The 459,088-nt window shown below is 49.6% G+C and carries 417 protein-coding genes, 5 tRNA genes, 3 pseudogenes and 1 riboswitch (1 of these 426 cut by a window edge); of the genes and pseudogenes, 260 read left to right on the top strand and 165 right to left on the bottom strand.

What is annotated here, in order from left to right; all coding sequences use genetic code 11:
- The 8 genes from bamA to ACZ5ZV_RS12410 all read left to right on the top strand — a co-directional run.
- Positions 1–758: the 3' portion of an outer membrane protein assembly factor BamA gene (gene bamA / locus ACZ5ZV_RS12445; protein WP_464117344.1), read on the top strand. The gene continues 1,627 nt to the left of window position 1, outside the view; the window shows 758 of its 2,385 coding nt (coding positions 1,628–2,385); its start codon lies beyond the left edge, outside the window; its stop codon occupies positions 756–758.
- Positions 759–870: 112 nt separating this feature from the next.
- Entirely contained in the window at positions 871–1,371 is a 501-nt protein-coding gene (locus ACZ5ZV_RS12440; protein ID WP_464117343.1) for an OmpH/Skp family outer membrane protein, read from the top strand.
- A 120-nt stretch (positions 1,372–1,491) separates the two neighbouring features.
- A complete protein-coding gene (lpxA, locus tag ACZ5ZV_RS12435) occupies positions 1,492–2,316 on the top strand; it encodes an acyl-ACP--UDP-N-acetylglucosamine O-acyltransferase (protein ID WP_464117342.1) in 825 nt (274 codons plus the stop codon).
- The gene (locus ACZ5ZV_RS12430; RefSeq protein ID WP_464117340.1) at positions 2,309–3,238 is read left to right on the top strand and encodes a Gfo/Idh/MocA family protein; all 930 of its coding nucleotides are present in this window, start codon (positions 2,309–2,311) and stop codon (positions 3,236–3,238) included. The genes lpxA and ACZ5ZV_RS12430 overlap by 8 nt, the downstream gene beginning before the upstream one ends.
- Positions 3,238–4,386, top strand: coding sequence for a lipid-A-disaccharide synthase (lpxB, locus tag ACZ5ZV_RS12425; protein ID WP_464117338.1), 1,149 nt, complete (start codon positions 3,238–3,240; stop codon positions 4,384–4,386). The genes ACZ5ZV_RS12430 and lpxB overlap by 1 nt, the downstream gene beginning before the upstream one ends.
- On the top strand, positions 4,386–5,405 hold the full coding sequence (gene lpxK, locus ACZ5ZV_RS12420; protein WP_464117336.1) for a tetraacyldisaccharide 4'-kinase: 1,020 nt from the start codon (positions 4,386–4,388) through the stop codon (positions 5,403–5,405). The genes lpxB and lpxK overlap by 1 nt, the downstream gene beginning before the upstream one ends.
- Complete coding sequence (locus ACZ5ZV_RS12415; RefSeq protein WP_464117334.1) at positions 5,377–6,261, top strand: lysophospholipid acyltransferase family protein; 885 nt, start codon at positions 5,377–5,379, stop codon at positions 6,259–6,261. The genes lpxK and ACZ5ZV_RS12415 overlap by 29 nt, the downstream gene beginning before the upstream one ends.
- Positions 6,258–7,364 carry a DUF3108 domain-containing protein gene (locus ACZ5ZV_RS12410; RefSeq protein ID WP_464117332.1) on the top strand — a complete coding sequence of 369 codons (1,107 nt, stop codon included), beginning with the start codon at positions 6,258–6,260 and terminating at the stop codon, positions 7,362–7,364. The genes ACZ5ZV_RS12415 and ACZ5ZV_RS12410 overlap by 4 nt, the downstream gene beginning before the upstream one ends.
- Positions 7,365–7,389: 25 nt before the next feature.
- Here the strand turns inward: ACZ5ZV_RS12410 and ACZ5ZV_RS12405 are convergent, their stop codons facing one another.
- A complete protein-coding gene (locus tag ACZ5ZV_RS12405; protein ID WP_464117330.1) occupies positions 7,390–8,514 on the bottom strand; it encodes a cyclic nucleotide-binding domain-containing protein in 1,125 nt (374 codons plus the stop codon).
- A gap of 93 nt (positions 8,515–8,607) precedes the next feature.
- Here ACZ5ZV_RS12405 and ACZ5ZV_RS12400 point away from each other — a divergent pair, with 93 nt between their 5' ends.
- Together ACZ5ZV_RS12400 and ACZ5ZV_RS12395 are read left to right on the top strand one after the other, a co-directional pair.
- On the top strand, positions 8,608–9,759 hold the full coding sequence (locus ACZ5ZV_RS12400; RefSeq protein ID WP_464117328.1) for a glycosyltransferase family 9 protein: 1,152 nt from the start codon (positions 8,608–8,610) through the stop codon (positions 9,757–9,759).
- Between the two features lie 40 nt (positions 9,760–9,799).
- Entirely contained in the window at positions 9,800–10,783 is a 984-nt protein-coding gene (locus tag ACZ5ZV_RS12395) for a glycosyltransferase family 9 protein (protein WP_464121418.1), read from the top strand.
- On the opposite strand, the gene ACZ5ZV_RS12390 is transcribed toward ACZ5ZV_RS12395, so the two are convergent.
- Both ACZ5ZV_RS12390 and ACZ5ZV_RS12385 read right to left on the bottom strand, forming a co-directional pair.
- Positions 10,770–12,182, bottom strand: coding sequence for a sigma-54-dependent transcriptional regulator (locus tag ACZ5ZV_RS12390; RefSeq protein WP_464117326.1), 1,413 nt, complete (start codon positions 12,180–12,182; stop codon positions 10,770–10,772). The two genes, ACZ5ZV_RS12395 and ACZ5ZV_RS12390, sit on opposite strands and share 14 nt — an antisense overlap.
- The gene (locus tag ACZ5ZV_RS12385) at positions 12,179–14,047 is read right to left on the bottom strand and encodes a sensor histidine kinase (RefSeq protein ID WP_464117324.1); all 1,869 of its coding nucleotides are present in this window, start codon (positions 14,045–14,047) and stop codon (positions 12,179–12,181) included. The genes ACZ5ZV_RS12390 and ACZ5ZV_RS12385 overlap by 4 nt, the downstream gene beginning before the upstream one ends.
- 128 nt (positions 14,048–14,175) lie before the next feature.
- Between ACZ5ZV_RS12385 and ACZ5ZV_RS12380 the strand changes: the two genes are divergently transcribed.
- The 8 genes from ACZ5ZV_RS12380 to ACZ5ZV_RS12345 all read left to right on the top strand — a co-directional run bounded on the left by ACZ5ZV_RS12380 (position 14,176) and on the right by ACZ5ZV_RS12345 (position 23,700).
- Positions 14,176–15,123: a bifunctional riboflavin kinase/FAD synthetase gene (locus ACZ5ZV_RS12380; RefSeq protein ID WP_464121417.1), complete on the top strand. Its 948-nt coding sequence runs from the start codon at positions 14,176–14,178 to the stop codon at positions 15,121–15,123.
- Positions 15,101–15,937, top strand: coding sequence for a hypothetical protein (locus tag ACZ5ZV_RS12375; protein WP_464117322.1), 837 nt, complete (start codon positions 15,101–15,103; stop codon positions 15,935–15,937). Before ACZ5ZV_RS12380 ends, ACZ5ZV_RS12375 begins: the two co-directional genes overlap by 23 nt.
- Before the next feature lie 47 nt (positions 15,938–15,984).
- Positions 15,985–17,685, top strand: coding sequence for a type IV-A pilus assembly ATPase PilB (gene pilB, locus ACZ5ZV_RS12370; RefSeq protein ID WP_464117320.1), 1,701 nt, complete (start codon positions 15,985–15,987; stop codon positions 17,683–17,685).
- Positions 17,685–18,728 carry a twitching motility protein PilT gene (locus ACZ5ZV_RS12365; protein ID WP_464117318.1) on the top strand — a complete coding sequence of 348 codons (1,044 nt, stop codon included), beginning with the start codon at positions 17,685–17,687 and terminating at the stop codon, positions 18,726–18,728. Before pilB ends, ACZ5ZV_RS12365 begins: the two co-directional genes overlap by 1 nt.
- A 1-nt stretch (position 18,729) precedes the next feature.
- Positions 18,730–19,947 carry a type II secretion system F family protein gene (locus ACZ5ZV_RS12360; protein WP_464117316.1) on the top strand — a complete coding sequence of 406 codons (1,218 nt, stop codon included), beginning with the start codon at positions 18,730–18,732 and terminating at the stop codon, positions 19,945–19,947.
- Positions 19,948–21,525 (top strand): two-component system sensor histidine kinase NtrB, encoded by a 1,578-nt coding sequence (locus tag ACZ5ZV_RS12355; RefSeq protein ID WP_464117314.1) that lies wholly within the window; start codon positions 19,948–19,950, stop codon positions 21,523–21,525. It begins immediately after the preceding gene.
- 39 nt (positions 21,526–21,564) lie between these two features.
- A complete protein-coding gene (locus tag ACZ5ZV_RS12350) occupies positions 21,565–22,971 on the top strand; it encodes a sigma-54-dependent transcriptional regulator (protein WP_464117312.1) in 1,407 nt (468 codons plus the stop codon).
- 300 nt (positions 22,972–23,271) lie between these two features.
- The gene (locus ACZ5ZV_RS12345) at positions 23,272–23,700 is read left to right on the top strand and encodes a ferritin-like domain-containing protein (protein WP_464117310.1); all 429 of its coding nucleotides are present in this window, start codon (positions 23,272–23,274) and stop codon (positions 23,698–23,700) included.
- A gap of 90 nt (positions 23,701–23,790) precedes the next feature.
- Here the strand turns inward: ACZ5ZV_RS12345 and ACZ5ZV_RS12340 are convergent, their stop codons facing one another.
- Together ACZ5ZV_RS12340 and ACZ5ZV_RS12335 are read right to left on the bottom strand one after the other, a co-directional pair.
- On the bottom strand, positions 23,791–24,183 hold the full coding sequence (locus tag ACZ5ZV_RS12340; protein ID WP_464117308.1) for a hypothetical protein: 393 nt from the start codon (positions 24,181–24,183) through the stop codon (positions 23,791–23,793).
- Positions 24,184–24,285: 102 nt separating this feature from the next.
- Complete coding sequence (locus tag ACZ5ZV_RS12335) at positions 24,286–26,487, bottom strand: phospholipase D-like domain-containing protein (protein ID WP_464117306.1); 2,202 nt, start codon at positions 26,485–26,487, stop codon at positions 24,286–24,288.
- Between the two features lie 174 nt (positions 26,488–26,661).
- Between ACZ5ZV_RS12335 and ACZ5ZV_RS12330 the strand changes: the two genes are divergently transcribed.
- Positions 26,662–27,975 (top strand): hypothetical protein, encoded by a 1,314-nt coding sequence (locus ACZ5ZV_RS12330; protein WP_464117304.1) that lies wholly within the window; start codon positions 26,662–26,664, stop codon positions 27,973–27,975.
- Here ACZ5ZV_RS12330 and ACZ5ZV_RS12325 read toward each other — a convergent pair.
- Genes ACZ5ZV_RS12325 through ACZ5ZV_RS12315 form a run of 3 tightly spaced genes read right to left on the bottom strand, consistent with a single transcriptional unit; the run spans position 27,905 to position 31,370 of the window.
- Positions 27,905–29,965: a M1 family metallopeptidase gene (locus ACZ5ZV_RS12325; RefSeq protein WP_464117302.1), complete on the bottom strand. Its 2,061-nt coding sequence runs from the start codon at positions 29,963–29,965 to the stop codon at positions 27,905–27,907. The two genes, ACZ5ZV_RS12330 and ACZ5ZV_RS12325, sit on opposite strands and share 71 nt — an antisense overlap.
- Before the next feature lie 49 nt (positions 29,966–30,014).
- Positions 30,015–30,737: a pseudouridine synthase gene (locus tag ACZ5ZV_RS12320; protein WP_464117300.1), complete on the bottom strand. Its 723-nt coding sequence runs from the start codon at positions 30,735–30,737 to the stop codon at positions 30,015–30,017.
- Between the two features lie 12 nt (positions 30,738–30,749).
- Positions 30,750–31,370, bottom strand: coding sequence for a murein L,D-transpeptidase catalytic domain family protein (locus tag ACZ5ZV_RS12315; protein WP_464117298.1), 621 nt, complete (start codon positions 31,368–31,370; stop codon positions 30,750–30,752).
- A 261-nt stretch (positions 31,371–31,631) separates the two neighbouring features.
- Here ACZ5ZV_RS12315 and ACZ5ZV_RS12310 point away from each other — a divergent pair, with 261 nt between their 5' ends.
- Positions 31,632–32,387 (top strand): type 1 glutamine amidotransferase domain-containing protein, encoded by a 756-nt coding sequence (locus tag ACZ5ZV_RS12310; RefSeq protein WP_464117296.1) that lies wholly within the window; start codon positions 31,632–31,634, stop codon positions 32,385–32,387.
- On the top strand, positions 32,384–33,340 hold the full coding sequence (locus tag ACZ5ZV_RS12305; protein ID WP_464117294.1) for a sigma-54 interaction domain-containing protein: 957 nt from the start codon (positions 32,384–32,386) through the stop codon (positions 33,338–33,340). Before ACZ5ZV_RS12310 ends, ACZ5ZV_RS12305 begins: the two co-directional genes overlap by 4 nt.
- On the opposite strand, the gene ACZ5ZV_RS12300 is transcribed toward ACZ5ZV_RS12305, so the two are convergent.
- Positions 33,334–33,897, bottom strand: coding sequence for a hypothetical protein (locus ACZ5ZV_RS12300; protein ID WP_464117293.1), 564 nt, complete (start codon positions 33,895–33,897; stop codon positions 33,334–33,336). The two genes, ACZ5ZV_RS12305 and ACZ5ZV_RS12300, sit on opposite strands and share 7 nt — an antisense overlap.
- Before the next feature lie 95 nt (positions 33,898–33,992).
- A complete protein-coding gene (locus ACZ5ZV_RS12295; protein WP_464117291.1) occupies positions 33,993–34,223 on the bottom strand; it encodes a glycine zipper domain-containing protein in 231 nt (76 codons plus the stop codon).
- A gap of 173 nt (positions 34,224–34,396) precedes the next feature.
- Here ACZ5ZV_RS12295 and ACZ5ZV_RS12290 point away from each other — a divergent pair, with 173 nt between their 5' ends.
- Positions 34,397–35,386 (top strand): Ppx/GppA phosphatase family protein, encoded by a 990-nt coding sequence (locus ACZ5ZV_RS12290; protein ID WP_464117290.1) that lies wholly within the window; start codon positions 34,397–34,399, stop codon positions 35,384–35,386.
- Here ACZ5ZV_RS12290 and ACZ5ZV_RS12285 read toward each other — a convergent pair.
- A complete protein-coding gene (locus ACZ5ZV_RS12285; RefSeq protein ID WP_464117289.1) occupies positions 35,370–36,497 on the bottom strand; it encodes a baeRF3 domain-containing protein in 1,128 nt (375 codons plus the stop codon). The two genes, ACZ5ZV_RS12290 and ACZ5ZV_RS12285, sit on opposite strands and share 17 nt — an antisense overlap.
- A gap of 154 nt (positions 36,498–36,651) precedes the next feature.
- On the opposite strand from ACZ5ZV_RS12285, the gene ACZ5ZV_RS12280 reads away from it, so the two are divergent.
- Positions 36,652–37,113 (top strand): host attachment protein, encoded by a 462-nt coding sequence (locus tag ACZ5ZV_RS12280; protein WP_464117288.1) that lies wholly within the window; start codon positions 36,652–36,654, stop codon positions 37,111–37,113.
- Between the two features lie 25 nt (positions 37,114–37,138).
- On the opposite strand, the gene ACZ5ZV_RS12275 is transcribed toward ACZ5ZV_RS12280, so the two are convergent.
- Positions 37,139–38,905 (bottom strand): ABC transporter ATP-binding protein, encoded by a 1,767-nt coding sequence (locus ACZ5ZV_RS12275; protein WP_464121415.1) that lies wholly within the window; start codon positions 38,903–38,905, stop codon positions 37,139–37,141.
- Between the two features lie 185 nt (positions 38,906–39,090).
- Here ACZ5ZV_RS12275 and ACZ5ZV_RS12270 point away from each other — a divergent pair.
- Positions 39,091–39,172 (top strand) — tRNA-Leu (locus tag ACZ5ZV_RS12270).
- Between the two features lie 96 nt (positions 39,173–39,268).
- Here ACZ5ZV_RS12270 and ACZ5ZV_RS12265 read toward each other — a convergent pair.
- The gene (locus tag ACZ5ZV_RS12265; protein WP_464117287.1) at positions 39,269–40,177 is read right to left on the bottom strand and encodes a S1 family peptidase; all 909 of its coding nucleotides are present in this window, start codon (positions 40,175–40,177) and stop codon (positions 39,269–39,271) included.
- A 275-nt stretch (positions 40,178–40,452) separates the two neighbouring features.
- On the opposite strand from ACZ5ZV_RS12265, the gene ACZ5ZV_RS12260 reads away from it, so the two are divergent.
- The 14 genes from ACZ5ZV_RS12260 (at position 40,453) to ACZ5ZV_RS12195 (ending at position 58,214) form a co-directional block, all read left to right on the top strand.
- Positions 40,453–41,655, top strand: a complete 1,203-nt coding sequence (locus ACZ5ZV_RS12260) for a porin family protein (protein ID WP_464117286.1) — start codon at positions 40,453–40,455, stop codon at positions 41,653–41,655.
- 274 nt (positions 41,656–41,929) lie between these two features.
- Positions 41,930–42,613: a hypothetical protein gene (locus ACZ5ZV_RS12255; RefSeq protein WP_464117285.1), complete on the top strand. Its 684-nt coding sequence runs from the start codon at positions 41,930–41,932 to the stop codon at positions 42,611–42,613.
- Between the two features lie 4 nt (positions 42,614–42,617).
- Positions 42,618–43,055, top strand: coding sequence for a GNAT family N-acetyltransferase (locus ACZ5ZV_RS12250; RefSeq protein ID WP_464117284.1), 438 nt, complete (start codon positions 42,618–42,620; stop codon positions 43,053–43,055).
- Positions 43,056–43,298: 243 nt separating this feature from the next.
- On the top strand, positions 43,299–43,823 hold the full coding sequence (locus ACZ5ZV_RS12245) for a ribosome maturation factor RimP (RefSeq protein WP_464117283.1): 525 nt from the start codon (positions 43,299–43,301) through the stop codon (positions 43,821–43,823).
- Between the two features lie 15 nt (positions 43,824–43,838).
- Positions 43,839–45,236, top strand: a complete 1,398-nt coding sequence (gene nusA / locus ACZ5ZV_RS12240; RefSeq protein ID WP_464117282.1) for a transcription termination factor NusA — start codon at positions 43,839–43,841, stop codon at positions 45,234–45,236.
- Positions 45,237–45,271: 35 nt separating this feature from the next.
- Positions 45,272–48,175, top strand: coding sequence for a translation initiation factor IF-2 (gene infB, locus ACZ5ZV_RS12235; protein WP_464117281.1), 2,904 nt, complete (start codon positions 45,272–45,274; stop codon positions 48,173–48,175).
- Entirely contained in the window at positions 48,175–48,579 is a 405-nt protein-coding gene (gene rbfA, locus ACZ5ZV_RS12230) for a 30S ribosome-binding factor RbfA (RefSeq protein ID WP_464117280.1), read from the top strand. The genes infB and rbfA overlap by 1 nt, the downstream gene beginning before the upstream one ends.
- A complete protein-coding gene (gene truB, locus ACZ5ZV_RS12225) occupies positions 48,512–49,495 on the top strand; it encodes a tRNA pseudouridine(55) synthase TruB (protein ID WP_464117279.1) in 984 nt (327 codons plus the stop codon). Before rbfA ends, truB begins: the two co-directional genes overlap by 68 nt.
- Before the next feature lie 129 nt (positions 49,496–49,624).
- On the top strand, positions 49,625–49,894 hold the full coding sequence (rpsO, locus tag ACZ5ZV_RS12220) for a 30S ribosomal protein S15 (protein ID WP_464117278.1): 270 nt from the start codon (positions 49,625–49,627) through the stop codon (positions 49,892–49,894).
- Between the two features lie 104 nt (positions 49,895–49,998).
- Entirely contained in the window at positions 49,999–52,092 is a 2,094-nt protein-coding gene (gene pnp / locus ACZ5ZV_RS12215) for a polyribonucleotide nucleotidyltransferase (protein WP_464117277.1), read from the top strand.
- 68 nt (positions 52,093–52,160) lie between these two features.
- Entirely contained in the window at positions 52,161–53,432 is a 1,272-nt protein-coding gene (locus ACZ5ZV_RS12210; RefSeq protein ID WP_464117276.1) for a M16 family metallopeptidase, read from the top strand.
- A 20-nt stretch (positions 53,433–53,452) separates the two neighbouring features.
- Complete coding sequence (dut, locus tag ACZ5ZV_RS12205; protein WP_464117275.1) at positions 53,453–53,902, top strand: dUTP diphosphatase; 450 nt, start codon at positions 53,453–53,455, stop codon at positions 53,900–53,902.
- Positions 53,903–54,119: 217 nt separating this feature from the next.
- On the top strand, positions 54,120–55,424 hold the full coding sequence (locus ACZ5ZV_RS12200) for a hypothetical protein (protein WP_464117274.1): 1,305 nt from the start codon (positions 54,120–54,122) through the stop codon (positions 55,422–55,424).
- 12 nt (positions 55,425–55,436) lie between these two features.
- Positions 55,437–58,214, top strand: a complete 2,778-nt coding sequence (locus ACZ5ZV_RS12195) for a hypothetical protein (protein ID WP_464117273.1) — start codon at positions 55,437–55,439, stop codon at positions 58,212–58,214.
- A gap of 34 nt (positions 58,215–58,248) precedes the next feature.
- Here ACZ5ZV_RS12195 and ACZ5ZV_RS12190 read toward each other — a convergent pair whose 3' ends face one another.
- Genes ACZ5ZV_RS12190 through ACZ5ZV_RS12170 form a run of 5 tightly spaced genes read right to left on the bottom strand, consistent with a single transcriptional unit; the run spans position 58,249 to position 64,364 of the window.
- Positions 58,249–58,827, bottom strand: coding sequence for a Yip1 family protein (locus tag ACZ5ZV_RS12190; protein WP_464117272.1), 579 nt, complete (start codon positions 58,825–58,827; stop codon positions 58,249–58,251).
- 42 nt (positions 58,828–58,869) lie between these two features.
- Positions 58,870–59,532 carry a hypothetical protein gene (locus tag ACZ5ZV_RS12185; protein WP_464117271.1) on the bottom strand — a complete coding sequence of 221 codons (663 nt, stop codon included), beginning with the start codon at positions 59,530–59,532 and terminating at the stop codon, positions 58,870–58,872.
- A 44-nt stretch (positions 59,533–59,576) separates the two neighbouring features.
- The gene (locus tag ACZ5ZV_RS12180) at positions 59,577–61,937 is read right to left on the bottom strand and encodes a translocation/assembly module TamB domain-containing protein (RefSeq protein WP_464117270.1); all 2,361 of its coding nucleotides are present in this window, start codon (positions 61,935–61,937) and stop codon (positions 59,577–59,579) included.
- Positions 61,937–63,664 (bottom strand): autotransporter assembly complex protein TamA, encoded by a 1,728-nt coding sequence (locus ACZ5ZV_RS12175; protein WP_464117269.1) that lies wholly within the window; start codon positions 63,662–63,664, stop codon positions 61,937–61,939. Before ACZ5ZV_RS12175 ends, ACZ5ZV_RS12180 begins: the two co-directional genes overlap by 1 nt.
- Before the next feature lie 43 nt (positions 63,665–63,707).
- Positions 63,708–64,364 (bottom strand): hypothetical protein, encoded by a 657-nt coding sequence (locus tag ACZ5ZV_RS12170; RefSeq protein WP_464117268.1) that lies wholly within the window; start codon positions 64,362–64,364, stop codon positions 63,708–63,710.
- A 79-nt stretch (positions 64,365–64,443) separates the two neighbouring features.
- Here ACZ5ZV_RS12170 and ACZ5ZV_RS12165 point away from each other — a divergent pair, with 79 nt between their 5' ends.
- From ACZ5ZV_RS12165 to ACZ5ZV_RS12115, 11 genes are all read left to right on the top strand, one after another.
- The gene (locus ACZ5ZV_RS12165; RefSeq protein WP_464117267.1) at positions 64,444–64,884 is read left to right on the top strand and encodes a hypothetical protein; all 441 of its coding nucleotides are present in this window, start codon (positions 64,444–64,446) and stop codon (positions 64,882–64,884) included.
- Positions 64,885–64,927: 43 nt separating this feature from the next.
- Positions 64,928–65,623 carry a polyprenol monophosphomannose synthase gene (locus ACZ5ZV_RS12160; protein WP_464117266.1) on the top strand — a complete coding sequence of 232 codons (696 nt, stop codon included), beginning with the start codon at positions 64,928–64,930 and terminating at the stop codon, positions 65,621–65,623.
- A complete protein-coding gene (locus tag ACZ5ZV_RS12155; protein WP_464117265.1) occupies positions 65,598–66,434 on the top strand; it encodes an SH3 domain-containing protein in 837 nt (278 codons plus the stop codon). Before ACZ5ZV_RS12160 ends, ACZ5ZV_RS12155 begins: the two co-directional genes overlap by 26 nt.
- A gap of 83 nt (positions 66,435–66,517) precedes the next feature.
- Positions 66,518–67,096: a hypothetical protein gene (locus ACZ5ZV_RS12150; protein ID WP_464117264.1), complete on the top strand. Its 579-nt coding sequence runs from the start codon at positions 66,518–66,520 to the stop codon at positions 67,094–67,096.
- Between the two features lie 24 nt (positions 67,097–67,120).
- Entirely contained in the window at positions 67,121–68,974 is a 1,854-nt protein-coding gene (gene mutL, locus ACZ5ZV_RS12145) for a DNA mismatch repair endonuclease MutL (protein WP_464117263.1), read from the top strand.
- Positions 68,975–69,901, top strand: a complete 927-nt coding sequence (gene miaA / locus ACZ5ZV_RS12140; RefSeq protein WP_464117262.1) for a tRNA (adenosine(37)-N6)-dimethylallyltransferase MiaA — start codon at positions 68,975–68,977, stop codon at positions 69,899–69,901.
- Positions 69,902–69,937: 36 nt separating this feature from the next.
- On the top strand, positions 69,938–70,816 hold the full coding sequence (locus ACZ5ZV_RS12135) for a YicC/YloC family endoribonuclease (RefSeq protein WP_464117261.1): 879 nt from the start codon (positions 69,938–69,940) through the stop codon (positions 70,814–70,816).
- A 2-nt stretch (positions 70,817–70,818) separates the two neighbouring features.
- Positions 70,819–71,376: a guanylate kinase gene (gene gmk, locus ACZ5ZV_RS12130; RefSeq protein WP_464117260.1), complete on the top strand. Its 558-nt coding sequence runs from the start codon at positions 70,819–70,821 to the stop codon at positions 71,374–71,376.
- 36 nt (positions 71,377–71,412) lie between these two features.
- Positions 71,413–71,652, top strand: coding sequence for a DNA-directed RNA polymerase subunit omega (gene rpoZ / locus ACZ5ZV_RS12125; protein WP_464117259.1), 240 nt, complete (start codon positions 71,413–71,415; stop codon positions 71,650–71,652).
- A gap of 166 nt (positions 71,653–71,818) precedes the next feature.
- Positions 71,819–74,035, top strand: a complete 2,217-nt coding sequence (locus tag ACZ5ZV_RS12120; protein ID WP_464117258.1) for a RelA/SpoT family protein — start codon at positions 71,819–71,821, stop codon at positions 74,033–74,035.
- On the top strand, positions 74,022–76,619 hold the full coding sequence (locus tag ACZ5ZV_RS12115; protein ID WP_464117257.1) for an ATP-binding protein: 2,598 nt from the start codon (positions 74,022–74,024) through the stop codon (positions 76,617–76,619). The genes ACZ5ZV_RS12120 and ACZ5ZV_RS12115 overlap by 14 nt, the downstream gene beginning before the upstream one ends.
- 1 nt (position 76,620) lies before the next feature.
- On the opposite strand, the gene ACZ5ZV_RS12110 is transcribed toward ACZ5ZV_RS12115, so the two are convergent.
- The 15 genes from ACZ5ZV_RS12110 to gspC all read right to left on the bottom strand — a co-directional run bounded on the left by ACZ5ZV_RS12110 (position 76,621) and on the right by gspC (position 92,570).
- Positions 76,621–77,532, bottom strand: a complete 912-nt coding sequence (locus ACZ5ZV_RS12110) for an outer membrane beta-barrel protein (protein ID WP_464117256.1) — start codon at positions 77,530–77,532, stop codon at positions 76,621–76,623.
- 11 nt (positions 77,533–77,543) lie between these two features.
- The gene (locus ACZ5ZV_RS12105; protein WP_464117255.1) at positions 77,544–77,933 is read right to left on the bottom strand and encodes a hypothetical protein; all 390 of its coding nucleotides are present in this window, start codon (positions 77,931–77,933) and stop codon (positions 77,544–77,546) included.
- A gap of 219 nt (positions 77,934–78,152) precedes the next feature.
- Entirely contained in the window at positions 78,153–78,587 is a 435-nt protein-coding gene (locus ACZ5ZV_RS12100; protein WP_262552480.1) for a single-stranded DNA-binding protein, read from the bottom strand.
- A 161-nt stretch (positions 78,588–78,748) separates the two neighbouring features.
- Positions 78,749–79,714, bottom strand: a complete 966-nt coding sequence (gene gspN / locus ACZ5ZV_RS12095; RefSeq protein WP_464117254.1) for a type II secretion system protein GspN — start codon at positions 79,712–79,714, stop codon at positions 78,749–78,751.
- Between the two features lie 2 nt (positions 79,715–79,716).
- Positions 79,717–80,394, bottom strand: coding sequence for a hypothetical protein (locus tag ACZ5ZV_RS12090; protein WP_464117253.1), 678 nt, complete (start codon positions 80,392–80,394; stop codon positions 79,717–79,719).
- Complete coding sequence (pilM, locus tag ACZ5ZV_RS12085) at positions 80,391–82,058, bottom strand: pilus assembly protein PilM (RefSeq protein ID WP_464117252.1); 1,668 nt, start codon at positions 82,056–82,058, stop codon at positions 80,391–80,393. The genes ACZ5ZV_RS12090 and pilM overlap by 4 nt, the downstream gene beginning before the upstream one ends.
- Positions 82,059–82,355: 297 nt before the next feature.
- The gene (locus ACZ5ZV_RS12080) at positions 82,356–83,612 is read right to left on the bottom strand and encodes a type II secretion system minor pseudopilin (protein WP_464117251.1); all 1,257 of its coding nucleotides are present in this window, start codon (positions 83,610–83,612) and stop codon (positions 82,356–82,358) included.
- Positions 83,560–84,444, bottom strand: coding sequence for a type II secretion system protein GspJ (locus tag ACZ5ZV_RS12075; protein ID WP_464117250.1), 885 nt, complete (start codon positions 84,442–84,444; stop codon positions 83,560–83,562). Before ACZ5ZV_RS12075 ends, ACZ5ZV_RS12080 begins: the two co-directional genes overlap by 53 nt.
- Positions 84,444–84,944 (bottom strand): type II secretion system protein, encoded by a 501-nt coding sequence (locus ACZ5ZV_RS12070; RefSeq protein ID WP_464117249.1) that lies wholly within the window; start codon positions 84,942–84,944, stop codon positions 84,444–84,446. The genes ACZ5ZV_RS12075 and ACZ5ZV_RS12070 overlap by 1 nt, the downstream gene beginning before the upstream one ends.
- Positions 84,941–85,522, bottom strand: a complete 582-nt coding sequence (locus tag ACZ5ZV_RS12065; protein WP_464117248.1) for a pilus assembly FimT family protein — start codon at positions 85,520–85,522, stop codon at positions 84,941–84,943. The genes ACZ5ZV_RS12070 and ACZ5ZV_RS12065 overlap by 4 nt, the downstream gene beginning before the upstream one ends.
- A gap of 5 nt (positions 85,523–85,527) precedes the next feature.
- Complete coding sequence (gene gspG, locus ACZ5ZV_RS12060; RefSeq protein ID WP_464117247.1) at positions 85,528–85,938, bottom strand: type II secretion system major pseudopilin GspG; 411 nt, start codon at positions 85,936–85,938, stop codon at positions 85,528–85,530.
- Positions 85,939–86,191: 253 nt separating this feature from the next.
- A complete protein-coding gene (gene gspF / locus ACZ5ZV_RS12055; RefSeq protein ID WP_464117246.1) occupies positions 86,192–87,409 on the bottom strand; it encodes a type II secretion system inner membrane protein GspF in 1,218 nt (405 codons plus the stop codon).
- Positions 87,410–87,527: 118 nt separating this feature from the next.
- On the bottom strand, positions 87,528–89,222 hold the full coding sequence (gene gspE / locus ACZ5ZV_RS12050) for a type II secretion system ATPase GspE (RefSeq protein WP_464117245.1): 1,695 nt from the start codon (positions 89,220–89,222) through the stop codon (positions 87,528–87,530).
- A 3-nt stretch (positions 89,223–89,225) separates the two neighbouring features.
- A complete protein-coding gene (gspD, locus tag ACZ5ZV_RS12045) occupies positions 89,226–91,526 on the bottom strand; it encodes a type II secretion system secretin GspD (protein ID WP_464117244.1) in 2,301 nt (766 codons plus the stop codon).
- Positions 91,527–91,655: 129 nt separating this feature from the next.
- Positions 91,656–92,570 carry a type II secretion system protein GspC gene (gene gspC, locus ACZ5ZV_RS12040; RefSeq protein ID WP_464117243.1) on the bottom strand — a complete coding sequence of 305 codons (915 nt, stop codon included), beginning with the start codon at positions 92,568–92,570 and terminating at the stop codon, positions 91,656–91,658.
- Between the two features lie 175 nt (positions 92,571–92,745).
- On the opposite strand from gspC, the gene ACZ5ZV_RS12035 reads away from it, so the two are divergent.
- The 4 genes from ACZ5ZV_RS12035 (at position 92,746) to ACZ5ZV_RS12020 (ending at position 97,517) form a co-directional block, all read left to right on the top strand.
- Positions 92,746–93,312 carry a hypothetical protein gene (locus tag ACZ5ZV_RS12035; protein ID WP_464117242.1) on the top strand — a complete coding sequence of 189 codons (567 nt, stop codon included), beginning with the start codon at positions 92,746–92,748 and terminating at the stop codon, positions 93,310–93,312.
- Between the two features lie 244 nt (positions 93,313–93,556).
- Positions 93,557–95,173 carry an IS21 family transposase gene (gene istA / locus ACZ5ZV_RS12030; protein WP_464117241.1) on the top strand — a complete coding sequence of 539 codons (1,617 nt, stop codon included), beginning with the start codon at positions 93,557–93,559 and terminating at the stop codon, positions 95,171–95,173.
- 14 nt (positions 95,174–95,187) lie between these two features.
- Entirely contained in the window at positions 95,188–95,937 is a 750-nt protein-coding gene (gene istB / locus ACZ5ZV_RS12025) for an IS21-like element helper ATPase IstB (protein WP_464117240.1), read from the top strand.
- Between the two features lie 101 nt (positions 95,938–96,038).
- Positions 96,039–97,517: a methyl-accepting chemotaxis protein gene (locus tag ACZ5ZV_RS12020; RefSeq protein ID WP_464117239.1), complete on the top strand. Its 1,479-nt coding sequence runs from the start codon at positions 96,039–96,041 to the stop codon at positions 97,515–97,517.
- A 2-nt stretch (positions 97,518–97,519) separates the two neighbouring features.
- Here ACZ5ZV_RS12020 and ACZ5ZV_RS12015 read toward each other — a convergent pair whose 3' ends face one another.
- Positions 97,520–98,977 carry a hypothetical protein gene (locus ACZ5ZV_RS12015; protein WP_464117238.1) on the bottom strand — a complete coding sequence of 486 codons (1,458 nt, stop codon included), beginning with the start codon at positions 98,975–98,977 and terminating at the stop codon, positions 97,520–97,522.
- Between the two features lie 178 nt (positions 98,978–99,155).
- Between ACZ5ZV_RS12015 and ACZ5ZV_RS12010 the strand changes: the two genes are divergently transcribed.
- The 3 genes from ACZ5ZV_RS12010 (at position 99,156) to ACZ5ZV_RS12000 (ending at position 100,248) form a co-directional block, all read left to right on the top strand.
- Positions 99,156–99,398 (top strand): hypothetical protein, encoded by a 243-nt coding sequence (locus ACZ5ZV_RS12010; protein ID WP_464117237.1) that lies wholly within the window; start codon positions 99,156–99,158, stop codon positions 99,396–99,398.
- Between the two features lie 64 nt (positions 99,399–99,462).
- The gene (locus ACZ5ZV_RS12005; RefSeq protein ID WP_464117236.1) at positions 99,463–100,041 is read left to right on the top strand and encodes a cytochrome c oxidase subunit 3 family protein; all 579 of its coding nucleotides are present in this window, start codon (positions 99,463–99,465) and stop codon (positions 100,039–100,041) included.
- Positions 100,042–100,248, top strand: coding sequence for a hypothetical protein (locus ACZ5ZV_RS12000; protein ID WP_464117235.1), 207 nt, complete (start codon positions 100,042–100,044; stop codon positions 100,246–100,248).
- Here ACZ5ZV_RS12000 and ACZ5ZV_RS11995 read toward each other — a convergent pair whose 3' ends face one another.
- Together ACZ5ZV_RS11995 and ACZ5ZV_RS11990 are read right to left on the bottom strand one after the other, a co-directional pair.
- Complete coding sequence (locus ACZ5ZV_RS11995) at positions 100,249–101,379, bottom strand: hypothetical protein (RefSeq protein WP_464117234.1); 1,131 nt, start codon at positions 101,377–101,379, stop codon at positions 100,249–100,251.
- A complete protein-coding gene (locus ACZ5ZV_RS11990; protein WP_464117233.1) occupies positions 101,380–101,955 on the bottom strand; it encodes a cob(I)yrinic acid a,c-diamide adenosyltransferase in 576 nt (191 codons plus the stop codon).
- A 65-nt stretch (positions 101,956–102,020) separates the two neighbouring features.
- Here ACZ5ZV_RS11990 and ACZ5ZV_RS11985 point away from each other — a divergent pair, with 65 nt between their 5' ends.
- The 9 genes from ACZ5ZV_RS11985 to ACZ5ZV_RS11945 all read left to right on the top strand — a co-directional run bounded on the left by ACZ5ZV_RS11985 (position 102,021) and on the right by ACZ5ZV_RS11945 (position 113,539).
- The gene (locus ACZ5ZV_RS11985) at positions 102,021–102,830 is read left to right on the top strand and encodes an N-formylglutamate amidohydrolase (protein WP_464117232.1); all 810 of its coding nucleotides are present in this window, start codon (positions 102,021–102,023) and stop codon (positions 102,828–102,830) included.
- A gap of 140 nt (positions 102,831–102,970) precedes the next feature.
- Positions 102,971–104,368: a cytochrome c biogenesis ResB family protein gene (locus ACZ5ZV_RS11980; protein WP_464117231.1), complete on the top strand. Its 1,398-nt coding sequence runs from the start codon at positions 102,971–102,973 to the stop codon at positions 104,366–104,368.
- Positions 104,365–105,999 (top strand): cytochrome c biogenesis protein, encoded by a 1,635-nt coding sequence (locus ACZ5ZV_RS11975; RefSeq protein ID WP_464117230.1) that lies wholly within the window; start codon positions 104,365–104,367, stop codon positions 105,997–105,999. Before ACZ5ZV_RS11980 ends, ACZ5ZV_RS11975 begins: the two co-directional genes overlap by 4 nt.
- A gap of 237 nt (positions 106,000–106,236) precedes the next feature.
- Positions 106,237–106,719 (top strand): cytochrome c3 family protein, encoded by a 483-nt coding sequence (locus ACZ5ZV_RS11970; protein WP_464117229.1) that lies wholly within the window; start codon positions 106,237–106,239, stop codon positions 106,717–106,719.
- A 12-nt stretch (positions 106,720–106,731) separates the two neighbouring features.
- The gene (locus tag ACZ5ZV_RS11965; RefSeq protein WP_464117228.1) at positions 106,732–109,872 is read left to right on the top strand and encodes a TAT-variant-translocated molybdopterin oxidoreductase; all 3,141 of its coding nucleotides are present in this window, start codon (positions 106,732–106,734) and stop codon (positions 109,870–109,872) included.
- Positions 109,869–111,230, top strand: coding sequence for an NrfD/PsrC family molybdoenzyme membrane anchor subunit (nrfD, locus tag ACZ5ZV_RS11960; protein WP_464117227.1), 1,362 nt, complete (start codon positions 109,869–109,871; stop codon positions 111,228–111,230). Before ACZ5ZV_RS11965 ends, nrfD begins: the two co-directional genes overlap by 4 nt.
- Positions 111,230–111,751 carry a DUF3341 domain-containing protein gene (locus ACZ5ZV_RS11955; protein ID WP_464117226.1) on the top strand — a complete coding sequence of 174 codons (522 nt, stop codon included), beginning with the start codon at positions 111,230–111,232 and terminating at the stop codon, positions 111,749–111,751. The genes nrfD and ACZ5ZV_RS11955 overlap by 1 nt, the downstream gene beginning before the upstream one ends.
- A gap of 2 nt (positions 111,752–111,753) precedes the next feature.
- On the top strand, positions 111,754–112,332 hold the full coding sequence (locus ACZ5ZV_RS11950) for a c-type cytochrome (protein ID WP_464117225.1): 579 nt from the start codon (positions 111,754–111,756) through the stop codon (positions 112,330–112,332).
- A 7-nt stretch (positions 112,333–112,339) separates the two neighbouring features.
- Positions 112,340–113,539, top strand: a complete 1,200-nt coding sequence (locus ACZ5ZV_RS11945) for a molybdopterin oxidoreductase (protein ID WP_464117224.1) — start codon at positions 112,340–112,342, stop codon at positions 113,537–113,539.
- Here ACZ5ZV_RS11945 and ACZ5ZV_RS11940 read toward each other — a convergent pair.
- Positions 113,536–113,760 carry a hypothetical protein gene (locus ACZ5ZV_RS11940; RefSeq protein WP_464117223.1) on the bottom strand — a complete coding sequence of 75 codons (225 nt, stop codon included), beginning with the start codon at positions 113,758–113,760 and terminating at the stop codon, positions 113,536–113,538. The two genes, ACZ5ZV_RS11945 and ACZ5ZV_RS11940, sit on opposite strands and share 4 nt — an antisense overlap.
- A gap of 247 nt (positions 113,761–114,007) precedes the next feature.
- Here ACZ5ZV_RS11940 and ACZ5ZV_RS11935 point away from each other — a divergent pair, with 247 nt between their 5' ends.
- A complete protein-coding gene (locus tag ACZ5ZV_RS11935; protein ID WP_464117222.1) occupies positions 114,008–114,571 on the top strand; it encodes a hypothetical protein in 564 nt (187 codons plus the stop codon).
- 41 nt (positions 114,572–114,612) lie between these two features.
- Here the strand turns inward: ACZ5ZV_RS11935 and ACZ5ZV_RS11930 are convergent, their stop codons facing one another.
- A complete protein-coding gene (locus ACZ5ZV_RS11930) occupies positions 114,613–114,942 on the bottom strand; it encodes a hypothetical protein (RefSeq protein WP_464117221.1) in 330 nt (109 codons plus the stop codon).
- A gap of 215 nt (positions 114,943–115,157) precedes the next feature.
- On the opposite strand from ACZ5ZV_RS11930, the gene ACZ5ZV_RS11925 reads away from it, so the two are divergent.
- The 4 genes from ACZ5ZV_RS11925 (at position 115,158) to dtd (ending at position 119,295) form a co-directional block, all read left to right on the top strand.
- On the top strand, positions 115,158–115,835 hold the full coding sequence (locus ACZ5ZV_RS11925; RefSeq protein ID WP_464117220.1) for a PilZ domain-containing protein: 678 nt from the start codon (positions 115,158–115,160) through the stop codon (positions 115,833–115,835).
- Positions 115,836–115,992: 157 nt separating this feature from the next.
- Positions 115,993–117,957 carry a threonine--tRNA ligase gene (thrS, locus tag ACZ5ZV_RS11920; RefSeq protein WP_464117219.1) on the top strand — a complete coding sequence of 655 codons (1,965 nt, stop codon included), beginning with the start codon at positions 115,993–115,995 and terminating at the stop codon, positions 117,955–117,957.
- A gap of 89 nt (positions 117,958–118,046) precedes the next feature.
- On the top strand, positions 118,047–118,643 hold the full coding sequence (infC, locus tag ACZ5ZV_RS11915; RefSeq protein ID WP_464117218.1) for a translation initiation factor IF-3: 597 nt from the start codon (positions 118,047–118,049) through the stop codon (positions 118,641–118,643).
- Between the two features lie 214 nt (positions 118,644–118,857).
- The gene (dtd, locus tag ACZ5ZV_RS11910) at positions 118,858–119,295 is read left to right on the top strand and encodes a D-aminoacyl-tRNA deacylase (protein WP_464117217.1); all 438 of its coding nucleotides are present in this window, start codon (positions 118,858–118,860) and stop codon (positions 119,293–119,295) included.
- 4 nt (positions 119,296–119,299) lie between these two features.
- Here dtd and ACZ5ZV_RS11905 read toward each other — a convergent pair whose 3' ends face one another.
- A complete protein-coding gene (locus ACZ5ZV_RS11905; protein WP_464117216.1) occupies positions 119,300–120,325 on the bottom strand; it encodes an alpha/beta hydrolase-fold protein in 1,026 nt (341 codons plus the stop codon).
- Between the two features lie 31 nt (positions 120,326–120,356).
- Positions 120,357–128,750 carry an RCC1 domain-containing protein gene (locus tag ACZ5ZV_RS11900; RefSeq protein ID WP_464117215.1) on the bottom strand — a complete coding sequence of 2,798 codons (8,394 nt, stop codon included), beginning with the start codon at positions 128,748–128,750 and terminating at the stop codon, positions 120,357–120,359.
- A gap of 421 nt (positions 128,751–129,171) precedes the next feature.
- Here ACZ5ZV_RS11900 and rpmI point away from each other — a divergent pair, with 421 nt between their 5' ends.
- The 8 genes from rpmI to ACZ5ZV_RS11860 all read left to right on the top strand — a co-directional run bounded on the left by rpmI (position 129,172) and on the right by ACZ5ZV_RS11860 (position 135,773).
- Entirely contained in the window at positions 129,172–129,363 is a 192-nt protein-coding gene (rpmI, locus tag ACZ5ZV_RS11895) for a 50S ribosomal protein L35 (protein WP_142695939.1), read from the top strand.
- A 62-nt stretch (positions 129,364–129,425) separates the two neighbouring features.
- Positions 129,426–129,773: a 50S ribosomal protein L20 gene (gene rplT, locus ACZ5ZV_RS11890; RefSeq protein WP_011164103.1), complete on the top strand. Its 348-nt coding sequence runs from the start codon at positions 129,426–129,428 to the stop codon at positions 129,771–129,773.
- Between the two features lie 58 nt (positions 129,774–129,831).
- A complete protein-coding gene (gene fni, locus ACZ5ZV_RS11885; RefSeq protein ID WP_464117214.1) occupies positions 129,832–130,875 on the top strand; it encodes a type 2 isopentenyl-diphosphate Delta-isomerase in 1,044 nt (347 codons plus the stop codon).
- The gene (locus ACZ5ZV_RS11880; protein WP_464117213.1) at positions 130,872–132,188 is read left to right on the top strand and encodes a hydroxymethylglutaryl-CoA reductase, degradative; all 1,317 of its coding nucleotides are present in this window, start codon (positions 130,872–130,874) and stop codon (positions 132,186–132,188) included. The genes fni and ACZ5ZV_RS11880 overlap by 4 nt, the downstream gene beginning before the upstream one ends.
- Before the next feature lie 9 nt (positions 132,189–132,197).
- Positions 132,198–133,097 (top strand): hypothetical protein, encoded by a 900-nt coding sequence (locus ACZ5ZV_RS11875; RefSeq protein WP_464117212.1) that lies wholly within the window; start codon positions 132,198–132,200, stop codon positions 133,095–133,097.
- Positions 133,094–134,074 (top strand): diphosphomevalonate decarboxylase, encoded by a 981-nt coding sequence (mvaD, locus tag ACZ5ZV_RS11870; protein WP_464117211.1) that lies wholly within the window; start codon positions 133,094–133,096, stop codon positions 134,072–134,074. The genes ACZ5ZV_RS11875 and mvaD overlap by 4 nt, the downstream gene beginning before the upstream one ends.
- Positions 134,064–134,945, top strand: coding sequence for a mevalonate kinase family protein (locus ACZ5ZV_RS11865; protein ID WP_464117210.1), 882 nt, complete (start codon positions 134,064–134,066; stop codon positions 134,943–134,945). The genes mvaD and ACZ5ZV_RS11865 overlap by 11 nt, the downstream gene beginning before the upstream one ends.
- Before the next feature lie 99 nt (positions 134,946–135,044).
- Positions 135,045–135,773 carry a DNA alkylation repair protein gene (locus ACZ5ZV_RS11860; protein WP_464117209.1) on the top strand — a complete coding sequence of 243 codons (729 nt, stop codon included), beginning with the start codon at positions 135,045–135,047 and terminating at the stop codon, positions 135,771–135,773.
- Between the two features lie 53 nt (positions 135,774–135,826).
- Here ACZ5ZV_RS11860 and ACZ5ZV_RS11855 read toward each other — a convergent pair whose 3' ends face one another.
- From ACZ5ZV_RS11855 to rsmG, 4 genes are read right to left on the bottom strand one after another with little or no spacing between them, the layout of a single operon-like run.
- Entirely contained in the window at positions 135,827–136,585 is a 759-nt protein-coding gene (locus ACZ5ZV_RS11855; RefSeq protein WP_464117208.1) for a TrmH family RNA methyltransferase, read from the bottom strand.
- A gap of 11 nt (positions 136,586–136,596) precedes the next feature.
- Positions 136,597–137,007 (bottom strand): hypothetical protein, encoded by a 411-nt coding sequence (locus ACZ5ZV_RS11850; protein ID WP_464117207.1) that lies wholly within the window; start codon positions 137,005–137,007, stop codon positions 136,597–136,599.
- Positions 137,004–138,131: a winged helix-turn-helix domain-containing protein gene (locus ACZ5ZV_RS11845; RefSeq protein WP_464117206.1), complete on the bottom strand. Its 1,128-nt coding sequence runs from the start codon at positions 138,129–138,131 to the stop codon at positions 137,004–137,006. The genes ACZ5ZV_RS11850 and ACZ5ZV_RS11845 overlap by 4 nt, the downstream gene beginning before the upstream one ends.
- The gene (gene rsmG, locus ACZ5ZV_RS11840) at positions 138,131–139,006 is read right to left on the bottom strand and encodes a 16S rRNA (guanine(527)-N(7))-methyltransferase RsmG (RefSeq protein WP_464117205.1); all 876 of its coding nucleotides are present in this window, start codon (positions 139,004–139,006) and stop codon (positions 138,131–138,133) included. Before rsmG ends, ACZ5ZV_RS11845 begins: the two co-directional genes overlap by 1 nt.
- Positions 139,007–139,117: 111 nt before the next feature.
- Here rsmG and pheS point away from each other — a divergent pair, with 111 nt between their 5' ends.
- The 6 genes from pheS to ACZ5ZV_RS11810 all read left to right on the top strand — a co-directional run bounded on the left by pheS (position 139,118) and on the right by ACZ5ZV_RS11810 (position 144,905).
- Positions 139,118–140,143, top strand: a complete 1,026-nt coding sequence (gene pheS / locus ACZ5ZV_RS11835) for a phenylalanine--tRNA ligase subunit alpha (protein ID WP_464117204.1) — start codon at positions 139,118–139,120, stop codon at positions 140,141–140,143.
- Positions 140,140–142,581 (top strand): phenylalanine--tRNA ligase subunit beta, encoded by a 2,442-nt coding sequence (gene pheT / locus ACZ5ZV_RS11830; RefSeq protein ID WP_464117203.1) that lies wholly within the window; start codon positions 140,140–140,142, stop codon positions 142,579–142,581. The genes pheS and pheT overlap by 4 nt, the downstream gene beginning before the upstream one ends.
- A 123-nt stretch (positions 142,582–142,704) precedes the next feature.
- On the top strand, positions 142,705–143,034 hold the full coding sequence (locus ACZ5ZV_RS11825; protein WP_464121414.1) for an integration host factor subunit alpha: 330 nt from the start codon (positions 142,705–142,707) through the stop codon (positions 143,032–143,034).
- Positions 143,009–143,548: a MerR family transcriptional regulator gene (locus ACZ5ZV_RS11820; RefSeq protein ID WP_464117202.1), complete on the top strand. Its 540-nt coding sequence runs from the start codon at positions 143,009–143,011 to the stop codon at positions 143,546–143,548. The genes ACZ5ZV_RS11825 and ACZ5ZV_RS11820 overlap by 26 nt, the downstream gene beginning before the upstream one ends.
- Positions 143,549–143,658: 110 nt before the next feature.
- Positions 143,659–144,063 carry a transposase gene (locus ACZ5ZV_RS11815; RefSeq protein WP_464117089.1) on the top strand — a complete coding sequence of 135 codons (405 nt, stop codon included), beginning with the start codon at positions 143,659–143,661 and terminating at the stop codon, positions 144,061–144,063.
- Positions 144,060–144,905: an IS3 family transposase gene (locus ACZ5ZV_RS11810; protein WP_464117088.1), complete on the top strand. Its 846-nt coding sequence runs from the start codon at positions 144,060–144,062 to the stop codon at positions 144,903–144,905. Before ACZ5ZV_RS11815 ends, ACZ5ZV_RS11810 begins: the two co-directional genes overlap by 4 nt.
- A gap of 125 nt (positions 144,906–145,030) precedes the next feature.
- Here the strand turns inward: ACZ5ZV_RS11810 and ACZ5ZV_RS11805 are convergent, their stop codons facing one another.
- The 4 genes from ACZ5ZV_RS11805 to ACZ5ZV_RS11790 form a co-directional block, all read right to left on the bottom strand.
- Complete coding sequence (locus tag ACZ5ZV_RS11805) at positions 145,031–145,534, bottom strand: hypothetical protein (RefSeq protein ID WP_464117201.1); 504 nt, start codon at positions 145,532–145,534, stop codon at positions 145,031–145,033.
- 315 nt (positions 145,535–145,849) lie between these two features.
- Positions 145,850–145,926: transfer RNA gene (locus tag ACZ5ZV_RS11800), tRNA-Pro, on the bottom strand.
- 92 nt (positions 145,927–146,018) lie between these two features.
- Positions 146,019–146,939, bottom strand: coding sequence for a M48 family metalloprotease (locus ACZ5ZV_RS11795; protein WP_464117200.1), 921 nt, complete (start codon positions 146,937–146,939; stop codon positions 146,019–146,021).
- A gap of 154 nt (positions 146,940–147,093) precedes the next feature.
- Positions 147,094–148,425, bottom strand: coding sequence for an ISL3 family transposase (locus ACZ5ZV_RS11790; RefSeq protein ID WP_464117094.1), 1,332 nt, complete (start codon positions 148,423–148,425; stop codon positions 147,094–147,096).
- A gap of 44 nt (positions 148,426–148,469) precedes the next feature.
- Here ACZ5ZV_RS11790 and ACZ5ZV_RS11785 point away from each other — a divergent pair, with 44 nt between their 5' ends.
- Positions 148,470–148,841: a hypothetical protein gene (locus tag ACZ5ZV_RS11785; protein ID WP_464117095.1), complete on the top strand. Its 372-nt coding sequence runs from the start codon at positions 148,470–148,472 to the stop codon at positions 148,839–148,841.
- Between the two features lie 168 nt (positions 148,842–149,009).
- Here the strand turns inward: ACZ5ZV_RS11785 and ACZ5ZV_RS11780 are convergent, their stop codons facing one another.
- A complete protein-coding gene (locus ACZ5ZV_RS11780; protein ID WP_464117199.1) occupies positions 149,010–149,672 on the bottom strand; it encodes a hypothetical protein in 663 nt (220 codons plus the stop codon).
- A gap of 162 nt (positions 149,673–149,834) precedes the next feature.
- Between ACZ5ZV_RS11780 and ACZ5ZV_RS11775 the strand changes: the two genes are divergently transcribed.
- Entirely contained in the window at positions 149,835–150,482 is a 648-nt protein-coding gene (locus ACZ5ZV_RS11775; protein WP_347359184.1) for an HD-GYP domain-containing protein, read from the top strand.
- A 33-nt stretch (positions 150,483–150,515) separates the two neighbouring features.
- Here ACZ5ZV_RS11775 and ACZ5ZV_RS11770 read toward each other — a convergent pair whose 3' ends face one another.
- Positions 150,516–151,316, bottom strand: a complete 801-nt coding sequence (locus tag ACZ5ZV_RS11770) for a 2-oxoadipate dioxygenase/decarboxylase family protein (RefSeq protein ID WP_464117198.1) — start codon at positions 151,314–151,316, stop codon at positions 150,516–150,518.
- 131 nt (positions 151,317–151,447) lie between these two features.
- On the opposite strand from ACZ5ZV_RS11770, the gene ACZ5ZV_RS11765 reads away from it, so the two are divergent.
- The 4 genes from ACZ5ZV_RS11765 to ACZ5ZV_RS11750 all read left to right on the top strand — a co-directional run bounded on the left by ACZ5ZV_RS11765 (position 151,448) and on the right by ACZ5ZV_RS11750 (position 157,827).
- Entirely contained in the window at positions 151,448–152,464 is a 1,017-nt protein-coding gene (locus ACZ5ZV_RS11765) for a DUF2817 domain-containing protein (RefSeq protein WP_464117197.1), read from the top strand.
- Entirely contained in the window at positions 152,451–153,191 is a 741-nt protein-coding gene (locus ACZ5ZV_RS11760; protein ID WP_464117196.1) for an alpha/beta fold hydrolase, read from the top strand. The genes ACZ5ZV_RS11765 and ACZ5ZV_RS11760 overlap by 14 nt, the downstream gene beginning before the upstream one ends.
- A 168-nt stretch (positions 153,192–153,359) precedes the next feature.
- A complete protein-coding gene (locus ACZ5ZV_RS11755; RefSeq protein ID WP_464117195.1) occupies positions 153,360–154,793 on the top strand; it encodes a transposase in 1,434 nt (477 codons plus the stop codon).
- The gene (locus ACZ5ZV_RS11750) at positions 154,783–157,827 is read left to right on the top strand and encodes a hypothetical protein (protein ID WP_464117194.1); all 3,045 of its coding nucleotides are present in this window, start codon (positions 154,783–154,785) and stop codon (positions 157,825–157,827) included. The genes ACZ5ZV_RS11755 and ACZ5ZV_RS11750 overlap by 11 nt, the downstream gene beginning before the upstream one ends.
- A gap of 71 nt (positions 157,828–157,898) precedes the next feature.
- Here the strand turns inward: ACZ5ZV_RS11750 and ACZ5ZV_RS11745 are convergent, their stop codons facing one another.
- Genes ACZ5ZV_RS11745 through rpmG form a run of 3 tightly spaced genes read right to left on the bottom strand, consistent with a single transcriptional unit; the run spans position 157,899 to position 159,231 of the window.
- Complete coding sequence (locus ACZ5ZV_RS11745) at positions 157,899–158,534, bottom strand: hypothetical protein (RefSeq protein WP_464117193.1); 636 nt, start codon at positions 158,532–158,534, stop codon at positions 157,899–157,901.
- Positions 158,516–159,052: a dCTP deaminase gene (gene dcd / locus ACZ5ZV_RS11740; protein ID WP_464117192.1), complete on the bottom strand. Its 537-nt coding sequence runs from the start codon at positions 159,050–159,052 to the stop codon at positions 158,516–158,518. Before dcd ends, ACZ5ZV_RS11745 begins: the two co-directional genes overlap by 19 nt.
- Positions 159,052–159,231, bottom strand: coding sequence for a 50S ribosomal protein L33 (gene rpmG, locus ACZ5ZV_RS11735; protein ID WP_011164830.1), 180 nt, complete (start codon positions 159,229–159,231; stop codon positions 159,052–159,054). The genes dcd and rpmG overlap by 1 nt, the downstream gene beginning before the upstream one ends.
- A gap of 137 nt (positions 159,232–159,368) precedes the next feature.
- Between rpmG and ACZ5ZV_RS11730 the strand changes: the two genes are divergently transcribed.
- The 3 genes from ACZ5ZV_RS11730 (at position 159,369) to ACZ5ZV_RS11720 (ending at position 161,366) form a co-directional block, all read left to right on the top strand.
- Positions 159,369–160,247 carry a ChaN family lipoprotein gene (locus ACZ5ZV_RS11730; RefSeq protein ID WP_464117191.1) on the top strand — a complete coding sequence of 293 codons (879 nt, stop codon included), beginning with the start codon at positions 159,369–159,371 and terminating at the stop codon, positions 160,245–160,247.
- A 61-nt stretch (positions 160,248–160,308) separates the two neighbouring features.
- Positions 160,309–160,713, top strand: a complete 405-nt coding sequence (locus ACZ5ZV_RS11725; protein ID WP_464117190.1) for a response regulator — start codon at positions 160,309–160,311, stop codon at positions 160,711–160,713.
- 83 nt (positions 160,714–160,796) lie between these two features.
- On the top strand, positions 160,797–161,366 hold the full coding sequence (locus ACZ5ZV_RS11720) for a helix-turn-helix domain-containing protein (RefSeq protein ID WP_464117189.1): 570 nt from the start codon (positions 160,797–160,799) through the stop codon (positions 161,364–161,366).
- Here ACZ5ZV_RS11720 and ACZ5ZV_RS11715 read toward each other — a convergent pair.
- The 3 genes from ACZ5ZV_RS11715 to ACZ5ZV_RS11705 all read right to left on the bottom strand — a co-directional run bounded on the left by ACZ5ZV_RS11715 (position 161,363) and on the right by ACZ5ZV_RS11705 (position 166,229).
- Positions 161,363–161,944 (bottom strand): superoxide dismutase, encoded by a 582-nt coding sequence (locus tag ACZ5ZV_RS11715; RefSeq protein WP_464117188.1) that lies wholly within the window; start codon positions 161,942–161,944, stop codon positions 161,363–161,365. The two genes, ACZ5ZV_RS11720 and ACZ5ZV_RS11715, sit on opposite strands and share 4 nt — an antisense overlap.
- 167 nt (positions 161,945–162,111) lie before the next feature.
- On the bottom strand, positions 162,112–164,061 hold the full coding sequence (locus tag ACZ5ZV_RS11710; protein WP_464117187.1) for an ATP-binding protein: 1,950 nt from the start codon (positions 164,059–164,061) through the stop codon (positions 162,112–162,114).
- Complete coding sequence (locus ACZ5ZV_RS11705; RefSeq protein WP_464117186.1) at positions 164,058–166,229, bottom strand: FecR domain-containing protein; 2,172 nt, start codon at positions 166,227–166,229, stop codon at positions 164,058–164,060. The genes ACZ5ZV_RS11710 and ACZ5ZV_RS11705 overlap by 4 nt, the downstream gene beginning before the upstream one ends.
- A gap of 187 nt (positions 166,230–166,416) precedes the next feature.
- On the opposite strand from ACZ5ZV_RS11705, the gene ACZ5ZV_RS11700 reads away from it, so the two are divergent.
- The 5 genes from ACZ5ZV_RS11700 to ACZ5ZV_RS11680 all read left to right on the top strand — a co-directional run bounded on the left by ACZ5ZV_RS11700 (position 166,417) and on the right by ACZ5ZV_RS11680 (position 174,558).
- Positions 166,417–168,177 carry a SpoIIE family protein phosphatase gene (locus tag ACZ5ZV_RS11700; protein ID WP_464117185.1) on the top strand — a complete coding sequence of 587 codons (1,761 nt, stop codon included), beginning with the start codon at positions 166,417–166,419 and terminating at the stop codon, positions 168,175–168,177.
- Positions 168,178–168,209: 32 nt separating this feature from the next.
- The gene (locus ACZ5ZV_RS11695) at positions 168,210–168,680 is read left to right on the top strand and encodes a hypothetical protein (protein ID WP_464117184.1); all 471 of its coding nucleotides are present in this window, start codon (positions 168,210–168,212) and stop codon (positions 168,678–168,680) included.
- 104 nt (positions 168,681–168,784) lie between these two features.
- A complete protein-coding gene (locus ACZ5ZV_RS11690) occupies positions 168,785–170,713 on the top strand; it encodes a response regulator (protein WP_464117183.1) in 1,929 nt (642 codons plus the stop codon).
- Between the two features lie 390 nt (positions 170,714–171,103).
- On the top strand, positions 171,104–173,839 hold the full coding sequence (locus ACZ5ZV_RS11685; RefSeq protein ID WP_464117182.1) for a PKD domain-containing protein: 2,736 nt from the start codon (positions 171,104–171,106) through the stop codon (positions 173,837–173,839).
- Positions 173,836–174,558: a hypothetical protein gene (locus ACZ5ZV_RS11680; RefSeq protein WP_464117181.1), complete on the top strand. Its 723-nt coding sequence runs from the start codon at positions 173,836–173,838 to the stop codon at positions 174,556–174,558. Before ACZ5ZV_RS11685 ends, ACZ5ZV_RS11680 begins: the two co-directional genes overlap by 4 nt.
- A gap of 3 nt (positions 174,559–174,561) precedes the next feature.
- Here the strand turns inward: ACZ5ZV_RS11680 and ACZ5ZV_RS11675 are convergent, their stop codons facing one another.
- From ACZ5ZV_RS11675 to ACZ5ZV_RS11660, 4 genes are read right to left on the bottom strand one after another with little or no spacing between them, the layout of a single operon-like run.
- Positions 174,562–175,293, bottom strand: a complete 732-nt coding sequence (locus tag ACZ5ZV_RS11675) for an SGNH/GDSL hydrolase family protein (protein ID WP_464117180.1) — start codon at positions 175,291–175,293, stop codon at positions 174,562–174,564.
- A 12-nt stretch (positions 175,294–175,305) separates the two neighbouring features.
- On the bottom strand, positions 175,306–177,084 hold the full coding sequence (locus ACZ5ZV_RS11670) for a hypothetical protein (RefSeq protein ID WP_464117179.1): 1,779 nt from the start codon (positions 177,082–177,084) through the stop codon (positions 175,306–175,308).
- The gene (locus tag ACZ5ZV_RS11665; protein WP_464117178.1) at positions 177,084–177,689 is read right to left on the bottom strand and encodes an ATP/GTP-binding protein; all 606 of its coding nucleotides are present in this window, start codon (positions 177,687–177,689) and stop codon (positions 177,084–177,086) included. The genes ACZ5ZV_RS11670 and ACZ5ZV_RS11665 overlap by 1 nt, the downstream gene beginning before the upstream one ends.
- A gap of 50 nt (positions 177,690–177,739) precedes the next feature.
- Positions 177,740–178,882: a phospholipase D-like domain-containing protein gene (locus ACZ5ZV_RS11660; protein WP_464117177.1), complete on the bottom strand. Its 1,143-nt coding sequence runs from the start codon at positions 178,880–178,882 to the stop codon at positions 177,740–177,742.
- 69 nt (positions 178,883–178,951) lie between these two features.
- Here ACZ5ZV_RS11660 and ACZ5ZV_RS11655 point away from each other — a divergent pair, with 69 nt between their 5' ends.
- Positions 178,952–179,668, top strand: coding sequence for a hypothetical protein (locus ACZ5ZV_RS11655; protein WP_464117176.1), 717 nt, complete (start codon positions 178,952–178,954; stop codon positions 179,666–179,668).
- A gap of 4 nt (positions 179,669–179,672) precedes the next feature.
- Here the strand turns inward: ACZ5ZV_RS11655 and ACZ5ZV_RS11650 are convergent, their stop codons facing one another.
- Positions 179,673–180,515, bottom strand: a complete 843-nt coding sequence (locus tag ACZ5ZV_RS11650) for an MBL fold metallo-hydrolase (RefSeq protein WP_464117175.1) — start codon at positions 180,513–180,515, stop codon at positions 179,673–179,675.
- A 2-nt stretch (positions 180,516–180,517) separates the two neighbouring features.
- Positions 180,518–181,810 carry an enoyl ACP reductase FabMG family protein gene (locus tag ACZ5ZV_RS11645; protein ID WP_464117174.1) on the bottom strand — a complete coding sequence of 431 codons (1,293 nt, stop codon included), beginning with the start codon at positions 181,808–181,810 and terminating at the stop codon, positions 180,518–180,520.
- Positions 181,811–181,975: 165 nt separating this feature from the next.
- Between ACZ5ZV_RS11645 and ACZ5ZV_RS11640 the strand changes: the two genes are divergently transcribed.
- Together ACZ5ZV_RS11640 and ACZ5ZV_RS11635 are read left to right on the top strand one after the other, a co-directional pair.
- Positions 181,976–182,743: a helical backbone metal receptor gene (locus tag ACZ5ZV_RS11640; protein ID WP_464117173.1), complete on the top strand. Its 768-nt coding sequence runs from the start codon at positions 181,976–181,978 to the stop codon at positions 182,741–182,743.
- Positions 182,744–182,788: 45 nt separating this feature from the next.
- A complete protein-coding gene (locus tag ACZ5ZV_RS11635) occupies positions 182,789–183,922 on the top strand; it encodes an alkaline phosphatase D family protein (protein ID WP_464117172.1) in 1,134 nt (377 codons plus the stop codon).
- Between the two features lie 32 nt (positions 183,923–183,954).
- Here ACZ5ZV_RS11635 and ACZ5ZV_RS11630 read toward each other — a convergent pair whose 3' ends face one another.
- From ACZ5ZV_RS11630 to ACZ5ZV_RS11600, 7 genes are all read right to left on the bottom strand, one after another.
- Positions 183,955–187,257, bottom strand: a complete 3,303-nt coding sequence (locus ACZ5ZV_RS11630; protein ID WP_464117171.1) for a hypothetical protein — start codon at positions 187,255–187,257, stop codon at positions 183,955–183,957.
- Positions 187,244–188,377 (bottom strand): hypothetical protein, encoded by a 1,134-nt coding sequence (locus tag ACZ5ZV_RS11625; protein ID WP_464117170.1) that lies wholly within the window; start codon positions 188,375–188,377, stop codon positions 187,244–187,246. Before ACZ5ZV_RS11625 ends, ACZ5ZV_RS11630 begins: the two co-directional genes overlap by 14 nt.
- Before the next feature lie 149 nt (positions 188,378–188,526).
- A complete protein-coding gene (locus ACZ5ZV_RS11620) occupies positions 188,527–188,997 on the bottom strand; it encodes a hypothetical protein (RefSeq protein ID WP_464117169.1) in 471 nt (156 codons plus the stop codon).
- Between the two features lie 81 nt (positions 188,998–189,078).
- Complete coding sequence (locus ACZ5ZV_RS11615; protein WP_464117168.1) at positions 189,079–189,450, bottom strand: hypothetical protein; 372 nt, start codon at positions 189,448–189,450, stop codon at positions 189,079–189,081.
- Entirely contained in the window at positions 189,447–190,775 is a 1,329-nt protein-coding gene (locus tag ACZ5ZV_RS11610) for a chloride channel protein (protein WP_464117167.1), read from the bottom strand. The genes ACZ5ZV_RS11615 and ACZ5ZV_RS11610 overlap by 4 nt, the downstream gene beginning before the upstream one ends.
- A gap of 81 nt (positions 190,776–190,856) precedes the next feature.
- Entirely contained in the window at positions 190,857–192,155 is a 1,299-nt protein-coding gene (locus ACZ5ZV_RS11605; RefSeq protein ID WP_464117166.1) for a 3-deoxy-D-manno-octulosonic acid transferase, read from the bottom strand.
- A complete protein-coding gene (locus ACZ5ZV_RS11600; protein WP_464117165.1) occupies positions 192,152–193,198 on the bottom strand; it encodes a glycosyltransferase family 9 protein in 1,047 nt (348 codons plus the stop codon). The genes ACZ5ZV_RS11605 and ACZ5ZV_RS11600 overlap by 4 nt, the downstream gene beginning before the upstream one ends.
- A 123-nt stretch (positions 193,199–193,321) precedes the next feature.
- Between ACZ5ZV_RS11600 and ACZ5ZV_RS11595 the strand changes: the two genes are divergently transcribed.
- From ACZ5ZV_RS11595 to ACZ5ZV_RS11575, 5 genes are all read left to right on the top strand, one after another.
- Entirely contained in the window at positions 193,322–194,689 is a 1,368-nt protein-coding gene (locus tag ACZ5ZV_RS11595; RefSeq protein ID WP_464117164.1) for a hypothetical protein, read from the top strand.
- A complete protein-coding gene (locus ACZ5ZV_RS11590) occupies positions 194,679–197,033 on the top strand; it encodes a hypothetical protein (protein WP_464117163.1) in 2,355 nt (784 codons plus the stop codon). The genes ACZ5ZV_RS11595 and ACZ5ZV_RS11590 overlap by 11 nt, the downstream gene beginning before the upstream one ends.
- Before the next feature lie 15 nt (positions 197,034–197,048).
- Positions 197,049–198,116, top strand: a complete 1,068-nt coding sequence (locus ACZ5ZV_RS11585) for a hypothetical protein (protein WP_464117162.1) — start codon at positions 197,049–197,051, stop codon at positions 198,114–198,116.
- A gap of 168 nt (positions 198,117–198,284) precedes the next feature.
- Complete coding sequence (locus ACZ5ZV_RS11580) at positions 198,285–199,469, top strand: THUMP domain-containing class I SAM-dependent RNA methyltransferase (protein WP_464117161.1); 1,185 nt, start codon at positions 198,285–198,287, stop codon at positions 199,467–199,469.
- A gap of 83 nt (positions 199,470–199,552) precedes the next feature.
- Positions 199,553–200,512: a hypothetical protein gene (locus ACZ5ZV_RS11575; RefSeq protein WP_464117160.1), complete on the top strand. Its 960-nt coding sequence runs from the start codon at positions 199,553–199,555 to the stop codon at positions 200,510–200,512.
- Between the two features lie 75 nt (positions 200,513–200,587).
- Here ACZ5ZV_RS11575 and ACZ5ZV_RS11570 read toward each other — a convergent pair whose 3' ends face one another.
- Positions 200,588–201,772 (bottom strand): endonuclease/exonuclease/phosphatase family protein, encoded by a 1,185-nt coding sequence (locus tag ACZ5ZV_RS11570; RefSeq protein ID WP_464117159.1) that lies wholly within the window; start codon positions 201,770–201,772, stop codon positions 200,588–200,590.
- 147 nt (positions 201,773–201,919) lie between these two features.
- On the opposite strand from ACZ5ZV_RS11570, the gene ACZ5ZV_RS11565 reads away from it, so the two are divergent.
- Positions 201,920–202,843 carry a hypothetical protein gene (locus ACZ5ZV_RS11565; RefSeq protein ID WP_464117158.1) on the top strand — a complete coding sequence of 308 codons (924 nt, stop codon included), beginning with the start codon at positions 201,920–201,922 and terminating at the stop codon, positions 202,841–202,843.
- A gap of 1 nt (position 202,844) precedes the next feature.
- Here ACZ5ZV_RS11565 and ACZ5ZV_RS11560 read toward each other — a convergent pair whose 3' ends face one another.
- Entirely contained in the window at positions 202,845–203,696 is an 852-nt protein-coding gene (locus ACZ5ZV_RS11560) for an RluA family pseudouridine synthase (protein WP_464117157.1), read from the bottom strand.
- 98 nt (positions 203,697–203,794) lie between these two features.
- On the opposite strand from ACZ5ZV_RS11560, the gene ACZ5ZV_RS11555 reads away from it, so the two are divergent.
- Complete coding sequence (locus tag ACZ5ZV_RS11555; RefSeq protein ID WP_464117156.1) at positions 203,795–204,466, top strand: DedA family protein; 672 nt, start codon at positions 203,795–203,797, stop codon at positions 204,464–204,466.
- 159 nt (positions 204,467–204,625) lie between these two features.
- Here the strand turns inward: ACZ5ZV_RS11555 and ACZ5ZV_RS11550 are convergent, their stop codons facing one another.
- Positions 204,626–205,681, bottom strand: coding sequence for a hypothetical protein (locus ACZ5ZV_RS11550; RefSeq protein WP_464117155.1), 1,056 nt, complete (start codon positions 205,679–205,681; stop codon positions 204,626–204,628).
- Between the two features lie 79 nt (positions 205,682–205,760).
- On the opposite strand from ACZ5ZV_RS11550, the gene ACZ5ZV_RS11545 reads away from it, so the two are divergent.
- From ACZ5ZV_RS11545 to ACZ5ZV_RS11535, 3 genes are read left to right on the top strand one after another with little or no spacing between them, the layout of a single operon-like run.
- Positions 205,761–206,561: a TatD family hydrolase gene (locus ACZ5ZV_RS11545; protein ID WP_464117154.1), complete on the top strand. Its 801-nt coding sequence runs from the start codon at positions 205,761–205,763 to the stop codon at positions 206,559–206,561.
- 9 nt (positions 206,562–206,570) lie between these two features.
- A complete protein-coding gene (locus tag ACZ5ZV_RS11540; RefSeq protein WP_464117153.1) occupies positions 206,571–207,428 on the top strand; it encodes a tRNA threonylcarbamoyladenosine dehydratase in 858 nt (285 codons plus the stop codon).
- Positions 207,425–207,574 (top strand): hypothetical protein, encoded by a 150-nt coding sequence (locus tag ACZ5ZV_RS11535; RefSeq protein WP_347357496.1) that lies wholly within the window; start codon positions 207,425–207,427, stop codon positions 207,572–207,574. Before ACZ5ZV_RS11540 ends, ACZ5ZV_RS11535 begins: the two co-directional genes overlap by 4 nt.
- Before the next feature lie 19 nt (positions 207,575–207,593).
- On the opposite strand, the gene ACZ5ZV_RS11530 is transcribed toward ACZ5ZV_RS11535, so the two are convergent.
- The gene (locus ACZ5ZV_RS11530; protein ID WP_464117152.1) at positions 207,594–208,157 is read right to left on the bottom strand and encodes a hypothetical protein; all 564 of its coding nucleotides are present in this window, start codon (positions 208,155–208,157) and stop codon (positions 207,594–207,596) included.
- Positions 208,158–208,388: 231 nt separating this feature from the next.
- Here ACZ5ZV_RS11530 and ACZ5ZV_RS11525 point away from each other — a divergent pair, with 231 nt between their 5' ends.
- Positions 208,389–210,233, top strand: a complete 1,845-nt coding sequence (locus ACZ5ZV_RS11525) for a methyl-accepting chemotaxis protein (RefSeq protein WP_464117151.1) — start codon at positions 208,389–208,391, stop codon at positions 210,231–210,233.
- Positions 210,234–210,510: 277 nt separating this feature from the next.
- On the opposite strand, the pseudogene ACZ5ZV_RS11520 reads toward ACZ5ZV_RS11525, so the two are convergent.
- Positions 210,511–211,206: pseudogene (locus tag ACZ5ZV_RS11520) on the bottom strand (tyrosine-type recombinase/integrase).
- A gap of 449 nt (positions 211,207–211,655) precedes the next feature.
- Between ACZ5ZV_RS11520 and ACZ5ZV_RS11515 the strand changes: the two are divergent.
- The 3 genes from ACZ5ZV_RS11515 to ACZ5ZV_RS11505 all read left to right on the top strand — a co-directional run bounded on the left by ACZ5ZV_RS11515 (position 211,656) and on the right by ACZ5ZV_RS11505 (position 214,696).
- Positions 211,656–211,961, top strand: coding sequence for a type II toxin-antitoxin system TacA family antitoxin (locus tag ACZ5ZV_RS11515; protein ID WP_347357500.1), 306 nt, complete (start codon positions 211,656–211,658; stop codon positions 211,959–211,961).
- 9 nt (positions 211,962–211,970) lie between these two features.
- Complete coding sequence (locus ACZ5ZV_RS11510; RefSeq protein ID WP_464117150.1) at positions 211,971–212,471, top strand: GNAT family N-acetyltransferase; 501 nt, start codon at positions 211,971–211,973, stop codon at positions 212,469–212,471.
- A gap of 812 nt (positions 212,472–213,283) precedes the next feature.
- Positions 213,284–214,696 (top strand): methyl-accepting chemotaxis protein, encoded by a 1,413-nt coding sequence (locus ACZ5ZV_RS11505; RefSeq protein ID WP_464117149.1) that lies wholly within the window; start codon positions 213,284–213,286, stop codon positions 214,694–214,696.
- Between the two features lie 23 nt (positions 214,697–214,719).
- On the opposite strand, the gene ACZ5ZV_RS11500 is transcribed toward ACZ5ZV_RS11505, so the two are convergent.
- A complete protein-coding gene (locus ACZ5ZV_RS11500) occupies positions 214,720–215,085 on the bottom strand; it encodes a hypothetical protein (RefSeq protein ID WP_464117148.1) in 366 nt (121 codons plus the stop codon).
- Here ACZ5ZV_RS11500 and ACZ5ZV_RS11495 point away from each other — a divergent pair.
- From ACZ5ZV_RS11495 to ACZ5ZV_RS11455, 9 genes and pseudogenes are all read left to right on the top strand, one after another.
- Positions 215,072–215,818: a hypothetical protein gene (locus ACZ5ZV_RS11495; protein WP_464117147.1), complete on the top strand. Its 747-nt coding sequence runs from the start codon at positions 215,072–215,074 to the stop codon at positions 215,816–215,818. The genes ACZ5ZV_RS11500 and ACZ5ZV_RS11495 overlap by 14 nt on opposite strands.
- Before the next feature lie 65 nt (positions 215,819–215,883).
- Complete coding sequence (locus ACZ5ZV_RS11490) at positions 215,884–216,933, top strand: class I SAM-dependent methyltransferase (RefSeq protein WP_464117146.1); 1,050 nt, start codon at positions 215,884–215,886, stop codon at positions 216,931–216,933.
- Between the two features lie 180 nt (positions 216,934–217,113).
- Positions 217,114–218,085 carry a deoxyhypusine synthase family protein gene (locus tag ACZ5ZV_RS11485; RefSeq protein ID WP_464117145.1) on the top strand — a complete coding sequence of 324 codons (972 nt, stop codon included), beginning with the start codon at positions 217,114–217,116 and terminating at the stop codon, positions 218,083–218,085.
- Between the two features lie 139 nt (positions 218,086–218,224).
- The gene (locus ACZ5ZV_RS11480; protein ID WP_464117144.1) at positions 218,225–219,016 is read left to right on the top strand and encodes an MOSC domain-containing protein; all 792 of its coding nucleotides are present in this window, start codon (positions 218,225–218,227) and stop codon (positions 219,014–219,016) included.
- A gap of 101 nt (positions 219,017–219,117) precedes the next feature.
- Positions 219,118–221,187 (top strand): AarF/ABC1/UbiB kinase family protein, encoded by a 2,070-nt coding sequence (locus tag ACZ5ZV_RS11475; protein WP_464117143.1) that lies wholly within the window; start codon positions 219,118–219,120, stop codon positions 221,185–221,187.
- A gap of 107 nt (positions 221,188–221,294) precedes the next feature.
- On the top strand, positions 221,295–222,659 hold the full coding sequence (locus tag ACZ5ZV_RS11470) for an MFS transporter (protein WP_464117142.1): 1,365 nt from the start codon (positions 221,295–221,297) through the stop codon (positions 222,657–222,659).
- 122 nt (positions 222,660–222,781) lie between these two features.
- A complete protein-coding gene (locus ACZ5ZV_RS11465; RefSeq protein ID WP_464117141.1) occupies positions 222,782–223,354 on the top strand; it encodes a hypothetical protein in 573 nt (190 codons plus the stop codon).
- A 24-nt stretch (positions 223,355–223,378) separates the two neighbouring features.
- A complete protein-coding gene (locus ACZ5ZV_RS11460; protein ID WP_464117140.1) occupies positions 223,379–225,265 on the top strand; it encodes an Ig-like domain-containing protein in 1,887 nt (628 codons plus the stop codon).
- A gap of 18 nt (positions 225,266–225,283) precedes the next feature.
- A pseudogene (locus tag ACZ5ZV_RS11455) lies at positions 225,284–226,576 on the top strand (Ig-like domain-containing protein); the annotation flags it as partial.
- Here the strand turns inward: ACZ5ZV_RS11455 and ACZ5ZV_RS11450 are convergent.
- The gene (locus tag ACZ5ZV_RS11450) at positions 226,573–227,916 is read right to left on the bottom strand and encodes an MATE family efflux transporter (RefSeq protein WP_464117139.1); all 1,344 of its coding nucleotides are present in this window, start codon (positions 227,914–227,916) and stop codon (positions 226,573–226,575) included. The pseudogene ACZ5ZV_RS11455 and the gene ACZ5ZV_RS11450 overlap by 4 nt on opposite strands.
- The gene (locus tag ACZ5ZV_RS11445; protein WP_464117138.1) at positions 227,903–228,463 is read right to left on the bottom strand and encodes a NifU family protein; all 561 of its coding nucleotides are present in this window, start codon (positions 228,461–228,463) and stop codon (positions 227,903–227,905) included. Before ACZ5ZV_RS11445 ends, ACZ5ZV_RS11450 begins: the two co-directional genes overlap by 14 nt.
- Before the next feature lie 179 nt (positions 228,464–228,642).
- On the opposite strand from ACZ5ZV_RS11445, the gene ACZ5ZV_RS11440 reads away from it, so the two are divergent.
- The 4 genes from ACZ5ZV_RS11440 to ACZ5ZV_RS11425 are packed head-to-tail and all read left to right on the top strand — an operon-like array spanning position 228,643 to position 232,438.
- Positions 228,643–229,566, top strand: a complete 924-nt coding sequence (locus ACZ5ZV_RS11440) for a class I fructose-bisphosphate aldolase (RefSeq protein WP_464117137.1) — start codon at positions 228,643–228,645, stop codon at positions 229,564–229,566.
- Positions 229,567–229,617: 51 nt separating this feature from the next.
- A complete protein-coding gene (lysS, locus tag ACZ5ZV_RS11435; protein WP_464117136.1) occupies positions 229,618–231,096 on the top strand; it encodes a lysine--tRNA ligase in 1,479 nt (492 codons plus the stop codon).
- A gap of 50 nt (positions 231,097–231,146) precedes the next feature.
- A complete protein-coding gene (locus tag ACZ5ZV_RS11430; RefSeq protein WP_464117135.1) occupies positions 231,147–231,995 on the top strand; it encodes a sulfurtransferase in 849 nt (282 codons plus the stop codon).
- Positions 231,986–232,438: a YiiD C-terminal domain-containing protein gene (locus ACZ5ZV_RS11425; protein WP_464117134.1), complete on the top strand. Its 453-nt coding sequence runs from the start codon at positions 231,986–231,988 to the stop codon at positions 232,436–232,438. Before ACZ5ZV_RS11430 ends, ACZ5ZV_RS11425 begins: the two co-directional genes overlap by 10 nt.
- On the opposite strand, the gene ACZ5ZV_RS11420 is transcribed toward ACZ5ZV_RS11425, so the two are convergent.
- Genes ACZ5ZV_RS11420 through ACZ5ZV_RS11410 form a run of 3 tightly spaced genes read right to left on the bottom strand, consistent with a single transcriptional unit; the run spans position 232,372 to position 235,947 of the window.
- Positions 232,372–234,513 carry an ATP-binding protein gene (locus tag ACZ5ZV_RS11420; RefSeq protein ID WP_464117133.1) on the bottom strand — a complete coding sequence of 714 codons (2,142 nt, stop codon included), beginning with the start codon at positions 234,511–234,513 and terminating at the stop codon, positions 232,372–232,374. The genes ACZ5ZV_RS11425 and ACZ5ZV_RS11420 overlap by 67 nt on opposite strands.
- Before the next feature lie 56 nt (positions 234,514–234,569).
- Positions 234,570–235,466: a trypsin-like serine peptidase gene (locus ACZ5ZV_RS11415; protein ID WP_464117132.1), complete on the bottom strand. Its 897-nt coding sequence runs from the start codon at positions 235,464–235,466 to the stop codon at positions 234,570–234,572.
- Position 235,467: 1 nt separating this feature from the next.
- The gene (locus tag ACZ5ZV_RS11410) at positions 235,468–235,947 is read right to left on the bottom strand and encodes a hypothetical protein (protein WP_464117131.1); all 480 of its coding nucleotides are present in this window, start codon (positions 235,945–235,947) and stop codon (positions 235,468–235,470) included.
- A 262-nt stretch (positions 235,948–236,209) separates the two neighbouring features.
- On the opposite strand from ACZ5ZV_RS11410, the gene ACZ5ZV_RS11405 reads away from it, so the two are divergent.
- The 5 genes from ACZ5ZV_RS11405 (at position 236,210) to ACZ5ZV_RS11385 (ending at position 241,936) form a co-directional block, all read left to right on the top strand.
- Positions 236,210–238,156 (top strand): TonB-dependent receptor domain-containing protein, encoded by a 1,947-nt coding sequence (locus ACZ5ZV_RS11405; protein WP_464117130.1) that lies wholly within the window; start codon positions 236,210–236,212, stop codon positions 238,154–238,156.
- A 172-nt stretch (positions 238,157–238,328) separates the two neighbouring features.
- Complete coding sequence (locus ACZ5ZV_RS11400; RefSeq protein ID WP_464117129.1) at positions 238,329–239,648, top strand: alkaline phosphatase D family protein; 1,320 nt, start codon at positions 238,329–238,331, stop codon at positions 239,646–239,648.
- A 107-nt stretch (positions 239,649–239,755) separates the two neighbouring features.
- Positions 239,756–240,505, top strand: a complete 750-nt coding sequence (locus tag ACZ5ZV_RS11395; protein WP_464117128.1) for a ParA family protein — start codon at positions 239,756–239,758, stop codon at positions 240,503–240,505.
- Complete coding sequence (locus ACZ5ZV_RS11390; RefSeq protein WP_464117127.1) at positions 240,496–240,990, top strand: hypothetical protein; 495 nt, start codon at positions 240,496–240,498, stop codon at positions 240,988–240,990. The genes ACZ5ZV_RS11395 and ACZ5ZV_RS11390 overlap by 10 nt, the downstream gene beginning before the upstream one ends.
- 136 nt (positions 240,991–241,126) lie before the next feature.
- Positions 241,127–241,936, top strand: a complete 810-nt coding sequence (locus tag ACZ5ZV_RS11385) for a S1 family peptidase (protein ID WP_464117126.1) — start codon at positions 241,127–241,129, stop codon at positions 241,934–241,936.
- Between the two features lie 2 nt (positions 241,937–241,938).
- Here ACZ5ZV_RS11385 and ACZ5ZV_RS11380 read toward each other — a convergent pair whose 3' ends face one another.
- Positions 241,939–242,673: a hypothetical protein gene (locus tag ACZ5ZV_RS11380; RefSeq protein ID WP_464117125.1), complete on the bottom strand. Its 735-nt coding sequence runs from the start codon at positions 242,671–242,673 to the stop codon at positions 241,939–241,941.
- A 188-nt stretch (positions 242,674–242,861) separates the two neighbouring features.
- Here ACZ5ZV_RS11380 and ACZ5ZV_RS11375 point away from each other — a divergent pair, with 188 nt between their 5' ends.
- Positions 242,862–246,344: an RCC1 domain-containing protein gene (locus ACZ5ZV_RS11375; RefSeq protein WP_464117124.1), complete on the top strand. Its 3,483-nt coding sequence runs from the start codon at positions 242,862–242,864 to the stop codon at positions 246,342–246,344.
- Positions 246,345–246,356: 12 nt separating this feature from the next.
- Here ACZ5ZV_RS11375 and ACZ5ZV_RS11370 read toward each other — a convergent pair whose 3' ends face one another.
- Positions 246,357–247,301, bottom strand: a complete 945-nt coding sequence (locus ACZ5ZV_RS11370; RefSeq protein WP_464117123.1) for an HD-GYP domain-containing protein — start codon at positions 247,299–247,301, stop codon at positions 246,357–246,359.
- A gap of 188 nt (positions 247,302–247,489) precedes the next feature.
- Between ACZ5ZV_RS11370 and recG the strand changes: the two genes are divergently transcribed.
- The 8 genes from recG to cysS all read left to right on the top strand — a co-directional run bounded on the left by recG (position 247,490) and on the right by cysS (position 261,751).
- Entirely contained in the window at positions 247,490–249,577 is a 2,088-nt protein-coding gene (recG, locus tag ACZ5ZV_RS11365; RefSeq protein WP_464117122.1) for an ATP-dependent DNA helicase RecG, read from the top strand.
- An 82-nt stretch (positions 249,578–249,659) separates the two neighbouring features.
- Positions 249,660–252,146, top strand: coding sequence for a hypothetical protein (locus tag ACZ5ZV_RS11360; protein ID WP_464117121.1), 2,487 nt, complete (start codon positions 249,660–249,662; stop codon positions 252,144–252,146).
- A 265-nt stretch (positions 252,147–252,411) separates the two neighbouring features.
- The gene (locus ACZ5ZV_RS11355) at positions 252,412–255,273 is read left to right on the top strand and encodes an RCC1 domain-containing protein (RefSeq protein WP_464117120.1); all 2,862 of its coding nucleotides are present in this window, start codon (positions 252,412–252,414) and stop codon (positions 255,271–255,273) included.
- 90 nt (positions 255,274–255,363) lie between these two features.
- Positions 255,364–255,765: a hypothetical protein gene (locus ACZ5ZV_RS11350; RefSeq protein WP_464117119.1), complete on the top strand. Its 402-nt coding sequence runs from the start codon at positions 255,364–255,366 to the stop codon at positions 255,763–255,765.
- Between the two features lie 82 nt (positions 255,766–255,847).
- Positions 255,848–257,977 carry a S8 family serine peptidase gene (locus ACZ5ZV_RS11345; protein WP_464117118.1) on the top strand — a complete coding sequence of 710 codons (2,130 nt, stop codon included), beginning with the start codon at positions 255,848–255,850 and terminating at the stop codon, positions 257,975–257,977.
- Positions 257,978–258,222: 245 nt separating this feature from the next.
- The gene (locus ACZ5ZV_RS11340; RefSeq protein ID WP_347357796.1) at positions 258,223–258,717 is read left to right on the top strand and encodes a CarD family transcriptional regulator; all 495 of its coding nucleotides are present in this window, start codon (positions 258,223–258,225) and stop codon (positions 258,715–258,717) included.
- Between the two features lie 91 nt (positions 258,718–258,808).
- Positions 258,809–260,290 carry a glutamate--tRNA ligase gene (gene gltX / locus ACZ5ZV_RS11335; RefSeq protein ID WP_464117117.1) on the top strand — a complete coding sequence of 494 codons (1,482 nt, stop codon included), beginning with the start codon at positions 258,809–258,811 and terminating at the stop codon, positions 260,288–260,290.
- 9 nt (positions 260,291–260,299) lie between these two features.
- Positions 260,300–261,751 (top strand): cysteine--tRNA ligase, encoded by a 1,452-nt coding sequence (gene cysS / locus ACZ5ZV_RS11330; RefSeq protein WP_464117116.1) that lies wholly within the window; start codon positions 260,300–260,302, stop codon positions 261,749–261,751.
- A 33-nt stretch (positions 261,752–261,784) separates the two neighbouring features.
- Here the strand turns inward: cysS and ACZ5ZV_RS11325 are convergent, their stop codons facing one another.
- From ACZ5ZV_RS11325 to ACZ5ZV_RS11315, 3 genes are all read right to left on the bottom strand, one after another.
- Positions 261,785–262,279, bottom strand: coding sequence for a hypothetical protein (locus ACZ5ZV_RS11325; protein ID WP_464117115.1), 495 nt, complete (start codon positions 262,277–262,279; stop codon positions 261,785–261,787).
- Positions 262,280–262,349: 70 nt separating this feature from the next.
- The gene (locus tag ACZ5ZV_RS11320; protein WP_464117114.1) at positions 262,350–262,868 is read right to left on the bottom strand and encodes a DUF3617 domain-containing protein; all 519 of its coding nucleotides are present in this window, start codon (positions 262,866–262,868) and stop codon (positions 262,350–262,352) included.
- Between the two features lie 56 nt (positions 262,869–262,924).
- Entirely contained in the window at positions 262,925–265,228 is a 2,304-nt protein-coding gene (locus ACZ5ZV_RS11315; RefSeq protein WP_464117113.1) for a penicillin acylase family protein, read from the bottom strand.
- Between the two features lie 122 nt (positions 265,229–265,350).
- Between ACZ5ZV_RS11315 and uvrB the strand changes: the two genes are divergently transcribed.
- From uvrB to murJ, 3 genes are read left to right on the top strand one after another with little or no spacing between them, the layout of a single operon-like run.
- Positions 265,351–267,426, top strand: a complete 2,076-nt coding sequence (gene uvrB, locus ACZ5ZV_RS11310) for an excinuclease ABC subunit UvrB (RefSeq protein ID WP_464117112.1) — start codon at positions 265,351–265,353, stop codon at positions 267,424–267,426.
- On the top strand, positions 267,413–269,311 hold the full coding sequence (gene uvrC / locus ACZ5ZV_RS11305) for an excinuclease ABC subunit UvrC (protein WP_464117111.1): 1,899 nt from the start codon (positions 267,413–267,415) through the stop codon (positions 269,309–269,311). The genes uvrB and uvrC overlap by 14 nt, the downstream gene beginning before the upstream one ends.
- Positions 269,308–270,870 carry a murein biosynthesis integral membrane protein MurJ gene (gene murJ / locus ACZ5ZV_RS11300; protein WP_464117110.1) on the top strand — a complete coding sequence of 521 codons (1,563 nt, stop codon included), beginning with the start codon at positions 269,308–269,310 and terminating at the stop codon, positions 270,868–270,870. The genes uvrC and murJ overlap by 4 nt, the downstream gene beginning before the upstream one ends.
- A 54-nt stretch (positions 270,871–270,924) precedes the next feature.
- On the opposite strand, the pseudogene ACZ5ZV_RS11295 reads toward murJ, so the two are convergent.
- Positions 270,925–271,242: pseudogene (locus ACZ5ZV_RS11295) on the bottom strand (Ig-like domain-containing protein); the annotation flags it as partial.
- Between the two features lie 107 nt (positions 271,243–271,349).
- Between ACZ5ZV_RS11295 and ACZ5ZV_RS11290 the strand changes: the two are divergent.
- A complete protein-coding gene (locus tag ACZ5ZV_RS11290; protein ID WP_464117109.1) occupies positions 271,350–272,549 on the top strand; it encodes an MFS transporter in 1,200 nt (399 codons plus the stop codon).
- A 156-nt stretch (positions 272,550–272,705) separates the two neighbouring features.
- Complete coding sequence (locus ACZ5ZV_RS11285) at positions 272,706–273,764, top strand: hypothetical protein (protein ID WP_464117108.1); 1,059 nt, start codon at positions 272,706–272,708, stop codon at positions 273,762–273,764.
- A 12-nt stretch (positions 273,765–273,776) separates the two neighbouring features.
- Here the strand turns inward: ACZ5ZV_RS11285 and ACZ5ZV_RS11280 are convergent, their stop codons facing one another.
- The gene (locus ACZ5ZV_RS11280) at positions 273,777–273,983 is read right to left on the bottom strand and encodes a hypothetical protein (protein WP_464117107.1); all 207 of its coding nucleotides are present in this window, start codon (positions 273,981–273,983) and stop codon (positions 273,777–273,779) included.
- Between the two features lie 855 nt (positions 273,984–274,838).
- Here ACZ5ZV_RS11280 and ACZ5ZV_RS11275 point away from each other — a divergent pair.
- The 17 genes from ACZ5ZV_RS11275 to ACZ5ZV_RS11195 all read left to right on the top strand — a co-directional run bounded on the left by ACZ5ZV_RS11275 (position 274,839) and on the right by ACZ5ZV_RS11195 (position 283,412).
- Positions 274,839–275,012, top strand: coding sequence for a hypothetical protein (locus tag ACZ5ZV_RS11275; protein ID WP_155723921.1), 174 nt, complete (start codon positions 274,839–274,841; stop codon positions 275,010–275,012).
- The gene (locus ACZ5ZV_RS11270; RefSeq protein ID WP_464117106.1) at positions 274,999–275,316 is read left to right on the top strand and encodes a hypothetical protein; all 318 of its coding nucleotides are present in this window, start codon (positions 274,999–275,001) and stop codon (positions 275,314–275,316) included. The genes ACZ5ZV_RS11275 and ACZ5ZV_RS11270 overlap by 14 nt, the downstream gene beginning before the upstream one ends.
- 60 nt (positions 275,317–275,376) lie before the next feature.
- Positions 275,377–276,012 carry a hypothetical protein gene (locus ACZ5ZV_RS11265; RefSeq protein WP_464117105.1) on the top strand — a complete coding sequence of 212 codons (636 nt, stop codon included), beginning with the start codon at positions 275,377–275,379 and terminating at the stop codon, positions 276,010–276,012.
- A 108-nt stretch (positions 276,013–276,120) separates the two neighbouring features.
- Positions 276,121–276,258, top strand: coding sequence for a hypothetical protein (locus ACZ5ZV_RS11260; RefSeq protein WP_155723923.1), 138 nt, complete (start codon positions 276,121–276,123; stop codon positions 276,256–276,258).
- Complete coding sequence (locus tag ACZ5ZV_RS11255; protein ID WP_464117104.1) at positions 276,258–276,872, top strand: hypothetical protein; 615 nt, start codon at positions 276,258–276,260, stop codon at positions 276,870–276,872. The genes ACZ5ZV_RS11260 and ACZ5ZV_RS11255 overlap by 1 nt, the downstream gene beginning before the upstream one ends.
- Before the next feature lies 1 nt (position 276,873).
- The gene (locus tag ACZ5ZV_RS11250) at positions 276,874–277,524 is read left to right on the top strand and encodes an AAA family ATPase (RefSeq protein WP_464117103.1); all 651 of its coding nucleotides are present in this window, start codon (positions 276,874–276,876) and stop codon (positions 277,522–277,524) included.
- A 180-nt stretch (positions 277,525–277,704) separates the two neighbouring features.
- A complete protein-coding gene (locus tag ACZ5ZV_RS11245) occupies positions 277,705–278,826 on the top strand; it encodes a hypothetical protein (RefSeq protein ID WP_464117102.1) in 1,122 nt (373 codons plus the stop codon).
- Between the two features lie 63 nt (positions 278,827–278,889).
- Positions 278,890–279,228, top strand: coding sequence for a GNAT family N-acetyltransferase (locus ACZ5ZV_RS11240; RefSeq protein WP_063242949.1), 339 nt, complete (start codon positions 278,890–278,892; stop codon positions 279,226–279,228).
- Positions 279,221–280,096: a hypothetical protein gene (locus tag ACZ5ZV_RS11235; RefSeq protein WP_063242950.1), complete on the top strand. Its 876-nt coding sequence runs from the start codon at positions 279,221–279,223 to the stop codon at positions 280,094–280,096. Before ACZ5ZV_RS11240 ends, ACZ5ZV_RS11235 begins: the two co-directional genes overlap by 8 nt.
- Positions 280,097–280,106: 10 nt before the next feature.
- A complete protein-coding gene (locus ACZ5ZV_RS11230) occupies positions 280,107–280,409 on the top strand; it encodes a hypothetical protein (RefSeq protein WP_063242951.1) in 303 nt (100 codons plus the stop codon).
- 3 nt (positions 280,410–280,412) lie between these two features.
- Positions 280,413–281,105, top strand: coding sequence for a hypothetical protein (locus ACZ5ZV_RS11225; RefSeq protein WP_063242952.1), 693 nt, complete (start codon positions 280,413–280,415; stop codon positions 281,103–281,105).
- Between the two features lies 1 nt (position 281,106).
- Entirely contained in the window at positions 281,107–281,583 is a 477-nt protein-coding gene (locus tag ACZ5ZV_RS11220; RefSeq protein ID WP_464117101.1) for a hypothetical protein, read from the top strand.
- A 1-nt stretch (position 281,584) separates the two neighbouring features.
- On the top strand, positions 281,585–282,058 hold the full coding sequence (locus ACZ5ZV_RS11215; protein ID WP_063242954.1) for a hypothetical protein: 474 nt from the start codon (positions 281,585–281,587) through the stop codon (positions 282,056–282,058).
- Positions 282,058–282,627 (top strand): lytic transglycosylase domain-containing protein, encoded by a 570-nt coding sequence (locus tag ACZ5ZV_RS11210; protein WP_063242955.1) that lies wholly within the window; start codon positions 282,058–282,060, stop codon positions 282,625–282,627. The genes ACZ5ZV_RS11215 and ACZ5ZV_RS11210 overlap by 1 nt, the downstream gene beginning before the upstream one ends.
- A 1-nt stretch (position 282,628) precedes the next feature.
- A complete protein-coding gene (locus ACZ5ZV_RS11205; RefSeq protein ID WP_155723925.1) occupies positions 282,629–282,766 on the top strand; it encodes a hypothetical protein in 138 nt (45 codons plus the stop codon).
- Positions 282,766–282,984: a hypothetical protein gene (locus ACZ5ZV_RS11200; protein ID WP_063242956.1), complete on the top strand. Its 219-nt coding sequence runs from the start codon at positions 282,766–282,768 to the stop codon at positions 282,982–282,984. Before ACZ5ZV_RS11205 ends, ACZ5ZV_RS11200 begins: the two co-directional genes overlap by 1 nt.
- Entirely contained in the window at positions 282,981–283,412 is a 432-nt protein-coding gene (locus ACZ5ZV_RS11195; RefSeq protein WP_063242957.1) for a hypothetical protein, read from the top strand. Before ACZ5ZV_RS11200 ends, ACZ5ZV_RS11195 begins: the two co-directional genes overlap by 4 nt.
- Positions 283,413–283,438: 26 nt before the next feature.
- Here the strand turns inward: ACZ5ZV_RS11195 and ACZ5ZV_RS11190 are convergent, their stop codons facing one another.
- On the bottom strand, positions 283,439–284,005 hold the full coding sequence (locus tag ACZ5ZV_RS11190; protein WP_464121413.1) for a tyrosine-type recombinase/integrase: 567 nt from the start codon (positions 284,003–284,005) through the stop codon (positions 283,439–283,441).
- Positions 284,006–284,012: 7 nt separating this feature from the next.
- Complete coding sequence (locus ACZ5ZV_RS11185; RefSeq protein WP_464117100.1) at positions 284,013–284,225, bottom strand: hypothetical protein; 213 nt, start codon at positions 284,223–284,225, stop codon at positions 284,013–284,015.
- A 288-nt stretch (positions 284,226–284,513) separates the two neighbouring features.
- Between ACZ5ZV_RS11185 and ACZ5ZV_RS11180 the strand changes: the two genes are divergently transcribed.
- From ACZ5ZV_RS11180 to ACZ5ZV_RS11165, 4 genes are all read left to right on the top strand, one after another.
- Positions 284,514–285,014: a hypothetical protein gene (locus tag ACZ5ZV_RS11180; RefSeq protein ID WP_464117099.1), complete on the top strand. Its 501-nt coding sequence runs from the start codon at positions 284,514–284,516 to the stop codon at positions 285,012–285,014.
- Positions 285,011–286,285 (top strand): NfeD family protein, encoded by a 1,275-nt coding sequence (locus tag ACZ5ZV_RS11175; RefSeq protein WP_464117098.1) that lies wholly within the window; start codon positions 285,011–285,013, stop codon positions 286,283–286,285. The genes ACZ5ZV_RS11180 and ACZ5ZV_RS11175 overlap by 4 nt, the downstream gene beginning before the upstream one ends.
- 10 nt (positions 286,286–286,295) lie before the next feature.
- Complete coding sequence (locus ACZ5ZV_RS11170; protein WP_464117097.1) at positions 286,296–287,048, top strand: slipin family protein; 753 nt, start codon at positions 286,296–286,298, stop codon at positions 287,046–287,048.
- A 97-nt stretch (positions 287,049–287,145) separates the two neighbouring features.
- Positions 287,146–288,309 carry a SpoIID/LytB domain-containing protein gene (locus tag ACZ5ZV_RS11165; RefSeq protein WP_464117096.1) on the top strand — a complete coding sequence of 388 codons (1,164 nt, stop codon included), beginning with the start codon at positions 287,146–287,148 and terminating at the stop codon, positions 288,307–288,309.
- 457 nt (positions 288,310–288,766) lie between these two features.
- Here ACZ5ZV_RS11165 and ACZ5ZV_RS11160 read toward each other — a convergent pair whose 3' ends face one another.
- The gene (locus ACZ5ZV_RS11160) at positions 288,767–289,138 is read right to left on the bottom strand and encodes a hypothetical protein (RefSeq protein ID WP_464117095.1); all 372 of its coding nucleotides are present in this window, start codon (positions 289,136–289,138) and stop codon (positions 288,767–288,769) included.
- 44 nt (positions 289,139–289,182) lie between these two features.
- Here ACZ5ZV_RS11160 and ACZ5ZV_RS11155 point away from each other — a divergent pair, with 44 nt between their 5' ends.
- The 8 genes from ACZ5ZV_RS11155 to ACZ5ZV_RS11120 all read left to right on the top strand — a co-directional run bounded on the left by ACZ5ZV_RS11155 (position 289,183) and on the right by ACZ5ZV_RS11120 (position 296,272).
- Positions 289,183–290,514 carry an ISL3 family transposase gene (locus ACZ5ZV_RS11155; protein WP_464117094.1) on the top strand — a complete coding sequence of 444 codons (1,332 nt, stop codon included), beginning with the start codon at positions 289,183–289,185 and terminating at the stop codon, positions 290,512–290,514.
- A 216-nt stretch (positions 290,515–290,730) separates the two neighbouring features.
- Positions 290,731–291,501, top strand: coding sequence for a hypothetical protein (locus ACZ5ZV_RS11150; protein WP_464117093.1), 771 nt, complete (start codon positions 290,731–290,733; stop codon positions 291,499–291,501).
- A gap of 117 nt (positions 291,502–291,618) precedes the next feature.
- The gene (locus ACZ5ZV_RS11145) at positions 291,619–292,272 is read left to right on the top strand and encodes a hypothetical protein (protein ID WP_464117092.1); all 654 of its coding nucleotides are present in this window, start codon (positions 291,619–291,621) and stop codon (positions 292,270–292,272) included.
- 98 nt (positions 292,273–292,370) lie between these two features.
- The gene (locus tag ACZ5ZV_RS11140) at positions 292,371–293,249 is read left to right on the top strand and encodes a site-specific tyrosine recombinase (RefSeq protein WP_464117091.1); all 879 of its coding nucleotides are present in this window, start codon (positions 292,371–292,373) and stop codon (positions 293,247–293,249) included.
- 87 nt (positions 293,250–293,336) lie between these two features.
- Positions 293,337–294,788, top strand: coding sequence for an ATP-binding protein (locus ACZ5ZV_RS11135; protein WP_464117090.1), 1,452 nt, complete (start codon positions 293,337–293,339; stop codon positions 294,786–294,788).
- A 64-nt stretch (positions 294,789–294,852) separates the two neighbouring features.
- Positions 294,853–294,926, top strand: a tRNA-Cys gene (locus ACZ5ZV_RS11130).
- 99 nt (positions 294,927–295,025) lie between these two features.
- Complete coding sequence (locus ACZ5ZV_RS11125; protein WP_464117089.1) at positions 295,026–295,430, top strand: transposase; 405 nt, start codon at positions 295,026–295,028, stop codon at positions 295,428–295,430.
- Positions 295,427–296,272 carry an IS3 family transposase gene (locus ACZ5ZV_RS11120; RefSeq protein WP_464117088.1) on the top strand — a complete coding sequence of 282 codons (846 nt, stop codon included), beginning with the start codon at positions 295,427–295,429 and terminating at the stop codon, positions 296,270–296,272. Before ACZ5ZV_RS11125 ends, ACZ5ZV_RS11120 begins: the two co-directional genes overlap by 4 nt.
- Positions 296,273–296,396: 124 nt before the next feature.
- On the opposite strand, the gene ACZ5ZV_RS11115 is transcribed toward ACZ5ZV_RS11120, so the two are convergent.
- Complete coding sequence (locus tag ACZ5ZV_RS11115) at positions 296,397–296,675, bottom strand: hypothetical protein (protein WP_464117087.1); 279 nt, start codon at positions 296,673–296,675, stop codon at positions 296,397–296,399.
- A 165-nt stretch (positions 296,676–296,840) separates the two neighbouring features.
- On the opposite strand from ACZ5ZV_RS11115, the gene ACZ5ZV_RS11110 reads away from it, so the two are divergent.
- Entirely contained in the window at positions 296,841–297,449 is a 609-nt protein-coding gene (locus ACZ5ZV_RS11110; protein ID WP_464117086.1) for a hypothetical protein, read from the top strand.
- Here the strand turns inward: ACZ5ZV_RS11110 and ACZ5ZV_RS11105 are convergent.
- Positions 297,433–298,287 (bottom strand): S1 family peptidase, encoded by an 855-nt coding sequence (locus tag ACZ5ZV_RS11105; protein ID WP_464117085.1) that lies wholly within the window; start codon positions 298,285–298,287, stop codon positions 297,433–297,435. The two genes, ACZ5ZV_RS11110 and ACZ5ZV_RS11105, sit on opposite strands and share 17 nt — an antisense overlap.
- Positions 298,288–298,551: 264 nt before the next feature.
- On the opposite strand from ACZ5ZV_RS11105, the gene ACZ5ZV_RS11100 reads away from it, so the two are divergent.
- From ACZ5ZV_RS11100 to ACZ5ZV_RS11065, 8 genes are all read left to right on the top strand, one after another.
- Positions 298,552–300,123: a L,D-transpeptidase family protein gene (locus ACZ5ZV_RS11100; protein WP_464117084.1), complete on the top strand. Its 1,572-nt coding sequence runs from the start codon at positions 298,552–298,554 to the stop codon at positions 300,121–300,123.
- A gap of 2 nt (positions 300,124–300,125) precedes the next feature.
- Positions 300,126–300,437, top strand: a complete 312-nt coding sequence (locus ACZ5ZV_RS11095) for a hypothetical protein (protein WP_464117083.1) — start codon at positions 300,126–300,128, stop codon at positions 300,435–300,437.
- Between the two features lie 329 nt (positions 300,438–300,766).
- Positions 300,767–303,175 (top strand): hydrogen gas-evolving membrane-bound hydrogenase subunit E, encoded by a 2,409-nt coding sequence (gene mbhE / locus ACZ5ZV_RS11090; protein WP_464117082.1) that lies wholly within the window; start codon positions 300,767–300,769, stop codon positions 303,173–303,175.
- The gene (locus ACZ5ZV_RS11085; RefSeq protein ID WP_464117081.1) at positions 303,172–303,468 is read left to right on the top strand and encodes a sodium:proton antiporter; all 297 of its coding nucleotides are present in this window, start codon (positions 303,172–303,174) and stop codon (positions 303,466–303,468) included. The genes mbhE and ACZ5ZV_RS11085 overlap by 4 nt, the downstream gene beginning before the upstream one ends.
- A 108-nt stretch (positions 303,469–303,576) precedes the next feature.
- Positions 303,577–304,953, top strand: coding sequence for a complex I subunit 5 family protein (locus ACZ5ZV_RS11080; protein WP_464117080.1), 1,377 nt, complete (start codon positions 303,577–303,579; stop codon positions 304,951–304,953).
- Positions 304,950–305,294: a Na+/H+ antiporter subunit E gene (locus ACZ5ZV_RS11075; protein WP_464117079.1), complete on the top strand. Its 345-nt coding sequence runs from the start codon at positions 304,950–304,952 to the stop codon at positions 305,292–305,294. Before ACZ5ZV_RS11080 ends, ACZ5ZV_RS11075 begins: the two co-directional genes overlap by 4 nt.
- Positions 305,291–305,545: an MrpF/PhaF family protein gene (locus tag ACZ5ZV_RS11070; protein ID WP_464117078.1), complete on the top strand. Its 255-nt coding sequence runs from the start codon at positions 305,291–305,293 to the stop codon at positions 305,543–305,545. Before ACZ5ZV_RS11075 ends, ACZ5ZV_RS11070 begins: the two co-directional genes overlap by 4 nt.
- Positions 305,545–305,868: a cation:proton antiporter gene (locus ACZ5ZV_RS11065; protein WP_464117077.1), complete on the top strand. Its 324-nt coding sequence runs from the start codon at positions 305,545–305,547 to the stop codon at positions 305,866–305,868. Before ACZ5ZV_RS11070 ends, ACZ5ZV_RS11065 begins: the two co-directional genes overlap by 1 nt.
- Before the next feature lie 32 nt (positions 305,869–305,900).
- On the opposite strand, the gene ACZ5ZV_RS11060 is transcribed toward ACZ5ZV_RS11065, so the two are convergent.
- Positions 305,901–306,470, bottom strand: a complete 570-nt coding sequence (locus ACZ5ZV_RS11060; protein ID WP_464117076.1) for a HutD family protein — start codon at positions 306,468–306,470, stop codon at positions 305,901–305,903.
- Between the two features lie 177 nt (positions 306,471–306,647).
- On the opposite strand from ACZ5ZV_RS11060, the gene ACZ5ZV_RS11055 reads away from it, so the two are divergent.
- The gene (locus ACZ5ZV_RS11055; protein ID WP_464117075.1) at positions 306,648–306,977 is read left to right on the top strand and encodes a KH domain-containing protein; all 330 of its coding nucleotides are present in this window, start codon (positions 306,648–306,650) and stop codon (positions 306,975–306,977) included.
- 7 nt (positions 306,978–306,984) lie between these two features.
- Here ACZ5ZV_RS11055 and ACZ5ZV_RS11050 read toward each other — a convergent pair whose 3' ends face one another.
- The 3 genes from ACZ5ZV_RS11050 to ACZ5ZV_RS11040 are packed head-to-tail and all read right to left on the bottom strand — an operon-like array spanning position 306,985 to position 308,872.
- On the bottom strand, positions 306,985–307,893 hold the full coding sequence (locus ACZ5ZV_RS11050; RefSeq protein ID WP_464117074.1) for a serine protease spb1: 909 nt from the start codon (positions 307,891–307,893) through the stop codon (positions 306,985–306,987).
- On the bottom strand, positions 307,890–308,318 hold the full coding sequence (locus ACZ5ZV_RS11045) for a FixH family protein (RefSeq protein WP_464117073.1): 429 nt from the start codon (positions 308,316–308,318) through the stop codon (positions 307,890–307,892). Before ACZ5ZV_RS11045 ends, ACZ5ZV_RS11050 begins: the two co-directional genes overlap by 4 nt.
- Positions 308,315–308,872 carry a DUF6436 domain-containing protein gene (locus ACZ5ZV_RS11040; protein ID WP_464117072.1) on the bottom strand — a complete coding sequence of 186 codons (558 nt, stop codon included), beginning with the start codon at positions 308,870–308,872 and terminating at the stop codon, positions 308,315–308,317. The genes ACZ5ZV_RS11045 and ACZ5ZV_RS11040 overlap by 4 nt, the downstream gene beginning before the upstream one ends.
- 140 nt (positions 308,873–309,012) lie before the next feature.
- Here ACZ5ZV_RS11040 and ACZ5ZV_RS11035 point away from each other — a divergent pair, with 140 nt between their 5' ends.
- The 4 genes from ACZ5ZV_RS11035 to ACZ5ZV_RS11020 all read left to right on the top strand — a co-directional run bounded on the left by ACZ5ZV_RS11035 (position 309,013) and on the right by ACZ5ZV_RS11020 (position 316,213).
- The gene (locus ACZ5ZV_RS11035; RefSeq protein ID WP_464117071.1) at positions 309,013–311,103 is read left to right on the top strand and encodes a site-specific recombinase; all 2,091 of its coding nucleotides are present in this window, start codon (positions 309,013–309,015) and stop codon (positions 311,101–311,103) included.
- Positions 311,103–311,831 (top strand): dolichyl-phosphate beta-glucosyltransferase, encoded by a 729-nt coding sequence (locus tag ACZ5ZV_RS11030; protein ID WP_464117070.1) that lies wholly within the window; start codon positions 311,103–311,105, stop codon positions 311,829–311,831. Before ACZ5ZV_RS11035 ends, ACZ5ZV_RS11030 begins: the two co-directional genes overlap by 1 nt.
- A 333-nt stretch (positions 311,832–312,164) precedes the next feature.
- Positions 312,165–313,781: a S8 family serine peptidase gene (locus ACZ5ZV_RS11025; protein WP_464117069.1), complete on the top strand. Its 1,617-nt coding sequence runs from the start codon at positions 312,165–312,167 to the stop codon at positions 313,779–313,781.
- Positions 313,782–313,996: 215 nt separating this feature from the next.
- Positions 313,997–316,213 carry a monovalent cation:proton antiporter family protein gene (locus tag ACZ5ZV_RS11020; protein ID WP_464117068.1) on the top strand — a complete coding sequence of 739 codons (2,217 nt, stop codon included), beginning with the start codon at positions 313,997–313,999 and terminating at the stop codon, positions 316,211–316,213.
- On the opposite strand, the gene ACZ5ZV_RS11015 is transcribed toward ACZ5ZV_RS11020, so the two are convergent.
- The 4 genes from ACZ5ZV_RS11015 to ACZ5ZV_RS11000 form a co-directional block, all read right to left on the bottom strand.
- Positions 316,210–317,613, bottom strand: a complete 1,404-nt coding sequence (locus tag ACZ5ZV_RS11015) for an aldehyde dehydrogenase family protein (protein WP_464117067.1) — start codon at positions 317,611–317,613, stop codon at positions 316,210–316,212. The two genes, ACZ5ZV_RS11020 and ACZ5ZV_RS11015, sit on opposite strands and share 4 nt — an antisense overlap.
- 83 nt (positions 317,614–317,696) lie before the next feature.
- Positions 317,697–318,719 (bottom strand): gamma-glutamyl-gamma-aminobutyrate hydrolase family protein, encoded by a 1,023-nt coding sequence (locus ACZ5ZV_RS11010; RefSeq protein ID WP_464117066.1) that lies wholly within the window; start codon positions 318,717–318,719, stop codon positions 317,697–317,699.
- 3 nt (positions 318,720–318,722) lie between these two features.
- The gene (locus ACZ5ZV_RS11005) at positions 318,723–319,907 is read right to left on the bottom strand and encodes a hypothetical protein (RefSeq protein ID WP_464117065.1); all 1,185 of its coding nucleotides are present in this window, start codon (positions 319,905–319,907) and stop codon (positions 318,723–318,725) included.
- Positions 319,908–319,936: 29 nt separating this feature from the next.
- A complete protein-coding gene (locus ACZ5ZV_RS11000; RefSeq protein WP_464117064.1) occupies positions 319,937–321,070 on the bottom strand; it encodes a carboxylate-amine ligase in 1,134 nt (377 codons plus the stop codon).
- A gap of 562 nt (positions 321,071–321,632) precedes the next feature.
- On the opposite strand from ACZ5ZV_RS11000, the gene ACZ5ZV_RS10995 reads away from it, so the two are divergent.
- Positions 321,633–321,715: transfer RNA gene (locus ACZ5ZV_RS10995), tRNA-Leu, on the top strand.
- A gap of 66 nt (positions 321,716–321,781) precedes the next feature.
- A complete protein-coding gene (locus tag ACZ5ZV_RS10990) occupies positions 321,782–321,961 on the top strand; it encodes an integrase core domain-containing protein (protein WP_464121412.1) in 180 nt (59 codons plus the stop codon).
- 284 nt (positions 321,962–322,245) lie between these two features.
- On the opposite strand, the gene ACZ5ZV_RS10985 is transcribed toward ACZ5ZV_RS10990, so the two are convergent.
- Both ACZ5ZV_RS10985 and ACZ5ZV_RS10980 read right to left on the bottom strand, forming a co-directional pair.
- Positions 322,246–322,722, bottom strand: coding sequence for a VOC family protein (locus ACZ5ZV_RS10985; protein WP_464117063.1), 477 nt, complete (start codon positions 322,720–322,722; stop codon positions 322,246–322,248).
- Positions 322,723–322,835: 113 nt separating this feature from the next.
- Positions 322,836–323,558 carry a hypothetical protein gene (locus ACZ5ZV_RS10980; protein ID WP_464117062.1) on the bottom strand — a complete coding sequence of 241 codons (723 nt, stop codon included), beginning with the start codon at positions 323,556–323,558 and terminating at the stop codon, positions 322,836–322,838.
- A gap of 201 nt (positions 323,559–323,759) precedes the next feature.
- On the opposite strand from ACZ5ZV_RS10980, the gene ACZ5ZV_RS10975 reads away from it, so the two are divergent.
- From ACZ5ZV_RS10975 to ACZ5ZV_RS10960, 4 genes are all read left to right on the top strand, one after another.
- Complete coding sequence (locus ACZ5ZV_RS10975; RefSeq protein ID WP_464117061.1) at positions 323,760–325,310, top strand: methyl-accepting chemotaxis protein; 1,551 nt, start codon at positions 323,760–323,762, stop codon at positions 325,308–325,310.
- A 124-nt stretch (positions 325,311–325,434) separates the two neighbouring features.
- The gene (ileS, locus tag ACZ5ZV_RS10970; RefSeq protein ID WP_464117060.1) at positions 325,435–328,611 is read left to right on the top strand and encodes an isoleucine--tRNA ligase; all 3,177 of its coding nucleotides are present in this window, start codon (positions 325,435–325,437) and stop codon (positions 328,609–328,611) included.
- Positions 328,608–329,357 carry a tRNA (N6-threonylcarbamoyladenosine(37)-N6)-methyltransferase TrmO gene (gene tsaA, locus ACZ5ZV_RS10965; protein ID WP_464117059.1) on the top strand — a complete coding sequence of 250 codons (750 nt, stop codon included), beginning with the start codon at positions 328,608–328,610 and terminating at the stop codon, positions 329,355–329,357. The genes ileS and tsaA overlap by 4 nt, the downstream gene beginning before the upstream one ends.
- Before the next feature lie 104 nt (positions 329,358–329,461).
- A complete protein-coding gene (locus ACZ5ZV_RS10960; RefSeq protein WP_464117058.1) occupies positions 329,462–330,346 on the top strand; it encodes a trypsin-like serine peptidase in 885 nt (294 codons plus the stop codon).
- A 66-nt stretch (positions 330,347–330,412) separates the two neighbouring features.
- On the opposite strand, the gene kdsA is transcribed toward ACZ5ZV_RS10960, so the two are convergent.
- Positions 330,413–331,267, bottom strand: coding sequence for a 3-deoxy-8-phosphooctulonate synthase (gene kdsA / locus ACZ5ZV_RS10955; RefSeq protein ID WP_464117057.1), 855 nt, complete (start codon positions 331,265–331,267; stop codon positions 330,413–330,415).
- 184 nt (positions 331,268–331,451) lie between these two features.
- Here kdsA and ku point away from each other — a divergent pair, with 184 nt between their 5' ends.
- Both ku and ligD read left to right on the top strand, forming a co-directional pair.
- Positions 331,452–332,279, top strand: a complete 828-nt coding sequence (gene ku, locus ACZ5ZV_RS10950; protein ID WP_464117056.1) for a non-homologous end joining protein Ku — start codon at positions 331,452–331,454, stop codon at positions 332,277–332,279.
- Positions 332,280–332,281: 2 nt separating this feature from the next.
- Positions 332,282–334,597 carry a DNA ligase D gene (gene ligD, locus ACZ5ZV_RS10945; protein WP_464117055.1) on the top strand — a complete coding sequence of 772 codons (2,316 nt, stop codon included), beginning with the start codon at positions 332,282–332,284 and terminating at the stop codon, positions 334,595–334,597.
- Here ligD and ACZ5ZV_RS10940 read toward each other — a convergent pair.
- The 6 genes from ACZ5ZV_RS10940 to ACZ5ZV_RS10915 all read right to left on the bottom strand — a co-directional run bounded on the left by ACZ5ZV_RS10940 (position 334,581) and on the right by ACZ5ZV_RS10915 (position 339,387).
- The gene (locus ACZ5ZV_RS10940) at positions 334,581–335,699 is read right to left on the bottom strand and encodes a DegT/DnrJ/EryC1/StrS family aminotransferase (RefSeq protein ID WP_464117054.1); all 1,119 of its coding nucleotides are present in this window, start codon (positions 335,697–335,699) and stop codon (positions 334,581–334,583) included. The two genes, ligD and ACZ5ZV_RS10940, sit on opposite strands and share 17 nt — an antisense overlap.
- 217 nt (positions 335,700–335,916) lie before the next feature.
- A complete protein-coding gene (locus ACZ5ZV_RS10935; protein WP_464117053.1) occupies positions 335,917–336,186 on the bottom strand; it encodes a hypothetical protein in 270 nt (89 codons plus the stop codon).
- Between the two features lie 22 nt (positions 336,187–336,208).
- Positions 336,209–336,430: a hypothetical protein gene (locus ACZ5ZV_RS10930; RefSeq protein ID WP_464117052.1), complete on the bottom strand. Its 222-nt coding sequence runs from the start codon at positions 336,428–336,430 to the stop codon at positions 336,209–336,211.
- 117 nt (positions 336,431–336,547) lie between these two features.
- Positions 336,548–336,982, bottom strand: coding sequence for a BON domain-containing protein (locus ACZ5ZV_RS10925; RefSeq protein WP_464117051.1), 435 nt, complete (start codon positions 336,980–336,982; stop codon positions 336,548–336,550).
- Positions 336,948–338,555 carry an FAD-dependent oxidoreductase gene (locus tag ACZ5ZV_RS10920; RefSeq protein WP_464117050.1) on the bottom strand — a complete coding sequence of 536 codons (1,608 nt, stop codon included), beginning with the start codon at positions 338,553–338,555 and terminating at the stop codon, positions 336,948–336,950. Before ACZ5ZV_RS10920 ends, ACZ5ZV_RS10925 begins: the two co-directional genes overlap by 35 nt.
- Positions 338,533–339,387, bottom strand: coding sequence for a YihY/virulence factor BrkB family protein (locus ACZ5ZV_RS10915; RefSeq protein WP_464117049.1), 855 nt, complete (start codon positions 339,385–339,387; stop codon positions 338,533–338,535). The genes ACZ5ZV_RS10920 and ACZ5ZV_RS10915 overlap by 23 nt, the downstream gene beginning before the upstream one ends.
- Positions 339,388–339,622: 235 nt before the next feature.
- Between ACZ5ZV_RS10915 and ACZ5ZV_RS10910 the strand changes: the two genes are divergently transcribed.
- Positions 339,623–341,119 carry an FMN-binding glutamate synthase family protein gene (locus tag ACZ5ZV_RS10910; protein ID WP_464117048.1) on the top strand — a complete coding sequence of 499 codons (1,497 nt, stop codon included), beginning with the start codon at positions 339,623–339,625 and terminating at the stop codon, positions 341,117–341,119.
- A 77-nt stretch (positions 341,120–341,196) separates the two neighbouring features.
- Here the strand turns inward: ACZ5ZV_RS10910 and ACZ5ZV_RS10905 are convergent, their stop codons facing one another.
- Together ACZ5ZV_RS10905 and ACZ5ZV_RS10900 are read right to left on the bottom strand one after the other, a co-directional pair.
- Positions 341,197–341,619 (bottom strand): hypothetical protein, encoded by a 423-nt coding sequence (locus tag ACZ5ZV_RS10905; protein ID WP_464117047.1) that lies wholly within the window; start codon positions 341,617–341,619, stop codon positions 341,197–341,199.
- 70 nt (positions 341,620–341,689) lie between these two features.
- Complete coding sequence (locus ACZ5ZV_RS10900) at positions 341,690–342,520, bottom strand: EamA family transporter (protein WP_464117046.1); 831 nt, start codon at positions 342,518–342,520, stop codon at positions 341,690–341,692.
- A 100-nt stretch (positions 342,521–342,620) separates the two neighbouring features.
- Here ACZ5ZV_RS10900 and queA point away from each other — a divergent pair, with 100 nt between their 5' ends.
- From queA to ACZ5ZV_RS10860, 8 genes are all read left to right on the top strand, one after another.
- The gene (gene queA / locus ACZ5ZV_RS10895) at positions 342,621–343,661 is read left to right on the top strand and encodes a tRNA preQ1(34) S-adenosylmethionine ribosyltransferase-isomerase QueA (protein WP_464117045.1); all 1,041 of its coding nucleotides are present in this window, start codon (positions 342,621–342,623) and stop codon (positions 343,659–343,661) included.
- 17 nt (positions 343,662–343,678) lie between these two features.
- Complete coding sequence (gene tgt / locus ACZ5ZV_RS10890; protein WP_464117044.1) at positions 343,679–344,851, top strand: tRNA guanosine(34) transglycosylase Tgt; 1,173 nt, start codon at positions 343,679–343,681, stop codon at positions 344,849–344,851.
- Positions 344,852–345,049: 198 nt separating this feature from the next.
- Entirely contained in the window at positions 345,050–345,394 is a 345-nt protein-coding gene (gene yajC / locus ACZ5ZV_RS10885) for a preprotein translocase subunit YajC (RefSeq protein WP_464117043.1), read from the top strand.
- Positions 345,394–347,088 (top strand): protein translocase subunit SecD, encoded by a 1,695-nt coding sequence (gene secD, locus ACZ5ZV_RS10880; protein ID WP_464117042.1) that lies wholly within the window; start codon positions 345,394–345,396, stop codon positions 347,086–347,088. Before yajC ends, secD begins: the two co-directional genes overlap by 1 nt.
- 9 nt (positions 347,089–347,097) lie before the next feature.
- Complete coding sequence (secF, locus tag ACZ5ZV_RS10875) at positions 347,098–348,036, top strand: protein translocase subunit SecF (protein ID WP_464117041.1); 939 nt, start codon at positions 347,098–347,100, stop codon at positions 348,034–348,036.
- Positions 348,037–348,045: 9 nt separating this feature from the next.
- Positions 348,046–349,773, top strand: coding sequence for a single-stranded-DNA-specific exonuclease RecJ (recJ, locus tag ACZ5ZV_RS10870; protein ID WP_464117040.1), 1,728 nt, complete (start codon positions 348,046–348,048; stop codon positions 349,771–349,773).
- A complete protein-coding gene (gene queC / locus ACZ5ZV_RS10865) occupies positions 349,770–350,468 on the top strand; it encodes a 7-cyano-7-deazaguanine synthase QueC (RefSeq protein WP_464117039.1) in 699 nt (232 codons plus the stop codon). Before recJ ends, queC begins: the two co-directional genes overlap by 4 nt.
- Entirely contained in the window at positions 350,468–351,037 is a 570-nt protein-coding gene (locus tag ACZ5ZV_RS10860) for a DUF366 family protein (RefSeq protein ID WP_464117038.1), read from the top strand. Before queC ends, ACZ5ZV_RS10860 begins: the two co-directional genes overlap by 1 nt.
- A gap of 153 nt (positions 351,038–351,190) precedes the next feature.
- Here the strand turns inward: ACZ5ZV_RS10860 and ACZ5ZV_RS10855 are convergent, their stop codons facing one another.
- The 4 genes from ACZ5ZV_RS10855 to ACZ5ZV_RS10840 are packed head-to-tail and all read right to left on the bottom strand — an operon-like array spanning position 351,191 to position 356,377.
- The gene (locus ACZ5ZV_RS10855) at positions 351,191–351,610 is read right to left on the bottom strand and encodes a hypothetical protein (RefSeq protein ID WP_464117037.1); all 420 of its coding nucleotides are present in this window, start codon (positions 351,608–351,610) and stop codon (positions 351,191–351,193) included.
- Between the two features lie 10 nt (positions 351,611–351,620).
- Entirely contained in the window at positions 351,621–352,847 is a 1,227-nt protein-coding gene (locus ACZ5ZV_RS10850; RefSeq protein WP_464117036.1) for a TolC family protein, read from the bottom strand.
- Between the two features lie 9 nt (positions 352,848–352,856).
- A complete protein-coding gene (locus ACZ5ZV_RS10845; protein ID WP_464117035.1) occupies positions 352,857–353,255 on the bottom strand; it encodes a hypothetical protein in 399 nt (132 codons plus the stop codon).
- Positions 353,252–356,377, bottom strand: coding sequence for an efflux RND transporter permease subunit (locus ACZ5ZV_RS10840; RefSeq protein WP_464117034.1), 3,126 nt, complete (start codon positions 356,375–356,377; stop codon positions 353,252–353,254). The genes ACZ5ZV_RS10845 and ACZ5ZV_RS10840 overlap by 4 nt, the downstream gene beginning before the upstream one ends.
- A 135-nt stretch (positions 356,378–356,512) precedes the next feature.
- Between ACZ5ZV_RS10840 and ACZ5ZV_RS10835 the strand changes: the two genes are divergently transcribed.
- Positions 356,513–356,794, top strand: coding sequence for a metal-sensitive transcriptional regulator (locus ACZ5ZV_RS10835; RefSeq protein ID WP_262551872.1), 282 nt, complete (start codon positions 356,513–356,515; stop codon positions 356,792–356,794).
- Positions 356,795–356,803: 9 nt separating this feature from the next.
- Complete coding sequence (locus ACZ5ZV_RS10830; protein WP_464117033.1) at positions 356,804–358,984, top strand: heavy metal translocating P-type ATPase; 2,181 nt, start codon at positions 356,804–356,806, stop codon at positions 358,982–358,984.
- Here ACZ5ZV_RS10830 and ACZ5ZV_RS10825 read toward each other — a convergent pair.
- Genes ACZ5ZV_RS10825 through ACZ5ZV_RS10815 form a run of 3 tightly spaced genes read right to left on the bottom strand, consistent with a single transcriptional unit; the run spans position 358,981 to position 362,567 of the window.
- A complete protein-coding gene (locus tag ACZ5ZV_RS10825; RefSeq protein WP_464117032.1) occupies positions 358,981–360,570 on the bottom strand; it encodes a hypothetical protein in 1,590 nt (529 codons plus the stop codon). The two genes, ACZ5ZV_RS10830 and ACZ5ZV_RS10825, sit on opposite strands and share 4 nt — an antisense overlap.
- A 45-nt stretch (positions 360,571–360,615) precedes the next feature.
- Positions 360,616–360,963 (bottom strand): DMT family protein, encoded by a 348-nt coding sequence (locus ACZ5ZV_RS10820; RefSeq protein WP_464117031.1) that lies wholly within the window; start codon positions 360,961–360,963, stop codon positions 360,616–360,618.
- Complete coding sequence (locus ACZ5ZV_RS10815; protein ID WP_464117030.1) at positions 360,960–362,567, bottom strand: Na/Pi cotransporter family protein; 1,608 nt, start codon at positions 362,565–362,567, stop codon at positions 360,960–360,962. Before ACZ5ZV_RS10815 ends, ACZ5ZV_RS10820 begins: the two co-directional genes overlap by 4 nt.
- Positions 362,568–362,740: 173 nt before the next feature.
- Here ACZ5ZV_RS10815 and ACZ5ZV_RS10810 point away from each other — a divergent pair, with 173 nt between their 5' ends.
- Positions 362,741–363,157 carry a (deoxy)nucleoside triphosphate pyrophosphohydrolase gene (locus ACZ5ZV_RS10810; RefSeq protein WP_464117029.1) on the top strand — a complete coding sequence of 139 codons (417 nt, stop codon included), beginning with the start codon at positions 362,741–362,743 and terminating at the stop codon, positions 363,155–363,157.
- Here the strand turns inward: ACZ5ZV_RS10810 and ACZ5ZV_RS10805 are convergent.
- Positions 363,154–363,549, bottom strand: a complete 396-nt coding sequence (locus tag ACZ5ZV_RS10805) for a thiol-disulfide oxidoreductase DCC family protein (protein ID WP_464117028.1) — start codon at positions 363,547–363,549, stop codon at positions 363,154–363,156. The two genes, ACZ5ZV_RS10810 and ACZ5ZV_RS10805, sit on opposite strands and share 4 nt — an antisense overlap.
- A 72-nt stretch (positions 363,550–363,621) precedes the next feature.
- Between ACZ5ZV_RS10805 and ACZ5ZV_RS10800 the strand changes: the two genes are divergently transcribed.
- Complete coding sequence (locus ACZ5ZV_RS10800) at positions 363,622–364,239, top strand: LON peptidase substrate-binding domain-containing protein (protein WP_464117027.1); 618 nt, start codon at positions 363,622–363,624, stop codon at positions 364,237–364,239.
- 48 nt (positions 364,240–364,287) lie between these two features.
- On the opposite strand, the gene ACZ5ZV_RS10795 is transcribed toward ACZ5ZV_RS10800, so the two are convergent.
- Positions 364,288–365,196, bottom strand: coding sequence for a COX15/CtaA family protein (locus tag ACZ5ZV_RS10795; protein WP_464117026.1), 909 nt, complete (start codon positions 365,194–365,196; stop codon positions 364,288–364,290).
- 17 nt (positions 365,197–365,213) lie between these two features.
- Between ACZ5ZV_RS10795 and ACZ5ZV_RS10790 the strand changes: the two genes are divergently transcribed.
- From ACZ5ZV_RS10790 to ACZ5ZV_RS10765, 6 genes are all read left to right on the top strand, one after another.
- The gene (locus tag ACZ5ZV_RS10790) at positions 365,214–365,378 is read left to right on the top strand and encodes a hypothetical protein (protein WP_464117025.1); all 165 of its coding nucleotides are present in this window, start codon (positions 365,214–365,216) and stop codon (positions 365,376–365,378) included.
- Positions 365,375–366,220 carry a cation diffusion facilitator family transporter gene (locus ACZ5ZV_RS10785; protein WP_464117024.1) on the top strand — a complete coding sequence of 282 codons (846 nt, stop codon included), beginning with the start codon at positions 365,375–365,377 and terminating at the stop codon, positions 366,218–366,220. Before ACZ5ZV_RS10790 ends, ACZ5ZV_RS10785 begins: the two co-directional genes overlap by 4 nt.
- 234 nt (positions 366,221–366,454) lie before the next feature.
- A complete protein-coding gene (locus tag ACZ5ZV_RS10780) occupies positions 366,455–369,382 on the top strand; it encodes a hypothetical protein (protein ID WP_464117023.1) in 2,928 nt (975 codons plus the stop codon).
- Entirely contained in the window at positions 369,379–369,843 is a 465-nt protein-coding gene (locus tag ACZ5ZV_RS10775; RefSeq protein WP_464117022.1) for a hypothetical protein, read from the top strand. The genes ACZ5ZV_RS10780 and ACZ5ZV_RS10775 overlap by 4 nt, the downstream gene beginning before the upstream one ends.
- Positions 369,840–370,865: a hypothetical protein gene (locus ACZ5ZV_RS10770; RefSeq protein ID WP_464117021.1), complete on the top strand. Its 1,026-nt coding sequence runs from the start codon at positions 369,840–369,842 to the stop codon at positions 370,863–370,865. The genes ACZ5ZV_RS10775 and ACZ5ZV_RS10770 overlap by 4 nt, the downstream gene beginning before the upstream one ends.
- Positions 370,866–370,887: 22 nt before the next feature.
- Complete coding sequence (locus ACZ5ZV_RS10765) at positions 370,888–372,129, top strand: EF-hand domain-containing protein (RefSeq protein WP_464117020.1); 1,242 nt, start codon at positions 370,888–370,890, stop codon at positions 372,127–372,129.
- Positions 372,130–372,132: 3 nt separating this feature from the next.
- Here ACZ5ZV_RS10765 and ACZ5ZV_RS10760 read toward each other — a convergent pair whose 3' ends face one another.
- Together ACZ5ZV_RS10760 and ACZ5ZV_RS10755 are read right to left on the bottom strand one after the other, a co-directional pair.
- Entirely contained in the window at positions 372,133–372,624 is a 492-nt protein-coding gene (locus tag ACZ5ZV_RS10760) for a TlpA family protein disulfide reductase (RefSeq protein ID WP_464117019.1), read from the bottom strand.
- Between the two features lie 4 nt (positions 372,625–372,628).
- Positions 372,629–374,029: an ABC1 kinase family protein gene (locus tag ACZ5ZV_RS10755; RefSeq protein WP_464117018.1), complete on the bottom strand. Its 1,401-nt coding sequence runs from the start codon at positions 374,027–374,029 to the stop codon at positions 372,629–372,631.
- 48 nt (positions 374,030–374,077) lie between these two features.
- Between ACZ5ZV_RS10755 and ACZ5ZV_RS10750 the strand changes: the two genes are divergently transcribed.
- Together ACZ5ZV_RS10750 and ACZ5ZV_RS10745 are read left to right on the top strand one after the other, a co-directional pair.
- Positions 374,078–375,385, top strand: coding sequence for a cryptochrome/photolyase family protein (locus ACZ5ZV_RS10750; protein ID WP_464117017.1), 1,308 nt, complete (start codon positions 374,078–374,080; stop codon positions 375,383–375,385).
- A gap of 8 nt (positions 375,386–375,393) precedes the next feature.
- Positions 375,394–376,758, top strand: coding sequence for a TIGR01777 family oxidoreductase (locus ACZ5ZV_RS10745; RefSeq protein ID WP_464117016.1), 1,365 nt, complete (start codon positions 375,394–375,396; stop codon positions 376,756–376,758).
- Between the two features lie 4 nt (positions 376,759–376,762).
- Here the strand turns inward: ACZ5ZV_RS10745 and gloB are convergent, their stop codons facing one another.
- Positions 376,763–377,515 carry a hydroxyacylglutathione hydrolase gene (gene gloB / locus ACZ5ZV_RS10740; RefSeq protein WP_464117015.1) on the bottom strand — a complete coding sequence of 251 codons (753 nt, stop codon included), beginning with the start codon at positions 377,513–377,515 and terminating at the stop codon, positions 376,763–376,765.
- Between the two features lie 130 nt (positions 377,516–377,645).
- On the opposite strand from gloB, the gene ACZ5ZV_RS10735 reads away from it, so the two are divergent.
- Positions 377,646–378,083 carry a (2Fe-2S)-binding protein gene (locus ACZ5ZV_RS10735; RefSeq protein ID WP_464117014.1) on the top strand — a complete coding sequence of 146 codons (438 nt, stop codon included), beginning with the start codon at positions 377,646–377,648 and terminating at the stop codon, positions 378,081–378,083.
- A gap of 3 nt (positions 378,084–378,086) precedes the next feature.
- Here ACZ5ZV_RS10735 and ACZ5ZV_RS10730 read toward each other — a convergent pair whose 3' ends face one another.
- Positions 378,087–378,347, bottom strand: coding sequence for a (2Fe-2S)-binding protein (locus ACZ5ZV_RS10730; protein ID WP_464117013.1), 261 nt, complete (start codon positions 378,345–378,347; stop codon positions 378,087–378,089).
- Between the two features lie 129 nt (positions 378,348–378,476).
- Here ACZ5ZV_RS10730 and greA point away from each other — a divergent pair, with 129 nt between their 5' ends.
- Genes greA through ACZ5ZV_RS10715 form a run of 3 tightly spaced genes read left to right on the top strand, consistent with a single transcriptional unit; the run spans position 378,477 to position 381,751 of the window.
- Positions 378,477–378,965, top strand: coding sequence for a transcription elongation factor GreA (gene greA, locus ACZ5ZV_RS10725; RefSeq protein WP_464117012.1), 489 nt, complete (start codon positions 378,477–378,479; stop codon positions 378,963–378,965).
- Positions 378,966–379,004: 39 nt separating this feature from the next.
- On the top strand, positions 379,005–380,954 hold the full coding sequence (locus ACZ5ZV_RS10720) for an AsmA family protein (protein ID WP_464117011.1): 1,950 nt from the start codon (positions 379,005–379,007) through the stop codon (positions 380,952–380,954).
- A complete protein-coding gene (locus tag ACZ5ZV_RS10715; RefSeq protein WP_464117010.1) occupies positions 380,951–381,751 on the top strand; it encodes a glycerophosphodiester phosphodiesterase in 801 nt (266 codons plus the stop codon). Before ACZ5ZV_RS10720 ends, ACZ5ZV_RS10715 begins: the two co-directional genes overlap by 4 nt.
- Here the strand turns inward: ACZ5ZV_RS10715 and ACZ5ZV_RS10710 are convergent.
- From ACZ5ZV_RS10710 to ACZ5ZV_RS10695, 4 genes are all read right to left on the bottom strand, one after another.
- The gene (locus ACZ5ZV_RS10710; protein ID WP_464117009.1) at positions 381,711–382,724 is read right to left on the bottom strand and encodes an alkane 1-monooxygenase; all 1,014 of its coding nucleotides are present in this window, start codon (positions 382,722–382,724) and stop codon (positions 381,711–381,713) included. The genes ACZ5ZV_RS10715 and ACZ5ZV_RS10710 overlap by 41 nt on opposite strands.
- 69 nt (positions 382,725–382,793) lie before the next feature.
- On the bottom strand, positions 382,794–383,033 hold the full coding sequence (locus tag ACZ5ZV_RS10705; protein ID WP_347356616.1) for a Sec-independent protein translocase subunit TatA/TatB: 240 nt from the start codon (positions 383,031–383,033) through the stop codon (positions 382,794–382,796).
- A 74-nt stretch (positions 383,034–383,107) separates the two neighbouring features.
- Positions 383,108–383,587 (bottom strand): hypothetical protein, encoded by a 480-nt coding sequence (locus ACZ5ZV_RS10700; protein ID WP_464117008.1) that lies wholly within the window; start codon positions 383,585–383,587, stop codon positions 383,108–383,110.
- Between the two features lie 148 nt (positions 383,588–383,735).
- Positions 383,736–384,935 (bottom strand): ISL3 family transposase, encoded by a 1,200-nt coding sequence (locus ACZ5ZV_RS10695; protein WP_464117007.1) that lies wholly within the window; start codon positions 384,933–384,935, stop codon positions 383,736–383,738.
- A 412-nt stretch (positions 384,936–385,347) separates the two neighbouring features.
- Between ACZ5ZV_RS10695 and ACZ5ZV_RS10690 the strand changes: the two genes are divergently transcribed.
- Positions 385,348–386,283, top strand: coding sequence for a TIGR02285 family protein (locus ACZ5ZV_RS10690; RefSeq protein WP_464117006.1), 936 nt, complete (start codon positions 385,348–385,350; stop codon positions 386,281–386,283).
- Here the strand turns inward: ACZ5ZV_RS10690 and ACZ5ZV_RS10685 are convergent.
- The 6 genes from ACZ5ZV_RS10685 to sohB are packed head-to-tail and all read right to left on the bottom strand — an operon-like array spanning position 386,255 to position 393,208.
- Complete coding sequence (locus ACZ5ZV_RS10685; RefSeq protein WP_464117005.1) at positions 386,255–387,469, bottom strand: ABC transporter permease; 1,215 nt, start codon at positions 387,467–387,469, stop codon at positions 386,255–386,257. The two genes, ACZ5ZV_RS10690 and ACZ5ZV_RS10685, sit on opposite strands and share 29 nt — an antisense overlap.
- A 12-nt stretch (positions 387,470–387,481) precedes the next feature.
- Positions 387,482–388,453, bottom strand: a complete 972-nt coding sequence (locus ACZ5ZV_RS10680; protein ID WP_464117004.1) for an ABC transporter permease — start codon at positions 388,451–388,453, stop codon at positions 387,482–387,484.
- 26 nt (positions 388,454–388,479) lie between these two features.
- On the bottom strand, positions 388,480–390,171 hold the full coding sequence (locus ACZ5ZV_RS10675; RefSeq protein ID WP_464117003.1) for a peptide ABC transporter substrate-binding protein: 1,692 nt from the start codon (positions 390,169–390,171) through the stop codon (positions 388,480–388,482).
- Positions 390,172–390,211: 40 nt separating this feature from the next.
- Positions 390,212–391,189: an ABC transporter ATP-binding protein gene (locus tag ACZ5ZV_RS10670; RefSeq protein WP_464117002.1), complete on the bottom strand. Its 978-nt coding sequence runs from the start codon at positions 391,187–391,189 to the stop codon at positions 390,212–390,214.
- Positions 391,190–391,206: 17 nt separating this feature from the next.
- A complete protein-coding gene (locus ACZ5ZV_RS10665; protein WP_464117001.1) occupies positions 391,207–392,175 on the bottom strand; it encodes an ABC transporter ATP-binding protein in 969 nt (322 codons plus the stop codon).
- A gap of 13 nt (positions 392,176–392,188) precedes the next feature.
- Positions 392,189–393,208 carry a protease SohB gene (gene sohB / locus ACZ5ZV_RS10660; RefSeq protein WP_464117000.1) on the bottom strand — a complete coding sequence of 340 codons (1,020 nt, stop codon included), beginning with the start codon at positions 393,206–393,208 and terminating at the stop codon, positions 392,189–392,191.
- A gap of 109 nt (positions 393,209–393,317) precedes the next feature.
- On the opposite strand from sohB, the gene ACZ5ZV_RS10655 reads away from it, so the two are divergent.
- Positions 393,318–394,058, top strand: a complete 741-nt coding sequence (locus ACZ5ZV_RS10655) for a hypothetical protein (protein ID WP_464116999.1) — start codon at positions 393,318–393,320, stop codon at positions 394,056–394,058.
- Here ACZ5ZV_RS10655 and ACZ5ZV_RS10650 read toward each other — a convergent pair.
- Entirely contained in the window at positions 394,055–394,765 is a 711-nt protein-coding gene (locus tag ACZ5ZV_RS10650; RefSeq protein WP_464116998.1) for a VC0807 family protein, read from the bottom strand. The two genes, ACZ5ZV_RS10655 and ACZ5ZV_RS10650, sit on opposite strands and share 4 nt — an antisense overlap.
- A 95-nt stretch (positions 394,766–394,860) precedes the next feature.
- Here ACZ5ZV_RS10650 and ACZ5ZV_RS10645 point away from each other — a divergent pair, with 95 nt between their 5' ends.
- Entirely contained in the window at positions 394,861–396,576 is a 1,716-nt protein-coding gene (locus ACZ5ZV_RS10645; RefSeq protein WP_464116997.1) for an ATP-binding protein, read from the top strand.
- A gap of 160 nt (positions 396,577–396,736) precedes the next feature.
- Positions 396,737–397,156, top strand: coding sequence for a hypothetical protein (locus tag ACZ5ZV_RS10640; protein ID WP_464116996.1), 420 nt, complete (start codon positions 396,737–396,739; stop codon positions 397,154–397,156).
- Positions 397,157–397,250: 94 nt separating this feature from the next.
- On the opposite strand, the gene ACZ5ZV_RS10635 is transcribed toward ACZ5ZV_RS10640, so the two are convergent.
- The 6 genes from ACZ5ZV_RS10635 to ACZ5ZV_RS10610 form a co-directional block, all read right to left on the bottom strand.
- Positions 397,251–398,357 (bottom strand): hypothetical protein, encoded by a 1,107-nt coding sequence (locus tag ACZ5ZV_RS10635; protein ID WP_464116995.1) that lies wholly within the window; start codon positions 398,355–398,357, stop codon positions 397,251–397,253.
- Positions 398,354–398,998, bottom strand: coding sequence for a hypothetical protein (locus ACZ5ZV_RS10630; RefSeq protein WP_464116994.1), 645 nt, complete (start codon positions 398,996–398,998; stop codon positions 398,354–398,356). The genes ACZ5ZV_RS10635 and ACZ5ZV_RS10630 overlap by 4 nt, the downstream gene beginning before the upstream one ends.
- A 152-nt stretch (positions 398,999–399,150) precedes the next feature.
- A complete protein-coding gene (locus tag ACZ5ZV_RS10625) occupies positions 399,151–399,540 on the bottom strand; it encodes a hypothetical protein (RefSeq protein ID WP_464116993.1) in 390 nt (129 codons plus the stop codon).
- Positions 399,537–400,961 carry a pre-toxin TG domain-containing protein gene (locus ACZ5ZV_RS10620; protein WP_464116992.1) on the bottom strand — a complete coding sequence of 475 codons (1,425 nt, stop codon included), beginning with the start codon at positions 400,959–400,961 and terminating at the stop codon, positions 399,537–399,539. Before ACZ5ZV_RS10620 ends, ACZ5ZV_RS10625 begins: the two co-directional genes overlap by 4 nt.
- Complete coding sequence (locus ACZ5ZV_RS10615) at positions 400,958–401,581, bottom strand: hypothetical protein (protein ID WP_464116991.1); 624 nt, start codon at positions 401,579–401,581, stop codon at positions 400,958–400,960. The genes ACZ5ZV_RS10620 and ACZ5ZV_RS10615 overlap by 4 nt, the downstream gene beginning before the upstream one ends.
- A complete protein-coding gene (locus tag ACZ5ZV_RS10610; RefSeq protein ID WP_464116990.1) occupies positions 401,581–402,468 on the bottom strand; it encodes a hypothetical protein in 888 nt (295 codons plus the stop codon). The genes ACZ5ZV_RS10615 and ACZ5ZV_RS10610 overlap by 1 nt, the downstream gene beginning before the upstream one ends.
- Positions 402,469–402,714: 246 nt before the next feature.
- Between ACZ5ZV_RS10610 and mutM the strand changes: the two genes are divergently transcribed.
- The 6 genes from mutM to ACZ5ZV_RS10580 all read left to right on the top strand — a co-directional run bounded on the left by mutM (position 402,715) and on the right by ACZ5ZV_RS10580 (position 410,007).
- Entirely contained in the window at positions 402,715–403,527 is an 813-nt protein-coding gene (gene mutM / locus ACZ5ZV_RS10605) for a bifunctional DNA-formamidopyrimidine glycosylase/DNA-(apurinic or apyrimidinic site) lyase (RefSeq protein WP_464116989.1), read from the top strand.
- A gap of 137 nt (positions 403,528–403,664) precedes the next feature.
- Positions 403,665–403,877 carry an acylneuraminate cytidylyltransferase gene (locus tag ACZ5ZV_RS10600; protein ID WP_347356590.1) on the top strand — a complete coding sequence of 71 codons (213 nt, stop codon included), beginning with the start codon at positions 403,665–403,667 and terminating at the stop codon, positions 403,875–403,877.
- 224 nt (positions 403,878–404,101) lie between these two features.
- A complete protein-coding gene (locus ACZ5ZV_RS10595; protein ID WP_464116988.1) occupies positions 404,102–406,552 on the top strand; it encodes an acyl-CoA dehydrogenase in 2,451 nt (816 codons plus the stop codon).
- Between the two features lie 70 nt (positions 406,553–406,622).
- Positions 406,623–407,825: a DUF2252 family protein gene (locus ACZ5ZV_RS10590; protein WP_464116987.1), complete on the top strand. Its 1,203-nt coding sequence runs from the start codon at positions 406,623–406,625 to the stop codon at positions 407,823–407,825.
- Positions 407,822–409,051 (top strand): chloride channel protein, encoded by a 1,230-nt coding sequence (locus ACZ5ZV_RS10585; protein ID WP_464116986.1) that lies wholly within the window; start codon positions 407,822–407,824, stop codon positions 409,049–409,051. The genes ACZ5ZV_RS10590 and ACZ5ZV_RS10585 overlap by 4 nt, the downstream gene beginning before the upstream one ends.
- Before the next feature lie 161 nt (positions 409,052–409,212).
- Complete coding sequence (locus ACZ5ZV_RS10580) at positions 409,213–410,007, top strand: hypothetical protein (protein ID WP_464116985.1); 795 nt, start codon at positions 409,213–409,215, stop codon at positions 410,005–410,007.
- Here ACZ5ZV_RS10580 and ACZ5ZV_RS10575 read toward each other — a convergent pair.
- Entirely contained in the window at positions 410,004–411,038 is a 1,035-nt protein-coding gene (locus tag ACZ5ZV_RS10575) for a hemolysin family protein (RefSeq protein ID WP_464116984.1), read from the bottom strand. The two genes, ACZ5ZV_RS10580 and ACZ5ZV_RS10575, sit on opposite strands and share 4 nt — an antisense overlap.
- Before the next feature lie 196 nt (positions 411,039–411,234).
- Positions 411,235–411,332: riboswitch (purine riboswitch) on the top strand.
- Between ACZ5ZV_RS10575 and ACZ5ZV_RS10570 the strand changes: the two genes are divergently transcribed.
- The gene (locus tag ACZ5ZV_RS10570; RefSeq protein WP_464116983.1) at positions 411,325–411,900 is read left to right on the top strand and encodes a hypothetical protein; all 576 of its coding nucleotides are present in this window, start codon (positions 411,325–411,327) and stop codon (positions 411,898–411,900) included. Its footprint overlaps the riboswitch before it by 8 nt.
- A gap of 66 nt (positions 411,901–411,966) precedes the next feature.
- Here ACZ5ZV_RS10570 and ACZ5ZV_RS10565 read toward each other — a convergent pair whose 3' ends face one another.
- Together ACZ5ZV_RS10565 and ACZ5ZV_RS10560 are read right to left on the bottom strand one after the other, a co-directional pair.
- Entirely contained in the window at positions 411,967–412,392 is a 426-nt protein-coding gene (locus ACZ5ZV_RS10565; protein ID WP_262551933.1) for a response regulator, read from the bottom strand.
- A gap of 183 nt (positions 412,393–412,575) precedes the next feature.
- Entirely contained in the window at positions 412,576–414,159 is a 1,584-nt protein-coding gene (locus ACZ5ZV_RS10560; RefSeq protein ID WP_464116982.1) for an Rnase Y domain-containing protein, read from the bottom strand.
- Positions 414,160–414,291: 132 nt separating this feature from the next.
- Here ACZ5ZV_RS10560 and ACZ5ZV_RS10555 point away from each other — a divergent pair, with 132 nt between their 5' ends.
- Both ACZ5ZV_RS10555 and arfB read left to right on the top strand, forming a co-directional pair.
- Positions 414,292–414,753 carry an OsmC family protein gene (locus ACZ5ZV_RS10555; RefSeq protein WP_464116981.1) on the top strand — a complete coding sequence of 154 codons (462 nt, stop codon included), beginning with the start codon at positions 414,292–414,294 and terminating at the stop codon, positions 414,751–414,753.
- Positions 414,753–415,157: an alternative ribosome rescue aminoacyl-tRNA hydrolase ArfB gene (arfB, locus tag ACZ5ZV_RS10550; RefSeq protein WP_464116980.1), complete on the top strand. Its 405-nt coding sequence runs from the start codon at positions 414,753–414,755 to the stop codon at positions 415,155–415,157. The genes ACZ5ZV_RS10555 and arfB overlap by 1 nt, the downstream gene beginning before the upstream one ends.
- On the opposite strand, the gene ACZ5ZV_RS10545 is transcribed toward arfB, so the two are convergent.
- Positions 415,154–416,392, bottom strand: a complete 1,239-nt coding sequence (locus tag ACZ5ZV_RS10545) for an MFS transporter (protein WP_464116979.1) — start codon at positions 416,390–416,392, stop codon at positions 415,154–415,156. The two genes, arfB and ACZ5ZV_RS10545, sit on opposite strands and share 4 nt — an antisense overlap.
- Before the next feature lie 49 nt (positions 416,393–416,441).
- Here ACZ5ZV_RS10545 and ACZ5ZV_RS10540 point away from each other — a divergent pair, with 49 nt between their 5' ends.
- From ACZ5ZV_RS10540 to ACZ5ZV_RS10530, 3 genes are read left to right on the top strand one after another with little or no spacing between them, the layout of a single operon-like run.
- Positions 416,442–416,831: a hypothetical protein gene (locus ACZ5ZV_RS10540; protein WP_464116978.1), complete on the top strand. Its 390-nt coding sequence runs from the start codon at positions 416,442–416,444 to the stop codon at positions 416,829–416,831.
- Positions 416,832–416,849: 18 nt separating this feature from the next.
- Positions 416,850–417,665, top strand: coding sequence for a sulfite exporter TauE/SafE family protein (locus ACZ5ZV_RS10535; RefSeq protein ID WP_464116977.1), 816 nt, complete (start codon positions 416,850–416,852; stop codon positions 417,663–417,665).
- A complete protein-coding gene (locus ACZ5ZV_RS10530; protein WP_464116976.1) occupies positions 417,662–418,048 on the top strand; it encodes a DUF1634 domain-containing protein in 387 nt (128 codons plus the stop codon). Before ACZ5ZV_RS10535 ends, ACZ5ZV_RS10530 begins: the two co-directional genes overlap by 4 nt.
- Positions 418,049–418,058: 10 nt before the next feature.
- Here the strand turns inward: ACZ5ZV_RS10530 and ACZ5ZV_RS10525 are convergent, their stop codons facing one another.
- Complete coding sequence (locus tag ACZ5ZV_RS10525) at positions 418,059–418,271, bottom strand: hypothetical protein (protein WP_464116975.1); 213 nt, start codon at positions 418,269–418,271, stop codon at positions 418,059–418,061.
- A gap of 232 nt (positions 418,272–418,503) precedes the next feature.
- Here ACZ5ZV_RS10525 and ACZ5ZV_RS10520 point away from each other — a divergent pair, with 232 nt between their 5' ends.
- Complete coding sequence (locus ACZ5ZV_RS10520; RefSeq protein WP_464116974.1) at positions 418,504–418,989, top strand: DUF4442 domain-containing protein; 486 nt, start codon at positions 418,504–418,506, stop codon at positions 418,987–418,989.
- Here ACZ5ZV_RS10520 and ACZ5ZV_RS10515 read toward each other — a convergent pair.
- Positions 418,975–419,973 (bottom strand): NAD(P)H-dependent flavin oxidoreductase, encoded by a 999-nt coding sequence (locus ACZ5ZV_RS10515; protein WP_464116973.1) that lies wholly within the window; start codon positions 419,971–419,973, stop codon positions 418,975–418,977. The two genes, ACZ5ZV_RS10520 and ACZ5ZV_RS10515, sit on opposite strands and share 15 nt — an antisense overlap.
- Positions 419,974–420,033: 60 nt before the next feature.
- Positions 420,034–420,660 (bottom strand): TetR/AcrR family transcriptional regulator, encoded by a 627-nt coding sequence (locus tag ACZ5ZV_RS10510; protein WP_464116972.1) that lies wholly within the window; start codon positions 420,658–420,660, stop codon positions 420,034–420,036.
- A gap of 589 nt (positions 420,661–421,249) precedes the next feature.
- Here ACZ5ZV_RS10510 and ACZ5ZV_RS10505 point away from each other — a divergent pair.
- Complete coding sequence (locus ACZ5ZV_RS10505) at positions 421,250–421,765, top strand: helix-turn-helix domain-containing protein (RefSeq protein WP_464116971.1); 516 nt, start codon at positions 421,250–421,252, stop codon at positions 421,763–421,765.
- Positions 421,766–421,774: 9 nt separating this feature from the next.
- Here the strand turns inward: ACZ5ZV_RS10505 and ACZ5ZV_RS10500 are convergent, their stop codons facing one another.
- A complete protein-coding gene (locus ACZ5ZV_RS10500) occupies positions 421,775–422,746 on the bottom strand; it encodes a universal stress protein (RefSeq protein ID WP_464116970.1) in 972 nt (323 codons plus the stop codon).
- Between the two features lie 155 nt (positions 422,747–422,901).
- Positions 422,902–424,449: an MFS transporter gene (locus ACZ5ZV_RS10495; protein WP_464116969.1), complete on the bottom strand. Its 1,548-nt coding sequence runs from the start codon at positions 424,447–424,449 to the stop codon at positions 422,902–422,904.
- A 476-nt stretch (positions 424,450–424,925) separates the two neighbouring features.
- On the opposite strand from ACZ5ZV_RS10495, the gene ACZ5ZV_RS10490 reads away from it, so the two are divergent.
- Positions 424,926–426,542, top strand: a complete 1,617-nt coding sequence (locus ACZ5ZV_RS10490; RefSeq protein WP_464116968.1) for a fumarate hydratase — start codon at positions 424,926–424,928, stop codon at positions 426,540–426,542.
- Positions 426,543–426,599: 57 nt separating this feature from the next.
- On the opposite strand, the gene ACZ5ZV_RS10485 is transcribed toward ACZ5ZV_RS10490, so the two are convergent.
- From ACZ5ZV_RS10485 to ACZ5ZV_RS10470, 4 genes are read right to left on the bottom strand one after another with little or no spacing between them, the layout of a single operon-like run.
- The gene (locus tag ACZ5ZV_RS10485; RefSeq protein ID WP_464116967.1) at positions 426,600–427,628 is read right to left on the bottom strand and encodes an AI-2E family transporter; all 1,029 of its coding nucleotides are present in this window, start codon (positions 427,626–427,628) and stop codon (positions 426,600–426,602) included.
- A gap of 6 nt (positions 427,629–427,634) precedes the next feature.
- A complete protein-coding gene (locus ACZ5ZV_RS10480; RefSeq protein WP_464116966.1) occupies positions 427,635–428,405 on the bottom strand; it encodes a nitroreductase family protein in 771 nt (256 codons plus the stop codon).
- A 5-nt stretch (positions 428,406–428,410) separates the two neighbouring features.
- Entirely contained in the window at positions 428,411–428,743 is a 333-nt protein-coding gene (locus ACZ5ZV_RS10475) for a hypothetical protein (protein ID WP_464116965.1), read from the bottom strand.
- A 55-nt stretch (positions 428,744–428,798) separates the two neighbouring features.
- On the bottom strand, positions 428,799–429,461 hold the full coding sequence (locus tag ACZ5ZV_RS10470; RefSeq protein ID WP_464116964.1) for a PilZ domain-containing protein: 663 nt from the start codon (positions 429,459–429,461) through the stop codon (positions 428,799–428,801).
- Positions 429,462–429,715: 254 nt separating this feature from the next.
- On the opposite strand from ACZ5ZV_RS10470, the gene ACZ5ZV_RS10465 reads away from it, so the two are divergent.
- Positions 429,716–431,506, top strand: a complete 1,791-nt coding sequence (locus ACZ5ZV_RS10465; protein ID WP_464116963.1) for an SLC13 family permease — start codon at positions 429,716–429,718, stop codon at positions 431,504–431,506.
- On the opposite strand, the gene lon is transcribed toward ACZ5ZV_RS10465, so the two are convergent.
- The 3 genes from lon to ACZ5ZV_RS10450 all read right to left on the bottom strand — a co-directional run bounded on the left by lon (position 431,481) and on the right by ACZ5ZV_RS10450 (position 436,391).
- The gene (gene lon / locus ACZ5ZV_RS10460) at positions 431,481–433,862 is read right to left on the bottom strand and encodes an endopeptidase La (RefSeq protein WP_464116962.1); all 2,382 of its coding nucleotides are present in this window, start codon (positions 433,860–433,862) and stop codon (positions 431,481–431,483) included. The two genes, ACZ5ZV_RS10465 and lon, sit on opposite strands and share 26 nt — an antisense overlap.
- 196 nt (positions 433,863–434,058) lie before the next feature.
- Positions 434,059–435,402, bottom strand: coding sequence for a sensor histidine kinase (locus ACZ5ZV_RS10455; protein ID WP_464121376.1), 1,344 nt, complete (start codon positions 435,400–435,402; stop codon positions 434,059–434,061).
- A gap of 101 nt (positions 435,403–435,503) precedes the next feature.
- Positions 435,504–436,391, bottom strand: coding sequence for a 3'-5' exonuclease (locus ACZ5ZV_RS10450; RefSeq protein WP_464121375.1), 888 nt, complete (start codon positions 436,389–436,391; stop codon positions 435,504–435,506).
- A 167-nt stretch (positions 436,392–436,558) separates the two neighbouring features.
- Between ACZ5ZV_RS10450 and ACZ5ZV_RS10445 the strand changes: the two genes are divergently transcribed.
- Positions 436,559–437,056: a transposase gene (locus ACZ5ZV_RS10445; protein ID WP_464121374.1), complete on the top strand. Its 498-nt coding sequence runs from the start codon at positions 436,559–436,561 to the stop codon at positions 437,054–437,056.
- A 33-nt stretch (positions 437,057–437,089) separates the two neighbouring features.
- Positions 437,090–437,842 carry a YoaK family protein gene (locus ACZ5ZV_RS10440; protein WP_464121373.1) on the top strand — a complete coding sequence of 251 codons (753 nt, stop codon included), beginning with the start codon at positions 437,090–437,092 and terminating at the stop codon, positions 437,840–437,842.
- Here the strand turns inward: ACZ5ZV_RS10440 and ACZ5ZV_RS10435 are convergent.
- The 3 genes from ACZ5ZV_RS10435 to ACZ5ZV_RS10425 form a co-directional block, all read right to left on the bottom strand.
- The gene (locus ACZ5ZV_RS10435; protein WP_464121372.1) at positions 437,836–438,042 is read right to left on the bottom strand and encodes a SlyX family protein; all 207 of its coding nucleotides are present in this window, start codon (positions 438,040–438,042) and stop codon (positions 437,836–437,838) included. The two genes, ACZ5ZV_RS10440 and ACZ5ZV_RS10435, sit on opposite strands and share 7 nt — an antisense overlap.
- Before the next feature lie 117 nt (positions 438,043–438,159).
- Positions 438,160–438,663: a hypothetical protein gene (locus ACZ5ZV_RS10430; protein ID WP_464121371.1), complete on the bottom strand. Its 504-nt coding sequence runs from the start codon at positions 438,661–438,663 to the stop codon at positions 438,160–438,162.
- A 12-nt stretch (positions 438,664–438,675) separates the two neighbouring features.
- Entirely contained in the window at positions 438,676–439,563 is an 888-nt protein-coding gene (locus ACZ5ZV_RS10425; protein WP_464121370.1) for a hypothetical protein, read from the bottom strand.
- A 136-nt stretch (positions 439,564–439,699) separates the two neighbouring features.
- On the opposite strand from ACZ5ZV_RS10425, the gene ACZ5ZV_RS10420 reads away from it, so the two are divergent.
- Positions 439,700–439,776 (top strand) — tRNA-Met (locus ACZ5ZV_RS10420).
- Between the two features lie 132 nt (positions 439,777–439,908).
- On the opposite strand, the gene ACZ5ZV_RS10415 is transcribed toward ACZ5ZV_RS10420, so the two are convergent.
- Entirely contained in the window at positions 439,909–440,211 is a 303-nt protein-coding gene (locus ACZ5ZV_RS10415; RefSeq protein ID WP_464121369.1) for a hypothetical protein, read from the bottom strand.
- A gap of 102 nt (positions 440,212–440,313) precedes the next feature.
- Between ACZ5ZV_RS10415 and ACZ5ZV_RS10410 the strand changes: the two genes are divergently transcribed.
- The 3 genes from ACZ5ZV_RS10410 (at position 440,314) to ACZ5ZV_RS10400 (ending at position 444,508) form a co-directional block, all read left to right on the top strand.
- Positions 440,314–441,141 carry a LysR family transcriptional regulator gene (locus ACZ5ZV_RS10410; protein WP_464121368.1) on the top strand — a complete coding sequence of 276 codons (828 nt, stop codon included), beginning with the start codon at positions 440,314–440,316 and terminating at the stop codon, positions 441,139–441,141.
- A gap of 164 nt (positions 441,142–441,305) precedes the next feature.
- Entirely contained in the window at positions 441,306–442,424 is a 1,119-nt protein-coding gene (locus tag ACZ5ZV_RS10405; RefSeq protein WP_464121366.1) for a calcium:cation antiporter, read from the top strand.
- A gap of 134 nt (positions 442,425–442,558) precedes the next feature.
- Entirely contained in the window at positions 442,559–444,508 is a 1,950-nt protein-coding gene (locus tag ACZ5ZV_RS10400; RefSeq protein ID WP_464121365.1) for a methionine--tRNA ligase, read from the top strand.
- A 102-nt stretch (positions 444,509–444,610) separates the two neighbouring features.
- On the opposite strand, the gene ACZ5ZV_RS10395 is transcribed toward ACZ5ZV_RS10400, so the two are convergent.
- Together ACZ5ZV_RS10395 and trhO are read right to left on the bottom strand one after the other, a co-directional pair.
- Positions 444,611–444,895: a hypothetical protein gene (locus tag ACZ5ZV_RS10395; protein ID WP_464121364.1), complete on the bottom strand. Its 285-nt coding sequence runs from the start codon at positions 444,893–444,895 to the stop codon at positions 444,611–444,613.
- A 12-nt stretch (positions 444,896–444,907) separates the two neighbouring features.
- Positions 444,908–445,957: an oxygen-dependent tRNA uridine(34) hydroxylase TrhO gene (gene trhO / locus ACZ5ZV_RS10390; RefSeq protein WP_464121363.1), complete on the bottom strand. Its 1,050-nt coding sequence runs from the start codon at positions 445,955–445,957 to the stop codon at positions 444,908–444,910.
- 154 nt (positions 445,958–446,111) lie between these two features.
- On the opposite strand from trhO, the gene ACZ5ZV_RS10385 reads away from it, so the two are divergent.
- From ACZ5ZV_RS10385 to tnpC, 11 genes are all read left to right on the top strand, one after another.
- Positions 446,112–446,729, top strand: a complete 618-nt coding sequence (locus tag ACZ5ZV_RS10385; RefSeq protein ID WP_464121362.1) for a hypothetical protein — start codon at positions 446,112–446,114, stop codon at positions 446,727–446,729.
- A gap of 72 nt (positions 446,730–446,801) precedes the next feature.
- The gene (locus ACZ5ZV_RS10380; protein WP_464121361.1) at positions 446,802–448,409 is read left to right on the top strand and encodes a peptide chain release factor 3; all 1,608 of its coding nucleotides are present in this window, start codon (positions 446,802–446,804) and stop codon (positions 448,407–448,409) included.
- A gap of 9 nt (positions 448,410–448,418) precedes the next feature.
- Positions 448,419–449,336, top strand: coding sequence for an ABC transporter ATP-binding protein (locus ACZ5ZV_RS10375; protein WP_464121359.1), 918 nt, complete (start codon positions 448,419–448,421; stop codon positions 449,334–449,336).
- Positions 449,333–450,106, top strand: coding sequence for an ABC transporter permease (locus ACZ5ZV_RS10370; RefSeq protein WP_464121358.1), 774 nt, complete (start codon positions 449,333–449,335; stop codon positions 450,104–450,106). Before ACZ5ZV_RS10375 ends, ACZ5ZV_RS10370 begins: the two co-directional genes overlap by 4 nt.
- A 121-nt stretch (positions 450,107–450,227) precedes the next feature.
- Complete coding sequence (locus ACZ5ZV_RS10365; RefSeq protein WP_464121357.1) at positions 450,228–452,702, top strand: RHS repeat domain-containing protein; 2,475 nt, start codon at positions 450,228–450,230, stop codon at positions 452,700–452,702.
- Between the two features lie 55 nt (positions 452,703–452,757).
- A complete protein-coding gene (locus tag ACZ5ZV_RS10360; protein WP_464121356.1) occupies positions 452,758–452,964 on the top strand; it encodes a hypothetical protein in 207 nt (68 codons plus the stop codon).
- 84 nt (positions 452,965–453,048) lie between these two features.
- The gene (tnpA, locus tag ACZ5ZV_RS10355; RefSeq protein WP_464119616.1) at positions 453,049–453,312 is read left to right on the top strand and encodes an IS66 family insertion sequence element accessory protein TnpA; all 264 of its coding nucleotides are present in this window, start codon (positions 453,049–453,051) and stop codon (positions 453,310–453,312) included.
- Between the two features lie 38 nt (positions 453,313–453,350).
- Positions 453,351–454,169, top strand: coding sequence for an IS3 family transposase (locus tag ACZ5ZV_RS10350; RefSeq protein ID WP_464121378.1), 819 nt, complete (start codon positions 453,351–453,353; stop codon positions 454,167–454,169).
- A gap of 19 nt (positions 454,170–454,188) precedes the next feature.
- The gene (locus ACZ5ZV_RS10345; RefSeq protein ID WP_464121355.1) at positions 454,189–454,398 is read left to right on the top strand and encodes a hypothetical protein; all 210 of its coding nucleotides are present in this window, start codon (positions 454,189–454,191) and stop codon (positions 454,396–454,398) included.
- The gene (tnpB, locus tag ACZ5ZV_RS10340; protein ID WP_464118794.1) at positions 454,389–454,802 is read left to right on the top strand and encodes an IS66 family insertion sequence element accessory protein TnpB; all 414 of its coding nucleotides are present in this window, start codon (positions 454,389–454,391) and stop codon (positions 454,800–454,802) included. Before ACZ5ZV_RS10345 ends, tnpB begins: the two co-directional genes overlap by 10 nt.
- Entirely contained in the window at positions 454,802–456,358 is a 1,557-nt protein-coding gene (gene tnpC / locus ACZ5ZV_RS10335) for an IS66 family transposase (RefSeq protein ID WP_464118795.1), read from the top strand. The genes tnpB and tnpC overlap by 1 nt, the downstream gene beginning before the upstream one ends.
- A gap of 268 nt (positions 456,359–456,626) precedes the next feature.
- Here the strand turns inward: tnpC and istB (ACZ5ZV_RS10330) are convergent, their stop codons facing one another.
- Positions 456,627–457,376: an IS21-like element helper ATPase IstB gene (gene istB / locus ACZ5ZV_RS10330; RefSeq protein WP_464117240.1), complete on the bottom strand. Its 750-nt coding sequence runs from the start codon at positions 457,374–457,376 to the stop codon at positions 456,627–456,629.
- Positions 457,377–457,390: 14 nt separating this feature from the next.
- Positions 457,391–459,007, bottom strand: a complete 1,617-nt coding sequence (istA, locus tag ACZ5ZV_RS10325) for an IS21 family transposase (protein ID WP_464117241.1) — start codon at positions 459,005–459,007, stop codon at positions 457,391–457,393.
- Positions 459,008–459,088 lie beyond the last annotated feature (81 nt).

Here is a 459,088-nt window from a genome sequence, read left to right as displayed (position 1 = left end):
GCGGTTTCCTGAAGTACAAGTACGATGACACGGAGCTTGAGGAAAAATACGAAAACGGCAAGTTGATCACGGATCCGGATTTGTTCCCGTTGAAAACGGCCTCTGGCGTCACGAGTTCTTTGACGGCTAGTATCGAATATGACACACGCAACGATCGTCAGATGCCAAGTAAGGGTATTTATACGAGTGGTTCTTATGAATACGCCGGTCTGGGTGGAGATCTGAAATACACTCGCGGAACGGCGAACTTCCGCTACTACAAGAATCTGTTCTGGGACGTAGTGTGGCGAAATAACATCCAATACGCCCGCATCGACTCTTTGGAAGGCCAGGAAGTGCCATTCAGTGAGCTGTATTTGCTAGGGGGACCGTACTCACTACGTGGTTACCGATCCTACCGTGTGGGAAAAATGAAACAGTCCAAGATGATCTATGACGAGCTTGAACCTTCTTTGGGACCAGAGAAGGCCAAAGAGCAGTCTATGCGTTTCTATGGTGGTGTTCAGCAGGCGATGTACCAGACGGAATTACAGTTCCCTTTGGTGAAGGAAGCTGGCATCATGGGAGCTGGATTCTTCGACGTCGGTGCGGCAGATGATCTTCTAACCGAGGATAAATTCTTCGCGGACGTGGGATTCGGTATTCGTTGGTACTCTCCGATCGGGGTCTTGCGCTTCGAATGGGGCTTCCCACTGAACCGCAACTCCATCTACCACGATGCGACCGTCTTCGAATTCTCCATCGGCCCATCGTTCTAGCGGCGGTGGCCGGGGATGTCGGAGCGTCGGCAGACGCGGAGACTGAACTGCGCTTTGGCGCAGTAAGGACTTAGTTAAGTTTTAAAAAAATACCTTTAAGGAGGATTTGGGAATGAAAAAAATGTTGATCGTGCTAAGCATGCTATTGACGGCATCTTTGGCGCAAGCAGAAGCAAAAATTGGTTTCGTTGATATGCAAAAAGCGATTCAATCCACTTCTGCAGGTAAGAAAGCAAAAACGGAGCTTGAGTCTGATTTCAATAAAAAGAAAAAAGAACTTGAGAAAAAAGAAGCTGACTTGAAGAAGATGGGTGAAGACCTTGAAAAGAAAAAGTCTGTTCTTTCCGAAGAAGCTCTTGGCAAAAAACAAGCTGAGTTCCAGGAAGAAATGCTGAAGTACCGTGATGTGGTTGGCAAAAGCCAGCTGGAAATCCAAAAGAAAGAGCGCGAATTGACGGCTCCGATTCTGGAAAAAATGAAAAAAGTCATCACCAAGCTGGCTAAAGACAAAGGCTACACTCTGGTGATCGAAAATTCTCAAATGGTTCTTTACGCAACTCCAGAGGCAGATCTGACTGAAGATGTGATCAAGGCCTTTGAAAAAGAAAAGTAGTTGATAAGAAAACGAAAAAGGGCCTTCAAAGGCCCTTTTCTGATTTCGGCTTCGGCCGGAGAGGCTGAAGTGCCGACAGGCCCGGAAGCCGGACTTAGTAAAAATTAGGAATTACAGACCATGGCAAATTATAAAATTCATCCAAGCAGTGTTATTTCTCCAGACATCCAAATCGCTGACGACGTTGAGATCGGTCCTTACTGCTTGATCCAGGGTAAAGGTTTTATTGGCAAAGGCACGTTCGTTGAGGGCCATGTGACATTGGGTTCACGTCACGGGATCATTGAAATCGGCGAAAACAACCACTTCTGTCCAGGTGCCGTTATCGGGGGAGCTCCTCAGGATCTTTCCTACAAAGGTGAACCAACCAAATTGATCATCGGAAACAACAACACCTTCCGTGAATTCTCCACCGCGAACCTGGCGACAAGCAAAGGCGACGGAAAAACGGAAATCGGCAATAACGGTTACTTCATGGCGTACACGCACATTGGTCACGATTGTAAAGTCGGGGATAACGTGACGATCGCGAATAACTCCCACTTGGGTGGCCACTGTGAAATTGAAGACGGTGTGACTATTGGTGGTGTGTGTGCTTTCAATCAGTTCACTAAAGTGGGCAAGGGGGCTTTCGTGGCGGGCTCTTCCATTGTGAACAAGGACATCCTGCCATTCTGCCGTGCTCAAGGCACTTATGCGACGATCCGGGCGACCAACAAGATCGGTCTGGCTCGTAAGGGTTTCCCGCGTGAGGAAATCGCCAATGTTCACAAAGCCATTCGTATTATCATCATGGGGTCTCACACCGTGGAAGAAGGCATCGAGCGCATCCTGCAAGAGTGCACATTGAGTCCGAACATCGAGTACTTCATCAACTTCATCAGAAACTCCAAACGCGGTATCGCGGTGGATAGAAGCCCAAAAGGATGGCAGGACGATGAGTAATAAAAAACTTCGTGGGGCCGTTGTCGGGGTGGGATACCTGGGCAACTTCCATGCGCAGAAATACAAAAACAATCCCAACGTGGAGCTGGTGGGTGTGTGTGATCACTTCCCGGCTCAAGCCGATAAAATTGCCGCTCAGTTGGGAGTCAAAAGCTTCCACAAGCCGCAGGATCTTATTGGTGAAGTGGATCTGGTGACGATTGCTGCCAGTACGATGAGTCACTTTGAACTGGCAAAAATGTTTCTGGAAAACGGCGTTCATGTGAACATTGAAAAGCCGATCACGGCGACGGTGCCTCAGGCGGAAGAGCTTTTGGCGTTGGCTGCGAAAAACAATCTTAAAGTGGCCGTGGGGCATATCGAAAGATTTAACCCCGCGATCAATGATCTGCAAAAACATCTTAAAAATCCGAAATTCATCGAATTAAACCGCATGGCCCCTTACAACAAGCGCGGTTCCGATGTCAGTGTTTTGCACGATCTGATGATCCACGATATGGATCTTTTGTTCTGGCTGACAGGTTCAGAAATTGAATCCATGGTGGCTTCGGGCACCAAGCTGATTTCCAAACATCTGGATACGGCTTCTGTGTCCTTCAAGATGAAAAACGGTGTGCACGCGGTGATCAATGTCAGCCGTGTGTCTCCGGTGGCCCAGCGATCCATTCGCGTATTGCAGGATGATTGCACGCTGTTTGCTCAGACGGGTGTTTTGGAAATCGAAAAAGTGGTTCCGGGTGCGGGCGGTGATGAGTTTATTTCAGCTCACAAGTGGAGTGTGGAAAAAGCCGATGCTCTGCAAAGAGAGACAGACGCCTTTATTGACTGCGTTTTGAATAACAAAACTCCGGTCGTGACCGGTCTTGATGGTTTGAAAGCTTTGAAGGCCATCGAAGACATTCAAAAAATGATTGAGGGTTAATGGATCAGGTACTGATGGTGGCGGCGGAAGCCTCCAGCGTAACGTATGCTCAAAGAATTCTGGAAGCCTGGAAAAAGCAGGGACGTAAGGTTCATGCTTTTGGAGTGGGCAGTCAGGATATGGAAGACATTGGATTTGAACGTTTGGGCAAGTCCGAGGAAATGGCTGTCGTTGGCGCCGCTGAAATTATCAGTGCCTATGGTCACCTGAAAGGTGTTTTTGACAGTCTGGTGGCGGAGGCTGAAAAGCGCCGTCCGAAAGTGGCGATTGTGATGGACTATCCGGAGTTCAACCTGATGCTGGCAAAAAAGCTGCACGCACTGGGGATTCCGGTGGTTTATTATATTTCCCCGCAGGTCTGGGCATGGCGCAAAGGCCGTGTGAAGACGATTAAAAAATACTGCCAAAAAGTTTTTGTTCTGTTCCCGTTTGAGGTGCCATTCTATGAAGAGCACGGCGTGCCGTGTGAGTTTGTGGGTCATCCTTTGCTGGATGAACTCGATGAGCGTCTGATCGATGACAAAAACTATCTGAAAACTCATCGCAACCAATGTGGTATTCGTGACGACGAAATTGTGCTGGGCCTGATGCCGGGCAGTCGTCGTTTGGAAGTGAAACAACACTTCCAGATCCAGTTGGATACGGCTCGTATTTTGTCCAAAAAGTTCCCAAATCTGAAGGTTCTGATTTTGACAGCACCGACCTTCAGCAAAGAATACATGCAGGACTTGTTGGAGGACTTCCGTCTTCCTTACATGCTTTTGAAGGATGAACCTTTCCGCATGATTCATCTGGTGGATCTGATGCTGGTGGCATCGGGAACGGCGACCTTGCAAGTGGGGTTGTTGAAAAAGCCCATGGTCATCATGTACAAGATGAAATGGCTGACAGGAGTTTTTGCAAAACTCTTCGTGCGTGGGACCAAGTATTTTGGTCTGGTAAATCTGATTTTGAACAAAGAGGCTGTGCCTGAACGATTCCAGTCCGAAGTGACACCAGAGCATCTGGCGGCATTGTTGGAACGCTACATCGTGGACAAACAGTATCACGACTCTGTGGTGTCTGAATTAGGACAGCTTCGTCAATATCTTGGCGACAAAGGGGCCACTCAGCGGGTGGTGAAAGCCCTTGATGAGTATTTCACCTGATGAAATTTTATCTTCGTCCGCTTTCTTTTCTGTATGACCAGGTCGTAGGGGTAAAGAACAACCTCTATGACAAAGGCGTGTTCGGAGTCTACAAGGCTCCGGTGCCCGTGGTCAGTATCGGAAATCTGACAGTGGGGGGAACTGGCAAAACACCGATCACGGATTTCTGTCTGAAAGCGCTGGTCGCTCAGGGGAAAAAAGTGGCGGTGATCAGTCGCTCTTATCGGGCGGATGCCTCTTCGCCTTGTCTGGTGGATGTGGATCATCCTTTTGCGGCTCGCTATTTTGGTGATGAGCCGGTCTTGTTGGCTCAGGCCAATCCCAAAGTGTCTGTTTATGTCGGACCTAGTAAATGGCGGACGGCCAGGTACGCTGTTGAAAAAGGTCAGTACGATCTGCTGATTGTGGATGACGGTTTTCAGCATCGTCGCCTGGCGCGGGATCTGAATATCGTGATCCTGGATGCGACAGAGACTTTGGCGAATTACGAGGTTCTTCCCGAAGGGCGGGCCCGTGAATCCTGGCAGGGGATTGGCCGTGCGGATGTTTTGATTCTTTCCAAGTGCAATCTGGCTCCGGAAGAACAGTTGAAGCAGTTGGAAGCACGTCTGCCGAAGGACAAGGAAATTCTTTACTTCGGCTACGAGATTCAGCAATGCCGCAATCAACAGACTCAAGTCATGGTATCGCGGGCAGATCTTCAGGGGAAAAAACTTTTCCTGGTTTCAGCCATTGCCCGACCGGATGTATTTGAAAAAATGATGGGTGAACTGGGGGACGTGTCACCGATGAGTCGACACTTCCGTGATCATCATCAGTACACCGCGGACGATGTGAAGAACATTGAAAGCCAGTTTAAAAAATCCCAGGCGGACTATCTGATCACCACGGAAAAAGATGCGGTGAAGTTACGCCAGTTGTTCAATGATGCTTCTTTGTTGTGGAGCGCCTCTTTGGAGGTGGCAGAGGCGGGCAAGAAGGGACGTCTTCATGAAATTATTAATCAAGTTCTTCGTTAGTGTGATGGTTTTCTTCAGTTCCCTGATTCCGCGCCAGTGGCTGCGCAAATCGGGGTCCTGGGTGGGGTTCCTGTGGTTTGATGTCTTCGGCTTCCGCAAGAAAATTGTTCTGGATAATCTGGATATCGCTTTTCCTGAAAAAACCACGGCGGAAAAGAAAAAAATCGGCCGTGAGTCGGTTTATCAGCTGGGATATAACTTTGCGGAGTTCTTTTTCATTCCGTCCGTAACACCGTCCTGGATTGAAAAGAATGTGGTCTTTCATGGCTGGGAAAATATTGAAAAAGCCCGGGCTCAGGGAAAGGGCATGTTCTTTCTGACTCTTCATTTGGGAAATGGGGATCTGGCGTCCAATGCCATTGTCATGAACGGGCAGGATGTCAGCATCATCACCAAAAGATTTAAAACAAAATGGTTTGATGACCTGTGGTTCTCTGTGCGCGGAGCCAAAGGGGTCAAGTACATTGACGCCCACGCCCCGAACAACGCCTTTGAAATTCTTAAAGCGTTGAAAAGAAATGAAGCTTTGGTGTTTGTGCTGGACCAGTTTATGGGGCGCCCTTTCGGGATAGAAACCACCTTTTTTGGAAGGAAGACGGGCACGGCCTATGGTCTAGCTTTGTTTGTGCAAAAAACCAAAGCCCCTGTGCTTCCCATCTATACCTATGAGGGGGAAGACAAAAAACTTCATGTTGTTGTTGAGCCAGCGATGGACACAGCCTCTTGTGTGACTGATGATAAGGATCAGACGACACTCAATATGACTCAAGCTTTCAGTGATAAGCTTGAGCAGATTGTGAGAAGGCACCCGGAGCAATGGATGTGGGTGCATCGACGTTGGAAGGATTTCCGGTGAATTTTAAACTGCTTCTTGGTGCTTTGACTTCAGCTTTGTTGTTTTCAGCCTGTTCGACTTCGTTCCTGAAGTATGAAAAGGCTGATCAGCTTAAAAAGAATGAAGAGTTTGAAGAAGCTGTCACCATCGTCAAACAACCGGTTCCGGAAACCACTGAAGCGGCTCCCACAACAGCTCCCGCAACTTCTGAAAAGACCGAGCCTGCAAAGCCGGCAACAGGGGCTCCTGCGAAGGCCGTCATAAAGGCCCCGCCAAAAAAGACCGCGACAAGCAAAGCCCCAGCTAAGAAAACTGACAAAGCTAAAGGAAAGAAGATGGAAGAAAAATCCAGCGCTCCTGAAGTGGCCGTCAGACAACCGGACCTGGAAGACACCGTTGGTTTTAACGGACGTCGTCCGGTGGTGGACCCTTTCCGTGAAGGCGAGGAAGTGGTGCATGATGTGCATTACTTCAAGGTTTCTGCCGGGGAACTGCGCATGAAGGTGGAACCTTTTGCAATGGTGAACAACCGCAAGGCCTATACTTTTGCAGTGGAAATCAAAACCAGCTCCCTGTTTTCGACATTCTACAGTGTTGAAGACCGCGTTGAAACTTTTGTCGATTACGAAGATCTGGTTCCGCGTGTGTTCCAGTTGCATGTGAAAGAATCCGGTCAGTTGCGCGAAGCCAAGATGCTGTTTGATACGGACAAGGGCGTGGCAACTTTCTGGGAAAAGAAAGTCACAAAAGAAAGCGGCGAGGAAGAGAAGAAAGAAACCTGGGATATTCTGCCTTACACGCAGAATGTCTATAGCGCGATCTTCTACATGCGAAACTTCCAATGGGAAACCGGGAAAGAGTATTCTTTCCGCGTGGGGAACGACAAAGAAAATCTGGTGTTCTCTGGCAAAGCTCTGCGCCGTGAAGTTCTGAACACCAAGTTGGGTCCGATGAAGGCCATCGTGGTTCAGCCCAATATCACTCTTAAGGGAAAATTCAAACCTATCGGCGATAACTTCATCTGGTTGTCTGACGATGATCGCAAGTACATTCTAAGAATCGAATCCAAAATCAAAATTGGAACGCTGATCTCTGAAGTGGTGGAAATCAACCCCGGCCGCTGAAAACGGTCTGGCTTTGGGAATCTTTCTAGCGTTGTTGGTCCGCTTGCAGGCGTTGGGCGGCGAGGGTTTCAATTTCTTTTGCCAGGAATAAGTTTTGGGACAGCACTCGATAGAAATCTTTTTGTTGGATTTCCAGCAGGACCGTTTCCTGTTGAGTTGTCGCGCTGGCAGTGCGCTGACCGCCGCTCATAAGCAGTGAGATTTCACCGAAACAGGCACCCTGGCCCATCACGTTGATGTTTCGTCCTTGCTGACTGATAACGACGCTGCCTTGAATCACTATGTAGCAGGTATTTGCCGGTTGGCCTTCGTTGAATAGTCTTTGATGGGCAGGGGCCTTCACCAGTCGTCCTGAGAAAATCAAACTGTCCAGACAATCCCCGGGAAGTTTTTTAAAGACATTTGAGGACTGCAAAGCCTGTAAGATCCAGAAACGATGTTGCAGACTTTGCGCTTTTTCAGTTTTAATCAGCTGATCAAATTCCGGCAGGTGGCGCACGCGCAGGATTTCACTCGGGGCGAGAGTGATCACGTCCGCAGTGCGGGAGTGTCCAAGCAGGAAACCACTTTCTCCGAAAAGGGCCCCTGCTTCCAGGGCAGCAACGAGCTGACGGTGTTGGGCATCCATCACGCGATAGATTCCGGCCTGACCTTTTAACAGAATAAATAGATCACGGTCATTTTTTCCGGATTGAATCACCTTGATGTGAGCGGGTACCTGAAAGCGTTCAGATTTTTGCAAAAGAAATTGCGCCAGCTCGGCATCCAGAGAACGAAAGAAGGGAAGATTCTGGGCCGATAAAGACAGCCCCCCGGACACCTGCGAACCTAGCTGAGACCCCACAGCATTTGCCTGAGCGGCTGCTTTGCTAAAATAATCCCGAATCACAGGGTTGAGCAGAATGCCTTCGTGAACCAGGAACTCCAGTAAGGCAGACAACTCACGGAAGTTAACCAGCCACCCTTGCCCCAGAAAGAACTGCACCAGTCCTTCCACCGAAGTTCCATTTTTCAATACATCCAAGTAGGAATATTGCAGGGGACTCAGACGAAAACTTTTGCGCGAAGAAAGAACCGTCATCAATCCGCCGTCGGAGGCGGGTTGCAGTTGAAGGGGCTGAAGCTGGACCTGTTCTTTTTCAAATCTCATAAAACGATTCTGACATTCAAACGATGACAATACAAAGGTCTTAAATACAGGGCTGGACCTGTGCGCGGCTTTCTCCTGACATAGAATCAGACTATGGCCATTGTGGATTGTCGATATTTCTCAGGTTATAAACCATGTTCCAAAAATACGTCCTGCGACAGTCGTTGCCAGCACAAGGATATCCCGGCACTTTCAATTTTAATTGTTCATTTAGGTGCCCTGGGGGCCGTGGTTCGCAGCACCAGTTTATTGCGCGCTATGAAACGCAAATACCCGTCTTCGATGATCACGTGGGTGACGGATGCTCCAGCTCATCAGCTTTTAAAGAATCATCCTGCCATTGATCGTGTGCTGACCACCAGTGAAGCGGACCTGTTGCAATTGTCCTCGTTGGAATTTGAAGTCGGCTTTTTGATTGATAAATCTTTGAAGGCTTGCGGGGTCGTGAATCGAACGAAGGTGGATCAAGTTTTCGGATTCAAGGCACAAGGTCGTAATGGTGCCATTGTGCCCGCCACCGAAGCGGCGACCGAACTTTGGGAGCTGGGGCTGGATGATCATCAGAAGTTTTTTGTAAATCAAAAACCGGAAACGCAATTGATGATCGAAGCTCTGGAAATCGGCCCTTATCGCAGGGACGAGTATTGGTTGCCCTTGACGGCTGTAGAAGAGCAAATCTCCCACCAGCGCCGTTCCGAGTGGCTGGCTTTGAAGGACCGCCAAATCATCATTGGTTTGAACACCGGTTGCAGCAATGTGATTGCGGCAAAAAAGTGGACGGTCGAATATCACCGTGCAGTGATTGCAAGGATTCTTAAAGAGCTTCCGCACGCAGAAATTGTTCTGCTGGGAGGTCCTGAAGACACCGAACGCAATCAGAGAATTGCGCAAGGACTGCCTGTTGTTTCATCAGCGACAGAGTCAGGATTGCGCGACGGTCTGGTCAGTGTGGCGGCTTGTGATGTCGTGGTGACAGGGGACAGTTTGGGCATGCACATGGCCATCTCTCAGAAAAAACAAATTGTGGCCTGGTTTGGTCCGACCTGTGCTCACGAAATTGATATCTATGACAGGGGATTTAAGCTTCTGGCGCAAAGCCCGTGCAGTCCCTGCTGGAAGAGGACTTGTGAAAAGTCGATTATGTGCTACGATCAGGTCTCTTTAGAGGAAGTTCTTGATGCCCTTAAATCTTGTTGTGCAAACCGCCTTTCTGGGCGACTTACTGCTATCGATCCCGCTCCTTAAAAAGTGCCGGACGCTTTGGCCTGAGCACAAATTGGGATTAGTGTGTCGTAAAGGTTTGGGCGACTTCTTTCTGAAAGCCGGCATTGTCGATCAGATCTATGAGATCGAAAAAGGCAAAAAAGACACCTACAGCCGCATCTTGCAGCAGCTAAAAAACGAAAAAGTTGATCACCTGATTTCCCCGCATGAATCCATGCGCACGGTTTTATTCTGTGCCCAGATCAAGGCGGAACATAAGATTTCCTATAAGAACACCTGGAATTTCTTCGTTTTCGGTGAACGGGTGGTGCGTGATGTGCGCCTGCCAGATGCGATGAGGCAACTCAGCTTATTGGCCCCTTTTGACCCTGAGTTGAAAAGCAATCTGCAGTCCTATGTCGCAACGGCCAGGCCTTATCTGCCATCAGAGCAAGGCCGTCTTTCCGCACCTCCGTCATGGGCCTCAATGTCCCAACGTGCGCAGATTATGCAGCATCAGGAACTCTTTGAGCAACTGAAGAATAAGTTCCAACTGGAAGGCTTCGAAGACGGCAAGGCCATTTTGATTTTCCCAGGCAGTGTGTGGGCCACCAAACGCTGGACGGAAGAAGGCTTTATTGGCACGGGCAGGGCTTTGCAACAGCAGGGTTATAAAGTCTATGTCATGGGAGGCCCTGGGGAAGAATCCCTGGCCGAACGAGTGGCCGCTCAGATTCCAGGCTCTGTGTCCTTGGCTGGAAAAACCAAGATCATCGAGTCCGCACAACTGATTGCGCGGGCCGCTTTACTGATCGGAAATGACAGTGCGTCGACACATTTGGCGGCAGTTTGTGAAACACCTTTGATCGCCGTGTTTGGTCCAACGATTTTGGAGTTTGGCTATCGCCCTTGGTCTGCGGAAAGCTACGTTGTGCAGAAAAACGATCTGTGTTGCAGACCATGCGGCAAGCATGGCCACAAGGTCTGTCCGATTAAAACCCATGTGTGCATGAAGGACATCCCGGCAGAGGAAGTCCTTCGCACCGCCGGATTTATTCTTCGTTAGTGTATTCCTTCACATTGATGCCGTACTTACGGATTTTGCGCAGAAGGGTGTTCTTTGGAATATTCGCCTGCGCCACAGTCTGATTGATACGGCCGTTGTTGGCTTTCAAAGCGCTGATGATAAATTCCTTTTCCATCTCTTCCTTGAACGCATCAAAGTCCAAAGGACCTGAGTAACCCACGCTGGCTGTTTTATCAGCGCCTTCTTTCGGGGCCAGTTTGATAGAATCCGGCAGGGAATCCACAGTGATCTGGTGGCTGTTTTCCACGATGAACGAACGCTCAATGATGTTTTCCAGCTCACGGATATTTCCCGGCCAGCGATAGGACTTCAGCATGTCCAAAGCTTCCGGAGTGATGCTGGTGATCTGGCGTCCGTGTTGTTTCGAGAATTTTTTAATAAAGTTACCTGCCAAGGCCTCGATGTCATCGGCACGCTCACGCAAAGGTGGCAGGAAGATCGGCATCACATTCAGGCGATAGAACAGGTCTTCGCGGAATTCGCCCTCTTCCATCATCTTTTCCAGATTGCGGTTGGTGGCGGCAATAATGCGGGTGGTGGTTTTCACTTCACGGTTGCTGCCCACCGGGGTGAATTTGCGCTCTTGCAGAACGCGCAGAAGTTTGACCTGCATATCCGGGCGAAGTTCACCGATTTCATCCAGGAACAAAGTTCCGTTGTTGGCCAGCTGGAATTTTCCGATCTTTCTTTCCACCGCTCCGGTGAAGGCCCCTTTTTCGTGACCGAAAAGTTCGCTTTCCATCAGGTTCTCAGGGATCGCACCGCAGTTGATTGCCACAAAGGCCCCGGACTTGCGAGGGGAGTTGAAATGAATCGCGCGGGCCACCAGTTCTTTGCCTGTTCCGTTTTCACCACGAACTAAAACCGTGGTGTCCACTTTGCAAAGACGATAGATCAGGTTGAAGACCTCTTTCATTTTAGAAGAGCCCCCCACGATCTCGCTTTCGATGTCGTCATCGAAAACCGGGTTGGACATGGCAAGGCTTGAAATCAGATCACGGGCCTCAAGACATTTGCGCACGATTTCTGTCAGGCGCTGGGGCTGAACTGGTTTTTCAACATAATCATAAGCGCCTTCTTTGATCGCGATCACCGCATCATTCAAGTTCGAGTGTGCGGTCATCAAAACCACAAATGTGCGCGGATCGTGTTCCTTGATGGCGGTCAGGGCTTCAAGACCGTTCATTTCCGGCATCTTGACGTCCATCAGAACCAGATCCCATTGCTGTTCTTTGACTTTGTCAAAAGCTTCACGGCCGGTGGCCGCCTCTTCAACGGTGAACTCGATCTCCGGCATCGTGGACTTCAGGATGGAAATCACCGAACGGCGCAGTTCCGCCTCGTCATCGACAATCAGTGTGTGGAGTTTCGTCATCATAGCAGCACCTCGTCATCTTCAGATTCCAGCGGCAAAGTGAAAGAAACCGTGGTGCCTTGGCCCACTTTACTTTCCATCGAAACTTTACCACCGTGGAGTTCAATAAAATATTTAACCAGATAAAGACCCAGCCCCGTTCCCTTGGTGCGCAGATCCTGATCGCTTCCACGAGTAAATTTACCCCAGACTTTTTCCATGTCCTCAGGTTTGATTCCCTCGCCGGTGTCTTTCACCAGAACATGAATGTCCTCTTCGGACTCGTGGGAAATCACTTCGATCTGTCCACCGCGTGGGGTGTATTTGATCGCATTTTCAATCAGATTGATAACAACTTCTTTTAGTAGCGTGGTGTCGAACTCGGCCGAGAACATCGGCTCCAGCGCGGTGTGGATTTCAATGCCCCGCTCGCGCGCCAAAGGACGCAGATGCTGCAAGGCCTCTTCGATGATCTCATTGATATCGGCCACTTCCTTGTTGATCTTGAAGTCCCGGGATTCCACACGCAGGACCTTCAGGATGGACTGGATATAACGGTTTAACTCGTCACTGAACAGGCGCAAAGACTTTAAGTCCTGACCCAGTTCTTCTTCCTGCGAGTGTTGAGTCAGCAAACGATCCACAATGGCCTGAATCTTGGCAATCGGGGTCTTCAGGTCGTGGGAAATCAAGCTCACGAAGTTGTTTTTAAGCTGTTCCAGCTCAGCCAGATATTCCTGTTCCTGTTGCAAACGGAAGTTTTGGCGTTCGATCTTCGTGGCCTGATAACCGATGAAGATGATCCAACTGGCTCCCAGAAGAATAAACGGCGAAAAGGCCGGGGACCAGAAATAGAAACTGTCAAAGACCCAGGCCGACAAGGCGGCCAGCAAAGTTCCAATCCAGGCAATACAGAACAAGGCCACCGACTGAGGATAAGTGGTGATCACAAAGACCGCCATCAGCATCAGCACGAAGAATCCGGCGGCATACCAGATGAAAGGCAGACGTTGAATCCATTTGTTACCCAGAACAGTATCCGTGATATGCGCCAGAATCTCGGTCCGGGAAAGTGTTCCCATCGGAGTCATATACACCGGTGCCGAAGAGGTTTCCGCACCGATCAGGATGATCTTGTCGGTGAAGGCGTTGGCCGGAAGCTCGTCATAGATGATTTCGCTCAAGGTGTATTGTTTAAAGACGCGGCTGGAGCCACGATAGTTGATCGGAAGACCCGCCAGTTGAGTCGGGAATTTCTTGCCCGTGATTTTTTCCACAAGATGAGGCATCTCCGCTCTTTGCGGGAAGACCCGGCGAACAACACCGTCTTCATCCCGGCGCAGTTCATTGGATCCCAGGTTGGTGTGCTCACGATTGGTGAACACCGGCATCAGGATGCGTTCCAGAGAATTGGTTGTGGAGGCCCATACCACGCGAGGGTCCAGGAACAGACGCTGCTCTTCCGGGGTCATTCGCACGGTGCCGACGTTGTCTCCGAAGTAAAGAGTGACGCCGACAGATTTTGGGTTCTGGCGAAGAATGCGCAGCAAGAGCTCGGACCATAGAGGCTTGTTCCAGAAGAAGCTGTCGGTGATGTCGGTGACTTCGCTCATGTTGTCCAGGAAGTTGGTGCGCGAATCATAGATCATGGAAAAGTCGGACTGGCGAATCGTGATCAGAACTATTTGCGAAGACGTCTTTTGATCACCGCGCAGTTGGAAGCGCTGGTCGTAAGACGTGATTTCGTCATTGGATAACGCCAGACAGCCGATCAGCCAGCACAGAATGCAACGAAGCCAAAAACCCCGGCGTCGGGAGAAGAAACGAAGCAGGACTTCGAGTTTGAAGGTAAGGTGCTGAATTAGGTCCTTTTGCACGCGTCGCAACATAGCAAATTTATTAAAAAATTCAAGGTTTAACCGGGATGTGAACGAAGTATTTGAAGGGTCGGGGCGAGGGTCCCAGAAGGCGCCAAAACGATTTACCGGATGGAGGGGTTGGGGGTATATTGAAAAATATGCATGTTTATCAAGGAGCCAAACACCTGAGTGCGCCTTTGGCCGCTTCTGTTGTCACTATTGGGAATTTCGACGGGGTCCATCTGGGCCATCAGCAACTTATCGAGAATGTCGTTCGCGAGGCGCAGTATTTTGGTGTGCCCTCTGTGGTTTATACTTTTCACCCTCACCCGGTGAAGGTTCTTCATCCTGAAAGAGCGACTTATCGTCTGTTCGACCTGAAAGATCAACAGGAGCAGTTTGAAAAACGTGGCATTGAAAATGTGATTATCGAGGAATTCACCAGGGACTTTGCCAAGGTGACGCCGCAAGAGTTTCTGGATCAGTATGTTCTGGCGCAGCTTCGTCCCAAAACTCTGGTGGTGGGGCATGATTTCAATTTCGGCGCGGACCGGGCGGGGAATATTCCGTTTTTGGAAAAGTATTGTGCCGAAAAAGGCATTCGCCTGATCATTATTCCGCCTTTTCAACTGGAGGGCGAAGTCGTGTCCTCCACACGCATTCGCGAACATCTGAAAGCCGGTGAGGTCGAAAAAGCCAATGAGCTTCTGGGGCGGACCTATTATGTGCGCGGGCATGTTGAAAAAGGCTTTCAGCGCGGGCGCACGATCGGAGTGCCGACGGCGAACATTCATCCGGATGTGGAGTTTGAGCCTCGTCAGGGTGTGTACTGCACTCTGACCCGGATTGGTGCTCATATGCATCCGTCGATCACCAATATCGGCGTGAATCCGACCTTCCATGAAAATGGCAAAGGGCCGATCAAAATTGAAACTCATCTGTTTGATTTCGATGCTCATCTTTACGGCGTGGAAGTGGAAGTCTATCTGATGCACTTCCTGCGGGATGAACAAAAGTTTTCCGGCATTGAAGAGTTAAAGACGCAAATTCACCGGGATATGGCGGAAGCCAGAAAGTACTTTGATGAGCACCCTCAAAATACATGAGGTTTGCACCTCAGGAACTCACGGTCAGTTGATTCAGTTTCTGCAGCAGCTTTCCTCCGAAAAAGGCTGGGGCTGGGAGTTCGCCGTCTTTACGGAATTTTCCGAGGACGCTTTGGCCGGAGCCTCCGCAGTGAAGGTGGAGCCCAAACTGTCACCGGTTATTCTGCCGACGATGAAGGTTTCTACCACCCAGGTGCGTTCGGTGGAGGTGCTGGATTCCTTCTTCCCTGAAGACGGTGCATGGTATCCACGGGTGTTGTTGCATGAAGCCCTCCGTCAGGTGTTGGTGACGCAAGCCCGGGATCTGGATATTCGGGCTCCGGCGTTCGTTATCGGGCACAATGAAGAGGCCCGCGTGGTGGCGTCAGTTCTGGCGCTGATGGGAATTGGGGATATCTATCTTGTCGGTGAGCGTGAAGGTCTTTGGGATCATCAGCAGGCTTTGCAGCGTTCGCACTTGGGAATTCGTTTTCATGCCCTGCCGACGGACGAACTGACCATGCAGGCGGTGAGTGCCGGGATTGTCGTTAATACGGTGGATCTTTCCGCACAGCAGGCATTGCTGGCCGATCTGTCTTATTTTAATTATATGAATGGGACGGGGTACGCGCTGGATCTGAATTTGTTGCCTTTGCAGAACCTTCTTTTGGAGGAGGCGGAAAAAGCCGATCTGCGGGTTTTGCACCCGGTTCTGGTCGCCGAAGCTTTGACATTGCTGTGGTTGCAGAGGTTAAAGCCAGACCATGACCTTGGTAGGGATGAGATTCGTGAGAGCTGGACCAAGTTTTTGAAACAAAACTCTTCCTCCGTCTAGTTACAAAAAATGGCACCCTGGAGTAAATTTAGTCCAGGGGAGTCCTAATGTCTTCACTCAAAATCGGGGAAATTTTAGTTAAGCAAGGTTTGCTGAAGCCTGACCAATTGCAAGCAGCAATGGAAGAGCAAAAGAAAAGCGGATCGAGATTAACTACTTCTATTATTCAACTGGGCTTCTTGAAAGAAAACCAGATCCTGCGCGCTGTTGAAAAACATTTCGCTGTTCCCGGAGTCGAGGTCAATACCTTCGAGATAGAGCCGTCGCTGATCTCGCTGATTTCCAGGGACGTCTGTGAAAAGAACACACTAATCCCTTTGCAAAAAGCAGGGAACACGCTGGTCGTGGCCTTTGCTGATCCCAGCAACATTGTTGTTAAAGAAGACTTGCGATTTATCACCCGCATGAGAATCCAGGCCGTTGTTGGTACTGAAAGTGCCATCATGGCATCTATTGATAAATACTATGGTTCTTCTGTTCAGAAAAAACTTCTGGCGCTGGATGAATCTGATCCGGAATTTCAGGATGCCGGTGGCGCCAATATCGAGATCATCGATGGCGGTCCAGCCGACAGTACGGATGCTCCTATTATTAGATATGTGAATGGAATTTTGGCGGACTCTATCCGTCGCCGGGTTTCAGATATTCACTTTGAGCCCTATGAAAAAAGCTATCGTGTTCGCTATCGTATCGACGGTAACTTGATCGAGACCAGTGCCCCTCCGGCAGGTTCCGGTCCGGCGATTTCTTCGCGTTTGAAGATCATGTCCAAGTTGGACATCGCAGAACGCCGACGCCCTCAGGATGGTCGTTTGAAAGTGCGAACTTCCAAAGGTAAAGAGATGGACTTCCGGGTGAGTGTCCTGCCAACGCTTTGGGGTGAAAAAGTTGTTTTGCGTCTTTTGGATAAATCGAATTTGCAGTTGGACATGACCAAGCTGGGATTTGAAGAGGACGATCTTAAACTCTTTAAGTCCAACATTCATTTGCCGCAGGGAATGGTTTTGATCACGGGTCCCACAGGATCCGGTAAGACCACGACGATCTATTCTGCCCTGTCTGAATTGAATCAGCCGGATGTGAATATTTCCACTGCGGAAGATCCGGTCGAGTTCAACCTTGAGGGGATCAATCAGGTTCAGATGAATCCGGATATTGATTTGAATTTCTCCAGTGCCTTGAAGTCCTTCCTTCGTCAGGATCCCGACATCGTGATGGTGGGGGAGATTCGTGATATCGAAACTGCCGAAATTGCGTTTAAAGCCGCTTCCACAGGTCACTTGGTCGTAAGTACACTGCATACCAATGATGCTCCGGGGACGGTCATTCGTCTGACAGAGATGGGTGTGGCCCCGTATATCATCACCTCCACGGTGAATTTGATCGTGGCCCAGCGTTTGGTGGGTAAAATCTGTGAATCCTGCAAGGCTCCGGTGGAGGTTCCCGCGCAGACGCTGCTGAATCTGGGAGTGCCACAGGCGGAAGTGGGTGACTACAAACTGATGCGCGGCAAAGGTTGTGCGAACTGCAACAACACCGGCATCAAAGGGCGACTGGCGATCTATGAGCTGCTGTCCATGAGTGAGAAAATGAAAGAGGCCATCCTGAAGGGCGCCTCCACAGGACAGCTTCGCTATCTGGCACGCGAACAAGGTATGAGAACTTTGCGTCGAAGTGCGCTGTTAAAACTAAAACGTGGCGTAACAACTATTGAAGAAGTGCTCAACGCATCAGTGAAGGACACCTAATGAGCTTGACCGAGCTACTTTTGCAGGCGAAAGCCAAGAAGGCGGAAGAATTTTTGTTTCTTGTCGGCAGTGAGCCGCGAATTCGCGTGCCCTCCGGCTGGACCAGTCTGCGTTCGTCTCCGGCCTTGATGACGGAATGGAATCTGCTGCAACAAAGTCTGCTGAGCACTCAGCAAAAAGCCGTTCTGGAAACAACGGGTGTCGTGCAGGGTGAAGCCGCGCTGGACAGTCTGCGTATCGGTTTTTCTTTCTTCCAGCATGAAAGCACCATGAAGGCCGTTTTGGATATGGATCTGGATGGTGGAAAACAGGAAATTCAGCTTCCCCCCTCTTTGCTGGATGCCTGTTTGCGCATGAAGGGGCTGGTTTTGCTTTCTGGTCCCGGAGAAGCCGGGCAAGTCTGGGCCTTGCATCGCATCCTGCAAAAACTTTCTGAAGAAAAATCCTTCCTGGGTGTCGTCTATTCGCGCAAAGCCTTCCCGCAGGTGAAGGAAGCCAAGTCTTGTTATATCTATCACAACGGTGAATTTGCCCGATCTGAGGAACGAGAATGCCTGATGTCCGGAGTGGACATGGTCGTGTTCGATGGTTTTGCCGACGAGGAATCCCTGTTGGAAGCCATGTCTTTGGCAGAGCAGGGCCTCTTTGTGATTTATTCGATGAAAGCGCCTTCGGTCACGAATGCTCTTCGGCGGGTGCTTTCCACTTTGGGGGAACGCTATGCCGAGCATGGGGCTCCAAGACTGGCTGAGGTGCTGACCATGGCATCGGGCCAGTATCCTGTTGCGGGGCTTGGTGGTGAAAAGATTTTTGCGCATGAGGTTCTGCTGATGAAACCGCAGGTTCGTGCCCTGATTGAAGAGCAGGATTTCAAAGCTCTGGAGAATCTGTTGCTTCAGGCTCCGGAAAATTCCGGCATCCTGACTTTGAATCAGTCCTTGTTACAACATTTGATTCGCCGACGTGTGGACCTGAAAACCGCATTTGAGGTGTCCCGACAACCTGACAACCTGGATCAGCTTCTGAAGAAGGTAGGTATCTAAGATGGCAAAGTTTCAGTACCAAGCGAAAAATGCAACCGGTCAAATGGTTCAAGGGGAGATTGAAGCCGGCTCTCAACAGGAAGCCATCATCCGTCTGCGTGCGCAGCAGCTTTTGCCGGTTCGTGTGGTGGCCTTCGGCGCGACTCGCGCCTCGGCCGGTAAAAGTGCCAGCATCTTTGCCCCGTCAGTGAAGGGGAAGGATTTGCAGATCTTCACACGTCAGTTTGCGACCCTGATCAACGCTGGTATTCCGGTGGTGGATTCTTTGAAGATTCTTTCAGAGGGTCTGCGCCCAGGGCTTTTGAAGGAAGCTTCGGCTCAGGTTAAAACCTCGATCGAAGGCGGGCGCCGTCTGGCAGAAGCCATGTCCCAGGTGCCGAATGTCTTTGATAAATTGTATGTGAGTATGATCCAGGCGGGCGAAGAGGCCGGTATTCTGGACGGTATTCTTCAGCGTCTGGCAAGTTACATGGAAAAGTCCGAGAAAATCAAAGCCCAGGTGAAGGGGGCCTTGGTTTATCCAATCGTCATCATCATCGTGGCAATGATTGTGATCGCGGGTATCCTGGTCTTCATCATTCCTAAATTTATGGAGTTCTTCTCGTCCTCTGGCAAAGAACCGCCAATGCTGACTATGATGGTGGTTTCCCTGAGTAACTCCATGATCAATAATTGGTACATCTATCTGGGGATTGCTGTGCTTGGCCCGATGGCATTGATGCAATGGCTGAAAACAGATGCCGGGAAGGACACCTTTGACCGCTTCATCATGAAAGCGCCGGTGTTTGGTGAGGTGGTGCAAAAATCCGCCATTGCCCGTTTGACAAGAACTTTGTCGACTTTGCTGGCATCCGGGGTGGGGTTGATTGAAGCCATTGAGATCTCGGCGAAAACTGCGGGCAATGCGGTGATTGAACAATCCTTGTTGCGCTGTAAAGAGTCCGTGACTGCGGGGCGTACTTTTGCGTCTCCTCTGGCGAAGGAAAAAGCCTTCCCGGACATGGTCGTTCAGATGATTTCCATCGGCGAGCAGTCCGGTACTATGGATATTATGCTGGGTAAGATCGCGGATTTCTACGAGGATGAAGTTGAGACGGCCGTAAAAGCCATGACCTCTTTGCTTGAACCACTTTTGATGGTGGTTCTGGGCGGGATTATCGCGGTTCTGGTTGTTGCGATGTATCTGCCGATCTTCAACATGGCGGATGTGGTTCAGTAGATGCGATTAAGTTTTGCTTTGCAGAAAAGTCAAAATCAGGGGCTGACGGTGGAGTTTGCACGCGTCAGCCTTTTTGCGTTGATTCTTCTGATCAGTGTTATTTCCAGTGTGTTTCAGGAAGGTTTCATCAACTGGCAGGTGCTGGGGCCGTTTTATGGAATTTTAAGCATTGCCTTCGGTCTGCACATCATGTGGTTTGCCGAATGGGAACGCCTGCTTAAAAATCCAAGCTGGCTTTTTGTCGGCTTTGTGGTTGATTCGCTCTTGATCTCATTGTTGATTTATCACTCGGGAATCAATCAGTCCCTGTTCCTGTTTATGCATCTGGTGAATATCCTGCTGGCGGGCATTGCCTGCCGTGGGGTGGGTGCGGTGACACTGGCGTTGTTCACAAGCATCTTCTTTACCATTGCGGCTTTGTTCTCTCCAGAGATGAAGGCCCTGAACTTCTTCTTTCTTCTGGCGCTGAATAACATTGCCTTCTTCTCGGTGGCGGCGCTTTCGGGATATCTGAGCGAACAGCTTCAGTCTGTGGGTAAAGAGTTGACAGAGACCGGAGCGAGTCTTCGTTCGGCCCAGGAGCTGAACGAAGTTTTGGTCGAAAATATTCCCACCGGAATGGTTTCGTTCACCGAATCAGGGGAGGTGGTTAAAGCCAATTCCTCTGCCGCCGAAATCCTGGGTTATCCGGATCTTGTGAATCAGAACTGGTATGCCTTGTTCCCTGAGACAAAAAAGACCGAAGGTCTGTTCAAGGGCGATGTGAAATACACTTCCCCCAATGACGCCAACCAAAAGATTTTGGGTATGACCCTGTCGAAGATCTACAGTCCCGAGCTGAAGGCTCATCTGTCGATCGGACTTTTTGATGATCTAACCAAAATTCGTCAGCTGGAGTATGCTGCCCGTCAAAATGAAAAACTGGCGGCGGTGGGGGGGCTGGCTGCGGGGATCGCCCATGAGATCCGCAATCCCCTGGCGGGTATCAGTGGCAGTATCGAACTGCTGACACAGACAGTGACCAATGATGATGACCGTCGTCTGATGAAGATTGTTCTGCGTGAAATTGACCGTTTGAACAATCTGATCACCGAGTTCCTGGATTATGCTCGACCGGAAGTGCCGCCGACAGATCCGGTGGACTTGTCGTCTCTTCTGACCGAGATTCTGGACTCCATGAAGCTCAATGCCCAGGTTCGTGCGGATGTTGAGCAAGTCCGTGAGTACGGCGACTCGCTGAAGATCCTGGGGCGCCGGGATAAGCTGAAGCAGGCATTCCTAAATATCATCATCAATTCTTACCAGGCTATGAATGATTCTCAGAATCCGCAGTTGGCGGTGAAGGCCCTGGTCACGGATAAAGAAGTGCGCGTGCGCATTCGTGACACTGGCAGCGGGATGAGTGAAGTCACGAAGAAGAAAATGTTTGAACCATTTCACACAACGAAACCCAAAGGCACAGGCCTTGGTCTAGCTGTGACACATAAGATTCTTGAGGGGCATGGGGCACAAGTCTTTGTCGAGAGTGAAGTGGGCGCAGGTACTGAGTTTATTTTGACTTTCCCCAGAGCGAACTGAGAGAATAGTTTTTAACACAAGGACGTGGGAGCACATAACATGAAGTCGAGAATTCTTGTTGTCGATGACGAAGAATCAATCCGCGAGTTTTTAGAGATCATGCTGAAAAAAGAAGGCTATGAGATCACTTTGGCGGAAGACGGCCAAAAAGCTAAAGACCTTCTGACTAAAAAAACATTCGATATGATCATCTCTGACTTGCAGATGCCTCATGTAACGGGGATCGAACTTTTAAAGCATGTCAAAGAATCCTATCCAGACACAGTGTTCATGCTGATCACAGCTTTCGGTACAACCGAAACAGCCGTGGAAGCCATGAAAATGGGTGCCTATGACTATCTGACCAAGCCATTTAAGATCGACGAAGTTCGTTTGAACATTCAAAATGCTCTTCGTTCCCGCAATTTGGAAGTGGAAAACAGATCCTTGAAAAAGGAATTGGTGAAAGAGTACTCCTTCCAGAACATGGTGGGGAACTCTCAGGCGATGCACGCAATTTACGATATGGTAAAACGTGTGGCGCAAACACCGACAAATGTTTTGATCACCGGGGAATCCGGTACGGGTAAAGAGGTGGTCGCCAAGGCGATTCACTATAACGGACCTTTGAAAGATCGTCCGTTTGTGACCGTGAACTGCGGTGCGATCCCGGAAAACCTGATGGAATCAGAGATGTTCGGTCACAAAAAAGGCTCGTTCACCGGAGCGGTGGCTGATAAAGCGGGTCTTTTCGAGGTGGCAGACGGCGGAACATTGTTCCTGGATGAGGTCGGCGAGTTGCCTTTGACGATTCAGGTAAAGCTTCTTCGTGCGATTCAGGAACGCGTGATTCGTCGTGTGGGTGCGACGGACGATATGAAAGTGGATGTTCGCATCATCGCGGCAACCAACCGTAATCTTGAGGAAATGGTACAAAAAGGCGGCTTCCGTCAGGATTTGTTCTATCGCTTGAATGTCATCAATATTAAAACTCCAAGCCTGCGCGATCGTCGTGATGACATCCCGCTGCTGGCCAATCACTTCTTGAAAAAGTACAACGAGCGCTTGAACAAGAATATCGGTGCGATCAGCGCTGAAGCCATGGAGATTCTGAAAAAGTACGACTACCCAGGAAACGTGCGTGAGCTTGAAAACATGATCGAGCGCACTGTGGCTTTGGAAGGTGGGGCGACGATTCTGCCGGAATCCCTGCCTCCGATGGTCAACACCTCGTCAGGGCGCAAGATGGCCTCTTCCAATGAAATCGAAATCGGTGACGATGGGGTGGATCTGGATAAGGTGATGGGTCAGATTGAAAAAGAACTTTTGATCAAGGCCATTCATGCTGCCGGTGGAGTGAAAAAGAGAGCGGCTAAATTGCTTCACATCTCGTTCCGATCCATGCGATATCGCATAGAAAAGTACAATCTCGGTGTGGTGGGTGACGACGAATTGGATGATGAATAAATCTGTTAAAATAGGCCCCATCGACCGCGTTGTGCTGCGGGCTTCTGCCCGTGTTCTTCTTGCGGTTGCGCAAGAATATCATGTTATTCTTGTCGTCGGGGCTTTCTCGCTTCGAAGTGCTTAGAGCACGCCTGCGCTGCGACCTTTTTGAACGGTTTTCCGGTTAAAAAAGGTCTTTTGTTTTTTAGAACATCTTTTATCGAAAACGATTATCAAGTTTGGTTATTTTCAGTAAGTTTTCACTTGTTGCTTTGAGGTCTGCTTTCTGCAATCATTCCTATGAATGGACAGGGAGGTCTTATGACAGATAAAAATAAAATCGTTGTTGATCTATTGAATGAAATTATCGAGATGGAGATCTCCGGCGTGGTTCGTTATCTTCACTACGCTTTGATGGTGAAGGGGCCTAATCGTATTCCTATCGTTAAATGGTTCCACGACCAGGCCAATGAAGGTTATCAACACGCGTCCATTATCGGTGAGAAAGTGACAGCCTTGGGTGGGCATCCCACTTTGCGCGTATCCCCAGTGCCAGAGACTAAAACTCACAAGGTTTTGGATATTCTTAAAGAAAGCCTTGAATTTGAAGAGGCAGCTTTGGAGAAATACAAAGCTGTTCTGAAGCATTGTCACGACGATGTTGCTCTGGAAGAATTGATCCGCTCAATGGTGCGCATGGAGACAGAGCATATCGAGGAAGTCGTTAAAATGCTCGACACCACTCACTAAAAGAGTCCTCAAGGAGCAAATAGCAAAAACCCACAGCCTGTCAGGACTGTGGGTTTTTTATTTTTCTCTGCATCAGAGGATGAGTTTTTCTTATTTGCACTCAAGATCGTGAATCAGTTCACTGGCGTAAGAATAGACCATGTCGTACTCGCCATCGAATTCTGATCGCGAAAACATCATGCCTGCGACCAATTCTGTGGCGTGACCACTTTCACGCAGTTCCGGCAGGCTGATGCCGTGCACCCGATAGGTTGTCAGGGTTTTGCCGGTAATTTTGTACTTCTTTTGCCCTGGGTTGCGGCCGCCAAATTCACCGCCATTGAGTTCTCTTTTATTGTCTAGTTTTGCCAGAACGTCGGCGCCGACTTGAATCAGCTTGAGTGTATGGGTGCTGGAGGCTGATTTGCACTCAGTCACCGCAACGAAAGATGCTTGAGAAGATGTGGCACCAAATAAGATCAGGGGAAGAATGAACTTAAGCACAAAAGGCCTCCTGTTAATTGAAGGCCTTTGTTTTATCAGACGGGGCTGGAGCCCCCAAATTTCTTTTACGTCATGTTGGGCTTTTAATAAAAAATTCCGGTTTTAGAATTCAGTGTCAAAAATTCCGACAATCAGAGCTTTGAAATAGTTTCTTTTCAGTTTCTCCTCAATAAGGCGGGAATCGCGTTTATACTGATTGTAGATGTCCGTCATTTCCCGGTTGTAGGCCGCTCCATAAATCATGGTGCCGTTTTCCATGTCGTGGAAGAAGCTGCGCTTATTCCAGTTCACAGATCCCAGGAACGAAAACACATCGTCGATCAAAACGATCTTAGAGTGTAAAATCACCTTGGGTTCGGTGTATTCGTAAAGGGCGATCTTTTCATATAGTTTGTTAACCGTGGGTTTGTTGGATTCACTTAAAATCCAGTCCACGGTGTCGCCCTTAAGATCCAAGCGTGTGATGACGGTCACCTCCACACCGCGGGCGGCCGCTCTCTCCAGGGCCTCAAAGATGGGTTTGGGCGGACGGAAATAGGGGGTGGAAATCATGATCTTTTTCTTTGCACTGTCGAGCATCTCAACATACAGGTCGATCAGGCGCTGTTCGTCTTTGTAGGGGACAGAGACATAGTGGCGAATCAGGGGCTCGCGGTTGTTAAAGTAGGATGGCGAGGCCTGTGAAGCCAGTGGCAGATTGATGTTGATACTGCGGAACTGCATGGTCTTGGCATCCCGGTCCCAGATGGTCAGGAAGTGGGCCGCCACTTTTTCGGTAAAATCTTGAGAGTGGATTTTAAACTCGAAATCCCGCCAGTGTACGAAACTTTCGTCTCCCTTGACGTAGTTGACCATGTCAGGGTTCGGATAATCGTAGGGGGTTTTGAAGATAAATCCGTCATGAATATTGCGGCCCCCAATGAAGGCCACGTTGTTCTGAGGCTGGGATTTTGACAGGGTCAAAAGCAGTTTGACGTGCATAGAGCGGTGCAGGCGATCAAAACGATCTCCCAACGAGCCTCCGGCCGGAATCTGATATTTCAGTTCCTGCAGCTGAATGTTGGGGTTGCGTGCGACCAGGGCGTGCAGCATTTTGACGTCCTTCTCCAAAGTGATCACACCCGCCACCAGAATTTTGATTTTCGTTCCACGCTGTGCATGAAACTCCAGCAGGCGCGCCATAAAGGTGCCATAGTAATCCGCACGGAACACAAGATAGGAAACATAGATACTGTCGAAATACGGAGCCTTTGAAAAATCCAAAGGCGCCAGCGGATCATGCAGACCCATGAAATTGGTCGGCAAAGGCTGACCCAGCAGAACCTCCGCCTTGGCCTTCAAAGAATCCTCCGCCTCTGGCAGATTGATGACAGCCGGCACGGCCTCGGGGCAGGTCATGGAATCAAATTTGTCGGTCAGGAAGAACTTCTGAATACCTGAAAGGTTGTCCGTGCGAGGCATAAGGCAACCCTCGACCAAGCTGTGCAGATCCAGATAAGGGTTTTTTGGTTCCACGAAGCGAGCGCCGTACAGAGCAGCAGCGCCTTTTTCCCCGGCCTTGAATTCGCATTCCTTCACCCATGGGCTCGGCACCAGGCGCAGGTTTTCGCCATTGTACTTGCTGTCATAAAGGCGGAAGGTCGCCGTCTGGCGAGCCCCATACTTTTTGTTCGAGAAAGTTCGTTTCACAGCAAATGGAGCATCACACGTGATGGAGGCCTCCAGGAAATCATTCTTTCTTTCCTCATAAGGATCATCATGGCTGAGTAAATAGTTTTTGATGCGAATTTCAAAATCAGAGCTGCGAACACGGTCAAAATTGAAGACGTGGTTGGGGCGGCCCTGAGTCAGCAAAAAATCATGGGGGTTCTTCAGTTCCACTTCCTGCCTTTGCTGGCGCCAGGGTGTCGTATCCTGCGCCAAAATGGATACCGGAGTGTCGGTGCGAACCGAGGACAGTAGGGCCTGAGCCTTTTTCAAATCGTCATCCTGCTTCTGCTGACTTTTCTGATACTGGGCCGTCAGGGTTTTGAACTCTTTTTCGTAAGGAGGTGTTGGGGGAGGAAACGCATCGTTCTTACGCGGAGAGTGTCCGTTGCCGCGTTTACGTTTGATGATTTCCAACTGCTCTTTGGTAATTTCAGACTGAAACTTTTCGCGATAAAGATTTTCAATAACAGGTTTAAGTTCCGATGGTACATTCACCGAACTGGGCTGTCTTTGCGGAGTGGTCTGGCAAGAAATCAAAGAAAGAGTCAGGCCCAAAAGTATCACGTTCACGGATTTGGTCATTGTCTTTTTCATTTAGAACCTATCGGAATTTGAAGGGTTTGTCTGAACACGGGCGGAAGGTCCATGGGCGGAGTTTAATCTTGTCTCAAATTGAGATGCCCAGCAAAGCCCTCATAGCGCTTGTCATCATTGCTGAATGATTCAGCGAAAGGCTGATTTTATTAGCGGTGTCCAGGGAGCCGTGATATGGCATTGCTCCTTATGCATCCTGATGATCTCAACTTTGATGGTGAACCTGTGGGTTCCTGTGCGTCGCGCTGTCTTTCGGTGATCGATGACTATAAAATACGCACGGAAATGTTTTCGGCCACAGCCAGTCTGCTGAAAAAAATCCGCAAGCTGGAAAAAGACCATGCTGATTTTTTGCGCTGGGATCAGTTGCTTTACGAGGACTGGTACAATCTGACCTTCCGCAAAGAGCGCTTGGCCGGCGAGCAGCTGGAGCGCCGGTACCGCACCCTCACGACCTTTCATCTTCATCTAAAACATGTCGCTGAAACCGCCAACGTCAGTTTGGCGCAGGCCTATGCACTGCTGAAGGAAGAAGAACACCAGTATCAGGCAGGGGACGAGGACTGGAAATTTGTCATCGAGAACCTGCGGCAACAGCGTTTGAAGTGGGCCAGTAAAGAGCCCGCTCCAGAAGGTGAAAACAGACTTGAACAGTTTGTGACAGGAAGTCTTTTTCCTGCGGCTGAACTGGCGGGGAGTTCCGAGGGCGGGCTGGGATCTTTGAATCGCCATTCCCGTTCTTTGTATTACTATTTCAGTGAGGCCGGGGATGACGTCATGAGCCGGCACTTTGCTGATCCTGCCGTGGGATACGATCTTTTTAAAGAGGTGTTTCAAATTGCCATGAAGTGCGGGGACTGGAAGTTGTTGGCGCGCCTTTGGCAAAATAGCAGCCTGTCCTACCAGCAGAAGCTTTTAAAACCCATGCCTTCGCATTTGAAGGATTTTTTGCATCAAATGATTGGTCAGGTTTCGCAGGAAGAGGCGCCCTCTTCCGAAATCGCGGAACAGGATCTGATCCTGCGCTCGACCTATCGAAAACTGGCGCGCCTGCTGCATCCGGATATGCAATCTGAATCTTCAGAGACCTTTCAGCAGTGGTCCTTGAAAATGTGGCAAAAGGTGCAAACGTGCTATAAGGCCCGGGACCATCAGGGGATCAGACGACTGGAACTGATTTGTATGGCCGAGCTGGGAAATCTCAGCAATCTGACGCTGGATGAGATCTATGAAAGTTCTTTGGTTTTTGCCGAAGAGCTGGAGACCTTGAAAAAGAATCTTCGCTCTTATCGTAAACATCCGGCCTGGAGATTTTCATCCCGCCGCGGTTACGCTGCTTTGACGATGAGAATCAGCCGGGAGCTGAAAAAGCGCTTCGGCCCCCTGGAGGCCGAAGTCAAAGCGATGGAAGATCTGCTTAAAGAGGTTTCTGCAGAGGCGACTGCAGAACCGGCCAAGTGCTTTTCAGGACAACCGGGCGGCCTTTAAAGACGAGCACACCGAAAGTTCCGTAGTGGGTCAGGCGTCCGGCCCATTCCACAGGATTGTTGTCAGCACTCCAGCGAACCCATACCACGGTCTGCTGGGGACGCTGTTTAAGACGAGCGACAAAAACCGAGCTGACCTCGTTCAGATTAAAGGTCTGCCCATCCACTGTCAGAGTTTTGTCTGTGATGTTGAACTTTTGATCCGCCAGCTCCTGCTTTATAAAGTTCACGAAGGAGGATTGATCCCCAATGAAAACCAGCGCACCTTTTTCCGGGATCGCGATGTCCTGAGTGAGGTCATGATAGACGTCTTTGCCGTCAGTTTTGGCAGACCAGACGTCGGCAAACCTGCGCGCATTTTTGTCGCTGGAGTCAAAGTAGTAATTGATTTCACTGCTGCCTAAAACCGAGGACAGCGTTGCCGGGCGTTCTTCGATGTAAAGATGGCGGAAGATTCTGAAGTCAGGGTCAATTGCGATTTTCACAGGGCGAGAGTGAGATGTGAAAGAGTAAACCTGACTTTTTTCCGTCAAACGTGCGATCTGTCGGATTTCCGCACCAGATTCAAGCGTCCACACGACAGGGATATTCAGGTCATAAGGTTTTTCCTGGGTTTGGCTCAGCATATAAGTGGCCGTGACGGAGCCATCATACCATTTCATCAGCTTTACATCGCTGAGTTCCAGTTGGGGAGCGCCCACGCGATCCAGCCACTGGCTGAAGAAGGGTTCCAGATTTTGGTTCGCGATCTTCTCGAAGCTTCTTTGAATATCTTGGAATGAAGTCTTCTTAAAAAGATTCTGTGTGTAGAAATCCTGCAGGGATTTGGTGAAGATTTCCTTTCCCAGGCGGAACTCGAGCATGTGGAAAAGCATCATCGACTTGCCATAGCCCACAGCCTGAGAGCTGGAGTTGTGACGACCCCGGAATTGGCGCAGAGGAAAGTCTTTTTCTGGTTGGCTGGTGACAAAGTCAGCATAATTGATCAGGGTATTCAGACGATATCCACGATCGTTGCCGGTCTTTTCCTGCTGCCAGTAATCTGACATATAAGTCGTCAGGCCTTCGCACCAGTTGCCTTTCTCATAGTCCACATAAACACTGTTGCCCCACCAGTTGTGCAGAACTTCATGTGGCAGAGAAGAATTCAGAATAAATGGCAGGCGCAGCACCGTGGGCCCCAGCAGGGTGAAGCCCGGCATGCCGTATCCGGTTTCCCAGAAGTTCTCGACCACCGTGAAGGTTGTATAGGGATAAGGGCCGATCAGTTGGCTGTAATGCTGGATATAGTCCGGAACCAGAGTCAGGAAACTTTGTGCCAAAGCGGGATCGGCCTTGCGAAGAAGGACCTGAATCCGTTTTCCCGAGGCGGTGTCCAGCTGATAGCTTTTAAAGGGACCCGCCACCAGATAGATTTCCTCCTGGGGATAGATCTCGACAAAACGGGCAATACGGCTGCTTCCTTGAAAGGCCGTGCTGGTGATTTGTCCTTGAATCAAAGATGTCCAGTCGGCAGGTGTTTGAACGGTGATTTCAAAATTGATCTGTGTGTCCAGGAAAAAGGGATACCAGTAGGTGCTGCCAAACAGTGTGGCCCCTTCCGGAGAGATCAAACCGTTGCTGTTGTCGTTTACCACGGGATCAAAGATCACACCAAAATAACTGACCGAGACTTTGTTGTCGCTGCTGCCCAAAGTCAGTCCGTATTCAGCATAAGGTTCTTGCGAGGTTGCGGGATGCAACAGGGCAATGGAGTCATCCGCACTGGTGACAGTGATCTGCAGGTCCTTGTGCAAAAGGAAGCTCAATTTGCGCGGAGAATCCTTCGGGAAGGTCAAAGTGTCCTGCACTTTGATCATTTTCAAACCAGGGGAAAGTTCGACACTCATTTTGTGATGAAGAGTCTGACCATGGGATTGCATGGACACAAGAAGGACGAAAAGAAGACCAATGACGATCATCAGTTTGTTAAGAGCCTGAGCTCGAGTCATGATTTACCTCGGAAACGGGGTCTGTTTCTACGCCCGTCCACCGAGGAGGTCAAAGGGATTTCAGTTTGTCTTTCAGGGGCTGCTCAGGATCAAAGAGAAATTGAATTTTCTTCCATTTCTCGCAAGGGGGGGCCTCAATAGAGACTTTTTCACCACTCCAGGGGTGAGTGAACTCCAGCCGAAGAGCCTTCAAGCACAGGCCTTCCACCCCTAACTCCGTGCGGAAGAAGCGGTTGTGATGAGAATCCCCATGCACGGCATCCCCTAAAAGAGGGTGGGAGATGCGGTTAAAATGTCGACGGATCTGATGATAGCGGCCGGTGTGAGGGGTGACTTCCACCCAGGAGTAACGGGCTGTTGGAAATTTTTTCCCGACGGCAACGGGGAATTCCACCGTGGCCAGGCGCTTATAGCTGGAGTGAGCTTCGACAAGGTCACCAGTGGAATCCAGTTCCAAAGGGATTTGAATGTCGTCGGCCTCTTTGACATAACCACGGACGACGGCCTGGTAGGTTTTATGGGTGGCTCTTTCCGAGAACAGCTTGCACAGTTGTCCGGCAGCCGGGGAGGAGAGTGCAAAAAGCAACACACCACTGGTCCCCGCATCCAGGCGGTGCACCGGGTAAACGTGTTGCTTCATCATCCGACGGGCATGGTACAGACAGATTTTATCGCGGGAAACACGATGCTCTGGGTTTTCGTGAGGGTGCACATGAAAGCCACTGGGTTTGTTGACGGCGATAAAATATTCGTCCTTGTACAGTAGCTCCACGAAAACTCTTTCTTAGGGCTGTCCCGCCCAGATGTAATACACGCTGCCACCTTTAAGCTGGCTGACAACCGTATTAATGTGTTTTTGCTCAACAGCCGGGCAACCCTGACTGCGCCCCAGTGGTTTGTACTGAGGATCGACGTACCAGGCGCCATGCACCACGATGGCGCGATTCATGGCCTGGTCGTTGGTTTTTTCCAGGCCGATCAGGCGCATCGAGCGTCCATGTTTACCACTGTATTCCGCACCGGTCACGTACATCCCGAGAGAGGACATGTTGGACCCCTCCACATTGGAAAACTTTTTCGCAAAACCGGTGTGGGAAGGATCTGAGCCCTTGCCATGGGCCGTCAGATAACGAGTCACCAGACCTGTTTTCATATCCACCACATACATGCGCTTGCTGTTGGAGCTTTGGGTGAAGTCAATCACGGTCAGGTAGTTCTTGTTGGTGATCTTGGAAAGATAGACATCGTAATAGCGCAGAGCCTTTTCCAATGGAACAGTGGGAATTTCTTTTTTCGGGTCCACATAGTCGTATTTGCTAAGGTCCACATCAGCGGGGCGAGGTTCGGCGAAGGCTGGGGCGATAAAGAACAGGCTGGCGATCAAGGTTAGGATGCAATGGCGCATGGGTGTCTCCTTGGAAGTGCATCCTTCTGCATCGGAGATTCGACTTTCTGACTTTACTGTCTGAGACCCGCAACTGGACCTTGGCACCAGAACATTTTGCATCAGGCGATCTTCTCTGCGGATTTACAGAAGGTTTTTGCCGGGTAAGGAATAGGGTTTTTCGTCCAGTTTGATCTGCTGTTGATTTGCACTCGGCGCGAGGGATTCTGGAGTTCCGCGGAGGTCTCAGAGAGGATAGAAGCCAGTGAAGGAGAACCCACCATGAAGAGCCATAAAGTTCTTTTTGTTCTGACCAGTACGGAACAACTCGGAGACACCGGTCATCGCACGGGCGCCTACCTTTCTGAAATCACACATCCCTATGACGAGTTTGTCAGAGCGGGCTACGAGGTGGACACCATCAGTCCCCGTGGTGGCAAGGTGCCTCTGGACGGCGTGAAAATGGATGATCCTTTGAATGCCACGTGGATGAATGACGAAGAGTTCTTAAGCAAAATTGAAAACACTTTGCAGCCCTGGCAGGTCAGCGCCAAAGACTACTGTGCGATCTATTTCGCCGGAGGACACGGTACCATGTTTGATTTTCCAGAGAACCTGCAGTTGCAAAAGCTGACTCAGGAAATATACGAAAACAACGGCGTCGTGGGCGCCGTCTGCCACGGATCCGCCGCTCTGGTGAACGTGCGCCTTTCAGATGGGGGCTATCTGGTGAAGGGACATGAGGTTTCGAGCTTCACCAACGACGAGGAAGAAACCGTGGGCATGGAAAAAGCCGTTCCCTTCCTGCTGCAAACGCGCCTGCAGGAAAGGGGAGCCCATCACACCTCCTCGCCAAAGTTCGCAGGCCACGTGGTGAAAAGCGGACGTTTGGTGACCGGCCAGAACCCGGCTTCCGCAGCCGGTGTGGGAAAGGCCATGGTGGAGGTCCTGGAAGTTATTGAAGAGGGCCGGATTGTTCCTGAGCAGAACTGGTGTGAGTGGCATGAACCACAACGGGAAGAGCGAGGTTCGCTGTGAGTCTTCCCAGTCATATTATCGGCAAAAGCCCGCGGTTCCTGGAAGTGTTGGAAATGGCCCGGCGTGTGGCCGCCAGTTCGGCCAATGTGCTGATCACCGGTGAAAGTGGAACGGGGAAAGAAGTCATTGCACGATTGATTCATGATCTGAGTGCGCGGCAAAAGAAAACATTTGTGCCGATAAACTGCTCGGCGATTCCGGAACCGCTGTTGGAGTCCGAGCTGTTCGGTTATGCCCGGGGAGCCTTCACCGGAGCGCACTGTTCGCGGCAGGGACTGTTTGAGGAAGCTGACGGAGGAACTTTATTCCTGGATGAAATCGGAGATCTGGATTTGCACTTGCAGGCAAAACTTTTGCGGGTGTTGCAGGAAAAGAAAGTCAAACGGGTCGGTGAAAATCATTACCGCCCGCTGAATCTGCGTATCGTGTCAGCAACCCACAATGACCTTGAAGAAAATGTGGAGGAGCGCCGCTTTCGCGAGGACCTGTACTTCCGTTTGAAGGTGGTCTCTATCAGAATGCCGCCGCTGCGCGAGCGGCCCGAGGATATTCTGCCCCTGGCGCGCCATTTTCTGGACAAGTTTTTACAGCGCTATCAGATGCCGGCCAAAAACTGGGGAAGGGACGTGGAGGATTTTCTTGTTTCGCGACCCTGGAGCGGAAATGTGCGCGAGCTGGAAAATAGCATTGAACGTGCCGTTGTGCTCAGTCCGGGGCCGGAGATTCCTCTTAAAATCTTTCTGGAGGACATTCCGGACAAAGATGAAAGCCTGGAGTCCATTTTTGAAAGACTCTTTCAGGCTCAGGGACGCTTTCTTTCGTTGGAAGAACTGAATCAGGCTTATATTTCGTTTGTATTGAAAACCAATCGGGGAGCCCGTGAAAAGAGCTCCCGTGACTTGGGAATTGATCGCAAGACCTTGTATCGCAAACTTCACAGCTCGCTTCAATGATAGCTCGTGGGTGTTTCGCTGGCGACCTCCGGATCTGGACGTGAGGCATAAGGACGTGAAGGTTCTTGGGATGGAGGCGGTGGGGTTGAGCGATGTTCTCGCTTGAACTCGCGCTCCTTGACAAAGTCCATGACCAGCGCGGCGAAGGCCTGCTCCAGTGAGCCCACGGGATGTTCTTGCTGACGGCGCTGTTCCTCTGCACGGACTTCCTGGCGATTCCGGGCAGCCTGCACTCCGGGCCAAGCCATGAAGTACACATAGCTCAGTCCTGCAAGGGCCAGAAGAACCAGCAGTCCGCTGCTGATCAATGTGGAATTCCAGATGATGATTCCAGCACGGTCATACTGCTTTGTTGATTCCAGCAGAAAGATAAAGAAACCGCCGCATATAAATGCAATGGCACACAGACCTGCCATGGTCAAAAACACGGCGGCACGGCTGCGGATGGTGATAGCGTCATAGATTTCCAGTGCGGTTTCCTTCAGGTTTCTTCGGGGTTTGTCATGCTTGGACCCCAGGCCAAGGAAAAACGGAAGAAACAAGCTAAGCCATTTCATAGCATTCTCCTGGTGTACGGTTCTTAGGTGCGGTTGCAAAGACCAGGGATGCACTGTCTTTGCAACCGATTTGTCATTGTTCAAGATTTGGTACGCTAGTGCTTACGATTGATCAGCGCTCCCGCCACAAAGCCTACAGCGGCAGCCCCCAGAATGGTGTAAAAAGGGTGGGCCTTCACAAATTCTTCAGAGGCATCAACACCCTCTTTGACCCTGGATTCGACGGCATGATAGCGGTCGCTCCAGGCGCTTTTCTCAAGGCTGTGTGCGACGTTTTCTTTGATGTCACCCATTTTCTTTCTGATTTCACCTGTTGTGGTTTCCATGTGTACTCTCCTTTGTTATGGATAAGTCGGTTTGGTATCCATAGACACTTTCGAAGCATTATTGGTGCCAGGTTTTTCCGCACGTAGAAGCTCTCTCACAGACTTTCAGAGGCAATTGGCCCCTTGATGACAGGAAACTTGCCCCAATACAGGTCTTCCGCTAGCATGACGGCATGAAAAAGATCTTTGTCCTGATTTCCCTTTTTTCTGCAACAACCTGGGCCCAGCCTTGTCTGGAAAATCGAGCCGCCTTAGACCTTGGCTCTGGAACGACCAAAGCCTATGTGGCCGAGGTGGATACATGTCAGAAGAAAATTGTGAAGGTTATTTTTGAAGACCGACTGCCCCTGGCGTTCAACGAAGCTTTGGAAAAATCTGCGGATGGAACATTGCCTGAAAAAGTTGTTGGTGAAGCAACTCCTCGTATTCAGGCTTTGTTGGGAAAAGTGAAGACTTATAATGTAAAGCGCATCACGGCGGTGGCGACTTCCGTTTTTCGTGTTGCAAAAAACGGCAGAGCCATGGCTCGGAACCTGTCCCGGGATTTGCAGATTCCGGTGGAGGTCATTTCTCAAGAGCAAGAGGCGGAACTGGGTTACTGGTCAGCTTTGGCGCAGAAAAATATTTCAGACACTCGTGACCTGATTGTCTGGGATATTGGTGGCGGATCGATGCAGATGTATTCCCGGGACAAGGGCCGGGTGCATATCTACGAGGGAGATCTGGCATCGGTGACGTTCAAGAATAAAATTTTGCAGATCCTGCAGTTTAAGGATCCCAAAAGTCATTCATCACCCAATCCGATCGGGCTACAGCGGGAAGCTGCTTTGCAGTTGGCGAAGAATCATGCTTATTTGAATGTGCCTGCCTACTTCAAAAAGAAGGCCTCACAGGCTCGCTGGGTCGGTGTGGGAGGTGTGATTTCCATGTCGGTGCAACGTCAGGTGAACAAAGAGGCTTCTCAGTTCACACAAGACGAATTAAATGAGGCACTGAAAAAGCGTGTCTGGCTGAAGGACAGTGAGATTCACAGCGATTATCGAATTTCTGACATCTCAAACATGGCTCTGGTGCTGGGCTATATGCAGGCCCTAAAAATTGAGAAGGTCGAAACAGCCCAGGCCTCATTGGGCCAAGGGCTGATCTTTAAGAATTTAAGATAGCGGCCGCCGGGGAGGTGCTGGGCATGTCGGCCTTCCCCAGGACAACCACCTCACCACCGTGGCGAATCACCTCGCAGGCAATATCATCAAGGACGTCATCATCCTTTGCGTTGGTTTGTTTTTCATGAAAGGTGATGTGACCGCTTCGACGATTCAGTTCGCCCCAGACTTCACTGTTATGTTGTAAAAACAGGGTGCGCACTTTGCCATTCATGGCAGCGCGACTGATTTTCACCAGATCGTCGATGACTTTTTTCTGGCGGTTCAAACCCTCCAGCTCATGAGCTGAAACATTCTTTTGCTGCGAGCTTTCCTTTTGCAGATAAATCTGCGCCTGGTGGATCAGCCCTTCCGTTCGATAGCTGTTACGTGAGGGCTCTCGTTTGAACAAAACGGGGTTGGGGTGGTGAGTGATTTCTTTGTAGGCATGAAACATGTTTTCGCTGGTGAAAACCAGCAGGGGAATTTCCTTAAAACCATGCTCTTTGCCGATCTTGGCTTCAATCCAGCGCAGGAAAAGTTTTAAACCACGTTTCTTACATTGTGTGTCCTCGGTTCCGCGGCCCCGCAGATGACTTTTTAAATGGGGGATCTGCGAGGTCTCGCTTTCATCCAGATGTTTCCAGTGGATGCTGTTGCTGTGCTGTCCTTGGTGGAACAAGAAGGTGTGAAGTTCTGTTCCGGTTCCGCCGTGGCAGTGAAGCAAAATGGCTTCACTGGGTGACAGGGTCAGAATGTGGCAGCTGCTTTCTCCCTGCAAATCCTGCAGCAAAGGGCGAAGATGAAAGGTTTCCGCCACGACGACTTTGGATGGCATGGTGTAGCCCGCCAGGTAAAAACCGGACCAGTGCTTGTTAACAAAAATAGCCATGCCAAAGTCAGAACGCTGCAAATGTTCTGCGGGATTAAAATTATACAGAGGTCCCAGAACCCGTTCCTTGTCACCATTGCGACGATCCAAAGAAAGCAGGTGAGCGGCCCGGCGGACCAGAGTTTCATACTCCAGCTGCAACGTTTTTTCCGGCATGCCGGGAATATAGATGGAAATGCAAGGGCCCTCGGTGACCGAGGTGAGTTTCAGTAAGTCATCTTGAGTGAGTTTATCGAGCATGAGATTCTCCGGGAAAAGAAGTCCATCCTTATCTTCAGCTCTTTTAGAGGGTAGTTCAAAGTGTCTTGTGACAGTCCTGTGTAAGGGGTCATGTTGTTGAGAGGATGAATTGTTCGATATAGTAAAAGAAGAACCCTTCGCAGAGAGGATAATCATGAAAACTTGGATTGTTGTGGTCAACCGATGTGAGGCGAAGATATTTGTCAGTGATCGCCGCGGCAATAAAGGTGGGGATGTACAGTTTGTCGAAAAACTGGAAAATCCTCGGGGACGACTGAAAGCGATTGATATAGATGCGGATCGTCCCGGTTTTATGCCGAGCTCTAATATTTATGGGGGACGACTTGCAAAAAAACAGTCTCCGCCAGAGCGAATTTCAGAGATGTTTGCGAAGAAGGTGGCTGCGCGTTTGGAAGAGGCGCGTTTGAAAAATGCCTTTCAGGATCTGGTGCTGATTGCTCCGCCAGCTTTTTTGGGCAAAGTGCGACAGAATTTCTCCCGGGGTTTGCGTGAATGTATTCTGAAGGAGATCCCCAAGGATATCACTCAGACAGCGACCGGGTTTGATTTGAAAGAAAGAATCTGGCCAGAAGAGCAGGCTCGCATTGAAATCTGAATCTGAGATCTGAACAGGAATGCACCTATAGCGGTGCATTCCACAGTTGATAGTAAAGCTTTCTTTCCTGCAGAAGCTGCTGATGGGTGCCGCTTTCAACAACTTGACCTTGAGCCACAACATAGATGTTGTCAGCCTGGGTCACAGTTGAAAGGCGGTGAGCGATGACAATCGTGGTGCGCCCCTTGGTGGCTTCGGCTAATGAGGCTTGAATCACGGCTTCCGTTTCGTTGTCCACGGCCGAAGTTGCTTCATCCAGAATCAGAATCGGTGGGTTCTTTAGAATGACGCGCGCGATGGAAAGACGCTGGCGTTGTCCGCCAGACAGCTTCTGTCCTCGTTCGCCAATCAGCGTGTCCAGCCCCTGGGGAAGTTTTTCGATAAATTCCATCGCATGGGCCTTGCGGGCGGCCTCAATGACCTGATCACGGGTGGCCTGAGGATTTCCATAGGCGATATTCTCGAAAATGGATCCTTGGAACAAGAACACATCCTGGCTGACCAGGCCGATGTGGCGGCGCAGATCCTGAGGATCGCAATCCTGAACGTCTTGACCTCCACAAAGAATACGACCGGCTGAGGCTTGATAGAATCCCAGCAAGAGTTTTGTGATCGTACTTTTTCCAGAGCCGGTTGGTCCCACGATGGCCACGGTTTGCCCAGCGGGAACGGTGATATTCACGTCCTTCAGAATCGGCAGGCCGTTGCTGTAGGCAAAAGACAAGTCTTTGAATTCGATGCCTTGGGAATGATCAAAGTTTCTTCGTTCTTTCGCCAGTTCCAAGTGGACCGGAGTTTTTAGCAAATCCAGAACACGGTCGGCCGATGCCATGGCACGCTCAAACAGATCGACGGTGTCTGCCAATCCTGTCAGCGGCCACAGCAGACGTTGTGTCAGGAAAACCAAAACCCCATAGAATCCGACATTCAACTCGCCCTTTAAGGCCATCTGTCCACCCATGATAAAGGTGGCAATAAAGCCCATCAGAACCGCCATGCGAATCAGGGGATTGAAGGCGGAGGAAACTTTGATGGCCTCTTTGTTGGCTTGCAGGTAGCTGGAGCTGTCTTGCGCGACCTTGCGGGCCTCAATCAGTTCTGAAGTGAAGCTGCGGATCGTGGCCATGCCGGCGATATTGTTTGCCAAGCGCGAGCCGATATTCCCGGCCTTTTCACGCACGTCCAGATACAAGGGTGCGGCTCGTTTTTGAAAATAAAAAGCTCCCCACAGAATGATCGGGATCGGAAGAATGGCAAAGACTGCGATGTTCGGAGCCATGGCAAAGAACACCGCGCCAATCAAAAGGACGGACGTAAAGACCTGGATCAGACTGTTCATGCCCACGTTCAGGAAGCGTTCCAACTGGTTGATGTCATCGTTTAAGATGGAAACCAGTCCGCCCGTGCTGCGGTCTTCAAAGAACGACATATCCAGCTTTTGCAAGTGCTCATAAGCCTCGGTGCGGAATTCATGTTGTAAGGATTGAGCCAGTCCACGCCATTTCAGAAGCAGCAAGTACTCAAACAGCGACTCAAACATCCAGATCAGAAGTGTCAGCACAGATAGCAGCAACAGTTGATGCCACGGGGACTCAACACCGAAGCGGGCCAGAAAGGATTTCTCCTGATTGGCCACGACATCGATGGCGATACCAATTAAAATTTCCGGCGCGATATCGAAGGCCTTGTTCAAAAATGAAAACAAGGTACCCAGATAAAAATCGCGCCGGTGCTTTTGGGTGTATGAAAAAAGACGAGAGAACGATTGAAACGAGCTTTTAGAGTGCGCCATAGATCGTGGGGTGTACACCTGAAGGCCCAGAGCGTCCATGAATATATGTCCACGGCGGCGGGATGAAAGTTTGCTGAAAAAACGAGCAAAACTGTGTCGAGAGGGGACTTTTTCCCCCTTTCTTAATTTTTTTTAAAGAAATCTCTTGAGTCTTTACCGCAAACTCATTACAAAAGACTCCTCATGCGGGTGTGGTGAAATGGTAGACACAGGAGACTCAAAATCTCCCGCGAAAGCATGGGGGTTCAAGTCCCTCCACCCGCACCAACTTCCTCTTTCTCGGAAGTTGGTGCAAAAAAACAAAAAGCGACCGGAAGGGTCGCTTTTTTTATTTGTACTCCAAGTAAATTCTCAAATGCAGTGCTAGTATTGGTAGCGATCCAGCTTGGCGGATTCTTCACGAATCCAGTCCAGGTTTTCGCGAACATCAACATAGATCGCAACCCCGTGGCAAATACGAATATCGCTGTCTTTAAGCGCCTTGTGGTCCACGCCCATGGATGTGATGCCAAGCAAGGTCAGGCCCTCTTTGGTTTCGGCATAAAGGGCTCCGCCGGAATCGCCGCTGCAGACCCCTGTGTGTGGCTGTTCGACGACAATCGTTTTACTTACACTGACAGTGCGGTTGGCGCGGGCCAGGTAGAAGCTATTACCCAGGATGTTAGAGGCGGAAGATTTCGTGAAACGTAAAGTTCCAGAGTCACCGGACTTTTCCCGGGTGGATCCGTAACCGCTCATGACCAGTGTGTCTGTCGGGGCTGGAGTGAAGTTGGCAGAAGGCAGACCGCGGATTTTATAACCCTTGGGGACACCGCCTTTGAACTTCAGGATGGCAATATCATAAGTGGCATTATGAATAGAGCCGGACTCGGTGTAGTCTTCATTGACGGCTTTATCGACGACAAAGCGAAGGGTTCTTTTGGGGGCTGAATTCACGCAGCCCGCATTGTTCGTGAAGGCAATGGCGATGGCCTTGGAGTCAGAAGGCGCACAGTGAGCCGCAGTCAGGACTTTATCATTGGCAATCAAAGTGCCCGTGCAAATACTCTGCTCTTCATTTTTATTTACATTGATAATCAAAACAGTGGAAGCGCTCAGCTCATTTCCAGAGCCCAGAATCTGCCCACCGACGATCCCATAAGAGTTTCCGGTGAGTTCACAGTTCGAAGGCTCCAGGTCTGTCGTCAGATTCTCACCTGAATCAGAGCTGCACGCGGTAAGCACACAAAGAGAAAGAACAGCCACAGAGGAGCGTAACAAAGAGCGGATCACAGAGATCTCCTTATATATAAGGTGAAGTTTTACCAAATTCATCCCCAGTCGGGGGCATTATGATCCCGGTTTGCAAGAATTTCAGAAAGCGTACTGGAAGTTGTCACAATTCCTGTCACAGGCCCCTTGCAGGCTTTTCAGGGGGGTGACGAAGAGCGCGGGGATATCAAGGACTTAGACGGGAAGGCCGAATTTTGGCCGGGTTGGCATCAGGCTTGCTCTATGCGACCAGTGACTAAAAGGTTTTTATATAACCAGAACTACGAGGAGACCCTATGAAAAAGTATTTCTATATACTTGCGGCCTTGAGCATCGCGCCGACCTTTGCTCTGGCTCAGAGTATTGAAAGCGATGTTGATGCTGAGCTTGATCAAATGTATTCAAGCCAACAGGCTCCTGCAGCCCCTGCGGCTCAGGCCGGTATTGCCAACACAGCGCCAGTCAGTGGCCAGCCTATTTATATTCTGAATCAGGCAACACCGACTTCCAATGCGCAGTTGCAGCAACAGCAGATTCAAAAACAGCCGACAACTATCATTGAGGCGTCTCCTCTGACAGAGTCCCGCGCGGAACAAATCCGCCGTGCACGTCAGGATGCGGAACTGCAAACTGAACAAAGAATCGTAGAGAAGCTTGAAACTTCCCGTATGGAAGATGAAAAGAAAAGAGCTGCGGTTTTGTTCGGTGATAAGTTCAATCAAATGAACGAACAACAACAGGTTCAACAGGTGCAGCAACAACAGGTTGTTCAGCCTGTGTATACGCAGCCTGTTCAAGTTCAGCAGGTGGAAGAACCCAAAGAAAACACACGCGACATCATCCGTGAAGAACTGGCTGCTGCCATGAAAGTGGAAGAAGAAGCGGCGATTGCTCCGATCGAAACGAAGTATGTTGCCGGTGTTCTGGGTGTGGGTGACTATCCAGATGTCAGCAATGTTAAAGGGAACTACGCTTTGGGTGTGGCTTTCGGTAACAAATACGACAACTTCGTGATCGAAGGTACGTTCCTGTACTCCAACTATTCTGTTGAAGGTCAGGGTTACTACACTGGTGGTGGTTACGGTTACAACTATCCGTACAACAACACAGGTGGTTACTGGATTCCGGACAATATCGACGTGAATCAGTACTCCGGTCAGTTGGCAGCCAAGGTTCAGTTGTTTAACGGTATCATCAGACCTGTTATCGGTGGTTTGGTGTCTTACTCTTACCGTTCATTCTCTTGGTCTAACGACAATGTTTATGGCTACACGAACGATACAACTGCAAACTCTCACGCGATTGATGTGGGTACTATTGTAGGTGCGGACCTTGAGTTCAGTCCGAAGTATTCTTTGGGCTTGGATTTCCGTTACATGTGGAATCTATCCAGCCGTGTGAACGCGAAAAACACGTTCATGTCTGGACCTCAGTACAGTAATCCGATCGAAAAACTGCAGTACTACGTAATGTCTATTGTCGGACGCGTAAATTTCTAATTTAATAGATCTTAAGTTAATTATTAATTCCTCAGTGGTTTCAACCCCCGTCTAACAAGGCGGGGGTTGTTTTTTTCGCGGGCTTCGGCAGATGAGCTTTCTCTGCGTTGCTGCGTCGTCGACGTGCTGGTAGCACGCCTTCCTCCTTGCGCCTTGATAAAACTCATCTTCCGAAGCCCTTAGTTCTCGGGTTTTCTTGCGCGGACGCGCAGGATGTCGCAGCGTCGGCAGACGCGGAGACTGGACTTCGTCGGCTACGCCGAGGAGGCTGGAGGTGCGGCAGCACCGCAAGCTGGACTTCGTCTGCTTCCTTGGGCATAGTCTTTTTATGCGCTTCTTGGTTCTATTGCTTATTTTTGTGGCGACCTCGGCTTCGGCGGCGACTCTGGTGACAGAGACAGTCGGGCAGGTGTCGGACTATGTGGTGACCAGTCGCGAAGTTCAGATTTCCATAGCGATTGGCCATGCCCTAGCGGCAGATAAGGCCAAGGCGGCTATTCCAGAGCTGCGCCCCGGGCAGGCTGAATTCACTTCAGCCGTGACTCAGGTTTTGTTGGAGCTGGTGGTGGCGCTGGAAGCAGAAAACTTCAATGTGGCGGCCGTGCCGGACGGGGAAGTGCAAGAGGCGCTGAGCAAAATCGATCGAGTCATGGCCGGCAGGGCTTATTGGGCGCAGATCGAGCCCACCTCTGCGGAAGTGAAGAAATTTACGATACGCAAGCTGGCAGCGAAAAGTTTCCTGAAATTTAAAACCAACTCCATGACCGGGATTATCACGGATCAAGAGGCTCAGGTTTACTACGAAAACAACCGCGCCAAGTTCGGCAGCTCTCCTTTTGAGGGCTTCAAGGAAAACATTAAGACCTTCCTCGCCCAGCAGCAGTTGGAAGAGCGCATTCGTGCTTGGTTTGAAGTCATTAAGCGCAAGTACAAAGTGCGCAACTTTGTGGCGGAATAAGTCTATGCATATTGAAGTTCTGAAGGGTTCTCATAAACCGGCCATGCGCTCTCTGGTCGATGCCATTCATCAGGAGCAGGGTCTGCTGCCGCAGTTTTATTGGCCGAACGATCTTTTAGGGGCCGAACTGGCGACGGCGGAGGCCCTCGGGGTCTTTGAAGGTGAGACTTTGACGGGTTTTGTGCTGTATCGGGAAGTTCCCGATGTCTGGGAGATATCCCTGGTGGCCACGCACCCCCAGCACCGCCGCCGCGGCTATATGGAGAAGCTTCTGGCTCACATGATTGCCGCAAAGGGTCAGGGGCGATCTATTTGGCTGGAAGTTCATGAAGAAAACGTGTCGGCGCAAAAACTTTATGAAAAACTCGGATTTAGAGAGGTTCGCAGGCGACCTCGCTACTATAAGGACGGCGCGACCGCGATTTTGTACTCAGTTTCTTAAGCTCTGGTGACCCCCAAGGCCGAGGTCGAGATAAACCCTTGCACTTTCTCGATTTTATTGCTAATTTAGATCCGTTCAATGGGCCCTACAGGCCCATTTTTTTTTGTACCGGCCCCGCCCGGGCAGTTCCCACAAAGTCGAACCCAACACGTACGACGAGGTAGCTGAGACAGGTTCTTAGGGGCTTGTTAAGGCGTATTAGTATTGCCCTGAAGGGGCGTATAGTATTTAGGATTGAGAGAAATGTCACAGTCTCCTGCTTGGATGGCAAAGATAGAAAAAATCGCCAGCGACGTGGCAACCGCGCAAGGTTGTTTGCTATACGACGTTGAATTCGTTGGCATGGGCAAGGGCAGAACACTGCGTTTGTTTATTGATAAGAATGAAGAAGGAGCAATCAGTATTGATGATTGCTCCAATGTCTCCAGAGGTTTGAGTGAAATTCTGGATGCAGATGAAGAGCTGATCCCTGGGGGCGAGTACAATCTCGAAGTTTCAACTCCGGGGTTGGATCGTCACCTAAAGCAGCCTTGGCATTTCCAGAAAGTGGTTGGCAAAAAAGTCTATATCAAGACTGTGAAGCCGTTGGAAACCATGGGTGTCGAGGATAAGAAGTGGAAGAATGCCAAGACAGTTGAAGAAGTCTTGGAATCCGCTGACGATCAGGGCGTTCGCTTCGTTGTGAAGGATGTTGAAATCAAAATCCCTTACGCAATGATCGACAGAGCAAAATTGGTTTTTGAATTTACTAAAGGTCAGAAAAAGTAACGAGAGAGGAAAATCATGGCTGAAAATGTGTTTTCAGATCTTTCCAAGGTGATTGATCAAGTCGGAAAAGACAAAGGTATCGACAAGCAAGTTGTTATCGATGCAATCACTCAGGGTATGTTGGTAGCTGCACGTAAGAAGTACGGTACTTACCGTGAAATCGAAGCGGCCTACAACGAAGACACTGGCGAAGTTGAACTTTTTGAGTTCAAAGAGGTTGTTCCTCGCGAAAAATACATCGACGAAGAAGTTGAAATTCCATTGGACGAAGCTCAGAAGCTGGATCCAAATGTGCAGCTGGATGACTCTATCGGTATCAAGTTGGAAGCTTCCGACCTGGGCCGTATCGCTGCTCAGACTGCAAAACAAATCATCATGCAGAAAGTGCGTGATGCGGAACGCAACATCATCTTCAACGAATTTGAAGAGCGCAAAGGTGAAATCGCTTCCGGTATCGCTCGTCGTGTTGAAAAAGGCGCGATCGTTGTCGATTTGGGCCGCACTGAGGCTTATATCCCGCCTCGTGAGCAGATCCCGGGCGAACAGTACAAGCCAGGCGATCGCATTCAGGGTTACCTTTCTGAAGTTCGTCAGACGACACGTGGTCCTCAGATCATCATGTCCCGCGCTGATGAACGTTATTTGATGAAACTTTTTGAAATGGAAGTTCCAGAGATCTACGACGGTGTTGTCGAGATCATGGCAGCCGCTCGTGAACCAGGACAGCGCGCGAAAATCGCGGTTCGTTCCAAAGACAACTCCGTGGACCCGGTAGGGGCTTGCGTGGGTATGAAGGGTTCCCGTGTTCAGAATATCGTTCAGGAACTTCGTGGCGAGAAAATCGACATCGTTCCTTGGGACGAGGATATCACTCGTTTCGCGTGCAACGCCTTGGCGCCTGCGGAAATCTCCCGCGTGTTCCTGGATGATGCCAACCGCGAAATGGAAATCGTTGTTCCGGACTCTCAATTGTCTTTGGCTATCGGTAAACGTGGTCAAAACGTGCGTCTGGCAGCGAAATTGACTGGCTGGAAGCTGGATATCATTTCTGAATCTTCAGCGGCGTCCCGCACAGCGGAATCCATCTTTAATTTGATGTTGATCCCGGGCATGAACGAAACGATGGCGCAAAACATCTTCCAGTCCGGCTTCGGTTCCTTCCAGGCTGTGGCGATTGCAAGTGTGGAAGAATTGATGACCATTCCTGGCTACGACGATCCGGATAAGGCTGAAAAGCTTTCCAAAGAAGCCAAAGGCCTGGTTGCTAAATATGAATCTGAAGGCATTCCTGTTCCAACAGCGCCTTCTGTTTCCAAAGACAAGCAATCCAACGTGTCTGCAAAAGAGCAGGCCGACCTTCTGTTGAAACAAGAGTTGAAAAAACTCGATCAGCAAGAAGCGGAAGAAGAATAATTTTTTTGGATAGAGAACAACTACAGGGAGACTGAGTGAGTAATCCAAAGGTTTTTGAATTTGCAAAAGAGATCGGGATGACCCCGCTGGCCCTCATGGATAAAATCCGCGAGTGGCATTTACCTGTGAAAAGTCACATGGCGGAGCTTGAACCGGACGTTCTTGAGCAAATTAAAATTAAACTCAGCGGTGGCGAAAAATCCTCCGATGAGCCGAAACCCAAAAAGACAGCTGCTCGTAAAGCGGCACCTAAAAAAGCAGCAGCGCCACCTGCAGAAGCAGAGGCCTCTGCTGCCGCAAAAGCCCCTGTGATTCGCAGAAAGAAAGATGAAGCTCCGGTTGAGGCTCCAAAAGCTAAAATCATAGCTAAGCCTGAAGCGGAAACGGAAGAGGCGGCTCCGAAAACGACACGTGTTGTGGTTAAGAAGCCTGCTGCGAAAGTGGAAGCTGAAGAAATTGAGGCAGCACCGGAAGTGGCTGCAGAACCCGTAGTGGAAAAAACACCAGTTAAAGAGGTGGCTCCCGCTCCGGTAGAAAAAGTGGAACCTGTTGTGGTGGTGAAAGAAACGCCAGCACCGGCTCCTGTGGCCCCTGTTGCAGCGGAGCCTGCGGCAGCCCCACAAGCTCGTAAGAAAGAGGTTGTTGTGGGCACCAGCGGTGTTTCCAGTTCTGCCACGCCGGCATCGGCACCAAAAAGAAATATTATCGGACGCATGGATCTTTCCCGCGTTCAGTCACAAGCTCCGCAGCGCCCTCAAGGAGAGCGCACCGGCGGATTCCAGCCTCGTGGGCCGGGTGGCGAACAGCGCGGAGCCAGTGCTTCCTTCACCGGTCAGCGTCCTGGCGGCTTCAATCGTCCGGCGGGCGGTGCACCGACTCGCAACATCCGCACTGGATTTGTAGCGGCGAATCAGCCACCTGAGCCAATCATCGATCAGGGTGGCGATCGCGGTCGTGACTTTGACAAGCGTAAGAGATTCGGTGCTCCGGCGGGACCTGCAGCGGGTCCAGCAGCGGCGGGTCGCGGTGGTGAAAAAGAAGAAGAAGTAGTGTCATTCAATGCGGTTGAATTCCGCAAGCGTGAGATGGTCTTCCAACCTAAAAAGAAGAAGGGCATGTTGGATCGCGACGCAATGAAAACACAGATCACGACACCTTCCGCGCATAAACGCGTGGTGAAGGTGAATAACACAATGAAGTTGAGCGACTTGGCCATGGAAATGGGTTTGAAGGCGCCTCAATTGGTTCGTGAACTGATGAAACAGGGCGTGATGGCCAACATGAACATGGAGCTGGATTTCGACACGATCGCATTGATTGTTCCGGAGTTCGGTTGGGAAGCACAAAACGTATTTAAAACGGCGGACGAAGTTGCTGAACAGACAGCATTCGGTGATCTGGATGCAGCTCCAGTGACTCGTCCTCCAGTAGTGACTGTCATGGGTCACGTCGACCACGGTAAGACGTCCTTGTTGGATGCGATTCGCAATGCGGACGTAGCTAAAGGTGAGGCCGGCGGTATCACGCAGCACATTGGTGCGTACAGCGTGAAAATCGAAGACGGCAGTCTGATCACATTCCTGGATACTCCGGGCCACGAAGCCTTCACGGCGATGCGTGCTCGTGGTGCCAACGCCACTGACATCGCGATCATCGTGGTGGCAGCGGATGACGGTATGATGCCTCAGACTCAAGAGGCGATTAACCACGCCAAAGCAGCGGGCGTACCAATCATCGTGGCGGTGAATAAAATTGATAAACCAGGCGCCAACCCAGAGCGTATCAAGCAACAGTTGACTGAGCTTGAAATCGTTCCTGAGGAGTGGGGTGGTTCTACGATCTTCTGCGAAGTTTCCGCTTTGAAGAGAACGGGCATCACTGAGTTGCTGGAGCAGATCAAATTGGTTTCGGAAGTGGCCGAGTTGAAAGCAAATCCAAAACGCTCCGGTACAGGTCTTGTGATCGAAGCGAAGATGGAAAAAGGCAAAGGCCCTGTGGCGACTTTGCTGGTTAAAGACGGTACGGTTGAAGTGGGTCAGTACATCGTTGCTGGTACCATGAAAGGCCGCGTTCGTTCTTTGACCAATGACCGTGGTGAGCGTGTTCAGTCTGCGGGTCCTGGTATCCCTGTTGAGGTATTGGGTCTTGAGGCGGTTCCTGCGGCCGGTGACAAGTTCGACATCGTGAAAGATGAAGACACGGCGACCAAGGTTTCTGAATTGAGAAAAGAACAGGCTGAAAAAGCAGCAGCGGCTCCGGCGGCAAAACTGTCTCTGGATGAAGTGTTTGCGAAAGTTAAAGCTGGTGACGTAAAAGAGCTTGCGATCGTGTTGAAAGCCGATGTGCATGGTTCTTTGGAAGCGATCAACGGAATGCTTTCGAAGCTTTCCACTCCGGAAGTTAAAGCTCGTGTCATCCACTCTGCAGTGGGTGGTATCAATGAGGGTGATATCGTTCTTGCCAACACGGCAAAAGGTATCGTTCTGGGCTTCAACGTTCGTCCGGACCTGGGCGCGCAGGCGAAAGCAAAACAAATGGGCGTGGATGTTCGTACGTACTCTATCGTGTACGAACTGATCGACCAGATGAAAGCGGCCATGGGCGGTCTGTTGTCTCCGGACATCGTCGAAGAAGTCCTGGGTCGTGCAGAAGTGCGTAACGTGTTCACTGTTCCTAAAGTTGGTACGATTGCAGGTTGCTTCGTTATCGATGGTAAGGTTCAGCGTAATGCGAGCATCCGTTTGCTGCGTGAAAATAAAATTGTATACGAAGGCAAAATTGCCTCTCTTAAACGCTTCAAAGACGACGCCAAAGAAGTGGCTTCCGGCTATGAGTGCGGTATCGGTATCGAGAACTACAACGACGTTAAAGTGGGCGACCAGATGGAAGCCTTCGTTAAAAAAGAAGTGGCTCGCGAGCTAGAGGGCGGAGCGAACTAATGAAGAATATGGGTGATGGGCGCCGTGTCGCCCGCGTCGAGCGTGAGATTCAAGCGACCATTGCTCAGTTTTTGATTCGTGGTTTCAAATCACCGTTGCCGGGTCTGGTGACCGTGGCATCGGTGAAAATGCCCGCGGATCTTCGCGCTGCCAAAGTTTATATCAGTGTTCTTGGAGACGAAAAACAGCAGGATGAAGCGCTGGATCTACTTCAGGAACGTGCTTTTGAGATTCAAAACTTCATCGGCAAAGAGCTGAAAATGCGCTATTGCCCGAAGTTGACCTTTTATTTGGACCACGCCACTGAGCAGGTTTTGAAGGTTGAAAAGATCCTTCATGAACTTGAGCTGGAAAGAAAAGCCAAAAATCCTGGCGAAAGTTCCGACGAATCCGATGACGAATAATAATCAATTTAATGGTCTTCTGCTGGTGGATAAGCCCTCGGGCATCTCCAGTCATGACGTTGTGTCGCGTCTGCGTCGTATTTTGGGTACGCGGGCCGTAGGGCATTCTGGAACTCTGGATCCGATGGCTTCAGGGTTGATGGCTTGCCTTATCAATGAGGGCACCAAGCTCAGCCAATACATTCTGGAAGGGGATAAGGGGTACCGTCTGCGCGCTCAGTTTGGGGTTCGCACCGACACCTTGGACACCACGGGCGAAGTCTTGGAGCAAAAGTCCACGGATCACCTGACCCGCGAGCTGATTCTGGCGGAAGCCGCCAAGCTTCAGGGTGAGATGGAAGTTGAAGTGCCTATTTATTCCGCAATCAAGATCCAGGGTAAAAAGCTTTATGAATACGCCCGCGGCGAGCAGGAAGTGGTCATTCCCAAGAAGCTAATGAAGTTCTGGGATATCCAGCCGGTCGAAATAGGTCCGGATTGGGCCGAGTTTGATATTAAATGCAGTAAAGGCAGCTATATTCGCACCTGGATTGACCTTTTAGGGAAGGCCTTGGGTTGTGGGGCGGCGATGAGCGGGCTGCGCAGGACTTGGTCAGCCCCTTATTTTATTGGTCAGGCGCAGACTCTGGAGCAGATTGAAGAGGTCGTCAAGGCAGGGGCTTTGGGGTCCGCATTTGTGCCCATGGAGCTGGCTTTGCCTCAGATCAAACGTATTCGCATTAAGGGCCAGGATAAGGTCCTTTTGGGGAACGGGCAGATCAGTCACGACCTTCGTTCCCAGCTGATTTCGGCCTTCAATCCAGACGTGGACCAATATATTCAGGTTCTGGCCCAAGACGGGGGGCAACTGCTGGCAATTGTTGGCCTTGAGCCAGGCCGGGGATTCGTTCTTCGCAGGGTCTTTAAATACTCTTGACCCCTCTGGGGGTTGGGTTTAAACAATAACTTCAAATCTCTCTGGTTCGACAGCCATGACGGCCAAGGGGGAGATGGTAACTAAATCTTCCGGGGTTAAAAAATCCGGGACAAATTCAAGGAGACGCTAATGGCAGTCACTAAAGAACAAACGGCAGAAATCGTTAAAAAATTCAAAACTTCTGACTTGGACACTGGTTCCTCTGAAGTTCAAATCGCTCTTTTGACAGCGAAAATCAACGATCTGACAAACCACTTCGCAAAACACAAAAAAGACCACCACGGTCGTCGCGGTCTTGTGACAATGGTTAACCAAAGAAGAAAACTTTTGGACTACTTGCACCGCAAAGATGTGAAGAAGTATCAAGAGCTTATCAAAGCTTTGGAAATCCGTAAGTAATCCAACAGATTCCAAATTAGACGAAGGGGCGGGAAAAGCCCCTTCGTCATTTCAGCCACAGCAGAGCAGAGCATAAGGCTCTGTGATAACTTCAAGGAGATTTAATGAAAACGACTGTAACAACATCGGTGGGCGGAAAACAGATTACCATCGAAACAGGCCGTTTGGCGAAACAAGCGGATGGCGCCGCTCTAGTAAGCTCTGGTAACAACATGGTTCTTGTTACTGCGACTTCTTCAAAAAAAGCCTCTGAACTAGATTTCTTCCCTCTGACTGTTGAGTACATTGAGAAGTTCTACGCAACAGGAAAAATCCCAGGTGGTTACTTCAAACGTGAAGCAAAACCAACCAACGATGCGGTTTTGATCGCTCGTCTTATCGACCGTCCTATTCGTCCTGTATTCCCTGAAGGCTACCGCCACGAAACACAAATCGTTGCGACGGTATTGTCTGCGGACGGTGCATTCCCATTGGAAATTTTGGCAAGCTTGGGTGCTTCTGCAGCTTTGCATTGCTCTGACATTCCTTTCAACGGCCCGACAGCGGCAGTTCAAATCGCACGCGTTGATGGTCAGTTCGTAGCCAACCCAACTCCACAACAGATGGAAAAATCTGACATGGATATGATTGTTGCGGGAACTCGCAATGGTCTGTTGATGGTTGAGGGTGAAACGAAATTCATCTCTGAAGCGGACGCTTTGGCAGCTTTGAAATTCGGTCACCAGTCTTTGATTCCTCTTTTGAATGCGCAAGATGAGTTGCGTGAAAAAGCGGGCTCTGTGGCGAAACGTGCTTTCGTGGCTCCGTCTATCGATGCAGATTTCAAAACAAAAGCTGAAGGTCTGTTGAGACCTAAGATTGCAGCGGCTCTTTCTATCAAAGAAAAACAGGATCGTTATGCAGCAGCGAACGAAGCTGCCGCAGAGGCTGAAAAAGCTTTGCTTGCGGGCATCGAAGATAAAGAGCTTTTGAAACAGCGTAAAAAAGAACTGAACACAATCGTTGAAGATTTGAAATACCAAGAAGCTCGTTCCATGATTTTGGATCGCGCGGTTCGTATTGATGGTCGTGATGTGAAAACTGTACGTCCGATCGCGAACGAAGTGGGATTGCTTCCACGTGCTCACGGTTCTGCATTGTTCACTCGCGGTGAAACTCAAGTCCTGGGTACTGTGACTTTGGGTACGGCTGATGATGAACAAATGGTGGATTCATTGTTGGGTCTGCAAAAACGCAAGTTCATGCTTCATTATAACTTCCCTCCATACTCTGTAGGCGAAGTGGGTCGTATGTCCGGTACCAGCCGTCGTGAGATCGGTCACGGTAACCTGGCAGAACGCGCGATCAAAGCTGTTCTTCCGGACTTCGAGAAGTTCCCTTACACAATCCGTATCGTGTCTGAAGTTTTGGAATCCAACGGTTCCTCCTCCATGGGCACCGTGTGCTCCGGTACAATGGCTTTGCTTGATGCGGGTGTTCCTTTGAAAGGCAACGTTGCCGGTGTGGCAATGGGCTTGATCAAAGAAGGTGACCGTGTTGCGGTTCTGACTGACATCTTGGGTGATGAAGATCACTTGGGTGACATGGACTTCAAAGTGGCGGGTTCTCCTGCTGGTATCACCGCTTTGCAGATGGATATTAAAATTGACTCCGTATCGTTCGAAGTGATGGAACAGGCATTGGCGCAAGCTAAAGAAGGCCGTGCTCACATCCTGAATGAAATGGAAAAAGTGATGAAAGTTCCTCGTGGTCAGATCTCTGAATTCGCGCCACGTATTGAAACTATCAAAATCAAGCCAGATAAGATCCGTGAAGTGATCGGTTCTGGTGGTAAAGTGATCCGTGGTATCACGGAAGCTACAGGTGTTAAGATCGAAATCCAGGATGATGGTACGATCAACATCGCTTCCGCTGATCCAGAAGCAACGAAAAAAGCTATCGCAATGATCAACGACATCATCGCCGAAGCCGAAGTGGGCAAGACCTACAAAGGCCGCGTCGTGAAGATCGCTGAATTCGGTGCTTTCGTTGAGATCCTGCCAAACACTCAAGGTCTTTTGCACATCTCTGAGATTGCCAACGAACGTGTACGCGCAGTGACTGACGTACTTTCAGAAGGCGAAATCATCGACGTTAAAGTTCTTGAAGTGGACCGTGCAGGTCGTATCAAGCTTTCCCGCAAGGCTTTGCTTCAGTAACCGCTAGGCGGGCACAGGAAAGGGGTCATGAGTCCCTTTCTGGAAGCAGCTTTGTCTAAAGAGATTTAATGACAGACACTAAGTTCAAAAAATCTGAACTTTCTAACGGGATCCGAGTGGTGAGCGAACTTCATCCAGGGTCCCGTGCCGTTTCTATGGGTATCTGGGTTTTGACGGGAACACGGGATGAAACTCCTGAGGTTGCCGGTATTTCCCACTTGCTTGAACATCTGGTCTTCAAGGGCACCAAAAATCGGTCAGCCTACCAAATTGCCAAATCCCTGGAAGCTTTGGGTGGAGAGCTGAATGCCTACACCACGCGCGAGTACACCTGCTATCATGCCTTGGTTCTTAAGGACCATTGGGAAAAAGCATTGGATGTTTTAGCGGACCTGGTTTCCAACATGAAGCTGGTGCAAAAAGAATTTGATTTGGAAAAGGGCGTGATCCTTCAGGAAATCGCCATGTCCGAAGACAGCCATGAAGACATGGTCTATGACGTGTTCTATGAGCAGGTCTATGGCAAACATCCTCTGGGTCGTCCGATTCTGGGAACACCGGTTTCAGTGGCTCGCATGAAGCAGACGCAGGTGATGGATTACTACCGTCGCAATTACACCGGAAAGAACATCATCATCAGTGCTTCGGGCTGTATCAGTCATGATGAGCTGATGGCCGGTATTCAGAAGCGACTTGGCAGTAAAAAGAAAAGTGAGCTTAAAGTCACCCGCCGTGTACCGCGCTGGTTGACCCGACGTCATGTCGTGGAAAAACAAGCAGAACAGGTGCACATGCTTCTGGGTTTTCCGACCGCCAGCTTCCAGGACAAACATCGTTTTGAAGCGGTTGTGACCAATACTCTTTTGGGTGGTGGGATGACGTCCAAGCTTTATCAAAGTGTGCGGGAAAAAAGAGGCCTGGTATATTCGATTCATTCCAGCCTCAATACGAACATTGATTCCGGCATGTTGACGATCTATGCAGGAACCGAAGCCAAGAATGCGCGTAAAGTCGGGGATTTGATCTCTAAAGAATTTGCGAAGATCCGCAAGCAGGGTGTGACGAAGGCAGATGTCGAGATGTGTAAGACACAGGTCATTGGCAGTATCCTTCTGGGATCTGACGATATCGAAAACCGCATGACGTCTTTGGCCGTGAATGAAATGGTTTTCGGCAAGTACCGTGCAGTGGAGTCCGTGATCGAGGAAATCAAGGCGGTGACGGTGGACACCGTGAATCATTACATCCGCCACGAACTGGATCTGGACAAGGCATCCGGTGTTCTTCTGGGGCCTGAGGTGAAGTCACTTGAGACCTGGTGGAACGATCTTAAATTATAATTCCAAGAACGAGGATTGAAATGCAAAAGTTGGCAGTAAAAATCAAAAAACTAGAAAATTTCCGTGGTGAGCTTCCAGCCTATCAGTCTTTGGGTGCCAGTGGCTTTGATGTGCGCGCTCAGCTTGCCGGGGCTGTGACGTTGAATCCAGGCGAAAGAGCCATGATTCCAACCGGTTTGAGCTTTGAGATTCCATTGGGATATGAAATCCAAGCCCGTCCTCGCAGTGGCTGGGCGGCGAAAAGCGGTCTGACGGTGTTGAACACTCCGGGCACCATTGATGCCGACTATCGGGGCGAAGTAAAAATCATTGTGATCAATCTGGGGAATGAGCCGGTTGTGATCAGTGATCAGGAGCGTTGTGCTCAGCTCGTTCTGGCGCCGGTGATTCAGGCTCAGTTCGAGGTTGTGGACGAACTTGGTGCCACCGAACGTGGTGCTGGAGGTTTCGGTTCCACGGGTCGCGCCTAAGTAAGAACATCTTGATAAAAAGTCTAAAAACCCACCTGTACCAGGTGGGTTTTTTTGTGCCCAGAGAAGGGCTGCGGGCTTTTAAAAAAGTCCTAGATTTAAGAATCCAGTCCATGGAATTCCATAAAATATCCGAAAATGAGCCTCAGAAGCCATATATCGGACCTGAGAGGCGGTACGTGCATTGCTTTAGGGGGTACTGACAATAGGAGATGTTATGTCAGTACAAAACACTTTTAAAATTTTCCTGATCTCGATTCTGTCCAGTCACCTTCTGGCGTGCCAGGGCACAGGCGGAAACAGCCCGCAAACACCGACAGTAAAGGCTTCCGACAACAATGCCCAAGAGGCCAACCCCCGCCGTGTTCTTGCCGAAGGTGTGGTGATTGAAGTCAAGAAAGTCACCGATCTTCGTGAAGACCGTTCAAATTATCCAGAGTTCAAAAGAAACCTGAATATCTACGAGACAAAACTGTCGATCCCGGAAAACATTTACGTGAACCAGTTGGAGATCAAACGTTCGTTTTCGTCGTTAGCAGTAAACCCCGCCTATGAAGCCGTTTCCAAAATTGATGCAAAGTATGTGTCGGGTCGGTATGTGATTTCGGACCGACTGGATCTCTGGAAGCATGATCGGACCCAAAAGACGGTCACCTACCGCATTTACTCCCAAGAGAAATTGATTGCAGAAAGCACCTACTCGCTGACTCCGGATCTGGTTGTTGCCTCTGAAAGCAAAGTGACGACTTTACAGTCTTTGGGGATTTCTTCCGGTGCCTATAAGTTCGGAATCATCTTCATTGAAAAGGGAAATATTCTGCGCACCGAAGGACAGCAGGTTTATCTGGAGGTGGGTCGCCTTTACGCAGAAGACACAGCCACCATTGAATCCTTCTCCCGCGAAGAAGCAGAGAAAGTTCCAGCCCCAGGGCAGGTGGGTAAGGATGGGGGCTATCTTTCTTTAAGAGCAGGTATGGCTATGGGGCACTTGAATATCAACATGCGTGGAACAGCCGGGGGTGAGGGCTTGCCAGCAGCAGCGCAGACGGGAGTCGGAGCAAAAGGAGCACGCGGATCTGATGCTGAGATTTATCAAAGTTGCACTGGCGGCGAAGTCTTCCGTGACGTTTTAGTAGAACGTCCTGCTCGACGAATTTGTGAGTTCATTTGTGTTAAAAGACCTTCCAGTGGGGCATCCGGTGGCCAAGGCCCCAAAGGATATCGCGGTGGCATGGGGATGATTGGCGGCCATTCAGGTTCCGTAGATATTTCAGTTTCCACGGGCCCGTTCTTTACGGCCAGTCTGACAGTCGAACCCGGACTGGGAGGCCCAGGAGGGATCGGCAGTGAGGGCGGCATGGGTGGAGAAGGTGGAGACCCAGGCTCTGGTCGCCGTGGATGTGATGGGGCGGTCAAAGGGGCTCAAGGTGCTCAAGGTGAAAAAGGAGACAGAGGAGCCTCGGGTCCGCTGGGTGTGCAAGAGCGCAGTACAATCACCGTCAACGGTCAGTCCATTATTTAAGGAGTTGGAAAAATGAAAAAGCAATTTGTTGTATATTCGACTGCATGTGCTTTTTTGCTGTCGGCTTGCGCTCCGGCTGGCAATAGTGTGCCCACGGCGACTCCGCAGAAGCAGAATCAGAATTCTGGCTGGGAGCAGTTTCAACAGTTAATTTATTCTGAAAATGCCAATCTGCCGCTGGCAGAGGCTTTGCGCTCATTGTTGCAGGAACAAAATCCCGAGGTGTTGGGATTTCTAAAAGCCCAATTGGAAGAAGGGAAGGCCTTGGTCTTCCCTGATGAAATCAGTCAAAGATGGGATATGGCGAAGAAAAGCATCATCGTCGGTGATTCTGCAGCCTTGGCTGACACCGATCTTCTGTTGAATACGTTGAATTTAAACTTAAAGGAAGTTCAGCGCAGCAATGCTTTTCATCATCAGTTGGAAGGTAAGATGGCCGGGTTGGTTCAATCGGTGGCTTTGCGCAATTTGCTCAAGGCCTTTGATGAACAGATCAAAAAAGACAGCCACGATATAGCGGTGGACGTAGTGGCAAAAATAAAAAAAGAACGTCCTGAGGTCCTGGATAAAATTGATAAGACCAAATTTATCGGCGATCGTTCCGCCCAGATTGAACAGATTGTTGCGTACTTAAAACAAGCTGACTATTTATTTTACCAATATGGATTAAGTGAAGATGATCAGGCCAGTCTGGCTCTTTACACGGCTGTGGCGGGTGCTCTGGCCTCTGTCCTGGCGGACTCTCCAACAGTCAAAACATTGTTGGTCAATATTCAGCAGATCCGTGACGTGGCGGATAAGGCCAAAAAGGTCGTGGCCCTGGCCGAGTCACTGCAGACATACAGCGAGTCCTTGAGGAAGGATGCGGTGGTGATGGGGGGCTCTGTTAAAAATATCTATGGGAAGATTAAAAAGCTGACGGATGATATTGATCTGTCCTTGTCTGAGCCGGGGAAAAAACAGGCCCGGGAAATGATGGATGCCCTGTTGAACGGTCGCGCCTCAGAGCCACCGTCACCTGAGGTGGCGGCAGAGCTGGAAAAGAAAGGTTTCTTTCAGCGCAAACGGGAGCTGGATTCTGATGTTCAAAAATTTGTGAATAGCGTCGACAACGCTTCAAAGTCTTTAGACAACATTCTGAAAACCACATTGCAGGTGACGGACGTTTTGGGTGTTAAGCTGAGCCCTGGTGTGACCAAGGCGATTGATACAGCAATGAAGATCAATCAGGGAATTCAGGCGGTCAGCGCCATCTCAAAAGCCTTCAGTGCCGGTGGCTTTGTCGGAGCCTTAGGAGCCTTCTCGGGTGGGCCGGCAACAATGGCCTTAGCTGCCTTTGGTGGTTTGGGGGGTGGTGGTTCGGACCCGGCAGTGATGGCCGAACTGAGAGCCATCAAGCAGAGTCTTGCTGAAATCAAGGCCATGCAAAAAGAGATTCTTGAGAACCAAAAGAAAATGATGGTGATGATCAAGGACCTGGCGGTGATGATGGAGGAATACCATAGAGCCCAAATGAAGCAGGCGATGGATACCTACGAAGAGGTGCTGAACAACCGCAGTGCACTTACCGAGATTGATGAAAAATCGTTCCGCTCTTGTGAGGCGATGACGACCTTTGCTCTTAGCAAGGCGCCTTATTACAGACGCGTGGATTCTGCATCTTACAAAGCCAATACATCATTGAACGTCTCGAATATGGATCTGGTGCAGGAAATTATTCGTGACGTGACGGGGTCCCCTAAAGAACTGATGCAGTTTATTAACAATGGCTCGTCAGAGAACTTTAAGACGTGTCAGCAGGAAATGAGCACGGTCTTTATGACCCGTGACATCCGAAAGTTCAGTCGCGCCGCCTGGACGGAGGAAAAACCTGCCGGAAAAGAGGTGAAAGATGGTGGCGAAATTGTTAGAAGTTACTTCGCCCCTGCATTTTCCTATCTGCAAAAAATGACGGTGGATAAGGAAGCGCGCTGGCAGAAGCTAGGGCTTCATTTGCCCGTTCTGAATGTTTCGGCGTTGATTACCAAGAAGTCCCGCTATGTGGATCAGCCAGGTCAAATCAATAATCTGATGGAATTGCAGAGTTTGACAGCGACCCACAAGCTTGAAAAGTACGTGACCGCCTTGCTGCTTCTGCATCCTTATTTGACCGTGGACTATGAGACCTGGAATTCCTCATTGCAGGAAGTGCTTACGGCAGCCGTCACGGATCAAACACGGGAACGCACGCGGCAGCTGTTAAGCAATGCCTTCGAGCGCGTGCAGATGGCGATTGCACAGGAGGCCTTGCTCTCTGGAGAGCCGTTGTTGCCTCACTTGAGTTTGCACTGGACTGAATTGGTGAAAGAGAAGAAGAATTGTGATGGAAAAGAGAAGTTCTGCTTTGTCCGTGAAAACAGTTTGATGATGGGAAATCTTCTGACTTATGTGCTTGTGCAAAGAACAGGTGTCATTTCGAACACGGCCGAAGCCATAAAGAAGCGTCAGGAGATCTATCAACAGTGGCTGCGCGAACCAGCGGTTCTGGCGCAGGTGCTGATGGTGCCAGGTGAGGCCTTGGTGAAAGATGAAAAAGGTCGTTTACAGCTGGTTCTGGCAGAGGGGGCCGGTTTGAAAATGTTGTTGCCGGAGGTTGAGGTCGTGGCGGCAGGGCAGTTGCAGTACACTGAAGCGATGTCCCGCATGATTCAGTTGCAGCATCGTGTGGCTGATGAGCTGGCGAAGGTGTCTTCCTTGGGATACAGTTTCCAGGAACAGCAAAAACTCGCTAAAGCGATGTTCTTAAAATAATAAAAAAGGGACAGGTGCGGCCTGTCCCTTTTTTTTAGCCCAGTCGTTCCAAACGACTGATGTCGATGCGATTCCAAAGCCAGATGATAAAGACGATGGCAAAAAGAATGGTGACCAGTCTTAAAGAGCGGCGTTTTTCCATCTGGAAGTTCTCGGTCAACCCGACAGCCATCAGCAGGGCGGTAAAGGCAAAACCCACCAGCGTGATCGGTGGAATCAGCTCAGAACCGACCTGAAAAATGAAAAACGGAATGTTTGCAAAAAGCAGCAAGGTGAAGATCTTGCGCAAAGAACACGTGCGCTTTTCAAAAACCTGGAAGTAGTAGTAGATAAATAGTGAACCGATGAAAGTTGTCACCAAGCCGACAATCGGGGACACGATGATGCCACCCATGATGCGGTAGAAGTTCGGCGGCACCAGTCCCGTCAAAACTCCGGAGATGATCGACAAAGACACCAAAGTCATCAAAAGCAGCGGCCAGTTCCAATCCGGCAGTGTCTTGATTTTTTCGATGGGATGACGAAGGTAGTTGATGATGTAGCGGACGACCTCTTTGGTCATTTCAAAAGAGGGCTGCTGCTTGTTCGGGGTGACGTCTCTGTAGTCGCTCATAGTATTATCTCACCACCGCGCATAAAGTCTGGCAAGGTGTATTTAGGATTCGCGCAGATCCATCTCTGCCAAAGTTTGCGCTCGCTCAAGCAATAGCATTGAATTTTTTAAAGCGGATTCCGGGAAGGCCCCCAAAGAGTTGAGGCTGTTGAGGCCAGCCCGTCGCACCAGTTGTTTGTGCAGATGATAGCTGAGGTTCAGGAACAAGCTGCCTTTGCTATAGGCTGGCATCTCAAGGTCTACGGTGGGGATCGGGAAGGCTTGCAAAGCCTGCGGACTGTTTTGCCCAGCATCGGTGATCTCCGTGATGCTCAGCACACTGCTGGAACGGCGATGGCGCAAAAGATCCTGAAACTCCTGCCAGGTCGGAGTGTCGACCACCAGATGAAAACGCCGTCCCAGATCCTCTTGCTGCTTCAGAAAGTGTTCAAAACGTTCCTTACGCAGGCCTGCTTTGTTCCAGGGCAGATGCAAAGTGAAAACCTCATAACCATGTTCGGCCAAAAAGACGGTGTACAGATTCCAATAAGAGCTAAAGTAAAAAATGGAGCGAGGCCCGGTGACAAACAACAAGGGCCATCGAGTCAGCAGGCAATTGGGTTTAAGTTCGAAGGCGACATTCTGACGGCGACGGGCTCGGTTGCTCATCAAAGCCAAACCTAAAAGAAACACCGTTGTTGTCATCGCCAGAAGAAGAATATCCACGCGCTATTATATTGAGATTCTGATTTAAAAAGCAAGAAAACGAACTAGAAGCGTTTCAGCCACTCCAGCAGGGTCAACACCACATCCGGACGCTCATCGGTCTGGCGAAGCTCCGTGCGAATGGACCACGGTCCTCCAAGGCGTCGACGAACGGTGAACTGTCGTTCTTCTGAAAAGTCTGACCCCATGCTCAGGGTGGTGCTGTCATCCAGACGGACCCGGGCGGTGTAGGCCTTGGTCACCGGATTGTAACTGACGGACTGGATCGGAGTGGAAGACAGGAAGAGCAGTGAGAACAGTCCAAAAGCTCCATCGGACATCGCCCGACTCATACTGGCGGTGGAGTTGACCTCCTCTTCGTTCAGCTCATCCAGAGACTTATTAAACAGCAAGACCGAAACAATCTGCTGGCGATTTAGCGGTGGGTCACTTTCAAATTCGATGCGGGGTTTTTCAAGACTTCCTAAAAGAAGAATTCGGATGTCCACTTCGGGATTGGCATAGTTGATCTGACCGGACAGTTCCGGCACCCGTGAGTTGGCATGGAAGATCAGATCCACATTCTTCACGACGGCCTTTTTACGGAAAATCTCAAATGGAAAACTTTGAACGGCGACAGTGCCTTTCATCAGACCGTTGTCCTCAATATGCAGATCCACTGCCACCGGAATGTTTTGCGGTAGCAGTGACGACGAAATTTGAACAGGCTTGGCTGTTTTGACTTCCACCGTCCAGTTCAGTGCGAAGGGAAGCTTTTCCTTTATTGAAGGAGCGGTGGACTCTTTTAATGCGGTCTCAAGGGGCTCTTTTGCCTTTAGAACAAAGCGCTTGTCGGGAAGTGCTTGTGGCGGGGGTTCCAGTCTTAGGGGGGGCGCCTCAAGAAGGATGTCTTCCAGGAGGCTCTGTACCTGAATGTTCAATCCTGTGGGTCTGGGCAGCACGCCCGTGGTTGTGACAAGGGCCCTTGTTGTCGTCCATAGTTTTTGAGTCTTCGAAGCCAAGCGGGTTTGCACCTGTGCCGTGGCTGAAAGGGGTGATTTTAAGTCGGGCCAGTGCGCTTCGGCCTGTAATAAAACTTCGCCCTTCAGCACGTGCAAAGGGGCGGGAATCGCATAGGGAGTTTTTTCGAAAAGATCCTTCCACACCGTGAAGTCCGGGATTTTCAAATTCGCAGAAAGATCGAAAATGGCTTTTGCCCATTGGGGTTCGGAAGCGGGATTCTTAATCTCTGCAGCTCCTTGGGCGGAAAGTTTTCCGGTCATAAAGGCGGTTTCACCTTCAAGTCCTGCAGAGCCCGACAGGCTGAGAATTTCATTTTCTCCGGTCCCTTGACTGCTCATACGAAGCTCCGCAGTCAGGCGCGTTTCAATGTTCTGAAGATTTTTTATTTTCTTTCGTGGTTTGGCAGTAAGGACGCAGTTCAAGTTTGCCAGCGAAGGAAATCCCTTCTCGCTGTGCAAGTCACTGACAATAGAGCAGTCCGAAAGGCCGAGCTCTCCGCCCAGCCAGATTTTTTTGGAACGAGCAGGCCCTGCATGAAGTTCGATCCGCGTCTGGGACCAGGTCAATGCGATCTGCGGGCGGATTTTTTCTGTCAGTTTTTTCGTTTGGATAAGAAGCTCGGGTTGGGCCTTTAAAGTGAAACGATCTTTCCAGGAAAGCTCCAGCGGAGTTTGAGCCTTTACAGAGCCCGCTTGCACCGTGGTCTGTCCCTGCAACGTTATGGACTGGGGATTTAAAGATCCCTGGGCCGAGAGGGTTGTGGTGAAAGAGTTCTGCTGCCAGGCCTCGGCGTTGAGGGAAAATTCCACTTGGTCGCTGGGGGCTTGATTCGTGCGCTGCAGACGGGCTTTCGCTTGCAGGGGAGGTTTTTCCTTTGCAAGCAAACGGAACTGATCCAGGGTGATATCCAGTCGGCCGAGTTTTTTAAGATCCAAAACCTGCGGGAACAGGCTGGAGAAAGCGGGCAGGCGCAGATCCGGCAACAAGGATTTCGCTTTCTGCGGTTCGGTTTTTTCGGGAAGTTCCAGATCCAGATGACTGACGTGGATGCTCACTTCACTTAAGTTTGTAAGGACGGGCCTCAATCCTTCCATCGCAAAGGACACGTCAATTTGTGTCTGAGGCAGGCAGGTTGACAGCAAAGGGCTGTATTCGATGCAAAGATTTGTGGAATGAAGAATCACTCTTTTTTCATTCCAGCGCAGGTTTTCAAAGCTCAGATCCAGCTTCTGCCATTTTACCTGAATTTCGGCCGGCGCATAGGTCAGGACCTTTTTAATATTATTTTCGTTGATCAGTAAGGACGGATAGAACCAGACGGTCAAAAGCACCGTCACCAGCAGAGCGACAAAGAATAAAACAACTCCGCCAAGGGCAAGAAGAAGATTCCTCAGAGTCCTCATTAGAACTCCTTCCCAAAGCTGACAAAGAACTGATAACCCGGATTGATGCTGCTGGGATCACGGTCCACGACAAATCCGCGCCCCACGGTACCGCGAATGGTTCCGATCGGGGATCCCCAACGCAGTCCTACTCCCGGGGAATAGTAAAGGGCCGAATCCAGTTCGGTGGCTAAAATGCCAGCCTTGGCTGCATCCAGGAATATCAAGGGTTGCAGATTGTAGGGAAGAACATCATTCGCACGAAGCTCCAGGCCCTGATACAGCACCGTCAAGAATCCGTTGTCAGAGGCTGGTAACTGCTTACGCGCAAACCCTCGCAGATCCGCATCACCGCCCAGGAAGAAGCGCTGAGTAACCGGAATATCCGGACTGTCGTTCACGCCATCCGGCAGAATGAAAGTGCCCACCCAGCCTCGCCAGCCTAAAACCAAGAACGGTGGGTCCCATTCATTCAGGTTCCAGATGATCTGATGGCGCAAGGTCAGACGATGGATGTTGTCATCAGAAAGGGCTCCTTGCACCTGCGAAGATGCATTCAGTGTCACGCTCCATCCATCCTGGGGATTGGTTAGAAAGTATTCGTAAAGATGACTGGTCAGGTTGATCTCTCCCGCGATACGAAGGGCGTCGATCTGATAGGGTTCAGGCCCACGCATCACGTCCGTGCGCTCGATCAAGGGACCCATCTGTGCCATGCCTGAATACGGTAAGGCCTCCCAGCCAAAGGCCAAACTGGTGCCCAACTGATAAGTCATGGCTTCATAGGAGCTTTCTGATTCCCTTTTGATCATGGCGGTGGTGAGCAAGTGCAGTCGGGAGGTCAGATCCGAGGAAAAATAATGGCGGTGTTTGCCGGTCAGGGTTTGTTCCAGCAACGATGCAAACAAGGACGCTTCCAGATTGTCGGCGGTTTCATTCAGACGTGCTCGTTTCAGCATCGACCTAAACAGCGCACCTCCTTCAGAATCAAACCCCAGGCCAAACGTCAGCAGACGGGGTTTGGCCGGAATCATCCTGCGAACAATCTCCACCTCGCCTTGAGCGGTGCAGGTGATGTCATAGTAGGTGCTCAGATAAAGATCTTCCTGCAGGACCCGGTTGGAAGTGATCTCCAAAAGGCGTATGTCAAATGGAGCACCGGGGAAAAAAGCCGAGTATCGATCCAGAATCGCGGGATTGAGATCTTCTTCACCGACAGTTGTAATGGCACCAAAGCGATAGGCCGAACCCGGTTCCACAGTCAGATTAAACTTTTCTTCAAGCACCAGGGCTTGTGCATCGATCTGAGGGCAGGGGTAGCCGTGTTCCTGCAAGCGACGACGGGCCCAGTTGGTGATTTCATCTAGCGTGGCGGGGGTGAACGGGCGGTCTTTGATATAACGACGCTTGCGCCAGTTCCATTCGGCAGGAGCATTGTGGACTTCGAGGGTTTGCAGGGTGGAGCGGGGGCCGAGCTCCACGTTCAGACTGTCGGCGGTACTGGTGAAAGTGGATTGATGATAGCCCCGGCTTTGCAGAAAGCCCTTTAAGAAAAGGGTCCGCTGCGAGTTGGGCATGTTCTGCCAGGCCGGGCTTTTTGCTGAACCGCAAAGCCAGTCGTGTTCGGTGGAGCTGAATTCAATTTTCTCATCACCCTCAATGCGAATGCCGCACAGGCTCGTGGTTTCAGCCAATGTGGGGAGGGCCAGAAATGTTGAGAAAAGCAGCAGGAAGCCGAAAAAACGCATGCCTAGAGTTAACAGTTCTTAGGCATGCGGGCAAGTTTCTGAATTACAAAGAGGTGTTTAGGCGGAACGCGAAGTCAAAAGAGTTCTTGTCCGATGTGCTGTTCACCATGGCGGTGTGAGCGCTGACCTCGGCGCCGATGGAAAGGTGCTTGTGAATCTGGGCGCTAAAACCTGTAGAAACCACCAAGGAAGGTGTTGTTTCGTCCACGCTGATGCCTTTGGAGGAATCAGAGAAGCGCAGAAAGCGGTTGGACAGGCCGGAGCTAATGGAATAGGACCAGATGCTCTCCAGGCGGTTGGTGTAGCCGATTTTCAGATCCAGTTCGCGCAAGGTCATCTCTTCACTGCCAGAAGAGGTGACGCCGTAGTTTTTAAACACACCTTCGGAATACCAGTTCGGCGAGAACAGATCCATTCCCAGGGACAGCTGAATGCCATTGGCGTGGCGGTTGAAGTTCTGGTTCTTGGCGGAAATATTTGTGAACGAGTTGGCATAGCCAATACCTGCATGCAGGCGAACGTCGTCAAAAGAGCTTGCCGATCTGCGGGCGATAGAGTTCTTTTTGGCGCTCAACTCATTGAGAAGATCATCATAGCTGACTTCTTCATAGTCAGAGCCATTGGCGGCCTGGACCAAAGTGGGAGCGGAAATCAGAGCACAAGCGATCAAAGCGAACTGGATTGTTTTAATGATTTGCATACTTTGATTCTAGCAAGGCTTTGTCATTTTTCAAAAATTGATCTTTCGTTCTGGACCTTGTCTTTGGCAGAATAGAAGTATGTTGTCGTTTTTTCAGACTCGTCATAACTGCTATTGTGCCTTTTGCAAAAGCCCGCGCCGAATTTATCGTCGTAAGAATATTTCCTTTATGAATGTGTTGGGAAGTGCCCTGGCTTCGCTGGTGCTGATGTTCGCTTTGTGGCAGCAGTTTGATCCGCGCGTTTTGATTGTCTTTGTAATCTGTCTGGCGATCTCGGAAGTGTTCGTGAAGATCCGCTGGCGTTTGTCGGTGGTGTGTCGCTCTTGTGGGTTCGATCCGGTGCTTTATCTAAAGGCCCCGGAGCAGGCTGCAAATAAAGTGAAAGAGCAGTTGGATCAGCGCCGTCAAGATCCTAAATATTTGCTGGCAAAACCGTTAAATTTGCCCGCAATTCCCGCAGATAAAGCGAAGGCTCTTCAGGAAAAGGGGAAAGGGCGCCTCGTCTCCCGATCCATTTGAGCAAAAGATTGCATGTCGGGGCTCTTTATGACAGCTTAGAGCCATGAAAAATCTGGTTGTCATTCCTACGTACAATGAAAAAGAAAACATTCAGGCGATCGTGTCTGCCATCTTTGCTCAGAATTTGGGCGTAGAGATTCTGGTTGTTGATGACAACTCTCCAGATGGCACCGGGGCTATTGTACGCGAAATGCAAAAAAGCATGCCGCAGCTTCATCTTCTGTCCCGCCCTGGCAAGCAGGGCTTGGGGAAAGCCTATATTGCCGGTTTCCGCTGGGGTATTGATCACGGCTTTGAGGGTATTGTTGAAATGGATGCGGATTTCTCGCACCGCCCGGAAGACCTGGGGCCTCTATTGAAGACCATGCAGGCTAATGATTTTGCCGTGGGATCTCGTTATGTGCCAGGCGGACGTACCGTGAATTGGGGCATTATCCGTAAGATCATTTCCCGTGGTGGCGGTATTTATTCGCGCATGATTTTGGGCTTTCCTTTGAATGACTGGACCGGTGGCTTTAACGCTTGGAAGAAAGAGGTTCTGCACGGCATTGATCTTTCTTCAGTTGAGTCCAATGGTTACAGCTTCCAGATTGAACTAAAATACAAGGCTTTAAAGAAGGGCTTCAAAGGGGCCGAGTCTCCGATCGTTTTTGAAGATCGTCGCGTAGGACAAAGTAAGATGTCCCTGAAGATTGTACTTGAGGCGTTCTATCGTGTTTGGCTCATGCGTTTTAAATAAAGTTCTGGCTTGTCTGCTGTTGGTGTTGTTGCTGCCGTTAAGTGTATGGGCGCAGGCTCAGCAGGCGACGGTCGTTATTGACGGGGCTTTGGTTTATCAGGACGCGGATTTTGATGCTCCGGTTATTTCCACTTTGAAGCTGGGAGGTGTTTACAGCATCTCCACCAAGAAAAAAGGCCCCTTTTATAAGATTCGTCTGAAGCCAGGTTATACCGGTTGGATTTCTGACACGGATATCAAGCCGGGCGTTATTAAAATCACAGCTCCGGAAAAGACCAAGCCCGAGGAAAAACGAAAGAAACCGTTCTTTGCGACTCGATACCGCGGACTTGTTCTGCAGTACACAAACTATATGGAAGACACCCTGGGCAAAGAGCGCACGGACGGGTTGCTTTTCTATGGCGCCAAGTTCAATGGCTTTAACACGATGTTCACGGGTGAGATTTACACGGACGCCAATATTTTATTCTTCTTCGGGGCGCCGTCTTACTATCAGGACTACACCAAGCGCTCGGCGGACGGATTTATTTTTATCGCTGATTTCCTTTTGCAGACCGTGATGCCGCAGGGGAAGAACATGCTGTTCTATTATGGTTTCGGCCCGATGTTTAAGTATTCACATTTTAATTTGGATGTTCCAAGTGGGGCCTCCAATGTCAGCTATTCCGCCGATGATATGAGTCTCGGGGCGGTCTTTGACTTGGGGACTGCTGTGCGCATGGGAGATTGGTCCCTGCGCGGCGACGTAAAGTACTACTGGGAGCGGACCCAATATCTTGCCTTCGGCCTGAGTTTCTCTCACGACTTCTGACGCATGGCTTCTGCAAAGGTAAGCAGGTACCTTTTCGGGGGACGGGGTGTTAAGAAAGGTCCGGGTTTGAGGGGGCCCTTCTGATGCGTTTAGTTGCGTTATTTATTTCTGTTCTGTTTGTTTCTTCCTTTTCATTTGCTGCGGATATTGAGCCTTATTTTGAGGCTTTGAAGAATTCGGGGGCCAATTTTGAGCCGGATGGGACTGTCTGCGAACAGGTGGCCCGGGTGGATATCGAAAAAGAGTTCGGACCGTCTTTTGAAGTGACGACAGGGATTGAGTACAGCCTGGGGGAGGACACTCTGGGAGAACTCGACGTTGTTGTATTTGAAAAGGGCACTCATAAGGTCGTCTTGGTGGCCGAGGTGAAGTGTTGGAAGAATCTGCAGCAGGCCATGGACAAACTCAAAGCGCAACGCGATCGCTTTACGTGGAATCTCACTCAGCATGCCAACAAGATTCAGTTCCAACCTCATGATCACAAGCTTTCCTTCCGGGTTGAGGACTTCCAGGGTGATTTTAAATTCCGTGCCATTTCTCAGTTTGGCGGCCTGAAAAAGGGCTTTGATCAGGAGATCCAAATGACTCTGAGAGATGCTGAGCACTTGCGTTCCCGGCTGTTGAAATGCCAGGCCTGGGGCGAGTGTTTGCGCCCCCAATAGACCTTTGACAGGAGGGGGGAGCTCATGCAAATTCCCCCTATGTCGATTCAGATTTTATCTCCTGAAGTAGTGGACCAAATCGCCGCAGGCGAGGTGGTTGAGCGTCCTGCTCACTTGGTTAAAGAGCTTGTTGAAAACAGCATCGATGCCGGGGCCTCGCGCGTGCATGTTGAGTTCTTTGATGGCGGCCGTATTGTCAAAGTCATTGATAATGGCAAAGGCATGGCGCCAGAGGATTTGCCCAAAGCTCTGGAGAGATTTGCCACGAGTAAAATTTCCAAAACCGATGATCTCTGGAGCCTTCGCACTTTTGGTTTTCGCGGGGAAGCTTTAGCCAGTATTGCGGCCGTCAGCAAGCTGACACTGACTTCCCGTCGCAGTGGGGATGAACAGGCTCATCAGTTGATCAGCGAATACGGACGAAAAAAAGACATCGACAAAGTCGGTGGTTCTCAAGGCACCACCATTCTGATTGAAAATCTTTTTGACAACACACCAGCGCGTTTAAAATTCCTGAAATCAGATTCTGCGGAAAACACGGCGATCAAAACAACCTTGAAAGCCATGGCCTTGTCGCACTTTGATGTTGAGTTCCGCATCCAGGAAAACGGCAAGCTCGTTTCTTTTTGGCCTGCGTGTAAAAATCGCAAAGACCGGGTGGAACAAATTCTGGAAATCAAACCCCTTTTTGAAGGGGAAGCTGTGCGAGAAAACGTGCGCGCTTATGCGGTGTTTGCCGATCCCCACAATGTGGCGAAGACAGCCAAGAACATCTGGCTGTTTGCGCAGAACCGTTGGATTCAAGATCGCAGTTTGCAGGCGGCAGTGAATGAAGCTTACAGAAATCTTCTGATGCATGGGGAATACCCCATTGCGGCCGTCTGGGTGGAAACCGATCCTGACTGTGTGGACGTGAACATTCATCCGACAAAATCCCAGGTCAAGTTCCAGGATCCTTCACTGGCTTTCCGGGCTGTGGCGGGGGCTTTGCGCAGCACTTTGGAGCAAGCCCCCTGGATTGTGCGTGGGGCAGAGAATGGGACTCCGGCCGTGGCACCTGCAGCAGTCACGCCCTCAATGCCTGCGATGCCTCAGCAGAACCTGAGTTTTCAGGATAAGTCTTTGGATGTGACTCAGTTCCAGAAAAAGGAATTCAATTTCCCGAAATCGTTGTCGCCCTCGTCGCTGCAGCAGCCTCAGACGACCTATCAGGCGCTGGCAGAGGCAGCCAGTTCCCGGGAAGGTTTTGCTCCGGCCGGGACTGCTTCAGTGGCACCAGAGGCTCCGATGGGTTATTGGTCTTCGCTGGAGGTTCTGGGACAGGCGAATCTGACTTACATTGTGACCCAATCCCGTGAAAAAATTGTTTTTGTTGATCAGCACGCCGCTCATGAGCGAGTGGTGTTTGAAAAACTGATGACTGCTTGGAAGGGTGGCAAGATCGATGTTCAGGAATTCCTGTTCCCGTTAGCGATAGATATGTCACCGGAAAAAGTTGAAGCACTTCTGGCGATGGGAAAAGAAATGGAGCGCCTGGGTGTGCACATTGAAGCCCTGGGGCCAGGCACGGTGGGCGTGAAGGCGGCTCCATTGATGATCAAGGAATCCAGTCTGAGCGCGGTTTTGGATAAAATGGCGACCGAGATTGTCGATCAAGGGGGCAGTTATTCTTTGGAGCGCACGGTGGGGGACATCTGTGCCACCATGGCCTGTCATTCGGTGGTTCGTGCCGGGCAGTCGCTCAGTCTTGATCAGATGAAAAATCTTTTGCGTGATATGGATTTGTTCCCGCTGTCCAGTTTCTGTCCTCACGGTCGTCCGGTGAGTGTGGAGTATCCGTTTTATAAACTGGAAAAAGACTTCGGGCGAATTGTTTAGATGGCACAACGACACGTGATCTTTGTAGTGGGTGCAACTGCCACCGGAAAATCCGAGTGGGCCCTGAGGCTTGCTCAAGAGTATAACGGTGTGATTGTGAACTGTGATTCAGTGCAGGTTTATAAAAAGCTGGATATCGGTTCGGCCAAGCCCTCAAGGGAAGAACAGGCATTGGTGCCGCATTATCTGCTGGATTATGTGGCACCTCCGGAAGAGATGACCGCAGGCAACTACTGTCGGGATTTTTATGAAGTCTTAAAAGCCATCCCGGAAGAAAAGCCGGTGTTTGTTGTGGGCGGCACGGGTTTTTATTTTATGGCCATAGAAAAGGGCATGTATCCGGTCATTCCGGTTCCGTCTGAAATCCAAAAACAGGTCGAGCAGGAACTGCAAACCGATGAAGGGGCGCGCCGACTGCATGCAGAAATGACAGCGGCCGACCCTGAATACGGTGCCAAGATTCATTTGTCAGATCGCTATCGTATTGGTCGCGCCATTGAGCTGATTCGCAGTCAGGGGAAAAGTGTCACCCAGATTCAGCGGGAATTCGAGGCTCAGCGTGCGCCGTTTCCGTATCCTCTTTTGAAGATCGGTCCGCAATGGGATCGCGAGGTTCTGCGCGAACGCATCCGCTTGCGGGTGCAGAAGATGATGCAGGCGGGGTTGGTGGCAGAAGTTCAAGGTCTTCTCGATGAAGGTCTTGCTTCCTGGGCCCCGATGAGCAGTGTGGGTTATAAAGAGACATTGGATTATTTAAAAGGAGCCCTGAGCGAAGAGCAGCTCTTTGAAGAGATCGTGAAAAACACGCACCAACTCGCCAAAAGGCAGAGAACCTGGTTTCAAAGAGACAGTGAGATTCAGTGGTTTGATGGGCACTCGGGTTTTGCAGAGGCAAGAGCCGTGGTCGAGAAATTTCTCAAGCCTTGACCCTGATTCCGGGACAAGTCGAGAATAGAGGTAATTATGAAAAGCATGACAGGGTACGGCACCGCAAGAGTTCAGACTAAAGACGTCACTGTGGAAGTGAGCATCCGTTCCGTGAATGGTCGTTTTTTGGAGCCGCGGTTTCATTTGCCAAGAGAATTTGTTCCCTATGAAGGGGAGTTGAAGAAGGTTCTGGGTGCGACGTTGTTGCGTGGGACTGTGGATGTCTTTGTGTCCCGTCGGGTGAAAAACGTGGCGGGCAAAGCGCAAATGACTGTGAACGACGCCTTGGCGAAAAAGTACATGGCAGCTTACAAGCATCTTTCCAAAGAGTTGGGCGTTCCTATGAATGTTCATCTTGAAGCTTTGGCGCGCCTGCCGGAAATTATCAAAATCGAGGACAGCTACGAACTGTTCAGCGGCGAAGATAAGATCCTGAAAAAGGCCTTCGCTCAGGCCTGTTCCAATTGTGACAAGGAACGCTCGCGGGAAGGGAAGTTCCTGCAAAAGGACCTTCAGAAGCTGTTGGTGTCTTTGGAAAAACAAATCAAGGTTATCAGTGAGTTGCGCGGCGAAGCCAATGCACAACTTCAGGACCGCTACGAGCAGAAAATCCGAGCGCGTCTTAAAGGAAATGAGATTGACGCCACCCGATTGTCTCAGGAAATCGTGATTCAGCTTGAAAAGGCCGATATCAACGAAGAGCTGACCCGCCTGACGGAGCATATCAAGAACTACCGTCAACTGGTAGGCTCCCAGCAGGCCGAAGGAAAGAAGCTGGATTTCTACACGCAGGAGCTGCTGCGCGAAGTGAATACGATTGGGTCAAAGTCTCAGGTAGCCAAGATCACTTCGGCTGTGGTAGAAGCAAAAACCCTTATTGAACGACTTAGAGAACAGGTACAAAACGTACAGTAATTATGAAAACGCGCATGATTATCGTCGCCGCTCCAAGTGGCGCAGGAAAAAGCAGCTTTGTTGAAAGGATCACTCGGGAAGATGCCCGTTTGGTGGATATTATCACTTTCACAACGCGCTCCATGCGTAAAGGGGAGTCCGAGGGGCAGCCGTACAACTTCATCACTCATGAGGACTTTGAAGCCAAGATCAAACAGGGTTTCTTTGTTGAGTGGGCGAAGGTGCATACGAACTTCTATGGAACATCTTACGAGTCCCTAGAGTCCGCCTGGAAACAGGGCAAAACCGCTATCATGGATATCGATATTCAAGGGGTGGCGACCTTTAAATCCAAATTTGAGGACGCTAAGACCATCTTTATTCATCCGCCGTCCATAGACGAGCTGCGTCGCAGAATCGAAAAGAGGGACGGGAAGGTGCCTGCGGACATTGAGGTTCGTATGGCCAACGCGGAAAAAGAGATTCAAGAGGCCTCTAAGTTCGATTATCAGATCGTTAACGACGTGTTTGAGCAATCCTACGCGGAATTCAAAAAAATCGTTGAAAAATTGCTAACTTAGCGTTAATATACCCAGATATATTTTTTCGGAGGCGTAATGGCTCGTGTAACCGTAGAAGATTGCTTGGAAAAAGTTCCTAACAGATTTGCTCTTGTCCTGATGGTGGCTAAGAGAGCGAAGCAACTTCTTAAAGGGGCGGAAGCAACAGTTTCCACTCGCAGCAACAAATACATCGTCAGCTCTTTGCGTGAAGTGGCAATGGGCAACGTGGGTTACCAAGAAAGTTTGGAAGCCGCAGAAGCTATTCGTCAGATTGAAAAGGACCTGAACAAGTAGTCCTTGGCAAAAATGCGATATCCCCTCGTGGGAAGGTGAAAAGGGAGGTCAAAAAACCTCCCTTTTTTGCGTTTTAAGGGTCCCTAAAGATGAACCTGTCTCCACTTTGGGCGAGGCGACAAAAAACCAGTAAAATTAGCAATTTATTTCGGGTAGGCTAAAAAGTATGTTTAGTCTCCCGAAAGAGGATAGCTTATCCAATAAGCCCGTTAAAACTGTCGATGATCTTTTGGCCCGCATTCGCAGCTATTATCCGAATGCAGATCTCAAAATTATCGAGAAGGCATATTCGTTCTCTGAAAAAATGCACGAAGGACAGATTCGTCGCAGTGGAGAACCCTATATTTCTCATCCTCTTTCTGTTGCCGCCATTCTTGCGGATTTTCATCTGGATCTGGACACCATTGCCACGGGTCTTCTGCATGACACGGTTGAAGACACAGCGGCCACCCTGGAAGATATTCGTCGTGAATTTGGCGACGTGATTGCGCATCTGGTGGATGGTGTGACCAAGATTGGTCAGATGAAGTTTAAAAACAGCCATGAAAAACAGGGCGAAAATATTCGCAAGATGATCGTGGCCATGGGTAAAGACGTGCGCGTGGTTCTGGTGAAACTGGCGGATCGTTTGCACAATATGCGAACCCTGAACTTTATGCCGTTTGAAAAACAGGAACGCATTGCCTTAGAGACTTTGGAGATCTACTGTCCATTGGCAGGTCGCATGGGTATCAGTTCATTGAAGATTGAACTGGAAGATCTTTGTTTCCGTTACTATCGCCCGGACATGTACTACGAACTTGTTCAGCAGATCAAAAAGACGGAAGCCGAACAAAATCGTTACATCGAAGAAGTAAAACATCTTATTGGAAAAGAACTGACCAAAGCCGGATTCCGGTTTGAGGTTTATGGACGCTCAAAGCACTTGTGGTCGATCTATCGCAAGATGCAGTCGCGTAATATTGATTACGATCAGGTCTATGATGTTCTGGCGTTCCGTGTATTGGTGGATTCCGTGGCGGAATGTTATGCCGCTCTGGGATTGGTGCACTCGCTGTGGAAACCAATTCCGGGCCGTTTTAAAGACTTCATCGCGATGCCCAAGGCCAATAACTATCAATCCCTGCACACGACGGTGATGGGGCCTGGCGGGGAACGAATTGAAATTCAGATCCGCACCCATGAAATGCACCTGGTGGCGGAAAAAGGGATCGCTGCGCACTGGAAGTACAAAGAGCGCGGCAAAATGGGGGATGATGAGGATCTGCAGCAGGCGAACTGGTTGCGGGATCTGGTCAGCTGGCATCAAAACGTGCGCAATCCCGACGAGTTCCTGGACACCGTCAAGACGGATTTGTTTGAAACTGAAATTTACGTCTTCACTCCGACGGGAGATGTACGAGAGTTCCCGGAAGGGGCGACACCGGTGGACTTTGCATTCGCTGTCCACACGGAACTGGGGAACCGCATCGTCGGTGCCCGTGTGAATGGTCGCATGGTGCCTTTGAAGTACCAGCTGCAAAACGGGGACACGGTGGAGGTTGTAACCTCCAAAACACAAGTGCCTTCGAAAGACTGGCTGAAATTCGTTGTTACCAATAAAGCCAAATCCAAAATCCGCGCCTTCGTTAAGGAAGAGCAGCGCCGTCGCGCCATCATGCTGGGGAAAGAGCTTGTGGAAAAAGAGTTCCGCAAGTTTGGTATGGCAGCAGTGAAGTATCTGAAAGGTCCCGCCTTTGAAACTTATTTAAAGGATCATGGCCTGGCAGATCTGGATGAACTGTATGTGACCGTCGGTTATGGAAAACTTGAAACCCGTATTCTGGTAGAAAAGCTTTCGCCGGAAAATCTGGCGAAGGAAGCTGCAAAAACAGAAGACTCCACCTTTATGGAGAAGGTCATTCGTGCGGCAACACAAAAAACGCGCAAGACCAATTCTTTGATCAGTGTGGATGGTATGGATGATGTTCTGGTGCATTATGCGAAATGCTGTCATCCGATTCCAGGGGATCCGATTGTGGGCTTTATCAGCCGTGGGCGTGGTATCTCTATTCACCGCAGTGACTGCCGCAAGGCCTTTGAATTCGATCAGTTACGTAAAGTGGATGTGACCTGGAATGTGAAGCAGGCCGGGGAAGGTCAGGAACGTATTGTGCGCTTGAAGATTATTTCTCAGGACGTTCCAGGGTTGCTGAAGCTGATGTCGGAGGCCTTTGCCCAGCAGGGGATCAATATTCAATCTGCGCAGATCCGCACGACCAAAGACAAAAAAGCGGTCTGTAACTTTGAGGTCAGTGTCCGTGACTCCAGTCAGCTGAATCAGGCGATTTTCGAGATTCAGAAGATCAAGGGGATCATTGGAGTCACCCGTGTTCTTCACTAATTTAAAAAGAAATTTGCATTACGTGTTGGCTCTGTCGGTTCTGGCAGTGGCCTGCGTGGTGCTGTTTGGCTGGGTGATTAAAAGTGCATCTGTGGTTCAGGTGCGTTCTGATTTTGCTCCGATGGTGGTGAACACGGCCATCAGTTTTTTTATTATCAGTTTGTCTTTTCTGATTCAGCAGGGAAAGTTTCAAAAGCTCTCTCAGTACCTGAGTTTTTCTGTTGGGGCATTGGCCACGGCGACTTTGTTGCAGTACCTGACGGGATATGATTTTGGTATAGATCAGTTTTTCGGTCCGGCTTTTTATTCTATAGGTGTCAGTTCTCCAGGGCGCATGGCGATTAGCACGGCCGTGTGCTTTTTGCTTTTAAGTCTTTCAGATATTTCTATTGGCAGCACCTATGCCCGGCGGATGACGAAAGTCACGGCCAGTTCCCTGGTATTGGGTTTTGGTTTCCTGGGCTTGTTGGGATATTTCCTGGATTTTAGTTCCGAGTATGGATGGGGTAATTTTTCGCGAATGGCAATCCATACCGCGGTCTGTTTCATGCTTTTGGCGACGGCCCAGCTTTGGAGAGTTCGCATCAATGTGCGTGGTGAGGAAGACGGGCGAACGGCGACGGTGCCGATCTATGTGGTTCTGATCGGCGTTTTAGTTTCTGTGGCGATCTGGCAGCTTTTGTTGCTGAAGGATATTGAAAGAAATCGCAGCGTGACTTTGGTGCGCGCTGAAGGATTCAAGATTAAGCTGGATGGAACCTTTGTACCTCTTGAGAAGGCTTTGCAACACATGGCTCGTCGGATGGCGGCGGGCGCATATGCTGATGAGACGATGTGGCGTCTGGATGCGAAGTTCTATTACGAGGAGTTCAAGGGGATTCGTCGACTGATGTGGTCAGATCAGAAGCTGGTGATGCGCTGGCTTTATCCAATGGATGACTTTAGTAAGTCCATTCAGAACACATCACTGGGGCGCTCTCCCGAGATTGCTGAGGCTTTGGATGCGGTTCGCAGTTCCGAAGAGCCCCGCATTTCCCGCATCTTTGAGATGAAATCCGGCGGGCGAGGCTTTGGTATTCTGGTGCCTGTGATGCAGAATCACAAATTCCTGGGTGTAGTTTCGGCCGCGATAGATCTAAAGAGCTTTGTCGATCGGTTTGCACGCGCTGAAGGGTATCACATTGCAATACTGCAGAACGGAGAAGAAGTCTATCGCAGCTTTGAGTGGGATCCGGTGCTTTCTCGGGATTGGATTTCGAAGGTTCATTACAACAACCTGGGTGTGGACTGGGTGATCTCATTCACTCCCACGACCGGGGTTATTCGCCAGAACACGTCGTCTTTGCCACAAATGGTTTTGGTTTTTGGTGTCAGTATTACTGTATTGCTGGGCTTGGCGTTGAGTTTTTATAACAGAGCCACGGAGCTTGGCAAAAGGGCGCGTGCCGTTGCAGAGTGGAAGTCTGCTGCGATGGATGCCACACCGCTTATGATGGTTTCTATGGATGAAAATGGAATCATCCGGGAAATGAATTCCTCGGCGGAGGCTTTGACGGGATGGAAGTCCGAAGAAGTGGCTGGAAAACACATGCCGTCTCTTATGCATGATCATCAGGACTTGATGTTGTTCCGTCTAAGGATGGAAAGCGAAATGGGGAAACCCCTTCCGGAAGCATTGGACCTGATTGAGGCGATGTTCTCAAAGGGTTATAATGAGGCTTCCGACTGGGTGTTTGTGGGGCGTGACGGCCGCCGTTTCGAAGGGGCGCTGTCTTTGGGCAGAGTCGTTGATGAAGAAGGCCACGTCACCGGCTATCTGGCTGTGGTAGAGGATGTGACACAAAAGCGCGCCAAGGAAAGGCAGCTCAAAGAGCAGGAAAAAAAGATCATCACCTCGTCTCGACTGGCGTCGTTGGGTGAAATGGCGGCGGGGATTGCGCATGAAATCAACAATCCTTTGACCATCATCAACGGTCACTTGAGTGTTCTTCGAAGACTCCTGAACAACCGGGGACTGGCTTCGGACATGGAAGTGCAAAAGCGCATGGAGGTGGCCGAGTCGACCACCAATCGTATTGCAAAGATTGTCAAGGGCCTGCGGTCCTATGCGCGGGAGTCCGATCAAGGGGATAAAGAGCGTGTTGTGGTGGAGGCCATTGTTGAAGATACACTGGCCTTCTGTGCGGATAAGTTTAAAGGTGAGGGGATTGAGCTGGTCAGTCGCCTGGAGCCGCACTTGGAAGTCGTCGTTCGTCCATATCAGATTTCACAGGTGCTGCTGAATCTTTTGAATAATGCGGCCGATGCCGTGGCTGGCTGTGCAGAACGTCGTGTGGTTATCGAGGCTGCGGCTCGTAACAATGGCGTGGAAATTTCGGTCACCGACACGGGAGTCGGGGTGCCACCCTTCTTAAAAGAAAAAATCATGGAGCCTTTTTTCACCACCAAAGAGGTGGGTAAGGGAGTGGGGCTGGGCTTGAGCATTTCTCAGGGGATCATTCAGGCTCACGATGGGAAGTTCTATCTGGATGACAGTTCGCCCAAGACGCGCTTTGTGATCTGGTTGCCGATGCAAAAACAATAAATTAAAGATTCCAGGCCCAGCCGGCTTTGATGGAGATCATGCTGGCTTTGACGGTGTCAGAGGGCGGGAACATATTGTATTCAAGACTGATGGGGACGTAGTTCTTGCGGCTCATTTGTACGTCCACGCCGCCACCCAAAGTGAAGACCTGATTGGTGGAAATCTGTGATTCATTCAAAGCTGTACTGCTTTTAGAAAGAGCCAGCAAATAACCCATGCCTCCGCCGACCCAGATGCGGTACTTGTCCTGCAGGGGATACCATTTCAAGAGCCCGTACAAAGACAGATAGTTGATTTTAGCGTCGCAGTTGGTGCTGTTTTGGCAACCGGCAGAGGAGGCAGAGCCGGTGACATTGAACTGTTCAATCGCGGCAAAGCCCCGGCCTACCAAGCTGGAGTTCAAAACATAGTCATAAAATCCACCGACTCCAAAACCGCTGCCGGACATGCTGGCTGAGGTTTTTAGCATGGTACCAAATCCAGGATCACGATAGGTGATATCCGCATCCATGGTGGACATCAAATAGCCGCCCGTGATGCCCCAGGAATCTTTCAAAACGCGCAAATAGCCGGCGTTATTGCCGCTGGTGCTGCCAGAGGATTCAGAAGACGCTGGGACATCGGCGCTCATGGACGAGGGGGCTTTGGCCTGCAGAGTGGAACCGCTGACGGCTTTCCCGCGCAGAATATCCCCCAGAGCTTTTCCGGGTTTCACCTGTTTGATGCGAATGATGGCTGTGCGTTTTTGGGTTTCGGGATTGATCAGATAGAACTCGTCGCCGACTTCGGTGGTGTCGCCATCCAGGTTGATCAGAACTTTTTGTCCTTTGACGGCAGACACCGTGGCGGCAGAGCCTGCAGAAGAAAAACTAAGAAGCAGGCAGATGGCAAGGAGGCGGGTTCTGAAAATCACGGGACCTCTTTCTATTCAAGTGTCATCAGGTTGTTTTCGAGTTCTCGGATGAATTGATCTTTGTAAAGTGTCCAGACGGTGTCGTTGGCAAATTGATAGATGCAGGACTGGGTTGTTTTTTCACTTTTTTGCAAAGCCTTCACTTCCACGACTGAGCCTCGTTGAGTGCGCCAGATTTCCAGATCTGATTCAGCCAGGACCAGCTCGTACTCATGTGCCGGGAATTCCTCGTGGAACCAGGTTTCAAGTTTGCCTTCTTTTTTGCAATTAATAAGTTGAAAAGAGGCGCCGGCAACTTTTCCGGGTGCTTCGGATTCAAATTGCTTACGACCCTCTGAGCGGTAGACAGTGCAACCGCCAAGAAAAAAAACAGCAAGGGTGGAAAGTACTAATGCTTTCATAACCCCTTTATTATAGGGCATTTAAAAGGCAAAAAAAAAGCCCCGAATTTCTTCAGGGCTTTTGGCTTATCTATTTATGACCCATCTATTTATACCCCTAAGGGATCAAAATGGTTCGAATGCAAGGCGGATGAGTTTCGCCCGCAAGGAGGCTTAGCTAATGCTACGTCGGATGAGGACGAAGCTCGTCCAACGCAGCAGGCGGGCCATTTTCATCCCTTAGAAAGGGATCTCGTCGTTGCTGTTGAAGCTTGGCTCCGGACCGAAATCTTGGAAGTTGAAATCGTCGTTGCCACCCATGGAGTTGCTGGAGGATTTTTCACCTGTCGCGCCACCCAAGAACTGAACAGTGCTGGCTACGATTTCAGTGGTGTAGCGTTTTTGACCTTGCTGGTCTTCCCACTGGCGAGTTTGAAGTTTGCCTTCCACGTACACTTGGCGACCTTTAGAAAGGTGTTTGCCACAGATCTCAGCCAACTTGCCCCAAACTGTGATACGGTGCCATTCCGTGCGCTCTTGTCTTTGACCATCTTTAACCCAGGTTTCACTTGTTGCCAGGTTCAAACGCGCAACAGTGCTGCCGCTGCCGATAGCTTTTACTTCAGGATCAGCGCCCAAACGGCCTACAAGGATAACTTTATTTACTCCAGACATATTCCCTCCAATAATTGACCCATTCGTTTTTGGTCAGATTAAGAGTGAAGTCAATAAGGACTTCCGACTCAAATTTAATTACCAAAGAGGTGTGCAATTATTAAGCAGAGCCCCGCATCAAGTTAATTAAAGCGGGGTTGGGAAGAGATCTAAAACTCGGACTAACGCGCAGCACCAATGCTTGGCGGCATCATGGGATTGCTGGCAGAGACTTTGAACTTGTACTGAGACCCCTCAGGCGTCTGTGTTTTATAGCCGTCAATGAACGTCAGGAACAGGGCTGCACGCTCTTGGAAGCTGCGTTTAGTGCGCAGATCCACTTCGATGTTGTAGGCCCCGATTTGATGTCCAAAGGAGCTGCCGCGGTTGACGATTGTTAAGCCGATCTTGCCCTTAATAGTACCGTACAGTTCGTCCCCGGGCTTGCCAATGGTGCCGCTTTCAATCACGAACTGACCTGCGGCCAAGCGACCTTTTAGTTCCACTGTGCTCAGCTTCAAGTCTGGTAACGTCAATGGACCCATCGGTGTGTTGACGTTGGAAGGAGGAAGCTCGAACTGGTTGATGGAAAGATTCATTTCCACATCGGGTTGTTCCTGGAAGCTTAAGTCGGCAAGAACCGTGGATTCCAGATTCAACTGACCCTTCAAAAGGACCGGCAGGTTCGCCATCTCACGCAAATCATGCAACGAAATTTTCTTCGCGCTGACTTCAATCTTATGGCGTTCGGCACCGTTTTCTGTCTTTGAGCCTTTGCCGACATGAACATCGACATCACCCTTCAGCAGTCCCTTGGCTGAAACATGCCCATACGGTTTTTGCTGGATCAAGCCGCGAACAGACGGGGTGATCACCAGTTCCTGCGCGGAAATCGCCGGAGTTCTTAAAGACTCAATATAAACCTGATCCATCTGCACGCCAGGTTGTGGGAAAAGGCTCATTTTCAGCTTTTCAAACTGCACGTAGACAGAATTATTGCTCAAGCGGGACACTTGTGAAGAAATCAAGTCACTCAGGTCATCAAACGGGAAGAGCAGAAAAACAAACACCAGCGCGGAAAGTACCATCACGGCGATTTTGCTTTTGCTTTGTCCGATCAATTTCAGAAGCTGACGAAGTTGAGCCATGATTACTCGTCCCCGCTATTGCGATTTTTGCGGCCGCGAGAAGGTTCCATCGGTTCGGGAGCCGGGGGAGCTGGAACGGCCAGAGCCACCAGCTTGTAAACCACATCAAAGTAACGGCCGTCTTCACGATTTGCCGTCATGATCATGTCCTTCAGTTTGACACTGGGATTGATGCTTTGGAACTGATACCCCAGATCCAACACCTGACGCAGATTCAGTTTCACCAGACTGACCTGCAAAAGTCCCTCTGTCAGATTTTTAGGAACCAGATTGGAATTGTTTTCCTGAATCTCTGTGCCCTGAATTTGTTCAGGCAAAAGATTGGCGGCTTTGATCTGATTGTCCACATTGTTGCGGATCATGTCCATGGACGGGGCCTGGGGAATCTGTGGTACATCCGAAGATTCGCGGCTGACTTTCAAAAGCTCACGAATGGTCATGCGTTTGCTTTCAAATTCCCCGACATATTCAGTGGACTGTGTGTATTTGCCATAGGGGATGGACAGGACAAGCAAAGTCACCAAGGCCACGCCGCCGATCAAAGTCAGCTTCTGCATGGCGGGGGTCATGTTTTCATAGCGGTCACGCATTTGGTTGTACGCGGTGCTTTCCTGAAGACGTTCCCAAGTGGCGCGAGAGTCGGCGATAAATCTTTCTTTCAAATCATCCAAGCTGCTCATCGAGTCACCTTCTCAATATTACGATCGACATTGAAACTGAACGAAAAAGCCGTGCGTCCCGGCAGGGGATTCAGACGGCTTTGCCCTGGCTTCACCTGACCATCCGTTGAAACGTTGGTCAGCGCCTGCTGCAGCAGACTCATTTCTTTCGGGGAATTGACGTAACCCTGTAAAACAACCTGCTGGTCCTGAACAGAAAGCTGTTGGATGTCCAAGGTGATTGATGACTTCGGCGGGACAGCGTCGTTGATCTTCTTGGCGATATCCAACGCGGAATTCATATTGGCAACACTGGCCAGAGTTTTCAGATCAGCGGCGCGCTTTTTGTTGTCCCGAATGTACTTGCGGATGCCGTTTTCAGAGGCGGCACGGCCTTTCAGCCCCGCCACAGTTTTGGCCTGGGTTTTCAATACCTCCTGCGTGCGGTCCGCAAGACTTAAAGAGAAACTTTCACGCAAGGAAGTGTAAACGAACAGCACAACCAGTGCTGCCGTGGCCACTTTGATTGTCGAGCCCCATTTTTCCCAGAACATTTTGAACTGGTGATTTTCTTTTGCGAACTCGCCACGCAGGAAGTTCACCGGGGGATTGCGCGGTTTTTTGAAGCCTTCCAGTGCCAGCCCCAAAGCTACGCCCATTTTTGCTCCGTTAGCGACGGAACGTTCAAAGGCGATGTTCGGGATCTGATCCAGAGCCGACACGCGGTTCACCGGAACCTCGAGAACCTGAGTCAGGAAAGGTCCCAAATTCTGAATCTGCGATACGCCACCTGTCATGCTGATGCTGTTGATCTGGGCGTTGAATTCGCTTTTGAGCTCAAGAATCGCCAACTGCAGATCACGCGCCATCTCACGAACACATTTTGCAATGGTGTCTGAGAAGGTGACCTGATCGAAAGTGGCACCTTGTTTATTAGTTAAAATGAAAGCTTTTGTTTGCAGCTCTTTGATGGCTTCGATGAACGGAATTTCGTACTTTTGCGCAATGGCTTCGGCAATATTTTTCCCACCCCAAAGAATGGATCCGACCTGAATAAGAGAGCTGCCTTCGAAAGCACACACCAAAGTGCGGCTGTGCCCGATGTGCAATGTCAAAGTCACCTGGCGCACGGGCTTGGCCTCGTCATCAAGGCCGATGGCAGGGGCAGGCACGGAGGGAGGCGCTTCATTCCACTTTTCAAAGACATTGGCATAGGCCGTGCCTTCTGCAGAAATCAGGAAGGGGTCCATGTTTGAGTCTTGAGCTCTTTGAATCAGATTCTGAACGTGAATTTTCGGAGCCGCGCAGGCCAGGATCTCCGCACCGGAACCCACTGTGCGGATGATTTTGGCATCAAAGATGGCATTGTCCGCGGAGAAAGGCAGATCCTCTTCCAATTCGAAAGCCAAACTTTTGGCAATTTTTAAGCGGTCATTGAAGGGGAAGAATTTATTACGAACAGCCACGCGATTTTGTGGTAAAGCAAAAACAAAACGTGTTTGGGCCGGATCATAAAGACTGGCAAAATCGCGCAGATATTCCAGAATCTCAAGTTCCTGATCGTGGCCTGGGGCAATTCCTAGTGGATGCTCCATGCACTGAGTGACTTGAAATCCTTTGGAAGTGGATTGCACCTCCACAATTTTTATACTGCTGGAACCGATGTCTATGCCGAGAGATTTCAAAGCAATTCCTCCATGAACTGGCTTTGGTCTAAGTTTATGCGACGTTTGGCTCTGTGTATAGCTATTATTGTCACCACGCCATCCAGGCTCGTCGGCGCCACAGCTTCGCTGTGGTTCGCGCATCCATGCGCCACCGAAGGGCGACAATAATAGCTATACACAGAGCCAATGGCATAAAAGACCTTGCCTGGGGCTGCGAAGACTTGTGGGCTTCTTCCCTTGGAAGTCGCGGTTGGAGGAGAGAGTGGAGAGATTTTGGGGGAATAAAAAAAGCTGGATTTTGGTCCAGCCTTTTTCTTATCTTTCGTTCCAGTAAACTATTCTTGGGGGGCCTTTGGGGATTTGTGGGGTTTGTTGCTGGTTTTGTTGTTGCTGTTGTTGACCGCTTTGTTGCTGCTGCTGTTGGCCCTGGGATTGGTCTTTTTTGACGTAGGACTTTACCTTGTCTGCGGTTTTTTGCAGGTTCATCACGATGGCCGTGATCTCGCGGGAAGCGCCTGCAAATTCTCCGGTGCTGCGGATTTTGAAATTGATCACGCTGTCACAGGTCAGGGGGATTTCTTCGACTTTGCCTTCGGGGCGGATGCCTTTGCTTTCTACGAAATTCCAGAAGTCGTCGCTGCCGCCGGATTGGTTGCACTTAAACGGACCACCTTCGTCGGGGTTGTCGCGGCGTTTGATGATTTCTTTAACCACTTCTGTGGTCATGGCCGGGTCCAATGATTTTAGAACCTCGGCGCTGGCCAGATTTGGATTAATGCCCTTCATGCCATAGATGGTGACTCTGGGGGCTAGTAGATCGAAAAAGACGTCGTTCATTCCCGGGACCATGTGCAACTCTGCGATGGTGCGGAAACCTCGGTTGGGTGGATAGTAATCGCTTTGGGACTCCTGATTCAGCTCTGCATAGTTCGATCTTTTGTCGCCACCATTCAGGGAGGCTGATTTGGGGCTCATCCAGTCGGCGATATTGTTAATCAGTTCATCAAAGCGGACGCTGGAATATTCCCGCTCAAAAGCTTCGTCTTCTTTTTTCTTCTGCTCGAAAATGTTCAGAAGTTGTTTCTTTGTGATTTCCTGCAGGGACTTGGATGGGGAGGCCAGGTCGTTTAAGTCGATTTTTGAGCCTTCATCTTCGATAGTGACAAAATAACCCGCATCCATCGAAGAATCCTTGACGGCTTTTTTGAAGTTATCTTTGTCGACGGCGCTCAGCTCATCCGGGATCGGCAGGGGCCAGGCAAAGGGGAACTGCCAGATCTGATCCAGCATTTTGGTGTCGCCCAGTTTGTCGCCCAACTTGCTTTGGGCCTGTTGATAGATCTTGATGCGCAGAAGGCTCAGCTGCATGCCGGATTTGGCAGCATAGTAGGCTTTGATACGATTCATCCCTTGAGAGTTGACAATGTACTCTACGTTTGAATCGTACGACACCTCCATGGCAATCCACATAATCAGCATGATACAGGCAATCGCAATCATCAGGGCGATGCCGCGACGATTATTGAGTGGGCGATTGAGACCTTGGCCAAGAGCTTTGATTGCCTTGAGCATTTGCACCCTCCTCTGGATTGTTGGGGAAGTGAACGGGAACGATCAGTTGCATGGAATATTTTTTACTTTTGCCGGCGATCTTCTTATCGACGGTGACTGAGATCTCCACCGCTTGGGGGAACTTGCTCTTGGTGGCGGCGTCACCCTGGGCGTCGGTTCTCCATGAAGTCGCCCAGTCCTGTTTTCCTTTACCCATGTAGCGCAGTTTGAATTCGGTCACGTGTTCCAGCAGGGCCACCTCATCACCACCTTTGGTGACATCCAGATCCACATAAGGTGTGCTTCTGCGCCACAGGCACTTGGAAGAGCCTCCACCTTCGGTCAGGCTTTTACAATCGCGCAGACTGTAGCCAACTTCAATAAAGTCAGCCTGACGGGAGTTGCGCACGGTGCGGGCGTTGTTCATGGTCACGAAGTTCAAACTGTCTTCGGTGCCGACCCAGTGAGTTTCAGGGTCGCGACGGGGGACCTCGCGGCGTTCTTCTTGCTGGGTTTGTGCTTCGTTTGTTAACGGCCCCGGATCCCCCGGGAACTGCCCCCCGGAAGGAATAGTGCCGCCAATTTGTTGCTGCTGTTGGTTTGCGGGTTTCTTTTTAACCAGTTGGTCGATTTCTTTTTCCAGATCACGATAGTGATAAGCCAGATTGATATCCCGCTCAAGCAGGCGCAAGGCATCGCGCATACGAGACACATCATCAATCTGATCCTGTAATTTGACCTTGGCCTTGACCGCCTGCTGAATGGACTGCGCCGTCAGCAGGGTCAGAGTGCCCAGAATCGTGATTGTGATCATCAGTTCAATCATGGTGAAGCCCGAGGATTTTCTCATCATCACATCCCCGGCATCGAAGGAAGCGGAAGCTCCTTGTCGTAGTCCACAAAGTACTGAGTTGCTGAAAACTCCAACGGTTTTTTGGCGCCTTTATAAATGACTGTGACTTTGACTTCCTTGATGGACTTGCCCAGATGTTCGGTCAAAGTTTTCATCACGGTCAACGCCATTTCATCCGCACCTCCAGCTTGCGCCGTCAGGGTGGCTGAGATGTCGGGAACTTCAAATTCTTTCGAGGTCATTTTCCATGAGTACTGGGAATATTCGGAACCGAAATCATCTTCAGTTTCCTCGGGGATTGAATCCAGCGGTTTGCCGGCATATTCCAGTTCGATTTCAGTCATTTTTCGTTCAAGTAAAGCGGTGACTTCGGTGGACAGCTGAGTCTTGCGCACGCGCATGAAGCTGCCACTCCAGGAATTTGCCAGAAGCATAATTCCTGATGACAGAATCACCATCGCAATGACGGTTTCAATCAATGTGAATCCGTTTTTTCTCACCGTTGGACGTCCTTTAACGAAGAAGCTTTCTCTATGATATCAGCTTGACCCGTTAAAGGATTAAAAACAAGAGTCCAAGTTAAATTATTTCCATTTGTGATCTGCACGGCGGACGCCTCCACGAAGCCCTCCGGGAAGAAATGGATATAGGCAATTCCCGAAGTCATAGGGGATTTCATATTCACCGTTTCCACCGAGGCAAAGCGCAGACCACCAGGAAGTTCCTTTTCTTTTTTCAGCAAGGACTTGTCCATCTGAAACAGAGGTGGGGGAGCGTCTTCACCGGTCTCTTTTTCTTTTTCGTAGGATTCCGGGTCTACGGGCTGCGGACCATTGGCGCGCTCAACCCAGTACTTGGGTTCGTCGGCTTCCATGCTGATGGCCAGGCGGTAAGTGGAATTGGTCAGGCGGGCTTTGTTGCGAAGTTCTTTGCTAAGAACGATGAAGTTGCGGGCGACCGCTTTGATATTGCCTTCATTATTTTTCAGAAGGCGAGGGGCTCCCACTGTGATCAGGGCGGCCATAATAGCCAGCACAATCATGATCTCGATAAGAGTGAAGCCCCTTTGCGAAGACATCGGGATTAGTTCAAATCCTCAAGTGTGATGTCCTTGTCAAAGCCAGAACCGCCTTCGCGGCCGTCTTTACCCAATGACTTCAATGTGTACTCGCCACCATCCAGTTCGTAAACCAGGTCATGGCCAAATGGATCTTGAAGTTTTTTAGTGTAGTAAGGTTGTGGGCCCCAGTTTGAGCAGTTTGGATCCTGCTTTGTCAGGCCTTCCAATGATTGAGGATATTTACCGCAATCAGTGTAGTACATGGAAAGTGCATTGACGATTTGAGTGAGCTGGATCTTAGCTTCTTTGGCCTTGGATTTATCCAATTGTCCCGTGATGTTTGGGAGAAGAAGAGCTGCGATACCACCGATGATGGCAAGGACGATCATGATTTCAATCAGAGTCATACCCTTGCGATTTTTGAGAAGAGACATACTTACTCCTTTTTACAGATGCTAATCCTAACAGAGCCTTGGCCCAAGGTAAAGCAAAGTGCAGAGCGGCTGCTCGACCTATGTCACATAATAATTTCTCCAGTTGTGTTTCGCTTTGAGAACAATATCCGTCCCCAGACTGAAGGCTTAGGGAGTGGAGTTGAGAGGTTACTTGAGGTTCCAAGTTGGACCCGATTGTGACTCCATGGATTCTTCCAGGGGGATTTTCCCCCTGTCTCAATGTTCAACGGGACTATCCCGCCACGTTGGCCATTTCGAACATTGGCACCATCACGGCCATTACGATCATACCGATCGCCGCACCCATGATCACAATCACCACCGGACCCATGATACTGGTCAGGCCTTCCAGTTTGGTTTTCACCTGGAAGTCATAGGCATCAGAAACTTGCGTCAGCATGTTTTCCAGTTCACCGGTTTTTTCGCCGATGTTCACCATGTGAATCACGATAGGCGGGAACTGCCCGGATTTCTTTAACGGACCAGCGATGGATTCCCCTTCGGAGATATTATTGCGGGCCTCATCAATCGCAATCGCCAGAACATGATTGTCCACGACATTGCGAACAATTGTCAGCGCAGCCAGCATCGGAACACCGCCGTTTAAAAGTGTTGCCAGAGTGCGGGTGAAGCGGGAGACCGCCACCATGCGCACCGTCGGGCCCACCAGCGGCAGTTTTAAGGAAATGGCATCCCACTGATTGCGTCCCGCCGGCGTGTTCTTCCAGTTGCGGAACAAAAGATAAATAATCAGCATGCTGCCCAAAATCAGGTACCAGTAGTTCACGGCAAACTGTGAAGCATCAATCAAAGCAACCGTGTACCAGGGAAGCTGCAACTGAGGGGCCGATTCAAACACGGTCACCATTTTCGGGATCAGGAAAATAAACAGGAAGCCCATCAAACCAAACGTCACCACCAGCATGATGATCGGGTAGGTCATAGCACTGCTGACCTTGGCACGCAAATCGGCTTGCGCTTCGGTGAACTCTGCCAGACGCATCAGAATCACGTCCAAACTTCCGGACATTTCACCGGCTTCCACCATCGAGACATAGATGGTCGTGAAGATGTTTGGATACTTCAGCATGGCCTTATGCAAGGTGGACCCTTCGTTGACCATGTTCTTGCAGTCCGCCAGGGCTTCCGACAATGTCGGGTTTTCCACTTGTTCAGAAACGGCCGTCAATGCATCGACCAAAGGGATGTTGGCTTTGATCAGGGTGGCCAACTGGCGTGTCATCAGGGACAGGTCCTTGACGCCGACAACTTTGGTTGCACGCGGGCCGGATTTCTTCTTGGGATCAATCTTTTTTTTATCTTTGATATCGACGACAAAGATATTGTCTTTTTTGAGTTTGGCGCGGGCCGCACGCTGATTTTCAGCGTCGATGGTTCCTTTGACATTTCTTCCGTCTTTCGACAGGCCTTTGTACTCAAAAATAGGCATCTTAATTACCTTAGTTACGCTTTAATTGAGGCGGCCTGGCCGCCTTTGTTTTTTATGCAGTCTTAGCTGCTTCAGCCTGCGCCCTTTCCGGGGCTTAGGCTCTGCCGGCCGGGGCCGATCAAATATCCAATTGTGTATTGGAAGTCAGTTCTTCAATTGTCGTGATTCCGGCAAGAACTTTTTGAATGCCGTGGTCACGGAAGGTCTTCATTCCATTAGCGACTGCTTGTCTTTTAATCGTATTACCGTCTTTTCGCTGCATGATCAATGAACGGATGTCATCGGTCACGATCAGCAGCTCTCCGATGTTGGTACGACCGGAATAGCCTTTCTGAGAGCAGTGGTTGCAACCCATCGCTTTACAGATATTGGCTTTATTGGCCTCTTCGCGCGTGATACCCAGAAGTTGAAGCTCAAAATCTGTGGCTTCATGCGGTGCTTTACAGTGTGGGCAAAGCACGCGCACCAAACGCTGGGCGATGACGCCCGTGATAGAGGTCGCAATCAGAAACGGCTCCACTCCGAAGTCGATCAGACGGGGGAAGGCCCCGGCCGAGTCATTCGTATGCAAAGTGGATAAAACCAAGTGACCGGTCAAAGAGGCCTGAATGGCCAGTTCCGCGGTTTCCAAGTCACGAATCTCACCGACCATAATGATGTCCGGGTCTTGACGAAGGAAGGAACGAAGGCCGGCTGCGAAAGTCAGACCGATCTTGGAGTTCACCTGCACCTGGCCAATCCCGTGGATACGTTGCTCCACCGGATCTTCCACGGTCAGAATGTTGACGTCGGGTTGGTTCAACTTGGAAAGAGCACCATAAAGAGTCGTGGATTTACCAGAGCCCGTCGGACCCGTGACCAGGAAGATACCATACGAGCGAGTCAGGATGTCTTCTTCCATACGGGACAGGTTTTCCTGGGAAAAGCCCAAAGCCGACAGTTCACGCACGACAGAGGATCTGTCCTGAATACGCATCACCAGGCGTTCGCCGAAGGTGGTTGGGACGCAGGAAAGACGGATATCGATGTCCTTGCCGCCGACTTTCAAAGGGATACGACCATCCTGAGGCAAACGTTTTTCAGCGATGTTCAGGTTGGCCATAACTTTGATACGGGAAGTGATCGCGTTTTGCAGCTTCTTAGGTGGTTTGAACACGTCGAACAAAATACCGTCCGTACGGAAGCGCACGGCCATGTCTTTTTCATAAGGTTCGATGTGAATATCAGACGCTTTTTCTTTCACCGCGCGGAACAGAAGGCTGTTGACCATCTTGATCACCGGGGCGTCATCTTCGCCGGCCTCAAGTAGATCCACGATAGGATCATCCAGGTCGTAGTCCTCTTCTGCGATCTCATCAAGACCGGACAGATTCGCGGTGCTTTTTTCGTAAACTTTGTTGATGGCATCCTGAACGCGGCTGGAGGTGGTGATCAGAGGGCGCACGCGCTTACCAAAGAGCACCTTCATGTCATCCAGAGCTTTCAGATTCACCGGATTGCTGGTTAATACCACCAGCAGCTCAGAGTCTTCCTTGTAGGGAAGGACGTTGTGTTGTTTGGCGTAGTTAATCGGAAGATCGCGGATCAGGTCCACCGAAATTTCGCTGACGGGGATGTCGCGGATAAAATCCAGGCCCAGTTCTTTGCAAAGATCAGAGACCACTTCATCCGCCGTGGAAAACTCCTTCGCAGCCAATGCCTCACCCACAGTGACGGGTCTGACCACTGAAGGGTTGTTCAGGACCGATCGAATCTGGTCCTGAGTCAAAGAGGTTGATTTGGCGAGAATCGTTGAAACATCCACGGAGGCCATGAATTACTCCTCAATAATAGGTTCGGTCACAGCAGGGGCTTCACTTGGAGCCTCTGCTTTGCGGCGGACTTCTTCGAGTTTAGCACCGTAAGGGTCCACACCGCCTTGTGCTTTGACAAATTCCACTCGCTCATCCAGCTTCTTGGAGACGATGGCGTTTGCTTCCGACGTGTTACGCACAATTTTCGGTGTCAGGAAGACCACCATGTTGGTTTTATCTTTCACAACAGTGCGGGACTTGAACAACCAGCCGATGATTGGAATATCACCCAGCAGCGGCACCTTCGTAACTGACTCTTGGTCCTGTTCTTTCATCAAACCACCCAGAACCACCGTGTCGCCGTTGTTGACGTTGATCACTGTCTTCAAGGAGCGCTTCGCCAAAGGCTGAGTCGAATCCTGGAAGGCTTTCGGTGTGCTGGCTGTAGAAAGCTGCGCCACTTGTTGTTTGATTTCCATGCGGATCTGGTTGGAGGCCGGGCTGATAAATGGTTTGATGGCCAATTTGATCGTCGCGTCCTCAAACTGTGGTGTTCTGACCGTTGTGCCGCTGGTTCCGACGTTCTGCACGTTTTCACCGACGACGACTTTGTCGCCGACTTCCAATTCACCCTCTTGATTGTCCAATGTCATCAACTGTGGAGTGGAAAGGATATTGGCTTTCTTGGCGGTCTTCAGGAAATTGATAAAGCCCAACAAACTTGGGATTTTCAAAGTCTGCTTGGAAATAGGGTCGGTGACTTCCACCGTTTTCCCCTGGCCAAAGCCGATCACCGCACCGGAACCTCCTGTCGGGGACAGGAAATCATTGATGTTGGATAGACCATTGAAGCCCACTTTACCATAACCGCTGTCGCCGTACTGGTAGTAACCAATACCCCAGGAATTACCGTCATTCACGGACATTTCCATGATGATCGCTTCCACAAAGACCTGATCGCGAGGCGCATCCAGTTTGGACAGGATACTGAGAACCACGTCATAGTCCTGTTTGCTTGCCGTCACAACCAAGCTGTTGGTTGTTTTATCCGCTGTGATCTTAACATCGCCACCAAAGATTTCCTGCTGTGCTTGCATTTGACCGCTGGCTCCGATAGGGGACAGCAGGCTTCCGCCAGTAGCTGGTTTCGGCGCGGCATCTTTTGCCACACCTTGCAGGGTCTGGGCGATCTTTTCTGCATCGCCGTATTTTACGCTGTAAACGTAAACGCCGCCGGACTCTTCCGCGCGGATTTTGAAGTCCAACTGGGAAATCAGCTTTTTAATGCGCACGATACCGGATTTGTTGCCCACCACGATGATGGAATTTGTGCGGTCATCCGGGATGGCCATAAAGAAGCTTGCACCTTGTTGGGACGTTGCCCCCGCAGAACGCGAGAAGCGCGGAACACCCGCCGTGAATGTGCCCGGAGCGGAACCTTGGGTCTTATTTCCTTTATTGACGATTTTATCCACCAGATCAGCAAGATCTTTGGCTTTCGCATACTTAATAGGAATAACTTCAAGTTGTTCTTCAAAGCCAGGAACGTCCAACTGACTGATGATTTTCATCACGCGGTCAATGTTGGAACCATAATCCGAAATGATGATGGAATTTGTTGGCTCATAGATATTCATCTCACCATCTTTGGATGGCAAAATACGAAGATCCCGATTCACCTGGGAAGCAGAGATGTGCTTCAAGTGAATGATACGGGTGATCATCTGATCCGCGTTTGGATAGTAAGCGCCGGAATAAGTTTCGATATTGTCACGCTGGGCGTTTCTGGCAGATTTGACCTTCAAGAAGCTGCCGGAAGGAACCACCGTGAAACCATTGATAGCCAAAGCAGACAAGAAGGCTTTGTAAGCTTCAGCCACAGTGATTTTTGTCGGCGCTGTGATCGTGATTTTACCACGCACACCCGGATCAATAATAAAGTTCTTGCCGGTCAGTTCACCGATAGCTTTGATCAGATCCGTGATTTCCACGTTCGGGAAGTCGAAGGACTCAATCGTCTCCGGGAAGTTCTTGCTGTTGATGTCCTCGATCGGAGCTTTCGCCAGCTTGTCTTTTTCCGCTTTATTCAAAATGTTTGCAGTACCGCCAGAATTGCTGTCAGAACCACCGCGAGGTGCAAACCCGGACGGACCAGAGTTGCTGCCGCCAAAATCAGGAGGTGGAGGAGGCTCGCCGCCTCCCATGTCGCCGAAATCCGGTGGTGGCGGTGGAGGAGGGAAGTCCTCAAACTGAGCATTTGCTGCAGGGCCCACCAATTGGGCTGTCATCAATGAAGCAATTCCTATGCTGACGGTTTTTTTCATTTTACCTTCTCCTCCTGAGGAGTTGTCTTAAAATCCTTTTAAGTTCTTATTCTGCTGTCGACCCGGGGGCCGACGCTGGTTCAGCTTTTGGGGCTGTTGCCCCGCCAGCTCTCCGCGGCTACTGCCGCCTTACTGAATATTGTAAGTCATGGTTTCGGTTTTACCGTTTCTTTCAACTTGAAGGGTCACTTTGGGTGAGTTCTTCAGTGTGTTGTAAAGTTCCATGGCTTTGGCGGGGCTGTCGACAGGGGTGCCGTCGACGGCCTTGATGACGTCCATTCTTTGGATGCCAAGTTGTTCGTAAATACTGCCGGGTTGCATATCTAAAATGCGGAAGCCATTGATGTTTCCAGTGCCGGGTTCGCGGTTGGGAACGGCGCGGGCTTGCATCAAAATACTGGAAAGATCGTTGGTGTATTTCAAAAGATCCGCACGTTTGATCACGAAGTTATTGTCGCCAACCTTTTGGACTTCTTTATCACCGCCGCCGGAAGAAGGGCGGCCGGCGCCGAAGGCGACTTTTCCATCTTTTTTCATTTCAATGTATTCAAGTCGATTGGAGTTCAAGTTGCGGAAGATCACTTTTTGGCGTTCCACCTTCATGATGGAGGCCATGCCCTCGATTTCTTTGCCGGGGTTGTAGGAGATAACGCCCTGTTTGCCGCGAACTTCAATCGCCGCAAGGGATTTGTCCGGATTGGAGTGTACTAAAGTTCCAATCAAAGTCAGTGGAAGTTGAGAAGGAACCGGATCGGCTTCTTTTTGTGCTTCTGCACCTTTGGATTTGTCCACCAGCGCATCGGGAATCACCCCGCTGGACGCAAACATGTTACGGCTGGTGATGGAATTGTAAGCGCCACGGCTGATACCACCATCAAACTGAGGGGCTTTGGGGTGCGATGGTGGGGCCGTTTGGGGAAGCATTTTATCGCGATAGGCAAGAATGCCCAGATCGGCCACGCAGTAACCAATAAATGCAAAGAGAATATAGGGATACCACTTTTCAAGCGGTGGTCTTTGATTCTTCGAGTTGCGTGAAGTCACGGTTGTACAATCCTTTGTCTTTAACCAGCGTTACCGCTGCCAGCACCTAGTCCTTGGGCCTCTGTTTAGCCTATCAAAAAGGCGAGGTGACTGCACTAAAAAATACATACTGGACCCTGGTCTGGGTCTGGCATTTTTCTGCACACATTTCGTAAAGATAGGTCATGATAGTGATATGAGAATTCTCTACTTCACGGATGGAGCAGGAATTGATCTTCTCGGGATTCGCGAATCTGTTTTGCGCATTCCAGAAGTACTCACCTCTCTACGTCGAGGCCAGGAACAGGCGCGATACGTAGATTTGATGCAGGTGATGTCGTTGCCGGACGAAGAATTTCGTCTGGTCCCTTCTGTATTGAGAAACTACCTGATTAATCTTGTGCAAAGAGGACTGCATCAGCGCTGGATCAACCGTGATCACCGGGCGGATCTTATTCTTCGCCGAATCAACCACAGGAATTTTGCCGAAATCAAAAATGAAGTTCTGAATTTCATTCGTGGAAAAACAGAAGGTAAACCCGTGGCCACGAAAGATCTGCATCTTTTGCATTTCTTCAGTCATATTGAGATCACCATCATTGGTCCGGGTTATGATGAAATCGAAATGTGGCTGCGTCGGGAAATTTCCACTCGCAGTGATATCAAAGTCTTAATTAAAGACGTTATTGCCTCTGATCCTCAGTTGGATTGGTTCTGGCCGCAAGTGTCCGAGGCTATGGTCGCGGATAACGCCCTTATCTAAATAAACAGTAATAAACTACTTAGGAACTCATAGAAAACGCCAAAAAGTTCTCACAACTTGTCCAATCCCACGTAGTTTGACCGGTTTCAAGGGGGGCAAATCCCACGTAAGTGGACCGGCTTTGGGGGAAGTAAATCCCACCTAATTTGACCGGGCAATTGCTTACGTTTTCAGCACATTTTCTCCATCTGATCCCATGCGCTAAGCTGCTGGTTTAACAACCAGACTACAGCAAGGAATACGCATGCGGAAACTCAGAAAAAAGGACTTGGAGAAAATCACAGTGGACCGAAAAATCGTCGAAGGCCTTCGCGAAGGACACTCACTCACCGCACTGACTAAATCAACTGGTAAAGGCAAAGGTTACGTCATAAAAATCCGCGACCAGGCGATAGAGCATGGCTATGTAGCCGTCGCAAACCCAGAGAAGAAAATCTACTGCAAAACCTCAAAAGAAATCCCACCTTACCCAGAGGCGCTGTTTCCGCTGCGCGATGGTCGCAGCGAGAAGGCCATTGAAACGGATGCCATCTTAGATCCCAAGCGCGAATGGATCAAGGAGCGCATTGAACTTGGCTGGAGTCCGCAAAGTATTTTTGAAGAGCTTCCGCTCTCTGTCCCGCGATCTAACTTCTACCGCTACATTCACCGCCACAAACTTATGCGATCCGCACCTGCGCGCAATGTGATGGAGCTTGTTCACTCACCGGGGGAATGTCTGCAGGTGGACTGGGGAAAGCTCTTTGACGTCGTCGATCCTGTCACAAAAAAGAAAAAAACAATTTGGATTTTCGTTGGCGTTCTTGGGCATTCTCGTTACGAGATGGCCCGAGTTGTAGAGAAACTCGACTTTGAAACAACTGCCGAAGTTTTAATAAGCATGTTTGAGGAACTTGGCGGAGTCCCTCGTAAAGTGACTTCTGATAATCCCAAAGTCTTTGTTCATGAGGCATCAAAGCACGAGCCGACGTTGAACCCGGCCTTTGAAAGACTGGCCTCGCACTACGGGTTCGTTGTCGAGGCATTGCCGCCTTATTCTCCAGAGAAAAAAGGCAAAGTGGAGCGAATGGTTCCAATGAAGCGTCGCCTTTTTGAATCCTACGATAAGTCCCAATATTCACTGAGCGGCGCACAGTCACACATGAATAAAAAGATGAGTATCGCCAATGAGAGAAAGCACGGGACTCACCTACAAAAACCTTTGGATGTGTTTCTTAACGATGAAGCCTCGTTGTTAAAGCCTCTTCCTTTATTACGCTACGAAGTGGAAACCATCACTCGCTCAACAGTGAGGTCTGATGGTTATGTTCGCTTTGCAAACAAGTACTACCGAGTAGACACAAGACTCAAAGGCGAAATAGCTTTGGTGATTGGTAATTCAGTTCAAGTAAGTATCTACTGCAACGGTCGACTGTTAGAAGTTTACGAGCGCATCCAAGATAAATTCACAAGTAAAGCCTGTAAAGATCATTACAAGGAGTCTTGGGAGAAGACTCTTCAAGATCATGGTCACTATCTGAAGCAAGCAAAAATTATCGGCGTCAATGTTGAGCGCTTTGTAGGAATTATTTTGGCTCGAGGCGAAGGTTTTGTTGATACACGCAGCGTATGGGGTCTTCTGACGCTGAACAAGAAGTACAGCAATGCCGACATCGACAAGGCCTGCCTTTCAGCGCTGGAGTTATCACAGGTAAATTTAAAAACAGTTCATCAACTATTGAATATTATGGCAAAGCCAAAACCCAAAGCTCCTCGTCATGAGGAGGTTTTATCCGCGCAGACGGTGGGAGGTAAGTTTGCGCGCGACATGAGTGAGTATAAAAACCATTTACGTCTGGTTCATAGCAACCAGGCCCACTGAAAGGAAAGACAGTTATGACAATAGATGTGATACGCGATCAGTTAAAGCAGTTACGAATGCCCGCGGCATCCGCAGAGATCGAGGGTTTAGTTCAAAAAGGAAAACGCAGCCAGGATCTTAAGTGGCTCAGTGAGCTTCTATCCACGGAATTAGATGCAAGGGCAGATAACGCCGTAGAAAAAAGGATTAAGAAAGCGGAGTTCCCAGAGCGAAGAAGCTTTGAGCAGTTCAATTGGGATTTCAATAAAAAACTCCCGCGCGAAAAAATCGAGGATCTGAAAGATTTAAAGTTTATCGAGAACAACGAAATTGCATTGTTTTTGGGAAGTCCCGGCACGGGCAAGAGTCATCTTGCGATTGCTCTTGGGATGAGCGCTGCGCAGGCTGGTCACAGTGTTTTTTGTACGAGTGTAAAAAGACTTGGGACAAAGATCCGTAAAGCGCGCGAGAACAATAAGCTCGATGTTTTATTCAAACAAATTCTAACATCAAAGCTATGGATCTTGGATGACTGGGGCGTCGTAACAATGCCACGAGACGTGAGTGAGGAGATCTTCGATTTATTTGATCGACGCAAGCACAATTCGGCTATGATCTTAACCAGCAACCGCGACGTTGAAGAATGGCCACAAGTTTTTACCGATCCGATCCTGGCAAGTGCTGCCATCGACAGGATGTTCGAGAATGCCCATATTTGCATTTTTGAAGGCCCCAGTCACCGCATGAAGGGACGAATAACTTTCAACGATATTGACAGCGAGTAGAAAGACCAATAAACCCTCAAAAATCAGGTGGTCAAAGTATCTGAAACGAACCCGGTCAAACTAAGTGAAACGGAACACACAACTTAATCTTGAGGATTTTTATGAGTGTATTTGCCAAGGTCCGTCTGTTTAATTTTCTTTCTATCGGTTTGGTGCTGGCTCTTTATGTCTGTATCGGAACCGCATTTTACTATCAGGGCGCACTGAACGCGGCTCATGAATCCAGATTTTTGTCGACGCAATTAGCGCAGCAGATGCGCGATGATTCCGCTGGTTTGACTCGCAATGCGCGCACTTATGTGGTCACGGGTGAAAAGAAGTATGAAGACGCTTACAACCACATCGTGGCCGTACGTAATGGGGAAGCGGCAAGACCTGACGGTCGCACGGTCTCCTCAAAAACGCTGATGCAGGAAGCAGGTTTCACTGCGGAAGAATTCGCCCTTTTGGCTGAAGCCGAACAACATTCCAACGAGTTGGTGAAGACGGAGACGGCGGCAATGAATGCGGTGAAAGGGCTGTTTGCAGATGCTTCCGGCAAATTCACGGTGCATAAAGATCCGGATATGAACTGGGCCCGTCAGTTGATGCACGACGAATCTTATCACAAGTTTGTCGCAACAATCGGTGAGCCGATTGATCAATTCCAAAAAGTGCTGGAGGCCCGTGTTCGCGGTGCAGTTGCGCAGGCCTTGTGGTATGCCAAACTGGCTTTGGGCAGTGTGGCGGTGATGATTATCGCCTTGTCAGTCACGATGTTCATGTCGTCGTTCTCTTTGAAAGAGGGCATTCGTTTGCAGACGGAAGCATTGGCCCGCGCCTATGCACAAATCCGTCGTCTGGTGGCCGATCTTTCCGGTTCCAGCTCGGCCTTGTCCGCAGCCTCCACGGAATCCGCGGCTTCGCTGGAAGAAACCGTGGCTTCTTTGGAAGAACTGACCAGCATGATTAAATTGAATGCTGACAATGCCAAGATCGCTTCGGATGTGTCTCAGGTTTCGAAAAACACGGCGGAAGAGGGCGCACGCGAAATTGAATCCTTGACTCAGTCCATGGGTGAAATCGCAAGATCCTCCAAGAAAATCGAAGAGATCGTGAATCTGATTGATGATATTGCCTTCCAGACAAATCTGCTGGCGTTGAATGCGGCTGTCGAAGCGGCGCGCGCTGGAGAGCAGGGAAAAGGTTTTGCGGTTGTGGCAGAGGCCGTGCGAGCTTTGGCTTTGCGCAGTGCCACTTCGGCCAAAGAGATTTCAACTTTGATCACGGAAAGTGTGGACCAGGTTGAAAGGGGTCAGAAGGTTGCGGAATCCAGTCACGAGGTTTTGAAGAAGATCGTGGATTCGGTGAATCGTGTGGCCAATCTGAACAATGAAATTGCGACGGCCAGCCAGGAGCAAAGCACCGGTGTGTCGCAGATTTCCCAGGCGATGAATCAGTTGGATCAGGCGACGCAAAGTAATGCGTCTTCGTCGGAAACTATTTCTGAAGCGGCGGGCAGTCTGGATCATTCCACTGAAGGTTTGACCGCGACCATTTCAAATCTTGAGACCCTGACGGGTCTTAAGAAATCAGCGTAATTTTATTTATTACAGAAAGCCTCGAAGGAAGATCTGCCTTCGGGGTATTGTTTGCAGACTTTCGCAGCAAAACGGGCTCCGGCCAAGTGCTGTGAAACGGTCCAGTCGAAATCCACTTCCCAGGAACGAATCTTTTTAACGGCTTTACGGCAGGCATCCATCGTCAGACCGTTTCCACAGATATTGACGTGAACTTCGGTATTGGAAATCAACCATTGCAGGAAGGGATGCGGACCCCACAATTGAGCCTGCGAACAAGGCAGACTGATCCCCGCCACTTCGCCGCTGATGTGCCAGGAGGCATACAGTCCGCTGGCGATCATTTCATCCATATAGCTGGTCAGTAAATCCTGGGTGCGTTTTTCCATTTGCGGTCGGCTGATATCCGCAGGTGCACCGACCACTTTCAACAGACGGCAAAGAGCATCTGTGCGAGTGTCTTTAATGGAGCACTTCTTATTGCGGGCGCGATCCATGGCTTTTTCCAGAACGATCTCTTCAAAAGTTTTTCCGAAAGGACGGAAGGCCACCTCGCGATGACGTTGCAGATCCCAGAAAAGATTGCCGGGAATCTCGATGCTCTGACACAGGCGAATGCCACGGTACAGATTGGCGGCCATGGACTCCACCTGAATGGCCAGCAGGGGATTCAGTCCGGCTTCGATCATTTGACAGGTCATAAAGGCCGCACCCATCACGTGATAATTTTTAGCGGCGATCTGCACGGCTTTTTTTCCGGGATATTGAATGCTCAGGATTTTCTTTTTCAGGTCATCGGCGATGTCAGAAGTTTTGGACAGTCCACCAGCGACATAGAAATCCGCATATTGGGAAGGACACACCGTTTGGGTTTCGTTGTCTTCTGTGGTGGTGTACAGCTCATCACTGCGAATACCGCTGTTTTGCAGTTGGATTTCGACATCCTGATTGGCGAAATGCCCCTGGTTTTTATCGTCATGCCCGCACATGCCGATCAAGCTGATGGCCGCATTGGGATTTCCATTGGAATATTTTAAGGCTTTTTCATACAACCAGCCCGGCTTCAAATCAGGGCGATTTTTCCCGGCAACATCACCCAGGCTAGGGCGGCGATGACGGCTGTTGTCGGTGAACGCAGCTTGTTGTTGGCGCGTGTTCATGCGCAAATCGCGATAGAATCTGTAGGCATTTTCCGAAAAACATTTGTTTTGATTGAAGTGCTGTTCAAAGAATAATGCCAGACCGGTGTTGGAAACAGCGACTTCTGCGTCATCAGTGTAGGACTTCAAAGACAGGATGGAATAGTAGCGCTGCAAACCGGATTTCACCCCGGAATTAGGCAGCTTGCTGATCAGGGTCAGGGCAATTTTATCTGCGGAGGTGATATTATTGTTGCCCAGATTCGGTCCTTGATCGGCCGCTGTAGCAGTCAAAGAAAGGCTTAAGGCTCCTGCGAAAAGGAGTCGGGAGAACTGTTTCAAATTGAGATATCTTTTATAAACCAATCCCATACAGGTTTGTTCAGCAATTCCAGGACCGGGACGGCAAGAAGCAGGGCGGTTTTAAGCTCTCCAAAGGTGTCTAAAGTGCCCAAAAGCGGCTGTGGATAGAGCGGCCTCTCGGCTCCTACCACCGCTCCGGTTCTTCGCTGCGTTGAAAATGCAAAAGGCGGAAAATATTCTTGACGGTTTTTTTGAATCTCTCAGTGGCATTCTGCTGGGCGATCTGGATGTTCTTCTGAAAAAAAGTGGATTCAATGTTTTCAATAGCGCCAATGGGCTGTTGGCTTGTTTGCGGGGCTTTTATCTGCGGGGAGGGCATTCTTATGACAATCTTCAGGCATTTTGTTCGGCACACAACAAGATGAAGTGCCGGAAGGAAAGCAATCTGGTGTTCAGGTAACAAAATGGGTCTAAAGTGATCCAAATCAAGGTTTGCGTGGGAACAATCGGATAGTTTGTTGGGCATGATTGAAAATAAACTATCCGTTCATCGACTTCCCGGCACATTTCTTATGTGGCTGATTCTTCTTAATGAATTTCTGGTGTTCGCGGGGCTTATTGTGGCCTGTGCGCTTTTCCGTGTGCGCGAAAAAGAGCTTTTTATCAGCTCGACAGGACATCTGAATCTGCAATCGGGAATCAAGGCGACATTGTTTTTGCTCGTCGGGGGATATTTCGCCGCAGAATTTATCAAATACTCTGAAAAGAAGGGCTCCAAAAGAGCGGTCGCGGGACTGCTCGCCGCCATTGTCGCGGGATTTTTATTTTTACATCACAAGTGGCAGGATCTGGGGGCGCTCAGTGCGCAAGGATTCGATTTTGCCAGGGATGATTTCTGGCTTTTTTATTGGGGCATTATGACTTTTCACTTTGCCCATGTGCTGGTGGCGGTGGGGATTTTACTTTATATCCTGTTTGCCTATCTAAAGAGCGAAAAAATATCAGAGGAAAACTCCCGCTTTTTTGCCTCCGGCGTGCTGTTCTGGCATCTGTGTGACGTGATTTGGGTGATGATTTTTCCGCTGTTTTTCTGGAGGCCTTAGGTGAATATTCTAATTTTGCTGATGCTTGTAGGGTTGGTGATGATGACTGCTTTCACATCATCCTTCCCAACGCTTTTGTTCTTGGCATTTTTAAAGGCGCTTCTGATTTTCTGGTTCTTTATGGAACTAAAAACCGCCAAACACTGGGGCCTGCTGGGATCAGCAGGGATCGGTGTGTTTTTTATGGTGATTTATCTGTTGCGCTAACTACAGCGCAAAGAACGGTTCGATTTCCACGGGGTTTTCGTTGTTCGGGTGCAGGAAGGCCGGGATTTCGCCATCGGGCGGAAGCAGCAGGTAAACTCCAAAAGGCATCTTCGCGGAAATCCAGTTGCGGGGACGGCGATAGATGAACTCAGAACGAGTTTGAGTGTAAAGCAGGAACTCATTTTCCTTGGCATCATCAAAGGCCTTCCACAGAAGACTTTCAAAAATGTCGCCATTATCCGCAAACAGGAAATTCAAATATTTGAAATTAAATCCGGCTTCAATTTTCAGTCGGGAATAAGGCTTGGTCAGCGTACGCGTCCACCCCAGCATTTTGCCAAACTTCAAAAACTGACGGAAATTGTGCGCGCGCAGGGAGTATTGCATCGGAATAAACTCCTGCATGCCCCCTGCGGACCACGGAGCCACGCAGCCCACGATATTTTCGTTTTTGTCGAAGGCAATAATAAAATCTTCCAGCTTCAGACCTTTCCAGCGTTCTAGTTTGTCGAAGAAGCTGGGAACATCCCAGGTCGTTGCCAGATCCCGTTGCCGGGACTTTTGCGTGATATAATGAATTAAAGCATCGACATTCGCCGGACTGCCCCGACGCATGCGCAGGTGAGGCAGGGGATTTTTCGCCCAAGGCAATCTTCCGTGCACCGACACCATGTTAAAGCGGCGGAACAGATGATAGTTGGGAAGCGGGCGTTTTAAAGTGCGCGGACGGACAAAGGCATTCAGAGCCTGCACGTCAGCCATGCTCATCACAGAAAACAGATATTTGCTTCCCAAAGTCTGGGACACTTCGTTCATGACGGGCAGAAAGTGCTGGGACCACTCCAGAACCGCCCGGCGGTTGGAGGAAATACGCAGATCGCGTCCGAAGGCCACCCTGGTGATGCTTCCGTCCAGCAGAACATCACGGACTACGAAGCTGGCCATGCCCTCAAGTTTTCCTTCATCGTCCTTAAGCTGATAAGTCAGGTACTGCTCGGCCTGCACATCGTAGGGAGCAAAAAAGTCACCATCGCGATCAATTTTGATTTCAACCAGGCCTTTGAGTGGAAAACTTTTATAGAACTCCACCAGTGCTTTGGAGTCCTCGGGTTGGGCAATCTCAAGTTTCATTTAAGTCTTCTTCCAAAGAACATCCGACACGCCATTTTTCTGATTGGCCCAGCGAGCAGCCACAAAAAGATAATCACTCAGACGATTGAGGTACTGCAAGGTATTGCTGTAGCGTTCGTCATGCACGGCGATCTCTGCGGAACGGCGTTCACTGCGGCGACACAAAGTGCGCGCTACATGCAGGTGCGCAGCCGCCGGGTGGCCCGCCGGCAAAATGAAATTGCGCAGTTCGGGAAGCTCGACAGTCAGTTCGTCTATTTGGGTTTCCAGATAGCGGATCTGTTCATCCGTGATCGGAGGTAATAATTTAAAGACTTCGTCTTTTTCGGTGGCCAGCAGACTTCCGATGTTGAAAAGCTCATTTTGGATCTTTTCCAGAGTGGCATTGAGAGCTGACATGGCCGGCAGGGGATCCAGATGCGTACGAACCACGCCCAGATAGCTGTTTAATTCATCCACAGTCCCATAGGCTTCCACGCGCGGATTGAATTTTTCAACACAGGAGCCATCCACCAAGCGGGTGTTGCCTTTGTCGCCGGTGCGCGTATAAATTTTTGCCTTGGGAGCATTCGTCATAGATTTGACCCTTCTTGTATTTAGTGTCACGGTTAAGGTCTATTAGGTCAAGAAGTGAGAGTGTTATGGCAAATGAAGTCCCCTTGATTGTGACGATCCCCCATTCTGGTGAAAAAGTTCCGGCACAGACGCCGTGGCTGAATACTTTACCTGAAGAAGTTTTGATGTGTGACGTCGATCGTTATGTGGACTTTTTGTATGAACCCACTTTGCACAAGTTGAAAATCCCGTTTGTGAAGACGGAGTGGCATCGATATGCCGCCGATCTGAATCGTGTGCCCGAGGATGTGGACGCAAGTTCCGTGATCGGCAACAGCAATCCGGCGGGAATGCACAATCGTGGTTTTCACTGGGTGATCACAACTTATAAGCATCAGTTGATGCCAGGACCCATGCCACAGCAGACTCACGATGAACTGGTGAAACTTGTCTATGAACCTTTCCATGCCGGAGTTCGCAAGCTTTATTCGGATCTTCATGCCCAAGGTTTTACGAAAACTTATCACATCGACGCGCACAGCATGCCTTCTGTCGGGACCAGTGAGCACCGCGATCCGGGCGAGTTGAGAGCGGATATCGTTGTCAGTGACAGCAAAGGGAAGAGTTGTGATCCGCGCTTCAAGGATCTGGTGATTGCGGCCTATGCGACGGCAGGCTTCAAAGTCGGCTATAATTGGCCGTACTTTGGCGGTCGTGTCACAGAGCAGTATGGTGATCCCAAACGTGAACAGCATACGCTGCAGGTGGAGCTCAATCGCTCGCTGTACATGGATGAAAAGACCAAAAAGCTCAAGCCCGAGGAAGCTCGCAAGGTGCAGGATAAACTGCTCGCAGCAGTAAGTTATGTCCGCAACAATTTGCTGCATATAACGTAGGGCGTCGAAAAGCCAAAAAGCATGGTCTTAAAAGCCGATCTAAATTATTGATAGCTATTCGAAAATTAATATTTTCTGGTGACCGAATTGATTTGGTTGTCGGAATAGATGGCTCTCAATAAGGTTTGGATAAGACCCCTATGTCCCAAAAGTCTCTTATAAAAAGAATCAACAAGCCCTTGGCTTCCTTAAAGCTGGCCGTTTTTATTATCGTGTCCATGGCGGCGATCACGGCTGTCGGAACTTTTGTTGAAGCAAAATACGACGCCTATGCCGCAAAAAAATTAGTTTACGACACCTGGTACATGTACAGCGTGCTGGGGCTTTTGGTGATCAATCTGACGGCGGTGATGGTGGATCGTCTGCCTTGGAAAAAGCGTCACGTGGCTTTCGTACTGGCTCACATCGGGATTATTATTTTGTTGGCAGGCTCTTGGTTGACATGGAAATGGGGCCTGGATGGCTCGATGCGTGTGGGTATTGGGGAAAGCAATAACTTCGTGCAGACCGCAGAAACCGACATGGTGGTGTACACCTCTTTCGACGGCGACCGCTATTCCAAGACACTGGAACAGGAAGTGGACTTCTTCCGCTATCCGCCAACACGGGAAAAACCTTTTGTCATTCCGGCCTATGAAGGCGAAATCAAAGTTGTCGATTACAAGAAATACGTTGTTCCTTCGCGCAAAGTTGTAGAGGGGGAAGTTGGCAAGGCGGGGGCGGGTCTGCGCTTCCAGCTGCAAAATGACAATGTGAACGTGATCGAATGGATCGTTCAGAAAAAGCCAAACGCACTGGCCAGCCATAATTTCGGTCCGGCGCAGATCTTCCTGGGGCCGGCTCCGGAAAAGCCTCGTGGAGCCAATGAAGTCTTTCTGACTCCGGAAAAAGATGGTCTTCGCTATGTGGTTTTCCAAAAAGATTCTGCCAAGCCTTTGAAGAAGGGCTTTGTGAAAGAAGGCGACGTGTTTGATCCGGGCTTTAAGATGGCCTTGCAGTTCCGTGTTCTGCGTTTTATGCCGGCCGCGATGGAAGACTGGGATCTCAATGACATGCCTCGTCCGACGCCGCTGACGACCTCAGCGGTGAAAATCATTTTCGACGGCAAGGAGCACTGGGTGCTCTTGAATGATATGGTGAAACTTTTCACCAACAATGCTGTCTATCTTTTGACCTATGGCAATCGCCGTATCGACATCAACTTTCCGCTGAAGCTAAAAAGCTTCAATGTGGCCCGCTATCAGGGCACGATGAGAGCGGCGGCCTACGAAAGCGTTGTCGAGGTTCCTGAATTGGGTGAGCATCTGATCTCTATGAATGAGCCTTTGAAGTACAAAGGTCTGACTATTTATCAGGCCAGCTTCCAGGAGGAGGAAGGTCGCCCGGTGGCGTCCATCTTCTCGGTGAATCACGATCCGGGGCGCTTCCTGAAGTATCTGGGGTCTCTGGTGCTGTCACTGGGGATTGTTTTGTTAATGTGGTTTAAGCATCTGGATTTCAAACTCGCTCGCAGTAAAGCGGCAGGGAAAAACGAATGAAAAAATTAATGCTCGTTATCGCATCATTGTTGGTGAGCTTCGGAGCTGTGGCAAAGCCGGGGGACGCGTTGAAGTCTTTGCCGGTTCAGGACGGCGGCCGTATCAAACCTTATGACAGCTTTTCCAAGGAAATGCTGGAGATCATCTATGGCAAAACGAAGTTTGAAGGTCGCAACGCGACTGAAATCGTATTGACCTGGATGCTTTCTCCGCAAGCTTGGGAAGGTAAAAAGATCTTTGAGGTGCGCAACCATCAGGTCCTGAAGGCTTTGAATTTGCCAAGTGATCAGCGTTACTTCACCGGAGCTGAATTATTCGCCGGGGATCGCTTCACGCTGCTTCGTCAGGAGCTTCAGGCCAAGCGTGAGACCAAAGAAAAGCTGGATCCTTATTTCCAGGCGTTGCAGCGTTTGGAAAATCAGTTCTTTATCTTCCAGGAAATCGCTGCGGGTCGAATGCTGAAAGTGGTTCCTCCCAAAGAAGGCGACGCGTGGATCGCGGTGGCAGACTTGCCAGAACCTTTGCAGGAAAAGTTCCTGGATGTGACCAAGGCCTTTGTGACTCACTTGGGGGCCATTGCGTCTCAAGGGGATCAAAGTGCGACAGGCAAAGCTTTGGATGAAGCGGTTGTGAAGTTTGAAGAAGTGGCTAAGGCGGAGAACCCGGCTTTGTACACGGTCGGTGGCAAGATTGCTGCAGAAGTTCACTACAATGATTTCCATCCGTTCCGCTGGGCCTACATCTTCTACTTCCTGGCTTTCACAGTTCTGTTGTTGGTTTGGACGTTGAGCAAAGAGTCCCTGATGAAGGTGGCTTGGGTTCTGATTGGCATTGGTTTTATCCTGAACACTTACGGCTTTGGTGTGCGCATGTACATCATGGATCGAGCGCCGGTGTCGAACATGTATGAAACTGTCGTCTGGGTGGCCTGGGGCACAGTGTTGTTTGCGGCGATTCTGGAGCTTATCTATAAGTATCGTTTGATTTTGATGGCAGGGACCTTGGTGGGGGCGTTCGGGTTGGTGATTGCCGACTTTGCGCCGGCTGTTTTGGATCCGACCTTACAGCCTTTGGAGCCTGTGTTGCGCAGTAACTACTGGCTGACCATCCACGTGATGACTATCACTATCAGTTACGCAGCCTTCTTCCTGGCGTTTGGCTTGGGGGATATTGGTTTGATTTATTATCTGCGTGGTGAGGAAAAATTCCAGCCGCAGATCAAAGCGATCACTATGAGTATTTATCGCGCGATGCAAATCGGTGTCGCGTTCCTGGCGCCGGGAATCATCCTGGGCGGTATCTGGGCGGACTATTCGTGGGGCCGTTTCTGGGGTTGGGACCCGAAAGAAACATGGGCTTTGATCGCGCTTCTGGGGTACCTCGCGGTTCTTCATGCTCGCTATGCGGGGATGTTGAAGCATTTTGGAATGGTAGTGACAGCAATTATCACTTTCTCTTTGGTGATCATGGCTTGGTATGGAGTGAACTTTGTGCTTGGCGCAGGGCTTCATTCTTACGGCTTTGGTGCTGGAGGCGTGGAGTATGTGTCTGCTTTCGTGGCAGTTCATATCTTGTTTGTGATTTATGTCAGTGTAGTTAGACAAGGGAAAGGGAAAAAGGCTGCGAAGTAGTCTGAAACTGGCTTGCACATTTTTTGGGCGAAAGGTGCCTGAGTCTCCTTCTTTTTCATTTTGTTTGCAAAAAGAATATGGACAACTGGACTTTTACACCATTAAATAGGAGCAAACTAAAATTAGGACAGCATTCGTTTGTCTTTGGCCCACATCGTAATGAGTTAGCGAAGGATGATTATGCATCGGGTATTCAAAAGAACAGCGGCGGGCGCAATTGCGTTTATTGGCGCGCTCATGGTTACAACACTTCTCACAGGCTGCAAATTCCAGCCAGGTTGGGGATATAATAAAGGATACGCTCCAGAACAGCCGATTCCTTTTGATCACTCCCTGCATGCCGGTACACACAAAATTCAGTGTCAGTACTGCCACAACCAGATTGAGAGAACAAAGCATGCAAACATTCCTGCACTGTCAACGTGCATGAACTGTCACTTGCAGGTGGCGACGGATAAGCCGAACATTCAAAAGCTTCGTGAAGCTTATGACAACGGTGACTCCATCGAATGGACACGCGTTCACATGCTTCCTGACTTTGTTCACTTCAACCACAATGCGCACATTGCAAAAGGTGTGAACTGTCAGACGTGCCACGGTCCGATTGAGACTATGGCGAAAGTTCAACAGTTCTCTGACTTGTCCATGGGTTGGTGTGTGAACTGTCACCGTCAGCCAGAGAACAAGGCTCCTCTTAACTGCTCAACTTGTCACTACTAAGGGTTTGGTACAATGTCTGAACATCATCATGATCATGATCACGATCTAGAAATGAAAAAAGCGCTTCGCCCGAAAGTGGAGCGCGATACAAAATACTGGAACAGTCTTGAGCAATGGAGCAACGATCCAGAGTTCAACAAGATTGCCTCTACGGAATTCCAGTCCTCTCCTTTGCGTGAGGCGGATGACGAAGGCGGTTGGGCACGTCGTGAGTTCCTGAAACTTATGGGTGCATCTATTGCAATGGCGTCTGCGGGTTGTATCCGTCGTCCAGTGCAAAAAATCGTTCCTTACAACAAGCAACCTGAAGAAGTGACTTTGGGTATTGCGAACTACTATTCCTCTGCTTATTTTGATGGTTCCGATGCTTTGGGTGTTTTGATTAAAACACGCGAAGGTCGTCCTATTAAAATCGAAGGCAACCCTGGTAATCCATTCAGCGTCAGTGGCTTGAGCATCCGTTCTCAAGCTTCTTTGATGTCTTTGTATGATCCTGAAAGACTGAAAGGCCCTCAGCGCAATCTTTTCAACGAAAAGAAATCCAACAGCCAGGTGATCGACACCAAGTGGGAAGAGCTGGATAAAAAAGTTGTTGAGCAACTTAAAAAAGGTGACGTTGTTATCCTGACAGGTAACGTGGCGTCTCCGGCGACTCGCGCTGTGATCGGTGATTTCGCACAAGGTTTCAAAGCGAAACACGTGGTTTGGGAAGCTTTGGCAAACGACGATGTTCGTGAGGGGCAAATCGCTTCTTACGGCGACAACGTGGTTCCGGCATTCCGCTTTGATAAAGCGAAAATGATCGTTTCCATCGATGCAGACTTCCTGGGTACTTGGATCTCTCCAACAGCGTTCACCAATCAGTTTGTTGAAGGTCGTAAAGACATCAAAAACATGAATCGTTTGGTTTCTTTTGATTCCAACTATTCTTTGACAGGCGCTAATGCGGACATCCGCATGAAAATCAAGCCGTCCCAGCAACTTGATGTTGTGATGGGTCTTCTTCATGAAATCATCGTGAAGAAGGGCGTTTCTGCACACGCTGGCAACGGCGCTGTGAAAGCGGCTTTGGCTCCATTTGCGGATGTGGCTAAAAAGCTGAATGTGGAACCGGCATTGTTCGCGAAAGTGGCTGCGGATCTTTGGGCTAACCAAGGTTCTTCTTTGGTTGTGGCAGGTGGTATCACCACTCTGACTGAAAAATCCAAAGAACTTCAGGTGGCTGTAAACTTCCTGAACTCCATCCTGGGTAACGACGGTAAAACTGTTGACCACAAAGGTGGAAACCCGGCTCACAAAGCTTCTTACTCTGATCTTGCAAATCTGATCGCGGACATGAAAGGTGGCAAAGTTAAAACTTTGATCATCCACCGTGTGAATCCGGCGTTCGTATTGCCTGCGGAAATGGGCTTTGCAGATGCAGTTAAAAAAGTCGACATGGTTATCTACACAGGCGACCGTATCGATGAAACAGGTGTGTACGCGGACTACATCACTCCAGACAACCACGCGTTGGAATCTTGGAGCGATATGGAGTTGGCTGCGGGTGTTTACAGCATCTGCCAACCAGCTATCCGTCCAATGTACGACACTCGTTCGTTCCAGTTGTCTTTGATGACTTGGGCTTACCTTGCAAATCAAGGTCCGGCTCGTCTTCGCGACTACGAAACGTTCTATGACTATCTTCGTGTGTTCTGGAAGTCAGACATCTATCCGAAGTATGGCAAAGGTCAGAACTTCGAAGACTTCTGGCAGTCCGTTCTGCAAAAAGGTTATGTGGGCGAGTTGAACTCCGGTTCTTCCGCGCGCTCCTTCAAGTTGGATGCTTTCACATCCATCAAGCCGGCAGCGGCTAAAGAAGGCTTTGAATTGGCTCTTTATGCAACTTCTCAGCACGGCGATGGTTCCTTGGCGAACGTTTCCTGGTTGCATGAACTTCCAGATCCAGTGACCAAAGCTGTTTGGGACAACTACGTGATGGTTTCTTTGGCGACTGCCGAGAAACACGGTTTGAAACAGGCCACTGTTGTTGAGCTGACTGTAGGGGATAAAACTCTAGAGCTTCCAGTGTTGATCCAACCGGGTCTGCATGACGATGTCCTTGCTGTGGCAGTGGGCTTCGGTCGTACACGCGCTGGTAAAGTTGGTAACGGCATCGGTAAGAACGCCTTCGCTGTTATGTCTGCAAAAGACGGCAAAGTTTTGGCTGCCGGTCTGACTGCGACCTTCAAGAAAACTTCCAAGAAGTATGAACTTGCGATCACGCAAGGTCACCACACAATGGAAGGCCGCACGATCGCGGTTGAAGCGACATTGGCTGATTACAATAAAAAGAAATCTACGGGCATCCCGCATCCTCACGTATGGTCCATCTGGTCCGGCCACGAATACAGTGGTCACAAGTGGGGTATGGCAGTAGATCTTCACTCTTGCACAGGCTGTTCTTCTTGCGTGATTGCATGTCAATCCGAGAACAACATCCCAGTTGTAGGTAAGAGATACGTTATCGAAGGCCGTGAAATGCACTGGTTGCGTATTGACCGTTACTACATCGGCAATCCAGCAGATGCAGAAGCTGTCTTCCAGCCGGTGATGTGCCAACACTGTGACAATGCTCCGTGCGAGACGGTCTGTCCGGTTCTGGCGACAGTTCACTCTGACGAGGGTCTGAACGACATGGTTTACAACCGTTGCGTGGGAACTCGTTACTGCGCGAATAACTGCCCTTACAAAGTTCGTCGTTTCAACTGGTTCAACTATGCGAAGTTGATCGAAAAGCCGTTGCACATGGCTTTGAACCCATCCGTGGGCGTTCGTACTCGCGGGGTGATGGAAAAATGTACATTCTGCGTTCAAAGAATCCAGGATGCAAAAACCGTTGCTCGTAATGAAAAACGTCAGTTGAAAGACGGGGACGTTAAGGTTGCCTGCCAAACTGCATGTCCTGCAGGTGGTATCGTATTCGGTGACTTGAACGATCCAAACAGTGCTGTAGCTAAGATCTTCAAAACTGAAGAGCGTGGTTATGCACTTCTTGAAGAATGGCATGCGAAACCATCGGTTCGCTACCTTTCCAAGATCCGTAACAATGATAAAGAATCAACTGGTGATCAAAAAGGTCACGGTACTGCAAAACAAGGTGAGCACTCATGATGAAGCGTAGCCCATTAGTCCTTGGCAATAAAACTTTGAAAGATGTTACTGACGACATCTGCGCTCCAGTGGAACGCTTCCCATCCAAAGGTTGGATGGGAATGTTCCTGGGTGCGAAGACGTTGCTTCTGTTCTATATCGGTATCCTGGCTTCCGTAGTCGGTGTGGGTATCGGTCTTCTGGGGGTGAACAGCCCGGTGTTCTGGGGTACGATGATCGTTACGTTCGTATTCTGGATCGGTATCGGTCACGCCGGTACTTTGATTTCCGCGGTTCTGTTCCTGTTCCGTCAAAAGTGGAGAACTTCCGTAGCGCGTACCGCAGAGGCGATGACCGTCTTCGCGGTTATGACCGCAGGTCTGTTCCCGCTGTTGCACACCGGTCGTCCTTGGTTGGATTACTGGTTGTTCCCGTACCCGAATCAACGTGGTCCATTGTGGGTGAACTTCCGTTCTCCGCTTCTTTGGGACGTTTTCGCGGTCTCCACTTACGCGACAGTTTCCATGGTGTTCTGGTACATCGGTTTGGTTCCTGACTTTGCAACTATCAAGGACCGTGCGAAAAACAAACTTCGCCGTACTGTTTACGGTGCGTTGTCTTTGGGTTGGAGAGGCACTGCGAAGAACTGGTCCCACTACGAAATGGTTTACCTGCTTCTGGCAGGTCTTTCCACTCCGCTGGTTTTGTCCGTTCACACGATCGTATCCTTCGACTTCGCGGTTTCTAACTTGCCAGGTTGGCACACGACGATCTTCCCTCCATACTTCGTTGCCGGTGCGATCTTCTCCGGTTTCGCGATGGTTGTGACCCTGATGACTTTGGTTCGTATCGGATTCCCTGAATTCAAGAACTACGTCACTTTGGATCATATGGAAGTGATGAATAAAATCATCATGACCACAGGTATGCTGGTTGGTTACGCGTACGCGTCTGAGTTCTTCATTGCTTGGTACTCTGGCAACCAATACGAACGTTTTGTGTTTATTAACCGTGCGTTCGGTCCTTACGGCTGGTCTTACTGGATCATGGTGTCTTGTAACGTTATCTTCCCGCAGTTGTTCTGGTTCCGTAAGTTCCGTCGCTCCATCCCTGTGATGTTCGTGGTGTCCTTGCTGGTGAATGTGGGCATGTGGTTCGAGCGTTTCGTGATCACTGTGACTTCCTTGCACAGAGACTTCCTGCCTTCTTCATGGGGTATGTACGCTTGGTCATGGTTCGATACCGGGGTTCTGGTTGGTTCCTTCGGTATGTTCCTGACATTGTTCTTGTTGTATCTAAGATTGTTCCCTGCGGTTTCTATCGCAGAAGTGAAGCCCGTATTGCATGTAGGCTACGACGATAAAGGAGGGCACCACTAATGGCTAAATATACTAAAGGTATTGCTGGTATCTGGTTGGAAGAGGCGCAAATCCTGAAAGCAGTTCGCAAAACTCGCGAAGCTGGCTTCAAGAAGTTCGAAGCGATCTCTGCTTATCCTATCCACGGTATGGAAGAGGCTGCGGGTATCAAACGCTCCTGGATTCCGTATGTGGCCTTCGTGATGGCGGTTGTCGGTTTGGGTGGCGGTCTTTGGCTGACCTGGTGGACATCTGCGGTGGACTGGGCTGTGAACGTGGGCGGTAAGCCGTTCTTCAGCTTGCCGGCATTCGTGCCTATCATGTTCGAATTGACGATCTTGTTCTCGGCATTGTCCTCTGTAGCGGCTTTGTTCTATGCTTGCGGTATTCCGCGCTTGGATCCTCCTGTGATTGATCCGGACCTAAGCTGCCACAAATTTGCGATCTTTATCCCGCACAATGATACCGGTTACGACGAAGCGAAAATTGAACAGATGTTCAAAGAGCTGGGCGCAACTGAAGTGAAGAAGACGGAGTACTAGAAATGAGAAGTCTTGTGAATATTTCTATACTGGCAACTGCATGTGTGGCTGGTCTTGCGATGACGGGCTGCGGTCCTAGTGGCAACAAGCCGAATGTGGAATTGATCCAGGATATGATGGTGACTCCGGCAGTAAAAGCTCAGTCTTATGATGCCGATGCTCCTCATCACCGCGGCATGCGCGTTCCTCCGGAAGGCACAGCACCGGTTGGTTTTGAGCCGTACCAATACGCCACTGACGTAGAGGGCGCTTCCAAAAATCTGAAAAATCCATTGGCTGGTAAAATGGACGAAGAGACATTGCTTGTAGGCCAAAAGTTCTACGAGACAAACTGTGCTCTTTGTCACGGTTTCAAAGGTGAGGGCGGTGAGGCTGCGAAGTCCACGATCTCTGCAAAAATGGCATTGAAACCACCTGCAGTTGTTTCCGACAAAGTTAAAGGTTGGACAGATGGTCACTTGTATCACGTGATCACAATGGGTCAGGGTGTGATGGGACCTTATGCTCCGCACATTCCTCAAGAATACCGTTGGCAGGTCGTTAACTATATTCGCTTCCTAGAGAAGCAAGTTGCTAAGTAGGTTGTAAATGGGCGAACACAATCACGTAAATCTACATATTTCCAAGTTCGAAGCTCCGGCGAAATTGAAAACGCTGAGCTTTGCATTGATCGCTATCGGGATTCTGACGTTTGTTGTTGGTTTGATGAAAAACCAGGACAGACTTTGGACTTCCTATTTGGTGGCGTTCTTCTATTTCTCCTGCATGGCTGTCAGCGGTTTGTTCTGGATTGCGATCAACAACGTGGCGAAAGCCGGTTGGTCTGTTTCCATCCGTCGTTATGCTGAAGCGACAACGTCTTTCATTCCAGCGATTCTTGTCGGTGGTCTGATCTTGTTGTTGGGTTTCAAACACCTTTATCCTTGGGCTAACCCTGAAGTGATTGCTGAAAATCCAGTGATCGCGGCAAAAACGGGTTATCTGAATATGGGTGGCTTTGTGATCCGTTTGTTCATCTTCGCAGTGGGCTGCATGATCTTCCGTCAGGTGATCGTGGGGAACTCTTTGAAGCAGGATAAAACTGGTGACGAGTCCCTGACGACGAAGTCTGTGGCTCCATCTGTTGGTTTCATCGTGTTCTACGCATTGATGTTCTCATTGTTCTGCGTGGATCTGCTGATGTCTTTGCTGCCAACCTGGTATTCCACCATCTTCGGAATCTATGGCTTCTCTGGTATGTTCCAGGCGGGTATGGCATTCCTGGCTATCGTGATCGTCTTGATGAGACGTGCGGGCCTGGTCAAAGGCTATATCACGGAAGAGCACCAGCACGACGTTGTGAAGTACCTGAAGGGCTTCTCGATCTTCTGGGCATACATTGCGTTCTCTCAGTTCATGTTGATCTGGTACGCGAACATCCCTGAGGAGACAGAGTACTACATCGCTCGTGCTCAAGGCGGCTGGATGAGCATTTCCATGGCGCTTCTGATCTTCCGTTTCGTGGTTCCATTCCTGGCGTTGTTGCCTCGTGGTGCGAAAAGAAACGACACGAACGTGTTGGCGATTTCTGCACTGGTATTGGTTATGCAATACGTGGACATTTACTGGATGGTTTACCCGAACTTCTTCGACGGTCACGTGGTCTTCGGATTCTGGGAAATCGGCATCTTCGCCGGTTTCGCGGGTGCCTTCCTGCTGACCATCATGTCCTTCTGGTCTAAGCACTCTTTGGTTCCTGTAAAAGACCCAAGAATGCACGAAGCTTTGAATCACCACGTTGCTTACTAAGTGCAACGTCCGGTGGAGGAGCCGGGGGCTTTGAGCCTCAAAACCTTCGGACACATCCTCGCGCGAAGGGAGCCTTTTACTGGCTCCCTTTTTTTATTCTTTTTACTCTTCTGATTGCTGCCGCCGTTCTTTCGGGCGCTGCGGAACTTGGTTTTGAGGCTCAAAGCCCCCGGCTCCTCCACCTCATTGCTCTTATTCAGCATCGGGTGCTTCTCCGCCACCCCGAACCCCCTCCAGGCTGTTTCGGAAAAGGTGCCTGGTTGTTTTTTCTGGCTACAGCGCGCTACGCGCTGCTGGTCGCGGAAGAAGGGAAGAAGGTGCCTGGTGTTTTTTTACGTCTATGGTGCGTTGTGGGTGTTGGGGGTTTTTGTTAAGTGGCTTTGTTTTAGAGTGTATTTTGTCTGGTTTTTTCGACTTTTCTTGTTTCTCTTTCTTCTTGGCACATTCTTGGTGGTGTGTGGAGGACGTATGAGAAACTTGCTCTCTGTGCTTGTGATCTTGTTACTCTTGACGACCGTGGATTCTTTAGCGGCATCTTCCGTGAAGACTTCTAAAACCCAACAGCTTGTGGACCAGTACTATGCGGCTCCGGAGCTTTGGGCTTCCATTCTGGGCAGTCCGCCTCGACCTTTGCCTCCTGAAGATTATCCGCCGGATAGTCCCGGCAATCCTGGTAATCCCCCTCCAAACCGGCCTCCGAACTGTCCGCCAGATAATGGGGGCGGGGGAGGTTTTCCGGGGCGTTGTGTGGAGGCGGTTTGCAAGCAGCTCAGTCGGTTTGATTGTGACGATAAGGATGATATGTACGAGGTCACCCGCGCCTGCCGCAATGTCAGTGGTCCCTGCGTGACCAGTATTTGCAGTCGGATGTCGCGTTTTTCCTGCGATGAAAAGCTGGAGGTCTTCGAAGTTGCCAATATCTGTCGGGGGTTGGTGGATGTGTCATGTATCGACTATGTCTGTTCGCGCCTGTCGCGTTTTGACTGTGATGAATTGTCGGAGCTTCGGCGGATCGCTCTTCAGTGTCGCTGAGTCGAGAAAAAAAGAGCCCAGAGGTCTGGGCTCTTAGAGTCTTATTTGCCCATTTCGTCTTTCACATCTTTAGCGGCGTCAACAGTGGCGTCTTTAGCTTCTTCCATGCGGTTGCCGGCTTTTTTGGCAGCGCACTTCAAGTCGCCTTCCATGCACACGGCTTCTTCAGCGCGGTGAAGGCCCTTTTTTGCCACTCGTTTGGTCTTGCGGGCGGCCTTTTTGGCTTCCACTTTGACTTCGGCGGCAACCTCTTTGGTGGTTTCTTTTGCTTTTTGCATTTCTGCGGAAGCTTTATCAGAAATCGTTTCTTCGGCATGTGCCATCGAGCCCAGCGCAAGTGCTGTCACCACAGCTACAAAAATAGTTTTCATGTTTTCTCCTTATTGGGTTGTTGAAGTGTTGAGGTGTTGTGTTGAATGATTTGCGAGTTTTTCTCTGGAGATAATGGTTTGTATTTTTGCTGTGGTAAATCAGTAATTTAACAATGTTGTTTAAAGCATTCTATACGCCTGTCCACGTGTTCGACGGTGTTCTCAAATATAGACGGGTCTGATCCGTGGGCTTCCGTTTTGCAATGAAGGTCCTTATGCGAAACGAACCCCTTAAGGATCTAATTTATCTCAGTTCGAGTCAGATTCTTCCCCTGTACTTGCAGAAGCTGCGAGGCGTGCGGTGGTATCGCTCACAAAACATGGCTGAGTTAAAGGAAGTTCTTAAGTCTCAACAAGGAGAAGTCCACGTGATTGTCCGCTCTGATTACCTGAGTCTGCGTGCTGTGCAAGCCTTCCTTAGCTGGGGGCATGCCAAAGTTAAAGCGTCTTTTATCTTTATTGCTCAAAGTATTGAAAACTCAGTTCATCAGGTGGTTTTGAATCACCCGCAGATTCTGGTTTTGCGTGAATCCGAAAGGGAACGCATTGAGGATCTTATAACGCAGCGCCTAAGCGGTAAGAGTGTGCGCAGTCGTAAGCAAGAGCGCATGGCCGTCCTGTCCCAAGTTATGTTGAAGAAGTCGGTGATGGCGGAAAACTCACCCACCGGAGCCTGGGTTCAGTTCCTGCGCGAGGGGATGATGGTGGACTTTTCCTCCGGGGGCGCTCAGATCACTTTGGGCGATGAACCGGTGCAAAGGAAGGACTTCATCAGTTTGATGTATAAGAACCAGCATGGGACTTGGGTTTCTGTGGAATCGCAGGTTCGTTGGGTGACTCAATCGCCCGAAGGCAAGCAGGTCATCGGGGTCCAGTTCCTGGCCGTTTCCTAGCTTTCGGCAGCGCTGATTTGGGGTTGACCCTGACCCCTTGCGGGATTACTACTAATGTGATGCAAATGCGCAATTATTCATCACATTTTCTAACCTGTCCCGCTCGTTTCGCGACGGACTTTTCATGCTCCGGTGAAGCCGGAGTGCAAGCAAACTAATGTCACAAATTACTATCATTCTGCCGGATAACTCTACGAAGGTTTTTGATCATGAACCAACGGCGCTGGAAGTGGCGCAATCTATTGGTCCTCGTTTGGCCAAAGAAACCCTGGGTGCGAAGCTCAATGGATCCAACGAGATCTCTGATTTCCGCACACCTTTGAAAGATCAAACCAAAGTGGCCTTGATCACCACCAAAAGCCCTGAAGCGGTGGAGGTGATTCGTCACTCTTGCGCGCACATCATGGCTCAGGCTGTTCAGGATATCTGGCCGGAAGTGAAAGTGACCATCGGCCCGGTGATCGATAACGGGTTCTATTATGACTTCGATTCTCCATTTGCCTTCACGGAAGAGCATTTCGAAAAAATCGAAAAGAAGATGTCTGATATCGTCGCTAAAGACCTGCCAATCCGCCGTGAAAACTGGCCGATTGCCAAAGCCATTGAAACTTTCAAAGGCATGGGCGAGCGCTTCAAAGTTGAATTGATCGAAGACCTGGCAAGCAAGGGCGAAACTGTTGTTGGTATCTACTTCAACGGAGAAGGTTGGTTTGACCTTTGCCGTGGACCTCACGTGCAAAGCACAGGACAGATCAAAGCCTTCAAGCTTCTTTCTGTGGCCGGTGCTTACTGGAGAGGGGATGAAAAGAACGCCCAGCTTCAGCGTGTCTATGCAACAGCATTCGGTGATAAAAAGGACCTGGAACAGTATCTTCACAATCTGGAAGAAGCCAAAAAACGCGATCACCGCAAGCTGGGTAAAGAACTGGGCATGTTCATGTTCCATGAATACGCTCCAGCGTCTCCATTCTTCACGGGCAAGGGCACGGTTGTTTACAATGAACTTGTGAACTACATCCGTGAGCTTTACCTGCAGTACGACTATCAGGAAGTGATCACGCCGCAGGTGTTTGATACGGAATTGTTCAAAAAGTCCGGTCACTATGCGAACTACAAGGACAACATGTACTTCACCAAGCTGGATGAGCGTGAAAATGCACTGAAGCCGATGAACTGTCCAAGTCACTGTCTTTTGTTCGGAGCAGAAAAGCACTCTTACCGTGAGCTGCCTTTGCGTATTGCGGACTTCGGTCGTTTGCACCGCTATGAAAAATCCGGCGCGATCCACGGGATCACGCGTGTTCGTACGTTCTGTCAGGATGACGCGCACATCTTCTGTTCTTTGGATCAGTTGAAGGTGGAAATTTCCCGCTTCGTGGAAATGCTGAATAAGATTTATCAGACTTTGGGCATGCCAAACTATAAGATCCTTTTGGCGACTCGTCCGGAAAACAAAATGGGCGATGATTCCATCTGGGATCGTTCCGAAGGGGCTTTGGCAGACGCATTGAATGATCTGAACCTGCCATTTGCATACTCTCCGGGAGAGGGCGCCTTCTATGGACCAAAGTTAGAGTTCCACTTTGTGGATGCTTTGGGCCGTTCTTGGCAGACGGGCACCATTCAGGTCGACTTCAATATGCCTGAAGCCTTTGATTTGAAATACACCGGCGAAGACAACAAAGAACACCGTCCCGTAATGCTTCACAGAGCGGTTTTGGGGTCCTTGGAGCGCTTTATCGGGGTTTACCTGGAGCATACGGCCGGTCACCTGCCGCCGTGGCTGTGTCCAACTCAAGTGGCAATCTTGAACGTCACAGACCGTGTGAACACGTTCTGTGAAGAAGTCATGAAACTTCTCAAAGACCACAAAGTTAGAGTTGAATTTGACCGCCGTAATGAGAAGCTAAATTATAAGATTCGTGAGGCCCAGCTTCAGAAGATCCCATACATGATTATCGTGGGGGATAAAGAGGCTGAAACTCGCACCGTGTCTCTTCGTCTGCGTGATGGTTCAGAACACAAAGGTCTGACTGTCGATCAGGTGATGAGCACGATTTTGGATGATATTAATAAACGACAACTTCAGTCTTCACTTGCGAAGGCTGCAGCGACTAACTAAAACCCTGGAGGTTTCCCATTAGCAAGTTTGAAGGTAATTTTAGAGGCGGCGGTCGCTTTGACCGTAACAAAAAAGACTCTAAAGACTCTTTGAGAGTCAACCGTGAGATCCGCGCGCAACAGATTCGTGTTATCGACGATGAAGGTAACATGTTGGGTGTGATGACTGTTCCTGAGGCGTTACGTATTGCTGAAGATAGAGGCCTCGATCTTCTTGAGATTGCTCCAACAGCGACTCCACCGACATGTAAAATCATGGACTACGGCAAGTGGAAGTACGAGAAAAAGAAGCAGGCCACTGCGGCTCGTAAGAAACAAACCGTTGTAACAATCAAAGAGATCCAAATGCGTCCGCGCACGGACCAGCATGACTTTGAAACCAAGATGAACCACGCCCGTCGTTTCCTTTTGGATGGTGACAAGGTGAAGGTTTCCTTGCGCTTCATGGGTCGTGAAATGGCCCACCAAGAGCTGGGCATGGAAGTCATGAAGAAGTGTATCGCTTTTGTTGACGATCTGGCTTTGGTTGAATCTCAACCGAAGATGGAAGGTAAGAACATGTTCCTGATGTTGGGTCCAGACCCACTCAAGATCAAAGAATACCAAAAGCTTCACCCGAACAAGTCCAAGCAAGACACCAAAGAACTTGCTGAACTAAAAGAAGTCGAAGAAGAAGACGAAGAGTAAAAAGGTACCTGCTGCCGTACCCTCCACAGGGGGACCCCCGGCAGTTTTGCAAAAAGGTACCTGCTTACTTTTGCAGAAGCGCCGCAGAAAAAAAGGTGCTTGCTGCGGTGCCCTCCATAAGAGGGGCCCCGCAGTTTTGAAGAAGTATGGCATTGAAGTTGTTAAAGCCCTCGTTGAAAACGGGGGCTTTTTTATTAGCCTCAAAGGAGAATTTATGAAAGCCGTGGTTCAGCGTGTACAACACGCCTCTGTCGTTGTGGAAGGCACAGATGTGTCCAGCATCCAGCGTGGTTTTCTGACTCTGTTAGGGGTTGCCAAGGGCGACACCGAAGAACAACTGCAAAAGCTGATTCAAAAAATCCTGGCGTTAAGAATTTTCCCTGATGAGTCCGGCAAAATGAATTTGTCGCTTAAAGATGTGGGCGGGGAGCATTTGATTGTGTCTCAATTCACATTGCTCGGGGATGCCTCTAAAGGCAATCGCCCCAGCTTTATCAATGCCGAAGCTCCCGATATTGCCAAAGCTTTCTATGAAAAAGCCTTGAAGCTCAGCGAATCTCAAGGGGTTCCCACTCAAGGCGGTGTTTTCGGTGCCGACATGAAAGTCAGTCTGCTGAATGACGGCCCGGTGACTTTGATTCTAGAGGTTTAATAAATTAACCACGCCACAAAGTGGAAAGCCAACGCCAGACCTCGATGCGCCGTTCACCAATGTCAAAATGGTTTCCGTCGAATTCAATATAATCATGAGCAACCTGATTTTGTTTTAAAAGCTCTGAAATCTGGCGACACCCATACTGAAGATGGAAATTGTCCTTCGTTCCGACGTCCAGATATATTCCGTTAACTTGTTTCAGTGCGGAAACTCTTCTTGCCAAAAAGTGCAGAGGATCTTTACTTAAAAACATCTTCCAGACATTTTCATCTTTTCGGCCATCACGCAAAAGCGGGAAGTGGAAGTCCCCATGATCACCTTTGGGCGCATAACAAGCGGCCATACCGAAAGCATTCAACAAGGTATGCCAGTTGCGGTTTTTAGTCAGACGCCCATTGCGCAATTCTTCCAGCGCCTTTAAACCTGACTGATATTTTTCCCACAAAGGCAGCGTTTGATAGAATTCCCCCAGCAGACTGGCTTCAAAAAATGAATCTGGTGCAATAGCCGCAATCAGCCCAAACACCTCAGGATACTTGGAACCCAAGTGCAAAGATCCGTAACCACCACTGGAGCCTCCTGTGACACACCAGTGGTCACGAGTGCTAGCCACCGGATAAAGAGATTTCACTGCCGGAATCAGCTCCGTCATAATGTAATCTTCATAATTTCCAGTCGCCGTGGAATTGATAAACTGCGATCCACCCCAAGTCGTCAAGGCATCGACAAAAACATAAAGCGCCTGCGGAGCTTCACCTTTGTCAGCCGCTTCCAGAATAACCTGAACCGGATTCTTCTCATTGAATTTTGGATTGAAAGAAAACGGTGCATTTCCCGTGAAACCACTTAAGACAACAACCACAGGCCACGGCCCGGCAGCTTGCGGAACCAGCAGGGGATTAAAGCGCACATGAGGATCTTTCAAAGGGTTGATTTTAAGAACTTCACTTTCAATTCGCAACGTTTCGATTTTGAATTGCGGAGTTTCATAAGCGCGGTAATTGGGCAGAATTTCAGTTGTTATCATGACTGAAATTCTGCCACGTTTGAACTCAAGGTCAATAACCTTGCCATTTGTGAATGAACGTCGGGTGATAGATGCCGCTCGGAGTGCCCGGGAAGCCCTTGTAGCTTCCGCTGTCGGCAAAGCCGAAGCTGCCACCGAAGGCCCGACCCACGCAGCGTAGATTTCCATCTGCCGTTTTGCCGCAAGTTGAATAGTAGGCAGCATAGACGGATGTGTAGTTCGTGGTTGCAGCATCAACCACTAAAGGAGTATGGAACACACTGTTGCTGCCGACAAAATGAGGCGAGGCAAGTCCCGAGCCGGTTGCGTTACCCCAGCACTTGATTTGACCACCGGTAACACCGCAAGTGTGAGTCGGTGATGCCGAGATGTCAGTATAGTCTGCGGTGGCATCCGCAGGAGTCGGTGTGTACCTGTTCATAGTGGTTCCGTCACCCAGCAAACCGTTGAAGTTTTGTCCCCAACATTTCAGCTTGTTGGCCGAAGTGATACCGCAAGAGTGATAAGGCCCTAAGGCAACCTTGATATAGGATACGCCGGAATCCACCACGTCTGGCAGGTAATAAGAACTGGTGCCGGATGTCTTGGCAATTTGTCCTGAACTGTTAGACCCCCAGCATTTCAGCACACCAGTGGTCGTGATACCGCACGTATGAGCGACACCCATGTCAATATCACTGTAAGACACACCAGGATCGATGACAGTGAAAGAGCTTCTGCTCGTAGTGTCTCCCAATCCCAAGCGGCCTAAATTGTTCGAACCCGAGCACTTCAATACACCCGTCGTGGTTATGCCGCAGGTTGCATTTTCATAAGAAATAACTTTGCTGTAGGTTGCTGTGGTGTCGGCCACTTTCGGAGTGGTGGCTGACTGGCCGATGCCTGCGGCTTCTCCCAGCTCTCCGACAGCGTTTGATCCCCAGCACTTCATTTGTCCTGCGCTGGTAATCGCGCAGACATCAAAATGACGTTTCGGAGATATATAGCTGTAGTTCGTGCCCGGGTCCAGCATGACCGGCGCAGAACGACGGACGCTGGTTTGTGAGCCGTCACCAAACGGACCGTAGGAGGATCCCATACTGCCCCAGCAGAAAAGTTTATTGGAGGACAGACCACAAGTTTCCGAAGACGCGTCACCCATGCCATCAGACCCGAAGACCGAAAGACTGCTGAAAGTGGAATCCAGAACCGGAGTCATTTTTGGTAGGTACATGTAGTTGCCGTTCCCTGAGCCATACACATAGGCATTATACGGAGAACCATCACCCGTCAAATTCCCCCAGCATTTCAAAGCTCCGGATTGAGTGATACCACAGGCGCGAGAACCGGAGTTACGGACATCGATATAGTTGGTTCCCGCATCCGTCACTGTAGGTTGATAACGGGCGACAAGACTTGGGTCACCAATTTGCATCAACATGTTGGCGCCCCAGCACTTCAGGATATTGCTTGTGGTGATGGCGCAGGTGAATCCACGCGCAGTGGCTGTGGTGCTGTCATCGTTTACGGTTACAAATTTATAGGTATCGCCACCATAGACGGCCACGGGCTGGTTGCGAGTGGTAACGCCGTTGTCGCCGACCTGACCATAGTTGTTGGTTCCCCAGCATTTCATGGTGTCAGCCAGAGTGATGGCGCAGCCGTGTTTGGAGCCAACCGCCACCATTTTGTAGGATTCTGTCGCATCAATAGCGGTCGGGAGGTTGCGGTTTGTTGCAGAGAGGTCTCCCAGTTGGTAGTTCGCATTGTAACCCCAGCAGAAGAGCTTATCATCCGTACGGATCGCGCACGTTGAGCGCGAGCCCGCCGCGACATATTTGTAGGAAGCTGTATTGTCCGTGTCCGTTGGTGACGTTCGTTCCGAGGTGTCACCCAGACCCAATTGCCCGTATTCGTTGCGTCCCCAGCATTTCAATTTGTTATCAGTGGTGATCGCGCAGGTATGCATGTCACCAGAAGCCACCGACAGATAAGTGACACCGGTATCAATATGCAATGGAGAGTTCTGAGTCCCGGTGCTGGAGCCGCCACCGACTTGACCATCTTCGTTACTTCCCCAACAGAAGAGTCTGTTGTCCAGGCTGATGGCACAAGTGTGGTTTTCCCCGGTGGTAACACTGCGGAAGCCTGTCACACCGGCGATCGTGATCGGGACCGGGGAGGTCTGGAATTCGGTGTTCACACCAGTCACCTGACGATTCATATTGCCACCCCAGCAGCGCAAGGAGGCATCTTCCATAATGGCACATTGATGCCCACGGCTGATGGACAGGCTTGAAGCCTTCAGATTCATTTCATCATCGGCAATGAAGTACTGCACCTGATAATCCGCTCCTAAAACAGCTGAAGCCGAGTCTGTATGGGTGAAGTGCAGATTCATCAGTTTTTCACCATCAACCAGATTGTTGTCCGGGAAATTCACAGTGATGCTGGCTGTGGTGGTGTTCGCCGGAATCGTGATAAAGCCTGAAGTCAGATTGTGATGATCCGGATTTGTCGCATCGCCAGAGACTTTGTAGTAAGCCGTCACATCATAGAATTTCGCCGGAGTCATACTTACGGTGATAGTTTGATTTCCCACACCTTCCTGGATTCTGTTCATTAAGGTGCTGGTGATATTCAAAGTGGATATGCTGTCTTTGGACCACGTGACGGAAACAGCATCGGCAGGGTTCTGGAACAAGTTCGTCTGATCACCACCCAATACACATAATGTCACCGGACCATTTGGCAGCGCCGAAATATTGTCGGCGATAGTTGTAGTTGCAACGATGGCAGTAGAGTAGGTGGCCGAAGCGCAGGTGCCGGAAGTGATGATGGCTTTTTTGTATTGACTCACACGGAAGCCAGATACGGTGACACTCAGAGGGTTGGCAGTGGAAACGCCCACAGGGTAGCCTGCCAGAATCGGAGTTGGCGCAGGGTAAGGAGTATTGATTTCCCAGGTGCCGACGACATTCCCGATAGTGACAGTGGCCGTATTGGTTTGCGCATTGACGCTGGGGGAGGTCATGCGAAGTTGGATAACGTGACCGGAATTCACCGGCACGGAAGTTCCCCAATAGCTGCCGGTGGTCAGGTTACGAATCATAGCATCGTGACCAGAGACGGTGGCAATGGCGGCCTGACTGATGGTTCCAAGAGTGGCATTAGTGCTGTTGTAGCGGGTGTTTAAGGTTGCATTGTGAACCTTTGTAAATACCGGTGCCGTAGTCAGCAATGGGCCTACAGCTCCCCAGTAAGCGATCCAGCCATCCCGAATCGCACTGCCATCGGATGTGAATTTAAATGTCATCTTTCCGGAATTGGCTGTTTGACTTGCCGGCAAAACTGTTCCCGAGTAGTTGTTCAACAGAACAGTTCCGGCTATGGTGCCATCATAGACAGTCACTTTATCCCAGGAAGCTTCCGTGTTGAACCTAAGGAAAGACAAGGTGATCGGCGCACCCGTATTGATTTCAAACAGACAGTTTTCGTCGTTGGTGTACATGCCACTGGGCCCACCAGAGTCATAAAGGAATCCCGCTGTGGCTGTGGTCGCAGAGTTCGTGCATAAAGAATAGTGATTTTGTACGTTATAGCGATCCCACTGATATTCACTAGGATGCCACAATGGCTGCCAAGTGCCGTCGGTGTGTTTCCCCAGAAGACACAGTTTCAGACGTTCATCTGCAAACGTGGTCAGATCTGCCGTGACATGTGTGGAGACAGCTGTTTCCGCACTGTAGGAAGTTTCAACCGAGCAGTCTGTTGCCGCCGCTGTGCCCAGTTTGTATTTGTAAGCCACGACATTAGGGCCTCCAACAGTGACATCCAGCGAAGTCACCGCAGAATTGGAAGCCGGGACATTCGTGGCATAAGCGATCACAGACGGATAACCTTCAATAACCAGGTCTTTTCGCCCTGCCAAAGAGTTGGCAGATCCTACCGCTGGCAGAGTCGCCGTGGCATTGTTATTCAAAACATCTTTAATGGAAGTGGCATTAGTCAGAGCCGTTGTTGAATAGTCCAAATCAGCGGAGACATTTTCATAAGCGACCGTATAACGGAAAGTCAGCTCAGTAGAACCGCTGCCGCTCAGGTAAGTGGCGGTGACTCCAGAGCCTGCTGCCAGACTGAGGACCGGAGTCGGGCTGACGACAGTCACAGGTTTTGTAAAGACGACTTGAATATCGATAGTATCACCCGGCTTATAAGTGCCATTGGCATTGCTGGAAGTGACATGAGAGACAGTCGTGGGCGCTAACGGTGTCGCCACAGTCCAATAGTAACTGACATCACCGGCGCGGATATGCGCCAGACGATACTGGTCAGCTGCATTCGGGGAAGTCATGCGCACTTCGATGGTGTTTCCTGGTTCCACTAAAGCCGAAGATCCAAAGCTGGTTCCGGTTGTGACGTTGCGAATTTCTGCATCATATCCAGAGACCGAGAACACAGTCGCTGTACTAATGCCGACAGCTGTGGCGGTTCTTGTATAAACCGTGTTGACAGTGGAGTTCAGTGCTGCCGTGAAAGAAAGTGTCGGGGACAGGTTGGGGATTCCACCCCAGGAAAGAATGATACCGGATTTAACCTGAGAACCATCACTTTTAAACTCTGCATACAAAGTTCCCGAAGTTGAGGACACCGGAGTGTTGTAGACCGTTCCCGCAACAGGACCAAGAATAACCGCGCCCGCAGCTCCGGTCTCGCGCAGTCTTAGGAAGTCATAGTTTGTGTTGTTTTCCGTATCATAGGAGACAAGAGCAGAAATAGCCGCGCCTGTGTTGATGGAGAAATAGCAGTTCGCAATCGTTTCATTATTACTGTAGTCAGCAGTGGGACCACCGGAATCATACAAGCGACCTTTCAATTCGGTGGTCGACTTGACTGTGCCACAAAGATTGTAGGTCGGGATGTCCTCAACATAGTGCCATTGCCCTTGAGTGGCCGTGAAGGCCTTTTGCCAGTTTCCAGAACTGTCTTTACCCAGAACACAGATCTTGAAGATCGAATAGTGGGGATGAGCACTGAAATCATCCGTGATCGGCGTGGCCGCAACAATTTCGTTAGAGTAGTCGCTGTTACTGGAGCAATCTGTTGTATCGTAAAGCCCCATTTTGTATTTGTAAGCCACCACATCGGGGCCTGTGACGGTGATATTCAGACTGCCCGCAGAGTCAGCGCCCATCGGGGCATTGCTAATAATCGCTTTCGCCAGAGGACTGGAGTAAGCATCAATATTGATATTCTTGGTTCCTGCCAAAGAATTGGCAGAACCGGGAGCCGGTAAAGTCAGATTCGCATCGTTATTTAAAGCATCACGAACAGTGCCGGAGGCCAATGCTGAAGTGCTGATATAATCCAGATCCGGATTTTGATCGTTTGTTTGGACTTGATAGTTAAAGATCAAAGACGCCGTCCCGGAACCACTGGCATAGACCGCGTCGCGATCTGTCGTGCCTGTTTCTAAAGTCAGACGGGGAGTTCCCGTGACAGTGACATTTTCATCAAAGTTCACGCGAACTTGAATTGTTTGTCCCGGACCATAAACTCCGTCCGCTGTGATGGCATCCACATTCAGAATCACCGGACCTTGCGTGTCGCGCACCCAAGTGGCCTGAGAAGTGGCGGTAGACCAGTTGCCAGCAGCATCGCGCCCAAAGACACACAGCTTGTAAGCTCCTTGTGCCGAAAGGGGGTCTGTGATTTTTGTAGCAGCGGTATAGTCACTGCCTGTGTAAGCGGCACTGTTAGTACAAACTTCCGCTCCACCCGGAGGCACAATAAAGTAGCGGAAGTGACTGATGTCTGTTCCGCCCACAGTGACATTCAAACTGTTCGTAGTATTTGTTCCGGTTGGAGCCCCAGATAAAGTGGCCGCGGCCGGAGCTTGCGCATCCTTAGGGTAGGTGCTGCTGGCTGTGATGTTATTACCACTGGCACGACTGTGTGACGCCACGATCGTATAAGGAGTTCCGGAGGTGTCTGCCAATGAACTCAAGTCCATGGTGGTGGACCATGTTGTTCCGGTGCACGTGGCAGTTCCAGTCACACCGGGGTGACCTGTCACGGACAGATTAACGGCCTGACCATTTTCCGAACAGGCTCCTGATAAGGCAAAAGCCGCCTGATTGAGGGAGTTGATAAAGGTTCCCGCCACCGGAGAAGTTAAAGACACTGTTGGGATGACGGAATCATGGATGATGGAATCAAACGCACAGTCAGATTCATTGCCAGCAAGATCGCAGACTTTGAAATACACGGTGTTGGTATTGTTGGTAGCAGGTAAAGTCCAGGATTTGCTGGCGGCATAAGTTTCCCACGAACCGCCATTCAGGCACAGAGCCGTGTTGGTCGCATACATCTGTACACCATCCGTGGTGGTGCTGTATAAGGTTGCACTTAAACTGTTGGTGTAGGGATCGCCATTGTTGATAGAAAAACTATCTACAGTGGGGACCACCGTGTCTTTATTAAAGACCTTATTCACTTCCGAAGCTGCAGCACCGTTGGCGCGTGTATGATTCAGTGTGAAGGTCAAATTGCCTTGAGGCGAAGAACTTAAATCCAAAGTCTTTGTCCAGGCACCGCTGGTACACGTTGCTGTCGTGGCACTTTGTCCGGTCACGGCGATATCCACGGGACGGCCTTCTTCAGAACACGCTCCGGAAATCACAAAGGCAGAAACAGTGGCCAGATTGATATAGGTGCCATCCACCGGGGACGCCAGTGACAGGGATGGAAAAGTACTGACGTGGGTGATACTGTCGCTATAGCACGGCGATGCGTTGCCAGCATTGTCTTTGTATTTTACATAGACAGTATTAAGCGCATCGGCAGTTGGCAGAGTCCAAGTCTTACTGGTAGCAAAATTTTCCCACGAGCCACCTGCAGAACATCCCGCAGTATTGGTGATATACATTTCATCGGCATCAGTGCCGGTCAGACCCAAGGTCACGTCCAGATCATTGGTTGTCGCGGCACCAGCATTGATAGTTAATGAACCCGTAGGCCCGTCGGTGTCTTTTAGATAGGTGGGCGAGTTTGCAGTTTCAGAATTCCCGGCCGCATCACTTAAAGTGGCGGACAGTTGGAAAGTTCCCTGAGGCAGCGAGCTTAAATCCAGAATGGCAGAAAAGCTGCTGCCGGAACAAACCGTCGTAGCCACGAAGGAGGCCGGTCCGGAAAGAGTGATAGGGCGGGCATCTTCTGAACAAGTTCCGCTCACAGTGAAAGCTGTAACATTTCCTGAATGAACTAAAGCTCCAGAGGTCGGCAAAGTAAACGCCAGAGTCGGAGCAATATTGTCGTGCAGAATATCATCATTCAAACACGCAGTTTCATTGCCGTTGGCATCTCTGAATTTGGCATAAACTGTGTTAGTCGCGTTGGCGCTGGTCAATGTCCATGGAGCCGCAGCATTGTAGGCAATCCAGGAGCCTCCACTGCACGCGGCATTGGAAGTCAGAAGCATTTCTGTAACATCGCTCACAGAGCTGTTCAAAGTGGCGGACAAAGAGTTCGTCACGGCCGCTCCGTTATTCAGAGCCAACGAGGAAACCACCGGGCCCGTGACATCACGGTTCACCGTGGCCGTCGCTGTTCGCGTGTTGCCCACAGGATCTTCGTGAGTGGCGGTGATGGTGACGGAAGCTCCGGACAAGGAGGTCAGATCCAGAGTCTTCGTGTAAGTGCCGCTGGTGCAAGGGGCCGTGTCCTGTAGAGTGCCCACAGATAAAGTCACAGGACGATTTACTTCAGAGCAAGTGCCACTGATAATATAGGCCGTTTGATTTAAGGACATGATCACAGGCAAACTGTCCAGTGTGATTGTCGGAGGCACCACGTCCTTCGTGATAGCCAGACGATATTCCTTGGCACTGCCGCCTGGAGGTGTCACCTGGGCAATCAGATCTCCGCTGAAAAGGGCGGGCAGGGAACTCAGATCCAGATTCTCGGTCCATTGACGATCCGAGCAGGTGAAGGTTTTAAGATTTGTGCTGGCTCCGGCAGAAAACTCAATCACGGACCCTAAAAGACAAGTCCCTTTGAAAGGGGCCGCAGCCACGTTGTTTTCGTTGATCAAGGATTGAGACAGGCTTTCCAAAGAAAACGCGCCCATATAAGTGATCGGATTTGAGCACGAGGAAGAACTCATGCTTCCGTTAGCCAGAAGAACAAAAACTTTGAACGTGTATTCAACACCGTCTTCAGGAGTGAAGGTCGGAAGGTGAGAGGATTCCGAAGGACCCACATGGGCCACGGGCAGAATCGGAGTTTCACAAGAATCCCCACGGAAATAGAGAACTTGTTGTTCTTTGATGTCGGCTTTAAGGGGACGGTTCCATTCAGCTTTCAGCAGACCTTGTTGGGTCATGCTGTCGCCGTTCCATTTTAAAGTTGTGGGGATGGAGTTTTCACCAGCCAGTTGCAATTCCAATGTACATCCCGCCAGCAACAGCGGAAGAGAAAGCAGGAGACCTATAAAGCTCCGGCCGGACAACCTAGTGGTGTTAAGAAACGTTCCAATCATGGGTTCTTAATCGGTTTTTTCGGAGCAACGCTAAACGGTCAAAAATCTGTAAAATGTTCTGGAAACTCGTGGAAACACAAGGCTTTCTGGCTGCAATCCTTTGAATACCAGGGCTTTGCGGGCAAGATTATAAGTCTGTAATGACCGAGGTCGCCAGAAAAACAAGAGAATATCTCGTTTTTAAAGAGGCTCTCTCTAAGTCCTCAAAAAGCTTGATTTCCCGTCCCTTTCGACCTAAAACGGTGAGTCCGTAATTATGACTGGCTAAGGCAATGGTTAAGAGTCCTCCCTGTCGGGAAGAACGCCTTATCGGTAGAAGGTATGCACTATGAAAATGCGCACTCATTCTGGCGCTAAAAAACGCATGAAAGTTCTTTCAAGCGGCAAAATTAAGAAAAAAAGCACTCGCATGCGTCACTTGAACTCTCACATGAGCTCTAAGACGAAAAGACAACTAGGTAAGACATCATACGTTGAAGACGCGAACTTGCTACAAGCTCGTCGTTGCTTGGTATTCTAATCTAATTTTTAAAAATTGTCTTTTCTGTGCCCGGCTAAGTCCGTGGCGTAATGAGGTTTAAAATGGCTCGTGTAAAATCTGGTAAAACAAATCGTGCTCGTCACAAAAAAGTTCTTAAAAGAGCAAAAGGTTACTACAGCGCTGGTTCTCGCGCTTACATCCACGCAGTTGAGAAAAACGACCGTGGTATGGCGTTCGCTTACCGCGACCGTAAAGTTAACAAACGTAACTTCCGCACTTTGTGGAATCAACGTATCAATGCAGCAGCTCGTTTGAACGGGACTACATACTCTCGTTTGATCGGTGGCTTGATTAAAGCTGGCATCCAAGTTGACCGTAAAATCTTGGCTGACCTTGCAATCAACGACGCAGCAGCATTCACTGCGCTTTGCAAACACGCTTTGGCGTAATTGGCTTTCACTCCGGTTTTTCCGGAGTAAGTTAGCTTCTGTATAAGGGAGCCGCTGAATGGACGAGTCCAAAAACCAGTTTGAACAAAGAAAGCGCGATCACATCAGAATCGCGCTGGATCCAAGGTCTCAGACCGAAGGACAAAATGGATTGGACTCGATCACTTTAATTCACGAGGCTTTGCCTGATCTGAATTATAAAGAGGTCGAGATTTCGACCTCTTTTGTTTTTTCCGGGGATGCCATCCCACTGTCCTCTCCTATTTTTATTTCTTCCATGACCGCAGGCCATGAAAAGGGCCGCGAGATCAACGAGGCTTTGGCCCGTCTCAGTGATCGTCGTCAGATCCTTATGGGTGTTGGGTCACAACGTCGTGAGTTGGAAGATTCCAATGCAGCCGAAGAGTGGACTAAGGTGCGTAAGCAAGCGCCGAAGGCCCGTTTCTTGGGAAACATTGGAATCGCTCAACTGATTAAGTCTCCTATTGATAAAATCCGCCGCTTGATTGATTCCACAGAGGCGGTGGCCTTGTTTGTTCACTTGAATCCCCTGCAGGAAGTTTTGCAGCCCGAAGGAACCACAGAGTTCCGCAATGGTTTGCAGGCCATCGAAAATCTGGTGAAGCTTGCAGGTGTTCCGGTGATCGTGAAGGAAACGGGTTGTGGTTTTTCCGTACCGACGTTAAAGCGTCTGGAAAACACTGGTATCTATGCCGTGGATGTCAGTGGTAAAGGGGGAACTCACTGGGGTCGAGTGGAAGGTTACCGCTCCGAAGAATCCCAGATGCTTTATCAGGTGGCGCAGACTTTCGCGGACTGGGGCATTAGCACCACTCAAAGTTTGTTAAATGGCAAAGAAGCCCGGGTAGAGTATCAGCTCTGGGCATCGGGCGGCGTGAGAAATGGTTTGGAAATTGGTAAACTAATGGCGTTGGGTGCTTCTAAAGTCGGGGTTGCAAAACCTTTCCTGGAAGCGGCCCTTCAAGGCGATGAGGCTCTTGAAAATCTGCTGACCCGTTTAGAGACAGAGTTGAAAGTAACGATGTTCTGCACGGGCTGTCGCAATCTGAAAGACCTCCAAAGCAAGAAGGTGATTCAATGACAAAACAACTTCAGGATATCTTTAAAGGCTTTTCAAAACTTTCCCGCGAAGAGCGTCTGAAAGCACTTAAAGAAGTCGGTGCATTGAACGAGGCAGAGGCCGAATATCTGGCCAAGGGCGGTTTGAAAGACACGTCCCTGGGCGAGAAATTTATCGAAAATGTGATCGGCTATTTCCAGCTTCCACTGGGTGTTGTGACCAACATGCGCGTGGACGGCAAAGACTTTGTCGTGCCTATGGCGGTGGAGGAAACCTCCATCGTGGCCGCGTGCTCTAAAACAGCCAAGTGGATCCGTGAATCCGGCTCCATCACCACTGAGGTTGTGGGGAATGAGATCATAGGTCAGATTCAACTGGCGAAAATCCGCAACTTTGTCGATTTTGAAAAACAGATTCTGGCTCAAAAAAATTATCTGATTGAAGCTGCCAACCGTGAAGTGGCCTTCGGTTTGGTTCGTCGCGGGGGTGGAGTGCGTGACTTGCAAGTCCGCCGTGTGCCTCGGGGCGACGGCACCGATATGGCCGTGATTCACATTCTGATGGACCCGTGCGACGCCATGGGTGCGAACATAATCAATCAGGTGTGTGAATACCTGAAAGAGCCGATTGAACAATTCACCGGCGAAAAGGTCACGATGTGCATCCTTTCCAATCTGGTGGATTCAAAGATCACCCGTGCGGTGGTTCGCATTGACGATATCGAACCTGAATTGGCTGAAAAAATCGAAGAAGCTTCTTTGTTTGCCCAGCAGGATCCGTATCGTGCGGCCACCAACAACAAGGGCGTTTTGAACGGAATTGATCCGATCTTGATTGCAACAGGTAACGACTGGCGTGCGGTGGAGGCGGGGATTCATGCCTATGCCTGCCGCGATGGTCAGTACCGCTCCATCACTCGCTGGTACCGTGAAGGCAAAAGTCTGGTGGGTGTGTTTGAAGCGCCGCTGGTTGTGGGGACTGTGGGGGGTGTGACCACATTGCATCCGACGGCAATGCTTTCCATGAAGATGCTGGACACAAAATCTGCCAATGAATTGTCCCGTATTATTGCGGCGGTGGGTTTGGTGCAGAATCTTGGTGCTTTGAAAGCGCTGACCACGGTGGGAATCATCGAGGGTCATATGAAGCTTCATACTAAGAATCTGGCTTTGGGTGCCGGTGCGGAAGAAAAAGAAATTCCGATGGTGCAAAAAAAGCTGGAGGAAATTCTGGCGATTCGCAAGCGCATCTCCCTGAGCAATGCCATCGATGTTCTAAAAGAACTTCGCGCGGCTCAAAAAGCGCAGGCAACGACGACTCAACATCATTCTTAGGAGAAGGCCTTGTCTTTGGTCTTCTCGGTCCCTGGAAAAACTTTTCTGGCTGGTGAATACCTGGCCCTCGCTGGAGGGCCGACGCTGGTGTTTTTGTCCCAGCCATGTTTTGAAACGGAAGTTTCAATGGGTACTGGGCGTTTGCAGGGGATCCATCCCGAGTCACCAGCTGGCTTGTTCGTCGCCAAACACCGTGAATATTTTAAAAATTTTGACATCCAGTTTCGCGATGCTTATGCCGGCAAAGGGGGCTTCGGTGCCTCCACGGCGCAGTTTCTTTCCGTGTATGCGATGTGGCTTCTGAAGGAAACTCATCAGCAGGATATGGAAAAGCATTTGGACTTTAAACCCCTGCTGGAAGAATACTACAAGGTTGCTTGGACCGGCCAAGGGCAGCGCCCCAGTGGCGCCGATCTGGTGGGGCAATTAAAAGGGTCTTTGACGTTCTTTGAAAAACGCCAGGGGCTGATCTCGGTGAAGGGGTGGCCGTTTGCAGATTTGGAATTCCATTTGGTTCATACGGGCAACAAACTTGCTACGCATGAACACCTGCGTAACTTGCCAGTGTTCCAAACCCATGGCTTGGAAACTGCTTTTGCTCTGATTCGTGAAGCCTTTGAAAAACAAGAAAGTGATCTGTTTGTCGAAGGTATCAAGTCTTATGCATTCGAATTGCAACAATTGGGCTTCACGTGTGATCCGACCTTGCAATTGCTTGAGGAAATCCGCAGGATCCCAGGAGTTCGGGCCGCGAAAGGCTGTGGCGCCTTGGGGGCCGACGTGATCCTGGCGGTCATTGGGCGCGGGGAATCTCAAGAATTTAAAAACTACTGTGAAAGCATGGGACTTTCCCTGCTTTCATCCTCTGATAAAATCTCTGAAGGACTTAAGAATCGGGGAAGCTTATGAAACAAGTGACTGTCTCTGCTCCATCCAATATCGCTTTGATCAAATACATGGGTAAGATCGAAGGTTCCGGCAATAAACCCACAAATGGGTCTTTGTCCTACACTTTGGAAAACCTGCGCACCTTTGTGCGACTGACTGAAATCGAGGGTGGTTCTGATCAGTGGAAGCCTTTGGTGCGAGAAGACCTGCAGAAGATCGAACTATCTGAAAAAGGCCAGCAGCGTTTTATCAAGCACTTGCAAAACCTGAAAGAAAAGTGGGGCGTAAAGCAGAACTTCCTGATCGAGTCTGCCAATAACTTCCCCTCTGACTGTGGGCTGGCAAGTTCGGCTTCCAGCTTCGCGGCGCTGACGTTGGCTGCGGCAGAGATGTTCCAGCAGATCCATCCTCAACCCTGGGGCACGGATAAAAAATATCTTTCTGAGCTGTCCCGCCAGGGTTCGGGTTCTTCATGTCGTTCTTTATTCAGTCCATGGGCCTTGTGGCAGCATGAATATGCCGAACCCATGGGGTTGGAGTTCAAAGACCTGCACCACATGGTGGTGATCGTGGAAGACTCCAAAAAAGAAGTGTCCAGCTCTGAGGCGCACAAACTAGTGACCACCAGTCCAAGATTTGAAGGCCGTCCGGAACGAGCTGAAATGCGCCTGAAGGATCTTGCCAATGCCATGCGCTTCAATGACTGGCATTTGGCCCGTCAGATTGTCTGGGATGAGTTCATCGACATGCACCGCTTGTTTGAAACCAGCACACCGTCTTTCAGTTATATGACTGAGGGTTCGAAGAAGGTTTTGGATGACTGTCAGGCTTTCTGGAACAAGTGGCAGGATGGACCTCTGGTGACTATGGATGCGGGCGCGAATGTGCATCTTCTATTCCGCAACGATCAGAAAAAACAATTTGAACAGTACCGTGAACATTTCAAGAAGGACTTCAAGGTTTTGGCTTTTGAAGGTGTGAAAGACAATGTCCATTGATTTTACCTGCAAGTCCTATGGTAAGTGCATCCTGGTCGGGGAACATTCCGTTTTGCGAGGTTCTCCGGCGCTGGTTGTTCCCATTCAGTCCCGCAATCTGGATCTGAGTTATTCTAAAGGGGACAACCCATTGGAGCTTCGCCTGGTCGGAGATCATGGCAAAGAGTTGCAACTTCTGATCTGGGGAGTTCTGGAAAAAGCCTGCGAGTTAAAAAAGATCTCTCGAACTGATCTTAAGGGCACGCTTCTTCTGGAATCTTCCATTCCTGTCGGGGCGGGCATGGGCGCCTCGGCGGCTTTGTGTGTGGCTTTGACCCGTTGGCTGGGATATCTGAGTTACGTTGACGAAGCGGATTACTATGAGTTTGCCCGAAATCTGGAAAATCTTTTCCATGGGGAATCCAGTGGAGTCGACATCGCTGTGGCATTGTCCGGTGAAGGCTTGCGCTTTGTGCGCGACGGTGCCAGGACTCCACTTGTGATGGCTTGGCGACCGCACTGGTATATTTCATACTCTGGCAAACGGGGTGTCACCGTGGATGCCGTGAACAAGGTCAAAGATTTGTTATTGAAAGATCCTGCGTGCGGTGAAGCCATCGACATGCAAATGCGCCAGGCGGTCAGTGCGGCGGAAGCGGCCTTGAAAATGGATGCGGCCCAGGGTTTGCCGGCTTTGGCCGAGGCCATTAATTTGGCGGCAGGATGTTTTGAAAAATGGAATCTGAATGAAGGCGAACCCGCCAAACACATTCAATGGCTGAAAGACCAAGGCGCTCTGGCTGTAAAACCCACCGGCTCCGGCGGCGGAGGTTACGTCCTGTCTCTGTGGACCAAACCCGCCCCACCAAACCTCAACCTCATCCCTTGCTAGAAGACGCCTGGCAAAAGGTGCCTGGTTGTTTTTTCTGGCAATCCTGCGTTACTCTTCTTGGGTAGCGACTTTCAATGTTTTCCCCGGAGGTTGTTGGTTATGAGGCGCAAGGAAGAAGAGCTGTCCCTTTTTCGATTGCGACAAGATATCCATCGTAGCGCAGATAAAAACCGTGTCGCAGTTTTGCAAAGATTTTTCAAAACGGGCAAAGGGGAGTACGGCGAAGGGGACGTCTTCGTCGGTCTGACTGTGCCTCGGTCCCGCGCGCTGGCCAAGAAATACTTCTCGGCGCTGAGTCTGCAAGATATAGAAAAATTGTTGAATTCCAAAATCCACGAAGAGCTGTTGATCTCGCTGCTGATGCTTCTGGCTCAGTTTCAAAAAGCAGATTCTGCTCAGCAAGGTCGCCTCTATCGATTCTATTTAAAGAACGCGAAAAAAGTGAATAACTGGGACTTGGTTGACACCTCGGCTCCGGGCATTGTGGGTGTTTATCTGCAAGATCGGCCAAGGCAAGTTTTGTACAAGCTTGCCAGATCCAAGAACATTTGGGAGCGGCGAATTGCCATCCTTAGCACGTTCCATTTTATCTATAAGAAGGAAAGCCAGGACACTCTGAAGTTGGCCCGGATTCTTTTGCATGACCCCGAAGATCTGATTCACAAAGCAGTGGGGTGGATGCTTCGCGAGGTGGGGAAGAGAGTCTGTGAAAAGGATCTGACGGAGTTTTTAGATCAATGCGCGCAGGAGATGCCACGCACGATGCTTCGTTATTCCATCGAGCGTCTGAATCCTGCCCAGAAAAAGAAATATCTAAAGCGTAAATAAAAAAGCCGGGCACCAAGACCCGGCGATGCAGCCAATCTGCAAAAAGAACCATGTTAGTTCTGAGCGCAGGAATAGCTGTAAAGAGCAATACTCGCTGCCACGGTGGCATTGAGTGATTCCACGCTCTGTGTGGCGACAGCAAGGCGTTGCAGCCCCTTCAGGCCGCTAAAGCCCGGGCCTTCTTCTCCGATAGCCAGACGCAGGTTCTTGGGCCATTTGAAGCTCGCGACATTTTCGCCCTTCATATCCAAGGCGTAAATCTGTTCATTCGCGGCGACGAACTCCGTGAATTTGCCGATTTTGTACAGAGGCAGTTTCAGCAGGGCCCCAGCAGAGGCTTTGATGGCTTTGGGGTGATAAGGGTTGCACGATTCCTCAGTCAGAATCATTTTGCTTGCGCCAAAGGCCAGTGCGGAACGTGCCAGGGCCCCCAAATTGGAAGGATCGCCCAGCGGAGAAATCACCTCTAGCCCTTCGGGCTTGGCGCCTTCCTTCAGGGGAGTGATTTCTTTTGGCTCCAGGACCAGAAGATTAAAGTGAGTTCCAACGACGTCGATCTCATTAAAAAGAGCTTTCGGAAGTTTGAACACGGGGATGCGCTGACCTTTCAAGGAGGCTGCTGTCATCGTCAAAGACTTCAGATCTTCATTCACGATTTCGGCCTTCACGCGGAAGGATGGATTTTCCAGGAATTCGTGAATCAGTTTTTCTCCCATCAGGATGAATTCCTGATGTTTTTTGATTCCACGGGCCGAAGAAAGGTCGGCCCAGCGGCGGAAGTGATCGTTGGTTTTAGAGCTGATTTCGATCATAAATTCCGGTCCTACTTGCGATTGTAAAGCTTAAGATCAAAGAACTTGTTGGCTCCTTGGATCACACGAATCTTGGTGCCTTCACTGTCACGGAATACGATCACGTCATAGATGTGATTGCTATCCATCGCCAGTTTTCCGTAGAACAGACGATCTCCTGGCTCCAGCCAACCTTTGGCTTTATGGGTGAACAGGGCGTTGGATGTCATACGAATTGTGGAAAGAGCGTCAGGGCGCATTTCCAGATTTACAAACCAGATCGTGTTGTGACTGTAGGCCACCCATTCGCCTTGCAGGTCTTCGCATGTGATGTTGTGCAAAGAAACACTTGTTGGCCATGGAACAATGGGGCCGTCGCCGGGACCGCGAGCCGTGGCAGAAAGACTGAAAACTGTCAGGATTAAGAGTATGAGGTTTTTCATTTCGTCATTTCCTCCGCATTTTTAAACTGAACATGCGTTTGGGGATTAAAATAATATCCTTTGCGATCACGCAGGATGTAGCGTGGGCTTTCCAGGTCAGGTTCCAGCAACGTGCGCAGACGTTTGATGGAAACATAGATCAGATTATCATGCAGGTCTGGATGATAGGACTGATGCCAGATGATTTCGACCAGGGCCTCTTTTGAATAGCGTTGGCCGGCATTCTTGATAAACAAAAGAGCCAGTTCATAGAGGATGTGTTGATTTTTAAAATCAATAGCCCCTTTGTGCTTTTCGCGAACAATTCGAGAGGCTTCATCAATCAAGAAGTCATGCTGTGGGGTTGAAGGTGTCAGGCCTTCCGGGCACAGGCTAGATATCAGACGATAGATTCGCGGCGCACGTTCCTGACTGATTCCACGCAGAGCCAGCTCGGCATAGATGCGGTGCTGTTCAGTGTGTCCCTGGTCGCGATGAATCCGGGCCATTTGAGCCAGGATGCTGGAGATCAACAAAAGGAATCCATGCGCCTTGGCCTTTTCATAGCTGTCCCACAAAATCTCCAGAGCGCGGTCGAACTTTTTAGTCTGGGTGTAGATAAAGCCGCGCAGCTGGGCAGAACTCAGTTTGATTTCAGGGCTGTCCAGTTCGGTCAGAATAATATCCAGCTTTTCAAGTTGCTGCAGACATTGGCCATAGGTTTCTGGATTGAAGGCTTTGGCCAGCGCCAGAGTGAACAAGGCGCGAGCCAAAGTGTCCAGATCCTGAGTTTGTGAAGCTTTGGAGATGGACGAGTTGATGTACATCTCGGATTCTTGAATCTTATTGCTGGCCAGAAGCCACGAGCCGATCAGGTTTTCAGCCAAAGCCTGTTCGTTCAGGTCTTGCGTGTTGCGGTGAAACAACAACACTTGATCCATCAGACTTTTTACTTCATCCAAAGTCTCAAGTTCATGACAGCACTGGAAGAACAGGCGGGCGGCCTCAATCCAGTCAGAGTTGTTTTTTTGATTTTTGGCCACCACCATGGCTTCTTCACACGATAGGCGGGCCTCATGCAGGTCACCTTGACGGTGCTGCAGGCGCGCAATTAGTAAAGAAGAATTCAGTGTGGCGTTCGTCATCAGTACTTAGCCCACCGTCTTTTTTCATCGCCGGAAAGTTCATCCATCAGCAGCTCTTCGCCTTCATCTTCTTCCGGCAAAGGCATATCCTTGATTTTTTCATAAACCACCAGGCGGCGTTCATGAGGAGTGTTGGGAAGTGAATAGGCCACATCCTGAACCAGCTTGTAGTACTGAGACCACTGGTCCTTGGCGGCTTTGATCTCGGGATCAACACCCGGACCTTTCATGAAATAGACTTTGCCACCGACTTGCAGGCAGCTCATCACGTTGCCCAGAGTGTTGCTAATGTCTTCCACAGCGCGAGTGATGGCGCCGCGTACTGGATAGACACAGTGACGATTGATGTTGCGGCCTAAAATGTCCAGATTCTGCAGATTCATTTCGCTGCGCACGTGCTTTAAGAACTCCACGCGGCGCTGAACACCTTCACCCAGCAGGATCTTCTGATCCGGGTACATGATCTTCAATGGAATCCCCGGGAAGCCCGGGCCGGTGCCCACGTCCAGCAGCGGAAACTGCAAGTCCGTGTACTTGGTGATAATGATACTGTCGATAAAGTGCTTAATGGCAATATCACGCAACTTCAGCAGGCGAGTGAAGTTCTCTTTTTCCTGATTCAACATCAAAAGGCGATAAAAGTGCGCCAGTTGCTGTCTCTGTGCGTGGCTGACCAGGTCGAAGTTATGATTGCGGAAAACATCGGCCAGGCGGTCATTGGCCTCATGGATGTCGTAGATGGTTTCCGGTTTTTTGTGGCGGCCCATGTTGCCAGTGCCTGCAGAAGAGGCAGGCTTGGCTGCACCAAGAGCCTGTTTACGGGCTTCTTGGCGGGCTTTGTAGGGACTGTAGTTGGTCTTATTCTTATGGGCCATAGTAGGTGGGGAAAGATAGGTCTAAAGGCCCTAAACCTCAAGCTTTTTCTGCGCCGTGTGTAAAAGCTAAATCCTTGAAAATAGGGGTCTCTGGGAGGATATTGAAGACCTATGTCGACGACCAAACTTGATTCTATCAAAGATACAGCTCTGGTGGCCTTTAAAGCGGCTTCCAGCTCCAAAGACCTCTATGATCTGAAAGTTCAGTACCTGGGTAAAAGCGGGTCCCTGACCGAGATCATGAAAGAAATGGCCACTTTGCCGAAAGAGGAAAAGCCTCTTTTTGGTAAAAAGGTAAATGAAGTGAAGCAGCTTCTTGAGGCGGCCTACACCGAGGCCGAAGAGGGTCTGAAGCGCAAAGAGATCTCTGCCAAAATGGTGGCAGAAGAGATCGATATGACCTTGCCGTCCTTCACGCAGCCCAAGGGCAGCGCACACCCGGTGAATATCGTAGTGGAGGAAATCTTCACAGTGATGTCACGCCTAGGTTACAGCGTGCGCACCGGGCCGATGATCGAAAAAGATTATTATAACTTTGAAGCTCTGAATATCCCGGCGGACCATCCGGCTCGCGATATGGCTGACACGTTCTTCGTCGACAAAACGCATGTTTTAAGAACACACACATCACCCATTCAAATCCACTCTTTGGAAACTGAAGAGCTTCCCTTGCGTGTGATCGGAACCGGACCCGTGTTCCGCTGTGACAGTGATATTTCACACCTGCCTAACTTCCATCAAATTGAGGCGTTGTGTGTGGATGAAAAAATCTCTATGGCGGACCTGAAGGGCACGATCAGTTTCTTTGTTCGTGAGTTCTTTGGGCCGGGTCTGAAAACCCGCTTCCGTCCAAGCTATTTCCCGTTCACCGAACCTTCTGCGGAAGTGGATTGCTCTTGCCCGATTTGTAAAGGCAAAGGTTGCAGCCTGTGCAAGCACAGCGGTTGGATTGAAATCGGTGGTTGCGGTCTTGTGAATCCGAAAGTGTTCCAGGCTGCAAAAATTGAATATCCTAAATGGCAGGGCTTCGCGTTCGGTTTTGGTGTAGAGCGTATGGCCATCATCAAGTACGGCATCGAAGACATCCGTTTGTTCCCTGAAAATGACGTTAGATTCTTAAGGCAGTTTGTAAAATGAAGATCAGTTTAAAATGGCTCCAAGATTATGTTGATGTGACCGAATTCTTCCAAAAGCCAGAAGTTCTGGCGGAAGCGTTGACTCGCGGTGGGCTTGAGGTTGAAGAAATCACCAACCGCGCCAAAGACTTCAATCACGTGGTGATTGGTCACATTTTGGAAAAAGACAAACACCCCAATGCTGACAAGCTGTCCTTGTGCCGTGTTTCCACCGGTGAAGGCATTGTTCATCAGATCGTGTGCGGGGCACAGAACCACAAAGCTGGCGACCGTGTGATCGTAGCTTTGCCGGGGGCTGTCTTGCCGGGCAATTTTGCGATTAAAAAATCCGCTGTTCGCGGTGTGGATTCCGCAGGGATGCTGTGCTCTTTGAAAGAGCTGGGACTTGCGACGGAATCGGAAGGTATTGCGATTCTTCCAGCAGATGCGCCGGTAGGTAAGTCCTATGCCGAGTACGGTGGTTATGATGATGTGACTTTCGAATTGAAAGTGACAGCGAACCGCGCGGACTGTCTGTCTCACTTCGGTTTGGCTCGTGAAGTGTCCACGTTGTTTGGTAAAGAGTTGAAAGCTCCGAAATCCGACGTGGCAGTCTCTGGCAAATCGACGAAATCTGAAATCGCCTTGGATGTAAAAGCCTTTGATCTGTGCCCACGCTATACTGGCAGATTCATAAAAGGTGTCAAAGTTGGACCGAGCCCGGCTTGGTTGAAGCAGCGTCTTGAAAGTGTGGGCATGAATTCCATCAACAATATCGTCGATGTGACGAACTATGTGATGATGGAACTGGGGCAGCCTTTGCATGCCTTTGATGCGGCTTTCATCGGTGGCAAGAAAGTGATCGTGGACCGTGCGACCAAGGGTGAAAAATTCATCACTTTGGATGGCACTGAGATCACGTTGACTGGAGACGAATTGACAATCCGTGATGCCAATCACCCGGTGTGTTTGGCAGGTGTTGTGGGTGGTAAAAACTCCGGCGTTTCTGATGCAACCACGGACGTGTTCCTGGAGGCAGCTTACTTCCTGCCAATGAGTGCGCGTAAGACATCTCGTTCGCATGGTATTGATACGGACTCTTCCTACAGATTCTCTCGCGGGGTGGACCCAGACGGAACTTTGCGCGGTTTGAACCGTGCGGCGGCTTTGATCGCTGAAGTGGCGGGCGGGGAAGTTTATGGTGAAAATCATGACTTCTATCCAAATCCAGTGAAAAAGGACCCGGTGACGATCACTCTGCAAACAGTGACGGATCGTTTGGGTTACGAGGCGGAAGAATACAAGTTCGTGGATTTCATGAAGCGTCTGGGCTGTCAGGTGGATAAGAAGGGTGATGTGTTCACAGTTCTTCCGCCGACATTCCGCTTTGATATCGAGCAGGACATGGATCTGGTCGAGGAATATGCGCGTCTGAACGGCTATGAGCATATCCCTGAATCTTTGCCGAAATTTGCAACGGCGCCGTCCTTCCATGACAAGGTCTTTATGCTGAACCGTACAACCAGCGAGTTGATGCGTGCGGAAGGTTTCCAGCAGGCAGTGAACTTTGCGTTTGTGGGTTCAAAAGGTCAAAAAGCCTTCATGGGGAACCTGGAATGTTTGAAGGTGGCAGGGCTTTCTGTGACTGAAAAAGAAATCCGTCTGTTGAATCCTTTGAACGAGGAACTGGATGTGATGAGATCCGTATTAAGTTACGGCTTGTTTAAAAACCTCAACCACAACTTCTACTCTGGAAACATGAATGGCCGCCTGTTTGAAATCGGCAGCGCCTTCCATGTAAAAGAAGATGGATCTTTTGTTGAAGGTTCCCGTCTGGGCATGGCGATTTGGGGGCGTGCAAGCAACCTTTGGAACAAATCTTTGGATTATCCGGTTGTTTACGAACTTAAAGCGGCAGTTGAAGTTCTTCTGAAGTCTTTGAATATTTCCTCTTACACTTGGGTGACCCCGGCTAACAAATCCGAAGTTCCCGAGTTCTTGCACCAAGGGCAGTTTGCCCAGTTGTTGGTGGAAGGTAAGAAGGTCGGCTTTATCGGAACTCTTCATCCGATTCTTTTAGATGATAACAAAATCCGTGTGCCAGGGGCGTTGGCAGAGCTTGATTTGGATCAGTTGTACAAAGGACAACCTCGTCCTTATCGTATCCAAAGCATTTCCAAGTTCCCGGTAGTTGAACGTGACTTTGCCTTCGTGATGCCAAAGACCTTGAAGGTCGGTGACGTGATGAAGGACATCCGCAAAGCGGCGGGTGGTTTGTTGTTGAATGTGGACGTCTTTGATTTGTACGAAGGCGATAAAATGGAAGCCGGGAAGAAATCCGTGGCGATCCGTTTGTGGCTGCAGGATAAAAATGCCACACTGCAGGAAGCGCAGATCACAGAGGTTACAAATAAGGTTCTAGAGAGTTTAAAGAAGAATTTTGATCTTTCTGTGAGATAAATTCTTGATTGTTTTCAGTTAGTTGTTACGATTTTAGGAAAGAATCCGTTAAAGCCTTGGCTTTGGCGGAATAGCGATGGAGTGAATGACACTATGGCAGGCCAAAACTTAGGTAAATCAACTGTGACTAAGGCCGATATCGTCGAGAACGTTTATCAGAAGATTGGTTTTTCCAAGAAAGAAGCTTCTGAACTTGTGGAACTTGTTTTTAATACCTTGAAGACTGTTCTGCAAGAGGGTGAAAAAGTTAAGATTTCTGGTTTTGGTAATTTCGTTGTTCGCGGCAAAAACGAGCGTATTGGGCGCAACCCTCAGACAGGGGAGCAAATCAAGATCTCTGCACGCCGTGTTCTTACCTTCCGTCCGTCTCAAGTTTTGAAGGCGATGCTGAACGGTGAAGAGTACGCTCACTTAAAAGATGAGGACGATGATGACTACGACGACCATGAGTAATCCTTCGGACCTCGAGATGGAAAGCTCCGAGCTTTCTCTTGGGGATCATCACATAGACTTTATCGAAGAGGCGGAAAAAGAATCCGTTCCTTTGACAGCGTCAGCGCCGATTTCGATTCCGGCCATGTTGTGTGATGAAAAGCTGTTGGAGGAAATCAATTCCATCCCGGACAAAATGGGATTCAAAATCGGCGACGTGGCTGAAATCCTGGGCATCAAACAGTATGTTTTGCGCTATTGGGAAACCGAGTTTGAAGTTCTTCGTCCTAAGAAAGCCTCCAATAATCAGCGTATGTACACTCGTAAAGACGTGGAAAACGCGCTTCTGATTCGTAAGCTTTTGCACCGCGATCGTTTCTCGATTGAAGGCGCAAGAAATGCGATGAAAGAATTGAAAGCTCACGTGAAGAAAGAAAAAGACATGACTCAAGTGTATCATAAGCTTGAGGGGATCAACGAAACAGTGGAAGAGTTGATCCTGGACATCCGCAAACTTCGTCAGCTGTTTAAATAGATAAAATAAGAAAAAGGCCTCGTAAGTGATCTGTACCCCAAATTTCGGACAGGAAAATAAAAGACCCTGTCCCATTTTTGGGGTATTTTCGTATAAAAAGGAAGCAGATCATGGGCTCACTGTCCGAAAGAGATCGCCGAGATCTTGAGAAGAATCCGAATGTTCTAAAGGTAACGCAGTCCAATGTTGCCTATACCCCCGAATTTAAGGTTAGGGCCTTAAGGCTTCGGGAAGAGGGACAAACTCCTAGTCAAATTTTTAAAGATGCTGGTATTAACCTATCCTTATTTGGTGTGGATTATGCCAAGAAGTGCCTTCAGCGTTGGGAAAAGATGTCTACCCAAGAAGGTGGATTAAAGAAAGACCGCCGAGGTTCTAAGTCTACAGGTCGACCCAAGGGAAAAAAGCTTAAATCAGCAGAAGATGAAATCGCTTATCTTCGCGCGGAGAACGACTTCCTAAAAAAGCTCCGCGCCTTGGAGGCAAAATACGCAAACAAGAAAAGTTCGCGTTGATTAGCAAGGCGGTCAATCATCGGCCTGATCTATGTCTCAGCAGGCTGTGCGCTCAGGCTCAAGTCAGTACCAGTGGCTATTACTACTGGTTTGCCCAAAGAGCATCTCCCCAGGTCATCACAACAGACGCGGAATGGGTGCAAATCATTTTTGCGTATAGAAGGGGTAAAGCCGGCGCTAGGACAATAAAGATGCTTTTGCAACGCCACTTCTGGATCAACATGAACCTGAAGAAAATTAGACGGTTAATGAAGAAGTACGGCCTTCAGGCGACTATCCGACGTAAGAATAAGTACAAGCAAGGCTGGGCATCAGGTGAGGAACACCGGGTAAGTCCGAACATCCTAAGCAGGCAATTTAATGTTGAAAAGAAAGACACAGTTTATTCAACAGACATTACCTACTTAGACTATGGCAAAGGAAACAGGGCTTATCTGTCAGCCGTAAAAGACTTGGCAGTGAAAGATATCGTCCACTATACGGTTTCTCCTGGAGCTGGACTACACGTTGCGATTCGAGGCCTGGAAGACCTATTCAGCCGAAAGCCAGAGAGTTTGATCATGCATTCGGACCAAGGGTGTCACTATACATCCAAGACGTATCGAGATCTTTTGTCTAAGTGGGGTGTCACCCAGTCCATGTCCAGAAAAGGCAACTGCCTGGACAATGCGCCTATAGAAAGTTTTTTTGGTCATTTAAAAGATGAAGTGGATCTTCAAAGTTGCCATACGTTTGAGGAATTGGTAGCAGAGATAGACCGTTATATTAACTACTACAATAACGAACGTCCCCAATGGGGCTTAAAAGGAAAAACCCCGGCAGAATGCCGAGGTTTCACTTAGAGGACCCTTTTATTTATCTGTCCACTTTTTGGGGTACAGATCATAAGAGGCCTTTTTTGTTTCAGAAACAAACTGCCTGCATCCTTTTAGAAGAGCCCCGTGACGGTCACAGGGCTCTTTGAGGTTTAGTGAGGGTACACTTCAGGGCAAGTTGGGAAGGTGAATCTCTTCCAGAAGGACTGATCGGATTCACCGCGTGTTACAAACACTTGAGTGTCGATAGTTTGAGGCACTGTCACGTCACGAGTACCGAACTTAACACATTCGTGGGACTCGTCGCCACGGCCTCTGAGTTCCAGGCACACCGGCTCTTCGTAAGTGCGGGGCACAGAAACGATTTTTGTTTCATAGCGGGCACAAACCCACTCGGTGATGTCACCCGGGCCGTCGCCGCCAGGGCCACGAATGGTTCGGGGGACAAGCTCGGCGCATTCTCTGGTAGGTTGAATCGCACGGACTTCGGTTTCGGTCATGCAGGCATTGTCCAGTTTGATACCCGGCAGGCGATAGCCGTGGGTCACGACGGCGTCACGATCGGCAAAAATTTGTGACCAGGAGCTGTTGGCGTGAACAGCAAAGGCACTGGCGGAAACCAAAAGTGTTGCCAGGGAAACAAAAAGATTTTTCATAAGAACTCCTTCATCGGGTTGTTGTTTGTTCAGGTGACATGCGTGATTGCGTGTCAACACTCGAGAAAGCTACAGAGAAGCCGATGGAGTGGTCTAAATACAAAACTGTAATTGGCAACCGACATAAGAAATCAGCTCTTTTCATTGAAAATTCTGATTTCTGACAGAGTTAAAACCGCACATTGACAATGTTGCAAATTTTGGAATCTGTTTACAGCGGACAATTGATGATGAAAGCGTGGACTTTTCAAGGGCCGTGGCCTCGAAATTTTCAGATCGTTGTCGGTAAAAATGGGGGGATCAAAGAGGGGAGAGTGGTCTGCGCGACTGGATTTGAACCAGCGACCTCTTGCACCCCAAGCAAGTGCTCTACCAAGCTGAGCCACGCGCAGACGGTCTTTGGGAAAAAGACACTTTTATGCTAGCGAGGCCCGCAAGAAGGATCAACTTTTAAGTTCTTTTTTACGCTGTGTTCGTTAGCTTTTTATTTTAAAAAGTGCCCCAGTAAGCGTGCGTTTGCTTCCTCTAGGGAAGAGGGCATTTCTGAATCCAGCTCCTCACGGATTGAAAGGGTGATGGCTCGTTCCAGTCGTTTGAGAAGAAGTCTTTTTTGCTCTATATCCGAGCTCATGTGTTTTCCGATAACAGAGCGCACCAATGAAAGTTTCGTATGCTCGTCGGGATGTGCATGCAGATCGTCAGCTGAATGGTCTTTTGCAAAGTCCCGTGGGCCGACGAAGACCTCTTTGCTTGGTGGGATCTGGGGATAATGCAGGGCCTTGTACATTGCCGAAGGATCGTTAAAGAACAGAACAGCCAATGCATCAGCGTAGAGCTCTGAATAAGCCGGTAGAGTTCTAAAGTACAGTCCATAGGCATCCGAGTTTGCGAGTTGGGAGGACATCTGACGAACAGCGCGGGATGAAATTTTCAGTTCTAGATTGGTTTCAGCAAGTTCGGAAATTTCCTCTAGGTTGGCGAAAAGTTCCCCGAACTCTTCGCGGAAGTCCTGGGCCCAGATTTCCTTTAAAATGGCGTGTCCATATTCGTGGACCACGACGGCCTTTAGCTGGTCCGTGTTGGCTTGATACTGATTTCCCAAGGAATCAGCAAAGAGCAATCTTTGGGGGATGCGAATGATATGACCATTATCGAAACTGGCGTTACCAGCCTGCTCACCAATGACCAAGGTGACCTTCGGGGACATCTGAAAAGTTCGACTGACGCTGCCAAGGGTGTCGGCAAGGTCCTGCGCCAACTGGCAGGCCGCGGGTGTGGGGTTTGCCACAAAGATCAACTTTTGTACGGGCCCTGACGCTGGCAGAGGGCAGGGGGACGTGTCCTGAGCTTGTGCTGAAAGAGCGGTCAGGGTCAACAGACTTAGAATATAGTGGCGCAGCTTCATCAGGTCTCCAGAGTTACCAGCAGGGGTTCCGACGTGGGTATAGGAAGAAATGTGCCACGCCCAAAAGCCCTGCAATCGTTTTCGTGGGGCCTTGGCTGCCTAAAAAGTTGACAGTGCCTATTTAGTGCTGCCATTGCGTGGGGCCTCTCCGTTTTTACTGGGGGTGGGGGATATGCCAATGCCATCCAGTCGTATCAATATGAGACGAGTTAAGAAGCCCACAGCGTTGCAATATTTTGAGTTCAAAAGATTCTTGGTTGCTGTATCCATACCCCATTCTCTTTAGAACTTTGATTTTATTATTGATGCCCTCTGAGATGGCAGTGGTCAGGTTAGATTTAATATATGCCTGAATATTAAGCCTGTATTTTCGAATCTTCTGAGCAAATTGTTTGAACACTTTGATACCTGATTCTCGAACCAAGTAGTACCATTGCGCCAGAGATTTTCGGAAGTTTGGAAGTGTTTTTTCATCCAGAACTTTATGGAAATAATCAACGATCAACATTCCCGCATTGATGTTTGTATTGAGCATTTTTAATTTCCCAAGAAGGTTTTGTTCTTCGATGGACAAGTTGGGATTGCGTTCCATGAGGATAAATCTGCGCCCCCCTTCGAGCATCCCGGCTTGAAAGCTGTCATTTCTTTTTTTTGCCAGTCTAAACTCGTCTTTGCGGAGAGTATTAAATGTTTCATTAAGGTTCTGAACTAAATGAAATCTATCCACAGCAATCTCTGCATTAGGACATAGCTTGGAAACAGCTCTGAAATATCCAGCATTCATATCTAAGGCAAAATATATAATTTGGTCCCGAGTTTTCTTAGATAAAGTCTTGAGGCAATTTGCTAGAGCCATAGCATCTCGTCCGCCAGCTGTTGCAATGACTTTTGAGAGCTTAGAGCAGACAAGGCTGGTTATATATTGAGTGGTCCAGCGCTCAGAAAAGGGGCTATTCCTTTGAGTATTTACTATAGTTCTAAAGTGTACTTCGTCGGCACTCATGTGACTGACGTTGAGATCATCAGGGAGTTTGTAGAATTTCTTCATGTGCCTCATTCTCCACTGATCCAGATCCCACATGGTTTTGGAATTCGTGCGGAAATAGCGACTTGTAGCTTCGCAGGTAAGCTCTTCCATGAGAAGACCAGCAACCTCAGCCATAGCCAAAGTCATGTTTGAGAATTGAGGGTGAACTCCCTTCATAGGAGACATTCGAAGTTGCCCTGAACACATGTCGCAAACAGCGCGTAATCTACGATAGTGAACTATCACTTCTTTATAAGCCCCCAGAGGGGGAGCTTTTAGTTTGCGTATTCTGTAGTCTTTGACATTTTTTAAAGAAAATCCACAGCTCTCACAAACACAAGTATCTTTTTTTTGCTGCACCCATAATTCACATGTTAGAGTTGATTTGTCAGTTTTGAAAGACTGCAGTACAACGTCTTGCAGACCTATGGAATCAATGATGAGATCAGAGCAGTCCATCCTTGGAAGCCTCCATTAGTAAAAATTTTAGGGAGATTTTATCAATGAACTTTGAACTTGAAACAACACAGCGCACCGTATGGGAGCTTGCCGATCGAGTGGAGTTTTTAAATCGTATGCGGCCATTACTGAATATTAGTGATGCCGAGGCCGAAGAAATCAAAGAATTGCTTCAGGAAAGAGATTTTGACTACTTAGAGATCGCAGCTTATTTGGGCAAGCAAGAAGATCCAGATGCGGCCCTAGTTTTTAATGGGAAAAAAGATATTTACTGGGATATTTTTAACTCAAAAAAATCAAAAGAAATTATCAATAAGATAAGTGAATTAGCGCATCCTCTTACAAAGTTGTCCCACACAAGAGGCCTCACTCAAAGAGACTGGATGAAAAGACTTGAGGCGCTTGGTAGTTTTTAAAAGATTTAAGCGTCCCGGCAATCAAGGCCGAGGATCGAATCTTCGAAAAACAAAGGTCAGAATTACTTGCTCAAATCGAAGATCTGAGTTGCTAGCCTCTCACCCCCATTTAAAACGGGGAGCCAGAGACCAGGGAGTCTTGCAGAACCCTGGTCAGTTCTTAGATGCTTAGAAATAACCGATCAAGCCGGCTTGCAGGGAAAGTCCGGTCACCGTGATGTCAGAGCCCACTCCGCCGGATTTCTTCTGATAGATGTAGCCGCCATCCATGCGGAAGCCGACGTTGCTGCCTGTCGGGAACCATTTTACAAAAGGCCCGGCAAACACGGTCATCAGATCACTCTTGGCGCCGGATCCGTTGTCATACTGACCAAAAGATCCCATGCCTCCCAAGCCGTAGATGAAGATTTCGCCTGGAGTGTTGGAGATCATGTTATAATCCGCCCAGCCTCCCAGGGACAGAGTGGTCGCAGTCACACTGCCAGTGGCATCAGAGGCATAAGAGCCCAAAGGACCCACTTCATAGGAAGCGAAGTTCCAGCCAAAGCGTCCGGAGATGGAAAGATCTGTTTCATTGGAAGATCCAGCGGCATCGGACTTGGTGTTCATCAGGCTGAAGCTGACGGAGACCAGATATTTGCGCATGGACTGGCTCATGGTCGTGTCGCCAAATTCATCCGGCGCCAGCTCATAGACTTGGCCTGGCGCCAGACTGCCGCCAGAAAAATCAATTATAGCCTGGCTGCCTTTGACTTTACGAACTTTGATTTTTTGGGCGAAGGCCGAAGATGAAAAGGCCAATAGGGCACACAGAATGAAGAGCTTTTTCATGTTATCCTTTCCAAGATGATGTATCAGACTAAAGTCTTTCAATCCGCGCTGGGGCTGTCAACGAGAAGTTGTCTCAGGATGAGACCCTAACATTCCTTATGTTTAAGTATTCCTGTGTTTCGGCCGAATTAGAAACTGTAACAGGGGAACAAAGGGAGTGCCATGTCTTCTTCCTGGGGAAACATTCCGACTTGGGCCTATGATGCGGCTCAAGCATTGATGCAGTCTTTGAAGATTGTGGACCCGTTGACGTACGCGCATTGCTGCCGCGTGGGTGAGATGTCCCGCAAGCTGGCACGTGATGCCGGCCTGAATGAGTATCAACAAAAACTGGCGGAGTTTGCAGGTCTTTTCCATGATATTGGCAAGATTGGGGTTCCTCAGGAAATCATCGCCAAGCCGGGCAAATTGACGGATCAAGAGTACGAATTGATGAAGTGCCACCCGGTTTTGAGTGAAGAGATCATCAAGCCTCTGGCACAGCACGATTTCTTTGCAGAGATACTGCCGGGGATTCGTGGTCATCACGAACGTGTCGATGGACGTGGGTATCCGGATAAGAAAAACGGGGATGAGATTCCGCTGATTGCGCGGATCATTCTGGTCGTGGACACGTGTGATGCGATGTCTGAAACCAGAGCTTACCGCAAAGGTCTGCCGATGGAAGTGGTGTATGAGGAGCTTAAGCGCTGCTCGGGCACTCAGTTTGATCCGCAACTGGTGAAAATCTTTTTGCAAGCCCACGGGCACTGGAAAGATCAGGCGCCGGACCAGGACACACTTCAGTATCTGATTAAAAAAATCGCTTAAAAAAATGCCCTCGATCAGAGGGCATTTTTCTTTCTATTGTCTGTTCGTGCTTTCAAAAATCTTGTCAGCGGATTTGGCGACAAAGCCCTGATACAATTGGCCATTGGCCAGTGGATAACGTTTGGCGAACTCATAATAACATCCCGGGATGTTGTGAGTGCTGCCATCGTCAAATTTCACTGGAATTTCAGAGGCCATGGTGGAGCTTTGCTCCAGGAAGTCCTCGGGTGTTCCTTTGATTTCGCCGCCGGATTTGTTCAGAGTGTAACCTTTTTCCTGAACGAATTGGTTGAGCACTTTGATGTCATTGAACTTTTTTAGTTTGTTGATATTGACGGTGAAGTGGTTGGGACGGAAACCATAGGCGGCCACCCAGCTGGCGTATTCACTTTCCTTTGCCAGTGCAGCGTAGACATCCCAGGTGATTTTCCATGGGCGACCGGCCATTGCGAAGGCCTCGCTTTCGATCAAAGAGTCCGGAACCTGATCCACCAGTTTGTTCACGGTTTCGCGCACGAATGGGGACACCTTTTCCAGTTCCAGCTCACTGATGAAGATTTTGGGATTGTCCATGTTGGGGTGTTCGTAGTGTTTGGCATAAAGCTTCTTTTCCACGAACGTGTATTCACCCTTTTCAACATAACCAAGTTTTTTGAAGTGCTTTGCCAGGGATTCAATGCCCAGGCGGGGATGGTTGAAGGTGCGCAGAGCGATGTGGTCATTCAGCACAGTTTCACCCTCAGCGGTGAAGATGTCATAAATGCGTTTGGCAGCAGGGTTTAGTTCACAATAATCAACCCACATTTTTTGCAATAGGGTGTCCAGAGTCATCATAATTTTCTCTCCTGTATGCGTGAAGACTACTCCGCTTGGCAAAGAGGCGCAACGCCCCTTCAATGGCTGCGAGCGTTAAGCGTTGGAGGCCGGAAGATTATCACTAAGAATAGGGTTCCTGTGGAGTAAAAATGACAACGTTGCCTGAGATCCAACAAATTGAAAAAAAGATCGAAGCTTTGGGCTCCACCGGGAGGGCGGAAGTGCTGGCTTACAGTGAGCACGAGGATCTGCGCTTTCCCATCTACAAAGTCAGTTTTGGCAGTCAGGATCCCCAAGCGCCGGTATTGGGTTTTGTCGGCGGGGTGCATGGGTTGGAGCGCATCGGCGCCCAGGTGTGTGTCGCATTGATGAATTCTTTGGCGGAACTGGCCCAGTGGGATGTGACTCTTCAGCAGACGTTGCAGAATATTCGTATTTTCTTTATTCCCACAGTCAATCCTGTCGGTATTCAGCGTAAGACCCGCTGCAATCCCAACGGCGTGGATCTGATGCGCAATGCGCCTGTGGAGGCGGACAATCCCCAGTTTCTTCTTGGGGGACATCGCTTCAGCAACAAGCTGCCCTGGTACCGGGGAAAGCTGGGGGCGCCGATGCAGCTGGAGGCCCAGGCTTTGGTGGATACCGTTCAAAAAGAAATCGCGCAAAGCCCCCTTGCGATCACTTTGGATTTGCACTCTGGTTTTGGTTTGCAGGATCGTTTGTGGTTCCCCTATGCCAAGACGGTGAAGCCGTATCCGGATCTGCACCTGTGTTATGCGCTGAAAGAGCTTTTGGATCGCACTTATCCGCATCACTTTTATCGGGTCGAGCCTCAGGCGCAGAACTACACAACTCATGGAGATTTGTGGGATTACCTCTATGACAACCATTCGGGCCGGACACAGGGGCAGATCTATGTTCCACTGTGTCTGGAGATGGGGTCCTGGCTGTGGGTGAAAAAAAATCCGTGGCAGATATTCAGCGCCGAGGGGCCGTTTAATCCTCTGAAAGGGCATCGTCACAAACGGACTCTGCGTCGGCACAACACTCTGATGGAGTTTTTGATTCGGGCCTTGAGTTCGCCTCAGGCTTGGGTCGGAAACGAGCCGCACAAGGTGCAGCAACTTGAACAGAAAGCAAAGGAGCTTTGGTATGGCGAACGGTAGAAACTGGCTTTTATTGCGCGGTCTTGCGCGTGGTGTGGGGCATTGGGGTTCGTTCGCAGAGACCATTCAGAAACACTTCCCGGAAGATCGTTTTGAGTTTCTGGATTTGCCGGGCAATGGTTCGCGCCACTTGGAAAGCAGCCCCCTACGAATTGCGGACTATGTGAAGGATCTGCGTTCGCGTTGCAGCTATGTCAAAAATGGCCAGCCCTTTCAAATCCTTTCTGTGTCTTTAGGATCCATGATCACGGTGGAGTGGATGCGGGAATATCCGCATGAAGTAAAAAGAGCATTCTTGACCTGCACCAGTTCCGCGGGGCTGTCGCCGTTTTATCATCGTTTCTATCTGGCCAATGTGCCGCAGGGTCTGAAGCTTCTGGGAAAACTGGAGGATGCGGAACTGTGGGAAAAAACCGTGTTGGGCATGATCGTGAACAATCAGGAACGTCGCGAGGCGGAACTGCCTGCGATGATTGAGTACTCCAGAAAGTATCCGATGAATCCGACCAACGTGTTTCGTCAGTTGCTGGCGGCTTCGCAGTACCGCTTTCCCGCACAGCCTCCCGGAGAGGTGAAATTGTTGGGAAGTCACGGGGATCGCCTGGTGTCAGCCAAGTGCACCCTTAAAATTGCTGAACAGTGGGGCCTCACGGCGCAGATGCACCCCTGGGCCGGGCATGATGTGCCGGTTGACGACCCGCAATGGCTGCTGGAGCAGTTGCTCTAAAAGACCTTTTTTATGGGGTCTTTTTCGGGGTAGATTTTTCAAACATATCGGGTTTTTTTTACCACCAAGTCCTCTATATTTGATTTGAGACACATCAACGCGTGGTTCCGTTGACTCCAGAGGGCTTTTCTTATTTTCTATCCCCTAGACTTTTATCTAGAGGCGAATGTGAGAGTAAGGACCTATATTGCGGCGGCATTTTTAAGTACCGCGGCAGCCCCTAAGGCCATGGCCCAATCCACGAGCTTGAAATTACCTCAAGCCGCAGGGGTGAGCTCTATCCAAGCCCCATCGTCCAAGTCAAAACCAGCAACAGTTTATGGTCAGATCCGTATGGAAGGCATGCAGTACATGTCGGTGATACCGGAGGCGCCTCAGTTGACTTACAGTCAGCTTCTATCGGCGCGTCTGACCGGACTTAAAGAAACCTCCTGGGCTGATTTTGCCGGCGACTTTTCGGGTGGGACCTTCTTCAGCCGCGGACAGTCGCATATCGTCGTCTCGGAGGCTTACATCGCCTCCAAGGGGCAAAACTTCCGTGTCTTTGCCGGTCGTAAAAAGAAGGACTGGAGTGAGATGGATCGCCGTTGGCAGTTGGGTCTGTGGCAGCCGAAGTTTGCCATTGATGCTCTTCGTCCGGAAGAGCAGGGCCTGACGGGTTTCTTTGCTGACTATAACACCAGTGGCTGGGAAATTGTCGGCATGGCGACTCCGGTGTTCATCCCCAGCATGGGGCCGGACATCCGCGAAGAGGGCGGCGGTCTTGTTTCAGACAGCCGTTGGTATCGTGCCCCGTCACGCAATTACGACTTCAATAACAACATCAACACCATTCAGTACAAACTGGATATTCCCGAAGCTGCCAAACTTGCTGACAATGGTGGGGCGGCGATGATGGGACGACTTGGAAACAAGGAAAAGGGTCCCTGGGTTGTGCTCAGCGGGGGTTATCTGCCTGTGAATGAGCTGATCTTAAAGCGTAAGAACTTTAAGGCCGCTTCCGAGGAAAAAGTCGATGTGACGGTGTCTCCGGATGTCACTCATCATATTTTGAAATCCGTGGATGTCGGTTATACCTTGGGCCGCGTGAAAGCTTCGCTGTCATATCTGGAAGATGATCCGGTGGAAAAACGTCCGGATCCGGAATGGTCTATTCAGAAATTGATGCCCATCAAAGCCTATTCAGCGGCATTTGATTTTTCTTTGTCCGATATTTTCACCAAGACGCTGGCCTTCCAGTTGGAGTACCTGAAAATTGAAGGTGGCGGAATTCAGGATATTCTTTCTGACGGAACGCCTGATGATTTTACGATGTTTGATGAACGTCTGAAGTTCACCAATGCGCTGTCAGTTCGCGTGGAAGGACAGCTTGCCAGCTTCTTCCGTCGTCCTTTTGTGACTCGTTTTAAATATTTGTATGACTATGATCAGAGGGGATCTTTGCTTAATACAGAGTTCCTTTATTATCCAAGTCAGAAGTGGGCTTTGGTCGTTGGAGGCGACGTTCTGGGGGTGCAGGATGAAAATCATGACCCGTCAGGTTTCCTCAATCAATACCGTGCGAACGACCGGTTCTACGGGGGCATGACTTATGTTTTCTAAAATTTCAGCGAATTTATCATCGGGTCTGACAAAGGCCCTTTTGCTTTTGAGTCTGACAGCAGGGCTTGCGGCCTGTGATTCAAAAGTCGGTGAAGAGCCTCCGCCGCCGGATGCTCAGGAGTTCGGCGGTACGCAGTGTTTAAGTGACGCCAAGCCGGTCGTGAAAGCTTTCATTGTCGGCGATGCCAAAACCGGGGATCTTGAAACCACCTGGGACTGTATTGGCAGTGCAGTTGAAAAGTTCAAACGGTATGTGCGTGGACGCAATGCCGATCGCTATACTTCTCAGGAACTGGCGACCTTCCTGGAGCGAAACTTCCTGGACCCGAAGGAAAAAATCACGATTTCCCCGGCTTTGCAGGTGGAATTCATGAAGCTGAAACAGGTCTTTCTGGGCGGCAGCCGGGACTATCTGACTCGCGCGGAGCTGGATAAAACCATTTCCTTGATTCGTAGCTTGCGTGAAATCACCGTGAATCTGAATCCGTACATGAAGGTCATCGCCTTGCGCTGGGAGGTTTCTGAAACCCCGAGTATGCAGCGGGATGTCCGTTACTTTGAAGAGGCCAATAAAGAAATTCAGGATGCGGCCCGCACGCTGGCTTCTTTGATCGAAAAAAATGGTCAAAGTTATTATCTGTCCGACTTTGTTGTTTTGATGCGCGAAATGTCCCAGCTCTTTGGTGAAACCTGGGAATTCCCGGAGGTGATCAGCAAGTACATGCCGATCATCAGGAAAGTGAAAAAGGCTCTTGCGGGCGGGGATGAAAACTCCATCACTCCCAATGAGTGGCGCCGCTTCAGTCTGCTGGGGGCCCGCGGATACGTGCAGTTCTTGCGTTATCACTATTTTATCAAGTCTGTTCCCGAGACGGGGACGGGGTATCGTCTTTCCTATCTGGCGCGCACGGTTGAGGACGTATTGTCTGTCTTCCAGGATCTGGTGGCAGAAAAGCCGGAAGGTGTGGTTTCTCGGGACGAGATTTTTGATCTTCTGAAAACCCTGGAAGTCGTGTGGCCGGAATTCAAAGTCTCCACCGGATTGGTCTTTGAGGGCATGAAGATCAAGCAGTTGTTCTTCGGGGGCAGTGTGGATTCCCTGACCACCACGGACTTTGAAACGGCCCGTCTGAAAGTCAGTCGTATCAAGACGCTGATTGAGCGTTTCATGCCTTATTATTCCATTTATGGACGCGAGTGGGATCCGGAAATGTATGGTCCGGAAGAGTCACAGAAGCTTTACATGGAATCTCAGTTCGTTCTGGAAGCCACCGTGCGTGAGGCCGGGGTTTTGTTCGAAGGCTCCTATGACCTGAATGACCTGAATAATATCGTTCGAGAGATCGAACTTCTTTATCCTCCGAAAGAAGGCCGCGGCCTGACAGAGAAGGTGAAAGCCTATCTGCCGCTGGTCATAGATGCGAAAAACATCGTGCTTGGCGGGAATGATTCTTCTTTGCGCAAATCCAATTGGAGTGTTTTGCTGGGCTTTGCCGCGCGTGCGTATTCGGATTATCTGTATTACGACTACTTCCTGAAAGAGCAGTCGTTCCAACAGCCGGTCATTCTGAGTTATCTGTCCGTCTTTGCCAACCAAAGTCTGAACATCCTGCGTGATCTGTTGCTGGTGAAAAAAGAAAATCAGTTCAGTCATGCCGAGCTGAACAAGCTGGTCAAACACATGATCCGTTTAGAGCTGATCCCCAAAGCGATCAACGAGCAGTCGGCGGATCAGCTGGTGAAAGTGGTTTTGAACAACATCCTGAATCCACCCGAGCTGCGCATTTCAGGACAGTTGCCGAATGCTTTGACTGTGACCTCGGTGGAAGTGGCACGACAGGAAATGCAGATCTGGCTTGATGCCGAACTGATGTTTGCACAAATGGCCGAGGGCTGGAAAGAAGACGAAGGCATTCGTGGCAAGGATTTACTGGATCAACTGAAGCGCACCAACCGGGCTCTGGATGCGTCCAATGGTCCGTTGCTGGCTGCGATGAAAGAGTTGCTGCTTTCGGTGGACAGCCCCGTGCCGATGACGACAAACGACAAGGGCTTTGTCATTATCTCTAACAAGTTTGAGCAGCTTTATACGCATAAGAGTTTGCGGGACCTGAATCGCAACCGAGCTGTGGCACGTCTGCTGATCCGGTCTTTTGCAACGGATTTAAAGCGAATTGAGACTTATCAAGGAGCAACTTTACAAGAGGTGGAAGGTGGGTTTAACAGCCTCAAGTCCATTTTTGTTGAGATGGGTCTTTTGGATCCTAAGAACGTGACTTTTGCTTCCTCACGTTTCCGGGAAGCCAATATTTTTGTGCCACATTCAGACGGCAACAGTTTGGCGTCTCAGGCCGAAATCACGGATCTGATCGGTATGATCTGGTCGGGTGTCAGCATCAACTCTGAGCTGCGTGAAGAGCTGGTGAGAGTCTGCTTTAAGCCCGGCGAGGTTGTGACAGATTCCAGCCGAGTGAATTTAAGTTGTGTGCGTAAAGCCTATAGAGCAGTGATGGCTGATATTATGTCAGCGACGCCAGAGTATGTGTCCTTCATGAAGAAGGCCAGCGCCGATGAGTGGGCTTATTATATGAATAACATCTTTATGGCGGCTGGCTATGTTCCGAATGATCAGAATATGGCGATGATGGGTGATATTGCCCTGACTCCGCACGTGATTCAGTATGTGGAAATGATCTTTGCGCGCTTTGACCGAAACAAAGACGCGATCATTTCAACCCAGGAAGCGATCAATGCCTTCCCGGCGTTCAAAGGTCTTTTGAGAGAGCTGGCAAAAGACCTTCTGGACAGTGGAACGTTAAAGGAAAAGGATCTGTTGGATGTGTTCACCTTCATCTTGCGCTATGGAAAGCCGCCAACGACGTTGACGGAAAAAGCCCGTTTCATGTTTAAGTGGAAGGGCAAACCGGAAAAATGGGATGTGTGGGCGGACCGTGTGCAGTTGGCTCAGATCCTGGGATACATCGCTGAGGAAGTGGCAAAGTCGTCTCAAGTGATGCCCAAGCCGAAGCAGTAAGAAAATATAGTCATAGAAATAAAAAAGGCCCCGGTGATTCACCGGGGCCTTTTTTGTTGAATGAAGTCGTATTAGTCCAGAACCTTGGAAGTTGAAACCTGAGCGGCTGTGACCGTCGCATTTTCCAGAATCAGACCATTGATTGTTCCGTTTGCCAGTTGGGTGGGCAGGGATGAAGATAGGTCATTTTCTGAATCAATGTCGGCTGTGGCGGCAGAATAAACCATAGCATCCCGGCGCCACACATAGACGCGGGTTTTGGTGTTGATATTATGAACGTCGATTACCACATCTAGTGCCGTCGGGAAGTAAAAGGATAGATTGCTTGCAGTGACGTCGCGAACCTGACCATTCAGGCCGATTTTTGCGGAGACACTGGCCCCGGTGCGGATAAACTTTACGGTGACTCCCGATGAAGCGGGAAGAATTGTGCTGTTTGAATAAAGTACCGCGGTTACCGTGCTCATCGCAATAGTATCGTTCAAAGATGCTTTTAAAGAAAGTGATCGGCTGCTGAGCTGGGGAAGAGTGCTGGTGAAGGTCACCATCCCGCTGCCATGCAATGCCGAAGAGTCGGCCTGCGAGAAAGAACCGCCTGTGACCGTGTAGCTATCAAGGCCAGAAATAGATTCAACTTCGCCAGGCGCACAGCCTGCCGAAGCCAAAACAACAAGTATGAACAGAGACTTTAGAATTGATTTTTCCACATCATGGACTCTACCGGTATCGGCTGTTTAGAGTTATACTTCGCGGAAGGTTTGACATTATAAGGAGTTAAAATGTCACCCTTCACTTCAAAGTATATCAACTGACCGATAGGCATTCCAGTATAAACACGCACAGGCTGTTTTACGGAAATTTCCAGAGTCCAATAATTGCAGAAGCCGACATCGCCTTTGCCTGCAGTGGCATGGATGTCGATTCCAAGACGACCAACGCTCGATTTGCCTTCCAGGAATGGGACATGTTTCAGAGTCTCAGTGTACTCTAAAGTCACGCCCAAATAGAGAGTGTCCGGCATAAGCACGAAACCCTCTTCCGGGATTTCAAAGGTACGAATCTGGTTATGCTTCTTTGCGTCCAGCACTTTATCTTCGTACACGGCCAGGGTTTTACCAAGGTGAACATCATAAGAGTTCGTACCCAGGCACTCCCTGCGGAAAGGCTCAACCTTGATTGAACCTTGTTCCATGCACTCGAGAATCTGCTGATCCGTAAGAATCATTACTTAGTTTCTCTGTGAACTGTGTGGCGCTTAAGATTCGGATTGTATTTCTTCTTCTCAAGACGGCTTGGAGTCTTAGTTTTGTTTTTAGTAGTAGTGTAACGAGAAACAGGTTTGCCTTCAGCACGAGCTTCAGTGCACTCAAGAGTTACGATGATTCTTCCTGTCTTTTTAGCCATTGCGGTACCCCTTAAATTGAACCGTTTGTATTGCCATGCGTTGTATAGAAAAAATGACAATACCTTTTCAAAGGGGCTCAAGGTATCAAAGGAAAAAGGAAACTTCAACAGGCAATTTCGTGTCTAGGAGGAGAATCGTGAAGGGTTTTGGACTTTTTTTTAGTTCTTTGCTCATGTTGGCCTGCGCTCATGCTCAAACAAGTGGCATTTTGACCGGAAACAGCCTTCAGCCGGTGTCTTTAACCCAGGCCGTTCAAAATGTCAGACCAGGTTCGATCGTTGTCATCGGGGAAAATCACGGATTCAAAGAACATCAGACCCAGCAGGTTGCCATAATGCAGGCGCTTCGGGACCAGGGCTTGGTGGTTTCCGTCGGAATGGAATTTTTTACATATACAGATCAGCCGCTGGTGCAGGCCTACCGCCAGGGGGCTTTGTCCGAACCCGAGTTCCTTCAGCAGATCAAATGGGGCGGTCTGTCCTATGATTTCTATCGTGATCAGGCCCTGTTCCCGGATCTGAACGAAGGGGCGGCCACGGTCGCCCTCAATGCACCCCGGTCGCTGACGGGCAAAGTGTCCAAACAGGGACTGGCGGCCCTGACTCCGGAAGATAAGGCGTTGCTGCCGCCGCAGTTTTCTTTGGGACGTGAATCCTACAAGCGTCGCTTTCTTTCCATGATGCCACACCTGCCAAGCCCCGAAGCGGGGGAGCGCTATTTTGCAGCGCAGTCCATTTGGGACGACACCATGGCATGGCAGGCGACGGAGTTCCTCAGATCACATCCTGGTCAGGTGCTCGTTATAGTGGTCGGAGACTTCCATGTGCAGTTTGGCGGCGGATTGCCGGACCGTCTGCGCGTGCGCGGGGGTGAGTTCCCGGTCCTGACCTTCTCGCAGGTCAATACTCTGGGCTTGAGCGAATCTGAAATTGCCAAAGAAGTGGCGCCATCTGAAACCGACGGACCACGTGCGGATTTCCTGTGGTTGGCCCCAGCAGAAAGTCCAGGCTTGTAAAGAATCTTTGAGATTCACACCAGGTTTTCTAGAATAGGGGGATGTAGAGGAGACTCCATCTATGTTCCCCTTCGAAACGCGCATCCTGGTTATCGACGACATGCCTTCTATCCGTGATCTGGTGAAGAACACGCTGAAAGCCATGGGCTATAAGAATATTCAGGAGGCGGAAGACGGCGAGCAGGGACTGAAAGTTCTTCTGCAAAACAACTCTGCCGGAAGTCCGATCCAACTGGTGATTTCGGACTGGAACATGCCCAAGATGAAAGGGTTGGAACTTTTAAAACAAGTTCGCGCCACGGCGGAATTTGCCAATTTGCCTTTTGTTCTTCTGACATCCGAATCCGAACGCGATCAGGTGACCGAAGCCGTTTTGGCAGGAGTTTCCCAGTATATCGTCAAACCGTTCTCGGCGAAAATCTTTGAAGACAAACTCAAAGGTGCCTACACCAAACACAATAAATAAAGTCAGGGTCCGCAGTTATTTTCAGCATCAGCCAGGTGTTTAACGCTGTTGCGTTGCCATGGCTAAGTCCGTACCATGGATGCATGACTGTTTCCTATGACGTTTTGGCAAAAAATCTGGCGGCGCAAACCACGGAGCTTCGAAAAAAGAGGGGCCTGACCCAGGCAGCCCTCGCCAAGCTTGCCGGGATTCCGCGTTCAACGTTGGCGAATATGGAAAGTGGCATGGGCAATCCTTCGCTGTTGAATCTGGCCAGCGTCTGCGCGGCACTGCAGGTGTCTTTTGAAGAACTGCTGGCCACGCCGCGCTCACAGACCCAATTGATTCCAAAAAATGAAATTCCCGCGACTAAAAAGGCCAAGGGCAATGTCCTGGTCTATAAGCTTTTGCCAGACCCTATTCCCGGGATGGCGATAGATCGTATGGAGTTTGAAGTGGGCGCACGTCTTGGTGGGGTGCCTCACTCTGCTGGGACGAAAGAGTATCTGCATTGTGTGCAGGGCGAGTTGACCGTGGTGGTCAGCGGCGAAAGTTTTACTTTGAGGGCCGGTGATGTCCTGGCCTTCCCCGGCGATTCCGCCCACAACTATGTCAATACCGGCTCAGGCCGTGCGATCGGCCTGAGCGTGGTGACGCTGACACCGAAGCTTTAGGCGCGGAAGTTCTTTTCCACAAAAGACCAGTTCACGATCTTCCAGAACGCAGCCAGGAAGTTTGGACGGCTGTTGCGATAGTCAATATAGTAAGCGTGTTCCCAAACATCACAAGTTAGCTGAGCGGTGTGACCTTTGGTCATCGGAGTTTCCGCATTGCTGGTGCTGAGAATTTCAAGTTTGCCGGAAGAATTTTTCACCAGCCAGCCCCACCCAGAGCCGAACTGTTTGATCGAGGCCTCAGCGAAAAGTTCTTTGAATTTTTCGACAGAGCCAAAATCGCGGATCAGGGCCGCAGCCAATTCACCCGTGGGACCGCCGCCGCCTTGCGGGGACAGGCAGTTCCAAAAGAATGTGTGGTTCCAGATTTGCGCGGCATTGTTAAAGATTCCGCCCGAGCTCGTCATGATGATTTCTTCCAGGGATTTTCCTTCAAACTCAGTTCCAGGAACAAGTTTGTTCAGATTGTCCACGTAGGTTTTGTGATGTTTTCCATGGTGGTATTCCAAAGTCTCAGCCGACATGTGGGGAACTAAAGCATCTGGGGCGTAAGGAAGGGGAGGCAGTTGAAAGGACATAAGAGTCTCCTTGGTTGTTCGGGTTGAAATTCCACCATCAGGATAGGGTCAGAGTCCGGCGCAGGGAAGACACTGGTTCTTCTATTGGCAAAAGGACGATATATTGGCATAAATGACCATTAATAGTCACTCGGGCTCGCAGCGGCAGGGCGGATGGACCACCCCTTTTAGGCTGCGGGTTTAATGGATTTTTCTTTATGGAATTCGGTGATGTACGGCACTTCCACGAACAGGGTGCTGCCCTGGCCAAGGACGGATTCCACCCAGACGCGGCCTTGCAGATCCTCGGCCGCGTTTTTAATGGCATCCATACCCACGCCACGGCCCGAGATGTCGGTGACCTGATCGCGTGTAGAGAACTGGCTGTCAAAGATATGCTGGATCACTTCCTGATCGGTTTCTTTGGCGACATCCACACCGCGCTGGATGAGCTTTTCACGAATGCGCTCCGGATTGATGCCACCACCATCATCTTTGATCTGCACCAGCAGATAAGTTCCCTGGGTGTTGTGGGCCAGATTGAATGTCACTTCCACATGCCCTTCGGCAGGTTTTCCCTGATCCACACGCAGATCCGGCAATTCGATCCCGTGATCAACGGCATTGCGGAAGGCGTGCACGAAAGTGGCAAACAGGCTGCTGTAGATTTCCGGGATCACCATGATATTTCCATTGGTGATTTTCAACGGCGCTACCATCTTGTCAATCTGGCCGGCCACGTGAGTCATCACATCGCCGTAAGGTTCGATGAAACGCGCCACGGGTTCCATCGCCAGTTCCAAGAGAAGTTCCTGTGCAACCACGCCGCCGCCGGGAAGGCTTCCCACCTTGCGGGCAATGTGATTGAGCTTGCTGATGGCCACTTCGATCTGGCGCTCGTCCGGCATGCCGGAGCTTCCCAGGATCTCTTTTGTTTGATTCAGGAATTTTTCAAAATATTCGTCAATCTCAAAGCACTTACCGCGAAGGGCGATAAAGCCCGGGTGGGTCCAGCACTCGTTCAGTTCAGCCAAGAGTCCTTCGGCCTGATGGCAGGCTTCAGCGACATCTTTGATTGAGAACAAGGCGGCGCCACCTTTCAGGGTGTGCAGGTTGCGGAAAAGCTCTTCCGTGTTGTAGGGGCCGTCGTCTTTGCTGACTTCCTCGCGCACTTGCAGCAACAGACCCTGCGCTTCCTGAATAAAGCGGTGGATTTCACGCTTGGACTTGATCATGTGAATGATAAGCTTTGCGTGTTCCTTTTCGCGTTCGGCCTGTTTTTGGGCCTCGATCAGTGACGTGATATCAGAAGCCACTACAACCACACCTTCCATTGCGCCCTCATTGTTGCGCAAAGGATGGTATTCCAAAGAGATATTGCGCTCTTTGCTGTGCGGGTAGGTGACAGGCCCCAGACAGGAAAGGTCTTCAAAAGGCAGCATTTCCATAAACAGGGTCTGCATCCATTTTTTGAAGCCTTCGACTTTGTTTTCCGGAAGTTTCAAAACGTCCCAGATCAATTGACCGTCGGGCTTACATTCCACCGTGGCCTCACAGGCTTTGGAGGACACATCCAGAATCTTTCCTTCGGCATTGAAGATAAAGAAACCTTGTCCCAGGCTGTCCAGCAGGGCGGACATGGTCTGATTCAGGCGCGACAGTTCACGGGTGCGATCCGCGACCATTTGTTCCAGGTTTTTACTGTAATCTTCAAGTTGGGCCTTGGCATCTTCCAGAGCTTTGATGACGTCTTCTTTTTGTTCCAGCTCGGCTCTGTATTTCTTTTGCAGACGTTCTTCCAACGTCACGTCGCGCACAAAGACAATCCAGTTTTTATCACCCATGGAATCAAAGATGGGCTGCAGGGTGATTTGCACTTTGCCTTCGTCCGCATGCAGGGCTTTGAAGGTGACTTCTTTATAAGGAGTGGCATCACAAACAGCGATCAAATTGTCCAGCGCCTCAATGGGCTCACCAAACTGGAACAGTTCGTTGAATTTCATTCCTCTGGTGATCTTGCGAATGGACAAACCTGCTACGATGGCGGCGGTTTCATTGCAATAGACAACCTTTTGTTCTGCATTAAGAACAAAGACAGGTTCCAAAAGGGTGTCGAAAAGAGAGTATTGAATCTTCATTTTACGAACGTCTCATTTTTCTGGTGATAAAGGGTGAATTCACGTTTTTCCGCCCACTCCGAAAGCTCAACATCACCTTTGGCTTCAGCGCGGACGCGCCAGTAGATTTTCCCAAGAGGAACTTTTTCCTTAATCAAATATCTGTTGCCCGCCAGGGACTTGGAGATCAGCGTGCGCGAGAAGTCCGGCTTGTCAGAAATTTCGATGCGATAGGATGTTGCACCTTCGACCTTTTTCCATTCCAGCCAGATGAACGGTTCCATCTCTGTTTGCAGGAAGATCGAAGCGTTGTTAAAGGGCTCCATCAGGGCCGGAGCTGTCAATGGGGTGCGGAAGGTGTAAAGAACTTCCTGCACATTTGAAAACTCCGTCAAAGGTTTATTGGCCTCATCCAATGCCTGCACACGCACGGCATAGTTGCCCGGATCGTTCAGGACCAAAGAGCCGGAACTTGTGGAGTATTCCATTTGTTGTGGGTGAGAGAAGTCCTTCGACTTGTCCACCTGAACCAGATAGGACTTGGCAAAGGGAACTTCGCTCCAGCTAATGGGTGTTTCTTTCGGCCCCGGAGCCTGGCCCACGGCGCTGATTGTTTTTAACGGATTCAACGTCAAACCGCCGACGCTGACGTCGATGGTGCCCACTTCGCTGGGTTCGCTGACCAGGCCATTGAGTCCCTTGGCAAAGACACGATAGTAGTGTTTGCCGGGTTTGAATTGGGACCACGCCACCTGATTTTGTGTCACTTCGTATTTTTCCGGCTCTGCAAAGCTGACATCTTTGGCGATTTGCAATTGATACGCTTTCACCTGAAGGACCGGTTTCCATGCAAGCTTCGGAGCCTCTGGGGAAGCCGGGTTGCGGTCTTTTGCGGATGGAGCCTTGAATTCCACTTTCTTGGTGACCAACACGGGGCGATTCGGACGCTCTTCTTTATGGGCGCCCAGATTCAAAGTGAAGGAGACGGGTTCAGACCACGGCGATATGTTTTTGTTTTCGGTTTGGCCTTGTACGCGCACCCAGTAAGTGCCACTGGAAAGGCGTGGAGTCAAAGCCGCCAACGAGTCAGTTTGTCCTTCTTTTAGGATGGTTTGAAACTCGGGGTCCTGAGCAATCTGCCAGGTGAAGCTTTTAAGTTGAGAAGGCGCCTTCCATTGAACTTCAGTTGTGGTGGCCAGCTCTTCCTTCGGTTTTACTTTCAGTTCCAGATTGATCTGGGCGGCTTGCAGGGGTGTCGTGATTTCCGGACCTGTCAGGTGAGAGATGTTCATTCTTTGGGCGGCAGAAGTGACACCCACTTCGCCATTGCGATCAAAAGTTTTAACACGCCAGAAATAGGGGCCAGGCTGCAGAGGGTCCGTAACGGCCGCGCGCTGCTCACTGGTGGTTTTGGAAAGGGCCACCGTGCTGAAGTCCTCGCTTGGGGAAATTTCAAGTTCATAGCGGGCGATATCGCCTTTGCCAGACCATTCAAATGGCAGGGGATCATCAGGGTTGATGCGCAGCCAATTGATATTGTCGGCGGTTTTCAGAAGCAACTGCGGCTTTTCCACAGTTTTGATTTCGCCATCTTTTTTGACTGCGACGACGGCATTTTTCGGAAGCTCTTTAACAGTCTGTTTTTTCTGGTCGATGTATTTCACGTCACCAGAAATAAGTTTCAAATCCACCGTGCCACTGTGGGCTTTGTTGAAGCGAATCTTTGGTTTTTCCTGCGTGTTGGTGGGCGCACTTTCGAGTTTAAATTCTTCTTTGCCGGACGTGATCGTCAAAGAGGCCCCTTGAGCCAGTTCCCCGGTCAGATTACCGTAGCGCAGATCCAGATTCATCTGACCGTTTTTAAGATTCAGGGTGATCAATGAATTGGGCTCGATGCGGATTTGCGTGCCATCCTGAAGTTGAATGGTCGCTTCCGAACGATCGCCGGTGAAGATGGAGTCATTCTGATAGACACTGTCTTGTCGGGAGGCAGGAAGCCAGCTGAAGGTGTCCAGATTTTTACGGCGCACATCGTTCTGGGAGACAGCCACGGAACCAATCAGTTCCAGCGCGCTGTTGTTGGCTTTTGGGAATAGCAAAGAGTCATCGTACAAGAAGTACGAGAAGACCATGAGCACAAGCAGTGCTCCGGTGAAGATCATCTTTTCAGTTCGTCCAAAACGCGACATAAGACTCCTGCTCAAAGCTTATCGGTTGGAAAAGACAAGAGATTTACGGACCTTAGGCTAAGTTATATGAGAATTTGTTTTCGGGTTCCTTGTGAATGGGCATAATGAACTTGTGAAAAAACGTGGATTATCAATAAGATACAAAATTCTTTTGCTCCTCACTTCACTGCCTTTGATTACACTGACTGTGTATTTAATCCTGGCGCTGCGAATCTTTGAAGAAGACAAAATCGCATACGTCTTTGATTCTTCCAGCAGAATGTCAGGAACCATGGCGGCTCAAATCAAGACACAGCTCAACAGCGTTCTGGGGACGACCAAGCCGATCTTTCAGGATTATCTAAGTCAGCAGAAGTTTTCTTCAGTCGGCGAATCCATTTTTCAGAACGAGTTTAATCTGGAGTCCATCGTCGTATTTAAGCCTTCGGCAACAGGAGCTTACGAGCAGTCCGCGATTTTAGAGAAGGTTCCGGGGCAAACGGCCGGTGTCCTGGCTCAGTTGCAGAATCAGATGAGTTCTTACTTTGCCGAGGTGGAGGCCACGCGCCGGGTGGTGAAGGTGCCATTCAGTGATGATCGTGTTTTCATCATGGAAAAGGTCAGCGATGAAACCAACACCCGAAATACAGTCTTTCTGGTGATTGTAAAAATGAGTGAGGCGGCGGAGATGTTCCGTGCGGCCATGTCTCAGAAACTATATTTAATTTCCACGGATGGGACCATACTCTTCGGACCGGATGGGACTCCGGGGCAGAAACTGCAAAGCACCGTGAATCCGCAGTTTTTGACAAACACCAATCAGCAAATCGCGCAAGGGGCAGAAACCGATCGCGGGGTGGATGGCAAGGAATTGCTGGTATCGTTCTCGCGCGCAGGATTTGGTGATCTGATCGTTGTGACGACCGTGGAAAAAGAAAAAGCTTTGGGGGCGGTTCAGATCCTGATTCGAAAATCTTTGATCTTCTTTGGTATCTTGATCTCTGTGACGGTGATCTTAAGTCTGTTTGCCTCCAGTGGTCTGACTCAGGCCCTGACACAGTTGTTTGATGCGACCCAAAAAGTGGCGGAAGGGGACTTCAACATCCGCGTCGATGTGAAGTCCAGTGATGAGGTTGGAAGTCTTGCAGATAATTTTAACATCATGGCGGCGGAAGTTTCGCGCCTGCTGGATCAGACCGCGGAAAAAGCGCGTATGGAATCCGAACTGCAAACGGCCAAAACCGTTCAGGAGACACTATTCCCTGAAACTCAGGCCAAGATCGGCCCTCTGGCCATTGCGGGGTACTATGAACCTGCCAGCGAGTGTGGAGGGGACTGGTGGCATTACTGTCAGATCGGCAACAAGATCTTCCTGTGGATCGGGGATGCGACGGGACACGGGGCGCCAGCTGCATTGATCACCAGTGCGGCGAAATCAGCTTCGACGATCATTGAAAGACTCAATATCACTCCGGCCAAGGCGCTGGAGCTTTTGAATCGTTCCATTTATGATGTTTCCAAGGGCCGCATCATGATGACCTTCTTCCTGGCGTCGTTTGATCTGGAAACCGGTGAGCTAGCGTACTGCAATGCTTCGCATGAGGCACCGTTCCTGATGAAAAAAGGTGAGGGGCCCTTGAAGAAAAAAGATCTGATTCCTTTGAATGAAGTGAATAATCCCAGATTGGGTCAGGCTCGTGACTCTGTTTATGAGCAGACAACCATTCAAGTTGAAACAGGGGATCTTGTGTTCTTCTATACTGATGGAATTCCTGATATACAGGACCCAGCCAAGGCGGCTTGGGGAGAGCGTGAATTTATCAAAGCTCTGATTGCGGCAAACAAGGATTTCCCTGGGGTGAACGACTCGGTCCAAAGATTTGCGCAAAGTTTCCAAGCCCATCGTCAAGGCGCGCCCTTAATCGATGACGTCACGTTTTTTGTAGTTAAAAATGAAGGTCTTAGTTAAAATTGCTATCTGAACGAGGAGATTTGAACACTATGGGTAAACTCGATGTAAAAATGAACAAAGCCGCCGATAAGCTGACTGTCCAAATGGCAGGAACCATCGATGAGGATGTTGATTTTTCTCAGTTCAACCTTGGCGGCAATCCACAGATTGAGGTGGAGCTGAGTGGACTGAAAAGCATCAACTCCTGCGGTATCCGCGAATGGATCAAATGGATGGGGACGGCAGGTCCTGCGCAGATCAGCTTCAGCAACTGTCCGAAAGTGATCGTGGATCAGATCAACATGGTCGATGGTTTCTTGCCGGCTACTGGCAAGGTGAATTCCTTCTTTGTACCTTACTATAATGATGATTCCGGCTCTGAAAAGAACGTCCTGTTCCGTTATGGGACAGAGTTCACCGAAGGCGGGGTGACACCTCCAGCCTCCGTGAAGGATGAGGAAGGTAACGAAATGGAAATGGATGTCATCGAATCTAAATACTTTAAGTTCCTTAAAAAGTAAGAAACAGCAGACGAAGGTCTAGTTCTGATGGCGGGCACTGAACATCAGTCCCGCTTTTTGTTTTTTGTTCTAAATTGAACATAAGAGTGAGCCGACAAGGAAACGTGGAGCAAGGAAAGTCAAAGATCCTCATTTTAGAAGATGATGAGACGGTCAGAAACTCTTTGAAGGAGATTCTGAGTCGTGCGGGTCATTCTGTCTTCACCGCCAGTCGGCCGGATGAAGCCAACGGGATATTGGCGGCCAATGGCGGTCTGGAATTCCTGTTCTGCGACTGCTTGTTGCCTCAGATGACGGGCCTTGATTTTATCAAGCAGGCTCGTGCCAATTATCCTGCAGCCAAATTCAAAGTGGTCCTGATGAGCGGTATCTACACGGATAAAGCCTTCATTCAGGAAGCCACACAGAGCACTCAGGCCGTGGCCTTCATGAAAAAGCCCTTCGATATGGAGCAGGTGCTGAAAATCGTGAAGAAGGAAGAGGCGCCTCGCCGTGAGGAATCCACTGCACGCAAAAAGCTCTATCAGATGTTTGCCAACCCGACGGTGACCAGTCGTCAGAAACGTAAAGTCATCGAGTCCATTGAGGAAGTCAGCGGGTTTGACCTGCCATTCCTGTATTCGCTATTGGTAGAGACCAAAAGCAGTGGTTATTTGAATATCTATAATTCCGATGGCTCGGTTTCCGGTATTTCGTTCTGTAACGGGAATATTGTCGGTGTGGACGTGGATGATCGCACCACCTTCCTGGGTGAAATGCTGATTCAAAGCGGATACGCAACTCCGAAAGACGTGCAGGAAGCCCTGCGCGACAAGAACAACCGCAAGATCGGAAACTATCTTATTCAGAACAATCAATTAAGCCCTCACGCGTTCGACTTGATCCTGATGGAGCAAATGAACATCCGTCTGGTGCGCACGATTGTGGATCAGAAGATCCGGGTGAACTTTGCTTCTGCTGAAGTGGAGATGAGCAACCCGAGCATTGATGCCGACACGCTTTCTTACTATCTGCATGACTGGATTGCCTCGAAGATTTCTGTCAGCTGGTTGAAGTCCCTGTATGTTATGTGGGCAGGCAATGTCATCGTTAAAAGTCCGACCTTCCGTGATGATCACCCGGCGTTGACCATGTCCCTGGTGAAGTCTCTGGACGGGCTGACTGTGAAATTAAACAATCAGGTCACACTGACTCAGCTTCTGGAAATCAAAGGCTACAGTGAAGTGGCAGTTTATAAGGCCATTCACTTCCTTTTGACCAAAGGTCTTGTGGTCTTCGCGCAGCGTGCGGCATTCACCAATCCGGCGGAACAGCTTAAAGTTATTCGTAAAATCCATGCCGAATTGGAACATAAAAACTCTTACGAGATTGTGGCCTACATGGAAACAGGTACCGGGGGAGGTTCTGCGGAATCCATCCTTGCAGACTTTATGACCCTGCTGGGCGAGGAGCCCTCTGACAGGGCTTCGGAAGTCTATTCCTACTGGCACAAAGTGCGCGCATTGGCAGAAGAGGCCATCAGTGCCTCCAAGGACAGCAATAAGATTGATCAGTTCCGTCAGGCAAGTCAGCGTTCCGAGGCTGAGGCCAAGTTGAAAGCCACGTCCTTGATGGAAGAAGTGAAAAAAGCCCTGCAATACACGCAGTTCGCCAAAGCTTTGGAGATCCTGGCTGAGGTGGCAACTTTGAATCCGCAAATGCATCAGCTTCATTTGTACAGCGCCTGGGCTAAGCTGGGTTCCGTGGATGTGGCCAAAAAACAATTTGTTCTAAAAGAAGTGGAACTTGAGCTTTTGCAGGTTCCGCCGGACGAGCGCTACGACACGCTCTTCCCCTTTGTGATTGGTCTGTTTAATAAAATCAAAGGCGACATGGTCGCTGCCCGCAAATCATTCGAAAAGAGTGTGGCCCTGGATCCGTCTTTCATTCCTGCCAGACGTGAGCTCTCTATACTGAGTTCGCAGAACAAGAAGCAGGATGTCTTTAATATGGACCTAAAACAAGCCATCTCCGGTTTCTTTAAAAAGCGATAAAAACAGTCCATCCGACAGCGTTGTCAGACGGCCTTCTCGCTTCGACGTGCTCGGAGCACGCCTGCGCTGCGAGGGCCATCCTCCGCCTTGCGGCTGAACTGTTTTGATCGCTTTTTTCCGTAAATGGGGCTTTGGCTGGTTGCGGGCTTTCGCCCTGCAACTTCGCGTCTTGGGCTTGTGGGTGGCTTTGCCACAACTTGTGTGCCAGTGGGGCTTTGTTCAGAGGGGATTGAATAAAGTTTTTACGATAAATTGAACATTTGGAAATTGTTTTTTTTAGTGTCGAACTGTTGACGAGTCCACTAAATCATATTGACCCGCTTGTGCTAAAAGTATGGAGATTTCTTCTTGTGCTTGCCAACATTGTTGGTAGCAAGCAAGGAGTCGCCGATGAACTACGGAAGAATCTTACTGCCCCTGGGTTTATTAGTTCTAGCAGGATGTCAGAAAAATTCGTTAGGTGAAGGTTCAGAAACGATGGAAGCCGCTTCCGCATGTGTGGGAACAGTTTCCAAATCCACTTCGGATGAACTGACCATTGTGGGTGAGTCTGCTGCTGATGCAGGAAGTGCTGTCAGCTACTCCTTGAATCAGGCGGGGCACTGTATTAACAGCCAGAACGTGACTTGGAAGGCGGCCGGTTCCAATCGTCTGCGCACCAGTGCCACAGGTGCTACTTCCGTGTTTAAACTTGCCGGATCTTATGTTGTGACAGCTCAGGAAAAGACATCTTCTTCCGATGCACAGGTGGCTTCTATCACAACCACCGTCGTCAATCAGGAGCTTGAAGTGGCAGGACCTCAGGCAGGCTTCGTTTACAATCCGCTTCGTTTTGAGCTGATTGTTCCTTCAAGCATTCAGGTGCAGGCCGTGGCCTGGGATTTTGGTGATGGCTCTGCTGTGGCCACTTCATCGGCCGTGGAACACGCCTTCAATAAAGAGGGCACCTACCAAATGAAAATCACAGTGACCCATGCTGATGGCAAAGTCAGCAATCTGACTCACCGGGTGAATGTCCTTATGTATATGGACGGTGCGGCCTGTGTTGAGCAATTGGCGATTTCTGGAGCCAGTGAAGCCAAGGTAAATATTGCAACAGCGATGCATGTCTTCATTCCCCAGTGTCTGGTTGACAAGGTGGGTGCCATCCGCTGGAGCTTCGGTGACGGTGGCACGGCCGCAAATCAATCTGTGACCCATGCTTATGCTGCAGAGGGAAGTTACCATGTGACCGCGACTCTTTATCTGGGCAGCAGTCAGGAACCGTGGGTGACCCTGAATCATGATATCCGCGTGATCAAGGATCTTGTTATTGATCCGGAGCCCGAAGTGCCCGTGGATCCGATGGCTTGTACCGAACAGGGCGCCATTCGTGAATCCCAAGGCGAAATTTCCTCTGAGGAAGTGGCTTGTGGTCTGAACGGCAAGAAAACAGTCTCTTACCGGGAGCGTATTAAAGAGGAATGCAAACTGGTGGTTGAAAAACTGACCTGGGTTGAGGTTTCACGCAACAAAGAAGTGACTAATGAAGGGGAATGTCTTGGTCAGTCCTGCCAACTTCCAGACGGCAGTCTATTGCCGGACGGTGGCAGTAAAGTGATGTATTCCACATCGACTCCGGTGAACTCTTGTTCTGATGTCAGTGAGACCCGCACCTGCAGTAACGGTGTGTTGTCAGGATCAGTGTCACACACTCAAATCATCTGTCATGAGGGTTGTGGCAGTTTCGGATCACACGGCACTGTGAAAGTCGGTGTGGTGACAGGTGAAGTGAAAGTTCCATTGCAATGTTCTTTCGGTGAAGAAGGTTTCTTTGATCTTTACACTGAAATTTCTGATCAGACTTGTACGGATGGCAGCATCGTGAGTTCCAACACTCGTCAAGGCACCATGAAAGAAGCAGGCAAGTGTCCGGTTTATAAGTATGTCCCAACGGAAGAGTTCACGGTCTGTACGGCAGACTGTGGTGGTAAGCAAAACCGCATCTTCATCTGTGTCGACGACAAAGGTACCAAAGTGGACAACGTCCGCTGTGCAGACCAGGTGATGCCAGTGGAAGAGCGTTTGTGTGATGCCAATCCTGAGGCGGTTCGCAGTCAAACGTCCACAACGACTTTGGAAGAAGCTAACAGCTCCTCCGTATGTCCTGCCAATCAGATCGGTGTGATTGTGAAGACCCGTGAAGTGGTGACGACGAAGACCTTTGCATGTATCGATCACTCGGTGCAACTGGAAAGCGAAGTGGCCGTTCCAGGCGCTTGGGTTGAAGAGAAGTACTGCCGTGACTATGTGGCGCGCCGCTGTTCTCAGGACAGCTTGAGCAACACGGAAGCCAAGGGTCGCTATGACTGGATGGTGAAGTGTCAGGATGAATTGCCAGTGATCAAAGAGTTCCTGACAAACTTTGCTGACGTCAAAGTAAGTGTGGGCGGTAAAAAAGTAGGTTTGGGTTCTGCGGGTCAGGAACTGTATGCGACCTTTATGGATCGCGCTTACAATCCTGAACGACCATGGATTGCTCCGAAGAAAGCCAATGCTCCTTGTACGATGCCATCAACCGCCTATGTGGCAACGGTCTGCGTCTCTTCTTGTGCAACACCAGAGCAGCAGATCCTGGCGGAAGACGTGGTCAGCAAGAAATTGAAATATATGTCCTTCATCGATACCTTCACTCAGCAGACGGCCTACGTGGGAACAATGCAGTCCGCGGATGCCCTGAACAAGAACTCGGTTGTGAAGACCAAGGTGGATCAGTGGGTGTCTGAACTGGTGGATGGTGATCACGAAATTCTGATCTTCAAAATGAAGTCGGGTCGTGAATTGCGTGTGACGAAAAACCACCCAATCCTGGATAAGGATGGATCCATGAAGGTGGCTGAAGAGTTCAAAGTGGGCGAGGCTCTGGTTCAAAGTGGCGGCACTCTGGATCCGATCGTGTCCATCGACGAAATCAACTACTTCGGTAAGGTGTATAATGTCTTCGTACAGTCCAATGCGCCTCACAAGAACGTGGTTTTGATCAACGGTTATCTGAACGGTTCGGCGTTCTTCCAAAATGCCGGAGCTAAAGAAATGAACAGAACCATCTTCCGCAACAACATGACGCGTGGAGTGTTTGGCAAATGAGAACGAGAACGTTGATTATTCTGTCCGTATCCTTAACGTGTTTGGGTGTTGGTTTGACTCTGTACTCGCAATCACGAAAAACCCCCGAGACGGAGTCCCAGGCGACGCCGGTTCGGGAGGAAGCACCGGCAGTCAGTCCGATGGAAAAGGAAAAAGAACAGGCTGTGGCCGCAGGAAAAGTGGAAAATCCTGCGGCAAGCTCGGTAAAATCTGAAGTCCTGGCGGTTTGGCAAGACTATAAGTACAGCCGGGATCTGCAGAAGTATGCAGATCTGAGCCGTAAAGCTCTGCTGTTGGAACCAGACAAACTGGTTAAACGCCGTCTGTTGAAGGATGAAAACTTCCTGCGCAGTCTGGAAACTCTGATGAAGACGGCCCCGGTTGATGAGTCGTCTCAGGCCATGCAAAATTCCGCCTTGGATTTTGTTTTTGAGGCCCTCAACACGGACATGCGTCCGGTTGCTATCGAGATTCTGAAAAACGTGGTAGCCGACCCCACCGTGGAAGACACGGCGGTCAGTGAAATGGATCGCAAAGTTTTAGCCGGAGTGAAGGCCGAAGCCCTGTATCAGTGGTCGGCCGTGGACCCAGCGGCAGAAAGAAGTATCAACGGACTGCTGCCTGGTCCGGTCAGCGAAAAGATCTGGGTGAACGTCCAAAATCAGCAGCAAAGCAACTTGGCTGAATCTGCTATGTTGCAGGCCTCCCAGCAGCAGTAGTTTTTAACGAACGCCGGTCGGGGTGTGGCCCGTGGCCGGAGTCGGGGATGAGGCTCGCGCAGCTGCTTTCAATTTTAAGTCGTTTATTTTCTCAATAACCGAACGGCCCCATTTGGCTGAATCATTCGGCCCATAATGAATTCCATCGGACTTGCCAGCGGGATACTGGGTTAGCTTGGTTGAATCAATAAAGTGGCACTGATTTTTTTCCGCCAGCGTCTTGATCACCTCCACTCCGCTTTGCAGATTTTTGCTAAATGGAGCTTTGGCCAGATCTGGCGGCCCCACCCAAACACATTCCGATCCCTGGGCCCGGATGGCCTTCATCATGCTTTCAATATGTTTTTTTTCAGAGGCGATATTCCCCGGGCTGCCCAGAATGTTTGTGCCCAAAGTGATCACGGTCAGTTGTGGGCGCAGGTTTTGAAGTTCGGTGCTGAAGGAGGGAAGTTTGTGGCTTTTCACGCGGATTTCACGGTCGGCCGCACTTTTTTTCCAGAAGCCACAGTTTGTGGATTTGAAATTGGCAGAAGTTGTTGTCCAGGTCGAAGGCGAAGATCCGCAACTGGAAAAAGAAGTCACCTGCTTCGCGCTGGTCCGAAAATGCGCATCCAGGATTTCGCCATATTTGCCATAGGCGTGGGAATCCCCCAAAAGCAGAACACGTTCAAAGGATTCTGCAAAAGCCGGGGACGAGGTCAGAGCCAGAAGACTGAGCAGTAAAAAACTTTTCATGACGGGCCTTTGTTAAAACTTCCAGAATAAACTGGTCCCCACGCCAATTTGCATTTCTTCTTTGGCGGCGGAGGGATCAAACTTGTATTCGTTCAGGTCCAACCCATAGCGCCAGAACCACTGATTGGAAAGATGGACATAGGCCTGAGCTTTTAAAGAATAAGCCGACTTGATTTTAAAATCACTGCCAGAAGAGCCGGCATAATATTGCAGCTTCAGCTCAGACCAGTCCATCAGGGATCTGAACCAGCGGTGTGGCTTGTTGACCATGAATGCCCCGACGCCAAAAGAGGTGGCGCTGGCGCTTTCTGCCTGGATCATCTGTAAAGGTAAAGACAATCCCCAGGAGGCATCAACCAGATGGAAGCCTTCATGAGCTCTCCATAAAAGTTCTACGGTGGTCAGGTCTGCTTTGGCAAAGTCATCTTTTTCAATCAACTGCTGCTGACGTTCCAGGGCCATACCCCAGTGGAAGCGCGACCAGTCGGCATTGATCCACATAAAGTTTTCTATCCACCACTGGAATTCCAGAGTGCCGTAGGCCACACCCGAAGGGGTTTGATAGCGTCCGCCCAAACCCAGTCCAAAAGGCTGACCGCGGAAGACGGCATTGCCGACAACAAAATTGTGTCCATCGGCAGACACATTCAGATAACGGCGGTTTTCCACGCCAGCAGGGATATCCCGCACAGTCCAGACGAACTGATTTTTTTTGGACATTTCCAATTGCGCGGCTTTGTCGTTTTCCGGAACTTTGACAGAAACTCCGGCAGGGGCCACGCCATTAAAGCTCAACGAGGAAGAATATGTTCGTACGGCCGAGCGGGCAGACAGGTAAGGTCGGTTCTTTTCCCGTGGCAACTGGCCGCGGATATAAAACTCCTGCCGCATTGGGATGTCGCCGTCCCCCTTCAGAAACAGCACCGGACGTGATTTAGGCAGAGCGATCTGCCATTCGGTGTCCGAGATTTTTTTGACTTTCTTTTCGTCAACGGGCTCGGCTCCGGAGGCCGTCAGAATCAGGCGCTCGCCATCATCAGAAACCACGGCATCTTTAAAATCCACATCCTTTTTGCGAGTCTCAATTTCCAGAAAAGCCCCGCTGCGAGTCGCGGCCCGGAAGGCGACGTTTTCACTGCGGTCATTCAGATAAATGATCCCCCGATTGCCAACGACCTTGCCGTTGATTTCAATCTGTGCCGGCTTTTTTGTGCTGGAGCGGGCTTTGACTGTCATTTGCCCCTGCTGAGAGCTCAGGTACAGTTCATTAGAGCACAGGTACAAACGCGTTTCGTCACTTTCACGATAAATGCAGAAAACCATGAATGGCAGGTACTTCATGTCGTCCACCAGACTGGTTTCGACCTCTTCAGCCACGAAGTCCGCTTTTTCCGAGCGCAGGCCTTCTTCTTCACTGGTGGTCTCGGCCTGGGATATTTTTACGTTGTCCCGGTTCAGAACCGCATTGAAAATCGCTTTGCCGGAATTGTTTTTAATCGCAAGTTCGCCTTCTTTGATCAAACCCGCAGGCCAGGTGAAGCGAATACGATAAGCACCTTTTTTAGCAGGGGATGGTTCGATCTGGAAGGTGACCTCGGTGGTGTCGATCAGGATGTCACCGACCTTCAGACGATCTTCATCCATCAGGGTGTACTCAAAGCGTTGCGGCAGGACCTGAAGATTATTTTTGTCCGCCTGAAAGTACAGAGGTTTCAGTTTGCTGGATCGGTTTTGAGCCCATGTAGGGATGGCAGAGAGCAGACAAAGCAGAGAGACTAAAAGCAATCTCATTACAAAAGCTCCTTCTTGATTTCTTCCGCACTTTTATGTGCCATGATTGCGCGAATCACCGCCAGAGAAGTTGTCATTTTCGACAGGAAGTCCTCGTTGTGAGTGATGATCACGCGGCGGGGATGTCCGCTCCAGGCATCTTTGATGCGGCTGTTCAGGTCCCAGGCCTCCTGGAAGGTTTCTGTGCGAATCGGGTTGGAGGCGTCGTAGTATTCCGCCGAAGCCGTATCAAGATGGATCACCCAATCGTAGCGCGCCAGCTCTTTTTCCTTGGTGGTGTTGAGAGCTGTAAAGAAATCCACCGGCGCGGTGCTGGGCCAGTAGGCCGCACTGTCTAAAGAGCCCCGGTCACACACGACAAGGTTCTTTTGGCTGACGTAGGAAATCATCGCCTCAAGCTCAAACTGGGTGGCATAAATGGCTCGTTGAGCATGGACGATCGTTTGCGGATCTTTAAAGCGGGGAAAACCCCCACGGTATAAAATACTGGCGGCTTCGGGGACGACGGCACAGCGCTGACCAAGCTCTTTTTTCAAGGCTTCGATAAGTGTTGTTTTCCCCCCAGAGGGGCCCCCGGTGATCGCGACTTTAACTGATGAATCCATTCCTCTATGGTCCCTAATAATCCGGCACGAGGTCAAAGTAAAAAACAGTCTCAGAGCATGTAACGCAGTCTGAAGGCGATTTTGTAAAGGAGCCGTGTGAGCCAGGAGGGGGCGGCAAAGTCTTTTTCTGAGACGGCCTTGGAGTCACTGACATCCTGTTTCCACTGTTGCAGCATGCTTTGTACACTCTGCGTGTCGTTCAAAATGACTTCGACCTCAAGATCATGCAGGATGCTGCGGTGATTGAGGTTGAACGAGCCGATGAACGCCTCATTATCGATGATCATTGTTTTGGCGTGCAGAATGGACTTCTGATATTCGAAGATCGGAACCTGACGCTGCAATAAAAAACGGACAATATAAAACGCAGCCCACTTCACCAGTGGGACGTCAGATTTTCCGGGGATCAGCAACTGCACGTCGACTCCGCGGTGCGCGGCTTTCATCAGAGCCCGCAGCAGGGACCGTCGTGGTAAAAAATAGGCGGTGGTCAAATAGATGCGGGATTGCGCCTGGCTCAGTCGACGAAGCAGGTCGCGATACAGCTTGCGGCGCAGGCGCTGGGTGGTGTTGAGGCGTAAGACTTCCCGGGCAGGATCCTCGTGCAGTTTCCAGCGGCCGACCCAGCCCAAAAGACCTTTCATAAATGTGCGCAGATAAGATATCTGAAAGGCCAGCACCAGGCGCTTGACCGGCTCGCCCTCGACCCACACACCGGTGTCTCGCCAGGCTTTGTTGCCAACGTAGCTTGCACAGTGAACTTCGGTGAAATTCAGACTGCCAAGATAGGCGCGGGTTTCGTCGATAATAGTGATTTTGCGATGGGTGCGGCGATTCACGCGTCGAAACAGCAAGGACCCCCGCATCGAATACTTCAATACAAACTGATGAGCCCATAAGATTGGATAGGGCAGAGGGTGGAAGACCCGCAGATCCATGCCGTTCTCTGTGCAATAGCGATCCAGAAAGGGAATGGAGGTGTAAGAGCCAAAGCCATCGACGACGATTTTGACGGTGCAGCCGCGCTCGCGCGCATTTTTCAGTTCTGCAAGAATGGTTTTGGTCAGTTTGTCTTCTGCAAAGATGTAAGATTCAATGGTGACGCTGCGACGAGCCTGCCTTATATCTTGGATCAGACTGTGGAAATAGTCGTCACCGGTGTAGAATATTTGAGCTTGGCTCCATGACTCCATATGTCGCAATTGTTCAATAATTTATTAAAAAAGTCGACAGCAAAGCGCGGGGGAGGGCACACTCACTTTATGGCATTAAGCAACATAAAGAATCTGAAGAGAGTTCTGGTTGGTGGTCTTTTGAGTTTAGGGTTCTGCGGGGCAACATGGGCTCAGGCAGCACTTCCTTCTGCGAAGACGACCGTGATTTATTTTGGGCAAAACAAAGCTGAAGACTTTGAGTTAAAAGTAAAACCTGTCTTTGCTGATTTTGTGAAGTCCTGCAAAAGATGTGAAATTCTGAATTACACGCCTTACACCAAAACGGGTGAGGTGGACATGGAATCCCTGCAAGAACGCCTGGAGTCCCTGCCAGAAGGTGCAAGTTTTGTGTTTTTTGACTTCAACATGAAGGTCAACGATGCCAACAAAGAGCTGGTGGATTTGCTAAATAAAAAAGCAGATTCCGGCCTGGTGATTGTTGGCGCGGCCGGGGGGCCTCGTGCTTCCGAGGCGTCCAGTCCTTTGAGTCGCACGATCCTGGGGCAAGTTCACGGGGCGTTGATTATCGGAGAGCTGGGCGAAAGAGATCGTTTGTTCCCGGTGATTGGTTTTTATGGGCCTGAGATGTTAACAGCCCTGCGCGCTCCCAGAGATTTGGTAGGGCAGGGGTACAGTCCGCTGATCTTCACGGCAAACCTGGCAACCAACTGGCAGAAACGTTCTTCTTCCGAGTGGGTGGAGCATTTCCGTATGAAGAAAATGAAAACCCGCAAGCTGTGGCTGGATCTGGGTGATCTGTTCTAGAAGTTTAGCGTCCTGGGAACAGGACCACACGATCCCGGTGTTCAGCCGGGATTTTTTGTTTCAGAAGGTGCAAAGCCTCTCTGTCGGAATATCTGCTGGAAGCATGAATTAAAACAATCTTTTCACTTTCGATGTCATTCAGGCGGGGAATCACTTCGTCAATGTGAGTGTGGCCCCAGGTGCGGGCGTGTTCGATGGTTTTTTTCTCGTCCAGATAGGTGGCTTCCATCAGAAGAATCTTTGAATGGCGAACCCAGGGGCGTGAATCCAGAAATTCGATCTGTGTGTCGCCGGTAAAGGTGACCACCGGAATGTGGGTGATCTCGTTGACTTCAATCCCTTGGCGGCGCAGGTCGACGATTTCCTCCTGAGTGTAACCCAGATAGTCCTGTTTTAACTTCTTATGGATTTCAAAAAGCGTGTAACCGTAGGACTCGATGCGATGGGTGGTCGGAAAAACCTTGATATAGCATTGCGCATTCAAAGGAATCTCATCGTCGGCACGCACGCCGATGAATTCGTAGTTGTACTGATGGCCCTCAATCTTTTCCCAGATCTTCATGATCTGATCCAGTGGCTCCACCAAAGACCCTGGCATGTAGAACTTGCCAGCGGGCTGTGAGGTCATCGCCTTCTGTGAGATGATATAGGGAACTCCAGCCGCATGGTCCAGATGGCCGTGAGAGATAAAGAACTGCTTTAAGTTTAAAAGGAAGGGGTAGCCCTGAGCGACATCAAAGCTCAAAGAGAGTTCGGGCATGGAAATCGCTGTGCGGATGCCCGACAGCGACAGCCCATGGAATTTGTATTTGCTATGACTCCAACTCTCTCCGGCTTGTACTGACATAACTACATGCAGCGAGCCACGATATCGTGGCCGATCCAGGCAACAGGATTCTTCGGCTTCCAGGAATCATGCAGCATGATATAACCGCAGGATTTGAAGACAACTTCGCTTAACACCGCCGTGATCAGGTTCTTTGGATCCTTATGCAGATCGAAAAGATAGTCCGAGCAGGACAGCATGTATTCCATCTGGTCCTGGCGGGAGTGTTGTGGCCACTGCTCAAACTTTGTGAATTCCAAAGTCAGATTGTTGGTCAGGTAGTCATCGGTGAACTTGATGATCTGTTCGAAGGTGACGTCGTCTTTCAAAAGCTCTTTACAGGCTTTAAGAACCTGGTCAGCATGAGTTTTATCTGCGGCGTCTTTTTGAATAGCTGCAAGCAAAGGGTAAAGTGATACTTCAACACCCTGGAAGACAGAGCTGGAGTTTGTCAGGATCTCTGGGCAGTTGTAAACGCAGCAATGAACACCTTGTTTTGCGAAATTTTCTGCATGCTTTTCCAAGGCCATTTTTGCCCAGCCTTGGAAGTAGCAGGTGTAGGTTTGCCATTTGTACTGACCACGGATCAGAACCTCGGTGCCATGATAGCCATAGGCCGTGTAGGAAACATGCGACCCCTGACTTTCTAGTTTCTGGCGCAAAGGGGCTGACAATTCTATCAGGTGTCGGAAGGTATCCGCAGTCACTTCGTTAAAGCTCTTCAGGCAAAGTTGACCGATCTGGGAATCCATCAAAGTTTTTGAAGAAATATGGCGGTCTCCGGTTCCTTTGGAAACACGGTTTAGAACCGGCATGATCACTTTAGTCCGAGGAACGCCACCCGCCATCAAGTGCGCAAAAAGAACATTGGCACCTGTTGGGATGTGCTTCTCAAGTTCCTTCAGGAACTGTTCTGTGTTTTTTCTGAATCTGGCCACGCCATTTTTGTGGGATTCTTCGATCGAAGCCCAGTCCAACTGCACCTGATCCCATTCGCTCATTTTCACGCCCTCAAGTTGAGCGCATGGAGTAACGCCTTTAGAGTCAGGTTCCAGGTCGAAGCCTGCTTCCAGAGGGACGTTGATGAAAGGGGCGGGGATGTTTGCAGATTCTTCAGCAGTCAAAGGGCGCAGGCTTCCGTCTTTTTCACGGCGACCCACAGTGGCACGAACGATTGTCATTCCACGGCGCTCAGCTTCTTCAACCAAACCGTTGGCATATCCGCGCGTGAAAAGCTCACCGAACAAAACAAGGACGTCGCCTTTTTTGTAGGGGCTCAAAGCCGGTTTTTCATGAAGAGGGAATAGTTGCGTCATAAATACCTCACAATATAAGCCGACATACTTGTCCGACCCCCGGGATGGGTCAAGTTTTTTGAATTTGTACCTGGTGGTATCCGTTTTTAGCTGCGTTGCTTCGTCGTTGCCCTGGGGAGGGGGCTCTTGCTGACGCCTTGTAAAAACGGATGCCACGAGGTACAAATGAAGTGCTTCAGGGAGGATGCAGTGCGAGTTGTGAGTATGGTTCCGTCATGGACCGAAACACTGTTAAGAGCGGGAGTGCAGGTTGTTGGCCGCACACGCTTTTGTATTCATCCCCCTAAAATGATCACAAATATTCCCATCGTCGGTGGTACCAAGGAAGTTTCCTGGGATCTGGTCGCGGATCTAAAGCCGGATTTGGTCCTGCTGGATCAAGAGGAAAATCCACTTGAGATGGCAGAAGAATGTCCCGTTCCGTATCTTGCCACGCATGTGTCTTCACTGGCGACCTTGCAAAAAGAATTGGCACGCTTGGGAGAACACTTTGAAAATCCGGCCCTGATGGAAATGTCCGTGGAGGCCCTGGATATAGTCGAAGCCCCGCCGCTTCCGTGGAATATGCAAAGGATTCCGGGTTTTTTAGAGTGGGTGCGTCCGCCCTCTCGTGATTACGATGAAGTCCTGTATCTGATTTGGAAGAAGCCCTGGATGACGGTCAGCCGAGAAACCTACATCGGCTCGGTGCTGGAAAAATTAGGCGCAAAATTAGTCAGCTTCCCCGAGGGGGAAAAATACCCGGTGATCGAGATTGAGGACTTCAAACACGCCTTTGCTCTGTTTTCTTCGGAACCGTTTCCGTTTCAGAAAAAAATCTCGGAGCTTAAAGCCATGAACATCGACGGCGCTGTCGTCAATGGGGAATCTTATTCCTGGTTTGGCGTCCGCAGTTTGGAGTTCCTTAAAGAGGCTTACGCGAAGAATTCATAGACAGAGCCTGTTGTTAAGATACAATTAAGACTCGTGATTTCAGGAATGAATTCTAAGTGGAAGGATCTGCACGTTATGGAAATGTCGTCTTGGGCATCTCGTCTTTCTTGGGCATTACTGGCAACTTTTCTGACAAGCTCTTGCGCTGAAAAAAGTCAGGCGCCAGAATCCCTGACATTGAAAATGATGCGCATGCAAGCTGAGTCCCACTATCAATCCGAGCTTCCGCAAAAGGATCTTCGTCAGGTTCAAAGTGTGCATCGTGTGGCGTTTGTCTGCTGTGCTCAGCAGGATCAGGAACAAAAGCTGTGGTCGCAAGTGGCCAAGAGTCAACCCGATGTCGTGGTCTTCACCGGAAATTCAGTCAGCTCGGTTCGCTACGACGAAAAACCTCTTTCCGCGCAATACAAAAAGCTGGATCAGATTGCCGAGTACCGCGATCTGCGCGCCAAAGTGCCGTTTATGGCAGTATGGGATGAGCTGGATTTCGGAATTCGTAACGGGGATTCCAGCTTCCAGGGGAAGAATGAAAACCGTCAGGCCTTTTTGGACTACTGGAAGTACATCGGTAAACTTCAACCCACCACAGCCCGGGGTGTGGAGCACTCGGTGATCCTGGGGGCCCCGGGGAAACGGGTGCAGTTTATCATGCTGGACACTCGCTTCTATGCGACACCTTGGTTGAGTGCGGGCGCCGACGGAGAATTTAAAAAGAACTGGAACAAAACGGACTCTTTGTTGGGCTCTGGACAGTGGGCTTGGTTGGAATCAGAGTTGCGCAAGGACGCCGAATACCGCGTGATCGTGTCACCTCTTCAGATGGCGGCAAATTCAGGAGGGTGGGAGCGTTGGGGTTTGTTCCCGCTGGATCGTCAGAAATTCTTCGATACGCTGCGTGCGACCAAGGCTCATAAAGTCGTGGTAGTCAGTGGCAATCGTGGTTTTGGCTCCTTGGGCAAGGTGGATCTGCTGGAAGGTTATGGGCCGCTGTACGATATGACAGTGGGTCCTTTGAATGGCGCCACGACCACCCGCGAGGATGATTTCCACTATGTGGGGAAAGCGGTGTCTGCTTTGAACTTCGGTCTGATTGAATGGGACTGGAAGAAGAAGAAAGTGAAGCTGATGCTGATGGATGAAAGCAATCAGCCCGTTGAGTCGTTGAGTCTGAATCTTTAAAGCAAAAGCCCACCTTCTCGGTGGGCTTTTTTTTATCTCATCAGGTGCATGCCTGGATAAGAGGGGGCTGGCATCTGGAACAGTTGTTCCATCATCTTGGTGGCCTGGGCTTGAGGATCTTCTTCCTTTTCAGAACCCGTTGGTATGCCGAAGCTGCCCTTCATGGCCAGAACAAAGCGGTTGAAGTCCTGAGTTGAGCGCAAAGCCAGGAAGAAGTTTCTGTTACGAGCATCGCCGGAATCCTGCATTTGGCTGGAACCTGTTTCCTGCGCAATCAGGTAGTAGTTTTCGGTGATATCCACAGGCTTGTTGCTGACAACACCTTCACACAACATGATGCCACGAGTGACGGCCTGACCTTTTTCTTCATCTGTCAGACGGTGATTCAGAACGTTGACATAGTCACGGCGACCAAACCAGGATTTGCTATCTTTGATGAACAATGTCGGATTCATGCGGATCACCACGCACTGTTCATGTTTGTTCACGCGCACCTTGAAAATGTTCTGCTGCACAGTCATGGATGTAGAACCATTGACGGAAATGGAGTTGCCGGTCGTCTTATTTTCAGAGACACCCCATTGCATGGTGTATCCCAGATCCACGCCCAGAGAGATCAGGTCCAGGAATTTTTTAGACAGACCCACTTTGGCCGTAATGCTTGTAGAACGGCTGGAGTAGTTGGATGTCGAAGCGCTCAGCGAGAAGCTTGTACCTACGGAAAGCCCCTGATTCAGACCTTTGAGGTACTGCATGCCGCCGACTTCTTTAGTGATCATTTGCTTTTCCACGTGGAAGAATTTGGATGGGTTCTTGCGAGTCATGCCCATGCAATCTATGCCGAAGGCTGTTTTAGTATGATCGTTCACGGCGCCTCCCTTGCTTTGGAACATGGCTTTACCCATGTAGTCGGTGGACCAGAAGGCGCAAAGTTTTTCTGCTGTGGCCGGGGACAGTGTGCCTGTGGCCATCAGACCCTGCAGATCGGCTTTGGTGATTTGCAGGCGCTCAGTGATATTGGAAGTGATACCCAACGCCTTCAACAGAGGACGGGAGGCATCGACCTGATTTAAGTTGATCAGGTTCAGATTGTTTTCTTTGGCGAAGACTTCTTTCTGGGCACGAGCCTGGATTTTTTGTTTGATGGCCGCTTTGACTTTCAAACCATCCGCCACGATACGAGCAATGATATTTTTCTGAGACGTGTTGTTTTCGCCCTGACCTTTCAAAAGGAAGGAGCTGATTGCAGACGCATCCATAACTCTTAAAGGACGAGTGGATTCGTCAATGTTCAAAGTGATAGGGCCGATATAGGTCGGATTTTCCAAAGTGGAAGCCGTGTCGATTGCAGAGTCCACCGACTGGGAGTCATCCTTCAGGCGGATTTCTTCTTTATCCACGATCACTTTGCTTTCGTCCACGGGATGGATTTCCACCAGGATGTTATTGCGGTTCCCCAGGGATTTAAGGTCCTGGGTCTGGAATGTGACATCCGTGTTGATCAGACCGTTCATCACATTGACGAAGCGGTCTGCAGAAGCCACGTAAGTGTTCTGTTGGTCATAGTCGCGGTTTTGCACGATGGCGATTTTCATCAGGTAAACCCCGTCACGCAGACGCTGAGTTTCTGAGCGGCCGTTGGACAGGCTTGAGTAGATCAACAAACGTGGATCCATTTTAAACTGAACCTTTTTGGTAACTGTCAGATTCAGTTCATTGTCGATGGAGTACTTGTAAGAAAGCGTGTTGTAAGAATAGCTGTCCAGCATCACCTGAGAGCGCGGACGGCTTTCCTGAGAACAGCTCAGGACCAGTTTTTCGCTTGTGTCGACATAGCGCATGTCACGGGCCACGGCGCTGGAGGCCTCCCAAGGATTGACGATCAGATCCAATTTTTCGTTCATGCCCAGGTCAGCGTTTTCAATCTGGACATGGCCTTTGAGGTAGTGCTGGCAATCGAAGTAGTTAAACGTGATGCTTTCATCCCAGTTCAGGCAGGAATTGTTGTCTGTTTTCAAAGTCACAGTGCGGGCTTCCTCTGATTCAGACTGACGGAACTTGGTGATTTTGAAAGTGTGCGCACGGGTGTTTTTCTGGTCCAGACCGTTTCTGACGCAGGCACGGATGTTATAGAAAATTTCACGAGTCGAGGTTGTTTCCTTACCCACGCGGATATAACGGAACTCCATCTGGGACACTTCGATCTTTGGCTTCTGATAGGTGTCCTGATCCATGGTGCCACTTTTATTGACTTGTGAAACCTCATTCATCTGGGCATTGACGTATTGAGAAAGCTTGAAGTCTTTTGTCTGAGCCACGATGGTATTGATTTTAAGGAACGAAGCCCCTTTAATCTGGTCGTATTCGCCCAGGAAATACAGGCCTTCAAAGGACATCAGTCCCTGCGGAGCTTGGGTCGGCTCCAGATTCAGACCCAGCATGATTTGACCGCGTGTTGGCAAAGCGGGAAGGTGCATAGGTGCTTTGATCGCCAAAGAACCGTTTTCCATCTTCACGTCCTGAGACTCTGACACCGTCATCAGGCGGCGCACTTCCTTGTTGTCGTGCTGGTAGATATGGATCAACTGCATTTTGGCTTTGAATGTTCCCGCAGTCAAAGGACGCAGGAACATTTCGCCATTCATTTTCGTCATCTGGATGGAAACATTCGGGCGCATTTCCACAACCAAAGTGACTCCATCAGTGGTCATCTTTTGCTCGGTCACGAACAATCGGCCATCTTCCACCCACAAAGGTCGGCGGGCTTCTGTGCTGCCATCATGGGACAGGCCTTTTAAAGCCATTTTGCCTTGTTCCTGATTGTCCACCAGACGGGGAATGTTGTTGCCATCATCCGGATTGAGGACCGGAGTCAGATTTTCACCATGAGACCAGGGATTGATTGCAAAGGCCACTTTCTGAGTGCCTCGGTGCATACCGGTGCCTTTGATGGTTCTTTCAATGCGGATGTACTGGGAATCAGCCAGGAAGTTGAAGTTCACGCGCTCTGCCCAGGTCAGGCAGCCGGCTTTGTCAGTGGTGACTTGTTTTTGCACTTCTTCAACGAGGAAGGTGTGGCCGGCCACGATTTTATCAAAAGCCACGTCTTTGATGCAGGCCTGAAGGTTGAAGACTTTGGAATTTGGCAATGCAAAGTTTCCATTCACAGACACCTCCAAAGCTTTGGATTTGTCCGCCATGGGTTGCGCCGTGAATGTGGCCGCGCTGGTGCCCAGACTTTCTTTCTGCTGTGGTGTTGGCAGGTTGCAACCTGCCAAAGACAGGGCTGAAAGACCAAAAAGAGCTTTTAGTAGGGTGGTCTTAGAGATTTGCATAGGATGTCTCCAGCTTAATCATCAAAGTCTTTTCACGCGATTGAGGTTCCCGTTGATACATCACTTCAGCGTCTGTGTACTTCACGCCGACATTGAAGCCTTCTTTTTTAAACGCCAGATAGCTTTCTGCAGAATAACCGACACGGTTGGTTTCAAAGCTGGAAGCGTTGAAGTAGGCCACGGCCGCTTCAGGTGCAATTGAGAAATAACTGCCTTCCACCACCAGATCCATGTCTTTGCTGAAGTGAATTTCACCCGCCAGGAAATAACGAGTGGCTGTGTTCTGATCCGAAGGGGCTTTTTGATTTTGCAGGTACTCCGCACCGGCTTTGATATCCAAAAGACTGAACACCGGGAATTCCAGTTCTGCAGAGGCCTCGATACCTTCATATTTGTACATAAAGGTGTATTGAGCCTCAGAGATCTTCTCCACTTCATTCCCCAGCAGATTGGATTTCTGTGCCACAGCGGAAGGAAGATTGTTGTAGATGAAATAGCCCGCAGACGCCTTCCAGTACAGATTGCGTGCGGCTTGCCACTGGAACTTCACAGAGGCCGTATTCAGGGAAGGTGTGGCTTCAAGATCCTTGGTGTTGGTGCTTAAGGATGTGGATGTGGGGATGGCTGTTTCCATACCCAGAGTCGTTTTGGTGTTGCCGAGTTTCATCAGTCCCTCCAGACGTGCTGCCGGGAACGCGATGCTGTCGACCAGAATGTCCGTGTGCATATGGCGCTGATTCAATGCACCAGCTGACATGCGCAGGAACGAGAAAGGCAGATAATGAGCGGCCGCCTGATTCAAAAGGATCTTGTTTTCAGCTTTGTCAGCGCCATCCACAGACTGAGTCTGACCGGACTGCAGGCGCAGTGAAGGTTGAATGTCCAACTGCAGAGAACGATGCAGAAGGTACTTGGCTTTGATATCTGTGCGAATATCCACAAGTTTGGCCTGGCTGCGATCGTCATGGATGTCATAGCCTTGCAGGCGCAGTCGCCATTCCGCAGAGAAGCGGCTTTGCTCTTTCGTCTCGGGCAATACAGCACTGATCTGACCTTGCGCCCATGTTTGCGCAGTCAGTATCAAAGTGAGACAAAGTGTTGAAATCGCAGTTCTTCTCATGCCAACCCCATTACCTACGCACTATCATTTCAAGTTCCGTGCGCGGTTTTGGTTGGACCATTTCAAAGATATAAGACTTAATAAAAAGGCCTTCGACAGTGTGCCCTCAATTGTCACCTGCGAGGTTTCTTCATTTTACGAGGGAAAGCCTAGCGATAGACCTGTTTGCAGGCCTGTTCACACCCTTGTGTGTCTCTTTGAGATTCTCCGTACTGGGCTCCACGTCGAGTGGCTTCGTAGTCGTCTTCGTCAAAGTGAGTTTTGATATTACAATCGGTGATGTCCCGATCTTCTTTCAACCAGCCGACATAGTCGGCCGTGGCAAAACTGGTTTCCTGGGAAATGCGACAGCCCATATAGCAATGAGCCAGTTTGTCCGTGCCCATGCGTTCGGCTTTGTCTTTCTCATTTTTGTAGATCTTGTAAGCCTTGATAAGGGAAAAAGGATTTCCCGTGCCGGGATTGCGTTGAGCCCAGTCTTCACGAGCAGTGCTGTATTCGTCTTCGCTTTGGAACACCTGGCGGGTGCGTGGATTTTTCTCTTTCTGATAGCACAAGGGGTCCTGGGCGTGCGCCAGACTAGAAAAGCCAAGAACTAGAAGGAAGAATAGTTTCTGCATAGGGGAAGACCATAACAGATGCCTTATGGATGCCTCCCGTGAAAGTTTCGCAAGGAAATAATTTTCCAAAGAGGTGTCAAATTACGGCAGCGAGATTTTCACCACAGAGGCGCAATTCTGACAGATTTCGGTGTGCTCCTCCAAAAAGGCGGATTTATTGATCGTCACAGGCTGTTGGCACTGCGGGCAGTTCACGGCGCCCGAGAGGATCTCTTGTTTCTGTTTTCTGGCTTGAAGGGCTAGATAGGCTCCCATGACAAAGAACAGCGGAACCAGCACGAAGTGCACGACGGGCAAAAGAACACTGATCACCGCCAGTCCCCAGAAAAGCACCAGTTGCTTCAGGGACTTCTGCAGAATTTCAGCACGGGAAAAACGTCGTATCTCCGCATGTCCGTATTCGATTTTATCAAAGTTGCTGTTGGCGATGGCTTGGATTTTTATTGTGCTCATGAAGGGATGCCTCCGTAGTATTCGTGGGGAACTTTCAAACCACGACGGACAATTTTTTCGGTCATGATTGTGTTCTTCATTGTGCTCAGGGATATAAGATACGCGATGGAACAGCAACCCAGCAGCGGAACAAGTCCCACGGGTTGTTTTGTTCCTTCCAAAGCAAATATCACCGAGGCCAGAAGCGCACGTGACGAACCTGCAAACAAGGCGGCCATCCCAATCAGTGCCATGGTGCTGGTGTCAGTGTGCAGCGCAGGGAAGTAGGTGGCCAGGAAAGTTCCCACCAGAAAGCCAAACGCAGATCCCAAGGTCAGGATCGGAGCAAGAGTTCCACCGGAGGTGCCGCTGCCTAAAGCTAAAGACCACGCTAAAAACTTCCATATAAAAATGCTGAAGGCCGCACTGACAGTCAAGGTTCCCGCCAGACTGGAAGTGATGTTGTCATAGCCCACGCCCAAGGCGCATGGTTCTATCATTCCAATCATGCCGACGGCCAGGCCTCCCAAGGCTGGCCACCACATCCAGTGCACAGGTATATGTTCAAATAGATCCTCGACCCAGTAAACGGACTTTGTCACAATCACGGACAGAGCTCCGACCAAGGCCCCAAAGACCAGATATGCAAGCAAACTTTGCAGGTCGGGCGTCACCAGTGAGGGCATGACAAAGAAGGCGGCCTTTTCGCTAAAAACAGAACGCAGAGTCGCAGCCACCACCGTTGCCAAAGCCACAGGCACAAAGGATTTGGGACGATATTCAAATAGCAGCAGTTCAATGGCCAGCAGCACGGCAGCCAAAGGGGTGCCGAAAATTGCAGTCATACCAGCAGCAGCGCCGGACGCCAGAATGATCTTTCGTTCGTATGGACTGACGGGCACCACTTGTCCTAGCCATGATCCCAGGGCGCCCCCAGTGGCAATGATCGGGCCTTCAGCACCAAACGGACCTCCAGAGCCAATGGCGATGGCAGAAGAAAAGGGCTTTAAGAAGGTGATACGACGAGGGATGCGGCTTTCTTTTTGAAGAATATTTTCCATCGCTTCGGGGATGCCATGGCCGCGAATGCTGGAAGAGCCAAACTTCGCCATGGCTCCGACGATCAGCCCTCCGATGGCAGGAATTATAATGGCCAGCAGGCCCAGATTGTTTTCAGCCGGAGAACTTTCGTGCAGTGAAAAAGTTTGGAAGTAAAAAAGATTGGTGCAGAAGTTGATTCCAAGCAAAAGCAGGTGGGCCACGCCCACACTGACGATCGCGACTGCACAACTTAACGTGCAAATAAGAAAAACACGGCGGCGGCGATTGAGTTCCCGAGAAGACACATGGGCTCCTATGCAAAGACCCATAAATGTTCCTAGTTCGAGATGCCGTCAACGCATGTGGCTACGCATCGAAACGATGCGTCAATTTTCACTCAGAACCTTTTCGATAGAAGACAACACTCTTTGAGTGGAATGGCGATTCTTTCCAATTTCGGCGCGGATTTCCTCTTTAATGTGCGGAGACTGATCTTGTTGCTTTTTCATTCTTTGCAAAAGAACGGCGACATCGGCCGAGGTGTGGACCACTTGCACGACCATACCCGAAGAATATGTTTTTTTCTGATAGAAAAGGGCCTCGCGATTGTTGCGATGAAAAGGGCCCACCATCACCGGGAGTCCCGCCGCCAGAGCCTCCATCACGCTGTGCACCTGTTTTTTGAACGAGCCCCCGATGAAAGCAATATCCGCCCAGGTGTACAGCTCGGCCAGAATGCCGACCTGATCGATGATGAGAATATCTCCGGGATTCCAGGTGTCGACTTGTGAATAGCGCACGGATTTCATGCCCAAAGCGCGAATCTGATTTTCCAGATGCTCCAAGTGGCTGGCCGTGGTTTCATGCGGGGCCAGAATCGTGCGCAGGTACATGCCTTGCAACTTTTCCAGCGCCGGCAGCAACACCAGTTCATCTTCGGGCCAGGTAGAGCCTGCAATAAAAACAAAATCTTCCGGGCTGGGCATAAGGCTGCTTTTCAGCGCTTTGGGATTTTCCAGGCGGTGAAAGACCTGGTCAAATCGTGTGTCGCCGCTGACCTTCAGGGGAACCTGCAGCTTTAAGGCATCCAGGTTCTGAATGTCTTCGGCGGAAACACAGTGGATCTCAGACAAGTGGTTCAGAGAGTATCTGGTCAGATAGCGCGTGATCCCTTTCAGGCGGGACGAGTTGTCAGCAAAAGTTGCTGAGAACAAAGCCGCAGGCAGGCGCTCTTTTTTTGCGACCTCCACAAGCACCGGCCACACATCAGTGCGAGAGAACAGCAACACACGCGGGTTCCATTTTCTGATGAATCGCTTCATCAGAAAATCAATGTCCCAGGGAAGGGCACACCATAGATCCACATCATGCAGACTTTCCAGAATCTTCTTCGCGGAAGGGGATGAATAAGTCACCATGATGGGAAGATAAGGATATTGTTTTTTTAGTTCGCGAATGACGGGCCGGGCGTATTCGATTTCTCCGCTAGCTGCGTGAATCCAGATGGGACGGGCGGCCGCCAGTTCCACTTCGCTGCCTTTGATCTTGATGCGATAAAAGCCTGTGTTTTTATCTTCGATCATTTCCCGCAGCTTGCCCTTTAAAAAAGGGCGGGTTAGTTGCAGCAGCATGAACGCCAATGGGACAATGACATACTTATAAAACAAAAAGATCAAAGTGTTCATCGGTGCGAAGTCCTCAGAAGCAGCTTCATTTCACGAGTGACTTGTTCTGGCGTGATGTCGACCAGGCACTGATGGTACTTTTCCTTGTTCACGCAAGGCCCCTGGCCGTGTTTGCTGCAAGGACGGCACTTTAAATCAATTTCCAGAACTTTCGTGCTGCTGCGGGACGGGAAGCCAAATGGCGCAGGTCCCATCAAAGCAATCGTTCTTTGTCCCAGCTGTTCTGCCACGTGCAAAAGACCTGTGTCGTTGCTGATCAACATTCGTGACAATGCCACCACGCTGGAGCTGACTTGCAAAGAACACTTGCCCGCCAGATTCAGAACTCTTTCCGGCGCGACATCGCGGATGTCCTCGATAAAGGAATCCTCGGGGCCCCCCAGTAAAACGAAACGCTGATCGGGATTTAAAAGAATCAATTCTTTCCAGTATTCTTTCGGCCAGCGCTTCAGGAAGAACGCGGCAGAGGGGGCCAGAGCGACACAGTCGGCATAAGGCCCCAGGACCTCCTGCGCTTTTTTATGACTTTCTTCGCTGGGGAAAATCTGAGGTGCTGCCGGTGAAACTTTTGAAATACCCCATGGCTGCAAAGGCTCCAGCAAATCGCGCTGCCCGGAGAAGGGCATTTCAAAAGTGTTGATGCGGAATTTGAAGAGCAAAAATCTTTTCCAGCGGCGGATCGAGCGACGAATGAATTTGGGTCCGACGCCTAAAATTCCCAGCGGGCGAAGAATCCACGTGATCACGCGCGAACGCATGTTGTTGTGGGCATCATAGATATGGGTGAAGCCCTCGCGGCGCATTTGCAGGCACAGGCGAATTAAGCCTTTGAGCCCAGCCTTGCGGTCGAATTCCCAGATCTTATCAATGTTGGGATGGTTCTTAAGCAACGGGGCCATATCTTTACGGGTGATCCAATGAATTTGGGCTTCCGGGAAAGATGCTTTGATAGCCGAAGGAACGCTCAGGGTCTGAACGACGTCTCCGAAGCTGGAAAAGCGAATGATTAAAAATTTAGCATTTTTAGGGTCCCGTAATAACATGGGGTTAAGATTAGCAAAGGCGCCGAAAAAGGTCACTTGTTTAAAAGCTTTTAAGAGGATTCCGCATATAGGCGATCTGGCCGGGCATGGGCATTGAAGTAAAAGTCCTAGGACAGGAGGCCCATGGCTTTCAAACAAGTCCCCGTTTTGGGGGCCTATTTAGCATCTTTAGTAGGTTCATTAGCACTGCTTTTGACTCCGCTGTTTGCATCGGCTCAGGTGCAGACCGAGATGCGTTTATTCTCAGATTCCTTTATCAGTCCCACTTTTGAGTCGGCTGAAAAGACCAACTATCAGTTTGTGGGTGCTCAAATAAAGACGGACCCTTTTTCTGAGGACAGCCTTAAAATGGACGTGTCCGGGGGAGTCGCCATCGGGGCGCCGCTTTTAAATTATCTGAATATCTCTGAGTTCTATGTGCAAAGCCGCCAAAGCGAAACCGAAACCTTCTATCTGGGGCGCAAGAAAATGCTCTGGAATGAGCTCGACACGCGCTGGGACCTGGGCGTGTGGGAGCCTCTTTTTAAATGGAACCCGCTGAATGCTGAAAATCAGGGTTTGACCGGACTGTTCTGGCAGGTGGATAAACCATATTATACTCTGGTTCTATTTGCGTCTCCGCTTTATATCCCGGATCAGGGCCCCAGCTTTGAAATTGAGGACGGCACTTTCGTGAAAGGCAACCCGTGGTTCCGTCGTCCCCCGGAAAGTATCCGCATTTGGCAAGAGGCCACTGCCATTGACTATAAGTTTGAAAAGCCCAGCGAAAGCCAGGTTGTTTTGCAAAACTCTTTCGGCCTGAAGCTGTCCTTTGGTGACCCACAAAGTCTGCGTGGACAACTGGCGTACACCTATAAACCTGCCAACCAACTGGCCATCGGCTATGAAGGAAATCTGAATGTGGCAGAGCTTAAAGGCGCTGTGAATCTGCAGCCGCAGGTCTTCTATCATTCCCTGGTCGGAGGGGATATTAGCTATAAATACGAACGCTTCCGCTTTGGTGTCAGTGGTCTTTACGACAAGCCAAGCAAAGATGACATCTTCGAAGAAAAGTGGACTCATCCGGTCTTTGAAGATGCCGTTTTGGTCAGTCCGTTTATTGAGTGGGCCACGGGAGCCTTCGGTGTGGCGGTGCAACACCTGGATATTTTCGGTGGTCAGGTGAAGGAAGAAGGGGAGCTTGCCAGCGACAATCGGGCCGCCCTGATGACCCGTTATCCTTATCAAGAGGCCACGCAGGTGTCGGTTATGGGGAACTTTAGTTTCCGTAAAACCAAACGTCTGATCACAAAACTCAGCTACACGCATTCTGAGAAAAACAAATTTGATCTGATCCGGGTCAGCGCCAGATTCCGTTTGTCCGGCTTGTGGTCCTTTATTGGCGAGGCCCAGTTGGTCAAAGCGGAGCCAGCCGACAAGAATAATCAAAATGAAGTTGCGCAGTTTGTGAATAACGATCGATTGATGTTGGGAGCAGCGTATGTCTTCTAAAGCTCTCCTGCCATGGCGTAAGATCTTAGGCTCTTTGTTGGTGGTTTCAATCACCGCCGGAACTGTGGGATGCAGTGAGTTCCTGAATGGCAAAAAAGTCGAACCCGAGGTTATCGAGTTTTCCGACAAGCGTTTTGCCTGCTTGCAGGAGATTCCATCTCATCTTGAAAAATTCTCTATCGGCGAGGCCAAGTCTTCTGAAATTACAGAGGGCTTTGACTGTATGACCGAGGCCTTGACGTACTTTAATAAGAAAACCTTTGGCTCCCTGCAGGATGCCTATACAGTCGAGGAGATGCGTAAGTTCTTCGGGAAGTACTTCCTGAAAAAGAACAACGTGACGCCAGAATTTGCCGCCGAATTAATGAAGATCAAAAAGGCTCTTCTGGGTGGTTCTGTCGGTCATATCACCAAAGACGAAATCGTTCGTCTGGTAGAGATTCTTCAGTTGCTGCGCGATGAATCCATAGCGCTTTCCCCGCATGTGAAAGTCCTGTTGGATCAGAATCAGGAAAAGAAGACCGAGTGGGAGCAAATTTCCGCTGCCATTGGTCAGTTGCGAAAATCCCTGCAGCGTCTGCTGGAAAAAACTCAGGTGGCAAAGTCAGATTACAGCTTCGAGGACGCCAAACGGGCCCTCAGCGGTTTTGCCGAATTCATCTGCGGACAAGAACCCTTTGCTCCATATCAGAAGTACAGCAGGTGGGTTCCGATGGTGGAATCCGTGAAGGTCGTTTTGATGGGAAAACGGGCCAACTTCGCCGGGCTTTATCAGTGGAGCGAAAGTCTGGACACGTTGTTGGATCTGTATGAGCTGGCGCTAAAATACTATTATGTCATCGGGGACCTCGAGTTTAATGATCCCGCGAAGCTGCGCCAGACCAGTCAGTTTATCACGCAAGGGTTGGATCTGCTGATGAACTCTCACCAGATGAAGTCTTCAGGCCGTATTCCGGTGGAGGATATTGACACTCTGATTCGTCAGATGCTGCCATCCCTTGTGCCTGTGGATGCCGCGTTGGACGAAGTCCAGGCCCAGGCCCGTATGGAAGACTACTTCAAGGCGATCACCAAAACCTACAAAGTGGTCTTGATGAAGATCCTGGATCCGGCCCGCCCGCAGGATTCCCGGGGACTTTTGGGATTAGAGAAAAAACATCTGCTCAGCGTGCAGCGCGAGCTGAATATCTGGCGTTTGCATCAAAGCTTTATCGACTTCCTGCCATTCAAGCAAACCGGCGGGGGCGTCACGCAAAAACAGCTGATTCAGTCTTATGAAAAATTTGACAAGACCACGGTCATTGAAAAAGGACTGACCCCGGATGTGTTCGAGCAGAAGGCCTTACAGAACTCGTGGCAGGATTTTGGCGACCTGCTGAAGAATCCTCGCATGGTCAGCTTTAATGCCGACGGTCGCATGGTCATCGCCGCGGGTGATACGAAACAAAACTGGAAAGCCCTCACTAAATTCAATCTGATGAGGGCGTTATCTCGTATGCTGCTTTTGGGCTATGGGGATCGTGTGTCGGGTCGACTGAGTCAGGCGGCGATGAACGAAAAGGGACTGGTGCAGTGGTATGAGGACTTCCAGGAAGTGGGACTGTTGTTAAAGGCCTTCGACCCGCGCTCGGCCAATTCCGGTTCACGCAGCTTCCTTGAAGCCAACTTCTTCACATTCAGCGGTAACGGCGATGAGGGCATGGATCAGAAGGAAACTTTTGAGTTCGTCAGTATCTTGTTCTCTGCCGGCCTTTCCACGTCCAACGCGGTTTCCAAACATATGGAGCTGGCGCGCTGTACGGTGGCGGAAAAAGATGTCTTTGGCTTTGCTTACATGAAAGAGGCTTGTTTCAAGGCGCAGCTGCGCAAGCATATGAGCGTGTATTTCAATAATTTGCCAGGCATGGTGAACTATGTGCAGCGCCTGAACGATGCTCAATGGAATGAGTTCTTTGGGTATCTACTGGCGGCCTCTTTAAGTCCAACGCAGAAGGCGGGATTGATTGAAACTGCCAACGTGCGCACGATGGTCACGATCCTGCATTATATTGAAACCGTGATGGTGATTTATGATGCCGACCACAATCAGGGGCTATCCCTGGACGAGGTCTATTCTTCGGCGCCAAGATTCATGTCCTTCTTTAAAAAGGTCAGTCCAACGTCATTTGAGTTCCTGATCAAAGAAGGCTTTGCGCACTTGGTGTTCTATGGCGAAATCCCCGGAGCCGGTGGCATTTTGGGCTTCCAGTTCAGCAAGCTTTGGGGTTTGGACGATGCCCAGCGCATGGAAATCGCCCGTCTTTTTGGCACATTGAAGGATCAATTGAACAAGGTTGGAAAGTAAGCTAGGCTTCGGGACATGCTTTGGCGGTCCCTTGCGGTTTTCACAGCCCTGATCGTGTCTTTTTCGGCACATGCTTTTTCGTCCATGGACGAGGAAGTGCCGATCATTCTTCGCGAACCAGCCTCGGATCTTCCCAGACCCCAGGTTGAAGCCCGTGGCCGTATTGATTCTTTCGTCGACAATAAAACACTGAGAGTCCTTAGCACCGCCAGTGACTGGTACATCGGTGAAATCGTCGCGATTGAATCCCAAACCCCTGCGGTGGGGATTGTCGGCTTTGTCGAGGTGACGGGAATTGAGAACAAGCAGGACGGCACCTATGAGCTGACGTGTGAATTGCTGCGCCAGTCGCGCATGAACTTCATTCAGATCGGGGATCAGATCATGCACCTGGATCTGAGTTCGGAGAATCAAAAGTACAAGGGCACCACGGATCTGATCATTAAAAAAGGCACCAAAGAAACATCGTCCAAATATAAACCTCTGTTCACGCAAGGTATCGCCGTGGGCGAAACGGCAGAGACCTTGTGGGAGGGCGAGTATCTGGTCACTTGGTTTGGTCAAGTGAACTATGGCTGGAAAGAATGGCTGACGGTTTCCACCATCATACCGGCAGATTTGCTGGGAGCCTACAATGCCACTGGCAAGATGCGGGTGTATCAATCTGCATCGAACAACTTCGCCGCAGGTCTAAATTTCGCGCGTATTCCTTCGGAAACTCGCTCGACGTTAAATTTGAATATTTATTGGGATTCCATTTCATCTGAAAGCGTGATTTCGCACACACTGCTATCCGTCGCTTTATTTAGTTTCGAGGATGCCCAGAATGCCACTGCGATCAAATCTCTGGGAACGAGTTCCTTCCAGACGGGATATGAATTCATCCTTGATGACTGGAACCGCGTCCTTATGGGCCCGAGTTATAACTTTGAATCCAAAGCGGTCGGGGGTTATCTCAGCTACGTCAAAATCTGGGATCAATTCCATCTCAGCTTATCTCTGAATTCCACCAACATCACTTCGGTGAAGTTTGCCCCGGAAGATGGATACTACCTACTATTCGACGCCTACTGGCGCTTCTGAGCACATCCAAGGCCCCATCTGACTAATAGCACGCCTACGCTGTGCGGGTCTCCTCCGCCTTGCAGCTGGGGGTAAAAGGTGCCTGGTTGTTTTTTCTGGCTATGGTGTGTTATTAAAAGGGACGTCGAGTTTTTTTGCGACGCTTCTGTAAAAGTAAGCAGGTACCTTTTGAATAAGTTTTTTGTTGCGACACCTTTGGATTTTGAAAAGCGGACTTTGGCAGAGATGAAAGAAGTCTGGCCTTATCTTTTGGGTAAAGATGCCAAGCCTCATTCGTTGCCGTTTCCGGAAGTCGCCGTTCTTGAGGGCGGGCTGGAATTTGAAACCGAGCTTTTCATAGGTCTGCAACTGAACTTCTTCCTAAAAACAGCCAATCGTATCTTGTTGCGCATGACTTCTTTCAAGGCGAAAGATCTGCCGAAGTTCTATCAAAAATTCAAAGGCCTTCCCTGGTTGGATTTTCTGCCTCACGCGAATGTGACGTGGGAGGTGGCCGCGCAAAAAAGTCGTCTGAATAATGAAAAGCGCCTTCAGGAAAGTGCCGAGACTGCTTTGAAGGAAATCTTCAAAGGCCAAAAAGGCACCGAATCCTGTGCGAGTATTTACATCCGCATGGACGATGATCTGTGCACGATCAGTCTGGATTCCACCGGGGAGCATCTGCATAAGCGCGGCTGGTCTGTGCTGAAAGGTGAGGCCCCTTTACGTGAAACCATCGCGGCCTTTCTTTTAGAGGAAATGATTGGCAATACCTCCTCAGCGGAACTTGCAGGGATCACGTTGTTAGACCCGATGATGGGGTCTGGAACGTTCTTGGGTGAGGCTCGCGCGCTCTGGGCTGGGCAATTCGCCCGTGATTTCGCTTTCAAAAAATGGAAACGCGCGCCGAAGCTTTTTGCCTCTTCCAGTTTTGCACTGAATTACACTTTGCCTGCACGCATGCCTTTTAAGGCCTATGTTGGCTATGACATCGACGCGGATATGATCCCGGCGGCAGAGAAAAACTTTGCCGAGGTGGAGCGCCAACTCCAGGTGGTGCAAAGAGCGGGGTTTGTGCCTGCTCCGCATAAGTTTATCCACGGAGATGCCCTGAAGCTTGAGACTTCCGAGGACGGCCCGGTATGGCTGGTGGTAAACCCTCCTTATGGAGAGCGGTTGCCGGTGGCGGATCAAGGGGGGCTAAAAACCTTGGTTAAGGAGCTCTGCCTGCGTCATAAACCACAAAAGCTCGGGGTCCTTTATCCGGAAAAAGAGCGTCTTTCGGCAGTCCCTGCGGGCTATAAGCTATTTAAAGAGATTAGGGTCAATAACGGGGGCTTGCGCTGCCTGTTCACTATTTTGACACGCCTGTAAATTTTTAGGAATTGGTTAGAATTTGCGGCAGTGAGAGTGGTCCCTCTGGAAGTTTGACGGGATTCCGGCTACATTCCTGTTCCATGAAAACAGCCAAACTACTTTCCGCCGTATTTTTGAGTTCCGCCCTTTTGACGACAGCCTGTACGCCGAAGGACGAAGCCATCACAGACAAAGCCACTCGCGATCGCATTATTGCGCAAAATAACCGTAAAAGCGGTAAGGGTAAAAAGACGGGTGGCCAGCGAACCGAATTCCGTTACGGCTCTTATTCCATTGCATCTTTGCAGGCCGAAAAGGTTGTTGAAGCTCTGGAAGTTATCAGATTGTCTTTGGGACATGCGGAAGCTCTGCCAGCAAACTATTCGAAGTCTGAGGAAACCAAAAGCGGTGATCTGCTTCAATTGAGCCTGAACTCAGCCACGGCACCTGTTGCTTATTCTACCAAGCACGGCAACTTCCAGGTGACGGTAAAAAAGAATTGGAAAGTGCAGGCTTTGGCTGATGCAAATGGAGTTAAGTCCTTGATCGCAGAAACGGCGAAGAACTCGGTTTCAGTTGATCAAAAAGATATCAGTGAAAAGACGTATGTGAACTTCAAAGAAGATGCGGCAAAGATTTCTTTGGTGGCTGATGCTGAAGGTAAAGCCAAGGTTACCGTGACCGGTAATGGTTTTATGAATATCAGCAAGAAAAATGTGACTGGCAAAGAGACCTTCACTTACTCTCTTGAATTCACGATCCGTCTTGATCAGTTGGCTGATGGTAAGATTGATCTGGAAAATGCAAGCGGTGAATTTGTGGGCGTCCGCAAAAATGGCAAAAACTGGGTTACTTCTATCAGTGGGTTGAACGCAAAAGTGACCCTTGATGGTCAGTGCAATGATGTTGAAGGCTCCGTTAAAATTGGAAAAGGCGACAGACCGCGAGTTCTTCAGATGACAAAGTCCGGGGCTGTGGTTGAAAAAAGCTCTTTTGATACGGACCTGGGGCAGTGTGGACGTCGTCCCGTTGTGGATCTGAGCCGACTGCTTCTGAATTAGTCCTGACGATCAGACAATAAGAATAAAAAAAGCCGCGATCTCTCGCGGCTTTTTTTATTTGGTGCATTTAGAAGCTTATTTCTTTTTGGTCTTCTTTGTGCCCTTGGCTGGCTTTGCGTCCTTGGTCGGGGCTTCTTCCTTCACCGGCGCTTTCGCTTCACTGCGCTGTTTTAAACGCACATAAAGAGGGAAGTGATCGGCCACCCCGATCATGCGGTCGTAGTCCCAGCGCAATGGGTATTTGCCTTTTTTCAGGTGAACATCCTCATAGCGGATCACATCAATCGTGCCGGGTTCCATTTTATAGCTGCCAGCTCCGTCAGCTAGCAAAGCTTTGGAATAGATGTGTGCATCCAGGAAAGACCAGGACTTGCGATAATTGTGCGTGCCCGGGCACTCTTTACAGCCCACGAAGTGAGAAACGGCACCGACAGGAGAGAACGTGTTCGCGAAGATTTTTTCCTTTTCTTCCTCATCGTGCGTGATGTTCAAGTCACCGCCTGCGATGACCATGGCATTGGGTCCCTTGTCTTTGATCAGCTGGGCGACGAACTCAGCCGCCTGTTGACGCCAGTAGGTCGGATTGGCCTGGGATGGGAAGTGGGCTGTGAAGAAAGTGATGGGATCTCCGTTTGGAGCCTTCAACGTCACTTCCAAAACGCCACGGGATGCTTCCATCCATTTTTTGTCTTCGTCGTTTTTAGGCTTCCAAGGGATCTTGTGCAGAACCGGTTTACCCACTACTGGCAGACGGGACATCAAGCCCACATCGATACCACGTTTATCCGGGCCTTCGATCAGAACCACGGTGTTGTAGTTGGCTTTTTGCAGATATTTTTTGTTCCAGATGTTCAGAACGTTTTCATTCTCAACCTCGATCAACATTAAAACATCCGGGCCGTTACCATCCACGCCCAGGACAACTTTGGAAAGATTCTGCAGCTTTTTATCAAGCTGAGTCTCGCTCCAGTCCGTGGAAAGACACTCTGACAGGCGATAGCCACTGTCGTTGTTGTCTTTGCAGGCCTGGCGAATGACCGGGTCTTGTTTGGCTGACAATGGCATGTACGTATAGTCATTGCGATCAGCATCATGAGTCGTGTCGAACAAGTTTTCCACGTTAAACGACATCACAGCGATCTCATCAGCGGCCTTCGGAGGAAGGCTAAACTGGGCCTTCTTGAAGGTGACGGCACAGCCGACAAGCAGGGACAAAATAAGGGCAAGGGTCAGGTTCTTAAGCAGCAGTAAATTTTTCATGCCTCAGTTGTAAGGGAAGGGGGAGGTGGACTCAAGTTGAAAGAGTTTTAGGAATTCGTTGAGACTCACGCCGTCTAAATTTTGCCACTTGTGTAACATGGTGCGATATGGCATATTTCACCCGAATTTTGTCACTGAGGAGCTTTCATGCTGAAAAAGGCCCTGGCCCTATCCCTTGTTTTCTCTTGTTTTGGATCCGTCGCTTTTGCTCAAGAGCGTGAAGAAAGCATGGTGATGTCGGTTGGTGACTCTCTTCGCAGAAACTGGAACTTCACTTTGTTCTCGGTTGTTTCCCAAGCCAACATGAAGCCGGGTAAAACACAGACCGATGGTCGCTCTCAAGAATCCTACACTTATATCAGTGCCAACTATAAAATTAACGCTGACCAAAAGCTTTCTGTGCGTGTTCCTTTCTTGTTCAATACCGCCGGTCAGAATGCCTACGGTGATCAGGTGAAACAAGATGCGGAGCTTTCTGATATTCATATAGCTTACGCCAACTATGACCTGGGTTATATCGGTGATGTGGACCTGGCAGGAAATGCGAAATTGTATCTTCCAACCAGCAAGTACGCGGAAAACTCCGGTATGATCGCCAAGCTTCGCTTGGAAATGTTTTTTGATTATTCCATCGGACGCTTCTCTTACATCTCTTACGGTATCAAACCGGATTTCTTCTGGCAGAGTCGTACTGCCAGCTTCAACAACGACATCCCTCAGTTCCCGGACGGCAACTATGTGACGGACCCTCGTCAGACCAACAAACAGGCCTCCTTGGAACAGTATCTGGAAGTGGCCGCAGATATTAACAAATACTTCTCTTTCAAACCACGTATCGGTTTGGAAGAAGACTGGTACCATTCTTCCGCAGTTGAGCAATTGGAAGCTCGTCATGTGACTAAGGCTTTCTATCAGGTGGCCTTTGCGATCCGTCCGCCAATGCGTGGTTTGAACTTCCTGGTGGGTGCGACAAACACGACGATCCTGAATTCTTATCGTGGTAAAGATATCGCCTTCGGTCAGCCCGAGAACACTCAGTACTTCCTGATGACCAACGCTTTCTTGTTCTAATTTAGATTTTAAATTCGTGAGATTCCCCTGTGAGCGGGTTGGTAAACGCCAGCTCGCAGGCCTCAAGCTCGATCCGCTCTTCTTCCCACAGTTTTTCGGCACCATAGGCAAAATCACCGACAATGGGATGACCTTCAGCACCCAGTTGCGCGCGAATCTGATGGGTGCGCCCGGTGTGTAACTTAATTTTTGCCAGGCCTTGGTTGTTTTCAAGTTTTGAAAACTCAAGAATCTCAAGAAGACATTCCTGCCATTTCGGCTGAGCTTCTTTGCTGACCACCTTCGGTGCACGCGGCGAAGGCTCCATAAAGTGTCGAAGCAGTCCGGTGGCCAGGTCTTGCCCTTGAACGCGGGCGCGATAGACCTTACGCATTTCACGTTGGATCAGCAGCTTATTGAACTCGGTTTGGAACTCTGCCGTCTTTGCATAGACGATCAGCCCCCGGGTTGGCACATCCAGGCGGTGAGTGACGTAGATGTTTTGTTGTAAAGTCTGTTGCAAGTACGACTGCAGATTTTCGTGCAGGTTATCAACGCTGGCGTGAACCGGAAGGCCTGAGGTTTTATTCACCACAAGAAAGTGTTCGTTCTGAAAAACGAGACGCGACAGCCACTGACCGTCGTTGGCGGGGAAGCGGCGGGGTTTCGTATGGACTCTAATATAGTCGCCAGATGAAACCGAGGAATTCTCCGTAACTCGCTGATGATTATGATAGATGGCGCCTAGTTGAAGCAGAAATTGGATTTGTTCACGATCAAGTTCCAGATTGCTTAATAATACATCACAAAGCCCACCAGACTGAGGGCTTAAAATATGTCTGACTCCGTATTCAAAACCTCTGGCACTCTGCATACTTAAATCTTCTTGTGAGAAAGACACATAGCACGGTGTGGTAATGGTGTTCAAGTGGGACTGTTTAATTCATAGTAAGGACCTCAGGAGAATGCAGTTTGGAGTTTGCTAACGAGCCAATATTTCAATGGATGTCTCAGTTCGCCTATCAGCCGGGCATGGTTTACGCCGGACTGATTGCGATGATGGCATTATCTGCCGTTGGTTTCCCGCTGCCTGAAGAAGTGACGCTGATCAGTGTCGGTATCCTGGCCTTCATGGGGGCGCATCCCGCGCATTTCCCGCCGCCTTACGAGGGGGCTCCGGTTGTTAACGTTCACACCGCTGCCATCATTGCTTTCACGGCCGTGGTCGCCAGTGACACTTTAATTTACTTTATAGGACGGATTTTCGGGCGAAAGCTGCTGTATCATCCGCGCGTTCATAAGTTCTTCCCTGAACACATGATGAAGCGTGTGGAAGAATGGACTCACAAATACGGTGCCTATGCCTGTGGTATTTTCCGTTTTACCCCGGGCCTTCGTTTCCCAGGTCATTTGGCTTGCGGGATGTTGCGATACCCCGTTTGGAAGTTCCTGGTGATCGACGGTATTGCGGCGTTGATCAGTGTGCCGACTCAGATCTACTTGCTGGCCCACTATGGTGAGCCTATCTTGAAATATCTTCGACAATTCAAGCTGGTGGTTTTTGGAATCATCGCGCTGTTGGTGATCTATTTCGTGATCAAAAAAATCCGCGAACGATGGATCGCCAAAGCCGCCAGCCGCTAGTACACTGTAGCATTTATTTCTACTGCGTTACGACCTGCTCGACGCACTGGGAGTGCGCTTCGTCGGCCGCGCCTTGCATAAATGAATGTGACAGCGTACTAGAAAAGCAAAAGCCCAGCTCGAAGCTGGGCTTTTTTGTTTTGTGGGAATTTGTTTGTCTTAGGCGGCTGTTTCTTCGTAAATGGCTTCTGGTGTGATTTCACAGCACAGGTGCAGACTGACAGGTTTAGAGTGGAACTGAGGCTCCACATCTTTCCAGAAGATCTTTTCATAGCCACTTTGCAGGGCAAAAATCTCTTCACGGATTTTGAACAGCAGGCCTGCCGGGGAGCCCAGCAGCCAATCCATTTGCACCAGATAGAAGGCCTCTTCCAGTTCCATCGGGTTCAGGGAACTGATGAAGTTTTTGGGAAGATTGTTCACCAAATGGCAAGCGTTATGGGAATACTTCTGGAAGGCTTTTTCCATCGGATTCACAAATAAGTTCTCAACGCGGCTGTCCGGAGTTTTTGGGCCGCTGAAAGGCTGTGAGAATTTTTTGAAGTTCCAGTACAGCAGGGCATCGTTCACGACATATTCCGCACGTGGCAGATAGTCGGTGATGGCATCAACTTTCACACCTTCATGAGAAGGATCTTCCACATGGGCGTTGTGATCCACCGCCACCAGGCTGCGCAGGTTGTACAGGAAGGAATACAGATATTGAAGTTTGTCGACGAAGGGTTTTGAGAAGTTCAAGCCGAAGTTGTACATCAGCGGCTGACCCATCTTGGTTTCAAACCACGAGAAACTGTCCAGCAACGGCCACAAGGCCGTCAAATCAACACCCCAGGGTTTCAAGGCAGTTTCAAAGTGCTCATTGAAGTGGCTTTCAAATTCGGCACAGATCACGGGATTCACAACCGCGATGTGAGATTGCAAAGCGCGAACTCGTGGAGACGATCTGTCATATAGTTCCGTGTGAGGGTCCAAGGCCTTCCAGGCGTCCGTGGCGAAGTTGTAGTCCAAGTGAGGAGTGGCCACCGGGCTTTTGATGTAGTGGTTCAATTTGACAAGAGACAAACCCACCAGAGCGTCAGACATGTATTTAAACGGCTCAGAGGCTTTAAATTTCTCGTAAGTGGATTCCTGATTCCAGAATTGAACTTTCAGGGGCTTCCATGTCGCACCTTTTTCCATAGTCACGTCAAAACCCAGGCGTAATTTATGCTTCATACATACTCCTATACCGTTCATGTATCGGCGGAACTTCGCCCTTGTTCGAGTCTGGGATTTCACGATATAACCTGGACCTATGGTTGGATTTGGATATTGGGTGGATGCCCACGGACACCTGGCTGACTCACGCTGGGACGGTCAGGTTGATGAAGTGATCGAAAGTGCTCGCGCGCGCGGGATTGCCTTCTTTATGCAAGGGGGCGTGGGCCCCGAGGACTGGGCCCGGCAGATCGAGTTGAAAAAGAAGTATCCAAGTCACATCGGCCTTTGTTTTGGTCTGCATCCGTACTGGGTGGTGGATCATGACGAGGACGAATGCGAAGCCGCCCTGGATGCTTTGGCGGGGCTTTTGCCGCAGGCTCAGGGTTTGGGGGAGCTGGGGCTGGATTTCCGGCCTCATATTATGAAGGACTCTCGGGAGCGTCAGATCAGCGTATTTGAGCAGCAGTTGGAATTGGGTCACATGAGTGGCAAGCCTCTGGTGCTGCACCTGGTGCAGGCTCACGAGGAAAGCCTGCGAATTATGGACGTCTGGGGGCTTCCAAAACAAAAAGGCATGGTGCATTCTTTCAGCGGCAGTTGGGGCAAGGCCCAGGAGTTCCTCAAACGCGGCCTGTTTCTGTCGATTGGGGGCCCGGTGTGCCGCCCGGACAATCAAAAACTGCATCAGGCGGTGCGTGAAATGCCGCTGGAGCAGCTTTTAATTGAAAGCGACAGCCCGGATCAGGCACCACCTGCCTATAAAGGTGGCTTAAACCCTCCAGAAAGCATCTGGGAGGTGGCAAGAACTATAGGGGAGTTAAAATCCCTTGATCCTATGGAAATATTAGATATCACTACTGCAAACTTTCGAAGATTTGCACCGCCAATAGAGTGAGGGCGAAATATGGAAACGACACAAACTAACAACCTGCCTCAACCTCCAGAGACTGAATACGTGCTTCACCGCCGCTTCGACCGCATGGGTCGCTTGGTTGGTGATGAGGTGATGAAGCGTCTTTTCAACACTCACGTGATGGTGATTGGTTTGGGCGGCGTGGGTTCCTGGGCCGCGGAATCTTTGGCTCGTTCTGGCGTGGGCAAACTGACTGTCGTGGATTTTGATGAAATCTGCATCACCAACGCCAACCGCCAAATGCACGCTTTGCAAGGTTTGGTCGGTAAGAAAAAAGCCGAAGTCATGGGCGAGCGTCTGCGCAAGATCAATCCGCAAAACACTGTGAACGTGATTCCGGAATTCTACAACGAAGCCAATTCTGAAATGATGTTGTCCCATAAGCCGGACTACATCGTGGATGCGATCGACAATATCACGGCCAAAACTCACTTGCTGGCGACTTGCCGTGCGCGTGGTATCAAAGTTGTCACTACAGGCGGAACAGCGGCGAAAATGGATCCATTGCGCATTAAAAAAGCAGACTTGTCTGCAACACACGGGGACCCGATGGCGTCCCAAGTGCGCAAGATCCTTCGTCAGAAATATGATTTCCCGGAAAAGAATTTTGGCATTCCTTGCTTCTTCTCAGATGAAACTCCAATTCAGCCCGTCGAATTGAAATACGACAATGGTCAGGGGTTCAAATGCGTGTGCCCGAAAGGTCAAAACGATCTGCACAACTGTGACAGCCGTAATGTGATCTGGGGGACAGCAAGCTTTGTCACCGGCGCGTTCGGTCTGCACCTGGCATCCCACATCGTCCAGGAAATCCATGCTCAGGTATGGGGCGAGACGGAGAAGAAATGATCGTCTTTGCTTGGTTTACTTTGATTGCATTAATTATTCTTTTCAGCTTCGTTTTTGTCGGAGCGACCTTCTGGCACTGGTATAAAGAAGGTAAAGCCAAAAGAAAAGCGGCAGCTGCTTCAGCTGCCGGCGCTTCTCACAGTTAGGTGCGACAACTTAATTGATCTACAAGACGCCGTTTTGGGTGCCGGGCAGGGGGTAAGACTCTGCCGGTCCATCCCCGGAAGAATCAAGTACCACGAACTGTTTGGTGCCATCCGTGTAAAAATCGGCCCAGCTGTCGGCCGTTGGGAATGTTGTTGGTGAATATGTCAGGTGAATGAGTGCTGTGGAAGTGCTGCTTCCGCGAGTGCTGGCAATCAAAGAATTTGTTCCATAAGAGCTGGATTTCGGATTTACGTTCAGGTCAAAACTGGTGCTCCAGGTTCCGCTTTCAGGGCAAAAGATGGTGTTTGAGGCCGTCAATCCAACTGCATAACCATCCATAACAATCACGTCTCCAGGTTTACAGACACCGCTAACGGTCGCAGCGGTGGTGTTCTCATCATAAAGAACCACCAGATGGGTATTGTTGGCTTTAAAAATCGCCGTGAAGCTGCTTTGCGAAGATCCAAGGTTTGTGTCACCTTCTGAGGCATTGGCCTCGGCCGGCTTTAGTTGGGCTTGCAAAACGCACCCAGTGGTGAAGAGGGCGGGAATCAAACACATCAAGACGTTCAGAGTTTTCATGAGGCCTCCAAAGATCTTTTCGGATCGAATGTGAGGCGACATGATAGAAAGCAGGGATACTTTCTCGTACATTTGTGTGTTTTGACAATTTTATTTCGCTTCCGAAGTAGGTCCGGTGGGCCTCCTACAAACGGGTGATGGAGAGTTATTTTTTAAATGCTAGCGAGGCCAGTTGTTAAAATTTCTTACTTGCCGTTTAAAGGAAATATTTTTTAGACCGATATTTAAGGTATGAAAAAACGTCTTGGACTCAAAACGCAGCTAATCTTGATCTTCTCGACAATTTCACTATTAATTACGGGGCTCGGAGCGACGATGAGCTTCCGGTTTTCCTCAAAGATGCTTGATGAACTGACGATGGCCAACCTCAATGCCCAAATGGAGAGTGTTGAATCAACGATTCGCGTTGCTCTTGACGAAAGTCTTGAGAGGCAAGCAAAACTGATGACCTATTGGAGTCTTAGGGTAAAGCAGGAGCTGCTCTTCCCTGAAGAGACATACAGGGGTATTATCGAAAATCAGGTCACTCATGAAAAGACCGAGGCAACTCTTCCTGTTTTTCGCTATCAAGGGCAAGCGTTGCATGAGTCCCAGCACTTTGCGAAGCAACTTTCAGAGCAGTCCGGTCAAGCAGTGAGTTTTATGGCCTTAATACCACAGGGACTTTTAAGAGTTGCCACCAGTGTTCAAAGACCGGATGGTACTTATACTTCCGGAATCTATATACCAAATGAATCACCAGTTCTTGAGGCTATCAGAAAAGGCGAGAGATTCAGTGGACGTGCGATTGTTGCGGGTCAGTGGTACATCACGACCTACGAACCCCTCACTAAGAATGGTAAAGTTGTAGGGGCTTTCTTTATGGGGCAGCCAGAGACCTTTTCTTCAAAAATTATGACCTTTCTAAAAAGCAAAAAATTGCTTAAGACAGGCTATTTCTTTATTCTCGACTCAAAAGCTACGATGGTTATGCATCCAAATCTCGAGGGAAAGAATCTCATCGATTCGACAGATTTGGATGGTGTCAAAATTTTTCAAGAGATTGTGTCCAAAAAGAATGGGACCATTCGGTACCGTTGGTTGAATAGTGAGACTAAAGAAGCTCAGAACAAAATGGCGACTTTTCATCACTACCCAGAGATGGACTGGATCGTTGCCGCTAGCCTAAATGAGGAGGAGGTCCAGGAGGCGACAGCAGGGCTGCGATGGTTTATGCTAGTTCTTAATATTGGTTCTCTTATCCTCATGATTGGTTGTTCTTGGCTACTGGGAAGTAAAATCTCAAAAAAGCTGACCAGTATCGGCAGCTCTCTTGAAGAGTCGACTCGAGAGGTGCACTCAGCAATAGATCAGTTGGCTTCGGCCAGTGCTGAGCTGTCAGAGGCTTCGACAAACTCAGCTGCGTCTCTTGAGGAGACTGTGGCCTCACTTGAAGAAATCAGTGCCATGATTAGACATAATGCCGAGAACGCAAAGGTCGGTGCGGATTTGTCAAAGAATGCATCCACGGCCGCCCAACAGGGCGAGCAGGAGATGAAGGGTCTTTTTTTGGAAATTAAAGAGATGGGAACCTCATCCAAGAAGATTCGAGAGATTACCAGTGTTATTGATGATATTGCTATTCAGACGAACTTACTTGCCTTGAATGCCTCGGTCGAGGCCGCCCGAGCCGGTGAACAGGGTAAAGGATTTGCTGTCGTCGCAGAGGCCGTGCGCAGTCTTGCGCAGCGAAGCGCTCAGTCCGCCCAGGAAATTTCTAATCTAATTAATCTGAGTGTTGAACAGATCGAACGCAGTTCTAAGGCGGCAGACCACTCGGGTGAAGTGCTCACCAACATCGTGAGCTCCATCCGAAAGGTATCCGAGATTAATGATGAAATTGCAGCCGGAAGTCGTGAACAATGGGCGGGCGTTGAGCAAATTAACAAAGCTATGAGTCAGCTGGATCAGGCCTCCCAAGCAAATGCAGCCGCAGCCGAGCAGATTGCTGCCACGGGTGAGAACATCAAAGTGCAGAATAACAATGTGAGTGGAAAAGTTGCCGATCTTAAGGCCTATCTTGAAGGTGAAGGTTAGAAGCTCCCAAAACTTATTCGAGAGATTGGTGTCTGGCTATTTAGGCAAAGACCAGTGAATTCTTTGGCTATTTTCGGACCCGGGAAGCCTTTTTCGAATCTGCAAGAACCCGAGATTTTAACTTCCGGGGGATTTTTAGGTCTTGACCAATTTTCTAAAAAAGAAAATTGGTCGGGGTGATTTTTCCCGACCTAACCCCGTGTTATTACAGGGAATCGAATACCGCGAGTAGCATGAAGTAGCAAGGTTTTTTGAGTTCACAGAAGCCGTCCTGCCTCTATCTAAGAGACAGGACTTTGGCTCCTACAACCTCATCTGGAAGATCATAGCCAAGTTTCTCGGTAGCCCCCTGAACATCCACACCAGCCTTCCTAAGATAGCCGTTGGTGGTCTTAATCTGGCTATGGCCTACGATTGCCATAACTCTAGCCAGAGACTCGCCACGCGCTAATAGGTTGGTGATAAAGGTTGCTCTGAGGTCGTGAAACTTGACGGGCGTGATCCCTATTGCGGCGCAAAATTCTCGCGTGATCCGTGCCTGTTCGCCGTTCTCTCATTCGGGCATTTGCGGCAAGACAAACTCGCTGTGATTTCCAGACTTGATTTTGAGTTCCTTTAGGAACTTCAAAAGCGCATTGGAAATCGGAACCACGCGGCTCCTTTGCGTCTTGGTGGGGCCAAACCCATTTTTGTTCGTCCACTGCCTAGAAACAGAAATAGTCCTTCCCTCGAAATCTATGTCTGTCCATTTAAGAGCGAACAACTCTCCCGATCTCATTCCCGTCATAAGGGCCATAGCCCAGACGGGATAAAAACGATGATTCGTTTGTTTCGCTTCTTGCAGGAAGATTTCAACTTCTGTTTTGGTTAAAACCTTCTGGTCTACCTCCGGCACATTGACTCGGATACCCGCACAAGGGTTCCGGTCTATGATGCCGTCTTCAACGGCCATCTCGAAAATTCGACGAACCATTTTCAGAATTGTCTTGCGTGTCCACGGACTGACTTTTGAATCTACGTCCGTAAAAATGGTGTCGTAAACTTTCTGCTTCGTGATCTTGTGCAAATCGAGATTGTTCCAATGAGGATCAATCCATTTGCCCATCTGTGCAGTGTAGTTGATGACGGTTGAAGGGCGGTGAACGAGCTTCATCCTCTTCAAGCATTCGGAAAGCCACTCAGACCAGCGAAAAGGCACAGCCTCTTCTTTGAGTTTAGCCAGTTCGCGCTTTAGCTCGAACTCGACATTCTTGGAGTTCATATTACTCCTTTACAGACCGCCCATCAAGGGCAAATCTTTGTAAAAGTCCCGATAAAACTCTCAACTTATTGGAATCACTAGATTTAGTACGTATAGACAAATGCAATACGCTATGATATGGTGTATCTATAGCCGTTTAAGCACGGTGAAAGAGGTTTACTATGTCAGTCGCAAGAAAAAGAAAGCCGCAGGTTTCCCTGAAGAAGGAAAGCACTGTCATGATCCGCACAGCTCCGCAGGACAAAGATCTCATTGAGAAAGCCGCCGATCATTTAGGGCTTACAGTGAGTTCTTTCATGCTGCAAAACTCTCTTCGCGCTGCTCGTAAAGAGCTGTCGGAAGTGGAACGCACAAGTCTCACGGAACGTGATGCTCATTTGTTTTTTGCCGCTTTGACAAATCCTCCGGCTCCGAACGAAGCATTGAAAAAGGCTTTCAAGGACTATTCAAAGCAATCCAGAAAGTAATTTGGCTTTGTGAGCAACTTTGAATTTCGCACCCTAGACAAGTCATTTGATCGTGCGCCGTTTGACTGTGGTTCGCCTGAGCTAAATGATTTTCTCAAGGCGAAAGCTCGTCAGAATCAAGCGGCGAATTTCAATAAAACCTTCGTAGCCATTCAATCAGGCGACAAAGCCAAGCGTGTTCTTGGCTTCTACAGTCTCAGCATGGGCGAAGTGGATTTATCTTCGCTCCCCGAAGCATTGCAGAAGAAGCTCCCTAAGCATCCCGTGCCAGTCGCTCGAATGGGCCGACTGGCGGTTGATAATTCAACCAAGGGCCAAGGCTTAGGGAAACTCCTTTTAGTCGATGCAATGAAGCGGGTTCAATCTGCCTCGGCTGATGTTGGCGTTTACGCGCTTCTGGTCGATGTAAAGGATGGGGCTGCAAAAGCCTTCTATAAGAAGTATGGGTTCATCGAACTAGCCGATGAACCCATGACCTTGTTTTTACCTTTGGCTTCATTCCCGCAATAATCAGGCGACGGTAGGAAGTGAATCGGCCTTCTTAGAAGACTTTTTCTTTTCCTTATCATCGACTCCATAATGAGCGCGGATTGCTTTTCTCAATTCTTCAGGAATATCGGCGTCAGTTCGTAAAATGCAGCCAAGCATCTTCTAGCTAGAGCCAGCGGTGAGCGCGAAGGCTACGCAACATAAGGTTTGCCAGGAAATCCTTCATTAAGAAGGGCCCTTCGGGCCCTAGCGGCCAGGGAAGAATCAGGAAAAGGGCGCTTTGTTTTTCTTAGACTCCAGCTCCTTCATCACTGGTTTTTGAAAGTTGATCGAGCTGTAAAGTCAGGATTCTTTTTTGTGAAACCTGATCCCAGAGTCCCTGCTCCTTCCAGACCTGAAAATGTTTTAACAACAAATCCTCGTCCGCCAGCAAGAAAAGAAAACTTTCCTTTTTGTTTTTCAGGAAGTCCAGTATTAATGCTCCATTTTTTTCACATTTAATTGATCGTATAAAGCCTGGTGGTCAGATTGAGATGGCAACCAATATCAGGTCTTATGCAGATGAGGTTCAAAAGAACGCAGAAACTCATTGGGGATTACATTGCGTGATTGGTTTAATTCACGATAATGGTCGAACTCATTTTGAGCGCAAGTATTTAGAGCGAGGCGAAGTGTGTTACTCAATGGTACTGTCGAAGAGATAGCAATCACAACCAAATGGTATATTAGATTCTATCGTATTGTTTAATTTGGAGTAAGATTAGGCGACTCGCCAATGGTATAGATTCCTACTTTTATCTTAACAAAAAAATTTTTTTTCCGAAATGTAGCCTATGAAAAACTTATCTATTTCAAAGAAAATTGCAATAGCTTTTGGTGTTTTGATGTTTCTAAGCTCTGGCTTGATTGTTGTGAGCCTAGGAGGCGTCAATATACTTTTGCAACTTGTCAGAATTAATAATATTTCTCAAGAGTTTTTATTGCGCGAGATAGATCATCTAAACTGGGGTAATAAGCTCGACAAAGAAGTACGTTCGGGAGTTGAGTTAACGGTGCAGAAAGACCATACGAAATGTGCCTTTGGATCCTGGTATCATGGACAAGCGAGACAAGATGTTGAAAAATATTTCCCTCATTTCAAAGACAAAATAGCAGCTATTGAAGCTCCTCATCAGAGGTTACATGAGACTTCTCATAAGATCTATGAGCTTCTTAAGCAAGGCAAACAACCAGAAGCAGTTCTTTTATTTGAATCAGAAAGCAAAGCTCATTTGGCAGAAGTTCAAAAGAATTTATCCGTCATCAGAGTGGCCTTAAACGATGAACTGAAAGCATATGGTGAAAACAGCGAAAAAATTGCCGCCAAGGTGCTATGGACTTTGATTTTAGGTTCGGCCTTTATGCTTCTCTTGGGGTCAACAATAGCGTTTTTTACCACTCGTGTTGTTAAGAATGCAATTGTTAGTGCCATCGAAGCAATTACAAAAAGTTCGGAGCAGATTTTGCTCTACGTCGACCAGCTCTCTAAGGCCAGCCAGACGATTTCGGCAAGCTCTGTACAAACGGCATCATCAATCGAAACCACAGTGGCATCTATGGAGGAGTTGTCGAGCATGACTCAAAAAAATGCCGAGAGTTCACAAGTAGCTGCGACAATTTCGAAAGATTCAAATGAAAAAGCAGCGCTTGGAGAAAAGCAGCTAGAGAGTCTGTTAAAGTCAATTCATGAAATTGATACTTCTTCAAAGAAGATTGCTGAGATTATCACTGTGATTGACGACATTGCATTTCAAACAAACCTTTTGGCACTAAATGCAGCTGTAGAAGCAGCAAGAGCGGGTGAACAGGGTAAGGGCTTTGCTGTTGTTGCTGAAGCCGTTCGTTCATTAGCTCAGAGATCTGCAAGCGCAGCTAAAGAAATTAATGATCTCATTGAGGACAGTGTGGCTAAAATCAACAATGGTTCTCAAGTGGCAAAGCGATCAGAGGAAGTTATAAAGGATCTTATCCATGCGATAGATAAAATGTCTCAACTGAGTGGAGAAATTGCTAGCGCATCACATGAACAAACTGTTGGGTTTGGTGAGGCTAGCAAGGCAATGTCTGAGATTGACTCTAGTTCTCAGCAAAATGCTGCTGTTGCTGAGGAGCTTTCTGCTTCGGCTCAGCAGCTTAGTGATCAAGCCCAGAGTTTAGATGAAGCCCTAAAAGACCTTAACAAAGTTGTTTATGGCATAGCATCCTAATGGGTGCCAGGCCCTAATTCTTATCACAGAGTGTCGCCATCTAAAATCATGGGCTTATTGGTGTTTCGCTCCTTCTTTGCTTTAAAGAATTGATGGCGCAAACCCCACCTTACTGCCTCAAGCTTTTCAGGAGTTGGGGGAGTATTCAGCCACTCTAGTGTTTTTGTTTCAGAGGTCAGGAGGTTTATATCTTCAACCACAGGCACAAGCAGAGGACTGGTCTTTAATTTACCAGAGAGAGTGCTAAATTTGTAGTCCTCAACTTTACTACTGATGCCGGCAGCTACGGGGTTTCTATAATTGTATTTGTAGGCATTTAGAAAAAAGTTGTGGTGTTGTAGGATGTGACCAATTCGACGCTGACCCGGTTGAACGATGTTTTTTGCCAAGGTCGGTGGTTTTCAGAGTTCCAATGATGTTCTACTTGCCACCATTGATTCCTTGGATCGAGAGTTTCAGAATTTGAAATTTATTTCCGTGAATATGACTATTGCCGCCGCCAAGTTTGGCAATGTGGCCTCCAGTCTGGGGGTTGTCTCTAAAGAGTTCTCAACACTGTCCGGTCAAATTGAAAACAACCTGAGCGGACTGAACACTTTTGTCGGGAATCTGGCTGCGGTCATTCAAAAATGCTCTTTGCAGGCTTCGGCGTTGAATGTGCAAATGCTCATGGTGGACTTCTTTGTTAAAGAATCCCTGACCAAACTGCATCAATCAGAAGATGCTTTTGCCGAAATGACAGCCAATCAGAAGGACTTCTCAGGTCTGTTCCGAGACTATTCGGCAAACCTGCGCAGGGAAGTGGCTTCTTTGTCCAAGTATCTGTCTGATTTTGAATTGGCGATGGGTGAGGTGACAAAGTTTATCACGGGGCTAGAGGTGATTCGTCAGATCGGAGCTGTTGAATCGGCCCGCGTGGACGAGGTGAAACAGGCCTTTATGCACTATCTTCAGCAGATGGACCGTTTTATTCAGTTGCTCCGCTCGGCCACATCCACCATCAAGAAAGAGTCGGGTTTGTTACAAGCCAACTCTCAGGTGATTCATGCAGCCATTGGTTCTGTGGGGGGCAACGTGGATGCTATCTTTGGTCTGGCGTCAGGAGTCAAAGCTGCGGCCTGAAGCGGAAGCATTCCCTATTTGACGGCAACCTCACAGTCTGAGACGTTTAGATGTGGAGGTGGTCTGTGAAGATCAAGATTCCGTATCAGGATAAAGTCACGTTGGGTTATTCCCTGGCGAGGTCCGCAGGCTTTGCTGTTCAGCAGTTGTCCTTGCCCTTTTTTGAGTTTGTCACCACGGGACGCCGCAAATCCCATCATGCATTGGAGCCTCAGAAGATGAGGGCGGCCTATGCAGAACTTTTTAAACTGCTAAAAAGAGACAGCGAGAATATTGCAAAGGGGTGTTATCCCGTTGAAGTGCTAAAGCCTGAAAAAGTGGCCCAGCATTTCCTGCGATATCCGCGCATTATCTATGACGGTTATGCGATCTCCAAACGTCGTTCGGAGAAGGATGCGCGGGATTTCAGCGAAGAGGCTGAAAATTTCCTGAAAGACCTGCCGGAATACTATCAGCGCAATTTCCATTTTCAAACGGGTGGATATCTGACACGTCAGTCGGCGGAGCTTTATGAGCATCAGGTGGAAATACTTTTTTCCGGTGCGGCCGATGCTATGCGCCGCCTGATCATTCCTTTGGTAAAAGAAGCTCTGCCAGGTGATGGATCCGGTCTGCACTTCCTGGAGGTCGGAGCGGGCACCGGACGACTGACCCGATTTATGAAGCTGGCCTATCCCAAGGCTAAAATCACGGTTTTGGATCTGAGTTATCCCTACTTAAAAAAGGCCCAGGACAATTTGCATGAGTTTGACCGCCTGGATTTTGTGCAAGGGGCGGCGGAAGATTTACCGTTCCAGGATGCGAAGTTTGATTTTGTCTATTCCTGTTTTTTGTTTCATGAACTGCCGCATGAAATTCGTCGTCAGGTGATCGGCGAAGGGTTCCGGGTGTTAAAGCCGGGCGGTTGTTACGGGCTGGTGGACTCGTTGCAGAAAGAGGACACCAAGGATTTGGAATGGGCACTGGAACAATTCCCCGTGGACTTTCACGAGCCTTTTTACAAGAACTACACCATGAATCCCATGGAGGGCTTGTTGGCAGCTCAGGGGTTCACTGATATTCGCCGTGATCAGGGTTTTTTCGCCAAAGCTCTGCTGGCCAGACGCGGGTTATAAAATATTGGAAGTACAGGACTTTCGGGCACAGCTTGGTTCTTTTGCAAAAAGCAATCTGTGCTTGAGTTTTCGATCTTTTCTGGTAGTTTCCTTGGCTCTTGATGAAAGCTAGAAATCTTTAATCGGGGACCGATGTCCTCCTTGAAGCTTTTCAGCTTTTATTAATAACAAGGAGAAATCATGGGTCCAATTACTCAGTTTATCGATCATCACTACCGTCATTTCAATGCGGCTGCTTTGAAAGATGCGGCTAAAGGCTACAAACTTCACATGGAAAACGGTGGCCAGATGCTTGTGACATTGGCAGGTGCTATGTCCACGGCAGAACTGGGTCTTTCTTTGGCTGAAATGATCCGTCAAGGTAAAGTTCACGCGATCTCCTGCACAGGGGCAAACCTTGAAGAAGACGTATTCAACCTGGTTGCTCATGATCACTATGTGCGCATCCCCAACTATCGTGATTTGACTCCTCAAGATGAACAAAAACTTCTTGAGAAGCATTTGAATCGTGTCACGGACACGTGCATCCCAGAAGAAGAAGCTATCCGTCGTATCGAGAACGTGGTTCTTGAGTACTGGCAGGATGCGGATTCCAAAGGTGAATCTTACTTCCCGCACGAGTTCATGTACAAAATCCTTCTTTCTGGCAAATTGAACCAGTACTACCAGATTGATCCTAAAAATTCCTGGCTGTTGGCTGCTGCTGAAAAGAATCTTCCAATGGTTGTTCCAGGTTGGGAAGATTCCACTTTGGGTAACATCTTTGCTGGTCACTGCATCAAGGGTGATATCAAGAAATCCACAACCGTTAAGGGTGGTATCGAGTACATGAAGACTTGGGCAGAATGGTACATGGGGGCTTCCAAAAAAGCTCCAGTGGGCTTCTTCCAAATCGGCGGTGGTATTGCTGGTGACTTCCCGATCTGCGTTGTGCCAATGCTTGAGCAGGATTTGGGCCATGAAGATGTTCCTTTGTGGAGCTACTTCTGTCAGATCTCTGATTCCACAACTTCTTACGGTTCCTACTCTGGGGCGATTCCAAATGAGAAAATCACTTGGGGTAAATTGGCTCCGACGACTCCAAGCTATATCGTTGAATCCGATGCGACTATCTGTGCGCCTCTGATCTTCGGTTACGTTTTGGGTTGGTAAACGTTAGAAAAAAGAAATTGAATATCTAGGTATTAGATTTCTGTGAAAGGGTCCCAGTTTGGGGCCCTTTTTCTTTTTGGAGCGCGGCGTGTTTTCTTAGGGCTTGCCTTTCATTTGCGAAAAAGAAAGCATAGTTCCCATGAAAATCGAAGAACTTTGCATCTATCCCATCAAGTCCGCCCGTGCTCAGAAGCTCAATCAGATGACTATCACTCATGAAGGGCCGCTCGGGGATCGCCAGTGGATGCTGGTGGATGAAGCCGGTAAATTTGTAACACAAAGAACACTGCCGAAGCTTGCGACGGTGGAGGTGTTTTACGATGATGCGGCTTTGACGGTCGGTTTTCAGAAAATGTTCTTTAAGATTTCCACCAAGAACTCGTTTCAGCGTCAGGTGAAGGTGCAGATCTGGAACGATACGGTTGATGCGGCATTAGAACCAGATCTGTATTCTCAGGCGCTGTCCCAGTATTTGGGAGCGAACCTGCGTCTGGTCCGCTATGCTCCATTTTCACAGCGTCGTGTGCTTTCCCATTCTATGGACTGGAAACCTGAAGTGCGTTTTGCCGACGCGCGACCGGTTCATTTGATCAATCTGAAAAGCCTTGAAGACCTGAATTCCCGTTTGGCAGAGCCAGTGGGTGTGGATCGTTTCCGTGGCAATCTTATCTATTCTGGAGAAGTGCCTTTCGAGGAAGAACAGTGGAAGAAGATCCGTGTGGGTGAAGTGGTGTTTTCTCAACCCAAGCGCTGCAGCCGCTGCACGATCACAACCATTGATCAGTCGACCGGGGATCGAACCGGGGTCGAGCCGCTGAAAACCCTTTCGGGCTATCGCCGTGATGGCAAGGATGTTTTCTTTGGGACTTTGTGGATCCCGGAAAATACCGGGGTTGTTCGGAAAGGTGACGCGGTCGAGGTTCTGGAGTAGAACTCAGAACTGACAGTTCTTGCCTCATGATTAGTTCTTAAGCACTCAATTCCACATTAAGGCCTGAAATCCCGGGCGCGATCCCTGCAAGACAGAGGATCATGTCGCGATTTATTGGTTTCATCCTATTTTTTATCCTTGCCGTGAGCTCTTGGGTTCAGGCGGCTTCGCCGGAAAAGGCGGGGCTGCACCTGTCCTTTGAAGAGCGCTTGGTTTTAAGTTATGCGCTTTTGTCTCAGAATGAGACGCCCGAAACGAAAGAGGCGATTCTGAAACGGGCCATGACCTACATTGAATCCACCTATAAGTTGCCCGTTAAAACCGTCGAAGTGCGCAACTTCAATGAGTTCCTGAGTCTTTATAAAGGTTCCTGGCCTAACACCCACAGTCTGGCTTTGGATGTGGAGTCCATCGAGACCCGTGGTCCCCGGGCCGTGTCCGTGTTCACGGCAAAATCCCCTCGTGTACAGCAGCAAATTGATTCCTATCTGGAATGGAAACAGGCCGAATTGTTGAAAATGATGGATGGAGATTTAAAATCTCTGACCCCTGATCAGATTCTGGAGCAAGCCAAAGGGGTCCTGTCCAGTTCTTCAGGTCGCCTGCAGATGGCCCGCACTTTGTTGCAGGTCAGTGAGGATATGCTCAACACCAAGATGGCGGAACTGGATCATGTGGGTGAAAAGATCGCTCAGTCCAATCTCGCAGCCCAGCAGGATGCAACCATGAAGATCTTCCTGCAGACCATGTTCACAGAATACTTCGCACGTCTTAGTCCGGCTTCAAAGAAGTTGATTGTGTCCTCTTATCTGGGAGGGGACCTGCATCTTTCTGAAATGAAGAAGTTTGAATTGATGGTGCAAAACAGCGGACCGCAGTTGCAAAAATTGCTGCAGGTCGTGGCACGCCAGGCGGATCTGGGACCCGAAATGCTGGAAGTCTTTAAGGGTCTGGAAAATTCCGTGCGTCCGGTCCCTTGGGAGCAGGTTGAAAGCATTTTAAAAAGAAAGAACAACAAATTTGCTTTCACTTACTTTGAAAGAAAGCCTCTGGGTGTGGGCACGATGGCGCAGGTTCATCGAGCCAAGCTGATGATCGATGGCGAACGCCATGATGTGGTGGTGCGCTTTATCAAGCCCGGTATCGAAGCCCGCGTCGAGGAAGACAAACGTATTCTGCAAGAGGTGGCGCAGATTCTGGATGCCAATGAGGAATTCCGTAAAACAGGAGCCCCGAAGCTTAGCCCTGTGGTTCAGGATATCACAGACACGGTGGTGGCCGAGCTGAACCAGGCCGATACCGTGCTTCGCCAAAAGCTGGCGGCCGGTCGCTATGAAAAAGCGGCTTTCCTGAAGTCAACTCAATACAAGAACGAACTTTATTTCCATGTGCCCAAAATTTATGACGGCCCCAAGGATTCAGACTTGATGGTGCAGGAAATGGTCATCGGCAAAAAACTGGATAAAGAAATTGCCCCCTATAAAGAGATGGCACCGGACATGAAAAAGTTGATTGTCGAGGAAATGGCGCGCATCTGGTCCAAAGAGGTTATGTTTGGAGGCGGATTCTATCACTCGGACCTGCATCAGGGTAATTTCATGATTCAGGTGACAGAGCCCAAGATCGTGGTCAATATTCTGGATTATGGAATGGGTGGAGTGATTTCAAAGGAAATGCAACGGCAGGTGATGTTGTTAGGGGCTGGCACTGAGCTTCTGAATGAAGAACTGATGGCCCGGGCCTTTTGGAAGTTAAGCGACAAAAGCAAGAACACGATCACCGAATCCTATTTCCATCAGTTGATCGCAGCCAAAATGCACAACATTCGCATTGGCTATGAAGAGCCGTTAAGTATGGAAAAGTGGACCGCCTTTGCCATGGATTTGGGTCTGCGTCTGCCCTATGAATTTGTCAGTCTGAACCGGGGCTTGGTGATTGTGAACAAGCTGCTGGCGGATGCCGGAAGCACTTTGACTGTAAGTCAAATGATGAAAGACCTGGCAAAGCAGCATCCGGTGGTCGTTTACCGTGCACTGGTGCTTGAAGAAAAAATGTCCCATCGGGATCTTGTAAAATTGGGTTGGACTGAAGTGAAAAACACCTTGGGCTTTAAGGTGCCGGAGGCAACTGTGAAAGCCGGTGCGATTCGCTGCGAGATGGTGTTTAATTAGAAATGCCACTCGACAGGCACAAATTAAGTCTTTGAAATCGTCTTCAAATTTGTTTGTTGTTGGATAAACCTCCTGATCAAAATGATGTTGAATCAGGAGGGGACCTTATGACAGCCACTGCGGCCCAAACAACGGGTGTTGCCAATTCTGAAAAAAGCAAAATTTGGAAAGTGATCGGGGCCTCCAGCGCCGGGACTCTGATTGAATGGTACGACTTTTATATTTTCGGAAGCCTGGCCACAATCATCTCCTCTCAATTTTTTCCTAAGGGTCATGAAACGGTGGCGCTGCTAAGTACGTTGGCCACTTTTGCCACAGGTTTTATAGTTCGTCCTTTTGGGGCGCTGGTGTTTGGACGTGTCGGGGATGTGGTGGGGCGCAAGTATGCCTTTATGGTGACGTTGCTGATCATGGGGTTGGCGACAACGGCCATCGGGTTGCTTCCGGGCTATGAAAGTATCGGAATCCTGGCGCCTATTTTGTTGTTGCTGCTGAGGCTTTTGCAGGGGTTGGCGCTAGGGGGTGAATATGGGGGAGCTGCGACTTATGTGGCAGAGCACAGTCCCGACGGGAAGCGGGGATATTATACCAGCTATATTCAAACGACGGCCACCTTGGGTCTTTTTGTTTCCTTAGGGGTGATTCTGGCGACACGATTAAGTCTTGGCGAAGAAACTTTCAGCAACTGGGGATGGCGCATTCCATTTTTATTGTCCGTGGTCTTGGTCCTGGTGTCTTATTTGATTCGAAGAAAGATGGAGGAATCCCCGGTCTTTAAACAAATGAAAGCCGAAGGGAAGGGATCATCCAGTCCTTTGCGTGACAGCTTTCTGCATCCGGAAAATCGCCGTCTGGTGATTCTGGCACTGTTTGGTGCGACCGCAGGCCAGGGGGTGGTGTGGTACACGGGGCAGTTCTATGCGCTTTATTATTTGCAAACTGTTCTGAAAGTGGATTTTGTCGTCGCCAACCAGATCATCGCCGTGGCGCTGTTGTTTGCGACTCCATTTTTTGTGGTGTTTGGAGCTTTGTCCGATCGAATCGGACGCAAAAGAATCATGATGGCGGGCTGCTTGATAGCGGCTCTTTGTTATTATCCGATCTATAAGGCAATGGAGGCGTATTCAGGCTGGAATCCGGCAGAGCCCTTGGCGGCCGCCGTGAATCCGAATGTTGTGATGCTGACAGTGCTGGTGTTTATCCAAGTGATCTTTGTAACCATGGTGTATGGCCCTATTGCAGCGTTTCTGGTAGAGCTGTTCCCAACCCAGATTCGCTACACTTCGATGTCGTTACCATACCACATTGGGAACGGAGTTTTTGGCGGCTTGGTGCCTTTTATTGGGACAGCCATTGTTGCTGCGACAGGGAATCATTTTGCCGGTTTGATCTATCCGATAGGGGTGGCCTTGATGACTTTTGTGATTGGAAGCCTCTATATTCGAGAAGATCGCAATGTGCGCTGGCATTAGTATCGGAATGAGAAGTAGACGCATGCATCACTGCGTTCCCTTTCTGTGTTAAAGGGTGAACATACTTCGAAAAGTCTCAGACTGAAACTAAACATGATTAGGATATAGCCGATAAGTTCATCATGCCAATGTGCAGATGGGGACTAAAGAAACTTTCGTCAGTTTTAGGGAATTTTATCTCCCTGTCCGCATTTGTTTTATTCCTGTCAGCGTGTTCCGAGCGCGACATCAAAATGGCCTTCTTGAACGGCACAACCAAAGGCAATCAAGGTGACTTTGTCATCGACACCGGCAGCGGTAGTGGAAGTGAGTTGTCCTCGGAAGGTGTGGGCCCCGTGGAGCTTAACATCACCTGCGACAAAGCCATCGACAAGATCGAGGTGGAAAACCCGCAGACCCGAGAATGGCGTGATGTCACAGAGCTGGCTTCCGGGACCGTGTTTGATTGTGCCACCAGCGGACAGGCAAAGTTGCAGCTGCCGTTGGAGCACGTGGCTCCTTATCAGGCACCATCCAAGCCTGGCGATATGGCTCAGGACTTTCAGATTCGCTGGCACGTCAAGGACCTCATGGGTGAAGTGCAGGTGTTCTATCGCACTTTAACTTTGAAGTTCAAAGCACCGGAACTTTTGCTTGAACAAGCGGCAGACATTAATAGTGCCGCAGTGGGTGGTGGTTCCTATATGATCTCTTGAAGCTGTGCGGAATCCGGAGGGGTGGTGATCACAGGTCCTTTCAGTGGATCACCGATTTCGGGCAACTGTGATGACAGCAAAAATTTTTCATTAGCGACACAGTACACGGGTGGTACCAGAACAGATGCGACCATTCGCGTGACACACTCTAAAGCCGGGGCTTATCGGTCCTATTCAGAAGTGGAAAAGGTCGTCAAAGTCGATGTTGTTGAACCTACGGTGACAATGGAATCTGTCACGTCAGATCCGGCCAATTCAGTCATTGCGATCAAAGTGACGTTCAGTGAGCCGGTTCGTGATTTTAAGGCCTCTGATGTTATGCTTTCCAGTGGTCAGGTCAGCGGATTTGGTGGCAGTGGGAACGTGTACACGTTCTCGGTCAGTCCTGCGAATCAGGGGCTCTTTACTGCGACTATTGAACAAGGCTCCATCTTTGATTTGGCGGGAAACCCCAATTCAAGTGAGGCCAATGTGACCCGCACCTTCGACAGTGTCAGACCGGCAGTGACGTTGGCGTCCGCGGCTCCTAACAACACCAGTTCGAACATTCCGGTGATTGTGACTTTCAGTGAATCGGTCACTGGCTTTACGGCCTCAGACGTCGTTGTGTCCAGCGGGACTGTGACAGGTTTCTCAGGAAGTGGAAAGAGCTACAGCTTTTCAGTGACTCCAACCAATCAAGGTGTCTTTTCTGTTTCAATTGCTGAGGGTGTGGCCGCCGATGTGGCGGGCAATACCAATACGGCTGCCACGACATTGACACGAAACTTTGATAGCGTCCAGCCGACGCTGACCTTGGCCTCCACCGCCTCAGCTTCAACGAACACTTCGCCGATTCCGGTGACCGTCACATTTAGTGAGTCCGTCAGTGACTTCACCGCATCAGATGTGGGCGTTACAAACGGAACGATCAGCGGTTTCACAGGCAGCGGGGCGAACTACAGTTTCTCCGTGACACCATCCGCTCAAGGGGTGGTGACCGTGTCTGTGGCTGCAGATGTCGCGACCGACGTGGCGGGCAATGGAAATGCTGCGGCCAGCTCGCTGACCAGAACATTTGATAGCGTTAAGCCGACAGTTTCTTTGACCTCAACGGCGCCCAGTCTGACAAATATCGCATCAATCCCGGTGACAGTCACCTTCAGTGAACCAGTCACAGGGTTTACCGCCGCAGATGTGACGGTCCTGGGGGGTACAGTCGGGACGGTGAGTGGCTCGGGCACAACTTACAACTTCACAGTGACGGCTTCGGCTGTAGGCAGTGTGGTTATCGACCTTCCTGCCGGGGGAGTCACAGATGCGGCAGGTAACACCAATGTTGCGGCCAGCACTTTGTCTCGCGTTTTCGACAACGTCAAGCCGACGGCGACGATCACCTCCACGGCGCCCGCAACGACCAATGCGGCGATTCCAGTGACGGTGACTTTCAGTGAAAGTGTCACTGATTTCACCTCTGCCGAAGTTGTGGTTACCAACGGTGTTGTTTCTAGCTTTAGCGGTACTGGAACGACTTACACGATGACGGTGACGCCGTCAGCTCAAGGTGCTGTGAGTGTGGCGGTCGGAGCATCCGTGGCCTTCGATGCGGCTGGAAACCCAAATACAGCAGCCATCACGCTGAATCGCACCTATGATTCCGTCGCACCGACCGTGACGTTGGCGACAGCCGCAGCCGCCAGTACGAATGCGGCGTTTTCAGTGACGGCCACCTTTAGTAAAAGTGTGACAGGCTTTGTTGCGGCGGATGTCAGTGTGACTAACGCAAGTGTAAGTGGTTTCTCGGGTTCGGGGACGACGTACTCTTTCACGGTGACTCCGACGGCCCAGGGTACGGTGTCAGTTTCTGTTGCGGCCTCTGTGGCAGTGGACTCTGTCGGGAATGGAAATGCGGCGTCTTCTTCCTTAACGTGAACCTATGACTCGGTCAAACCGACAGTGACGATGACGTCATCGGCCCCTTCGACAACCAACACAGCCATTCCGGTGACAGTGAGTTTTAGCGAAGCGGTTACCGGCTTTGCTTCCTCTGATGTCACGTTATCCAGTGGGACGATCTCTGGCTTCAGTGGAAGTGGTGCAAGCTATTCCTTCACCGTCACACCTTCTGTGCAGGGGATTGTAACCATCGGTATTGCAGCGGGCGTTGCACAAGATGCGGCCGGCAATACCAACTCGGCCGCGACGTCTTTGACACGCACGTATGATACGGTTCCACCAGTTCTTTCTTCGGTCAGTTTATCCTCGACAACTTATTTGAATCGTACGGCGGCCATTAATTTTTCAACTGAGGCCGGTGCTGTGGTTGAAGCGCGCATAGAAAATGCTGGAAACAGTGCTTTGGTCATGGATTGGCAGCAGGTGACGTCCGGCTTCTATCACAATACAACCACGAGTCCTGGAGCTGAGTATCGGTATGTGTTGCGGGCCCGTGATGTCGCTGGCAACGTCAGTGCGGATACGATAAAAACGATGTTCGCCTTTAGCTGTCCGAATGAATTTGTATACATTCATAATCCGAATGTTGCAGGTGGGGCGCCTTTCTGCGTGGGGCAGTTTGAAGCCAAAATGGTCGGAGGCGTGCCTCGCTTTATTGCAAGCTATACACCCAGTTCACTGAGTATGATGGATGCGACGGCAGCCTGTACGGGGATGGGAGACGGCTTTGATCTACTCTCTAACACCGAGTGGAATGCGATTGCGGATTTGATCGCACGTCAGGTGACGAATTGGACTTCAGGAACCGCGGGAACCGGAGTTTTACATCGTGGTGATACTCAGTCAGCGACGCCGACGGCGGCGAATGTGGCGGACTCCTGTGCTCCCAACACCTCGTCACTTTGTACCAGCAATGGACTTCGTCGCTTGCATTATCTACCCTATAATATGGCTATCTGGGATTTTGCCGGGAACGCGGCCGAAGTGATTAAAGATGCCGACTCTGTGGTTTATGCGGATGCAAGTTATCTGTATCCTTCGACGTCAACGGCTTACGCTTTGGATACAAAATACGGGACGACTTTGAGTTGTTCGGCTTCGGGCAGCCCGGACTATTGCGGATTTGGTAAAATCGACTTCACAAACACCAATGGGGGTATCAGCACGATTTGGCGCGGTGGTGCTGCTTATGATGGAAATACTGCCGGAGTCTTTGCGGCAAAAAGAGCCACCAACGCCGCAGGCACTTTGAGCAACGGCGGATTCCGCTGCGTTTATCGTCCTTAGACGATTAAGAATCGTTTGCTTAAAATGTGGAATCTCCACGTCAGAAGAACAGAAGCCAGGATTAAACCCATCAACAAGCCAATCCAGATGCCGACCGGCCCCACACCCAGGTGGAAAGCCAGCAGATGACCTGCGGGAAGTCCGATCACCCAATAGGCAAAGAACGCGATAATACTGGGCCACTGGGTGTCACTCATACCCCGCAAGGCACCAATCGCGACAGCTTGAACGCCATCAAAAATCTGGAAGATTGCGACCACGACAAAGAACTTTGCCGCCCAGGCGATCACATCCACATCCTTGACGTAGAATGTTGGGAACCATTCACGCAGGAAGAAAAAGCCCAGCGCACAAAGGCCCATGTAAGCTGCTCCCATTTTGATAGCGGTGAATCCGGCAAAGCGGGCGGAAGAATAATCCCCTCGGCCCAACTCATAGCCGACTCGAATGCTGCCCGCGATCCCGATCCCAAGGGTGATCAGGAAGCTGGTGCTGGCCAGGCTGATGGTGATTTGATGCGCGGCCAGTGGAGTTGCGCCAAACCAGCCCATCATCACGGCTGCTGAAGAAAAGGCCCCGACCTCAAAAATGTAGGTCATGCCGTTGGGGATACCCAAGCGAATGATATTTTTTAGAAGGTGATGGTCAAAGCGATGAGTCCAGCGCTCGGTCAGATACTTTTTAAAATGCGGATGGGCGTGAACGTAGAACACCATCATCAGTGCCATCACAGTGCGCGCAAAAAGCGTGGCATAAGCCGCGCCATTCAGGCCCAGCTTGGGAAAGCCATAGTAGCCATTGATCAACACATAGTTGCCGGCGATGTTGAAAAAGACACCAAACATCATCACGAACATGGCGACTTTGGTTTTTCCAATGCCATCCGTGAACTGCTTATAAGACTGATACAGCAAACTAGGGAAGACGGACCAGATGGTGATCTCAAAGAAAGCTGACCCCATATCTAAAACTTCTGGTGTCTGGCCGAACAATTTCAGATTCGGCAGAAGTGCATAAAGAGCGGCAATCATCACCGCACTTAAGCCCGCGGCCACGATCACACTATGCCGCAGCAGAACCCCGCCATACGGATAATTTTCCTGCCCTTGCATGCGTGCAAACAACGCCGTCACCGGTGCCAGCATACCAATTCCAAAAAGCAGAAAAACGATAAAAACACTGCCCGCAAAGGCAGAGGCCCCCAGGGCAATAGATCCCAAAGCGCCCACCATGATGGTGTCGGCCAAAGTGATCAGGTTCTGGCCGACCTGACCAATAACGATAGGACCTGAAAGTTTGGCTAAAAGCTTACTTTCGTGAACAAGTTTAGACTGAGACAACTTCTGAAATCTCCGGGAAAAGTTCCTTCATGCGTGTTTCGATGCCCTCTTTCAGGGTGATCGTGGAACTTGGGCAGCCGGAGCAAGCGCCTTTCATATGAATGTAAAGCACGCTGTTTTCATACTTATGGAAAACGATATCGCCGCCATCCAAAGCCACAACCGGGCGGATTTCGCGATTCAAAACAGACTTGATGTTGCGAACCATCGGGCTGTCGTTTTCATCGTCCTCTTCAGTCTGGATGAAGGAAACCACCACGGGCTCATCACGATCCAGATGTTCCTGAATCAGGCCGCTTAAAGGATGAGCCAAAAGCTCCCACTCCACCCAGTCCTGCTTGGTCACCGTGATGAAGTCAGGCCCCACGTAAACGGAGCTGGTCCAGGGAAAGCCAAAGATCTTGGCCGCCAGTGGAGATCGGTCAGCCTCTTGCACCGTCGGGCAGTCAAAGCCCTCGTCCGTGACCTTACGGTGAAGCAGGAACTTCATCGTGGCTGGGTTCGGGGTGGATTCAAAACTGACCTGGCTTTTTGCGTGTGCACTCATAGAGACCTCTCAAGGGACAAGGAACATTATACCACAGCGGGTTTTCTGCCAAGCGTGTTAATCTCTGAGACGCGCTTGATTATATTAAAAAAACTCACTAAATTTACCGGCCTAAGGGAGTGTTTGTTCAGATGCTCCCTTCTAAACGTGAGTTCTTTTTTTCATCAGAGGAGACCTAGATGACGCCAAGAGTTAGAGAGATTTTGAACTGGTACGGAGCTGACAACCCAGGAGTTTTGACGAACCTGGCTCGCCTGATGAATCACGGTAAGCTGAAGGGAACTGGAAAGCTCGTTATTTTGCCAGTGGATCAGGGTTTCGAACACGGCCCGGCTCGCTCTTTTGCGAAAAATCCAGATGGTTACGATCCAAACTACCACGTTGAGCTGGCGATTGAATCCGGTTGCAGTGCTTATGCGGCTCCACTGGGTGCGATTGAGGCGATTGCTCGTGACTATGCGGGCGAGATTCCTTTGATTCTAAAAATCAACAATTCTGATTCCCTTTACTCCAACAAAGCTCCGATCTCTGCTTTGACGTCTTATGTGGACGACGCTTTGAGACTGGGTTGCGTGGGTATTGGTTTCACGATCTATCCAGGTTCCGCAGATCGCAAACAGCAGTACGAAGAAATCGCCAACGCAGCTCGCGCGGCGAAAGAGGCAGGACTTGTTGTGGTGATCTGGTCTTACCCTCGTGGTGAGCAGATCTCCAAAGAAGGCGAAACAGCGATTGACGTGGTTGCATACGCGGCTCACATCGCGGCTCAGTTGGGCGCGCACATCATCAAAGTAAAACCTTCCACAGCTCACATTGAACAAGCGGCTGCTGCGAAAGTTTACCAAGAACAAGGTATCAAAGTGACGTCCCAGGTGGATCGTACACGTCACATCGTGCAGTCTTGCTTCAATGGCAAACGCATCGTGATCTTCTCTGGTGGCGAAGCGAAAAGCACAGAGGATCTTCTGAAGGAAGTGGGCGAGCTGGCACAAGGTGGCGCGTTTGGTTCGATCATGGGCCGCAATGCCTTCCAACGTCCGAAGAAAGAAGCGCTTGAATTGCTACACAACGTGATGGAAGCCTTCGCCGGTAAAAAGCTATAAGCGCCGGGCGCACAAAGTGCAGGGGCCGTGGGCCCCGCAACTGGAGTAGATATGAGTATTAATGAAAATCCGCTCAGAGCGGAGAAACGTAAAAAACTTCATGCCCTTCGCGAGAAAGGCATCAACCCGTATCCCTACGTCTTTGAAAACAAGGCAAAGATTTCTGAAGTTGTTGCAGAACACGCAGCCACTTTGCAGGCGGGTGAAAAGAAGCCGGAATATTCTTACCGCATCGCCGGTCGTTTGATGACTTTGCGTATGATGGGTAAGGCGTCCTTCTTCAATATTCAGGATCAGACCGGCACAGTGCAGGTTTACGTGAAAGTGGAAGAGCTTTCCGAACAAGACCGCGCGGCGTTTGAATTGGTGGACCTGGGTGATATCGTCGGCGTTGACGGATATGTCTTTAAGTCGCAAAAAGGCGAGTTTTCCATTTACGTGAAGAGCTTCCAGATCCTGACAAAATCCATCGAACCACTGCCGGAGAAATTCCACGGGGTTCAGGATATCGAAATCAAGTATCGTCACAGACACTTGGACTTGATGACCGATGCGGACTCCCGCAAGGTGTTTGAAACCCGTTCCAAAATCATCAAGGAAGTTCGTCGCTTCCTGGATGACCGCGGCTTTATGGAAGTTGAAACACCGACGTTGCAGCCTGTGTATGGTGGTGCAGCGGCGACACCGTTCACGACTCATCACAAAGCTTTGGATATGAAGCTTTACATGAGAATCTCTCCGGAGCTTTATTTGAAGCGCCTGATTGTGGGTGGTTTTGAGAAGGTCTACGAGATCAGCAAAAACTTCCGTAACGAAGGTATCGACAGAACTCACAATCCGGAGTTCGCTTTGCTGGAGTTCTACGAGGCTTACACGGATTACAACTATCAGATGAAGCAGTTCGAAGAGCTGATTTCAGGCCTGGCGTTGAAAATCACGGGCAGCATGAAAGTGACTTATCAAGGCAAGGAAATTGATTTTACCCCGCCTTGGAGACGTCTGACCGTTCATGATGGCGTGAAAGAATACGCAGGGATTGATCCGGACAAAGCGACGGATGATGAAATCTTCCAGGCTATCCGTAAACACGGTGGCGATATCGACGAGCCCGGCAAACGTGGCGAAATGATCATGGAGTTGTTCGAGCTGACGGCAGAACAGCACTTGTGGCAGCCAACGTTTGTGATGGATCACCCGGTGGAGATTTCTCCACTGACGAAGATCCACCGCAGAGACAACCGTTTGGTGGAACGCTTTGAGCCTTTCGCCGCGTGCATGGAGATCGGGAATGCTTATTCCGAGCTGAATGATCCCGAAGATCAGTTGGCGCGTTTGAAAGAGCAGGAAGCCAATCGTTCCAAGGACGACGAAGCTCATCCTATGGATGAAGACTTCTTGTTGGCGATCGATGCGGGTATGCCGCCGACAGGGGGTGTGGGGATCGGTATTGAGCGTATCGTGATGTTGTTAACTGATCGCCCAAGTATCAGAGACATCATCTTCTTCCCGACGATGAGAATCACTAAGTAATCCTGACAAGGGGAGCGTGAAGCTCCCTTTGTGCTTTTAAGAGGGTGTATATGAAAAAGTTCCTTTTCCTTTTGGCGATTGTGGGTCTGACAGCCTGCCAGGTGAAGCCGACGAAGGTGACTGTTGAAGAGCCTGTGATGGGTGAAAACGTCACAGCCGAGCGTCTGATGAAGCAAAATCCGGTGATTCTGGATGCGCGTCCTGCATTTGAATTCAACCTAGCGCATGTGCCTGGTTCCATCAATGTTCGTTGGGAGGATTTCTCTCAAGCCAATCCGCGCGCTCGTGGATTGTTGCAGGCGGATCTTTTTGCCTTGGCTAGGCGTTTGTCATTGGTGGGGGTAGATCCTGAAACACCGGTTGTGGTTTTAGGTAAAGGACCGCAAGGCGTCGGGGAAGAGGGGCGCATCGCCTGGACTTTGAAGGTTCTGGGGGTCAGGAACGTCTATACTCTTTTGCATACATCCTATCGTGAAATGAACACAAACCCGAACCGTGAAGTCCCTGCAGTGAAGAACAAACCTTACTGGAAACCAGAGGTTGCCGAAGGGCTTGTCGTAGATTTGAAAACCTTCAAGGCGGAGGTGATTCAAAATTCAAAACCGGTGGTGGTCTTGGATGTGCGTTCCAGTCAGGAATTCGCCCTTCGCAATATTTCGATGGAAAAGTCAGTGAAGGCGGCCGTTGTTAATATCGAATGGAAAGAATTCTTCGGTGAAAAAGGACTTCCTGAGAAAAAGATTGAGCGTCTGCTTTATGAAAAGAACATCGGTAAAGACAGTCGTATTTTGGTCCTTAGCAATCACGGTGTGCGTTCCGGAGCCGTGGTGTATGCTTTGAATTATCTGGGTTATAAAAAAGCTGCCAACTTTGCCGGAGGCTATGAGCAATGGAAGTAAACCCGCAAGAGCTGATCGCCATTCTGAAAGACAAGATTGCTCTTTATGAGCATCTTGGCATTACCGTGGAAGAGATCAGTGCTTCGCGCGTTCGCTTTAAAGTTTCCCTGGAAAAAAACCGCAACCACAAAGGCACGGCTTTTGGTGGAAGCCTGTATGCCAGCGGGGTTTTGGCAGCATATGCGTTGGCTTTGGCCGGGCTGAAGGCACATCAGATACCGACCGAAAATATCGTTATTGCCAAAGGTGAAATTCAGTATCTGCGCCCGGTGGATACGGATTTTGAAGTGGTCAGTGAATTTAGATCCACCCAGGAACAAGAAGATTTCTATAAGACTTTACAGACCAGCGGGCGAGTCCGCGGGTTGATTCGCACTCAGATACTGGGCGAAGGAGGCTCCTTAAAGGCTTCTTTGTTGGGTGATTTTGTCGTCAGGTTGTAAGCCAGGATATCCAGGATTTCAGATTTCTTCACGGGTTTAACGGCATAGGAATCGCAGCCGCTGGTAAGGGCTCGCTGCAAATCTTCGACAACCGCTGTCGCTGTCAGGGCGATGATCGGGGTGTGAGTCCTCTTTTGTTCAGCCTCATAGTGCCGGATCATTTCAGTGGCCTTATAGCCGGTCATGATGGGCATCTGCATATCCATGAAGATCAGGTCGTATTTATTCTCTTTAAATTTATCAACGGCTTCCTGCCCGTTGACGGCTTCTTCGCAGTCAAAGGGCAGGCTTTTGAGGTAGTGGATCATCAACACCCGGTTGTCTTCAGAATCGTCCACCAGAAGGATGCGGAAGCGTTGCCCGCTTTTAAGTTGAGTCCAGACGGGGGAGGATTTGCTCTGCTTTTCGATATTGCTGGAAAAGTCCGGGCGATGGGGCAGGGTGATGCGGAACGTGGTTCCGCGTCCAGCAAGGCTTCTCATCTCCATGGTGCCGCCCATGATTTCCACCAGATTTTTTGAAATGACCAGCCCCAGACCTGTACCGCCATACTTGCGGGTGATGGTGGGGTCCCCTTGAAAGAAGGGGGAAAAAAGTTTGGACTGCTTTTCACGGGGGATGCCGATGCCGGTGTCCTGAACCTCGATCAAAAGCTTTTCAGCACCATCTTTGGTCAGATCCACTTTCACAGTGACAGATCCTTCGTTCGTGAACTTTAAAGCGTTCCCGATCAAATTAAAGAGGACCTGCCGTAGCCGTGTGGGGTCACCCCATTGCAAGGGGGGAACTTCTTTGGATAGGATCAGTTCAAAGTGCAGACCTTTTTCTTCCGCTTTGATTTGCAGGATTTCAAAGACACTGCGAACTGTGCTGTGAATATTGTAACTGACATCTTCGACGGTCAGGGCCTTGGCTTCGATTTTTGAAAAGTCCAAAAGGTCGTTGATCAGAGCTTTGAGATTTTCTCCAGCATGACTGAACAAGGTCAGATAGCGTTCCTGATCTTTTGACAGCTGCGTTTCCCGCAGAAGCTCCAGCATGCCCAGAACTGAATTCAGAGGAGTGCGGATTTCATGACTCATTCGAGCCAGGAACTCGGACTTGGCGCGACTGGCCTCTTCGGCCTGTTCTTTAGCCGCCTTAAGCAGTCGCTCGGTTTGGCTTAGTTCATGGATCTTTCCGATTAAGGTAGTGACGGCAGAGCCTGTGATTAAAGAACAGAAACACAAAGTCAGCAGTGTGGCGGGGTTTTGAATTTCGGTAATATTTGAAGACCAGGGCAGGTTCAGCATCTTAGGCAGAATCACAGTCAGAAAAACCACAAATGTGTTCACGGCTAAGGCGGCATAAAGCCCGTACCAGGCCGACGAGGCCAGCATCACAATGCCATAGACGTACCATGTTTTCGGCAAGTCTGTGGCGACCGCCAGGACAAACATCGAACTCAGAATGACAGCAAAGACCACTTTTTCTTTTTTGACCAGGCGATTCCAGTGCAGGGGCGGCAGAGCCTTAAAGGGAAAGAGCGACAGACCTTTATGGCTGAGCCAGGGTGATACTAAGATCAGCGCGGGAATGCTGATGAAAACAGCTCCTAAAAGATCGCCCACGGCGGTGGTGAGTGTATTCCAGAAAAAGACGGACCGGTTTTGAAAACCGGTGAGTGTGAAGATGCCCTGGATTGCGATCGAGCAAACGAGCGACGGAATGACCAGGCCATAGACAAAGTACAGACTAAGATTTTTGGGGCTGGGTTTCCATCCGCGGGAATCTTTGAAGCGCTCGCGAACCAGTACCCAGGACAAAAGAACTTCCAGAGTTTCTGGCAAGGCATAGAGGGGGTAAAGAGCTTTGTTGGGAATATCAAACAGAGTTATGGCAATCAGAGCGTTAACAAACACAGCAGAAAGAACGCGGGGCCCCCACCAAAGAGCCATGACCACGCCCAGGTTGATTGGAAAGTAGATCCAATACACCCCTTGAGTGGATTTAAAGGAGAGACTCAAGAGGGTGCCTGCAAATAAAATGAAGAACGGGACGACCCACGTCCACCCGGGCAATTGCTTCTCTTTCATGCCCCTTATTGTAGGGTCATTTCGGTGGGTGAAGCTAAAACGGAGAACTGAATCTGTTAAAGGTCAATGTGGTCAACTTTGAAGAAAGTTTCGCCAAAACAGGTGCCCGCAGCGCAAGTGTTAAAATTAAGGCAACCGCCTTCTTTTTGAATGCGGTAAATATCGTCTTCCAGAATATCATCCATTCCTCTGGATAAGATTCCCACAATTTCACCTTGTGAATTGATCAGGGGCGAACCCGAGCTGCCTTTAAAGGTGTCCACTTCGACCTTGAAGTTCATTCGACTTATGTCATTTGAAAGGACGGTCGCCACATCTTTTTTAAGCGGAAGTCCCAAGGGATAGGACAGGCTTAAAAGCTTGGTGCCTGCGGTTAAAGTCGCCGTGCTTTCTGCAATTTTCAAGGGGGTCACATCTGCAACGGGGCGATCCAGTTCTATGATCGCATAGTCCATGCCTTTGGTGCTCTGTTCAATTTTGAGGATCCTTTGGCATTTGTAGATTTCAGACTCAGAGATCTCAAGCGTGGTGGCTTTTTCCTGATCCCAGCCAAAGGCAAAGTGCGCCTCAGAACAACTATTTTTTGAATCCACACAGTGAGCCGCTGTCAGAACTTGGTTGGGGGAAATCAGGCTTGCTGTGCAGTAACCCAGCAAAGGCTGCTCTAAGAAGCGCTCATTGGGGCACAGGGGATAGGCCTGGGAAAGACGATAGGTTTTTAAGGCGTATCGGGTCGGAGAAAGATTTTTTAGCTTGTCCGGACTGAACATGGCGGCGACGGCTCGGGCAAAGGCAATCTCGGCCGTGTTTCGTGAAGATATCTCCTGCCGGGTGTCGCCTTTATAGATCACGGCTGTGGTGTCTATGAATTCAAGGGACGCCGTATCGGACTTCGGGGAGCAACCCGCAAGACCCAAAGAAAGCAACAAGGCATGAGGCAGTAGGGATTTCATCTTACTTCTTTTCCGGACTGAGTCCTGCGACCTGGCCATTGATGGCGATAAAACCGTCTTCATGGGGACCTTTTTTCGGATTCAGATGCAACCAGTGAATGACGGCTCCGACAGGGGAATAACTGTCCTTGATAAAATCTCCGCAGGCGATGATTTCATCTCCATAGCGGAAGTCAGGAAGAGTGCCAAACTTGGTGTTGTAGATCACTTCCACGCGGTCGTCGATGGTGTTCATGTCTTTGTCCAGATCGACTTCGATATGAATGTGTTTTTGACGATCTTCGATCAGACGCACGGCGATCCCGCGCACAAAGGCTCGGGCCAGAAATTTGTTTTCGGTGAACTCTTTCCACGCGAGCACCTGACTTTCATTGAAGTCGATACGGTCTTTGCGATCGAAGCAGGCGGGAAGGCCCTTGGCGAAGGCGTTCGTGGATATAAAAAGCAGTACTAAAATCAAAGAGGAAAGGGCCTTATTCATAAGACGCCAATTTAGCAAAAAAAACGACAATTCGCTGACTTCAGTGTTCTGAAGGTAAAGCTTTCCAAGTCTGTCGAAGGCGTAGTCAGACCAAGGGAAAAACCTTTGGAGTCCAAGCTAGTTATTAGATAGGGGCTCGTTTTATCATCTTGTTTTCCCTTGAATTTCCGTTCTTTTTCAATCAACCCCTGACAGGGGGGAATCGTTGTCAACCAGGGTGCTTAGGCACTAAAGAAAATTCCATTATTGAGGAGTTTTACGAATGAAAACAACGATGGCTATTAAAAGCCTTATTCTCGCATCTGTTTTAAGTCTGCATGGGATGGCCTGGGCTCAGGACTCTGCCAGTCAGGTATCCGAACTGGATGCGGTGGTTATCAAAGACGATCAAGAGCTTAAAACCCGCACCACTTTGCGTGCAGAGCGAATTGAACAAACGCAGGCCGAAGACATCAAGGAATCTTTAAAAGGGGTTTCCGATGTGATGGTCGGTGGAGGTCAGAAGAGCGCTCAAAAGGTTTACGTTCGTGGTGTCGAGGACACTCAGTTGAATGTGACTGTCGATGGGGCCCGTCAAAGTGGTTACCTTTTTCATCATCAAGGCCGCTTAAGTGTTGATCCCGAGCTGCTGAAGAAAATTGACGTGGATGCTGGAACAGGCAACGCACTTTCCGGGCCGGGAGCTTTGGGGGGATCCGTTCGTTTTGCAACCAAAGATGCGGAAGATCTTTTACTGCCAGGACAACGCTATGGCGCTTTGGTGAAAGCCCGCTATGCAACGAATGCCGACGAAAAAGGGGCAAGTCTGGGCTTTTTTGGTAAACCTTTGGATAACGTCAGCTTCCTTCTGTATGGAAATTTCGCAGAGTCCGGCAACTATCACGCTGGCGGCGGAGATGGCGTTGGGTTTACCGCAGGTAAACCGAAAAGTGGCCTGGGAAAAATCGTTTTCACACCAAGCAATGAACAAAAGCTGACGTTGTCCGCCAACGTGCGCGAGGACAATGCCCGTCGTTCGTTGCGCAATCACTTTGGTGATCTGCCGTTCAATCCCCCGAACGATCAGGAATTCGGCAATCAGACCTATACTTTGCAACACACTTTCAATCCGACGACCCCTTGGGTGAATTTGCGTTCTGAAGTCTATACGACATCAACCAAGATGAGTCAGGAAACAACCACTGCCAAATCTGAAGCGGAAGCGAAAAGCTTCGGTGGACAGATTTCCAATAAAATGGATCTGGGTTCTTTGAATTCAGTCACGGTGGGGACGGACTATAACGTGGACCGTTCCGAGGGACATCGGGCAACCGGCACGGAGTCTGAAACCGGTCGCATCTTTGGTGTGTTCACTCAAGGGGTTTATCGTCCAGCAACGGCTTGGACTTTGACGGCGGGACTTCGTTACGACAACTATGATCTGGAGGATGTTGTCAGTGAAATGCTTAATTCTCATCACCTCAGTCCGAACGCGCGCGTGGGTTATCAGTTTAATCCGGTGTGGTCGGCCTATGCGTCCTGGTCTCAGGCCTTCAAGGGCGCAACTCCGATGGAAGCCTATGTGATGAGCGGTGTGAAGGGGGTGGCTCCGGTCAGCAATCTGAAAGGGACAACCGCCGATACGTCAGAACTTGGTCTGACAGCCCAAGTACAGGGGTTGACCGTGAGCACCGTGGTATATCACACGGTGATGCGTGATGTGATTCAAGTCAGCACCAAGCGCACGACGGGGATTATGACTCGCTCGAATGCTGCGGATGATTTGAAGTTCCAGGGTGTGAACTTAAATGCGAACTATGAGTCTGGCGACTATGTGATCCGTGGTGGATATTCCCACAATAAGTCGGAATACGGCAGTGAACCATTGGGTTATGCTGTTTCCACGAAAGGCAGCGCCTTCGGTGATCGTTTTGTATTCGGTGTGGACTACAAGCTCAGTCGGTACAACGTAATTCTGACTTGGGACAGTCTGGTCGCGATGGAACTAACGGACGTTCCTTCAGGATCTGTTGAGCAGCCGGGATATGATATTCACGACATCGCCGCAAGCTGGATGCCGAATGAAAGAACTCGTGTGGGTATTTCTGTGCTGAACATCTTCGATAAAAAGTATGTCGCACAAGGAACACCTTACCAAGTTCAAGGCGCCTTGAATCCGATCTTTGAGCCGGGTCGTGATGTGCGCTTGACGGCGAGTTATTTGTTCTAGTTTGCGAAGAAAGCATTTAGGAAAGTGTGAGCCCCACAGTCGGTGATTGTGGGGCTTTTGGTTCTGAAGCGGCAGTTGCCTATGCATAAAGGCAGGGGTTTGTGTCTCGGCCATCACTGTTTTTTACCCAAGCATCTCCACAAGAAGCGATTCTTCCCGCGATGATAGTGCGATGAACACCTCTCGTCGCAAGTTCTTGGAAAACGCCACCAAATCCCTGCTGATATACACAAGCCTCCCTGCGGGGCTTGCGGCGGGTGGTAATGAATATCAATCAGATCTTTACACGGGGGTGATTCCTGTTTGTCAAAATATGACCAACGAAATATCCGCTCAATTCACAGTTCTGACAGAAGGCAAAAATCCCTATGCCTATAGGGTGAAGGATCTTCAGGGTAAGGATTTGCCGGTCCGAAAATGGGATGAAGAGCATCGCAAGGACTCCTGGTACGGGATTGACAAGTTAATCGTCGATGACCTGCAGGTTGACCAGCTGTACCGCCTGCAGGTCATCGATAAGGATCGTGGCAAAGTTTTGGATGAAAGGATCTTTAAAAGTCTGCCGCTGAATCGCAAGAAGAAGCTGCGCTTTGCGATCATCAGTTGTTCCTGTGATTTTTATCACCACCAGAATAGCAATATGTGGGATCGCCTGTTTGCGGAACTTCCTGAAATGGTGTTTGTCTTGGGGGATTCCTGTTATGTGGACCTGGGCAGTGACGGCAGTGAAAGGGACCTTTGGCGGCGTCACTGTGAAACCCGCATGACCTTGGCACACTTTAGACAACCTCGCCTGATTCCCACCCTGGCGACCTGGGATGATCACGATTATGGTGAAAACAACCAGAACAAGTACTATTCATTAAAAACACTATCCAAAAGAATCTTTGAATGTTTTTTCGGTTCTATGCCAGTGGCTGGATATCAAAAAGGGCATGGAGTCGGGGCGGTGCTGACGGGGTTTGGGCAGCGATTCTTTTTGATGGACGACCGCTATTTCCGGGACGAGCCCCATAGCGGCGGAATGATGTGGGGGAGCGCACAGCAAGAATGGTTGTTGGCAAGCCTGAAGGAAAATGACAAGCCCTCGTGGTTGATGAATGGCAGTCAGTATTTTTCATCCTATGTGGGAAATGAATCCTTTCAAAAGGAATACATGAGAAATCTGGCGGATCTTACAGGTAAGTTGCGTAAGACCGAGGCTCCTGTGGTTTTCGCTTCTGGTGATGTGCACTTTAGTGAAGTGTTGCGAATCGAGCCCGAGCTTCTGGGGTATCGCACCTATGAATTTACTTCCAGCGCCATGCACAGTCTGAATTATCCGACCAGTTGGTATATGCGAAATGCCCGGCGAGAAGTGCATACGTGGAAACATAATTTTATGATTATGAATTCTGAAGTTCTTAGTGGAGGAATAAAAACAGACAGCTACTGTCTCGGGCGCCGAGGGCAAAGACTTCTCAGTCATAGTGGGACCGTTCGTCGGAGTTAGAGAGTTTTTTTCTGCGTGCGTCGTGAATTCAAATCACGCTTCCCATATTTTCAAAAATAGCTAGACTTACGTATTGAATATCTATCATTCCACGAAGGGAATAGTGCATGGGCAGCGTAGTATCATTCATCAATCAAAAAGGTGGCGTGGCAAAGACCACCACAGCTATTAATGTGGCCTCTCAATGGGCTAAGGAAGGCAAGAAAGTTCTTCTGATCGACTTGGACCCGCAGTCTTCTGCAACACGGGCGATCTTCGGCGATGAAGACTTTGAAGACACCATTTACGACGTCATCACCGGCGAAGTGGAAGCTCAAAGTGCCGTGGTTCACTCTCCGTCGTTTGGCTTTGATGTGATCCCGTCTGAAATTATGCTGAGCGGTATTGAAATCATTCTTTCTTCCAAATTTGGCCGCGAAAGCATCCTGAAAAGGGCCCTTGCGGAGATTAAAGAAGAATATGACATCGTTGTGATTGATTGCTCACCATCCCTGGGTCTTTTGACTGTGAATGCATTGATTGCCTCCAAGGACATCGTGATTCCGATCTGTCCGGAATACTTCTCTTTGAAGGGGATTGATCTGATCCTGGATACTTTGAAAAACATCAAAACGGGCCTGGGTCATCAGATCAATGTGCGCGGTATCATTATTTCCAAATACCGCAACCGTCGTATTGTTGAAAAGGTCATCAGTGATCTGCGCACGAACTACACGATTCCGGTCTTCAACAATTATATCCCGGAATCTATCGCCGTCGAAGAAGCTCATCACAAGCATTTGCCAGTAAATGAGTTCTCTCCGAAGAACCCGGCAGGGTTGGCATTGGCCAATCTGGCACAGGAAATGTGGGCTTGAAGAAGCACAATCCCCTGTTTTTAGATTCAACCCGACCCGTTGGTGATAAGGTGATCACCAACGTGGAGCTTTTGGATGCAAGTTTGCAGGCAGGGGCCGCATTTTATATTGAAGTCACGGACAGCTTCGGTTTTGTGCAAAAGCACGCATTGAAAATGATCTCCACAAAAAAATCAGTGCGATACTGTACAGAGCTTTGGTTGAATAACAGCGAAGCGATTCAGTACAGGTTTATGATGGTTGCATCTGGGACTGAACTGCAATCATCGCCGATGAAAGAATCTCTAGCCGGTAATTCCATATCTGAAAAGTGGGACCCGTCGGGTCTTCCGGCAGCGCAATCTGTCAGGGGTAAACCGAAAGGGGCTCCGAAAAAAGCAAAGACCACAGAAATAAAAAAGGTATCCTCCAGTAAGGGGCAAGGCTCTTTGGTGGCAGCGCAAGATTATCAGCAGATGAAGTTCCTGCTGGGAGAGCTTGAATAATTCCTTAAAATGCAATAGCTCGGTACGGAGCTGACGAACTTTCAGACATCGAACAATAAACGTCACCTTGTATATTTTTGCCCAATTCCCTTTGAAACTCTGGTAAAACTAGGTCTTCCAAATCAAGAGGTCGACCATGTTTAAAAAGTTCTCTGTGACAATATTAGCGGCGGCAATGCTGGCAGCTTGTGCTCAGCACAATACGGCAGAGGTTCTGACAGATGAATCACAAACCGGTGTTATCGGCGGCCAGAAAGTCGAGCAGGGCAGTGTGGTGATGACTTCCACGGTAGGTCTTTATGACGAGATGACGGGGTCTCTTTGCACCGGGACTTTGATTTCCAGAGAATTGGTTTTAACAGCCGCCCACTGTGTGACGCCGGGTTCAACCGGGTTGATGGTTTTTTTCACCAACGATGTTAAAAACATGAACTCTTACAATTCGCAGTATGCGATCAAAGCCCTGCGACACGAAGACTATGATCGCAACCGCAAAATAGACACTGCTGATATTGCCCTGGTTCGTATTAGGGATACTTATTTGCCCGTAGGCTACAAGCCAGCAGCTATTTTGGAGGACTTCACCTCGTTGAAAGATGGCGGCGAGGTGGTGGTTGCGGGTTATGGTTTGAATTGGGCCTTAGGTGTGAAGAAGGGTGCTGGCATTCTGCGCACAACTAAATTGAAAATGAGTCAAGCCCGTCACGGGCAAACCGAGTTGATGTTAAGCCAATCCCTGAAAAAGGGAGTGTGTAGTGGGGATTCCGGTGGCCCGGCCTATGTCGAAAGGAATGGTCAGTTGTATCTGGCAGGAGTTGCCAGCCGCGGGGATGCGGCTGTGATGTTGCTCAGTCCAAAGTGTGACAAGTTCTCGATCTATTCACGAGTGGATGCTTATACGACTTGGATCAAAGAAACTTCAAATAAGTTGATGTCCAAGAAATAAGACTATTTCGGCGCACCCGCTTCAATCCAGCGCTTCATATAATCCAGTTCTTCCGCCGTCAAAGGGGGAAGAATTGTTTTGCCTCTTTGGGGTGGCATAAAGCGTTTGTTCATACCTGGTACGGTGACCTGATAAAGAATACTGTCCTCGGCTGTTTCCGCCAGAAGGTTGCGGTCATGCAGGTTCTCCACCTCATCCAAAACAGTGCGTTTGGCAGTTTCCGCCGTATGGCAGACCATGCATTTGGGCTGCAGGATTTCTTTTTTCAGATTGGCATAGCTGAGCTCTAATTTTTTCAGATCTGTTTTGATTTTTTCTTTCGGAGCTTCCGCGCCCGCACAAGCAGACAGATCGCCAACTTTTTGTGTCGAAACACGACTGTGCAGTTGATCCTCCAGCCATGTTTCCAGAATTTGCTTTTCACAGGAATTCAGAGGGCTGTAACCACCAGAACGTGGTGGCATGGTCCCGGCATGAATCACATCCAGGATTTCTGTTTTTTGCGCCAGCACTTGAGTCGCCGTTCCCATGGCTCGAGCACCCGAAGAATGGCACTCCAGGCAGGTTCTGAGAGAAGTTTGTTTTACGACTTCAAAGGACAGCTCTTTGTTTTGAAAAGCCTTGGCAAAGCTCAGCTCAGCACCGCCGGTCTTAAAAAGACCCAACTCTTCCATGGGATAGCTGCAACCCACCAATGAAAGCCCCACAACCAATACTGACAAAAGGTTCTTTTTCATAATGGGCGCTGTTTTATCAAAAAACAGCGCTCAGGGGGAAGTGATTTAGTGCCAAAGTATAAAATACAGCGGCTGTCTCAAATCAAGACAGTCGAAGTTGTTCCATCGAACGGAATTAAGGGGGCCAAAGAGTTCAGGGCACAAGTGAAGAAACCGAAAAGTATGAGGGTCTGTCCTTAGGAGTACACTTGGAGCGTTTGAGGTCACCTTTAGTTCTTTGGATTATCATGGCGCTGTTGGCGTCGGGTTGCACCTTGGATGCTGATCTGGAAGACCTTTTGTCTAAACGGGAGGTTGAAGATCTTCCCCTGGGAACCTTTCCGATAGATAAAATCACGCCACTTTTCCAAGACGACTTCAATCGTTCTGACGAGCCTCTGATCTCCAATACAAAATGGATGAGTTCTCCGTTGGGGGAATCCTTCCTGATAAATCAAGAGCTGAATGTAGCTGAAAACTCCGGGCTCGTGGTGGCGGCTCCTAACAATCCCGTGGCTTTTGCTGACCTTGCCAAAACTTATATTGAGACTTCCGTTAGAATGGATGGATCTCAGGATCAGGTCTTTTACCTCTTGCCTTACTTTAAGGCGGCCACAAGCGAAATGATTGGTTGCTTTTTTCAGTACTCAGGTGGGACTTTTAAGGTCATTGTCGGATCCGCCGCGAATCTTGCGACTCCTTCTTTTGAATTGTCGGGATACCCGTGGTTGGCAGTGAACTATGTTGGCTGTGAGGTGGATCAAAGCACCGGTGTTGTGTCTGCTTACTTGAATTCTGTGAAACTGGCGGAACGCAGTCAGGTTTCAGTGCCAGCAGCGGCGGACTCGGTGCCGGTCATCGTAGGGGGCGGGAACGGCATGGTCTTCGACGATGTAAAGGCCTTTGCTTCTTTTCACGAGGGACGCGAAGAGCGCTCAGGGGATCTGCGAATTTATAATGCCCCTTTCGTCGGCTATTATGACAACGAACTGGCGGCCTTCAGTCTTCAGGGGTACTGCTCTGAAAATGGTGCCACCGTTCAGGTCAAGGATGTTTCTGGAGAGTTCCAGGCCCCCTCCGTCGTCTGCGGGGACAATCGTTTTGTGATCCCTTTGGATTTAACAAGTGGGACCCGATTCAAATATGGAATCAACCAACTGCGTATCGAATACACCATGGCGGCCGGGACGCAAGAGCACCTGTGGTATTTCTATCGCAAGGACGGAGTCTTCCCCGCCAGCCGAATCTTGGCGTCGTTCACGAAGCCGTCGGATATGGTCTTGGAAGGAAACTCCGCGAGCACTCAGCAAATTGAGGTGGTCCTGAATCAACCTGCAGCCGTGGATGTCACGGTCAAGTATGCTTTGTCGGGTGTTTCATCCACGGCACAAAATCCTGCGCATCACAATCTGCCCGCAACGGGGACTTTGGTTATTCCTAAAGGTCAAAAGAGTGGGATGATTCAATACACCTATAAAGGGGATGCTGCTGCAGGCGGATCGAAGATCCTCCAGGTTGCCATTGTGGATTTATCTGGGCCGGGCTTAAGAACTCGGATGGGGAAATATCAGATCATAAGAAGGTTTGTTCGTGATGAAGAGTCGCCCTCGGTGGTGCAGATCAGTGCGGGGTTCGCGCAAAGCTGTATGTTATTCGATAATGGACAATTAAAATGCTGGGGTACAAACGCTGCGGGACAGTTGGGCGATGGCACGCTGATAGATCGAACAGCGCCAAGTTTGGTTGCCGGTGGTGGTCTTTATAGTTACGTCAGCGTGGGGCAAGATCACACTTGTGCTGTCCTTCTGAGTGGTGATTTGCAGTGTTGGGGGCAAAACTTAGGTGGCAAGCTGGGCGACGGCACGGGGACGAATCGATTGGTGCCGACGGCCGTGAACGACACTGCGAAATATACAATGGTCGCATCCTCGATATCACATACATGTGCAGTGACGACCGCCGGAGCTGTTAAGTGTTGGGGCAGTACTTTCGGTTACAGCCCCACGCTGGTTAGTGGCGCGGAAACATACTCAATGGTGACTGCGGGCCAGTACCATTCCTGTGGCATTACAACTGGCGGCTTTGTGCGATGCTGGGGTGAAAATGGAACTTCGCAGCTGGGGGATGGAACCTCTACGGATCGCATAACTCCCACGCCGCTACTGGACGCTGACAGATACTCTGTTGTGACTGCGGGTAAAGACTTCACTTGCGGGATTACTGAAGCCGGTAAAGCCAAGTGCTGGGGGAATGGTGGCAATCTAGGGGCGGGGGGCCGTCCTGATTCCGCAACGCCCATCGAGGTCAGTGGAGGGGATCTGTACGATCGCATTTCAGCGAATTGGCAGTATACCTGTGGTATCGGGCGGCAGGATAAAAGAATTCGCTGTTGGGGATATGATCAAGGTGGAAACCTCGGTAAAGAAAATAGTCCCACGGCGGTCCAGGTGCCAACACTGACGAGTGATGAGGATCAGTACGCATTTATTGCCACGGGACCTCAGGTGGGCTGTGGGATCACCGTGGCAGGAGTGCCAAAGTGCTGGGGACGAAACATCAATTATAATCGCGGTGATAGTTTTAGAGCCTTGACCCCACAGCGAGTATTGACCTCTGAAAAGTTTAAAAGCGTTTGGGCGGGGAGGGACACAACATGCGGTGTTTCGACTCAAGGAAAAGCCTATTGTTGGGGTAGCAATGTATTCAATCAGATCGGTGATGGATTGACCAGCAATCGCGGTGCGCCTGTCGCAGTGGAGGGGGCTGACACCTACAAAGCGGTGGCCACTTCGCAGTACCACTCTTGCGGATTATTGGAAAATGGACTGGCGAAGTGCTGGGGGGCGTCTACCGGCGACGGTCTGATTGGGGACGGAACATCAACGACAAGATATAAACCCGTGCCGGTCAAAGATAATCATTTGTTTGCGTCGTTGGAAGTTGGTAACAGTCATAGTTGTGGGGTGGACTCGCAGGGGTATATCCGGTGCTGGGGTGCGAATTACATGGGTCAGCTTGGAATTGGGTCTTTAAGCAGTCAAAATGGACCGGCTGTCGTTGGTGCAGAACTCTATCAACAAGTCAGTGCGGGTGGGATTCACACCTGTGCCCTAAATACTGCGGGAAAAGCTTATTGCTGGGGTGGTAACACAGCAGGGCAGTTGGGTGACGGCACGGCTGGGTTGGGAACGCACAAAACTGTTCCGACCGCAGTCAGTGGCAGTGATGATTTCAAAGTTGTTTCAAGTGGTGGATTCCACACCTGTGGTATCACAACGGCAGACCTGGTGAAATGTTGGGGGCAAAATTCCATCGGAGAATTGGGGGATGGAACTTTGATCGGCCGCTACGTCCCCACCGCAATTGTCGGAGCAACCACTTACAAAATGATCGATGCTGGCTATTCACACACGTGCGCAATCACTGTTGCTGGAACTGTGCAGTGCTGGGGCAGTAATACCCACGGGCAGTTGGGGAATGGAACCAACATAAACAGCAGTTCTCCCGTGGATATTTCTGACGGTGCTCGCTATAAAATGATCTCGGCGGGGCATACTTACACCTGCGGAGTTACAGAGGCCGACGAGCTGAAATGTTGGGGAGGGAACGCCAATTTTGAGGCGGACCTTGATAAGCTCGGTCTGGGAAGCAGCCCCGTCAACAGTACAGCGCGGCCAGTAACCGCGCCGTAAGGTCAGACATCCTTAGGCAACTTTGATTTTGAAAAGGACAGAATACATGGCCTTGAGCATGTCAGGATCATAGCGGCCCGCCAGCTTTTCCTTCATCATGGTGACGGCATCCACCGGAGTCAGCGGGACGTTGTAAGATCTTTGTGTGGTCATGGCGTCATAGGTGTCCGTGATGGCCACAATCCGCGCGAAAGGATGGATCTCGTCAGCGACCAACTGCTGGGGATAACCGTTACCGGCCCAGGATTCATGATGCTCAAAGCAGGCCGCCTTGATCGCATCGCTGATGTTGGGGTGATTGTTCAAAATCACCAGGCCATACTGAGGGTGCATTTTCATCTGCTCCCATTCAGCATCGGACAGGCCGCCTTTTTTGCACAGAATATCCAGGCTGACGCTGCGTTTTCCGATATCGTGAAAAAGGGCGCCGACCCCCAGTTCCTCTAACGTTTTGGCATCATAGCCCAGGGCCTTTCCCAGTCCCAAAGAATAAATGCTGACGTCCAAAGAGTGATTGTAAGTATAGAAGTCGTGTCCTGATAACGAGATCATAAAGCCCATGGCTTCTGGAGCATTTTCCATCAGCTCAATAAAGTCGGTGATGATCGGACGGGATTCGTCCAGGGCACGGTTGACATCAGGATTTTCAAAAAGATCTTCCATCAAGGCGACTGAGGATTCGCGTAGGATCTTGGCTTTGTCGAAGGGATTCAGAAGGTCGGAGTTCATTTCCTCTTTCACCCAGTCACGATAGATTTGTTTGTCTTCCATGCGCACAAAGAAGGAATCCCCAGTGTCACGGTTGTGCAGGGTTTTGATTTTACCTGACCCCAGCTTGTCGCCGGCTCTCAGGTACAGGATGTGTTTGCCATCGACGTAGATGAAGATATCAAAAGAGGTGACTTTATCTGGGCGTATCGTGCTGAGGCGAATGCGGAAGTAAGTCGTTGAATCCATAGAAAAATTCTGCCATGGAACCAGGGGTGATGGAACTAAATCCGCAATAAACAATGGTCTCGGGCTTTGGTCTAGAGCAGGGTGGGTCGAGACTCTCTCACAACGTGCCAATCCGAGACTGCAGAAAGCCCGATGTCACAGGGATGCATCCATTGACTTGTCGTCGGAATCAGAAATAATCGGAGGCCATGGCGTTGCGTTTGAATACCGAGATTCAATATCTTAAAGGAGTGGGTCCCAAACTGGGGGATCTGTTTTCCCGTAAGGGTCTAAAGACTCTTGGGGATCTTTTTGAGTTTTATCCCCGGGCCTATGAAGATCAGCGGGCGGCTCGGAATATCGCAAGCCTTCGTCCCGACGATATTGTCAGTATCAAAGCCACCGTGGTGGCGGTTCATAGCATAAACATGGGCCGCTCCGCGCGGAAGATGTATGACGTGGTTTTGCGGGATGCCTCGGGCCAGATTCACTGCAAATACTTCCGTGTACCCTACAAAGGTTACTTCGAGCGCTTTAAGCCCTTCACCGAGGTTCGTGTCGTTGGCAAGGTGACCGAATACCGCGGGCGCATCGAGTTCCACCATCCTGACATCAAGGATGTTGAGCCTGATGAAGAAGCACAGGACGCCTTGATTCCGCTGTATACAGAAATCGAAGGTCTGGCGACAGCCAAGATCATGAAGCTGGTGCGTTCGGCCTTTGCACAGATTGAAGAATGGCCGGAAGAGGCTTTGCCCAAGTGGATGCGGGAAAAGTACAACCTGATTCCGCGCAAGGATGCCTTGAAAGACATTCACTTCCCGGACCCGAACAGGGCGAAGGAATATGCCGAGTTTAAAACACCGGCACAAAAAAGAATCATCTTTGATGAATTCTTCTGGTTGGAACTTTATCTGGCGTCCAAAAAAGCGGGCTTCCAGAAAGAAGGGGCGCCACAGATCAGAAACAGTGGCGAAAAGCTTAAAACACTGGCGCAGTCGCTGCCTTTTGAAATGACTGGGGCTCAGAAGCGTGTTTTCAGCGAGATCAAAAAAGATTTGGAGCGTGGACATCCCATGCATCGAATGGTTCAAGGGGATGTGGGAAGCGGAAAAACACTGGTCAGCTTTATGGCGGCCCTTTATGTCGCGGAAAGTGGTTATCAGTCCTGTTTGATGGCGCCGACTGAAATCCTGGCAGAACAGCACTTTAAGAATGCCAAAAAAGTTCTGGAACCCTTGGGGATTCGTCTGGGACTTTTAGTCGGGAAGACCAAAGCTTCAGAAAAAAAGCAGCTTTTGGCAGCCCTTGGCAGCGGTGAAATCGATTTGATCATTGGTACGCACGCGCTGATCGAAGATGATGTCCAATTTAGTAATTTGGGGCTGGTGATCATCGACGAACAACATCGATTCGGTGTTGAACAGCGCGGAGTTCTGAAGAACAAAGGAAACTCGCCGCACTTTTTGGTGATGACGGCAACGCCGATCCCAAGAACGTTGGCGATGACCGTGTATGGTGACCTGGATGTTTCTATCATCGATGAGATGCCAGCCGGGCGCAGTCCGATTCAGACCAGGGCCACATTTGAAAGCAAGCGACCTCAGGCGTTGCAGTTTATGCTGGAACAACTGCAGAAAGGCCGTCAAGCCTACATCGTTTACCCTCTGGTCGAAGAAAGCGAAAAGATTGATCTGAAAGATGCGGTTTCTGAATACGAAAAGCTCAAGCAACTTTATCCACAGGTGAAGTTCGGGCTGTTGCACGGAAAGATGAAACCGGATGAAAAAGATCAGGTCATGGATCAGTTCCGTCGTCATGAAATTCAGGTTCTGGTGTCCACGACGGTGATCGAAGTCGGCGTGGATGTGCCGAATGCCAATATCATGATTATCGAACATGCCGAGCGTTTTGGTTTATCCCAGCTACACCAGTTGCGCGGCCGGGTCGGGCGGGGCGAACATAAAAGTTTCTGCATTCTGATCATGGGATATGCGGTGTCGGAAGAAGGTAAGCAGCGCACCGAGATGATGGAAAAAACCTCGGATGGATTTAAGATCGCTGAGTTCGACCTTGAAATGCGCGGTCCCGGCGAGTTCATGGGCACCAAACAGTCCGGTCTTTCCGGATTCAAACTGGCGAATCTGGTGCGTGACATGGCCATCTTGCAAGAGGCTCGTGAAGCGGCCTTTGAGGTTCTGAGAAAAGATCCGAAGTTGTCTTATCTTGAAAACCAGGGGTTGAAAGAGGAACTCCTGCGTGAACATGGGCCTGCAGCTCTGGCGGGTATTGCGTAGACCATCTCGTTCTGAGACAGGATTACGAGTATTTATTGTTTTGGCCTATAAAATAGGCAGCACAGAACGCCGATAAAGAGATATGCTGCAAAACACTTGGACGTATCGGTTGTTTGTTTTTATTGGTATGGCATTGTGCCTAGGGTGCTCTCTTGACGCCTCCCTGATTAAAGATCAGCTTTCAAATGGCGCTGTGGAGGGGGATGGTCGCATCCCTCTGGCTATCACGATGGAAGTCGGCTCCTCAAAAACCATCGAACCACTGGGGGGAATTCCTCCTTATACTTATAGTGCCTCAACCTCCGGCTATCTTGACATCACGACGGGTCTCTATGTGATTCCTCCGAATGCTCCGTTGATTGAAGAGGTTCTGGAAGTTGTCGACAGTCTTGGGAAAAAATTCGCAGTCACGGTTCATCGCCGGGGTTTTCGCGAGTTTCGCAGAGTTGAAATGCCTCAGTCAGCACAAGATCAGAATTTTATTTCAGATGCGGTATGGCTGTCTTCCGGGGCGGTGTTAGCAATAGCAACGGCCAGTGATAATTCCGGCGAACGCTGGGCTACCTATCGCAGTACAGACGACGGTGTGACCTGGAGTCGTGTGGATCATTTTATGGGTGTCCACTATTATGGTGAGTCCCATGCCATGGCCATGGTGGCAAAAGGCAACACGGTCTTTGCCTGTGGCTATGGTTACTCCTATAACAGCACGGCTCAGGATCCCAATTCGGTTTGGTTTATCCGACGCTCTACTGATGCCGGCACAACCTGGACGACATCGGATTCCTGGTGGGAAGTGGCTGGAGAAGACTATGTTTGTTATGACATTGCAGTTTCGCCTCTGACAGGATTTATTTATTCTGTCGGGTACGGAGACCAAGGATGGGCCATTCGTGAAAGTAAGGATGATGGTGTCACTTGGCAGACAATTTATCACAGCGCGCCCCTGGCCGGTGGTAATGAGATCTCTGCGTATCAAGTGGGTGTTTCCCCATCAGGAGAGTTGTTCGTGATGGGGCGATCCGGAGTCGCGAATAACATGTACTTTCTTAAGGGTGTGTTGACTGCGGGAGTTTGGGGATGGACACCCGCGACGACACTTCCCGCTGTAACGAACTATGGCGACTATGAACTCAGAGGGAATTTGCGGGTCCTTGATGACAACACAGCCTACTATTCCTGCTCTGCCGGAAGTGGCAAGATTTATAAGACCGCAGATGGTGGGGTGACCTGGTCGCAGGTTTATTCAGGGCTCGATCTTTTACAGGGGATGACGGTGACCTCGTCAGGGGTTCTGATCGCCACTGGAGGCAGTCGCAGCTCTAATCCCAACGATTGGAAAGTTGTTACTTCCACTGATGGCGTCACATGGACACCGGTGGATCTGGATGCTTTGTTTGGTAATGCGAAAGATCCCTACGGTCTGACGGTGGTGGCACATCCTTCCAGCAACAAGGTTTTGGCCTTCTCTTACAATGATCAGGGATATCAATCAACCGTGGCCTCGTCTGCGGATGCCGGTGCGACATGGAGCTTGGCAGGAGATGTGCGTTTTCAGTGGGCCTTCTGGAGCACAATGGAAAAAGTCATTCGCACTTCACCCACGGAGCTTTACGCCATCGTGGACACCGGAGACATGGATGGAGGGTGGCCCTGGCTGATATCCAAAAGTTCAGACAACGGTGTGACATGGCAGGATTCAGACAGATTTGTGTCGAGTGGCTATATCAATGCCGACGATCTGCTTCAAGGGCACGATGGGGCAATCTATGCAGCTGGCGACCGTGACGGGAATAAAATCATCCGGCGTACTGTCGATGGCGGTGTGTGGACTGATGTCTTTTCCATGGCAGGAACCAGTGGACTCGTGTTCCTGGGTACCAACGACTCAACCGAGACTTATTTTGTTTCTGACGACGGTTCCAATGTGTATTTCAGAAAGACCTCAGATGGGACCTCGTGGAATCTGCTAAAGACCTTCACGCTTCCCGGGGGAGTGAACGAGATTCGTGCCAAGGGTCTTAGTGTTGATAATTCGGGAAACATATTCCTGATGATCATGGAAAGGGTGAATGCCAATGGAACCATAGCGGTTCATCGTTCTGCCGATGGTGGTGCAACGTGGACCGAGGTGCTGCGTGGACCTGGTAATATCAATTATTGGTCGTTAAGATTCAGTTTAAGATTCAGCCCCGCTGGGGATGTTTGGGTTTATGAAGGAGCGAACTTCTTCCGCTCAGTGGATCAAGGGCAAACCTGGATTTTGCAAGCCACGGCTCCGACGGGGACGATTGACATCAGTTGGGTGAACGGGCAGGCGTATTATCTGACAGAAGATCCGGATCATGATTATGCGGTGGTGACCGTGGGAGAAACTCCCGGTTCGTGGGTGATCGTAGAAAGTGTCAGACAACGGGTTGAGGCCGGCGAGATCGCAGGCGAGTATGAAACCGAGTTGGTCGAAAGAAAATTTATTGTTTTGGGGGATTCTGAAGTCCTCTTGAACTACACCTACAACGACGCCTATTTGGGGGCACGAACCATTCTCAGGGTTATCGCGACAAAATGAGGTTTGAACCCCATCGAGTCTTATTCTGAGACATAGATTTTTATCATTTTTTGTTTTGTGCTCTCCCGGCCCACTCGCGAAACACCGATAAGTGAGACATGACTCATTTAATCTCCAGAACGTTTCACAAGCTGTCGAGGTCTCTGCTATTTTTGTTTTTGGCAGGATGCTCTTTGGATGCGTCCCTGGTTAATGAGACGGCGTAAATGGCAGTTCTGCCACATGTGAAGTCTATTTTGATAGTTCTGAGGGGTACTATGTCGAGTTGTACAACTGCACCGGAGATGGGACGGTCAGTGTCGGCGTGGCTCCCGGAGTTGCCAGAAGCAGCGATGGAAAATCAAGCGTTCAGGCCGCCTCGCCTTTTTTGATCACCGTGGATAATGTGGCTCCGTTTATTGAGATCACTTCTCCTGTGGCGGCAAGCGCGGTGGCAGACAGCAGCAGTTTTGTTGTCAGTGGTGTTTGTGATAATGAAGGGACTGATATTTATTTGAATCATCCTGCTAATAACACGGTTTCGTGCAGTGCTGGAACGTGGACTGCTGACCTTGATGTGACGGGTGTTGGGGCGGGAAGCTTTAATGTGGACGTGACCTATGAAGACGCTGCCGGAAACAGCATCACGGACTCGCGATCCTTTGCAATCCCCGTGAAGATCTACAAAGTGGCAGACATTTTCAATACCCGAAGAACTTCGGGAGTTTTGCTGGGGGATGGCTCTTTTGTTCCGTGGGGTTGGGATACATCAGTGACGGTGATGGATACGGCCACTCAGAATGCCATCAAGTCCGGGGTTCAAACCGTCCTCGGCGCCAACTACGAAAATGCATTTACGGCTCTGAAAACGAACGGCACTTTGGTCAATTGGGGAAGTTCACGCGGCGTCTCCTCAGTGACCTCTGCTCAGCATATCGTTTCGATGGTGTCTAATGAAGAAGCCTTTTCAGGTCTTAGAAGTAACGGGACGGTCTTTGGCTGGGGATACTTTCACACGGGAGGAAATCCGCCAAGCTCAGCGACGGCTGCCAATAGTGGTGTCTACAAGCTCATGGCGGCAAGGGATAGCTTTTTAGCATTGAAAGCCAATGGAAGCGCTGTTGCGTGGGGTGGTTTGTATGGAGAGGGCTCGGTTCCGAGTCAAATTTCTTCTGCGGGCTCTGGAGTCATCGCGGCAGCTGGTCGAAGAATCGCCTGGTCGGCCATGCGTGTTGATGGGTCTATCTATCACTGGGGGGACTCAACTTATGGTGGCTCTGCAGTGGCCCCGCCGGGGGTTATCGAGCTGCTTTGTGCGAATAATGAAGGAGCGTTTGCAGGACGTAAAGCCGATGGTTCGGTGATCACCTGGGGGCGAGTGGCTGCGGGTGGGGATCCCTCGGCGCATTTGGCTCAGCTTCAAAACAATCGTAAAATTTTATGCTCTGGTGGCAGTACTTTTGTAACCCTGAGTTCCAGTGGTTCCGTCTTTATTTGGGGAGGCTTTACTCCGTTTTCGGCCTCGCCCCCTGAGTTGGCGTCAGGCGTTTCAGACATCGAAGCTTTGGGAAGTCGTCTGATAGCTTATAAAAGCAACGGGGCTGTTTATAATATCAGCAATAGTACGGGAGCAGCCACAGAGCTGGTTGCTGCCGATGGCGTGGCGACAAGTGTGACTGGTGGCGGAGGGTATGCTGTTCTCAAATCCGATGGTTCCGTTCTGGTCTCCGGATCGGCCTCCTACGGCGGTGATGCCACGGCGGTGGCTCCGTCACTTGCTTCCGGAGTGATCAAGGTGACTTCAAGCTATGGTACTTTTAATGCCTTAAAAGATGACGGAACGATTGTATCTTGGGGCTTAGACAGTGACACCAGTGCCATATCGGCCTCTCTCGGCGGTCCCTATAAGTCGACGAAAAAAGTTATTGCATCGAAAAAGGCCTTCGCCGCTTTAAGAACAGATGGCTCCGTGGTGAGTTGGGGTGGTGAAATCGCCAACTTCTCAAGTGCGGCGGTCGCTTCTGGAGTGAAAGATTTGTATAATACTGAGCGTGCCTTTGCGGCTCTAAAATCCAATGGCTCTGTGGTCGCATGGGGAGCCTCTGATTATGGCGGAGATGTGGGGGCGGCAAGTGCCTTGTTGAGCTCCGGAGTGAAGGCTGTCTTTGCGAACAGTCGAAGCTTTGCCGCACTCAAAGCGAACGGGACAGTTGTGACCTGGGGGCATGCGGCTTCCGGGGGGGACAGCTCCTCTGTGGCAGGTCAGTTGACGGGTGTTATTCGTCTTTATTCCTCAGAGACGGCTTTTGCTGCGTTAAAGGACAACGGAAGTGTTGTTACTTGGGGTGAGGCGAGTGCGGGTGGGGATGGTGCCGCAGTGCTGGGGGCGCTGAGCTCAAAAACTGTCCAAATCTATTCTAACAAAAGAGCATTTGCGGCCTTGCAGGATGATGGCAGTCTGGTGACCTGGGGTGATGCCTTGGCGGGTGGAAATTCCTCGTCTGTTGCCGCTTCACTGAACAGTGGAGTTGTCAGCGTGATTCCGTCAGACCGGGCCTTTGCGGTGGTGAAACCTTTGGGAGCTGTTGTTTCTTGGGGGGATCCTGTTTATGGAGGCGACAGTTCTTCGGTCAGCGCATCCTTGGTGTCGAATGTTTTAAGAGTCACTTCGACCGGGAAAGGTTTCTTTGCCAACAAGGCTGACGGCAGTGTGGTGAGCTGGGGTGACAGTGCGACCGGGGCTGGAAACGCGACTTTAAATACGAATTTTTCACATCGTTTTATTCGTGCCTTTACCAATTTGGCAGCCACAGTCTTCTTGTTGGACAATGGTTCGATACAGACAGCAGGTGACGCTGCCGCCGGGGCCGACGTGTCATCCGTCAGCTCTTCGTTGAGTTACATCAAAGAAGTCGCGTCTTCGGCGCGTGCTTTTGCCGCGCTCAGATCCGACGGTGTCGTTGTCACTTGGGGTGACAGTGCATACGGTGGTAGTTCCGTCGCAGTCGCCTCTAAACTTGCCTCGGGAGTGAAGGCTGTCTATGCCACCGAGGGAGCCTTTGCAGCTCTGAAAGACAACGGGACTGTTGTTACTTGGGGAGACTCCAGCTTGGGCGGGAACTCCAGTGGCGTGATCTTCGCCGATTAAGAGCGTCGCGGAAAAACGACCGAACATTTTGCTGTTGCATCCGGGATCTTTGTTTGTCATGCTTTTTAAAGATCACAAGGATGTGCTCTTATGAAGATTCTCAGCGTAGTAACGGCAACAATTTTCTTTTCTATGAACTCTTGGGCGGCAGCTCCGGCCTACAAGGTGAACATGCGTGTCGGCTTGAAGGGTTCAGCACCTATTTCTGTGAACACTGTGGCTAAATCCGGCAAAAAAAGCTTTGTCAGTGAACTTTCTGACGACGGACAAAATGAAACTTTGGTCGAAGTCTATGCTCGCAAATCCCAGGTGAATAAAAAAGACGGATTGTATCTGGATGTGACGGTCACAAAGCGTGTTCGTGGGCAGCAGAAGTTGACTGAGCGGGCTCAGATATTTGCTCCAGATAATCAAGAGATGGAATTTGGCATGAATTCCAAGGGGCGCACTGCGGGGAATTTGTCTTTGGCAGTGATGGCTCATCAACTTTAAATCACCCACCGCATCAATATTCTAAGTACCCCTTGCGACTGAACTTCGGTCGTGATCTGATTTTGTGATCAGAGGGGGTATTATGAAACATCTTGTGAAGGGTCTTGCAGTTTCGACTGTGGTTCTTTCTGTCAGCGCAGCGCAAGCGGGCACGGTTTTGAAACTCAATGCCGGTGCTGTGGATACAAATAAACTTTCTAGCACTTATGCAGCGACTTGGGCGATGGAAGTCCGTGCGACGGAATACATCGTGCAGTTCAAAAAAGCTGTCACCGAAAAAGACAAGGCGGCTCTCAAAGCCCAGTTCGAAGTCTTCGGTTATCTTCCCGATGATGCTTTGGTGGTTCGTGGCACTTATTCTGATTTGATGAAGTTCAAAAACTCCCATGCCGGTGTTCAGGCGGTGGTGAAGTACGCCAATACATATAAGGTCAGCAAGGACTTCGCTCCTGCCAGCGTCTTTAATAAAGACTCCATGGTCGCAGTGCTTGTGAACACGTTCAAGGCCAATGAAGTGGAAGTGGTCGCATCCAAAATTGAAAAAATGGATGTTAAAGTGTCTGTTCAAGTTGTGGATGGAAAACATATCACAGCCTTGATTCCTCGCGGGCTTGTTCCAGCGGTGGCGGCTTTGACAGGGGTAGAGCATATCCAACCAGCTCCGGTGATCGAATCCTTCCATTTTGCGATGGATCAGAACTTGGCGGACGATGTTTCCGCGGCGGCAGCGGGCGATTACACAGATCTTAAAGGTGATGAGTCCGGCACGCGCTTGATGAACTTCGATGCTGCATGGGCCATGGGTTACACAGGCCGTGGTCAGACCGTCTCCATGGCAGATACAGGCTTGGATTCCGGTAACACTGGCGCGATCCATCAGGATTTCGCTGGCGCTGTGATCTCTGGTTATCCGTTTGGTTTGTGGTCTAAATCCTGGTCAGATCCAATGGGTCACGGAACTCACGTGGCTGGTTCGGTTATGGGGCGCGGAACAGCGTCCAAAGGTCTGCTTAAAGGCGGCGCTTATGAAGCCAACATGGTGGCTGAGGGCATGTGGTCTCCGATGATGAAGAACTTGAGTGTTCCGTCCAAACTAGGGGATTTGTTTGCAAAAGCTTATGCTGATGGCGCTCGTATTCACACCAACTCTTGGGGTGGGGCGCGTACCTTCGGTGCTTATGACAACTTTGCGATTCAGGTGGATGAGTGGTCCTACGCAAACCCGGATATGCTGATTTTGTTTGCGGCTGGAAACAGTGGTGCGGATAAAAACAAAGACGGCCGTATTGATGCGAACTCCATGGCTTCTCCAGGCACAGCGAAGAATGTGCTGACCGTGGGCGCTTCTGAAAACGTGACTTCTTCCGGTGGGATCCAGGTTCCTATTAAACAACTTCGTGCAGCCAAGGATGAATGGCCCGCAGAGCCGATCTACAGCTCTTACATTTCAGATAAAGCTGATGGTATCGCGATGTTCTCTTCTCGTGGTCCGACTCAAGATGGCCGTACGAAACCAGACATCGTGGCTCCGGGCACAAATATCCTGAGTGTGTTCTCTCAAGAAAAGGATGCTTCGCCACTTTGGGGTGCTTACAATAAAGACTACGTTTGGTCCGGTGGAACTTCCATGGCGACTCCTCTGACAGCGGGGGCTGCGGCGATCGCTCGTCAGGTTCTTGTTGAAAAAATGGGCATCGCGACTCCATCTGCGGCGTTGATGAAAGCAACTATGCTTCACACTGCGGTGGACATGTTCCCAGGTCAGTACGGTGAGGTGGGTGCATCCCGTGGGCAGGAGATTTTGACTCGTCGTCCAAACTCTGATGAAGGTTATGGTCGTGTGGATGTTTCCAACATCGCAAACTTGGGTGCGGGGACAGTCTTCATCGACAATCGCCAAGGTGTTGCACAAGGTGCTGAGGTGACTTATGAATTCACATTGGCAAATCCTGGCAGCCTGTATGCGAACCTTGTTTGGACAGATGCTCCGGGTTCTGCCAATGCCGCGCAAGCGTTGGTGAACGATCTGGATCTGGTTCTGACGATGCCAAATGGGCAAACTTTGAGCATGAACGATCACATCAACAATCTTGAGATGATCGAAAAGTCGGACCTGCCGGCTGGAACTTACAAGCTGACAGTAAAGGGCTTCAAGGTTCCACAGGGCAAAAACGGCGCTCAAGCTTATGCTCTAGTCTATACGGCAAAATAGTCGAAGATAGTGCTTTAAGTATATGAAAATACAGGCAAAAGGCTCGGATGTGTCCGGGCCTTTTGTCGTTTGGGGGCGCTGTTTAAAGTTTGATAAACACTCTGAAATTCTTTCCAATGCACTGCTCTTGTTTGATAACTCGTGTCAAATTTGATAGAACAGTCGAGGTTGTGAGTCTGTCCAAAAGTCTAGCTTAAAGCTTAGATCAATGGATGTGTCCCTTTTATCCTTGGGGAGGTTCGTGAATGCAGACGTTTGATGTCGGTGATAATGCAGTTTATCCTGGATATGGCGTTGTTAAAGTGGTTTCTATTGAAACCAAGGAAATGTTGGGAACTAAAACTACGTTCTATAACATGCAGTTGGTAGACACGGGTTTGAAAATCATGATCCCAACGACGAATGTAAAGTCCGCAGGTCTTCGTCCGATCATTTCCAAGTCAGAAGCTTCCAGAGTTGTTGGAATCCTTAAAGAAAAAGACATCAAGATCGACAATCAGACCTGGAACCGCCGTTATCGTGAATACATGGAGAAAATCAAAACAGGCTCCGTGTTCGAGATTGCTGAAGTTTTGCGCGATTTGTTCCTGCTGAAAGCGGACAAAGAGCTGTCCTTCGGTGAGCGCAAGATGTTGGACTCTGCGCGCACGCTTCTTCTAAAAGAACTCACTTTGGCCACCAGCCAAGAAGAGCTTTTCAAAGAGGAAGAAGTTAAAGCCATCTTCGGCATTACAGGCTAGACGATTTCCAAAAAACATAATAAATTCGGGGCTTGGTTTAACAACCAGGCCCTTTTGTTTTTTAGGCTGGTTTCAGGCTCTTGGAGTTCTTATGTCCGCTAAAATTTCTCCGCATGTTCGTGTTCGTTTTGCTCCTTCCCCAACGGGTTATCTGCACGTGGGTGGTGCGCGTACGGCTCTTTATAACTATCTTTTTGCTAAGAAAAACGGCGGTGAATTCATTCTGCGTATCGAAGACACGGATGAGGCTCGCTCCACACAAGAATCTTTGCGTGGTGTGGTGGATGATCTGGTTTGGCTGGGTTTGATGTGGGATGAGGGTGTCGACCCTGTGACATTGAAAGATGTGGGGCCCCACGGTCCTTATCGCCAAAGTGAGCGCCTGCATATTTACAAAGAAATTGCCGACAAACTTCTGAAAGAAGGCAAAGCCTATTACTGCTTCATGACCGAGGCGGAAATTGAAAAGCAAAAAGAAGAAGCCAAGGCCAATGGCAGCTTTGCACATTTGCAGTCGCCGTATCAGGACTGGCCGCTGGAAAAAGCTTTAGAGCGCCTGAAGACGGGCGACAAAGCGGTGGTTCGTTATAAAACCAAGGGTCTTGAGAAAGACTATGTCTTCACCGATCTGGTCCGTGGTGAAGTGAAGTTCCCGTCAGACATGGTGGGGGACTTCGTGTTGCTTCGCTCTGACGGTATGCCGGTTTACAACTTCTGTTGCGTGGTGGATGACCACTTGATGAAAATCACCCATGTCTTCCGTGCGGAAGAGCATCTGCCAAACACGTTGCGCCAGTTGATGATCTATGAGGCGATGAATTGGGAAATCCCGGAATTCGGTCACATGGCTTTGATCTTGGATGAAGATCGTCAAAAACTTTCCAAGCGCAAAGGCGCCGTGGCTTGCGGTCAACTCAAAGACGAAGGTTACTTGGCCAGTGCTGTGTTGAACTTTATTGCTTTGTTGGGCTGGTCCGATCCTCAAGGGCGTGAGCTTTTGTCTGTGGAGGATATGAAGCAGGTCTTTGATATTTCCCGTCTGAATCCTTCCGGAGCGATCTTTGACCGTGTGAAATTCAAGTGGGTGAATGCACAGCACTTGCGTGCGCTTCCGAATGCCGAGCTTTGGAAGGCGATTCAACCCTTCCTTGCGCGCGAACACATGGAGCTTCCGCAGGATCCGGCATGGCAAAGCAAGTCCCTGGATTTGTTTAAGCCTTATATGGAAACTTTGGCCGATGCAATTGAGCTGTATCGTCCGCTGAATGACAAGGCTTATGTCATCCTTCCAGAAGCAGATGAAACCCTGAAGTGGGAACCCACCAAGGCGGTTCTGACGGCATGGAGAGACCTGGTGGCAGCGTTCCCTGCGGATTATATGACGGAAGACGATTTCCTGAAACTTCAGGATGAGGTGAAGAATCAAACCGGGGCCAAAGGAAAGCATCTTTTCATGCCAATTCGTGTGGCGGTGATTGGAAAACCTCACGGGGCGGAGCTAAAAACTTTGGTGCCGCTGATGAAGAAATCCTCTTTGGTGTCCCGCGCAGAGCAGGCGCTGGCAAAAGTATAGGTGAATAAAATGTCGTTGAAGATCCACAACTCGCAAAGTAAGCAGCTTGAAGAATTCGTACCACTGACTCCGGGTCAGGTGAAAATGTACGTGTGTGGTCCTACGGTTTATAACTTCCTGCATGTGGGAAATTTCCGTGGTCCGGTGGTCTTCAACATGGTTCGCAACTGGCTGGAGCATTCAGGTTACAAAGTGACCTATGCTTTGAACTTTACGGATGTGGATGACAAGATTATCAATCGCGCCCACGAACTGGGAATGTCGCCGAACGAGTTGTCTGAAAAATACATCGCCGAATACAAAAAAGATTTCGCGCTGCTGGGGCTTCGTCCGCATGACATGAACCCCAAGGTGACTGAACACATGGACGATATTCGCTCCATGGTGGAAAGTTTGGTGGCTCAGAAGAAAGCCTACGAGGCGCAAGGGGATGTTCTTTATTCCATCGAATCCTTCAAAGACTATGGCAAGCTTAGTGGCCGCAATACGGATGATCTGATGGCTGGCGCCCGCGTGGAGGTTGATGGAAAGAAAAGAAACCCCATGGACTTTGCTCTTTGGAAGGCAGCAAAGCCAGGAGAGGTTTCCTGGCCGTCACCGTGGGGGCCGGGACGTCCGGGCTGGCACATTGAGTGCTCGGCGATGATTAAAAATATTTTCGGTGATCAGATCGACATTCATGGTGGCGGTATGGATTTGATCTTCCCGCACCATGAAAATGAAATCGCACAAAGTGAAGGCTGCACCGGAAAAACATTCGTAAAATACTGGATGCACAATAACATGCTGAACTTCGGCGGACAGAAAATGTCCAAGTCTTTGGGAAATATCGTGACCATGCGGGAATTCCTGGAGATGTACAACGCCGAGATCTATAAATGGATGATTCTGTCTGCACACTATCGCACAATGAGCGAATTCAGTGATGAGACCATCGAACGTGCTGTCGGGGGCTTGTCTCGTGTGTATTCTGCCTTGTCAATGGCAGAAAGTTATCTGACTGCGGATGTGACTCAGGAAGATGCCGCCTTTGCCAAGATCACGCAAGAGGCGTGGAAGAAGGTGGAAGAGGCCATGAATCATGACTTCGGCACTCCGGATACTTTTGCGGCTGTGTTTGAGGTGGTTCGGCAGTTCAACGCACAAGTTCGTCGTGGCATGAAAGTAAATCCGGCGATTCAGGGTAAAGCTCTGGCATTCCGCAATTTCGTTCGTAAGGTCGGCTCAATCATGAGCCTGTTCCAGGAGCCAGCACATGAATTCCTGATCAAGCTGGATGATATGTTGCTAAAGAAAATGAATCTGGAAAGAGCTGCTGTCGATAAACTTGTGGCTGAACGCGGGGAGGCTCGCGCCGCCAAGGATTTTGCGAAATCGGATGAGCTTCGTGCGAAGATCACCGCCCTGGGGATTTCTGTCAGTGACACACCGGAAGGCAGCTTCTGGGAAGTGACGAAATAGCTCTTTTAAAAGCCCTCGAAAGAGGGCTTTCGTTCACAGTCCGGCAATTATGGAATCCAGATCCGGCTTGGAGATCGGCAACTTTCCGGAGTCCCGAGTGCTTTTACTGACGACTCCGAAGGGAATGTCACCCCACCAGCGCTCAATCAAGGTTCCATCATTCAGAGTCGTGCTCATCTTACAGGTGTTGTAGGTGCCAGCCGGGGCCTTGAGCTTTTCCAGCTTGCCACCGCTTCTTACGCAATCAGCGATGATGCTTTTGAATTTTTCAGGTGTGTACATGTCTGTGGTTTCAACAATATGACTGTTGTTCTCACCACCGATGGAGGCATCGATACGGATTTTCCAAAGATGGCTTTGTTCGTCTCGGGAAAGAATTTCTTTGGTGATTTTCACACCCAGCGTTTCACCGTTGCGATTGATTTCCCCAGTCCAGGAAACTTTATCGCCGACCGAAGGGTAGGCCTCCGCATGAAGAGTGGAAAGTGAAATGACCGTGGCGGCCAGAAGAGTCTTTGCCCAAAACATAAGAGCCTCCTTTTGAACCCCATGATGCATGGGATGAAAAGGAAGCTCTAAGAAAAACGAGGTCGGGGTGCTATTTTACAGGCTTCACTTTGCCGCAATCGGCAGAAACAAACTTGCCTTCATAGCGAATGACAGTGTCTTTGCCTTTGCTGTTTTTGCCAGTCATCACACCCTCGTATTGCGTGTCGGATTTGGCGGTCCACTCAAAAGTGCCCTTGGCATCTTCCTTCGGGCAATCAAATGTTCCTGAAATCTTCTTTGCAGTTTGAGTTGTGACCTTTGTCGTGCAGGATTTGGTGGCATCCATAACGGACTTTGGATTGTTCAGCATGTCGGCAGTGTAGCAAATGCGATAGCCGTCTTTTGTAATGGGCATGTGGCTGCCGGACTTGGCCATCATCTCTTCCATTTGTTTGCGCTGCTCTGCAGGCACTTGCGCCAGGGCCTTGTTCATTTCCGCCATGGGATCAAAAACTTTTCCATCCAGGGTCAAAGTCATCTTGGCTTCCCACAGGCCCGGTTTGATATCAAAGGCCTGGGCCGAGGAAGCGGCAGTCAGAAGGGCTGCAGTCAGAAGCAGGTGTTTCATAAAAATCTCCAAGTCGAAGTTGTTTATCTATCTTAATTGACCCGCACGCTCATGAGTCAAGGCACTAAAGTCATCTCGTAGCGAATGTTTTTCTGAATACCTTCATCACTCATATGTTGCGGACGGTACTTTCCTTCAAGGAACATCTGCACCTGATCGTTGTAAAACGGGGACAAGATATGACCCGAGATGCCGATGGGATTAATACCCCAGCTTTCCTGAGGGTGGGCAAAATCAATCACGCGTCGTGTGGAGGGGCCTGCGACGACTTTGAAGTCGCCTCCCAGTCCACGCATTTTGTTGTTGTTTATCTCATTATAGGCGCCGGGTATGGGTTGTGGCCCGATGTTAAAAATTTTATTCAGCGGAAAACTGCGTCCTAGCGGGTGAGTGTATTCGACGGTGTGAAGTTCGCCCCAAGTTGTTCCGCGCACTTTATCAATCGCCTTTAAAAATGCTGCGGAAATGACTTCAGACTTATTATGATCTGCCCACCATGGCGAGGCCTCATCGAGCATTGTTCTTTCATAGAAGGACCAGGCGTAAGGGGTTGTCAAATAAGTCGCACGCTGCTCTGGTGGCATTCGTTCAACCAGGGTCAGCACGATTTCGTTGTTCCATTGGTGATAAAGGCTTGCCTCGGTGGAATCAATCTCAGAGCGCAGATTCCATGCTTTCAGGGCTGTGATTTCTTTGTCAAAGCGCTGTTTGTCGGACTCACTTAAAAGAAGATTTTCCAGAAGTCTGTCTAGAAGTTGTCGCGTTTGGTAGTTGTAGTTTTCAGTTTGCAGGTTCTTGACGTCCTCAGCGCTCCACAGGTCTTTTTCGCTTAAAGCGCGTGTCAGGGTCTGATAGCGGTCGTCTGACTGCCAGTCGCCGCGAATTAACGAATCCAGTCCTTGCGGGCGGGAGTTGGCTGTCACGATGATGCCGGAGGGGGGATTGATCTGATGAGGTTTTTCCTGCCACGACAGGACACGAACGTATTCATCCTTACCCGAGGCGCCATCTAAGATCATATCTGAATTTGGATTTTGTTTGACTGCTATGTCGCCAAAGATCCACCAGGCGATGTTGTCGGCATCGGCATACATGACGTTGAGTCCTGGCGCTGTGCCATGTTGCAAAGCTTTTTCAAAAGTCGCCATGTTCTTAGCTTCGGCCATTTCACGCAGAGCCTTCATGGGGTTGTTGTCCGGGCGATGATAAGCCCATTTTAAAGCCAGGCCCTTGCGCTCCAGGGTTTCGTCCATGATCGGGCCATGCGGGGTTTCAATCATATTCAAGATCAGGTCCTTATGGTCTTTGATTTTAATGATTTCGGTCCATTCCTGATAAGGGACTTCTTTGCCAGAAAAAACGACCGTCTTTTTTTCTTTGTTCAGGGTCTCGGCATAAAGATCCATGTCGTCAGCCAGAGACATGGTAAAGCCCCAGGCATGATGGAAATTGTGCCCCAGAACAGCAAAGGGAACCAAAGGCAGATAGTGTCCGTAAAGCTCAAAGTCCGGAGTTTGAATATGGGCCTCAACCCAAGTGGCCGGATGAGAAAAGCCAATATGCGGATCATTGGCGAAAAGACTTTTGCCGGAATGAGATCTGTCGGAAGAGATCAACCAGGCGTTGCTGCCTTCAAAACTGCCGGCAAAAAGGTTTTCAGTTGGCAGTACGAAGGGGGCCAGGGATTCAGACCAGGAAGAAATCTTCAGGGGTGCTTTTAGCGGATCATTGCGTAAAACCTGAAAAACATCCTCGGGCATGGTTTTGGCAAACTCAGTCATTAGGGGATCCGCTTTCAGGGCAATGCCAAAACTGTAGGCCATGTGGCCTGTCATGACGTAGGCATCCCATGGCGTGAAGGGTTCAGGTTTGATGCCGACAATTTGCAGGTCATAGGGAAGGGGGCGGGTTTTGATGAATTCGTTAACCCCATCAAAGTAAGCCTGCATTTCGTCCCACATCTTCTGGTCGAAGCGGCCTTCTTGTTTTTCTTTTTCAATCATGCGCTCAACCGATCGGCGCAGCATCAGGCTGCGATACAGTTTGTCACTTTTTAAAGCCAGCTCACCGAAGACCTCACTTAAAGTCCCTTGAGTCATGCGCCGGGACAGTTCCATTTGAAACAGCCTTTCGCTGGCCATGACAAATCCCAGGGCGCGCAGGGCGTCCACTTTCGTCGTGGCCTTGATGTGAGGAATTCCGTACTGATCGCGAATGACCAAGACGGGGGAACTCAGACCTGCAAGAGTGAGCCTTCCTTCCATGGGTGGCAAAGATTGGCGCATAAAGTAATAGGCGCCAACAGTCAGGATCAAAACCAGTGCTGTAAATACGAGAAGGCTTCGCTTGAATAGTTTCATCCTAGAACTCTCAACTGACGTCTGCACCGAGGCAAGGACCTTTAATGCCACCTCGCATATAACGCGGGGCTAGGGTCAAAAAAGTGCGGGTACTTTCATAAGGAAGTGCTATTCTTGGAGGGATGGGCTCTACCTACAAAAAGAACTTTCAATTGGTGTCAGACTTCAAACCTTCTGGTGATCAGCCAAAGGCGATTGAACAAATTGCTGAAAACTTTGCGGCAGGATTAAAACATCAGACGCTGCTGGGGGTGACCGGGTCAGGTAAGACCTTCACCATGGCCCATACGATTGCCAATTTGAATCAACCAGCGCTGGTCTTGGCTCCGAATAAAACACTGGCGGCGCAGTTGTATGCCGAATTCAAAGAGCTGTTCCCTCACAATGCTGTTGAGTACTTTGTGAGCTACTATGATTACTACCAGCCAGAAGCCTACATTCCTTCGACAGACACTTACATTGAAAAAGATTCGGCAATCAATGAGCAGATCGATCGCATGCGCCACTCGGCCACCAGATCCCTGTTTGATCGTCGGGATGTGATTATTGTTAGCTCCGTGTCTTGTATTTATGGTTTGGGTTCTCCGGAAGCCTATGAAGGCATGATGATTCAAATTGTCTCTAACACCGAGATGAAGCGGGATCATTTGCTGCGGGAACTAATTCGCATTCAATACCAGCGAAATAACGTGGACTTCTCGCGCGGAACCGTGCGGGTGCGCGGGGATAATGTTGAAATCTTCCCTCCGTATGAAGAAGAGCGCGCCGTGCGGGTGGAGTTCTTCGGGGACTTTATCGAGCGTCTTTCATGGATTGATCCCTTGACCGGTCAGGTTTTGGAAGAGCTGGATCAGGTCGGTATTTATCCGGGAAGTCACCACGTCACCAGTGATGAGGGCCTGAAGCACGCCATTAAAACAATCCAGGATGAATTGCGGGACCGCCTGGCACAGCTCAATAAAGAAATGAAACTGCTGGAAGCCCAGCGCCTGGAACAAAGAACCTATTACGACATCGAGATGATGGAGCAGATGGGTTTTTGTCAGGGTATTGAAAACTACTCTCGTCATATGACTGGTCGTGGGCCGGGGGAGCCGCCTCCGACTTTGCTTGAATATTTCCCCAAAGACTTTGTGACGTTTGTGGATGAGTCCCACGTCACTATTCCTCAGATCGGTGGCATGTATCGCGGGGATCGTGCGCGCAAGATGAATCTGGTGGAGCACGGTTTCCGTCTGCCGTCAGCACTGGACAATCGCCCTTTGAACTTCCAGGAGTTTGAACGGATGATGGATAAAGTCGTCTATGTATCGGCAACCCCGGGTGTGTATGAGCTGCAAAAATCCGAAGGTGTGATTGTCGAGCAGATCATCCGTCCGACGGGCCTGATCGATCCTGTTGTTGAAGTTCGCCCGGTCAAACATCAGGTGGATGACTTGTTAAAAGAAATCCGCGAACGGGTAAAAAAACAAGAGCGCGTCCTGATCACAACACTGACCAAGCGCTCGGCTGAAGATCTGACGGAGTACTACGAAAACCTCGGTATCAAAGTCAAATACCTGCACAGTGAAATCGACACCATGGAACGTATGGAGATCCTGCGGGATTTGCGTCTGGGCGTCTTTGATGTCCTGGTGGGAATCAATTTGCTGCGAGAAGGACTGGATATCCCGGAGGTCAGTCTGGTTGGTATCACCGATGCCGATAAAGAAGGCTTCCTGCGCTCGGAAAGATCCCTGGTGCAAACCATTGGGCGCGCGGCCCGAAACTTGAATGGCCGGGTGATTCTGTATGGGGACGTGATCACGGAAAGCATGCAAAAGGCGATCAACGAAACGGAACGCCGTCGTCGTATTCAGGCTGAATACAACGAAACTCACGGTATCACACCACAATCCGTGAAGAAGAAAATCAAAGACGGTCTGGGTGAGCTGTTTGATGGAACTGTATCGACTCCTTTGGCCGGAGCGAACAAGTCCGCTGCTATCATGAACAAATTTGCGCATCAGCCGGAAAAGATCCAGCAGGAAATCGAAAAGCTGCGTGCCCGTATGAAAGAGCTTTCAGCGAACCTCGAGTTTGAAGAAGCGGCTAAAATCCGCGATGAAATCAAACGTCTGCAGATTGTGGAATTGAACGTCCGCAGTGGCGAGGTGGAAGCTGAAAGCGCGGAGGCTGTCAAAGATGGCCTCAAGTAGTTCTCGCTTCGAGGAAGTTCGCGACAAGGTCAAAGAGTTTCCCACGCAGAGTGGTGTTTACCTGATGAAAAACAACGCCGACAAAATCATCTATGTCGGCAAAGCCAAAAATCTGCGCAGTCGGGTGCGCAGCTACTTCACCGACAGCAAGGACCATTCGCCTAAAACCCGACTTCTGGTTTCCAACATCAACGAAGTTGAATACATTCTGACTAAAACCGAGGTTGAAGCCTTCCTGCTTGAGGCCTCACTGATTAAAAAGCACCGTCCGAAGTACAATATCCGTCTGCGGGATGATAAAGCCTATCCCTACATCCGCCTGAGTTGGGGGGATGAGTTCCCGCGCCTGTATTTGGCGCGAAAGGTGAAAAAAGACGGGTCTCTTTATTTTGGTCCTTACACCTCGGGTCTGGCGGTGCAGGGCACAATTCGTTTCTTAAACAGAACTTTCAAAATCCGCGATTGCACGGATGCGGTTTTTAAAACCCGCAAACGCCCTTGCATGACCTATCAGATTGGCCGTTGCACGGCCCCTTGTGTGGAGTACATCACCAAGGATGACTATCGTGGCGAGATTGAAGGTGCGAAGTTATTCTTAAAAGGTCAGAACCGTAAAGTGGTCAAAGCCATGACTGAAAAGATGCGGGCGGCGGCGGACGAAGAAAAGTTTGAGGTGGCGGCCAGGTTGCGTGACTCGGTGGAGTCGATCAAGGCGATCTTGCAAAAACAGGCCGTCATCAACGACACTTCGGAAAAAGATCAGGATGCTGTGGGCTTCTTTGGTGATGAGCGTGGCTGTCTTATTGAGACCGTCCACGTGCGTGCGGGTCGCGTGATCGGAACCCGATCGCATTATCTTCCGCATTTTGATCCCAACGATGCCATCGAGGATCCGCGCGAGTGGCTGGTGGACTTCTTGAATCAGTATTATGATGACAACTTCATTCCAGACGAAGTTTTGTTGCCACTGGATATTGGCAATGACCTGACGAAGTTAATGGAAGAGGTCTTAAAAGAACGCTCGGGCAGCAAGACCGTGGTAAGATTTGCGACGGACGAGCGCGGTCGCAATCTGGTGGAAATGGCCCATGACAATGCCAAGGCCCACTTCCTGAAGTATGTTTCCAAGTCCGAGGAAAAGCTGCGGGGGCTTGACGAGATCAAAGAACGCTTTGGTCTTACAGATCGTCCGCGTCGAATTGAGTGTTATGATATTTCAACCTTCCAAGGGGCCGAGACGGTGGCTTCTCAGGTGGTCTTTGAAGATGGAGTCCCTGCGAAAGAGCATTACCGCCGCTATAAAATCAAAACAGTGCAGGGGATCAATGACTTTGCTTCAATGTATGAGGTCTTAAGTCGCAGATTCAAACACAGTGAGTACGAAGATCCGCAGTTGATCGTGATCGATGGTGGCAAAGGGCAATTGGCGCAGGCGATGAAAATTCTGGAAGAAATCGGACGCAAGGACATTCCCGTGGTGGGGTTGGCCAAAGCCCGCACAGAAAGTGACTTCCAGAAGCAGGAAGTGGAGTCCACGGAAGAGCGTTTCTTCCTGCCGGGGCGATCCAATCCGGTGATATTCAAGCACAATGCAGAGGCATTGCATATTTTAACGGGTATTCGTGACGAAGCCCATCGTTTCGCCATCACCTATCACCGCAAACTGCGGGAAGGCACTTCACTTGAAAGTGAATTGGACTATGTTGTGGGGTTAGGGGAAAAAAGGAAGAAACTTCTTTTGACTCGATTCCAGTCTATTGATGAAATCAAAATGGCCGATCCTGAAGAGATCGCAAAGCTAAAGACTTTCAACCGAGTTCTTGCCGAGCGCATTCTGCTTCAGCTAAACGAAGGCGAAGAAGAAGAAACAGAGGTTGAAGAGTGAAGAGTCATGCGCTCTTAGTGGGACTGGGAATATTTTTAAGCCGGATCGCGGGTTTGGTCCGCGAACGGGTGTTTGCCCACTTTTTCGGGAACTCCGATGCCGGGGATGCTTTTAAGGCCGCCCTGAAAATTCCTAACTTTTTACAGAATCTCTTTGGTGAGGGTGTGCTTTCAGCCAGCTTCATCCCGGTTTATGCTCAGCTTTTGGCTAAGAAACACGATGAAGAGGCCGCGAAAGTGGCCTCTGTCATTGGCAGTTTGTTGTTTTTGCTGACGTCGTTTTTGGTTCTGGGCGGAGTTTTCGCCACACCTTTTTTGATTGATCTTATTGCTCCGGGCTTCACGGGTGAAAAACGCACTCTGACGATTCAGATTGTTCAGATTCTTTTCCCGGGAACCGGCTTTTTGGTGATGTCGGCATGGTGCTTGGGGATTTTAAACTCGCACCGTCGCTTTTTCCTTTCGTATGTCGCTCCCGTGATTTGGAATCTGTCGATTATTGCTGCGTTGGTTTTATGGGGTGGCAAACAAGGGCAGTTTGACCTGGCCGTGACGGTGGCATGGGGACTTGTGGCGGGAAGCTTTTTGCAGTTCTTCATTCAGCTTCCCTCGGCGCTAAGATTGGGGAAAAAGATTTCTCCATCTTTGAATTTAAATTTATCCTCTGTGCGCACGGTGGTTCGCAATTTCGTGCCCGTGGTTTTCTCTCGTGGTGTGGTTCAGATCAGTGCCTATATTGACAACGTTTTGGCCAGCTTGCTTCCGACGGGGGCGGTTTCCGCCTTGGCCTATGCGCAAACTTTGTATCTGCTTCCGGTCAGTCTTTTCGGCATGAGTGTTTCTGCGGCCGAGCTTCCGGCCATGTCACAGGCCACGGGCAGCGAAGAGGACATTCGTCATTACCTGCAAGGTCGTCTGAATCGCGGTTTGCAGCAGATTGCCTTCTTTATTATCCCGTCGGTTGTGGGGTTTGTTGTTCTGGGGGATTTGATTGTCGGAGCCGTTTTTCAGACAGGTCAATTCCAAGCCGATAACACCCGTTATGTCTGGCTGGTTTTGGTCGGGTACACGGTAGGACTTTTGGCTTCTACTTTGGGACGCTTGTATTCGTCGACCTTTTATTCTTTGAAGGACACTCGAACACCCTTGCAGTTTGCGATTGTGCGTGTGATCTTCGCAACGGTGTTGGGGGTTCTGGGGGGATTCTACCTGCCAGAGGCTTTGGGTTTTGATCGTCAGTGGGGCACAGTGGGTTTGACAGTGGCTGCTGGGGTTGCGGCCTGGATTGAGTTTTACCTGCTTCGTCAGGCCTTAAACAAAAAAATCGGCAAAACAGGCTTGCCACTAAACTTTCAAGCTAAAGTGTGGTTGATGGCTCTGGTTGGAGCGGGCGCAGGCGCCCTGGTGGTGCGCCTGGCGGTGGATTCTTCCCTTCATGTGATCATTCGCGCGGGGGTTGCTTTGGTGATTTACGGAGTGCTGTATTTTGCCTTGGGATATGCTTTCAAGGTCGAGCAGGCTCACAGTCTTTTGCAAAAGGTTCTGCGCCGTATTCGCTAGTACCGCACCCCCCCAGCCGTAAAGATCCACGATGATATTGCCATCGGGGAACTTAAATCTTAAAGCGCCACTGAAGTAGCCTTCATGCCAGGGACGGAACTCCACCCGGGTCCGGCAGCTTTGTCCTGGAAACAAGAATTCGGGGCATTGACTCCAGGCCCAGAAAGCGGCGCCGGTGATGTAGATGCCGCGGATTTGCAGGGGCTCTTGCCCTGTGTTGCGCAGGTAAAGATCGGCATATTGACTCCAGTTCACTCGCACGCTGCCGAAGTTATAGTAATAATACCTGCTGGATTGAGCTTCGATGCTGGTGGGGCTCACCCTCAACTCCACCGGGGAGGCCAAGGCAAGAACGGGAAGTTGCAGGGTCATTGTGAGGATTATACTTAATAGATTTCTCATAAGCACCTCCTGACATCCTTATTTTTTTCCAAGAAGAGATTGGTCGCAAAGTTTTTCAGGAGTATGCTGTACTTGTCATGAATGACTCTGTCTGGTCTCCTCTGAAAATTTCTGTCTACAGATCCTTTTGGATCTGTGCTTTTTTGTCAAATCTAGGCACCTGGATTCAGGATGTGGCAGCCAGTTGGGTGATGACACATTTGTCGATATCACCCTTGGTGGTTTCTTTGCTGTCTTTCACAGGCAGTTTGCCAGTGTTGTTCCTAAGCATTCCGTCCGGCTATATTTCTGACTTGGGACACAGACGCAAAGTTTTGTTGTTTGCGCAGGGACTTATGTTCTTTGCCGCAGGTCTATTGGCTTATTTGGTCTGGCAGGAAAAAGTCAGTGAAGTCAGTCTGCTGGGGTTATCGCTGGTGATGGGGATTGGTTTTGCTTTGACGAACCCGGCGTTTCAGTCGGTATTGACGGACCTGGTGCCCACACCAATGCAAGCCCAGGCCGTACTTGTGTATTACATGGGGATTAACATCACGAGGGTGTTAGGTCCCACGCTGGGCGGGGGGATTTTAAGTGGCTTTGGTCCCAGCGCCGCTTTTTTGGTGAACAGTTTTTCGTTTCTGGGGTTGATCTTGTTTTTCTGGAAATGGCCGGTGAAAGAAGATCTTTCCGAAAAACAGAATATCAAGATTGTTGAAAACGACTGGAAGCCCTTGTTGTCATTGCATAATATGAAGCTGTGGGCCGAAATCTTTTGTGTCACATTCTTTGCCTCTTCACTGTGGGCGTTGTACCCGACCCGCGGGCGTATTGAATTGCAGTTGTCATCTTTGCAATACGGTTCTTTATTGGGGTTCTTGGGGCTTGGGGCCTGTGTCAGTGCCTTCTTGTCAGAAAAAATCATGCAGCCTCATCGCACCAACAAGTCCTTGGCGGGATCTTATGTGATCTATGCCGTGGGCGTTTTGCTGCTGGGACTGGCGCCGGGATATTTGTACGTTTGTGCGGCGATGTTCTTTGCCGGGATTGGTTGGCTGGTGCTGGCGACCCTGATGAACATGAGTTCGCGCCAGATCACAGGGGCTTCGCGTTTAAAAGCCACCATGTTGGGGGTGTTTTTGGCCGTGTTCTATGCCGGCATGGCGTTGGGGGCCATCACTTGGGGGGCCGTGGCGCGCATCACGACAACCTCATTGTCCTTAGTGGCGGCCGCCACGGGTTTGGCGCTCATAGGGTTTTACAAGGGTCTTAAGGAATTCGTTCCGCGAGACACCTAGGAATTACCATTTTTTTTAGATACTTTTTTCAGTCTTATCAGTTCTGATTATTACAAACACGAAAGACCAATGGGGGCCTAGAAATCTGCTTGGCTTCTTCGTGGCAATCTTTTATCAACTTCAACCTGTTTAATTAAAAAAACATCTGAGGTTCTGATGAAAAGTTTTGTCACGTTGTTGTTGGTATTTGTTGCGGGAGCCGCTTATGCAAGCTCCGAAGTTCGCACCTTGGAAGGGTGTACGGTCCAGCATCCTGAGTTGCCGTGGAAGGCCCCGGTGCAAGCGTCCTGGAGCGGGGGGTGCGCCGAGGGTGAGGCGACAGGTTTTGGATGGTATCGCTTTGATCTGGCTGCTGAAGGTTTTAAAGACAGCAAGGTGGAAGTATTCTTGAATCTTGAAGGTGGTTTATTTAGTAACGATTTTTATTTTGCCCGTATTACCACTGGTCAGCAGATTCAGTTTGAAGGTTATGCCGAGGCCGGTGGTTATCAGATTTCTTCTGCTGACTGCGCTGTTCAGGTGCAGTGTCGCCAGGTCAAGACAGCGTTGGAAAATGACGGGAAACCGCCAGTTCCGCCAGAGCGTCCGAAGGCGCCACTGACACCTCCGACAGCGCCGCCCAAAGAAGCTCCTTCTGTGGAGGCGCCAGTCCCTCGAGGGGATTCTTTGCAGAACAGCCGAGAGCATTTCTTGAGAGTCAGTCGTCAAATTCCTATTTTTATGCGCGCACATTTTGGTGAAGACCCGCAGGTGGCTGAGGAAGTGATTCAGTCCATGGCGACCTTTTCCCAATCGTGGATGAAGTATGCGTCCTTCATTTGTCAACGGGGAGGTCGTCAGTTGAGCCATTGTGAAAAATATCAGTTGGATATGATGTCGACCCTGTTGATGAGAATCATGGCGCAGGAAACCGAGGATTACTTCCCGGTGACACGTGGTTTTTCCAACTACTCCGAAGCCAAGTGTGCAGGGACCAGTTCCGTGGCGGATCATTTGAACTGTATTCAACGGCAATGTGAAAAGCGAGTTCGTGAATTGCAGGGGATGCACCCGAAAGCCATGGCGGCGGCGGTGGACGCTATGGGCGCCTATGCCCATGGTCTTTCCTATATGACGGCTTTGGGTGGTTCTGCCAGGATGTCTGAATCTCTTTATCTCTACGAGCGTATGCTTCAGTTTGTTTATGAGATGGCCTACTTTGATTGGAAGAACTAGGGCCGTGTCCGTTTAGTGGATGCGGTGGTGGCGAGCTTCCTGTTTTTGCTCACAGCAAGGGCAGGAGGCCTCTTCGGAAAGAACGGCATGTTCAGTCATCTGTTTGTAGCTGAACTCCAAAGCCGTTCCACATTGCTCGCAGTTATTGATGGCCTGACGGAAAGATTCACGTTTAAGGAACTCTTCAGTAGGTAAGATGTTGAATCTGAAAACTTCCATGGGAACCTCCTTAAAGGCTGTCAGTGCTAACGATACCTTTCTTATCGGTAAAATCCGTTTCAACTTGAGACAAAAGTGAGACAGTGAAAGTTTTGCAAGGTACATTTCCAGAGGGAAATGCCTGAAAAATATGCACGTTTTGCGAGTGCCACAGGTGGGCGGAGTCGCGTAGCCAGCGGCGCGGCCCATCTGGGAAACTCGTTCAAGCGTGCAAGCACATGGTAGAGTGCGTTCTCATGCTTGGCCGATAACTCGTCTTGCGGTGGGGGCGCAATAGGAATGAAAAACAGTCTATTAAACGCTCTCACAAGCCTGTGAGAGCGAAAAGAATCACAGGGCATACAAGTTAAAAGCCAAGTTCCCCCAACGCGTGCAGGGCCTCGTAAGAGGGTAAAAGGGGGATGCGCCGAAGCGTGCTAACGACTCGGTGGAGCTGGGTGGGATTAACTATAGGGAAGCAATTTTTTTGTGGACCTATAGGGCTCACTGCGCCTTGCGGCATCCGATCTGATGGAACTGGCCGGGAATTTCGGCCCTTCCCTCTCTCGCAACGAGTTTCAAAATCCAAGACACAACTTAACCGCACTGCGGTTGTCGAACGGAGGACGAAACTATGCGCTACCCGAAAACGTGGGCCGAAGACTTTGCAAAGTCTCTCTCGCAGCTCGTTTTTTCAATCGAAGAGCTGGACAGATTTATTAAAATCTTTCAGCGCGAATCAAAACGAAAATTCGACTTTAAAAAAGAAGGTCTTTGCATGACCGCCGTCGAATTTTTCCAATACCAGAAACAGGTGAAAGAGTGTCTCGCGGCCTTGCGAAAACGTCGCCGCGAAATTCTGCGGGAGGCAAAAATATGAAAAACAAAGTCGGTCGGCCAAAACTCGCTCTTAAACCAGCGATAGCGGCGCATAAAAGACTCAACCCAAAGGGCTGGGACGGAAAAAAGAAAAACCGCGCCACGGCCTCCACAAGCGAAATAAACACATTGCCTATCGGAAGGGAGCAAAATACCTATGGAAGTAACTAAAAGGCCGCGCGCGGCGATCTGTCCGAATGACGTTCATTGCGAAATTTACAACCCAATGGAAGAGGAGCTGATTTTTGAGAGAATGGAAGATCACGCCCGCCGACGCCTAAAAATGAACTTGCAGCCGGGACCGCAAAAAGTCCTCTGCAAGCCAGACGGCTTTTGCTACCTCCCGCACCAATACTACACTGTGAAAACCAAGTCCGGGCGGCCATGCCGCTTTATCAAAAATTTTGGCGACGAAATGTTTAAAGGAAATAAAAAGCCCTCCGCGCCGGAAGCTTGGGAGAAAAAACATTTCTAGTCTCACGATGAGACGGTCAAGAAAATTTACCTAACCGTTTTTTAGTTTAAGGCCGAAAATATGAGCATGAAACCGATCATATTTTTGGCCCTTTTTTCAATAATGGTTTTGTTTTTTCAAAACTGTTCTGGCAGTGGCTCTAGTGTTTTGAAAACTGATCTAAAAAGTCCCACTGACCAACCTTCTAATGAGCCTCAAGAGCCGGTAAAAGAAGTCCAAGAGCATCAAAAAGTGCTGTCTATACCGCTAGAATACACCTCCCTAGTCACTGTATTTCAGTCTTTGGGAAAAAACCTTGTTATTGATGACTTAATTATCGAGTTTGTCGAACAAACTCCAGACATGGAATTTAGTTATATGCCGGGAAAGTGCGAAAAACTGCCGAATAAAACTCCCAAAATATCAATCGCTTTGTGGGCCAAGGACCGAGCAAATGATAACGGCGTAGGAAGGTTTCTGTTTTATCACCTTATGGGCCATTGTGTTTTAGGGCGTCCCGACAATGATCTGCTAGTACGTAACGGTTTTGAGCCGAATCAGTGGGCAGCTGCAAGCATAATGAATCCAAGAATTGAAAGCGTGATGTCGGACTGGTGGTGGGTTGATGGCCGAAAAACCGTTGACACATATTTTCCTACTTATTACCGCGAGCTTTTCGAAAATACCCCATGGGACCCATATTTAGTAGAAAACTAAAAAAATCCTTGCGCTAAATTCAGACATTTTTTCTTCTTAAAGAGGTCTTTTTGACCAGCTCGGAGGGGCCCCCAAGCCCTCTCTGGGCGACTTTTAAAGGAGCTAAAAATGCCTTATTTAATTGCCGCCCTTGTCGCAGGTTTTTTAGCCGCCGGACTTTTTGGCGACGAAAACACCGAAGAAAACGAAACAAAAACATCCAAAGCCCCTCCCAAAAAATCAAAAAAGTCTGAGGATGAAGAATAATGGAAACGGAAGTTATTGAACAACCGTCAACGGAAGTTTCCGAACTAATTCAGTCGATTGGCGAAGCGAAGCAAGAAATTGCAGAGGTGACTCAGGCGATTGACAAAAAAGAGCGCAAAGGTGGGCGTCCGAAAGGCTCAACCGACAAACAACCGCGAAAAAAGAAGGGGCAAGTTGAGGTTCAAAGCAACCTTAACCCTTCTCCTTCCGTAGATCAGGGCCAAGATTTAGCGCCGACGGCTGAAATGATTATGCCGATGCTCGAAGGAGTTATCAAGTTTCCGTTCGATATTGCGGCCTCACGCACGGGTTGCGAAAAACTTCGAGTTACCGAAGAAGAAGCGAAACCCACTGTGCAAGCACTCGATCAGTTTTTGCGTTTTTATATGCCGGACTTGAATCAAGCCGACCCGAAACTTGTTGCAGCTTTCACTCTTATTTCATCGGCGAGTCTATTGGGATATGCCAAGTTCCAGGTGTATTCAGATTGGAAAGCAGAAGAGGATGCGAAGCTAAAAAAACAGCTTGAGCAAGCGCAGCCGCAGCCGCAACCTCCAACGCCCCAGCCAGTGAGAGCACCACAGAGTCCTTTCGAGGTTATTCAGGCGAATTGATATGTTTAAAGTGACCGACTTTACCCTTGCGATGGGCATTAAAGGAAGCGGCAAGACTTACCTTTCAAGGAAGGTTCAAAGCTTTTTCCCAAAAGTCGTAGTCATTGATACCATGAACGAGTATCACGACGGTCTTGTTTTTAGTGATTTTGATAGTTTTTGCGAAACTCTCTTAGAGTTTAAGAAAACTCGAAAAAAGGTTTTTCGGTTAATTTTTAAGTTTTCGCCTGAAACAAAAAATAAGGCGGTTATTTTTGATAACCTTTTAAGAATACTCTTTAAGTGCGGCAATCTCTGTATTGTGATCGAAGAGATACATATGTACTCGTCACCGCACAAGCTCCCTCAATGGCTTGAAAACTGCGTCCTTATTGGGAGACATCAAAATCTTTCAATGGTTTTCACATCACAAAGACCGGGCGAAATTAACAAAACAATCCTCTCTCAATGCCAACACGTTTTTTGCGGGCGGGCTTTTGAGAAAAACGATATTGATTATCAAAAATCATTTTTAGGGGTTTTTGCAAATAACCTAAAAACTATGAAAAAAAGGATGTTCATTTATTTTTCGCCGGACAGAGAAACTCTGCTTTTGATGGACAATGATTTAAAAACAGGACTTGAATTAAAAGAAGACACTTCCGACCCTTAAGGTCAGAGGTTCAAAACAACAACAAACTTTTTTTGCCCGATAACTACGGGCCAAGGAGTACACAATGCCAAGCAAAAAGGCAATTATCACAGGTCTCGCTCTAGCAGCGGCTTTCATGTTGATCTATAACAAGGTGCCCGCAGTTAAACGCGCCCTTGGCGGCGCGTAAGAGGTGCGATCATGGCAGGAGTTATGACGCAAATCCCTCGCGCCGAAAGGCAGAGGATTCTAGAACCCATTGACTTTAAAGAGGGGCAAGTCCTCTCTCGTGACCTCCCTAAAGATACGGTGCTGAAGCACCTTATCTTGCGCTTGAGTGGTGCTGTTCAAACTACTTACGCATCTGGCACTCCTATTGCCAATGCAGAGAGTACATTCGACAGTGTTATTAGCCGTATTGACGTTAAAATCAACGGCGGCACAACTGTTAAATCAGTGCGCCCTCACTTGATGCACGTTCAACAGCTTTTCTCGACGCTCATCCAAGCAGAGAGAAAAGCAGAGGCGAAAGCAGCCCCAAGTAACGTACCTAATCCGGTGACAGAAGGTGGTTTTGTCTACGGTACGACCGGACAATTCACAGAGGTTGCTGAAACTGTTTTGGTGTCTTTCCAAAACGTGTACGCGAAACGCTATAATCACACTCAATATGGCCCAGAAAGCACGTGGTTGAACTTGAAGCAAGTTTCAAGTGCTACGGTTGAGTTGAACTGTGGCAACTTTAAAAGTTTGCAGAACGCTGCAACTACTAACGTAGCAGTAACCTATGCGAACAATACTTTTAAAGTTCACGTTCAAACCGTTGAAGCTCAGGATGTTCCGGCGAACTTCAACTTCACTCTTTGGAAACAAACGACTCGTGAAGTTACTTTCAGCGGTCCGGTGACAGACTATGCCATCGACATCAACAAAGGGAACCGTTTGCAAGGTATCATGCTCTTTGCGAAAGATGGCTCTAACAATAAGTTGGCAAGTAATCTTTTGATTAAAGACGTGGCTCTTGTTTTGAATGGTCAGACGACTATCAAAAAATCCCGTTTCCTTGATCTGCAAGCGGACAACCGCTCTCGCTTCGGTGTTGATGCAAAATTTGCAGGTGGCGTTTCTCGTCTCGACGGCGTGGCGTACCTCGATCTTTTGCAGGACGGCGATCTTTCGAGCGCGCTTGAAGTTATGCAGCCGGTTGTTGATAACGTGCAGCTTGTGATTTCTCTGCATCAAAGTACCGAAGTGCCGAACCTGTATCAGGCACCTCCGGCGTCTTTGACGATTGAAACGCAAGAGTTGATCTTGCCTCGTTAAAATATCCATTGGAGTTTGCGCGGGCCTTCTCCTTAAAACCGCGCACCTTTTTGGAGATTTTAAATGAAACTGTATGCCGAATATCTTAAAGAACGTCGCAACCGCAATATGGTTTTGATTCCTGATATTGCTTTTGCAACCTATGAGATTAACGGCGACGAGTGCTATATCGTCGATGTTTACGTCACTCCCGAAGAGCGGCACAAGCATCATGCAACCAACCTTGGCAACAAAATCGCCGAAATAGCAAAAGAAGCCGGGTGTAAATATCTCAAAGGCTCAGTGGACCTTGAGGACGGTACGAACGGCGCGGCTTTGCCGGGGCTTTTAAATTGGGGCTACCGCGTGGTTCACGCACAAAACAATATCATCATTTTGAAAAAGGACCTCGCGGATGGGTGACGTTGAAAGAGAAGTCAAAAACGCAACGAACACCGTAAGTAATGCCGTAGGCGGCGCAGTGAAAGCCGTCGATCAGGCTTGGAACACGGGACGTGAAAGCTTTGAACGCAGTGACGTTGGCCGTGTCGTGAGCACCGGGCTTAGGCCGATCACTGCGACAGTCGAAGCGACTGGGGACGTTGTGCGCGGCGTGGGCACCGGACATATTGACCGAGGCTTTACGATGGCCGGACGACGACTCATTGGCGCTGCGGGAGAGGTCTTTAATCCGGTAGCGCAAGCCTCTAATGCTTTTGACTTTGTCGAAGACGGTCTCAAACGCGATCACTTTTTTAGTTCCTTCGCCGAGTCAGCGGACGCATATAGAACCTTGCAGCGTGGTGAGGCACTCACCGACGCAGAAAAAAACTCTCTGGTAAATATGACGGTCAAGCAGGCAGCTATTGCGGGCGCGGTTGCGGCTGCGCCTTACGCGGCCAGTGCCGCGTCATCCGCAGGCTCTTGGGTTGCGGCTAATCCGATGACGGCCACGGTTGCGGGCTCTCAAGTTTATTCAGGCTTGCAGCGCGGGAACATGGCTCAGGTCGCCAGCGGCTTGGCCGGGACCGGGATGTTTGACGGTATCGAATGGCCGAACTTGGAACTTCCACAGTTTCCTTCCTTGCCTCAGGAATGGACCGACGCGTTTAAGGACATTCAAAATAACTTGAACTCCGGGCAACCCAAAGTGAGTGCTCCGGCGACAAGTCCAATAGTTATTCCCTACCCCAATAGCGCCCAAAGCTCTGGGACGGCTCTCAGTCCAATTATTTTGATCGGGGCAGCCCTTGGGGTAGGTCTAATTTTCATGCTTAAGAAACGACGATAGGAGCTTTTAAATGAGTTTGTTTGATGACCTAAAAAAAGTTGCCGAAGAGGGCGCAAAAAAAGCAGGGGCCGACATTTCGGTTTACCTCGCGAATCAAGTAAGTGCCCCGTTTGTAAAAATTGCACAAGACATGGGGGCTAACCTCACCGTGGCGCAGATCGAGGCCGGAAAGACGCCCGCGCCACCGACGGTTGCACCTCCGAACAACACAGACCCTACGCCGTCGGCCTCGTTCTTTGGAACGCGTGTTGCCCCTTGGATGCTTTTGGCTGCGGTCGGCGTCGGCGCATTTTTCATTTTTAAAAGGAGATAAGCCATGACGTTCACGCGTGAACAGGTCTATGCACTTTTAGAAAGAATCAGAGAGGTCGATCAGGCCGGGATTTATGAGGGTGCCACAGACAAGCCGCATGACATCCAAGAGATCGTTTTGAACTTGGACGAAGAGCGTCCCGAAACCAACCCTCTTGTTATTCACACACCTTTTAAAAATCTTTTTGTCGAAGAGGCGACCTCTACGACGAATCACTTCTTCTTAAAACCAAACGCACCAGAAACTTATCAACGGCCATTTAAGTTTGAAGTGAACTCCTCGGTAGAGTTTGAGCCTGCGGTTGCGAAAGCATACTTGCATTGGCCGCGACAGCCGGGCGCTAAAATGGTGCTCAAGCTTTCGGTCAATTCAAAATTCAAAACCGGAAAGCTATTGTCACTCAACGCGGGCGGGATTTCGCTGTCAGAGGGTGCGAGCATTGTTGGACCGACACACGTCGTGCTTGTTGCGAATACAGCCGCGCAGATTGCTCCGGCGAATTTTAATCGCAAAGTCGCAACGATTGAAAACAAAACAGGTGCAGACCTTTTTGTCGGCGGTGATAACACAGTCAATGCGACAACAAACGAGGGCATCAAGATCCCGCCAGGTTCCAAGATTTTTTGGAAAAACTCGGCGGCTCTTTGGGGATTCTCAGTGCCGGGCGGCAAAGTCACGCGCATAGAGGAGGAGTAAAATGGATATTTTGCTTGCGAACCCTACTCGTAAAGTTGTCGAGGCCGCTGGGAACATCGGAGAGATTGTTAAAAGCAAAATCTTTGGTTCAAGCACATTTGCAAATCCTTGGTATGTGAACACTGTTTCCAATACCGTGATTGGCGACTCACAAATTAGCCTAAAATGTTCCGGCGGGCGTCCTGTTCTACTTTGGATTGGTGGCTTTAACGCGAAGTTCTCACAAGAAGCAATATCCACAGCTATCAATGGCAGTATGCGCTTGATTAGAAACGCATCTGTTATTGCAAACCCATCTTTGCGGATCAGTCTTGGGACTGGGACCTTCTTTCAGCAGCCGTCTTCATTCTGGTTTATAGATGAAAACCCGCCAGCGGGAACAAACAACTATTACCTCGATGCCAACAGAACCGGAAGCGGGAACGCATCGGACCGCTACCGCTTTGATAACTGCGTTCTATACGCAATGGAGCTTTAGAATGAACTCTCAGCAAGTTGACGAACAACGCGGGCGAATGATTTTAAATCACTTTCACAACTATAACGTAAAGCACTTTCCGAACGTATATAAGTTGGATTTTGAAACGCTGATTCGCACTATCGAAGCAAAAAAAGGCGCAAGGTTTTTCCTTGAGGGCCTCGGCATGGCTGCAAACGCAATCCCAATGGATGACGAAGACTGCGAAGACGCAATGATAAAACTTGCGAAACTTTCGCAAGGTCGTATCCCGGAAAACTGGAATACTTTTATCAAAGCACTCAGCGATCAGGCGCAAGATATTAAATGGGATAATCTTGTGATGACAGTCGGCGGTGAGGTTGCCGAAAAAGTCGCCGACGGTTTTGCGGAGGTTGGCAATGTTACCTTGGACACACTCAAGAGTGTTGGCACAGTGTTGCCGCTTTTTGTGGTGGGCGCATTGGGCTTTTTTATCTTCAATAAGGTGAAGTGATGCCCTTTTATTTGTTGGCCGGACTGATCGGCGTGGTTTTTTTAGGTTTTTCGCAGAAAGAGGAGATCAAAACCGTCATGCAAAAAACAAACGGCTCTTGGACAAGGTGGGATGCTGATTTTAAAGCCGCCGCCGCAAAATGGAAGCTTTGGCCGAACGCTTGGAAGGACTTGAAAGCTATCTGCATGAATGAGTCGAGTCTTGGCGAAGCAAAATCAGTAAAGCACGGCTTGCAATATCCCAACGATATTGAGGCATCAAAGTCCTACGATGGAAAGTCATGGGGAATAATGCAAGTGACCTTAACAACTGCGCAGTGGCTTGACAGCTCTGCAACGGAGGCGAAACTCAATGACCCAATATATTCCATTGATCTTGCTGCTCGTTATCTTGCTTATCTCCGCAAGCTTTTTCCCGGTGAGTTGGCCACTGATATTCAGTGGATTATTAAGTCGTATAATCAAGGACCGGGAAACTCCCAAAAAGAACGTGCCGGAACGTCCAAGGGATATGCTGGAGAGTATTGGGCAAGATTTCAGCGAAACCGACAACGTGTCGAGGAGGGATAAGATGTTCAAAAAAATAAAACTGAAAGTTGTGGGCATGATAATCGCAATCGCTCTTGCAGCGGCAGCGGGTTATCTTGGCGTGAGTGAACAAGACTTGCGAGACGCAGCTCTTGGAACGGCACCTATTGAGGCAGAATAATGGAAGAGATAAGAGCGGTCATCGGCGATCAAAATATGCAAAATGCTTTTTGGCTTGTGGTGGGCTCTTTGGTTCTTTCAAACGCGGGACTTATCGCAAGCGGCGTGGTCTCGCACTTTCGCAAGATTCGCAAAATGCGAAGGGATATTGACACAGCTTGGGTTGAAATTCGTTTACTAAAAAAGGCTTTGGCCGACAAAGAAGGAGAAGAAAAATGAAGTCTTGGATTGTTCACTATAAAAATAAGTTTCCGGGTTGCACAGTAAACGCGACAGAAAACTCTCTTGATGTTTTCGGCGCGGACGGCTCGCACCTTGTGAGTCTCGTCAAAAACGGCGCGGGCCAGTGGGTTGACCGCTCTGAAGAGATGGGTTGCGCAAAAAAGCACTGCACAGCTCCTATTCCACGCGATGCGCGAGTCCACAAGCTTTGCAAAGTAACGGGGAATATCATTCCCGATGAAGAAGCGGGCGAACGCGTGAAAGCTCGTCGTGCAGTGATGAACTCTGCGGGTGAGGTTCGCACTATTGCTGAAATGCAAGCACAGGGGCACGAGTTCGATGCGAAGGGTGGGTTGATCAAAAAGACTCAGACTCCGCAAGTATCGGCGCCACAAACGCCGCAGACACCGCAAGTTATCTCTTAAAAAGGCAAAGCCCGCGCGAGCGGGCTTTAGTATTTGACCTTTAAAATTCTGCGCATCTCTTTGCGTGAATAAACGTAATCCAAATAGACCATAGTGTTTTTGATACTCCGATGCCCGAGCAAAATCTGCACTAGCTTGATGTCTCTTGTGGATTCGAAAACTCGAATTGCAAGCGTGTGTCTGAGGGCATGGAAGCGTTTTTTTACCGGGCGATATAGTCGCCAGATTCTATTTAAGATTGTATAACAGAAAGGAAAGATCCGGTCCTCGGGGCTTTTGCAGACCTTTTTTGCATAGCTGTAAAGTTCAAAGAAGTACCACGGAGGCAAGGGAATCTCACGGTCATTGGAACCTTTAAGGCCGTATATCAAAACAGTCTTATGATCGGCGTCGAGGTCTTTCAGGCGCACGGCAAGACCTTCATTTGCACGCGCAGCCGTGAACATGAACAACTTCAAAAGAATTGCGTAACGAGACTTGCGACGGCGAACATGAGCCCGCAGTTTTCCATATTCCGATGCGGATAAGAATTTTTCCTTTGTGATAGCCCACGGCTTTTGTTTTCGTGGTGTTTTTTCAGTTTCAACTACCATCACGGGCCTACTTTCCTTTTAGCTCCGCGATAAGGGCGTCTCCTTCTTTGCAAAGCGATCGAAGCTTTGCGCTTAACGCTTCAAAGGTCGCAGTTTCCTTTTGGCTGTTTTTTTCCATTTGTCTCCGAAGGCGACTCAAGTCCGAAATTTCGATGATGATGTCACTTAAGCGGGACATTTTGCCTGAATGTTCAAGTGATGCTTTAAGTTTTTCCGGCATTTTTCCTCTTTCCGCAGCGCATTTTTATTTGAAAGCGCGACATTTCAGTCGTGCAATTAAGCTGCGCTCGCAATCCTAAGAGGTAATGTTTCTAAACAAAATAGGGTGTTTTTTCAGGGTTGTTGAAGGTCTTAAAATTGTAAAAACTACAAGGCCGAAAACCCCAATAATTACCGACCTCTTGGTGTGTCACTTTGAGACAAAAATGCGCCATGACATAGAGTTTGAGCAGCGCATTAAGGCCGGTTTTTATGGTCTCTAAACCTAGGTCCAGATACAATCGGCGCCATGAAAGACTACATCCAGTATCTTCAAGACGTCCTGGGTCTTCAAAATGTTATGCTCTCACAAGATCAGGCTTCTGAAGCGGAAGCGGTCAAGACTCGATTTTTCACCTCGACAGGTCCCTTCAATCCTTCCGAGCTGCGCCATTACGAACTGGTGTTTTTAAATATTCTAACTCAGAAGAAAGAAAGTTTGTTCTTGCCAGAGGTGCAGGATCTGGCTGCGAAGATGAAAGCGGCGATGAAGCTGCGCAATTTGCAGGTTCTGGAGCTGGACTGCACGGTGGAGGATCGTTCGCAGTTGCCGTCCGAGTTGGCCAAGGTGTGCGAAAGCAAAGTGGTGGTCGTCTACAGTTCTTTCCCTAAGGACATCGGCGAATTGATTTTCAAAGGACCTGGCAAGTGGCTTGAAACCTACAGTCCGGCTTATTTGTTAGAGGATCCGGGTGCTAAAAAAGTGGTCTGGAATGATCTGCAAAAAGTGATGAAGGAGTTGGGCGTATGAAGTTCCTGATGTTGCTGTTCATGACGTTTTTTGCAGGGGCGGCGGCAAAGGCTGACTGCACCACCGCGATCACAATCAATGAACCCATTTCAGCATCGACATCGGACTACCTTGATCGGGCCGAACGCCGCGCTGTTGAAAGCAAATGCAGCTCGCTGTACTTGCGCATAAATACACCGGGCGGCAGCCTGCAAAGCACGCGTCTGATCGTCGAGCGTATCTTGGCGTCTCCGATTCCTTACCTGTGTCTGATCGCGCCTCGTGGCGGTCATGCGGGCAGTGCAGGTGCTATTATTCTGCAGGCCTGCCATGTGAACGGCGGTTTGACCGCCACGAACATTGGGGCTGCCACTCCGATTCTGGGGTCGGGTGGGGAAACTCCGGAAGACCTGCGAAAAAAACTTGTCAACGACACCGTCAGTTGGATGGAAGGTGTGACCAAGCTTCGTGGGCGCAGTTTGAAGTTTTCAAAAGAAATCATCACGGAAGCCAAATCCCTCAGCAGCGAAGTGGCGCATCAGGAAGGGGCGCTGGATATTCTGGCGGCCTCCGAGCTGGACTTCTTGGAAAAAGCCCAGGGGCGCAAAGTTATTGTCGGGGAAAAGAAAGAGACTTCCGTGGTCGCCGTTCATGATCTGCAGGAGTTTGTTCCCGATATTCGCTACAGAGTTCTGAGTTTTGTGGCTGACCCCGAATTTGCTTATCTGCTGTTTATGGGAAGTCTGGCCCTGCTTTATGTCGAGATTACCAATCCGGGATTGATTGCTCCGGGAGTGATCGGTGGTATCGGTCTGGTGTTGTCGATGGTGGCGTTTCATAAGCTGGATGTGACCTGGGGTGGGCTTGCTTTGATTCTATTGGGAATAGCGTTTCTGGTTGCGGAAATGTTCATTCCAAGCTTCGGAGCCCTGGGTATTGGTGGATTGATCGCCGTTTTTGTGGGGAGTGTGTTCTTGTTTGATGCTCAGACGACGGGTTACAGCCTGCCGCTTTCTTTGATTATTTCTGTTGTGGGTGTTCTGGGGATTTTGTTCCTGGGCATTGGTTATTTGGCCTTAAAAACCATCCGTATGAAAACCAGGGATTCCGATGCTCAAATGCAGAGTTCCGAGGGGATCGTCATGACGGTGGAAGGCAACGGTCACCGTGGTCAGGTGGAGATCATTGGTGAGATCTGGAACTTTGTTTCAGAAGACCCGTTGCAGGAAAAAGACCGCGTTCATGTGACGGGACGCCAGGGTCTGACGTTGAATGTGAAAAAAATTAAATAAGGAGAAAATAATGGAATTTATAATTGGCCTGATTGTGATCGGTGGTATCGTCGGCAGCTCGATGATCAAGATCCTGAATGACTGGGAGCGTGGTGTGGTTTTGCGTCTGGGTAAAGCCGTGGGTGTGCGCGGACCTGGTTTGATCCTGTTGATCCCGTTCATCGAACGAATGATCAAGATCGACACTCGCACCATCACGATGGATGTGCAGCCTCAGGACGTGATCACAAAAGACAACGTATCCATGCAGGTGAATGCGGTGGTGTACTTCAAAGTGGTTTCCCCGATGGAGGCAATCACGAAGATTGAGGACTACTACTTTGCAACCAGCCAGTTGGCACAGACAACTTTGCGTTCTGTGATGGGGCAGTACTATCTGGACGACGTGCTTGAACATCGTGACAAGATCAATGCGGCTTTGCAGGTGATCTTGGATAAAGCGACAGAATCCTGGGGTATTAAAGTCACCATGGTGGAAGTCAAGCAGATCGACCTTCCCAAAGAAATGCAAAGAGCCATGGCGCGTGAGGCGGAAGCCGAGCGTGAACGCCGTGCCAAAGTCATTTCTGCGGACGGGGAAGTGCAGCGTGCGCAGAAGCTTCAAGAGGCTTCCAACACTTTGGCAGGGTCTCCTTCAGCATTGCAGTTGGCTTATTTGCAGACTTTGACCGAAATTGCGGGTGATAAGACGAATACGATCCTATTCCCTTTGCCGCTAGACATCATTAAGCCCTTCGTGGAAATGGCGAAAAAGGAAAACTAGACTTTAATCGCTGGACCATTGTTGGTTAAATAAAAGGGACAAGGCCGGATGCTTTGTCCCTTTTTATTTTCAAAAACTCTACGGACGGAGTTTGGCAGTGAAGCTAGTATGGGCATCTTTGACTTTCATCATGGTCTTCGTCGGCTTTGTTTCTGACGTGCATTCTTCTGTTGTCTCGGACACGGGTGCTCCTTTGGTGCGAGTGCGATTAAAATCTCTTTCTTCCAAAGTTCAGATCTCCGGTTTGGGGCTTCGCTTTCAGAATCTGACTCAGAATTTCCGCCCGGTGGCGATACCGCAGGACGCGTTGGCTGAAGTGCGTGTGTTGCATAAGGATGGGAAAAAAATCTGGGCGTTGCGCACCAACAGCAAAGCCAGCGAACATCTTTTCACAGACAAGTACCTTCTGATCCAGGGGGACAATATCCGCATTGGCTCGCAAGCACTTCCGTCGCGGGTCTTGCTGAGCATGAACGCTGGCATGGTGGATGTTGTGGGCGTCATGCCGCTGGATGAATATGTCGTGGGAGTTCTTGCCAGCGAAATGCCCTTAGCCTGGCCACTGGAAACCCTGAAGGCTCAAGCCATCGCGGCAAGATCCTATGCTTTGGCGGTCATCAATGAACGCAAAGACAAGGCTTATCATCTGGAAAGCAGTGTTTTGGATCAGGTCTTCCGTCATGTGGTCGCTGAAGACCGCACAAGTCCTTTAATTCAAAAAGCCATGCAGGCCGTTGAGGAAACAAAAGGGATCAAGTTGTGGGATCCAAAAAGCCGTGTTTTGAAGGCCTTCTATCATTCTGATTGCGGAGGTAAAACGACGACCTCCAAGAATGTCTGGAACTATGGCGTGAACACCGGCATCGTCGTGGACAGTTCGTGCCCGACCAATCCCCGTGGCCAGTGGAGGCTGACCTTAAGCAAGGAAGATCTGAAAAAGCGTCTGCGCGTGACTGATTTTGATAGCATCGAGTTCGTCAGAAACCCGCAGGATCAGCGCGTGCAATCCGTGCGTGTGGCCTTCAATGGCAGCCCTGAAAAAGTTTTGTCAGCCAATGACTTCCGACAGTCCCTGGGATTTCAGGATCTGCGCAGTGCTTTGTTTGAAATGAAAAAGCAAGGCGAAGAGTTTTTGTTTCAGGGCCGCGGCTTCGGTCACGGGGTGGGTCTGTGTCAGTGGGGGAGCCGCTCACTGGGGCAAAAGGGATACACTTACAAACAAATCCTGAAGCACTACTATCCACTGGCAAAGTTGCAGTAAGGTATTGCGGGGCAGAATTTAAGTTGGGTCTGTTTTTTTTGGAAATTAGAAGTCAGCCGAAGAAGGTGGGGCAGGAGTTGCTCGCGGTATAAAAGGAAAAAGAGCTCTGCAAGAGAGTCTCTTTCAAGAAAAAATTCAAGGCCTCAAAATTAGAAAGCCAAAAATACGCGGGCAGCGAACATGAAGACCGCGCCCAGAATCAATGCATTTGTCACTGTCACTGTCATCGTAAAATCCTTTTTTAAGTTTGATACATCCCATTTCGGTAAGATGAGGAAAAATCTTAAATATTTGGTTTTTCGTCAAAGTTTTAGGCATATCAAGATGTGACAGGGCTCCCCGTTTTAAATGGGGGTGAGAGGCTAGCAACTCAGATCTTCGATTTGAGCAAGTAATTCTGACCTTTGTTTTTCGAAGATTCGATCCTCGGCCTTGATTGCCGGGACGCTTAAATCTTTTAAAAACTACCAAGCGCCTCAAGTCTTTTCATCCAGTCTCTTTGAGTGAGGCCTCTTGTGTGGGACAACTTTGTAAGAGGATGCGCTAATTCACTTATCTTATTGATAATTTCTTTTGATTTTTTTGAGTTAAAAATATCCCAGTAAATATCTTTTTTCCCATTAAAAACTAGGGCCGCATCTGGATCTTCTTGCTTGCCCAAATAAGCTGCGATCTCTAAGTAGTCAAAATCTCTTTCCTGAAGCAATTCTTTGATTTCTTCGGCCTCGGCATCACTAATATTCAGTAATGGCCGCATACGATTTAAAAACTCCACTCGATCGGCAAGCTCCCATACGGTGCGCTGTGTTGTTTCAAGTTCAAAGTTCATTGATAAAATCTCCCTAAAATTTTTACTAATGGAGGCTTCCAAGGATGGACTGCTCTGATCTCATCATTGATTCCATAGGTCTGCAAGACGTTGTACTGCAGTCTTTCAAAACTGACAAATCAACTCTAACATGTGAATTATGGGTGCAGCAAAAAAAAGATACTTGTGTTTGTGAGAGCTGTGGATTTTCTTTAAAAAATGTCAAAGACTACAGAATACGCAAACTAAAAGCTCCCCCTCTGGGGGCTTATAAAGAAGTGATAGTTCACTATCGTAGATTACGCGCTGTTTGCGACATGTGTTCAGGGCAACTTCGAATGTCTCCTATGAAGGGAGTTCACCCTCAATTCTCAAACATGACTTTGGCTATGGCTGAGGTTGCTGGTCTTCTCATGGAAGAGCTTACCTGCGAAGCTACAAGTCGCTATTTCCGCACGAATTCCAAAACCATGTGGGATCTGGATCAGTGGAGAATGAGGCACATGAAGAAATTCTACAAACTCCCTGATGATCTCAACGTCAGTCACATGAGTGCCGACGAAGTACACTTTAGAACTATAGTAAATACTCAAAGGAATAGCCCCTTTTCTGAGCGCTGGACCACTCAATATATAACCAGCCTTGTCTGCTCTAAGCTCTCAAAAGTCATTGCAACAGCTGGCGGACGAGATGCTATGGCTCTAGCAAATTGCCTCAAGACTTTATCTAAGAAAACTCGGGACCAAATTATATATTTTGCCTTAGATATGAATGCTGGATATTTCAGAGCTGTTTCCAAGCTATGTCCTAATGCAGAGATTGCTGTGGATAGATTTCATTTAGTTCAGAACCTTAATGAAACATTTAATACTCTCCGCAAAGACGAGTTTAGACTGGCAAAAAAAAGAAATGACAGCTTTCAAGCCGGGATGCTCGAAGGGGGGCGCAGATTTATCCTCATGGAACGCAATCCCAACTTGTCCATCGAAGAACAAAACCTTCTTGGGAAATTAAAAATGCTCAATACAAACATCAATGCGGGAATGTTGATCGTTGATTATTTCCATAAAGTTCTGGATGAAAAAACACTTCCAAACTTCCGAAAATCTCTGGCGCAATGGTACTACTTGGTTCGAGAATCAGGTATCAAAGTGTTCAAACAATTTGCTCAGAAGATTCGAAAATACAGGCTTAATATTCAGGCATATATTAAATCTAACCTGACCACTGCCATCTCAGAGGGCATCAATAATAAAATCAAAGTTCTAAAGAGAATGGGGTATGGATACAGCAACCAAGAATCTTTTGAACTCAAAATATTGCAACGCTGTGGGCTTCTTAACTCGTCTCATATTGATACGACTGGATGGCATTGGCATATCCCCCACCCCCAGTAAAAACGGAGAGGCATGTGACAGTGGTGCCCCTTTTGCGCATCTGCCGCAGACATTAGACGCTTTGTTTATTTCGTATCAGTCCGGGATGGGTGGATATTCCATGTGATAACATATACTTACATCGCTTTTGTTAGGCTTGGCATGTTGGCACAAGCATCGCAATAGAGTCACTGTGAGAGGTCCATCAAACAACCGGACCTTTTAAGTGAGGCTGATATGAAAACATTCAACTCTAAACTGATCTTCCTGCTGGCGGCGTTCTCTTTGATGGGTGTAGGCTGCGGAAAGAGCAATCAGTTCCAGACTGGATCTAACAATACAAATCAGCCTGTTTATGATGGCGGTGTTGGTGGCGAAGCTCCAGCAGCTCCAGATGGAGGCGGTACTTCTTCCGGTTCAACTTCCGGCGGCAACGTGGTTGATTTCGTACCAGTGTCTTTCGCGGAAATGAACTCTTATGTAGGTATTCGTCCCCTGAACAATCCAAGCAACTATAAGTTGACGATTGATTTGGAAAACGTGGGTAACAACCGTTACGGCGGCACTGTGAAGCTTTCTTATGTGGATACTGGCTACACTTATACTGGCACTTTTGATTCTGGTATGGGCACAAATGCGAAAATGAGTGGCTTGCAGGATAACAACATGTTGGAAGCTGAATACAACAGATGGTTCACTTACAACGGCAAAACAGTTTTCAACGGTTTCTTCCAGGATCAATACGGCGCGATTGTGGTGGTTATCGATAAAGTTGTAAACCAGGGTGACGGTCAGGGTTCCAGTACAGTGTCTGGCTCTGTTTACTACAAGAACTTTGGTCAGTCTTATGTGCAGCAGTCTCCGTACAGAAAATGCTGGTACATCCGCTCTGGTCCTTACAACTGCCGCGCTTCTGCTGTGATGAACAAAACAAGTCCATATCCAGCAGACGGTTACAGAAAGCTTGGAACATTCTCAGGCTTGGTGGTATCCGCAGCGTTTAAATAATCGGCCCCTGCCGACAGAGCTGCAGCGCCTGCGGGCGCGGAAGCTGAAGTGGATTGAGAATTTAGATTTAGACTTTAATAAAGAGAGATTTTAAACCGGAAAAACAGGAGAGAGAACATGGAAAGACTTAACAAAAAAACTTTAAGTTTTCCAGCAATGAGTTTCACACGAGCTTTCGCAGCGCTGGGAATGGTATTGGCCTTGGCGGCTTGCGGAAAGGGCGGCGGCGGTGGCGGTACGAACGCCAATGTTGGTTGGAACTGCTTGCAGCAATCCTGCGGCTCGATCAACCAACCGGTGGTTTTGACGACCTTTACTTCGCAAGCGGCTGATTCCAGCATCGTGTTGCAGAATATGCAGATGGTCGCTCAGTCGGGCTTGATCAGCAACACCTCCACAGGCAGCCCCTACAAATGGTACAGCGGTCCGATCGCAGTCCAGGGGCAGATGGTGGTGAGTCGTGCGATCTATGATTACCAGCCGTATTCACAGACTTTGGCGAGCAACTGTACAATTGCTGCGGGCACTTACTCTCTGCAAACCCGCACAGTGGGATACATGGGCTCTCAGGGACAAGTGGGCGGTTACTCAGATGGTCAGAACATTTTGGTACCGGATCTGATTACGACCAACGGTTCGATTGTGATGCGAATTGAAGCTCCCAGTCCAATGGGTCTGATCTCTGGTGGATCTCGCTTGTGGGGTGTGGTGCGCATCGTGAGTGTGAATGGTGTGACTTGCTCCAATAACTTCTACGGCGAATTCAACTAAGTTTGTCTTAATTCAGTTAGGAATCACCAAGCCCCGGGTTTATGCCTCGGGGTTTTTTATTTCTTGCGCTTGGATGAAAGTCTGGGTCTAATAGGGGTATGGAACTACCTCTTTGGATCGACTTCTTTGATGAACTGCAAAATGTACGAGGACGCTCCCAGAATACGGTGATGGCTTATCGTCGCGATCTGGAGCTTTATATTGAGTACCGTAAAAACAATAAATCAGTGCCTGGTTTTTACGAATTCATGAAAAAACACAACCTCTCCACTCGCTCTCAGGCGCGGGTGATTTCGTCTTTACGCACTTACTTTAAGTTTTGTGAAACCCGCGGGATGAAGTGTCCGGAGTTGAGAGAACTTCGTCCACCTAAAGTCAAAGTGGGTTTGCCAAAAGTTCTGACGCCGCAAGAGTTCCAGAAACTTTTTGATGCCGCTGAAGTCAATGACCCGGTGAAGACCGCACGCAATCAACTGACACTGCTGTTCCTGTACGGCCTGGGTTGCCGTGTGTCGGAATTGATTGCTTTGAACGTTGTGGACTTTAACCAGACAGACCGTTGGATCAAGGTGCTGGGAAAAGGCAACAAGGAACGCCTTGTGCCGCTGACTGAAAAACTAGCGGATAATCTGACCACGTATTTGAAAGAGCATCGCCCTTCCCTGATGAAAGAAAATGGTCCTTCCATTTTGATCAACGATCGCGGGCACAGACCTTCACGCGTGGATGTGTGGAGATGGCTTGCGGCCTGGTCGGCTCGCGCGGGCTTTGATGAGCCTGTAAATCCGCATAGATTCCGTCATGGTTGTGCCACGGCTCTTCTGGAAAGTGGCGCGGATTTGCGCTCGATTCAGATGTTGTTGGGACATGCAAGCATCCAGACAACGCAGATTTATACGAATGTCACCACCCACACGATGACCAAAACCATCGAAGAACATCATCCGCTGTCGCAGATGGTGGAGGCGGATAAGTAATTGTCCGGAACCCGAAGGCCTTCCCAGTGAAGGCCTTTTTTATTGTCTTTTGAAGACGGGGCTGTTCTTGCTTTTTCGCCCGTCGCTATGAAAATAAAATCTCTTATTCGCAATCATGATCGTCTGGTGCCGGTTGAAGTTGAACTTAGCTTTGTCGCAGGCTTGCCGCAAATCCAGTTTTTAGGGCTTCCGGATCAGGCCATCAAAGAAAGCATCCATCGCATTAAAAGTGCCATTCGGAATCAGGGCTTTGAGTTTCCTAAGGCACAGCAGATTCTGGTGAACCTGCGCCCTTCGCATCTTAAAAAAACTTCGCGCGGTCTGGAATTGGCTGTGGCCTTGGGGATTCTGTGGGAGACCGAGCAAATTCCCAAACCAGACAGTAACGAGGCATTTGTGTATGGAGAACTTTCGTTAGGGGGCGAGGTCTTCGAGCCAGAAGATCTGATGGAGGACTTTGACCCGGAAGAAGCTTTGCAGATTTGGACAGGGACGGGGCTTGATAATAAGGCTCCGTTCACAAGATGGCGTTTGCAGGAACTGAAGGATGTCAGTCAGCCCGAAATTGTACCACTGTCGCCGCGAGAGTATGAGGTGGAGCGCCCTTCTTTTGGGCTTGATCTGGAGTTCCCGGAACGTCAGGCGAAGTTGCTGAAGCTTGTGGCCCTGGGGGAACACTCTGTGCTGCTCGCTGGGCCTGCGGGGTCGGGGAAAAGCACCATCGCCAAAAGCCTCCATTCGCTTTTGCAGGCACCGACGCAAAAAGAAATGCATGAAATCAGACAGAATAACAAGGGTGGCAGCGAGGCTCCTTTAAGCTGGCGTCCTTTGGTGCATCCCCATCATTCAACGACACCCCTCGGCTTGATTGGTGGGGGTGTGCCTCCTTTTAAAGGCGATATCACGCGAGCCCATAAGGGAATGATGGTGCTTGATGAGTTGCTGGAGTTTCACACCCGGGCCCAAGAGGCATTACGTGAACCGATGGAAGACTTTCGGATTCGCATTCGCCGTGGCCGTTATGTGGAGGAACATCCCGCTGAAGCGCTGGTGATTGCCACGACAAACCTGTGTCCTTGTGGTGATTGGGTGCCGAACTCGCGTGTGATCTGTGGGCGTTCGATCAAGAAGTGTCAGTCTTATATGGAACGATTGTCAGGACCTCTGGTGGATCGCTTCCAGGTCACTTTCTTTACTCGCAAGCGTGAGGAGGGCAGTACGATCACGGGGCAAAGTTTACTTCAAGAACTGGAGGAGGCTCGACAGTTCAGGGCAGGGATGGCCAAGAAAGATCCGCGCTTCTATAAAGTGGCGGCTCGTTGGAGCTGGGATGAACTGACCCAGGACCTTCCCGGTTTTTATATGCGAGAACTTTTCCCGAAAGAGCTTTCCTCGCGTCGTCGGGAGCTTGCGACGCTTCGAGTCGCAAGAAGTCTTGCGGACCTGATGAGGGCGGAAAAACTGCATCCACTGCATGTGGAAGAGGCTTTGAAGATCACTCATCTGCCATTTGAAGCATTAAAACGTCTTGGATGCTAGGGAAGGCCAGGTGTTTGGCGTTGACAGAAAAGGACGGAAAGATTAGTTTTAACCTTCCTTCGACGGTGAGTTGGCCGAGGGGTTAGGCAAGGCTCTGCAAAAGCCTCTACAGCAGTTCAAATCTGCTACTCACCTCCAAATAAACCCGCGTTATGATCTGTACCCCAAATTTCGGACAGGAAAATAAAAGACCCTGTCCCATTTTTGGGGTATTTTCGTATAAAAAGGAAGCAGATCATGGGCTCACTGTCCGAAAGAGATCGCCGAGATCTTGAGAAGAATCCGAATGTTCTAAAGGTAACGCAGTCCAATGTTGCCTATACCCCCGAATTTAAGGTTAGGGCCTTAAGGCTTCGGGAAGAGGGACAAACTCCTAGTCAAATTTTTAAAGATGCTGGTATTAACCTATCCTTATTTGGTGTGGATTATGCCAAGAAGTGCCTTCAGCGTTGGGAAAAGATGTCTACCCAAGAAGGTGGATTAAAGAAAGACCGCCGAGGTTCTAAGTCTACAGGTCGACCCAAGGGAAAAAAGCTTAAATCAGCAGAAGATGAAATCGCTTATCTTCGCGCGGAGAACGACTTCCTAAAAAAGCTCCGCGCCTTGGAGGCAAAATACGCAAACAAGAAAAGTTCGCGTTGATTAGCAAGGCGGTCAATCATCGGCCTGATCTATGTCTCAGCAGGCTGTGCGCTCAGGCTCAAGTCAGTACCAGTGGCTATTACTACTGGTTTGCCCAAAGAGCATCTCCCCAGGTCATCACAACAGACGCGGAATGGGTGCAAATCATTTTTGCGTATAGAAGGGGTAAAGCCGGCGCTAGGACAATAAAGATGCTTTTGCAACGCCACTTCTGGATCAACATGAACCTGAAGAAAATTAGACGGTTAATGAAGAAGTACGGCCTTCAGGCGACTATCCGACGTAAGAATAAGTACAAGCAAGGCTGGGCATCAGGTGAGGAACACCGGGTAAGTCCGAACATCCTAAGCAGGCAATTTAATGTTGAAAAGAAAGACACAGTTTATTCAACAGACATTACCTACTTAGACTATGGCAAAGGAAACAGGGCTTATCTGTCAGCCGTAAAAGACTTGGCAGTGAAAGATATCGTCCACTATACGGTTTCTCCTGGAGCTGGACTACACGTTGCGATTCGAGGCCTGGAAGACCTATTCAGCCGAAAGCCAGAGAGTTTGATCATGCATTCGGACCAAGGGTGTCACTATACATCCAAGACGTATCGAGATCTTTTGTCTAAGTGGGGTGTCACCCAGTCCATGTCCAGAAAAGGCAACTGCCTGGACAATGCGCCTATAGAAAGTTTTTTTGGTCATTTAAAAGATGAAGTGGATCTTCAAAGTTGCCATACGTTTGAGGAATTGGTAGCAGAGATAGACCGTTATATTAACTACTACAATAACGAACGTCCCCAATGGGGCTTAAAAGGAAAAACCCCGGCAGAATGCCGAGGTTTCACTTAGAGGACCCTTTTATTTATCTGTCCACTTTTTGGGGTACAGATCATTATGCGGGTTTTTTCGTTTCAAGGCCCTTGTTCTGACGGGTCGCCAAGGCCCCGGCCTCAGCGACGTCAGTGATTGAATATTATTTGCCGGAAAGATCAAACGGGAAACTCAAAGACAGACTTACCGCCGAAGAATCAAACTTCGAGAAGACCGTAGAGATGTCCCCCTTTATGCCGCCAGCTTCAAACTCATTAAACTTGGGAATGACGTATTCCAAATTAATCGAAAGTCTGTTCAGAGCTTTGTATCCAGCCCCCACTTTCAAGACAGTTCCGGTGAAATCTGTTTCCCCGCTGTCGTCTTTCAAAGTGCTCTTTGCCGAGAACCCATATCCACCCCAGAAGCGGAATCTATTCACGTCATATCCAATCACGGCACCCGCAATGCTCTTAGTATAGGTTGAAGACGAGGCTCCCGCCTGACTATATCGACAGCGTTTGTGCGCTGACGGACACCTCGGAAGTGTATTGTTGGGGTTCCAAGGCTTGGGGAAGATCTTTGCCTGTGCCGCTGAAGTCAGCCGTTGGCAGCTTTACTCAAGTGGGGGGGGGACTTTGCTTTGCGTGATGACGGAAAGATCGTTGGTTTGTTTAAAGATAACCTGAATAACAATCTTTTGGATTCGACCAGTACCTACACGAAGTTTTCCAGCAACTGTGCTTTGACGACCAGCGGAAAAATTGATCTTATTTATCCGGAAAACAACAAAGCCACAGCAGTGGATGTGATCAGTCCAACGGCGACCTATAAAGACATCAGCTGCAAAAAGGGTGGTGCGGCCGCGTTGACTCCAGACGGGGATCTTGTCTATGGCTTTATGGTGGGGAAACCTGGAATAGCAGTGACTTTAAGTGAAAAGTTTAAATCCGTGGATGCCTATGCCGTCAGTTGGTCGGGTGGAACGATTTACGGAATCACGGAAGCCAACAAATTGGCCTACTATAGAACATCTGACGGTGTACAGGCTCAATGGGATACCGGCGTGGATTACAAGAAAGTTTCTGCTGGTTACAATCACGCCTGCGCCATTACTGCCGGTGGTGTCCTGAAGTGCTGGGGCAGCAACTTGAAGGGGGCCGCGGCTTTGGGTAGTACGGGATATAAGACGCCGACCTTTATTGTTCCTCAGTAAGGCTGTGAGCCAGAGCGACGATCTCGCCGAACTGTTTGTAGACGTTGATATAGATGCCTTGGTCGTTGCACCGAACCGTGTGTTCGGTTGCAGGCTCAGCCGAGGCGCGCGTTGTTTTTGAGGCAATTCCCACCACAAAAAGTCTGCCGTCAATTCGGGCAAAGGCCGGACCACCGGAATCACCCTGGCAAATTCCTTTGCCTTGAGTCTGATCCACGCGGAAGCGGTTTTCATTGAACGAGTACTCTGCAATGGAAAGTTCTGTGGTGCGAAGGGTGTTGCCTCCATCACCGGAGGTATCCGCCCAGATGCCATTGGTGCGACCATACCCGGCAGCAAGGATGTGCTTAAGGGAGACCACAGATCGGTCTAGAAGGGGCGTGATAAGGATGTCGTTAGGTAGTTGTTTCTTCAATTTTATTATTCCAAAGTCAAAGTCCTGATTGCCGTCTTTGTACAGCTTGTGAGTCACAAACGTGTCTTCAGCATAGGCCAGGTGTTTGCCATTGCTGTCTTTGTATTCAACCGTGCGCAGATATTTATCCGGCTTCATAAGGCAATGGGCTGCTGTCAGGACCAGTTGACGGTTTAAGGCAATACCAGTGCACTGAAAGACGTCATTCATTTCCACCGGTTGACCATTAATTATTTCAATTCGCGTGTTGTAGTAGGTTCGGATGCTGACAACCCTTTGCGAAAGCTCGTTTGTAGGGGCAACGACCGAACCACCGATAATCCCCTGGGATTCAGAAACAGCCAATGCCGGACCCTTCAAACTTTGTGGGCTTTCCTGGCAGTTTATCAGCAGAAGTGAGAGAAGCACTAAGAGTCTTTTCATAGCGTCCTAAGGCATTAACAGCCGCAATTCATAAGTGTGCGATCTTTGTGCCGGGAACGGAGGGGGTGGGTGAGCGCTATAGCCCTTCTGGCGCCCGGATCCTGTCGAAGTTCTGATCACAGGCGGGCGCTGAACGTCCCCAGAAATGTCACTGGGTGACGGATTTAAGTGAAGTTATTTCCCGGCGGGTCTCACAAGTCCAATTCTGTTAAGGGTGAATCATGGCAAGGATCTTGTATTTGCCTTCGACGACGAGGAGAAGTGATGGATAAGCAACCTGTTCGTTTGTTATTTGCGATCACCGCCTTGATCTTGGCAGGGTCATCTGCTGCGAAAGCACAGATACCAGCTCGTGCCGGTATGGTGGCGACTCAAGATCAGAGCTCGACAAATTATCTGATGGCTGTGGACAGCCTCAGTGTGGCGTCTATCCGTGAAGCCCTGTTAAGTCTGTGGGAGCACGGCTTGAACCCATCGGCTTATTGGGGTGACGAGTTTGAACAGTCTTATCTTCGCGGAACATTGGAATCTGATTTTGATTATCGCCAGATTCTTGGGATGTATGTCAAAGCCCTGCGTGATGTGCACGGTGGCAGTGTCAATCCTGTGGGCTTGGCTCCTGATATTAAGTTAAAAAAGAAAGATTTCCTCAGCGCGGAACAACTGCGTTCGATTGTGATTGGCAGTCAGGGCAGTGCCCGCACCGTTGTTGAAAAGCTGGCGCCGCAGATGCCAGTGTATCAGTCTTTAAGATATGCTCTGCAAAGACTTTATCCCATGCTGCAAACCGGGCAGTGGGAAGCCATCACTCCGGCTAAAAAGCCATTGTCGTTGGGGAAACGAGATCCGGTGATCATTAAACTGAAAGAGCGTCTGCGTCTTCTGGGGTATCGCATCGATAGCGTGAACGATGTTTTTGACCAGGATATGCTTATTGCAATCAATGATATTCAACTGAATCTGAAAATGAAACCGGATGGGGTGATTTCTCCGGGCGGGCGCACGTGGAGATTCTTTGGCGTTTCTCTTGTGGAACGTCTTCGTCAGCTTCAGGCGGACATGGAACAGTTGCGCTGGTTGCCGCAGACGTTGGAAGATCGTCATATTTTCGTGAACACGGCGTTTTCACATTTTATGATGATCGACAAAAAGAACAATGTTTCCATGAGCTTCAAAGCCATTAACGGGACGGCGGAAAGAAAAACACCCACAATGCGTGATCGTATCACATATTTGGTGATGAATCCGACATGGACGATCCCGCCAACGGTCTTTTTGAATGATAAAGTCGAAATTCTGAAGAAGCTTGATGCCAAGGGAATTCGTAAGTACTTCACGGACAACCGTTTTGAGGTTTTCACTTCGGACTTCACCAAAACCATCGATCCGACGACGATCAACTGGAAGTCGATCAAGTCCTCGAGCGTGAACTTCTATATCCGGCAGAAGCCGAGCTATAACAATGCCCTGGGAGTGGTGAAATTCATGATGACCAATCCTTACGCGATCTATCTGCATGACACCAATCAAAGGGACTTGTTCGGTGAGGCTCAGCGCTTGCGCAGCTCTGGTTGTGTCCGATTGGAAAAACCATTGGATCTGGCGGAATACCTTCTTGCCGGCACGCAATGGTCCCGCCCGCAGATTGAAAACTTCGTGGTTAAGGAAGGCCAGACCGTGGATCGAGAAACGCGTGTGGATCTGAAAGAACCAATGCCGGTATATTTAGTACCTGTAACTTCACAAATGAACTCCGATGGTGTTATTCGTTTTGTTGAAGATGTTTATGGACATAATCAGTTGATTTTATCACAAGTGAAAGGATTGGGACGGTAACTATGGGAAAATATCTTTTGGCTTTAAGTCTTTTTGTATTCGCAGGTTCGGTTTCTGCCACGGCGGGAGCCTCCACAAGCACGGGCGCTGCGGCGGCCTCACAGTTCTATATCACGGGTGTCATAGAACACGTTGAAGCCATCGAAAATGAAGCCATGGTCAAAGTGGCTGGTGTGCAGAAACTTTTGATTATTAAGAATTTGATGAGCTTCCCTGAAGCGAAACTGCACATTCTTGCAGAAAGTCAGGAAACTCGTGTGCCGTTAAAACTAAAGGTCAATGGCAGCAATCATATTCTTGACGTAATTTTGTAAGCACAAAGCAGAAACGATTGTTTCTGCTTGTTGTATTATAGCGCAGAACTTGGTTGATCTCAGTTCATTAACGAACGACACTTGAAGCTTGTTTCGCCTCAACCTTCAAGTGGTGACATATGTTGATGTATTGGGTGATACTGTTTTTTTTATTAGCTCTGACTTCACGTTTGCTGTTGAAGTTGCCCCCAGTCCTGTGGCGAACACTGTTCGCCCTTCCTTATCTTGGTGCCCTTAATGAAAGTTTAAAACCTTTTGTTCAACAATCCTGGCCCTTTCCTCGGGATGGCCTGAGTGATTTCTTCGCCTGCATTGTGGCAGGAATCGGATTGTGCGTCAGTATTTATGCTGGAACCTATTTTAAGTCTTATGAAAAGAAGAGATTCTTTCCGTTGTTCTTTGCCTTTACAGGAGCCATGCTGGGGGCTCTTTGGGCAGACAATATTTTTTTGTTTTACGGTTTCTGGGAGGCCACAGGAATTTGCTCTTTTCTTTTGATAGGTTTTAAATATACGGACTTTGATGTTCGTAAAGGAGCCAAGCAGGCTTTGATCATCAACATCGCCGGAGGCTTGTGTCTTTTATTGGCTTTACTGATCATGGCACAGATATCAGGCAGTCAGTCCTTACTTGAAATTCTTTACGATAAAAGAAGTCTTATGCGCGACAACAATCTGTTGATGTTGATGATCTTGCTGGCGGCGATGATTAAGTCTGCGCAGTTTCCCTTTCATTTCTGGCTTCCCGGGGCGATGGTGGCCCCCACACCGGCCAGCGCATTTTTGCATTCAGCCACGATGGTGAAGTTGGGTGTGTTTTTGCTGGCGCGTTTTAGCCCTCTCTTTGATCAGAACATGGATTGGGTCTTTATTCTGAGTCTGGTCGGTGCGGTGACCCTAATCTGGGGGATGATTGTTTCCCTGACTAAAAATGATCTTAAGCAGCTTTTTGCCTGGACCACGGTGAGCTCCTTGGGAGGAATGTGCATTCTGGTCGGCTTGCATGTGTCGTATTCATGGAAGGCCTTTTTTTCTTATGTGCTGGCGCACTCATTTTACAAAGCCAGCTTGTTTCTGTGTGTGGGGAATATCGATAAGCAATTGGGCGGTCGCAGGATGGAGCATGCCTCCGGACTGATCCGGCGCATGCCGCTGACCTCTTTGGCATTGTTGATGGCTTTGGGATCTATGATGGGGCTTCCCTTCAGTATGGGTTTTTTGGGGAAAGAGTATTTGTTTAAGTCAGCTTTGCAGCTGGAAGGGGCGGGTTCATTGTTGGTGGTGGCTTTGCTCGGGGCCAGCATCCTGTCCATCGTGGTGGGTTATCGTCTGATTTTACTTTTGTTTCGCAGGCCCACAGACAGCCGCCGTTTGAAGGAAGCCCCTGCCAGCATGTGGTTTCCGCCATTGTTATTGGCTTCGGCTGGCTGGATTTCAGGCTTCTTTTTGGATGATATAAATAAATACTTTCTGAGCCCCGTGGTGTCCTCCATCGTGTTACAGCCCGTCGATCTGAATCTTGAAATGTGGACCGGAATCAATCTGGCGTTGGTGTTGAGTCTGGTGTCTTTGATGTCCGGAATATTTCTGGCTCTTCGTTATTCCGGGACCATGACCAAAGTGGCTGTGTGGTTGAAGAAAATTTTAAACCCTTCGCCACGGGTGGGGATTGTCGGAAGTCTTTCCAAAAAGCTGATAGATCGGCTGCAAAACGGCAGATTAAGTCATTACCTGCTCTGGTTTCTGGTGCCTGGGTTTCTGGGGCTTTCCCTGTGGGTGCCACCTCCGACAGAAATTTTTGCGTTCCATCCCAAAGGGCTTTCCTATCTGCAGATGATTCCCTTTGTGATTGTGCTCATGGGGCTTTTGCCGATGCTTTTGAGTGTGCGGCCTCTGATGCAGATTATCGGCCTGGGAGTGCTCGGGTTTGGTGTCAGTTTGTTCTATCTTAGTGCGGGGGCGACTGACCTGGCCATGACTCAGATGGCGGTTGAGGCCTTGTCGGTGCTGTTGCTGACCTTGAGTCTTGTGTTTCTGCGCTCGAACCCCTCGGGGTTTAGCTGGTTTTACAAATTGGCTCGATCGGTGATCACAGCCTGCGCTTTTTTGGGAACCCTTCTTTTGTGTGCTCTTTTGCGTGAAGGCAAGATGCCATCTCGAGTCGCCGAGTTCTTTAATGAAAACGCCCTGCCTCTGGGGCGAGGACGCAATGTCGTCAACGTCATTCTGGTGGATTTCCGCGCGTTGGATACTTTTGGAGAAATCACGGTGCTGGGGATTGTTGCTCTTGGTATTCAGTTCTTGTACCTGCGCAGACAAAAGTTGTCGGTGACCTTTCAAGAGTCCGTGATTCTGACCACCTCGATGAAGGTGTTTGCCCCGCTTTTTGCTTTGATATCATGGATTGTGCTGTTGCGCGGGCACAATGCCCCTGGCGGAGGGTTTATTGGGGGGCTGGTGTTGGCAGTCTCGTTTGCCTTCGCCGCCCTTGTGATGGGTGAGGAATGGATGCGACGTTGGCTGGTACTTAGACCCATGACCTGGATGGGCCTGGGCCTGTTGTTGGCTTTCAGTGCTGCGGTTTATCCGGTTCTGCGGGGCGAGGTTTTGATGAAATCACATTGGTCTGATCGCTTTGACTGGTTGGGGACCCCGTTGATCTTTGATGTGGGTGTTTATCTGTTGGTTCTGGGGCTGGGAACAAGTTTGTTTCTTTCGTTCTTCAGGAGGGATGTGTGATTGATTTTTTGTCGTTAAGTATCGCCTCACTGATGGCTGGAGGACTTTGGCTGCTGCTGTCCCGCGACTGGCTGCAGATGGTGATGGGGCTCAGTGTGTTGGGGCATGGAGTGAATTTATTTATTCTCACCGCAGGTGAAGGGAAGGCCACGGACCCTTTGCCGCAGGCGTTGATACTGACGGCGATCGTGATTGGATTGGGGATGACGGCCGTGTTGCTGGCGCTGGCCTGTCGAGGTTTGAAAGTGTCCCGATCGCGCGACGCGGATTTTCTGCCGGAGGAAACAGAATGATTGCAGCCCCGGTGTTGATCTCATTTTTATGTGCCTTGATCACACTGATGCTTCGTCGTTGTTCTTTGGCGCTGCTGGGCGTGTCGTTGTTCTTTGGCGCTGCTGGGCGTGTCGTTGTTGGGAGGGGCCTTCAATCTGACAGCCACAGGGGTCATTCTTTGGCGCGTGTGGGAGCAGGGGCCCCAGCGTCTGCAAATTGGAAACTGGCCGGCTCCTTTTGGAATTTCCTTCGACGTTGGATTGCTGGGAGCCCTGATGATGGCAGGCAGTGCGTTGGTGGCCTTTTGTGGGCAGTGGGCCATGCAATCCCTGTTGGGGCGCCGTTGGGAAGTGCTGGGCGTTTATTCACTTTTTCATTTTCTGATGATGGGTGTCTATGGGACCTTTGCCACGGGGGATCTGTTCAACTTGTATGTTTGGTTTGAAGTTTTACTGGCGGCCTCCTTCTTTCTGGTGGCTTTAAGCCGACAGCGGACTTCGGTGACGGGCAGTTTTAAGTATGCCGTGATCAGTATCCTGTCTTCAGTGGCCTTTTTGTTGGGGATCTCATTTGTCTATGCCGCCATGGGCAGTCTGGATCTGGCCGACATTGTTCGCCAGCAGCAGGTGCAGGGACAGAGTCTGGCTATGATCATGGGGTTGTCGTTTTTGGCAATTGCGTTTTTGGTGAAGGCGGCGGTCTTTCCTTTTTTCTTTTGGTTGCCGGCTTCTTATCCGGTGACGCTGACTCCGGTGGCGGCCGTGTTTTCGGGTTTTTTGACCAAGGTGGGACTTTATTCTGTTTTGCGTGTGTTAAGTCCGGCTTTTACCCTGGGTGACAGTGCAAAGCTTTTGCCGTTTTTCTATGGCCTGGCTTTGGTTTCGATGGTCTTGGGTGTGTTGGGCGCACTTTCCCGAGACAACATGAAAGGTATACTGTCATTTCACGGGACTTCGCAAATGGGTTACATCCTGCTGGGTCTTTCTTTGGGAGGACAGGCGGGGGTTGCGGCCTGTGTGTTTTATCTATTGCATCACATGATGGTGAAAACAAATTTGTTTTTGTCGTTGGCTTACATGGAAAAAGTGGGTGGCACGAGTATGGTGTCGGAATCGGGAGGCTTGTGGGAAGCACGCCCCTGGCTGGCCGGACTGTTTGCTCTGTCAGCGTTGTCGCTGATCGGGGTGCCGCCTTTTTCTGGCTTTTGGGCGAAGGTGTTAACCCTGCAAGCGGCTTTGGCAGACCAACGTTGGCTGGGCGTCTTTGCGTGTTTGGGGGTCAGTCTGCTGACTTTAATGTCGATGCTTAAAATCTGGATTGGAGTTGTCTGGAAAAGAGCTGCACGGGACCTGCCTGAAAAGGATGCGGTCCGTGTTCGCTGGGTGTTGCTGCCATTGGTGATTTTAAATGTCGGCATCCTGGCGATGGGCCTGGGATACCCTCATGTGAAGAAGGTGGTGGAAAAAGCGGCCCAGGAACTTTTAGCTGACAGGGGGGCGCCTTGAAGAAATTGATTTTAAGTTTCGAAGTGCTTCTGCAATTTATGGGGCACTTTGTGATTGCCGTTATTCAGGTGGCTTCGTGGGTTTTCAGGCCGAACAGTAAAATGAAGCCGGCCATTGTGCGCATGCAGGTCGAAATTAAAAATCAGTGGGGATTGTGGATTCTGTCGTTGTTCATTTTTTTGGTTCCTGGATCGATGATTGTGGATATTCGACGCGATAAAAAGCAGATGTATGTTCATTTTTTTCACACGGACGATCCCGATCAGTCGATTGCTTACATAAAAGAGGTCTTTGAAAAAAAGTTGCGGATAATCTTCGGTGAAAGGGGAGACATGTCATGATTATTGTTTTCGTGGGTCTTTTGGCCTTTTCTTCTGTTTGTACGATGATCCGTTGTCTGCGCGGTCCTGACTGGACAGACCGAATCATGACCTTTGATCTATTGAATAATATCCTGGTGGCGGCGGCGGCTCTTTATGCCATCTATGAAAACAATCCCGATGTGGTGACGTTGGTGCTGGTGTTGGCGCCTTTGTCATTTGTATCCAATGCCATCATGGCATTTTATCTTGAAAGGCGAAAGGAGTCCTGATGAGCCTTATTGTGACCTCCCTGCTTTTAATGGGGTGTCTTTTGATTCTTCTGGCCTCGGTGGGCAGTCTGAAATTTCCAGACACCCTGACCCGAATGGCGGCGGTGTCGAAAGCGTCGACCTTGGGAAGCATGGTGTTTTGTCTGGCGGCTGCGATACACTTTCAAAAAGTGTCATTGACGATCTTGCTGGGTTTGGCGGCGCTGGTGTTGTTTATGGGTATCCCTGTGTCGTCGCATCTGCTCAGTCGTTTGCGTCTGCGAACAGCCGGGAAATATCCTCTGAAGACCCAAAGAAACGACTACGAAACAGACGGCCCCTAAGAACCGTCCGTCGGGAACGCGATAGTCCCAAGCTATTCAGCTGTATTTTGGCGAGGAGTGATGGAGATCTGCAGAAAATCCAAAGGATCCGGACCGTCATTCTTAATTTGCAGAGAAATGCTGTCTTGGACCTTCAAGGCGTCGCCGGTTGAGACAGTCAGATTTTCAGTGGTCATTGTTCCGTGCGAAACAAAAAAGAAAGTGGTTTGTCCGACGGTTTGTACGGTTTGTTCCGAGCCGGCCGGAATATGTTCATGCACCATCGTGGCCATAAAACTTTCACGATGATAAATCAGCCCCAGATCGCGCACCGGCCCCGCCAGCAATTTGCATTGAATTTCCTCTTCTCCGGCAAAGGCCACCGGCATATGCCGCAGCAACGGCCGGTCATTCAGAAGCAACCCTTCACCCTGGAAGACGGCCAGCAGACGGTCATACCCAGGAAAAAGTGAAAAGGAACTTGCCGCTTCGACACGGGCTGAACTCAGTCGCCACAAATAGGGCAGATCCCGTCCCGGAAGCAGATCAATTTGATCCGTCATTCCCTGACCGTTTTTCCAGGGCATGGATACAAACTCGGAAGACTTTATCACTTGCAACATGAGCGCTCCTTGGGAAAAGGTGAATCTTCAGTAAAATAGCTACTATCAGATGGTAAGCCGACGAAATCTCAAAATAAAACTTAAAATAAATAAACCAAAGGTTTGGTTTTGCACTTAAGCTAGTTCATTACGGTGCCGAAATGTTTAGTATCAAGGACCTACTGGAGAAGCTAAAGTATGTCAGCGGTTAAAGAGCTCAAAGTGATCAAGAAGAGACCTGAAGTTAGAAACACTCCGGACCAACAACAGGACCGGGAAAATGGAAGGCAACTTCTTGAGACTTTGCTCAAAGGCATGGTCGATTTTCCAGAAACCATTGAGGTCAGCTTTGAGGTCGGAGATAAAACCACCGTTTACAAGGTGGAATGCGACCAGAAATGCCTAGGACAGATCATTGGTGCCAAAGGCAAAAACATCACCGGAGTTCGCTCTGTGATGGCAGCCACCTTGGCTCGTAAGGGCATTCGTGCGGTGGTTGAAATTCCTTACTTCTGTGTGGATGTATAGTGTCTCTTTAGCGCTGCCAGCGTTGTTGGTAGCTGACACTGATGGTGTTTGACAGCGTCGAGTTGACGGGATTCCCCAGCAGACTTTGATCGCTGTAGACCACTGTCAGAGCCGACTCTTGCGACAGCATATAACTGCCAGAAACTCCCCAGGTGAAGTGTTTTTGATTTTGCCCATCAGAAGAGGTGGAGCCGCGAATACGGATGGCCTCTTCGTAAAGGAAGGAAACGCTGCTGCCTAAGCGCAGGTTTTCTTTATTCCAGCCCAGTCCCACACTCTGTGTCGTGCCCCAGCCGGGTGTAACAGTGGTCTTGCCATTGTAGGCACTGCCTTGCGCTGTTCGCTCAAAGGATTTATGAATTTCTGAGCTGAAGTTGGCATCCCACACGCGCCAGGTTTTTACCAAGGCGACGCCGCCCCCTAAGGAAAGAAAACCACGGCCACGAATTTTGTTGGAAGTCGTGGCCTCTTCATCATAGATGGAAGGGGCCGTGGGCAGGGTTATCTGCAGGAAGGTCACGCCCCGGGGTTTCCAGCGGGAATACTGCAGCTCGGGGAAGGTCTCATGCCCCAGATATAAAGAGACATCCCCCACGCCGGAGGCTGAACTGTGAAGGCGGTCTTTTTTTGCAATGACTGGAGCAGAAAGTCCGGCCTGCCAGGTGTCTGCCAAAAGCAAGGCGCCTTCGATCTTCAGGGTCTGTGACTGGTTGCCGTCGTCTCTTTTCATCCACTGGCCGCTGCTTAAAACATCATCGGTGATCTCTGAATAAGAATAGGTGGAAGTCACCTGAGCCTTGTCATCACCCAAAATCAGCGCGGGAAAAGAAAAACTTCCCCCGCAACAGCTGGCCGCCTGGGTGAAGGAGCCCCAGGAAAGAAAAATAACAAGAAAAGCTGAAGCAGCTTTAATCATGGCACCATCAGCGGAACAAAGACCTGATCCACGGTGGTGGATTGGTTTTTCAGGCTCACGCGCACTTCCCATTCACCAGGCATGACAAAGTAAACACGGTGAACACGGAACTGACCCTGGCCTAAGTCTTCAATTTTGACCGGGGCAGATCCGTGTCCCATAGATGGCATCCACAAAACCACAGACAGATTTGCCGCCGTGATTTGTGGTGAATTAAATTTCAAGGTGAATTCAGAGTAGTCCGAGCTGCTCGGAGTCGTCAGCCACTGCATTTCCGCGCAAACACCGGCTTTGGTAAACTTCAGCAGGCAGGTATCTTCGGCCTGAGTGCCCTGAGGCTCTTGCAGGTCGTTAGCTGAAATATAGTGAGGCTGCGCGCACGCAGACAGACTGAATAGAAGGATGAAAGGAATCAGTTTTTTCATAATTTCTCCGCTCTTTGAATATAACAACCTAGGGCTCGCCCTTCTTTGTGCCGGGGCGTTTTGCCAGCCTGAAGATCTTCAAGCACGTCCTTCAGGAAATGTTTTTTTGCAGAGGGGCCAACATGACTGTCGGTGACACCCCCCTGATAAACGATGTCTCCTGAGGAATTAAAAACATAAACATGGGGGGTCTTCAGGGCTCCCAGCTTGTCCGCCCAATGACTGCGGGAATCTGCAAGCACGGGGAACGTCAGATGGGCTTCCTGGAAATGAGCCTTGGTGATGTCAGCATCTTCGTCTGCATTGGAGTGGATTGCCACGAATTTGAAAGTCTTAAACTGCTGACTTAGATCCTTCAGCAGTCCTTCGTGGCTGGCTGAACAAGGGCATTTGGCGGACATGAAGACGACGACCGTGGCCGGGGATGAGGCGAAAGCGAACTCCTGGGATTCTCCGGTCAGGACATTCCTTCCCGTTAGCACGTCAAACTTCTCTGCGGCCGAGGTGCCCAGGGAAGTAAGAATCAGAAAGACAGAAACCAGTATTTTGCTCATGCGCCGTTTCTAACACAAAGCCCTTTGGGGATATATGCCACAAAAAGTTGCGGGATTAAGGGCGGATTTGTTTGTTGTGCGTTGCGTATATATGTGAATCCGTCGTGCCAATTCTAAATGGATTTCTATAAACTTTTTCTATGTTTAGAAAACTTAGAGAGTTCAGAAATCGTTTTGTTCAATACAAAAAAAGCGGTCAGGTTCATAGTGATCTGGATGTTCTGTTGGCATCAGCCCAGGAACAGAAGCAGCTGGAAGACCGCTTGCAGTGGTTGGTTCGTGTGCTGCAGTGGGTGCGCTACGAGGGGGCGGTGGACGCCCATATCGAAAAAGAAACCGGGCGACTGCCGGTGGCGCGTTTGCGCTATCTCTTGATGGTTTTGGATCGCAATCCCAATTGGAAGAAAGAAGTCGCCGTCATTTTGCGAACGGTGGTTCATGAGGTCAGCGGTCTGGAATTATACACGGAAACCGGGCTGCCACGTGAATTGGGGCTGTGGAGTGAGTTGTCTGACCGCCTGATGATGAAGATGCTGCCGACGCCGCCTCTGGATCACGAGTTGGGCTATCTGTTCTGGGCCCTGTTCCCGGAAAAAGACGACCCGGTGTGGATTTCCTCGATCGACAATGTGACCTTCGAAAAACTTGTCGACTTGTTCCACTATGAAGTGGGGCCTGAAGAACAGGACTGGAATCGTTTCAAGATCGATCTGGAAGATGCGTTGGTTTATCTGGTCATTCAGGTTCGGGCGATTGGCTTGTCTCCGGCCATTCGCAATCGTCTGGACAAACCCAACTTTCGTGATTCGGCGTTCTTTGCCCTGGTGCGAGGCCTAGAGGAGTTCGTGAATGCCTATCATGCCGGAGACCGCAATCTGACCCTGGAAAAGGCGTCCCGCTTTCGCATGATCGTGTGGGAGTGTCGCCGTGAGCTGGCACAGGTCCACAAGCACCTGGATGAATACGGAGTCAGTGTGGATCTGGTCTTCCAGATGGCACGCCTGAGAACCTATTTGCAGCGTATCGACAGTCTGCTTGAAATTCTTCTGAATGAACGTTTGGACACGAAAAAAGTGACAAGCTTTCTTTCCAAACTGGTCGAGGAAAATCAGGATTTGCGCAGTATTTCCTCGTTGCTGTCACAAAATATCTCCTTGCTGGCACGCAAAGTGGTTGAGCGGGCGGCAGAGACCGGAGAACACTATATCACCCGAACCAAAGATGAATATCGTCACATGCTTCAGGCGGCCGGTGGCGGCGGGGCTATAACGGCGCTGACAGTTTATGCCAAGATTGGCATTCTGGCGCTGGGGCTGTCTGGTTTTATGGAGGGCTTCCTTGCCTCATTGAACTATGCCTTAAGTTTTGTGGCGATTCATCTGGCTGGCTTCACCCTGGGAACCAAGCAGCCTGCCATGACGGCTCCGGCGCTGGCGGCAAAGATGCAGGATGTGGACAGTGAAAAAGGCATGAATGAGCTGGTCACAGACATCACGCATTTGATTCGCTCGCAGGTGGCGGCCATTGCCGGAAACGTGATGTTTGTCGTGCCATGTGTGATTCTGATTGATGCGGTTTTCAATCTTCTTTTTGGCGGGCACTTGATGTCGCTCGAAAAAGCGCAGTATGCGTTTAAGTCCGTGGATATTTTAGGGCCGGCTGTTTTGTATGCGGGATTCACCGGCATTCTTTTGTGGATGTCCAGCCTGGTGTCGGGATGGAGCGATAACTGGTTTGCCTTAAATTCCCTGCGTAAGACCCTGGCGCGCAGTCCGACGCTGAAAGCGGTTTTCGGCAAACGCGGGGCCCGCGGTATTGCCGTCTTCTTTGAAAAGAACATCTCGGGCCTGGCGGGGAATATCTCGCTGGGGATCATGCTGGGGATGACACCGGAAATTTTAAAGTTCATCGGTTTGCCGTTGGACATCAGGCACGTGACCCTTTCGTCCGGCACTCTGGGAGGAGCCCTTCCGGTTCTGGGGCTTGATTTTATGAAGACCTGGGATTTCTGGAGAGCGGTCATCGGCATCTTCTTTATCGGGGCCTTCAACGTTTTGATCAGCTTCGGCATGGCTTTGTGGGTCGCAATCAAAGCCCGCGGTGTCCAGCCTCCGCAAAGAAAAGCCATCCGCCAAGCGGTGGTGAAACGTTTCTTGTCCAGTCCATTAAGCTTCTTCCTGCCCGTGGGGGCTAACGTGCCTAAGTCCTCTAGTGGAAGTCATGGTCACTGATGACTGAAATTTCGGTTGTGATTCCAGCCTTCAATGAAGCCCAGCGCCTGCCGGAAACTCTGCAGGCGCTGAAAAGGCTGTGCCTGAACAAGGAACTGCCGGTGATTATTTCTGAAGTGCTGGTGGTGGATGACGGCTCGGTTGATTCTACTTCCCGCGTGGTCGAGGAGTTTGCACGTGACTGGAGTTTGTTGAAGCTTCTGGAGTTTTCACAGAATCGGGGCAAGGGGGCCGCGGTTAAAAAGGGCCTGATTGAGGCAGGTTCTGAATGGGTGCTGGTTGCTGATGCCGACATGGCAACACCGTGGGAGGAGCTGCGCAAACTGCAGTCCTTCATACCTCAAGCGGATTTGATAATGGGTTCGCGTGCCTTGCCACAAAGTCAGATCGAGGTGCGGCAGCATTGGATTCGTCAGACCATGGGGAAGACCTTCAACAAGATTTTGCGCCTGTTTGTGGGACTTCCCTATAAAGACACCCAATGCGGATTCAAACTTATTCATACGAACGAATTTTTTCGTCAGAAGGTTCTGCCACAGTTGAGTGTGGAGCGCTTTGCCTGGGATGTTGAGCTGATTCTGGTCATGGAAAAGTTTCGTCTGAAAGTGCAGGAAGTTCCGATTCGTTGGCAGCATAAGGAATCTTCCCGTGTTCATATCGTGCGCGACAGTCTGGAAATGCTTTTTGCCATTCGAAAAATGCGTCGTCGTTTGCGAAATATCAAATAAGTCGTTTTGATTTTGTGCCCAAGAACTGCTCAGGAACAAAAAAGCAACGCCGCAGCGGGTCATTTACTCTGATTTAATATTAGGCAGCTCAGCTTCAAATAAATGATGGTAACTATAAGCTTTATTAATAGTAAAGGCTGCTGTGGTCCTAAAATTGAACTGGGGTTCCACTTTGGAACTACAGGTGCCATGACAGATTTTTTCACTTTTTTGTGTTCAAAAAAAAGTGCAAGTGGTTCCAAAAGAGTACTTGATAAATCTTTCAAGCTGAAATGAAGTGCCTACCCATAGAGGACTTCAATAGTTGAAGTCCATGGATATGGGGGGATTTTAATGAAACTCAACGTGTTTGCACTTATTGTATCAGTGCTGTTCGCGACATCAGCTCAGGCAGAGCGCGTACTCGTGATCATGAAAGACCAGGCGTCTTTCAACAAAGCCCACATGGCTTATAAGATGAAGGGGTCTTATGCAGCTAAAGGGATCGACTTGGGTGTTCAGTCTCAAGCTGTAGGTCAACTGGAAGACAGTCTTGCTAACTTGAATACACTTATTGTTAACACTTCCAGCGAAGCTCAAGTTGAAAAACTAAAAGCTAATCCTGCAGTGGCATACGTTGAGAAGGAAATCTTCCACGAAGCTCCAGCTCCAGTAAAAGGTTACCTGGCGCAAAGACAACAATCCCAAAAATTGGGTCAAAAAACTCCATGGGGTATCCATGCAGTTAAAGCGACTGAAGCTTGGTCAAAAGCTAAGCGCGGTTCCGGTGCTCGTGTTCTAGTTTTGGACACAGGTATCGATGCTGCTCACCCATCTCTGAAAGTTAACTTCGAAGCAGGTAGAGACTTCACTGACGCAAGTGATGGTTCTGACTTCACTGACCTTGTTGGTCACGGTACTCACGTAGCGGGTACTATCGCGGGCGCTTTGGATAAAACTGGTTTCACTGGTGTGGCTCCAAAAGCTAAGATCCTGGCAGGTCGCGTGTGCTCTGAGCAAGGTTGCTCCAACATCGCTATCGCTCAAGGTATCAACTGGGGTATCCAGGAAAAAGTGGACGTGATCTCCATGTCTTTGGGTGGCGCTTGGTCCACTCCTGCTGAAAGAAATGCAGTTGCAGCAGCTGACCGTGCAGGTATCACTGTTGTGGCGGCTTCTGGTAACAACGGGACAAACCGTGTTTCTTATCCAGCGGCTCTTCCAACTGTGATCGCAGTTGGTGCAGTAGATGTGAACTTGAAAAAAGCAGACTTCTCTCAATACGGTCCTGAATTGGCTGTAGTTGCTCCGGGTGTTGCGGTTGTTTCTTCCGTACCAATGGGCACAGGTCGTGAGTCTTCTGTTGAAGTTTCCAACGGTCAGAAAAAGGTAAAAGTAGCTTCTTCTACATTCCAAGGCGCGAAAGAAATTTTGACTCCAGAGACGAACGTTTTGGTTCCTGCTGGCCTGGGTAAAGTTGAAGATTTCGCGAAAGTGGATGTTAAAGGCAAATTCGCTTTGATCTCTCGCGGTGAAATCAACTTCTCTGACAAAGTTAAAAACGCGATCAAAGCAGGTGCTGCTGGCGCGATCATCTACAACAACGCTCCAGGTTTGATCCAAGGTGCTTTGACTGACGATGGTTCTGTTCTTCCAATCGGCGTGTTCATGATTGAGCAAACTGTTGGTCAAGAGTTGTTGCGTGTTATCGGTACTGGTAAGCAAGTAACTGCTACTTTGCAAACTGTAGCTACTGACTATGCTGCCTTTGACGGTACATCCATGGCGACTCCTCACGTATCTGGTGTGGTTGCTTTGATGAAAGCTGCGAACAAATCTTTGACTGGCGCTCAAGTAAAAGAAATCTTGAAGCGCACTGCAACGCCACTTTCTCCAAACTCTGCTAATGAGCTTGGCGCAGGTATCGTGAACGCAGAAGCGGCTGTTCAAGCTGCGATCGACGCGAAGTAATTCACATCTAGAAAAAATGACATTAAAAAAACGGCTTCCTGGAAACAGGAGGCCGTTTTGCTTTTGAGGGGCCCCACCGAGCCTCAAGGGCTCCCAGGGCGCTCTCCCACGAAGGATGGCTCGCCCCAGCTTTTCAGAGGCCGCGCATTGGCGCAGCGCTTCTGCAAAAGTAAGCAGGTACCTTTTGGGAAAAAGTAGGCGCATAGTTAGTATATATGCAGCATTTACCCGCGATGATTCACGACCTGGCCCTGATTCTTGGGACAGCCGGCTTGGTCACTTTACTGTTTAAAAGACTCAATCAACCTATCGTTCTTGGATATCTGGTTGCCGGCTTTTTGGTGGGACCAAAGACATCTATTTTTCCGACGGTGATAGGTGTTGGCAGTATCAATCTGTGGGCAGAGATCGGTGTGATCTTCCTTCTTTTTGCCCTTGGTTTGGAGTTCAGCTTCAAAAAGCTGATGCGTGTAGGGGGCTCTGCCAGTTTTACGGCTGTGTTTGAAGTCTCTTTGATGATCCTCTTTGGGTATACCACCGGGCAGATTTTGGGGTGGTCCGCGATGGATAGCTTGTTCCTGGGCGGGATTCTGTCGATCTCATCGACGTCCATTATTATCCGCACTGTTGAAGAGCTGGGCTTTAAGAATCTGAAGTTTGTCGGCATGGTATTCGGTGTGCTGGTGATCGAAGATCTGGTGGCTGTTCTTTTGATGGTCCTGCTCACCACGGTGGCTTTGACTCGGGATTTTTCGGGAACCGAGATGCTGGGGGCGGTTTTAAAGCTGGCCTTCTTCCTGTCTATCTGGTTTGTGGCGGGTATTTTCCTGCTTCCAAGTTTCCTGAAAAGAGCCCAAAAGCTTTTGTCAGAAGAAACCGTTTTGGTGGTGGCCGTTGGGCTTTGTCTCATGATGGTGGTTTTTGCCAGTAATGTTGGGTTTTCTTCGGCATTGGGAGCCTTTATCACAGGGTCAATTTTGGCTGAAACGATCGAAGGTGAACGAATTCATCATTTGATTGCGCCGATTAAGAATTTATTTTCCGCAGTCTTCTTCATTTCTGTCGGTATGCTGATTGATCCGCAGATTATCTCCATTTATTGGAAGGAAGTTCTGCTGCTTTCTGCGGTCGTGGTTGTTGGTAAAACTTTAAGTGTCACCTTAGGGTCGGTGCTTTCCGGGCAGACACTGAAGTCCTCGGTGCAATCGGGAATGAGTCTGGCGCAAATCGGTGAATTTTCCTTTATTATTGCTACTTTGGGGCTGAGCCTTAAAGTTATCAGCGAAAAGATTTACCCGATCGCCGTGGCCGTTTCTGTGCTGACCGCCTTTACAACGCCTTATATGACCCGTTCTGCTGACAGGGTCTATGGTTGGCTGGAAAAGGTGTTGCCTGCAAAAGTGATACATTCCTTGGACAGTTACAGTGTGATTTCTTTTTCCATGGCGGGGAACAAGGAGTGGCGCGAACAGGTGCGCGCTTACGTCCTGAAAGTGCTTCTAAATGCCGTGGTGGTTATTGCGGTCTTCCTGACCATGGCTCGGGTGTTTTTGCCGTTTCTATTAGAACGCCAGATCGCAGAAGGTCCGGCGAAGTTTATATCTTTAAGTGCAACCTTGATTTTAAGTGCTCCATTTCTTTGGGCTTTGGCATTCGGTCGTACAAGACAGTTTGAAGCCTTGTTGGTTGGTCAGGGAAAGGGCAGTCACAACTATGTCTTCCTGGTGTCGCGAATCATGCTTGCCGTCGGTTTGTTGGGGGCCATGGTGGCGCAGTTTGTACCACTGATGTGGGCGGTGGCTATCACCCTGTGGATGGTCGTGGTTGTGGGGTATGTTCTGTCACAGAAGCTTCAGGACATCTATCATTGGTTTGAACGTCGTTTTCTGACAAACCTCAATGATGAGGTTCAGAAAACTCATGCCCGCAAAAACAACCGGGCCTTGGCGCCATGGGATGCGCATATCACGGAATTTGAAATTCCACCGGAAGCCCCGTATGTCGGTGTGCCTTTGCATCAGTTGTCTATTCGAGAAAAATACGGGGTTACGATTGCTTTAATTGAACGGGGACGCCGTCGGGTCACGGCCCCAGGGCGAAAAGAATGTCTGATGCCTTATGATCATGTGTTTGTGATCGGCACTGATGCGCAGTTGATCCAGTTTAAGACCTTTATCGAAGACGAACTGCCGGCACCTTCCGGTCAGGCGGAAGCTGAATACAGCCTTGAGCAGTATCTGCTGACGGACACGTCTCCGTTTATAAATAAAACCATCCGGGATTGCGGTTTGCGTGAGGCAACCCACGGACTTGTTGTCGGTATAGAACGTGAAGGTGGGCGGATTCTAAATCCGGACTCCAGTGTCACCTTGTGCCGTGGGGATGTTCTTTGGATTGTGGGCGATCGCGATAAGATTCTGCAGCTGACCTAAATCCGCCAGCGCAGCAGAGTCTTCAGGGCGTTCATTTTAAAGCTGCTGTAGGGTGGATACATAATCCGAAGCATCTTGCCCAAGAAGGACTGCTTCAGGACGGCCTTTTCATGGGAAAAGGTCTGAAACCCATGCCAGCCGTGGTAACTTCCAATTCCACTGTGATTGACGCCACCAAAGGGAAGATGGGGATTCACAAAATGAATCAAAGAGTCATTAAAGACCAGTCCACCAGAGCTGGTTTCTTTTAGAATTCTTTCCGAGTTCATTTGACTGTGTGAATAGAAATACAGGGCCAAGGGTTTGGGGCGTTCATTGATAAAATGTATGACCTCTGAGATCTCTTTAAAGGTCATCATCGGCAGAATTGGACCGAAGATTTCCTCTTGCATGACTAAAGAGTGCGGATCTGCTTTATCCAGCAGCGTGGGGCTGCAATAGTGTTTTTCCGGCTCACAATGCCCGCCAAAGATGATTTCAGCTTTCTTGGCAACGGCATCGTCAATCAGGTTTTTTAAACGCTGAGTATGGTTCACCGAGGCCATGCGTGCCAGATCCGGGCTGTGCTGAATCTGCTCTGCTGAAGATCCGTAAAACTTTTGAATCGCGGCTATAAGATGTTTTTTAAAGGATGATGCCACCGCTTCATGCACAAAAAGATAGTCGGGGGCCACGCAGGTTTGGCCGGCATTGATAAACTTGGCCCAGGCAACTTTTTCGGCGGCCACCGCGAGATCTGCCGTTGCATCAACAATCGTCGGGGACTTGCCCCCCAGCTCCAAGGTCACACTGCTCAGATGTTTTGCGGCAGCCTCCATGATGATTTTTCCCACGCGGGTGCTGCCGGTAAAAAAGATGTGATCAAAGGGAAACTTCAAAAGTTCCTGAGTCGTTTCAGCGCCACCTTCCGCCACAAAGACATGTTCAGTGGCAAAAGCCGCTTCGGCAATTTTTTTGATGACCGAGCTTGTGTGACGAGTCAGTTCAGAAGGTTTAAGGATGGCGCAATTCCCGGCGGCAATGGCCGAGATCAAAGGAAGAAACACCAATTGAAATGGATAGTTCCAAGGGCCGATCAAAAGGCAGACGCCTCGCGCCTCAGGCTGGATGAAGCTTTGGCTGCCAAACAAGGTCCATGGGGTTTGCACCCGGCGAGGGCCGGACCAGGATTTAAGATTTTTGCGGGTGAAATGAAGTTCCTTCAGGACCGGATAGATTTCAGAAAGCAGGGTTTCAGCTTCAGGTTTGTTGAAGTCCTTTTTTAGTGCTTCAATGATCTCTGCTTGGTGACTTTCGATGGCCTTCTCCAGGGCCTCCAGGCTTTGAATGCGGGTCTTCAAGGACTCACTGCGAAGCTTCAGGGCATACTGCTTTTGATGAAGAAAAATCTTTTCCAACATGCCTCCATGTTAGAACACTGGCTAAAGGAGGCAACGTTTAAGTTGGCAATGGCCCGGTACATATAAAGGCCGGCTCAAAAGGACTAAAGTGAGAACACCTTTCCACAGCGGCCGGGCATAACCACATTCTTCTGCTTGAGCACGCGCCAAAGGATCTTAGAGCCCAGTTCATTGTTCATGAGCTCGGGATGGAACTGCAAAAGCAGGCCACGTCCGTTCTTGAACTCCGTGGCTTCTGTCACTCCGTCGTGTCCCTGGGCCGCCAGTTGCAGAGGGCCGCCTTCTTTAAACACTACGGACTGGTGATGCAGGGAATTGACGGTCATTTTGTTCTGTCCTGGTCCCAGCAAAGAAGCCAGGATGTTGTGTTTGGTGGGTTTGAGTTCGACTTCGTGCCAGTCATTTCCATGGCTGACCTTTGTGCCAACATGGAAAGGGACGTCCTGAATCAATTTGTATCCCAACGCGACAGAAGAGATCTGCGACCCACGGCAAACCCCCAGCAGGAAGCCTTTTTCGCGGGTAACATAAGACTTGATCAGCTCGATTTCAAACATATCACGCGCAGGGATGGTGTTGCGCGAGTGAGTGTTTTGTTTCTTGTACAAAGCAGGCTCCACGTCATCGCCGCCCATGGCCACCATAAAAGGGAATTTTTCTGAAATCTGTGCAAACAGGTCGCGGGTTTCGCTTTGTGAAAGCCCCAGGTTGGCGTTGATCGGAAGGATGTAAGAGCTGTGTTTTCCTTTGGCGAAAATTTTCTGGAAGTTCTCAATTCGCTGCGAATTGCGAGTGTAATCTTTTGGCAGATTGGCAACCAGAAGGGCGCGGGATTCGCGGCGGGATTCATCCAGGGGTTTGAATCCCGAGAGTCTGACTTCAGGAAGACGGCCTTCAAAAAGCTCCATCAACTCAGGATTGCGATTCAGGTTCTGTAAATATCTTTGTGCCGCCTGCTCTGGGGTTTCTCCGGTTTTAACAGGAAGAATCAGCGGCGCCAGGGTGTTTCCTGGAGACCATTCATACAGGCGAACCAGTTCCGTGGTGGCGCTGGCGGTGTGGACGATGAGGGTTGCAATCAGTGACAGAAATAAGGATTTTGTCATGTGCTATTGCCTTTCGTGAGATTGAATGACTCGATAGTTATCAGAATTTGAACACGCTCTTCCGAATTTTTTTTCAAGTTGGACTGCGGTGTGTGCCAGGCTGGAGACATACCCTGGGCCACCGTGGCTTTGCCAGACCTGCAACCATTCAGGGAAAGTGTAAAGTGAGGCCGAGACATTTCGCAGCAGGCGGGAAACGGCGAGATCCACTTCCCTGTCCGTCAACTGGCGGTTTTGCTGCTGCAGTTGTTCTTTCAGATTTTTTTTGTGATTCTGGAAATCTCTCAGTCCTTTTTTGAAATCAAAGTCTTTGGCGGATACATAGGACAGGGCCTGGGCGCGGTCCGCGGGACTGAGGCTTCCCAGCAATTGCAGGTTGAACTCCTGACTTTTGCGGCGGATGAAGTCCACGCGGCTGAACAGAAATTGCTCCAGATTTTTAACGGCGACAGCGCCTCCGGTGTTGTATCCCAAGGTCACCAGCAGACGTTTGATCTGGGTGTGATCGCCCGTGGGATAGCCGGACTCTTTCAGCAGGGCCGGGATGTTGCGTTTTTCGAACTCGGTGGCGACGTATTTTTCATTCAGCTTGTGAAAGATTCCGGCATACAGCAGGTTGCGCAAGGGGTTGGTGGACTTGCTCATCAAGGCACATTTGCTTTCGTTGCGCAGAGGTCTCCAGAAATGGCTGCGTGCCTGGGTGCGGGTTTTTAGCCACTGGCAGGATTTACGGGAGCTTTGATAGATCATGTTTTTATACGTCGGCAGAACCTGGTCCACATCGGCGATGGCTTTGCCAGTCAGTTGTCCGATGCCGGCGTCGCCGTTGGGATTTTGAATCAAGGTATGGAAGCCGCTTTCCATCATCAGCTTCGGGAACAGCCATTGTGGATCGATTTCAAGACAATCCGTGATGGCGGAAAAGGCCTGGCTTAAGGCTTTGATTTCGCCGCTGCTATAGCGGGGCCGGGCTTGTCCGGGTTGTGGGGCGGCTTTTTCTGTCGTGCACTTTACAAACAATTGCGATTTTTCCCCTTCGGCAATGCGTGGGAACGAGGTGGTCAGGGAATGAGTCAGGCAACTGTCAAAGTTTTCTGCAGAGGCGATGAAGGGCATCGCACTGATCACAAATATGACAAGTGCGGTCTTAATAAGCGGTATAAAGGATTTGGCAATCGGGCCCTGCATATCCCTTTAGAAAAGCAAGGCCCACGCCATCAGAGGACTGCAAGGTCCTTTTCAAAGGTGTCGCAAAGTGAGTCAACCACGTCCTCCAGCGCGCCCGTTTTTTCATAGAGCTTGCGTTGAATTTCATAGCTGGGATGCTGAAGATCTTTTTCGAGGTCTTTCAGGTACTGAGTGTATCCCAGTTCGGTCGCATCGTCTTTCATCGCGGTCAGAAGATCATTGATATCTTCGCGCAGATTTTTGGTCATGCCGTCGTTATCAATCAGAACTTCACAGTCCATGCCGTGACGGGACGCGCGCCATTTGTTTTCGCGAATCATCCAGTCTGCCGGTGTCTGGCGTCTGTATCCCTGGTCCAGGCGCTTTTGAATGTGGCGCGCCAGTAAATGGATAAAGGACACCAGTCGCGTGGTCTGGCGAATGCCCGGGACGCCATCACAGATGCGGATTTCCAGTGTTCCATAGTTGGGGCTTGGGCGGATGTCCCACCAGATATCTTTGAAGCTCCCGATGGATTTACTCTGGATGAGTTTCTGCACGATGGTTTCAAAATCAGCCCAGTTTTCAACTTTGCAGGGGGTGCCCCCGGCGGGGTGGGCTTCAAAGACCGTGATGCGTGAAGAGGCCAGTCCTGTATCGTGACCTGTCCAGAACGGCGAGCTGGCCGACATGGCCAGCATGTGGGGCAGGTAATACAAGAACTCATTCATCATGGCGATGCAATGGTCCCCATTATTCATTCCCAGATGCACGTGCAGGCCGTAAATCATCAGGCGGCGCGCAATGTGTTGGTTGCGCTCAATCAGATATTCATAGCGATCTGAAGGGTAAAAAAGACGATCATGCCATTTTGCGAACGGGTGGGTGCCATTGGCGGCCAGTCGGGCGCCGTGCTTTTTGCAAATGCGCAGCAGTTCGCGACCGGTCAGTAAAAGTTCTTGCTCCACTTCCTGGACGTTTTTGCAAATGGGTGTGTCGATCTCCAGCATGCTTTGGAAGATTTCAGGTTTTAAGTGGGGGCTTTGTAGCGACCATTCTTCCAGGATATCCGGAGAGATGGGAAAAAGGTTGCGGGTCAGTGGGTGGATAATTTGAAGCTCAACTTCGACACCCAGCGAGAATAAGTCTGATTTTCCAAACGGAATGGGTTGAGGCTTAGTCATAAAATCACCATAGGGAGTTATGACCACGGGGGCAAATTTTAAAGGTGAAAATGTCGGATTTTCATGACTTGGTGCGCTCAAATACGAAATAAAAAATGGGGGGCCTCATCGGCCCCCCGGACTCGTGTGAAGGGAACCACCAAACCTTCACTGAGTCGCCCAAATTTGAATTTTTAATAATTTCTTTTTCTTGCCTCAACTCGGGCGGGGCGCCGGGCCACCGTTATCCAGAGAGCGTACATCACAACTCCCGAGTAGAAGAGGCAGAACATTGCTACGTCATGTAAGTCTGTCATGTTCTCTCCTTTTTACTTTGTGCGGCCTTCCTTGGCCTCGCGGATCTTCGAGGTGCCATCCTAGCGTCCTCTTGTTCCGTTAGTAAGAGCGTCCGTGCTCTTACTGATATGACAGGGGTGGGTCCTTTTCAGGTTAAAGAATTTTGCTAAAAATGTGGGCACAAAAAGGTCTAGGTATGGCCAAGGGGTCTATGGGCATTTTATTGACTCTGGGGAAGGGAAATGATTAATTATTTCTTCCCTCTATCAGATTTTCTTATAGGTGCGCGCGGATGGTGGAATTGGTAGACACGTACGTTTGAGGGGCGTATGCGCAAGCGTGAGGGTTCAAGTCCCTCTCCGCGCACCAAATGTTAGGCTATTCGAGCCAAAATCCGCAGCTTCAGGCTGCCCCAGCTGAACTTAACTAACAACAATTAGAAAATTCGCTCTGAACCTGAATTGGTTTGAATCCATTTATCACGCCAAGGAAGTCATCGAAGCATGGAGAATCGAGTACAACACGGAACGACCCAACTCAGCGTTGAAAAATAAAACTCCAGAAATGTTTGCCAAACAGTACGAAGAAAGATTAAGAGAGGTTTCTCAAACGTGAGGTTTCAAACGCTCCAAAGAAGGGGCCAAGGTCAATTTTTTGGGGAGAGGTCAGCCGTTTTAGCTCTGAAGACTGTGAAGAGCCGCTTTACCCTAATGTTATTTTAAGCTTTACTTGTACAAAAAAGTAAACATCTAGCATTGTTCACTGAATCCGGTTTTTCAAACGAAGACAATCGAAGCGGCTCAGTTAGGGCCGCTTTTAGTTTAACGTCTCGGAAGCGTCATCCCTCTTGGTCACTCGTTCACTTTTGACAAAGACAACGGGTTTAAAAGCCGCTGTCTTTAAAGCGCGGCGGCTTTGAGTTTGGCGATATCAATCTTCTTCATCGTCATCATCGCATCAAACGCCCGTTTGGCCTTGGCGGGATCTGAGCTGGTGGTCAGCTCCAGCAGGATTCTAGGGGTGATCTGCCAGGAAAAGCCCCAGCGATCCTTGCACCAGCCGCATTCGCTTTCCATGCCGCCGTTGTTGATAATGGCGTTCCAATAGCGATCTGTCTCCTCCTGATTTTCTGTGACAATCATGAAGCTCACCGACTCATTGGGTTTAAAAAGAGGCCCGCCATTAAGTCCGACAAATTTTCGTCCCAGCACTGTGAACTCAACAGTGAGCTCCGTGTCGGCTTTGCCACCTGGGAAATCGCCGGGGGCTTTGTTGATACGTCCAACGCTGCTGTCGGGGAAGGTGCTTGCATAGAAGTGGGCCGCGTTGGCGGCTTCGCCGTGGTCAAACCAGATACAGGTAATGAGTTCTGCCATACTTTGTTTCTCCGATTGGATGAATGAGTCGTCGAAGAATATTTTATGAAAAGAAAAGGTGGGAAGTCAGCCGGCAAATGTCTGCTGACTGTAGAAGGACAGAAAGATTGCGTTTAGTAGTGCAATTCGCCGCCGGGGAACTTGATGACACGTTCATTGCCTGGAGCCACCAGATGAGCCCAAATGGGCAGCTTCCGCAGGCCTGGAGCAGCAAGCGTGAAGAGCTTCTTAGTGCGCACCTCACGCAAGGTCAGAGTATAGCGGTGAGCCAGAGTGAAGGGGATGTATTCTTTTTGAATGTCGATGACTTCGAATCTGTTATAGGCCGCTACGGACCGACCATTTAACACAACAGGGGCCGAATTCACGATGTGGTCTCGCACACGTGCGCGTCCTGTTTGCAGTGTGGGGCTGGAGGAGAGTTGATCGGGTATTTGTTTGAAGTTTCCGACCAAAGTTTCAGGATCGGCTTTGGCTCCCACTTTGAATTGAACTCCTGTGGGCTGCAGATTGTTATTAAGCTCCACAAGATTAATCAGATACACCGTGTCCACTTTTTTATGGTCCTTCAAACCATAGGTTTCGTGTGCTCGGAGATGGCCGATTCGGTAGAAGCGACCCTTGCGGATCGGCGGCTGATAGTATTCGGTAAACTTCAGCTCCACACTTTTTTCAGTGGGGGGCATGGTGATCTCGGGATAGGCTTCAACATGAAACAGGTCGGCTTCCGCCTGGAGCAGCAGACGTGAGCGCAATTCACCATAGGTGACGGGACTTGATTTAGCCCAACCTGCAACAGTGAAAAATAAAATTGTGAGAAGCACTATTTTTGCCATCAGTTTTACTGGTGCGAAAAGTGTTCCATCCTCGCCGACAATTGGGCCCTGTCGTGCTCGTCTATATTTTAGACACGGGACCTAGGTGGGGCGCATTTCAAAAGTGTAACCCCGTTTTTGCCGGTAATCCCTCTATTTATATGAGAAGTGTTCGATAAGATATATAGCACCATTAACGACTTTTTAACAGGAAACGGCGTTATGTTTAAATGGAGTTTGTTCAAAAAATTGCTTCTGTTGAATATCGGCATTTCTCTTGTCGCCATCATTGTTGCCAGTAGCGCCTACTGGGGAGGCAAGAAGACTCAAGAAAAATATGAGGCGGTCGCACGGGGTGTTTTGGATGACGTGATCGCGGTCGATGAGGCTTTTCTGGGCTTTAAAGAAACGCGCATTGGTTTAAGAACTCTGGGCATCGAAGGCGTCACGCCGACTCAAGGGGCTGCTGCGAAAAAGCAAGTTCTTGACGCTGTCGCCGGTGTGGATGAACAACTTAAGAAACTAGACAGACCGAATCTGCCGTCAGAGCAAAAAGCCCTGGTTGACAAGGTGCTTGTGTCCTGGACTTCCTTTAAGAAAGCAGGAATCGAAATCCTCGGACTGTATGATACAGGAACAGTTGAAAGTCGACAGCGTGTGATTGGGATCTTCTTTAAGGAGTGCCCCGAAGCTGCAGATGAATTTTTTGGGCATGTGCAGAATCTAAGAAACTTCTTCAGCCAAGAACAGAAGCTTTGGGTGGATGATGCTCGAAAGACCGCCGAGTTTAACAATCTGCTTTTGGCCATTATTTCTATCGTGGGCATTCTTTTGGGTCTTTCAGTATCCGTCATTTATATCCGGAGACTTTCCCACGACCTTCAGCGTGTCACTGAAGAGCTGGGTGGGGGCGCCAGACAGGTGGCTGATGCAGCAACTCAGATTGCGACCACATCGACAACCTTGTCTCAATCTGCCGCAAGTCAGGCTGGTTCCTTGGAGGAGTCTGTTGCGACCATTGAGCAGCTGACCGCTACAGTTAAACTGAATTCAGAAAATGCAAAACAGGCTTCTGTACTTGCCAGCTCGACACGTGATGTGGCCGTGAAGGGTGAAAGTGAGATCAAATCTTTGATCGACTCCATTCAGAGTGTTTCGGCGGACTCGAAAAAAATCGCAGAGATTACTTCCGTGATCGATGACATCGCCTTCCAGACAAATCTGCTGGCTCTGAATGCGGCGGTAGAGGCGGCTCGTGCCGGAGAGCAGGGTAAAGGATTTGCCGTGGTGGCTGAGGCGGTTAGAAATCTGGCTCAGCGAAGTGCCGAGTCGGCTAAAAATATTGCCGCGCTGATTGATGTCAGTGTCGAGCGTATTGGAAAAAGTGCTGAGCAGGCCAATCGCAGTGGTGCGGTGCTGACGGATATCGTGAACTCGGTGAAAAAAGTTTCGGACCTGAACAGCGAAATTGCCACAGCCAGTGAAGAGCAGTCCAATGGCATTGAGCAGATGAGCAATGCCATGAACCAACTGGATGGAGTGACTCAGCAAAATGCGGCGGCTTCGGAAGAGGCCGCAGCCACGGCGGAGGAATTGTCGGCTCAGTCCACGGTCCTGCTGAAAAATGTGAATGCTTTGGATCTTCTGGTTTTGGGTGAAGGTCGGGATTCAAATCCGTCTTCCCCATCCTCCAATGTGCTGGAATTTAAACCAAAATCCTTTGAAAGCCATGGCAAGTCTCAGCGCAAGGTGGGTTCCGCAACGGGGTTTTAGGGTTTTAAACCCCTCAGTGCCTGCATGGGTCCGGTGACGCAATGCTGCAACTCACCGGGCAGTCTGGAAAAAGGGGCATCTAGGCGTGCAAGTTCCTTAAAAAACTGATAGTTATTAAGGACCTATGACAAATGCAAACAACACCCGCACCGCTCCTTATTCCGCCGTAAAACCTGATGTCCAGCTTGCCAAGCAGGAAGAATCCATTTTGGATTTCTGGGATCAGGAAAAGATTTTTGCGCGCTCTTTGGATCCACAGGGTAAAAAAACCTACAGCTTCTATGATGGTCCTCCTTTTGCGACGGGTCTTCCGCACTACGGTCACTTGCTGGCGGGTGTTTTGAAAGACGTTGTTCCTCGTTACTGGACAATGAAGGGCTACACAGTTCCGCGTCGTTTCGGTTGGGATTGTCACGGTCTTCCTGTAGAATACGAAATCAACAAGACTCATAAAATCGAAAGCCGCAAAGACGTTCTGAAAATGGGCGTGGCCAATTACAACGACGCTTGCCGTTCGATTGTAAAGCGTTATTCCAATGAATGGAAAACCACCGTACGTCGTGTGGGTCGCTGGGTGGATATGGAGAATCCGTACTTCACTATGGACGTGTCTTTCATGCAGTCCGTGTGGTGGGTGTTCCAGCAGCTCTTCAACAAGGGTCTGATCTATGAAGGCTACAAAGTCGTTCCTTATTCTGTAGGAATCTCGACATCCCTTTCTAACTTTGAAGCTAATCAAAACTACAAAATGGTGCAGGACCCAGCGATCACGGTGATGTTCAAGCTGGTAAATCAGCCCGACACTGCAGTGATGGCCTGGACGACCACCCCTTGGACATTGCCATCAAATCTGGCTTTGGCTGTGGGACTGGATATTGACTACGTCAAGGTTCTGGAAAAATCCACGGGCCGCAAACTGATTCTGGCACAGGCTTTACTGTCTTCAGTCTTTAAAAAAGCCGACGAAGAAGTTGAAGTTCTGCAAATGATGAAGGGCAAGGAACTTGTAGGTCTGACGTACGAGCCCTTGTTCCCGTACTTCGGGGATCGCGCCGATAAGGGTGCGTTCCGCATTATCTCTTCTGAACACGTGACCACTGAAAGTGGTACGGGTGTGGTGCACATGGCGCCGGCTTTCGGGGAAGAGGATTACTATGCTTGTGCTAAAGCCGGTATACCGATGGTGAACCCTGTTGATGACGACGGCATGTTCACATCAGAAGTTCCGGATTACGCTGGCAAGCGTGTGAAAGAGGCCGACAAGGACATCATTGCGGATCTGAAGAAACGTGGCAGCCTGTTCAAGCAGGACACGATTCAGCATAGTTATCCGTTCTGTTATCGCTCCGACACGCCGCTGATCTATCGTGCGGTGTCTTCCTGGTTCGTGGCAGTTGAGAAAATCAAAGAAGAGTTGATCGCGAACAACAAACAAACCACGTGGGTTCCGGACCATCTTCGCGATGGACGCTTTGGCAACTGGCTGGAAGGTGCTCGTGACTGGGCGATCTCGCGCAACCGTTTCTGGGGGACACCACTTCCGATCTGGAGAAACCCAGAGGGTGAAGTGATCTGTGTGGGTTCCCGTGCCGAGCTAGAAAAGCTCTCCGGTCAGAAGATTGATGATTTGCACATCGAATTTGTGGATCAAATCACGATTCCATCGCCAACGGGCAAGTCGCCACTCAAGCGTGTGGATGGTGTTTTGGACTGCTGGTTTGAGTCGGGCTCTATGCCGTATGCGCAGTGGGGTTATCCAGAGACCTGCGTGGAAGACTTTAAAAAAGCCTTCCCTGCGGACTTCATCGCGGAAGGTCTGGATCAGACACGTGGCTGGTTCTACACATTGTCCATCATCGGAACAGCGCTGTTTAATCAAGCACCATTCAAAAATGTAGTGGTGAATGGTTTGGTATTGGCCGAAGACGGTCGCAAGATGTCCAAGTCCTTGAAGAACTATCCAGACCCCATGGAGGTCTTGAATCAGCACGGTGCGGATGCTTTGCGTTTGTACCTAATTGACTCGCCAGTGGTGAAAGCGCAGGAGTTGAAGTTCTCTGAAAAAGGCGTGTACGACATCGTTCGTAAGATTCTGCTGAGATGGTGGAATTCTTATTCCTTCTTTGCGAACTATGCCAATATCGACGGCTTTGTTCCAAAAGGGGATGCTAAAAAATCTCCGAACATTCTGGATCAGTGGGTTCTTTCACGCTTAAATGGACTGATTGCCAACACTCATAAAGAGATGGACGCTTATCGTCTGTACAACGTGGTTCCGCACCTGCTTCAGTTCATTGAGGATCTGACCAACACCTACATCCGCTTCAACCGCAGCTTGTTCTGGCAAGAAGGTATGCCGGAAACAAAACGTTATGCGTATGAGACTTTGCATGAGGTTCTGACGACGTTGTCCCGTTTGATGGCGCCGTTTGCTCCGTTCATGTCTGAAGTGACTTACAAAAATCTGGCTCAGGTTCTTCCCAATAAGAAGGACTCGGTTCACTTGGAAAGCTTCCCCGAGGCGGATCTATCCATGCTTCGTCCGGAGCTTGAAGAAGCCGTGAAGGCCATGGACACGTTGGTGACCCTGGGTCGTAATCATCGTGAAAAAATCGGTGTGAAGGCCAAAATTCCTTTGAATGAAATCAAAATCATTCACAGAAGTGCTGAACTTCTGGAGACGCTGAAGAAATTTGAACCGTTCTTTGTGGACGAGCTGAATTTCCGTAAGGTTGTCTATAATGCCAATGAGGACCAGTTCGTGCAGGTGACTGCCAAGGCCAACTTCCCGGTTTTGGGTAAGCGTCTGGGGCCTAAGATGAAGGCTGTAGGGGCTGGCATTCAAAAGTTATCCCTGGAAAGCCTGTTGAAGCTTGAAAAAGGCGAAACAGTGATCGTGGAAGGTGAAGAAATTCAACTTTCTGATGTGGAAATCCGTCGTGCACCAAAGGGTGATAATGCGAATCTATCCGTGCATCAGATTGTTTCCATCGAAGTGGACCCGACCGTGACAGCAGAGCAAGAGCGTGAAGGTCTGGCTCGCGAGATTATGCGTAAGATCCAGGTGGCTCGTAAGACAGCGGACTTCCAGATGGATGACAAGATCACTTTGGATATCGCCTGCGAAGGGGCGCTATTAGAGGCTTTGCAAGCTCATAAGGACATGATCACGTCAGAAACTTTGACGAAGAACCTCAATATCATCAATCTGGCAGCAGAGCCGACCGGTAAGCACACTGAAACATCAGACATCGATGGTCAGGTGATTAAGATCGGTGTGACGAATCTTCCGCGTTCATGATGACCAAGTGGGGAGACGTATTTGAGTTTTCTGCCATCGGGCAGGTGAGGACGCCGTTTAAGGACAGATTTGGTGTTCCTCGTCAGCCGGGTTTGGCATCCGCAGCCAAAGGGGTGATTAAAATTCATCCTGATCCGGATCTTAAAACGTCTCTTCGCAGTCTTGAAGAGTTCACTCATCTTTGGATCGTTTTTGTCTTTCATGATCATGGTGGCAAAAGCTGGAAACCCAGCATTCGTCCACCACGTCTTGGGGGCAATCGCAAGGTCGGCGTGCTGGCGTCACGTTCTCCGCATCGTCCGAACCCCATCGGCTTATCTGTGGTGGCTATTGAAAAGATTGATTTGGAGGCTGTCGGTGGGCCTGAGATTTTCGTTGCGGGTGTTGATCTGATTGATGGCACACCTGTATTGGATATCAAACCCTACATCGCTTATGCGGACTCTGTTCCTGAAGCCGGTGCGGGGTGGGCGTCAGAACCGATTCCAAGATACCCGGTCCTGTTTTCAGAAAAAGCCGAAACAGAAATTCAGCAGCGTGATCCTCGCGGTGAAAAGAACCTGAAGGCTTTGATTGTTGAGGTGATGGAGCTTGATCCGCGCCCGGCTTTTCAGAAGCGACAATCGCCTCCTTCTGAGGGGAAATCCTGGGGTTTGCGCTACGGAATCGATATTCTTGGCAACGATGTGAAGTACGAAATCACCTCCGCCGGATTTGTGATTTACGATATTCTGGATATGGCATAGTCATATCCTTGCCCTGGACTTTTCTGGCAAGGTGTTTGAAATCAAAAATCTTTCCCGGCAAAATGAAGTAAGAAGTTTCCATGAAGGAAGCCAGAGGGTGCGTAATGAAAAGGAATTCATTCGTAGCGGCTTTGTCAGTCGCTTTTGCTGCCACGTTGTCAGTGGGATTTGTTTCAGTCACTCCTAAGGTGATCTATGGTGATGACAACCGTGTGGATGTCTATCAGGTGCAACGTGAGGATATCCGTCAGCTGGCCGATTCCACGGTGGCTTTGATTCCTAAAAAAGTTTTGTACGACAATCGTAAAGACGGCTTCACTCATAAACCCACCAAGTACGGTTGGGAACGAGAGCTTTGCTCAAACGAGGCATTTTATGAACAGCCCACATCGGCGAACTGCTCGGGTTCTTTGGTGGGGGCAGATCTGATTGCCACGGCCGGGCACTGCGTGAAAAGCACCGCAGACTGCAAGACGTATTCTTTTGTGTTTGGATATCGAATGGCAGATGCAGAAACAGCCCCTTTAACTTCCAGATACGACGATGTCTATGACTGTAAAGAGGTGGTGTACCGAGAGTATTCCTCCAAGCAGGATTACGCCTTGATCCGTCTGGATCGCTCTGTGCCAAACCGCACTCCCGTGCGCCTGCAGCGGGGGGGAGTTCAACCCGGAGATGAGTTGTTTGTGATCGGCCACCCCGCGGGACTGCCGACGAAGGTGGCGGCCGGAGCGCATGTGCGTTCGGTGTCTCAGGGCTATTTCACAGCGAATCTGGATACCTATGGAGGCAATTCCGGATCAGCCGTGTTTAATGCGCGCACGAATGAGGTGGTCGGCATTCTGGTTCGTGGAGAGATGGATTTTGACTATGACAGCGAAAGATCCTGCAACATGAGCTATCGTTGTCAGGATGAGGATTGCCGGGGTGAGGATGTGACGGATATTTCTTTCGTTATCCGGGCTTTACAAAGAGCTAAAGGTCATTAAAAAGCCACGGCGCGGGCACAGGATTTTCTTTAAAAAAAAGCCCCGTTTAAGAACGGGGCTTTTTGTTTAAGACTCAGTGTTCAGTTCCGGGAAGGATTTCACCAGATCATCCAGGGCCTTCATCTGTTGCAGGAATGGCTCCACTTTCGCAAGGGGAAGGGCGGAAGGTCCATCACACTTGGCTTTATCCGGTTCAGGATGGCTTTCAATAAATAGGCCCGCCAGGCCGACGGCCAGACCCGCACGGGACAGTTCTGCCACTTGGCCACGACGACCGCCGGAAGCTGCTCCAAATGGATCACGGCATTGCAAAGCATGGGTCGCATCCAGAATCACCGGACTTCCTTTGGAAACCTTTTTCATGATGTTAAAGCCCAGCATGTCCACAACCAGATTGTCATAACCAAAGTTGGTGCCGCGATCGCAAAGAATCACTTGGTCGTTACCGCATTCCTGGATCTTTTCGACGATGTTACCCATTTGACCGGGGCTCAGGAATTGTGGCTTTTTGACGTTGATCACAGAGCCGGTGCGAGCCATGGCCTCAACCAGATCTGTCTGGCGTGCCAGGAATGCAGGAAGCTGGATCACATCGACCACTTCCGCTACAGGTTTGGCCTGATAGATTTCGTGAACGTCGGTGATAATTTTCACGCCAAAGGTTTTCTTCAGTTCAGCAAAAATCTTAAGACCTTCTTCCATGCCCGGACCGCGATAGGAGTGGATGGAGGAACGATTGGCTTTGTCGAAAGAGGATTTAAAGACGTAGGGGATTTTCAGTTTGTCTGTCACTTTGACGAAGTGTTCACAGACCTGCATGGCCAGATCGCGGGACTCCAGAACATTCAGTCCGGCAAAAAGCACGAAAGGTTTGTCGTTGGCGATCTCAATATTTCCGATTTTGACTGTTTTGTTTTGCATAGGACCATCCGTTTCAATGCCAAAGAGAATAGCACCGTTCTGCGCAATTTGACATGGAATTTTGTGGGCGTTCCTGTGCAGCGCCACTGGGCTTTTGTGAGGGACAAGAGCTTATTGGCAAAAACAGGCACAGCGGTCTTTTCAAGGGGCCTGGGATGGTTTTTCCTAGTTGAAGGAGGCAGACATGGCCGCGAGTATTTGGAAGGGTTCCATCAGTTTTGGTCTTTTGAATATTCCCGTCACCTTGCAAAGCGCGCAGAGCGAAAAAGAGGTTCACTTTTCTTTGCTCGACAAGAAAGACATGTCGCGTATTAAGTACATGAAGGTCAGTGCCAAGACCGGGCAGGAAGTACCCAGCGATCGTATCGTGAAGGGGTACGAGTATCAATCCGGCCGCTATGTGATTCTGACCGAGGCAGAACTGAAGAAAGCCAATATCAAGGCCACCCAGACTATTGATATTGAGGACTTCGTGCTGCTTGAAGAGGTTGATCCCATTTTCTTTGATCGACCCTACTACCTGGCGCCACAAAAGGGCGCGGAAAAAGGCTATTTCCTGTTGCGGGATGCCTTGCAGGAAACCAAGAAAGTGGCTGTTGCCAAGCTGGTGATCCGAATCAAACAACATCTGGCTCTGATCATGGCCCGGGGGCCCTATCTGGTGCTGGAACTTTTGCGATTTTCTCATGAAGTAAAAAGCGAAAAACAAGTGCATTTTTTGAACGCCAGCATGAAGAAGCGCTCTTACAGTCCAAAGGAGCTGAAGATGGCCGAGGATCTGGTCGATGGCATGACGTCGAAGTGGAATCCTGATCAGTATCGCGACACGTATTATCAGGATGTGATGAAAACAATTCAACGCAAAGTGCGCGGAGGCAAAGGTCACAAGGTGGTCGAAGGCAAGGTTGAGAAAATTCAAACCACGGACAATGTTATTGATCTGATGCCGCTTCTGCAGAAGAGTCTGCAGGCAAGCAAAAAGGTCCGACGTAAACCTCGATTGCGGGCTTAGTCATGTCACTTCGTACTTACCACCAGAAACGCGACCTAAGAAAAACGTCCGAACCAAAGGGGAAAAAGCGTCCCACTCAAACGTTGTCCCCGTTGATGTTTGTGGTTCAGGAACATCATGCCTCGCATTTGCACTATGATTTTCGCCTGGAATGGGGCGGGGTTTTGAAAAGCTGGGCTATTCCCAGGGGGCCTTCCTTGGATCCGCATCTGAAAAGACTGGCGGTGGAAGTTGAAGATCATCCTCTGGAATACGGAAGCTTTGAGGGGAAAATCCCTGAAGGAGAATACGGCGCAGGAGAGGTTTATATTTGGGATACCGGAATCTGGATTCCAAAATCCTCTCCGGCGGAGGGGCTAAAAAAGGGGCATCTGGAGTTTGAACTCAAAGGGCATCGCCTGAAGGGGGCGTGGGATTTGATTCGCACAAACTTGAAAGGTAAAAGCCCGCAGTGGCTTTTGGTCAAACGCGAAGACCCCTTTGCCAAACCTGGAGATGAGGCTTCGGTGACAGGTGACAAGGCCTCTGCGCATCCCCGGCGCCGAGCCAGGAAGCTCGGCTTCGTGAAACCCATGTTGGCCCTGCTGGTGGACCGGCCGCCGCAAGGTTCTCAGTGGCTGCATGAGATAAAATGGGATGGATACCGTATTCAGGCGCATCTTGATGGGCGCAGTGTTCATCTGTTCACCCGGGCCGGGAACGATTGGGCTGGTAAGATGCCGTCGTTGCTTCGGGAGCTTTCCCGCGTCAGTGTGCGGTCCGCGGTGTTTGATGGCGAAGTGGTTGTGCTGGATAAAAAAGGGCGCAGTCATTTTCAAAGTCTGCAGAATTATTTTGAATCGAATCCATCGCAGAAGCTGACTTACATGCTCTTTGATCTTTTGATGCTCAACGGAGAAGACCTGCGCGAGCATCCTCTGAAGGAGCGCCGGCAAAAACTGCGGCAAATTTTAAAAGGACACCGGGGACTGTTGCGTTTGAGTCCGGAGCTTAAGGATGTCGGTTCCAGGCGTTGGTCCCAGTTGCAAAGACAGGGCATCGAGGGGGTGGTTTCCAAAAAACTGGAAAGCACTTACATTTCCGGACGCAAGGGCGAGTGGGTGAAAAGTAAGTTTTTAAATCGTCAGGAGTTTGTGATTGGCGGCTATACCCTGGGGCGTGGCAGTCGATCTGAGTTTGGTTCGTTGCTTCTGGGGGCTTACGAGAAAGGCCAACTGCGGTTTGTGGGCAAGGTGGGAACAGGTTTTGATCAGAATAAAATGACCTCGCTCTTGCGCCAGTTGAAAAGAATCAAGACCCGAAACAATCCCTTTCAATCCGGAGATCCGCCCCGAAAAGACGCGATATGGGTTCGACCTCAACTGCTGGCTGAAGTGAGCTTTGCCAACTGGACTCACGGATTGCATCTGCGGGCTCCGGTCTTTGTGGATTTAAGAAAGGACAAGCCTGCTCCGGAGGTGACATCAGACTCCCTGCTTCTGACGAATCCGGATAAGATACTTTATCCTGTCGAAGGAATAACCAAACTTCAGGTGGCGGAATACTACATTGCAATGGCTGAACGTCTGCATCCTTATATTGATAACCGTCTGCTGGCGGTGCTTCGGTGTCCCGACGGTGCTGAGGGAAAGTGCTTCTTTCAAAAACATCTGAAGTCGGGCGCTGAAGCGGTGGCTGTTTTGGAAAAGGACTCGGCCTTGTATGTCACCGATGTGCGAGGGTTGTTGGAGCTGGTGCAGATGGGAGCGTATGAAATTCATGCCCGTAACTGTCGTGCAGAGTCTCCGGCCCGGCCGGATCAGTTTGTGTTGGATCTGGATCCTGGCGAGGGAGTTCCTTGGAGAGATGTGGTCGCCACCGCCTTGATGATACGAAAGGATTTGCGAACTTTGGGGCTGCGCAGTTTTGTCAAACTCAGCGGAGGCAAAGGGTTGCATATTCATGTTCCGTTTCAGTCAGGCCCCGGCTGGGACGAAGTCAAAAATTTCACCCGAGAACTGGTGTTGTTGTGGGAACGTCGTCTTCCGGAAAAACTAGTCAGCAAGATGACCAAGAAGGTGCGTCAGGGAAAGATTTTTATAGATTACTTTCGCAACTCCCGCGGATCCACCAGTGTTCTGCCGTATTCGTTGCGGGCTCGAGAAAAAAGCTCTGTGGCCTGGCCGGTGAACTGGAGGCAGTTGGCGAAGTATAAAGCCGGGGATGCGGTCAGTCTGACCAGGGCGTTGCAGCTTTTGAAGACCGGCAGGGACCCTTGGAAGAATTATTTTTCCCGGGTCCCGATCCTGCCAATTAAGAAGTTTAGAAGTGCTTCTTAACCGTGTCGCAAACGTATTGAAGTTCTTCTTGAGTGATGTAAGCAAAGCAAGGAAGGTTCAACACAGCCTGGGAAATGTGGTGAGCATTGCCGTTGTCGATTTTGCCAGCCAGATGGCCTGCAGAACCGGACTGGTGGCTCATGGCGCCCGGATAGATGGTGCCAAAGCCCACATTGGCTTTTTTCAAGGACTCAATCAAAGACCCACGCAAGGAAGGCTCAATCATCGCCACGGCACAGTAACCATTTTCTTTGATGTTGGCTTTTGCGCGCACGGGCTTCAAGGGAAGACCTTGCAGGGACTCTTCGTAGAACTTAACTGCATTCATGCGGCTTTGAATACGGGCATCAATGTGTTTCAAGGACATGTTCAGGAACAGGGATTCGTAAGCACCAATGCGAGAATTCCAGCCGATCATTCCGTGAGAGTAGTGATCCGTTCTGCCATGGTTGATCAGAGTGCGGCAGTTTTTGGCGTATTCATCGTTGGAAGTGAAGATGGCACCCGCATCACCCGAAGCGCCCAGTACTTTTGCCGGATAGAAACTGGTCGTAGAAATCAAAGCAGTGCCCAGAATAGATTGGCCGTCGATTTCAGTGCCAAAGCATTGTGCGCCGTCTTCAATCAAAAGTACGCCGGCTTCCTTGGCGAATTTACGGATTTCCAAAGTGTCTGCAGAAGCCCAGCCGTACAGGTGAACCATCACCGCTGCTTTGGGTTTGAATTGGTCAACGGCTTGTTTGAAGGTGGCCAGATCCCAGTGGCAGGTTTCGCGATTTACGTCCACTGTCACAGGGTTTGCGCCCACGTTTACAACGGCTTCAAAGGTCGCCCAGAAAGTCATGTCGGGAACAAGAACCTTGTCGTTTTTGTTCACGCCCACCGCGCGCAAAGCGATCTGGATGGCATCGGTTCCGTTAGCACAGCCGATAGCGTGTTTGGATTTTGTGTACTTGGCAAGATTGGCTTCCATCTCAGCCACGATCGGGCCACCGACGAATTGTGTTTTGTCGAAAAGATTTGCAACGCCGTTCAGGAATTCGTCGCGGAAGCCAGGTTCAAAACGATTTAGTGTGATAAATGGAACTTGTTGGATGCTCATAATATCTCTCTCGAAGAAAGTGTTTAGTCGATGAGGAAATTATCCAATAGGTCATGACAAGTTGCAACTGTACGAAAAGTTTGTTTGCCGTGCATCCAAGGACTGTATCTTTTTTTACGTAGTTTGTGGTGCTTTCTTGCAACACACTTTGTGATTCGAGCTGGACTCTGGTCCTCGGGGATAAAGCACTCGCGATCACGAGTGCTTTAAACCGTTGTCAGTCCCAGGTGCGCCCATCGGGCATGATTTGCATATCCCGGCGCATCTGCTCTTCGCGTTGTCTTTGTTCGTTCATCTGTCTGCGGTATTCCTTGAGGATTCGCTCCTGGCGGCGTTCGATGTCGTTTTGGCCCTCCAGCAAAGAACTCTGAGACGTGCGTGGAGGAGGACCGGCAGGACGCCGTTCTTGCGGACCTCGGGGTTGTGCCTGAAGATGACTTAAAGGCACCAACAGAGCCGCAGTGAGTATGATCAAGCTGAGTTTCATATTGCCCCCTTTGAGCTTTTAATTAGTGTCTGCTCTTGTTGACCAGATACGCCGTCAACGCTCCAATGCCGGCGATGCCCACCGCTCCCAGAATGACCTGATAAGGGTGTTGGATGGCGTAGTCTTTGCCGCTGCTATACAACGACGCGGCCCGGGATTGGATAGTTGAGGATGCAGCTGAGGAAGGGTTTTTCTGTTTGGGTGTGCCAAAGTAGGTGGGCACATTTTCTCGAGAGTTGGCCATGGGGTCCTCCTTTTTCTTTTGGTCTCATTGTCGCTCTGTCAAAGCGTAAAGCCTATGCCTGGTTTTTGATGTTGTTAGAGACCACAAACGAACTGGGACCTTGGTAGGTCCCGATCTCTACTTTCGTTTGAAGTGCAGGTCGTTATGTATGTCTTTCACCCCGGCGCACCGGGCGACCTGCTCTTCAATAAAGCGTTTCATCTTTCGTGACGGAACCTCACCGCGCAGGGTGACTTCGCCGTTGAGCACCACCACTTCCACATCGGCGGTATGGAGTTCGGCTTCCAGATTCAGTTTGTCGTGCAGTTCGTTTTCCAGAAGACGGTCGCTCTTTTTCTCATCCTTGGAAGAGGTCGAAACAAATCGCGCATCTTCAAAGGCTGGTCGATAACTTTCAGCACAGCCGGGTTTTTCCTGGCGCAGCCTAGCCACGTCAAGTTCGCTGGAGCATAGCTCCTTCTGTGAATCCGTGTCGTAATAGCAGTGAATGCTCTTTTCCTGCGTCGGTCTTTTGTTCTTAAATCGCGGAGTCGCGTTCTTTGCGGGTTTCATGTTCGGTCCTTTCCTCGGTGGCGGGCTCCGAAGGTTGGGGTTGGGGGGATGCTTTGGGAACGGCGCTCCTCAAGCCGGAGATCGCCGGTCCATTAAGAACTTCGCCGGTGCAACTGAAGCGTGAACCATGGCAGGGGCAGTCCCAGGTTTTTTCTGCCGCATTCCAGTGGACGATGCCCCCCAGGTGCGGGCAAACCGCGCTCATGGTGTAGGTTCTGTTTTGTTTGTCGGTGTATATGGCAAAGGTACGGGCCCCCTGATGCAACAGGTGACCTTCGCCGGGCTGGCTGGTGCTGTTTTTCAACTCCCGTCGCAGGTGAATGCGATCTTTGTATTGCACCAGGGCGTTCATGTTGTCGCGCAGAGCTTTTCCCAGGCTGCGCATACGAAAACGCGACGGCGAATATATATCGGTCCAGTCATTGGGTGTTTCCTGGATCAGATCGCGCAGAATCATGGCGCTCAGGGCGCCGTGGGTCAGGCCGTGGCCCGAGTCGGCACAGGCGATATAGGTGTTGCGATCGCCGGGATTTTTTCCAATGTAAGCCAGTCCATCCAGAGGCTCGATGATTTGTCCCGACCACTGAAGGGTCATCGGTCCTGAAATCCCCAGATTGAAAAGCGCCCAGTCATGTAAAGTTTCAAAGATGCTTTCTGGATGATCCTCTTGGCCGACGCGATGATCTTCGCCGCCGATCAGCAGAAGATCCACCCCCTCCTTGAAGTCCGGGACTTTGCGAAGGTAATGGTAGGGTTTGGTCGTGTCCCACATCAGAATATCAGGGAAGCTGTCGCTGGGCACCTCGATGCCAATCACATAGCTGCGGAAGGCTTTTTCCTTGCTGTGGATTTGAACCCGATCGTTCACGGGGACGTTGGTGGCAACGACGATCTTTTTGGCATAGACACAGTATCCTGCCGTGGTCTTTGCATAGGTCAGGGGGGTGTCTTTAAACTCAATTGCCGGAGACTCCGTGTAGATCTCTCCACCCATTTTCTGGATGGCCTGGATCAGTCCCAGAACATATTTCTGACTGTGGATGCGGGCCTGACGTGGAAAGCGCAAGGCCGGTCCGAAGTCGGCGAAGTGTGCCGGAGAAACCTGCAGCTCCACATCGTGAAGCCCCAGTCTGCGCGCGGCTTGAGCTTCCTGCTTAAGATATTCTTTGTTGGTCTCAGGGCTTAAGTACAAATACCCATCCAGTCGTCTGAAGTCGCAGTGGATGCTCTCTTCCTGAATGATTTTTTCTATCAGGTCGATGGCATCCGAGTGACTGGCCACAGCTTTTCTGGCCGCCTCTTCGCCCAGGGATTCGATCAGGTTTGACAGCCCCTCGTCCAGAATGTTGGACAAGTGCCCGCTGGTGCGGGAGGTTTCATTGTTGCCCAGGGTGTCCCTCTCTAAGATCACCACCTTGAAGCCGTTTTTCAGAAGCAGATAGGCGGTGGTCAGGCCGCTGATGCCGGCGCCGACAATGCAGACGTCTGTGGAGCAGTCTTTGCGCAGGGGCGTACACGGCGGCAGGGGTTGAGACTGCCAGTATGAGGGATTAATTTGGTGATGAGACTGCATGGGAGATCTCCTTTCTCCAGACATAAATTGTATGTCCGCCTATAAAAACAATCAGTGTCGAGTAGTAGACCCACGCAAGCAGCACGACGATCGAGCCTGCGGCGCCATAAGCCGACGTGATAGAACTGCTTCCCAGGTAAAGGCCGACAAGCTCCTTGCCGACGACAAATAAAACGGCGGTGATGACTCCGGCATAGGTGGCGTCCCGCACAGGAAAGCGAGGGACGGGAAGAAAGTGAAAGATGCCAGTGAAAAGGACGATGTAAAGAAGCAGGGAAAAGGCGATATTCAGCAGGAACGCCCCTTTTCCGTCGTTGATCAGTCCGATGCGCACGATGGTGTTTAAAATTGTAGAGACGATCAGCGACACCATCATCGCAAAGATAAAAGCAAAGGCCAGTCCGATGTGGAACAGGCGATTTTTAAGATAGGCCAGGGTGGCCTTCAGGATGCTGAGATCCTCGGGCTCTTCTTTGTTTCCCATGATCAGGGTCAGAGCCGAGCGCATTTCCCCAAATATCAAACCGGAAGACAGGATCAATGTGACGCTGCCGACAATTCCTGCCATGGAAATAAGGTCGGTTCTTTCTTTGGCGTTTTGCACGACCGCTTCAACCGCACCCGCCGCCACGGGGCCGACAAGGTTGTTCACCTCGCGCAGGAAGGCTTGTTGCAGTTCCAGGCCGATCTTGGAAACCAGAGTCAGAGAGATCATGATCAAGGGCGCTAATGAAAAACAGGTGTAAAAGGCCACCGATGCCGCCCAAGTCATGGTGTGGCATTCAGTGAACCTGTCTGCAAAGGTGACTACGAAATTTTTCGCTTTCGCCATGAAAGACCTCATTCTTATTATTCAGTCCTTCAAACGTCGGTGAAAGGTAAAAGTCCGTGCAAAAATACACCGTTTTACTGCTGGCGGAGCGTGAGTTTTCCTCTAACATAATATTGGAACAGGACCAGGGACGCTCCGGGTCTTTCCCTTTTGCCTTTTCAGTCCAGTTGGACTAGATTCGCTGTTTGATCAGGTCGATAATTGTCGACAAACAGGGATTTTTAGAGGGACTGAGATGAGAAGAGAGTTTTACGCAGCCTTTGTCGTCTGCTTGATTATGAACTTGGTTTTTTATTTGTATTGGCCGCCGGGACTGTATTCTTTGTTCTTCTTTGTTCCGTTCTTCCTTTTGGGCTTCCGCGACATTGTTCAAAAACGTCATGCGATCAAATCCAACTTCCCTGTGTTTGGGCATTTCCGTTATATTCTGGAATCCATCCGACCTGAAATAAATCAATACTTTATCGAATCCAACACCGACGGCAAACCCTTCAGCCGCGAACAGCGTTCCGTGGTGTATCAGCGTGCAAAAAAGGTTCTTGATACCGTTCCTTTTGGAACTCAGCATAACGTGTACGAACAAGGGTATGAGTTCGTCACGCACTCACTTTACCCTAAACACGTGGATCGCAAAGAGCTGCGTGTGACTGTGGGAAGCGATCTTTGTAAACAGCCTTACTCCATGTCCCTGCTGAACATTTCTGCGATGAGCTTTGGATCCCTGTCCAAAGCCAGCATTCTGGCTTTAAACGGAGGCGCCAAAGACGGGAACTTTGCCCATAATACGGGCGAAGGGGGGATTTCGCCTTACCACCTTGAGCCGGGTGGGGACTTGATCTGGCAGATCGGTACGGGGTACTTCGGTTGCCGCACCCACGATGGTGATTTTGATCCGGAACTTTTCAAGAAAAATGCAAGTCATCCCCAGGTCAAGATGATTGAGCTGAAGCTGTCCCAAGGGGCGAAGCCGGGCCACGGGGGAATGCTTTCAGGTAAAAAGGTGACCCAGGAAATCGCCGATATCCGTAACGTGCCTTTGGGGAAAGACGTGATCTCGCCGCCGGGCCACAAAGCGTTCTCGGACTCTCACGGCATGTTGGATTTTGTGACTCAGCTGCGCGATCTTTCCGGTGGAAAACCGGTGGGCATCAAGTTGTGTCTGGGGCATCGTCATGAATTCGAAGAGCTTGTGAATCTGATGGTGGCTGAAAACCGTTACCCTGACTTTATCGTGGTGGATGGGGCTGAGGGCGGAACCGGAGCGGCTCCGCTGGAGTTCACCAATTACATCGGGATGCCGGGGATGGATGCCCTGGTGATCGTGGTCGACACACTGAAAAAAGCCGGCCTGAAGGATAAAATCAAAGTGATTGCCACCGGAAAAATCACCACGGCTTTTGATATCATCAAGTTACTGTGTATCGGGGCGGATGCGACTTATGCTGCGCGCTCGATGTTGCTGGCTTTAGGTTGTATCCAGGCCCTTCGCTGCAACAACAACAAGTGCCCGACAGGTGTGGCGACACAGGACCCGGCGCTGGTGAAGGGGTTGCACATCCCAACCAAGCGAGTGCGTGTTAAAAACTTCCATCAGGAAACTTTGGAAACAGTTGCACACATGATCGGAGCCATGGGGGTTGCTCACCACTCGGAGCTGGATCGTTCTTTGTTGCACAAACGTGTTGAAGAGGACCGTATCGCGACTTACGCCCAATTGTATCCGGGTCTGTAGACGTCTTAGCGGAATCTGCATTAAAAAAAGGAGAAGCTTCAGGCTTCTCCTTTTTTATTGCAAAATGCCGGAGGGGCTTACATGCACTTGAATTTCATCTCAACGTTATAGCCTTTACCCAGGACGCCATCAGCCACAGCTCCACCCAGGCCCACGATGCCGCCGACGTTGGATTCATTTTTCCCACCCATCACATAAGTGGTGCCGCCCAGAATTTTTGCCGCCGTGCTGGCTTTTTTTGCCATCTTATAATCTTTTTCGTCCAGATCACCCTGGTACTGAGAATTTTCGTTCACGAAAGCAGCAGTCATATTGCGCTCCTTGCAGAAGCTGTTGGCTTGACGAATGGCTTCGCGGGAACCTGCTTCTTTATCGTCAGTGGCAATGACCACGCGGTGAACACCATCGGCTCCGGCACGAACATCCGGATGATGTGCGCAAGCGGCGACGAACAGGGTGGCAACAGAGATAAGACCCAAACGAAGATACGTATGATTCATAATATTTCCTTTTGTGTTGAACAGCATCGAGTATAGAAAATCTCGAAAAAGCTGTGCAGTCCAGAATATTTCACAGGCTCAGCAGCAGCGCGCCTAAGCCGATTGTGCAGGCTCCGATGAGCTGAGTCCGGGATAAAGATTCTTTCAGGAAGAAAGAAAACACCACCGCAAAAAAGATCGAAGAATTTCTGAGTGAGATGGCAAAGCCTGGTGCTGAGATTCTTAAGCCGTACAAGAAAATCAAAAAGGAGGCTGTGGCAAAGGTTCCCGTGATCAAAACGCGGCAGGGGTGCGTTCGGAGTGTGCCTAAGACACGCTCTATCGGCCCCGTGCGAATTCCAAATAACAAAAATGGCAAGGACACCACCATGGCGACGAGAAACAGTGGCATGGGTTCGGCTTTCTGACTGAGAGCTTCGTGGTAGCAAAGGTGGTAGCCCGCGATAAACAAGGCGCTTAAGAAGGACCAGATATCGCTCCGAAGACCTGCAACTCCGCTTTGTCGCAGGTCTTGGAAGTTAATCGTCAGAATTCCGGTTAAAACCAGGACTGCCCCCATGATTTGTACAAGGCTGGCCTGTTCTCCCAGAAACAGACTGGAATAAGCCCACACTAGCACCATGGCTCCGCCGCGCATAATGGCATAGGACTTCCCCAGGCCGGAAGTGCGCAGGGCTTTGGAAAGAGTCAGAAAATAAAGCCCCTCAAACACCCCTGACAGAACTGCGATCGCCAAGATCTGTGGGGCCGGGAACTGAAGCTTCTGCCCGGAAATAAACATGGAGGAGGCGGTCAGGAGCCCGCTGAGAAGGATTGTGAGAAAAAGAAAGCTTTCCTTGTCTTTGGAGGCTTTGGCCAGCGCGTTCCAGGCGGCATGAAGCAGGGCAGAGAGTAAAAGCAACAAGGGTCCGAGAGTCATGGATCTGTTTTAGACCCATTCCGGGGAAAAGCACCAGAAAAAAGCTGCCGTGGTGCAACAGACTATGGTATCACGGCCACCTATGAAATTAACGGATTTGGACTTCACTTTTCCAGAGGAGCTCATCGCCACAGCTCCGCAGCGGCCTTCCCGTGTGATGTGGGTGGCGGCCGGTGCTGCTGAGCCCGAAGAAATCACTATTCAGGATCTTTTGGCGCGCATCCCGGCGGGCGATGTGTTGGTGGTGAACAACACGCGCGTGCTGAAACGCCGCGTGTTTTCCGGCGATGTTGAAATTCTTTTTCTGAAGCAGTTGAACGCGACCGACTGGGAAGTTTTGTTCCCGTCCAAGAAGTTCAAGGTCGGGGCAAGTCTGGAGCTGCCTTTGGGCGTGCAGATGACTTTGCTTGAAAAAGGCCGCCCGCAAAAAGTCGCTTTAAGTCAGGAAGTCAGCGAAGACTACTTCCAGAAAGTGGCGGAATTGCCGCTGCCTCCGTACATTCAAAAAGCCCGGGAACAGCGTCATACGGTGGATGCGGATGAGTCCTGGTATCAGACGGCCTGGAATAAAACTCCTGGCAGTTTTGCGGCTCCCACTGCCAGTTTGCATTTTACCCAGAACGATATTCAGGCTCTGGTGGAGCGAGGTGTGCAGGTGGTGGAAGTCACGTTGCACGTGGGGCTGGGGACCTTCCTGCCCGTCACGGCCGAGGATCTGAATGATCATGATATGCACGAAGAATATGTCGAGGTTTCTGCCGCCACCTGGGATGTTGTGCAAAAGGCAAAGGCGCAGGGTCGTCATGTATGGTCTTTGGGCACCACCACAACACGTTCATTGGAGAGCGCTGCCTTGGGGTTGCTGGGGCCGGCATCCGCGGAAGGCTATAAAGGTTTTACCAAGCTTTTGATCCAGCCTGGGTATGAGTTTAAGGTGGTGGACGGTCTTTTGACGAACTTCCATCAGCCGCAGTCCACTTTGGTGGCACTGGTGGCGGGATTTGCCTCTTTGGACCGAGTAAAAGCTTGCTATCAATGGGCCATTGAGCGAAAGTTCCGGCTCTTTTCCTATGGCGATTTGACGGTATGGACTTCTCCGTCGATCGATAAAGTTTGGAAATAATGATGAAGGATGAAGTTATGTTGGACGGAAGTAAGACAAGCGTGGGTGCAAACAGCACTTCGACAGATGCAACAATGAGTCTTGGTGAATTCAAGGTTCACGCCACCGATGGGAATGCCCGTCGTGCGACGTTGATGACGGCGCACGGCCCGGTGCAAACGCCGGTGTTTATGGCTGTGGGGACCAAAGCCACGGTCAAGGCGATGACGCCGGAAGAACTGAAAGAATGCGGCACTCAGGTTGTTTTGGGGAACACCTATCACTTGCACTTGCGTCCTGGTGAAAAGACCATCGCGCGCATGGGGGGCCTGCATAAGTTCATGAACTGGCATGGTCCGATCCTGACAGACTCTGGTGGCTTCCAGGTGTTTTCTTTGTCCCAGCTTCGCAATATGACCGAAGAAGGTGTGGAATTCCGTTCGCATTTGGATGGGGCGAAGCACTTTATTTCCCCGGAAAAGAGCATGGAGATCCAAATGGATCTGGGCTCTGACATCATCATGGCCTTTGATGAATGTTTGAAGTATCCGGCGACCGATGAAGAGATTGAAAAATCCATGGCTTTGACTTACCGCTGGTTGTTGCGCTCCAAAGCGGCAATGACTCGCAAAGAAAGTTTGCTGTTCGGGATTGTGCAGGGGGGATTGAGCCTGAAGCATCGCCTGAAGAGCATGGAGCAGATCTGCTCTGTGGATTTGCCTGGGTATGCGCTGGGCGGATTTAGCGTTGGCGAGCCGATGCACCTGATGCATGCGTTGTTGCCTGAAGTGGCACCGAAGATGCCGGCCAATAAGCCGCGTTATTTGATGGGTGTGGGGACTCCGACGGATCTGATCATTGCGATTGATTCAGGTATTGATATGTTCGACTGCGTCATGCCTACAAGAGTGGCACGTAACGGGACTATCTACACTTGGAACGGCAAGGTCAGCATCAAGCGCAGCGAGTACAAAGAAGATCCATCACCGCTGGATCCGGAATGCGATTGTTACACTTGTAAGAACTATACCAAGTCTTACCTGCGTCACATGTTTATGAGTGGAGAAATCCTAGGGTCTCGCCTGAACACCATTCACAATATTCATTTCTATATGAAGGTGATGGAAAAGGCGCGCGAAGCCATCGCGGAAGGACGCTGGGCAGAGTATAGAGACTTCTGCTTAACACGCTTCGCCAAGAAAGACTCTTAAGCGGCGGCAGCCGGCAGTGCTGGAGCGCCTGCGGCGCGGAAGCTGGAGCAGTTTGTGGGGGACACGCCTTCTCAGCGGGAAGTCCCTCCGCCTCGCATTCGAACCTTTTTGAACGAGTTACTACTAAAGTATTGATTCTTCCCAAGAATAATGCTGAATTTTAACGTCAGCTTGAAATGAAAGTTTATGGAGGAATCAATGTTATACGGACTTCTAGTATCCACAGCTCATGCCCAAACAGCAGCTTCTGGCGGCGGTCAGCCCTCAGCATTTGAAATGTTTGTGCCGTTCATCTTTATCTTTGTTATCTTCTATTTTCTTATCATTCGCCCTCAATCCAAGCGCCAGAAAGAACACCAAAAGTTCTTGAATGAAATCAAAAGAGGCGACGAGGTTGTTACTTCCTCTGGTATTTTGGGGCGTGTGGAAGGCATCAACGATCAGTTTGTGACTTTGGAAATTGCAGACGGCGTGAAAGTTAAAATGCTTCGCAGCCAAATCGCGACATCTCAGAAAGCAGCAACTCAAGAGGAAAAGAAATAATGGAAGGTCTTCGCTGGAGAACGTTTGTAGCAGTGCTGGGCGTAGCCGCATCTATCGTGTGGGTACTACCGAACTTGGTTAATCTGGACAAGGTGTCCTGGTGGCCATCTAAGCAAAAATTGAATTACGGTCTGGATATCCAGGGGGGTTTGCACCTTGTAATGGGTGTCGATGTTGACGGTGTGGTGAAAGAATCCACAACTCGTTTGATCGCTTCCATGAAGTCTGAGTTGACCAAAGATACGGTACCTTTCACAGATATTAAGTCTGAAAAGCCTGAAACAGGATCTGTCGAGATCGTGGTTGCCAATGCGGCTGACAAAGCCAAAGTTGAAAAATTCCTGGCTGATAAGTATTCCACTGTTCTTCAAGTGGTTGGTACGACAGACACAGGTGTGACGGCTCGTTACTTCGACAGCTATCTGAATGACTATAAAAATCGCGTGATTCAGCAGTCTATCGAAACAATCCGTAACCGTATTGATGAGTTCGGTGTGGCAGAGCCTTCTATTTCTCAACAAGGTGCCAATCGTATCTTGATTCAGCTTCCGGGTATGGCGGATGCGGAAAAAGCCAAACAGTTGATCAATACAACTGCGAAACTTGATTTCATGATCGTTTCCACTGAGCTGAGCTCGCAACAGCTTCAGGTGATGGTTGCTGAAGCTGAAAAAGCGGGCAACTTCAACATGGAAAACACCAAGTACTCTGATTATGTGACTCGTATCAACGAAGCGTTGAAGGGCAAACTTCCTGAAAAAACGGTTGTGTACTTCGAAAAGGCTCCGAATGCGACCACGATCGATGCGGGTGCAATTCCTTATCTGCTAAGAACAGACACGGATCTGGGTGGCGGAGCCTTGGATGACGCGTTTGTGGGGTATGATCAGTATGGTTCTCCGCAGGTATCCTTGCAGTTCAATACTGCGGGTGCTGCGAAGTTTGCGGATCTGACCGGTAACAACGTTGGTAAGCAAATGGCGATTGTTCTGGATAAAATCGTAAAATCCGCACCAAGCATCCGTGATCGTATCGCGGGTGGTTCTGCGGTGATCACTTTGGGTGGTGGCCGTGACCGTAACGGAATGATGGACGAGGCAAAAATGATCTCGACCTCTCTTCGTGCCGGTGCTTTGCCAGCTTCTTTGGAGCAGCTTGAAGAGCGTCGTGTGGGTCCTACTTTGGGGGCTGATGCGATTGATAAAGCGAAGTTGGGTTCCTACGTGGGTGCCGCGATCATCATTTTGTTCATGATGATTTACTACAAGTCCATGGGTGTTGTGGCTTCTGTGGCTTTGGGATTGAATATCTTGGGTATCTTCGCCTTGTTGACAACATTTGGTGCGACTCTGACATTGCCGGGTATTGCGGGTATCGCTTTGACCGTCGGCTTTGCGGTTGACGCCAACGTGCTGATCAATGAACGGATCCGCGAGGAATTGCGACTGGGTCACAGTATCAAGGTTGCGGTTCAGGAAGGTTATCACCGTGCGATGTCAGCGATCATCGATGCCAACGTGACGACAGCGGCAACAGCCGTGGTTCTTTTGTACTTCGGTACAGGTCCAGTGCGTGGTTTCGCTGTGACATTGTTGATCGGTATCGTCACGTCCATGTTCGCGAACGTGTTCGTGTCCAAAGTGATCGTGGATACTATGGTGAATAAATTCAACTTCAAGAAGTTGTCGGTTTAGTAGGTGAGTATGGCTAACAATAAAACAGAATCTTTTGGCCGTTTTGATTTCGTAGGTAAGGCTTGGTTCTTCGGTGGGGTCTCTTTGATCCTGGTGATCGCTTCTTTGATTTATCTGGCGGTTCACGGGATCAGCTATGGTATTGACTTTAAGGGTGGTACCGAGATCCAGGTTAAGTTTGACCAGGGTGTGACAATTGATCAGGTTCGTGACTCTGTCGCGGGCTTGGATTTGGGTGAAGTGGGCGTTCAGTCCTTCGGTGAAGGCAATGAGTTCATCATCCGCTTCCAGGGTCGTGAAGGTAAGACGGATAAGGAAACCAATGAAATTCTGAATGCGGATCTTGCGAAGGTTCGCACTATTATTTCTGAAAAGTTTGTGGCTTCCAACCCGGATGTGCGCCGTATCGACACCGTGGGACCTCAAGTGGGTGCCGAGTTGAAGCGTAATGGTTTGCTAGCGGTTTTCTATTGCTTGCTGGTGATCTTGATCTACGTGGCTCTTCGCTTCGATTACAAGTTCGCTCCGGGTGCGGTTCTGTGCTTGTTCCACGATGCGGTGATCACTTTGGCGGTCTTCGTTCTTGTGGGTAAAGAAGTTAACGTGTCTATTTTGGCTGCGATCATGACGCTGATTGGTTTCTCTCTGAATGACACCATCGTCGTGTTTGACCGTATTCGTGAGATCGATACAAGAAGCCACGATAAAGGTTTCAAGTTCGTGATCAACAAGTCCATCAACGAAATGTTGGTGCGTACTTTGATTACGTCCGGAACCACCTTTATTTCCGCTTTGTGTTTGTACATCTTTGCGGATGGAACGGTTGAAGATATCGCCTTCGCTATCTGCGTGGGTATCTTCTTCGGTACTTACTCCTCTATCTATGTGGCAGCTCCTTTCGTTCTTTTGATGGATAAATTCCAGTTCAAAAAAGCCAAAGCTGCATAAGGGATTTTGATGAACCCTTTGTGGACGCTGCGAGAATCTGAGATTCAACCCAAGGTCCCCTCGAAAGTCGAGGGGCAGTGGCCCGAACTCATTGGAAAGGTTCTTGCGGCGCGAGGGTTCGCGTCCTCTTCAGAAGTTGAAAAACTTCTTTTCCCCAAGCTCGCTGATTTGAAAGATCCTCTTGTCTTAAAGGGGATGTCTCAAGCTCTTGAGCGTCTGGGTAGTGCCTACCTGAATAAAGAAAAAATCTGCATCTATGCTGACTTTGATCTGGACGGAACGTCGGGATTGGCGCTGCTTAAGACGGGTATGCTCGCGTTGGGTTTTCCGGATGTCTTGCACTATCAACCCAAGCGTCTGGCGGAAGGTTACGGTTTCCATGCTCATGCAGTGGAAGAACTGCACAAGCAGGGGGTGAGTTTGATCATCACCGTGGACGTGGGCATTACCGCTCATGCGGCGATTGATAAAGCCAATGAGCTGGGCGTGGATGTCATCCTGACAGACCATCACTTGCCAGCAGAGACCATTCCCAATGCCTTCGTCGTTGTGAATCCCAATCAGGGCGACTGTCCTTCGGGATTGGGTTATCTGTGCGGGGCTGGGGTGGCGTTCTATCTGGTGCGAGGCCTTAAACGATACTTCCATGATCATCCGCAACTGCCTAAAAACAATTGGGATTTAAAAGAAGTTCTGGATTACTTTACCATTGGGACTTTGACGGACATGGTGCCGCTTGTAGATGACAACCGTGTGTTGGTCAAACACGGCTTGGTAAAGTTGGCTGAAACCAAAAGGGCCGGACTTCGAGCACTTCTTGAAGAATTAGATCTGATCAATCGCCCCCTAACCAGTCAGGATGTGGCGATTCGTTTTGCGCCGAAACTGAATGCTCTTTCTCGTATGGAATCCGGGATTCTTCCTATTGATATATTCTTGTTGGAAGATCCAAGCCAAGCCCGCGATATGGTTCGACAAGTCATGAAGAACAACTCCACCCGGGTGCAGCTTCAAGGGGATGCCGAGGCAGAAGCTCAAGAAATGCTTAAAGACTGGCCTCACCAGGATTTCGTCTTTGTGGCTTCGAAAAACTTCCATCGTGGGGTTTTGGGTTTGATCGCGACCAAGCTGACCCAAGTGTATAATAAACCAGCCTTTGTCGGGTCTGTGGGTGATGACGGCATGATCGTCGGCAGTGCCAGACTTCCGCAGGGTCAGGAAGCCTGTCTGGTTGAAGCGATGTCTTCGGCTCAAGAGTTGCTCAGTCGTTTTGGTGGGCATTCGGCAGCGGCCGGATTTGAAGTGGCCGAGTCCCGTGTGGCTGGTTTTATCGGCAGGCTTGCGGATCATTTCGCAGACTTGCGTGAAAAGCCGAAGCCTTTGGAAATCTTCTATGACGTCGAGGCGGGATTAAGCGAAGTCAGTGAAAGTCTGATGAAGTGGTATGACTTCGTGGGTCCGTTTGGCGCGGGCTTTTCGATTCCATTGATTCATTTTTCTAATATTCAGGTTTTGTCCAAACGTGAGCTTAAGGGTGGGCATCTTCGGTTGAAGATTGCCGACGCGGATGGGGGAGCTTCGGCGGAGGCTTTGTTGTTCACTCCGACCCCTAGACAATTGGCTTCTTTGACTGTGGTTCCCGGCTTTTACCATGTTTTGGGTGAGCTTCAGTGGAACTATTTTGCGGGACAAAAAACAGTACAGATTCTTATTCGTGATTTAAAGGCAGCGACATGAAAAAAACAAAAAAGGTCGTAGTGCTTTTGTCGGCGGGCCTGGACTCGACGGTGAATGCCTACGAGGCGATGAAGCATCATCATGAAATCGTTTTGGCTTTGACCTTTAACTATGGCCAGCGAGCGGCTCAGAAAGAAATCGAGCACTCTGCGAAAATTGCCCGGCATCTGGGGGTTCCTCATAAAGTGGTCGAGCTTCCCTGGTTTAAGGATTTCAATAAGTCGTCGTTGCTGGTGGAAAGTCAGGAAGTTCCAACCGGAGCTGCGGTTGAAATTGATAATTTACAGAAATCAGAGGAAACGGCAAAGTCCGTGTGGGTGCCTAACCGCAATGGAATTTTTTTGAACATTGCCGCCGCTTACGCTGAGGCGCTGGGGGCGGACGCGGTGATTCCGGGATTCAACGCTGAAGAGGCTGCGACCTTCCCGGATAATTCCCGCGAGTTCTTGGAGCAGGCAACCAAGGCTTTGCATTATTCCACCTCCAATCATGTGACGGTGGGATGTTATACGGCTCACCTGACAAAGCCTGCGATTGTCCGTTTAGGGCAGGGGTTGAGAATCCCATGGGAGCTGATCTGGCCGTGTTATTTCTCGGGCGAAAAGTGGTGTGGCCAGTGTGAGTCCTGCCTGCGCTCCAAGCGTGCGTTTGCTTCTGCGAATATTGATGTGAAACATCTTTTTAAGGAGCCCTAGTGGAAACCCATTTCATTGAAAAGAAATTTGCCTACGATGGTTCTCAACTTCGTTCCTTGTTCGCGTATCTGGATCATGGGGTGCTGGGACCTTCGATTGTGTCCTGGGTGGGGCCGTGCTCGATTCCGTTCAGCCATATGGTGGATGGGGAAGATCTTTTGGCCAACGCCGTGATTCAGGGTGATGAAATGCTTCATTTCATTATCGAGGTCTTTGATCGGGATTTGTTCTCGGGTGTTTCGTTGCAGCGGTTGTTTGCGGCGATTGCGAAAGACTATGTGCAGGCTCACGGCAAAGGTCTTTTGGCAGGGAAGGAGCTGCATCGTTCGGGTGATGATATTTATCTGGACGAGAAAAAACTGAGCATCAGCATTGCCACCAAGTCCCCGGTATCGGTGATGGTGCACTTTGCGATGAACGTCACCAATAAAGGCACACCGGTGGAAACCCTGTGCTTCGAGGATCTTCAACTAGACCCACGCAGAGTGGCCGAAGACCTGATGACTCATTTCAAAAAGGAATTTATCTCCATCGTCACCGCCACCCAAAAAGTCCGCCCCGTACCTTAAAAGGTGCCTGGTTGTTTTTTCTGGCTACGTCGCATCAGGTGACGTTTTGGTTATAAAAAAAAAGCCCACAGTGCTTGTGCATGTGGGCTTTTTTAGTTTTTATTGGCTGCTGCTGCTCTGTAGCCAGAAAAAACAACCAGGCACCTTTTTCTTTTAGTGGTGGTGGTGGCCTTCGGATTTTTTGCTGGTTTCTTTAAATGGTTTTAATGGAAGTTTGTAAACGGCTTCGTTACCGATGGCTTTTTCTCTTGTGGCCTGAACAATCAAGGTTGTTTTGGCTGGGACTTTGCCGTCAGGGATGCAGTGGAAGTGGTTGCCATCCATCACGCTGCATGTGTATTTCACTTCCGCTTTATTGTTTTTTGCGGTGACTTTGACTTCTGAATTTTGAGTTGTCGGATTTTCAAAGTTCATATCCAAAAGATAGATATGCGCGCTTTGGTCTTTACCCACGATCAATTCTGTGTGGAATGCCCCCGGCATTTGAATGTGACCACCGTGAGGACCCGGCTTGTCTTCGCCGTGTGCCCAGGACAGAGATGGAAGAAGGATCAGTGTTGCTAGTAGTTTCATTTTAGATCTCCTATTTTGTAAGTTCGTCAAATTTCAATTTTAAAACGGCCAGTTCTTTTTGCACTTCAATCAGTCGGGTCTTGTTGTCGAAAAGACTGTTGGTGGCATTGGCAAGATCCGAAGAGTTTTTAACCCCGCGGCGATACTCGGACAATGTCAGGTCATAGTATTTCTGGGTCAGAGCCTGACGTTTTTCCAGGAGTTGCTGCAACTGTAGAAGCTCGGAAGCCTTGTGGCTAAGGCTTTGCACCTGCGTTTGCAGTTGTTGTGAAATATTGGATTTGGTGAACGCTTCGGATTTTTCCAGAGAGTTTGCGGACTTCGTTTTGTTCCAGGATTCAAAGCCCGAGAAGAATGTCCAGGTCATTAACAGGGACAGGCGGGATTCGTTACCCTGCAATGGATCCTCGTATTGCGGAATGATCCTTCCGTACTGAGCATTCAGATCCACTGTTGGCAGGAATTCCGCCATGCTCTGGCGTCGACGCAGGCGTGCGTTTTCTTCCTGCAGGTTCTGTTTCATAATACTTGGATTGCGCGAAAGATCCGTCACGCTGAAGTCAGCTTTGCTCAGGCGTGGAAAGGTGTCTTTGGCGGACACAGTCACCGGGGTTTCGCTGTTAATAAATGTTTTTAGTTCATCCAAGGCAATCTGCAGATCCGTCTTGTGCGCCTCGATTTCTGCCGAAAGAGTGCTTTCTTCCAGATCCAGTTCTATGGCGTCCACGTTCGAGGTCAGACCGGCATTGATCTTCTTCGCCGCCATCGCTCTTTGGTTTTTCAGGAACTGCAACTTCTCCGTATCAAAGGAAATAAACTGACTGTTCAGTAGGGCCTCGTAATAGACCTCACCCAGTTCGCGCTGCAGGCGGCGGGACGTGATCTCATGATCCAGTTCTGCCATGCTGTATTCGCGGTCAGCGATGCTGCGATTTTGCCAGTCCTGGCCTCCACGGAAGATATTCCAGGTTCCGTTCAGATAGCCTACATATCCGTCATCACTGTCATGCAGGGTCTTTTCTTTCGCATAACCGGCCGAGGCTGAAAGTTCGGGTAGGAGGGCTCCCCAGGTGCTTTGCGCCTGAGCTTTTTGGGCCTGCACTTTGGCTTGGCTTGCGCGCAACTCGTGGTTGTTTTCCATCAGTTGTTTTTGCAACTGGGAAAGTCCCGACGAGGTTTCAGCCATCGCCGAGAAAGAAATCAATAGACTTGCAAAAGCCCAGGACCGGAAAGACATGGGATCTCCTTATTTTTCAACCAGGAACTTGAAGGTGTCTGTTTTGCCTTCGTATTCAGCTTTGATCTCTAGGTTCACACGGTGAGAACCATGGAAGTCCACTTCCGTGTTGAAAGCTTTTTCCGCCTGGGTCAGTTTCAATGGTTGGGATTTGCCTTTCGGGGATTTCGCCGTGCCGCTGATTTTTAATTTGGTCATATCAAGGGTTTCCCCTTCGTGAGCGCGCGGGAACAACTGTACTTTGTTTTCGATCGCCAGCATTTCCATATTCATCAGTTTTCCGGCTTTGGGGATGCCACCATGCATGGCCTTCAAGCTGCCGGGTACCTGGTCATGACCTTCGTGGGCCAAAGAGGCAGATGCAAAGAGAGACAAAACCAAGGCGGCTGCCAAAGATGTCAGTTTCATAAAAGGACTCCTTCTTTATTGCTTTCTTCAATGGATTTTAAAGCGGACTTCTTACCAAAATGATAGAAGATCGCCGGGGTGACGTACATGTCAAGCAGTGTGCTGCTAAGCAGACCGCCCACAATCACAATGGCGACAGGATGCAGGATCTCGCGGCCCGGAGCATCGGGTGACATCGCCAATGGCAGAAGTCCCAGAATTGCCGTCAGGGCTGTCATCAGAACTGGAACCAGGCGCTCCAGGGATCCGCGGATCACCATGGCTTTGGTAAAGGATTCGCCTTCATGTTTCATCAGGTGCAGGTAATGAGACAACATCATGATGCCATTTCGGGATGCAATACCACACAAAGTGATAAAGGCGACAAGACTGGCAATGCTTAATGTTCCGCCGGTCAGATAGATGGCAAAGATCCCCCCGATAAAGGCCATGGGAATATTTAGCATGATCTGTATCGAAATAAAGGTGGACTTGAAGTGCGCAAGCAGTATCAAGAAGATGGTGATGACAGACAAGGCTCCTAATAGAATCATCAGTTGTGAAGCCTGTTGCTGGCTTTCAAACTGTCCTCCGTAAACCACATAATACCCTGGCGGAAGTTTTACCTTTTCCTCAATGTTCTTTTTGATGTCAGTCATAATGGCATCCAAAGATCTGTCTGCGGAGTTCGCCTGAACCACAATTCGTCTTTGGGCGTTTTCTCTTTGAATGATATTAGGTCCGGTGGATTCATAGACGTCGGCCACCTTTTCCACGGTGATACGGCTGCCGTCAGGCATAATCTTGACCGGTGTCTTTTTTATCAGTTCCAAATCCGTACGGGATTTGTCATCAAAGCGCATAAAGACGTCGACGGTTTTCTGTCCCTCAAGAATTTGTCCCACGACTTCGCCCTGCAGGGCTTTTTCTAAAAGTTGGGCCAGATCTCCGACTGTGATGCCATAGCGGGAAGCTTCTTCACGCAGCAAGTGGATCTTCACCTGCGGAATCAGGACCTGCTGCTCGACTTGAAGGTCCACCAGGCCGGGAACGTCTTTGATGGCCTGATAGACTTCCGCGCCCTTGGCTCTTAAAGTCGGCAGTTCTGGGCCGAAAACCTTGATGGCTATCTGTGCGCGAACCCCTGAAAGCAAGTGATCCAGGCGGTGGGAGATAGGCTGTCCGATATTGATACCCACATCTGGAAGCACTTCCAGATTTTTGCGGATTTCCTCAAGAACCACGCCGCGTGGGCGGCCTTCTTCCTTGAAGTCCACTTCGACTTCGGACGTATTCACGCCTTCGGCATGTTCATCCAGCTCAGCGCGTCCGGTGCGGCGGGACACGGTAGTGACTTCCGGTGTCTGTAAAACGATGAGTTCTGCCTGGGAACCGATCTTGTTGGATTCTTCAAGTGAGATGCCCGGCTTGGCGACAATGGTGATCGTTGCAGAGCCTTCGTTGAAGTGGGGCAGGAAGTCTCTTCCAAGGATTGCGGACAGAGTAATAGCTGCCACCAGCAGCAGTGAAGAAAAGATTAGAATCGGCTTGGGGCGATCCAAGGTTTTTTCCAAAAGACGCGCCTGATGTTTTTTCAAGAATCGGACAATCGGGCCGTCCTTGTGTTCAAGCAGTTCACCTTTAGAAAGGAAGTAAGAGCAAAGAGCCGGTGTGACAGTTAAAGAAACAACCATCGAAGCCAGCAAAGACACGATATAAGAGATCCCCAGTGGAACAAACAGACGCCCCTCGATGCCGCTCATGCTAAATAGCGGAACAAAGACCAGCACCACGATCAAAGTGGCGATGACGATAGAGTTCCGAACCTCTGAAGAGGCTTCATAGATGACGACCAGCGGATTTCGCGGGTTGGGCAGGGTTTTGTTTTCGCGCAACCGGCGATAGACGTTTTCAACATCCACAATGGCATCGTCCACCAGCTCGCCAATCGCAATCGCCAAGCCGCCCAAAGTCATGGTGTTGACCGAAAGGCCAAACATCTTAAAGACAATCGCAGTCAGGACAAACGAAAGGGGAATGGCCGTCATGGTGATGGCGGTGGTTCGGAAGTTCATCAGGAATAAAAACAGAACCACCAGCACCAGCAAGACCCCGTCGCGCAGAGCCATTTTCACGTTGTCGATGGCGTGCTCGATGAACAGGGATTGTTTGAACAAATTAGGTTGAAGCTCTACGCCCGCAGGAAGAGAGGATTGAAACTGCTTTAGAGCTTCGTCAATTTTCTCGGTCAAATCCAGGGTGCTGGCGCCGGGTTGCTTTTGAATGCTTAAGATGACACCGGGCTTGCCATTGACGCTACCATCACCGCGTTTGGTCTGGGGTCCTTCGACAACTTCTGCAATGTCCTTCACCAGAACCGGACGCCCCAAGTGCATGCCGACGACCGAGTTCATGATTTCTTCTTTTTCTTTTACTCCGCCGATGTTGCGGATCAGGAACTCTTGACCCTCCAGATCAATGAAACCTCCGGTGGAGTTTACACTGACATCGGACAGGTTGTGTTCGATCTCATCCATGGTCAGTTGCAGTTTTTGGATCTTTTCGGCAGAGATCAGAATCTGGAACTGGCGAACACCGCCACCGATGGAAATGACTTGAGAAACACCCGGGATGCTCATCAGGCGAGGACGTAGTGTCCAGTCTGCCAGAGTTCTTAATTCCATTCCTGAGACCTTATTGTCCGGCGAACTTAAACCTACAAATTGAATCTCACCCATGATGGAAGATATCGGCCCTAAGACAGGCGAGATATTCTTTGGCAGCTTTTCTTTGGCAAGAGCGATTTTTTCCTGAACCATCTGGCGGTTGCGATAGATATCCGTGTCCCACGCGAACTCGACATAGATGACACTTAAGCCCACACCGGAAGACGAGCGCACTCTTTCAACTCCCGGCAGGCCATTGAGAGCGGTCTCCAAGGGGAAGGTTACCAGGGTTTCCACCTCTTCTGGCGCCATGCCATGGGCTTCGGTCATGATGTTGACTGTGGGGCGATTTAAATCGGGGAACACATCCACGGGCAAGTGGACCAGGGCCCAGCCGCCATAAGCAATAGCCAGGGCCGCCAAAGCAACCACAATGAGACGATGAGTTAGGGAATACTTAATAATTCTATCCAGCATAAATCCTCTTGCTACGCCGTACTAGGGGGCGATCGGAAGGTTTGTGACAAAATGAGGAAAAATATTTTTTATCAACACCCTCTTGAAATACATACCCTAGGGGGGTATACACTGGAACCGAATTCGAGGTGTGTCATGAAAAAAGATTCCCCCCAGCATCCCGATCACAGCGAGCATTTAAAGCGTTTAAACCGCGTTCGTGGTCAGTTGGATGGGGTGCAGAAGATGATCGAAGAGCGTCGCTATTGTCCCGACATCGTCTTTCAGATCCGGGCCGCCGCCAAAGCCCTGCAGGCCATGGAAAACGAGATTATGAAAACCCATGTGCATGGCTGCGTTAAAACGGCGATCAAGTCCCGAGATGAAAAAGAAGTAGCAAAAAAGATCGACGAGATCATGAATCTTGTCAGTAAGTAGAAGGTTGTTATGGAAAAAGAAACTGTTCAGGAATCCACCGAGTTGCAACTTATTGGCATGTCCTGTGTCAACTGTGCCGGTAAAATTGAAAAAAGTCTGAATGCTCTTCCCGGGGTCAAGGCCTCTGTGAATTTTGCCACGGAGAAGGCCCATGTGGACTTCGGTGACAGCCCTTTAAAAGTCGAAAATCTGATTAAGACCATTCAGGATCTTGGCTACCAGGCGTTTGAGGTCAACTCCGTGGTGGATACACAAAAAGCCAAAGAAGAGGCGATCGCTGAATACCGCAAGGAACTGCGTTTGTTTGTGATCTCAGCGATTCTCACCTTGCCATTCCTTATTGAGATGGTGGCGATGTTTACCGGCGCTGGTCATGAAATGATGCCTCGTTGGCTGCAGTGGATTTTGGCGACCCCGGTTCAATTCTGGGTCGGATGGCGTTTCTATCGTGGGTCCTACTTTGCTTTGCGATCAGGAAGTGCCAACATGGACGTGTTGGTAGCTTTAGGTACGACGATGGCTTACGGCCTGAGTGCCGTGATCACCTTGCTGAACTGGCATCATCATCACGTTTACTTTGAAGCCAGCACCGCCGTGATTACCTTGATTCTGCTTGGAAAGCTGATGGAAAGCCGCGCCAAGGGTAAGACGTCCGAAGCTGTGGAAGGCCTGCTGCGTTTGCAGCCGAAACAGGCCCTTGTGGAGCGCAATGGTGAGATTGTCCAGATTGATATTGCCGATCTGGTTGCGGGTGACATTGTGGTTGTGAAAAACGGCGAATCCATCCCGGTGGACGGTCTGGTGGTCGAAGGGGTGTCCACGGTGGATGAATCCATGCTGACGGGTGAAAGTCTGCCGGTGCAAAAGGGTGTGGATGATCGTGTTTATGCAGCGACGCTGAATCAGGATGGCAGCTTGCGTATCAAGGCTACTGGAGTGGGCGCAAAAACCCAGTTGGCTCAGATCATTAAAATTGTCACGACGGCTCAAGGGTCCAAGGCTCCGATTCAGCGTTTGGCAGATAAGATTTCCAGTGTGTTTGTTCCGGTGGTTGTTGGGATTAGTGTGCTGACGTTTGTGGGCACTTGGCTTTGGACGGGGGATCTGACCGCTGCCTTTATTTCCTCTGTCTCTGTTCTGGTTATCGCGTGTCCTTGTGCGTTGGGGTTGGCAACGCCGACGGCTGTGGTTGTGGGGATTGGCAAGGGCGCGCAAGCTGGTGTCTTGTTCCGTGATGCCAAAGCTCTGGAGCTGGCGGAAAAAATTGATGTTCTGGTTTTGGATAAAACCGGCACAATCACGGAAGGAAAGCCTGTTGTGACCGAGGTTCACGTGACAGCAGGACAGGATAAAAAAGAGGTTCTGCGTTGGGCTGCCAGTTTGGAAATGGGTTCTTCGCATCCCTTGGCGCATGCTGTTGTTGAAGAAGCCAAGAAAGAAGGATTGGAGCTTCAAACCGTTCAGAGATTTAACAACGTCGTCGGTCAGGGCGTTGAAGGACGCATTGAAAATCGCAACCTGAAGCTGGGGAAAACCAGCTGGGTGGCCGCACCGTATTCTTTGGATCAGAAGCTGTTGAGCGAGCTTGAAGGCAAGGGGCAAACCCTGATGGCTTTGGCCGATGATGAGCGGGTCTTGGGTTATATCGCGGTGGCGGATCGTATACGTGAAAGTTCCAAAGAGGCCATTGCTGAAATTCAAAAGCGCGGTGTGAAAGTGATGATGCTGACGGGGGATAATGAGGGCACGGCTCGCGAGATTTCCCGTCAGGCCGGAATCACTGACTTTAAGCACAGCGTGAAGCCGGCAGATAAAGCCAATGTGATTGTGACCTTGAAGCGCCAGAAAAAGCGAGTCGCGATGGTTGGCGACGGGATTAACGATGCTCCGGCTTTGGCGATGGCGGATGTCAGTTTCTCCATGTCATCAGGGACGGATATCGCCATTGAAACGGCCGATGTAACACTGATGAAGAATGATCTGATGTCAGTGGCCCATGCCATTGAGCTGTCTCATTTGACGCTGAAAAAGATTCGTCAGAATTTATTCTTTGCCTTTATCTACAACGTGTTGGGAATTCCTCTGGCGTCTTTGGGAATGCTCAATCCGGTGATCGCGGGGGCGGCTATGGCCATGAGTTCCGTGTCCGTGGTCAGCAATTCTTTGCTGCTAAAGCGCAAGAAGATCTAAGAGGATTTGTTTTTGATATAGGCTTCGCGCAACCAAAGACGGATGTGTTTTAGGTAGTAATCTTTCATGCCGAAGAAGACGAAGTGGTTGAGGTAATGATCGCCACCACCTTTGTCTTTTTCGGTATAGTTCACAGTGCCGATAATCTCGGGCGTTTCAAGCTCCTCCGGGCGCCACAAAATAAATTCCCGGAAGGCTCCGATGCTCATCTCACGGTAATACTTCAAAATAAGACCGGCTTCCGAGATCTGGGTGATTTCAACCGGATTGGCCACTTTTAAAGGATTGTTATCCTTTTGCTGGGCGATTGCCACCTCAGCTTTATTGGCCAGGTCCGTGTGGGTTTTTAAAAGTTTTTTGGTGATATAGGTTTTGTCCAGTGGGGTAAAGAAGACTTCCTTGGCCCACGAAGAAAGACCTTTGACTTCATCAACCTGCAAACGTTTTTTACTGACAAGGTACAATTCAGGGGCGGTCTTCATTTCCATCCCATGGGCTTTGCAGCGGTCCTTAAGGTATTGCTGCAGTTGTTCCCATTTTTTCTGCTTATCAATTTCAAACAATTCGTAGTTGGCAAAAAGGATGTCGAATTCAACAGGCAGTGTCAGACGATTTGGCGTTTCTTTGTCGGCTAGATCTGAAAGCAACTGTCCATAGTTGGAATAAGTGAAAACTTCCGAGTTGGCGAAGCGTTCGCTAAGAAAGGTTTTCTGATCCAGGGATAGTGGGACATCTTCGTCCATGATCAGGATGCGCTTCTTCGCTGTGGAGGTTTGCAGAAGTGAATCCGCAGTGTGGGATTTGTTCTGCAGGATATTACGACGAATCTGGCTGATCTGCTGATTGTCGGCGCCGAAGAAAAGAAACTCACAAAGATACTGGTCCGGACTGACCTCTTTGCAGGAGCAGCAGAAGGCCAAGAGTGATTTTTTGCTGTCTGTGGTGAAAGAATCACTGTAGTACTTGGTCAGCGCGCCAATGCGGATGGCGTGATTGTTTAAAGTGGTGAAGCCAATTTCGGAAATACTGTTGAGCGTGACTTCCTTAAGCATCTCGATTGTGGAGTTGATCTGCATTGAAGCCACAGCAGTCGAAGTGACCGGGTGGTGTCCGGTGAGTGAATATTCCAGGTGTTGCCTTAGGATAAGCTTGTCGAACGGTTTAAAGATGACGTTGTTGATGATGCGCTCTTCAGCCAGGCTGATGTCAAAGTCAGGACTGTCAAACGCCGTCAGAATCAACGCTGTCGGTTCTTGTTCAGAGCACATTTTTTTACGCAGGAAGAAGTCACGCGCCCGCTTGATCAAGCCGATATTTTGAACGCCCATGAATTCGTTTTTCGCAATCACCAGACGTAATTGGTGCGAATTCGAGGATTCAATAGCCGGACCTGTGTCGTCTTTGTAGGGGCGCCCCCCGGTAGCCAATGCCTGGGCTCCTTCTGAGACAGCCACTTTCAACCACTCATGGAATTCTGAAAGACTGTGAAAAAAGCGAATAGCAAGCTTAGGATCTATGTTTTTTAGGGTCTCAAACAGATCTTTTTGGGTGCGTTCATCATCTTCTAGGACATAAATGAACTTCATATTGGTATTATATCCTGAAATGAGCCAAATAGGGGAAGCAGTTTTTTAAGGTGACCGAAATATAAAATAAACGGCCCCGATCAAACAAAGCCCTGCCCATAGGTAGTCCAGCTTCAAGGACTGTTTCATATAGAGAACCGAAAACCCAGCAAACACCACCATGGTGATGACTTCCTGGATGATCTTCAGTTGCGGCAGAGAGTAGTAATTCGATCCGAGTCGGTTAGCGGGAACCTGAAAGACGTACTCGAAAAAGGCCACGCCCCAGCTGATCAGAATGACAAGCCACAAAGCTGAAGATTTCAAAGACTTCAGATGCCCATACCAAGCAAAAGTCATAAAGATGTTGGAAATGATCAAAAGGCCAATCGGGGTGTAGGCATTGTTCATCATGCTTGGGACCTCTGGTTGTAGGCATGGTTACATAGCAAGCTGGCAATACGGCGGTATTCACTGAGCAAATCCAGGTGAATAGAACTGGTGTTGATGGACGTGTTCAGTCCTCTGTTCAGACGACTGATGTGATTTTCGCGCAGGGAAATTTCGGTCTTGGCCAGGTCGCGCTTCAATTGAATAGCGGCTTCAGCCAGATCCTTGTTCTGGTAGGCATTGATAGCCATGGCGGCGACTTTAACCACTTGTTCATGCATCTGGCGGATTTCAGCCCAGCCTTCGTCAGAGAATTCCAGTTTCAGGGCGTTTTTCTTGATGGCCAAAGCCAGGATGTTGATGTCAATGGCATCCGCGGCTCGCTCCAGATCGCTTAAGAACATGATCATGTTCATGACATTTTGGTGAACCACGGTCGTGGATTTGTTGGCGTGATCCAGCAGGAACATCTTGGTTTCACGATAAAGGAAATCCACCTTATTATCGCGATCCTTGATGGAGTCAAAGTCCTTGGGATCGTTTGTTTCAAACAGGCGTATGGAGTCCTTGATCATGCCCAGAACAATGTCAGCAGTTCGCATGATCTCACGATTGGCATAGGAAATGGCCAGAGCCGAACTTTGGTAGTTATTCATGTTCACGAACTCAGTGCCAAACTCTTCGCTGGCGGCTTTCGGGAACATCTTTTCAATCATCTCCGCCCCTTTGTTGATGAATGGGAAGAAGATGATCGAGGATAGTACGTTAAAGATCAAATGCGCGTTGGCGATGGAGCGTGCGACCGTGGTGTCAAAGGTCAGCATGAAGTCGATAAAGATCTGGGTGAACGGGTAGAAGATCACCACGCTGATGGTTTTATAGAAGAAATGTGCCCAGGCCACCTGGCGGCCGATGTAGTTTCCTCCCGCAGCGGCAATCAAGGCAACAGAAGTGGTCCCGATGTTGGCGCCATACACCCACAGCATGGCATCATAGAATGTGATGGCTTTCACCATCGCCAAACTCATCGCCAGACCAATGGTGACGGCACTGCTTTGAACAAAGGCGCAGAACACCACGGAAATCAAAAGCGAATAGCCGGGATTGTCGCGGACGCTTTGAAAAATTTCAGTCATCATCGGATTTTCAGCAAAGTGATGAGATGAAATCGAGATCAGCTTCATTCCAAAGAATAAAAGTCCAAAGCCCATAAAGACCAAAGAAAGATTCTTGAAGATGGTCTTCTTGGCTTTAAAGTAAAAGGCAAAGGCGATGGCAAACACCGGCAGCGCGTACTGAGTCAGATCCAAAGAGATCAACTGTACCGTCAAGGTGGTTCCCACCGCAGTCCCGATGATGACCCCCATCACCTGACGAAGGTTTACGACGCGGGCTGAACCCAATCCCACCAGCATGGTCGTCACCGCACCCGAACTTTGCATCAAAGTGGTAAGCACAACCCCGGTCAGAATGGCCAGAAACTTACTTTGCGAGAGGTGATTTAAAAGGCCGGTGATTTTCCCGGCCATGATTTTTTCTAAAGAGGAGGAGGCTAAGCTCATTCCGTAAAGGAACAGGGCAACCCCGCTGATAAGAAGTATAAAATATGAATTGCCCGAATCGATCATGCTGCGTATTTCCGTAAGTCGTGTGAGCTGTGGGGCCCCAAAAGCTCTTACTCTAACAACACTGTCAGGAATTAGGAAGCCCCAATACTGTGCGTGAACCTTCTTAGATTAAAACAATTCTTTAAAAAACTCAAAATACAGCTATATACTTAAGTCCTACAAAAGGAATACTCATGACCAGGAAGCAGGAGCCCGTCCTTGTGGTGGCGGCAGTGATTCAGCGAGATGGTGATCCCAGCGGACGTATCTTGGTGGTGCGCCGAGGACCCGAGCAGTCCGGAGCCGGTTTTTGGGAGTTCCCCGGGGGCAAGGTCGAGCCATCGGAGTCTCCGGAGCAGGCCTTGATTCGGGAGGTTCAAGAGGAACTATCCCTTTCTATTCGCGTGAAGGAACTTGTCGGGGAAGAAGACTACGCTTATCCGACCAAACTGATTCGTCTGCGTGTTTATCGGGCTTTGGTGCGTGGGGATGAAGAGCTGCGTCTGACAGAGCATGATGCCTTTAAGTGGCAGACACTGGATGAAGTGCAGATCGAGGAACTATCGGCGGCGGACAGGCCCTTTGTCGCCAGGCTTCGGGGCCTTCTTTAGGGCAGAAGATAAGATCGTTCCGCTGGGGTGGGCAGTCGACAGAACTCGCGCTCTCCAAACCAGGCATAGCGATTTTTTGCGATAATTTTGTACAGGAAGTCGCGCAAAGGTCCAGGGATCACCCAAGCTAAAGCGAACAGTTTGTAGATTCCACCCAAGTTGGTGAGGATTTTCAGAATCGCGGCGGAACGGTAGTGAAATTTGCCTGCCTCAAAGTAGATCACCGTATCAAGTTTAGAGCGATCCTCAGGGGACAGAACTGATTCCGCAGTGGTTCCCTGAAGCGGGGCAAATAGGAAAGTGTGCTTTTGGTCGCGGCTGATCACAGCATCGACAAAACCGTTACAAAGATGGCAGACACCATCAAAAAAGACCACATTTCGATTTGTCACATCCACCTTTTCCATAGCAATTACAGCCTACAGTCCTTATAATAGATTATCAAGCCGAGGAGTCTTGTTCACATGGAAGTATTTCTTTTTCCACTGGTCAACGTGACATTATTCCCACGAACCACGAAGCCCTTGAATATTTTCGAGCCTCGCTACCTTTCCATGATCAAGGAAGCGGTTGCGACCCAGACTCCGGTGGCTGTGGGGTTTATTGAAGACCCCTCCAAGGTTGTGCCGGTCAAGCCGGGCGACAAGGTTCCTTTTGTGCGCGAGGTGGCCGGTTATGGCTATGTTCAGATCGTTGAAGAGCGATTGAACGGAACCCTTTTGGTCTTTATTCAGGGGCAAGGCAAGTTACGGCTTGGCAAGGTCTTGGATCGAGGAACGCCTTACATGGTGTGTGAAGGGCAGATCATCCCTGAAAAGACCGTGCTGGAACCAAGTCTTCGTCTGGAATTAAATTCCCTGCATAAAATTCTGACCCGCTGGATTCAAACCCATATACCCGACCCCGCACAAAGAGACCTTTTCATGCGCAACCTGACTCATCCCGAAGAGATCGTGGGAAGTTTTGCCTCTTACCTAGTGCGCGACTACGATTTGCAGCAGATGGTTTTAGAGTACGACGACCTGAATGAAAAGATTCACTTCCTGCATCGACTGATGGAATCCAACGAGCTCACGACATAGAGGCGGTTGAAAAAGGCCCAATCGACTGCGTTGTTTTTTGAACAACCTTTAGTTTTGGTTCTTTGTCCTGATTAAGTAGACCCATTGGAGCATCACGACCCAAATGCTGTGAGCCAGCGCTAAGTGAACGATCTTCATCCAGACCGGGGCGTGCAGCAACAATGTGGCAATACCGAAAATAATTCCGAAAATTAAAAGGACACTCATCTGCAGCGAGCGTTTTTGAATCTCGGCCAGTTCCGCAGTTTGTGCTTTCAGCCAGAAGTAAAGTGCCAGGCCGCCACCGCCCAAAAGCGCGAACAGTGGATGCAGGCCACGGATGCGAATCAGGAAGTGGGACTCGCTGGAGAAATCCGCCATGAATCCCTCCCACAGATTGTCTGTGGGGAAAAGAGAGTTGGACAAAGAAGCCCAGGCGCCAGTGATTCCGATAGCCACAATAATCCACGGGAAGAAACGATAGACTTGTTTGGGTGACGAGGATTTATGAACTTCGGTTGACGAAAGGGCCGCGACGGCAACCAGCGCAACGGCTCCGGTCAACATGAAGGAATTCACCTGGTGCAGGGCCATCACAAAGGCGCGATAAGGAGTGTCGTTGGTGGTGACCAGTTTGAAAAGCACCAGCTTGGCACCCAACAAAGCTTCCGTGATTGTGAAGATCAGGGTTGCCACCGCCGCTTTGCGTGCAAAGTGACCGGGCTGATAGAGCTTGCGGGCCACCCACCAGAAGTAAATCACCACCAGACCATAGACACCAGACATCAGGCGATGTCCGTATTCAACCCAGGTCTTTCCACGCTCAGCCTCGGGGATCAGGCGCCCATGGCACAAGGGCCAGGTGTCACCACAACCATCACCTGAGTGGGAAATGCGCACCCATGCTCCCCATAGAATCACGAGTATTGTGTAAATAAGAAGGCTAAATGCAAATTTCTTGTATTGAGAGCGTGTCATAGGCTTTTGGAACTATCATGAGGCCCGGGATCGGTCAAATCTATACAGGGGCGGCATTGACTTCAGCGTCCTGGAAAGCGTTAAATGAGCTATGTCAGAATCTAAAAGCGCCCATCATCATCACTCCCACAGTCATGGACATCACCATCATCATTCCCACGGAGCGGCCGTTGGCAGAATGAGCTTTGCACTGGTCTTAAACTTAAGCTTTGCGTTGATAGAGCTTGTCGGTGGCCTTTGGACAAACAGTGTGGCTATTTTAAGTGATGCCCTTCATGACTTCGGCGACGCGCTGGCGATGTTGTTGGCGATCATTCTTGAGAAGGTCTCTCACAAACAAAGCGATGGGCAGTTCTCGTATGGCTATCGCCGTTTTTCCACCTTGGGGGCGGTGCTCACAGGAATGATCCTTGTCGTGGGTTCGATTTATATTTTGATCGAGGCGGTGCCACGTCTTTTCGCCCCTGAGCAGCCGCACGCTGACGGGATGATTTTGCTAGCCCTGTTAGGGGTGGGTGTTAATGGTTATGCTGCCTACCGCGTGTCCAAGGGGACGTCTTTGAATGAGAAGATGCTGATGTGGCATATGATAGAGGATGTCCTGGGATGGATCATGGTTTTGATCGGGGCGGTTGTGATGAAGTTCTTTGATGTGCCCCAATTGGATGCGGGGATGGCGATCGCTCTGGCTTGCTGGATTCTGTATAACGTTGTTCGCAACCTTCGCGAAGCGATGAAGGTGTTTCTGATGGCATCCCCCAGTCAGATCAAGGTGGAGGATGTCGAAGCTGCGATCCTGAAGGTGGAAAAGGTCGAAGGGGTGCATCACGGACATTTGTGGTCTCTGGATGGAGAACGCCACGTATTCACCGGTCACGTTGTTTTGTCGGGTGATGTGGGGCTGGTTGAAATAGAAAAAATTAAGAATCAAATCAAAAAAATGGTGAAGGAATTTGGTATCGTTGAAGCCACCATCGAAACAGAACTTGCCGGAGCCCCGTGCGTGGATCCGGAGCATCATTGAGATCTCGAGAGAGCTTTTCCGTAAAACTGTCTCATAGTGAATCACGCCGCTTCTTCAGGGCGTGATTTTTTATTTCCAAAAATGGAACACTCAGATCGAACACGTTCTGGGTGCCTGCCTAAAGTGTTTCATCTCTGCACAGTGAACATTTCAAATCAATTATGGAATGCCGGACAACTAAAGAATCCCGGGTAATTGCCGATAAGTAGCTTAGGAAAAAATAAGGAATCATTTATGGTAAAATCGGTACGTAATAAGAGGGGTAACGTCCTTCTGCAGATTCTTGCAGCAACGGCAGTGATGAGTACGTCGTTTTACTTCCTTACTAACTACGTCATTGGTCAGAAGCAGCAGGTTGTGAAGACCAACAACATGGTAAAACTTCGTTTTGCCATGAACAGTACTTTGGATTATGTGATCTTTGGTGTCAGGCAGAAGTACTGCTTCACGGATGACAATCTTCTTTTAAACAGTCCGTCAGATCAATGCAATCTGGCGCATCAGGGCAGTGTCGAGCGTCTGATCATGTCGGTTGAGCAGGAAAACTTCATTCGTCAGCTGATTGCCAATGGAACCAACGTCGGTCCTGTGGATAAAAATAATATCCGTCTGGCGCAAATCAATCGCTATGTTCAAGCCAGTGCGGTGACCGCAAGTCACCCGCTGTTTCCGGTTTTGAATGCCTTAAAGGATGTTAAGACGGAGGATGGTGGCACCGTGAAGGTCGATGGTGTTGCCGTAACCTTAAAACGGGATGACAGTCCCTATCTTCCACGTTCTGGGCGCGAAGTTTACATGCGCATCACGGTGGCCTTGAAAACCGGAGCTAAGGCGTCCGAGCCGATTCGTCTGGGGTCAACACCGTTGGTGTTGTCGTCTTCTATTGTCATCTATCCACGCGAAGTGGGATCTTTTGCGCTCCTGGTGCCTAACGATCTTCATCTGGACAAGTCCTGGGATTATAGCGTACCGCGTGGGGATGTGGCTCTTCATATGTTCAGCAATCGTGGTGAGCTGTCGGGCAGTCAGGGATTGGTCTTCCAAAGTCCGGTCTTTGTGAATCGCAATATTCATTTGCCCGTGGACGACGCCTCTGAAAAGGCTTCACCGGACTCCATTCGCTACAGTCCTGTGACCTTCGCGGACCGCGTTTATTTGGGGAATGGCTGGATTTATTCCAACAACAAAATGTATTCGCCACGCTCTGCCGGTGGGTCTTTGGACCGCTACTGGTCTGATGCCCGCACGTTCGGAGGTTTCCTGAAGGGGATTGAAAACGACGGGGGGCTGGATTTGGGGCTTTCCTACTTTGCCAAGTTGATGAGTGGTACCCCTCCGGATCCAAATTTAATGCGACAGTGTATCGATCGTGGGAATCAGCTTGCTTCCAAAAATATGCTTTACGAATCAGAGCTGACGGGTCGTCTGACCTCGCAGTGGACCAATGACTTTGACTATCGTTTGGCTTTGTCTCAGGGGAATAAGTTTGTTCCTCAGGATAATGCTTCCACGATCGAGTATTTCAACTGGGGTAATGGTACAGCCAAAGCTGACGCAAAACAGGCTGACGGTGTGGTCAAAGTATCTTTGATTCTGGGAACCCGGGCTGTGGAAGGACAGCTGGATCGTGACGGGAAGCTGACGATGAAGGCTCCGGTGGGATCTCAGGAGTACTATAATAAGTTTATCACCGCAGTGAATGACACGAAAAAGATCTACGACCAGGCCTTGAAAACCTATGATACCTATGAGTCGGAGCTGGATGGTTATCGTGCGGATTTAAAGACAGCTGAAACAGCGCTGGCCGCGGAAGAAAGCAAGCCGGTTAAGCCTACCAAAGCTCCAGCCAGCACAACAGAAACTTCCGGCACAACGGAAACTTCCGGCACGACCACGACCGTGGAAAAAACAGTTTCAACGGAAACAACGGCGGACAGCGGAAGCACTTCGACCAGTACATCCGGCAAATACCAGGATCCGGATAAAATCGAAAGTCTTGAGAAAGAGATCAAAGAGCTGAAGAAAATCATCAGCACTTATAACAACACGACACTGCCTGGTCAGAAGGCAAAGATCGACACGGCTTCTTATAACTATGATAAAGCCCGTTCCGAGAAGAACGCCTATGAGACCCGGGTGGCCAACCCACCGGTGGTGGTGGTTGACGTGGATCCGGTTTACAGTATGACAGGGCGTTTGCAGACGGACCGTTTGAATATCAATGTTAAGTTCTCGAACGTGAAAAGTCTGATTGATGCCAACGGGAACTATGTGGATCCAGTATTGCGCTTCCAGGCTTATGACAACACCTTCTATAACAGTAAGCCTGTCACCAATGACGGAGGCAACAAGGATCTGGTGCGCTATCTGAACTTCAAAGTGGCCTCCAGCCGCACTCAGATTGAAGCTCCTTACAGAGTCTCAGAATCTGCGAACTCTTCGGCGTTGGTTGATTTCAAAGAAAGCTCCGTGGATTTTGACACTCTGGATGCTCAGTGTGAAGCGGCCCGTAACTCCAAGCCTTCGCAGTCCTTCGGTAGTGCGGGCTGGGATGTCAGCTTTGCGCCGGGAACTCGCAGTTCCTGGAACTTTGCCGGCTTGCCTTCCTCGAAATTGGGCTCTGACCCAATTCTGAATGAGATTGTTTTTGATAATGCCAATAGAAGCAATGCGGTCTTTAATGTGCGCTCGATTGTGGGGAAGTGTACAATCAAAGCCAATTCCAGCTTCGTGACAGGCTTCTATACCTGTGATGAATTGCTGATCGAGGCACGAAACACGCCGCTGCGAATTATCGGAACATTTATCGTCGGAAATATGAAGATTCATCCGACAGCCCTGAAAGCCGGTATCACTTGGAGCGCAATCTATCACCCTCAGGCGACCAAGGAGCTTCGCGCGGCGAACATCCTGAAGTCGTTCTCGGGCAAAAATTGCAACGACGATAGTGGAGAGCCCATCTGGCATCCAATCCCATCCGTGCAAGAGGTTGCGGATCGCCGTGGTTGTAACACCATCAGCCTGCGGGCCAAAGCCGATCCATTCCAGTGGACTTCTGTGGACCCGGATTGTGGTTTGATGGCAGGGGCATCCAATACAACCTGTAAGCGTCGTTTGGTGCGTTTCTTCGTGGTTGAACAGTCTCGGGAGGCTGGTCTATGAGAAAAATGACTGGAATGATTCAGAACAATCAAGGTCAGACCTTGGTGGAAGCCCTGGTGGGTTTCGGTCTGATTGTCATCGTCGGTTTTGCCTTCACGGGTGGTATGGTGTCGTTGCGTAATACTACACGCAGCACAGTGGAACTGTCCTCCACGGATAAACAGATCAATGACATTGCAGAAAACATCAAGTCCGGGGTTGAAAACTACCAGGTCAACTTCGACTACAAGGAAGGGGCCTCTTCTGCTCTGGCACCGGATACATTGCCAATGGCCTGGGACAACGGAATCTCTGTACCAAAAGAAGAATGTGAAACCTGCGCCGGTCGGTACGGTTTCACCATTCAGCCTTATGAGAACTATCGTGGATTGTATAAAGTGACTTTACGCATGACTCATACTTCATGGAAGGAAAAGAACGAAGCTTTCCGTGATTATATTTTTGTGGTGAGTGCAAAATGATGAAGTTTAACAATCGCGGTTTTACCGCAGTCGAAATGATGATTGGGATTGGTCTGGTCGCCATGCTGACGACCATCATGGTCACCACGCAGTTGTTTGTGACCAAAGACCAATTGAAGTTGAAAAACCAACTGGAAGAGTCCATTGACACCAATTTGGCGGAGCGGATTCTGTTCATGGACTTCAACGGCATTGACCCGTCTTATAACAATCTGACCTTAAGAGATGACAACAAGCTTTTATTCTTTGACTACTATCCGGATCTTCCAGCCAACAGCGTTCCCGGACGCCTGGATCGCAGTATTCAGTTGGGCCTGGGTAAGGGAAGCACCCGCAAGGAGATGGTGATCCTGGTTCAGGATGTTAAAGCCGGACCGCTGGCCAACTATGATCCTGTGGCGGCTTATGAAGTGGGAAAAGCGCCGGATGATTTTAACACCGCAGCCACTTTGCAATTCCAGGGTCTTAATAGAAATCACTGGGTGTCGAATCTTTACAAGGCATCAAATCCTGATTTCTGGACCAATGGTCGCATGTTGATGCTGGACACACCAGCCCGTTTGCGCCCGGTGGATACTGCCGGGAATGTGAACATGAAGGTGGCGCCGCGCAGTCCGGTCTTTGTCGGTATGATTAAAAATGATGCGGTGGTGAATGATGCCACCATTCGTGAAATGATTGATATGCGCAATCCCCAGTCCAATGTTTTGATGGACAGCGTGGATACGTTCCTGCGACGGGCTCCATCCATTGGCGGGGGGCAGGCGATTGTTCGTCTGCGTCCGGTGCGCATGGTCCGCTATTACGTGGAACCGGAAAAGGATGAATCCCTTGAAGGGACACCGGCAAAACTTTTCAAGCAAACTTACGAAAGCGGGCGATGGTCCGCGCCGATGTTGCTGGCGGATAAAATTGAATCCTTGCAGCTGAAAAGAGATTCCGTTTTAAAGCGCATGATTTATTTCAAAATTATTAAGTCACAGAAGAAATCCACCACGGGACAGCAGACGGCAGGTCTGTAATTCCGGGGTGTAAGGGGGAAATATGAGGTACGTAAAAATTTGGGGGATTGTGGCGCTTTCTGCATTGAGTTTCTCAGTGCAGGCCGCTGACAAAGACTTCCCTATGGCAGTAAACAGTGTCAGTTCGGGGGATTCGGTGACATCCGCCCCGGCGTCTGGAATGGTCACGCGTTCCGGTAAAACCTCCACTGTTATCAAGATCAATAATTCCTGCTTTGCCACAAATCTGCGCGGGGTGGGGAATCCTTTGGCTGTCAGTGCTATTGTGAATGCAAGCCTGGTTGTCTCCATCGGGGGCAAGGACTATCCAATCTCTGTGAAGTACCCCGCTCTGGTGGTGCGACCTGAAGGCATGGCGATGGCTGGCAAGATTCAAGAGATTGACTCTTCCAACGTTTCTATTCCCAACGGAGGTAAGGCGGCCATCTTCGGAAACTCTGTCATTCTGAATACACCGATTCCAACGGGTGTGACGGTGGATGCTGCCGGGAATGTCACTATTCCTGCCAATGGAGATATCTATCTGAAGAGCTATAGTTTCTCGCAGACGGTGCAAAACTGTAACGGTGGTGCCGTCTATGGTGGCTATGGATACTCCTCATATATCCCGACTTATCCTTGTGGTGATTATATGGGTAAATCCGGTGCGGTCTCCGCATCTTTCGGGGGTATCTCTGTTTCCTCAGATAAATCCAATGTTGAAATCAACGTGGCCTTCCCCGGGGAAACCGGTTTCTGTGGCGGTTACTGGTCGCCGCTGATGGTATTCTTCGATGACGGTCGTCCAGAGTTTAAAAACACCAGCGATTTCCCGCTGAATCCCTTTGGCAAGACCCATTGGCCGGATGCAGGTTCCCCAGGCTGGTTCGTGGCTTTGGATCGGGACAAGTCCGGCATGATTGATAAAAAAGACGAGCTGTTTGGTGACAATGCCAGCGCTGAAAACGGTTTTGAAGTTCTGAAGAAGATGGACACCAATAAAGATGGTGTGATTGATCATCGCGACAAGGACTTCAAGAAGCTGGTGATTTGGAATGATAAAAATGGTGATGGTATTTCCCAGAAGGAAGAAGTTGAAAAACTTCATAAACGCATTGTTAAAGTCTCTTTGAAATACCAGGAAAACATTGTGACTCCTTTGGGGCCTCATGCAGAAGCGCGCGAAACTGCGGACTTCTGGTTTAAGGAAAAAGGTAAAGTCAAAAAAGGTAAAATTGTCGATATCTGGCTGGCGCCGGTGGAAACCCGTCTGAGTCAGAAGTAAAACTTATTTCAGAAGTTCCTGAATCTGTTTTTCCAAAGCCTGTGTGTCCTTGGCATCAAACCCCCGATGCATGGCCACAGGCTTTAGTTTTTTGTTGAAGACATACAGCGTGGGCAGGGCCTTTACCTGAAAGTCGGCAACGGCCGATTTGTCCTGGTCAAAGAAAAGTGGAAATGGAACCGGCATGGCTTTTAAAAAAGCATCCCTCTCGGCGATGTCATCATCTTCATTGATGCCAATAACCACCAGCCCTTTGCTTTTGTACTTTTCATAAAGCTTGCTGTAGTGGGGAAGTGCTTCCTTACAGGGACTGCACCATGAGGCCCAGAAGTCCACAAGTACAACCTTGCCGTGAAGGTCCTTCAAACTCGAGATATCGTGGGAGTTGAGTTTGACCGTTGGAAGTTTCTTAAATTCAATTTCAGGAACAGAGTTTTTCGCCAGAGCCGGGCTGCCCGCCGCAAACAGGAAAAAGGCCAGAAAGAGCGCTGTCATAAAGTTAAGGTATCCTTTCAATATATTTTAACAACAGGTCGCGGCCGCGAATCTTAGCTCGTAAGACTGCCAGAAAGATGAAAACTCCGCCGGTTTTACGATCCAGAAAAATAATTTCGCGTGGAGGTGAGCGGAAATGGAAACCCCGGATGATTTGAAAGACTTTTTTGGAAAGTCTTTGCGGCAAAGTGGTGTTCTTCCAGTCGTAAGTGCCATCCACATCAATCTGTCCCTCACTGTTGCGAGGGTCCGAATATTCAATAAAGGGCTCGACAGTTTCAAAGCAGAATTCCTCAAAAAGCCTTTTGAGCTCGGGGTCATCATTGTCGCGAATAAAGCGCAGATCGCGGGCGGCTTGCAGGAAAAGATCTCTTTCGTTTAACAAAGACCCTTTGACCATACGACGGTAAGGAGTCAGAAAATCCAGGTCATAGGCTCGGGTCGCCCCGAAATCAAAAAGAACCAATTGGTCCCGGCCTTGGGGGTCAATGCGGATGCGATAGTTTCCGGCATGAGGGTCTGTCTGCACCACGCCCCAGTCAAAAACCTCCTTGAAGTAGAGATCCAAAAAGTTCAATGCCAGTCGGTTGCGGCGCTCTTGTGGCAGGCTTTGAATCAAGGTGTCGTCGGCGCGCAGTCCGCGTTCAAAGGAAGTGGCCAGAATCTTGGGACCTGAAAATTCACGTAAAACCCGGGGGACGACATAGCGGGAATCACCGGCCAGGCGTTCATAGAACTGCTCGGTCAGCTGGGCTTCCAGCTCATAGTCTGTTTCTTGGATCAGCATTTCACGAACTTCAGCAAAGATCGGATCCATGTTGAAGTCTTTAGGGAGCAGCTTCAGGGTGCCCAGCAGTGTGCGTATGGCGCGCAGGTCACTGTCGATGGCCCGGTCCACATTGGGGTACTGTATTTTCAGAACAATACTTTCACCCGTGGCCTTGATACGAGCCCGGTGGACCTGTCCCATGGAGGCGGAAGCCAAGGCTTCTTTTTCAATCTCTAAAAGGTCTCGTTTTTCCGGGGGAAGATGTTTATTCAGGCTGGGTTCAATGGCCTCCCAGGAAAGAGGCGGGGAGTCATGTTGCAGAGACTTTAAAAGCTGATTGGCTTCCGGTGGCAGAAAATGCTCACCATACATGGATAGCATCTGGCCGGCCTTCATCAGGCTGCCTTTGAGTTCACCCAGTTCGGAACTGATATTCAGGGCTTGATTCTGCAGTAGCTGCTTCCAGTTGTCTTCTTTACTTTCTTTACTTTTCAGAGCGGTGGTCACACCGTGCTGAGCAATAGAGGCTCCGGCCTGAAGCGTGAGTTTCGCCAAGGAGAGGCTGCGAGAGAAAACAGACGACTTAATCCGTTCGATCTGCTTATTTTGTTTTTTGGCAGACTTTTTGTCGTCCATAGGATGTCAATTTACCTTAAGTCGCTGGAATGTTAAACTTTTATTCCTATGTCAAAAATCACATTGTTTTGGTTTCGCCGGGATCTTCGTCTTGATGACAATGCGGGTCTTTATCATGCCCTGAAAGAACAGCAGGACGTATTGCCTCTGTTTATCTTTGACACCGAGATCCTCAGTAAGCTCGACGATACCGCGGACCCGCGTGTGACTTTCATTTATGACACCGTGTCAGATCTTAAGATGCAGCTGCAGAAAAAAACTTCGGATTTGCTAGTGCGCCATGGCAGTCCATTAGAGGTGTTGCGGGCGTTAGCCGCAGAGCACTCGATCAAGGCCATCTACGCCAATCACGACTATGAACCTGCCGCGCGCAAGCGCGATGAGAAGGTCGCAGCCTGGGCGCGAGAGCAAAAGATTGAATTTAAAACATTCAAAGATCAGACCCTGTTTGAAAAGGACGAGATTCTGACCGACAGCGGGAAGCCCTACACGGTGTACACTCCTTATAAAAACAAAGTCCTTAAGACGCTGGATGGCTTTTATTTGAAGTCTTATCCAAACGAGCTTTACGAAAGCAGCTTCTTGAAGGTTCGCGCTGCGGAATCGATGGTTTCGTTGCAGGAGCTGGGCTTTGTCAGAACCAAGATTGAATTCCCGCCGTTGGAGCTTTCGACAAAAATGCTGAAAGCATATGCCAAGGAAAGGGACTTTCCGGCCAACAGCAAGGGAACCTCGCACCTGGGATTACATTTGCGTTTTGGAACCGTCAGCGTGCGTGAGCTAGCGCGCGAAGGACAAAAGCATTCAGACGTCTGGTTGAGTGAGCTGATCTGGCGTGATTTCTTTATGCAGATCCTGTGGCACTATCCCCAGGTGGAAACACACAGCTTCCGTCCGGAGTATGACAAGATTGCCTGGCGCCGGGCCCCCAAGGATTTCCAGCGCTGGTGTGACGGTCAAACCGGTTATCCTCTGGTGGATGCGGGTATGCGAGAACTCAATGCCACGGGTTACATGCACAACCGGGTGCGGATGGTGGTGGCAAGTTTTCTGTGCAAACATCTGCTGATTCACTGGCGCGAAGGCGAAAGATACTTTGCCAAAAAACTATTGGATTATGATCTGGCTGCCAACAATGGTAACTGGCAGTGGGCGGCGGGTTCGGGCTGTGATGCAGCTCCTTACTTCCGAATCTTCAATCCTTCCGCCCAACTGGACAAGTTTGATCCAAAAGGCGAGTATGTGAAGAAGTGGGTTCCTGAATGGGGAACAGTCCGGTATCCTGAACCGATGGTGGATCACAACGAAGCCCGCGGGCGCTGCCTGCAGGCTTTTACTCAAGTATTGAAAAAATAGGGGAAGTTATGCGCATTCTTATCACTGGAGCCACCGGACTTATTGGTCGAGAGCTGGGAAAGATTCTGGCTGAAAAAGGACATGATCTTTTTGTCGTCAGTCGAAGTGCGCAAAAAGCCAAAGAGCTTTTGCCTTTTCCCTGTCAGGTCCTTGAGGGGGATTTGAGTCACGCACCTTTGCAGGATGCCCGTCTGGAGCAGATGGAGGCCGTGATTAATCTGATGGGTGAATCCATCGCCGGCAGTCGCTGGACAGAGGAAAAAAAGAAAAAGATCTATGAGTCACGGGTCACTGCCACGAAAAATCTGGTGCAGTCTTTGCCGAAGACACTGAAGGTGTTTGTTTCGGGATCAGCGATTGGTTTTTATGGTGACAGTGGATCTGAAGTGCTGACCGAGGACGGAGTGGTTGGTCAGGATTTCCTGGCCAAGCTTTGCAAAGAGTGGGAGGCTGCTGCTGCCCGGGCTCCTGGTCGCACGGTCTTCATTCGTACCGGAGTGGTTTTAGCGCGTCAGGGTGGGGCTCTGGATCAGATGCTTTTCCCCTTCCGTAGCGGGGTGGGCGGCGTTCTGGGCTCGGGCGAGCAGTGGATGAGTTGGATTCACATCAAGGACATTGTGGGACTGTTCTTGCTGGCTTTGGAAAACCCTCAGGCGCACGGACCGATGAATGGTGTGGCTCCGTTCCCAGTGACCAATCGTGATTTTTCCCAGGCGCTGGCGCACGCGGTGGGGGCTCGTCTGGGGCCGGCGGTCCCGATGTTCGCACTGAATCTTCTTTTTGGCGAGATGGCGCAGGTGCTGGTGTCTTCCAGCCGAGGATGTGCCGACAAGGCTCGGGAGTGGGGCTATAAGTTTCAGTACGACAATCTTGCCGAGGCTTTGGGGGAAATATGCGCCCCGTTCAAGCAAGGCGAGGAGGTCTTTGTGGCCGAGCAGTTTGTGCCCCTGCTTCCGGAAAAACTTTTCCCGTTTTTCAAAGAGGCACACAATCTGGAAAAGATCACTCCACCGACATTGAATTTTGAAATTGAAGGAATGTCGACCCCGGAAATTGGCCAGGGGACACATATCGATTATCGTCTGAAAATTCATGGTGTGCCAGCCAAATGGAAGACCGAGATAGATGAATGGCAACCGCCGTTTAAGTTCGTGGACAATCAGCTCAAAGGCCCCTATCGGCTTTGGCATCATACGCACGAGTTCCGTCCCTTCTGTGGGGGAACTCTGATGGTGGATCGGGTGCGCTACCGTTTGCCGATGGGATACCTTGGCTGGCTGATGGCCAGTCGCTTTGTGCGTAAGGATGTGGAGAATATCTTCTCCTTCCGTCGCAAGTTCATTGCCTCAGAGGGGCTTAACGATCACCTTTAGTTCCTTAGTATCGATTGCGCAGCTCCCTTAAGTAACGGAACTGCGCCACGTCCCGGGCCAGCAGAAAAGGATTGGCTGTGACTTCGATGCCAAGCTTCAGGGGCACGCTGGGAAGCTGGTGGCTGCGTTTGTTGTGCAGCTCTGTGGCGTAGGCTTCCAGGGTCATTGCCTTTCCTGATAACGGGCTGTTGTTATCTGCAGAGAGACTTCGGCAGAACTGCAGATTGCTTTGCGTGTATTCATGGGAGCAGTAAATCAGGCTCTCGGGCGGAAGGGCCTTGATTCTTTGCAGGCTGTGATAGGCTTCTTCGTAACTTCCCTCAAAAAGTCGACCGCAGCCCAGACCGAAAATCACATCACCTGAAAACAACCACTTGTGTTCTGAGTTCCAGTAAGCAATGTGCCCCAGTGTGTGGCCGGGAAGCTCCAGGACCTGGAAGGAAAACGGTGGCAGGGTGACGATATCGCCTTCCCGCAAATAATGATCGGCAAAGGGAATCTGGGTTTTGTTTTTCACCGGTGCATAGACAGGGCAGGGGAAGCGTGTTTTCAGAGCATGCACGCCACCGATATGGTCAGTGTGATGATGAGTCAGAAGTATACCTGCCAGAGTCAGGTCGTGTTTTAATAAGAAATCCTCTGCTGCGGCGCTTTCGCCGGGATCCACCACGACAGCCGACTGCAGGTCTTCATTGATGAGCACAAAAATGTAGTTGTCGTCAAAAATGGGAAGTAGCTCGACTCGTGTGTTGTGCATGGGGGAGTTCCTTTGTCTTCAGGGTAGTGTCTCAGTTTCGGGCGTTGGCGACAAGACCAAGGTGTGTACTTGTGTACCTGCATAACTGGTCTTGGGGGGCCGGGTCCAATACTATATCATATGTGTTTATATGAAGATCAAAGTTGAGTTGGACGGACGGGATTTTATCGAAGTGGAATGTCAGGGGGAAGACCCCCAGGCTCCCGGTGCCGTGGAGAAGGTTTCAATCATGGGTTGCTCGCAGTTTATGGATATGATGCAGACAATGAGAAAGCACTTTGGTGCGGATCTTAAAAAGTGGCCGTTGCCTGAAGGGCGGGACCACTCCAGTCTGCTATTGCGGGAAATGATCTTGAAACTGCGTGGAGAATGGGTGTTTCCGTATCAGGACGCGGAATTGTGTCACTGTCGATCTGTGGCGGCGCACACGGTGGACCAGGCCGTCATCGCCGGGGCTCACACCACCGAAGTGGTCAGTCGTCAGACCAATGCCAGCACTAATTGCGGAACGTGCCGTCCGGAAGTGCAAAAGATCATCGATTTCCGTCTGGGAAAAAAAACAGCTTAAAACTTATTCGTCTTTCTTGGGCGGGGGCGCTTTGCCTGTCAGATCCTCGACGATTTTTTCGGGGAAGGTGCCGGTCTTTAGGAAGTGTTCCAGGAGGGGCCCCAGCTTTCTGCGACAGGATCCGCCACAGGGACCCACCCCAGCCGAAGTGGTATCAAAAATATCATTCAGAGTCGTAGCGCCATTACGGATGGCCTGCTCAATGGTCTCGCGGCTGACATTGTTGCATCGGCAGATGATTTCGGTTTTTTTCTTGGCGCCCATAGACTAATTGTAATGCCCCGCATCCGAAAAGGGTATCCGAGAAGCCGCAGCACTGCTAAGCGTCATAGATACATTGAAAAGAGCCCAAGAATCCGGTACAACATGTGTCCTTCTAACACTGGAGCTGAAATGGCTAATGGTACACCTGATAAACTTCCTATGACTATCCGCGGAAAAGCTTTGCTAGATGCTGAGCTTAAGAAGCTGTTGTTGGAAGAAAGACCCTCTGTGATCTTGGCTATCGAAGAAGCTCGTGCTCAAGGGGATATTTCTGAGAACGCAGAATACGAGTCTGCAAAAGAACGCCAGGCGATGATTGAAGGTCGTATTGCTGAAATTCAAGGCAAACTGGCCGGCGCTGACGTGATCGACACTTCCGCCATCAAGGCAGATCGCATTGTCTTTGGGGCTTTTGTGACGATCGTTGATACCGAAACTGAGGAAGAGTTCTCTTACCAGATCGTGGGTGTTGACGAAGCGGATGTTAAAAAGGGCATGATCTCCATCTTGTCTCCTTTGGCGCGTGCTTTGATCGGCAAAAAAGACGGTGACACTGTGACCGTGCAAAGCCCGAAGGGCGATAAAGAATTCGAAATCATCTCCTTCGAATACAAGTAATCTCTTGTCGGTCCATGTCCTTCTCTGTGAGAATGAGACATGGACTCGCGCAGACGTTTATCCGATCGACATCTTATTGCTGAACAGCCGGGAATGACCATTCTACTGACTGGTTTGATCCTGGCTTTTTTTCTGGGTTACACGGCCAAGTCCCTGTTGTCTCCGTCGCGGATTGCCGCTCGCATTGAAAAAGCGGCCAGCCACATTCACAAAGACGTCAAAGTCAGTTTTTCCTCGGCTTCCTTGAGTTTAAGTAACGGCATCCTTCCGCGTTTTGCCGTGATTATCTCCAATGTGAAAATGGAAGCCACTGAAGCCTGCTGGGGTTCCCCGGTGATGGAAGTTGACGAACTTCGTTTGCCACTTTCACTGGTGAGTCTGCTTCGGGGTGAAGCGCCGGTGCGCACAGTGGAGGCCAATACCATGGCACTGACCCTGCGCTCAGATCCCACAGCTTGTTCTCCTGAGGAATCAGAAAAGCTGAAGCTGGCTCCGGCTCCGCGCCCGGCGGTGACACTGTCGCCGTCCGAACAAAGTAAAAAATATCGCAATGACATTCGTGGTGTTTTCATTCGCACCTTGCGTATTTCTTCGGAAAAACATCCCCAGTACTCCACGGAGCTGATGAATTTTGCTGTGAAGGTGAAGTCCTTTGAGCCGAAGGTCATCGAAGTGACCGCAAAAAGTCATCTTTTGAAGGATCGTCAGGTCGGGGATTATCTTTCCCACGCAAACTTGTATCTGCAGTACAAAGAGTCCCCGGAAGCGGCGGTGCAGGCGCATTTCTTCGGCAACTGGCGCGAGGGGCATTACAGTGTGATCGCCAATTACAACCTGGGGGATCAGTTACTGGCGATGGAAACAGATCTGAAGCATATTCCCCTGAGTCAGATTCTGGCAATTCTGCAGAAGTATGATCTGGCCTCCAAGGATCTTAATGGTCGCCAGGTGTGGCTTTCCACGAAGGCGCGATTCTCCGCGCCCCTGGATCAAATCCGCACATCTCCACTGGAGGTCCGGGATCTGAAAATGGAGGGCGACCTCGGAGAGATGTACGTCGAGCGCATCAACATCTCCTCGCTGGAGCCTTTGCAGTACGATCCCATCCGCATTGATATTAAGAAGCTGGATGTTGAAAAACTTCTGGTGTTGCTGAATCGTCCGAAAGAAACGGGCATTCTGGGAAGTCTTGGGACTTTTGCCGGTCGGGCTGAAATCGTGTCGGACCAGAAAATGCGCATGACGGGTGAACATACGGGTCTGGAGTTTGTCTTTTCCAACAAGGGTCAGCGTGAACTGCAGGTGATCGAGACCATGACAGGTGACGTGACTTTGGAAAAGGATCTATGGACTTTCCAGATCAAACGCGTGGAACCAAGAGGCGGTGTCTTTGTCGGTGATGTTCGCTTCCGTGCGGATCGGGATTTTAAAGAGCTTGAAGTGAAGTCCCATATTGATGAGTTGTCGTTGGCACCACCGGTGCAGAAGTTGATGACTCACGGGGGAAGTATTGGTCTTCTGAGTATGGACGGGGACTTGCGCCTGAAAGATGGAAAGATTCAGGCCCTGAAAGGACTTGTGCGCCTGCATTCGATGGATGTGGAGGGCGTCAGTCTTGGAAAAACCAAAGCCAACTTCGACTGGGTCCGCAACGAAGTCCTTCTGAATACGCAGATTCAATCCATGAAAGTGGGGCCACAGTCGCCGACAGCGCAGGTTTTAAAACAGGTGACGTTGAATTCTTGGTGGAAGTCCGGCGACCTGTCTTTGCAGTCTGTCAGTGGTGTCATGCAGTCTGATAACTTCAAACATCTTACATGGAAGCAGTTTCAGGGGCATATCGGCAAGGCTGGCCGTTTGATGACCGAGGGGGCCTGGGATGACAACGCCGAGTTGAAGGGGACAGTGACGGTCAAAGAAGGCAAGATTCGTCGACATTGGCAGATTCAGGGAAATCGTGAACAGCCCGTGTTTGTGGAAGAAAAATGACAGCACTGATACTGACGTTTTTTCTGCTGGGATTTCTTTTGTATCGTCATTGGACGTGGAAGGCTGTGCCCTGGCCTGAGACAGCTTTGCGACCTTCGTCGTTGCAGGCTCATCGTGGTTACTGGCAGGCCGGCGCGCAGGAAAATACTTTGTCTGCATTTGAAGCTGCCAAATCCCAGGGTTTTGAAATGTTTGAACTCGATGTGCGCCTTTCTGCCGAGGCAATCCCCGTGGTGTTTCACGATGCGGATCTGCGGCGCTTGGGAAAGCAGCGGACAGACCGTGTGTCCGATTCAACTGTTGAACAACTGAAAGCCTGGGCGCAAGTCTGCACTCTGGAAGAGGTGCTGACCTCGTCGCAAGTGCCTCGTTTTATCAATATCGAGCTGAAATCCAACTCTGTCTGGCAAGGTTCGCTAGAAGAGGCGGTGGCTGCGCTGGTGCGCAAACACGGGTGCGAGTCGAGAGTTCTTTTTTCCAGTTTCAACCCACTTGCTTTGTGGAGGATGAAACGTCTGCTGCCCACAGTGCCCCGGGCGCTGCTGGCCACGGGTGAAGACGATCCGGAAAACAAGATTTATCTGCGCCAGATGTGGCTGGCCCCTTATATTGGTGTTCATGCTCTTCATCTGGATCACAACTATGTAAAACCGGACGCAGTCACACGCTGGAAAAAACGTCAGGTCCCGGTGGCCCTGTGGACCGTGAATGATCCCGACGAGGTTCGGAAGTATCTGCAGGCCGGTGCGATCAGTGTTATTTCTGATTCTGTGGTAAGCGTGGATTCATCACTTTAAAAAATGCAGGCGGGACAAAGGCCAGCAAAGCCATGGCGGAATATCCATAGGGCAGTCGCGGAGCCTGGGGTTGTTGTTGCAACTCCGGGAAGGGCAAGGTGGCCTTCAGATGATGGTGGGAATGATAGCCCAGATTGATCAGGCTGTAATTTGTCCAGCGGTGATAGCTGTCCCACGAATGATGAGCTTTGAGCCCTTCATACATGCCGTTGTCCCGCAGGGCTCGCTGTAAGCCGTAATGTTCGATATAGTCGGCTGTTTGCAACAACAGAATTCCCATAAGGCTTTGTCCCATCCAGAAGATCAGGGCCATTTTTCCGTACAACGCATACACGGCCACAGTCACCAGTGTCTGCAGCAGCAGGTACCAGAAAACCCGGTGCCTGGGGACGTGCCCCCATCCTTTGTTGCGCAGGCGACGAAACTCAAAAGCAAAAGAACCTGCCAGGCCTCCGAAGAAAGAGCGCAGATGATAAGTGTAGATCCATTCATTCCTGCGTGCCGATGCGGGATCCAAAGGGGTGGCGACATTCTTATGGTGGCCAAAGACGTGTTCGATGGCGTAGTGCCCGAAGTTGGATAAAACCAAAAGCCCGACTCCCAGGCCGCGCATTTGTTGTTCACGCCGGTGAATCAGTTCATGTGCTGTGTTGATGCCCAGCACACCGCTGTAGGCGCCAAAAGAAAGAATCAGTCCGATCAGTTCGAAAGTGGATGCTTTCATCGAATGAATGACGCCGACAAAAAGAAAAAGGCACATGAAGGGGAGCGCTGAAACCAGCAGAGCGTCGGCCCATTTTGAGGGCGGGCGAAGTTCCGGGGTCTGTGTCACAGGGCCTTGCCAGTTGTCTATCACAGGATGAAGAACAAACAGCAGGACGACACCGAGATAGGTCCAAGCGCCCCCCAGGCTTGCGCCCAGCAGACAGCCCAGGGCCATCAGATAAGAAAGACTGTAACGGGAATAAAACAAAAAAGCCTTCATGGTTCTAAGTAAAAGCTTAGCACCTTGAAGGCTTTAAAGACGAGCACCAAAATTCAATTAAGAATTATGTGTTTCGTTTTGTTTTTGCGTCTGACCCACATTTTGTTTGTTTTGGTGGGACACTTGCTGGTTGTCATGGATATCTTTAGCATCCACGTCGATTTCGTTCAGACCTTGTTTGAAGCCACGAATGGCTTTACCCATAGACTGACCCAATTGAGGCAGGCGGCTTGGGCCGAAGAAGATCAAAAAGATAACAGCAAGAAGAAGAATGTGTGTAAGGCTAAACTCACCCATGGGGGTCCTCCCGAATGTCTTAAAGTGTACACTTTTTAGACCTGTCCGGGAGGAAAATCAATGCCTGTCTAGGGTTATTCCACTGGCATTTCGATTATTTCGACCTGATCTGCATCCGCGGCCTCTTTTTCCAGGGCATCAGAGCTTTCCTCAGTACCGACAGCAACCACCTTGGTTCCTTCCGAGACGGTCTGAACCGGCATGGCATCGTCAGAGGCTACGGGAGCCTTGCCAGGAAGTTGTTTGGCGATACCTTTGGCTGCCACAGGGGCCTTTTGTACCTTTACGGCAGGGGCGGTCTGGGCTTTTTTAGGACCTACGGAGCCCATTTTCTTTAGCTCTTGGTCGTACTTGGCCTTCAGGTCAGCCAGTTCCTTTTGATAATTTTTTCGGATTTCATCGACCTGGCTGTTGCGTGCTTCGGTGATACAGGATGAATAGGTCTGCAACGCGATCTCTTTGGCTTGAGCACGACAAGTCAGCTCTGCAGATGACTGTGGCAGTGCAGATAAAGAAAAGAAGATTGTGGCGAAGAAAGATAATATCGTTTTCATATCAACCCCATTTTAACAAGCTTCCTTATAACAAGATCCGTGCCGCCTCTGAGTCCCACCTAATCGGGTTTGGTTCAGGAGTCCTTGTGTTTTTTACACCGTTGAACAGTCTTTTGTCGGCAGGTGCGGTCTTTCTTCTTTTTGTGGGTTAAGCCGGTTGGTTATAAAGCCAACTTAATGCGTATTTAGAGTTCAAGTACCCGCACTTTTGCATGATTTTTAAAGCAAAGTAGCTCATGTCTTTGTAGCCATATGCCACCCATTTTAAGGTTTTTATAGCTCGATTTATGCCCTCCGACACCCCAGAAGTTAGACGATGAACAAAGTACGCCGTAAATTCGGGTCTATCTAGAAGGCTCCAAAAGTACTTAGCTAAATACTTTGCTCCAATCATTTCGCTCCACTCATAGCACAAAGTAAGTTCATTCATGGCATCATCTGGAGTTCCACAAATATCGAACATCCTGTGAAAGCGCTCTTTGATCATCTCAAGCTGCCCAACAATTCTATTTTCTCCCATGACCTTCATAATGAGCTCCCTATCATGCGTTGATCTGTTATTCGCTTTGGTGATGTAAAGGTATTTATACTTTCCGCTGAGATAGCCGTGGTCGGAGATCTTTTGTGTTTTAGTCCAGACCTCTCTTCGCTCTTGGTTCAGAGTCTCGTTGAAAGACTGAACTAAGTGAAAACGATCCCAAACAATATCTGCAGTTGGGCAGTACTGCCGGACACTCTCAGCATAGCCACGATGTTGATCGCAGGTGACGACTTTGATGCGTTGACAGGCCTCTGGGCCGATCATTTCAAAGAAGGTGTCCAGAGCTTCTTTGCGTCTGGAAGTACTGACCCAGATTACTTTGTGAGTTCGGTGATCAATTATCACAGTTAAAAACAGATCATCTCGACCTTCCCCCTCTTTGAGTTGGGCAGTACCGCGAGCGTAAACTTCGTCAACAGAGATATGAGTGACTTCGGGAATGGAGTATCCCTGCAGCAGCCTCTGTAAAATATGTTTGTCGACTTTATAGCAGGCCATTTTATCGACAGATTCAAGTTTTGAGACTTGTAAGACCGTTGTAACCTCAGAAAGGCGACTGATCCACCAAGCTAGTTCCATCGTGATATGTGGGCTTGTGGGGCAAAGAAAGTCAATCCACTCACTGCGAACTTTTTTACAGTTATGGCACTCTCGTTTTTCTCGAAAAAATCCTACAGAGACAGTCCACCCGAATGCTCTAAGATGTTTCGCAGAAACCCAGTATCGATCATGCATGGCCCCAAGTTCTTCTCCACAGACATTGCAAAGTCGTTTCCGCGAGGTTTCAGACTCTAAAATTAGCTCCATGTGTTGTCGGAAACGAAATTCTTTGATGTCTTTAACAGAAAATCCTTGAAAGGATCTGAAACAATGAGGAATGTACATCTGAAGCCTCGGCTCTTTCTGTTGTCATATTGATATTGCGTAGTAACAAAATCAAAACAGACAAATGCACAGAAAGCAGGGGCTTTTTTATTTTAGCGCGTAGGCTGTGGGTAAGTGCCTTTAAAAAGGGATCTCCGGCAGGCAGGATGCCTGCGCCCGCCTACTGGCGGGCAAGAAGCCGGCTGAGCCCGGATGGCGTATCCCGTTTAAAGGGACTTATCCACAGCCGACCCACTTATTTTAGAAAGATCCCGGCAGGTGCAAGACCTCGGCTTGGTAAATTACATGCTGGGGGTTGAAGGGCGCAGGAGTAACCTATTGTCAGGGTGTTGATGTGAAGAGTGTCATTGTTCTTCTTCTAGTATTAGGCTGTTTTGTCGAGTTCCTCTGGGCTCAGACATCCGCGCTACAAGGGGACATGCGTGTTGCAATTCCCTGGGCGGTTACGGATTGGGAACCCTTCTTTATTCTAAAAGGTCCCAACAAGGAGTTAGGGCGTGCAGACCGGCTAAAAAAGATTCTGGCGGAACGCATGGTGAACTATCAGTTCGTGGATTTGTATGCAGACATGCCCCACACGCTGGAGCTATGGAAAAGAAATAAAAACGTCTGCTCTGGCGTGGCCTTGAAAACCCCTGAACGCGAAAAATGGGCGTATTTCACAGCTCTGGCTTATCAGGTGCCTCACAGCTACGTGATTCTGACAGCGCGGGCAGATCTGTTGAACGAGCTTCCCAAAGAGCCCTCTTTGCAGGAGATTCTGAACAACAAAAAGTGGAAAGGTGTTTTTGTTAAAAACAGATCTTATGGCGAGCAGATAGATTCAATTTTGAAAAAAGCGGCGGAATCTTCGTCAATTTTTATAGAACCGACTCCAGAGGGGTATGTGCCAATCATGCGTATGATAAAAAAACGTCGCTATGATTACAGCATTGAGTATGAGGCGGTGGTGAGTGCTTTCAATGAAAGAAATTACCAACAAAAACCGCTGCTGATGAAGAATATCAAGGAATCCCATCCGGCTGTGACATTCTATCTGGCATGCACGAAGAATGAATGGGGGCGAAACGTGGTTTTAAAAGCGGATGAGGTTTTGCAGAGTCTGGCCAGCACCCGCGGATATCAGGCTGCCATTGAGTCCTGGTTGGACCCTGAAATCTTGAAGGCGAACAGAAAAATTTTAGAGGAGTTTTATCAAAGAAGAGCCAAGGGACCGTGGACCACGGTCCCTGAGAAAAGTCTTAGCGGCGGATCGCCTTTGGATCAATAGCGTCCTGCAAACCATCCCCCAGATAGTTGAAGCTGACGGTGGTCAGGAAAATCAAAAGACCCGGAAGAATTGCCAGGAACGGAGCTTGATAAATCAGTTCCTGCGCGTTGTTCAGCATGTTCCCCCAGCTTGGGGTTGGTGGCATGATTCCCAGACCCAGGAAGCTTAAGGCCGCCTCAAATAAAATGGATTCACCAACTCCAAGGGTGATGGCCACCAGCATCGGCGCAATCACGTTCGGGAACATGTGGCGCACAATAATAGTGCTGTCCTTGGCACCCAAGGTGCGGGCCGCCAAAACGAATTCACGCTCGCGAATAGATAAGATGCTTCCACGCACCAGGCGAGCCACGGACATCCACGAGAACAAACACAAGATGATGATCATCTTAAAAATGCTTTCGTTCGAAGTGCTGATAATGGCCTTCAACCATGGGATCTTGGACATGTCGATCGCTGCAATCACGATCAGAACCGGAATGTGTGGCAGAGACAAAAGGGCATCTGTCACACGCATCAAAACAGTATCTACGAGGCCACCATAGAATCCGGCAATACTGCCGATCAAAAGACCGATCAAAGCCGAAGCAATAGCCACCAGGACACCCACGCCCATGGACACCCGAGTGCCATAGACCAGACGGATAAAGACATCACGTCCCAATTCATCGGTGCCGAACAGGTGGAAGGTTTCAAAGGTTTTAAACAAAGACACAAGTCCAGCGGCCTCTTTCAAAGACAGGGACTGCAGGGCCGCAATGGCTTCTTTGGTTTCTTTGGCGCCCAGCTCATAGATCGCATCGGCCTCAGCCACCGCGACGATTTCTTTTTCAACCAATGCTTTTTGAACAGCATCGGCCACTTCGGGATTTTCAGTGATGAATTTCTCGATCTCTGTTTCACGCACATCCTGACCGACCTGGGCTGTGGTGAAAGGAGCCAGATAACGATTCCCCACGTTTTGGGCATCCGGATCAATGTCAGTGATGCTTTGGATGGTTCCGGCAAAGATGGCAATCAGCATAAACACAGTGATGATCACAGCGCCTGCCACAGCCAGTTTGTGGTCCATGAACTGAGTCAGGACCATTTTCCACATCGGCTGGGCTTTTTCCAGCTCGGCCCGATCTTTGGAAGACAACTGATTGGTTTCGATATCAACTTCGTTCATTGTCATTTCGCTCATATACAACAGATCCTATTGGTAAGAGATGCGTGGATCCGCAAAACCGTAAAGGATGTCAGCAACCAGATTCATCAACAAAACCATGCTCACCGAGATCACAAATGAAATCATCGCCACATTATAGTCATTACCGATAATGGAGTCATAAACCAGCTTGCCGACCCCTTGGTAAGCAAAGACGGTTTCTGTCAGGATCGCTCCAGAGAACAGACCCGAGAAGCTCAAGGCCAGAATCGTGATCAAAGGGATCAGAGCATTGCGGAAGCCGTGTTGCCAGATCACTGTTGAACGCGAAAGCCCTTTAGCCCGTGCGGTGCGAATAAAGTCATTGCGCATGGCTTCGAGCATCGTTGAACGGGTGAAGCGGGAAAAGCGTCCGATCTGTTGAATCGATAAGCTAAGAACAGGCAGGATCAGATAAATGGAGCGGTCTTTAAGATCCGCCCAGAAGCCCATGTTTTCAGCTCCAATAGTTTGAGTTCCCCCCGCAGGAAGAATAGGGAACTTCACGGCAAAAAGAATAATTAAAACAATCGCCAGCCAGAAGGACGGAATCGAGATTCCTCCGAAAGAGAAAAGATTGACCACGTAGTCGGTTTTACTTCCTGGTTTTAGCGCAGAAAGAACCCCCAGTGGCACAGCAATGGCGATGGACAGAATCAGTGAGATGGCAGAAAGCAGGAACGTATTCCACAGACGAGGCCCCATCAGTTCCTGAACAGGAACACGATAGGTCCGGCTGTAGCCCAGATCTCCCTGAAGAATGGAACCCATCCAGCTCGCATAACGCTTGTAAACGGGTTGATCCAAACCATAAAGGGATTTCAAACGGGCTACGTCCTCAGCCGTGATCTTGGGGTTGGAGGCCACCATCATGTCCACCGGGTCACCGGGCATCAAGCTCATCAAATAGAAACACACGTAGGATAGGATCACTATCACAGCGAGTGTCTGCAAAATGCGGCGGGTGATAAATGTCGTCATAACAGGGTCCTCCAGAAATCCAGGATCTAGTTCAAGTTCCAGTCTTCGATATTGTTCGTTTCGTAGAACTGGTGTCCGGCCATTTTGTAATTCTTAAGATTCTTAGGAGTTACAGAGATGTCTGAACGGTAGTAAAGAGGCAACACAGGCACTTCCGCTGTGTACAGTTTCAGGATTTCGTGAACCAGGTCCGCACGCTTTTTCGCGTTGAACTCAAGATCCAGGGCCTCAAGGTTTTTATCCACAGTGGCATTTGTCCAACCGTGATAGTTCTGTCCGGACCAGCCATTGCTGTTGTTCGGGATGGCCTTAGAGTAAACTGTAGAGCGCGGGCTGTTTTCCGGGGAGGAAACCCAGGCAAACAAAGCCATGCCTTCGAATTTTCTCTTAGACATAGTGTCGCCGAAGAACACGCGTGCTGGTTCGTTCTTGATCAGAACTTCGATACCCGCTTGTTTCCATTGGTTCTGCAGGTAAACCTGAACCAACTCACGAGTTTTGTTGCCCGCAGTTGTTTGGAAAACGATGGAAAGCTTTTTGCCGTCTTTATAACGGTAGCCATCTTTGCCCATTTTCCAACCAGCAGCGTCCAGCAACTTTCCTGCTTCACGCTTGGAATAACGGTACACAGTGATGATTTTTGGATCAGCCGTGAACCATGGATCTTTCGGGGAAACGTTGTGCAAAGCCACTTGCTGTTTGTTTTCAAACAGAGCCTTCACAAGGTCCTCACGATTGATGGAATACAACAACGCCTTACGAACGTTCACATCTTTCAGGATGGGATTGTCCAGGCGAAGATCGATGTGCTCGTAAGTCACAGACGGCACAAAGTGAGTATCAAATGGCAGCTTTTCCGCTTTGGCTTTTTTGTCAAAGGCCAGGGCTTGGTCCAGATCCAGACCCAAAGTGGAAATCATGTCAATCGTGCCGGAACGCAGATTGGCTTCCATGGTGCCGGTGTTCGGGATCAACTTCACGATCACTTTTTTGATGTTTGGCTGTTTGCCATAGAAGTTCGGGTTCGGGGCAAAGGCCACGTGAGAGCCCAACTTGACGTCGCTGATCACATAAGGACCGTTGTAAAGGCCCGGATTGGTCGGATTGCGAACATAGTTGGAGTTCTTTTCGTAACCCTCTTTTTGCTTGGAATACTTGTCAAAGACAGGTTTTTCCAAGTGAGTGGGAACCGGGAAGAACTGAGCCAATGTGAAGAAGTCCCATTTGGCTTTTTCATATTTGAAAGTACATTTCTTTGGGTTCTTCGGATCAATGTCGATTTTTTCAACTTGAGTCCATTGTTCTTTTTCACCCACGCTGACAGTTGGGCTGGTCGCGATGGTGTGGGAGGTGATGAAGTCCTGGCAGATCACAGGTTTGCCGTCGCCCCATTTTGCACTCTCAATGATTTCCCAGTTGGCAACGATCTTCTTTTTGCCGCCTTCTTCGATGATCTTCGCAGTGCCTTTTTCCAAAGATGGGATTTCTTTGGCTAGCTGAGTGACCCATTTACCTTCCGGAGTCAAAACCACGAGAGAGCGGCCCACCATGCGGTACATGTAAGCGGAAGCTGACATGCTCATGATCAGAGGATTCATTGTTTCAAATTCCTGAGAAATACCGATTTTTAGTTCAGCATTTGTCGGAGCTGCAACAGCCTGAGAGCTGAGGGCCAAGCCCGCTGCTACAGACAGTCCTTTGGCAAATTTCTTCAACATACTTTCTCCTTGTTGATGAAAAACATTAAAAACAAAAAAACTAAATCTGCGGGGCTTTTTCCAGCCAGCAGGATTTTTTATGGTTTCCAGTTCCTTCCAGGACCGGTGTTTTCTGCGAGCAGATGTCCATCTTATAAGGACAACGCGGATGGAAGGTGCATCCTGAAGGAGGATTGATTGGGCTAGGAACCTCGCCCCCCAAAGACTTCTTCATTTTCTTTTTGCCCTGACCCACGCGCGGGATGGCGCCGATCAAAGCCTGAGTGTAAGGATGCTGTGGGTTCTTAAACAGCTCATCACGGCTGGCGATCTCAACGATCTTACCAAGATACATCACGGCGATACGGTCACAGGTGTGCTCGATCACAGAAAGGTCGTGAGAGATAAAGACATAGGTCAGTTTGAGCTTTTCCTGAAGATCCTTCAGCAGGTTCAGAATCTGAGCCTGAATAGACACGTCCAGGGCGCTGACAGGTTCGTCACAGATAATCAGTTCAGGATTCAGCGCAATGGCGCGCGCAATACTGATACGCTGACGTTGGCCACCGGAAAATTCATGCGGGTAACGATTCACATGGGCTTTGCGCAAGCCCACCAGTTCGATCAGCTCCAGAACGCGCTGATCACGTTCAGAGGAGGTGCCGACGTTGTGAATATCCATCGGTTGACGGATGATCTGCCCAACGGTCATGCGTGGATCCAAGGAAGCATAAGGGTCCTGGAAGATCATCTGCATGTTTTTGCGTTTTTTGCGCAGGTCCTCGCCCTTGAGTTTCAGGAAATCCTGTCCATCAAAGTTGATTTCACCGGCAGTGGGTTCGTAAAGGCGAATCAAGGTGCGGCCCAGGGTGGATTTGCCACAGCCGGATTCACCCACAAGCCCCAGAGTTTCCCCTTTGTGAACGACCAGGGAAACGTCGTCCACGGCCTTAACACTGGCCACTTCGCGCAGCAAAAGACCTTTTTTGATCGGGAAGTGCTTCTTAATATTTCTGGCTTCAAGAATGATATTATCCATCGTTCGAATTCCCAATATTAAAGAGGATTAAAGCAAGCCACTTTGTGACCTGGTCTGATTTCAACCAAAGGCGGTTTGGTGCCAGCGCATTCACTTTTCACACGTGAACAGCGATTCACAAACGGGCACCCCTTAGGCAATTCAAATGGCGCCGGAACGCTGCCTTCAATGGTCGTCAGGCGCTGAACACGTTCGCCAAATTTCGGGCGGGACGCAATCAGGGCTGCGGTGTAAGGGTGGCTGGGATTTAAGAACAATTCGGAAGTGTCAGCCTGTTCGCAAGTCTGTCCTCCGTACATCACCATCACGCGATCAGAGATCTCAGAGATTACACCCAGGTCGTGGGTGATGAACTGAACGGTCATATTCAGTTTTTCCTGCAGATTCTGAATCAGTTCCAGGATCTGAGCTTGAATCGTTACGTCCAAAGCTGTTGTTGGTTCGTCCGCAATGAGGAAAGTCGGGTCGCAGGAAAGAGCCATGGCAATCATGGCCCGCTGTCTCATCCCCCCGGAAAGTTGGTGAGGGTAGGAGTTGTAACGTTCTTCCGGGGAAGGGATGCCCACCAGGCGAAGCATTTCAATGGCGCGTTCTTTGGATTCCTTCGGCCCGCACTTTTTGTGCTTCATGATCTGCTCGTCCATCTGGAAACCGATGGTTAGAACAGGATTCAAGGCTGTCATAGGTTCTTGGAAGATCATGGCCATTTCGCCGCCACGAACCTCTTCCATATCAGCTTCAGAGATTTTCAGGATGTCGCGTCCATTCAGGAGGACCTGGCCTCCGGTGACGCGGCCGGGGTGTTCGATCAAACGCATCAAAGAATAAGAGGTGACCGATTTGCCACATCCGGATTCACCCACGATTCCCAAAGTCTGTCCTTTATGGATTTCGTAGCTGACATTATTCACAGCGCGAACAGGACCGGCCTTGGTGGCGAAGGTTGTTTCGAGGCTTTTTACTTCAAGTAATGGTTGAATTGACATTGCTTAAGTCCTCTTAAAGAAAGCGTCTGGCTTCAAGTTCTTCAATTGCCGACAAGGCGCCTTTGCGCAAGGCGCGACCCAGAACGCCGGACAATTTATCGCTCAGGCTTTGGTGGTGTTCAAATTTTACTTTAACTACCTGATGCTTGTCTGCAAGACCCAAAAGGTAATCATCGCTGGTGCGGATTTCATCCACCAAGCCTTTACCCAGGGCCTGTTCGCCGTACCAGTATTCTCCGGTGGCCACTTCAGAAAGGTTCAGTTGAGGGCGGAAGCGGCTGACAAAGCTTTTGAACAAAGCGTGGGTGTCTTCCAGTTGTTGTTTGAACTTTTCTTCACCCTTTTCAGTGACTTCGCCCAAAAGACTGACGGTTCTCTTGAATTCGCCGGCGGTGTATTCTTTATAGTCGACATCATGTTTTTTCAGCAGGCGGTAAAGGTTCGGCAACTGAGCCACAACACCGATAGAGCCCACAATCGCAAACGGCGCGCAAAGAATCTTGTTGGCAGTGACCGACATCAGGTAGCCGCCGCTGGCTGCCACTTTATCCACACAAACTGTTAATGGAATGTTCTTTTCACGGATGCGCAGAAGCTGGGATGCTGCCAGGCCATAACCATGCACCACGCCGCCGGGGCTTTCCACACGCACGACCACTTCATCCTGAGGAGTGGCCAGGGTCAGAACCGCAGTGACCTCTTCGCGCAGGTTTTCAACGGCAGAGGCTTTGACGTCGCCTTCAAAATCGATCACGAAGACCTTTTTGTCGCCGTCACTGGATTTGGATTCATGGGCTTTGCGTTCTTCCTTCAACTTTTTCTTCAGCTCTTTACGTTCGGACTTGGTGACCGTGTGAGCCTTCAGCATATGGCGGAAGTTTTTATAGCGCTTGTGCAGAAGCTCGATTTGGATTTCGGATTTATGGCTGGCTTTGGCGGCAATCAAAGCAATCACCAGAATCACTGCCAAAATGGCAAATAGAATCAGAAATGTCTGTGCTGCGAAAACCCCGATGCTCTGCAATGCGTCCATAGTACTCCTTAGAGACAAAGGTGTACGTTATTCATGATTTAGCCAAAGGTCGAGCATCTTTTTTGTTTGCTCAAAAAAAAGCGGGGAGCCTGATAGACTGGCGGCAGGAATGAACTCTTCAGCTCGTCAGACCTTTATTTTGGTTTTGCTCCTTTTAAGCTCCGCCGCCTTTGGCGAGAGTGCTGAAGAAACACGTCTTAAAGGTTTTGCTCAGCATCATAACTCTCAAGAACGCTTTGAAAAGGCCCGCCAACAGGGTGAAAGAGCCTATTTGGAAGAGGAAGAGCAGTGGGAGAATCAAAAAGACCGCGCTTTGGCTGAATATAAGAGGACCAAGAAAGCTGAAACCATCTCTGACGAGGGCCCCGAGGCCAAGGCTGATGCGGTTGCTAAGAAAAAGTTTGATGACGCTTATGAGCAAGAGCGTCTGAGATATATCGAGCAAAAGAGCAAACAAAGGATTGTCACGCGGGGGGAAAATCTTCCTACGGAGGCTCAGGAGTTGGGTCTTCTGGAGGATCGCCCTCGTTATGATTACCGCAAGCGCGCCATGTACGGGGCAAAGCCCAAATATGGCCGAGTCACCCCTGGAAGCTCCAGTTCGTCCGGATCATCTTCATCTTCTTATGGTGGGGGAAGTTCTTTCCCACCACCGCCCACCTTTGATGATTTCGGCGGGGATGGGGGCTACGTGCCAGCGCCTAACGTTGACGATTTTGGTGGCGATATTCCACCACCTCCACCACCGCCTCCGTTTGGCGACGACTTTGGGGGTGGTTTTGGTGGAGACGGGGATTTCCCGCCACCTCCTCCGCCACCACCGCCTTTTGAAGGCGGCACGGACTTCTAATTTTCCTTTAGCAGCTCTTCGGTGCTGAGGCCCGAGTGCTGCTTGATGCCTCTCATCAGGTACCAGAAAATTCCCAGCAGAAAGAGCATGGAGGGAACCATGATGATGGCCATCGACCATGTGGTCATCTGCGCAATCTGCTCATTCAAAAGTGTAGATTGTGCATCCGTGGTCAGAGTTGGATCAATTTCAGTAAAGATTTTGCGCGCCAAAACAAAGTTGCATACGGCACTGAAAGCAAATGAAAGAGACAGCCAGATGGTGGCCTTTTTCATGTGATCATGGAAGTCTTTCTGTTTGCCGTTGGCCTTTAGGCGCTCTTCCAGAAGGTCCACTTTCATCAGAGCCGGATTCAGGAACAGAGTTTCAATGAAGGGTTTTTTGGTAAAGGCAGAGCCCATCACAAAGAGGCCCACCAGAGCGGGGAATGCCGCCTCTTTGACCGCAAACCAGAAGCCGTTAAGTCCCAGCAGAGCCAAACCTCCGGTGAGAAGGACATTCAGTAATCCCAGGGCCGAAAAGGCGTTGAACTTCTTCCTTTTAATAAGGTCATAGGCCCCATAGCCCAAAGGGAATGCCAGCGCCAGGATCAGGGCCCAGAATGGACCAATGAATTTGCTTAATTTATTTAAAATCAAGACAGGCAGTACGATGTTGAAGATAATATTTAGAAGGCCGTTCTCTTTAGGTGGTTCCTGTTTTGACATGCTTAGCATCCTTGTCGGCTTCTGCTAAAAAGGCAAGTCGGCGCTGTGCGCAAAGAGACGTTGCTCTTGGTCCAAGGAGCAGGGACAATTTTTAGATGTCTTTGATTTTAATCTACCTTTCGACGGCGATCAGCTTTCTTGTAAGCACCTTGTATGCGGCGAGGACTTGGTCCTATCGTCGTTCCTATCTGCATCGGCTGGTTTTTGTGATCGAAGTGGGTTATGCCATGTGGGCGTTTTCATTGATCAGCACGATGGCGGTCGATGATATGCAGTTTAAAATTTTCATGACCCATTTTCGGATGTTAGCTTTGCCATTGATGTTTCCAGCGTGGCTCTTGCTGGTTGCAGCCTTGTTCTTTTCCGAACTCTCCGCAAAGTTTCGCCGCTGGTGGCGTTGGATATTTTTGTTCCCCGTCCTTGTTATCGGGGCCAATGCCGCAGGTCTGATGGGGGTCCCGGGTGTGGCTCCGCTGTTTTACAGTGATTTTCATGAGCTTCCGGCCTTTCAAGGATTGGTGGGGTTTACCCGTGGCCCCCTGATTCGCGCCACTTTTGTTTATAGTGCTTTATGTATTGTTCTTGCCTTTTCCATCGCGGCCTATGCGGCCATTGTTTTGCGTGGGGCTCGCCGCCGGTATGCAACAGCGTTGGTGGCGGTAAGTCTGTGGCCCCTGGTTTTGGAGGCTGGCATTTTGCTGGCTTCGCCGGATATGCCGTGGCGGCAATTAAAAGTAATGGGTTTGTGGCCCTTTATTCTTGCCATTCACTATGCGGCAACTCGTGTTGATGTTTTTGAAATCACTTCCTTGGCGCAGCAAAGAGTTTTTGAGGGCCTGCCGGGGCCGGTTGTGATTCTGAACACACGCAGTGAGTACTGGGGTAGCAACATGGCGGCCGAAAAAATCCTGGGCCTGCAGAAGCGCTGGCGGGGGCGCCCGGCGCAAGAAATTCCAGTGTTGGCGGAAATTCTGGCAAGTGACGGAAAGTACCATTCTGAGGGCTTCAGTTATCAGGTTTTAAAACACACCTTGGAATCGCAGCACGGCGAAAACCGCGCGCATATTCTGCAATTGAACGACGTAACTGAGTTGGAGGAAAGCAACAAGGTGCTGCGTGAACTGAATGAAGAGATTCTGAGGATGCACCGTTTTAATAAACGAGTTCAAACGGTTCTGGCACATGATCTGACCGGGGCGTTGGTAGGGACGCAGATGCTTCTTAAAGATGCGGTCCGCCAGATTTCGGGAGACGAGGCCGGGAGATCGCAGTCTTCTTTAGGCAAAGTGCATGAAGCCCACCAGGTTTCACTGGAGCTTTTGCGAAATATCCTGACCTGGAGTTTCGAGGAGGAGAGCAAAGGCGGAGTCGAGCTGGGGGCTCGAATCAAAGCCGTTGTTCGTCATCTGGTGCCGCAGATGTTGCAGCGAAATGTGGATCTGGGCGTTCAGTTGCCTGAGCAGGAGGTTTGGCTTTGGGGTTCGGCGCGCGTGGTGGATGCGATCGTTCGCAATTTGTTGTCCAATGCCATCAAGTTCAGTCCCGACAAGGCTCAGGTTCTGATTGCCGCCCGGACAGAGGGGGCTTTTGCGGTTCTGATGATTCAGGATGAAGGGGCGGGAATATCTTCGGATCTGCTGGCTCGGCTGTCGGATACGGGTGAATCGGTGTCCTCGGAAGATGGCTTCGGTGTGGGTCTGAAATTCACCCGGGACTTCGTGCAGCAGATGGACGGGATCTTGAGTTTTGAAGTAAACTCGCCAGTTGGCACGCGGGTCCTGGTCAAACTTCCGCTCTTCGTCCGGGCTTAAGCGGGGATGCTTCTGTAGATTCTGAACTCTCTATCGCGATTCTGAGTCTTTCGTTGTTGTTACCGTTTGCCTGAGGCGTTCAATGGCGTGCTGGAGGCGACGGTCGTCATCATGAAGACCTTTCTTGCCGGAAGCCTGTTGAATCAGTCTTTCTAAGCTGGTGTTTTGTTGGCGGTCACGCCCTTGGTCACCGGAGCCTCCGCAGCACGGTGGGAACCAGTCTGATGACTATGTTCGTGGTGAAGTGCGCTCTTGGGAGCGTGTCGGCGAGTTCACAGCTCCGAAAGGCTTCCCTCAGAGATTCAGTATCAACTTGGACACTCTTCGCGCCGTCAAGGAAGTGCGTTTTGCCGTTGATGATGGTGAGGTCCGCGTAACTCGCGTAACTGGAGAGACCGCTTCGGGCGCTCTTGTGAATCTGTCGCAACTTGAAGGGGATTTCTCCGGCGGGACATCCTACTCTCGCAGAGTCCACGGACAATACGCAATTCGTCTGCAAAGAATCGAGCTGGAAATCGTGAGCAAAAACCTAAGAGGCTCCCGCGCAAAAGTGGAAGTCTTTGTTGGGTACACTCGTTAAAGCCTAAAGGTTCCAGGTGCTTATTTGGGTCTACGCAGCGTCAATTGCTGCGCAAGAGGCCCACATCAATAAGTGCCAGGAGTCTTGGATCCGCCTAAGGCCTATGACCGACGAAAAAGCCAAGCTCGTTCATTATGCGCAAAATCTCGGGGGCCATTTTGGGAAGGGTGTCCTGACAGGTTTGCTCGGTCAGTTCCGTCAGGTTTTGCTGACTTTCCTGTAAAGACATTTCCGCAAAGACAATATCCTCACCACCATTTTCCATTTCTACGCGGGCCTTTAAAAGAGCGGACAGTTCTTTTGCGATCAATCTTTCGCAGCGATAAATGCGCGCCCGGCTGGAGGCTTTGATTCGTAAAGCAACGATCCGGTCTTCATTGAGGGATTGAATGTTTTGTAGAATCACGCTGTGAATTTTTTTGAATCCGTCCTCCGCCACGGCGAGTATTTGTCTCATGTTTTCACGCATTTCCGGAGAAACTCCGGTGGCCGTGATAATAAAACGGCCTTGAAAATTCACAATGCGATTCATGGTCTGCATTTGTGTATAGAACAGGTTTTTATGAAGCAGCGCACTTTTCAAACACTCTTTGGGATTGGGAACCAGAATGTCGTCGACACCATAGCACTGCGATTTGATCAGGACAGAGTTTTGATTGATTAAAGCTGTCAGTGCCTCGGATCTTGCAATCAGTATCGTAAAGGCGGCCTTTTCTTTTTCATACTCCGCCAGAATCATTTCGGAAGTGGTTTTTTCAATAGCTGTGATTTCAGCAATCATTTTTGCTGTTTCCAAAGCGTAGGTTTTTGAAATCAAAGCCGCGCTCATGCCTTGAGCCAGAACGCCCAGTTGCACAAGGGCGCCGATTGCCGGTCCCACCGCAGGAATCAGGGTGACGGCGTTGGCAACGGCTTGGGAGAAGGCCTGGTATCGCTCACTTTCGGATTCGGCTTCGTTGTATTGTTTTACGTTGTCGACCAGATTAACTGCAGCCAGAACTGTTGAAACCTGGCCCGAAAGATCTTGAGCCAGGGCTTTTCCAGCATATTCTTCCAGTTCTTTGATGACGGTGGACCGCACATAGCTTTCCAGATACTGCCGGGTCATGGCTTCCAGGACCGATTGCAGAGCCGAATTTTCTGCGGCCGAGGCCTGAACTGAAATCAGAAGGGCAGTCAGGCCGACAAGAATTTTCTTCATTTGATACTCACGGAAAAAATATTGGCTTTGGAAAGAACCTTCAGGTGGCCAAGGCCGGTGACCATTCCAGCATCCAGATTCAATGTCGGTGGCAAGGCGCGACCGCCTGGAATCTTGGCTCCTTGAAGAGTGATGTTGTTTTTCCCTTCAACCCAAAATATTTTGGAAGTAAGTGTGATGCGATTGCTGCCTTGTTGGGATTGGGTGGGAATGAATTCCAAAATGGCGGAATCCACAATGATCGTATTGGCAGTGATGTTCAGGGCGTTGTGGGCGATCTGGTGGCGGCCGCAGATTTTGAGAGTATCCACATTCAAATTGGCCGGTACACTTTCAATATCCGTGCTTTCGTTGCAGCCGATGGAAACAAAGTCCTCATTTGGACTTAATGAAAGAAGACGGGTCGGGGATTTAAACAGGGACAAATGTTTCCCCGTGGCCGCTTCCTGTTCAAACTCCACAGAGATTTGCTGGGGAAGATGAATAGAGGTTCCATTAAATTCAGAGTGTTGAACGGTCACAAGACCTGAGAAGCCCATTTGTGGTTTCGAGTAGGATTTTTTAATATCGTTGATTTCTTCGGGTGTCGGCGCGCAAGCAGCCAGTGTTAAGCAGAAAAGGGAAACTAGGTATTTGTTCATGGGAAGCTCCTTTGTGGTGTCCGGTCTTATTGCAAGGGGCGGACACAAAGGAGAGTCTGGGGGAGTGGCGGCAAAGTTTAATAAAAACAATAGCTTAAATTAAAGACTGAGGGGTTTGCTGCGTCCTCAGTCTTGGAATTCGGACAGGATTTTTAGAATCCCGGGGTTTTGCCACCCATGAATTTATCATAGGCTTGAATATAGTCCCGGGACAGGGGGCCGATATGGGGCGTGATCCAGGTATGTTCAAAGGTTTGATTGGAAATGGCATTGGCGAAAGTTTCCAGAATATCCTGATAAACTATCTCGCACAGGTCCCCTTGAGATTCGTCCTGAATCAAAGTTTCGATTTCTGCCATCAATAGGTCCCAACGTGTTTGTTCGGGATGACCCATTAGAACACTCAGGGCAAAATAGACCCACAGCCGCTCCGGCATTTCGATTTGCTCTTGCACAGCTTGATCCATCAACTCGTGCAGGGGTTCTTGCCCTTTTTTAAGATGTGCTAAAACTAATTCTACCCATTCGTTGTTGGTTTTCATAAACGCCCCTCCAAGGCATCACGAAGCTCCAGAATCATATTCTCAACCGCTACGCGATCACTGGCCACTGCTTCTGGATTATTCTTTAGCCAGTTTTCAAAATAGACAAGGCTGTCTTGTCCTTTTTGTGTGTGAAATCTGCCCTTGACGGGGATATTTTCAATACGCTCCAAGCGAATGGCCGCAGCAGTACTGCCATTGCCAATGGTGGAAGTGTTTTTCCAGTACCAGTCATTGACAAATTTCCCTAGTCGGGAGTCCACTATCAATGGACGATCCATAGATTTTCGGAGGTCCCGAATATAACGTTCATAGGCAGCGCGACTTTGTGGAACATTACGCTCGATATGATGAACTACGGCTTCGGTTTTAGTGGCCGCGCGCATGAAGTCCAGATTTTTAATTTTGTTGAGGATCTTAAGACCTTTTCCAACTTTGGAACCAAAGCCGAAGCTCAAGGCTCCAAGTACTGCGAAGGTGCGGTCAAAACTGTCCAGCATATTCCCATTGACCAGATTTTTTCCAGTGAAGGCCTCGTAAACATCGCGCAGAGGTCCGGTGATGGGATCAAGGCCGATAGCCAGGTCCGCAAAGACTTCCGAATATTTTCTGAAGGCCTCGGCGGATTCAGCATCGCCCATTGTTGAAGCTTGGTCAGACTGGCGCACCAGACGAAGACCCCAGTCCCGGGATTCACGGCGGGCAGGATCACTGGTGCGAACCGAGCGCAGGATACTTTCAATATTCTGCAGTTCGCTCACTAAAGTCGGATCTGGTGAGGTGTACTGAAAGTTTGTTGTTGGCAGCGTGTTTTCGGACAAAGATTTCTGAAAATTCACCAAAGCCAACTCAAATTTCTCCTGGGATTGAGCCAGGGAGTTATGAAGGGCTTCATAGTTCTTGTAGGTCTGCTCTTGATTGGCTGTGATCTCCTGATTTAGTCTTGTCATTTCCGCTTCAAATTCCGGAGTGAAGATCAGACCCTTGTAGATAGCTTGAGCAATGCCGGTCTGAATAGCCGATCCCATGGCGCTATCATGCTTACTGCCGCCGCCACTACCGCCACCCTTGGAATGTGGATCTGCTTCGTCCCCACTAGGGGGACCTGTTTGAACCGGAGTGCTATTATCCCCTTGAACGACCATTTCAGGAGGAGCGCTGCGATTGACGTTGCTCCAGCGAGTTTTTCCGTCGGCATCTTTTCCCTGATAGATGGCTGTGTAATAGTGACCAGCGGAGTACAAATAATACATTTTCTGAAATTCATAGGTGTCTGCGGTTCCCCCGGGAATGGTGAATTGCATCTGGAGGGGGGTGTCGACGACATTTTCAATATCAATCACAGTGTAAGGGGCCACATGCGCAGCAAAGCTTTGCAACGGAATGGCTAAGGACAAGAAGAAGCAGATCAGGCGTTTCATGGTAAAGTTCCTAGCTTTTGTTCCAGCAGTTGCAGATCCAAATCCACAGTTTCAATTTGTAGTTGGATGTTTCTAATCATCGCCTCCAGAGTGGACTGCAGGTCTAGGGCAGTGAAGAGCAGATGTTCCGTCGCTTCGATACTCAGTTGCTCTGTCGAGATGTGTATTTGAGCGTCTTTAAGCAGAGCCTCCCAGTCAGCGGCGAAGTCGGGGTCTTGAGTGCGGCGAATTTCTATTTCTGCAGCCAACTCTTCTTTGGAGACGATGCCTTGAAAGAGCTCTTGCACCAGTGTCACCGTTTCATGGAAAGAGGCGTTTTTGTTTTGAACCAATTGCTGTTGTTCCACCAGAAAGGACCGGAATTCCTGTTGTCGGGTCTTTTCGGTGTACAGGAACTGCCTGCGCAGCTCCTGACGGTTTTTCTCAAGCTGCTGCTTGAATTCGACTTTCTTCTTTTCGTACTCCAGTTTTTTAACGGCGATGCGACCTTCGATATCCGGTAGCATCGTTCCGAAAGAGTAGGCATTGGAGTAGAATAGGATGCCGCGCTCAAGGTCTCCCATGGCGTGAGCCATATTTGTGAAAAAAATGATGAACAAAAATGCGCTCACGGTTTTCATCAGTATTGCTCCTGCTCGTACGCGTTACGGGCTGCCTGGGCATCGGCGGCGATTTCCATGACAGACAATTGTAAAGCTTGATATTCCTTCTGCAGGCCTTCGATTTGCGCGGTAGCGACTTTTGTCATGTCGACCAGAACGTCAACTTCAACGATGCGTAGGAATTCTGCCATCAGTGCCGAATGACTGCGCTGGGTGGTTTGGTGAAGATTTGCGATGTCCTGGTTGAGTTTATTCAAAGCACCTTTGTAGTCTTGTTTGTAGTTTTTTACGAACTCAGTGGCAGGTGGAACCATTTCGCGGTCCTTGAGTGGACGACCCGTGATTTTGTTCTCCATCAGTTTTTTTCTGAACTCATTTTCTTTGAAAACGCCAGTCAAGAAGGCGCGCAGGATTTCCAACTCTGAATGCATCAATTTGGATCTCTCGTTCAGGATATTGTAGCGATTCTCGGTCAGTTTCCAGGTGTTCAGGGCCGCTTGGCGACGTTCTTGTTTGCTGGAGCTTTCATACTCCTGAACTCTTTCGGCCACGTAGCGATCGTATTCTTTTTTGGCTTCGGCTTCCGCTTCTTCCAGTTGTTTTTTTCTTAATTCTTCGCTGTAGCAGAAAGTGGCCATACACGCGTAGCCACGGCCAATGTTAGTGAAGGTTTCGGTATTGGAGTCAATCACATCGGTCAGACCGGTGGCATTGCCGACGACCGCAAAGACGTCGCGGACTCCGTTGGCGACTTCGTTGACCGTTTTCTTAACGGTTTTTTCAGCGTCTTTGACGATCTGTGGATCATCACCTTTGATAGTGGTGCCGCCGATGCTGATGCTCCAGGCAAGTGCGGTGTGGGCTGAAAGAAGAACGGCAAAACCAGTGATCAGGGCTTTTTTCATATAAAGGACCTTTCCTTTGGTAGGGTGTGTTTGTTAGAGAGCCCCTATCGCAAAGTTGGTGCCTGGTCCTTGGGGGCGGGCTTGAATCTGAATATGTTATTAAAATCAATATGTTGCGAGCTTGCGGGGGGTGTCCGAAAAGCGGATTTTTCAGTCTGTATTCTTGGACCGAGTCTTAAAGCTTAGAACGCTCGTGGGGGATTTTATCAGAATATGATAAGATCAGACCGGCAAATGAGGTGAATCGTGCCTGAACTACCCGAAGTCGAAGTCGTCCGTCGCGGACTGGAAAGTATCTTAAAAGAGCAGCCCATCCTGGAAAAAGTGGAGTTGAAGCGTCCGGATCTGCGCGAGCCCATTCCTGCCAAAAAAATAAGCACTCTTGTGGGGGAGCCTCTGACTTCCGTGGAGCGTCGGGCAAAGTATCTTCTGCTGTGGACGCCCAAAGGGGCTATGTTGTCGCATTTGGGGATGACCGGCACCTGGCGAGTGGCGAATCCGGGGGATGAGCGCCTTCATGATCATATATATCTGCATTTTTCCGGCGGCCTGCGCCTGGCTTATCGAGACCCGCGCCGCTTTGGCTGTTTTGACTTCGTCCAGAACCCTCTGGAGCATCCTAAGCTTGTGAATTTAGGGCCGGAGCCGTTGGATAAGAAGTTTACCGGGGCCGTTTTGTGGGAAAGCCTGCGCGGTAAGGACGTCGCTCTGAAGGTCGCCCTGATGGATCAGAAAGTGGTGGTAGGCGTTGGGAACATCTACGCCAGTGAGGCCTTGTTTGCGGCGGGGATTAAACCTACGCTGGCTGCAAAGAAGTTGTCTTTAGAGAAAGCGTCGGCTTTGGTGGGCGAGATTAAAAAAATTTTATCTCAATCCATCAAAGCGGGTGGATCTTCCATTAGTGATTTCGCTCAAGCCACCGGAGAAAGCGGCTATTTTCAGACGACGTTTCGGGTTTACGGTCGTGACGGAGAGCCGTGTGTGACTTGCGGGCAACAGATAAAGTCAAAAATTCTTGGTGGTCGAAACACGTTCTGGTGTTCGCATTGCCAAAAATAATTTTGCAAAATTTCGATTGCTAAGCGGGCCGGTTTTTGTGTAATTTAGGCCTTAGTCGAGTTTTGAAACAAAAATGCAGATCCGCTGCTGGCAATGGCGTCAGCATGGTCCGCAATAAATTAACGAAGGGATCAACAATGAAAGCAATCGTAGTAGCAGCTTTGCTTGCACTATCTTTCACAACTGGTTTTACTTGCTCTAAAAATCAACCTGAGACAGCAGCTCCTGCTGAAACAGCTCCTGCTGCAGAAGCAACTGCTACTGAAGCAGCTCCTGCTGAGGGCACTCCAGCAGCTACAGAAGCAGCTCCTGCAGCTACTGAAGCAGCTCCAGCTGGCGAAACTAAGTAATTAGTCTTAGGACTTAGTACTTAAGTTGATGAAAGCCCTCGCAAGAGGGCTTTTTTTATTTCCACCTCCGGGTGCACATTCGACAGTTTTTCCTTCTGTCACCGAAGCGTCTTTCATATTTCTCCTCATATTTTGTTTACATATAGATATCGGGCCTGAATCACTTGCGCATGCTCATATTAAAGGTTCTAATTATTGAGTATTTCAATAAAAGGAGATTCATCGTGGATTCTATCAGCTCATTCTATGGAATGTTTTTGGAGAGCTACACGGGCCTTTGGGTATTAGGCTCTGTCGTTCTTCTGTTGTTTGTGGGCTTCTTTAGCAGCCCTCTGATCGTGTGGGCGATTGCCTTGGCTGCCATTTTGGCAGGCTTCGGTGCGCCGGTTTGGTTGTTGGCAGTGTATGCAGTGCTGGCGATCATCTTCCTGATCACGCCACTGCGTGCTGCGCTGATCACCTCGGGTCTTCTGGCGTTCATGAAGAAGATGCAGTTCCTTCCGAAAATCTCTGACACGGAAAAAGCGGCTCTGGATGCCGGTGCTGTGTGGATTGAAAAAGACCTTTTCTCGGGAAATCCTAATTTCGACAATCTTTTGAAAGAAGCTTATCCGCAATTGACTGCGGAAGAACAAGCTTTCATGGATGGTCCCGTCAACAGACTGTGCGCCGTTCTGGATCACTGGAAAATTCATAAAGACAAAGACATCCCTAAAGAAGCCTGGGACATCATCAAGAAAGAAAAGTTCCTGGGTATGATCATCCCTAAAGAGTACGGCGGTCTGGGTTTCTCCGCGCTGGCGCACTCTGAAGTGATCATGAAAATCTCTTCTCGTTCTTTGTCCACAGCAATCACTGTGATGGTTCCAAACTCTTTGGGGCCTGCAGAGTTGTTGGCACACTATGGAACCGAGGAGCAGAAAAACCGTTACTTGCCTCGTCTGGCAACGGGGGAAGAGATTCCGTGCTTCGGTTTGACAGAGCCGACTGCGGGTTCTGATGCCGGATCTATTACATCCACAGGGGTCTTGTTCAAAGGTCCGGATGGTAAACTGCAAATCAAATTGAACTGGAACAAACGTTGGATCACACTGGCTGCGATCTCCACAACGATTGGTCTGGCGTTCCGCCTTCGTGACCCTGAAAATCTTTTGGGCAAGGGTGAAGACGTAGGTATTACCACAGGTCTGATCCCGGCAAACACACCGGGTGTTGTTCTGGGGCGCCGTCACGATCCATTGGGCATTCCGTTCTATAACTGTCCGACTCAAGGTAAAGACGTGATCGTTGATGCCGAAGAAACCATCATCGGCGGTATCGCCAATGCCGGTAAGGGCTGGCTGATGTTGATGGAGTGTCTGGCTGCGGGTCGTGGTATCTCCTTGCCAGCACAGGCAACAGGTGGCGCGAAGTTGGCGGCGCGTGTTGTGTCCGCACACTCTTTGGTTCGTCGTCAGTTCGGTATGTCTATCGGTCGTTTCGAAGGTGTTGAAGAACCTTTGGCACGCATCGGGGCTGCAGCTTATCAGTTGGAAGCCATGAGAAGATACTGCCTGGGTGCGATCGATAAAGGGATCAAGCCGGGTGTTATCACTGCGATGCAAAAATACTATGCCACAGAGATGGGCCGTCAGGTGATCAACGACGCGATGGACATCATGGGTGGTGCGGGTATCTCTATGGGCCCTCGCAACGTCCTTGCGGAAATCTATATTGCAACTCCGATCGGTATCACCGTGGAAGGGGCAAACATCCTGACTCGTACTTTGATGATCTTTGGTCAAGGGGCTCTTCGTGCCCATCCATTTGCTTACGCTGAAGTTAAGACAGCTGAAGCAGGCGATCTGAAAGGCTTCGATAAAGCCTTCTGGGGCCACATCGGTCACGTTGTGAGAAACACTTGCCGCGCGATCTTGTTGTCGTGCTCTCGTGGTTTCCTGGCGTCCACTCCGGATGTTCACCCTCAGATGAAAGTTTACACTCGTCGTCTGGCTTGGACTTCTGCAACCTTCGCCCTTTTGTCTGACGTGGCAATGGGTGTGTTGGGTGGTCAGTTGAAAGCAAAACAAAAAATCACAGGTCGTTTCGCTGATATCTTGGCGAACATGTACATGGCTACAGCATTGATCCGTCGCTTCGAGGCCGAAGGCCGTCGTGAAGAGGATCTGGCTTTTGCTCACTACAACCTGAAACGCTGCATGGCGAATATCCAGGCCGGTTTCGATGGTATCTTTGACAACCTGAAAATCCCGGGTCTGCGTTGGTTCTTCAAAGGTTGGATCGGGGCTTGGTCTCGTATCAACTCCATCGGTTCTCAGGCCTCTGACGGCTGGTCTCACGGTATTGCGTCTGCGATGCTGAAAGAGGGCGGCATCCGTGAGCGTCTGTCTGACGGTATCTACCTGCCAACAGACCGCAACGAGGCGCTGGGTCGTCTGGAGCATGCGTTCGCAGTTGTGAACAAGTCTGAAGCTGCAGAGAAGAAAGTGAAAAAAGCCATCCGCGAAGGCGTTCTTCCGAAGAAGAAAGTTCACTTGTTGCTGGATGAGGCCCGTGAAAAGAACGTCATCACTCAGGATGAGTTGAAGCTGATCCAGGAGTCCGATGCTGTTCGTTACGATGCGATCCTGGTGGATGACTTCTCTCAAGAAGAGTACATGTCCCGCCACTCTTAAGCAGATTTAAAATTCTGAAAAACACAAAAACCCCCAAGATTTCTTGGGGGTTTTGTTTTATCCTGACTCTATGAAAAGAATCTTTGCTGTCGGTGTTTCTGTATTTCTGGGATTGGCTTCGGATCTGGCCTCGGCCAAAGTGGCGGCAAGTCCTGCAACCTGGCTTCTTTCTTCTGATTTTTCAGTGTCGCGCAAACCGGCAAAGTCGGTGGATACCACGTTGGTGAATATCTCATTCAAAGACGACCTGATTGCTCTTTCTGAGTTTCGTCAGACCTATCAACATCTGTCAGACAAGGCTTTCCAGGAAAAATTGGAAGGATCGTTGGACCGGGACCTGATGTTCTTCCGGTCTTTTGTGAATACCTATTACCAGGATTTGGCTCAGAATGTATCTTCTTCCAACCTGGTGCTTTGTTTGGGGGATGCTCATCCTGAAAATTTCGGTTTTATGAGTATCTCGGGTCAAACCGTTTATGTTTTCAATGACCTGGATGACAGCGGGGTCTGTCCTATTGAGTTCGATATACTTCGTTACTTTGCCTCTGTGGAGCTGGCGTTTCAGGATCGGGGGTTGCTGGAAAAAGCGGCCCTGGAATACAGTCAGGTTCTTTCCGGCAAAAAATTGGCAAGACATCTGGATTCGTCGTTGGTTCCAAATCTGAAAAAGCGGCGTGAAAAAATCCTGCGCAGATACACTCATGCAGGTGCTTTTAAAGAGTCTGAAGACTATGTGCTGATGTCAGAGTCCGATAAAAAAACATGGCTGACTGATCTTAAAGAGCTGCCTGTTTTTGCGAGGGTTCAATTATTAGATATCGTAAAAATTCATCGCACAACCGGAGGCAGCGGGGGCTTGCAAAGATACTGGCTGCTATCACAAAAAGACAACGTGCAGGAAATTCTTGAACTGAAGGAGTTTCACAAGGCCGGAACCTCTTATGGGACTTGGGAGCAGCCGAGATGGGATGCGACCGAGCGTCTGAGCAAAATTAAGAAGTATATCTGGGGGCAGAGTCCGGAGTTTTACGATATCGCGTCAATGGGAAATACTATCTTCCTGGTGCGGAGTCGAACGAAGGACTCTTTGGATCTTGGTGAGTTGTCCAAAAAGGAACGGGAGTCGGTGATGCTTGTGCAAGCTGGAATCCTGGCTGTGCACCACAAGCAGTTTGCCAGAGAGGGCATTGCTGAAGTCGAAAAATGGATTCTTGCCAATGTCCCGAGGGTGGTTGAGCGCTATCGAAAATCCCTGCAGCAGTTGAAACCATGATTCAACCAAGAGTAAAAAATCTTTTGAAGCGGATAATTTTAAGCGCCATCACCGGTGTGATGGCGGGGGCTGCGGCGGCAGTGTTTCTTTTTGCCCTGGATCGTGCCACTCGCTGGAGAGAGCTTCATCCGCAGATCATGTGGTTTTTGCCTCTGGCGGGACTATTGTTGGGTGTTTTTTATCACTTGTATGGACGAAGTGTTGAAAAGGGAACTGGGCTGATACTGGAGCAGATTCATGACCCGCAGAACATCATTCCTTTAAGAATGGCACCGATGATTCTTCTGGGAACGGTTTTGACTCATTTGTTTGGTGGGTCGGCGGGCCGCGAGGGGACAGCTGTGCAAATGGGCTCGTCGCTGGCGGACCAGTTGTCGCGTTTTTTTTCGATCAGTAAAGAGGAACGAAAAGTCCTGCTGATTGCCGGAGCTGGGGCGGGTTTCAGTGCGGCGATTGGGGCCCCATGGGCAGGAGCTTTGTTTGGTTTGGAAGTGATCCAAGTGGGACGCTTGCGTCTGTTTGCTTTGGGTGAGTGTTTGATGGCCGCGTTTGTGGCGCACTTCTTCTGTCGCTGGTTGGGGGCGCCTCATTCCATTTTTCCTCCGGTAACGGATTTGAATTACAGTGCGATGTCTTTTGTGTGGGTGTTGGTGGCGGGATTGTGTTTTGGAATCGCAGCCAATGTCTTCATGCGATTTACTCACGCGGTGGAGTCCTTGCAAAAACGCTTTGTGAAAAGTCCGATGTGGCGTCCTTTTTTCGGCGGCGTTCTTCTGGTTTTGTTGTACTGGTGGCAGGGGAGTGATCGTTATGCGGGCCTGGGAATTCCGGTCATTCAGGAAGCTTTTCAGCAATCACTGTCCTGGTGGGATCCGGTTTTAAAGGCGCTGCTGACGGGCGTGACAATTGGATCTGGATTTAAGGGCGGGGAGTTCATCCCCCTGGTGTTTATCGGGACCAGTCTGGGAAGTGCATTGGCGGGTGCTTTGCCCCTGGGGCTTCCACTGCTGGCGGCGTTGGGGTTTGCGGCGGTGTTTGGTGCTGCCGCCAATACCCCCATTGCCTGCGCGATCATGGCCTGTGAACTTTTCGGCTGGCAGATTGCACCCTATGCTCTTCTGGCCTGCTGGGTCGCCTACTTTATGACGGGGCATCTGGGGATCTATAAAAATCAAAAGATTGTTCGTTCAAAGAAAGACCAACTTCTGAATGTGTTTCGAAGATAAAAAAACGCCCGGGGATCAAGGGCCCCAGGCGTTTCCGAAATATATACGCTGGAAGTTTGGTGTCCTGAATATTGTGAAAAAGTTACCTTTTTCGATCGTCGTGTTAGATGCCGACGCGATGAAATGGTATTTTGTTTCGCATGCGGATTTTACCTTTTTTGATGTCTCTGTTCTTTTCCTGTGTGGTGGTGGCTGTTGATTTGATGGATCCAAAGAATGATCCTGATGTGCAGTCCCATATCAAGCGGGGCTACTTTGAGCTTAAGGACGGTGATGGGCAGCCGACTTCGCAAATCACAGAGGATGTGGTGCTCAGGATGCGTGATGATTTTCTGGTCTATGCAGAACCTCGCCTGAGTGGTCAGGCTCGCGACCTGACAGTGTCTGTTGCCTGGGATAATCCGTATTACACAGCTCATGCCCGCTACACAGACAAAGAGCTTTATATCGGGTTGTGGGGCGGTTTTTTGCGGGCCCCCGGAATGAACACGTCGATTCTGTCTTTCACCATGTGCCATGAGCTGGGACACCTGATCGGTGGCGAACCTCGACAGACCAATGATAGTGGCGAGAATATCACAGCCGAAGGGCCATCGGATTTTTTTGCGGCTTTCAAATGTGTGGCCGACTTTCTGGAGCGACACCCACAGTACCGTCCACAGACATCACCCCAGGTTCGTCAGCTCTGCCAACAGTCCAAGGCTTGCGAATTGAGTCTTGAGGCGGGTCTTCAGACTTTTCAGTTTTTACAGAAGTGGGGTTTCGCACCTTATGAGCCGGTCTCATTGACGAAGAAGGCGCCCGCCGTGGAGGAGTTTACGCCCAACGCGTACCCCAGCTATCAGTGCCGTGTGGATACGGTTGTTGCGGGGGCTATTTGTCTTCGTGATCAGAGAACTACCTGCAGCCCCCCGCCATGCTGGTGGCCTCAGGGGCGTCCTTACCCACAAAATTAGATGGGACGGCGGCGTGATTTCGACGCCAGAATTTTCTTCATCAGACCGTCATCATCCTCGTCAAAGACATCACCAATGATTTCTTCAAAGATGTCTTCCATGGTGACAAGCCCGGAGGGTGTGGTCTGGTCATAGATGATGGCCATGTGGGATTTTTGTTCCTGCATTTTTAAAAGAATTCGGAACAAAGGCTCAAAGGATTTAAAGCGCAGAATCGGCCGGATCAGGTTCTGCCATTCCGATTCGCCATAGCGACGGGCAGTCAGAAACTCTTTGGTGTTGATCAGACCGACAATTTCGCCGTCGGAATCCAGAACGGGCAGACGCGTATGCCGGGAATTCATGATGATCGTTTCAACGTCCTCCAGAGAATCTGATTTGCGCACGAAGATGACATCTTTCCACGGCAGCATGATTTCCCGGGCCATTTTCTTATCGGCACTGACCAGGTTCACCACGTATTGCTTGGTCTGCTGAGGAAGATCTTCAAACTCAATGTGCGCTTCTTTTTGGCCTGGATGAATCTGACCGAAGGTGAATAACTTCAAGACAACATTGGTGGACCATTCCAGCACCGTGACGGCCGGGGCCAGAAGTTTTTCACCAAGATACAATCCCTGGGACGTCCACAGTGCAATGGATAAAGGATTGCGCAACGCCAGTGTTTTCGGGACAAGCTCGCCCACAACCACACTTAAATAAGAGATCGGCAGAACTACCATAGCAATAGCAATGGCTTCGGCAGTTTGTTCAGAGAACCTGAAGGCTTCCATCAACCAGGGACTTAACGCTTCCTCGGCGCCAGCACCACCGACGGCGGCGGCAATGGCTCCCACCAATGTGATACCAATTTGAATGACCGAAAGGGTTCTTTCCGGATTTTCTTTTAGTCTAAGCAGACGGCGGGCATTTTTGTTCGTTGGTGCCAGTCGTTTTAACTGTTGACGATTGACGGTGACGAAAGCCATTTCCGATCCGGAAAGCAGCATATTCACAAGTAAGCAGGCGGCAACAACAATAAACTCAGTCACAGGAGCCTCCTTGGAACAAGGGGGCAGGAATAAAAAAGGGGTACGTTTTCGGGTAAGGGTCAGGATCCATAGGGCGCTAATCTACCGTATTGCGAGCTTCTTCGCAAAGGGGCAATGCAGCCAATCTTGTGGGGTTGTGCGCGCTGTGTCGCAAGGGTTGGGGACATTATATTTGCCTTTTATGTCTTGGTTAAGGCATGAAAGGGCCGATATCAACCGTATAAGTGACCGATAAGGGGTCGCGTTTCTACCGGACGCCGTAAATGTCCGACTATGGAGGCTTATTATGAAAAAGTTTACCTTGCTAACATCTCTGCTTCTTTTGTTGGCTTCTTCTGCTTTCGCGGATTGGGCCCAGGATTTCGAAGAACTCAAAAACATCCCTCGCAGCTATGAAGATTCAGGAGCCATCTGTGAAGAGGTGGCTCGTTTGGATATGCAAAAAGAATTTCCGTCCCCGCAATACAAGGTGGAAGTCGGTATTGCTTACGGAGATGGTTCACGCACCATCGGAGAACTGGATATTGTGATCCTGGATCTGCAGCAGAACAAAGTGATCAAAGTCGCTGAAGTGAAGTGCTGGAAAGACATTCGTGGTGGCTTGCAAAAGGCCATGGATCAAAGAGCACGCTTCATGAAACATAACAATTCCAGCAAACCCTTGTATTTCCGGTCCACCTCAAGTCAGCAGGTGTTTGAACGTGAATTATTCGAGGACGTGGAAGAGTTCTTCTCTATCGCCCAGAAGGGTGCTGCCTCCGCAGGGTTTGATGTGGAGCTGGCTTACACGTTGAAAGAGATGCACCAGCACCGCACGGAGATGTTGCGTTGTCAGAGTCAGGGCATCTGCGCAAAGCCGTAAGGCTTAGTTCGGGGGCTTTCGGACATCCTGCCCAAAAGCCCCTTTTGCATGCGTTCCCAAGTTCCCTTAGATAGAACGCAAAATAAAATTAAATGATCTCATCATAGAGCTGAATGCCTGGCGCTTGTTGATAAAGCCCATGTAAGTGAAGTTTCTCACCAGCGGCAGATCCAGTTCTTCTTCACTGTGACCGGTGTAAATCACCACCGGAATGGGTTTGCGAATCTTGTGAACCTTTCTTTCTGTCAGAAGGCGATCCATCAACAGGAGAGTGTCACGGCCACCCATTTGTGGCATTTGCCAGTCCAGAATCACCAAATCGAAATGTCTATTCGCAAGAAGTGGGATGGAATCTTGACCGTCGAATGCCATCGTGACATCGCATTTGTAGTGATCCAGGATGTGAGACATAAGCTTCACGGAATCCAAGCTATCATCGATCACTAGAACGCGGGGTGTGCGTTGTTTTTCGAGATTTGTTTCTAGCACCATGAGTATTCTCCCTGTTATCGGGGAGCTCACAAAAAGCGCATCTGTCACAGAGTGGGACGATTTTGCGGTAGCTCCTACTTCGATTATTTGAACCGAAGTAGATCTGAGAATCTTCTAAAAGAGCTACCATGAAGGGATTTTAATGGAAGGTCTGCAAAAATGCAGGAAGAACTCGCGTACAGATTACGCAAGTTCTTTTCTGGTTTGTTCAGTGACAAGAACTTCGCGCACCACGACCACTTTGATAGATCCTGGGTAATTGCATTCCTCTTCAATGCGTGCGGCAATCTTACGGGAAAGATCCATGGCCTGAGTGTCGTCCACTTTCTTGCCATTCACCATAACGCGACACTCGCGGCCACCACTCAGCACGAAGCAATCTGTGACACCCGGGAAGCTGCGAGCAATATCCTGAAGCTCGGAGACCTTCTGGTTGTAAGATTCAATCGTGGAACGACGTGCCCCAGGACGCGCCCCTGACACCGCATCGGCTGCGATCACCAGGAAGGCGTGGTCTGTGGACGGCTGCTCATCAAAGTGATGGGCCTTCACTGCGTGAACTACATCCGGAGCTTCCCCGCGAGCAGCAATGAAGTCCGCGCCAATCACGGCGTGTCCACCTTCCACTGTGTGGTCCATGGATTTACCGATATCGTGCAGCATCCCCACGCGACGGGCTTTTTTAATATCCACACCCAGCTCCGCAGCCATCAGGCCTGCCAGCCAACCCACCTCACCGCAGTGGAAGTACTGGTTCTGCGTGAAGGAGTAGCGATAGCGCAAAGACCCCATCATCTGACGGATTTCGGCATTAAGACCTTCAAGCTTCAGCTCTTTTGCTAAAGCATCGCCATCGTGTTTGATGTTTTTGAAAAGTTCTTTCTTCTGGTTTTCAGCAATCTTCTTGATGAAATCCGGAGTGATGTTTTTCTTTTCCTTAAAGATGCGCTCCAGGGTACGGCGAGTCAGTTCGCGGCGAACAGGGTCAAAGCCGGCAACACCGACCATATCCATGCCTTCTTCCACGATAATATCGCAACCACAGGCTTCCTGAACGGCTTTGATATTGTTGCCAGCCGGATCGCAGAAGAGTTTGCGGATGTGGGCGTCGGGGAAGTTCACTGCACCGATGCCGCGCTCAGCGCAGTAAGGGCGGGCAAAACGATCAATCACCAGACTCAAGATGCGCTTGGCTTCCTGTTCGGCGTGCTCCTTGGCATCAGCTTCTGTTTCCTGGGCGATGCGGGCGGCGCGACGGCGAGTTTCCTCTTCCATCTGGTTTTTCAACTGAGTTTTGAAATCTTCTGCAGAGGTCCCCAGACGCTCGGTCAGTTTTGTGACGAGCTCCTGATTCAGTGTCTTTTGGGTTTCCTTCAGCTTGTTCAGTTCCGCTTCCAGACCCCGCAAAGCCTGCTCTTGAGTTTTTACATCGGCTTCGCGATCTTGCAGTTTCTTTTTCTCTTCCTGAACGATGGCGTCGGCTTTGGCCTTCCTTTCGTTGGCCACTTCCTGCAAGTCCTCGATGCGCCCTTCGGCCTTTAGCATCTCGGGTTCCACTTTGGTCCAAAGTTCCATTTCAATTTCCTGGATGCGTTCTTTTTCCTCCAGGTTGCGAAGCTCAACGGCTTGCTGAGCTTCATCGATAATGTCTTGGGCTTCTTCACGGGCCAGGCGCAGGGTGCGCGCTCTTAGAAACTTGTGCAAGGCCCAGCCCAAACCACCACCGGCGACAATTCCAATTATGGCTGTAGCAATCATTGCAATCATAAGGGTACTCCTAATCCCGATATTCTAACTCTCTCAAGCCACGCAAAGCAAATTTTCCGTCCCCCCAGTGGCTCTTTACTTCTGGCGTTATGGGGGGTAGGCTCACTTTCAGTGACGTTTAAGGAGGCAGAAATGGGTCATATGGCGTGTCAAACAAAGTGGACGGGGGAGATGGGCTTTGAATCGCAGATTCGCGCTCATAAGGTGACGATGGACGCAAAAGCCGATTTTGGTGGTAAGGACCAAGGACCAAGTCCTAAAGAGCTGGTTTTGGCCGGAATCTGTGGCTGCACTGGTATGGATGTGGTTTCCATCCTGAAAAAAATGAGACTCAATCTTCAGTCCTGCGATGTGAACGCAGAAACAGACACCACGGCAGGGCATCCGTCTATTTTCACCACCGTCGAGCTGCAGTTCCGCATTCAGGGGACGGATATCAAGCCGGATCAGGCGATGAAGGCGGTGAATCTTTCCATGACAAAGTACTGCGGGGTCAGTGCCATGATCGTCAAAGCGTCTCCGATTCACTATCAGGTCTTTTTAAATGATCAGAAAATCGGCGAGGGTCAGTCGCAGTTTGAGAGTCCTCAGTAATGATCACCCCGCAAATTCCTTTTGCAGAAATGGACTTCACCTATGCCCGTTCCCGCGGGCCTGGGGGGCAGAATGTGAATCGCACCAATTCGGCGGCGATTCTGCGGTGGAATTTGTTCGCGTCTCAGGTTCTTTCTGAAGAACTAAAAATACGCCTGCTGGAGAAGTTGGCGGGCCAGTTGACCGAAGACGGGGATTTGGTGATTCGCAGTGATGTTCATCGCGATCAGGATCAGAATCGTTCCGAATGTATCGCGCGTTTGCACGCCATTTTGCGCAAGGCCCTTTTTGTGCCGAAAAAACGTGTGGCCACAAGGCCCAGCAGAAGCTCGGTGCGCAAGCGCCTTGACAGCAAACGCAAGCACTCAGAAACAAAAACTCTCAGACAAAAAATTAAAGATTAAATAACGGGTTCAGCAAGGTGGGCTTTCGGCTCCTGGTCGCCGCCTTCAATCGCCTCAATTCTCCGGGACAGGAAAATAGCCACAAACGTGAAGGCAATGGCGATATATCCCACCACGGAATAGTGCTCAAGTCGGCCATCGGTGCCTGTTGTGACAATCAGTCCGGCAATATAGCTGGACACAGCCGAAGACAGCTGCTGCACGCAGCTGACAATGCTCATAAAGCTTCCACGATTCTGAGGGCGTGCCGTTCCTGAAACCAGGGCGGTGGCCGGGATCATGCGTCCTCCGGAAACAACAAAGAAGAAAGCGCAGATGGCTAGAACCACCCACAGCGGGGATTTCCCCAGATTGGTAATCACGGCATAGGGGATGAGAGTCACCAGAGCCCCCCATAGAAACACACGGTGTTTGCCGAAACGATCTGCCAGGCGGCCAATAAACGGAGAGGAAAAGATCGTGAAGGCGCCGCCGATCATATACATCAGCGGCAGTTGAGCCTCGGTCAGACCGGCATTGGCCACCAGAGAAGGCGACAGGAAAGGAATGATGGCAAAGTGGCCGAACATCACCGAGGACATGAAGTACAGAGCGCGGCGCTGATTTTTATTTTTACCAATTCGAGTCAGAGTATTCCACAAAGGTTCTTTGTTTTGCGGTCCTTGCAGATGCATTCGCATGGACGGTATTTTAAGCCAGATGATTCCGCAAAGAATCAACGATGTTCCGCCCAGAAATAGAAACGGAGCATGCCAGTTGTATTTGTTGGCCAGGAACAGACTGAAGGGAACTCCCAGAATGGAGGCCATCGAGAAGGAAGTCATGATGACTCCCATGGCGCTGCCCCGGCGTTCATAGGTGATGGCATCACTGACAATGGAAAGAACCAGGGAGCCCAACACACCACCGAAGACACCGGTCAGACCGCGCGCAAAGAGCAAGAGTTCATAGTTTGGCGACAGCCCGCAGGCGATGGTTCCCAATGCGAAACCGACGAAGAAAAAGAGCAGGCTGGTTTTACGGTCAAATTTATCTAAAAAGAAAGAAGCCGCAAAGCCACTGAGTCCTGCAAAGAAGGTGTATGATGACACGAGGAGTCCGAAGTGGTGCGGATTGATCGCGAACATTCGCATCAACTGCGGCCCCAGAGGCATCATGATCATGAAATCCACGATAGAGCTGAACTGGATGGAGGCCAGGATCGCGAGAAGAACTTTTTCTTGTTTGGAAAACACGGGGGTCCTTTTTGTTGACGTGTTTAAAACTTACCGATAAGCCTTGGATATGGCAACAATTTGGAAGTTTACGAAGTTTGTTCTGGTTCTGTTGATTGTAGGTGTTCTTTTGTGGGTGATTTTGGCTAATTACAGTGTCATTTTCTCCAAGACTGTAGTGGGGCAAATCACAAGTGTTGAGCGTGTGGAGATCCCGGTGGCTCTGCTGACACGTGCAGAGGGGAATATCACATCTCAGGTGTTTTCTTTTGCCATCGGCATTAAGGACACCAAAACAGGTGAAATCTACACGTCATCTTCAGAAGACCGTCAGTGGGCTGTGGCTCAGCCAGGACAGTGTGCGGAAGCCGTTTTCCTTCCCTATCCACCATGGCAATTTACGAAAAAGGACACTTTCTTCGGAGCCCGTTTGGTGCGCCTGTATGAGTGTGCCCAGTAAAGGAAGTGGGCTCGTCTGATGCCTGAAATATTGCTGCTGATTACATCTGTTGCCGCCGGGTTTCTGGGAGCTCTTCTGGGGCTTGGTGGTGGGATTATCATCGTTCCGGTTTTGACTTTGGTTTATCACATCGACATTCGGTACGCGATTGCAGCAAGTTTGATTTCCATTGTGGCGACGTCCTCAGGGGCGGCGGCCAGTTATCTCAAGGACTCTTTAACCAATCTTCGTCTGGCTGTTTTTCTGGAAGTGGGCACTGTCAGTGGCGCCATCGTTGGTTTTTTGATCTCTTCATATATCAAAGCACAGTTTTTATTCCTGCTGTTCGGGGTCTTTTTGTTTTTTTCTGCAGTGATGATGTTGCGTCGGCGCGGAGAGCATATTTCCACAGTCAACCATCCTTGGGCTGAGAAGTTGAAGCTGGACGGAGAGTATCCAGAGCAGGATGGCCGCATGCTTCCCTACAAGGTCCAGAATGTCCCTTTGGGTCTTTTTGCCATGTTTGGCGCGGGGGTGATGTCAGCCCTTTTGGGGATTGGCAGTGGGATCTTCAAGGTGCTGGCGATGGATGGGGCGATGAGACTGCCTATCAAGGTGTCTTCTGCAACCTCCAACTTCATGATTGGTGTGACGGCTTCTGCCAGTGCGGGGGCGTATCTGTTGCGTGGTGATGTTCGTCCTGAGATTGCAGCCCCCGTGGCTGTGGGTATTATCATAGGCTCTTTTGTGGGGGCGAAGGCCATGGTGAAAATCCCGGCCGTTCGTATTCGCCAGATTTTTGTGGTGGTGTTAAGTATTGTTTCCATCCAAATGATCATCAAGGGGTTGAAATGAGCCAGGAGTCTCCAAAAAAGGATTCTCTTCACGAGCTGGAGTTGATCATCAGTCAGATCTTAAGAGGCGGTGTTCTTTTTTCCGGTCTCTTCCTGTTGCTGGGTTGGGTGTGGATGTGGTTTCGCGACGGGGATAACCTGCGAACCTTCACAACATATGAGCCTCGTCCCTTGGTCGAAAGTATTCATTGGGCCCTGGTGACGAATGATCGAGCCCTGGTGATCTCTTTGTTTGGCTTGGTGGCGTTGGTCTGTTTGCCATTGGTTCGGGTTCTGATGACTGGTATTTTGTTTGTTAAACAAAAAGATCGAGGACTTGCCATCATGGCATTTGCCGTTTTCTTGGCCCTGGTGGGAAGTTTCCTGTTGGGGATTGAAATTTAGGCTGACGCTCTTACATCAGATTCCGGGCGATATACCATGGAATAAGAATATAGATCGTCACATCGCGGATTAAATAGTACGCAAAGAAGATCGCAAAGAACTTCCATCCATAACGGCGAATCACACCTTTTAGTCCGCTTTCGCGGAAGATCTGTTTGGCCTCACGCAAGACTTGCGGTGTCCAACGGTCCAGGAATTTAATTTTTGTCGGCGTTGGCTTCATGAATGAAAAAACCCCTCACACTTATATCCTCTCCTTTGAAGGCCAGTGTCAAGGGGTCGAGGAAAAGGCAGGAGTCCGTGAGGAAGAGGGGATGAGAACAGGAGAGTTCGGAACTGTTCACGGACATCCTGTTTGTCTTTAGTAGACTCCTTCTTTCGCGTTTTGTCAAAAAGGTCGAGGTGTCAGGTAAAAGTGCTGGTCCATCTCTGGGCTGCGGTCCTAAGATTTAAATATGAATACTAAAAATCTCAAATTCACTCTGTTTGTCCATCTTTATGGTCTGATGAAAATTCCACTGGTGTTGTTTGTGAGTCCTCGCGTGGTTGAGGCTGGCGACAAAAGATTTGTGCTGAAAATTCCTCTAGGGTATCGCACGAAGAATCACCTGAACTCCATGTATTTTGGTGCTCTGGGGATCGGGGCGGAACTTTCGATCGCGGCGGCGGCGGTGGCGGCCATCGCTGAAAGTAAAATGAAGATTGATTTTGTCTTTAAAGATTTTACTGCTCAGTACTTAAAGCGTGCGGCTGGGGATGTTCACTTTATTTGTGATGAAGTGGAGGTTGTGAAGTCCTTGATTGAAGAGGCCAAGACCAATCCCGAACGCATCGAAAGAAAAATGAAGGGCTACGCCGTGGTGCCTTCGGTGAATCCAAGTGAGCCCGTCATGACATACGAGCTCACTCTTTCTGTGCGCAATCGATCACTGAAGTCCTAAGGTGGACAGATTCTTCACGCTCTCATCATATTCGTTGATGAGTTTGGCGTAGATTTCGCGAACGCTCAGGATGTCGTCCACCAGGCCCACGGACTGACCGGCTGTCCAGACGGTTTTCCATGTGGGTTTGCTGGCGGCTTCTTCCAGGGATTTCATTCCCATGAGATGAATCAGCGGCACCATGTATTTTTTGGTCATTTTGTTGTCCTTTAGGACTTTCATGGCCCATGGGAGTTCTGTTCCAAGTTTTTGCACATAAGGGGTGTTGATGACGGCCGCAGGTGTCCCGGACACCCGTGTGGTCATGACGATATCTTCTGGTGTGGACTTCACGATGGCCTCTTTATAAGACGCATCCACCTGTGCCTCGCGGCTGGCGATAAAGCGGGTGCCCACGCTGACGCCTGCTGCTCCCAGGGCTAGGCAGGCTGCGATCATAGAACCGTGGGCGATGCCCCCGGCGGCAATAATCGGAATCTGCAGTTCTGTTTTTAACCAGGGTATCAGCACAAGCGGAGATATCGGGCCGGCATGCCCGCCAGCGCCAGCGCCGACGGCAATGACGCCATCAGCGCCCAGATCCTGCACCTTCAGGGCGTGCTCAAGATTGGTGACGTCGCAAAGCACTTTAGCACCATTTTTGTGAGCGTCTTGAATGACCGACTTGGGGCTTCCCAGGGAGGTGATAAAAAGGTCCACACCGTGATCCAGGGCGACCTTGATGTCCTGGGCCTGACGGGTGTTGCTTTTGTTAACGATGACATTCACGCCGATGGGCTTTTTTGTGCGGCTTTTGATGTTTTTCAATGCTTCGGCGTACTGTTCGATGGGGCGATAGTTCAGCGCGGGGAAGGTGCCAATTCCACCGGCCTCGCTGGCTTCCACAACGATGTCTGTATTGCTGACCAAAAACATGGGGGCGGCGATGATGGGGAAGTCAATTCCCATGGAATCCGTGAAACTGGTTTTGATTTTTTTAAGCATAAAAAAGCCTCCTCGCCTTGGATTAAGGATACGAGGAGGCTTCAAGGACGCAAGTCTTTTTTAAGGCTTCAGATATCTGCTGAACAGAGTGAAGACTTCTTTTTTTATTGCTTCTTCGTGTTCTGGAGACTGTGGACCCAAAAGGCCTAGTTGCAGAATGTTGTTAAAGCAGGATACGACGAACAAAGCCATCATCTCACGGTCGCGACCTGGGTAAACCGGCATGTGGGCAAGAACCGCTTTTTGGTAGTGTTCAAAGAACACGCGGCGTGTTTCCCAGTAATCCAGCATTCCCTGAACGCCCTGCAAGGCGGTTCGAAGCGGGCGGTTGTCGTGGAAGCGTGTGAAGCCGATGTCAATGAAAGCATGAATCTTTGCATCCAGATCCGGAGATTGAAGATGAGCCAATTTTTCTTCAATGTACGCCAGATCCTTTTGCAGAAGATCGTCAATCACCGCAGCAACGATCGCTTCTTTGTTGGCAAAGAACTGATAAAGAGAACCGATGCTCACGCCGGCCATTTCAGCAATCTTGTCGGTCGTTATGGCGTGGTAGGGTTCTTGGACCAGAAGTCTTGCGCAGGATTCAACAATGCTTGCCACCGTCTCTTTGGAACGTTTTTGAACGGGGATTTTCAGCATGTACTTCTTGTCTGTATTCGTGTGAGTTTGTGGAGCTGCACCCATAGTTTCCTCCTTTTGAGGTTTGTAAACTTGGCTCGTGTTCATATTCGGTCACCGGGGATTGTAATTCAATACTAGTTCCTTAAGTATCAGAATATGATACCTAAGTCCTCTGGGGAAGTACGTCTTTACGAATTCTTAACATGAAACACAAACTATCGTCTTATTCTGGTTCGAACAGGGTAAATTAGAGATACATTACTTAATGGTAATCAAAAAGCAGTATAAATCAGAGTAAAACATTATGTTTGAGATGATTTTCGGTAGATAAGATCACTTTTTTCTGCGGAGTCACGAATTCTTTGAGAGCAAAACTTTAAAACTCGGTTCAGGATTCAGCCTAATTAATATGCAAATCCAGCATTCTTAGGTAGCAAATGGTTTGTTGTATAAGCCTCCTCCGTCGCGATGCAAAACGGGCTTTGAGGCCCATGACCTCACATTTTAAAAGGCCCTATTAAGCTGCCTAAGTATATGGGATTGCGAACAATTGTATGTTTTCGTGGATATGAGATTTTTGTCGGACTTATGATTGCGGTCATAGATTGCCGTCGCCTTTCTTTGCACAATCAAGGCAAGAATAGGGGATGTTATGGATGAACAGAGAAATTTAGAACATTTTGCCAATCTGGGAACGAAGCTGGGTTTGTGTGTAAAAGACCAAGAAAAGCGCGTGTTGTTCCAGAACGACAACTCCATTCGCACCTGTGGCAACATGATGGGGCAGCAGTGTTCAAAGACCTGTATGACTTTGTATCGCACGATCGAAGAGTGTTCTGCGATTTCTGAAGGGATGAAGTTATTCAAAGCGACGGAAATTGAAGGTCACAAGGTTGACGCTTTGATTGTTAACGACGGTGATAAAATCACAACAATGCTTTATCCTTTGGATGAAAGCGAAGAAAAGTTCCAGAAGCAGGAAGCTTACTTCCGCGAGCGCGGCTTGACCAAGAGTGAAATTAGAATCATGCAGATGGTTTTACAGGGAATGACCAATGCGGCAATTTCTGAAAAGCTTTTCATTTCGAAAGCCACTTTGAAAACCCATTTGAACAATATCTACAAAAAACTTCCAGCATCCATGCGTCCGTCTCAGGTGCGTGGGTGATTTTTTAAACTAGGGGGCCGGTTCTGTGAAACGGTCCTCTTGTTTGTCATAAAAGCGACGAGTCAGCACGTACACCGGACAGCTGGATTTGCGAACGACGTTTCGTGTGTAGCTTCCCAGTAAGGCCGCGCTGAGCGGGCCACTCTGAGCCTCCATCACGATGAGATCCACATCAGCTTTTTCAACCGCTGCCAATATCAGTTCGTCGACGGCCTTAAATGTGCTGTCGATAATAAATTGAGCCCGAACGCCTTCTTTTTCGGCCCAATCCACCCAGTGCTGGGCGCGATGGCTTTGGGATTCAATGGTGAGCTCTACAATCTGTTCCAGAGACAGCATTTTGCCTTTGTAGTTATAGACGTGAGGTCGCGTGTCCAGTTCAAACAAACTTTCAATGGGTCTTGGGATGGCGTGAAGCAATGTGATGCTGGCACGCAGTTTTTTTGCGAGCTCCAGCGTGTGGCGGAAATTGTCCTTTGAGTGCTCTCCAAACTCTGTTGGGAATAGAATGTTTTTTGTCGTGTGAGTGTGGGATGTGTGAGGGCCGATCACGCAGACGGGGACTTCGCTTTGCAACAGCAAGCTTTCAGCAAAACTTCCCAGCATAAAACGTTGAATCCCCTGGCGTCCGTGGCTGCCTACGACAATCAAATCTGTTTGGGTCCGGGCGGCATAATGGGACAGGGTCTCCGCGGCCCCGGCGTGGGATTGTGAGGCGTGGGGAATAACCTTGGGATCCTTCAAAAAGGGCAGATTGTAGTCTGTTAAAACTTCGCGGAAAAGAGATTCGGCTGTTTGGGAATGATCCGTGACCCAGGCAGGAACTTCGTAAGTCGGAAGGACGATTTCGTTTTCCCGTAGAAGGTACAGAGGTTCGATTTCAGCCAGAGTGGCTTTGTGGATCTGAGTCAGATAGTCCGCCATCTTTTGGTTGAGTTCTTTGTTGTCCTCAAATGCATCTAAAGCCCAGATGATTCTCATAGAACCTCCCTGCTCTTATTTTGCCTGTGCAGGGTGGGGAGGCGGCAAGGGTCTGTTCTGGGTTCTTGTTGGGAAACAAGAGCCTGTGGGGCGGTATAAAACGAAAAAAGCCCACCAAGCGGTGGGCTTTGTCATTACTTGTGTAAAACCACAAACTAAGTGGTTGTTGCTGGATCAGAGGACGAGGACATCGCCGTGGTAGTGCCACGTTTTTGCGCCTTTTCCTCGGCTTTCTCGATTTCTTCGATATACTTCTTGGTCGCCTTAGGAAGTTCATTCCACATACGCAAGGAAAGAAGAAGACCCATAATAGCAAATGGAATCAGGAACAATGGCCAGTAAGACCAGCTTTTGTGAGACAGATAACCGATGGCCAAGGACTGGATACCAGAACCCAGGTACACGCAACCATCCACAATACCGGAGGCTGTGGCTGTCATCTTTTTACCACCGAAGTCAGCCGCAGCGGTTCCGGACATCAAAGAGTGAACGCCGATAACAGTTAGGGTGATCATCACCGCGGCAATACCGACAACCGTTGGATTGCTCATCAGGTTGAAAGCCATGACGATCAAAAGAAGAATCATAATGAAGTTGTTGATGGCTGCTGGAGGTCCACGGCGCGACTGGAACATGCGGTCAGAGATGATGCCGGCCATAAAGCCACCAAAGATGCCGGTCATGCACAGCAATAGACCCCAGTTTTTAATGAAGAACTGGGAGCCTTCAAAGAAGATAGCGTCTTTGTTTTTCATTTCGTGTGCAAAGACCAGGTACCACTGCATGATACCGTTACGCAAAACGCCGGAAGTGAAATCCACCAGGGCGATGGTGATCATCACTGGGTTTGTGAAGATCTTTTTTAGCATGAAACCGATGGTGATTTTAACATTGGCATCGTCATAGTCAGAGGAAGCATCGGCCGTGTCGAAGTCACCGAAGTTCGCTTCCGCCGGAGAGTCTTTTAGAAGAACGAAGTCAATCAATGCCCAGCACAGAAGCAGGAATGCCGGAATTGCAAACACCAGCCACGTCGCATTGGTCACGCCTGTGTCGATCGCAAAGATGTGGCGGATGAAGCTTTGGAAGGCTGTTGGTTCGTGATCCAGAGTCAGCTTGGACGCTTCAACAATGGCCTGACCCCAGTCAAACGCGAAGTAAACCCCGAAGGAAATCAATGTACCAAAGATCGCACCGAAGACACCGCGTTCACGAACGTGGAACCAATAGGCTTTGACTTTGATAATGGAAACCGCGCCGTAGGACTGGAAGAACATGTTCAGCGCAAAGAGTGTGGAGTAGGCAACCACGATGTTGGTTTTCAAAGTTCCCATCATGTAAAGATAGGTCGCACCCGCCATCAAAAGATTCATGATGGAAGATCCCAAAGCGGCGATGATGATGCCTCTTTTTCCGCCGATCTTGTCGACGATGGGGCCATTGAGCAGGAAGGAAAGACCATAAGTGATTGTACCGGCTGCGAAGATGATGCCGAATTGTTCCTTGGTCATCATGTCGCCCAAGGCATTCTTGGAAACGTTCAGATTGTATCGTCCCATGTAAAGGAAGGCATAGGTCATTCCCAGGGGGAACCAATTAACGAAACGACGAATCATGAACTTGCGTGAATGTCCCAGCGGATTGTTCTTGAAGTACAAGAAAATAACCGCGAACAGACAGGCGCTGACGAGTAGTAATGCCATGGAACCTCCGGTAAAATTTCGAGGAAGCTAAAGGAAAAATGAGCGATTGGCAATCTAAACAGCCTGAGTTTGCGCTGAAGTTATTTTAAGATTTGGTTAGGACGCGGGGAAACCGCGGTTCGGCGGCGATGTTAGGATTTTTTCTTTGCGGTCCCTTATGGCACACTGCAAAAAGTTCACGCTTTTCACTCGGGGAATTGTTTGTTTGGAGTCTGAGGTTATCCATAAGCAAAACTTATGGAAAATCTAAAAATTATGACTTTGTGCTTATAGGTCCAGGGCGATATGTTGGGTTCCAGAAGGAGACATCGAAAAGATCCCTTCGAACCTCGGTAGGTCCTTGACCACTCTCCAGCGAAGAGAGACCCGGTCCCAAAACCGCCGCAATCGCGGCTCACAAAGTCCCATCAAACAGCCCACCTAACACAGCCTACCGAGGCTTGCGCGCGAACACGACGCGATGCTACTTTCAGTGCATGTCATTTAAATACTTCCCACTCTACGAAAAACAAAAAGATACAACTCAATACAAAAAAATCTCTTCTGACCACGTGCGCGTGGAAAAGATGGGAGACCGTGAAATTCTGGTGGTCGAGCCGGAAGCTCTGGAATTGTTAGCCCAGGAAGCGCTGAGCGACGTGTCCCATCTGCTGCGCCCCAAACATCTGGAGAAGTTGGAAAAAATTCTACAGGACCCTGAAGCGTCGCCCAATGATCGCTTCGTCGCGGTGGATTTGCTTCGCAATGCCGTGATCGCCGCACAAATGGAATTCCCTTCCTGTCAGGATACGGGAACCGCGATTGTGGTTGGGAAAAAAGGCGAGCGCGTCTTTACCGGTGTTGATGACAAGGAGTTCCTGTCCAAGGGGATTTACAACACTTATCAAAAAAGAAACCTGCGTTTCTCGCAAATGGCACCGATCTCTTTCTTTGAAGAAAAAAACACGGGCAGCAATCTTCCGGCGCAGATCGACATCTACTCGGAGCAGGGTGATGAATACAACTTCCTGTTCCTGGCTAAGGGTGGGGGCAGTGCCAACAAATCTTATCTGTATCAGAAGACCAAGGCCGTGCTGAACCCTGAAGGATTTGAAAAGTTCGTTCGCGAAACTTTGAATTCCCTGGGTACTGCTGCGTGTCCTCCGTACCATCTGGCATTCTGTGTTGGCGGAACCTCGGCGGAAGAGACCTTGAAAATTGTGAAATATGCCTCAGCGGGATATCTGGATGGTTTGCCGACGTCCGGAAACGAAGGGGGACGTGCCTATCGTGATCTTGAAATGGAAAAACAAGTCGAGCAATGGGCGCGTGAGACGGGCATTGGCGCCCAGTTTGGTGGCAAGTACTTTGTGCACGATGTGCGTGTGATTCGTCTTCCGCGACACGGCGCCAGCTGCCCGATTGGTGTGGGGGTCAGCTGTTCTGCGGACCGCAACATCAAAGGCAAGATCACTCGCGAGGGTATTTTCCTGGAGCAGTTGGAGCTTCATCCTGAGCAGTATTTGCCCAATCACCTCAAGGATGCCGGGGCAGAAGCCATTGAAATTGATTTGAACAAGCCGATGGCCGAGACCTTGAAGATTCTTTCTGCCCAGAAAGTGGCAACCCGCGTGATGTTAAACGGTCCCATGATCGTCGCACGTGATATTGCGCATGCGAAGCTGAAAGAAAAAGTCGATCGCGGAGAAGGTGTGCCGGAATACTTTAAGCAATATGCGGTTTATTATGCTGGTCCAGCAAAGACACCAAAGGGTTATGCGTCAGGCTCTTTCGGTCCGACAACCAGTGAACGTATGGACCCTTACGTGGGAACCTTCCAAAGTTTGGGGGCGTCGATGATCATGCTTGGTAAGGGAAACCGCAGCCCTCAGGTGACTGAAGCCTGCAAGCAATACGGTGGATTCTATCTGGGATCTATTGGTGGTCCTGCGGCTCGTTTGGGTAAGGAATGCATTACCAAGGTGGAGGTTTTGGACTTCCCGGAACTAGGCATGGAATCAGTGTGGAAGATCGAAGTGAAAGACTTCCCGGCCTTTATTATTGTGGATGATAAAGGAAATGATTTCTTCAAATCAGTTATTCGCAAATTGTAGAAACAAAAAAGCCTCTCAGAAATGAGAGGCTTTTTGCTGTTGCCGTTTTGATCCTGCTTACAGGTCCTTCATCAGCAAGGGTGAGATTCCCACGAAAAGATTCATGATCACCGGTCCAATGATAAGTCCGGGAAGCCCCATCATGATGATCGCTCCGACCACGCAGGTGAATCCGATGACAGGAGAGATCTTTTGTTCGCCTCCCACCATGAAGGGTTTTAATATGTTGTCGATGCTTCCCGCGATAGTGGCAACAATGAAAAGCCCGATTGCGGATCCGGTACGGTCACCGATAAAGGCCAGAAGACTTAGCAGGTATCCCACCGGGGCGGCGCCAATCACCGGAATGAAAGAAACAAAGAAGGTGACAGTGACGACCAGCCAGAAATCGCCTTCGCCAAAAATCAGACTTCCCAATCCAATCACGCAGGCCTGAATCAGTCCGATGACCAAGGTTGAAAACAGCGTCACGGAACAGCTTTTTTTGCAGATTTCAATCAGTGGTTCTGTTGCTCCCGGCTTGAGCGGGGTGAATTTCAAAGTCAGCTCCCGGATCTCCGCGGCTTTCATTAAAAGTACCATCAGTGCGATGATAAAGACAAAGCTCATCAGCAGGATGGCAGGAAGCTGCCCCAGCAGGTCCGTGGAATGCTGTAACAACCCGCTGCCGACTTTTTGCAGAATGCTTTCCATGACGTCGCGAGCGGGTCCGGCCAGGTCTGTTCCGGTCCAATCGGATAACTTTTGCAGGCCGTTCAGGGTGTAGTCTTTAAGATTGTGAACCTGCGCCACGATTTTATCGGTTTCAATGTTCTGAGGTTTGTTGATGTAGACAATGATGCGATAGATGGCCAAAGCCAGGGGAACCCAAAGCAGCAACAATCCCGCGAACAAAGTCAGCAGAGTCCAGGTTTTGCGACCCCAGCGTTTTTTGCTGAGTTTTTCAATAAAATCATTCAGTCCCAAGGCAAAGATGCCGGCAAGCACCAGCGGCGTCAGGAACGGAAAATTGATAAAGGCAAAAGCAGCGGTCAGTAGCACGAGCAGAATCAGATTCACCCATTGGTTTTTTGTAAAAGAAGTCATAGCTGGTTATACCTTTTTGATAAACAAATCCTGAGCTCCGCGGATGCGCTCGCTGTAAATCCCTTGCGGGGATCTTTTGCCGGCACTGATGATCATTGTGACGGATGCTTCTGAGGGCAGATTCAAAAGATCTTTGACGCGAACTTCATCGAAGCCCTCCATAGGGCAACTGTCAAATCCTGCGGCTCTGAAAGCCAGCATCAGATTCTCACAGGCTAGAGCCGTGGTCTTGGTCGCCCAAAGAAGATTTCCGGATCGACCAAAGGGGCCGCGGGGCATCACTCTGAAAAGGCCCAGAATCGCGACCACTAGAGATTTAAACGGAGCCAGAATATGCAAAGGACCGTTGCCATACACGAATGGCACAAGTTTGTTGTAATATGCATGGACACTTTTAGGGGTGTCCGGGCGGTTTGCAAAGTATTGCTGATTGATGTGCTGGCCGCGTTGCCACAGATCCGGTCGGGCCACGCAGGCGATTAAAGTCGGCGCGGTTCTGGCGGCTGGCTGATTCAGGCAGAAGGCTTTAAGTTTCTTAATCTTGTCTTCAGAGCGCACCCAATAGAATTCCCAAGGCTGCAGGTTTGAGGAGTTCGGGGCCAACAAGGCTAAGCGCAAACACTCCTGGACGATCTCATCTGGAATGGGCTCTTGCGTGTAGTGACGGACCGAGCGTCGGCTTTCGACGACCTTTTTAAATTCATCAAAGTTACATTCGATGGCAGGTTCTGAGTGCATTACGTTAGGGATGCCGTTAAAAATATTCTTGTCTGACATAAGTTTTAGTTTTGAACCTCACACTGCATGCGTGCATCTGTTCGGCAGTTGACCCAGGTGCCGTCATGCTGAGGCGGCAGATAACTTGGCGAGCAGAATGTGTTTGTAAAGAGCGTGTAGGTCAACGAGCGGCCACGATGGGTCATCTCACAAGCCCAGCGAGCGTCACGTTCAGCATCGCTCTCGGATCTTCTTTTGATGTCATTAAAACAAAAACTACCGCTGTTGGCATTGCAATAAGAGTTCACGGAACCATGGCCATTGACGGTGATAGTTCTTGTCATCGCAAAAGACTGCGACATAAATAAAGTCAGTGAAAGCACAATCAGTTGTTTCATAGAGAAGCCTCCGCCTCTCAATCAACGCACAGTTTAGAGGGGGAGGCAATATGTTTCAGGCCTGTGTCAGGAACTGTACGCCCAGCTCTTGGGATTGTTCGGCCTCATTCCATTTTGACCATCGGACTTGCCCTTCCACAGAGACATATTCGCCCTGTTTGTTCTGGTAGGTGAGGTTGATAAAGTCCTTCTTCGCATAAAACGGAGCCTTAATTTTAAGGCAAGAGCCGTTCAGCGAGATGTTTTCAAAAGCCCCCCCTAGAATGGGTTGAAAGCCGCGATTTTCCACGCCCAAAGGCAGCATGGAGGGACTCAGCATGGCGCGTGTATCCTGGGTTTCTCGTTTGTCCTGACGCAATTCCAGTTGGCGTCCTTCCAGATAGGCATGAATGTCCTTGGGTAGGTTGTTTTCCTCGGTTTTCCACAGAACGACAAAGTCATTGTTGTGTTTCAGGCGAATTTTCATATTGCTGGAAAGCTCATTCACAACAAAAAAGATCTTTACGTTCTGGATGCTTTTTTGAAGAAAGCTGTATAGGTCAAAGTGACGCACTTCTAAAAAAGGCAGGAAGACCACGACGATTTTATCCCCTTCATCACCGCTTAATGCGGAACGCAGATCGTATGGATTTTCAATCAGTGCGCAGCTGAGTGTCGGATCTTTTTTTAGTGCTGTGGGAATGCGACTCTGACCCGTGATAAAGACTTGTGTATTCATGCGAAAGCCCCCTTTGTTTTTTGCTTTCCCGACTGTAAAGCAAGCATTCTGCCAGCTCAGAAATGAATTAAAGGGCTCTGGCGCTGAAAGTCCCTGAACAGGTGTCTAGAGATTTCTAACAGTGTTAGGTTGAAGCTCTCATTTTGAGACTCGGCGGCCCACGACAGCGCTCGTTCTGGCCATTACAAAATCGGAGATGAGTTTGCCAAGATGAAATTTGGCTCTTGAGTCCTGGTGAACTCATAATCATCGTTATGGATTTAAATCAGATCATGTTTTTGTTCATCTTGGCCGGTGCTTTGTATCTCTTTATCAGTGAAAAGCTGAGCGTGGATTTGATTGGGATTTTGATCATCCTGGCGCTTGCCATCACCCGTGTTCTGGATCCTAAAGAGGCCTTTTCCGGTTTTGCCAGTGAGCCCGCCCTGATTGTGGCGGCGGTGTTTGTCCTGTCATCAGGTCTTACCGCCACGGGACTGACAGATGCCATCGGCAACGCTGTGGGAAAATTTGCTGGCAGAAATCAATGGCTGGCCAATCTGGTGATCATGGTGACGGTGGCGGGCCTTTCGGCCTTCACTCACCACCTGATGGTAACGGCGATGATGCTTCCGATTGTGATGCGAATGTGCCGTGAACACAATATGCCGTCATCCAGGCTGTTGATTCCGATGGCGACGGCGGCCTCTTTGGGGACCACAATGACATTGATCGGTGCTCCGGCTTTTTTGCTGGCAAACAACGTTCTTAAGCGTTCCGGCGAGCCGGGTTTGCGTCTTTTCGAGGTCACTCCTCTGGGTTCTGTGCTGGTTGGGGTGGGAGTTGTTTTTATTTTGTTAATGCTCTGGGTTCTTCCCAAGACGTCCGGACGCGATCGGCAAGACGACAAATTCAGAATTGATGAAGTCTTTACCGAGCTGATTGTCACTGAAAAATCCCAATGGCTGGGCATGGGGCTTGCTCAGTTTCAGAAGGAGAATGTCAAACGTTTTGAGATTGTGGGTGTCAAGCGCTACGGAAAACGTATTTCCACTTTGGATTCTGATTTTGTTTTGCAAGAGCAGGACATTATTTTGGTCAAGACGTCGCCAGACGAACTTTTATCTGTGGATGAGAAAACAGGATTGGCTCTTAGGACCGTAAAGAAATACGGCGAAGAGGTGCAAAGTGGGGACCCAGCGAAGAAAACCGAAGAGCCCATGATTGTGCAAGGTCTTATTTCTCCTCAGTCGCCCTTCGTTGGTAAAACCATCGGAGAGGTTGATTTTCTTCGCACCTTAGGTGTCCTGGTGATTGCGCTATGGCGAAAGGATGGTTGGATCTATCATGAAATCTCTCAGGTGCGCCTGAAAGAGGGGGATCTGATTATCTTATGGGGGTATGAAGATCAACTGGACGAGATTCATCAGAGCAGCGATTTTCTTTTACTGTTTCCCATGCAGGTTCGACCGAAGAAGAGAAACAAAGCCCCTCTTGCGGGCGTTATTATGCTGGTCTCGGTGATTATGGCAGCAACAGAAATTCTTCCGCCGCATATTTCTTTTTTAACAGGGGCTGTGATGATGGTTCTTACGAAGTGTGTGTCCTTGCGAAATGCCTATGAATCCATCGAAGTGAAAATATTCGTGATGATCGCAGGGGTGATTCCTCTGGGGCTGGCTATGGAAAACACGGGTTTGGCGGGGATCTTTGCAAAAAATCTGTCGGGCATGATTTCTCACTGGGATCCTTGGGTGATCATGCTGACGTTCTTTGTTGCCGCGGGATTGTTGACTCAGATCCTGTCGGACTCTGCCACCACGGTTCTGATTGCACCTATTGCGGTGGCCTTTGCAAAGGCGGCCAATGTCTCACCGACGGCGGCGGTGGTGTGTGTGACCGTCGGAGCCGTTGCATCTTTTCTGACTCCGATCGGTCATCATGGGAATTTATTGATTCTGGGGCCGGGGAATTACCGCTTTGTGGATTTCCTGAAAATCGGTCTTCCCCTGACAGCCGTTATTGCCATTGTCACCAGTTTTATGTCCCTGCGTCTGTGGAACTAAGCGGAGGCGGGGGCAGCTGTTGGGGCTGATCCCAGCGTGGCAGATCCACTCCAAGGGTGATCTTTAGAACTTCGTTGACGTCTTCCACAAAATGGAAGCGCAGGTCTTTGCGAATGTCTTCCGGAATTTCTTTCAGATCCTTTTCATTTCTTCGGCACAGTAGAACTTCCTGCACGCCCGCTCGATGTGCGGCAATAACCTTTTCTTTGATTCCACCCACAGGCAGGACACTGCCACGCAGAGAGATTTCACCGGTCATTGCCAGCTTCGGATCCACGGGTTTGTTCAGCAACAAGGAAGCAATTGAAGTCAGCATGGTCACGCCGGCGGAGGGCCCATCTTTCGGGATGGCTCCGGCAGGGACGTGCACGTGAATGTCCTTTTTACTGAAGTCCAAGAGTGGATTCAGGATTGGCAGGCGCGATTTCAGAAGACTCAAGGCGATCTTTGCAGATTCCTGCATCACCTCACCCAGTTGGCCGGTCAGCAGCAATTGACCTTGGCCCGGCATCTGTGCGGATTCGATGAACAGGATATCGCCACCCACTGGAGTCCAGGCAAGACCCGTCACCACTCCTGGTGGCAACAGACTGCCGATCATATCCGCTGAGAATCTCTCTGCCCCGAAAATTTCTTCCAGGTCTTTTTCTTCCACCATAAGTGGAAGAGCAGCGGCCTGGACAATTTTAAGGCTCATGTGTTTGCAGATCGTGGCGATCTTTCTTTGCAGATCACGCACTCCGGCCTCGCGGGTGTAATGGGTTAGAAGTTTTGTCAGGGCCTCGTCTGTGATACGCAGTTGACCTTCGCTCAACCCGTGTTCAACAAGCTGCTTCGGCCACAGGTGGTTGCGAGCGATTTGGCGCTTTTCATCAATTGTGTAACCGCTCAGATCAATCACCTCCATACGGTCCAGAAGCGGCAGGGGAATGCCTTCCAAAGAGTTGGCCGTGGCGATAAAGAAGACCTTCGACAGATCAAATGGTGTGTCCAGATAGTGATCTTGGAAGCTGTTGTTTTGTTCAGGGTCCAGAACCTCCAGCATGGCACTGGCAGGATCGCCCCCGAATCCGCGGGTGAGCTTGTCGATCTCATCCAGGATGAAGACGGGATCATTTTCTCCAGCCTTTTTAATGGCCGATATGATTCGCCCCGGAAGCGCGCCAATATAGGTGCGGCGGTGACCGCGGATTTCCGCATCATCACGCACGCCCCCCAAGGCGACGCGAACGTATTTTTTGCCCAAGGCTCGAGCAATACTTTTACCCAGTGAGGTTTTGCCTACGCCCGGAGGACCAATGAAAAGCAGAATGGAACCTTGATGGGACTTTCGCAGTTTCATAACTGCCAGGTGTTGCAGGATTCTTTTTTTGATCTTATCCAGACCATAGTGATCTTCATTGAGTATGCGCTCCGCCGCTTCAAGGTCAATTTCCTGCTGCGCCGAAGACTGATTCCAAGGCAAAGAAGTCATAAGCTCCAGATGAGTGCGAATCATCTGATATTCCGGAGACGCGGAATTGGAAGTTTCCAAGCGCTTCAACTGATTGCGCGCCAGATCCATCGCTTCCTGCGGCATGCCGGATTTCTCAATCTTTTCCTTGAACTTCGCGAAAAGGTCTTCGCCTTCATTGTCGCCAAGTTCTTCGCGAATCACGCGCATTTGTTCGCGCAAGATGCTTTCCTTCTGATTTTGCTGGAAGCTTTCCTGAAGTTTGTCGCGGATGCCGCGCTGAATTTTCAGACGCTCTTTGAGTTCCTGAAGGCGATCCAGAAGCTTCAAGGCCCGATCTTTCAACGAAGTGATTTCAAGGACCTCTTGTTTGTCCGTAAGACTGATATCCGCATAGGCTGCACACATATTGACAAGTGTCGAAAGATCTTCAATTTCAGCAATCATCTCACGGATTTGTCTTGTATTTCCGGGTAATAAATCCAACAGATCATCGCTGAGTTGACGCAAACTTGCCAGGAGGGCTTCCTCTGTTTTCTTATCCAGTCGACTGGTATCCTCCAAAGCCTCAGTTTGAACTTGCAGATGTCCGTCGCTTTCCTGACTTTGCACAACTCGCACACGTTGGTGAGCTTTTACAAAAATATTATAACTTCCGTCGGCATCCATGCGGAAAGATTCCACTTTTGCCAAGGTTCCCACTTGATAAAGGTCTTCAATGCCACTGACGGAAGCGTTGGGATCTTTTTGCGTTAAAAGAATCACCCAATGGTTGTCGCGCAGAGCTTTTTGAAGCGCAGAAATACTTTTTTCTCGTCCAATCCGTAAAGGCATACTTATGTCGGGAAACAACACAGAATTCTTCAGAGGGATCACCGGGACGAAGCCAGATACGTAAGACACATCTACCTCATTTCCACCCGAATTAAAGGGGCTATCGAAAACATGGTGTCGATCTGAGATTCGTCAAGTCAGGTGGACGCCATATTCCTTTACACTACATGATGCGACTGTCTTTTTCCTGCGGTTCGTTGATGTTAATTCGCAAAACTTTGGGGTCCGGAATAGTGGTGAAGATAATTAATGGACTCATGTTTAATCATGGCAGTTCCTGTTGATTTGCGTTGGCCGATTTTGGCAGCTCGATGGTGATCTCGGTGAAGAAGCCCTCTTCGCTGGAGATGCTCAAGGTGCCCCTGTTTTTTTCGATAATCTGCTTGGCGATCCAAAGTCCCAATCCGGTTCCTTCCCCGGCGGGTTTGGTTGTGTAAAACTCATCGCAGACCTTGGAAAGATGTTTCCGGGCGATGCCAGTTCCGTTGTCGCGCACTATAATACGACAGAATTCAGATTCTTGTGTCAGGGAGACCTGTATTTCAGGTGTGTAGGAGGGGCCGATCCTTCGCATTTTTTCGGTCATTGCATAGAGGGCGTTATCAATTATATTTATAAGAACGCGTTCAATCCCCGGAACATCCCAAAGACAGGCTTTAATGGCCGGAGATATGGCAATGTGTTTCTGCAAACGGGAGCGCAGCTCGGTATTGGTGATAGAGCGAAGGTGGATGTCCACAGCTTGTTCAAGCACTGCAGAAAGATCAACCCACTCGGCTTTTTGATTGGGCTCTTGGCGTGCTTGTTTGAGCATATTGGTGATGATGTCATTGGCGCGCAAACTGTGCTGCTGAATCATGGTAGCGACTTTTTTGAATGAGTCTTTATCCAGATCCTCTGTTTGCAGAATTTCCGCCACATTGATTATGATGTTCAGAGGATTCTTTAATTCATGAGCAATGCCAAGAGTGATGCGCCCGATGGTGGCCAGCTTTTCCTGAGAAATAAGTTGTTTTTGCGTTTGCTGGAGTGAGGCAAACGCTTGTTGTAATTCTCTTGTTCTTTCCTGAACCAATTGTTCCAGCTTTTCTTTTATGCGCAGTTGGGACTCTTCCACCGCCAGGCGCCGATACTCCGCTCCAATGCGTGCCGCAAAAAACTCCACCACTGAGGAAAGCATGATCGGATTTTTGAACGGCTTTTCATCCATGATCACCAAAAGACCAATCAGGCCCCCGTCGGTGTGCAGAAAGGGGGCCCCGATGTAAGATTCGATGCTCATTTCCCTCAACATCTTGTCAGATGGAAAAGTCAGTTGGACTTCAGAGTTGTAGTGTTTCACGCGTGTTCCGCAGATCACTTCGTTGCAAGGGCTTTCGGCCAGGTCATAGATGACATTTGGAACAAATTTGTCCGCTGCCCACAGATAGTCCGTCTGGATGCGTTTTCGTTCCGGCTCCAGCGCGTGGCCTACCATAACACACTTTACGTTCAGGGCCGTTGCCAGCCGATGAACAAGCTCTTGGATATAGGCCTTTCCTGAAAGCAACTGGTCGACATTGTAGATGTCTTTGATAAGTTCCAGTGATCGCATCGTATCTACTTCCATACGTTGCCTCCAGCATCTTCATCTTATCATCGTCGCTAACGAAAGATCACTTAGAGGTCTGGTAGTGTTAAAAGTCACCTAAGGGTCCAGCTTATTCAGAGTCAGTTTTTAAACGCATCCACCAGTGCAATGTCGCGGGTCATGCCTCCGAAGGGGCCGACATAAACGGTCTCTTCCAGCCATTTGGTTTCATGAGGAACTTCGTCCTTAAAAATGATCTTGTGCCAGAAGCGATTGACGCTGTCCCAATTGTAGCCGCGAGTCTTTAGGTGATCCTTGGATTCAAACGGAGCCGCTGTCGCAATCACCTGGGTCATTAAACGACGGGCGTTGGTGATAAGCTCCAGCAAATAGGGTTTGTTGGTTTTTTCTTCTTCCAGACTGAGCAGATAAAGCAGGGCATCCACGTCATTGATGGCACGATGTGAATCGGTGAAGAAACCGTGATAGATATTCAGAAGCTCAAGTTTGGTGCTGGAAAAGCCTTTGGCAGTCCAGTCGATTTGTTTGTAAGAGCAAGCCCAGACTTTTTCAGTCGAGATTTTGGATTTGCGGTCAATGAACGGACGGTCAAACTTCGCGTTGTGAGCAATGATCAGCTGACATTCGCCTAAAATTTTATCCACCTCGGCCCAGTCGATCTGTTTCCCGGCCACCATTTCATCAGTGATGCCGGTTAGGTCCTGAATTTCTGCCGAGATGGGGCGACCCGGGTCCTGAAAACTGGAATAAGACTTGGTCACAGCCAGGACTTCGCCAGAGTTTTTGTTGAAGATGAATTGGCGGATGCCGATCTCGATGATCTGATCTTCTGTCTGATTGAGGCCTGTGGTTTCCACATCCAAAATGGCGCCGAAGCGGACGATATCAGCGTTGTCGCGAACCCAGGTGGTGGTGGCATAGGCGGGGGTGTTGAGTTTGCAGTCTTCCAAGCGGCGAAGGGTGACTGTTTTTCCGTCTTCTGATTTGCCAATCCAGCGAAATGCCATCGTGAGAGCTCCTTAAATTTTCGTCCGCCATCTTAGAAAGCTGGACAAGGCAACGTCAATGCGCGGCGCTTTGCGCTGGGCTGAGGCCTTGGATGCATCCTCTTGATTTGACTTATAAATTTTAAGTTGTAGGCTTAAGTTATTATTCCCATAAGGATATTGCATCTATGATCAAGGCTGTTTTCATTGCTGTTGTTTCTGTTGCCCTGTTAATCACCGCGTGTGCGCCGATGTCCTCGATGACTGCCAGTAAAAAGGACGCGGCTTTTTATGGCCGTTTTGTGAACCCTTCTGATGACGTCAGTGGTGCCTCTGATAGATTGGATCAGCTTAAGCTTCTGCAGACGGGGGCTGAGTACCCGATGCGTATGGCCCTTTTTGCCAATGGCAGGTTCTATTATCAGGTGGATAACCTGGGTGACGGTCAGGGCACATGGGATGTTACTGACGGAGTGTTGCGTTTACGAGCGATCCGTCCACTGTTTGATATGAATCTTTTTGTTTCAGGTGCCAATGACGAAAGTGACGAGACGGTGATTCGTTTTATCGATCGGCATGGATTCAACTCTGTTCGAATCGAATTGCGCGACCCGCAGGCGATGAAGCAACAGGGGATGATCCCACCGGAGTTGTCCGTGTACCGGGTGTCAGACAAAGGAATTTAGATCTAGGGTGGTTTTTCCAACGGGTGGCCAGACATGCTTTATGGAAATGAATCCATTTCCCATTATACAAGAAGTAACATCTGCATTTGGATGCTGATGGCAATGCAGGCTGGGATCCTGAATATTGGCGGCTTTATGGCCTGTCACCGCTTTGTTTCTCACGTGACGGGGTTTGCCACCTTCTTCGGGCACGAAATCAGCCAGTTTGATTTTGATATGGCTCTGGGGATGCTGGCAGTTCCGTTGTTCTTTCTGTTTGGCGCCATGATCAGTGGTTTGCTGGTTGATGTCCGTCTGAAGCTGCATAAAAAGCCAAAATACTATATCAGCTTTGGTATGATCTTTTTCCTGTCGGCGGTCGTCGCGGGTGGGGGATTGTTGGGATATTTCGGCACCTTTGGTGAGCCGCTCAGAGAGTCACGGGACTATACCCTTTTGATTTTGCTATGTTTGATCTGCGGTATTCAAAATGGCACGATCACCACGGTGTCCCGTTCGGTCATCCGCACGACACACCTGACAGGGATCACAACCGATCTGGGGATTGGTCTAAGTCGTCTTCTGAATTATCGTAAGCTTGAAAAAGAGATCGCTTTTGATGGAGAACTTAAAGCCAACCTGATGCGCTTGGGAATTATCGCCTTTTTTGGTCTGGGGTCGGTTATCGGGGGCTTTGCCTTCAGCCTCTTTGGGCACGGAGGTTTTGTGATTCCGGTGGCCACCTCCGGGGTTCTTTTCTGGACGATGTATTATTTCCAGGTCCTGGTGCCTCGGAAGAATCAATAATGCGGTGGCTTTTCGTTGCCGCGAATCTCTTCGCCGCCATCCCCCAGGGCTTCTTTTAGACGGGTGGTCAGGCCTTGTAACAGGATCTCCAGTTTATCGATGGTTTTCTGTTGTTGATAAATCACCTGGTGAAGCTCTTCCAGTTGATATTCCTGATGCGCAATCTTCGTTTCAATATTGATTAGGCGTTGTTCATCCATGGGTTCCTCGTCTGTGGAGGTTTCATACCCTAGACTTGCAAGGACGTCAAATTCAGCCGATCGAAGTTCGTTTTCCGGGTGAGCCCGCTTGAGGGTTTTATGCGATCTCTATAAATTTTATTCTGCAAAGATGTCGGCGATTCCCGTGTAGGGGGCGTTGTAGTACTTGGTTTTTGAAAAGCCGGCTTGAGATGTGATTTCAGTCAGTCGTCGGGCGCGTTCGGCGGTGTCGGCAAGAATCAACAGCAGCTCATACTTTTGCAGACCTGCACTTTCAAGCTGGGCTCGGGCATCGGAGCGGGGGTGTTGCTCTTCATCCATCAGTTTCTGCCAGGGGAAGGCGATGATGGTGGATTTCAGGCGCTTTTCCTGTTGCCAGTTATCAGCCACGGCAGCTTCAGATTCACGTGTATCCAGAATCTGCACCTTGACCGGGGCCGGGGGAGCTCTGAGGCCCCCCAGTGAGCTGGTCCGGGCTTTGGAACTCCAGGAAAGGTGGGGAATGTTCTGAGTGAAATAGCCGCGCAGTTCTTTTTTGTTAAGAGCTTCGGGTTTAGCCACAGTGCTGGTTGTTTGACATCCACAAAGCGCAAGGAATGAAACAAGCAGCAAAGTCTTCACACGAGATTCCTCTTAGTGGGTTTTCTTTCTTCTTTTTTCGCGTTCTTCAATATCCTTGGCGAAAAGTTTGGCCACCCAGGTGTCTTGCACGCCCACTTTGCTGCCAGACAACTGGAGCTGGGTTTTTGATCTGTATTGAGGATCATAGTTTAAGGCCTTGATGTCGATATTTTTCTTGGCAAAGAATTCGCTCATTCGCTCTGCAGTTTGGTTGGCATCAAAGGGCTCTTGCTGGTTCAGCTCTTTTTCCAGTTCTTCGCAAAAAGTCTGTGTCTCGGGGGCGCTGCTTATTCCCACATTCTGGGAGGCCGCTTTAACCAGATGGTGCAGGTTGTAGCTTTTTTGCAGAATCTCATCGAGTTTTTCCGGGTGACGACTTAAATGGCTGCCAGCCTGGTAAAGATGGTAATAGAACAGGGCCTTTGGCAGCAGGCCTTGTTCTGTTTCTGAAGACTGCAGAACAGCAGGCACAACTTCGTTCATTCCGGGTAAACGGAAAAGATAGCGGAACACAGGGGCGGCCGTTTCCACCACGGGATCATGGTCGTTATAAAGACTTGTGATGAAAAATCTGAAGGTCGCGTTGGCAGGATCTTTCAGGAAAGTGCTTTCAGGAGCTTTGGTGATATATTTGCAGCTTTCCGACAGAGGCCGCTCGATATTAGCAAAATCATCGCGCAACACCTGCAAAGCCATTTTCCCCGGAGAGACTGTGGATGTCTGAGTTGATTCGGTGCCATTTTCTTCAGCAGCTTTGCTGACAGCAGATGGGACCAGAGCATTTTTGATCTGATAAGCAGATGGAAGTCGGGAAAGTCCCCAGAGTCCCAGCGCTGTTAAAATAACAAAACAAAGTCCGAGGCTGATTGTGAGGATTTTAAGAGTATTCTTCCACTTCATGAGTGTCTCCTGTAATACAGAAGAACTGAATCATAGAATGATCCGACGGGCAATGATACGTGGTGCTATATTACATTTATCTTGAATGAAGTGTTGACCCACGCACCCTGGAGGCATATAGTCACATCTCACTCGTCGCGGGGTGGAGCAGTCTGGTAGCTCGTCGGGCTCATAACCCGAAGGCCGTAGGTTCAAATCCTGCCCCCGCAACCAATAAAGGCTCGATGGTAAACCATCGGGCCTTTTCCATTTCTGAGTGTATTCGGTCTACGTTTATGCCTCGACTCCCTACGGAACTCCAAATAACATCGAGACATCGAGACATCGAAGAATGTACTAATGAATTTAGCCACCGGCCCCAACAGCAACACAAATAAACGTTGCTTCGGCATGTGACAGGGCCGTACCTGGGGTCTCACTAAAAACGACTTCGGACAGTCGATTCAGCATTAAACCACCTTTTTTAGACTCAAGTTTTTCACAAATCGAAAAAGCATCAGCCCATAATGCTGCTTCTGCGGTTTTTGTGCGTCCGTAAAAGTGACTTACTGTGGCGCTAATCTTAAAAGGCTGATGGGCTTTGTATTCAGAAGCATGAGCCAAGGTAGAAATACTCAGAAACATAATTACAGAAAATACTTTATTCATTTTTTTTCTCCTTTTGTAAGAGCAGTTGTAGCTGTAGGTCTATATTTCGGATATACCGAATATGCTTATATATTATTTAGGTAAACACTTATGAAATATAGAATGAAAGATATTGAAAATTTCGCTCTAACCACAGGTTGTGCAACTATGGGAGAAGCCTCTCGAAAGCTTGGGATTAGTCAGCCCGCTCTTTCAGATTCCATACAGCGCCTTGAAAGTGATCTTGGTGCTTCCGTTTTCTATCGCTCTCGTCAGGGAATTCAACTTACACCGAGGGGGCGTCTTTTTTTAACGAAGGTTAATGACTTGCTGAGCTCCATTCAAGAGCTTGATATGGATAGAAAAGATCAAAACATATTTGGAGGACAATCGATTTCGATTGGCTGCCATGTCACAGTGGCCTCTTACTGTTTGCCGCAAGCTTTATCGACACTGCAAAAATTGGCCCCGGACTATCGCATAGAGCTTCGTCACGATCTATCTCGTATAGTGCAAGCAGAGGTTCAGCATGGACGCTTGGATGTGGGGATTGTTATCAATCCAGTTCGAGTTCCAGATTTGGTGGTGTCTCGCTTGGGCTATGATACTGTTGCAGTTTGGGAGGGGGCAAGTGTCGTTGATCCACAGACGGTTATTTGCAACTCCAATCTTTTTCAATCTCAATCGATCTTAAAAAAATGGAAACTGCGTCCGCAAAAAACCATTGAAACCGAAAGCCTGGACTTGATTTGTCGACTGACGGGCAAGGGGCTTGGATATGGAATTATTCCCACCAAAGCTGTTGAGTTGTCGGACGAAAACCTGCGGCAGGTGAAGTCGCTACCGACTTATAAGGATGAAATCGCGTTGGTTCATCGTCCTGAGTTTGGGCGCTCCCAACCTGAACGATTATTACTTGAGGCTATTCGATCTGCGGTTCAGTGTATCTAGCAGTCCTTATGGCGCATCCTGTCAGTGTGCTCTCTAAAGCTCGATGGAAAACCATCGGGCCTTTTCCTTTTTCAGCGCATTGTGATTTTTTTCTGATTTCCACTTGCCCAAGACCATTATCCACCTTTAAGGCTTAAAGGGAGCTTCACAAAGGAGATACCAGCATGATCGTAAGCGCCGCACAATTTGTCCGAAAAGGACTGGAACCCCAACATCTCATTTCATCCTTAAGTTTGATCGTCTTTTTGTTGTCCAGTGTCTTTGCGGAAGAAAATTTGTGGGTCTCGATCACCGCGGCAGTTTTTCTGGGTGTCGCTGTGATGTCCTCTGTCCACCACGCCGAAGTTATTGCCCATAAAATCGGTGAGGGTCTGGGAACTCTGGTTCTAGCTCTGTGTGTGACTATCATCGAGGTGGGGTTGATTGTTTCTTTAATGAATCAGTCGACTGAAGCCAGTGCGGAAGCCTCCGTTTTGGCTCGTGACACCGTATTTGCCGCAGTGATGATTATCACCAACGGGATGGTGTCTCTGTGTCTGATACTGGGGGGCTTGAAGTACAAAGAGCAGGAGTTCCAGGTTCAAGGTTCCAAAAGCCTGATGGTCGTGCTTATGACTCTGGCGCTGTTGGTGTTTGTGCTTCCGAACTATACCACCACGACGTCTGTGGGGACCTACAATACGCCTCAGATGATCTTCATTGGCGCCATTTGTGTTCTTTTGTATCTTCTGTTCATATTCTTCCAGACCACGACCCACAAGGCCTATTTCGAAGCAGTCGATAAGACCAGCGACATTACTCCGATTGACACAACTCACGAAATTTCTGTTGTGGATGCGTGGCTAAGTTTTATTTCTTTGTGCGTAAGTCTGGTGGCGGTGATCGGGCTTGCCAAGATGATTTCTCCATTGATTGAGCAGGGTGTGGATTACCTCGGGGCTCCGAAGTCGGTGGTGGGACTTTTGATCGCAGCTATCGTTCTTCTTCCAGAAACATGGGCGGCCATCAATGCGGCCCGTGCCAATCGTCTGCAAACAAGTTTGAATCTGGCCCTGGGGTCCGGGATTGCCAGTATCGCCCTGACGATCCCGACTGTGATTGTGTTCTGTCTTTTGACGAATCAGTCTTTGATGTTGGGGCTTAGCAATAAAGACATGGTCTTTATGCTCATGACATTCATGGCGGGTATGATCACTTTGGGGACGGGGAAGGCGACGTTGCTTCAAGGGGCGGTTCACGGGGTGATTCTTCTGACTTATTTTGTGATGTCGTTTATCCCCTAGTTGGGCTTCCGATGTAAAAGAGGCTGTTGATATGGTGCGCAAGCAGCCTCGGCCGTCCTAATTTCCCTCTCTGGGATAGGCTCCCGTTGCATCACTCTTTGAATTTCGATAAATTAAGTACTTTAGGGGTTAAAATGCAGCCAGGATCAAAGCCAGAAAATAAATTCTCTCCTCCAACAGATGTTAAATCCGTTCTGAATATGTTTAAGAAACCAAAAAAGGTTGTGGTGACGGCGGGGATGCCGTACGCAAACGGCCCTTTGCATCTGGGGCATCTTGCCGGGGCGCACGTGCCAGCAGACATTTATGCTCGTTGGATGCGCATGCTGATCGGGGCGGAAAACGTCCTGTTCGTGAACGGCAATGACGATCATGGTTCGACCAGTGAAGTGGCGGCGGTTCAGGCCGGAAAGACCATCCGCGAATTTATCGACACCATCCATGAAAAACAAAAAGAGACTCTGAAAAAATACTCTATTCAGACTGACGTATTTACGGGGACTTCGCGCCCGGAAACTTATCCATGGCATGAACAGTATTCTCAGGATTTCCTGCGTCGTCTGTTTGAAAATGGCATGCTGGAAAAGCGCATCACCAAGCAGTGGTATGATCCGAAGATGAGCCGCTTCCTGCAGGACCGTTTTGTACGTGGAACCTGCCCGAACTGCGGTAACACCGAGGCTTATTCGGATGAGTGTGATGCCTGCGGTACGCAGTTTGATCCAAGCACTCTGCAGAATCCGCGCAGTCAGCTGAGTGACGCCAAACCAGAGCTGAAAGACACCGCTCACTGGTGGTTGGACATGTGGAAGGTTGCAGACCCTTTGAAGGCCTGGATCGACACCAAACAAAAAGCCTGGCGCTCAGCGGTTGTCCAGGAGGTCAGCAATACGGTTCTGATTGGTTGCCGCTTTGAAAATCAATTCGAAGCAAAATACAAAGAAATCAAAGAGACTTTGCCAAAGCATAAGTCCCGTTACGTGGCGGGTAAAAAAGTGGAGTGTCTGTTTGATTCCAAGGCGGATCTTGCGCAGGCGCAGGCTACGTTGGAGGCTGCGGGGATTCCATCGGTTGTGACAGACAAATGGGGCTATCGTCCGATCACTCGTGACGTGTCCTGGGGGATACCGGTTCCAGCCGAGCTGGATCCTGAAATGAAAGGCAAGACCTTGTATGTCTGGCCGGACTCTTTGATTGCTCCTATCGTTTTCACAAAAGTGGCTTTGGAGCAGTCAGGTCGTGACCCTGAACAGTATAAGGATTTCTGGTGTGATCCAGAGGCTACGGTGGTGCAGTTCCTGGGGCAGGACAATGTGTTCTTCTATGTGATCATGCAGGGAGCGATGTGGTTGGGTCATAAGCAGAACCCTATGCAACTTCCGCAAAAAGGCGATCTGCAAATGACCGAAATCTTAAGCTGTTATCATCTGATGGTGAACGGTGAAAAGATGAGCAAGTCCAAGGGGAACTTCTACACTGGGGATCAGCTGCTTGAGATGGGTTTTTCCCCGGATCAGGTTCGTTACTTCCTGGCGTTGTTAAGCTTGCCAGTGAAAGCATCCAACTTTGATTTTGAGCATTTTGCCGAACGCAACAAGTTCCTGGCCGGTCCTATGAACGCGGCTTTCGAAAAGCCGATTTCAGCCTGCAACTCGAAATTTAACGGTAAAGTTCCTGAAGGTAAACTGATCGGTAAAGCTGAAGCTGAAACTGTGAAGATCGTGCAAATGTATCTGCGCTCGATGCAAAAAGGCGACTATGCGATTTTGCTGGGGCAGATTGAAAACTACGCACGACAGATCAATTCATTGTTCACGCAGTACAAACCGCACGATGACCGTGCGCCGGAAGCGGAAAGAAAAGATGCTCTTTTCACCTGCTTCTATGTATTGAAGAACTTGATGATCATGCTGGCGCCATTTGTTCCGGAAACGGTGAACGAGCTTCGTAAGTCTTTGAATCTTCCAGAAAGCGTGTTGCGCGCGGAAGAGCTGGGAACAGGAATTCCTGCTGGCCACGCCATTGGTGCGAAGGGAGTTTATTTCCCGGCGGTTAAAGACGAAGGCAGCGCTGAGGCTGAATAGTCCTTGAAGTTGTTGTGTCTAAATAAAAAAAAGCCCGGCTCAAGTCCGGGCTTTTTTGTGTGAACTGGGTCCCTTCTTTCATGGGAAAGAAAGGGTATGGTATTAATGAACACCCAGAACCTTGCACGTGTTGGCTTCAACTTTAACCCATGAATCTGTCCGGCTTTGAGTTTCAAGGTTCAAGATCTCAATGCGATAGTAGATGGAATCGTCTTGTGTTTCAGCGCTGTAGATATTCAGTGTAATCATCGCATCCTGGCCATTGGCATACAGATAGTGATCATATGCCGCTTTTAGAGCTTCAGGTTGGCATTTGAAGACATTGGATGCCAGGGACAGAGAGTGCGACGCAAAGATAAGAGCAAATACCGCAAAAGCTTTTTTCATACGAGGTCCTTTCTAGGGATTCTTTTTCTCAGAGACGGTTTCAGCTTCGCCTCTGGGGTTCATGGAAATATATTTGGTGCGGGTCACGCGGATCTTCGGCAGCTCGGCAGGGTCTTTTCCTTCGGCAGCCATTTTTTCGATCTCAAACGGGACCACTTGTTTTTTTCCTTTGCGCGCGGGATGTTTTTCAAGCTGATAAGCGCAGTTTTTAGAGCAGGTGTCCTTGGCATACTCAATCTTGATACAGTCTTCACAGATCAATTCGTGAGCATCACAGCGTTTACATTCAATTTTGATGGTAGAAGGCTGGCCACAGTGAGGGCACAGGCCAAACTTCGTGGTGGGCTTTAGTTCCTGATTAACAGCCACGCGGTGGTCAAAGACAAAACATTCACCTTCGAATTGATCGTTCGGATATTCTTTGATGTAGTTCAGAATACCGCCGTCCAGTTGATAGACGTTATTGTAGCCTTTGTCCTGAAGTTCCAGAATGCCTTTTTCACAGCGGATTCCTCCGGTGCAGAAGATCAGCATTTTTTTGTCTTTAGGAATACCCTGGGCCTCAATGTACTGAGGGAATTCCGTGAATTTTTCGATATTCGGATTCAAAGCCCCTTTAAAGGTTCCGATTTTGTACTCGTACCAGTTGCGGGTGTCGATCATGACGTAATCGGACTCTTCCTTCAGAACGCGATTCCACTCTGTCGGGGACAGGTGATGGTTCACGCCTTCCGGTGGCATCACGCCAGGGATTCCTGTTGTGACGATCTCACTGCGGATTTTAACCTTGAAGCGGCGAAACGGAGCCTTGTTAGACTCGGAATCTTTGAAGAACTGATCCGGAGAGTTGAAGTATTCGCGAATAAAGTTTTTCCAAGCAGCGAAAGACTCCAGGGAGGACGTTGCGCAGGTGGAGTTAAACCCTTCTTCACCCAGGATCACAAGACCCTTCACATTAAGTTCTTCAGCTTTGTCTTCAAGAGCTTTTTGAATCGCCGGCAAGTCGGCTAGTTTTGTAAAACGATAGAATGCCGTAACATAATAGTTCGACGTCTCAGACATATTGTCACCTTCCATTATCCACCACCAATCTCTCGGTGGCTGTCTTGGCTCCAAACCAAGGGGAGTTAAAAAGTATGGAGGCTGTTATAGGGGCTTTTTTCTCTTGAGGCAAGAGTCCTGACCCAGTTAGCCTTAAATACGAGGGGTAATTTGTATGAAATTCTTGGTCTTTTCCGTATTGGTGAGCACTTTGACAGCATTTTCTGCCTTGGCGGAAGAACCGATGCCCATTCCTCGTTTGGAGGGGCTGTACAATTATCAGGATGACTTTGTAGTGCCCCTGATTCGTCGGGTGGAGGATATTCCCGATACAACGGCTGAAGGCAAAGCCCGCGTGAAGCAGCTTCGGAAAGAAGGGCATTCTTGTGGGCGTAAAAATCCCCAGGTGGCTCGCTGTATTAAATCGGAAAGGCCGAATGCCCCGCTGGAAGAGCTGCGGGCTCCTGTAGCCAACCTGATGCGTACTGTGGATGTGGAATTCTATCCAGGTGAAGAGCCGCCGGTGCTAAATCACAACGGGTCTAGCACCCAGGAATGGCTTTTACGGGATGTCGTTCGCCTGATGAAGAAGAAAGTGAATCTGTATTTTGTTGTGCGCAGCTATGAAGGGCGCATTTCATTAAGTTTTCCGGTTTCTGAGGGGCAACCTATCGGAAACCTGATCTATCACGGTGCTGATAAATTAGGCCTTCAGCTCACGGCCAGCCGTAAAGAGTCGCCATCCGTCACGATCGGTTATGTGATGGAAGCTTATTTAAATCCGGGATTGTGATTGCAGCGCGGCATTTGCTTGTAAGACGGGGTTTTTCCCCGTAAAAAGATCTTTTCACTAAGGAAGATCCAAATGCTCGCAACTCCGCAGATTCAAAAAGAAATTCAACGTCGTCGCACGTTCGCTATCATCTCGCACCCGGATGCCGGGAAGACGACTTTGACCGAAAAGCTGCTCTATCACGGGGGAGTGATTCACGAGACCGGGGAAGTGAAAGGCAAGCAGGGAACCAAGGCTGTGACGTCCGACTGGATGGCGATGGAGCGGGAAAAAGGGATCTCCATCACATCTTCTGTGATGACTTTCGACTTCGACGGTTTGCGTGTGAACCTTCTGGACACCCCCGGACACAAAGACTTCTCGGAGGACACATACCGTGTTTTGATGGCCGTGGAATCCGCGTGCATGCTGATTGACGTGGCCAAGGGTGTGGAAGAGCGTACCAAGAAACTTTACGAAGTCTGCCGCATGCGCCATATCCCGATTTTCACTTTCGTGAACAAGTTGGACCGTGAGGGGAAGGATCCTCTGACCTTGATTGATGAGGTCGAAAAAACCCTGAATATGCAGTGTTACCCAGTGACCTGGCCGTTGGGTATCGGACAGCGCTTCCGCGGTATTTACAATCGTCTGACCAAAGAACTTTGGATCTACGATCAGCGCCGTGAGGAAGTGGAAGACTACAAAATCATTCCTTTCGAAAAAGGCAAAGACGATCAAATTTTGTACGACTATCTGGATAAGGAATCCGCCGATCAGGTTTTGGAAGAGCTGGATCTGATCGAGGGTGCGCTGCCTCCATTTGATGTGAATGAATTCCTGAGCGGAGCGATTTCGCCGGTGACGTTTGGTTCTGCCAAACAGAATTTCGGGGTGGATACGTTCTTGCAGTTCTTTACGAAGTACGCTCCAGGTCCACAGCCTCGTCACACCAAAGATGGCAAGGATATGGATCCTTGCGATGCGAATTTCTCGGGCTTTGTATTTAAAATCCAGGCCAATATGGATAAACGTCACCGTGACCGTATTGCGTTCATTCGTATTTGTTCCGGCAAGTTTGAGCGAGGGATGAAAGTCAAACACTCCCGTCACGATAAGGAACTGCGCCTGTCATATGCCAGTCAGTTTATCGCTGCGGATAAAGAGACAGTCGATGATGCTTATGCCGGTGATATTGTCGGGGTGGGGGATACGGGCAATTTTGCGATCGGTGACTGTGTATATGCTTCTGGCAAAGTTCACTTTGAGGATATTCCAAAATTTGCTCCCGAGCTGTTCGGGAAACTGTCTGTCCGGGACGCTTTGAAACGTCAGAAGATGAACGAAGCCCTGATTCACTTGTCGGAAGAGGGCGCGATTCAGTTGTTCATTGATCCAATCATCGGCCCTCAGGATCCGATTATTGGGGCGGTCGGCGAGCTTCAGTTTGAAGTGTTGTTGCGTCGTCTGCTGGATGAATACAATCTGGAAGTGAAACTGACTCGCTTGCCATACGGCGTGGCCCGCTGGCCGCGCACCGAAGATGGTAAGCCCGTCGCGGATCTCAAAGGCGGTGCAAACATGTTCCGTGATTTGCAGGACAACCCCGTTGTGCTGGTCAATCAGGAATGGGACTTGAACTGGTTGAAGCGTGAAAACCCAACAGTCGAGTTCCACACAAGCATCACTCGCGCGCGGTAAGGCGGCAGCATGATTTTACCATTGGAAATTTCCAATCTGCGCAAAACCTACAAAGGTGGCACAGTCGAGGCGGTGAAAGGTGTTTCCTTCACCGTCAAACCGGGCGAGATTTTCGGCCTTCTGGGCCCGAACGGCGCAGGTAAGACCACGATCATCTCAACGATCACAACTCTTGAAAAACCAACTTCTGGAACGGTGCAGGTCTTCGGCGTGGATGTTCAGAAAGATCCTCTGTTCACGAAACGCCAGATCGGGGTGGTTCACCAGGAAGTTATCACGTCGGGCTTTTTTGATGTGGAAGAAATTCTGACGTTCCATTCTGGATATTATGGACTGCGCAACAATAAAGAGCGCATTCATTTTCTTTTGGAAAAGCTGTCTTTGTTTGAGCATCGGCACAAAAAAGTGAAACAGCTTTCCGGTGGGATGAAGCGGCGTCTGATGATTGCCAAAGCTTTGGTTCATAATCCGAAACTGCTTTTGCTGGATGAACCGACGGCAGGCGTGGATATTCGCCTGCGTGAAGATCTGTGGCGCTTTGTGGAAGAGCTTCGCAATGATGGGATGTCGATTCTTTTAACCACTCACTATCTGGAAGAGGCTCAGCAGCTTTGTGATCGCGTGGGAATCATCAATCTGGGCAGTCTGGTCGAGTTGGGTAACACCAAAGCCATCATTCGCCAGTACACTCTGAAAAAGATCCGTGTGATCCTGACGGAAAGGCATCCACTGCAGTCCGAATACCTGCAAGAAGTTGACGGTAAGGAGTACCTGTTCATCGTTCCTCAGAATAAGACCCTGGGGGAATTCTTAAGTGAAGTCATGATTCCAACGGCCTTGATTCAGGATATTCACATTGAAGAAGGTGACTTGGAAGAAGCCTTCTTAAAGCTTGTCAGCAGAAAAGATGTTCAGGTGCCGCTATGACCGGATTTATTACGATTTTTCAGCGCGAGATCGCGCGCTTTTTGAAGGTTATTGTGCAAACGGTGATCACGCCGTTTATCTCTTCATTTTTGTATCTGTTGATCTTCGGGGTTTCTTTGGGTGAACAAATGCAGGCCCATCAAGGTGTCAGCTATCTCAGCTTTTTGATCCCCGGTCTTATGATGATGAGTCTGATTAATAACGCCTTTCAGAACTCTTCTTCATCCGTGGTGTCTTCAAAATTTTCTGGCGATCTGGAAGACCTGCGCGTGGCCCCGATCACAGATCAGGAAATCATCTGGGCGATGAGTCTGGCCTCTTTGGTGCGCGGGACGATTGTGGCCCTGATCACTTACGCGGTGGGCGCGCTCTTTATGTACTATCAACAGGGCGAATGGCTGCTGATTGCTCATCCGTTGACCACGTTGTTCTTTGTTGTCATGGCGGGATTGATTTTCGGAATGATCGGGATCAGCATTGCGTTCTGGGCGACGACCTTCGATCAGCTCTCGGCCTTTTCAGCGTTCATTCTGTTGCCGTTGACCTATCTGGGCGGGGTGTTCCTGTCCATTGAACACTTGCATCCGTTCTGGCAGGCCGTTTCTAAAGCAAATCCGTTGTTGTATCTGATCAACGGTCTTCGTTATGGCATCCTTGGCGTCAGCGATGTCAACGTCTGGACTGCCGCGATCATCTCGATGATCGGCTTCCTGGTTTTCTTCGCAGTAGCCAAAATCAGCCTGAAAAAAGGCTCCTTCCAGCGCTGGTAAGAGAGTTGGATTGATAAAATATTAGTATCACGATGGGAATGTGTTTCATCGTGATATGTCTTTTCACTGACCTATACATTAACAGAAAATTGTTTTTATATAATCTTCAGACTTGTCGATTATGGATAAGTTGGAGGGCTATATGCTTAGGGGCTCGATCTTTTTGTTTAGCATACTGCTACTGGGCGGTCGATATGCTGGTGCACAGAGCTGTGAAGAGCAGTTAAGCGACTCCATTCGAACAATTGTAACGAACTCAACATCGAGCGATGGTTGTATCTATTACAACCCGCAATATCCAGGTGACTTATACTCTAAATGTACTGCTGGTTCGCATAAAATATCTGGTGGAGCCTCAAGTGGAAGTCCGATTATTCGTGTGGAAGTCAAGGTGACGGATACACACGTATATCTTGGATCTTATGACCCTGTTATCCATGAGGTTGGACAAGTGTATGAGCTCACGGCCTGCTACAATCCATTTATTACGGCTTCGATGAAAGCAAACAGTTGTCCAATTGAAAAGCCGGGTTCTGTGATTTATGCTGATAATCAGGTTTTGATGGAGCAGGTTCCAATTGTAGGAACTCAGTTGGATATGATGTATGTTTCGTCGTATCAAAAAGGTTATGTTAAAGATTTCCATATCAGCTTATCTTTGGTGGACTCAGTTCCGCGAGACTTCGTCGATATCTTTAATATTCAGATTTATAAAGGTGCTACGTTGGTTGATAGTGTCACTTATACTTCTGCGCCAAATCTCACTTATCAGGGAAGTTGGGACGGGCTGGATGAGGATGGAGTAAATACGGTCGTTTCGCAGAAAATGACGGCCATTATTTCCGAGTCATCTACGGCCGGGAATTTTGTAGTTCCGTATGATTTTTATCTTAAGCATTTTGATGCGAAACGGTTCGGACTTGGGGGATGGTTGCCGAGCAACTTTATGTTCTTCGATAAGAACTCGACGACACTTTTTTTTGCTGACGGACGAACAGCATCTATTGATCTTAAAATCCGCTCAACGAATACCTATCTTTATAAAGAAGATGATAGTCGAATGTTTGAGTTTAATTCTGATGGTTTCCTAATTGCGATTCGCCATTCAATGTCGGGAGCTGCAGTTCAGCAATTTATTTATAATTCTAACGGACACCTGTTAAAGATTGTCGATCCTTTTGGAGGGGAGATCCTATTTTCGCGCAATTTAAGTGGTGCTCTCTCTGAGATCGTAGGTCCATTTGGGCAAGTTACCGAGGTTTCGGTAAATGCCAATGGCATGATTTCTTCTTTTGAAAATCCGAAAGCCGAGAAGTATGAGTTTACTTATGGTTCCTCCACGGACTTGTTAATCTCTTTTAAAAAGCCGTCAGGAAGAACAAGTACGTTTTTATATAGTGGCCTAGGTCTTTTGATAAAAGATACCGATTATGGAGGAAGCTTTACTGAACTGCTGTCTATTCTAAATGATGGAACGGATCAGAATAACTCTTCAGTGAAGGTTATTACATCAATGGGTCGAGAAGAGATAATTAGGAATTCGATTGTGAATACTACGAATGCCGGAGAGGATTATTTCAAGCGTAGAACGTTCGCGGCTAACGGAGATAATAGGAGCACTCAACATGCCAAAGGGCCTAGTGGTTATTCTCTCATTGAGGAGTCTGCCGCTGGAACAAAGTTTTTAGATTATACCCTTGATCCGCAAATGGGTACGGGCAGCTTCTATCTAAGTTCTTATTCTGATAGCACGTCACGTTCATATTCGATTTTTAGATCTGTAGATCTCGTGGATTCTACGGATCCATTTTCAATTTCTACATGGACAGACTCTATCTATATCGGTGGCACATCTTATTTAGGTACGTATACATTTGATCCAATGCTCAAAGAATTTGGCTATGTCTCTACTTTAGGTAGGACATCGTCGTTGAAAATGGATATCTATGGACGTCCGACAGATAGAGTGATTGGGAGTTTATTGCCAGTCCAATATACATATTCGGGAAGGCATTTAGCTTCTGTGAGCCAGGGAACTAGGAGTGTTAGTCTTTCGTATTCCAGTGAAGGGTATCTGGAATCTGTTGAGAACTCGCTGGGACAGGTGACTTCCTATATTTATGATCTAGCTGGACGCGTATCCTCGGTAGTTTTGCCTGATGCCAGAGTGCTTGTGTACACCTATGATTCTGATGGAAACGTGAGCGGAATAGAGACCCCTTCTGGGAAGAATCATCTATTCTCATATAATGCTAGCTCCTTGTTAGGAGAGTATGCGCCACCTGCTTTAGTGGGAGTTCCGGCTATTGAAACGGATTATATTTATAATGCAGATAAACAACTGACACATATTAATCGGCCAGACGGAAGTGTAATTGAGTTTGTCTATGACCTCGTAAGTGGTTTGCGTACAGGGTGGGTAACATCAGAAGGTACCGCAAGTATCACATATACATCTGGCGCACGGCCGTATGGTGTATCGCTGCCGTCAGGAATAATGACCACAATTAACTATCATGGAAGGACTCCTGTCGGAACCTATGTTGAAAGTGTGGCGAATGGGTTTATCGGTTCTTATCAGGCAACAATTTCGTAACCACTGCATAAAACGCGTCTAGGAACTGAAATCAATATCCAGCATGCTGCGATTCATGAAAACACAGCGTGCGAACCAACTAATAGAAGAAATCCAAGAGCTGACTCGGCAATATCATTCCGAAGTGAGCTCCGTCAGAAAACCTTGGCCGAAATCCATAAAGTCCAGAATCCAAGAATTATTTGCCCTGGATGTACCAGTTAAAGCAACAGCCCAACAAATCGACATCCCCTATGCAACTATTATGTCGTGGCGATTGTGACCTTCCCCCAATAAACCAAGCCACTTGAAAGTTCGTAAAAGCCTGATATAAACGCCCAAAAAACGGGCAGAAGAAGGTTTTTCGATGAAAAAGAGTAAGTTCACAGAAGAGCAGATTATTGAAATCTTGGGTCAGAGAAATGCGGGGAAGTCAGTGGAAGATCTTTGCCGCCAGCACAAGGTGTCAGATGCAACGTTCTATAAGTGGCAAAAGAAGTACGGCTCTATGAGCACGACCGAGGCCAAACGCCTCAAGGAGCTTGAACTAGAAAATGCCCGAATGAAGAAGCTTATTGCAAATCTGTCCTTGGACAACTTGATTCTGAAAGAGGCTCTGGGAAAAAAGTAGGAAGGCCCTCTGAGCGAAAGGTTCTTGCGCGCGCAGCGATTGAGAGCCATGGAATTACGGCACGGCGGGCCTGCAAGATATTTGAAATCAATCGATACACCTGGTGGTATCAGCAGAAGCCTGATCGCAATGCGGATCTTCGAGTGCGCATGAAGGAGCTAGCGGCCCAGCATCCCGCTTACGGTCATCCAATGCTGCACTACCTGGTCCGCAGGGAGAATGAGGCCCCGATCAACAAAAAGAGAACTGAGCGGATTTACAGAGAGGAAAAACTATCATTGCGGATAAAAAAGAAGCGTAAAAAACTTCGTCACTTACGACTGGCACTCCCGCAGGCCGAGGAGGCAGATTCAGTGTGGTCGATGGACTTTGTCCATGATCGCGCAGCAAACAATCAACAACTTAAGTTCCTAACGATGGTTGACCACTGTACGCGTGAGATGCCGGACCTAGTGGTCCGAAGTAGCTTTAAAGGTGTTGATGTGGCAGCGACGTTAGAACGCCTGAGAATGTTTGGCCGAAAGCCACAAACGCTGGTGGTCGATAATGGTCCTGAGTTTCGCTCTAGGAGCCTGCAGCGGTGGGCAACGTTAAATGGGGTCCGATTGCACTTTATTGAACCAGGAAAACCCCAGCAGAACGGATATATTGAATCTTTGAACGGCAAGTTCAGAGCAGAATGTTTGGATAGAAATCTATTCGACAATTTGGACTTGGCAAGGGTTCTGACGCAGAAGTGGAAAACGGAGTACGAGACCTACAGACCGCATTCGAGTCTTAACGGTCTTACACCTTCAGAGTATGCAAAAAGTAAAGGATCAACAAAGCAGGTAAATAGCGAACTCAAAACTGGCTAGGTCTTAGGGGGAAGGTCAATTGAAGCCCAAGAAAAATATTAAATCTGACTTTCATGCATTAACAGTCCAACCAGGTCCAACTGTCACAGTTGGACCTTCATTAGAAGAAAAAACTAATCTGGGTCTAACTGTGACGGTTAGAACTCCAGAAGGATATATTTTAGAGATACCAGAATCTATTGCCGTAAAAACCATCCTTGAACTTCAGCGAGGTAAATCATGTTTTTAGACCGCAAGGGGCTTCGGGCATTTGTATATCGCGAAAGTATCGACATGCGGTGTGGTTTTGAAAGATTACATTCTTTATGTGTCCATCAAATGCAGGCGATTATGGATCAGGGACATGTGTATTTGTTCTTCGGGAAAAACCGTAAGCGCATCAAAGCTATTTTCTATGATGGGACAGGGCTGGTACTGATTTCAAAACGTATGGAAAAAGGGAACTTTATGTCTTTGGCCGAACTATTGGGGCGATCGGAGGTCAGTTTGTCAGAATTAAAGCTGATTTTCCACGGAAGTGTGATCAGAACACCTATTGTTGACCGCTCTATGGCAGCTTTAGCGCCACAAATCCCAGTGACGCAAAGGGAAGCTGTTGATCTTCCGCAAGGGTTTTTACAAACTCCCGGCTGATGGATGAAAGAACTCGAAAAATTATTGAAAGCGAAAAAGATCCCCGCATATTGCAGGCACTTCTGTCGCAAGCTCTCGAGTTCATTGCACAGCAAAAACTATTAGTTGCCAAACTTCAAGAGGAGCAAGCGCTTAGCCTGCAGTCTAAATTCAACCTAGATGAGCGTATAAAGCTGCTCCGTAGAAGTATTTTTGGTAAATCCACTGAAAAACGAGCTGAAGCCACAGATCGTCCTCGTGACAAAAGCCAAACCGAGGCTATGTTATTCAGCCAAGCGGCGTTCCCTGCTGAAGTGTCACGTGAAGAGCAAAAGAAAAATAAATGGTCAGGTTTACCTAGCTGCGAAGTTGCGCACCATCTTTCAGATGACGAACTTAATGAAGAAGCAAAACTTCGTGGTATCGACAATCCACATCCATCAATGTGGAAAAATACGGGTCTTTATGATGAATCTTTTCAAATACAAATCATTGAAAGATCCTATGTCAAAGAAATCCACAAGAAGTATAAATATAAACTGGATCCAAAGTTCATTCCAGACTCAGATAAAGAAGTTATTATCACTGCCAATGGCCCTTCGGGCCTATTGCCAGGAATGAACTATTCAACTGACTTTGTTATCAGTGTTGTGGCTGATAAATATATCAGCCACATGCCCTTAGAAAGACAGACCCGAGAAATGGAATCGCTGGGTTTAAAAGGGATCCAAAATAGTACTCTCTCAAGATTGTCTGGACTTGCAGCTGCTAGTCTTGAACCTGTACAAGCTGAAATTCTCAAAGAATTGAAATCAAGCGATCTTGCCTTACACCTGGATGAAACCCCTTGGAAAATCCAAGATAAGACTGAAAAAGATGGCTACATGTGGGTGGTAAGCAATCGTTACGGTAGTCATTATTGTTTTAAGCCCACCAGATCAGGACAAGTTGTTAAGGATTTTTTGAGTGGATACAGTGGACCTGTCGTTACTGATGGTTATGTTGGATACAACATACTAGCGAAATTAGAAATTCCCCAAGCATTCTGTTGGGCACATGCACGCAGAGAATTTATAAAAATTGAAGACCACGATCCAACAGTAAAACCAATCTTAGATGATATTGATCGATTATTTGAAATTGAAAGAGAGGCTTCCTCTTTTGAAGACCTTTTGCGGCTACGAAAAGAGAAAAGTCAGTTGATTACCGAGGGTCTTCATAAAAATCTCATAGGAGAGTACTCAAATTCACGCCCTGGCAGTCAGAAAAGAAAGGCTATAGAGTATCTCACAGAAAGGTGGGCCGGATTTATGTTGTTCTTAAATGATAACCGTATTCCTCTTTCAAACAATGAGGCCGAACGTACGATCCGTCATGCTGTAGTCGGAAGAAAGAATTATTACGGATCTGGAAATCACGCTGGCGCAGATACCGCCGCCACACTTTTCACTGTAATTGAATCTTGTAAAAAGAATGACCTTGATCCGCGAAGTTATTTGTCGATGGCTCTGCATTTAGTCGCTGCGGGAAAAGCTCCGCCCACGCCATTGGCACATGCTCGGGCTCTTCGTCAATAGCGCGTATTACGCAGGGTTCACACAATTTCTACGGCATATTTGATGGATAGTGATGTTGTCGACAGTCCTTTATCCTCTTCTACTATCTCCTATCAATATGACGATGATCTCCATATTAAAAAAGCCGGGGATCTAAATTTCACCTATACCTATCCTAATGGCTTACTAGTAGGCACATCTTTGGGGTCGGGTGTTCCGTTTCACTTAGTTTGACCGGGTTCGTTTCAGATACTTTGACCACCTGATTTTTGAGGGTTTATTGGTCTTTCTACTCGCTGTCAATATCGTTGAAAGTTATTCGTCCCTTCATGCGGTGACTGGGGCCTTCAAAAATGCAAATATGGGCATTCTCGAACATCCTGTCGATGGCAGCACTTGCCAGGATCGGATCGGTAAAAACTTGTGGCCATTCTTCAACGTCGCGGTTGCTGGTTAAGATCATAGCCGAATTGTGCTTGCGTCGATCAAATAAATCGAAGATCTCCTCACTCACGTCTCGTGGCATTGTTACGACGCCCCAGTCATCCAAGATCCATAGCTTTGATGTTAGAATTTGTTTGAATAAAACATCGAGCTTATTGTTCTCGCGCGCTTTACGGATCTTTGTCCCAAGTCTTTTTACACTCGTACAAAAAACACTGTGACCAGCCTGCGCAGCGCTCATCCCAAGAGCAATCGCAAGATGACTCTTGCCCGTGCCGGGACTTCCCAAAAACAATGCAATTTCGTTGTTCTCGATAAACTTTAAATCTTTCAGATCCTCGATTTTTTCGCGCGGGAGTTTTTTATTGAAATCCCAATTGAACTGCTCAAAGCTTCTTCGCTCTGGGAACTCCGCTTTCTTAATCCTTTTTTCTACGGCGTTATCTGCCCTTGCATCTAATTCCGTGGATAGAAGCTCACTGAGCCACTTAAGATCCTGGCTGCGTTTTCCTTTTTGAACTAAACCCTCGATCTCTGCGGATGCCGCGGGCATTCGTAACTGCTTTAACTGATCGCGTATCACATCTATTGTCATAACTGTCTTTCCTTTCAGTGGGCCTGGTTGCTATGAACCAGACGTAAATGGTTTTTATACTCACTCATGTCGCGCGCAAACTTACCTCCCACCGTCTGCGCGGATAAAACCTCCTCATGACGAGGAGCTTTGGGTTTTGGCTTTGCCATAATATTCAATAGTTGATGAACTGTTTTTAAATTTACCTGTGATAACTCCAGCGCTGAAAGGCAGGCCTTGTCGATGTCGGCATTGCTGTACTTCTTGTTCAGCGTCAGAAGACCCCATACGCTGCGTGTATCAACAAAACCTTCGCCTCGAGCCAAAATAATTCCTACAAAGCGCTCAACATTGACGCCGATAATTTTTGCTTGCTTCAGATAGTGACCATGATCTTGAAGAGTCTTCTCCCAAGACTCCTTGTAATGATCTTTACAGGCTTTACTTGTGAATTTATCTTGGATGCGCTCGTAAACTTCTAACAGTCGACCGTTGCAGTAGATACTTACTTGAACTGAATTACCAATCACCAAAGCTATTTCGCCTTTGAGTCTTGTGTCTACTCGGTAGTACTTGTTTGCAAAGCGAACATAACCATCAGACCTCACTGTTGAGCGAGTGATGGTTTCCACTTCGTAGCGTAATAAAGGAAGAGGCTTTAACAACGAGGCTTCATCGTTAAGAAACACATCCAAAGGTTTTTGTAGGTGAGTCCCGTGCTTTCTCTCATTGGCGATACTCATCTTTTTATTCATGTGTGACTGTGCGCCGCTCAGTGAATATTGGGACTTATCGTAGGATTCAAAAAGGCGACGCTTCATTGGAACCATTCGCTCCACTTTGCCTTTTTTCTCTGGAGAATAAGGCGGCAATGCCTCGACAACGAACCCGTAGTGCGAGGCCAGTCTTTCAAAGGCCGGGTTCAACGTCGGCTCGTGCTTTGATGCCTCATGAACAAAGACTTTGGGATTATCAGAAGTCACTTTACGAGGGACTCCGCCAAGTTCCTCAAACATGCTTATTAAAACTTCGGCAGTTGTTTCAAAGTCGAGTTTCTCTACAACTCGGGCCATCTCGTAACGAGAATGCCCAAGAACGCCAACGAAAATCCAAATTGTTTTTTTCTTTTTTGTGACAGGATCGACGACGTCAAAGAGCTTTCCCCAGTCCACCTGCAGACATTCCCCCGGTGAGTGAACAAGCTCCATCACATTGCGCGCAGGTGCGGATCGCATAAGTTTGTGGCGGTGAATGTAGCGGTAGAAGTTAGATCGCGGGACAGAGAGCGGAAGCTCTTCAAAAATACTTTGCGGACTCCAGCCAAGTTCAATGCGCTCCTTGATCCATTCGCGCTTGGGATCTAAGATGGCATCCGTTTCAATGGCCTTCTCGCTGCGACCATCGCGCAGCGGAAACAGCGCCTCTGGGTAAGGTGGGATTTCTTTTGAGGTTTTGCAGTAGATTTTCTTCTCTGGGTTTGCGACGGCTACATAGCCATGCTCTATCGCCTGGTCGCGGATTTTTATGACGTAACCTTTGCCTTTACCAGTTGATTTAGTCAGTGCGGTGAGTGAGTGTCCTTCGCGAAGGCCTTCGACGATTTTTCGGTCCACTGTGATTTTCTCCAAGTCCTTTTTTCTGAGTTTCCGCATGCGTATTCCTTGCTGTAGTCTGGTTGTTAAACCAGCAGCTTAGCGCATGGGATCAGATGGAGAAAATGTGCTGAAAACGTA

The sequence above is a fragment of the Bdellovibrio sp. HAGR004 genome (genome assembly GCF_055397015.1).
The sequence above is the reverse complement of the archived record's forward strand: the minus strand, read 5'-3'. Positions and strand labels throughout refer to the sequence as shown.

Excerpts from the sequence above, each read along its gene's own strand:
- ACZ5ZV_RS11400 (WP_464117129.1), top strand. The coding sequence starts at position 238,329 with ATGAACACCTCTCGTCGCAAGTTCTTGGAAAACGCCACCAAATCCCTG.
- istA (WP_464117241.1), bottom strand. The coding sequence starts at position 459,007 with ATGCGGAAACTCAGAAAAAAGGACTTGGAGAAAATCACAGTGGACCGA.
- ACZ5ZV_RS12190 (WP_464117272.1), bottom strand. The coding sequence starts at position 58,827 with ATGAGCGACTACAGAGACGTCACCCCGAACAAGCAGCAGCCCTCTTTT.
- ACZ5ZV_RS11985 (WP_464117232.1), top strand. The coding sequence starts at position 102,021 with ATGGCAAATGAAGTCCCCTTGATTGTGACGATCCCCCATTCTGGTGAA.
- ACZ5ZV_RS10395 (WP_464121364.1), bottom strand. The coding sequence starts at position 444,895 with ATGAAAAAAGCTTTTGCGGTATTTGCTCTTATCTTTGCGTCGCACTCT.
- mvaD (WP_464117211.1), top strand. The coding sequence starts at position 133,094 with ATGAAACAAGTGACTGTCTCTGCTCCATCCAATATCGCTTTGATCAAA.
- ACZ5ZV_RS10985 (WP_464117063.1), bottom strand. The coding sequence starts at position 322,722 with ATGGCAGAACTCATTACCTGTATCTGGTTTGACCACGGCGAAGCCGCC.
- fni (WP_464117214.1), top strand. The coding sequence starts at position 129,832 with ATGGACGAGTCCAAAAACCAGTTTGAACAAAGAAAGCGCGATCACATC.
- ACZ5ZV_RS11765 (WP_464117197.1), top strand. The coding sequence starts at position 151,448 with ATGACAACGTTGCCTGAGATCCAACAAATTGAAAAAAAGATCGAAGCT.
- ACZ5ZV_RS11675 (WP_464117180.1), bottom strand. The coding sequence starts at position 175,293 with ATGAAAAGTTTTTTACTGCTCAGTCTTCTGGCTCTGACCTCGTCCCCG.
- ACZ5ZV_RS12100 (WP_262552480.1), bottom strand. The coding sequence starts at position 78,587 with ATGTCTGGAGTAAATAAAGTTATCCTTGTAGGCCGTTTGGGCGCTGAT.
- ACZ5ZV_RS11320 (WP_464117114.1), bottom strand. The coding sequence starts at position 262,868 with ATGAAACACCTGCTTCTGACTGCAGCCCTTCTGACTGCCGCTTCCTCG.
- ACZ5ZV_RS11385 (WP_464117126.1), top strand. The coding sequence starts at position 241,127 with ATGTTTAAAAAGTTCTCTGTGACAATATTAGCGGCGGCAATGCTGGCA.
- ACZ5ZV_RS11790 (WP_464117094.1), bottom strand. The coding sequence starts at position 148,425 with ATGGACTGCTCTGATCTCATCATTGATTCCATAGGTCTGCAAGACGTT.
- ACZ5ZV_RS11850 (WP_464117207.1), bottom strand. The coding sequence starts at position 137,007 with ATGAAAAACCTCATACTCTTAATCCTGACAGTTTTCAGTCTTTCTGCC.
- ACZ5ZV_RS10540 (WP_464116978.1), top strand. The coding sequence starts at position 416,442 with ATGGCAACAATTTGGAAGTTTACGAAGTTTGTTCTGGTTCTGTTGATT.
- ACZ5ZV_RS10385 (WP_464121362.1), top strand. The coding sequence starts at position 446,112 with ATGAAATTCTTGGTCTTTTCCGTATTGGTGAGCACTTTGACAGCATTT.
- secD (WP_464117042.1), top strand. The coding sequence starts at position 345,394 with ATGGAAGGTCTTCGCTGGAGAACGTTTGTAGCAGTGCTGGGCGTAGCC.
- ACZ5ZV_RS11780 (WP_464117199.1), bottom strand. The coding sequence starts at position 149,672 with ATGAAAAAGCTCTTCATTCTGTGTGCCCTATTGGCCTTTTCATCTTCG.
- ACZ5ZV_RS10655 (WP_464116999.1), top strand. The coding sequence starts at position 393,318 with ATGAACTCTTCAGCTCGTCAGACCTTTATTTTGGTTTTGCTCCTTTTA.
- dcd (WP_464117192.1), bottom strand. The coding sequence starts at position 159,052 with ATGATTCTTACGGATCAGCAGATTCTCGAGTGCATGGAACAAGGTTCA.
- istA (WP_464117241.1), top strand. The coding sequence starts at position 93,557 with ATGCGGAAACTCAGAAAAAAGGACTTGGAGAAAATCACAGTGGACCGA.
- ACZ5ZV_RS10505 (WP_464116971.1), top strand. The coding sequence starts at position 421,250 with ATGGATGAACAGAGAAATTTAGAACATTTTGCCAATCTGGGAACGAAG.
- ACZ5ZV_RS11495 (WP_464117147.1), top strand. The coding sequence starts at position 215,072 with ATGTTTTTTGCCAAGGTCGGTGGTTTTCAGAGTTCCAATGATGTTCTA.
- queA (WP_464117045.1), top strand. The coding sequence starts at position 342,621 with ATGAAATTAACGGATTTGGACTTCACTTTTCCAGAGGAGCTCATCGCC.
- gspN (WP_464117254.1), bottom strand. The coding sequence starts at position 79,714 with ATGGCTCAACTTCGTCAGCTTCTGAAATTGATCGGACAAAGCAAAAGC.
- gspF (WP_464117246.1), bottom strand. The coding sequence starts at position 87,409 with ATGCCTATTTTTGAGTACAAAGGCCTGTCGAAAGACGGAAGAAATGTC.
- gspE (WP_464117245.1), bottom strand. The coding sequence starts at position 89,222 with ATGGCCTCCGTGGATGTTTCAACGATTCTCGCCAAATCAACCTCTTTG.
- ACZ5ZV_RS10765 (WP_464117020.1), top strand. The coding sequence starts at position 370,888 with ATGAGGTACGTAAAAATTTGGGGGATTGTGGCGCTTTCTGCATTGAGT.
- ACZ5ZV_RS12400 (WP_464117328.1), top strand. The coding sequence starts at position 8,608 with ATGGCCATTGTGGATTGTCGATATTTCTCAGGTTATAAACCATGTTCC.
- gspG (WP_464117247.1), bottom strand. The coding sequence starts at position 85,938 with ATGTCTCTTCTCAAAAATCGCAAGGGTATGACTCTGATTGAAATCATG.
- recJ (WP_464117040.1), top strand. The coding sequence starts at position 348,046 with ATGAACCCTTTGTGGACGCTGCGAGAATCTGAGATTCAACCCAAGGTC.
- ACZ5ZV_RS11050 (WP_464117074.1), bottom strand. The coding sequence starts at position 307,893 with ATGATTAAAGCTGCTTCAGCTTTTCTTGTTATTTTTCTTTCCTGGGGC.
- ACZ5ZV_RS11230 (WP_063242951.1), top strand. The coding sequence starts at position 280,107 with ATGAGTTTGTTTGATGACCTAAAAAAAGTTGCCGAAGAGGGCGCAAAA.
- truB (WP_464117279.1), top strand. The coding sequence starts at position 48,512 with ATGAACTTGAGCTGGAAAGAAAAGCCAAAAATCCTGGCGAAAGTTCCG.
- ACZ5ZV_RS11575 (WP_464117160.1), top strand. The coding sequence starts at position 199,553 with ATGAAAACAGCCAAACTACTTTCCGCCGTATTTTTGAGTTCCGCCCTT.
- cysS (WP_464117116.1), top strand. The coding sequence starts at position 260,300 with ATGTCGTTGAAGATCCACAACTCGCAAAGTAAGCAGCTTGAAGAATTC.
- ACZ5ZV_RS10585 (WP_464116986.1), top strand. The coding sequence starts at position 407,822 with ATGATTCAACCAAGAGTAAAAAATCTTTTGAAGCGGATAATTTTAAGC.
- ACZ5ZV_RS10810 (WP_464117029.1), top strand. The coding sequence starts at position 362,741 with ATGACCAGGAAGCAGGAGCCCGTCCTTGTGGTGGCGGCAGTGATTCAG.
- ACZ5ZV_RS10520 (WP_464116974.1), top strand. The coding sequence starts at position 418,504 with ATGAATACTAAAAATCTCAAATTCACTCTGTTTGTCCATCTTTATGGT.
- ACZ5ZV_RS10365 (WP_464121357.1), top strand. The coding sequence starts at position 450,228 with ATGGATAAGTTGGAGGGCTATATGCTTAGGGGCTCGATCTTTTTGTTT.
- ACZ5ZV_RS10980 (WP_464117062.1), bottom strand. The coding sequence starts at position 323,558 with ATGGCAAAAATAGTGCTTCTCACAATTTTATTTTTCACTGTTGCAGGT.
- ACZ5ZV_RS10525 (WP_464116975.1), bottom strand. The coding sequence starts at position 418,271 with ATGAAGCCAACGCCGACAAAAATTAAATTCCTGGACCGTTGGACACCG.
- ACZ5ZV_RS11125 (WP_464117089.1), top strand. The coding sequence starts at position 295,026 with ATGGGCTCACTGTCCGAAAGAGATCGCCGAGATCTTGAGAAGAATCCG.
- ACZ5ZV_RS11970 (WP_464117229.1), top strand. The coding sequence starts at position 106,237 with ATGGTTACAACACTTCTCACAGGCTGCAAATTCCAGCCAGGTTGGGGA.
- ACZ5ZV_RS11040 (WP_464117072.1), bottom strand. The coding sequence starts at position 308,872 with ATGAGCAAAATACTGGTTTCTGTCTTTCTGATTCTTACTTCCCTGGGC.
- ACZ5ZV_RS11270 (WP_464117106.1), top strand. The coding sequence starts at position 274,999 with ATGGAAGTAACTAAAAGGCCGCGCGCGGCGATCTGTCCGAATGACGTT.
- ACZ5ZV_RS11990 (WP_464117233.1), bottom strand. The coding sequence starts at position 101,955 with ATGACGAATGCTCCCAAGGCAAAAATTTATACGCGCACCGGCGACAAA.
- ACZ5ZV_RS11620 (WP_464117169.1), bottom strand. The coding sequence starts at position 188,997 with ATGCAGAAACTATTCTTCCTTCTAGTTCTTGGCTTTTCTAGTCTGGCG.
- ACZ5ZV_RS12315 (WP_464117298.1), bottom strand. The coding sequence starts at position 31,370 with ATGCGCCATTGCATCCTAACCTTGATCGCCAGCCTGTTCTTTATCGCC.
- pilB (WP_464117320.1), top strand. The coding sequence starts at position 15,985 with ATGTCTTCACTCAAAATCGGGGAAATTTTAGTTAAGCAAGGTTTGCTG.
- ACZ5ZV_RS11955 (WP_464117226.1), top strand. The coding sequence starts at position 111,230 with ATGGCTAAATATACTAAAGGTATTGCTGGTATCTGGTTGGAAGAGGCG.
- ACZ5ZV_RS10635 (WP_464116995.1), bottom strand. The coding sequence starts at position 398,357 with ATGAAGAAAATTCTTGTCGGCCTGACTGCCCTTCTGATTTCAGTTCAG.
- ACZ5ZV_RS10930 (WP_464117052.1), bottom strand. The coding sequence starts at position 336,430 with ATGGCCAACTCTCGAGAAAATGTGCCCACCTACTTTGGCACACCCAAA.
- ACZ5ZV_RS11325 (WP_464117115.1), bottom strand. The coding sequence starts at position 262,279 with ATGTTTTGGGCAAAGACTCTTCTGGCCGCCACGGTCATTTCACTTTCC.
- ACZ5ZV_RS11095 (WP_464117083.1), top strand. The coding sequence starts at position 300,126 with ATGGGAAAATATCTTTTGGCTTTAAGTCTTTTTGTATTCGCAGGTTCG.
- ACZ5ZV_RS11360 (WP_464117121.1), top strand. The coding sequence starts at position 249,660 with ATGCTGCAAAACACTTGGACGTATCGGTTGTTTGTTTTTATTGGTATG.
- ACZ5ZV_RS12150 (WP_464117264.1), top strand. The coding sequence starts at position 66,518 with ATGCGTTTAGTTGCGTTATTTATTTCTGTTCTGTTTGTTTCTTCCTTT.
- thrS (WP_464117219.1), top strand. The coding sequence starts at position 115,993 with ATGTCACAAATTACTATCATTCTGCCGGATAACTCTACGAAGGTTTTT.
- ACZ5ZV_RS10580 (WP_464116985.1), top strand. The coding sequence starts at position 409,213 with ATGTCTCTGTTCTTTTCCTGTGTGGTGGTGGCTGTTGATTTGATGGAT.
- ACZ5ZV_RS11200 (WP_063242956.1), top strand. The coding sequence starts at position 282,766 with ATGGAAGAGATAAGAGCGGTCATCGGCGATCAAAATATGCAAAATGCT.
- ACZ5ZV_RS11410 (WP_464117131.1), bottom strand. The coding sequence starts at position 235,947 with ATGAATAAGGCCCTTTCCTCTTTGATTTTAGTACTGCTTTTTATATCC.
- ACZ5ZV_RS11590 (WP_464117163.1), top strand. The coding sequence starts at position 194,679 with ATGTCTTCTAAAGCTCTCCTGCCATGGCGTAAGATCTTAGGCTCTTTG.
- ACZ5ZV_RS10590 (WP_464116987.1), top strand. The coding sequence starts at position 406,623 with ATGAAAAGAATCTTTGCTGTCGGTGTTTCTGTATTTCTGGGATTGGCT.
- ACZ5ZV_RS10685 (WP_464117005.1), bottom strand. The coding sequence starts at position 387,469 with ATGAGCGAAATGACAATGAACGAAGTTGATATCGAAACCAATCAGTTG.
- ACZ5ZV_RS12005 (WP_464117236.1), top strand. The coding sequence starts at position 99,463 with ATGATTGAAAATAAACTATCCGTTCATCGACTTCCCGGCACATTTCTT.
- ACZ5ZV_RS11235 (WP_063242950.1), top strand. The coding sequence starts at position 279,221 with ATGGGTGACGTTGAAAGAGAAGTCAAAAACGCAACGAACACCGTAAGT.
- rpmG (WP_011164830.1), bottom strand. The coding sequence starts at position 159,231 with ATGGCTAAAAAGACAGGAAGAATCATCGTAACTCTTGAGTGCACTGAA.
- ACZ5ZV_RS11705 (WP_464117186.1), bottom strand. The coding sequence starts at position 166,229 with ATGTCGCGTTTTGGACGAACTGAAAAGATGATCTTCACCGGAGCACTG.
- ACZ5ZV_RS11315 (WP_464117113.1), bottom strand. The coding sequence starts at position 265,228 with ATGAAACTATTCAAGCGAAGCCTTCTCGTATTTACAGCACTGGTTTTG.
- ACZ5ZV_RS11625 (WP_464117170.1), bottom strand. The coding sequence starts at position 188,377 with ATGAGAAGAACTGCGATTTCAACACTTTGTCTCACTTTGATACTGACT.
- ACZ5ZV_RS12295 (WP_464117291.1), bottom strand. The coding sequence starts at position 34,223 with ATGGAAACCACAACAGGTGAAATCAGAAAGAAAATGGGTGACATCAAA.
- ACZ5ZV_RS11770 (WP_464117198.1), bottom strand. The coding sequence starts at position 151,316 with ATGATGACTCTGGACACCCTATTGCAAAAAATGTGGGTTGATTATTGT.
- ACZ5ZV_RS11525 (WP_464117151.1), top strand. The coding sequence starts at position 208,389 with ATGAAAAAACGTCTTGGACTCAAAACGCAGCTAATCTTGATCTTCTCG.
- ACZ5ZV_RS11560 (WP_464117157.1), bottom strand. The coding sequence starts at position 203,696 with ATGCAGAGTGCCAGAGGTTTTGAATACGGAGTCAGACATATTTTAAGC.
- ACZ5ZV_RS11290 (WP_464117109.1), top strand. The coding sequence starts at position 271,350 with ATGAATGACTCTGTCTGGTCTCCTCTGAAAATTTCTGTCTACAGATCC.
- gspD (WP_464117244.1), bottom strand. The coding sequence starts at position 91,526 with ATGAAAAAAACCGTCAGCATAGGAATTGCTTCATTGATGACAGCCCAA.
- ACZ5ZV_RS10615 (WP_464116991.1), bottom strand. The coding sequence starts at position 401,581 with ATGAAAACCGTGAGCGCATTTTTGTTCATCATTTTTTTCACAAATATG.
- ACZ5ZV_RS11815 (WP_464117089.1), top strand. The coding sequence starts at position 143,659 with ATGGGCTCACTGTCCGAAAGAGATCGCCGAGATCTTGAGAAGAATCCG.
- ACZ5ZV_RS11185 (WP_464117100.1), bottom strand. The coding sequence starts at position 284,225 with ATGCCGGAAAAACTTAAAGCATCACTTGAACATTCAGGCAAAATGTCC.
- ACZ5ZV_RS10800 (WP_464117027.1), top strand. The coding sequence starts at position 363,622 with ATGGAAGTATTTCTTTTTCCACTGGTCAACGTGACATTATTCCCACGA.
- ACZ5ZV_RS10630 (WP_464116994.1), bottom strand. The coding sequence starts at position 398,998 with ATGAACAAATACCTAGTTTCCCTTTTCTGCTTAACACTGGCTGCTTGC.
- ACZ5ZV_RS11260 (WP_155723923.1), top strand. The coding sequence starts at position 276,121 with ATGCCTTATTTAATTGCCGCCCTTGTCGCAGGTTTTTTAGCCGCCGGA.
- ACZ5ZV_RS11530 (WP_464117152.1), bottom strand. The coding sequence starts at position 208,157 with ATGAAAACTCTGAACGTCTTGATGTGTTTGATTCCCGCCCTCTTCACC.
- ACZ5ZV_RS11860 (WP_464117209.1), top strand. The coding sequence starts at position 135,045 with ATGAGGCGCAAGGAAGAAGAGCTGTCCCTTTTTCGATTGCGACAAGAT.
- ACZ5ZV_RS10695 (WP_464117007.1), bottom strand. The coding sequence starts at position 384,935 with ATGGAGCTAATTTTAGAGTCTGAAACCTCGCGGAAACGACTTTGCAAT.
- ACZ5ZV_RS12210 (WP_464117276.1), top strand. The coding sequence starts at position 52,161 with ATGACAGACACTAAGTTCAAAAAATCTGAACTTTCTAACGGGATCCGA.
- ACZ5ZV_RS12120 (WP_464117258.1), top strand. The coding sequence starts at position 71,819 with ATGTTTAGTCTCCCGAAAGAGGATAGCTTATCCAATAAGCCCGTTAAA.
- ACZ5ZV_RS11820 (WP_464117202.1), top strand. The coding sequence starts at position 143,009 with ATGATGACTACGACGACCATGAGTAATCCTTCGGACCTCGAGATGGAA.
- dut (WP_464117275.1), top strand. The coding sequence starts at position 53,453 with ATGCAAAAGTTGGCAGTAAAAATCAAAAAACTAGAAAATTTCCGTGGT.
- ACZ5ZV_RS11680 (WP_464117181.1), top strand. The coding sequence starts at position 173,836 with ATGAGAACGAGAACGTTGATTATTCTGTCCGTATCCTTAACGTGTTTG.
- ACZ5ZV_RS11615 (WP_464117168.1), bottom strand. The coding sequence starts at position 189,450 with ATGAGCACAATAAAAATCCAAGCCATCGCCAACAGCAACTTTGATAAA.
- ACZ5ZV_RS11155 (WP_464117094.1), top strand. The coding sequence starts at position 289,183 with ATGGACTGCTCTGATCTCATCATTGATTCCATAGGTCTGCAAGACGTT.
- ACZ5ZV_RS11965 (WP_464117228.1), top strand. The coding sequence starts at position 106,732 with ATGTCTGAACATCATCATGATCATGATCACGATCTAGAAATGAAAAAA.
- trhO (WP_464121363.1), bottom strand. The coding sequence starts at position 445,957 with ATGTCTGAGACGTCGAACTATTATGTTACGGCATTCTATCGTTTTACA.
- ACZ5ZV_RS12300 (WP_464117293.1), bottom strand. The coding sequence starts at position 33,897 with ATGAAATGGCTTAGCTTGTTTCTTCCGTTTTTCCTTGGCCTGGGGTCC.
- secF (WP_464117041.1), top strand. The coding sequence starts at position 347,098 with ATGGCTAACAATAAAACAGAATCTTTTGGCCGTTTTGATTTCGTAGGT.
- ACZ5ZV_RS11170 (WP_464117097.1), top strand. The coding sequence starts at position 286,296 with ATGGAATTTATAATTGGCCTGATTGTGATCGGTGGTATCGTCGGCAGC.
- ACZ5ZV_RS11465 (WP_464117141.1), top strand. The coding sequence starts at position 222,782 with ATGCCAATGTGCAGATGGGGACTAAAGAAACTTTCGTCAGTTTTAGGG.
- ACZ5ZV_RS10620 (WP_464116992.1), bottom strand. The coding sequence starts at position 400,961 with ATGAAACGCCTGATCTGCTTCTTCTTGTCCTTAGCCATTCCGTTGCAA.
- ACZ5ZV_RS11180 (WP_464117099.1), top strand. The coding sequence starts at position 284,514 with ATGAAAGACTACATCCAGTATCTTCAAGACGTCCTGGGTCTTCAAAAT.
- ACZ5ZV_RS11425 (WP_464117134.1), top strand. The coding sequence starts at position 231,986 with ATGGAAGTAAACCCGCAAGAGCTGATCGCCATTCTGAAAGACAAGATT.
- ACZ5ZV_RS11030 (WP_464117070.1), top strand. The coding sequence starts at position 311,103 with ATGACTGAAATTTCGGTTGTGATTCCAGCCTTCAATGAAGCCCAGCGC.
- ACZ5ZV_RS10670 (WP_464117002.1), bottom strand. The coding sequence starts at position 391,189 with ATGGATAATATCATTCTTGAAGCCAGAAATATTAAGAAGCACTTCCCG.
- ACZ5ZV_RS11950 (WP_464117225.1), top strand. The coding sequence starts at position 111,754 with ATGAGAAGTCTTGTGAATATTTCTATACTGGCAACTGCATGTGTGGCT.
- ACZ5ZV_RS10785 (WP_464117024.1), top strand. The coding sequence starts at position 365,375 with ATGAGCTTTGCACTGGTCTTAAACTTAAGCTTTGCGTTGATAGAGCTT.
- ACZ5ZV_RS10920 (WP_464117050.1), bottom strand. The coding sequence starts at position 338,555 with ATGCAGTCTCATCACCAAATTAATCCCTCATACTGGCAGTCTCAACCC.
- tnpC (WP_464118795.1), top strand. The coding sequence starts at position 454,802 with ATGGATGAAAGAACTCGAAAAATTATTGAAAGCGAAAAAGATCCCCGC.
- ACZ5ZV_RS12430 (WP_464117340.1), top strand. The coding sequence starts at position 2,309 with ATGAGTAATAAAAAACTTCGTGGGGCCGTTGTCGGGGTGGGATACCTG.
- rplT (WP_011164103.1), top strand. The coding sequence starts at position 129,426 with ATGGCTCGTGTAAAATCTGGTAAAACAAATCGTGCTCGTCACAAAAAA.
- ACZ5ZV_RS11685 (WP_464117182.1), top strand. The coding sequence starts at position 171,104 with ATGAACTACGGAAGAATCTTACTGCCCCTGGGTTTATTAGTTCTAGCA.
- ACZ5ZV_RS10510 (WP_464116972.1), bottom strand. The coding sequence starts at position 420,660 with ATGGGTGCAGCTCCACAAACTCACACGAATACAGACAAGAAGTACATG.
- ACZ5ZV_RS11150 (WP_464117093.1), top strand. The coding sequence starts at position 290,731 with ATGAAAACATTCAACTCTAAACTGATCTTCCTGCTGGCGGCGTTCTCT.
- ACZ5ZV_RS10440 (WP_464121373.1), top strand. The coding sequence starts at position 437,090 with ATGCTTTATGGAAATGAATCCATTTCCCATTATACAAGAAGTAACATC.
- uvrC (WP_464117111.1), top strand. The coding sequence starts at position 267,413 with ATGGCCTCAAGTAGTTCTCGCTTCGAGGAAGTTCGCGACAAGGTCAAA.
- ACZ5ZV_RS11630 (WP_464117171.1), bottom strand. The coding sequence starts at position 187,257 with ATGCAAATCTCTAAGACCACCCTACTAAAAGCTCTTTTTGGTCTTTCA.
- ACZ5ZV_RS11240 (WP_063242949.1), top strand. The coding sequence starts at position 278,890 with ATGAAACTGTATGCCGAATATCTTAAAGAACGTCGCAACCGCAATATG.
- kdsA (WP_464117057.1), bottom strand. The coding sequence starts at position 331,267 with ATGCAAAACAAAACAGTCAAAATCGGAAATATTGAGATCGCCAACGAC.
- ACZ5ZV_RS12195 (WP_464117273.1), top strand. The coding sequence starts at position 55,437 with ATGAAAAAGCAATTTGTTGTATATTCGACTGCATGTGCTTTTTTGCTG.
- ACZ5ZV_RS10650 (WP_464116998.1), bottom strand. The coding sequence starts at position 394,765 with ATGTCAAAACAGGAACCACCTAAAGAGAACGGCCTTCTAAATATTATC.
- ACZ5ZV_RS12365 (WP_464117318.1), top strand. The coding sequence starts at position 17,685 with ATGAGCTTGACCGAGCTACTTTTGCAGGCGAAAGCCAAGAAGGCGGAA.
- ACZ5ZV_RS11020 (WP_464117068.1), top strand. The coding sequence starts at position 313,997 with ATGCAGCATTTACCCGCGATGATTCACGACCTGGCCCTGATTCTTGGG.
- ACZ5ZV_RS12440 (WP_464117343.1), top strand. The coding sequence starts at position 871 with ATGAAAAAAATGTTGATCGTGCTAAGCATGCTATTGACGGCATCTTTG.
- istB (WP_464117240.1), top strand. The coding sequence starts at position 95,188 with ATGACAATAGATGTGATACGCGATCAGTTAAAGCAGTTACGAATGCCC.
- ACZ5ZV_RS11430 (WP_464117135.1), top strand. The coding sequence starts at position 231,147 with ATGAAAAAGTTCCTTTTCCTTTTGGCGATTGTGGGTCTGACAGCCTGC.
- pheS (WP_464117204.1), top strand. The coding sequence starts at position 139,118 with ATGTCGACGACCAAACTTGATTCTATCAAAGATACAGCTCTGGTGGCC.
- ACZ5ZV_RS11750 (WP_464117194.1), top strand. The coding sequence starts at position 154,783 with ATGTTTTCTAAAATTTCAGCGAATTTATCATCGGGTCTGACAAAGGCC.
- ACZ5ZV_RS10555 (WP_464116981.1), top strand. The coding sequence starts at position 414,292 with ATGGGTCATATGGCGTGTCAAACAAAGTGGACGGGGGAGATGGGCTTT.
- ACZ5ZV_RS10645 (WP_464116997.1), top strand. The coding sequence starts at position 394,861 with ATGTCTTTGATTTTAATCTACCTTTCGACGGCGATCAGCTTTCTTGTA.
- ACZ5ZV_RS11550 (WP_464117155.1), bottom strand. The coding sequence starts at position 205,681 with ATGAAGCATAAATTACGCCTGGGTTTTGACGTGACTATGGAAAAAGGT.
- rbfA (WP_464117280.1), top strand. The coding sequence starts at position 48,175 with ATGAAGAATATGGGTGATGGGCGCCGTGTCGCCCGCGTCGAGCGTGAG.
- ACZ5ZV_RS12135 (WP_464117261.1), top strand. The coding sequence starts at position 69,938 with ATGAAAAGCATGACAGGGTACGGCACCGCAAGAGTTCAGACTAAAGAC.
- ACZ5ZV_RS10370 (WP_464121358.1), top strand. The coding sequence starts at position 449,333 with ATGACCGGATTTATTACGATTTTTCAGCGCGAGATCGCGCGCTTTTTG.
- ACZ5ZV_RS10500 (WP_464116970.1), bottom strand. The coding sequence starts at position 422,746 with ATGAGAATCATCTGGGCTTTAGATGCATTTGAGGACAACAAAGAACTC.
- nrfD (WP_464117227.1), top strand. The coding sequence starts at position 109,869 with ATGATGAAGCGTAGCCCATTAGTCCTTGGCAATAAAACTTTGAAAGAT.
- uvrB (WP_464117112.1), top strand. The coding sequence starts at position 265,351 with ATGGGCTCTACCTACAAAAAGAACTTTCAATTGGTGTCAGACTTCAAA.
- miaA (WP_464117262.1), top strand. The coding sequence starts at position 68,975 with ATGGCACAACGACACGTGATCTTTGTAGTGGGTGCAACTGCCACCGGA.
- rpoZ (WP_464117259.1), top strand. The coding sequence starts at position 71,413 with ATGGCTCGTGTAACCGTAGAAGATTGCTTGGAAAAAGTTCCTAACAGA.
- ACZ5ZV_RS12415 (WP_464117334.1), top strand. The coding sequence starts at position 5,377 with ATGAAATTATTAATCAAGTTCTTCGTTAGTGTGATGGTTTTCTTCAGT.
- ACZ5ZV_RS10560 (WP_464116982.1), bottom strand. The coding sequence starts at position 414,159 with ATGATTGCAATGATTGCTACAGCCATAATTGGAATTGTCGCCGGTGGT.
- ACZ5ZV_RS10530 (WP_464116976.1), top strand. The coding sequence starts at position 417,662 with ATGAGCCAGGAGTCTCCAAAAAAGGATTCTCTTCACGAGCTGGAGTTG.
- lysS (WP_464117136.1), top strand. The coding sequence starts at position 229,618 with ATGAGTATTAATGAAAATCCGCTCAGAGCGGAGAAACGTAAAAAACTT.
- ACZ5ZV_RS11855 (WP_464117208.1), bottom strand. The coding sequence starts at position 136,585 with ATGATCGAAATCAGCTCTAAAACCAACGATCACTTCCGCCGCTGGGCC.
- ACZ5ZV_RS11070 (WP_464117078.1), top strand. The coding sequence starts at position 305,291 with ATGATTATTGTTTTCGTGGGTCTTTTGGCCTTTTCTTCTGTTTGTACG.
- ACZ5ZV_RS12170 (WP_464117268.1), bottom strand. The coding sequence starts at position 64,364 with ATGCAAATCATTAAAACAATCCAGTTCGCTTTGATCGCTTGTGCTCTG.
- ACZ5ZV_RS12355 (WP_464117314.1), top strand. The coding sequence starts at position 19,948 with ATGCGATTAAGTTTTGCTTTGCAGAAAAGTCAAAATCAGGGGCTGACG.
- ACZ5ZV_RS10750 (WP_464117017.1), top strand. The coding sequence starts at position 374,078 with ATGTCAAAAATCACATTGTTTTGGTTTCGCCGGGATCTTCGTCTTGAT.
- dtd (WP_464117217.1), top strand. The coding sequence starts at position 118,858 with ATGAAAGCCGTGGTTCAGCGTGTACAACACGCCTCTGTCGTTGTGGAA.
- ileS (WP_464117060.1), top strand. The coding sequence starts at position 325,435 with ATGACAAATGCAAACAACACCCGCACCGCTCCTTATTCCGCCGTAAAA.
- ACZ5ZV_RS11930 (WP_464117221.1), bottom strand. The coding sequence starts at position 114,942 with ATGAAAACTATTTTTGTAGCTGTGGTGACAGCACTTGCGCTGGGCTCG.
- ACZ5ZV_RS11515 (WP_347357500.1), top strand. The coding sequence starts at position 211,656 with ATGTCAGTCGCAAGAAAAAGAAAGCCGCAGGTTTCCCTGAAGAAGGAA.
- ACZ5ZV_RS11035 (WP_464117071.1), top strand. The coding sequence starts at position 309,013 with ATGTTTAGAAAACTTAGAGAGTTCAGAAATCGTTTTGTTCAATACAAA.
- ACZ5ZV_RS10665 (WP_464117001.1), bottom strand. The coding sequence starts at position 392,175 with ATGTCAATTCAACCATTACTTGAAGTAAAAAGCCTCGAAACAACCTTC.
- ACZ5ZV_RS11655 (WP_464117176.1), top strand. The coding sequence starts at position 178,952 with ATGGCATTAAGCAACATAAAGAATCTGAAGAGAGTTCTGGTTGGTGGT.
- ACZ5ZV_RS11545 (WP_464117154.1), top strand. The coding sequence starts at position 205,761 with ATGGTTGGATTTGGATATTGGGTGGATGCCCACGGACACCTGGCTGAC.
- ACZ5ZV_RS11975 (WP_464117230.1), top strand. The coding sequence starts at position 104,365 with ATGAAAAAATTAATGCTCGTTATCGCATCATTGTTGGTGAGCTTCGGA.
- ACZ5ZV_RS10720 (WP_464117011.1), top strand. The coding sequence starts at position 379,005 with ATGGACTCGCGCAGACGTTTATCCGATCGACATCTTATTGCTGAACAG.
- ACZ5ZV_RS11370 (WP_464117123.1), bottom strand. The coding sequence starts at position 247,301 with ATGGATTCAACGACTTACTTCCGCATTCGCCTCAGCACGATACGCCCA.
- ligD (WP_464117055.1), top strand. The coding sequence starts at position 332,282 with ATGTCACTTCGTACTTACCACCAGAAACGCGACCTAAGAAAAACGTCC.
- ACZ5ZV_RS10490 (WP_464116968.1), top strand. The coding sequence starts at position 424,926 with ATGTCATTTAAATACTTCCCACTCTACGAAAAACAAAAAGATACAACT.
- pnp (WP_464117277.1), top strand. The coding sequence starts at position 49,999 with ATGAAAACGACTGTAACAACATCGGTGGGCGGAAAACAGATTACCATC.
- ACZ5ZV_RS11245 (WP_464117102.1), top strand. The coding sequence starts at position 277,705 with ATGGCAGGAGTTATGACGCAAATCCCTCGCGCCGAAAGGCAGAGGATT.
- ACZ5ZV_RS10830 (WP_464117033.1), top strand. The coding sequence starts at position 356,804 with ATGGAAAAAGAAACTGTTCAGGAATCCACCGAGTTGCAACTTATTGGC.
- ACZ5ZV_RS11480 (WP_464117144.1), top strand. The coding sequence starts at position 218,225 with ATGAAAATCGAAGAACTTTGCATCTATCCCATCAAGTCCGCCCGTGCT.
- ACZ5ZV_RS11585 (WP_464117162.1), top strand. The coding sequence starts at position 197,049 with ATGCTTTGGCGGTCCCTTGCGGTTTTCACAGCCCTGATCGTGTCTTTT.
- ACZ5ZV_RS11665 (WP_464117178.1), bottom strand. The coding sequence starts at position 177,689 with ATGGATTCATCAGTTAAAGTCGCGATCACCGGGGGCCCCTCTGGGGGG.
- ACZ5ZV_RS12350 (WP_464117312.1), top strand. The coding sequence starts at position 21,565 with ATGAAGTCGAGAATTCTTGTTGTCGATGACGAAGAATCAATCCGCGAG.
- ACZ5ZV_RS10960 (WP_464117058.1), top strand. The coding sequence starts at position 329,462 with ATGAAAAGGAATTCATTCGTAGCGGCTTTGTCAGTCGCTTTTGCTGCC.
- ACZ5ZV_RS11570 (WP_464117159.1), bottom strand. The coding sequence starts at position 201,772 with ATGAAAAATTTACTGCTGCTTAAGAACCTGACCCTTGCCCTTATTTTG.
- ACZ5ZV_RS10840 (WP_464117034.1), bottom strand. The coding sequence starts at position 356,377 with ATGCTGGATAGAATTATTAAGTATTCCCTAACTCATCGTCTCATTGTG.
- gltX (WP_464117117.1), top strand. The coding sequence starts at position 258,809 with ATGTCCGCTAAAATTTCTCCGCATGTTCGTGTTCGTTTTGCTCCTTCC.
- ACZ5ZV_RS11865 (WP_464117210.1), top strand. The coding sequence starts at position 134,064 with ATGTCCATTGATTTTACCTGCAAGTCCTATGGTAAGTGCATCCTGGTC.
- rpsO (WP_464117278.1), top strand. The coding sequence starts at position 49,625 with ATGGCAGTCACTAAAGAACAAACGGCAGAAATCGTTAAAAAATTCAAA.
- ACZ5ZV_RS11250 (WP_464117103.1), top strand. The coding sequence starts at position 276,874 with ATGTTTAAAGTGACCGACTTTACCCTTGCGATGGGCATTAAAGGAAGC.
- ACZ5ZV_RS11255 (WP_464117104.1), top strand. The coding sequence starts at position 276,258 with ATGGAAACGGAAGTTATTGAACAACCGTCAACGGAAGTTTCCGAACTA.
- arfB (WP_464116980.1), top strand. The coding sequence starts at position 414,753 with ATGATCACCCCGCAAATTCCTTTTGCAGAAATGGACTTCACCTATGCC.
- ACZ5ZV_RS10925 (WP_464117051.1), bottom strand. The coding sequence starts at position 336,982 with ATGAAACCCGCAAAGAACGCGACTCCGCGATTTAAGAACAAAAGACCG.
- ACZ5ZV_RS11645 (WP_464117174.1), bottom strand. The coding sequence starts at position 181,810 with ATGACGCAACTATTCCCTCTTCATGAAAAACCGGCTTTGAGCCCCTAC.
- ACZ5ZV_RS11595 (WP_464117164.1), top strand. The coding sequence starts at position 193,322 with ATGGCTTTCAAACAAGTCCCCGTTTTGGGGGCCTATTTAGCATCTTTA.
- ACZ5ZV_RS10435 (WP_464121372.1), bottom strand. The coding sequence starts at position 438,042 with ATGGATGAACAACGCCTAATCAATATTGAAACGAAGATTGCGCATCAG.
- ACZ5ZV_RS10400 (WP_464121365.1), top strand. The coding sequence starts at position 442,559 with ATGCAGCCAGGATCAAAGCCAGAAAATAAATTCTCTCCTCCAACAGAT.
- ACZ5ZV_RS12200 (WP_464117274.1), top strand. The coding sequence starts at position 54,120 with ATGTCAGTACAAAACACTTTTAAAATTTTCCTGATCTCGATTCTGTCC.
- ACZ5ZV_RS11445 (WP_464117138.1), bottom strand. The coding sequence starts at position 228,463 with ATGAGTGCACACGCAAAAAGCCAGGTCAGTTTTGAATCCACCCCGAAC.
- nusA (WP_464117282.1), top strand. The coding sequence starts at position 43,839 with ATGGCTGAAAATGTGTTTTCAGATCTTTCCAAGGTGATTGATCAAGTC.
- rpmI (WP_142695939.1), top strand. The coding sequence starts at position 129,172 with ATGAAAATGCGCACTCATTCTGGCGCTAAAAAACGCATGAAAGTTCTT.
- ACZ5ZV_RS12080 (WP_464117251.1), bottom strand. The coding sequence starts at position 83,612 with ATGCTCAAGGCAATCAAAGCTCTTGGCCAAGGTCTCAATCGCCCACTC.
- ACZ5ZV_RS10470 (WP_464116964.1), bottom strand. The coding sequence starts at position 429,461 with ATGAATACACAAGTCTTTATCACGGGTCAGAGTCGCATTCCCACAGCA.
- ACZ5ZV_RS10450 (WP_464121375.1), bottom strand. The coding sequence starts at position 436,391 with ATGGCATTTCGCTGGATTGGCAAATCAGAAGACGGAAAAACAGTCACC.
- ACZ5ZV_RS10730 (WP_464117013.1), bottom strand. The coding sequence starts at position 378,347 with ATGGGCGCCAAGAAAAAAACCGAAATCATCTGCCGATGCAACAATGTC.
- ACZ5ZV_RS11905 (WP_464117216.1), bottom strand. The coding sequence starts at position 120,325 with ATGATAACAACTGAAATTCTGCCCAATTACCGCGCTTATGAAACTCCG.
- lpxA (WP_464117342.1), top strand. The coding sequence starts at position 1,492 with ATGGCAAATTATAAAATTCATCCAAGCAGTGTTATTTCTCCAGACATC.
- lpxK (WP_464117336.1), top strand. The coding sequence starts at position 4,386 with ATGAAATTTTATCTTCGTCCGCTTTCTTTTCTGTATGACCAGGTCGTA.
- ACZ5ZV_RS11805 (WP_464117201.1), bottom strand. The coding sequence starts at position 145,534 with ATGAAAAATCTTTTTGTTTCCCTGGCAACACTTTTGGTTTCCGCCAGT.
- yajC (WP_464117043.1), top strand. The coding sequence starts at position 345,050 with ATGTTATACGGACTTCTAGTATCCACAGCTCATGCCCAAACAGCAGCT.
- ACZ5ZV_RS10535 (WP_464116977.1), top strand. The coding sequence starts at position 416,850 with ATGCCTGAAATATTGCTGCTGATTACATCTGTTGCCGCCGGGTTTCTG.
- ACZ5ZV_RS12175 (WP_464117269.1), bottom strand. The coding sequence starts at position 63,664 with ATGCGTTTTTTCGGCTTCCTGCTGCTTTTCTCAACATTTCTGGCCCTC.
- ACZ5ZV_RS10795 (WP_464117026.1), bottom strand. The coding sequence starts at position 365,196 with ATGACACGCTCTCAATACAAGAAATTTGCATTTAGCCTTCTTATTTAC.
- ACZ5ZV_RS11565 (WP_464117158.1), top strand. The coding sequence starts at position 201,920 with ATGCTGAAAAAGGCCCTGGCCCTATCCCTTGTTTTCTCTTGTTTTGGA.
- ACZ5ZV_RS11725 (WP_464117190.1), top strand. The coding sequence starts at position 160,309 with ATGTTCCCCTTCGAAACGCGCATCCTGGTTATCGACGACATGCCTTCT.
- ACZ5ZV_RS11415 (WP_464117132.1), bottom strand. The coding sequence starts at position 235,466 with ATGAAATCCCTACTGCCTCATGCCTTGTTGCTTTCTTTGGGTCTTGCG.
- ACZ5ZV_RS11660 (WP_464117177.1), bottom strand. The coding sequence starts at position 178,882 with ATGGAGTCATGGAGCCAAGCTCAAATATTCTACACCGGTGACGACTAT.
- ACZ5ZV_RS11650 (WP_464117175.1), bottom strand. The coding sequence starts at position 180,515 with ATGTCAGTACAAGCCGGAGAGAGTTGGAGTCATAGCAAATACAAATTC.
- ACZ5ZV_RS10485 (WP_464116967.1), bottom strand. The coding sequence starts at position 427,628 with ATGACTTCTTTTACAAAAAACCAATGGGTGAATCTGATTCTGCTCGTG.
- ACZ5ZV_RS10360 (WP_464121356.1), top strand. The coding sequence starts at position 452,758 with ATGAAAACACAGCGTGCGAACCAACTAATAGAAGAAATCCAAGAGCTG.
- ACZ5ZV_RS12250 (WP_464117284.1), top strand. The coding sequence starts at position 42,618 with ATGCATATTGAAGTTCTGAAGGGTTCTCATAAACCGGCCATGCGCTCT.
- ACZ5ZV_RS11420 (WP_464117133.1), bottom strand. The coding sequence starts at position 234,513 with ATGAAAGAGAAGCAATTGCCCGGGTGGACGTGGGTCGTCCCGTTCTTC.
- ACZ5ZV_RS10425 (WP_464121370.1), bottom strand. The coding sequence starts at position 439,563 with ATGAAGTGGAAGAATACTCTTAAAATCCTCACAATCAGCCTCGGACTT.
- ACZ5ZV_RS11065 (WP_464117077.1), top strand. The coding sequence starts at position 305,545 with ATGAGCCTTATTGTGACCTCCCTGCTTTTAATGGGGTGTCTTTTGATT.
- ACZ5ZV_RS12385 (WP_464117324.1), bottom strand. The coding sequence starts at position 14,047 with ATGTTGCGACGCGTGCAAAAGGACCTAATTCAGCACCTTACCTTCAAA.
- ACZ5ZV_RS10410 (WP_464121368.1), top strand. The coding sequence starts at position 440,314 with ATGAAAGATATTGAAAATTTCGCTCTAACCACAGGTTGTGCAACTATG.
- ACZ5ZV_RS10570 (WP_464116983.1), top strand. The coding sequence starts at position 411,325 with ATGAAAAAGTTTACCTTGCTAACATCTCTGCTTCTTTTGTTGGCTTCT.
- ACZ5ZV_RS11605 (WP_464117166.1), bottom strand. The coding sequence starts at position 192,155 with ATGAACACTTTGATCTTTTTGTTTTATAAGTATGTCATTGTCCCATTG.
- ACZ5ZV_RS11395 (WP_464117128.1), top strand. The coding sequence starts at position 239,756 with ATGGGCAGCGTAGTATCATTCATCAATCAAAAAGGTGGCGTGGCAAAG.
- ACZ5ZV_RS11140 (WP_464117091.1), top strand. The coding sequence starts at position 292,371 with ATGGAACTACCTCTTTGGATCGACTTCTTTGATGAACTGCAAAATGTA.
- ACZ5ZV_RS10855 (WP_464117037.1), bottom strand. The coding sequence starts at position 351,610 with ATGAAACTACTAGCAACACTGATCCTTCTTCCATCTCTGTCCTGGGCA.
- gloB (WP_464117015.1), bottom strand. The coding sequence starts at position 377,515 with ATGCACAACACACGAGTCGAGCTACTTCCCATTTTTGACGACAACTAC.
- ACZ5ZV_RS11535 (WP_347357496.1), top strand. The coding sequence starts at position 207,425 with ATGATCGTCTTTGCTTGGTTTACTTTGATTGCATTAATTATTCTTTTC.
- ACZ5ZV_RS10565 (WP_262551933.1), bottom strand. The coding sequence starts at position 412,392 with ATGGTGCTAGAAACAAATCTCGAAAAACAACGCACACCCCGCGTTCTA.
- ACZ5ZV_RS12280 (WP_464117288.1), top strand. The coding sequence starts at position 36,652 with ATGAAAACTTGGATTGTTGTGGTCAACCGATGTGAGGCGAAGATATTT.
- ACZ5ZV_RS10770 (WP_464117021.1), top strand. The coding sequence starts at position 369,840 with ATGATGAAGTTTAACAATCGCGGTTTTACCGCAGTCGAAATGATGATT.
- ACZ5ZV_RS10415 (WP_464121369.1), bottom strand. The coding sequence starts at position 440,211 with ATGAATAAAGTATTTTCTGTAATTATGTTTCTGAGTATTTCTACCTTG.
- ACZ5ZV_RS11010 (WP_464117066.1), bottom strand. The coding sequence starts at position 318,719 with ATGACAAAATCCTTATTTCTGTCACTGATTGCAACCCTCATCGTCCAC.
- ACZ5ZV_RS11195 (WP_063242957.1), top strand. The coding sequence starts at position 282,981 with ATGAAGTCTTGGATTGTTCACTATAAAAATAAGTTTCCGGGTTGCACA.
- ACZ5ZV_RS11345 (WP_464117118.1), top strand. The coding sequence starts at position 255,848 with ATGAAACATCTTGTGAAGGGTCTTGCAGTTTCGACTGTGGTTCTTTCT.
- ACZ5ZV_RS12010 (WP_464117237.1), top strand. The coding sequence starts at position 99,156 with ATGCAAAAGGCGGAAAATATTCTTGACGGTTTTTTTGAATCTCTCAGT.
- ACZ5ZV_RS12065 (WP_464117248.1), bottom strand. The coding sequence starts at position 85,522 with ATGTCTTCGCAAAGGGGCTTCACTCTTATCGAGATCATGATTGTGCTG.
- tnpB (WP_464118794.1), top strand. The coding sequence starts at position 454,389 with ATGTTTTTAGACCGCAAGGGGCTTCGGGCATTTGTATATCGCGAAAGT.
- ACZ5ZV_RS10610 (WP_464116990.1), bottom strand. The coding sequence starts at position 402,468 with ATGAAAAAAGCCCTGATCACTGGTTTTGCCGTTCTTCTTTCAGCCCAC.
- ACZ5ZV_RS10935 (WP_464117053.1), bottom strand. The coding sequence starts at position 336,186 with ATGAAACTCAGCTTGATCATACTCACTGCGGCTCTGTTGGTGCCTTTA.
- ACZ5ZV_RS12330 (WP_464117304.1), top strand. The coding sequence starts at position 26,662 with ATGGCATTGCTCCTTATGCATCCTGATGATCTCAACTTTGATGGTGAA.
- ACZ5ZV_RS10465 (WP_464116963.1), top strand. The coding sequence starts at position 429,716 with ATGGATTTAAATCAGATCATGTTTTTGTTCATCTTGGCCGGTGCTTTG.
- ACZ5ZV_RS11145 (WP_464117092.1), top strand. The coding sequence starts at position 291,619 with ATGGAAAGACTTAACAAAAAAACTTTAAGTTTTCCAGCAATGAGTTTC.
- ACZ5ZV_RS11055 (WP_464117075.1), top strand. The coding sequence starts at position 306,648 with ATGTCAGCGGTTAAAGAGCTCAAAGTGATCAAGAAGAGACCTGAAGTT.
- ACZ5ZV_RS11640 (WP_464117173.1), top strand. The coding sequence starts at position 181,976 with ATGAAGTGCTTCAGGGAGGATGCAGTGCGAGTTGTGAGTATGGTTCCG.
- ACZ5ZV_RS11600 (WP_464117165.1), bottom strand. The coding sequence starts at position 193,198 with ATGTTATTACGGGACCCTAAAAATGCTAAATTTTTAATCATTCGCTTT.
- rsmG (WP_464117205.1), bottom strand. The coding sequence starts at position 139,006 with ATGGCCCATAAGAATAAGACCAACTACAGTCCCTACAAAGCCCGCCAA.
- ACZ5ZV_RS10445 (WP_464121374.1), top strand. The coding sequence starts at position 436,559 with ATGATCAAGGCTGTTTTCATTGCTGTTGTTTCTGTTGCCCTGTTAATC.
- tnpA (WP_464119616.1), top strand. The coding sequence starts at position 453,049 with ATGAAAAAGAGTAAGTTCACAGAAGAGCAGATTATTGAAATCTTGGGT.
- ACZ5ZV_RS12405 (WP_464117330.1), bottom strand. The coding sequence starts at position 8,514 with ATGAGATTTGAAAAAGAACAGGTCCAGCTTCAGCCCCTTCAACTGCAA.
- ACZ5ZV_RS11280 (WP_464117107.1), bottom strand. The coding sequence starts at position 273,983 with ATGGAAGTTTTCAGATTCAACATCTTACCTACTGAAGAGTTCCTTAAA.
- ACZ5ZV_RS11340 (WP_347357796.1), top strand. The coding sequence starts at position 258,223 with ATGCAGACGTTTGATGTCGGTGATAATGCAGTTTATCCTGGATATGGC.
- ACZ5ZV_RS12325 (WP_464117302.1), bottom strand. The coding sequence starts at position 29,965 with ATGACTCGAGCTCAGGCTCTTAACAAACTGATGATCGTCATTGGTCTT.
- ACZ5ZV_RS12075 (WP_464117250.1), bottom strand. The coding sequence starts at position 84,444 with ATGATGAGAAAATCCTCGGGCTTCACCATGATTGAACTGATGATCACA.
- ACZ5ZV_RS11485 (WP_464117145.1), top strand. The coding sequence starts at position 217,114 with ATGGGTCCAATTACTCAGTTTATCGATCATCACTACCGTCATTTCAAT.
- sohB (WP_464117000.1), bottom strand. The coding sequence starts at position 393,208 with ATGGACGCATTGCAGAGCATCGGGGTTTTCGCAGCACAGACATTTCTG.
- lpxB (WP_464117338.1), top strand. The coding sequence starts at position 3,238 with ATGGATCAGGTACTGATGGTGGCGGCGGAAGCCTCCAGCGTAACGTAT.
- ACZ5ZV_RS11350 (WP_464117119.1), top strand. The coding sequence starts at position 255,364 with ATGAAGATTCTCAGCGTAGTAACGGCAACAATTTTCTTTTCTATGAAC.
- recG (WP_464117122.1), top strand. The coding sequence starts at position 247,490 with ATGGCGTTGCGTTTGAATACCGAGATTCAATATCTTAAAGGAGTGGGT.
- ku (WP_464117056.1), top strand. The coding sequence starts at position 331,452 with ATGGCCGCGAGTATTTGGAAGGGTTCCATCAGTTTTGGTCTTTTGAAT.
- greA (WP_464117012.1), top strand. The coding sequence starts at position 378,477 with ATGGCTAATGGTACACCTGATAAACTTCCTATGACTATCCGCGGAAAA.
- ACZ5ZV_RS12165 (WP_464117267.1), top strand. The coding sequence starts at position 64,444 with ATGTTGTCGTTTTTTCAGACTCGTCATAACTGCTATTGTGCCTTTTGC.
- ACZ5ZV_RS12180 (WP_464117270.1), bottom strand. The coding sequence starts at position 61,937 with ATGAGGACTCTGAGGAATCTTCTTCTTGCCCTTGGCGGAGTTGTTTTA.
- ACZ5ZV_RS12345 (WP_464117310.1), top strand. The coding sequence starts at position 23,272 with ATGACAGATAAAAATAAAATCGTTGTTGATCTATTGAATGAAATTATC.
- ACZ5ZV_RS11045 (WP_464117073.1), bottom strand. The coding sequence starts at position 308,318 with ATGAAAAAACTGATTCCTTTCATCCTTCTATTCAGTCTGTCTGCGTGC.
- ACZ5ZV_RS11220 (WP_464117101.1), top strand. The coding sequence starts at position 281,107 with ATGGATATTTTGCTTGCGAACCCTACTCGTAAAGTTGTCGAGGCCGCT.
- ACZ5ZV_RS12245 (WP_464117283.1), top strand. The coding sequence starts at position 43,299 with ATGTCACAGTCTCCTGCTTGGATGGCAAAGATAGAAAAAATCGCCAGC.
- ACZ5ZV_RS10700 (WP_464117008.1), bottom strand. The coding sequence starts at position 383,587 with ATGAAAACGATATTATCTTTCTTCGCCACAATCTTCTTTTCTTTATCT.
- ACZ5ZV_RS11760 (WP_464117196.1), top strand. The coding sequence starts at position 152,451 with ATGGCGAACGGTAGAAACTGGCTTTTATTGCGCGGTCTTGCGCGTGGT.
- ACZ5ZV_RS11470 (WP_464117142.1), top strand. The coding sequence starts at position 221,295 with ATGACAGCCACTGCGGCCCAAACAACGGGTGTTGCCAATTCTGAAAAA.
- ACZ5ZV_RS11190 (WP_464121413.1), bottom strand. The coding sequence starts at position 284,005 with ATGGTAGTTGAAACTGAAAAAACACCACGAAAACAAAAGCCGTGGGCT.
- ACZ5ZV_RS10915 (WP_464117049.1), bottom strand. The coding sequence starts at position 339,387 with ATGGCGAAAGCGAAAAATTTCGTAGTCACCTTTGCAGACAGGTTCACT.
- ACZ5ZV_RS11005 (WP_464117065.1), bottom strand. The coding sequence starts at position 319,907 with ATGCAGGGCCCGATTGCCAAATCCTTTATACCGCTTATTAAGACCGCA.
- ACZ5ZV_RS12090 (WP_464117253.1), bottom strand. The coding sequence starts at position 80,394 with ATGAGCAGCTTGGATGATTTGAAAGAAAGATTTATCGCCGACTCTCGC.
- ACZ5ZV_RS10680 (WP_464117004.1), bottom strand. The coding sequence starts at position 388,453 with ATGACGACATTTATCACCCGCCGCATTTTGCAGACACTCGCTGTGATA.
- ACZ5ZV_RS11025 (WP_464117069.1), top strand. The coding sequence starts at position 312,165 with ATGAAACTCAACGTGTTTGCACTTATTGTATCAGTGCTGTTCGCGACA.
- ACZ5ZV_RS11935 (WP_464117222.1), top strand. The coding sequence starts at position 114,008 with ATGAGAAACTTGCTCTCTGTGCTTGTGATCTTGTTACTCTTGACGACC.
- ACZ5ZV_RS11265 (WP_464117105.1), top strand. The coding sequence starts at position 275,377 with ATGAGCATGAAACCGATCATATTTTTGGCCCTTTTTTCAATAATGGTT.
- ACZ5ZV_RS12035 (WP_464117242.1), top strand. The coding sequence starts at position 92,746 with ATGAGAATTCTCTACTTCACGGATGGAGCAGGAATTGATCTTCTCGGG.
- ACZ5ZV_RS10480 (WP_464116966.1), bottom strand. The coding sequence starts at position 428,405 with ATGTCAGACAAGAATATTTTTAACGGCATCCCTAACGTAATGCACTCA.
- ACZ5ZV_RS12390 (WP_464117326.1), bottom strand. The coding sequence starts at position 12,182 with ATGATGACGAAACTCCACACACTGATTGTCGATGACGAGGCGGAACTG.
- ACZ5ZV_RS11995 (WP_464117234.1), bottom strand. The coding sequence starts at position 101,379 with ATGAAACTTGAGATTGCCCAACCCGAGGACTCCAAAGCACTGGTGGAG.
- ACZ5ZV_RS12375 (WP_464117322.1), top strand. The coding sequence starts at position 15,101 with ATGAGCACCCTCAAAATACATGAGGTTTGCACCTCAGGAACTCACGGT.
- ACZ5ZV_RS12285 (WP_464117289.1), bottom strand. The coding sequence starts at position 36,497 with ATGCTCGATAAACTCACTCAAGATGACTTACTGAAACTCACCTCGGTC.
- ACZ5ZV_RS11000 (WP_464117064.1), bottom strand. The coding sequence starts at position 321,070 with ATGACTAAGCCTCAACCCATTCCGTTTGGAAAATCAGACTTATTCTCG.
- ACZ5ZV_RS10755 (WP_464117018.1), bottom strand. The coding sequence starts at position 374,029 with ATGGACGACAAAAAGTCTGCCAAAAAACAAAATAAGCAGATCGAACGG.
- ACZ5ZV_RS11275 (WP_155723921.1), top strand. The coding sequence starts at position 274,839 with ATGAAAAACAAAGTCGGTCGGCCAAAACTCGCTCTTAAACCAGCGATA.
- ACZ5ZV_RS10475 (WP_464116965.1), bottom strand. The coding sequence starts at position 428,743 with ATGAAACAACTGATTGTGCTTTCACTGACTTTATTTATGTCGCAGTCT.
- ACZ5ZV_RS11175 (WP_464117098.1), top strand. The coding sequence starts at position 285,011 with ATGAAGTTCCTGATGTTGCTGTTCATGACGTTTTTTGCAGGGGCGGCG.
- ACZ5ZV_RS11710 (WP_464117187.1), bottom strand. The coding sequence starts at position 164,061 with ATGAAGATTCAATACTCTCTTTTCGACACCCTTTTGGAACCTGTCTTT.
- ACZ5ZV_RS10705 (WP_347356616.1), bottom strand. The coding sequence starts at position 383,033 with ATGGGTGAGTTTAGCCTTACACACATTCTTCTTCTTGCTGTTATCTTT.
- ACZ5ZV_RS12335 (WP_464117306.1), bottom strand. The coding sequence starts at position 26,487 with ATGAAAAAGACAATGACCAAATCCGTGAACGTGATACTTTTGGGCCTG.
- ACZ5ZV_RS11880 (WP_464117213.1), top strand. The coding sequence starts at position 130,872 with ATGACAAAACAACTTCAGGATATCTTTAAAGGCTTTTCAAAACTTTCC.
- ACZ5ZV_RS10910 (WP_464117048.1), top strand. The coding sequence starts at position 339,623 with ATGAGAAGAGAGTTTTACGCAGCCTTTGTCGTCTGCTTGATTATGAAC.
- ACZ5ZV_RS10905 (WP_464117047.1), bottom strand. The coding sequence starts at position 341,619 with ATGAATCATACGTATCTTCGTTTGGGTCTTATCTCTGTTGCCACCCTG.
- ACZ5ZV_RS10780 (WP_464117023.1), top strand. The coding sequence starts at position 366,455 with ATGGTAAAATCGGTACGTAATAAGAGGGGTAACGTCCTTCTGCAGATT.
- tsaA (WP_464117059.1), top strand. The coding sequence starts at position 328,608 with ATGATGACCAAGTGGGGAGACGTATTTGAGTTTTCTGCCATCGGGCAG.
- ACZ5ZV_RS11635 (WP_464117172.1), top strand. The coding sequence starts at position 182,789 with ATGAATTCTAAGTGGAAGGATCTGCACGTTATGGAAATGTCGTCTTGG.
- tgt (WP_464117044.1), top strand. The coding sequence starts at position 343,679 with ATGTTGGACGGAAGTAAGACAAGCGTGGGTGCAAACAGCACTTCGACA.
- ACZ5ZV_RS11695 (WP_464117184.1), top strand. The coding sequence starts at position 168,210 with ATGGGTAAACTCGATGTAAAAATGAACAAAGCCGCCGATAAGCTGACT.
- ACZ5ZV_RS11160 (WP_464117095.1), bottom strand. The coding sequence starts at position 289,138 with ATGAACTTTGAACTTGAAACAACACAGCGCACCGTATGGGAGCTTGCC.
- ACZ5ZV_RS12360 (WP_464117316.1), top strand. The coding sequence starts at position 18,730 with ATGGCAAAGTTTCAGTACCAAGCGAAAAATGCAACCGGTCAAATGGTT.
- queC (WP_464117039.1), top strand. The coding sequence starts at position 349,770 with ATGAAAAAAACAAAAAAGGTCGTAGTGCTTTTGTCGGCGGGCCTGGAC.
- ACZ5ZV_RS12290 (WP_464117290.1), top strand. The coding sequence starts at position 34,397 with ATGAAAAAGATCTTTGTCCTGATTTCCCTTTTTTCTGCAACAACCTGG.
- ACZ5ZV_RS11845 (WP_464117206.1), bottom strand. The coding sequence starts at position 138,131 with ATGACGAACGCCACACTGAATTCTTCTTTACTAATTGCGCGCCTGCAG.
- ACZ5ZV_RS10625 (WP_464116993.1), bottom strand. The coding sequence starts at position 399,540 with ATGAAAACCAACAACGAATGGGTAGAATTAGTTTTAGCACATCTTAAA.
- ACZ5ZV_RS10975 (WP_464117061.1), top strand. The coding sequence starts at position 323,760 with ATGTTTAAATGGAGTTTGTTCAAAAAATTGCTTCTGTTGAATATCGGC.
- ACZ5ZV_RS12105 (WP_464117255.1), bottom strand. The coding sequence starts at position 77,933 with ATGAAAGCATTAGTACTTTCCACCCTTGCTGTTTTTTTTCTTGGCGGT.
- ACZ5ZV_RS11540 (WP_464117153.1), top strand. The coding sequence starts at position 206,571 with ATGGAAACGACACAAACTAACAACCTGCCTCAACCTCCAGAGACTGAA.
- ACZ5ZV_RS11670 (WP_464117179.1), bottom strand. The coding sequence starts at position 177,084 with ATGAGATTGCTTTTAGTCTCTCTGCTTTGTCTGCTCTCTGCCATCCCT.
- ACZ5ZV_RS11720 (WP_464117189.1), top strand. The coding sequence starts at position 160,797 with ATGACTGTTTCCTATGACGTTTTGGCAAAAAATCTGGCGGCGCAAACC.
- ACZ5ZV_RS12310 (WP_464117296.1), top strand. The coding sequence starts at position 31,632 with ATGAAGAGCCATAAAGTTCTTTTTGTTCTGACCAGTACGGAACAACTC.
- ACZ5ZV_RS10820 (WP_464117031.1), bottom strand. The coding sequence starts at position 360,963 with ATGATGAACAATGCCTACACCCCGATTGGCCTTTTGATCATTTCCAAC.
- ACZ5ZV_RS11775 (WP_347359184.1), top strand. The coding sequence starts at position 149,835 with ATGTCTTCTTCCTGGGGAAACATTCCGACTTGGGCCTATGATGCGGCT.
- ACZ5ZV_RS11945 (WP_464117224.1), top strand. The coding sequence starts at position 112,340 with ATGGGCGAACACAATCACGTAAATCTACATATTTCCAAGTTCGAAGCT.
- ACZ5ZV_RS10375 (WP_464121359.1), top strand. The coding sequence starts at position 448,419 with ATGATTTTACCATTGGAAATTTCCAATCTGCGCAAAACCTACAAAGGT.
- ACZ5ZV_RS10825 (WP_464117032.1), bottom strand. The coding sequence starts at position 360,570 with ATGAAGTTCATTTATGTCCTAGAAGATGATGAACGCACCCAAAAAGAT.
- ACZ5ZV_RS10405 (WP_464121366.1), top strand. The coding sequence starts at position 441,306 with ATGATCGTAAGCGCCGCACAATTTGTCCGAAAAGGACTGGAACCCCAA.
- ACZ5ZV_RS11105 (WP_464117085.1), bottom strand. The coding sequence starts at position 298,287 with ATGAAAAGACTCTTAGTGCTTCTCTCACTTCTGCTGATAAACTGCCAG.
- ACZ5ZV_RS11925 (WP_464117220.1), top strand. The coding sequence starts at position 115,158 with ATGCGAAACGAACCCCTTAAGGATCTAATTTATCTCAGTTCGAGTCAG.
- ACZ5ZV_RS11100 (WP_464117084.1), top strand. The coding sequence starts at position 298,552 with ATGGATAAGCAACCTGTTCGTTTGTTATTTGCGATCACCGCCTTGATC.
- ACZ5ZV_RS10850 (WP_464117036.1), bottom strand. The coding sequence starts at position 352,847 with ATGTCTTTCCGGTCCTGGGCTTTTGCAAGTCTATTGATTTCTTTCTCG.
- ACZ5ZV_RS12275 (WP_464121415.1), bottom strand. The coding sequence starts at position 38,905 with ATGGCGCACTCTAAAAGCTCGTTTCAATCGTTCTCTCGTCTTTTTTCA.
- ACZ5ZV_RS11015 (WP_464117067.1), bottom strand. The coding sequence starts at position 317,613 with ATGTTGGAAAAGATTTTTCTTCATCAAAAGCAGTATGCCCTGAAGCTT.
- mutL (WP_464117263.1), top strand. The coding sequence starts at position 67,121 with ATGCAAATTCCCCCTATGTCGATTCAGATTTTATCTCCTGAAGTAGTG.
- ACZ5ZV_RS10745 (WP_464117016.1), top strand. The coding sequence starts at position 375,394 with ATGCGCATTCTTATCACTGGAGCCACCGGACTTATTGGTCGAGAGCTG.
- ACZ5ZV_RS10515 (WP_464116973.1), bottom strand. The coding sequence starts at position 419,973 with ATGCTTAAAAAAATCAAAACCAGTTTCACGGATTCCATGGGAATTGAC.
- ACZ5ZV_RS12260 (WP_464117286.1), top strand. The coding sequence starts at position 40,453 with ATGAAAAAGTATTTCTATATACTTGCGGCCTTGAGCATCGCGCCGACC.
- ACZ5ZV_RS10775 (WP_464117022.1), top strand. The coding sequence starts at position 369,379 with ATGAGAAAAATGACTGGAATGATTCAGAACAATCAAGGTCAGACCTTG.
- ACZ5ZV_RS10735 (WP_464117014.1), top strand. The coding sequence starts at position 377,646 with ATGAAGATCAAAGTTGAGTTGGACGGACGGGATTTTATCGAAGTGGAA.
- ACZ5ZV_RS10790 (WP_464117025.1), top strand. The coding sequence starts at position 365,214 with ATGAGGCCCGGGATCGGTCAAATCTATACAGGGGCGGCATTGACTTCA.
- istB (WP_464117240.1), bottom strand. The coding sequence starts at position 457,376 with ATGACAATAGATGTGATACGCGATCAGTTAAAGCAGTTACGAATGCCC.
- ACZ5ZV_RS10835 (WP_262551872.1), top strand. The coding sequence starts at position 356,513 with ATGAAAAAAGATTCCCCCCAGCATCCCGATCACAGCGAGCATTTAAAG.
- ACZ5ZV_RS10940 (WP_464117054.1), bottom strand. The coding sequence starts at position 335,699 with ATGAGCATCCAACAAGTTCCATTTATCACACTAAATCGTTTTGAACCT.
- ACZ5ZV_RS11505 (WP_464117149.1), top strand. The coding sequence starts at position 213,284 with ATGAAAAACTTATCTATTTCAAAGAAAATTGCAATAGCTTTTGGTGTT.
- ACZ5ZV_RS11060 (WP_464117076.1), bottom strand. The coding sequence starts at position 306,470 with ATGTTGCAAGTGATAAAGTCTTCCGAGTTTGTATCCATGCCCTGGAAA.
- ACZ5ZV_RS10760 (WP_464117019.1), bottom strand. The coding sequence starts at position 372,624 with ATGACAGCGCTCTTTCTGGCCTTTTTCCTGTTTGCGGCGGGCAGCCCG.
- pheT (WP_464117203.1), top strand. The coding sequence starts at position 140,140 with ATGAAGATCAGTTTAAAATGGCTCCAAGATTATGTTGATGTGACCGAA.
- ACZ5ZV_RS10715 (WP_464117010.1), top strand. The coding sequence starts at position 380,951 with ATGACAGCACTGATACTGACGTTTTTTCTGCTGGGATTTCTTTTGTAT.
- ACZ5ZV_RS11440 (WP_464117137.1), top strand. The coding sequence starts at position 228,643 with ATGACGCCAAGAGTTAGAGAGATTTTGAACTGGTACGGAGCTGACAAC.
- ACZ5ZV_RS11210 (WP_063242955.1), top strand. The coding sequence starts at position 282,058 with ATGCCCTTTTATTTGTTGGCCGGACTGATCGGCGTGGTTTTTTTAGGT.
- ACZ5ZV_RS10600 (WP_347356590.1), top strand. The coding sequence starts at position 403,665 with ATGAAAGCAATCGTAGTAGCAGCTTTGCTTGCACTATCTTTCACAACT.
- ACZ5ZV_RS10380 (WP_464121361.1), top strand. The coding sequence starts at position 446,802 with ATGCTCGCAACTCCGCAGATTCAAAAAGAAATTCAACGTCGTCGCACG.
- ACZ5ZV_RS11980 (WP_464117231.1), top strand. The coding sequence starts at position 102,971 with ATGTCCCAAAAGTCTCTTATAAAAAGAATCAACAAGCCCTTGGCTTCC.
- ACZ5ZV_RS12020 (WP_464117239.1), top strand. The coding sequence starts at position 96,039 with ATGAGTGTATTTGCCAAGGTCCGTCTGTTTAATTTTCTTTCTATCGGT.
- gmk (WP_464117260.1), top strand. The coding sequence starts at position 70,819 with ATGAAAACGCGCATGATTATCGTCGCCGCTCCAAGTGGCGCAGGAAAA.
- ACZ5ZV_RS11215 (WP_063242954.1), top strand. The coding sequence starts at position 281,585 with ATGAACTCTCAGCAAGTTGACGAACAACGCGGGCGAATGATTTTAAAT.
- ACZ5ZV_RS10675 (WP_464117003.1), bottom strand. The coding sequence starts at position 390,171 with ATGTTGAAGAAATTTGCCAAAGGACTGTCTGTAGCAGCGGGCTTGGCC.
- ACZ5ZV_RS10455 (WP_464121376.1), bottom strand. The coding sequence starts at position 435,402 with ATGGAAGTAGATACGATGCGATCACTGGAACTTATCAAAGACATCTAC.
- ACZ5ZV_RS11225 (WP_063242952.1), top strand. The coding sequence starts at position 280,413 with ATGACGTTCACGCGTGAACAGGTCTATGCACTTTTAGAAAGAATCAGA.
- ACZ5ZV_RS12380 (WP_464121417.1), top strand. The coding sequence starts at position 14,176 with ATGCATGTTTATCAAGGAGCCAAACACCTGAGTGCGCCTTTGGCCGCT.
- ACZ5ZV_RS10815 (WP_464117030.1), bottom strand. The coding sequence starts at position 362,567 with ATGATCGATTCGGGCAATTCATATTTTATACTTCTTATCAGCGGGGTT.
- ACZ5ZV_RS11285 (WP_464117108.1), top strand. The coding sequence starts at position 272,706 with ATGAAAAGTTTTGTCACGTTGTTGTTGGTATTTGTTGCGGGAGCCGCT.
- ACZ5ZV_RS11405 (WP_464117130.1), top strand. The coding sequence starts at position 236,210 with ATGAAAACAACGATGGCTATTAAAAGCCTTATTCTCGCATCTGTTTTA.
- ACZ5ZV_RS12160 (WP_464117266.1), top strand. The coding sequence starts at position 64,928 with ATGAAAAATCTGGTTGTCATTCCTACGTACAATGAAAAAGAAAACATT.
- ACZ5ZV_RS11380 (WP_464117125.1), bottom strand. The coding sequence starts at position 242,673 with ATGAAAAAGAACCTTTTGTCAGTATTGGTTGTGGGGCTTTCATTGGTG.
- ACZ5ZV_RS10495 (WP_464116969.1), bottom strand. The coding sequence starts at position 424,449 with ATGGCATTACTACTCGTCAGCGCCTGTCTGTTCGCGGTTATTTTCTTG.
- ACZ5ZV_RS10845 (WP_464117035.1), bottom strand. The coding sequence starts at position 353,255 with ATGAAACTGACATCTTTGGCAGCCGCCTTGGTTTTGTCTCTCTTTGCA.
- ACZ5ZV_RS11795 (WP_464117200.1), bottom strand. The coding sequence starts at position 146,939 with ATGAAGCTGCGCCACTATATTCTAAGTCTGTTGACCCTGACCGCTCTT.
- ACZ5ZV_RS11785 (WP_464117095.1), top strand. The coding sequence starts at position 148,470 with ATGAACTTTGAACTTGAAACAACACAGCGCACCGTATGGGAGCTTGCC.
- ACZ5ZV_RS11205 (WP_155723925.1), top strand. The coding sequence starts at position 282,629 with ATGTTCAAAAAAATAAAACTGAAAGTTGTGGGCATGATAATCGCAATC.
- ACZ5ZV_RS11475 (WP_464117143.1), top strand. The coding sequence starts at position 219,118 with ATGTCGCGATTTATTGGTTTCATCCTATTTTTTATCCTTGCCGTGAGC.
- ACZ5ZV_RS11715 (WP_464117188.1), bottom strand. The coding sequence starts at position 161,944 with ATGTCCTTTCAACTGCCTCCCCTTCCTTACGCCCCAGATGCTTTAGTT.
- ACZ5ZV_RS11135 (WP_464117090.1), top strand. The coding sequence starts at position 293,337 with ATGAAAATAAAATCTCTTATTCGCAATCATGATCGTCTGGTGCCGGTT.